The 427,102-nt window shown below is 28.9% G+C and carries 376 protein-coding genes, 25 tRNA genes, 6 rRNA genes, 2 other RNA genes, 11 pseudogenes and 1 riboswitch (1 of these 421 only partly in view); of the genes and pseudogenes, 127 read left to right on the plus strand and 293 right to left on the minus strand.

Features of this window, described 5'->3' with window-relative positions; all coding sequences use genetic code 11:
* From pheS to lysS, 8 genes and pseudogenes are all read right to left on the minus strand, one after another.
* Positions 1-398 carry the 5' portion of a phenylalanine--tRNA ligase subunit alpha gene (pheS, locus tag EXT02_RS00790; protein ID WP_130427476.1) on the minus strand. 637 nt of this gene lie to the left of the window's left edge, so 398 of the gene's 1,035 nt are visible here — the first part of the coding sequence; its start codon is at positions 396-398; its stop codon lies off the left edge, out of view.
* Positions 399-463: 65 nt separating this feature from the next.
* Positions 464-817 (minus strand): hypothetical protein, encoded by a 354-nt coding sequence (locus EXT02_RS00795; RefSeq protein ID WP_130427478.1) that lies wholly within the window; start codon positions 815-817, stop codon positions 464-466.
* A gap of 155 nt (positions 818-972) precedes the next feature.
* Positions 973-2,649: pseudogene (gene asnB / locus EXT02_RS00800) on the minus strand (asparagine synthase B).
* Positions 2,650-2,707: 58 nt separating this feature from the next.
* Positions 2,708-3,488 (minus strand): annotated as a pseudogene (locus tag EXT02_RS03210) (HAD-IIB family hydrolase).
* A gap of 383 nt (positions 3,489-3,871) precedes the next feature.
* A complete protein-coding gene (locus EXT02_RS00815) occupies positions 3,872-4,078 on the minus strand; it encodes a hypothetical protein (RefSeq protein WP_130427485.1) in 207 nt (68 codons plus the stop codon).
* A 10-nt stretch (positions 4,079-4,088) separates the two neighbouring features.
* Positions 4,089-4,379: a hypothetical protein gene (locus tag EXT02_RS00820; protein WP_130427487.1), complete on the minus strand. Its 291-nt coding sequence runs from the start codon at positions 4,377-4,379 to the stop codon at positions 4,089-4,091.
* Positions 4,380-4,576: 197 nt separating this feature from the next.
* Positions 4,577-7,327: a DNA polymerase III subunit alpha gene (gene dnaE / locus EXT02_RS00825; protein WP_130427489.1), complete on the minus strand. Its 2,751-nt coding sequence runs from the start codon at positions 7,325-7,327 to the stop codon at positions 4,577-4,579.
* Positions 7,328-8,233: 906 nt separating this feature from the next.
* Positions 8,234-9,769, minus strand: coding sequence for a lysine--tRNA ligase (lysS, locus tag EXT02_RS00830; protein ID WP_130427491.1), 1,536 nt, complete (start codon positions 9,767-9,769; stop codon positions 8,234-8,236).
* A gap of 1,430 nt (positions 9,770-11,199) precedes the next feature.
* Positions 11,200-11,370: riboswitch (Lysine riboswitch) on the plus strand.
* 52 nt (positions 11,371-11,422) lie between these two features.
* Between lysS and EXT02_RS00835 the strand changes: the two genes are divergently transcribed.
* A complete protein-coding gene (locus EXT02_RS00835) occupies positions 11,423-13,147 on the plus strand; it encodes an ABC transporter permease subunit (protein WP_130427493.1) in 1,725 nt (574 codons plus the stop codon).
* A 108-nt stretch (positions 13,148-13,255) separates the two neighbouring features.
* Here the strand turns inward: EXT02_RS00835 and EXT02_RS00840 are convergent, their stop codons facing one another.
* On the minus strand, positions 13,256-13,726 hold the full coding sequence (locus EXT02_RS00840; RefSeq protein ID WP_130427495.1) for a hypothetical protein: 471 nt from the start codon (positions 13,724-13,726) through the stop codon (positions 13,256-13,258).
* Positions 13,727-14,325: 599 nt separating this feature from the next.
* Between EXT02_RS00840 and rpsD the strand changes: the two genes are divergently transcribed.
* The 8 genes from rpsD (at position 14,326) to tsaD (ending at position 23,782) form a co-directional block, all read left to right on the plus strand.
* Positions 14,326-14,922, plus strand: coding sequence for a 30S ribosomal protein S4 (gene rpsD / locus EXT02_RS00845; protein ID WP_130427497.1), 597 nt, complete (start codon positions 14,326-14,328; stop codon positions 14,920-14,922).
* 357 nt (positions 14,923-15,279) lie between these two features.
* Positions 15,280-17,949, plus strand: a complete 2,670-nt coding sequence (gene mgtA, locus EXT02_RS00850; RefSeq protein ID WP_165383237.1) for a magnesium-translocating P-type ATPase — start codon at positions 15,280-15,282, stop codon at positions 17,947-17,949.
* 175 nt (positions 17,950-18,124) lie between these two features.
* The gene (locus EXT02_RS00855; RefSeq protein ID WP_130427501.1) at positions 18,125-18,916 is read left to right on the plus strand and encodes a diadenylate cyclase; all 792 of its coding nucleotides are present in this window, start codon (positions 18,125-18,127) and stop codon (positions 18,914-18,916) included.
* Positions 18,917-19,044: 128 nt separating this feature from the next.
* Entirely contained in the window at positions 19,045-19,911 is an 867-nt protein-coding gene (locus EXT02_RS00860) for a DegV family protein (RefSeq protein ID WP_071345725.1), read from the plus strand.
* Between the two features lie 217 nt (positions 19,912-20,128).
* Positions 20,129-20,728 carry a hypothetical protein gene (locus tag EXT02_RS00865; protein ID WP_130427503.1) on the plus strand — a complete coding sequence of 200 codons (600 nt, stop codon included), beginning with the start codon at positions 20,129-20,131 and terminating at the stop codon, positions 20,726-20,728.
* Between the two features lie 370 nt (positions 20,729-21,098).
* Complete coding sequence (folP, locus tag EXT02_RS00870) at positions 21,099-21,995, plus strand: dihydropteroate synthase (RefSeq protein WP_130427505.1); 897 nt, start codon at positions 21,099-21,101, stop codon at positions 21,993-21,995.
* Positions 21,996-22,192: 197 nt separating this feature from the next.
* Positions 22,193-22,708, plus strand: a complete 516-nt coding sequence (gene folK, locus EXT02_RS00875) for a 2-amino-4-hydroxy-6-hydroxymethyldihydropteridine diphosphokinase (RefSeq protein WP_071345728.1) — start codon at positions 22,193-22,195, stop codon at positions 22,706-22,708.
* Between the two features lie 87 nt (positions 22,709-22,795).
* Positions 22,796-23,782 carry a tRNA (adenosine(37)-N6)-threonylcarbamoyltransferase complex transferase subunit TsaD gene (gene tsaD / locus EXT02_RS00880; protein WP_130427507.1) on the plus strand — a complete coding sequence of 329 codons (987 nt, stop codon included), beginning with the start codon at positions 22,796-22,798 and terminating at the stop codon, positions 23,780-23,782.
* 70 nt (positions 23,783-23,852) lie between these two features.
* Here the strand turns inward: tsaD and EXT02_RS03140 are convergent.
* The 3 genes and pseudogenes from EXT02_RS03140 to EXT02_RS03045 all read right to left on the minus strand — a co-directional run.
* Positions 23,853-24,185 (minus strand): annotated as a pseudogene (locus tag EXT02_RS03140) (hypothetical protein); the annotation flags it as partial.
* 13 nt (positions 24,186-24,198) lie between these two features.
* Complete coding sequence (locus EXT02_RS03145; protein ID WP_130427511.1) at positions 24,199-24,579, minus strand: hypothetical protein; 381 nt, start codon at positions 24,577-24,579, stop codon at positions 24,199-24,201.
* A gap of 44 nt (positions 24,580-24,623) precedes the next feature.
* Positions 24,624-25,094 carry an AAA family ATPase gene (locus EXT02_RS03045; protein ID WP_130427513.1) on the minus strand — a complete coding sequence of 157 codons (471 nt, stop codon included), beginning with the start codon at positions 25,092-25,094 and terminating at the stop codon, positions 24,624-24,626.
* 11 nt (positions 25,095-25,105) lie between these two features.
* On the opposite strand from EXT02_RS03045, the gene EXT02_RS00900 reads away from it, so the two are divergent.
* Positions 25,106-25,285, plus strand: coding sequence for a hypothetical protein (locus EXT02_RS00900; RefSeq protein WP_130427515.1), 180 nt, complete (start codon positions 25,106-25,108; stop codon positions 25,283-25,285).
* 155 nt (positions 25,286-25,440) lie between these two features.
* Here the strand turns inward: EXT02_RS00900 and EXT02_RS00905 are convergent, their stop codons facing one another.
* The 7 genes from EXT02_RS00905 to EXT02_RS00935 all read right to left on the minus strand — a co-directional run bounded on the left by EXT02_RS00905 (position 25,441) and on the right by EXT02_RS00935 (position 34,395).
* Positions 25,441-25,695: a hypothetical protein gene (locus EXT02_RS00905; protein ID WP_130427517.1), complete on the minus strand. Its 255-nt coding sequence runs from the start codon at positions 25,693-25,695 to the stop codon at positions 25,441-25,443.
* Positions 25,696-25,974: 279 nt separating this feature from the next.
* The gene (locus tag EXT02_RS03050; protein WP_130427519.1) at positions 25,975-26,628 is read right to left on the minus strand and encodes a hypothetical protein; all 654 of its coding nucleotides are present in this window, start codon (positions 26,626-26,628) and stop codon (positions 25,975-25,977) included.
* A 67-nt stretch (positions 26,629-26,695) separates the two neighbouring features.
* The gene (locus tag EXT02_RS00915) at positions 26,696-28,144 is read right to left on the minus strand and encodes a hypothetical protein (protein WP_130427521.1); all 1,449 of its coding nucleotides are present in this window, start codon (positions 28,142-28,144) and stop codon (positions 26,696-26,698) included.
* Positions 28,145-28,531: 387 nt separating this feature from the next.
* Positions 28,532-29,122, minus strand: a complete 591-nt coding sequence (tsaB, locus tag EXT02_RS00920; protein ID WP_130427523.1) for a tRNA (adenosine(37)-N6)-threonylcarbamoyltransferase complex dimerization subunit type 1 TsaB — start codon at positions 29,120-29,122, stop codon at positions 28,532-28,534.
* A 79-nt stretch (positions 29,123-29,201) separates the two neighbouring features.
* Positions 29,202-29,702: a tRNA (adenosine(37)-N6)-threonylcarbamoyltransferase complex ATPase subunit type 1 TsaE gene (gene tsaE / locus EXT02_RS00925; protein WP_130427525.1), complete on the minus strand. Its 501-nt coding sequence runs from the start codon at positions 29,700-29,702 to the stop codon at positions 29,202-29,204.
* A gap of 94 nt (positions 29,703-29,796) precedes the next feature.
* Positions 29,797-32,304 (minus strand): DNA gyrase subunit A, encoded by a 2,508-nt coding sequence (gene gyrA, locus EXT02_RS00930; RefSeq protein WP_165383238.1) that lies wholly within the window; start codon positions 32,302-32,304, stop codon positions 29,797-29,799.
* Positions 32,305-32,379: 75 nt separating this feature from the next.
* Positions 32,380-34,395: a DNA topoisomerase subunit B gene (locus EXT02_RS00935; RefSeq protein ID WP_130427527.1), complete on the minus strand. Its 2,016-nt coding sequence runs from the start codon at positions 34,393-34,395 to the stop codon at positions 32,380-32,382.
* Between the two features lie 389 nt (positions 34,396-34,784).
* Between EXT02_RS00935 and EXT02_RS00940 the strand changes: the two genes are divergently transcribed.
* The 34 genes and pseudogenes from EXT02_RS00940 (at position 34,785) to EXT02_RS01095 (ending at position 56,480) form a co-directional block, all read left to right on the plus strand.
* Entirely contained in the window at positions 34,785-35,168 is a 384-nt protein-coding gene (locus tag EXT02_RS00940) for a hypothetical protein (protein WP_130427529.1), read from the plus strand.
* A 353-nt stretch (positions 35,169-35,521) separates the two neighbouring features.
* Positions 35,522-36,223, plus strand: a complete 702-nt coding sequence (locus EXT02_RS00945) for a hypothetical protein (protein ID WP_130427531.1) — start codon at positions 35,522-35,524, stop codon at positions 36,221-36,223.
* Between the two features lie 285 nt (positions 36,224-36,508).
* Positions 36,509-37,375, plus strand: coding sequence for a hypothetical protein (locus EXT02_RS00950; RefSeq protein ID WP_130427533.1), 867 nt, complete (start codon positions 36,509-36,511; stop codon positions 37,373-37,375).
* A 95-nt stretch (positions 37,376-37,470) separates the two neighbouring features.
* Positions 37,471-38,030 (plus strand): annotated as a pseudogene (locus EXT02_RS00955) (sigma-70 family RNA polymerase sigma factor).
* A 14-nt stretch (positions 38,031-38,044) separates the two neighbouring features.
* Entirely contained in the window at positions 38,045-38,359 is a 315-nt protein-coding gene (locus tag EXT02_RS00960) for a single-stranded DNA-binding protein (protein ID WP_130427535.1), read from the plus strand.
* An 87-nt stretch (positions 38,360-38,446) separates the two neighbouring features.
* Positions 38,447-38,778: pseudogene (locus tag EXT02_RS00965) on the plus strand (HU family DNA-binding protein).
* A gap of 313 nt (positions 38,779-39,091) precedes the next feature.
* Positions 39,092-39,535, plus strand: coding sequence for a hypothetical protein (locus EXT02_RS00975; protein ID WP_130427539.1), 444 nt, complete (start codon positions 39,092-39,094; stop codon positions 39,533-39,535).
* 184 nt (positions 39,536-39,719) lie between these two features.
* A pseudogene (locus EXT02_RS00980) lies at positions 39,720-41,352 on the plus strand (AAA family ATPase); the annotation flags it as partial.
* Positions 41,353-41,372: 20 nt separating this feature from the next.
* Positions 41,373-42,293 (plus strand): annotated as a pseudogene (locus EXT02_RS00985) (hypothetical protein); the annotation flags it as partial.
* 105 nt (positions 42,294-42,398) lie between these two features.
* Positions 42,399-43,667: pseudogene (locus EXT02_RS03215) on the plus strand (hypothetical protein); the annotation flags it as partial.
* A 76-nt stretch (positions 43,668-43,743) separates the two neighbouring features.
* Positions 43,744-43,908 (plus strand): hypothetical protein, encoded by a 165-nt coding sequence (locus tag EXT02_RS02915; protein ID WP_165383239.1) that lies wholly within the window; start codon positions 43,744-43,746, stop codon positions 43,906-43,908.
* Positions 43,909-44,121: 213 nt separating this feature from the next.
* On the plus strand, positions 44,122-46,026 hold the full coding sequence (locus EXT02_RS00995; RefSeq protein ID WP_130427541.1) for a hypothetical protein: 1,905 nt from the start codon (positions 44,122-44,124) through the stop codon (positions 46,024-46,026).
* Between the two features lie 410 nt (positions 46,027-46,436).
* Complete coding sequence (locus EXT02_RS01000; protein WP_240682827.1) at positions 46,437-46,766, plus strand: hypothetical protein; 330 nt, start codon at positions 46,437-46,439, stop codon at positions 46,764-46,766.
* A 210-nt stretch (positions 46,767-46,976) separates the two neighbouring features.
* Complete coding sequence (locus EXT02_RS03160) at positions 46,977-47,435, plus strand: hypothetical protein (RefSeq protein ID WP_320409924.1); 459 nt, start codon at positions 46,977-46,979, stop codon at positions 47,433-47,435.
* Positions 47,436-47,665: 230 nt separating this feature from the next.
* Positions 47,666-47,758: pseudogene (locus EXT02_RS03150) on the plus strand (SVM family protein); the annotation flags it as partial.
* A gap of 9 nt (positions 47,759-47,767) precedes the next feature.
* Positions 47,768-47,929, plus strand: a complete 162-nt coding sequence (locus EXT02_RS03060; RefSeq protein ID WP_240682838.1) for a hypothetical protein — start codon at positions 47,768-47,770, stop codon at positions 47,927-47,929.
* 95 nt (positions 47,930-48,024) lie between these two features.
* Positions 48,025-48,675 (plus strand): hypothetical protein, encoded by a 651-nt coding sequence (locus EXT02_RS01015; protein ID WP_130427543.1) that lies wholly within the window; start codon positions 48,025-48,027, stop codon positions 48,673-48,675.
* Between the two features lie 318 nt (positions 48,676-48,993).
* Positions 48,994-49,137, plus strand: coding sequence for a hypothetical protein (locus EXT02_RS02920; protein ID WP_165383240.1), 144 nt, complete (start codon positions 48,994-48,996; stop codon positions 49,135-49,137).
* 147 nt (positions 49,138-49,284) lie between these two features.
* Positions 49,285-49,869 (plus strand): hypothetical protein, encoded by a 585-nt coding sequence (locus EXT02_RS01020; protein ID WP_130427545.1) that lies wholly within the window; start codon positions 49,285-49,287, stop codon positions 49,867-49,869.
* A 734-nt stretch (positions 49,870-50,603) separates the two neighbouring features.
* Positions 50,604-52,136 (plus strand): 16S ribosomal RNA (locus tag EXT02_RS01025).
* 105 nt (positions 52,137-52,241) lie between these two features.
* Positions 52,242-52,318, plus strand: a tRNA-Ile gene (locus EXT02_RS01030).
* Between the two features lie 63 nt (positions 52,319-52,381).
* Positions 52,382-55,246: ribosomal RNA gene (locus EXT02_RS01035) — 23S ribosomal RNA — on the plus strand.
* 35 nt (positions 55,247-55,281) lie between these two features.
* Positions 55,282-55,390, plus strand: a 5S ribosomal RNA gene (gene rrf, locus EXT02_RS01040).
* Positions 55,391-55,415: 25 nt separating this feature from the next.
* Positions 55,416-55,491: transfer RNA gene (locus EXT02_RS01045), tRNA-Val, on the plus strand.
* A 52-nt stretch (positions 55,492-55,543) separates the two neighbouring features.
* A tRNA-Thr gene (locus tag EXT02_RS01050) sits at positions 55,544-55,619 on the plus strand.
* A gap of 7 nt (positions 55,620-55,626) precedes the next feature.
* Positions 55,627-55,702, plus strand: a tRNA-Lys gene (locus tag EXT02_RS01055).
* A 67-nt stretch (positions 55,703-55,769) separates the two neighbouring features.
* Positions 55,770-55,855, plus strand: a tRNA-Leu gene (locus EXT02_RS01060).
* Between the two features lie 4 nt (positions 55,856-55,859).
* A tRNA-Ala gene (locus EXT02_RS01065) sits at positions 55,860-55,935 on the plus strand.
* A gap of 38 nt (positions 55,936-55,973) precedes the next feature.
* Positions 55,974-56,050 (plus strand) — tRNA-Met (locus EXT02_RS01070).
* Position 56,051: 1 nt separating this feature from the next.
* Positions 56,052-56,128: transfer RNA gene (locus tag EXT02_RS01075), tRNA-Ile, on the plus strand.
* An 8-nt stretch (positions 56,129-56,136) separates the two neighbouring features.
* Positions 56,137-56,227, plus strand: a tRNA-Ser gene (locus EXT02_RS01080).
* 17 nt (positions 56,228-56,244) lie between these two features.
* Positions 56,245-56,321: transfer RNA gene (locus tag EXT02_RS01085), tRNA-Met, on the plus strand.
* A gap of 5 nt (positions 56,322-56,326) precedes the next feature.
* Positions 56,327-56,402, plus strand: a tRNA-Asp gene (locus EXT02_RS01090).
* 2 nt (positions 56,403-56,404) lie between these two features.
* Positions 56,405-56,480, plus strand: a tRNA-Phe gene (locus EXT02_RS01095).
* Between the two features lie 218 nt (positions 56,481-56,698).
* Here EXT02_RS01095 and EXT02_RS01100 read toward each other — a convergent pair.
* The 7 genes from EXT02_RS01100 to EXT02_RS01130 form a co-directional block, all read right to left on the minus strand.
* The gene (locus EXT02_RS01100; RefSeq protein ID WP_130427547.1) at positions 56,699-57,139 is read right to left on the minus strand and encodes a hypothetical protein; all 441 of its coding nucleotides are present in this window, start codon (positions 57,137-57,139) and stop codon (positions 56,699-56,701) included.
* 149 nt (positions 57,140-57,288) lie between these two features.
* Positions 57,289-57,588: a restriction endonuclease subunit S gene (locus EXT02_RS01105; RefSeq protein ID WP_320409928.1), complete on the minus strand. Its 300-nt coding sequence runs from the start codon at positions 57,586-57,588 to the stop codon at positions 57,289-57,291.
* Positions 57,589-57,814: 226 nt separating this feature from the next.
* Positions 57,815-58,549, minus strand: coding sequence for an ABC transporter permease subunit (locus tag EXT02_RS01110; protein ID WP_130427551.1), 735 nt, complete (start codon positions 58,547-58,549; stop codon positions 57,815-57,817).
* Positions 58,550-58,551: 2 nt separating this feature from the next.
* Positions 58,552-59,514, minus strand: coding sequence for a transporter substrate-binding domain-containing protein (locus EXT02_RS01115; protein WP_130427553.1), 963 nt, complete (start codon positions 59,512-59,514; stop codon positions 58,552-58,554).
* A 202-nt stretch (positions 59,515-59,716) separates the two neighbouring features.
* Positions 59,717-60,463: an amino acid ABC transporter ATP-binding protein gene (locus tag EXT02_RS01120; RefSeq protein WP_130427555.1), complete on the minus strand. Its 747-nt coding sequence runs from the start codon at positions 60,461-60,463 to the stop codon at positions 59,717-59,719.
* Positions 60,456-61,154, minus strand: a complete 699-nt coding sequence (locus tag EXT02_RS01125) for an ABC transporter permease subunit (RefSeq protein ID WP_130427557.1) — start codon at positions 61,152-61,154, stop codon at positions 60,456-60,458. The genes EXT02_RS01120 and EXT02_RS01125 overlap by 8 nt, the downstream gene beginning before the upstream one ends.
* A gap of 387 nt (positions 61,155-61,541) precedes the next feature.
* On the minus strand, positions 61,542-62,123 hold the full coding sequence (locus EXT02_RS01130) for a hypothetical protein (RefSeq protein ID WP_130427559.1): 582 nt from the start codon (positions 62,121-62,123) through the stop codon (positions 61,542-61,544).
* Between the two features lie 391 nt (positions 62,124-62,514).
* Between EXT02_RS01130 and EXT02_RS01135 the strand changes: the two genes are divergently transcribed.
* Together EXT02_RS01135 and EXT02_RS01140 are read left to right on the plus strand one after the other, a co-directional pair.
* Positions 62,515-62,727 (plus strand): hypothetical protein, encoded by a 213-nt coding sequence (locus EXT02_RS01135; RefSeq protein ID WP_011160837.1) that lies wholly within the window; start codon positions 62,515-62,517, stop codon positions 62,725-62,727.
* Between the two features lie 864 nt (positions 62,728-63,591).
* Positions 63,592-64,125: a hypothetical protein gene (locus EXT02_RS01140; protein ID WP_130427561.1), complete on the plus strand. Its 534-nt coding sequence runs from the start codon at positions 63,592-63,594 to the stop codon at positions 64,123-64,125.
* Positions 64,126-64,269: 144 nt separating this feature from the next.
* Here EXT02_RS01140 and EXT02_RS01145 read toward each other — a convergent pair whose 3' ends face one another.
* Positions 64,270-64,989 (minus strand): DUF2963 domain-containing protein, encoded by a 720-nt coding sequence (locus EXT02_RS01145; protein ID WP_240682828.1) that lies wholly within the window; start codon positions 64,987-64,989, stop codon positions 64,270-64,272.
* 741 nt (positions 64,990-65,730) lie between these two features.
* On the opposite strand from EXT02_RS01145, the gene EXT02_RS01150 reads away from it, so the two are divergent.
* From EXT02_RS01150 to sufU, 21 genes and pseudogenes are all read left to right on the plus strand, one after another.
* Complete coding sequence (locus EXT02_RS01150; protein ID WP_130427563.1) at positions 65,731-65,940, plus strand: hypothetical protein; 210 nt, start codon at positions 65,731-65,733, stop codon at positions 65,938-65,940.
* A 146-nt stretch (positions 65,941-66,086) separates the two neighbouring features.
* A complete protein-coding gene (locus EXT02_RS01155) occupies positions 66,087-66,389 on the plus strand; it encodes a hypothetical protein (protein ID WP_130427565.1) in 303 nt (100 codons plus the stop codon).
* A 303-nt stretch (positions 66,390-66,692) separates the two neighbouring features.
* Entirely contained in the window at positions 66,693-67,052 is a 360-nt protein-coding gene (locus EXT02_RS01160) for a hypothetical protein (protein WP_165383241.1), read from the plus strand.
* Between the two features lie 80 nt (positions 67,053-67,132).
* The gene (locus EXT02_RS01165; protein ID WP_130427569.1) at positions 67,133-67,414 is read left to right on the plus strand and encodes a hypothetical protein; all 282 of its coding nucleotides are present in this window, start codon (positions 67,133-67,135) and stop codon (positions 67,412-67,414) included.
* A gap of 162 nt (positions 67,415-67,576) precedes the next feature.
* Positions 67,577-68,494, plus strand: a complete 918-nt coding sequence (locus EXT02_RS01170) for a hypothetical protein (RefSeq protein ID WP_130427571.1) — start codon at positions 67,577-67,579, stop codon at positions 68,492-68,494.
* Between the two features lie 97 nt (positions 68,495-68,591).
* The gene (locus tag EXT02_RS01175) at positions 68,592-68,873 is read left to right on the plus strand and encodes a hypothetical protein (RefSeq protein WP_130427573.1); all 282 of its coding nucleotides are present in this window, start codon (positions 68,592-68,594) and stop codon (positions 68,871-68,873) included.
* A gap of 109 nt (positions 68,874-68,982) precedes the next feature.
* Positions 68,983-69,432 (plus strand): annotated as a pseudogene (locus EXT02_RS01185) (ATP-binding protein).
* 195 nt (positions 69,433-69,627) lie between these two features.
* Positions 69,628-69,810 carry a hypothetical protein gene (locus EXT02_RS01190; protein WP_130427577.1) on the plus strand — a complete coding sequence of 61 codons (183 nt, stop codon included), beginning with the start codon at positions 69,628-69,630 and terminating at the stop codon, positions 69,808-69,810.
* Positions 69,811-70,107: 297 nt separating this feature from the next.
* Entirely contained in the window at positions 70,108-70,533 is a 426-nt protein-coding gene (locus tag EXT02_RS01195) for a hypothetical protein (protein ID WP_130427579.1), read from the plus strand.
* Positions 70,534-70,656: 123 nt separating this feature from the next.
* Entirely contained in the window at positions 70,657-71,835 is a 1,179-nt protein-coding gene (locus EXT02_RS01200) for a hypothetical protein (RefSeq protein WP_130427581.1), read from the plus strand.
* 367 nt (positions 71,836-72,202) lie between these two features.
* A complete protein-coding gene (locus tag EXT02_RS01205) occupies positions 72,203-72,703 on the plus strand; it encodes a hypothetical protein (protein WP_130427583.1) in 501 nt (166 codons plus the stop codon).
* Between the two features lie 378 nt (positions 72,704-73,081).
* Positions 73,082-73,732, plus strand: coding sequence for a hypothetical protein (locus EXT02_RS01210; RefSeq protein WP_130427585.1), 651 nt, complete (start codon positions 73,082-73,084; stop codon positions 73,730-73,732).
* A gap of 718 nt (positions 73,733-74,450) precedes the next feature.
* Positions 74,451-74,960: an NUDIX hydrolase gene (locus EXT02_RS01215; RefSeq protein ID WP_130427587.1), complete on the plus strand. Its 510-nt coding sequence runs from the start codon at positions 74,451-74,453 to the stop codon at positions 74,958-74,960.
* A 598-nt stretch (positions 74,961-75,558) separates the two neighbouring features.
* A complete protein-coding gene (gene secA / locus EXT02_RS01220; protein WP_130427589.1) occupies positions 75,559-78,066 on the plus strand; it encodes a preprotein translocase subunit SecA in 2,508 nt (835 codons plus the stop codon).
* 3 nt (positions 78,067-78,069) lie between these two features.
* Positions 78,070-79,182: a peptide chain release factor 2 gene (gene prfB / locus EXT02_RS01225; RefSeq protein WP_130427591.1), complete on the plus strand. Its 1,113-nt coding sequence runs from the start codon at positions 78,070-78,072 to the stop codon at positions 79,180-79,182.
* 444 nt (positions 79,183-79,626) lie between these two features.
* Positions 79,627-79,890 carry a 30S ribosomal protein S16 gene (rpsP, locus tag EXT02_RS01230; RefSeq protein WP_130427593.1) on the plus strand — a complete coding sequence of 88 codons (264 nt, stop codon included), beginning with the start codon at positions 79,627-79,629 and terminating at the stop codon, positions 79,888-79,890.
* Between the two features lie 59 nt (positions 79,891-79,949).
* Entirely contained in the window at positions 79,950-80,678 is a 729-nt protein-coding gene (gene trmD, locus EXT02_RS01235) for a tRNA (guanosine(37)-N1)-methyltransferase TrmD (RefSeq protein WP_130427595.1), read from the plus strand.
* Positions 80,679-80,719: 41 nt separating this feature from the next.
* Positions 80,720-81,076 carry a 50S ribosomal protein L19 gene (gene rplS, locus EXT02_RS01240; RefSeq protein ID WP_011160821.1) on the plus strand — a complete coding sequence of 119 codons (357 nt, stop codon included), beginning with the start codon at positions 80,720-80,722 and terminating at the stop codon, positions 81,074-81,076.
* Positions 81,077-81,261: 185 nt separating this feature from the next.
* Complete coding sequence (tyrS, locus tag EXT02_RS01245; RefSeq protein ID WP_130427597.1) at positions 81,262-82,503, plus strand: tyrosine--tRNA ligase; 1,242 nt, start codon at positions 81,262-81,264, stop codon at positions 82,501-82,503.
* 76 nt (positions 82,504-82,579) lie between these two features.
* A complete protein-coding gene (locus EXT02_RS01250; RefSeq protein ID WP_130427599.1) occupies positions 82,580-83,785 on the plus strand; it encodes an aminotransferase class V-fold PLP-dependent enzyme in 1,206 nt (401 codons plus the stop codon).
* Positions 83,786-83,799: 14 nt separating this feature from the next.
* Positions 83,800-84,243: a Fe-S cluster assembly sulfur transfer protein SufU gene (gene sufU / locus EXT02_RS01255; RefSeq protein ID WP_130427601.1), complete on the plus strand. Its 444-nt coding sequence runs from the start codon at positions 83,800-83,802 to the stop codon at positions 84,241-84,243.
* Positions 84,244-84,296: 53 nt separating this feature from the next.
* On the opposite strand, the gene trpS is transcribed toward sufU, so the two are convergent.
* The 8 genes from trpS to EXT02_RS01295 form a co-directional block, all read right to left on the minus strand.
* Positions 84,297-85,301, minus strand: coding sequence for a tryptophan--tRNA ligase (gene trpS / locus EXT02_RS01260; protein WP_130428019.1), 1,005 nt, complete (start codon positions 85,299-85,301; stop codon positions 84,297-84,299).
* Positions 85,302-85,412: 111 nt separating this feature from the next.
* On the minus strand, positions 85,413-90,128 hold the full coding sequence (locus EXT02_RS01265) for a PolC-type DNA polymerase III (protein WP_205737038.1): 4,716 nt from the start codon (positions 90,126-90,128) through the stop codon (positions 85,413-85,415).
* 165 nt (positions 90,129-90,293) lie between these two features.
* Positions 90,294-90,378 (minus strand) — tRNA-Leu (locus EXT02_RS01270).
* A 180-nt stretch (positions 90,379-90,558) separates the two neighbouring features.
* Positions 90,559-92,259: a transporter substrate-binding domain-containing protein gene (locus tag EXT02_RS01275; RefSeq protein WP_240682830.1), complete on the minus strand. Its 1,701-nt coding sequence runs from the start codon at positions 92,257-92,259 to the stop codon at positions 90,559-90,561.
* A gap of 145 nt (positions 92,260-92,404) precedes the next feature.
* On the minus strand, positions 92,405-94,264 hold the full coding sequence (locus EXT02_RS01280; protein ID WP_165383243.1) for a transporter substrate-binding domain-containing protein: 1,860 nt from the start codon (positions 94,262-94,264) through the stop codon (positions 92,405-92,407).
* 186 nt (positions 94,265-94,450) lie between these two features.
* The gene (gene argS / locus EXT02_RS01285; RefSeq protein WP_130427605.1) at positions 94,451-96,124 is read right to left on the minus strand and encodes an arginine--tRNA ligase; all 1,674 of its coding nucleotides are present in this window, start codon (positions 96,122-96,124) and stop codon (positions 94,451-94,453) included.
* A gap of 893 nt (positions 96,125-97,017) precedes the next feature.
* Complete coding sequence (locus tag EXT02_RS01290) at positions 97,018-97,896, minus strand: deoxyribonuclease IV (RefSeq protein ID WP_069028186.1); 879 nt, start codon at positions 97,894-97,896, stop codon at positions 97,018-97,020.
* 91 nt (positions 97,897-97,987) lie between these two features.
* Positions 97,988-99,490 (minus strand): DEAD/DEAH box helicase, encoded by a 1,503-nt coding sequence (locus EXT02_RS01295; RefSeq protein WP_130427607.1) that lies wholly within the window; start codon positions 99,488-99,490, stop codon positions 97,988-97,990.
* A 184-nt stretch (positions 99,491-99,674) separates the two neighbouring features.
* Between EXT02_RS01295 and EXT02_RS02925 the strand changes: the two genes are divergently transcribed.
* Complete coding sequence (locus EXT02_RS02925) at positions 99,675-99,923, plus strand: hypothetical protein (protein ID WP_069028188.1); 249 nt, start codon at positions 99,675-99,677, stop codon at positions 99,921-99,923.
* 88 nt (positions 99,924-100,011) lie between these two features.
* On the opposite strand, the gene EXT02_RS01300 is transcribed toward EXT02_RS02925, so the two are convergent.
* From EXT02_RS01300 to EXT02_RS01315, 5 genes are read right to left on the minus strand one after another with little or no spacing between them, the layout of a single operon-like run.
* The gene (locus EXT02_RS01300; RefSeq protein WP_071345626.1) at positions 100,012-100,233 is read right to left on the minus strand and encodes a hypothetical protein; all 222 of its coding nucleotides are present in this window, start codon (positions 100,231-100,233) and stop codon (positions 100,012-100,014) included.
* Entirely contained in the window at positions 100,196-100,411 is a 216-nt protein-coding gene (locus EXT02_RS01305; protein ID WP_130427609.1) for a hypothetical protein, read from the minus strand. The genes EXT02_RS01300 and EXT02_RS01305 overlap by 38 nt, the downstream gene beginning before the upstream one ends.
* A gap of 6 nt (positions 100,412-100,417) precedes the next feature.
* Positions 100,418-100,771 carry a hypothetical protein gene (locus EXT02_RS01310; RefSeq protein ID WP_130427611.1) on the minus strand — a complete coding sequence of 118 codons (354 nt, stop codon included), beginning with the start codon at positions 100,769-100,771 and terminating at the stop codon, positions 100,418-100,420.
* Between the two features lie 51 nt (positions 100,772-100,822).
* Positions 100,823-100,993, minus strand: a complete 171-nt coding sequence (locus EXT02_RS02930; RefSeq protein ID WP_165383244.1) for a hypothetical protein — start codon at positions 100,991-100,993, stop codon at positions 100,823-100,825.
* A gap of 35 nt (positions 100,994-101,028) precedes the next feature.
* On the minus strand, positions 101,029-101,607 hold the full coding sequence (locus EXT02_RS01315; protein WP_130427613.1) for a hypothetical protein: 579 nt from the start codon (positions 101,605-101,607) through the stop codon (positions 101,029-101,031).
* A 133-nt stretch (positions 101,608-101,740) separates the two neighbouring features.
* Between EXT02_RS01315 and uvrA the strand changes: the two genes are divergently transcribed.
* From uvrA to lon, 3 genes are all read left to right on the plus strand, one after another.
* Complete coding sequence (gene uvrA, locus EXT02_RS01320; protein WP_130427615.1) at positions 101,741-104,659, plus strand: excinuclease ABC subunit UvrA; 2,919 nt, start codon at positions 101,741-101,743, stop codon at positions 104,657-104,659.
* A 746-nt stretch (positions 104,660-105,405) separates the two neighbouring features.
* The gene (gene tig, locus EXT02_RS01325) at positions 105,406-106,698 is read left to right on the plus strand and encodes a trigger factor (protein WP_130427617.1); all 1,293 of its coding nucleotides are present in this window, start codon (positions 105,406-105,408) and stop codon (positions 106,696-106,698) included.
* Between the two features lie 87 nt (positions 106,699-106,785).
* A complete protein-coding gene (lon, locus tag EXT02_RS01330) occupies positions 106,786-109,161 on the plus strand; it encodes an endopeptidase La (protein WP_130427619.1) in 2,376 nt (791 codons plus the stop codon).
* A 155-nt stretch (positions 109,162-109,316) separates the two neighbouring features.
* Here the strand turns inward: lon and EXT02_RS01335 are convergent, their stop codons facing one another.
* From EXT02_RS01335 to plsY, 11 genes are all read right to left on the minus strand, one after another.
* Entirely contained in the window at positions 109,317-110,693 is a 1,377-nt protein-coding gene (locus EXT02_RS01335; protein WP_130427621.1) for a TldD/PmbA family protein, read from the minus strand.
* Entirely contained in the window at positions 110,690-112,069 is a 1,380-nt protein-coding gene (locus EXT02_RS01340; RefSeq protein ID WP_130427623.1) for a TldD/PmbA family protein, read from the minus strand. Before EXT02_RS01340 ends, EXT02_RS01335 begins: the two co-directional genes overlap by 4 nt.
* A gap of 779 nt (positions 112,070-112,848) precedes the next feature.
* Complete coding sequence (gene lepA, locus EXT02_RS01345; RefSeq protein WP_130427625.1) at positions 112,849-114,666, minus strand: translation elongation factor 4; 1,818 nt, start codon at positions 114,664-114,666, stop codon at positions 112,849-112,851.
* Between the two features lie 533 nt (positions 114,667-115,199).
* Positions 115,200-116,015: a hypothetical protein gene (locus EXT02_RS01350; RefSeq protein ID WP_130427627.1), complete on the minus strand. Its 816-nt coding sequence runs from the start codon at positions 116,013-116,015 to the stop codon at positions 115,200-115,202.
* A 438-nt stretch (positions 116,016-116,453) separates the two neighbouring features.
* Positions 116,454-116,903 (minus strand): transcription antitermination factor NusB, encoded by a 450-nt coding sequence (locus EXT02_RS01355; RefSeq protein ID WP_130427629.1) that lies wholly within the window; start codon positions 116,901-116,903, stop codon positions 116,454-116,456.
* A gap of 6 nt (positions 116,904-116,909) precedes the next feature.
* Positions 116,910-117,518: a superoxide dismutase gene (locus tag EXT02_RS01360; protein ID WP_069028200.1), complete on the minus strand. Its 609-nt coding sequence runs from the start codon at positions 117,516-117,518 to the stop codon at positions 116,910-116,912.
* Between the two features lie 189 nt (positions 117,519-117,707).
* A complete protein-coding gene (locus EXT02_RS01365) occupies positions 117,708-119,051 on the minus strand; it encodes an FAD-dependent oxidoreductase (RefSeq protein WP_130427631.1) in 1,344 nt (447 codons plus the stop codon).
* Positions 119,052-119,195: 144 nt separating this feature from the next.
* Positions 119,196-119,579: a holo-ACP synthase gene (acpS, locus tag EXT02_RS01370; protein WP_130427633.1), complete on the minus strand. Its 384-nt coding sequence runs from the start codon at positions 119,577-119,579 to the stop codon at positions 119,196-119,198.
* A gap of 2 nt (positions 119,580-119,581) precedes the next feature.
* Positions 119,582-120,616 (minus strand): DNA-binding protein WhiA, encoded by a 1,035-nt coding sequence (whiA, locus tag EXT02_RS01375; protein ID WP_130427635.1) that lies wholly within the window; start codon positions 120,614-120,616, stop codon positions 119,582-119,584.
* Between the two features lie 80 nt (positions 120,617-120,696).
* On the minus strand, positions 120,697-122,712 hold the full coding sequence (gene ligA / locus EXT02_RS01380) for an NAD-dependent DNA ligase LigA (protein ID WP_130427637.1): 2,016 nt from the start codon (positions 122,710-122,712) through the stop codon (positions 120,697-120,699).
* 137 nt (positions 122,713-122,849) lie between these two features.
* A complete protein-coding gene (gene plsY, locus EXT02_RS01385) occupies positions 122,850-123,551 on the minus strand; it encodes a glycerol-3-phosphate 1-O-acyltransferase PlsY (RefSeq protein ID WP_130427639.1) in 702 nt (233 codons plus the stop codon).
* 642 nt (positions 123,552-124,193) lie between these two features.
* Between plsY and EXT02_RS01390 the strand changes: the two genes are divergently transcribed.
* Positions 124,194-124,799 carry a nitroreductase family protein gene (locus tag EXT02_RS01390; RefSeq protein WP_130427641.1) on the plus strand — a complete coding sequence of 202 codons (606 nt, stop codon included), beginning with the start codon at positions 124,194-124,196 and terminating at the stop codon, positions 124,797-124,799.
* A 290-nt stretch (positions 124,800-125,089) separates the two neighbouring features.
* Here EXT02_RS01390 and EXT02_RS01395 read toward each other — a convergent pair whose 3' ends face one another.
* Both EXT02_RS01395 and EXT02_RS01400 read right to left on the minus strand, forming a co-directional pair.
* Positions 125,090-125,539, minus strand: a complete 450-nt coding sequence (locus EXT02_RS01395) for a PfkB family carbohydrate kinase (protein ID WP_276318983.1) — start codon at positions 125,537-125,539, stop codon at positions 125,090-125,092.
* A 9-nt stretch (positions 125,540-125,548) separates the two neighbouring features.
* Positions 125,549-125,788, minus strand: coding sequence for a hypothetical protein (locus EXT02_RS01400; protein ID WP_130427645.1), 240 nt, complete (start codon positions 125,786-125,788; stop codon positions 125,549-125,551).
* 390 nt (positions 125,789-126,178) lie between these two features.
* Between EXT02_RS01400 and uvrC the strand changes: the two genes are divergently transcribed.
* The 5 genes from uvrC to EXT02_RS01425 all read left to right on the plus strand — a co-directional run bounded on the left by uvrC (position 126,179) and on the right by EXT02_RS01425 (position 133,422).
* The gene (gene uvrC, locus EXT02_RS01405; protein WP_130427647.1) at positions 126,179-127,948 is read left to right on the plus strand and encodes an excinuclease ABC subunit UvrC; all 1,770 of its coding nucleotides are present in this window, start codon (positions 126,179-126,181) and stop codon (positions 127,946-127,948) included.
* Between the two features lie 144 nt (positions 127,949-128,092).
* Complete coding sequence (gene uvrB / locus EXT02_RS01410; protein ID WP_130427649.1) at positions 128,093-130,105, plus strand: excinuclease ABC subunit UvrB; 2,013 nt, start codon at positions 128,093-128,095, stop codon at positions 130,103-130,105.
* Positions 130,106-130,196: 91 nt separating this feature from the next.
* Entirely contained in the window at positions 130,197-131,213 is a 1,017-nt protein-coding gene (locus EXT02_RS01415) for a lipoate--protein ligase (protein WP_130427651.1), read from the plus strand.
* Between the two features lie 127 nt (positions 131,214-131,340).
* Positions 131,341-132,024: an ECF transporter S component gene (locus tag EXT02_RS01420; protein ID WP_130427653.1), complete on the plus strand. Its 684-nt coding sequence runs from the start codon at positions 131,341-131,343 to the stop codon at positions 132,022-132,024.
* A 144-nt stretch (positions 132,025-132,168) separates the two neighbouring features.
* Complete coding sequence (locus EXT02_RS01425) at positions 132,169-133,422, plus strand: AAA family ATPase (RefSeq protein WP_130428025.1); 1,254 nt, start codon at positions 132,169-132,171, stop codon at positions 133,420-133,422.
* A 70-nt stretch (positions 133,423-133,492) separates the two neighbouring features.
* Here the strand turns inward: EXT02_RS01425 and EXT02_RS01430 are convergent, their stop codons facing one another.
* Positions 133,493-134,752: a methyltransferase domain-containing protein gene (locus EXT02_RS01430; protein ID WP_240682791.1), complete on the minus strand. Its 1,260-nt coding sequence runs from the start codon at positions 134,750-134,752 to the stop codon at positions 133,493-133,495.
* Between the two features lie 572 nt (positions 134,753-135,324).
* On the opposite strand from EXT02_RS01430, the gene alaS reads away from it, so the two are divergent.
* The 9 genes from alaS (at position 135,325) to EXT02_RS01475 (ending at position 142,153) form a co-directional block, all read left to right on the plus strand.
* Positions 135,325-137,919: an alanine--tRNA ligase gene (gene alaS / locus EXT02_RS01435; RefSeq protein WP_130427657.1), complete on the plus strand. Its 2,595-nt coding sequence runs from the start codon at positions 135,325-135,327 to the stop codon at positions 137,917-137,919.
* A gap of 344 nt (positions 137,920-138,263) precedes the next feature.
* Positions 138,264-138,719: a Holliday junction resolvase RuvX gene (ruvX, locus tag EXT02_RS01440; protein ID WP_205737026.1), complete on the plus strand. Its 456-nt coding sequence runs from the start codon at positions 138,264-138,266 to the stop codon at positions 138,717-138,719.
* A gap of 1 nt (position 138,720) precedes the next feature.
* The gene (locus EXT02_RS01445; RefSeq protein ID WP_130427659.1) at positions 138,721-139,305 is read left to right on the plus strand and encodes an O-methyltransferase; all 585 of its coding nucleotides are present in this window, start codon (positions 138,721-138,723) and stop codon (positions 139,303-139,305) included.
* A 52-nt stretch (positions 139,306-139,357) separates the two neighbouring features.
* Positions 139,358-139,828, plus strand: a complete 471-nt coding sequence (greA, locus tag EXT02_RS01450; RefSeq protein ID WP_034172300.1) for a transcription elongation factor GreA — start codon at positions 139,358-139,360, stop codon at positions 139,826-139,828.
* Positions 139,818-140,387 carry a YqeG family HAD IIIA-type phosphatase gene (locus EXT02_RS01455; RefSeq protein WP_069028219.1) on the plus strand — a complete coding sequence of 190 codons (570 nt, stop codon included), beginning with the start codon at positions 139,818-139,820 and terminating at the stop codon, positions 140,385-140,387. The genes greA and EXT02_RS01455 overlap by 11 nt, the downstream gene beginning before the upstream one ends.
* Positions 140,388-140,394: 7 nt before the next feature.
* Positions 140,395-140,973, plus strand: a complete 579-nt coding sequence (yqeK, locus tag EXT02_RS01460; protein WP_165383245.1) for a bis(5'-nucleosyl)-tetraphosphatase (symmetrical) YqeK — start codon at positions 140,395-140,397, stop codon at positions 140,971-140,973.
* A complete protein-coding gene (gene rsmD, locus EXT02_RS01465) occupies positions 140,970-141,530 on the plus strand; it encodes a 16S rRNA (guanine(966)-N(2))-methyltransferase RsmD (RefSeq protein ID WP_130427663.1) in 561 nt (186 codons plus the stop codon). Before yqeK ends, rsmD begins: the two co-directional genes overlap by 4 nt.
* 55 nt (positions 141,531-141,585) lie before the next feature.
* Entirely contained in the window at positions 141,586-141,801 is a 216-nt protein-coding gene (locus tag EXT02_RS01470) for a YneF family protein (RefSeq protein ID WP_130427665.1), read from the plus strand.
* Between the two features lie 4 nt (positions 141,802-141,805).
* Complete coding sequence (locus tag EXT02_RS01475) at positions 141,806-142,153, plus strand: super-infection exclusion protein B (protein ID WP_130427667.1); 348 nt, start codon at positions 141,806-141,808, stop codon at positions 142,151-142,153.
* An 88-nt stretch (positions 142,154-142,241) separates the two neighbouring features.
* Here the strand turns inward: EXT02_RS01475 and EXT02_RS01480 are convergent, their stop codons facing one another.
* The 10 genes from EXT02_RS01480 to pepV (EXT02_RS01520) all read right to left on the minus strand — a co-directional run bounded on the left by EXT02_RS01480 (position 142,242) and on the right by pepV (EXT02_RS01520) (position 152,684).
* On the minus strand, positions 142,242-142,670 hold the full coding sequence (locus EXT02_RS01480) for an OsmC family protein (protein WP_130427669.1): 429 nt from the start codon (positions 142,668-142,670) through the stop codon (positions 142,242-142,244).
* 100 nt (positions 142,671-142,770) lie between these two features.
* A complete protein-coding gene (locus EXT02_RS01485) occupies positions 142,771-143,580 on the minus strand; it encodes a lysophospholipid acyltransferase family protein (protein ID WP_130427671.1) in 810 nt (269 codons plus the stop codon).
* The gene (locus EXT02_RS01490) at positions 143,574-144,065 is read right to left on the minus strand and encodes a dihydrofolate reductase (protein WP_130427673.1); all 492 of its coding nucleotides are present in this window, start codon (positions 144,063-144,065) and stop codon (positions 143,574-143,576) included. The genes EXT02_RS01485 and EXT02_RS01490 overlap by 7 nt, the downstream gene beginning before the upstream one ends.
* The gene (locus EXT02_RS01495; RefSeq protein WP_034172298.1) at positions 144,062-144,928 is read right to left on the minus strand and encodes a thymidylate synthase; all 867 of its coding nucleotides are present in this window, start codon (positions 144,926-144,928) and stop codon (positions 144,062-144,064) included. Before EXT02_RS01495 ends, EXT02_RS01490 begins: the two co-directional genes overlap by 4 nt.
* Positions 144,929-144,972: 44 nt before the next feature.
* Positions 144,973-145,389 carry a hypothetical protein gene (locus EXT02_RS03065; protein WP_240682837.1) on the minus strand — a complete coding sequence of 139 codons (417 nt, stop codon included), beginning with the start codon at positions 145,387-145,389 and terminating at the stop codon, positions 144,973-144,975.
* Positions 145,332-146,348, minus strand: a complete 1,017-nt coding sequence (locus EXT02_RS01500; RefSeq protein ID WP_240682792.1) for a Sapep family Mn(2+)-dependent dipeptidase — start codon at positions 146,346-146,348, stop codon at positions 145,332-145,334. Before EXT02_RS01500 ends, EXT02_RS03065 begins: the two co-directional genes overlap by 58 nt.
* A gap of 207 nt (positions 146,349-146,555) precedes the next feature.
* Positions 146,556-147,932 carry a dipeptidase PepV gene (gene pepV, locus EXT02_RS01505; protein ID WP_130427675.1) on the minus strand — a complete coding sequence of 459 codons (1,377 nt, stop codon included), beginning with the start codon at positions 147,930-147,932 and terminating at the stop codon, positions 146,556-146,558.
* A gap of 207 nt (positions 147,933-148,139) precedes the next feature.
* Entirely contained in the window at positions 148,140-149,516 is a 1,377-nt protein-coding gene (gene pepV, locus EXT02_RS01510; protein ID WP_130427675.1) for a dipeptidase PepV, read from the minus strand.
* Between the two features lie 207 nt (positions 149,517-149,723).
* Positions 149,724-151,100, minus strand: coding sequence for a dipeptidase PepV (gene pepV, locus EXT02_RS01515; protein ID WP_130427675.1), 1,377 nt, complete (start codon positions 151,098-151,100; stop codon positions 149,724-149,726).
* Between the two features lie 207 nt (positions 151,101-151,307).
* Positions 151,308-152,684: a dipeptidase PepV gene (pepV, locus tag EXT02_RS01520; RefSeq protein WP_130427677.1), complete on the minus strand. Its 1,377-nt coding sequence runs from the start codon at positions 152,682-152,684 to the stop codon at positions 151,308-151,310.
* A 627-nt stretch (positions 152,685-153,311) separates the two neighbouring features.
* On the opposite strand from pepV (EXT02_RS01520), the gene EXT02_RS01525 reads away from it, so the two are divergent.
* Together EXT02_RS01525 and EXT02_RS01530 are read left to right on the plus strand one after the other, a co-directional pair.
* A complete protein-coding gene (locus tag EXT02_RS01525) occupies positions 153,312-154,262 on the plus strand; it encodes a hypothetical protein (protein ID WP_130427679.1) in 951 nt (316 codons plus the stop codon).
* A 98-nt stretch (positions 154,263-154,360) separates the two neighbouring features.
* Complete coding sequence (locus EXT02_RS01530; RefSeq protein ID WP_240682793.1) at positions 154,361-155,569, plus strand: hypothetical protein; 1,209 nt, start codon at positions 154,361-154,363, stop codon at positions 155,567-155,569.
* 127 nt (positions 155,570-155,696) lie between these two features.
* Here EXT02_RS01530 and pyk read toward each other — a convergent pair whose 3' ends face one another.
* The 7 genes from pyk to EXT02_RS01565 all read right to left on the minus strand — a co-directional run bounded on the left by pyk (position 155,697) and on the right by EXT02_RS01565 (position 165,827).
* Positions 155,697-157,037, minus strand: coding sequence for a pyruvate kinase (gene pyk, locus EXT02_RS01535; protein WP_069028228.1), 1,341 nt, complete (start codon positions 157,035-157,037; stop codon positions 155,697-155,699).
* A 68-nt stretch (positions 157,038-157,105) separates the two neighbouring features.
* The gene (locus EXT02_RS01540; protein ID WP_205737027.1) at positions 157,106-158,473 is read right to left on the minus strand and encodes a 2-hydroxycarboxylate transporter family protein; all 1,368 of its coding nucleotides are present in this window, start codon (positions 158,471-158,473) and stop codon (positions 157,106-157,108) included.
* A gap of 202 nt (positions 158,474-158,675) precedes the next feature.
* Positions 158,676-160,214: a 2,3-bisphosphoglycerate-independent phosphoglycerate mutase gene (gene gpmI, locus EXT02_RS01545; RefSeq protein WP_130427686.1), complete on the minus strand. Its 1,539-nt coding sequence runs from the start codon at positions 160,212-160,214 to the stop codon at positions 158,676-158,678.
* Positions 160,215-160,335: 121 nt separating this feature from the next.
* The gene (gene eno, locus EXT02_RS01550; protein ID WP_130427688.1) at positions 160,336-161,628 is read right to left on the minus strand and encodes a phosphopyruvate hydratase; all 1,293 of its coding nucleotides are present in this window, start codon (positions 161,626-161,628) and stop codon (positions 160,336-160,338) included.
* Between the two features lie 168 nt (positions 161,629-161,796).
* The gene (locus EXT02_RS01555) at positions 161,797-163,077 is read right to left on the minus strand and encodes a glucose-6-phosphate isomerase (protein WP_130427690.1); all 1,281 of its coding nucleotides are present in this window, start codon (positions 163,075-163,077) and stop codon (positions 161,797-161,799) included.
* A gap of 140 nt (positions 163,078-163,217) precedes the next feature.
* On the minus strand, positions 163,218-164,705 hold the full coding sequence (locus tag EXT02_RS01560; RefSeq protein ID WP_130427692.1) for an MATE family efflux transporter: 1,488 nt from the start codon (positions 164,703-164,705) through the stop codon (positions 163,218-163,220).
* Between the two features lie 123 nt (positions 164,706-164,828).
* On the minus strand, positions 164,829-165,827 hold the full coding sequence (locus EXT02_RS01565; protein ID WP_130427694.1) for an ATP-dependent 6-phosphofructokinase: 999 nt from the start codon (positions 165,825-165,827) through the stop codon (positions 164,829-164,831).
* A gap of 1,042 nt (positions 165,828-166,869) precedes the next feature.
* On the opposite strand from EXT02_RS01565, the gene EXT02_RS01570 reads away from it, so the two are divergent.
* A complete protein-coding gene (locus tag EXT02_RS01570; protein ID WP_130427696.1) occupies positions 166,870-168,465 on the plus strand; it encodes a multidrug transporter in 1,596 nt (531 codons plus the stop codon).
* Between the two features lie 108 nt (positions 168,466-168,573).
* Here the strand turns inward: EXT02_RS01570 and topA are convergent, their stop codons facing one another.
* The 10 genes from topA to EXT02_RS01620 all read right to left on the minus strand — a co-directional run bounded on the left by topA (position 168,574) and on the right by EXT02_RS01620 (position 179,227).
* Positions 168,574-170,517, minus strand: coding sequence for a type I DNA topoisomerase (gene topA / locus EXT02_RS01575; protein ID WP_130427698.1), 1,944 nt, complete (start codon positions 170,515-170,517; stop codon positions 168,574-168,576).
* Between the two features lie 90 nt (positions 170,518-170,607).
* Entirely contained in the window at positions 170,608-171,495 is an 888-nt protein-coding gene (gene ylqF, locus EXT02_RS01580; protein WP_042068218.1) for a ribosome biogenesis GTPase YlqF, read from the minus strand.
* A gap of 29 nt (positions 171,496-171,524) precedes the next feature.
* Positions 171,525-172,226 (minus strand): hypothetical protein, encoded by a 702-nt coding sequence (locus EXT02_RS01585; protein WP_240682794.1) that lies wholly within the window; start codon positions 172,224-172,226, stop codon positions 171,525-171,527.
* Positions 172,227-172,505: 279 nt separating this feature from the next.
* Complete coding sequence (gene efp / locus EXT02_RS01590; protein ID WP_130427702.1) at positions 172,506-173,075, minus strand: elongation factor P; 570 nt, start codon at positions 173,073-173,075, stop codon at positions 172,506-172,508.
* A gap of 59 nt (positions 173,076-173,134) precedes the next feature.
* Positions 173,135-174,010 (minus strand): tRNA (adenosine(37)-N6)-dimethylallyltransferase MiaA, encoded by an 876-nt coding sequence (gene miaA, locus EXT02_RS01595; protein WP_130427704.1) that lies wholly within the window; start codon positions 174,008-174,010, stop codon positions 173,135-173,137.
* A gap of 237 nt (positions 174,011-174,247) precedes the next feature.
* A complete protein-coding gene (locus EXT02_RS01600) occupies positions 174,248-175,009 on the minus strand; it encodes a TIGR00282 family metallophosphoesterase (protein ID WP_130427706.1) in 762 nt (253 codons plus the stop codon).
* A gap of 24 nt (positions 175,010-175,033) precedes the next feature.
* Positions 175,034-176,620, minus strand: a complete 1,587-nt coding sequence (gene rny / locus EXT02_RS01605; RefSeq protein ID WP_205737028.1) for a ribonuclease Y — start codon at positions 176,618-176,620, stop codon at positions 175,034-175,036.
* A gap of 509 nt (positions 176,621-177,129) precedes the next feature.
* Complete coding sequence (locus tag EXT02_RS01610; RefSeq protein ID WP_130427708.1) at positions 177,130-177,441, minus strand: hypothetical protein; 312 nt, start codon at positions 177,439-177,441, stop codon at positions 177,130-177,132.
* A 318-nt stretch (positions 177,442-177,759) separates the two neighbouring features.
* On the minus strand, positions 177,760-178,845 hold the full coding sequence (locus EXT02_RS01615) for a DNA recombination protein RmuC (RefSeq protein ID WP_130427710.1): 1,086 nt from the start codon (positions 178,843-178,845) through the stop codon (positions 177,760-177,762).
* Between the two features lie 305 nt (positions 178,846-179,150).
* Positions 179,151-179,227 (minus strand) — tRNA-Arg (locus tag EXT02_RS01620).
* A gap of 322 nt (positions 179,228-179,549) precedes the next feature.
* On the opposite strand from EXT02_RS01620, the gene ffs reads away from it, so the two are divergent.
* The 4 genes from ffs (at position 179,550) to rsmG (ending at position 183,043) form a co-directional block, all read left to right on the plus strand.
* Positions 179,550-179,641, plus strand: an RNA gene (ffs, locus tag EXT02_RS01625) — signal recognition particle sRNA small type.
* Positions 179,642-179,810: 169 nt separating this feature from the next.
* Positions 179,811-180,506, plus strand: a complete 696-nt coding sequence (locus EXT02_RS01630; protein WP_130427712.1) for a hypothetical protein — start codon at positions 179,811-179,813, stop codon at positions 180,504-180,506.
* A 58-nt stretch (positions 180,507-180,564) separates the two neighbouring features.
* Complete coding sequence (gene mnmG, locus EXT02_RS01635; RefSeq protein ID WP_130427714.1) at positions 180,565-182,418, plus strand: tRNA uridine-5-carboxymethylaminomethyl(34) synthesis enzyme MnmG; 1,854 nt, start codon at positions 180,565-180,567, stop codon at positions 182,416-182,418.
* Complete coding sequence (rsmG, locus tag EXT02_RS01640; protein ID WP_069028246.1) at positions 182,405-183,043, plus strand: 16S rRNA (guanine(527)-N(7))-methyltransferase RsmG; 639 nt, start codon at positions 182,405-182,407, stop codon at positions 183,041-183,043. Before mnmG ends, rsmG begins: the two co-directional genes overlap by 14 nt.
* 46 nt (positions 183,044-183,089) lie before the next feature.
* Here rsmG and EXT02_RS01645 read toward each other — a convergent pair whose 3' ends face one another.
* From EXT02_RS01645 to EXT02_RS02075, 86 genes and pseudogenes are all read right to left on the minus strand, one after another.
* Positions 183,090-183,878 (minus strand): Bax inhibitor-1/YccA family protein, encoded by a 789-nt coding sequence (locus EXT02_RS01645; RefSeq protein ID WP_069028247.1) that lies wholly within the window; start codon positions 183,876-183,878, stop codon positions 183,090-183,092.
* Between the two features lie 451 nt (positions 183,879-184,329).
* Entirely contained in the window at positions 184,330-185,514 is a 1,185-nt protein-coding gene (tuf, locus tag EXT02_RS01650; protein ID WP_011160639.1) for an elongation factor Tu, read from the minus strand.
* A 130-nt stretch (positions 185,515-185,644) separates the two neighbouring features.
* A complete protein-coding gene (gene fusA / locus EXT02_RS01655; protein WP_130427716.1) occupies positions 185,645-187,711 on the minus strand; it encodes an elongation factor G in 2,067 nt (688 codons plus the stop codon).
* A 24-nt stretch (positions 187,712-187,735) separates the two neighbouring features.
* Positions 187,736-188,206, minus strand: coding sequence for a 30S ribosomal protein S7 (gene rpsG / locus EXT02_RS01660; protein ID WP_130427718.1), 471 nt, complete (start codon positions 188,204-188,206; stop codon positions 187,736-187,738).
* Positions 188,207-188,295: 89 nt separating this feature from the next.
* Positions 188,296-188,715, minus strand: coding sequence for a 30S ribosomal protein S12 (gene rpsL / locus EXT02_RS01665; RefSeq protein WP_011160636.1), 420 nt, complete (start codon positions 188,713-188,715; stop codon positions 188,296-188,298).
* 20 nt (positions 188,716-188,735) lie between these two features.
* A complete protein-coding gene (rpoC, locus tag EXT02_RS01670; protein ID WP_130427720.1) occupies positions 188,736-192,797 on the minus strand; it encodes a DNA-directed RNA polymerase subunit beta' in 4,062 nt (1,353 codons plus the stop codon).
* A 2-nt stretch (positions 192,798-192,799) separates the two neighbouring features.
* Positions 192,800-196,621 (minus strand): DNA-directed RNA polymerase subunit beta, encoded by a 3,822-nt coding sequence (locus EXT02_RS01675; protein ID WP_130427722.1) that lies wholly within the window; start codon positions 196,619-196,621, stop codon positions 192,800-192,802.
* Positions 196,622-196,791: 170 nt separating this feature from the next.
* Positions 196,792-197,169: a 50S ribosomal protein L7/L12 gene (gene rplL / locus EXT02_RS01680; RefSeq protein WP_130428031.1), complete on the minus strand. Its 378-nt coding sequence runs from the start codon at positions 197,167-197,169 to the stop codon at positions 196,792-196,794.
* Between the two features lie 44 nt (positions 197,170-197,213).
* The gene (rplJ, locus tag EXT02_RS01685; RefSeq protein ID WP_069028254.1) at positions 197,214-197,723 is read right to left on the minus strand and encodes a 50S ribosomal protein L10; all 510 of its coding nucleotides are present in this window, start codon (positions 197,721-197,723) and stop codon (positions 197,214-197,216) included.
* A gap of 39 nt (positions 197,724-197,762) precedes the next feature.
* Entirely contained in the window at positions 197,763-198,455 is a 693-nt protein-coding gene (gene rplA / locus EXT02_RS01690; RefSeq protein WP_034172138.1) for a 50S ribosomal protein L1, read from the minus strand.
* A 93-nt stretch (positions 198,456-198,548) separates the two neighbouring features.
* Entirely contained in the window at positions 198,549-198,974 is a 426-nt protein-coding gene (rplK, locus tag EXT02_RS01695; RefSeq protein WP_042067774.1) for a 50S ribosomal protein L11, read from the minus strand.
* 196 nt (positions 198,975-199,170) lie between these two features.
* Positions 199,171-199,785 carry a transcription termination/antitermination protein NusG gene (nusG, locus tag EXT02_RS01700; RefSeq protein WP_011160629.1) on the minus strand — a complete coding sequence of 205 codons (615 nt, stop codon included), beginning with the start codon at positions 199,783-199,785 and terminating at the stop codon, positions 199,171-199,173.
* 1 nt (position 199,786) lies between these two features.
* Positions 199,787-200,197: a preprotein translocase subunit SecE gene (secE, locus tag EXT02_RS01705; RefSeq protein WP_071345549.1), complete on the minus strand. Its 411-nt coding sequence runs from the start codon at positions 200,195-200,197 to the stop codon at positions 199,787-199,789.
* Between the two features lie 16 nt (positions 200,198-200,213).
* The gene (rpmG, locus tag EXT02_RS01710) at positions 200,214-200,399 is read right to left on the minus strand and encodes a 50S ribosomal protein L33 (RefSeq protein ID WP_011160627.1); all 186 of its coding nucleotides are present in this window, start codon (positions 200,397-200,399) and stop codon (positions 200,214-200,216) included.
* Positions 200,400-200,620: 221 nt separating this feature from the next.
* Positions 200,621-201,328, minus strand: coding sequence for a 23S rRNA (guanosine(2251)-2'-O)-methyltransferase RlmB (rlmB, locus tag EXT02_RS01715; RefSeq protein WP_130427724.1), 708 nt, complete (start codon positions 201,326-201,328; stop codon positions 200,621-200,623).
* Between the two features lie 5 nt (positions 201,329-201,333).
* On the minus strand, positions 201,334-203,781 hold the full coding sequence (locus EXT02_RS01720; RefSeq protein ID WP_240682795.1) for an HAD-IC family P-type ATPase: 2,448 nt from the start codon (positions 203,779-203,781) through the stop codon (positions 201,334-201,336).
* 84 nt (positions 203,782-203,865) lie between these two features.
* Positions 203,866-206,013 carry a polyribonucleotide nucleotidyltransferase gene (locus tag EXT02_RS01725; protein ID WP_130427728.1) on the minus strand — a complete coding sequence of 716 codons (2,148 nt, stop codon included), beginning with the start codon at positions 206,011-206,013 and terminating at the stop codon, positions 203,866-203,868.
* Positions 206,014-206,305: 292 nt separating this feature from the next.
* Positions 206,306-206,382: transfer RNA gene (locus EXT02_RS01730), tRNA-Asn, on the minus strand.
* Positions 206,383-206,388: 6 nt separating this feature from the next.
* Positions 206,389-206,464: transfer RNA gene (locus tag EXT02_RS01735), tRNA-Val, on the minus strand.
* A 25-nt stretch (positions 206,465-206,489) separates the two neighbouring features.
* A 5S ribosomal RNA gene (gene rrf, locus EXT02_RS01740) occupies positions 206,490-206,598 on the minus strand.
* 35 nt (positions 206,599-206,633) lie between these two features.
* Positions 206,634-209,498: ribosomal RNA gene (locus EXT02_RS01745) — 23S ribosomal RNA — on the minus strand.
* 63 nt (positions 209,499-209,561) lie between these two features.
* Positions 209,562-209,638: transfer RNA gene (locus EXT02_RS01750), tRNA-Ile, on the minus strand.
* Between the two features lie 105 nt (positions 209,639-209,743).
* Positions 209,744-211,276 (minus strand): 16S ribosomal RNA (locus EXT02_RS01755).
* 114 nt (positions 211,277-211,390) lie between these two features.
* Positions 211,391-211,474, minus strand: a tRNA-Tyr gene (locus EXT02_RS01760).
* 361 nt (positions 211,475-211,835) lie between these two features.
* Entirely contained in the window at positions 211,836-213,413 is a 1,578-nt protein-coding gene (locus tag EXT02_RS01765) for a YidC/Oxa1 family membrane protein insertase (RefSeq protein ID WP_130427730.1), read from the minus strand.
* Between the two features lie 18 nt (positions 213,414-213,431).
* Entirely contained in the window at positions 213,432-213,779 is a 348-nt protein-coding gene (gene rnpA / locus EXT02_RS01770; RefSeq protein WP_130427732.1) for a ribonuclease P protein component, read from the minus strand.
* 181 nt (positions 213,780-213,960) lie between these two features.
* Positions 213,961-214,095, minus strand: a complete 135-nt coding sequence (gene rpmH, locus EXT02_RS01775) for a 50S ribosomal protein L34 (RefSeq protein ID WP_024563646.1) — start codon at positions 214,093-214,095, stop codon at positions 213,961-213,963.
* 226 nt (positions 214,096-214,321) lie between these two features.
* Positions 214,322-215,746 (minus strand): proline--tRNA ligase, encoded by a 1,425-nt coding sequence (gene proS, locus EXT02_RS01780; RefSeq protein ID WP_130427734.1) that lies wholly within the window; start codon positions 215,744-215,746, stop codon positions 214,322-214,324.
* 381 nt (positions 215,747-216,127) lie between these two features.
* Positions 216,128-216,219: transfer RNA gene (locus EXT02_RS01785), tRNA-Ser, on the minus strand.
* Between the two features lie 154 nt (positions 216,220-216,373).
* Positions 216,374-216,447, minus strand: a tRNA-Cys gene (locus tag EXT02_RS01790).
* Between the two features lie 35 nt (positions 216,448-216,482).
* Positions 216,483-217,745 (minus strand): aminopeptidase P family protein, encoded by a 1,263-nt coding sequence (locus tag EXT02_RS01795; RefSeq protein WP_130427736.1) that lies wholly within the window; start codon positions 217,743-217,745, stop codon positions 216,483-216,485.
* A gap of 262 nt (positions 217,746-218,007) precedes the next feature.
* A complete protein-coding gene (gene rpmG / locus EXT02_RS01800; protein ID WP_011160619.1) occupies positions 218,008-218,157 on the minus strand; it encodes a 50S ribosomal protein L33 in 150 nt (49 codons plus the stop codon).
* An 84-nt stretch (positions 218,158-218,241) separates the two neighbouring features.
* Positions 218,242-219,210, minus strand: a complete 969-nt coding sequence (locus tag EXT02_RS01805) for a hypothetical protein (protein ID WP_165383246.1) — start codon at positions 219,208-219,210, stop codon at positions 218,242-218,244.
* 92 nt (positions 219,211-219,302) lie between these two features.
* A complete protein-coding gene (locus EXT02_RS01810) occupies positions 219,303-219,521 on the minus strand; it encodes a hypothetical protein (RefSeq protein ID WP_198143618.1) in 219 nt (72 codons plus the stop codon).
* A gap of 108 nt (positions 219,522-219,629) precedes the next feature.
* A complete protein-coding gene (locus tag EXT02_RS01815; RefSeq protein ID WP_011160617.1) occupies positions 219,630-219,914 on the minus strand; it encodes an HU family DNA-binding protein in 285 nt (94 codons plus the stop codon).
* A 185-nt stretch (positions 219,915-220,099) separates the two neighbouring features.
* The gene (locus EXT02_RS01820; protein WP_130428035.1) at positions 220,100-221,089 is read right to left on the minus strand and encodes an NAD(P)H-dependent glycerol-3-phosphate dehydrogenase; all 990 of its coding nucleotides are present in this window, start codon (positions 221,087-221,089) and stop codon (positions 220,100-220,102) included.
* A 212-nt stretch (positions 221,090-221,301) separates the two neighbouring features.
* Entirely contained in the window at positions 221,302-222,738 is a 1,437-nt protein-coding gene (gene der / locus EXT02_RS01825; protein WP_130427738.1) for a ribosome biogenesis GTPase Der, read from the minus strand.
* Entirely contained in the window at positions 222,739-223,404 is a 666-nt protein-coding gene (gene cmk, locus EXT02_RS01830; RefSeq protein ID WP_069028444.1) for a (d)CMP kinase, read from the minus strand.
* 45 nt (positions 223,405-223,449) lie between these two features.
* Complete coding sequence (locus tag EXT02_RS01835; RefSeq protein ID WP_130427740.1) at positions 223,450-224,187, minus strand: pseudouridine synthase; 738 nt, start codon at positions 224,185-224,187, stop codon at positions 223,450-223,452.
* 118 nt (positions 224,188-224,305) lie between these two features.
* Positions 224,306-225,157 carry a tRNA pseudouridine(55) synthase TruB gene (gene truB, locus EXT02_RS01840; RefSeq protein WP_130427742.1) on the minus strand — a complete coding sequence of 284 codons (852 nt, stop codon included), beginning with the start codon at positions 225,155-225,157 and terminating at the stop codon, positions 224,306-224,308.
* Between the two features lie 33 nt (positions 225,158-225,190).
* Positions 225,191-225,508, minus strand: coding sequence for a thioredoxin family protein (locus EXT02_RS01845; protein ID WP_069028269.1), 318 nt, complete (start codon positions 225,506-225,508; stop codon positions 225,191-225,193).
* Between the two features lie 175 nt (positions 225,509-225,683).
* Complete coding sequence (locus tag EXT02_RS01850; protein WP_130427744.1) at positions 225,684-226,088, minus strand: hypothetical protein; 405 nt, start codon at positions 226,086-226,088, stop codon at positions 225,684-225,686.
* An 83-nt stretch (positions 226,089-226,171) separates the two neighbouring features.
* Complete coding sequence (locus tag EXT02_RS01855) at positions 226,172-227,542, minus strand: AAA family ATPase (RefSeq protein ID WP_130427746.1); 1,371 nt, start codon at positions 227,540-227,542, stop codon at positions 226,172-226,174.
* A gap of 352 nt (positions 227,543-227,894) precedes the next feature.
* Positions 227,895-229,457: a methionine--tRNA ligase gene (metG, locus tag EXT02_RS01860; RefSeq protein ID WP_069028273.1), complete on the minus strand. Its 1,563-nt coding sequence runs from the start codon at positions 229,455-229,457 to the stop codon at positions 227,895-227,897.
* 84 nt (positions 229,458-229,541) lie between these two features.
* On the minus strand, positions 229,542-230,399 hold the full coding sequence (gene rsmI / locus EXT02_RS01865; protein ID WP_069028274.1) for a 16S rRNA (cytidine(1402)-2'-O)-methyltransferase: 858 nt from the start codon (positions 230,397-230,399) through the stop codon (positions 229,542-229,544).
* A gap of 49 nt (positions 230,400-230,448) precedes the next feature.
* Entirely contained in the window at positions 230,449-231,438 is a 990-nt protein-coding gene (locus EXT02_RS01870; protein ID WP_130427748.1) for a DNA polymerase III subunit delta', read from the minus strand.
* On the minus strand, positions 231,435-232,058 hold the full coding sequence (gene tmk / locus EXT02_RS01875) for a dTMP kinase (protein WP_130427750.1): 624 nt from the start codon (positions 232,056-232,058) through the stop codon (positions 231,435-231,437). The genes EXT02_RS01870 and tmk overlap by 4 nt, the downstream gene beginning before the upstream one ends.
* 47 nt (positions 232,059-232,105) lie before the next feature.
* Positions 232,106-232,837, minus strand: a complete 732-nt coding sequence (truA, locus tag EXT02_RS01880) for a tRNA pseudouridine(38-40) synthase TruA (RefSeq protein WP_069028277.1) — start codon at positions 232,835-232,837, stop codon at positions 232,106-232,108.
* A 170-nt stretch (positions 232,838-233,007) separates the two neighbouring features.
* On the minus strand, positions 233,008-233,364 hold the full coding sequence (rplQ, locus tag EXT02_RS01885) for a 50S ribosomal protein L17 (protein WP_011160603.1): 357 nt from the start codon (positions 233,362-233,364) through the stop codon (positions 233,008-233,010).
* Between the two features lie 43 nt (positions 233,365-233,407).
* Positions 233,408-234,400, minus strand: a complete 993-nt coding sequence (locus tag EXT02_RS01890; RefSeq protein WP_069028278.1) for a DNA-directed RNA polymerase subunit alpha — start codon at positions 234,398-234,400, stop codon at positions 233,408-233,410.
* Between the two features lie 30 nt (positions 234,401-234,430).
* Positions 234,431-234,817: a 30S ribosomal protein S11 gene (gene rpsK / locus EXT02_RS01895; protein WP_130427752.1), complete on the minus strand. Its 387-nt coding sequence runs from the start codon at positions 234,815-234,817 to the stop codon at positions 234,431-234,433.
* A gap of 41 nt (positions 234,818-234,858) precedes the next feature.
* Positions 234,859-235,224, minus strand: a complete 366-nt coding sequence (gene rpsM, locus EXT02_RS01900) for a 30S ribosomal protein S13 (protein ID WP_130427754.1) — start codon at positions 235,222-235,224, stop codon at positions 234,859-234,861.
* A 12-nt stretch (positions 235,225-235,236) separates the two neighbouring features.
* The gene (rpmJ, locus tag EXT02_RS01905; RefSeq protein WP_011160599.1) at positions 235,237-235,353 is read right to left on the minus strand and encodes a 50S ribosomal protein L36; all 117 of its coding nucleotides are present in this window, start codon (positions 235,351-235,353) and stop codon (positions 235,237-235,239) included.
* A 12-nt stretch (positions 235,354-235,365) separates the two neighbouring features.
* Positions 235,366-235,602, minus strand: coding sequence for a translation initiation factor IF-1 (gene infA / locus EXT02_RS01910; RefSeq protein WP_130427756.1), 237 nt, complete (start codon positions 235,600-235,602; stop codon positions 235,366-235,368).
* Between the two features lie 75 nt (positions 235,603-235,677).
* A complete protein-coding gene (gene map / locus EXT02_RS01915) occupies positions 235,678-236,421 on the minus strand; it encodes a type I methionyl aminopeptidase (protein WP_130427758.1) in 744 nt (247 codons plus the stop codon).
* On the minus strand, positions 236,418-237,071 hold the full coding sequence (locus tag EXT02_RS01920; protein WP_069028281.1) for an adenylate kinase: 654 nt from the start codon (positions 237,069-237,071) through the stop codon (positions 236,418-236,420). Before EXT02_RS01920 ends, map begins: the two co-directional genes overlap by 4 nt.
* 18 nt (positions 237,072-237,089) lie before the next feature.
* The gene (gene secY, locus EXT02_RS01925) at positions 237,090-238,331 is read right to left on the minus strand and encodes a preprotein translocase subunit SecY (RefSeq protein ID WP_071345521.1); all 1,242 of its coding nucleotides are present in this window, start codon (positions 238,329-238,331) and stop codon (positions 237,090-237,092) included.
* Positions 238,332-238,333: 2 nt separating this feature from the next.
* A complete protein-coding gene (rplO, locus tag EXT02_RS01930; protein WP_069028283.1) occupies positions 238,334-238,771 on the minus strand; it encodes a 50S ribosomal protein L15 in 438 nt (145 codons plus the stop codon).
* Positions 238,771-238,968, minus strand: coding sequence for a 50S ribosomal protein L30 (gene rpmD / locus EXT02_RS01935; RefSeq protein ID WP_011160593.1), 198 nt, complete (start codon positions 238,966-238,968; stop codon positions 238,771-238,773). Before rpmD ends, rplO begins: the two co-directional genes overlap by 1 nt.
* Complete coding sequence (gene rpsE / locus EXT02_RS01940) at positions 238,965-239,480, minus strand: 30S ribosomal protein S5 (RefSeq protein WP_011160592.1); 516 nt, start codon at positions 239,478-239,480, stop codon at positions 238,965-238,967. Before rpsE ends, rpmD begins: the two co-directional genes overlap by 4 nt.
* Positions 239,481-239,494: 14 nt before the next feature.
* Positions 239,495-239,848: a 50S ribosomal protein L18 gene (rplR, locus tag EXT02_RS01945; protein ID WP_042068032.1), complete on the minus strand. Its 354-nt coding sequence runs from the start codon at positions 239,846-239,848 to the stop codon at positions 239,495-239,497.
* A gap of 9 nt (positions 239,849-239,857) precedes the next feature.
* Positions 239,858-240,412: a 50S ribosomal protein L6 gene (gene rplF, locus EXT02_RS01950; RefSeq protein ID WP_069028285.1), complete on the minus strand. Its 555-nt coding sequence runs from the start codon at positions 240,410-240,412 to the stop codon at positions 239,858-239,860.
* A gap of 55 nt (positions 240,413-240,467) precedes the next feature.
* Positions 240,468-240,860 (minus strand): 30S ribosomal protein S8, encoded by a 393-nt coding sequence (rpsH, locus tag EXT02_RS01955; RefSeq protein ID WP_011160589.1) that lies wholly within the window; start codon positions 240,858-240,860, stop codon positions 240,468-240,470.
* Between the two features lie 21 nt (positions 240,861-240,881).
* On the minus strand, positions 240,882-241,151 hold the full coding sequence (gene rpsN / locus EXT02_RS01960; protein ID WP_130427760.1) for a 30S ribosomal protein S14: 270 nt from the start codon (positions 241,149-241,151) through the stop codon (positions 240,882-240,884).
* 14 nt (positions 241,152-241,165) lie between these two features.
* A complete protein-coding gene (rplE, locus tag EXT02_RS01965) occupies positions 241,166-241,705 on the minus strand; it encodes a 50S ribosomal protein L5 (RefSeq protein WP_071345518.1) in 540 nt (179 codons plus the stop codon).
* Positions 241,706-241,726: 21 nt separating this feature from the next.
* Positions 241,727-242,074 carry a 50S ribosomal protein L24 gene (rplX, locus tag EXT02_RS01970; RefSeq protein ID WP_069028288.1) on the minus strand — a complete coding sequence of 116 codons (348 nt, stop codon included), beginning with the start codon at positions 242,072-242,074 and terminating at the stop codon, positions 241,727-241,729.
* Between the two features lie 14 nt (positions 242,075-242,088).
* The gene (rplN, locus tag EXT02_RS01975) at positions 242,089-242,451 is read right to left on the minus strand and encodes a 50S ribosomal protein L14 (RefSeq protein ID WP_011160585.1); all 363 of its coding nucleotides are present in this window, start codon (positions 242,449-242,451) and stop codon (positions 242,089-242,091) included.
* Positions 242,452-242,463: 12 nt separating this feature from the next.
* Positions 242,464-242,727 (minus strand): 30S ribosomal protein S17, encoded by a 264-nt coding sequence (rpsQ, locus tag EXT02_RS01980; RefSeq protein ID WP_130427762.1) that lies wholly within the window; start codon positions 242,725-242,727, stop codon positions 242,464-242,466.
* Positions 242,727-243,047 carry a 50S ribosomal protein L29 gene (rpmC, locus tag EXT02_RS03220; protein WP_130427764.1) on the minus strand — a complete coding sequence of 107 codons (321 nt, stop codon included), beginning with the start codon at positions 243,045-243,047 and terminating at the stop codon, positions 242,727-242,729. The genes rpsQ and rpmC overlap by 1 nt, the downstream gene beginning before the upstream one ends.
* Positions 243,044-243,466, minus strand: a complete 423-nt coding sequence (gene rplP, locus EXT02_RS01990) for a 50S ribosomal protein L16 (RefSeq protein ID WP_069028292.1) — start codon at positions 243,464-243,466, stop codon at positions 243,044-243,046. Before rplP ends, rpmC begins: the two co-directional genes overlap by 4 nt.
* Positions 243,444-244,202 (minus strand): 30S ribosomal protein S3, encoded by a 759-nt coding sequence (rpsC, locus tag EXT02_RS01995; RefSeq protein WP_130427766.1) that lies wholly within the window; start codon positions 244,200-244,202, stop codon positions 243,444-243,446. The genes rplP and rpsC overlap by 23 nt, the downstream gene beginning before the upstream one ends.
* Positions 244,186-244,575: a 50S ribosomal protein L22 gene (gene rplV, locus EXT02_RS02000; RefSeq protein ID WP_024563686.1), complete on the minus strand. Its 390-nt coding sequence runs from the start codon at positions 244,573-244,575 to the stop codon at positions 244,186-244,188. The genes rpsC and rplV overlap by 17 nt, the downstream gene beginning before the upstream one ends.
* Positions 244,576-244,595: 20 nt before the next feature.
* Positions 244,596-244,877, minus strand: coding sequence for a 30S ribosomal protein S19 (rpsS, locus tag EXT02_RS02005; RefSeq protein ID WP_011412797.1), 282 nt, complete (start codon positions 244,875-244,877; stop codon positions 244,596-244,598).
* Between the two features lie 12 nt (positions 244,878-244,889).
* On the minus strand, positions 244,890-245,720 hold the full coding sequence (rplB, locus tag EXT02_RS02010) for a 50S ribosomal protein L2 (RefSeq protein ID WP_069028295.1): 831 nt from the start codon (positions 245,718-245,720) through the stop codon (positions 244,890-244,892).
* Between the two features lie 62 nt (positions 245,721-245,782).
* Positions 245,783-246,070: a 50S ribosomal protein L23 gene (gene rplW, locus EXT02_RS02015; RefSeq protein ID WP_130427768.1), complete on the minus strand. Its 288-nt coding sequence runs from the start codon at positions 246,068-246,070 to the stop codon at positions 245,783-245,785.
* Positions 246,070-246,693 carry a 50S ribosomal protein L4 gene (gene rplD, locus EXT02_RS02020; protein ID WP_130427770.1) on the minus strand — a complete coding sequence of 208 codons (624 nt, stop codon included), beginning with the start codon at positions 246,691-246,693 and terminating at the stop codon, positions 246,070-246,072. The genes rplW and rplD overlap by 1 nt, the downstream gene beginning before the upstream one ends.
* Positions 246,680-247,345, minus strand: a complete 666-nt coding sequence (gene rplC / locus EXT02_RS02025) for a 50S ribosomal protein L3 (RefSeq protein WP_130427772.1) — start codon at positions 247,343-247,345, stop codon at positions 246,680-246,682. Before rplC ends, rplD begins: the two co-directional genes overlap by 14 nt.
* Before the next feature lie 195 nt (positions 247,346-247,540).
* Positions 247,541-247,864, minus strand: a complete 324-nt coding sequence (rpsJ, locus tag EXT02_RS02030; protein ID WP_069028299.1) for a 30S ribosomal protein S10 — start codon at positions 247,862-247,864, stop codon at positions 247,541-247,543.
* 731 nt (positions 247,865-248,595) lie between these two features.
* Positions 248,596-248,913, minus strand: coding sequence for a hypothetical protein (locus EXT02_RS02035; protein ID WP_130427774.1), 318 nt, complete (start codon positions 248,911-248,913; stop codon positions 248,596-248,598).
* Between the two features lie 172 nt (positions 248,914-249,085).
* A pseudogene (gene rpmF, locus EXT02_RS02040) lies at positions 249,086-249,293 on the minus strand (50S ribosomal protein L32).
* Between the two features lie 1,859 nt (positions 249,294-251,152).
* The gene (locus EXT02_RS02045; protein ID WP_130427541.1) at positions 251,153-253,057 is read right to left on the minus strand and encodes a hypothetical protein; all 1,905 of its coding nucleotides are present in this window, start codon (positions 253,055-253,057) and stop codon (positions 251,153-251,155) included.
* A 221-nt stretch (positions 253,058-253,278) separates the two neighbouring features.
* Positions 253,279-254,265, minus strand: coding sequence for a DUF2963 domain-containing protein (locus EXT02_RS02050; protein ID WP_130427776.1), 987 nt, complete (start codon positions 254,263-254,265; stop codon positions 253,279-253,281).
* Between the two features lie 422 nt (positions 254,266-254,687).
* Positions 254,688-255,167: a hypothetical protein gene (locus EXT02_RS02055; protein ID WP_240682796.1), complete on the minus strand. Its 480-nt coding sequence runs from the start codon at positions 255,165-255,167 to the stop codon at positions 254,688-254,690.
* Positions 255,168-255,251: 84 nt separating this feature from the next.
* Positions 255,252-255,443 carry a hypothetical protein gene (locus EXT02_RS02060; RefSeq protein WP_130427780.1) on the minus strand — a complete coding sequence of 64 codons (192 nt, stop codon included), beginning with the start codon at positions 255,441-255,443 and terminating at the stop codon, positions 255,252-255,254.
* Between the two features lie 379 nt (positions 255,444-255,822).
* Positions 255,823-256,335, minus strand: coding sequence for a 3'-5' exonuclease (locus EXT02_RS02070; protein ID WP_130427784.1), 513 nt, complete (start codon positions 256,333-256,335; stop codon positions 255,823-255,825).
* The gene (locus EXT02_RS02075) at positions 256,329-257,291 is read right to left on the minus strand and encodes a UvrD-helicase domain-containing protein (RefSeq protein WP_165383247.1); all 963 of its coding nucleotides are present in this window, start codon (positions 257,289-257,291) and stop codon (positions 256,329-256,331) included. Before EXT02_RS02075 ends, EXT02_RS02070 begins: the two co-directional genes overlap by 7 nt.
* 1,588 nt (positions 257,292-258,879) lie before the next feature.
* On the opposite strand from EXT02_RS02075, the gene EXT02_RS02080 reads away from it, so the two are divergent.
* From EXT02_RS02080 to EXT02_RS02120, 9 genes are all read left to right on the plus strand, one after another.
* Positions 258,880-261,966: a hypothetical protein gene (locus EXT02_RS02080; protein WP_130427788.1), complete on the plus strand. Its 3,087-nt coding sequence runs from the start codon at positions 258,880-258,882 to the stop codon at positions 261,964-261,966.
* Between the two features lie 316 nt (positions 261,967-262,282).
* Positions 262,283-263,290 (plus strand): ATP-binding cassette domain-containing protein, encoded by a 1,008-nt coding sequence (locus tag EXT02_RS02085; protein WP_069028308.1) that lies wholly within the window; start codon positions 262,283-262,285, stop codon positions 263,288-263,290.
* Positions 263,291-263,301: 11 nt separating this feature from the next.
* Positions 263,302-264,105, plus strand: coding sequence for an ABC transporter ATP-binding protein (locus tag EXT02_RS02090; RefSeq protein ID WP_130427790.1), 804 nt, complete (start codon positions 263,302-263,304; stop codon positions 264,103-264,105).
* Positions 264,106-264,310: 205 nt separating this feature from the next.
* On the plus strand, positions 264,311-265,882 hold the full coding sequence (locus EXT02_RS02095) for an ABC transporter substrate-binding protein (RefSeq protein ID WP_130427792.1): 1,572 nt from the start codon (positions 264,311-264,313) through the stop codon (positions 265,880-265,882).
* A gap of 62 nt (positions 265,883-265,944) precedes the next feature.
* Complete coding sequence (locus tag EXT02_RS02100; protein WP_130427794.1) at positions 265,945-267,504, plus strand: ABC transporter substrate-binding protein; 1,560 nt, start codon at positions 265,945-265,947, stop codon at positions 267,502-267,504.
* Between the two features lie 71 nt (positions 267,505-267,575).
* The gene (locus tag EXT02_RS02105; protein ID WP_130427796.1) at positions 267,576-269,123 is read left to right on the plus strand and encodes an ABC transporter substrate-binding protein; all 1,548 of its coding nucleotides are present in this window, start codon (positions 267,576-267,578) and stop codon (positions 269,121-269,123) included.
* Positions 269,124-269,305: 182 nt separating this feature from the next.
* Positions 269,306-270,232, plus strand: coding sequence for an ABC transporter permease (locus EXT02_RS02110; RefSeq protein ID WP_130427798.1), 927 nt, complete (start codon positions 269,306-269,308; stop codon positions 270,230-270,232).
* A 28-nt stretch (positions 270,233-270,260) separates the two neighbouring features.
* Positions 270,261-271,127, plus strand: coding sequence for an ABC transporter permease (locus tag EXT02_RS02115; RefSeq protein WP_130427800.1), 867 nt, complete (start codon positions 270,261-270,263; stop codon positions 271,125-271,127).
* 212 nt (positions 271,128-271,339) lie between these two features.
* On the plus strand, positions 271,340-272,836 hold the full coding sequence (locus tag EXT02_RS02120; protein WP_130427802.1) for a carboxypeptidase M32: 1,497 nt from the start codon (positions 271,340-271,342) through the stop codon (positions 272,834-272,836).
* A gap of 55 nt (positions 272,837-272,891) precedes the next feature.
* Here the strand turns inward: EXT02_RS02120 and EXT02_RS02125 are convergent, their stop codons facing one another.
* The 26 genes from EXT02_RS02125 to EXT02_RS02250 form a co-directional block, all read right to left on the minus strand.
* Complete coding sequence (locus EXT02_RS02125) at positions 272,892-275,648, minus strand: cation-translocating P-type ATPase (RefSeq protein ID WP_130427804.1); 2,757 nt, start codon at positions 275,646-275,648, stop codon at positions 272,892-272,894.
* Positions 275,649-275,802: 154 nt separating this feature from the next.
* Positions 275,803-276,621 carry a YitT family protein gene (locus EXT02_RS02130; RefSeq protein ID WP_130427806.1) on the minus strand — a complete coding sequence of 273 codons (819 nt, stop codon included), beginning with the start codon at positions 276,619-276,621 and terminating at the stop codon, positions 275,803-275,805.
* A gap of 16 nt (positions 276,622-276,637) precedes the next feature.
* Positions 276,638-279,340, minus strand: a complete 2,703-nt coding sequence (gene ileS / locus EXT02_RS02135; RefSeq protein WP_130427808.1) for an isoleucine--tRNA ligase — start codon at positions 279,338-279,340, stop codon at positions 276,638-276,640.
* Positions 279,341-279,453: 113 nt separating this feature from the next.
* Positions 279,454-280,545: a redox-regulated ATPase YchF gene (gene ychF, locus EXT02_RS02140; protein WP_130427810.1), complete on the minus strand. Its 1,092-nt coding sequence runs from the start codon at positions 280,543-280,545 to the stop codon at positions 279,454-279,456.
* Positions 280,546-280,738: 193 nt separating this feature from the next.
* On the minus strand, positions 280,739-281,659 hold the full coding sequence (gene rsgA, locus EXT02_RS02145; protein WP_130427812.1) for a ribosome small subunit-dependent GTPase A: 921 nt from the start codon (positions 281,657-281,659) through the stop codon (positions 280,739-280,741).
* A 478-nt stretch (positions 281,660-282,137) separates the two neighbouring features.
* Positions 282,138-283,388, minus strand: a complete 1,251-nt coding sequence (gene glyA / locus EXT02_RS02150) for a serine hydroxymethyltransferase (RefSeq protein WP_130427814.1) — start codon at positions 283,386-283,388, stop codon at positions 282,138-282,140.
* Between the two features lie 93 nt (positions 283,389-283,481).
* Complete coding sequence (locus EXT02_RS02155) at positions 283,482-284,528, minus strand: energy-coupling factor transporter transmembrane component T (protein WP_240682797.1); 1,047 nt, start codon at positions 284,526-284,528, stop codon at positions 283,482-283,484.
* 12 nt (positions 284,529-284,540) lie between these two features.
* The gene (locus EXT02_RS02160) at positions 284,541-285,401 is read right to left on the minus strand and encodes an ATP-binding cassette domain-containing protein (protein ID WP_130427818.1); all 861 of its coding nucleotides are present in this window, start codon (positions 285,399-285,401) and stop codon (positions 284,541-284,543) included.
* A complete protein-coding gene (locus tag EXT02_RS02165; protein WP_130427820.1) occupies positions 285,377-286,192 on the minus strand; it encodes an ATP-binding cassette domain-containing protein in 816 nt (271 codons plus the stop codon). Before EXT02_RS02165 ends, EXT02_RS02160 begins: the two co-directional genes overlap by 25 nt.
* A 199-nt stretch (positions 286,193-286,391) precedes the next feature.
* Entirely contained in the window at positions 286,392-288,080 is a 1,689-nt protein-coding gene (locus EXT02_RS02170) for a M3 family oligoendopeptidase (RefSeq protein WP_130427822.1), read from the minus strand.
* A 142-nt stretch (positions 288,081-288,222) separates the two neighbouring features.
* Positions 288,223-288,870 carry a hypothetical protein gene (locus EXT02_RS02175; protein ID WP_130427824.1) on the minus strand — a complete coding sequence of 216 codons (648 nt, stop codon included), beginning with the start codon at positions 288,868-288,870 and terminating at the stop codon, positions 288,223-288,225.
* A gap of 100 nt (positions 288,871-288,970) precedes the next feature.
* The gene (locus EXT02_RS02180) at positions 288,971-289,651 is read right to left on the minus strand and encodes a hypothetical protein (protein WP_130427826.1); all 681 of its coding nucleotides are present in this window, start codon (positions 289,649-289,651) and stop codon (positions 288,971-288,973) included.
* A 373-nt stretch (positions 289,652-290,024) separates the two neighbouring features.
* Positions 290,025-291,032 (minus strand): type I glyceraldehyde-3-phosphate dehydrogenase, encoded by a 1,008-nt coding sequence (gene gap / locus EXT02_RS02185; protein WP_130427828.1) that lies wholly within the window; start codon positions 291,030-291,032, stop codon positions 290,025-290,027.
* A 160-nt stretch (positions 291,033-291,192) separates the two neighbouring features.
* On the minus strand, positions 291,193-292,389 hold the full coding sequence (locus EXT02_RS02190; RefSeq protein WP_130427830.1) for a phosphoglycerate kinase: 1,197 nt from the start codon (positions 292,387-292,389) through the stop codon (positions 291,193-291,195).
* Between the two features lie 160 nt (positions 292,390-292,549).
* The gene (locus tag EXT02_RS02195) at positions 292,550-292,747 is read right to left on the minus strand and encodes a hypothetical protein (protein WP_130427832.1); all 198 of its coding nucleotides are present in this window, start codon (positions 292,745-292,747) and stop codon (positions 292,550-292,552) included.
* Between the two features lie 346 nt (positions 292,748-293,093).
* Complete coding sequence (gene fba, locus EXT02_RS02200; protein WP_130427834.1) at positions 293,094-293,960, minus strand: class II fructose-1,6-bisphosphate aldolase; 867 nt, start codon at positions 293,958-293,960, stop codon at positions 293,094-293,096.
* 261 nt (positions 293,961-294,221) lie between these two features.
* Positions 294,222-295,019 carry an HAD-IIB family hydrolase gene (locus EXT02_RS02205; RefSeq protein WP_011160546.1) on the minus strand — a complete coding sequence of 266 codons (798 nt, stop codon included), beginning with the start codon at positions 295,017-295,019 and terminating at the stop codon, positions 294,222-294,224.
* Between the two features lie 178 nt (positions 295,020-295,197).
* On the minus strand, positions 295,198-296,022 hold the full coding sequence (gene tpiA / locus EXT02_RS02210; protein ID WP_069028331.1) for a triose-phosphate isomerase: 825 nt from the start codon (positions 296,020-296,022) through the stop codon (positions 295,198-295,200).
* Between the two features lie 260 nt (positions 296,023-296,282).
* Positions 296,283-297,200, minus strand: a complete 918-nt coding sequence (locus EXT02_RS02215) for a phosphatidate cytidylyltransferase (protein ID WP_130427836.1) — start codon at positions 297,198-297,200, stop codon at positions 296,283-296,285.
* Positions 297,201-297,272: 72 nt separating this feature from the next.
* Positions 297,273-297,827, minus strand: a complete 555-nt coding sequence (frr, locus tag EXT02_RS02220; protein ID WP_130427838.1) for a ribosome recycling factor — start codon at positions 297,825-297,827, stop codon at positions 297,273-297,275.
* A 2-nt stretch (positions 297,828-297,829) separates the two neighbouring features.
* Positions 297,830-298,555 carry a UMP kinase gene (gene pyrH, locus EXT02_RS02225; protein WP_011160542.1) on the minus strand — a complete coding sequence of 242 codons (726 nt, stop codon included), beginning with the start codon at positions 298,553-298,555 and terminating at the stop codon, positions 297,830-297,832.
* Between the two features lie 89 nt (positions 298,556-298,644).
* Positions 298,645-299,469: a translation elongation factor Ts gene (gene tsf, locus EXT02_RS02230; RefSeq protein ID WP_069028335.1), complete on the minus strand. Its 825-nt coding sequence runs from the start codon at positions 299,467-299,469 to the stop codon at positions 298,645-298,647.
* Positions 299,470-299,570: 101 nt separating this feature from the next.
* Positions 299,571-300,386 (minus strand): 30S ribosomal protein S2, encoded by an 816-nt coding sequence (gene rpsB, locus EXT02_RS02235; RefSeq protein WP_130427840.1) that lies wholly within the window; start codon positions 300,384-300,386, stop codon positions 299,571-299,573.
* 596 nt (positions 300,387-300,982) lie between these two features.
* Positions 300,983-301,435, minus strand: a complete 453-nt coding sequence (dut, locus tag EXT02_RS02240) for a dUTP diphosphatase (RefSeq protein WP_069028337.1) — start codon at positions 301,433-301,435, stop codon at positions 300,983-300,985.
* Positions 301,436-301,618: 183 nt separating this feature from the next.
* A complete protein-coding gene (locus tag EXT02_RS02245; protein WP_130427842.1) occupies positions 301,619-302,260 on the minus strand; it encodes a uracil-DNA glycosylase in 642 nt (213 codons plus the stop codon).
* Between the two features lie 81 nt (positions 302,261-302,341).
* Positions 302,342-303,115 carry a S26 family signal peptidase gene (locus EXT02_RS02250; RefSeq protein ID WP_130427844.1) on the minus strand — a complete coding sequence of 258 codons (774 nt, stop codon included), beginning with the start codon at positions 303,113-303,115 and terminating at the stop codon, positions 302,342-302,344.
* Between the two features lie 277 nt (positions 303,116-303,392).
* On the opposite strand from EXT02_RS02250, the gene EXT02_RS02255 reads away from it, so the two are divergent.
* Entirely contained in the window at positions 303,393-304,091 is a 699-nt protein-coding gene (locus tag EXT02_RS02255) for a DUF2963 domain-containing protein (protein ID WP_130427846.1), read from the plus strand.
* Positions 304,092-304,097: 6 nt separating this feature from the next.
* On the opposite strand, the gene EXT02_RS02935 is transcribed toward EXT02_RS02255, so the two are convergent.
* From EXT02_RS02935 to trhA, 9 genes are all read right to left on the minus strand, one after another.
* On the minus strand, positions 304,098-304,238 hold the full coding sequence (locus tag EXT02_RS02935; protein WP_165383249.1) for a hypothetical protein: 141 nt from the start codon (positions 304,236-304,238) through the stop codon (positions 304,098-304,100).
* A 14-nt stretch (positions 304,239-304,252) separates the two neighbouring features.
* Positions 304,253-304,942, minus strand: a complete 690-nt coding sequence (locus tag EXT02_RS02260) for a hypothetical protein (protein WP_240682798.1) — start codon at positions 304,940-304,942, stop codon at positions 304,253-304,255.
* Positions 304,943-305,286: 344 nt separating this feature from the next.
* Positions 305,287-305,361, minus strand: a tRNA-Trp gene (locus tag EXT02_RS02265).
* A gap of 20 nt (positions 305,362-305,381) precedes the next feature.
* Positions 305,382-305,463 (minus strand) — tRNA-Leu (locus EXT02_RS02270).
* A 50-nt stretch (positions 305,464-305,513) separates the two neighbouring features.
* Positions 305,514-305,588: transfer RNA gene (locus EXT02_RS02275), tRNA-Gln, on the minus strand.
* A gap of 85 nt (positions 305,589-305,673) precedes the next feature.
* A tRNA-His gene (locus EXT02_RS02280) sits at positions 305,674-305,749 on the minus strand.
* Positions 305,750-306,175: 426 nt separating this feature from the next.
* Positions 306,176-306,263, minus strand: a tRNA-Ser gene (locus tag EXT02_RS02285).
* Between the two features lie 46 nt (positions 306,264-306,309).
* On the minus strand, positions 306,310-307,542 hold the full coding sequence (locus tag EXT02_RS02290) for an acetate kinase (RefSeq protein ID WP_130427848.1): 1,233 nt from the start codon (positions 307,540-307,542) through the stop codon (positions 306,310-306,312).
* A gap of 241 nt (positions 307,543-307,783) precedes the next feature.
* Positions 307,784-308,473, minus strand: coding sequence for a PAQR family membrane homeostasis protein TrhA (gene trhA, locus EXT02_RS02295; protein ID WP_071345471.1), 690 nt, complete (start codon positions 308,471-308,473; stop codon positions 307,784-307,786).
* 758 nt (positions 308,474-309,231) lie between these two features.
* On the opposite strand from trhA, the gene EXT02_RS03075 reads away from it, so the two are divergent.
* The gene (locus tag EXT02_RS03075; protein ID WP_240682799.1) at positions 309,232-309,726 is read left to right on the plus strand and encodes a hypothetical protein; all 495 of its coding nucleotides are present in this window, start codon (positions 309,232-309,234) and stop codon (positions 309,724-309,726) included.
* Between the two features lie 12 nt (positions 309,727-309,738).
* Here EXT02_RS03075 and EXT02_RS02305 read toward each other — a convergent pair whose 3' ends face one another.
* Positions 309,739-309,951 (minus strand): hypothetical protein, encoded by a 213-nt coding sequence (locus EXT02_RS02305; RefSeq protein ID WP_034172241.1) that lies wholly within the window; start codon positions 309,949-309,951, stop codon positions 309,739-309,741.
* Positions 309,952-310,656: 705 nt separating this feature from the next.
* On the opposite strand from EXT02_RS02305, the gene EXT02_RS02940 reads away from it, so the two are divergent.
* The 3 genes from EXT02_RS02940 to EXT02_RS02315 all read left to right on the plus strand — a co-directional run bounded on the left by EXT02_RS02940 (position 310,657) and on the right by EXT02_RS02315 (position 312,855).
* Positions 310,657-310,794: a hypothetical protein gene (locus tag EXT02_RS02940; RefSeq protein WP_165383250.1), complete on the plus strand. Its 138-nt coding sequence runs from the start codon at positions 310,657-310,659 to the stop codon at positions 310,792-310,794.
* 1 nt (position 310,795) lies between these two features.
* The gene (locus EXT02_RS02310; RefSeq protein WP_130427850.1) at positions 310,796-311,059 is read left to right on the plus strand and encodes a hypothetical protein; all 264 of its coding nucleotides are present in this window, start codon (positions 310,796-310,798) and stop codon (positions 311,057-311,059) included.
* 1,400 nt (positions 311,060-312,459) lie between these two features.
* Positions 312,460-312,855 carry a hypothetical protein gene (locus tag EXT02_RS02315; RefSeq protein ID WP_130427852.1) on the plus strand — a complete coding sequence of 132 codons (396 nt, stop codon included), beginning with the start codon at positions 312,460-312,462 and terminating at the stop codon, positions 312,853-312,855.
* Here EXT02_RS02315 and EXT02_RS02320 read toward each other — a convergent pair.
* Positions 312,822-313,007, minus strand: coding sequence for a hypothetical protein (locus EXT02_RS02320; RefSeq protein WP_143549426.1), 186 nt, complete (start codon positions 313,005-313,007; stop codon positions 312,822-312,824). The genes EXT02_RS02315 and EXT02_RS02320 overlap by 34 nt on opposite strands.
* Positions 313,008-313,557: 550 nt before the next feature.
* On the opposite strand from EXT02_RS02320, the gene EXT02_RS02325 reads away from it, so the two are divergent.
* The 6 genes from EXT02_RS02325 (at position 313,558) to EXT02_RS02350 (ending at position 320,992) form a co-directional block, all read left to right on the plus strand.
* Complete coding sequence (locus EXT02_RS02325; RefSeq protein WP_130427856.1) at positions 313,558-313,770, plus strand: hypothetical protein; 213 nt, start codon at positions 313,558-313,560, stop codon at positions 313,768-313,770.
* Positions 313,771-313,792: 22 nt separating this feature from the next.
* Positions 313,793-314,464 (plus strand): AAA family ATPase, encoded by a 672-nt coding sequence (locus EXT02_RS02330; RefSeq protein WP_165383251.1) that lies wholly within the window; start codon positions 313,793-313,795, stop codon positions 314,462-314,464.
* Positions 314,465-314,787: 323 nt separating this feature from the next.
* Complete coding sequence (locus EXT02_RS02335) at positions 314,788-315,078, plus strand: hypothetical protein (RefSeq protein ID WP_130427860.1); 291 nt, start codon at positions 314,788-314,790, stop codon at positions 315,076-315,078.
* Positions 315,079-315,328: 250 nt separating this feature from the next.
* On the plus strand, positions 315,329-316,606 hold the full coding sequence (locus EXT02_RS02340; protein ID WP_240682834.1) for an ATP-dependent metallopeptidase FtsH/Yme1/Tma family protein: 1,278 nt from the start codon (positions 315,329-315,331) through the stop codon (positions 316,604-316,606).
* A gap of 158 nt (positions 316,607-316,764) precedes the next feature.
* Positions 316,765-319,224 carry a replication restart helicase PriA gene (gene priA / locus EXT02_RS02345; protein ID WP_130427864.1) on the plus strand — a complete coding sequence of 820 codons (2,460 nt, stop codon included), beginning with the start codon at positions 316,765-316,767 and terminating at the stop codon, positions 319,222-319,224.
* A gap of 487 nt (positions 319,225-319,711) precedes the next feature.
* Positions 319,712-320,992: a hemolysin family protein gene (locus EXT02_RS02350; protein ID WP_069028344.1), complete on the plus strand. Its 1,281-nt coding sequence runs from the start codon at positions 319,712-319,714 to the stop codon at positions 320,990-320,992.
* Between the two features lie 107 nt (positions 320,993-321,099).
* On the opposite strand, the gene pth is transcribed toward EXT02_RS02350, so the two are convergent.
* The 45 genes from pth to EXT02_RS02565 form a co-directional block, all read right to left on the minus strand.
* Positions 321,100-321,666 carry an aminoacyl-tRNA hydrolase gene (gene pth / locus EXT02_RS02355; RefSeq protein ID WP_130427866.1) on the minus strand — a complete coding sequence of 189 codons (567 nt, stop codon included), beginning with the start codon at positions 321,664-321,666 and terminating at the stop codon, positions 321,100-321,102.
* A gap of 300 nt (positions 321,667-321,966) precedes the next feature.
* Complete coding sequence (rbfA, locus tag EXT02_RS02360; protein WP_069028346.1) at positions 321,967-322,308, minus strand: 30S ribosome-binding factor RbfA; 342 nt, start codon at positions 322,306-322,308, stop codon at positions 321,967-321,969.
* A 3-nt stretch (positions 322,309-322,311) separates the two neighbouring features.
* Positions 322,312-324,171: a translation initiation factor IF-2 gene (infB, locus tag EXT02_RS02365; protein WP_130427868.1), complete on the minus strand. Its 1,860-nt coding sequence runs from the start codon at positions 324,169-324,171 to the stop codon at positions 322,312-322,314.
* Positions 324,172-324,330: 159 nt separating this feature from the next.
* On the minus strand, positions 324,331-324,588 hold the full coding sequence (locus EXT02_RS02370; RefSeq protein WP_011160524.1) for a YlxR family protein: 258 nt from the start codon (positions 324,586-324,588) through the stop codon (positions 324,331-324,333).
* A gap of 5 nt (positions 324,589-324,593) precedes the next feature.
* Positions 324,594-325,667, minus strand: a complete 1,074-nt coding sequence (nusA, locus tag EXT02_RS02375; protein ID WP_130427870.1) for a transcription termination factor NusA — start codon at positions 325,665-325,667, stop codon at positions 324,594-324,596.
* A gap of 242 nt (positions 325,668-325,909) precedes the next feature.
* On the minus strand, positions 325,910-327,766 hold the full coding sequence (locus EXT02_RS02380; RefSeq protein WP_130427872.1) for a DUF2779 domain-containing protein: 1,857 nt from the start codon (positions 327,764-327,766) through the stop codon (positions 325,910-325,912).
* Positions 327,767-327,973: 207 nt separating this feature from the next.
* Positions 327,974-328,432 carry an SsrA-binding protein SmpB gene (gene smpB, locus EXT02_RS02385; protein WP_180365485.1) on the minus strand — a complete coding sequence of 153 codons (459 nt, stop codon included), beginning with the start codon at positions 328,430-328,432 and terminating at the stop codon, positions 327,974-327,976.
* Positions 328,433-328,679: 247 nt separating this feature from the next.
* Positions 328,680-329,234 carry an inorganic diphosphatase gene (locus EXT02_RS02390; RefSeq protein ID WP_011160520.1) on the minus strand — a complete coding sequence of 185 codons (555 nt, stop codon included), beginning with the start codon at positions 329,232-329,234 and terminating at the stop codon, positions 328,680-328,682.
* Positions 329,235-329,328: 94 nt separating this feature from the next.
* Positions 329,329-330,033 carry a TrmH family RNA methyltransferase gene (locus EXT02_RS02395; RefSeq protein WP_011160519.1) on the minus strand — a complete coding sequence of 235 codons (705 nt, stop codon included), beginning with the start codon at positions 330,031-330,033 and terminating at the stop codon, positions 329,329-329,331.
* Between the two features lie 123 nt (positions 330,034-330,156).
* Positions 330,157-331,449, minus strand: coding sequence for a tRNA uracil 4-sulfurtransferase ThiI (thiI, locus tag EXT02_RS02400; protein WP_240682800.1), 1,293 nt, complete (start codon positions 331,447-331,449; stop codon positions 330,157-330,159).
* A gap of 286 nt (positions 331,450-331,735) precedes the next feature.
* Positions 331,736-333,376, minus strand: coding sequence for a nucleoside kinase (locus EXT02_RS02405; protein WP_130427876.1), 1,641 nt, complete (start codon positions 333,374-333,376; stop codon positions 331,736-331,738).
* A gap of 171 nt (positions 333,377-333,547) precedes the next feature.
* Positions 333,548-334,864 (minus strand): cysteine--tRNA ligase, encoded by a 1,317-nt coding sequence (gene cysS, locus EXT02_RS02410; protein ID WP_130427878.1) that lies wholly within the window; start codon positions 334,862-334,864, stop codon positions 333,548-333,550.
* Between the two features lie 167 nt (positions 334,865-335,031).
* Positions 335,032-336,381 carry a glutamate--tRNA ligase gene (gltX, locus tag EXT02_RS02415; RefSeq protein WP_130427880.1) on the minus strand — a complete coding sequence of 450 codons (1,350 nt, stop codon included), beginning with the start codon at positions 336,379-336,381 and terminating at the stop codon, positions 335,032-335,034.
* Positions 336,382-336,480: 99 nt separating this feature from the next.
* Positions 336,481-336,873, minus strand: a complete 393-nt coding sequence (rpsI, locus tag EXT02_RS02420) for a 30S ribosomal protein S9 (protein WP_011160514.1) — start codon at positions 336,871-336,873, stop codon at positions 336,481-336,483.
* A 4-nt stretch (positions 336,874-336,877) separates the two neighbouring features.
* Entirely contained in the window at positions 336,878-337,336 is a 459-nt protein-coding gene (gene rplM, locus EXT02_RS02425) for a 50S ribosomal protein L13 (protein ID WP_130427882.1), read from the minus strand.
* Between the two features lie 339 nt (positions 337,337-337,675).
* The gene (locus EXT02_RS02430; RefSeq protein WP_071345449.1) at positions 337,676-338,218 is read right to left on the minus strand and encodes a DJ-1/PfpI family protein; all 543 of its coding nucleotides are present in this window, start codon (positions 338,216-338,218) and stop codon (positions 337,676-337,678) included.
* A 158-nt stretch (positions 338,219-338,376) separates the two neighbouring features.
* A complete protein-coding gene (gene rpsO, locus EXT02_RS02435) occupies positions 338,377-338,601 on the minus strand; it encodes a 30S ribosomal protein S15 (protein ID WP_130427884.1) in 225 nt (74 codons plus the stop codon).
* 74 nt (positions 338,602-338,675) lie between these two features.
* Complete coding sequence (locus EXT02_RS02440) at positions 338,676-338,999, minus strand: cyclic-di-AMP receptor (protein WP_069028447.1); 324 nt, start codon at positions 338,997-338,999, stop codon at positions 338,676-338,678.
* A gap of 120 nt (positions 339,000-339,119) precedes the next feature.
* On the minus strand, positions 339,120-339,821 hold the full coding sequence (locus EXT02_RS02445) for an ABC transporter permease subunit (protein WP_130427886.1): 702 nt from the start codon (positions 339,819-339,821) through the stop codon (positions 339,120-339,122).
* A gap of 12 nt (positions 339,822-339,833) precedes the next feature.
* Positions 339,834-340,877, minus strand: a complete 1,044-nt coding sequence (locus tag EXT02_RS02450) for a MetQ/NlpA family ABC transporter substrate-binding protein (protein WP_130427888.1) — start codon at positions 340,875-340,877, stop codon at positions 339,834-339,836.
* Positions 340,878-340,971: 94 nt separating this feature from the next.
* Complete coding sequence (locus tag EXT02_RS02455) at positions 340,972-341,667, minus strand: ATP-binding cassette domain-containing protein (RefSeq protein ID WP_130427890.1); 696 nt, start codon at positions 341,665-341,667, stop codon at positions 340,972-340,974.
* A 119-nt stretch (positions 341,668-341,786) separates the two neighbouring features.
* Positions 341,787-342,698 (minus strand): RluA family pseudouridine synthase, encoded by a 912-nt coding sequence (locus EXT02_RS02460; RefSeq protein WP_130427892.1) that lies wholly within the window; start codon positions 342,696-342,698, stop codon positions 341,787-341,789.
* 333 nt (positions 342,699-343,031) lie between these two features.
* Positions 343,032-344,960: an ATP-dependent zinc metalloprotease FtsH gene (gene ftsH / locus EXT02_RS02465; RefSeq protein ID WP_240682801.1), complete on the minus strand. Its 1,929-nt coding sequence runs from the start codon at positions 344,958-344,960 to the stop codon at positions 343,032-343,034.
* Positions 344,961-345,081: 121 nt separating this feature from the next.
* Positions 345,082-346,392: a tRNA lysidine(34) synthetase TilS gene (gene tilS / locus EXT02_RS02470; RefSeq protein ID WP_130427894.1), complete on the minus strand. Its 1,311-nt coding sequence runs from the start codon at positions 346,390-346,392 to the stop codon at positions 345,082-345,084.
* A gap of 9 nt (positions 346,393-346,401) precedes the next feature.
* Positions 346,402-348,162, minus strand: coding sequence for an aspartate--tRNA ligase (aspS, locus tag EXT02_RS02475; RefSeq protein ID WP_130427896.1), 1,761 nt, complete (start codon positions 348,160-348,162; stop codon positions 346,402-346,404).
* 3 nt (positions 348,163-348,165) lie between these two features.
* Positions 348,166-349,434 carry a histidine--tRNA ligase gene (hisS, locus tag EXT02_RS02480; RefSeq protein ID WP_130427898.1) on the minus strand — a complete coding sequence of 423 codons (1,269 nt, stop codon included), beginning with the start codon at positions 349,432-349,434 and terminating at the stop codon, positions 348,166-348,168.
* A gap of 304 nt (positions 349,435-349,738) precedes the next feature.
* On the minus strand, positions 349,739-351,976 hold the full coding sequence (locus tag EXT02_RS02485; RefSeq protein ID WP_130427900.1) for a RelA/SpoT family protein: 2,238 nt from the start codon (positions 351,974-351,976) through the stop codon (positions 349,739-349,741).
* A gap of 67 nt (positions 351,977-352,043) precedes the next feature.
* Entirely contained in the window at positions 352,044-353,207 is a 1,164-nt protein-coding gene (gene mnmA, locus EXT02_RS02490; protein ID WP_276318984.1) for a tRNA 2-thiouridine(34) synthase MnmA, read from the minus strand.
* Between the two features lie 91 nt (positions 353,208-353,298).
* Positions 353,299-355,245, minus strand: a complete 1,947-nt coding sequence (locus tag EXT02_RS02495) for an NAD+ synthetase (RefSeq protein WP_130427902.1) — start codon at positions 355,243-355,245, stop codon at positions 353,299-353,301.
* Between the two features lie 407 nt (positions 355,246-355,652).
* On the minus strand, positions 355,653-356,360 hold the full coding sequence (locus tag EXT02_RS02500) for a hypothetical protein (protein WP_130427904.1): 708 nt from the start codon (positions 356,358-356,360) through the stop codon (positions 355,653-355,655).
* Positions 356,361-356,518: 158 nt separating this feature from the next.
* On the minus strand, positions 356,519-358,129 hold the full coding sequence (groL, locus tag EXT02_RS02505) for a chaperonin GroEL (protein ID WP_130427906.1): 1,611 nt from the start codon (positions 358,127-358,129) through the stop codon (positions 356,519-356,521).
* Between the two features lie 182 nt (positions 358,130-358,311).
* The gene (locus tag EXT02_RS02510; protein WP_011160495.1) at positions 358,312-358,581 is read right to left on the minus strand and encodes a GroES family chaperonin; all 270 of its coding nucleotides are present in this window, start codon (positions 358,579-358,581) and stop codon (positions 358,312-358,314) included.
* A gap of 267 nt (positions 358,582-358,848) precedes the next feature.
* Positions 358,849-359,565, minus strand: a complete 717-nt coding sequence (locus EXT02_RS02515; RefSeq protein ID WP_069028373.1) for a hypothetical protein — start codon at positions 359,563-359,565, stop codon at positions 358,849-358,851.
* A 199-nt stretch (positions 359,566-359,764) separates the two neighbouring features.
* Positions 359,765-360,082, minus strand: coding sequence for a hypothetical protein (locus EXT02_RS02520; protein ID WP_069028374.1), 318 nt, complete (start codon positions 360,080-360,082; stop codon positions 359,765-359,767).
* A 53-nt stretch (positions 360,083-360,135) separates the two neighbouring features.
* On the minus strand, positions 360,136-360,645 hold the full coding sequence (locus EXT02_RS02525) for a hypothetical protein (RefSeq protein WP_130427908.1): 510 nt from the start codon (positions 360,643-360,645) through the stop codon (positions 360,136-360,138).
* 105 nt (positions 360,646-360,750) lie between these two features.
* Positions 360,751-361,500: an AAA family ATPase gene (locus EXT02_RS02530; protein WP_130427910.1), complete on the minus strand. Its 750-nt coding sequence runs from the start codon at positions 361,498-361,500 to the stop codon at positions 360,751-360,753.
* An 89-nt stretch (positions 361,501-361,589) separates the two neighbouring features.
* Positions 361,590-361,925: a hypothetical protein gene (locus EXT02_RS02535; RefSeq protein WP_130427912.1), complete on the minus strand. Its 336-nt coding sequence runs from the start codon at positions 361,923-361,925 to the stop codon at positions 361,590-361,592.
* 263 nt (positions 361,926-362,188) lie between these two features.
* Entirely contained in the window at positions 362,189-362,521 is a 333-nt protein-coding gene (locus EXT02_RS02540; RefSeq protein WP_130427914.1) for a hypothetical protein, read from the minus strand.
* 196 nt (positions 362,522-362,717) lie between these two features.
* The gene (locus tag EXT02_RS03155; protein ID WP_276318971.1) at positions 362,718-362,846 is read right to left on the minus strand and encodes a hypothetical protein; all 129 of its coding nucleotides are present in this window, start codon (positions 362,844-362,846) and stop codon (positions 362,718-362,720) included.
* A gap of 59 nt (positions 362,847-362,905) precedes the next feature.
* Positions 362,906-363,184, minus strand: a complete 279-nt coding sequence (locus tag EXT02_RS02545; RefSeq protein WP_130427916.1) for a hypothetical protein — start codon at positions 363,182-363,184, stop codon at positions 362,906-362,908.
* A gap of 81 nt (positions 363,185-363,265) precedes the next feature.
* The gene (locus EXT02_RS02945) at positions 363,266-363,430 is read right to left on the minus strand and encodes a hypothetical protein (RefSeq protein ID WP_165383252.1); all 165 of its coding nucleotides are present in this window, start codon (positions 363,428-363,430) and stop codon (positions 363,266-363,268) included.
* A gap of 158 nt (positions 363,431-363,588) precedes the next feature.
* Positions 363,589-363,891 carry a hypothetical protein gene (locus EXT02_RS02550; RefSeq protein ID WP_130427918.1) on the minus strand — a complete coding sequence of 101 codons (303 nt, stop codon included), beginning with the start codon at positions 363,889-363,891 and terminating at the stop codon, positions 363,589-363,591.
* Between the two features lie 781 nt (positions 363,892-364,672).
* Complete coding sequence (locus EXT02_RS02555) at positions 364,673-365,017, minus strand: hypothetical protein (RefSeq protein WP_130427920.1); 345 nt, start codon at positions 365,015-365,017, stop codon at positions 364,673-364,675.
* Positions 365,010-365,240: a hypothetical protein gene (locus EXT02_RS02560; protein WP_130427922.1), complete on the minus strand. Its 231-nt coding sequence runs from the start codon at positions 365,238-365,240 to the stop codon at positions 365,010-365,012. Before EXT02_RS02560 ends, EXT02_RS02555 begins: the two co-directional genes overlap by 8 nt.
* Before the next feature lie 161 nt (positions 365,241-365,401).
* Complete coding sequence (locus EXT02_RS02565; protein WP_130427924.1) at positions 365,402-365,704, minus strand: hypothetical protein; 303 nt, start codon at positions 365,702-365,704, stop codon at positions 365,402-365,404.
* 604 nt (positions 365,705-366,308) lie between these two features.
* Between EXT02_RS02565 and rpmB the strand changes: the two genes are divergently transcribed.
* The 6 genes from rpmB to EXT02_RS02595 all read left to right on the plus strand — a co-directional run bounded on the left by rpmB (position 366,309) and on the right by EXT02_RS02595 (position 371,032).
* Complete coding sequence (rpmB, locus tag EXT02_RS02570; RefSeq protein ID WP_011160481.1) at positions 366,309-366,497, plus strand: 50S ribosomal protein L28; 189 nt, start codon at positions 366,309-366,311, stop codon at positions 366,495-366,497.
* Positions 366,498-366,721: 224 nt separating this feature from the next.
* Complete coding sequence (gene rpmE, locus EXT02_RS02575; protein ID WP_130427926.1) at positions 366,722-367,003, plus strand: 50S ribosomal protein L31; 282 nt, start codon at positions 366,722-366,724, stop codon at positions 367,001-367,003.
* Positions 367,004-367,121: 118 nt separating this feature from the next.
* A complete protein-coding gene (locus tag EXT02_RS02580; protein ID WP_130427928.1) occupies positions 367,122-367,751 on the plus strand; it encodes a thymidine kinase in 630 nt (209 codons plus the stop codon).
* A 91-nt stretch (positions 367,752-367,842) separates the two neighbouring features.
* Positions 367,843-368,295, plus strand: a complete 453-nt coding sequence (locus EXT02_RS02585) for a nucleoside deaminase (RefSeq protein ID WP_425304920.1) — start codon at positions 367,843-367,845, stop codon at positions 368,293-368,295.
* Positions 368,296-368,671: 376 nt separating this feature from the next.
* A complete protein-coding gene (locus EXT02_RS02590; RefSeq protein ID WP_130427932.1) occupies positions 368,672-369,895 on the plus strand; it encodes a CCA tRNA nucleotidyltransferase in 1,224 nt (407 codons plus the stop codon).
* Between the two features lie 87 nt (positions 369,896-369,982).
* Entirely contained in the window at positions 369,983-371,032 is a 1,050-nt protein-coding gene (locus EXT02_RS02595) for an HD domain-containing protein (protein ID WP_240682802.1), read from the plus strand.
* Positions 371,033-371,137: 105 nt separating this feature from the next.
* Here the strand turns inward: EXT02_RS02595 and EXT02_RS02600 are convergent, their stop codons facing one another.
* From EXT02_RS02600 to EXT02_RS02635, 8 genes are all read right to left on the minus strand, one after another.
* A complete protein-coding gene (locus EXT02_RS02600; RefSeq protein ID WP_240682803.1) occupies positions 371,138-371,557 on the minus strand; it encodes an iron-sulfur cluster assembly scaffold protein in 420 nt (139 codons plus the stop codon).
* A 47-nt stretch (positions 371,558-371,604) separates the two neighbouring features.
* On the minus strand, positions 371,605-371,880 hold the full coding sequence (locus EXT02_RS02605; RefSeq protein WP_130427934.1) for a hypothetical protein: 276 nt from the start codon (positions 371,878-371,880) through the stop codon (positions 371,605-371,607).
* 708 nt (positions 371,881-372,588) lie between these two features.
* Entirely contained in the window at positions 372,589-374,100 is a 1,512-nt protein-coding gene (locus EXT02_RS02610; RefSeq protein WP_130427936.1) for an ABC transporter ATP-binding protein, read from the minus strand.
* 138 nt (positions 374,101-374,238) lie between these two features.
* Positions 374,239-375,423 (minus strand): hypothetical protein, encoded by a 1,185-nt coding sequence (locus EXT02_RS02615; protein ID WP_240682804.1) that lies wholly within the window; start codon positions 375,421-375,423, stop codon positions 374,239-374,241.
* Positions 375,424-375,829: 406 nt separating this feature from the next.
* Positions 375,830-376,924, minus strand: a complete 1,095-nt coding sequence (locus EXT02_RS02620; protein WP_069028388.1) for a metal ABC transporter permease — start codon at positions 376,922-376,924, stop codon at positions 375,830-375,832.
* Positions 376,924-377,988, minus strand: a complete 1,065-nt coding sequence (locus tag EXT02_RS02625) for a metal ABC transporter permease (protein ID WP_130427938.1) — start codon at positions 377,986-377,988, stop codon at positions 376,924-376,926. Before EXT02_RS02625 ends, EXT02_RS02620 begins: the two co-directional genes overlap by 1 nt.
* A 100-nt stretch (positions 377,989-378,088) precedes the next feature.
* A complete protein-coding gene (locus EXT02_RS02630; protein ID WP_130427940.1) occupies positions 378,089-378,853 on the minus strand; it encodes a metal ABC transporter ATP-binding protein in 765 nt (254 codons plus the stop codon).
* A 30-nt stretch (positions 378,854-378,883) separates the two neighbouring features.
* Positions 378,884-380,029 carry a metal ABC transporter solute-binding protein, Zn/Mn family gene (locus EXT02_RS02635; protein WP_130427942.1) on the minus strand — a complete coding sequence of 382 codons (1,146 nt, stop codon included), beginning with the start codon at positions 380,027-380,029 and terminating at the stop codon, positions 378,884-378,886.
* 1,360 nt (positions 380,030-381,389) lie between these two features.
* On the opposite strand from EXT02_RS02635, the gene EXT02_RS02640 reads away from it, so the two are divergent.
* Positions 381,390-382,319 carry a hypothetical protein gene (locus EXT02_RS02640; RefSeq protein WP_130427944.1) on the plus strand — a complete coding sequence of 310 codons (930 nt, stop codon included), beginning with the start codon at positions 381,390-381,392 and terminating at the stop codon, positions 382,317-382,319.
* A 284-nt stretch (positions 382,320-382,603) separates the two neighbouring features.
* Here EXT02_RS02640 and rnpB read toward each other — a convergent pair.
* The 16 genes from rnpB to EXT02_RS02710 all read right to left on the minus strand — a co-directional run bounded on the left by rnpB (position 382,604) and on the right by EXT02_RS02710 (position 394,379).
* An RNA gene (gene rnpB / locus EXT02_RS02645) (RNase P RNA component class B) lies at positions 382,604-382,975 on the minus strand.
* Positions 382,976-383,070: 95 nt separating this feature from the next.
* The gene (locus EXT02_RS02950; RefSeq protein ID WP_165383253.1) at positions 383,071-383,232 is read right to left on the minus strand and encodes a hypothetical protein; all 162 of its coding nucleotides are present in this window, start codon (positions 383,230-383,232) and stop codon (positions 383,071-383,073) included.
* 552 nt (positions 383,233-383,784) lie between these two features.
* Positions 383,785-385,044 (minus strand): GTPase ObgE, encoded by a 1,260-nt coding sequence (obgE, locus tag EXT02_RS02650; RefSeq protein WP_130427947.1) that lies wholly within the window; start codon positions 385,042-385,044, stop codon positions 383,785-383,787.
* A gap of 34 nt (positions 385,045-385,078) precedes the next feature.
* Positions 385,079-385,357, minus strand: coding sequence for a 50S ribosomal protein L27 (rpmA, locus tag EXT02_RS02655; protein WP_069028395.1), 279 nt, complete (start codon positions 385,355-385,357; stop codon positions 385,079-385,081).
* Position 385,358: 1 nt separating this feature from the next.
* A complete protein-coding gene (locus EXT02_RS02660) occupies positions 385,359-385,694 on the minus strand; it encodes a ribosomal-processing cysteine protease Prp (protein ID WP_071345400.1) in 336 nt (111 codons plus the stop codon).
* Between the two features lie 5 nt (positions 385,695-385,699).
* Positions 385,700-386,008 carry a 50S ribosomal protein L21 gene (rplU, locus tag EXT02_RS02665; protein ID WP_069028397.1) on the minus strand — a complete coding sequence of 103 codons (309 nt, stop codon included), beginning with the start codon at positions 386,006-386,008 and terminating at the stop codon, positions 385,700-385,702.
* A 181-nt stretch (positions 386,009-386,189) separates the two neighbouring features.
* Positions 386,190-387,116 carry a rhodanese-related sulfurtransferase gene (locus tag EXT02_RS02670; protein WP_130427949.1) on the minus strand — a complete coding sequence of 309 codons (927 nt, stop codon included), beginning with the start codon at positions 387,114-387,116 and terminating at the stop codon, positions 386,190-386,192.
* Between the two features lie 200 nt (positions 387,117-387,316).
* Complete coding sequence (locus tag EXT02_RS02675; protein ID WP_130427951.1) at positions 387,317-387,640, minus strand: hypothetical protein; 324 nt, start codon at positions 387,638-387,640, stop codon at positions 387,317-387,319.
* A gap of 193 nt (positions 387,641-387,833) precedes the next feature.
* Complete coding sequence (gene serS / locus EXT02_RS02680) at positions 387,834-389,108, minus strand: serine--tRNA ligase (RefSeq protein ID WP_130427953.1); 1,275 nt, start codon at positions 389,106-389,108, stop codon at positions 387,834-387,836.
* A gap of 125 nt (positions 389,109-389,233) precedes the next feature.
* A complete protein-coding gene (locus EXT02_RS02685) occupies positions 389,234-389,494 on the minus strand; it encodes a hypothetical protein (protein WP_130427955.1) in 261 nt (86 codons plus the stop codon).
* 146 nt (positions 389,495-389,640) lie between these two features.
* Entirely contained in the window at positions 389,641-389,901 is a 261-nt protein-coding gene (gene rpsT, locus EXT02_RS02690) for a 30S ribosomal protein S20 (protein WP_130427957.1), read from the minus strand.
* Between the two features lie 242 nt (positions 389,902-390,143).
* Positions 390,144-390,551, minus strand: coding sequence for an IS3 family transposase (locus EXT02_RS02695; protein WP_165383254.1), 408 nt, complete (start codon positions 390,549-390,551; stop codon positions 390,144-390,146).
* 30 nt (positions 390,552-390,581) lie between these two features.
* On the minus strand, positions 390,582-390,722 hold the full coding sequence (locus EXT02_RS02955) for a hypothetical protein (RefSeq protein WP_165383255.1): 141 nt from the start codon (positions 390,720-390,722) through the stop codon (positions 390,582-390,584).
* A gap of 177 nt (positions 390,723-390,899) precedes the next feature.
* Positions 390,900-391,628, minus strand: coding sequence for an amino acid ABC transporter ATP-binding protein (locus tag EXT02_RS02700; RefSeq protein ID WP_024563301.1), 729 nt, complete (start codon positions 391,626-391,628; stop codon positions 390,900-390,902).
* 1 nt (position 391,629) lies between these two features.
* Positions 391,630-393,426 carry an ABC transporter substrate-binding protein/permease gene (locus tag EXT02_RS02705; RefSeq protein WP_130427961.1) on the minus strand — a complete coding sequence of 599 codons (1,797 nt, stop codon included), beginning with the start codon at positions 393,424-393,426 and terminating at the stop codon, positions 391,630-391,632.
* 542 nt (positions 393,427-393,968) lie between these two features.
* Positions 393,969-394,379: an ABC transporter permease subunit gene (locus EXT02_RS02710; RefSeq protein WP_130427963.1), complete on the minus strand. Its 411-nt coding sequence runs from the start codon at positions 394,377-394,379 to the stop codon at positions 393,969-393,971.
* Between the two features lie 1,041 nt (positions 394,380-395,420).
* Between EXT02_RS02710 and EXT02_RS02715 the strand changes: the two genes are divergently transcribed.
* The 7 genes from EXT02_RS02715 to EXT02_RS02745 all read left to right on the plus strand — a co-directional run bounded on the left by EXT02_RS02715 (position 395,421) and on the right by EXT02_RS02745 (position 402,597).
* On the plus strand, positions 395,421-395,630 hold the full coding sequence (locus tag EXT02_RS02715) for a hypothetical protein (protein WP_130427965.1): 210 nt from the start codon (positions 395,421-395,423) through the stop codon (positions 395,628-395,630).
* Between the two features lie 433 nt (positions 395,631-396,063).
* The gene (locus EXT02_RS03225) at positions 396,064-396,354 is read left to right on the plus strand and encodes a restriction endonuclease subunit S (protein ID WP_130428043.1); all 291 of its coding nucleotides are present in this window, start codon (positions 396,064-396,066) and stop codon (positions 396,352-396,354) included.
* Positions 396,355-396,732: 378 nt separating this feature from the next.
* Positions 396,733-397,329, plus strand: a complete 597-nt coding sequence (locus EXT02_RS02725) for a phosphate propanoyltransferase (protein ID WP_232308835.1) — start codon at positions 396,733-396,735, stop codon at positions 397,327-397,329.
* Positions 397,330-397,634: 305 nt separating this feature from the next.
* On the plus strand, positions 397,635-398,888 hold the full coding sequence (locus EXT02_RS02730; protein WP_130427967.1) for an HD domain-containing protein: 1,254 nt from the start codon (positions 397,635-397,637) through the stop codon (positions 398,886-398,888).
* 106 nt (positions 398,889-398,994) lie between these two features.
* The gene (rsmA, locus tag EXT02_RS02735) at positions 398,995-399,801 is read left to right on the plus strand and encodes a 16S rRNA (adenine(1518)-N(6)/adenine(1519)-N(6))-dimethyltransferase RsmA (protein WP_130427969.1); all 807 of its coding nucleotides are present in this window, start codon (positions 398,995-398,997) and stop codon (positions 399,799-399,801) included.
* Between the two features lie 275 nt (positions 399,802-400,076).
* On the plus strand, positions 400,077-400,376 hold the full coding sequence (gene spoVG / locus EXT02_RS02740) for a septation regulator SpoVG (protein ID WP_034172172.1): 300 nt from the start codon (positions 400,077-400,079) through the stop codon (positions 400,374-400,376).
* Positions 400,377-400,596: 220 nt separating this feature from the next.
* Complete coding sequence (locus EXT02_RS02745; protein ID WP_130427971.1) at positions 400,597-402,597, plus strand: heavy metal translocating P-type ATPase; 2,001 nt, start codon at positions 400,597-400,599, stop codon at positions 402,595-402,597.
* Between the two features lie 199 nt (positions 402,598-402,796).
* On the opposite strand, the gene EXT02_RS02750 is transcribed toward EXT02_RS02745, so the two are convergent.
* The 20 genes from EXT02_RS02750 to asnS form a co-directional block, all read right to left on the minus strand.
* Positions 402,797-404,257: an MATE family efflux transporter gene (locus EXT02_RS02750; protein ID WP_069028412.1), complete on the minus strand. Its 1,461-nt coding sequence runs from the start codon at positions 404,255-404,257 to the stop codon at positions 402,797-402,799.
* Between the two features lie 162 nt (positions 404,258-404,419).
* Complete coding sequence (gene rsmH, locus EXT02_RS02755) at positions 404,420-405,334, minus strand: 16S rRNA (cytosine(1402)-N(4))-methyltransferase RsmH (RefSeq protein ID WP_130427973.1); 915 nt, start codon at positions 405,332-405,334, stop codon at positions 404,420-404,422.
* A 170-nt stretch (positions 405,335-405,504) separates the two neighbouring features.
* Entirely contained in the window at positions 405,505-405,750 is a 246-nt protein-coding gene (locus tag EXT02_RS02760; protein WP_130427975.1) for a DNA-directed RNA polymerase subunit omega, read from the minus strand.
* On the minus strand, positions 405,731-406,369 hold the full coding sequence (gmk, locus tag EXT02_RS02765) for a guanylate kinase (RefSeq protein ID WP_069028414.1): 639 nt from the start codon (positions 406,367-406,369) through the stop codon (positions 405,731-405,733). Before gmk ends, EXT02_RS02760 begins: the two co-directional genes overlap by 20 nt.
* 150 nt (positions 406,370-406,519) lie before the next feature.
* Positions 406,520-408,985, minus strand: coding sequence for a leucine--tRNA ligase (gene leuS / locus EXT02_RS02770; RefSeq protein WP_130427977.1), 2,466 nt, complete (start codon positions 408,983-408,985; stop codon positions 406,520-406,522).
* 103 nt (positions 408,986-409,088) lie between these two features.
* Positions 409,089-409,319 (minus strand): acyl carrier protein, encoded by a 231-nt coding sequence (gene acpP / locus EXT02_RS02775; protein ID WP_130427979.1) that lies wholly within the window; start codon positions 409,317-409,319, stop codon positions 409,089-409,091.
* A 270-nt stretch (positions 409,320-409,589) separates the two neighbouring features.
* A complete protein-coding gene (locus EXT02_RS02780) occupies positions 409,590-410,648 on the minus strand; it encodes a M42 family metallopeptidase (RefSeq protein ID WP_130427981.1) in 1,059 nt (352 codons plus the stop codon).
* Entirely contained in the window at positions 410,641-411,270 is a 630-nt protein-coding gene (locus EXT02_RS02785; RefSeq protein WP_130427983.1) for a hypothetical protein, read from the minus strand. Before EXT02_RS02785 ends, EXT02_RS02780 begins: the two co-directional genes overlap by 8 nt.
* Positions 411,271-411,413: 143 nt before the next feature.
* A complete protein-coding gene (gene rplT, locus EXT02_RS03165; RefSeq protein WP_130427985.1) occupies positions 411,414-412,403 on the minus strand; it encodes a 50S ribosomal protein L20 in 990 nt (329 codons plus the stop codon).
* A 14-nt stretch (positions 412,404-412,417) separates the two neighbouring features.
* Positions 412,418-412,624 carry a 50S ribosomal protein L35 gene (gene rpmI / locus EXT02_RS02795; RefSeq protein ID WP_011412939.1) on the minus strand — a complete coding sequence of 69 codons (207 nt, stop codon included), beginning with the start codon at positions 412,622-412,624 and terminating at the stop codon, positions 412,418-412,420.
* A gap of 132 nt (positions 412,625-412,756) precedes the next feature.
* Positions 412,757-413,437, minus strand: coding sequence for a translation initiation factor IF-3 (gene infC / locus EXT02_RS02800; protein ID WP_240682805.1), 681 nt, complete (start codon positions 413,435-413,437; stop codon positions 412,757-412,759).
* A 252-nt stretch (positions 413,438-413,689) separates the two neighbouring features.
* Positions 413,690-415,615, minus strand: coding sequence for a threonine--tRNA ligase (gene thrS, locus EXT02_RS02805; RefSeq protein ID WP_130427987.1), 1,926 nt, complete (start codon positions 415,613-415,615; stop codon positions 413,690-413,692).
* A 249-nt stretch (positions 415,616-415,864) separates the two neighbouring features.
* On the minus strand, positions 415,865-416,803 hold the full coding sequence (locus EXT02_RS02810) for a DHH family phosphoesterase (protein WP_130427989.1): 939 nt from the start codon (positions 416,801-416,803) through the stop codon (positions 415,865-415,867).
* Positions 416,804-416,897: 94 nt separating this feature from the next.
* Positions 416,898-418,280 carry a tRNA uridine-5-carboxymethylaminomethyl(34) synthesis GTPase MnmE gene (gene mnmE / locus EXT02_RS02815; RefSeq protein ID WP_130427991.1) on the minus strand — a complete coding sequence of 461 codons (1,383 nt, stop codon included), beginning with the start codon at positions 418,278-418,280 and terminating at the stop codon, positions 416,898-416,900.
* 218 nt (positions 418,281-418,498) lie between these two features.
* Entirely contained in the window at positions 418,499-419,467 is a 969-nt protein-coding gene (locus tag EXT02_RS02820; protein ID WP_130427993.1) for a DHH family phosphoesterase, read from the minus strand.
* A gap of 34 nt (positions 419,468-419,501) precedes the next feature.
* Entirely contained in the window at positions 419,502-421,124 is a 1,623-nt protein-coding gene (locus EXT02_RS02825; RefSeq protein WP_130427995.1) for an extracellular solute-binding protein, read from the minus strand.
* Positions 421,108-421,995, minus strand: a complete 888-nt coding sequence (locus EXT02_RS02830; RefSeq protein WP_240682806.1) for a carbohydrate ABC transporter permease — start codon at positions 421,993-421,995, stop codon at positions 421,108-421,110. The genes EXT02_RS02825 and EXT02_RS02830 overlap by 17 nt, the downstream gene beginning before the upstream one ends.
* 35 nt (positions 421,996-422,030) lie before the next feature.
* On the minus strand, positions 422,031-422,972 hold the full coding sequence (locus EXT02_RS02835) for a carbohydrate ABC transporter permease (RefSeq protein WP_130427997.1): 942 nt from the start codon (positions 422,970-422,972) through the stop codon (positions 422,031-422,033).
* Positions 422,973-424,079 (minus strand): ABC transporter ATP-binding protein, encoded by a 1,107-nt coding sequence (locus tag EXT02_RS02840; RefSeq protein WP_130427999.1) that lies wholly within the window; start codon positions 424,077-424,079, stop codon positions 422,973-422,975.
* Between the two features lie 469 nt (positions 424,080-424,548).
* Entirely contained in the window at positions 424,549-426,069 is a 1,521-nt protein-coding gene (asnS, locus tag EXT02_RS02845) for an asparagine--tRNA ligase (protein ID WP_130428001.1), read from the minus strand.
* Positions 426,070-427,102: the final 1,033 nt, after the last annotated feature.

Below are 427,102 nucleotides of genomic sequence, written 5' to 3' on the forward strand. Positions count from 1 at the left end.
TTGCCTTCTTTAATTTCATAACCTAAAGATAAAAATAAATCTTCAATTTGTTCAATGATTTGATTAAGGGGGTGGGTGCTTCCTTGGAAAAATTTCAATCCTGGTAAAGTAGGATCAATTTCTTCTTGGAGCAATTTGGCGTTTAGTTGGTTTCTTTGTAAAATTTCTTTTTCTTTTTGTAAAGTTAAAATAATTTCTTGTTTTAAAACGTTAATTAATTTGCCTGCAACTGCTTTTTGGGCATGAGGAAGGCTTTTTAGCTCTTGGGTAAGTTCAAACAAGATGCCCTTTTTGCCTAAAAATTCTTTGTCTAAGGTCATTAATTGGTCTAAATCATGTTTGTTTTTTTGTAAACTGGTGTGAAATTGTGCAGTTAGATTTTTGATTTTCGTTTGCATAAAAATGATAACACTTTCTTTATTTTGGAAATGAAAAATATTGGGGTTGGGGTTAAAATTAAAAACTAAATTTGAATTATCGAAATAATGTTTCCCTTAGTAAGTAACGATAGCCACATTCCTAAGGTAGCTCCTAATAAAACTCCTAAAGAAACGCCAAAAGATCCTTTTTTTAATCCTAAAATAGTACCTCCTAAAAACATTCCTGCTACCATTGCTGTTAAATGTAGTTGGGTGGTTTTTTGGTAAATATCTGTTTGAGTAGGTTTACTTAAATAAATTGCTAATACAACAATGACAATAGAGTTAAAAATAATGCAATTGCTTAATAGTTTGCTACTTAAAAAAGGTTTTTTGGGTGTGTTAGTTTGGGGCAAATTGTTTTTTTTAATTAAGGCTTTTCTTGGTTTTTGGTTCATATAAATATCCTTTCTGGGATAAAGTTGTAAAAATTTGGAGTTGCAAAATGGGTGTTAGAAATGTTTGCAAAATTTGTTTTTTATTATTTGGTTCGCACAAAACAATTAAAAGCAAAAAATAAAGTTAATTTAAGTTGGGGATTGTTGAATAAAATTTATTTGTCCTTATAAGTTTCATTATGCACTCCTAATGCAGCGCCTCCTGAAGTGTCGTTTATTTGTTTAAAAGCTTTGTTCCATTCGATAGCTTTTGCAGTACAGCAAGCAATTGAAGGACCACCAGGAACAAGACTTATTGCACTTGGCAAAGGAAATAAGGTTTAAAAAATTTCGCGATACATGTAGCCTTCTTTGTTTGTAGGAGTATTGTAAGGGAAACGAACATAAGCATTTTTTAATTATGTATCTGTGATTTTGTTTTGGGCAAGTTGTTTTAAAGCATCAATCCAACTGTAGCCTACTCCATCAGAAAATTGTTCTTTTTGGCGCCATACAATCTTTTTGGGTAAATAAGATTCAAATGTTTGTCGTAGAATATGTTTTTCTATTTTGCCATTTGTGCCACACATTTTATCTTTGGGATTAAGTCTCATAGCAACATCTAAAAAGTTTTTTTCTAAGAAAGGCACTCGCGCCTCTACTCCCCAAGCACTCATTGTTTTGTTGGCTCGTGCACAATCATATAAATGTAATGAAGCTAATTTACGGACTGTTTCTTTGTGGAATTCTTGATCATTAGGGGCTTTATGAAAATATAGATAACCTCCAAAAATCTCATCAGCACCTTCACCAGAAAGAACCATTTTGATGCCCATAGCTTTAATTTTGCGAGCCATTAAATACATAGGAATTGATGCGCGAATAGTTGTAATATCATACGTTTCAATGTGATAAATAACATCTTTTAAATCATCTATGCCTTCTTGAATAGTAAAATTAATTTCATGATGGACTGTTCCTAAATGATTGGCTACTTCTTTGGCAGCTTTAAGATCATGAGAGCCTTTAAGACCTACAGCAAAATAATGAAGCGAAGGGAACCAAGCCTCTTTTTTACTTGATTCTTCTATGCGGTGTTTGGCAAATTTTTTAGTGATTCCAGAAATAATAGAAGAGTCAAGACCACCAGATAAAAGTACGCCATAAGGAACATCAGACATTAAATGTTTTTTTACTGATTCTTCAAGAAAATTGCGTAATTGGGTTGTGTTGGTTTGGTTGTTGTAAACATTTTGATAATCCATCCAATTGCGTTTATAATATTTCACCATTTTGCCAGATTCACTAGATAAATAATTTCCTGGAGGAAAAATAGAAAGGGTTTGGCAAATGGGAATTAAGGCTTTCATTTCAGAAGCTATATAAAAATTTTGGTTAAGGTCATATCCCATATAAAGTGGAATTATTCCCATATGATCGCGTCCTATAAGATAGGTGTTTTTTGTAAGATCATATAAAATAAATGCAAACATTCCTTGTAATTCATCTAAAAAATTAACACCTTTTTCTTGATATAGTGCTAGAATAACTTCACAATCTGATTCTGTTTGGAATTCGTATTTATCTTTGTATTGTTGGTGTAAATCTAGGTGGTTATAAATTTCTCCAGAAACTAAAAGTACTAAGGTTTTGGTTTTATTATAAAGTGGTTGAGCTCCAGCATTAACATCTACAATTGATAGTCTTTCGTGTGCTAAAATGGCTTTTTGAGAGGCAAAAATTCCTGACCAATAAGGTCCTCGATGACGCATCAAACTGGAAAGTTTAAGAGCTTGGTCACGCAACATTTGTGGATCGGTTTTAATATTTAGTATTCCAAAAGTTGAACACATTTTATTCTCCTTTTAAACGCATTGAAAACACATTTTATTTTTTCTTCGATAAAAAACTTCATAACAAATTATAATCTTTAAAAAAATCATATAAAGCGTTTTTTTCGATTTGAGGAGCAGTTAAATTGGCAACTTTGTAAAGAGTTTCATAATGAGTATTTGCCATGACGATTCCTATATCTGCAAATTGAAGCATTTCAAAATCGTTGCAACCATCTCCCATGCAAATTAATTGGCAGTCTTTGTGGTCTTTCATAATTACTTGGATACCATAAGTTTTATTAACTTGTTTGGCACTTAAACTTACAACACTATTTTTACAATAATAAGCGTGGAGTTGTTCAAAATCTTTTAAAAAATCAACAACAATGGAGGTATTTGGATGGAATAAATTAATTTTGTAAATAGGTTTTTCTAAATGAAGATTGCTTTTGATGGGATTTTTTTTGCAACATTGCATTATCAAACAAACTTTTAGAATCAGGATCTGTTGTTTGGGTTATGCCCTTTTCTTCTAAACTGACATTGAGAACTATGATTCCTTTTTTTTGGGCTTGGCAATTTAGTTTAATTACAAGTTCTTGGGGGATGCAAGTTTGTTGGACGATATTTGTGGCTTTACAAGTAATAGCTCCATTTAGAACAACAAAATACTTAAATAAAGAAGTAAGTTCCTTTAAAACGCTTAAACCTTTGTAGTTTCTTCCTGTAGCAATTCCTAAAATATTATTGGGGTTTTGCGCTAGGGTTTGTAAAAGTTTTGTGATTTGTGAAGGAATTTCTTTGGTTTTGCCGTTGTATAAAGTTTGTTCAATATCAAAAAAGAATAGTTTTTTCATATTTGTTCCTTTATTCCTTGATATATTATAATCAAAAGATAACTAATTAATGCAAAAATGATGAAAAAAATAAATGACATAAAATATTATACAAATCAAATATTTTTATTTTGTCATAAATAAACTTTTAAACTTTGGTATAAATAAAAGCATTTCCAAAAATCACTTTTTTGATAATAAATTTTTTGGGCTGATATGCATTTGTTTTTTTGATATTCAAAAGGATTGTCAAAAAAGATTTTAGCTAAACGATGAAAAATAATTTCTGCTCCCTTTTTGCCAACTTCAGGATGTAAAAGGTTTTGGAATAATCACAAATTTTTAAATGCAAAAGAAAATGTTCTAATAAATTAAAATACACCAAATTAATGCCTTTTTGGTATTCAAAAGGGTGGTGTTTGGCGTATTTGGGATTTGATAATCCTCTTTGCTTGATATTCTTTTATGTGGTGTATTTCTAAGCCTTCAGCTGTTTTTTTGATATTTGAGTTAGTTTGAGTAAAACTTGCATCCATAAAATAAGAGCCACTTACTAAACCGTATTTTTGTTTTAAAAAAGTTACTGATTGATCGTATGTTAAAAGCATCATAATTTAAATATCAGTTATTTTTTTGGTCTTGTTGTAATTTATCAAAAATGGTGTGAATGTCTTGTAAATGTTTTAATATATTGTTGCATTTATGATTGGAGTTCCAAAGAAATTTCATCAAAAAGAAATTATTTATTTTTTTTAATTCACAATAAATGGCATGATAAAAATAAAATGTTTGCATCCATAAACTGATTTTTTCTGATAAAAAGACAATATTTTTTTTGATGTTGACTTTTTGTTTAAAATGTATTGCGCAAAAAATGATTACTAATATTGTTACAATTAATAATTTATTCATTTTTATCCTCTTTTATTTATTTTTATTGATTGTGTGATTGTTTAAAAAACAGATTTAATCAAATTAAAAACAAAAAAATGAAAAGCAAAGCAAAAAATATGAAAAAGGCAAAAGGAGCAAAATATAGAAATATAATAATTTTAAATAATTTAATAATGTGTTTATATTTACAATAATTTTGAATAATAAAATAATATTTAAGATTTATTTTTTTGATTAATTAATAAATTATGAAGTCCAAAGCCTAATGTTTTTTTTTGTTTAATGACAAGTTCTTTTAAAGGTAATTCGGGGTGTATTTTAGGTTCGTAATCCGAATATGGATAATATTTAACTTCTTTTAAATCTTTGTTTTTTTCTAAAGTATTGCGGTTTAGCCCCATTTTATCAAGGGTGCCTGCAAAAATTAAATTAGTTAATAAAGGTTCGGTGAGGAAAGGAAACAATTGTTGTTTAAAGGTTTTAAAAGAATAATAAAGGGGCATTTGGGTAGTTTTAGTTAATTTTTGGTGTTCTTTAATTAATTTTTTTTGTTCTTTCATTAATTCTTGGCAAAAAGCAACATTTATTCCTTTAATAATAGTTAGAGGCAAAAATAATTTATTGTCTTTGAAATAATATTTATCTTGGCTACTAAATATATGGGGTGGTTCTATAATGATACCTTTTTGGATAACTTCTTTGAGCAAAATTTCTGTCTGGGTTGCATCTCCAATAGCATCATTTAATAAAGTAATTACAAAAGCAATAAAATGATTAGCTTTCAAATAAGCCATACGATAACTAATTAAAGAATAAGCGACACTGTGACTTTTGTTAAAACCGTAATTGGCAAATTTTAAAATATAATCATAAAGTTTGTTAGCTATTGTAAGGTCGCGTCCTTGTTCTTTGCTTTGGGCAATGAAGTTGTTTTTTTCTTGCAATAATAAATCTTTTTCCTTTTTGCTAATAGCTCTTCTAAAAAGGTCTGCTTGGGCAAGACTGTATTTGGCAAAGACAGCTACAATTTGCATAATTTGTTCTTGATAAAGAATAATGCCATAAGTGGGTTGGAGGATAAAATCAATTAAGGGGCTAAAAAAAGTGGTAGTTTTTTGATGGCGGTTTTTTAAAAACATATTAAAAGAATCGAAGGGCCCTGGTCTATTTAAGGCAAGTAAGGCAATTAGGTCTTCGAACTTTTGGGGCATCATTTTTTGTAAAAAGATTTTGGCATTATAAGATTCTAATTGAAAAATCCCTATTGTTTTTCCTTGTTGCAACAGCTCGAAAGTTTTTGTGTCGTTTAAAGGGATTTTAAAAAGACCAAAATGGGGATTATTTTTTTGAATGGCTAAAACCATTTTATTCATCAAAGTAAGACTTCTTAATCCTAAAAAATCTATTTTGAGAAGTCCGATTGATTCAAGAAAAGAAGCTTCCCATTGGGTTTGTTGTAAGTTATTATGAGTGCCTTTTTGTAAGGGAATAATTTGATCAAGGGGCATTTGGCTTAAAATAATTCCTGCTGGATGGGTTCCTGTAAACCGTGGTATTCCTTCGATATAAGATGCCATTGTAAGTAAGTTTTTCATTTGCAAATCCAAAGTTTCTTTTTGATAAGTGCTTTTTTTATCCAAATATGCCAAAACGCGTTTAGTTTGGAATTCCCTTACTGTGGGCATAAATTTAACTAATTCATTGATAATGGCTTTTTGGCTTACAAATCTACCAAAAGTAATAATACTTGCTACGTGTTTGGTGCCGTACTTTTGACAAACATATTGAATAATTAAATCTCTTGTATTGTCTGGAAAATCAAGGTCAATATCTGGCATAGTTTTTCTTTGAGGATTTAAAAAACGCTCAAAAATAAGGTCATATTGTAAAGGGTCAATCTCTGTAATTTGTAAACAAAAACACACCAAAGAACCCGAAGAAGAGCCTCTACCAGGACCTACTAAAATACCTTGTTTTTTGGCGTATCTTACAACATCACCTACAATTAAAAAATAATTGTCATATTCCATATCAGCTATAATTTGTAATTCTTGATCTAGCCTTTGTTGGTATTTGGTATATTTAGAGTTTTTAAAATCGATGTATTGGTGCAAACCTTTATAAGAAATTTGTTTTAAGTACTCTTTGGCAGTTATTTTTTGGGGTTGTAAAAAATCAATAAAGGAAGGCAACAACATTTTTTGTGGTAAATAATTTTGATATTTAATAGAAAAGATTAATTTTTTTAAATAAGCAAACATTGCTTTATGTGTTTGGGCGTTGTATGCGCTATCAAAATTATCTTTGGTTAAAAAAGATAAATCAGTTTGGTCGTCGTTTTTTTTATTTTCCATTTGTGCAAGTATTTGATAGGTTGGTTGGGCTTGAAAAGTATCATAGCAAGTTTTGTTAATTGGTACATAAGGAATTTGGAAGTGGTTTGCAAAATCAATGATGTTTTCAGAAAGTAATTCCAAAAAGGAGTTTTGATAAGAAATACCTAATACAAGTTCGTCAAATATTTTTTGTAATTGAGTAGCTATTTGAAAAAATTTATCTTTTTGGTCGCGAAAAAACATATCATCAAAAAAGGGATTTTCTCCAGGAATCAAAGCAAACAAATCTTTACCTAAATGAGCAATTTGATTTAAGGTAATTTGGGGTGTTTCTTCATTTTTAATAATAGTTGAAATTTGAATTAAATTTTTGATTCCTTGGTCGTTTTTGGCATAAATTAAAAGTGTTGCTAGTTGATTGTTGTGCAAAAAATTTATTTTTAGTCCTAAAATAGGTTTGATTTGATAGCTATGGCATAATTTTAAAAAAGTTGGCATGCCATATAAATTATCATCGCTCAAAGCAACAAAATCATAATCATTTTCTTTGGCTTTTTGTACCAAAGTTTCTAAAGAATTAAGACTTTGTAATAAGCTATAAAAACTTTGCAAATAAAAAACGCCTCTCATAATTGCACTTCCTTGCTGGCTGAAAAATAAAAGTATTGTTGTTTTGGATGTTTGTTTGTTTGGATGTTTGTTTGGATTTTCTAATTTTATTTATTTTTTGTGATTTGCAAAAACTTTATTTATCTTCCCAATCTGTTTGGAACTCTTTTTCCCAATTTTCTTCTAATTCGTCTTCCCAATTTTGGCTTTGCCAATTTTGCAAATTTGGCGAACCATCCCAGTTTTTCTGTCTAGTTCTTGATGACGACGAATTTATTATTGCATCTCTTTGTTTTGGTTATGCTTGCGAACCATCTTTTAACCCAAAAAGGTATAATTTTTTTAATACCTAATCGAGAATTTTTTAAATCTTCGATACTATGAGTGTTATTGCAATAGCCGTATTTGGATAAATCAATGTCTTTTTGATAGACATATATTAATTTCTTTGGGCCATTTTTGAGGTAAAAAGGTTTTTTTTGAATTTTGCAAAGAACACAAATAATAACAAAAAGAAGGGTAGTTAATGCAAACAGGAAAAGAATCGGGGAATTTTTCTTTGATATAATTTTGGACTTGTTCGGCTGAATCTAGATAAATATCGTGAACTTTGGGTTTTGGGAATGTTGCATTATGATTTGAGTTTGGTATTTTGGCAAAAGTAAAGTTAGTTAAAAAATAAACTCCACAAATTAAAATTAAGTAAAAAAATGTAAAAATTGCTCCTAAAATAATTATAATTGTCTTTTGTTTAATTTTTTTTATCCCTTCGGTTGTTTTTGCAACACAAAATATTTAATTATCATTAACCCATTTTATATAAAATATTTTTTACCCTTTTTTATTTTCGGATTTTTGGGCTTTGGTGATTTGGAGATTTTTGCTTTTGGGAATAATTTATTTTTGGCTTGCTTGTTTTTGCTTGCTTTATTCGTTATCGTTATTCGTTAGGACTTTATTTGCTGTTTTATTTTGACTAAATTTATTTTGATTTTTACAATGTGGAAATAAAATAACATCACGAATATTTGCAGTATCGGTTAAAAGCATAACCAAACGATCAAGTCCCATTCCAAGACCACCAGTTGGAGGCATGCCATAATTAAGGGCGTTTAGGAAATCATAGTCCATGTCATTGGCTTCGTCGTTGCCTAATTGTTTTTGTTGTAATTGATTTAAAAAACGTTTTTCTTGTTCGATAGGGTCGTTAAGTTCGCTAAAAGCATTAGCAAATTCCTTACCTACAATAAAAAGTTCAAAACGGTCAGTAAAGCGAGGATCAGCTTCGTTTTGTTTTGCCAAAGGACTTATTTCCAGTGGATGTCCGTAGACAAAAGTAGGTTGAATGAGAGTGTTTTCTACGTATTTTCCGAAAAAAGCCTCAATGATATGTCCTTTACTAAAATGGGGCATAACTTCAATTTGGTGTTTTTTTGCCAAAGAAAGGCATTGTTCCAAGGTAAAATTATCTGTAAAATCAATTCCTGTTTTTTCCTTGATTGATGCAACCATACTTACTTTTGCAAAATGGGAAAAATCAATTTCTTGGTTTTGGTAAGTAAATTGCAACTTGCCAAACAATTTTTGGGCCAATCCTTGCAAGCATTGCTTTGTTAAATCCATAATATCTTGCATATCAGCATAAGCCAAGTAAGCCTCAATAGTGCTAAATTCGGGATTATGTGTGGCATCAATTCCTTCATTTCTGAAAAGACGTCCGATTTCATAGACTTTATTCATTCCACCAACAATTAATTTTTTAAGGGGTAATTCGGTAGCGATTCTCAAGTAAAAATTATAATTAAGAGCGTTGTGATGAGTGATAAAAGGTTTGGCAGAAGCGCCTCCCAAAGTTGGTTGTAAAATAGGAGTTTCTACTTCTAAAAAGCCCTGATTATCAAAAAAATTTCTAATGTATTTCATAATCAAACTGCGAGTTAAAAATACTTGTCTTGTTTTTTCGTTTACGATTAGATCAACATAGCGATTTTTTCTCATCTCTTCGCGGTTTTGCAAGCCATGAAATTTGTCAGGTAAAGGTTTTAGGGCTTTGGTAAGATGAATAAATTCCAAGGCTTTAATGGTTAATTCTTGCGTTTTGGTTTTAAATAAAAAACCTTTGATTCCTATGATATCTCCTAAATCACAATTTTGATAAATCTGAAAAGCATCTTTGCCCACTAAATCCAGTTTTATATATGCTTGCATTCGGAAATTAAAATCTTGTAAATGCAAAAAACCTGCTTTGCCTTGTCCTCTTTTTAAAACGATTCTGCCAGCTACACAAACATTGATTTGTGATTGTTCGAGAGCTAGACTATCTGCTTTTTGGTATTGCAAAAGAATTTGTTCGATGGAATGAGAAGGGACAAATTTTTTTCCAAAAGGATCAATGTTTATTTTTTTTAATTCATTCATTTTTTGATGTCTAATAATTTCTTGTTCGCTTAATTTTGTTGCCATTTATATGCTCCTTGCATCATTTAATTTTTTTAAACATTTAACCTTTATTATACCAAAAAAACTTGGGTTTTGGTGATGTTTTTGGAGGGGTTGGGGTTTTTTTGTGGGGAAATGCAATTTTTTTTATTTGGTGGTTTGAAAAAGCAAAAAAAGTTAATTAGTTTGGATAAAATAAAAAAAGACACTCATAAAGAATGCCTTTGGGTTGGTAATTGAATTTTACAAAATTAAAATTGCTTTTTGTTTTTGATTGATGAATTAAAATTTGAAATCAAAATAGTTTTAAAAGAGATGATTTGCAAAAAAAGATAATTTTTAAAAGGATGTTTTTAACAAAATAAGTAAATATTAAAAATTATTTATATCGTGGTTTTGGTGGTGTTTTTTTATTAGTTCCAACCAAATAACCGATAAGAAATCAAAGAATACCGCCTAATAAAAAAGTAACTATTAAAGGCAATAAAATGCTTTTGCTATTCATTTCGCAACTATATCCCCATTTGTAAAAAAAGGACAATAAAGAAAACTGCTAAAGCTACTAAAAATACAATTAATCCTGTCATCATTCCTGATGAAGCATCAAACATTCCTTAGTTATACATTTTAAACCTCCATTTGTTTTTTTAAGATAAAATTTTTACTAAAAAAACAACAGCAAAAAGTGCTTTTTGTGAAAAAAATTGATTTTTTTGAACTTTTTTATGCAAAAATGGAACAAAATGAATAAATTTAAATAGTTATATGATAAATTTGTAAAGTGATATATAAGTTTATTAAGATTATGAAAATATTTATAATGGAATTCCAAATTTAGTTTATGTTATTCCTTAATTTGGATATTTTGTAAAAATGTGTTAAAATAGGATTAGTGTAAATTGTTGTAAATCGCATTTTAATTATTTTTCCATAAGTCACAAAGCAATCAAGTCCTTAATTTTCCTTGTGTTTTTGCTTTATGTTTCTTTTGTTTCTTTTGACCTTGGCATGTCGCAAAACTGTTTTATTTGTAAAAGTTTTAGTATAGTAAGTTTTATTATAGTAAAAAAACAAAGGAAAAGAACAAAATATGAAAAACATGAAAACTAAAAACAATAAAAATAATAATACTAGCATAATGGAGCACATCCAAAAGAATTATAAACAAAACATAATCAAAATATCAATATAGAAGATATTAAAGATGAAAATATTACCTTTATTAAAATAGATAAAATCTTAAAAGATGGTGTTTTTGATATTAAATATGAAATTGAATTTGCTAAAAGTGATTATGAAAAAATTACAATTGCAGATGAAATGAAAATAGAAACTACATCATCTTAAAATATTAAGTTGTCTAAATAAATGAAACAGTTTAAAAAATTATGTTATAATTTACTATATAATAAATTTTTATTATATGTTTCGATTACTAAATAAAATTTTATATAAAATCAAAAAGAGGTAGCGGTGTAAAAGAGTATTATGTGAAGAAGGCATTCTGTGAAGCATAAGAAAGGTAACCATCGCCGAATAATAATTATGGCAATAATTTATTATGAGATTATAGAAAATATCTATAATATTCTTGCTGTTTTAACAGTAAAGGCGCTTTAATCAAGTCTCTCTCAAACCTTCTTTTAAGAAGGTTTTTTTTATAGGAAGGAAAATCATTTGCTAACGTTATCTTTTTCAAGAATTAAGAATTATTTTAAAGCTAAATATCTTTTTTTAACAATTTTAACTATTATTGTATCTTTTTTATTATATGATGATTTTTATCCTCAAAATACTAAAAACAAAGATGAAAATACTTTAGTTGTAGGAATGGAATGCAATTATAAACCTTATAATTATCTTTCTAATAATAAAGATAAAAAAGACTTGCATCCTTTAACAATAAATGGTAAAGAAAGTGATATTTTAGTTGCTGGATATGATGTTTTAGTAGCTAAAGAATTAGTTGATTATTTAAATGCAAAGTATGATAAAAAAATTAAATTAGTAATTAAAAAAATAGATTTTGATAGTTTAATTCCTGCTTGTCAAAATGGAGATATTGATTTAATTATTTCAGGGATGAGTAAAACAAAAGAAAGACAAGACCAAATTGATTTTACTGATAATTCTTATTATGATGAAGATCAATTTTATGTTATTGTTATAAATAAAAATAATCCTAATAAGGGTGAATTTATAGTTAATGACAAAATTCAATTACCTGGAAAAATGTTATATCAACGAGGAACTTTTTACGAACAAATAGCAAAAACATTAAAAGGAAATGAAGTAGAAGGAATTGACAATTTTGATGTTCAAGCTCAAAAAGTTCAAACAGATTCCAAATATTTTTATTTAGCTGATGTAACTGTTGCCCAAAAACATTTACAAACTCATAATAATTTAGATAAAATAGAAATAAAAAAAGAAATAATTTTAGATAATAAAATAAAACAAGATGAAGAAATAAAACAAGCTCAAATCATCGAAAAAGATAAAGAAACAGCTTTATATAAAGAAATAAAACAAGCCGCTGGAATGCTTGCTATTGGATTTCAAAAACAAAAAGACATTAACAAAGAATTTATTAACAACAAACAAATTACCAAAGAAGACATTGAAGATTTTTTAACAAAAGAACTTACCTCAGATAAAAGAAAAGAATTCATGTATAAACAAACCTCAGAAAAAGATACATTAAATATATGGTCTATTTTTAAAAATAACTTTTCTCTTTATAAAAGAGGGATTTTAACAACTCTTAAATTTGGGATTTATGGAACTTTTGGAGGATTTGTCTTATCTTTATTGTTAGTTCTTTTCCAATTGTTAAATATTACCAAAAAGAAAAGTCATTTTTTAATTTATTATTTGCATCAAATAGGATGTAGAATTATTAATTTTTATATATGGATTATTAAAAGTACTCCTATGTTAGTGCAAGCTTTTGTGAGTTATTTTTTCTTAAAAGAGTTTACTTTTTTCCAAAATGCTACTTGGTATACTCCAATGTTTGCTGCTTATATGGTAATTATTTTAAATACTATGGGCTATATTTCAGAAATTATTACTAAAAATATTTCCTTTTTGGATAAAGGACAAATTGAGGCTTCCTTGTCTTTGGGAATGACACATACTCAAACAATGCGCTATATTGTTTTGCCCCAAGCTATTAAAAGATCACAAACTCCTATTTTAAATGAGTTTATTATTAATTTAAAAGATTGTGTTGTTTTTAGTATGTTAGGTGGAATTATTGATATTGCTTGTGCTTCTAATGCTTTGTATAGTAGTGTTGCAAGCCCTAAACCTTATTATATTTCTTCTATTATTTATTTGATTATTGTAGGAACTGTTATTTTCTTTTTGAAAAAAATGGAAAAAGTAAGACAAGTTTAAACTATATAATATAAGATATTTAGTTATAATTTATTTGTTATTATTAAAAGGCTAACTTTCAAAAAGTTAGCCTTCATTATTGATTGAAATTTAAGATATGATAAATGATTATTTAAATAATTGTTTTTGATATAATTTCATAAATTTATTAATAATTGTTTTGTTTAATAAATATCTAATGATAACAGCCCAAACAACAGATATTATTATTAAAGATAAATAATAAAAAAAATCAGATATATTTGTAAACCATTTTATATTTTTAGGTATAAATACAAAAAGCCAAAGTAAAATGATATAAAATATAGAATTAATTATAGCTTCTCCAATTATTTCCAATTTATCAAAATTGAATAATAAAGTCTTTTTTAAAATTTGATTAATATCTTTTGGCAAAACACCTATTATTTGTAATTTTTTTATTTCTTCTTTTTTTAAAGGATAATAGCGTTTATGTTCAAACATTTCTACAGCTACATATATCCTAAAAGCCAACAAACCTATAACAAAATAGCAAGCCACAAACAAACATTTAAAAAGTAATTCTTGCCTTAACATAAGTAATCCAAATAAAAACAATGCAATAATAGAAAAAAATACAGAAATAAAATGTGTTCTATATCCTCTTATATAATTATTATATTGTGCCTTCTAATAAAGGTTCATCATAAACATTAAATATTCCCAAGATAAATTATTTATTGATGTATTATGATTTTATTCTTTTTGTATTGATAGTTAGTTGCTATTTGCTATTTGTTTATTTACCTAATAATAAATTGTTAAAAGAAAAAATATTATTAGAAGAACAATTAGAATCAAAACAAAATATAAAAAATAATTCATTAACTGCAAAATAATAAAACATCATTTATAATTACAACCTCAAACTATTTACTTAGTTTGGGGTTTTTATATCCAAATAACTAACTATAAATAAAAAACATCTTCCAAATTAACTAAAATTAAAAGAAAATCACTAAAACACTTGACTATTTCATCTTTTTTTTATAAAATATTAGTGATGGTAAAACAGATGTAGCTAAAATAATTAAACCAATCCCTTGCCTTTTAGAGGCTTTTCTAAGTAATTCTTTGCTGTTTAAGAAAGAAAAGAAAGCAGGTGATTATTAATTATTTGGCTACACAAACTTACCTTAAAAAAGGAGAGTTTATAAATGTCACGTTATACAGGTTCACTTTGGAAAGTTTCAAGACGCCTTAATTATTCGGTTTCAGAAACTGGAAAAGAATTACGCAAAAGAGCTTATGGTCCAGGACAACACGGTCAAAAAAAAGTTAAATTAAGTGATTATGGGCTTCAATTGCAAGAAAAACAAAAATTACGTTTTACTTACGGCGTATCAGAAAAGCAATTTCGCAAAACTTTTGATAATGCAAGCAAACTAAAAGGGATTCATGGTGAAATGTTTTTAGTACTATTAGAATCTCGTCTTGATAATGTAGTTTATCGTTTAGGATTTGCCAAAACAAGAGCTCAAGCAAGACAATTAGCTAATCACGGTCATATTTTAGTAGATGGAAAAAAAGTAGATATTGCTTCTTATCGTTTAAAACCAGGGCAAACAGTTACTTTAAGAGAAAAATCTAAAAATCTAAATATTGTCCAAGAAGCTTTAAATAGTAAGTTTGTTCGCGCAGATTATGTTTCTTTAGATAAAGAATTAGTGGGTAAATATGTAAGATACCCTCAAAGAAACGAATTTTTACCAGATATTAACGAACAATTAATAGTTGAATATTATAATAGATAACCTAAACGCCCTTTAATAGGGTGTTTTTTGTGTATTTGGAATATATAAAATAGTAGTTAATTAGTTGTCATTGTATAATAAAAAACAACCAAAACTAATTTATTTATTAATAATCCATAATTAAGATAACTAATTACATAAAATAATAATTATAAAACAAATATAATAGTATATATAAACTAACACAACCCCCCCACCCAAAAAACTACCAAAAAAACTTATTGTCTATAATAAACATAGCCTTTTATATTATAATATTAACATTTTACCCTAATTATCAATTATTAAAGTTTCAGTTTTTAATTGTTTTTGATTAACTTTTAACTTTTAAAAATCTCAAAAAAGGAATTGATTAATATGAAAAAAGTAAATTTAAAACGCCAAGAAACAATTGATTTTTTAAAAACTATGAGTCAAAAATCCCAAGAACAAACTCTACAAACCCTTAATTCTTCTTTGCAAGGATTAGATCAAAATCAAGTAATGTTGCATCAAAGTTTGTATGGTAAAAATATTTTATCTCAAGAAATCAAAACCATTTTTACTAAACAATTACTCCAAATTGCAATTACTCCTTTTAATATTGTTTTATTAATTTTAACTCTTATTTCTTTGGTTAATGATGTTCTTACTCCCAGTCCAGAAAATAGAAGTTATGCTACTATTATAACTACTATTTTAATGTTTTTGGGTTCTGTCATTGTCCAATTTAGTCAAGAAAGTAAACATTTAAAAATTACTTCTCAATTAAAAACTTTGGTACAAAATACAACTGCAGTTAAACGAAATAATTCTAAATTGGAAATCGCTTTAGAAGAAGTAGTAAGAGGAGATATTGTTATTCTTTCGGCAGGAGATATTATTCCAGCTGATATTAAATTATTAGAAACTAAAGATTTTTTTGTAAAAACTACTACTTTTACTGGTGAATCAGAACCAGTAGAAAAAATGGCGTGTGCTTTTTTACAAAGTGAAACTATTTTAGACGATCCTAAATTAGTTTTAGCAGGTTCAACTGTTATTTCTGGTTATGCTACAGGTATTGTTTTAGTCACCGGAAAAGATACTTATTTAGGTAATATCAGCCAGGAAATTACTAAAAAAAAATCCCTTTCACACTTAGATCAAAGTATTAATACCATTGCTAAATTACTTATGATATGTATTTGTTTAATGGCGCCTTTAGTATTTTTATTCAACTTTAAAAAACCTCAAAATACTTTATTACAATCATTTCTTTTTGCTCTTACTATTGCCTTTGGACTTACTCCTAAAATGCTTCCCCTAATTGTTGCTACTTCTTTTTCTAAAGGAATTGTTGCTTTATCCAAGCGCAAAGTAATTGTTAAAAACCTAAATGCTATTTCTAGTTTTGGAGCAATGAATATTTTATTTACTGACAAAACAGGAACCCTTACCGAAGACCAAATCTTTTTGGAAAATTTCTTAGACCTTAATGGCAACGAAGATATCCGTGTTTTGCGTCATGCCTATCTGAATAGTTTTTTTCAAACAGGGCTTAAAAGTTTAATTGATAAAGCCATTATTACCAAAACAAATAATGCCCAAACTCTACATCCTTCTTTACAAGGAATCACCGAGCAATTTACCAAAATTGATGAAATTCCTTTTGATTTTAAAAGAAGAAAAATGAGTGTAGTAATACAAGATGTTTCCCAAAAACAACAAATGATTACTAAAGGAGCAATTGAAGAAATACTTGCTATTTGTGATCATGTAGAACTTGAAGGCAAAGTTGTTCCTTTAAGTGACCAAAGCAAACAAATAGTCCTGCAACAAACCATAACTTATAATCAAAAAGGTTATCGCGTAGTTGGAGTAGCCCAAAAACTTATCTCAAATCCCAAACAACAACCCTGTTTTACTCCTGGACAAATTGAAGAAAAATCAATGGTTCTAATCGGATTGCTTACTTTTTTAGACCCTATTAAAGAAAGTTCAACCCAAACTATTGCCTCTTTGCAACAAAAAGGTATTATTGTTAAAGTCCTTACAGGAGACAACGATATTCTTACCAAAGCTATTGCCCAAAAATTAAATATTCAAACAACTTATTGTCTTCAAGGAAGTATCATCGATAATTTAAGTGATGATGCTCTTTACGAAGCTTCTCAAAAAACTAATCTTTTTACTAAATTATCCCCCGAACAAAAAGCAAGAATTGTATCTGTTTTTAAACAAAAAGGCAATATCGTTGCTTTTATGGGTGACGGAATTAACGATGCTTATGCTATGAAACAAGCTAATTTAGGTATTTGTGTTGATAGTGGTGCTGAAATTACTAAAGAAATTGCAGATATTATTTTGTTAGAAAAACAACTTATCGTTTTAGAACAAGGAGTTGTAGAAGGAAGAAAAACCTATACTAACGCCCTTAAATACATTAAATTTACTCTATCTTCTAATTTTGCCAATTCCCTCAGTATTTTGCTTGCTAGTTTATGTCTTAATTTTCAACCTATGATAGTTTTACAAGTTTTATTTTTAGACCTTATCTATGATTTGATTTGTTTTGCTATTCCTTTTGATAATGTTGATGATATTTATTTACAAAAACCACGCAAATGGGATTTTGCAAGTATTAAAAGTTTTATGTTATGGTTTGGTTTTTTTTCTTTCTTATTGGATGTGGCTTTTTTAAGTGGAATGAAATTTATTTTAAAAAACTTATCCCAAAGTCCACAATTATTTCAAACTAGTTGGTTTATTTTTTCAATGTGGTCACAAACATTAACCCTTTTCTTACTGCGAACTGACAAAATTATTGCTAAAAACAATCAAAAAAACCTTCCTTCTTTCCTTATTATGGCATGTTGTTGTTTAGGTTTGGTAATTACTACTTTCCTTCCTTTAATGCCTATTGTAAGTCAAGCCCTTAATTTAGATAAATCAATTTTTGAAAAACCTACAATTTTTTCCTTTTTGTTATTTTTAGTAGTTATTTATTCATTAGTTATGATATGGGCTAAAAAAATCTTTATTCAAAAACACAAAAAATTATTATAAATTGTATTAACTAATTTCGTTATTTTATCATTGTATTATTTTATTATTTCAAAATAAAATGGTTTGCTTTGGTTTTTTGCTTGCTAAAAATTAATTATAAATTGATTGTTTTGCTTTCTAATATCGCCCCTTTTTTCGCCTCCCAAATTTTGCAATTTATCAATCATAATCATTTTTGAAAGGAATTTCTATGTTTGGCACTTCTCCTTTATGGACAGTTTTTTTGTTTTTGTGTATCTTTATTGTTTTTCATTTTTTCTTACGCAAATATCAAGTTTTAAATATGGTATTTTTATTTTTGCTGTTATTTTCCCTTGTTTATGGTTTGAAAAGCTACCATGATACTTTTGTTGAACCTATTTTTAAAAGATATCTTAGTTTAGATATTTCTGAAAACATTTATGATTGTTTATTAAATTTTATTCTAACTAGTATCATCATCATCAAAGCTCCTTATTTAAGAGTTGCTTTTAATAATTGGTCTAAGCATTGGAACATCAAACGAAAAAACTTTTTTATGGGTGGAGATAATACCCAAAAAGAAATTATTAAAGCTACTTTAGAACTTGCTTCTCGTAAAATAGGAGCCTTAATTACGATTGAAAAAAATAATACTTTGGAACAATACGCCCAAAAAGCTATCTTAATTGATGGTAATGTTTCTAAAGAATTGTTATTAAACATCTTTGCTCTCAACACACCTTTACACGATGGAGCAGTTATTATTAGAGGAGATAAAATTTTGTGCGCTAGTGCCTATTTTACCTTGTCTTCATCAACTGATTCCTTAGACAAAAAAACTGGTTCGCGTCACCGTGCAGCTTTAGGGATTAGCGAAACTACAGATAGTATGACAATTGTTGTCTCTGAGGAAACAGGAAATATTTCTATTGCTTTAGAAGGGATGATGTTTCAAACTAATGAACAAGAAAAACTTAAAGAATATTTAGCTATTTTTATGAATTAATTAAAATAAAAATTCTTCAAAATACAAAATAAATAAAATACAACCCCATTTTATAAAATAAAACAATCTCAACTAACCTCAACCCCCAAACCAAATATACCAATCAAAGACGAAAAGGAAACAAATAAATGAATAAACGAAAATTAGGCATTGTAGTTGATTCTACTTGCGGGAATACTTATGGCAAAAACTTTTTTGAAGATATTTCAGTAGTGCCTTTAACATTAATTGTTGGAGAAACTAGCTATATGGATGGTGCCATTGACAATACCACTTTACTAAATTTTATTGAAAACAAACAAAAAGTAACTACCAGCCAACCCAATCCAGAGCTTTTTATTAAAGCTTTCAAGGAACAATTTGACTTAGGATATAAACACGTTATTTGTTTAACTTTATCCAGTAAACTAAGTGGTACTCATAATAGTGCTCTTTTAGCTAAAAAAATGCTTAACAATCCTAATATTACTGTTATTGATACTCAAAATATTGGTCCTGGAGTTTATTTTTTCTTACAAAGAATCAATGATTGGCTTACTCAAAACCCTGATGTTTGCCCTCAAACAATCACTGATAAAATCAATGAAGAAAAACTAAAAGGATTTTTGTTATGCACTGTTAATAATTTAAAAATATTAGCTTATAATGGACGTATCTCCAAATTTAGATTTTTAATTGGCAATCTTTTGAAAATACATCCTATTTTAAAATTTCAACAAGGAGTGTTATCAATTGAAAAAAAAGTAAGAAACTTAAAAAACTGTTTTAATTATTGTCTTAAAAAAATATTAGAACACAAAACTGCAAATAATAAACTTGATATTCAAGTTATTTATGTAGATGATGACAAAGATGCCAAAGAACTTTTAGCACAAATCACAAACTTAGCTAACCCCCAAATTAAAGCTACTCTTTATGGTGCTATTTCTCCTGTAGTAGCAGCTCATATTGGCTATAAAGGATTTGGATTTTATCTTAACGAAATTACAGATTAACTTATAATGGAATGCATTATTTTTAATCCCTTATTTTGTTTAAAGTTTTAGAACAGTCAAAACTTTTTATCCTAAAAACTTTTAAAACCCACCTTTAAAAAACACTTAAACAATATTTTTGATTATCTTTTTGGCTATTTTAAGATACAATAAAATTGTAGCTATATTTTAGTTACATTATATTTTTATATCCTTGATGTTAGAAAGAACCAAATAAGTGTCTATATTTTACCAAAGAAAAAAACTTTTTTTCAAAATACTTTTGGTTTTAGTATTAATTTTTTTTATTACAACCATCGCTTATGCTATAGAAGATTGGCATAAATTAAAAAAGGATAGCAATTTTGGATTAAAAATTGCTGCTCCTGCAGAATTGTCAGTTTCCCAACCCGCAGATCTTCACGACACCAATAAAAAATTTTTAGTTCCTGCAGAACATAATTTTTTAATGACAACAGAACAAACAGATAGAGTTATTTTTGAACAAGAAGCTACTCTAAAAACTCAAAATGACAAATTAACTTTTATAAACGGAAAAAATACCAAACTAGATATTAATTATTTTTTTGAAGACCTTGATTTAAACGAACAATTAAAAGATTTTTTTAATGTTCAGATTTTATGGAAATACAAAGAACAACCTCAACAAAGTTTTGTTTCTTATGACAATAAAAATAAACCAGTTATTATTGATCAAAACGGTAATTTAAAAAAAATTATTGTTCAATTTACCATTTATGCTTCTAAAGTTTTTCCTTCTGGATTCCAAACTAAAGAAAAAAAATTACAGATAAAATATAACATACAAAAACCATAATATTGTTTTGCTATTTTTATTATTTGTGATTTGTAAGTAACAACTATTTTTAATTTTAAGCTCCTTTAAAATTTTAAATTACATAAATTGCTTATTTATTTCAATACTTAATTTTCAAATAAGCGAAGACCGTATCAGCACGGTCTTTTCTTTTTTTTCCTTGACATTTATTTTAGAAAAAGATTAATTTGTTATAAAAATATCTATTTTAATAACCCCCTAGCCTTATTATTTTTTTCTAAAATGAATTGATGAAAAAACATTTTTTGTGTTTTTTGGCAACCCTCTTTAATAATAAACATCTTTGGGCAAAATAACTTTATTCCAATTCTTAAAATTATAAAACATAGATATAAAGGTAACCAAGTTTATGATGGGACTTAACAATCAAACAATTAATTTCTATTCCAAACACCCTAAAATATGGAAACTGGCTCACAACCGCCAAATTGAAATTTCTCATAAAGCCTTAATTATGGCAATTATTAATGTTACTCCTGATTCTTTTTCAGATGGGAACCAACATTTTACTACTCAAAAAGCAGTTAATCATGCTCTTCGTTGTCTCAAAGAAGGTTCTGATATCATTGATATTGGAGGCGAATCTACTCGTCCAGGAGCAATCCCAATTACCCCTTTAGAAGAACAAAAACGCATTTTGCCTGTTATTAAAGAATTATCACGTCATCCTAAAGCCATTATTTCTGTTGATACTTATCATTTTCAAACCGCTAAATTAGCCATTAAAGCAGGAGCTCATATTATCAATGATGTTTGTGGCTTGCAACAAAATCCTCAAATGGCACAAACAATTGCCTCATTAAATGCAGGTGTTTGTATTATGCATACAGGCAGAAATCGCAAAAAACTTTCTAATGCCTTGCAAGACCAATTTTATTTTTTAAATCATTCCTTAGAAATTGCCAAACAAGCCCAAATTGCAACAGAGGCAATAGTAATTGACCCTGGGTTTGGTTTTGAAAAAAACATTGATGAAAACTTTGATATTATAAAAGAATTTGAGCAATTAACTAAAATGGAACTACCCATATTGGTAGGTCTTTCACGTAAAAGATTTCTTAAAGCAATAATTCCAACTGAAAGCCTTTTGCAAGTAGAATCATTAGATGCCATTACTGCCACTGCTAATTTTTTGTTAAGAACTAAAGGAGCTTCGATTTTTCGAGTACATAATGTCAAAATGAATAAAAATAGTTTGCTTTTAGCAGATACTTTAATGAAAAAAATACAAATATTGTTATCCTAAATATATTTTAAAATTATCCCTTTTAAAATAATGAAAAACATTAATTCTTGCAACATAAAAAACGCAAATAAAACACATTTTTAAAAAAAAAGAATTTATGACTTGTCAAACTTATCAAATATTTTTCTAAAAACAAATATTTTGCAAAAATTTTTCTATTTTTTATAACTATACCCAAGTAAAGAACGTATAAAACAATGAAACTTAATAACAATGTAGCAGCCATAGGACTTGGTAGTAATCTGGGAGCTAAAAAGAATAATTTACAAACTGCTTTAAAAATGATTAATTTGCATCCTCAATGCGAAGTTTTGAAAGTTTCTCCTTTGTATGAAACTCTTCCTTGGGGAAAAACAGACCAACCTTTATTTTTAAACGCTGCTGCTCTTATCAAAACTTTCCTACCTCCCTTACTTTTTTTAGATTTTTTATTATCTGTAGAAATGAAACTCAAAAGAAAACGACTGGAATTATGGGGACCGCGTACTATTGATTTAGATATTTTGTTTTTGGGTAATCATACTTGTAAAACTCCTAAATTAACTATTCCTCATCCCTATATGTTAGAAAGAATTTTTGTCCTTGCTCCCTTAGCAGATATTTTGCCTAACCAAATAATACAAACCAAAACTATTTTAGAATGGAAAAACCAATTAGATCAAAATGCAGTTAAAATAATTGAAAATAATCAATGGTATCAACCTTCTTTTTAAAAAACCTAACTGTTTCATTTTTAGATAACTTAATTATTTTAAACTATATTTATTAATGTAAAAATAAAATTGTAAAAAGGAAATTATATGAATATTTTATCAATCGAAACTAGTTGTGATGAAACGAGTTGTGCAGTTACTCAAAATGGTAAAAAAGTACTTTCTAATGTAGTTTTTTCCCAAATTAAAGATCATCAAATTTTTGGTGGAGTAGTCCCTGAAATAGCTTCTAGAAAACATATTCAATTTATGACTTTGGTATTACAACAAGCCCTTAAAGAAGCGAACCTTACCCCCCAAGAAATTGATTTAGTAGCAGTTACCCAAGGACCTGGTTTGGTAGGTTCGTTGCTAGTTGGCATTAACGCCGCTAATGTTTTTGCCTACACTTATCAAAAGCCTCTTTTGGGAGTAAATCATTTATTAGGGCATATCTATTCTGCTCAAATTGAACATGAAATTAATTTTCCTGCCTTAGTACTTTTAGTTTCTGGAGGACACACCGATCTTTTTTATCTTACGGACCACCTCCAAATCAAACCTCTTGGCACTACTCTTGATGATGCAGTAGGAGAAGTTTATGATAAAATTGCTAAAAACCTCAATCTGCCTTATCCTGGAGGACCTTTGATTGATCAATTAGCCCAACAAGGAAAAGACACTTATCATTTGGTGCGCCCTTATTTAAAAAATGATAATCTGAATTTTAGTTTTTCAGGACTCAAAAGCACTTTGGTAAATTTAGTGATGAAACAAAACCTAAAAGATATCCACATTCCTGATTTGTGCGCTTCTTTTCAAGCTAGTGTTATTGATGTTTTATATGAAAAAACTAAAAGAGCTTTAAACAAATATCGTGCTAAACAATTAATTGTTACTGGTGGAGTTGCTTCTAATTCTGGTTTAAGACAAAAGTTTATGGCATCTTTTGCTAACTTGGAAGTTATTTTTCCTAGTTTGCAATATTGTACTGATCAAGCTGCTATGATAGGTATTGCAGCGTATTATCAGAAACAAATTACTAAAGCTTCTAAAAAATATGATCTTACAGCAAATCCTAATTTGTTTTTTTGATTTTTGATAATACCTCTTTTTTTATATAATATATAACAAAAAAAGAGTCCCAAAAGGACTCTTTTATTTTTTATTTGGTTGTTGTTATTTTTGGTTTACTTTTTGCTTTGGATTTTGTTGGAGTTTGATTTTTTTCATCTAAAGAATAAACTTCTTTTTGGTTGAGGGTGTCTTTTTCTAATAAAGCTTTGGTTATTTTTTCAACTAATGTTTTATTAGTTATTAAAAGTTCTTTGGATGTTTTATAACATTCATCAACTATTTTTTTAACTTCTTGGTCTACTTGATAACGAGTTTGTTCTGAACAATGTTCAAAATTAATATATCCTAAAGGACTCATTCCAGAATAAGCAACCATCCCAAAAGCAATGCGAGTAACTGATTTTAGATCTGAATAAACTCCATTTGTTCTAGATTTACAAAAAAAGTTCTTCGGATGCTGCTCCCCCTAGAAAGCAAACTATAGTATATTTTAATTTATCTTCGGTTTGACTAAAATATTCTTTATCAGAAGTGTGCCACACATAACCTAGAGCTCCTCCTCTTGGAGTAATTATAATGGTTCTTACTTTGGATTCTGAATGAGGGTGTTTCATTAAAATAACGGCATGCCCTGCTTCGTGATAAGCTGTCATGATTTTTTCTTTTTCTTCAGTTTTGCGTGATTTTTTGGCAGGACCTATACTCACTTTGTCAATGGATTCTTCTAAATCTTTCATATTAACTTCTAATTGTTTATTTTTAGTAGCTAAGATGGTAGCTTCATTTACAATAGCTGCAAGTTCTGCGCCTGACATACCGGGAGTTCTTTTATCTATTTGTAATAAATCAACATCAGTAGCTATTTTTTTCTTTTTGGTATGTATTTTAAGATAGCTTCTCTTGCTTCTAAATCAGGCAAGCCAACAGTTACTTTGCGGTCAAATCTTCCTGGACGTAGTAAGGCATCATCTATAATATCTATTCTATTGGTAGCTGCAATTACTACGATTCCTTTGGTTTGGTGGAAACCGTCCATTTCAGTAAGTAATTGATTTAGGGTTTGGTCTTTTTCGCTGTTTCCTCCAAAATCTCCTTCACTTCTTTTGCCTCCCAAAACATCAATTTCATCAATAAAAATAATACATGGGGAGGCTTCTCTAGCTTCTTCAAAGAGTTTTCTTACACGTGCTGCCCCAACTCCAACATACATTTGGACAAATTCAGAACCAGCAACGACGTAAAAAGGGACACCTGCTTCTCCAGCTAAGGCTTTTGCAAGTAAGGTTTTTCCTGTACCTGGAGTTACTTCAAAGATAACTCCTTTAGGCATTACAACTCCCAATGTTTGATATTGTTTTGGATTTTTTTAAGAAACCTACTATTTCTTGTAATTCTTCTTTTTCTTCTTTGTTGCCTGCTACATCATTAAAAGTTATGGGTTGGTATCCTGCAGTATTTATTTTTCATTTTGCCATTCTAGTAAGTTTCATTTGGCGGAATAAATTACCACCAATAATATAATACATCCAAATAAAACTAAAACAAGAAGAACCAAAATTAGTAATAATATTGAAATAATGAGGATGTGCTTGGATGGGGTCTGAATATTCTATTTCTTTTTGTTCTAAAGCTTTTTTGACTTTTTCCCATTGTTCTCCTCCATTAATAACACATTGCTATTTTTTATTATTATCAGTTAACAATAAAATAAAATATGGTTGGCTTCTTAAAAATGTTTCGTGTTGAAATAAACGTATTTCGCGATTGTAGTCTTTATTTTCAATTTTTTTACTTACTTGGGTGTAATCAAGGTAAGGACGATTATTAAAAACTTGGGGATTGAAATCATAAATTAAATAACTTAAAAATGCAATAGAAGTTAAGATAACTAATAATTTAATTAATTTTTTGCGAGGAATTTTTCTAATCATTTTTATGGGCCTCTTTTATTTTTTGTGTTTTTAATCAAAAACCAAACAAAAAAATAGACATGATTAAAACAACTGAAATTACAAAAAATGTAGTTATATGTTGGCTTAAGAAATGTTGTTCTGATTGCGGGTTTTTATCTTTTGTAGTTTCTTTTATTATTTTTATGCTTTTGATTAAATTTTGTAATTGATGAGGTGTTCCAAAACTTTGGACAACTTTTTACTTTTTAAAAATTCTTTAAGACTAACTATTAAGTTAGTCTTTTTTTCTTTTCAAGACTAAAAAAATAATTTCTTATCTTTTCTAAAAATATTTTTAGCTTTATCTAAATATTTATCAAAAATATGTTGATGTTGTACTTCTAGATTGCCTTTAGTGTTGGGACTAAAATCTGTATCGATATGAAATATTTTATTTTTAACAATTTCTTCGACAACTTTATTAGCTTTTTCTAAATCATTTTGAGAAAGGTTAGCCTCAGTTGCACAAAAAGCTATTTCTTCTGCTCTTCCACTTAAATAAATAAGTAAATCTTTTTCATAATTTTCTTTAGTTTTGATTTGTTCATTGTCTTCATGAGGTATTATTATATTACATTTTCCGATGTTGTTGTTAGGTTTTACAGACATTTCATGTAATTGAATATTGCAGTAATGTTTCATAACTGCTTGTCCTACTGTATGCCAAGCTAAAAGATTGGTTTCTTTTTGGGATAATTCTTTTTTGGTGTGATCTTCTGTTTTTATTTCTTGTGTAGTATCTTTAATTATCTTGACATTTTGGGTTATTTCTAAAATTTGTTCCTTATTTAAACTTGCATTATTAGCAGGTTTTATTAATCCGTCATGAATAGCTTTTACTAATTTTTCATTAAGAAGTAAAATATTTTTCTTTAGATTATTTATTTTTATAATATATATTACAATATATATCCCTTATTTTCTTTAATGAAATTTATTATTTATATCAAAAATTATAATAATAAAAATATTTTAAACATTATTTTTTAAAAAGTTGTTCTCTTTTGACATATACATAAATCAAAGAAACAACAATAGTGGTTACTAAAACACCCATAACAATTTTGGGGGTAAGTTTTGTTTTTGGTTCTTTTTCTGGGGATTTAGTATTTGCTGGCACTACTGGTTCGTTATCTACTTCAGTTGTTTCATCTTTTTTATCTACTTCAGTTGTTTCATCTTTTTTATCTACTTCAGTTGTTTCATCTTTTTTATCTACTTCAGTTGTTTCATCTTTTTTATCTACTTCAGTTGTTTCATCTTTTTTATCTACTTCAGTTGTTTCATCTTTTTCTTTTGTTATTTCAGATTGTCGAAATTCATCACCTACGAAGAACCAACTTTTTTTATAATCAATTGGTTTTTGTTCATCTTCATTTTCGCTGTCTCTTAAATAATGTGTTTCAGATATTTTTATATTATTTTCATCATATTCGGCATCATAAGTTTCATCATTTTCCCAATCTACTTTTTTATCATCTTCTATTGTATAAAGTCTTTGTTTTTTTATATTGTTATTTTCATCTTGTTCCGAAACTTCTTTTTTAGAATCATCTACAAATGTAATTAACACATTATCATCCTTATTACCAAAGGAATCCAAAGGTACAAAGCCACCATCATCTTCAGAATTCACATCCATAGAAGCATCGCCATCTGCAAGATACACATTAATAGAACTATCATCATCTTCGGAACTTGAACTATAACTGGTTGTCTTTTCGCTTCCATCTGAATTAAAAAATGTTTGTTTTGTCATTTCATTATCTTGATATTCTTTATTCCAATTTTCTTTATGTTCCCAATAAATATCATCTTCTGAGGTTTTAAAATGTCTTTGTTCTAATGTATGTCCACTATTATCATCTAAAGTTCTATTCCAAGTATTAGGGCTTTTCCAATTTATTTCTTTATTGTCATTGAGATAACTTCTTTTATTTAATTTATAAGGTCTATTATTAATAATTTTTAATTCTATATCATAAGTTTTATCGTGATTCCAATTAACTATTTTTTTATATTCTTTGCTATTTGATGTGTAATGCCTTTCAGTTAATATATATTCTTCAGCTTGAACTTCTTCTGCAAAGTTGCCATCATAATACGTTTTATCCCAAGTTTTATCGTGATCCCAATTAACTTGTTTGTTATCTTCGTCGCTGCCTTCTTTAAAATATCTTTGTGAAATTTGTTTATTATTAGAATCATAAACTTTATCCCAAGTATTAGGTTTTTCCCAGTCTACTTGTTTTTCTTCGCCTTCATTATGAGGTTTATATGCTCTACTGGATGAAGTGTATGTTTGTGTTTCCTTATTAGTTGTTGCAAAAACATAAGTAATATTTAATATAAAAAATAATAAAGAAATTAATAAATATAATTTAGATACTTTTAAATAAAATGATTTTTTTCTTTTTGCATTATTCATTTTTATAATATAGATCCTTTTTTATTTTATGTTTTTTAAAAAAATAAAAATAATTTTAATCATTAAAACTAAAAAAATTAAATAATAATATATATTTTTTTAAAACCAAAAAGTAAATATTGAAATGAAAAAATAATTGTTATTTTGTATGTACATTTTTACATTTTTTAAACCCATCTTTTTACAAATTTGCCACAGCAGTTCAAAAAATAAAAAAACTTGCTATTAATGTCATTTTATCACAAAAAAAATAAAAAACAAGGTTTTTGCTCACTAATCTGTATAATCATGAGTGCTTTCCTTGCAATTTTATATATAAAAAAAGAGACTTCAAAAGTCTCTTTTTGGGATTATTTAATTTTTTTAAAAATATTTTTACTTTTTTTATCAATCGATTTTTTCTAAATTGAGTTCTGCCTGGGTTTTGGTTAAGTAGTTAGGAACTAATAAATGGCAATTGGAAACAATTTTTGCAAATTGTTTGATGGTGCAAAAATCTATTTTGATAGTAGTTGGTTCAATTAATAAATGATTAGGAAAAGATTTCAAGAAACTGCTTTCAAATCTATCTTCGTTTAAGTAAATGTGGGTTTCTTTGAGGCTTAAAGCAAAAAAAGCATTACTTCTAGCATCAATTAAAGGAGTAAGTGAAGCATAAGAATAACCACTAGATAAAAGTAATAGACTGCTTATTTGGTATAAAGGGATTTGTAAGTTGAAGGCTAACATTTTGGCTGTAAGAACTGCTACACGAGTGCCAGTATAAGAACCAGGACCCACACCAACTATTAAAGCATCTAAGTTGTTTAGACCTAAATTATTTTCTTGTAAGACGCTTTCAATTAAAGGAATCATGCAAGGAACATAATCGTTTTTGCCAAGGCGGGATTTGAAAGTAGTAATTTTTCCTTGGATAACTAAAATAACTATTTGGCTTTTGGTGGCAGTATCTAGAATTAAAATGTTTTTGTGATTCATTGTCGTATCGCTTTCAAAAGTTTGGTTAGAGATTTGCAAAAAAATTTAAAGGTTGATTTTGGAATAAGTATTTTGCATATCATTTTGATCCACTTTTATTTTTATTATCAAGGTTGCTATTTTGATAGATAGTAATTTTTCTTTGAGTTTCATTTAAAAATGTAATTTCTACTAAAAAAGCAAAATCAGGAAAAATGTAACTGCAATTTTGAAAATATTCTACTATAACAAAATCTTGATAAGTAAGGTCTTCTAATAGTTCTTCTAAAAATTCAGTCTCAAGGCCTGTGCGATATAAATCAAGATGATAAATAGTGTGCAATTTGTTCTTGTAGGTTTTAGAAATGACAAAAGTAGGACTACAAACATTTTGAAGGATGGCAAAACTTTTAATAAAACCCTTAGTAAAGATAGTTTTTCCACAACCCAAAGAGCCTTGTAATAAAATGATTTTTTTGCTTTGTTTTTCTTTGGGAGTGTTTTTTTTTTGATTGATGAGTTTTTTTCCTAAATTGTAACCTAATGTTTGGGTTTCTTTTGGGGTATTAGTAATTGTTTCTAAATATATTTTGGTTTTCATATGCGTTTAGACCTTTAATTATGAGATTAAAATAATATGATAAGACCTTTGTTATTTTTCCTTTGGTGTTTTGTCTTTTGTTGTTGTTTTAAAATTAATTTTCTACGCCATCTACATCAAGTACTTCTTTTTTGACAACCGCTACTGAAACTGCTTTATGACCTGTTTTTAATTTGATGATGCGCGTTCCTTGGGTAGCTTTGTTTTTGGTTTTGGTAATTTGGTCAATTGCTACTCTTACTACTTGTCCTTTGTCAGAAGAAACAATAAGATCATCTGTAGGGAGGACAACTTGTAGGGTAATAAGTCTTCCTTTTTGGTCGTTTACTTTGATAGTTTTAGAGCCTTTGCCACTACGTGCTTGAATGCGGTATTGGTTAACATTGGTTATTTTTCCAAAGCCGTTTTCAGTCATTACTAAAATGTTTTGTTCTTTGGAATCAGTGTCAAATAAAGCAGCTCCTACTAAGAATTCATCACTTCCAAGACGCATTCCAATTACACCCATGCTGTTGCGACTAATACTTTTAATTTTGGTTTCACAAAAACAAATAGCATTGCCATTGTTAGATGCTAGAATGATATTTTTAGTGCCTGTGGTTTTGTTTACTGTAAGGACTTCATCGTTTTCTTTTAACCTAATTGCAATAAGACCTCTTTTGGAAATGTGGCTGTATTCTTTGAGAGGTGTTTTTTTGACTATGCCTTTTTTGGTAGCAAAGAATAAGTAATCTTGAGATTGATCAAAGTTTTTAACACTGGTGAAAGAAGTTAAAAATTCGTCTTTTTCGAATGGTAAGAAATTAACAAGATGGCTCCCTTTGGATTGTCTTTGACCTAAAGGAATTTCGTAGCCTTTGAGTTGATAGACTTTGCCTTTGTTAGTAAAAAATAAGTGATAATCGTGAGTAGAAGTAATTGCTAGATGTTCAATAAAGTCTTCTTCGTAGATTTTCATACCAGAAACGCCTTGCCCACCTCTTTTTTGTTGTTTGTAAGTATCAATATCCATGCTTTTGATGTAGCCTTTGTTAGTAATTGTAATAATGATAGGTTTTTCTTCGATTAAGTCTTCGTCTTCAAAGTTTAGGGGCGCATCAAAATTGAGGGTAGTTTTTCTGTCATCTTGGTATTTTTTCTTCATTTCTAGAAGTTCTTTTTCTAAAATGTGTTCTTTTTTCTTTTGGGAATCAATGATACTTTGGCATTCTAAAATTTCTTGAGTGAGGTTTTTTTCTTCAGTGATAAGTTTTTGAGTTTCTTGGTTAGCAAGTCTTTGGAGGCTCATTTCTAAAATGGCTTTGCTTTGTATTTCATCAAAATTGTATCTTTGCATTAATTTGCTTTGGGCTTCTTTGACATCTGTAGAAGTTTTGATGAGTTTAATAGCAGTTTCGATGTCTTCTAAAATAGTGATAAGAGCTGTTACTAAATGTTTTCTTGCGCTTGCTTTTTTGAGTTCAAAGCTTTTTTGGCGGTTAATAATTTCGATGCGGAAATTGAAAAAAGCTTCTAAGATTTGTTTTAAAGAAACTAATTGGGGAGTTTTTCCAACTAAGGCAACCATATTGATACCAAAAGAAATTCTTAATTGGGAATGTTTGTAAAGCTTGTTAAGAATAATTTTACTGTTTGCGTCTCTTTTAAGTTCGATTACAATTTTCATTCCTTTGCGACTGGATTCGTCTCTAAGGTCTGTGATTCCTTCTACTATTTTGTTTTTAACTAGAAAAGCAATTTTTTCAATTAGATCAGTTTTTTTGACTTGATAAGGAATTTCTGTAACAATGATTGAAATTTTTCCTCTTTCTTCCGAAACGTGACTTTTAGCCTTTAAGATAACAGCTCCTTGTCCGGTGTGATAAGCGCTTTTTAAACTTTGTAAGCCTAAAAGTTCGCCACCAGTAGGAAAATCAGGTCCTTTGATGTGTTGCATTAATTCATCAATGGAAATGTCTTTATTATTAATGTAGTTAATTAAACCATCAATGACTTCGCCTAAATTATGAGTAGGGATTTTGGTTGCCATTCCTACTGCAATTCCTGTAGCTCCGTTAATTAATAAGTTGGGAAGAGCTGTTGGAAGCACTAATGGTTCTTTTTCAGTACCATCGTAATTATCAACAAAATCAATTGTGTCTTTGTCAATGTTTTTGATTAGTTCCATTGCCATTTTTGCCATTTTAACTTCAGTATAACGCATAGCTGCTGCTTTGTCGCCATCAATTGAACCAAAGTTTCCATGACCGTCTACTAAAGGATAACGGTAACTAAAATCTTGAGCCATTCTTACCATTGCCTCATAAATGCTTGAATCTCCATGAGGATGGTATTTACCCATAACATCCCCAACTACACGAGCTGCTTTTTTGTAGCTTGCGTGACTGTAGACGCCTAATTCTTTCATACTATATAAAATACGTCTTTGGACTGGTTTTAAGCCATCTTTAATGTCTGGTAAAGCTCTTGATACAATTACACTCATTGCATAACTTAAGAAGGATTTTTTCATCTCCTCGCTTAAGTTTACTTCTTGAATGTTGCCATGATCGTGGTCTTTGTGGTTGTTGGCTTCATTGTTTTGAGTTTTTTGGTCGCTCATTTTTAACCTCTTTTTTTAGTTGTTATTTAATGCTATAGTTTGTTAGTTTTAGTTGTATAAAATAATTATTTATAATTAAACGTCTAAATCAGCTTCTAAGGCTTTTTCTAAGATGAAGTTTTTTCTTGGTAAGACTTTTTCTCCCATTAACATGTTAAAAGTTTGGTCTGCTTCCATTAAGGCTTCTTCATCACTTAAAGCATTAAGGGCATCTTTGAGGCTTGCTTTGAGAAGAGTACGAGTTTCTGGGTCCATAGTTGTTTCCCAAAGTTGATTAGGATTCATTTCTCCAAGCCCTTTGTATCTTTGGAAACCATCTTTTAAGTTGTTTTTAGTTGCAAAAGTTTGTTTGGCTTTTTCATCATAAAAATATTTTGGAGCGCCTTTTCCTTTTTGGTATTTGTATAAAGGAGGACGAGCAAAATAGATGTAGCCTTTTTCAATTAATTTACGGAAATGTCTGAAAAAGAAAGTTAATAGTAAAGTTCTTATGTGAGCTCCATCAACATCGGCATCTGTCATAATGATAATTTTGTGATAACGGATTTTATCCATATTAAAGTCTTTGCCTTTACCAATGTTAATTCCTGCACCAATTGCTTGTATTAAGGATTTAATTTCTTTATTGGTAAGAATTTTGGCATCTAGACTTTTTTCTACATTAAGGACTTTACCACGTAAAGGAAGGATAGCTTGAAAACGTGAGTCTCTTCCTTGTTTAGCAGAACCGCCCGCTGAATCTCCTTCGACAATGTAGAGTTCAGAAATGTGAGGGTCTTTACTTCTACAATCAGCTAATTTGGAGGCAAAACCTAAAGAATCAAGGGGTTTGTTTCTTACTACTTCACGAGCACGTTTAGCAGCTAGACGGGCATTTGCAGAAAGAAGACATTTATCAATTATTTTTCTTGAATCTTGGGGATGTTCTAATAAATATTTTTCTAAAAATTCGCCAAATAATTGGGATGTAATTTGTCTTACTTCAGTATTTGCTAGTTTGGCTTTAGTTTGTCCTTCAAATTGGGGGTCTTGATGTTTTAAAGAAATAATAGCAGTAATTCCTTCTAAGATGTCTTCACTTAATAAATGTTCGTCTTTTTTTAAAAGATTGAATTCCTTAGCATATTTAGAAATAACACGGTTTAGGGCTAGTTTAAAGCCTTCTTCGTGAGTTCCTCCTTCATGAGTAGGAATATTGTTAACAAAAGAAAAGATTTTTTGGCTTTGGGTGTAGTTAGGAATATCATCTTTGCCTTCTTTTTCTTCTATTTCGTTTCCTTGTGCATCTTTTTTAGGGGGACGAATTTTGGTAGTGTATTCAAAGACAATTTCAAAAGCTAGTTTTTGGGATTCTTTTTCCAGATAAAAAATTTCGTGAAAAGGAGTTTGTTTGTGACTAGTGTTAATAAAATCTAGGTAGTCTTGCAAACCTTTTTCATGGCAAAAGTTAAAAACAGTTTCTTTTTCGTATCTTTTGTCAGCAATGTTTAATTTAAGACCTTTGTTTAAAAAAGATAATTGTTGCATTCTTTCTTTGAGAGTATCAAAGTTATAAATGGTAGTTTCTTGGAAAATTTCAGGGTCTGCTAAAAATTGGATAGTAGTTCCTCGTTTGTTAGTTTTTCCAATTACTTCCAAAGGCGAAACTGCAATTCCTTTTTCGTATTTTTGAAAATAGATTTGCTTATTGAGATGAATTTCTACAGTAAACCAAGTAGAAAGAGCATTTACCACAGAGGCTCCTACACCATGAAGTCCTCCTGAAACTTTGTAAGAAGAACTGTCAAATTTTCCTCCAGCATGAAGAGTAGTTAGAATTGTTTCTACTGCTGGTTTTCCTGTTTTGGTGTGAATATCAACTGGGATTCCTCTACCGTTGTCAGAAACACTAATAATTTCTCCAGGTAGGATTTCTAAAGTAATATTGTTAGCGTGTCCTGCTAAAGCTTCATCAATGGAATTATCAACGATTTCCCAGACTAAATGATGAAGTCCTTTTTGAGCAGTTGAACCAATATACATTCCTGGTCGTTTGCGAACTGCTTCCAAACCTTCTAAAATTTGAATACTATCGGCATTGTAATTTTTCAAAAGAATAGCTCCTTTTTTGTAAATTTATAAAATATTAAAAATAGATTAAAGAATAAAGAATAAAAATAAAATTGTAAAACATGAAAAATATTTAAAAAGATAAATAAAAAAACTTTGCAAATAGCAAAATATTAATTATGAAAAACATTTACCAATTATTTTTAATTCATTATTTTTGGTAAAATATTTATTATTGTTTTTGATAATTTGGATAAAAAGATGATATTTATACAACTTAATCACAACATATTATAACATAAAAACTAGTTATTTTGTGGTTTTTACAATTATTGAGTAAAAAATACTCTAAATTGGTTTTTTAGTTATAATAGAAATAATAGCAATTTTGTTTTGCTATATTAATATTGTAAAAGGAAGGACAAGCATAAATGCAAATAGTAAGCTTAGGCAAGAAAAAATCTTTATTTTTTAGTTTATTTTTATTTAGTGTACTTTTTATTTCTTTATTTAATACTTATCAAACAGTTGTAGCAGAACTAACAACTGAAACAACAACAACTCAAGTAGTAGAAACTTTGGGGGAAGATGATAAAGTTGTTCAGACAGTTACAACAGTTAAAGAAGGAAACAAAATAACTGTAACTACTAAAGACGCTGATGGAAAAGTTACTAAAAAAGTTGTTACTAAAACTGTTGAAGGTGTTAAAACCGAAACAACTACTGAATCATCACTTAACAAAGTAACAGTTAAAACTTTTGGAGATGGTGGCACAGTTACTAAAACTGAAGTAACTACAACCACTACCGAATAAAATACAACAACTGAAACAACAACTGAAAAAGAAACTTAAACTAAAAAAGTTAAAACAGTTAAAGAAGACAACAAAACTATACAAACAACAACCCAACCCAACCAACCTACCAAAACAGTTGTTACTCAAACTGCAAACGGAGTTAAAACCGAAACAACTACAGTAGAAGGCACTCCTACCAAAACACTTAGAATCAATAAATCATATCCTTGATATATATGGTAATTTAAAATCATGGCAATTAGCTGAAAAAACTCATATGAAAGATCCTTGGCGCAACTCTTACGATGAAAATAATTTTTTTCATGAAAATGAAATAAGCGATCAAGAAATTTATTATTTTTATTCTGAAAATGAAATTAGATAATAATAAAATCAATGATAATATAGATCTAAATTTAGAACAACATTTAGATAAAAATTTTAATTATATTTTTCTAAAGAGTATTTTTCTAAAGAGTAATTTTATTAAGAGTAATTTTATTAAAAAAGGTGAATTCGATTTTAATAATTTTCCTTTAAAAACTATTTCTAATATTTTTGATTCTTTAGAAAAATATAAAAAAAATACTTGGCGCCAAATTATAGAAAATAAAAACTCCAATAGTTCCCATTCTATTTCAGAAATTCGTATAAAACATGTTTGTAAATATTTTTATCAAAAAATTATGGATGAACAACGAGTTTACCAAATAAGAATTAACAATATTGAAAGAATATTTTTTTTCATTGATGAAAAAGGTGTTTGTTGTCCTATTGGATATGATAAATTCCATTTTTTATATTCTATGAAAACCAATCCAAAAAAAGTTAATATTAACAAAATAAAACATTTAATTTATACTAATTTAAGACTTTTAACAACTAATGAAGAATCTGAAAATATAAAAAACACATTAATTTTAAATGAATCCAATCAAGATCAAGTTAAAAATATAATGTCACAATTAAAATCCAAAATTCGTAAATGTCAAAAAATGTTTAATGAAAATTGGACAAATATCTACAAACAATTACCTCAACAAATTCAAAATATTTTAGATTGCAAAAAATAAACCTTTAATTTATTTTTCAATCATTAAATAAAAACATTAAATAATTAAATATATTTTTAAACTAAAAGAACTACCTAATTTAGGTATTTTTTTATTATATTTCACATATTAAAACTATCTTCAAAATTTTTGCATTTTTATTTTCTTTTTTTTTGTGAGGTATAATATAATTAATAGCATTTTATTAATTCTTCAAAATTCACTCTCATTAATAATATGCTATTTTTTGTATATTTGTATAAAAATAAAGAAAGAAAAAAGAAAGAAAGGTGCATAATAACAAAAATGCCAACAGACACAGTCAATAAAAAAACAAATCGTTTAGTATATGTATTATCTTTATTAAGTTTATTTTTTACTTTTAATATGATGAATAGTAATATTGTTTGGGGAGAAAAATACTCCAAAACAGAGGCAGTTGAAAAAGCCTTTGATAAATTAGCTCATGATTTAGCAAAAGAACAAGCAGCTAAATATTTTGGTAATGAAAAAGACCAAAATGAGGCTGTTGATAAAACTTTTACTTTAACATCGACTTCAGGACAAGGTCCTTCTGTTCCTACTAATCACAAAGTCCAATTGGTAAATTATTTATTAAAAGATTTTGGATCATTTAAAACTTATGTAGACTCTCTTACAGAAACAACAAACTACGAACTAGATGGAGCGCAGGGTCTTCATGCAAAATTTAAAGGCAAATTGAACGAATACAAATTAAATCCGACCCAAAGCGCGACTCTTTCCACTTTTGTAACAAATAATCTTTTTGGGGATGAAAATTTTATGAATTTTTTATATAAAGATAAAGCAGCTTTATATGTTACACAAGATGTATTTAAAGAAGCAGTTGCTAAAAAGATGGTGACAAAAACACTTTCAGTTGTAACTGACAAAAAACCATTTGGAAATGTGGCAGAAGCAGTTAAAGCTGCTGTTAAAGAATTATTGGAAGAAGAAGCCAAAAAACAATTTCAGCAAGATACAGATAAACAAGCTAAAGTTGTTGCAGAAGCAATGAAAATTTTTGATAGTAACAAAAATTTTGAAAAAACTCAGGTGTTCCAAAAGTTTAGACACTTTTTGATTTTTAAAAATTCTTTTTTAAGACTAACTATTAAGTTAGTCTTTTTTTTGTTTTCAAAACTAAAATAATTTTCATATCTTTTCTAAAAATGTTTTTAGAGAGGATTAAAATGTTAAGACAAAATTTATTTAAATAATTTTTAAAAAACAAAAAGAATTTAGAAATACGAAATCAATTAATTGAACTTCATTTACCATTAGTAAAAAAATTAGTTCAAAATTCAAATATTACCCTAAATTATTAACTAGAGAGGATTTATACCAAGAAGGAATCTTAGGATTAATAAAAGCCCTCAATAATTACCAAGATTTAGGTTACGATTTCATCGCCTACGCGACACCAACTATAAAATCAGCAATCAACGAAATAATAAGAAAAAGCCACTCACCTTCAATACCTCAAAAAACAACCAAATCAAACAATATGAGTTTCAAAGAAGAACAATATGAGCCTGATAGAATAATTAATCTAAACCCACATCAATTATGGATTAAACAATTAAACTATGAACAATTCATAAAAAAACTAAAAACAAAGTTGAGTAAAAACGAATTAAAAGTTGTTTGTTTAAGTTTCGGCATCACCCTAGAAAACATAAACGAAACTTACCAACCCATTTTCACCAATCAAGAAATAGCCCAAAAACTAAATTTAAAAATTTCACAAATTGAAGATTTAAAAGATAAATCAATACAAAAACTAAAACCAAACAATAAAAAATAAGGAGCAACCCAAAAATGTTAAATAAAGTTCAATTAATCGGAAATATTACCTACGACTTAGAAAAACAATATATCAACAGTAATAAAGAACAAATCGCAAAAATAGATTTCAATCTAGCAATCAACAACAAAGATAAAGTTCAATATATCCCTTGTGTTGTTTTTAGAACTCAAGCCGAAAACTGCCACAAATACCTACATAAAGGTTCAAAAGTATATGTAGAAGGCACCTTGTCAATCCAAAAATATAAAACTAACGAAGAACAAATGCGAACCACCACCAAAGTAATCATCCAAAACATCATTTTTTTAGACAACAAAACCAAATAATTTTAAAATACAATTAAGTCCCCAAAAGGGGCTTTTTATACACCAATATCAACATAACATTAACAAAATAAAAGGAGAAAACAAAATATGACAAAAAAAGAATTAATTAAATCAATAGCTGAGGCAAATAAAACCTCAATAATCCAAAACGAAGAATTTTATAACTCATTTGAAAGGGCTCTAATTAAAGCAATCACATCAAACGCGGAAGTAGTTTTATCACCTAAACTCGGTAAATTCATCTTAAAAACTAGAAAAGCCCACCTAACCCCCGAAACTAAATTTATCATCAATAAACGCACAGGCAAAAAACTGCCTAAAGAACTGTAAAAAACTTAAAAATTACCGCAAAAACAGTAGTAACTTTTAAACTCTCTAAAACCATCAAAGATAAAGTTAAAGAACTAAAATTAAAATAAAAGGAGAAATAAAAAAATATGAGTGATGGAATGACCGAAGCATATCGTGGAACTTACTTCAAAGACCGTCCCCAAAAAACCAAAATGAAAAATAACAAGATCAAAAAAACAAAGGAGAAACCAAAAAAAATGAATATTTTAAAACACGCACTCTTAGTTTTGTTAATTCCAATAACTACATTTCTAACGTATCAAGCAATTAGTTATTTCCAACCAAATTTACAAACACTTTGTTATATATCAGCCACATTAACGATAATTTTAATCTTTTTTTCGATTTACTTATTAAATAAAACAGAAAGGTACCAAAACCATGTTTATTTTTACAATTTTAACAACTATTACAAACTATTTCCTTAATTATACCAAAGGATTTACAACAACCGAAATCCTAGAACGAAGAACCGATGCAATCCAAACAACTCTTTTCACCATTATTATTGTCACTGGTTTTAAACCAGTTTTTAAATTAATTAAAAATATAATTATTTTTATTAAAGAAACCATTTTGGGCCTCTTTTTCCCAAACAAAAAACTACAAAACTTAGAAATAAAAAACGCAAAACAGGAATACCGCGAACAACAATTAATAAAAAAACTAGATGAAATAAGGGATTCTCAAAACAAACTACAATCCCAAATCTCAACCCAAAAATTAAAAGTCGCTCTTTGGCGAGACAAAAAAGAAAGAAAAAGATTGTTAAAATCCCAAAAACACAACAACACCTCAATCGGAAAGGACAATGAAAATGACTGATTCAAATTTTACTATTGGCTTCATGGTGGGCGCAGTTTTTGTTACCGTTTTATGTTTTATATTTAAACATCTATTTTTTAGTTTTCTTCAACTATTCAACCCTAACGACACCCATCCGTTAAAAAGAAGAATACAAGAATTAACAACCCCAAAACCAAACAATACAAACAATAGCCAACCAAAACCCAAACTAAAAAAACGAGTAGAAAACACACAATCACAATTAACTAATAAAAACAAAATCCAAACAACTAAATTAGAAATAGATAAAACCACCAACTTCAAAGATATTTATCAAAAAATAAACACCTTACAACAATCAATTAATTACAATAACGCAAACAAAGAACGAATAAAAGAACTAATCCGACAACACCAAGATGACCCCCAAGAAATCCAAAACCTAAAAAGTTATGATTTATTCTTAGACGGACAATTAATCCAATTCGAAAAACAAATTAAACAACTAAAAAACGAAATTGAAATCATCCAAAACCCAAACACCCCAAAACTTGAAAAAAAGAAAGTCACATTCAAAGATGTATACGGAATGGAAAGGAAAAAGAAAAATTAGAAGATTTAATTTATTATTTCAAAGATGATAACAACGATTTAGTTAACTATGACAAAATCAAACCCAAAGGTTACCTACTGTACGGCCCTCCTGGAACAGGTAAAAGTTTTTAATGAAAGCTTTATGTAATGAAAGTGGAGCACATTTTATTGAATTTGAACCTTCTAAACTAGATAAAACTTACATCGGCGAAGGAATTGAAGAATGGGAAAAAATTTGGAAAGAAGCAGAATCACATGGTAAAGCAATTATCTTTATCGATGAAATCAGCGGACTTGCTAATAGAGAAGACAAAAACACTAACAAAACAAGCCAAAACATAATTAACAATATATTAACTAAACTAGATGGATTTAATAGTAATAACAAAAAAATTGTCTTAATGGGGGCAACTAACTACCTTAATCAAATCGACAAAGCCCTAAGAAGTAGATTTAGCAAAGAAATCAAAATCTACTTAATCAAAGACCACGAAATTGAAGACTTCTTAAAATTCCTAATCACACCTTATCAAATTAGTTATCACACATATATACATTTAAATGATATCGCCAACAAATGTAAGGGTAAAAACTATTCAAATTGTGATTTAACAACTATCATCAACGAAGCATATAACAAAACTAATAAACATAAATCACAAAATAAAATTCATGAAGTAATGTTCCCTTCCGACCTAGATGAGTCAATAGACGTCAAACAAAATAAAAACAAAAACATGAACGATATCAAAAAACGCAGAAAAGAATGCGAAGAACAATATACAGCATGGAAAAAAGGAATAATCAAATACCTAAAACCCCCAAAAGACCAAACAATGATTAAAAGAACCTACACCTTCTACGGCCTCGACGGCCTAGGACGCGGTCACCACCGCGAACACGAACCCACCGACCTCGCCACATTTTGCAAAAACCCCTTCAACAAATGGTACGATGAGGGTATGCGAGTAGATGAGTTTGATGGTTTCTACACAAAAGAAAAACACAATGATTCACAATTTGGTGGGGGCAATGGTGTTCGTATAGATCCATCAAATCATTACATAAAACTCAAATACGAAGGCCCCAAACACCTACTCGAAGAAGATAAGGACTTTTTCATGGATGAAGTAAACTGCACCTCAAACGAAAGAAGTCCTGAAGGCGTTTTGAAAAGCAAAACCTACTACCTCCACTTCAACTCCAAACAAGCCTACATCACCCTATACACACAAAAACAAAACACAAAAGAAAATAAATAATTAGAAAGAGAGAAAATAATATGGCAAAAAAAATAATCATAATCAAAAAAACTAAAAAACAACAAACAACCAAAAAACCCACAAAAAATCAAAGAAAATTAACCCCAAAACCCACCAAAGCAACCATAATTAAAAAAACTTCAACAAGAATTACTAAATCAACCCCAAAAACTACAAAACCAATTAAACAACAAAGAACCGCACAACCTACTAAAATAATTGTTGAAACCCAACAAAAACAAGATAATTGGTTTGTAAAAATAATCAAATCACTAAAAACCACAATCCTCATTTTATTACCACTCACACTAATTTTAGGTGGTATTTATTGGGTTCTTTTTAAATTCTTTCCTGAAATATTCTCCCAAATAAATACTTTTACAGTCAATGCCGCTACCAAAACCAAATCGTTATACGATAAAATTACTCAACCAATTCGCGATTTTATCGAGTATATCCATAATAAAGCAACAGGCAATAATCAAAATCCTAATCAAACACCTTAACGCCAAAATAAATTAGGTTATTATCTCGCAACTACCCTGAGTATAATCGGTATTTGTTTGGGAATTGGTAAAATCGGTAATTGGTTAAAAGGTGGCACGAAAAAAGCTATCCGAAAAGGAACTAAAAAAATAATTCAAAAAAAAGCTACTTCCAAAATAGCGAATGTCGGTAGTAAAATATGTAAAATTGGTGGTAAAATTTTATTTTGGGTTTCTATAGCATCAACCGCTTATGAACTTTACCAATTTTATCAAGAAGGAACCCGAACCCCAAATCCACCTCAACAACTAGAAAATAAAATCGAAAATCCAAACACTCACACACACCGTCACGAAGAGGCAATACAAACAAATAATAACGTCGAAGAGGCAAACCAAACCACAAACGATGAACCCCAAGAAAGAGAAACTCAAAAAAAAAAAAAACAAACAGCCAAACCTCCTGAACTAAACAATAACGAACAAACTCCTCAACTAACTACACAACAACCAATTCATAAACAAAAAATAGAAAACAAGAGAAATGAATTAAATCCTGAAATGCAAAAACAAGTTGAGGAGTTAATCCAACAAGAAAAAGCAAAAACTCAACAATTAGAACAAGAAAAAAACTATCTAGAAGCCAATTTACAAGCTCAACAATTAGAAATGTTAAACATCCAAAATCAAAAAGATAACTTAGAAAATCAACTCAAATCAAAAGAAAAAGAATTAGCAAACAATCAAAAATTAACAGAAGAAACCAAAAACAAATTACAACAAGAAATTAACGATATCCAAACTAATTTAAACCATCAAATTGAAAATACCCAAAACAAAAATAACGAAATCCAAAATTTACAAACCCAAAAAAATCAATTAGAAAATCAATTGTTTTCAAACAAACAAGATTTAGAAAAACTACAGCAAGAAATTAACCAAAAAGAAGAACAACTACACATCAAAGAACAACAATTAATCAGTCAAATTAACTTATCTAATGAAGAAAAACAACAACTAAATTCAGAAATTAACACCTTAAAAACTGATATTAACCAAGAAAAGGTTAATTTCGAAGCTCAACTAGCACTCAAAGAATAAGAAATAACCCAAATTAAACAAAACGAAAACAACCTAAAACAACAATTAACCCAAAAACAAGATGAAACAATAAGCCTGAGAAAACAACACGTAAAAACTTTGGAAGAAATCCAAAAACAAATAGATAATTACAAAAAAATTGTCAAAGAATTATAAACCGAAACCCTAAAAGAACAAATTGCAAAAAACAATGAAAATGCCGAAAAACTACAAAAAGAAATAAACAATAAAGAATCAAACCTCAAAACCTTAAAAAATAAAATACAACAACTAGAAATTAAAGAACAAGTTTTTAGAAACGAAATAGATACTCTAAAATTAGAAAACAAAAACCTAAAAGAAAAATACACTAACGATTTAAACAAAATCCAACAATAACTTGATATTTCCAAAACCGAAAAACATCAAATAGAAAAAGAAATAACAGAAATTCAAGATGAATTAGTAAAAACCCAAAACACCAACAAAGCATTAGTCAACCAATTAAACAACAAACAAACTCAAATCAAAGACTTAAAAGGCAAAATCAACATCTTAGAAGCTAACGAAATTAAACTACAAGAAATAATCAACCAAAAAGATGAAGAAATAGCAAAACTACAACAAACCATCTAAGAACAAGCAGAACAAATCATCAAACTAACCGCCGAAATTGAAGCCAACATGAAAACCTTTAAACAACAAGCAATCAAAATCCAACAACTAGAAGGTGCAATCTCAGGACTTGAAAAGAATAGGTGATAACTCCGTAAACAATATGTTATTTTTTATTATTTATAAATAAAATAAAAGGAGAATTGTTGATATGGCTAAAAAATATATACGTTCTTATTTTAGAAGTTATTCTAAAAGTAGAAAAAGATTAACTTTGGGTGGTTTTTTTCAATATTGGATTTTACCTACATTAGGTATTGTTATTCCTTTTGTTGTTTATTTTGCTTCAAAAGGTTATTTATCAATAGCTAAATAATTAAAAGGATATTTAAAATAATGACTTTAAGACAAATTTTAACACTTATTGCCCTTACCGGTATATTTGTTTTTGTTTTATATAAATAACTAGGCGGCCAGCCGAAGTACATCCAAATTAACTCTTACCCTCCTCCTATAAAGTCCCCTTTGGGGATTTAGGGGGTTTAAAAAACGAACCAACCGCCTTTGCGTGACAACGTAAAGGAGCAGGTTGGAGAGTCCATTTTTAAATGCTTTAAATAGAAAGGAGAACAAACAAATGCTACATTTAAATGATTTAACTATGAATAAAGAAGATGTTAGTTTATCTTTTCATGCTCTTAAAACATTTAATTCAATTAAAAGAGGTATTTTTAATAAAGAACAAATTAAAGCTTTTGAGAATAATTTATTTTTTGTTAAGACTACTGATTTCGGTCAAGGTTGTTTTTCTAAGTTTATGTCTTTGCATTTATATCGTCTTATAAATTATATGCAAGAATCTCGTTTAAAAAAACTTATCAACCAAAAAATAGCTTTTATTCAACAAGAATTACAAGATTTAAATGAATCTAATGATTGGAATTATTTTTTTGATAATCAATATATTTTAACTAATTTTGATTATTTTTATAAATTGGCTAATATTATTTATGAAGAAAAAGAAATTCAAGAAAAGATAGAATTTATTAGATTACATATGAGACCTATGCCTGATAAATATTATTCATATTTAAGAAATAATCCTAAGAAAGTTAAAAAACTTTATCAATTTATTTGTTTAATGTGTACTGAAAATAAAAATGAATTAACATCAATTGATATTGAAAGTAAAGTTAAAGATATTATAAAAAATATTCGTCAAAGTAAAAATAATGCTCGTTATAAAGCTATTTATAATTTTGCTTCTGAAAAAGAAATTAGTTGGCTAACACTTACTTTGGCTCATCATAATAATGATGGTACTATTTCTAATGATGTTAAAGATTTAGATAAAGCTAAAAAATTAGTTGTCAAATTTATTTCAAAATTACGTTATCAATATAAAAAATATTTAATTAAACAAAAACTAAAGAAACATATTGTTAATAAATATTTAACTAAATTTAAATATTTTTTTGCTTCTCAATTACAATTTAAAGGTGTTTGGCATTTTCATATTATGTTTAATATTGATTTATTAAGTATTTTCGGATACACTAATAAAATGATGTGTCAAAGAAAAGGAATAATAAATAATTCAGAATTTTTAGAATCACAAGAATATTACGTTGAAAATAAAGCTAAATATAATTCTAATAATGGTTGGTTTGAAAAAGAAAATAAAAATTTAATTATTCCTAATGTTTTTAAATTATGGGCTGATATTGTACGTGATAATTTACCTAATTTAAAATTATTAAATCCTCGTTCTCAAAATTTACAGATATTTTATAAATGTAAATTAAATAATACTAAAAAAATTGAAATTAAGGAATGTAAACAATTAGCAACCATCATTAATAAAAATGTTGCTGAAATTACTTCTGAATATGTTAGTAAATATGATGCTGGTTTGAGTGAACGAGAAATTAAAAAAACCATTGCATTAAAGAAAAATTATTTAACTGGGAAAAAGTTATTTCAATTTTCTTATAATTGTCAAAAATTATCTATTACTAAAAATATCAAATATTTTCCATTTGATCTTCATTATGATGATTATAAAATAACTGGATTTTACTTATCAAATATTTTAAAATTTGGTAAAAATCATATTTTGTATGATTTATTAAGAAATAATGTTTTAAAAACACTTAATAAAAAAGCAGTAAAAGTTCCAGGAAAAGATTTTCCTGAGGATAAAAATATTACTTTTGAAGCGTTAGATTTTGATAAAAACCAAGATAAATATATGTTTGAATATAATTCAAATAAAGGTAAATTATCATGTTTTTATGGTACTATTTTTTATGCAAAAACTTTATTTAAAAATTTTTTAACTAGTAATACATATATTAATTTATGTAATAAATTAAATAAATTATTTAATTTGTCTAAATTATCAGTTTTAAAACCTTTAAATAATTATTTAGAAAATCAAAGAACTTTTACTTGTTTTAATCAATATATTAATCCTTATTTATCTTATCCTTAATAATAAAATATAACATTTATTCTGTTTAATCCAATTTATGTTATTAAAAAAAAGAAAGATAAAGGTATATTTTAATTTTAATTTTGTTTTTAAAATTAAAAAAACTCATTTAAATTTGTATTTTTCAATTAAATCTTTTTTAACTTTTACCCTTTTTTGATAAGGGTTTTTCTTGTAGATTTTTATTTTTTTACGTTTTATAAATATAAAAATATGTTATAATAATAATATAAATAATAAAAATTAGATATTTCTAAGAAAAAAGTAAATTTCAATTCAAATAATTTTAATCCTTTATTTTCTTAGTTATTATCAGAAATTATCACCTACCCCCCCTTGAAGGCGCAAGCGGTTCATTAGGATTCGAAAACAAAGAATTACAACATGAAATCAAAAAACTAAAAGAGCAATTGAGAACCGAACAACTTGCCCACAAAGCAATGAAAAAGCAATTAGGTGACCAAACCCTTAGATTAGAAGAAGACAAATCAACCCTAACCACCAAAGCCGAAAAACTAAAAACCAAAACCTCCAAATGGGACAAAGGTGTAGAAAGAACAGGTGCAGTAGTAAACACAGTTATTTTAACGAAATCAGGAGCCATAATGGGAGCTTCATTAGGCTCTGCCATTTTACCTGGTGTCAGTACGATTATTGGCGGAGGCATAGGTGTTTTAATTAGTGGTGCCACATCTGTTGCATCAAAATGGGACACATACAAACAATGGCTTGGATGGTAACAATAATGCATATTCTTGCATTATTGTTCTATTTATGTTAAAATAAAAGTAAGTTAAAAAAAGGAAATTTAAGATAGAATGTAATTATTTAAGATATTAACTATTGTATTTTTTTTGGGTATCATTTTTGGCTCAATCCCTTTATGGATTTGGTTTATTCAAAAACGAGAAAATACAAATAGGATTAAAAAAGTCAATATAAAGACGGGTTTGATTATTTATTATGTCATGATGTCTGTTTCAGTTGTTGGATTTGGAGTATTTTTATTTTTAGATAATAAATATGATATAACCAAATCAAAACCTAAAATCTACGAAATTACCTCAACTAAAATAGAAACCCAAGAGGATCGGTTTCAAACAAAAAGCGGTGCAAAATACACATATAATGAAAATAATTTACAAAAAAATAATAATAAAAGTTGGCTATTAACCGATATCGCGCAAGAAGGTGTTCCGATGATTAAAAGAACTTACACCTTCTACGGACTCAACGGCCTAGGACGCGGTCACCACCGCGAACACGAACCCGCCGACCTCGCCCTATTTGTAAAAAACCCATTTAACAAATGGTACGATGAGGGTATGCGAGTAGATGAGTTTGATGGTTTCTACACAAAGAAAAACACAATGATTCACAATTTGGTGGGGGCAATGGTGTTCGTATAGATCCATCAAATCATTACATAAAACTCAAATACGAAGGCCCCAAACACCTACTCGAAGAAGATAAGGACTTTTTCATGGATGAAGTAAACTGCACCTCAAACGAAAGAAGTCCTGAAGGCGTTTTGAAAAGCAAAACCTACTACCTCCACTTCAACCCCAAACAAGCCTAAATCACCCTCTACACCCAAAAACACAACATAAAATAAATAAAAAACAGAAAAGAGAGAAAAATGTTAATTTTTAGATTAAAAAAACAATTATATTTATTAATAATAGTTCTATTTACTTTTTTAGGATTATTTTTTATCACCAATAATCATCAAGTAATGGCAATGGAAAAAAATAAACCCCTTCAAACGATTTATAACATTGAAACCAAAAATGTTAGAAAAAATCCAAATAAACCCATAAAAATTAGTTATTATGTTAAAGATAAAAATTTATCATTAGAAGATATGGCGAAAAACATAAATATAATAAATAAATTAAAATAATCCCAATTAAAAAAACAATTTAATATATATTTAATACAAATATTAACAACCCCCAAAACCAACAATACCCCTAAAACACATTATTTCATCCCTTAATGACATTTTACATAATTATTTGGTTACTAACTAATCCAGATTCTGCTGTTTGTGTTAATGCAGTTAAAGATGGCATAGTAGATGGTTTTATTACTGATACTCCAGTTGCTCAAGGTATTGCTAATAGTGATACAACAGGCGAACTTACCACTTTAGAATTTGTAGATAATGAATTTGCAGAACCTGCCTTTGAGCCTTTTGGTTTTTTCATTAGACAAGCAAAACACAATCCTAAAGTATCAGAAGAAAAATTCCAACAAGCTGTTAAAGCTGTTTATGAAAGTTCTGATCAGTCAGAACAAACAAAATATTATAATGAGAATTTTTTAAAACCAGCTACCCAAGATTATATACAAATAAAACAATCAAATAATTCTAATGGTGATAAAAAAACTGAAATTACTTTTTGGCAAAAAGTTTGGAAAACATTACCAACTTATAAAAAACCGTTTGTTTTTTCTTTTATGGTGGCTATTGATAGTGTTATTGTAGGATTTTTAATTACTTTGCTTTTTGTTAAAATTAAGATTTATACAGAAAAACAAAATAAAAACAACAATTCTTTATTAGCTTTTTATCTTTATAAAGGGCTATCTAAATTAATTGATGAGTTATTTATTTTTCTAAATGCTGTTCCTATTATGGTTTAAGCATTTTTATGTTGGAATTTATTATCCTTATTTGGTTATTTAAAAAATCCTCCTTATCCCTTTTTAGCTACTCCTTTTATTACTACTTTATTAGTTATTTCTCTAAATACTATTGCTAATTTAACTAATTTATTCATGCATAATATTAAAATGTTGGATAAAGGACAAATTGAGGCTGCTTATTCATTAGGAATGAATCAAAAACAAGTCTTTAAATATATTTTATTTTAACAAAGATTACAAAGAACTAAACCTTTTGTTTGGCAACAATTTATTCTAAATATTAAAGATACTGCATTATTTTCTGTTGTTGGATTTATGGGCTTTATTTGGCAAGCATATAGAAATAAAGTATTTGATTATGATCAAATTACTCCTTATTTTATTGTAAGTATCATTTATTTATTTTTAGTAAGAATGACAAATTATTTAGATAAAAAAACTAAAAAGAAAATGATATAATAAGAAAAAAGCATTTTTTAACATTTTAATAAATATTTATTTTACTTCTTTTATAAATTAAAATCAAAAAACCACCAAACCACACAACCAACAAAACAATTAACTTTTACTATTAAGAAAGTATTTAAAAATAAGGAGATATTAAAATTGAGAATTATACCTTATGAACTTTATCCTTATGCCTCTGATCTTGCTTTATGTGCTTTAAGAAAAGAATTTGGTATGTATGATCATTGTTTAAATACTTGCAAAAATAATAAAGCTATGCAACCGTTTTTAGATATGAAAAGAAATTATTTTTATTTATCATTTGATTTATGGGTATTAGAGATGCAACAAAGAAAACATTATATTAATAGTTTTCATTTGTTTTATGCCAATAAACATAAATATTGCCTTATTAACACTGATTTTATCTTGATATTGGAGTGTTGTATTCAATGGGAAATAAAAGGATTTATGCCTTACAACACTTCTTTATCTTGGTTTTTGGTGGCATTAAAATGTTTAGAACAACAACAACAAGAAGCCAAATACCAACATAACCCCCACCCCAACTTTGTACCAATTCCATCCACTAATTATTATCTAGATTTTTGTATCTATCAAAAGTTATTATCGTGGTACAAACAAACCTTTATGCAAGCCAACGAAAAAGGAAACCTCAAACCTAAACAACTCAATATGGAAGAAGTAAAAAGCTATTTCCAAACACAATTAAAACGAATATAGACTTTCAAATAGCAACAATCCATCAATGGATTGTTTTTTATTTTTTAAGGTTTTTTATTTGTTTAAAGAAACGCAACGCAACAGTTAGACAACAACAAAACGAAAAAAACGCTTTTAGTGGTTCTCAAAGTTTTATTTAAAAATATACCATCTCCTTTTTGATCTTTTTTTAATAACAAATTTTTCATCGATATCCCAAAACATTTACAAAAAAATATAATTTTGCACAAAATTTAACAAAAGTATTTTTTTACTTGCCAAAACCTAAAATATTTGTTATAATATTATAGTAATTATGTTGTGCGTTTTTGAAGCACAATTTCGACAGACCAAATTTGCCGGAATTCAATCTTAAAACCATCCAAACATCTGCCATTTATTTTAGCAATTATTTTGTCAAATTTCAATTATTTTTTTAATTTTGAAAAAAAAGCAACAAAACATTTGCTATTTGTTTTTTTATGTGATATAATAAAAAAGGTATTGCGATTTTATTTGCTTTGAAAACATTTTTGAAAGCAAAAACAACAACTTTTAATTATTTTTTAATTATTTGTAACTTGCTAAATTGCATATTTTGATTATTTATTCTTAATTTATTTTTTCACAAATTTTTACCAAAACTACCTTAATCTTTGAAAACTGAAGATGATAATTAACGAATATTTTTAATTATTTTTTTAACACCTTAAAATTGACACCAAAAAGCAATTTTTGATGCATCAATTTTGTAACATACGAAGAGTTTGATCCTGGCTCAGGATTAACGCTGGCGGCGTGCCTAATACATGCAAGTCGAACGGAAGTTTAAGCAATTAAACTTTAGTGGCGAACGGGTGAGTAACGCGTAAGCAATCTGCCCCTAAGACGAGGATAACAGTTGGAAACGACTGCTAAGACTGGATAGGAGACAAGAAGGCATCTTCTTGTTTTTAAAAGACCTAGCAATAGGTATGCTTAGGGAGGAGCTTGCGTCACATTAGTTAGTTGGTGGGGTAAAGGCCTACCAAGACTATGATGTGTAGCCGGGCTGAGAGGTTGAACGGCCACATTGGGACTGAGACACGGCCCAAACTCCTACGGGAGGCAGCAGTAGGGAATTTTCGGCAATGGAGGAAACTCTGACCGAGCAACGCCGCGTGAACGATGAAGTATTTCGGTACGTAAAGTTCTTTTATTAGGGAAGAATAAATGATGGAAAAATCATTCTGACGGTACCTAATGAATAAGCCCCGGCTAACTATGTGCCAGCAGCCGCGGTAATACATAGGGGGCAAGCGTTATCCGGAATTATTGGGCGTAAAGGGTGCGTAGGCGGTTAAATAAGTTTATGGTCTAAGTGCAATGCTCAACATTGTGATGCTATAAAAACTGTTTAGCTAGAGTAAGATAGAGGCAAGTGGAATTCCATGTGTAGTGGTAAAATGCGTAAATATATGGAGGAACACCAGTAGCGAAGGCGGCTTGCTGGGTCTTTACTGACGCTGAGGCACGAAAGCGTGGGGAGCAAACAGGATTAGATACCCTGGTAGTCCACGCCGTAAACGATGAGTACTAAACGTTGGGTAAAACCAGTGTTGAAGTTAACACATTAAGTACTCCGCCTGAGTAGTACGTACGCAAGTATGAAACTTAAAGGAATTGACGGGACTCCGCACAAGCGGTGGATCATGTTGTTTAATTCGAAGGTACCCGAAAAACCTCACCAGGTCTTGACATGCTTCTGCAAAGCTGTAGAAACACAGTGGAGGTTATCAGTTGCACAGGTGGTGCATGGTTGTCGTCAGCTCGTGTCGTGAGATGTTGGGTTAAGTCCCGCAACGAGCGCAACCCTTATTGTTAGTTACCAGCACGTAATGGTGGGGACTTTAGCAAGACTGCCAGTGATAAATTGGAGGAAGGTGGGGACGACGTCAAATCATCATGCCCCTTATGACCTGGGCTACAAACGTGATACAATGGCTGTTACAAAGGGTAGCTGAAGCGCAAGTTTTTGGCGAATCTCAAAAAAACAGTCTCAGTTCGGATTGAAGTCTGCAACTCGACTTCATGAAGTTGGAATCGCTAGTAATCGCGAATCAGCATGTCGCGGTGAATACGTTCTCGGGGTTTGTACACACCGCCCGTCAAACCACGAAAGTTGGCAATACCCAAAGCCGGCGGCCTAACTTCGCAAGAAGAGGGAACCGTCTAAGGTAGGGTCGATGATTGGGGTTAAGTCGTAACAAGGTATCCCTACCGGAAGGTGGGGATGGATCACCTCCTTTCTAAGGAAACAATTATCATCTTCAGTTTTGAGAGACTTAAGAAAGTTTTTCATTGTAACTTGCTTACAAATTGTATTTGCAACATTTTAATCTTTTTAAGATTAAGGGCCTATAGCTCAGTTGGTTAGAGCACACGCCTGATAAGCGTGAGGTCGGTGGTTCAAGTCCATTTAGGCCCACCATAACCACAAATAGGCAAAATCTTAAAAAAGCTCTTTGAAAAGTAGATAAACGAAGGTTAAAAAATTAAAGGAACTAAGGGCGCACAGTGGATGCCTTGGCACTAAGAGCCGATGAAGGACGCAATTAACGGCGAAACGCCACGGGAAGCTGTAAATAAGTGAAGATCCGTGGGTCTCCGAATGGGAAAACCCATTACATTGAAGATGTAATATTCTTCTAATACGATTTATCTTGTTAGAAGAAAGGAAACGCGGTGAACTGAAATATCTAAGTAACCGCAGGAAAAGAAAGTAATAACGATTCTGGTAGTAGTGACGAGCGAACCCGGAACAGCCTGATACCATTTCTAGTTACAAAATTTTAACGAAGTAGAAGCTTTTGGAAAGAAGCACCAAAGAAGGTGACAGTCCCGTAAACGTAAGTTAAAATCTAGGGTATCAATAAGTACGGCGAGACACGAGAAATCTTGTCGGAAGATGGGAGGACCATCTCCTAAGGCTAAATACTTCTTAGTGACCGATAGTGAACTAGTACCGTGAGGGAAAGGTGAAAAGAACCCCGAAAGGGGAGTGAAATAGATCCTGAAACTGTGTGCCTACAATTAGTCAAAGCACGTTAATGTGTGATGGCTTGCCTTTTGCAGAATGAACCGGCGAGTTATGATATGGAGCAAGGTTAAGTTTTAAGGAACGGAGCCGTAGCGAAAGCGAGTCTTAATAGGGCGTTTAGTTGCATGTCATAGACCCGAAACTGAAGTGAGCTAGCCATGAGCAGGTTGAAGTTTAGGTAAAACTAAATGGAGGACCGAACCAGGACACGTTGAAAAGTGTTTGGATGACTTGTGGCTAGGGGTGAAATTCCAATCGAACTCAGAGATAGCTGGTTCTCCCCGAAATAGCTTTAGGGCTAGCGTTGATTTAGTAATTTGGTGAAGGTAGAGCACTGAATGAGTAAGGGCTCCACCTCGGGGTACCGAACTCAATCAAACTCCGAATGTTACCAAATAAAATCAGCAGTCAGACTGTGGGTGATAAGGTCCATGGTCAAAAGGGAAAGAGCCCAGACCGTCAGCTAAGGTCCCAAAATTGATGTTAAGTGGCAAAGGAAGTGAAGACGTTTAAACAACTAGGAGGTTGGCTTAGAAGCAGCCATCCTTTAAAGAGTGCGTAATAGCTCACTAGTCGAATGACTCTGCGCCGAAAATGTACCGGGGCTAAAACATCATACCGAAGCTACGGATTGAAATAACTTCTTAGTTATTTGAATGGTAGGGGAAGCGTTCTGACATCAGTGAAGCCATAGCGGAAGCAGTGGTGGAGAGGTCAGAAGTGAGAATGCCGGTGTAAGTAACGAAAAGATAGGTGAGAATCCTATCCGTCAAAAACCCAAGGTTTCCAGGGCCAGGTTCGTCCTCCCTGGGTTAGTCGGGTCCTAAGGTGAGGGAGAAATCCGTAATCGATGGCAAGCAGGCTGAGATTCCTGCACTAGTTAATCAACTGACGGAGGGACAAAGCAGGCTAAACACGCCCCTTATTGGATTGGGGTAGAAAAACTAAGTCTGAGAAGACAGGCAAATCCATTTTCTCATTTAAAGACAAGGTTTGAAAGTAAAGTGATTGATGTCATACTTTCAAGAAAAGCTTCTAGGGCTAATTGATTAACTACCCGTACCGCAAACCGACACAGGTGGGTAGGTAGAGTATACTAAGACGCGCGAGCAAACTCTTGTTAAGGAACTCGGCAAAATTACTCCGTAACTTAGGGATAAGGAGAGCTTTTATTAAAACTAAAAGCCGCAGAGAATAGGCCCAAGCGACTGTTTATCAAAAACATAGGTCTCTGCTAAACCGCAAGGTGATGTATAGGGGCTGATGCCTGCCCGGTGCTGGAAGATTAAAAGGAGATGTCAGGCAACGAAGCATTGAATTGAAGTCCCAGTAAACGGCGGCCGTAACTATAACGGTCCTAAGGTAGCGAAATTCCTTGTCGGGTAAGTTCCGACCCGCACGAAAGGCATAACGATTTGGGCGCTGTCTCAACAAGAGCCTCGGTGAAATCAAATTACCGGTGAAAATGCCGGTTACCCGCGACAGGACGAAAAGACCCCATGGAGCTTTACTGCAACTTAATATTGAAATTGGAAATAAGATGTACAGGATAGGTGGGAAACTGTGAGAGAAAAACGCTAGTTTTTCTGGAGTTGTCCTTGGGATACCACCCTTGTTATTTTTAGTTTCTAACCTGCACATGTGTAATGTGAGGGACAGTGTTTGGTGGGCAGTTTGACTGGGGCGGTCGCCTCCTAAAGAGTAACGGAGGCGTTCGAAGGTTCCCTCAAAATGGTTGGAAATCATTTGTAGAGCATAAAGGCACAAGGGAGCTTGACTGCAAGACTTACAAGTCGAGCAGGGACGAAAGTCGGACTTAGTGATCTTACGGTACCGAATGGAAGGGCCGTGACTCAACGGATAAAAGCTACCCTGGGGATAACAGGCTTATCGCTTCCAAGCGTTCACAGCGACGAAGCGGTTTGGCACCTCGATGTCGGCTCATCGCATCCTGGAGCTGGAGAAGGTTCCAAGGGTTGGGCTGTTCGCCCATTAAAGCGGAACGCGAGCTGGGTTCAGAACGTCGTGAGACAGTTCGGTCTCTATCCGTCGTGGGCGTTGGAAATTTGAAAGGAACTGTCCCTAGTATGAGAAGACCGGGATGGATATACCGCTGGTGTTTCAGTTGGTTCGCCAGAGCCACAGCTGAGTAGCTATGTATAGAAGGGATAAACACTGAAAGCATCTAAGTGTGAAGCCTCCCTTAAGATGAGATTTCCCTATGAGGTCCCTGAAAGACTATCAGGTTGATAGGCTAGAGGTGTAAGAAGAGTGATCTTTTCAGCTGACTAGTACTAATAGACCCATTGACTTTGATTTTTTAAATACCAACGTTTATCTAGTTTTGAAAGATCCTTGGTGCATAAAACTAAGGGGCAACACCTGTTCCCGTCCCGAACACAGCAGTTAAGTCCTTAGTACTGACAATAGTTCTTTATTGAGTGAAGATAGGGAGTGCCAAGGTTTGTTTTATAAAAAAGAATAAAAAAGAGGATTAGCTCAGTTGGGAGAGCGTCTGCCTTACAAGCAGAATGTCGGGGGTTCAAGTCCCTCATCCTCTACCAAACAATTACTATCTTTTTTATTCTTTTTTTATAGAAAAACAATAATTTTATTGCCAAAATAGCTCAATAGGTAGAGCAACTGATTTGTAATCAGTAGGTTACGGGTTCGATTCCTGTTTTTGGCACCACTTTATTGTCCCGTTAGCTCAGCTGGTAGAGCACTTGACTTTTAATCAAGGTGTCGAAGGTTCGACTCCTTCACGGGATACCATTTTTTATTAATCTTTCTTTTTCTTTTTTTTATTTTTATACAAAATAAGAAAAATGTTTATATGTTTGCCTGGATGGTGGAATCGGTAGACACGTGGGACTTAAAATCCCATGGTTTATAGCCGTGTCGGTTCAAGTCCGACTCCAGGTACCATTTTGGGGCTTTAGCTCAGCTGGAAGAGCATCTGTCTTGCACACAGAAGGTCAGCGGTTCGATCCCGCTAAGCTCCACCATAAAAACATTAAAATTAATATATTAATCTTAAAATGATGGCGGTGTAGCTCAGCTGGCGAGAGTGTACGGTTCATACCCGTGAGGTCGAGGGTTCGAATCCCTCTGCCGCTACCATGGACCTGTAGCTCAGCTGGTCAGAGCTACCGGCTCATAACCGGTTGGTCGTAGGTTCGAATCCTACCGGGTCCACCATTTTTTTTGGAGGAATACCCAAGTCCGGTTGAAGGGGTCAGTCTTGAAAACTGAGAGGTCCGAAAGGACGCGGGGGTTCGAATCCCTCTTCCTCCGCCATCAATTAAATATTATACCGCGGGGTAGAGCAGTTTGGTAGCTCGTCGGGCTCATAATCCGAAGGTCATAGGTTCGAATCCTATCCCCGCAACCAAAATTGGTCCGGTGGTGTAGTGGTTAACATGCTTGCCTGTCACGCAGGAGATCGCGGGTTCAAGTCCCGTCCGGACCGCCATAGGCTCTGTAGCTCAGTCGGTAGAGCAGTGGCCTGAAGAGCCTCGTGTCGACAGTTCGATTCTGTCCGGAGCCACCATATTATTTTCTGATTTTATTTTTTTAACTATATCTTTCTTAAGCCAAATAAACAAATGAGTAGCCCCAAAAAGGCTACTTTTATCTTTTTATATTGTTCTTTTATTAAATATTATAACTATTTTAAAATTATTTCCATATGAGACTACAGAATATAAAATTAAAACCACCTTTTGGGGTGGTTTTTTTATTAATATAAATTATAAATACAACTTAAAATTAACATTCGTATACATTTTTGATTTGTTCCAAATGTCCTAAAAGTTCATTTTTTATTTTATCTATTTGTTTGATTGTTTTTTCTATTATTTCTTTAGTCTTAGGTTCTTTGGTTTGTTTTTCTAAATTTTCCAAATATGAAGGAAAATCTTGTAGATAAAAAAGCAGATCATTTTTACTTCTCATATAATATGGATTTGCATTCAGGACAAAACTAAAATTATTAATTTCTTCTTGCTTTTGTATTAGAAAGTTATATAAATGTTTACATATAGTTTCGGTTTTACACATCATTACAAAAAAATTATTAGTGGCAAAAATAGGTTCATTGTGATAACAAATATTTTTTTGTTTTCCTCCTCTTGTAATTGTTACGCTATAAGAGCCTGTATTATATTTATTACAATATTCCTTTTTTGTCCTTTTCCTCCATGGGTCCATAAGTATTTGCCAGATGGTTCAGGTTTTTGATGTTCTCCGTGAATATTTTAATTTTAAAATATTTTTGCAAAGAAATGTTACTTAAAAAAACATTTAATATATTGTTCAAAAAAAATTCTAAATCTTTGGTTTTAATATTTTTACCTTTTTTATTTAAGTTTTTTAAATTTTTTAATGCCTTTTTTATTTTTTTGTAATAATTTATATAAAGTTTGATATTCTAAATCTTTTATATTTTTTGTATTTATAATAAAACAATTACTCAATGCCCAAAAAGGTTTTTCGTGATAATGAACATATCCGCTATCTCTTCCTATGGTTATAGTTCCTGCGTTTTGATTTGCTCTTTCACTTTTACCTTTTGAATATGTTTTTTTATTTTCTCCCATTGTTGGGTATTTACCATTTGGACTTTTAGGAGGTTTTTTCTCTCCAGAATCAATTTTTATGAATTTATTTTTTTTATATTTTTTTTATTAGAAGACATTTTTTACCTCTCTTTTATGATTGAACTTTTTATAAATATATCTACATTATTAAATATTTTATCTTTTTTATCTTTGTTTTATTAAAGCAAAATATTTAATAATATTTATATACTTTTTTAAATTACACTTTCACTATTAATATTATATAAACAAATGGAAAAATAAAATTATGTTTTTGCACATAATTTTATTTTCTATCACTTATTTTTTCTATTTTTTTCAATAACAAAGAAACTAATAACACCAAAACTAAATAAACAAAGACAGGCACTATTAAAGCCAATATTTTTGCATTTGCACTTGCAACAGATGCGTTTACTGTGCTTCCTGCATTATAAAGTTCATTTATGCCAATAACTCCAAAAACACTACTATCTTTGATATTAACAATAAATTCATTAGAAATTCTTAATAAAGATTTACGAACAACTTGGGGACAAACAACCTTTTTAAAGGTTTGTGTTTGTGTCATCCCCAAAGATAATGATGCTTCAATTTGTCCAGAGTCAAAAAATTCCATATTTTTAATCATAACTTCAGCAAGATAAGCAGCTGAGTTAAAAATAATTACAAATAAACCAGATTGCAATGGAGTTAACCATTTAAAATAACCAGTTTCTTTGAGTCCGAAATGAAAAAACATTGCTTGCAACATCATAGGAATACTTTTAATAATAAAAATATAAACATTAATGCTTTTATCAAGTATTTTAAAGAAATATTGTTTTTTTAAACTCATTTTTGTATGTTTATTAAGAGTTATGATTCCTTTAATATAAAGCACACATAAAGATACTATAAAAGCTCCTATGGTACCAAAGAAAGCAATTTTAAATGTGGTTTCAAAGCCTTCTTTATATAATGGATAATATATTTTTAATAATCTTTGTAATAAATTAAACCAATTAAAAATATTTGACATTATTATAAATTAGCATTTTCATCTTTTGCATATTGAATAGCTTTTAATTTTAATGCTTGAGTTGTTTGGTTATCTTGTGTAAAATGTAGTTCTTCTAATGCTTTATTGACCTCTTTTGTTAATTTTTCATTTTCTTTTTTGATTGCTATATGTGATTGTTTGGTGTTTTGGAAAGTTTGGCATTCTTCTTTTGTAAGTTGAGGGTTTGAGTCATAATATTCTTGGATTTTGTCCATTAATTGGTTATCGATGTTTGGAACTGATTTTGCTAATTTTGGATTTTTTGATATAAATAATTCTGCAAAATCAGATTCTAAAATATAACCATCAATTGTTTTTGCTAGCAATCCTAAATTAAAAGCATTTAAATCTTGTAATTCTTGAGGATGATCGCTTATCATTTTTGCTTTTTTTTTGTGTGCAGAATCTTTTTGGTAAGCTATTTTTTTTTCTTTTAAATCTGCAAGATTGTTTACTTCTAAATCTTTGTGTAAGATAACTTTAACTGATCCAAAATGATAAGGTTCTGAAAAAGCAACTGTTTCTTCTCTTTCAGGGGTTTTGGTATGTCCTGCAATAACTAAATCTACTTCATTACTTGTTAAAGCATTAAATAATCCATCAAAATCTATTTTTTTAATAATTAATTTTTTACTTAACTTTTTAGCTAATTTTTTAGCAATTGCTACATTATAACCACAAGCAAATCCATTTTTTTTTCCTTGAATAGGGTGTATTTGTTCTTTGTATTGTTCGTTGTTTCCCATAGTAACCCATTCTAAAGGAGCGTATTCCAGTTCCATTCCTACTACTAAATCGCCATTTAATGCAATTTCTTCGGTTGGGGTGGTTTGAGTAGTTGTTTTATCTTTTGTTAGTTGCCGCCATACAATTCCTCCTATTATGCCTAAAATTACAAAAGCACCAACAAATAAACTAATAATTAAATTTTTATTCTGTTTCATTTTATTACCTCTTTTGGGATTATATTTTTTATTAATAAAAGTTTTTGTAATTAAAAAAATTATACTTATAATATTTATTTAGTCAATTATAAAATTATCACTTTTGTTATTTACTCGTTTTTATTAAAATGCCTTATTTAATATTTTTTTTGATTATAGTTTTTCTTTTTGGCTTGCCTATTTTAAATTTATTATTTTTGAATCATTTGTATTTATTAAAAGAAGCATCTTTGAGAAAAGTTTTTAATTTATCACTTTGAGGGTTGTTAAGGATTTGTTGTGGAGTTCCTTCTTCTAAAATTATGCCATCTGCCATAAAAACAATTCTATCAGAAATTTTTTGAGCAAATGCAATTTCATGAGTTACTAAAATAATAGTTATTTTTTCATGAGTTAAATTAGTCATAATATCAAGAACTTCTTTAGTTAATTGTGGATCCAAAGAAGCGGTAGGTTCATCAAATAAAATTATTTCTGGATTCATACATAAGGCTCTTGCAATTGCAACCCGTTGTTTTTGTCCTCCTGAAAGTGTTTGAATGCTTTGAGATGCTACATCTAAGAGTCCTACTTTTTGTATTTTTTCGCGTGCTATTGTTTGTGCTTCTTCTTTGCTTTTTTTAAACACTTCTATGAGTGCCAAAGTGCAATTATTCAAGACATTTTTGTGGGCAAATAAATTGAAATGTTGAAAAACCATGCCAATTTTTTTTCTTAAATTATACACATTATATTTTGGATTTAAGATATTTGTGCCTTCAAATAAAATAGTGCCAAAATCAGGTTCTTCCAATAAATTAAGACATCTTAAAAGAGAGGATTTACCAGCTCCTGAAGGCCCTATTAAAGTAATAATTTCGTTTTGTTTGATTTTTAAATTAATGTCTTTTAAAACAACTTTAGTTCCATATTTTTTTTGGAGATTTGTAATTTCGATGATATTATGCATTTTTATTACCTAATTTGGTTTCTAATTTTTTTAAAAGATAAGAAGAGATGAAAATTAAAATTATATATATTAAAGATGCGTTGATTAAAAAACCAAAATTATTTGATGTTCTATAATTGTTTTTGCTAAAAGTAAAAATATCTACAACTGTAATTACATAAAAAACAGAAATATCTTTGATATTTAGAATAAATTCATTGATAATTCGTAGTAAAGATTGATGGATTACTTGAGGACATATAACGCGTTTAAAAGCTTGCTTGCGAGTCATTCCTAAAGCTAGGGATGCCTCAATTTGACCAGGGTCAAAAAAGGACATATTTTTAATCATAAATTCTGCTAACATAGCGCAAGAATTAAAAATAAGGATAAATAGTGCGACTTGAAAAGGTTCTAACCATTCAAAATAACCAGTTCTTCTAAGTCCATAAAAAACAAGCATTGCTTGTAACATCATAGGGACACTTTTAACAAAAAAGATATAAAAATATAAGATAATATCTATTGTTTTGTAAAAATATCTCTCATAAAATCTTATCCGTTTCTTTTTTCTGATTCCTTTGATATAAAGGAGCCATAAAGATAACAAAAAAGCCCCTAATGTTCCTAAAAAAGCAAGGCTTATAGTATTACAAATTACATTCCAATATGAGGGTAGATTATTTATAAATAAATTATAGCAGTTTTTCATAGGATCGTTCCACAGTTTCTTCCTTTTTTTGTATATTTAATTGTATTTTTTTGATATAATTTTATACAATTTTACTTAAATTATTTGTTATTTTCTTTGGTTTTGATGTAAGATAATAAATTTCATAATATTTTTTAAAATTCACTTTGTGAATTAGTTAATTTAATAGTTATTGAATTTATTAATGTTTTTCAAAAGAAAAAATATTTCATTTAAGTTTTAATGTCTTTATTATAACACATTATTTGTTTGGTTATGGTGTTTTTTTACATAATTATTGTTTTTTGATATTTTTGTGAAATGAAATTGATAAAATAAAAACCATTTACGGGAATGCCGTAAATGGTTGTTTTCAATAATTTAATTTATAATTTTAATATTTTTTTATTAAGTTGTAGTTGGCCAAAGATTCTTTATTGCATCTTGTATCCAACTTGCAAAAAGTTTATCACTTAATTGTTCTACTAAAGGAAGACAAGATTCATCTACATTGGCTAAAAGTATTTTAGCTTCTTTAAAAATCGTTGTTAATATACTTATTAAACTTGCTTTTGTATTATTATCATCATATGTGCATGCATCAAAACTTTCTACTTCTACATCTTCCCAATAATCAACTCCTAGAACGCTAGAATATAGAAACTCTATAAGTGTTCCAACTTCAGATTGAGATTTAGGATTTTTGATTTTTAAATATAATTTTGTTTTGTAAGCCACGTAAGAACATGATAATGATGTTTTTGTATTTAAAGAATCTTGAACGCTTTGAAATAAATCATAATTTACTACCTCTAATTTTGGTCCTTGTGATTGTGGTGATTCAGATACAGGAGTTGTTTTTTCTTTTGGATCTTTTTTGTCATCTGCAAAAGCACTTGGAATAAATGCTGATAAGAAACATGAAATAAACACAAATGTAATTACTATCAAGAAAATTAAATAATTGTTTTTAACTAATTTTTTTAACAATTATAAAACCTCCTAATTAAAATATACAAACTTAAAGTAACTATCATCCTGTAGGTTTATTATATCATACTTTAAATGTTTTGTATCTAAAAAACCGTTTTAAAATGACCTGAATTAATTATTCTTTTAATATTTAATTAATTTTTAATCGAGATTTAGTTTGTTAAAATTGAATAAAATGCAGTGATTTTATTATAATATTACATTTTTTAACTTTAATTTGTGTTATAATTATCATGAGAATAAATACATTTTTTGATGATTCTACAAAGATGATTTTTAAAATTTATTTATTTTCTATTTTTGTATTTGCCTTTTTAATTTTTTAAATTTTATTTCAATGTTAAGTTGGAAATAAAATCATATAAAGAAAGCAGGTGATATATAAATTATGGTAAAACTCAAAAAACATAAAGCAAAACTGTTAATATTTGCTGGCTTTTGGGCTATTTTGCTATTTTTAAATCACAATTATTTAATTTTTGCTGACCAAGATGATGATATTGAAAACGTGATAACTCTAATTGAAACTAAAGAGAATCAAACAGAACAAATAAAAATACAATGTCAAGATTTATTGCAAAAGGGCGAGAAAGATGCCTAATTTCTTAGTAAATTAACCACTTACAACTGCAATTAGTAATGCAGTACAACATATTTTTGGTCTATTTTGTGAAAGCAAGATAGATTATAGCAGAAAATAAAAGCAAAAAAACGAGAAACTGTTTATCGTTTGGATTTGCGAGTTGAAAATAGTCATGGAAAAGCTTTGCAATAAGCCTAAGAGAAAAAAACGGGCAGTAGCTATAAGGAAAAACAGTTGATACCTTATATTTTAGGGCAGTTTATATATTTTTTGCGTATATAAAATTTACTAACACTTATTGATTTAAGTGGCAAGCAAAATTGCTAAACCTAAAACCACCACAACCACATAATTTTTTTATTTTTGTATATTAATCGTGGTTATCTCTCCTAAAACTATTAAGGTAAGAAATTAGAGTAACTTCTATCTTCCTAAAAGTTATTTGCTAAAAGAAAGTTATTTGATAAAAGTATAAAAGCATCTAAAATAAACTTAAGTGTTTAGGCTCAAGGAAAAAGCAGAATCGTAGTAGTCGTAAGAAATTCAAAGCTTAGCTGGAATGCATAAGTGGACTGACTTACCAAGGAATTTGGGAAAACCAAATACAAGGCGAAAGAAGAAATATATTTTATATAAACGCTGTATGCTTGGAAACTTGCTTGTACGGTGTTGTGCGAGGCTCAAAAAAACCTAATTATTAGCTAATAATTAAGGCGTTTTGTTTCTATCGCGATAATTACTCAAATCAAAACTGAAATTAATCAATTAGCAGTTAATAATCAAACAGAAATTCAAAAATATTTAAATGATTCCATTTTTATAAATATCTTAGGTTTAATTAAAAAAAAAGAAGTAGGAGCCCAACAACAAGTAATTGATTATTTGGAACAAATATATATTTGGGTACAAAAATTAAATACAGATGTTAATAGTATTTTAACATCATTTGAAATATTGACAGCAAAAACATTAAAATTTAGAGAAGTTTCTAAAGAGTACGATAATGTTTTAGACAAAATTACAAATATTTTTTCATATATGAAATCAATATCCACATTAAATGATGCAATATATGAACAAGATTCAAAAAGCAGTGTTTCTGATGAATCATCTAATTTAGATGCAAAAGTACAAGAAGCTTTAGAACAATTGGGTGGAATTAAAAAATTAAAAGATCAAAAAGTTCATGTAGATCAATTAAATGCTCAATTTAATATTTTAAAAGATCAAAATCCTTTAACTCCTTCAGGTGGTTCCGGTTCTTCTAATACTTCTGGTGGTGATTCTGATACTTCTCAAAATAATAATTCTAATGTAACCAATAGTTTTTTATTTTTTTTCTTTGTAATATTTATTTTATTATTTGTTGTTTTGATATTGTATTTTATTTTTCAAAATTTTGCAAACACAAAATAACAATTAGTTTTTTAAAATTATAAATATTATTTTTACTAAAATCAAGACTAAATTTCCCAAAATTAAATATTTATGATAATATAAAGACCAACTTCAAAGTTGGTCTTTTTTTATTTTGGGGCTTTTTCAAGGAACAAAACTAGTTTAGTATTTTGTAACAATATAATGGATTTTTTCTGAAATTTCTTCTTTTTCGTTGTATTTATCTATGTAATCAATATCAATGCCGTTTTTAAGATAGTAAGTATGAGAAATCTTTTTTCCAGTTTGAAGGCTATATTTAGCTTCATTGTCTATTTTGTTATTGTCTTGGTAATAAATTATTTTTGTTATTTTTTTAGTATTTTGATCAAGATATATGACACAAAATAAAGTTCCTTGTTGTGTAAAGTGTTTTATTTGGAGGCATTTTTTAGTTTGGGGGTTGTATTTTTCAATGAAATTAATAGTTTTTTGATTGGGGTAAAAAGTAGTTTTTTTGATTAAATTGTTTGTTATTGAATCGTATATATTTATCATTTGGGTATTTTCGTTTGAGTTTGTAACAATTAAATTATTTTCGTTTGAAATTAATTTATTTTGGTTAACTATTTCATTATTATTTTCTTTATTTGGTTTATTTTCTTGGATAATCGGATTTGATAGTTTTGTTGATTCTTTTTTTTGAGTAAATATTTTATCTTTGCGTTCTTTGTTATATAAAATAAAACTACTTAAAAACATTATAATAACCATTAAAATAAGGCACAATATGTGAATTAATTGCCATTTATGCTTTTTTTGTTTGTGTTTGTGTTTGTCTTTGTGTTCTTTTGGAGTTGTTGTTTCTTTTTGGTCTTTTGTGTCTTTTTTTACAAATTTCATAAAATTACTTTTCTTTTTTGTTATAACTTATCAAACCCCATTTATGCTACAACTTATTTATAAAATTATAAATTATAAAATTGCTAAATTGCCAAATTATCATTGCTAAATCTTTAAATCTTAAAACCAAAAGCACAAATCATAGATTACAAATAAGTACTCTTATTATACAACATATATTGTTATTTGCATCAATATTTTTAAAATTACTCAATATTTTAATATTTTAGCAGTTTTTATTTGTAAATTGATGGAAAAATACAAATATTTAAAATAAATAAGCATATTTGTTGTTTTTTTTGATGTTAAAATATAGTTAATTAACAATTTGTTTTTTTTCTTATTTGTTATTTGTTAAAAATTAGATTAAAAATATTATTTGTAATTGTATATTTATAAATTAATAGATATAAGTATATTTATAATTAATTTTATAATTATAATTAATATTTGCAAATTGTTAAGTTATCAATACTTAATATACAACAAAAATAAAAGAAAGGATTTTTTTATGTAAAAGTAATAATTTCACTATATTAATTTACAAACTGGCTTGCATAATATCTAAGTTTTTCCAAATGCTGCAAAAATAGCTAAATTGAGCTTTATAAGTTTTTAAACATTTTAAATTGTTTATCTTTTGGAAACTGATCATCATATTAAAAATTTATTATTTTTACATTTTTACAATAAAAAACAATTTCTTATTTAGGATAAAGAAGAAAGGCAGTTGTTTTAAAAGTGACACAACAAAAACAAAAACAATTATTATGTCTAGTTGTAATTATATCTGGATTTTTATTTGTATTATTAGCTATTCTTATTATTGATCCTTTTGGATGGTTTAAAAAAACAAAAACACTACCTCAAACCCATTTAGAAACTACATATAATCCCCCCCATATCCTTTTGTTGCACCAGAAACATTTAGTCTGGATTATGATAAATTAAATGTAGAACAAACTATTAATAAAGTCAATGATATTTTAGAAGAAACATTATTAGAAGAAAATAATATAAAAATAAGTAAATTAGATAATGAAATAATTAAAAATAACTTTAATGAAATTACTAAAAATAAATTAGAAACTGATTATTTGGAAAGAAAAAGAAAAGATTATATTGAAGATAAACAAGCTCAAAATAAAGAAAAGATAGAGAATTTAACAACAGAAAAGAATCAAAAAGTAAATAATAAAGACGAATTACATAATCAAATAATTCCTTTGAAAAATCAAGAATTAGAAGCAAAAAGCAAAAAAACACAATTAGAAAACAATTTAGAAACTTTAAAAAATAACAATACTACTTTGCAAGGACAAATTACAAATTTGGGAAATCAAATCCAAAACGAACCAAGTTCTACATCACAAAATTACTCAGAAAGCAATTTAGAATAAAGGAATAATAGTGATATTCAAGAACGAATTGGAAATATACAAAGCGCCGTTCAATCTAATCAAATTCAAATCAATAATATTACAAATAACGAACTTCCCCCAATTCAAACTCAAAATTACAAATCTTCAAGAAAACTTAAGTCCTTTAGTGAAAGAACACAAAAATTTAATAGAAGAAATAAAAGAATTAGAATCACAAATAAAATGTTTAAATAAATTTAATAAAAAAATTGAATCTTTTGATATATACCAATATAGCGAAAAACCCCAAAACCATTTTAAAAAATGTCAAACTTGTCAACAATGGAAAAATTGTATAGACAGCGAATTAAAACAACTTTTTATCCTATGGTTAAAAAAGAAAGAGATGCTTTATTATTTCAAGTAACCCTTATTAAAACTAAATATCTTTTATTAGCTATTAAAAAAATAAGTAAATATTACTTTGAATTAAAAAATTTATTAGACTATAAAAAAGAAGAAATAAAAAATAATTGTTTTGCAGACCAAAATTCTATTCTATATTTAGAAAATACTTTTTATCAAACTCAACATCATCTTATTTCTTTAATGTCAATGTTAAAAGGAATTGAAAAAGAAAATAAAGGAAAAAAACTTCTTTTGAATATGATGATTTATTTTCTAAAACAGTTAGATTTTTAAATATAATTGATTCTCTTTCAAAAGATGAATCACTTAAACATCAATTTGAAAAAGAAGAACTAAACCTACAAAGTAAAAACTTGCAAAACGATAAACTCGATAAATTGTTGCAAGACAGAGCAAATGACCGTTATTTAACACCAATTAGAAATCCACAAGAACAAAATGCATTTATAAATAAATTCAAACAAATCTTTATGGATGAAGAATTTCAAGAAGACGAATCTAAACCCGAACCTGCATTTATACAAACTTTTAAAAAAAATCAATTTTTTAATAAAAATAAATCTGAATCTGAACCTGAATTAAATAATTGGGATACTATAAAAAATTCAATCCTAATTGTCAATATCTTAATTTAGATCAATATTGTTTAGAACCTAACACACCCCAAGAAAAAGACAAAAAACCCTATGAAAAATTTATAGAGCTTTTAAGAACTATTTCTTCACAAGGACAATATACATTTGAAATACAAATATAAAGATATAAAAGATATAAAATAAATAGAAAAGAAAAAAACCATGTTAACACAAAATAATCAAGTAAATTTGTTTAAAGAACATTGGCAAAAAGTAGCAGTTGTTGCTTTGGTATTAATAACTGTTGTTTTAGTATTTGCATGTTATCAATCTAATAATAAAATTAATAAATTAGAAAATGATTTAGCTAAATTACAAAAAGCAGAACCAAACGAAACTCAATTATCAAATGAACAAAAAGAAAAACTTTTAGATGAATTTAAAAACCAATTTTTATACCAAACTCCATTTCCAAATCCCAATCCTTTAGAGGAAGTTCAAGGTGAAGTAACTAATTTTTGTAATGAATTTAAAAAACAATTAGAACAAGTTAAAAAGACTGCTAATTGGAATTTTAATAACAACGATTGCTTAACAGGATTAGAAAAAAATCTTGAATGGCTTCAAGAAGTTAATTTACAAAATCATCTAGACCAAGTTACAACTTATATTTTTGAAAGTGCTAGAAAACAATTTGAAAAAGAATACGAAAATATCCCAAATCTTAATACTCTTTCTGCAAATTCAGCAAAAACCACACTTAAAGGTATTATTGGATTAGTAGACAAATTTCAAAAATGTTGTAAATTCAGAGACAACGCTAAAAAGGATTTGGAAGACAAAGCAGAAGTGGATGGCACGAAAGGAAAATATGTATTAACAGGACAACCTAAATATAGCTATGAACAATTACAACAAGGAAGAGGGTATCTAAGAGCTTTTGCAAATATTTTAGATCTATATCTTAATACTAAAACCAAAATCAATCAACTAACTCTTTCCCCTAAAGTTTCTGAATTAGAAAAAAATTTGCAAGAGTTAAACACAAACATTGATACAAAAGTCAAATCTCTTTTTACATACGCAAACGACATAAGAACAGATAAACTTCCTGCAATATTTCAAAATAGAATTTATTAGAAATCCTAAATTAAGAAAGGTATAAATAAATGCAAATAAAAAACAAATATCTTACTTTAAGTTTAATTATTCTAACTTTAGTAACCTTTTTTCTTTAGTGCTTGCTTTGGTTTTAAATCATACTAAAAATGATCATGAAAATCAATTTATAAACGGACCTTTTCCAGATTCTAATTTTCCAGGAAATCCCAAACCAGACAAGAAAGAAAAAAAACCTAAAAAACCTAAAAATCCCAATGAAGACGACGACCAATCCCAAAATAATTCATCCAATGTTTCTGCTATGAACTCCGATTCTTTATCTGGTTTATTATATGTGCTTACTCCTCCAGAATTAATTTTGAAAATTTTAAACCTTATAGTTGTATTTTCGGATTAGAAGAACCCATTCAAAAATTAAAAGAAATAGGGGACCGTTTTGACCTAAGAACTAAACATAAATATAATTTAGGAAAAAAGGAAAGCCTACCAAACTTCCTAGAGGAGTTATTTTTTATGGACCTCCAGGAACTGGTAAAACTCTTTTAGCTGAATGTTTTGCTAAATAATCTCATCCAAATTCCTATATTATTACTCCCGCTCACACTTTGGAAGAAATAGAAAAAATCTTTGTCAAAGCAAGAAAAAATAGTCCTTCAATTGTCTTTGCAGATGAAGCCGAAGAAACTATTAAAGCCAGAGATTCTAAAGACTTTTTAGAACCAGGTGATGCTAAAAAAACCGCTTTAATCTTAGCTGAATTAGATAGTGTAAAAACAGATCCTGACAAACCAATTTGTTTTGTGGCTGCAACTAATCACTTAGGAAAAATAGATTCTGCCATCGTTTCTCGTCTAGAACCTGTATACATCGGAAACATCGAACCTGATAGAAGAATTGGATTCTTACGTATTATGGTAAAACTTTACAAAATTAATCAAATACTTATGATTATCTAAGAGTTATTGCTGATAATTTCAACTATTACCTAGACCATCCAGAAATGTTTGCAGAAGCCATAGAACATGGTTATGTTATTCCTGCCGTTGCTAAAAAAAGTGTTAGAGGTAGCACAAAAATTGGAGCCATAGAATATTTATGGCAACTTAGACCCTGTTAATAATGTAGTTGATGGAAATGAAAGACTTGAAAAAATGAAAAAAGCAGACGCCCAATATCTTCCTCCAACTGACCAAAATGGCAAACCTAAATATGATATAGAAGTTTTAGAAGGTATTAAAAAACATTTCTTTGACCTTTTATCAGGAAGAAAATTAGAAAACTTAATTACTAATGCTGCTAATAAAGCAGGTTTCCATGGACATTCAGAAATTTAATTTCTGATTTAGAAGAAGCTTTTGGTGAATATTTTGGTCATAGACAAGATTATTTAAACAATAATAATTTAAGCCAAGAAGCTAAAGAGGCATTGGAAAAAATAAATAATTCTTTATATAACGAAGAAAGAAATAATCATTTAGGAACACGATGACCACTTATTGACGAATACGTACAAAAAAACAATAATTTATTAAAAAAATATTGCTTTTAAAATCAATTATTATGGTATAATATTTATAATTTATACTCTAACATAACTTGAAGAAAATATTTTAAAAGGAGGTTAATTTGATATGGATAATTACCTTATTGCCAAAAAAACTATTACTAAAAATACTAATTATATTATCTTTTATAAGTATTGGCTTTTTCCTTTCCTTTTTGCATTAATCTTTTTAAAAATAAGTATTAGTTGTTATGTCTTTTCTGATGAAGTTCCAAATCCTTTAAATCCTTCAAATCCTCCAACTCCTCAAAACCAACCAACTCCACAAAATTTAGAACAACCTCCTCAAAGACAACTTCCAAATCCAAACGAAACTACCAAACCAAACGAAACTACCAAACCAAACGAAGCCTCCCAACCAACTACAAACCAACCAAACGAACAACAAGAATTACCATATAAACCAGAACCAACCCAAGAAAATGAAGTTTTTAAAAGACATAAACAAGCCAAAAAACAACAAGACAAACAAAGAGAAACTTGTGAAAAATAAACTAGACAACAATACGAAAAATTATATGATTATTTTTATGATAAAGATACTTTTACCAAATATTGGAATCAAAGAAATCAAAGACAAACTAAACCAAATCCTATTTTTGAAAAAATTTTATCCTTGAGTGGAGCTAATCAAGCATCTGATTTAGAAAGTGCCTTAAACCAATATTTTAATTATCTTATTGCAGTTCTAACAACTAAATATGTTTTGGAAGAATACAATATCCAAAAAAACTCCAATTCCCAAGAGCTAACTTCCCAAACAGAAAAACTTTCTTTAAGAGATGAAGATGATCTAAAACGAACCCAACTTTCAAGTTTTCAAACTGATTATTATAATTTGCAATTTAGAATTGATTTTTTGAATCTCTTTTTTAAAACTTTGTTAGAATTAAAGGAAAAACAATATATCAATTCTATTGTAGAAAAGTTTTATACTGAAATAAGCAATCACAATAATTTATTGCACAAAACTTCTTCTCTACTTCGTTTGCAAGAACAACCACATGATTATCTTACTTCGGTTAATCACGAAACACTACCAAATTTAGAAATAACTAAAAATAATTTTGAAGTTCGTGAGATAGACCCAGAAATTGATCGTTTTTTGGCTCATGGAGATGATACTTTAATAGATGATTTTTATGGACGCAACAAAAATAATTTCATTGATTATTTTCAAAAAATAATACAACCCGCTACTCAAGAAGTTGTTTTGCAAAACAATACTCAAATAGAGACTAATTTACCTCAATTAAAAGATGTTTATGCTAAATTTATTCTAAAAGGTCGTTGTACTATTGAAGATCAAGCTACTCTTTTAAAAACAATAACTTTTAATGATTCCAATAATCCTAATCAAAATGGTATGAAAGAAAAATTAGTCAAAGATTTAGAAAAACTTCATACTAATTATGAAAAAATATACCAAGAACAAAAAGAAACTATTCAAAAATATCAAACTTTTTTATTACAAGAATTAGAAACCCAAAAAAAAGATATTACTAATCGTTTTAAAGATAGAAAACCTTATGAAATTTATTTACAACAAGAAAATCTCTTACAAACACAATTACAACAAGGAATTAATGAATTAATCAATACTTATGTTACTGAACCATTACAACTTTTAGGAACGCCCAAAAATAAGGTTCAAACAGAAATTACCAAGATTAAAAATTTTATCCAAGAAACTCCAATTGATAATCTTAATACAACTTCTTTAAAAAAAGATTTTGATACTTTTAATAATAATTATTGTACCAAAAGAGAAGTATTTACCGAACAACAAGCCTAAACTAAACAAGAAGTAGATCAAAATTTAGCTGAATTAAAAGCTAAAATAGAAGACTTAATTATTAAATATCAAGCTCTTTTGCGAGAATCAGAAGAGATGAAAACCAAATTTAATAACTTAGAACCACATAATGAATTAAATGGGGTTTTGCAACTCCTTTAACAAAAAATAAATTTTTAAGTCTCTTAAAAAAATTGCAAGACTCAGAAATAGATAAAGAACTACACTAAAATCAATTAATTACTAAACCAGAAACTAATTTTAAACAAAGCAGTAATGCTTATTTTATATTCAAACTATATTACGTTTATTAACAGCACATAACACAAATATAAATACTTTTATTCAAAATTTAGAACAAGTAAAAATGCCAAAAGTACCCATTTTTGATGCAATAAACAAAGAAAATGAAAGAATAATTGAAGAAGAATATCAAAGTTATAAAGAAGCTATTAATACTTTTTTCAAGAAATCCAAATTACAGAACAAATTACCCAAGAAGACAAAAATCTTTTTAAAGGCCAAAACACTTGGCTTAATAATGTTATGCAAAATCTACACACTAACTTATCTCAGAAAGCCCACCAAAAGTAAAGAAGATCAAACTACATTAAAAAATGACTTAGAACATCATTATATTAATTTTAAAAGTAGACATGATGAAATTATGAGTCTTTTGGAAGCTTTATTTCCTAATGTGAAAAAACAAACTCAAACAGAAAAAGATATTTTACAATTAAATAATCAAAATATAGAATCAATAAACCAAAATCAAAGAGCACAAAACAACAAGGAACGTGAAATTTCAGCAGAGCAAACATCAGTTCAACAAAAAAACAAGCCAAACAACAAGAACAAGAAAAAATAAGAAATGCAATACAACAAATACAAGAAACAAAAGAAACATTTCCAGAACCCTTAATTTTAGAACCCCAAGGACAAGAATTTCCTCCAGTTTTCAATAATCCTGAATTATATCCTAATCTAGAACAAATTTTAGCATCTTATGAAATTCATCTCAACGAACTAAACATTCAACTAGAAAGACTAAAACAAGGTTTAAAAGACATAATTCAAACATATGCAACTAAATTATTAAATTTATTAGTAACACTTTCTTTTGAATCACTTCAAGCACATAATAAAACTTTTAATTGGGTTAATAATTCTTTTCAAAATTTTGAACACACAGAACAAGTCAGAAGACAAATAAATGATTGGCTAAATCAGAGGGGAGGTTATCGTTATGAATAAAACCAATGATTATCAAAAATTAGATAATAAGTTGTCAAATCAATTAATCCATATTTGGCTTTGGGGTTTAATTGGAATTAATGTTTTATTTATAACTGTTATTTATCTTGGTAATCACACTAAAATTAAAAACTTTTTGAAATATGATCTATGGGGTTATTTTTTAAAAGAAAAACAATTAGAAGAAGAAGAAATAACAAGTTATCATGAAGCAGGACATACTCTTATAGCTCTTTTATATCCTGAAAATTTTCAAGTTCCTTACGTTACAATTAAACGTACTCAAAGAACCTTGGGACATACTTCTTGCAAAGTTTTAAAATCTGATCCCAAAACAGAAACACTCCTTAATTTTGGAGGAACTGCTGCTGAAAATATTTTAGCCAAAAACCATCAAATGAAACGTTTACAAGTAGGAAAAGGCTCTGGTTATGACCATAATAGTGCTAAACATAACTTAAATAAATTCTCTCCTTATCCTCAAAAAGATTTTAATGACTTTTTACAAAAAACAGAACATTTATTACAAAATAATAAAGATGCCTTAGATGAAATAGCCCGTAAATTATTAATTAAAAAAACTTTATCTCAAAAAGATTTAGATGAAATTACTAAAAAATATCCTTTAAAAAAGTTACAATAAATAAGATTTATAATTTTCTAATAATAAAATGTTTGAAATAAAAAAGCCCTTTTGTTGAAGGGCTTCCTTTTTGAGTTATTATAATATTTTTGCACTTTTTACAACTAATATAAAAGTCAATATTTTTGAATAATCAAGTATTTTTAGTAGCTCAAATTAACAAATTACTAAAAATTGCCTTTTTCAAATTACAAAATAACAAAAAAATAAAAAAAAGTTAGCAAAAAATAACATAATATTAAAAAAAATGCTAAAATAAAATAGTAAGTATAATTTTTTTTAGTTTTGTCATTTTTTATTTTGGTTGTTAAAGCCCTATTTCACTAAGCTTTTAATTTTAAAGTTTACTTTCATTTGTAAAGTTTGCTTTAAAAAATAAAAAAATTAAAGCCATAAATTGTGCCATCCAACAAATACAGAAATAAAAGTTATCCAAAAAAATATTAGGAGGAAAAATATTAGCAAAATTTTAGCCATCAATTAAACAACTATTTATAATAAATCAAATAATAATTTGAAATATTTTTTACAAAAAACTTATTATTTGCATTTTCATTTATTTGCTATCTATGCTATCTACACTTTTTACTAATTTTACCAAAAATATTTATTTCTTAATTCAAAAATAACTTTTTGAAAATATTAACAATATTAAAATTAAAAAAGCTAAAATTAAAAAAATAAATTAAAAAAGAAAGAATGGAAAAAGGTTTTTTAAATGAGCAACTATATCAACAAATTGCGCCAAAAAATTGGGAAAGACCCTTTATTTTCTCCTGGGGCTTCCGTTATTGTTTATGAAAATAATAAATATTTATTGCAATTCCGCAAAGATTTTAATGTTTGGGGACTTCATGGTGGAGCAATGGAATTAGGAGAAACTGGAGCTGATGTTTGCGTAAGAGAACTAGAAGAAGAAACAGGTCTTAAAGCTTTAGAAATTCATCCCTTTCGTACCTATTGTGGAAAACATTTTGTTATCAATTATCCTAACGGAGATGTTGTCTATCCAGTTGTTATGTCTTTTGTAGTAACTAAAACACAAGGAAAATTAAGCCCACAAGATGATGAAGTTGCTGAACTAAAATGGTTTGATGAGGCCTCTTTGCCAATGGATGCTATGATGGAAATTGACAAAACCTTTTTAAAAGATTTTTTAAAACACAAAAACCAAACCCAACCTCAAACATACAAAACTAAATTTTGTCAGGCAAAATGTCTTTGCTAAGAAAAAAATTAAAATATATTCCAAATTATTACATTCAAAATAATTATAAATTGAAATAATTATTAATCCAAATTATTAAAAAATTCTCTAGGTCGCATTTATTGTTCAAATTTTTAAAGCAATTTTTAAAACCACAAAATAAATTGTTTTAACTAAAAAAAGACTATCTAATGGCGGTAGTCTTTTTTTCATTTTTTCCTCGCGCGCTTTTTGCTTTTTTTCACCACCACCAAATCCGCAAATAAAGCCAAAAACAGCAAAAAATAATTAAATGATGTCAACAAACAACTAAATATATGTTAAAATAAATAATAATGGGATTGCAAATAAGGGCTTTTGCTACCCAAAATACCACCCCAATTATTTTCATTTTCCCCCTCCAATTACTTTGGTTTCCACCCTAAAATTGTTAATTTTTGTTTTTTTCACTCAGGTTTTTGATAAAAATTAACATTATTTTATTTTCGTTGCACTTTCACCTCACTTCATTTTATTTTCATTTTTTAATATTGAACCAAAGTAAGAATTATTGAAATACGAACCAACAACCCGCAATTACAAATTCAAAAACTAAAAAATATAAAGGATTAAAACGATTATGTTAAATTTTTTAAAAAAAATATTTAATTCTTCCAAAAAAGCTTTAAGAAAAGCTAGAACCATAGCTAATAAAGTACAAAATTTAGAAGCCCAAATGGCTTTATTAGATGACAAAGATTTTGCCACAAAAACCGCAGAATTAAAAAAACTCTTTCAAGAAGGAAAAACCCTTAACCAACTGCTGCCCGAAGCCTATGCTCTTGCGAAAGAAGCTACCAAAAGAGTAACAGGACTTACTCCTTATTACGTTCAAATTTTGGGCGCTGTAATTTTGCATCAAGGAAATATTTCTGAGATGAAAACTGGTGAAGGAAAAACCCTTACTGCCATCATGCCTGCTTATCTTAACGCTTTAAGTGGTAACCCTGTTCACATTGTTACAGTCAATGAATACCTAGCTAAAAGAGAATTTGAAGGTAGCATCGGTGATGTTTTTCGCTTTTTGGGAATGACAGTAGGACTTAATACCAAAGACAAAGACCACGCACAAAAACAACAAGCCTATTTATGTGATATTCTCTACACTACTAACAGTGAATTAGGGTTTGATTATTTAAGAGACAACATGGAAATTGAAGCTTCCAATTTGGTAATGAAACGCCCTTACAGTTATGCTATTGTTGATGAAGTAGACTCTATTTTAATTGATGAGGCAAGAACGCCTTTAATTATTTCCCAAAGTGTCAAAGAAACTAAGAATTTATACAAAGAAGCACAACGTTTTGTTCGCACCCTTAAAAATAGCCATTATCTTATTGAATTAGAAACTAAAACAATTGAACTTACCGAAGAAGGAATTACCAAAGCTGAAAACTTTTTCCAAATTGATAATTTATACAACGTAGAACACGCCTCTTTGCTCCACCATGTAAAAAACGCACTTAAAGCAGCTTTTACGATGCACAAAGACAAAGATTACTTAGTTGATTACAAAGATGGACAAGTTCTAATTATTGATCAATTTACTGGACGTGCTTTGCCAGGACGCCAATTTAGCGACGGTCTTCACCAAGCATTAGAAGCCAAAGAAGGAGTATTAATTAAAGAAGAAACTTCCATTGGAGCTACTATTACTTATCAAAATTTTTTCCGTCTTTATCACAAATTATCAGGGATGACAGGAACTGCCAAAACCGAAGAAGATGAATTTAGAGACATTTATAACATGGAAGTTATCGAAATTCCTACCAATGTTCCTATGATAAGAATTGACGAGCCCGATTTTATTTTTGTTTCTTTAAAAGAAAAATACGACGCTTTAATTGAAGAAATAACTTCTCGCCACAAAAAAAGACAACCCATTTTAATTGGTACAACTACAGTAGAAGTTTCTGAAATTATTTCTAAAAAATTAAAAAAACATTCCATTAAACACGAAATTCTAAATGCCAAAAACCACTCTAAAGAAGCAGACATCATTGCTAAGGCAGGACTTAAAAATGCAGTTACTATTGCTACTAATATGGCAGGACGTGGAACTGATATTCGTTTAGGCGAAGGGGTTAAAGAATTAGGCGGACTTGCTGTTTTAGGTACTGAAAGACACGAATCACGAAGAATTGATAACCAATTAAGAGGACGTGCTGGACGTCAAGGCGACCCTGGTTATTCACGTTTTTTTATTTCTAGCGAAGATGAACTTGCCCAAAGATTTGGTGGCACTAGAATAGAAAAAATTATTTCTTTGCTCCAAAAAATAAGCGATTCCGAAACTAAAACTTCATCTAAAATGGTGACTAAATTTTTTACCAAAATACAAAAAAAAGTAGAATCTTCCAATTTTGACTATCGTAAATACCTCTTAAAATATGATGATATTTTACGTATTCAAAGAGAAATTATCTATAACCAAAGAAAAGAAATTCTAGTTAGCAATAGAGTAGAACAAATCGTTCAAGATTTAATGCAAAAGACCCTTAATAAAGCTATTTTGTCACATTTTACTAACAACCCTACCCAATGTCAAACCCAAACTTTAATTACTTTTTTAGAAAATAAATTTTTCCCTAAACAAACCTTTGATTTAGAAGAAGTACAAGAATTATGCAACAACCCTAAAACAAACTCCCTTGATTCTTTTCAACAACATTTATTGAAAAAAGTAAAATCCACTTTACAATCTCAAAAAGATTTTTTTGAAAAAGACCCTGATAAAGCTCAATATTTTGCAAAAGGTCTTAAATGGATTACATTAAAAATAATTGATAATTACTACCAACGCCACATCAATGACATGAGTTCTTTAAGACAAGGAATTGGATTTGTAAGTTACGGACAACAAGATTCTTTTATTGAATATCAAAAAGAAGGACAAGTTTTATTCAATAACATGATTGCAAAAATTGCAAACGACATTACTGCTACTATTTTAAAGTTTTCTTTCGCAGATAGTTTTCAAATGCCTCCCAAACAAAAAGTTTTTTTAAATAATGATTCAAGCGATGATGAATCTTCTAAAAAAAGAAGAACTAGAAAAGTAAGAAATTCTAAAAAACCTTGGAATTAATTTGTGGAAAAATACGAAATTAATCAAATTTTACAAAACTTGCATCAAAACCTTCAAGATTTAAAACAAGCCCTTGATTTTAAAAAAACCAATCAAACAATTGAAAAATTAAATTGCGCCATGCAAAAAGAAGATTTTTGGCAAGACCCCCAAAAAGCTGTTATAATAAGCCAACAATTCAACGACTTGCAAGACAAAAAAACTACTTTAGAAACTTTAGAACAAAATTATTTGGATCTAGAAACTTTATTTAATTTAAATGAAAGCCCAAATGAAACTTCTGCTTTATTAGAAGAAGAATTAAAAAACCTTACTAAAGCCGTTTTTGATTTCAAAATTAAATTTTTTTTGAATCAACCTTATGATATTAACAATGCTATTTTATTATTACATCCAGGAGCAGGAGGTACTGAATCGCAAGATTGGTGCGAAATGCTTTTCCGTATGTATCAAAAATATGCTCAAAAAAAGAATTTTAAAACCGAAATTCTTGATTATCAACCAGGTGAAGGAGCAGGAATCAAATCAGCTACCTTATTAATTAAAGGAACTTATGCTTATGGTTATCTAAAAGCTGAAAAAGGAGTTCATCGTTTGGTAAGAATTTCTCCTTTTGATGCTAATTCCAAAAGACATACTTCTTTTGTAGCTTGCGATGTTTTGCCAGAAATTAATGAAGAAATCAAAATTAATTTAAAAACAGAAGATCTTAAAATCGATGTTTTTAGAAGTAGTGGTGCAGGCGGGCAACACGTAAATACTACTGATTCAGCAGTAAGAATAACTCATTTGCCAACAGGATTAGTAGTGGGTTGTCAAAATGAACGTAGTCAGATCAAAAACAAAGAAAAAGCTTTGCAAATGCTAAAAACCAAGTTATTTCAATTAGCATCAAAACAACAAAAAGAAGAAAATGCTAAAAAATTTCAAAGCGACCAAAAAGAAAATGGTTGGGGTTCTCAAATTAGAAGCTATGTTTTTCATCCTTACAAAATGGTTAAAGATCACCGCACTAATCAAGAAATTTTTCAATTAGAACAAGTAATGGATGGAAATATCGACGCATTTATCAATGGATATTTAACCAAAATACCTATTAGTTCTCCTCATGAATAAAAAATAAAAATACAAAGTTAATTATTTTTTTAATAAATAACCAATATAAAAAAATAATTATAGGAAAAGCCAAGATAAAAAGGCATTTCAAAGAATAAATAATTTCCCAAAGTATTTGTTTTGGGTTTTCTTTTTGTCTTGTCTTAGAACAATTTTAATATTTTATTTTTTGAAAACAACAAAGCACACTATTTTTCATTAAAATCACTCCCTTTATTATTTATTGTTGTTGATTTTAAACATTTTTTAATGTACTGAAATGTCTTTCAACTTAATTAAAATCTTCAAAAGATTTTATTTTTTAAGAATTCATCAAAAAACATTTTTCTCATCTTTTTTATCAAAAACACTTGACAATTTAGTTATTTTATGTGATAATATTTAGGATGAACTTTTTAATTTACGATTAAACGATTAATAAAAAAATAGAAAGTGGGTTTTATTATGGCAATAAAAATGCGTTTACAACGTTTCGGAGTGCATAAAAGACCTTTTTACAGAGTAGTTGCAAGCGAATCTAAAAATGCTAGAGATGGTAAATTTTTAGAAATTTTAGGAACTTATGACACTATTTTAGATATTGTTGAATTAGACCACAACAAAATACAAAAATGGTTATCCAATGGCGCTCAACCAACTAAAACAGTCAAAAAAGTATTTAAAAAAAGTAAATTTGTTGCAAAAACTAACACTAAAGTTGAAAAATAATTTTTTTCTCAATTTCAAAAATAAATGAAAGCGCCTTTAACGGTTAAAAACTAAATTTTATGATTATTGAAATTATCACTATTTTTCCGCTTTTTTTTAAAAGTTTTTGTGAAACTTCCATTATTAAAAGAGCTTTAGAACAAAAAAAAGTTCAAATAAAACTTCATGATTTAAGAACTTATAGCAAAAATAAACATAATCAAGTAGATGATAGTGTTTATGGAGGAGGAGTTGGAATGTTGCTTTCTTTCCCTCCTTTTTTTGATTGTCTACAAAAAATAAAAACTCCCCAAAGCAAAGTTATTTTATTATCTCCTCAAGGACAAATTTTTAATCAAATACATGCCACTAATTTTGCTCAAAAAGAAACTCATTTAATTATTTTATGCGGTAATTATGAAGGGGTTGATGCAAGAATATTGCAATATATTGATGCAGAAATTTCCATAGGTGATTATGTTTTGACAGGAGGAGAAATCGCTGCTACTGTTTTGGTTGATGCAATTACAAGACTGCTTCCAGAAGTTATCAAAGAACAATCTTATCTTGAAGATTCCCATCAACAAGGTTTGCTTAAATATCCTCAATACACCCGCCCGCAAAGTTATTTGAATCACGAAGTGCCTGCTGTTTTGTTATCTGGAAACCATGCCAAAATAAGATGTTGGCGCCAAAAAGAAAGCTTGAAGGCAACTTTACAAAAAAGACCTGATCTTTTGGAAAATAAAAAATTAACTTTAGAACAAAACAAACTTTTAACAGAAATTAAACAAGAATTACAAAAATAATTCAAGAATTATTTATTTGAATTCAACAAAGGAGCAAAATTATGTCTCAATTAAAAGGACAAAATTTAATAGAATCAGTTAACCAGCACCAACTTAAAGATGTCCCTTTTTTCAAACCTGGTGATACAGTTAAAGTATTTATCAAAATTGATGAAGGAAATCGTAAAAGGGTTCAAATTTTTGAAGGTTTAGTTATTAAACGTCAAGGAAGATTAGTTACAGAAACTTTTACTGTAAGAAAAATATTTGCTGGTGTAGGAATTGAATTAACTTTCCCAGTACATTCCCCTACTAACGAGAAAATAGAAGTAGTTCGTCGTGGTATTGTTCGTCGCGCCAAATTGCATTATGTTCGCAACCTTTCTTCTAAAGCTTCTCGTATTAAAGAACAAAGATAAATTGTTTTTTTGTTTAAAGAAATACATTTTTTTATAATAAAAAACTTTTAATAACATTTTTTAAATATATTTTTCTCCCCTTTTTTTAATAAACAAAATTTAGAAAATTATTAAAAATAACCCTATTTTAATTATTTTTCTCAAAACCAAGAAAATTATTTCTAAAAATAAAATAGGAGCCCAAAATGTCTTTTTATGAAGAATTAAAATGGCGCAATTTAATTAAAGATTGTAGTAACGAAACACAAGTTAAAGAATTATTAGACAACAACCAAGTTAAGTTTTACTGTGGGTTTGATCCTACTTCTCATTCTTTAACAGTGGGTCATTTAGTTCAAATAACAATGATTTTATTAATGCAAAGACAAGGACATCTACCTGTTATTTTAGTAGGTGGAGCTACAGGTTTAATAGGAGATCCCAAAGAAACTGAAGAAAGAAAATTATTATCTTTAGAAAATTCATTGCAAAATGCTAAAAGTATTGAATGTCAACTTAAAAACATATTGTTAAACAAACAAGTAGAATTTGTTAATAATTATCAATGGCTTTCTCAAATAGATATCATTTCTTTCCTCAGAAACTACGGAAAACTTTTTAACATTAACTATATGCTTTCCAAACACGCAGTAGCCAAAAGACTTGCTTCTGGCATCTCTTTTACTGAATTTTCTTATATGATTTTACAATCTTTAGATTTTCATCATTTATACAAAAATCATAAAGTTAGATTACAATTAGGCGGTTCTGATCAGTGGGGAAATATCACAAGCGGACTAGAACTCATCAGAAAATTAGAAAAAAAATCCGATGCCCTAGGAATTAGCACTCCTCTTTTGTTAAATTCAGATGGAACGAAATTTGGCAAAAGCGAAAAAGGGGTTTTATGGGTAAATCCTTCAATGACTTCCCCTTATGAAATTTATCAATATTTTTTAAATGTTTCTGATAAAGAAGTAATCAATTATCTAAAAATGCTTACTTTAATCCCCAAGCAAGAAATTTTGGAATTAGAAAAAAACACCTTGGAAAACCCCCAACAAAGATTAGCTCAAAAAACTCTTACCCAAAACATTATTACTTTAATTCATTCCTCAGATATTTTGCAAGAATGCATAAAAACTAACCAAATTTTATTTTCTAATGCTAAAAAAGAATCTTTCCAAGAAAAAGATTTTATTTTATTGCAAAAAACTTTGTTTTGTCATTCCACAAAAGAAGATATTTTATTAGTTGATGCTTTAGTTCAAACAAAACTGGCAACTTCTAAAAGTGAAGCTCGTGAATTTATCAAAGACAACACTATTAAATTATTTAATCAAAAAATCAAATCCCTTGATTTTGCAATAACCAAAAAAAACACTTTATTTGATAAATATGTCCTTTTGAAAAAAGGCAAAAAAAACAACGCTTTAATAGTCTTTTAATCATTAATAACTTTTTATTTATTTTATTAATTCATTTATGAAAAAATATGTCTTAACAAATTAAGAGGTTTCCAAAATGCAAAATAATCCTTTTCGCTGTCTTTTCCCAATTTTCAAAACCAACCCCAAGATTGTTTACTTTGATAATGCTGCTACTTCTTTAAAACCTCAAAAAGTAATAGATGAATTGACTAGATTTTATAACACAAATGGACTCAATACCAAATCTTTTGGCGTTTTGTCTCATCAAAACACTTTACTAATGAACGAAACAAGAATTAAAACAGCTAATTTTATTAATTCCAAACCAGAAGAAATTATTTTTACTAAAGGAACTACTGATTCTTTAAATATATTAGCTCAAAGCTTAGGAGAAACCCTTCAAGAAGGTGACGAAATTATTACATCAGAATTAGAACATAATTCTTCCGTGTTTCCTTGGTTTAAACAAGCCAAACTAAAAAAAGCAAAATTAATTTTTGTTCCCCTAAACGAACAGAATCAAATAACTGTAGAAAATTTTGCTAAGGTTTTAACAAACAAAACTAAAATAGTTGTTTTAACTCATGTTTCTAATTTACTAGGGTACGAAACTCCCATTAAAGAAATAACAACTTTAGCTCACAAAAAAAACGCTTTAGTTATTTTAGATTCTGCCCAATCATCAAGTCACCTACCCATAGATGTTAAATTTTTAGATGTAGATTTTTTAGCATTTTCATCCCACAAATTATACGGTCCTTTTGGAATAGGGATTTTGTTTGGCAAAAATCATTTATTAGAACAATTACAACCTCCTTCATTTGGAGGAACTTCCATTAAAGAATTTTCTTTAAAACATTTTTTACTCAACGAAGGTCCTAATAAATTTGAATCAGGGACTCCTAATATTTCAGGAATTCTTGCTTTTAAAAAAGCTTTGGAATTTGTGGAAGAAATTGGTTTTGAAAACATCCAAAAACATGAAAAAAAGATTTATCAAAATATAATGAAAGAATTAAAACAAATTCCTAAAATCACAATTTATAATCCTCAAGCTTTTTCTAATATCATTACTTTTAACTTTAATCAAATTCATGCCCATGATGCAGAAGCTTTTTTAGCTCAGGAAAATATTTATGTAAGAACTGGTAGATGTTGTGCTTTTTTAGCTACTCAAAAACTAAAACAAACAAGTATAATTAGAGTTTCTATAGGCATTCACAACAATCAAGAAGACGTTGATATTTTAATTAAAAACTTAAAAAAAACGCAAACTTTTTTCTCCAAATTTAATAAATAACTCAAGGCATTAAAATGTTAGAAATAAATAAATTATATCGTGATTTAATCATTAAACATTATCAAGAACCTCAAAATTGGGGACTTTCCCAAGACCCTGATTTTATAAACATAACTAATAAAAATGTTTCTTGTGGTGATTCTATTTCATTACAAATCAAAATCTCAAATCAAAAATTAATAGATATTAAATACGAAACTCAAGCTTGTGCTATTTGTCGCGCTTCAGCAAGTTTGATGTCTATACATCTTAAGAATCTAGAAATTCCACAAACATTAGAAAAAATAAATCATTTTTTAGCTATGATTAATAATCAAATATATGATGAAACTCAACTTGACAAAGAATTACTATTATTTAAACATTTTATTAATTTTCCTGGAAGAGTCGCTTGTATAAGTCTTCCTTGGAAAGCTTTACAACAAGTAATTAAAGCACACAATAAAAAAAGTTATTAAATAAAAAAGACAACCTTTTTAGGGTTGTCTTTTTTATTTATAAATATTATACATCAAAATCTTGAAATACCTAATTTTTTTCGTACCTGTTGGATTTTTTTCTCTGCAATCAAGGAAGCTTTTTGAGCTCCTTTATTTAAAATATCATCCAATTTTGCACTATTAATTAATTGATAAAATTTTTGTTGCAAAGGTACAACAAAATTAATTATTTCTTCAACGACTTTATTTTTTAACTCTTTATAATTACTTTTTTGAAAAAGTTTTTCACTTTCAAAAATACTAATTTGCTTTAAAGAAGCATAAATGGTTAAAAGATTAGAAATTCCAGGTTTATTTTCTGGATCATATTTAATTATTTTTTGGGAATCTGTAACAGTTTGGGAAATTTTACTTTTAATTATTTGAGGATCATCCAAAAGTAAAATATAGCTTTTAGGACTTTCCGTATCACTTTTACTCATTTTTTTCAAAGGGTTTTGCAAAGATTTTATTTTCGAACCCAAAGGATTAAAAAAAGGTTCCGGAACAACAAAAGTATTACCATATAAATTGTTAAATCTTGTAGCCAAGTTTTTAGTTAATTCTAAATGTTGTTTTTGATCTTTGCCAATAGGCACTAAATTTGCATCATACATCAAAATATCAGCTGCCATCAATGTGGGGTAAGTAAATAAAGAAGTCCTTATTCCTTCTGCATTAATTTTGCTTTTTTCCTTATATTGAATCATTCTTTGTAGTTCAGAAAAATAAGAATTGCATTCCAAGAGATAACCCAAATAAGTATGTTGTGTTACTTCAGATTGAACAAACAAATTTATTTTTTCAGGATCAAGCCCTGATGCCAAATAAAGAGCTGCTATTTTTTTGATTTGTTGTTTTAGTGTTTGGGGTTCTTGATAAAAAGTAAGGGCGTGCAAGTCAGCTATAAAAAGATAAAAATCAAAATTTTTTAAGTTTTGTTGTAAATATAGCAAAGGTTTTAAAACCCCAATATAATTTCCTAAAGTAAGATCACCCGTTGGTTTGATCCCTGACACTAATCTTTTATTTGGTATCAATTTTATCACCTCCTTTTTTATTTTTTGCAAAATGATTTATTATAGCAAAATCATCTTTAATATTTTTGTGGATTTAACCAAACTTATTTATTATTTGTTTTTTTAATTTCATTCATCTTCTAAAGAATCTAAAAGGTTTTCTTGTTTTGCTTTGGCTAAAATGGTTTTATTAATTTTAGAACGAGTGGCAAAATCAGCTTTAGTAAATGGTTTTTCTTGGCGCGCCTCTACAATTTTATTAGCAGCAATCAAACCTAGACCATTAATCGAAAGCAGTGGCATCCTTAAAAAACAACCATCTTCTATTTTTAAAACACTAACATCTGATTTATTAAAATCAACAGTTAAAAATTTAAAACCACGATGTACCATTTCTTCGGCAATTTTTAAAGTATTGATTAAAGCATCTTCTTTGGTTTTGATTTTTTTACTTTTTTTCAATTCTGCAAGCTTATTTAATTTTTCTTTAATAATTTTTATATCGTTACTAATCATGGTTTGGTGGTCGAATTGTTCTGTTCTTTTAGAAAAATAACCACTATAAAAAGCTAATGGTGCATGCATTTTAAACCACGCAATCCTCAAAGCCATAATAACATAAGCAGTGGCGTGCGCTTTAGGGAATAAATATTTAATTTTAGCAGCAGAATCAATATACCAAGCTTCTACTTTGTCTTTCATTTCTTGTTTGTATTTGTTCCATGTTTGAAAATCATCTTGGGGTTTGCCTTTACGGATAAATTCCATAATATCAAAAGCTTTTAAAGGATTAAGCCCTTTTTCTTGTAGTTGTAACATAATATCATCACGACAACCAATTATATCATCAAAAGAAATTGTTTTATTTTTGTATTTTTCAAATTCGCCTGTTTTGTTGATAGCATCTCTGGCGTTTTGGTTCCAAACATCAGTTCCATGTGAAAGTCCTGAGATTTTTACTAAAGCAGCAAAATTAATTTTAATTGCTTGTTTTTGTGAATTTTTTTTAGCGGTTATTAAATCTTTTAACATTTGTTTGACAAAAATAGTTCCAAATTCAGGAATACCCAAAGAATCAATAGTGATTTTATTTCCTGGATTTACAGAAGAATCAATTTTGAATTCGTTGGAAAACAATTTATAAACTTCGGGATCATCTACAGGAATATCTTGGGCTCTTGTGAAAGGGAAAATTCTTCGATTTTCTTTAACATAATCCATCAAAAATTTAATCATCATAGGATCATCGTGTCCTAAAATGTCTAATTTAAAAAGATTTTGCTCAAAAGAATGATAATCAAAATGAGTGGTTTTCCAATTGGTGTCATTAGCTGGATATTGGACAGGAGTTACTTCATAAATACTGCGATCGGGCGGCACAACAACAATTCCTCCTGGATGCTGGCCATTAGAACGTTTAACTCCTTCGATTTTGTTGGCAATTTGGGCTACTTTTTGTTTGCGCCATTGTTTTTGTTTTTCTTCTACAAAACCCATCGTATAGCCATAAGCGTTTCTTTGGGCAACAGTCTGGATGGTTCCTGCTCTAAAAGCGTGTTTTTCTCCTAATAATTCTTTAATGTAATTGTGGGCTTGGCTTTGGTAATCACCTGCAAAATTTAGATCAATATCAGGAGTTTTGTTGCCTTCAAAGCCTAGAAAAGTTTCAAAAGGAATGTCATGACCGTCTTTTTTGAACTGAGTGTCGCATTTGGGACAAGGCATGTTTGGCAAATCGTATCCCGAAAAAACCTTATCAAGTTCGTTGTGGTATTTTTCTTCTTCTGAGTTGTAATATTGTTCTTTTTCTTGTGGTTTTAATTGGACAATAGTGTAGTTGCATTGTGGACAATAATAATGTGGTTTTAACGGATTTACTTCAGTAATTTCTAACATAGTTGCTACTAAAGAAGAACCAATCGAACCACGTGAGCCTACTAAATAACCTTTTTCCAAAGAATTTTTAACTAATAAATGTGATAAATAATAAACAGGAGCAATATTTTGATTAGATTTTTCGTTTTTTGTCTCTCCGATAATACTTTTTAACTCTTGATCCAATCTTTCTTTAATTAAAGGGTGGAGAGTTGTGCCGTACATTTGTTTAACTTTTGTATCAACCAAACGCTTAATTTCTTCTTTGATGCTTGGTATTTGTAAGTTGGCTTTGAAAGCGTCGTCTTTGAAAGAAAATAGTTCCGAAGAAAAAGCTTTGATTTTTTCAATTTTGGAATTAAGCAAATGAGTATTTTCAATTACAATTTCATAAATTAATTTTTCATCTTGTAAAAAGGCAAATGCATCTATCATTTCTTGGGTGGTCAAAAGGTAATTTTCTGGCAAGTTTTTATTTTCGTATCTAGATAATTTGTGTAAGCCGCCTCCTACCATTTTGGCACTAATATAAATTTCGCGATAATCTTTTTCCCAAGGATGAATATAATGAACGTCCCCAGTGGCAATTACTATTTTTGCTTGTTTTTGGGATTCTTTTATGATGGTTTTGAGAGTAGTTTCAATGATTTGAAGCCCGTTTTTGCCTAAATCATGAATTAAATGTTTATAAGCTTGGGGAGGTTGCACTTCGATGTAATCGTAAAAAGAAATAGCTTTTTTCAATTTGGAAATGTTTTGATTGAGAGCTATTTCAAAAATATTGCTATTCATGCAACCACTACCCACTAAAAGACCTTGTCTTAAATTAGCTAAATTAGATTTTAAAACACGAGGGCTTTTGTTAAAATCCTTAGTTAAAGCGTTGCTTAAAAGTTCAAAAAGATTGCGATAACCGGTTTGATTAGCCACTAAAATATTGATGTGATAAGGTCTTTCGTATTTGGGATCGATTTTTTCTTGTAAGTCAAAAAAAGTAATTACTTGTTCGTCTTTGGGATCTTTGGTTGGATCTGCCAATTGATCAATCATTTTGATAAAAACTTCTGCTGTGGCAGTGGCATCCGCAAGTGCACGGTGATGGTCTTCTAATTTGACTTTGAAAAAAGTTGCCAATCTTTTTAAAGAAAAATATTTTAAAAGATTACTGAAATAACGTTGAGACAATGCCATGGTATCAATAATGGGTTGTGGTTCCAAAGATATTTTGAGTTCTTTTGCTTTTTCTTTTAAAAAATTAATATCAAAAGAAGCGTTGTGAGCCACTAAAACACAGTCTTTGGCAAAAGCTAAAAATTGTGGTAAAACTTGGTCAATTGTTTGTTGTCCTTGAAGCATTTCATCCGTAATATTGGTAATATCGGTGATAGTTTTGGTTAATTTTTGTTGCGGGTCGATAAATTTTTGAAACTCGCCTATTTTGTTTCCGTTTTTAATTTTTACTCCAGCGATTTCAATAATTTTGTCACGAACATTAGATAATCCAGTAGTTTCCAAGTCAAAAACCACATAAGTAGCTTCTTTTAAAACAAAATCTTTTTCTAAATTATCTTCTTTTTGATTGGTGATATAAATAGGTTTTTCTTCAATAAAATCAACTTCCACTCCATAAATAGGTTTGATTTTTTTATTTTTGGCATGTTCGTTAATTTCAGGGTAAGCATAAATGCCGTCATGATCCGTAAAAGCAATCGCTTCGTGTCCCCATGATTCTGCTATTTGTAAATATTCTTTGGCACTGTTAATGGCGTCTAAATTAGACATTTTAGTGTGAGTGTGAAATTCAATTCTTTTTTTGCCTTGAAAACCGAAGTCTTGGCGGATTAATGAAGTCGAAATTGAATCTGATTCTAGGGTTTCGTATTGTGTCATCATTAAATGAACATCGTCCCAAGCACTATAATTAATTCGAGCTGTGATTCTAAATAATTGTCCAGTTTGGTAATTGGCTTTTAAAAATTGTTCTTTTTCATCTTTGGACACTTTTTTTTGAATCAAAATAGCATCTTTATTTTCGATAGAAAAATCATTGTCGTTTTCTTCTATAACAAATTTTAAATAAGAATACTGAAAATTAGCTTCTTTGATAGGATGAGCCAAAAAACCTTCAACAATTACATAAGTATTGGGATTTTGACGGTTGAATTCTTCCAGCTCTTGTTTATTTTTAGGAAGATCTTTTATTTTTGTATCTTTAGTTGTCATTTTAGAATTGCTATTATAAGCTCCTTTATTATGATTATATGCTTTTGTTTGGGGTGTTGTTTTTGCTTGTTTTGTTTGATCGGTTTGAGAAGTTGGATTTGATTTGTTATTTGGATTTTTTTCTTGATTTTGTTCGTTGGAGTTGGTTTGATGATTCGGATTTTGTTGCAATTCTTCGATTTCAATATTTGTGGATTTTTTTCTATTGATATAAATTTTTCTATCTGTTGATAAGATAAATTCATTTTTAAAACCATAAAATTTAGAAAAAAAATCTTGAAGAAGCCCCATTTTTTTATTTAAACATTTAAATGCATTAGGATTTACAAAAATGATAAATTTGCCGTTTTGAAAATTTACTTGGTGATTTTGAATTGCAAAATAATCTAAATCATGATATTTTTTTATTAAACTGGCTTGGGTTATAATATAATTAAAATAACTTTCTGCCAAAGATTCTAGATAATCCCAATTTTCAAAATCGATGTGGTATTCAATTTGGGGCAAATTAGGCTTGGTTTGCGCTTGGTTTTTCCATAAAATAGTTAATTCTTGGAGTAATTGTTCTAAAAAAAATGCTAAATCACAAACTAAAGGTAAATGTTTAAATGTGATTTGTAAAACCCATTTTGGGCTTTTTTGGCAAACTGATATTTTTTTTACTTGAGGATTTTGAAAATATTTTTTGCAAAAACCTTTTTGTTCGATAAATTGTTTAAATGAATGAGTAGACACAATAAATACCACCTAATAGTTGATTGGGAAAAGAGGCAAGAAAGAGGCAAGAAATCAAAATTGTTGTTTCAAATCGTTTTTTAAAAAATAAAACAAATAAAAAAACACATGAAATTCATGCAATTTTTTATTTGTTATTTCTTTTCATAGATGCAATTATAAATAAAAATAAATTAATGGTACTGATGGTCGGACTCGAACCGACATGAGTATTGCTCGCTTGATTTTGAGTCAAGTGCGTCTACCATTCCGCCACATCAGCTTTTTGTTTTAAATGATAAAAATATCATACTTATATATTATATCAGTTTTATTTTGATTTTTGTTTTTTTTCCTCAAAATCATAAACCAAAATAATATTTACATTCCCGCCACCCAAAAAAAGACCACATTAGCTAATGGCCTTTTATCAGGTTTCGGTGTTAAAACTTTGAAAAATTATTTATTTATGAAGGATATTTTTAGTAAATATTTTGTTTAATAAATTAGTAATGCTGATAATGATTAAGTAAAAACAAGATATTGTAACAAAAGGTAGAATCGGATTAAAGGTAGATCCCATATTGCTTTGTGCTTGCCAAGAAAGTTCGGCAATTCCTATAATGGCAAAAAAAGAACTATCCTTAATGTTTGTGATGAATTGTTGGATAATAAAAGGCACCGATCTTTTTAAAGCTTGGGGGAAGATAATAGAGAAAAAAACTTGCTTTTGGTTCATCCCTAAAGAATGAGCGGCTTCAATTTGTCCTTTATCTAAGAATTTAATATTTTGCATTAAAATTACAGTAATGTTTGCTAAAGAATTAAGTACTAAAACAAAAAGACCTGCATACAAACGTTTAATTTCAAAAAGATCTTTGCAAAGATAACCAATACCATAAAAAACAAGCATTGCTTGGGCAGCTACAGGAATTCCTTTTAAAATAAAAAATAAAGTATCTAAAAAATAAGTTGTTCCTTTGTTAATATTTAATATTATTTTATTATGGGATTGAGAGTTTTTAATTAAAGTATATGAAGTTGCAAATAAAAAACCAATAATAAGACCATCAATAGCTAAAATTAAAGTGGTTTTGAGTCCTTCTAGATAAGATGGAAAAGTTTCTTTGATTTGATGCCAAGTAGTGCTTTTAGAAAGCATGTCTTTGTGGTTGTCAAAAACTGTTTTTAATCTTGCTTCTGATTCACTTTCTATTTTTTTTATTTGATTGTCTATTTGTTTGTATTTATCGTTGTCTTTTGTTAAATTTTTACGTTTTTCCTTTAAATCTATAATGTCTTGTAAACTTTGGTTTTCATCTTTTGTAACTAATTTTAAATCGCATAAAATTTTATCCATTTTTTCTTTTAATTTTAGGCTTCGGATTTCTTTTTCTCCTTTAGGCAAAAATATCCCTAAACCTTGAGGACAAACAGAATATTTTGAATCATCTGAGGTCATATCAAAATATACTAAGTCATCTTCTTTTTGACAAGCACATCTAGCCAAATAACTATCTATTACAAAAATATCTGATTTTCCTTGTAAAACATCTTGAAAACATGCAGGAGGACTAGTTAATTCGTTGTTTTTTTTAACATGTGATTTGATATCATCTTTATTTGTTATTTCATCTTCAATCATTTTGATTGCAGCAGTGCTAGTAACTGTTACAAATTTAATTGGTTTTTGAGGTGCACCTTTTTCTTTTAATTTTTGGCAAAATTCCTTATATTCTATTTTTTTATTTTCAACTATTTCTTTGAATCTGTCATCTTTTTTTCTTACTACCATGCTTGTTGAAGTTTGTGTGTAGGCTTTAGAAACTATGAAATTTTCTTTTCTTTGGTCTGTAATACTTAAAGTTGTAATTGCCAAATCTACAGTTCCTTGCTCTAATGAAGTTAGAACTCCTGCAAAATCAAAGACATGAATTTCTAAATTATACTCTAATCTTTCAGCTACATCCTTGATTAAATCTATATCGAATCCTGCTATATATTCGCCATTTGTAGCTTTTATAGCGTTTTTTTGATTTGTAGCTTTAAAAGTATTGGGAATAGAACTATTAGTCATTGCTACTTTTAAAGTTTTGGAATATTTTTGAAGATTTTGTTTTTTTGTTTTGGTTGAAAAATGCCATCCAAATACTGAAAAATGCAACCATACCAACAATATAGAGTTAATTGATAATGTAATAATTTTGAATATTTTTATATTATTTTTCTTTTGGAAAATATTTTTTAAAAATGAGTTTTTATTAATTAAATTAATGAAATTGTTCACTTCCTTTTCTATTCTTTTTCTTTTATTTTTTCAATTTAATATTTTTTTCTAACATTTTGCTTAAAAAACCAGTCATACTAATAATTATTAAATAAAAACAAGATATCATTACAAAAGGCAAGATTGGATTTAAGGTAGCTCCCATATTACTTTGTGCTTTCCAAGAAAGTTCGGCAACTCCTATAATGGCAAAAAAAGAACTATCCTTAATGTTTGTGATTAATTGTTGCAAAATAAAAGGAACTGATCTTTTTAAAGTTTGAGGAAAGACAATAGAGAGAAAAACTTGCTTTTGGTTCATCCCCAAAGAATGAGCAGCTTCAATTTGTCCTTTATCTAAGAATTTAATATTTTGCATTAAAATCATTGTAATATTTGCTAAAGAATTAAGTATTAAAACAAAAATTCCTGTGTGTAAAGGATTAAAATTTCCTTTAAAAAGAAAAGTAATACTATAATAAATAAGCATTGCTTGAGCGGCTACAGGAATGCCCTTTAAGACAAAAAACAAAGCATTTATGGAAGTATTTAATATTTTTATTATAGCAACTATCAAGAAATTATTTTTGTGATAATCTAATTTTATATTTTTAATTAAAGTGCATATAATAGCTAATAAAAAGCCAACAATAAGACTGTCAATAGCTAAAATTAAAGTAGTTTTGAGTCCTTTTAGATAAGATGGAATGGTTTTTTGGGCTTGGATGAAAATCTTTTTTGTTGGTAGTTCAATTGTTTCTTTGTTTTCATTAAAGACTTCATCTAGTCGTTTTTTTACTTTTTTTTCTATTTCTTCTATTTTATTTTTATCTTCTGAACTAACTTCTTTTTTACTAGTTTCTTTTAATTCATGATTTTTTTTCTTTAAGTCTATGATGTCTTGGAATTCGCCTTTTTCATCTTTTTTAACTAAATCCAATTTTACCAACGCTGCATTTATCTTTTCTTGTAAATTTGGTATTCTTCTATCTTCATCATTTTTTTTAGGAAAAAATATTCCTAAACCTTGGGGACAAGTAGAATGTTCTAAGTTATCAGAATGAACATCAAAATATGTCAAATCTTGATTTATTTCACAAGCCCATCTAGCTAAACAATTATCTGTTATAAACATATCTGATTTTCCTTGTAAAATATCAGTAAAACATGCAGATGAACTTGTTAATTCGTTATTTTTGATGACATATTCTTTTTCTTTATTAGTATCTGATTTGATTTTTTCAATTACTGGGATTGCAACAGTATTTAGAAATGTTATAAATTTAATGGGTTTTTCTTTTCCTAAATCTTTTAATTTTTGGCAAAATTCATTATAATTTATTTTTATTTCTTTGTTATTGTTTGGCTCTTGTTGTTTTCTTAAATTATCAAATAAATCATCAAATCTTTTGTTTCTTACTACTATGCTGGTTCCAGTTTGCATATAGGCTTTAGAAACATCGTATTTTTCTTTTCTTTTGTCTGTAATACTCAAAGATGCAACTGCGATGTCAATTGTTTCTTGTTCTAAGGCATTAAGAAGTCCTGCAAAATCAAAGACATGAAATTCTAATTCTAAATCTAGTTTATCAGCTATATTATTGATTAAATCAATATCAAAACCCGCTATATATTCACTGTTTACAGCTTTTTTGGCCTTCTTTCCCTCATTTTGTTCTAAAACTTTAAAAACATTAGGAGCAGAATTGTTGTTAACTCCTACTTTTAAAATGGTTTTCTTTTTGGAATTATTTTTTATATGGAAATATCCAAATATGGATAAATTCAGCCATATTAAAAATAAAAAACTAATTAATAATGCAGTAATTTTTAACATTTGGGTTTTGTTGGTATTTTGGAAAATGTTTTTAAAAAAATGTTTTTTATCAATGAAAATAATCACTTCCTTCTTTTAATTATTGGGTGGTTGTTTGGGTTTTCTTTTTTAGTTTTTTAGTTTTGGATTTGTGGATTTGATTTTCCAATCCAAAATAAAAATATTTAATTTTAACAAAATAAAAAAAGTCTTTGCAGACTTTTCTTTGGGATTTAATTGTTTTATGAAAAATAAGGTATTTTTTAAAAATTACTACATATTTTCTAAAAAAGGAACCCCTAAAATTCTTAAACTTTCTTTAAGAGTGATAAAAACTGCTTGGATTAATAAAAGATTAGTGTTTTTAGTGGTTTTATCATCTGTTAAAATCTTTTCTTGTGAATATAAAAAGTTAACATTTTGAGTTATTTTTAACATATATCTTGCCAAAATACTTGGCATATTGTCTTTTTGGGCTTTTTGCAAAATTAAAGGAAACTGGTCTAATAATTTTACTAAAATAAAATAATGGTCTTTTTGATAAATGGTTTTGTCAATTAAGTTTGTGTCTAGTTTTTCTTTGTTTAAAAGGGAATTTAGACGTGCTGCTGTGTATTGAAGATAAGGTCCTGTTTGTCCTTTAAATTGTAAAATAGTTTCTAAATTAAAATCAATATCTAGATGTCTATCGTTTTTAAGGTCGTTAAAAATGATGGCTCCTACAGCGATTTTGCGTGCAGTTTGGTTAAGATTTGATAAATGAGGATTTTTTTCTTCAATGATTTTTTGGGCTAAAATAGTAGCTTGATTAATTACTTCAATTAAGGTAGTAAATTTGTGATGTCTAGTAGAAATTTTTTTGCCATCCATCAAAACTAAACCAAAATTAATGTGTTTTATTTTAGTGTCACAGTATCCCATTTTTTCAATTATTTGGGCTAATTGTTTAAAGTAAAGTTTTTGTTCGTTGCCTACAACATATAAAACACTTTGACAATTAAAAGTGTTAAAACGATATTTAAAAGTAGTTAGATCTCTTGTTAAATACAAGGTGCTGCCATTAGTTTTTTTCACTAAACCAGGAGGTAAATTATCAAGTTCTATAAGCAAAACTTGGTCTTCTTCTTTTAAAAGTTTTTTTTGTTCTAATTCTTCAAAAAGAGGAGCGATTTTGTCATTATAAAAAGATTCTCCCAAGAAAAAATCAAATGAAATTCCCAAAATATCATAAATTTTGTAAAATTCTTGTAAAGACAATTCGCGGAACCATTTCCACAAATCGAGATATTTTTGGTTTTGTTGTTCTAATTGTAAAAAAGCAAAATTGGCTTGTTCGTTTAATTCAGGATTGGTTTTGGCTTGTTGATGAAAAAAAACATATAATTTTTGTAGTTCGTTAATTGGGTCTTTTAGTATTTTTTCTTTGTTGCCCCATTTTTGATAAGCTACAATCATTTTACCAAATTGGGTTCCCCAGTCTCCTAAGTGATTGATTCCTACTACCTCAAAACCTAATTTTTGATAAATATTTTTGAGAGCGTTTCCAATAACAGTAGAACGCAGATGACCAACAGAAAAGTTTTTAGCAATATTAGGAGAAGAATAATCAATAACTATGATTTGATTTTGATTGGGAAAATTGCCATAATTAGCTTGTAATGCGTTGATTTTGAGTAATATTTCGTAAGCTAATGAAGCTCTTTTAAGTTTGATATTTATAAAACCATTTAAAAACATTAATTCTTGGATTTCGTTTATTTTGACAAGGTTTTTTTTGATATTTTCAAAAATAATATGAGGGTTAGTTTTGGTTTTTTTGGCATAAGCAAACAAAGGTAAAGAAAAATCAAATTTGTCATTTTCCAGTTGTTCTTGTAAAATTAATTCTTCTAATAAAACTTTTTGGATTGCATTTTGGATTTTGCTTTTGGTGGTTTGTAAATTCATGATTGCAGTTCCTTTCTTTTTGGATTGTAAAATAAAAAATGATTCCTGAATGATGACAATAAATGATAAAATAATGAAATTATTAAAAACTTTTTACCTAAAATTTGTCTCGTTAATTTTTTGATAAACATTTTTGATATTTTAAGATATATAAACATATTTTATAAAACTATTATAGCATTTTTTATAATTTTTGTTTGAAAAAAGTTAAGATACTTATTTTGGTATTTGTAAATTAGATAGAAAAATATTAAGAATTGCAAAAAAATTTTTGTTGTTGGGTTTGGTTTGTGTTAATTTTATTAATAAAATGTTTTTAAATGCATTTATGCATTTTTTTATTCATAACATTTTATTAAATAATATTAAAAAATAGCCTAAATGTTAAAAAGTACTCTTTTTATATTTTGGTATTCCTAATTAAAATTAAAAAAACAACCCTTTAATTTGCAAAAGAGTTGTTAAATAATAAATTATTTTTTTAATTAGAAAGTAAATATTTTATCTAGTTTGGTAAGGTTAGTTAATATTTCTTAAAAAATCAACTTTTAAACCAAATTTTAATATTAAAATTAATAAAATAATACCAATAATTATTTTGATGATACTATGTAAAAAGAAAAAAAATAATCCGATGATAAAAGCAATAATTATCATTTGATAATTGGGATTTAATGTGTTCCAAAAAGAAAATATATTGCTTATAATTTGTTTTTTATCGATGATTTTAAAACCTTACTAATAATTGTATTTTTCGATGTTCAACATTATTAAAATGCTATATTAAAAGTCTAAAATAGTTTTAGAAAATATTTTAATAAAAAATAAACACCAATATTAATTATAAGTGATTTTGGATTTTTTCAAACTTGTTTTAATAATTAGTTTGTTTTTTAAAATAATTTTTTTAATTCGGGGTTAAAAACTTTGGCTTTAATCATTTCAATTTCGCGTTTATAAGGTGCTTTGTCATTGATATAGGGAGTTTCTAAAATTTTAGGGATACAAGCAAAAGCACGATGATAGATAATTTTGAGTAAAGTTTCAAAACCGATTTTGCCAAAACCGATGTTTTCATGGCGGTCTTTGTGACTATTACATTCGTTTTTAGAGTCGTTAATATGAATTACAGAGATATTTTGAAATCCTAAAATGGAATCTATCTTTTGGATAATTTCTTCTAAGTTTTCTTTTAAATCATAGCCAGCATCAAAAAGATGACAAGTATCAAGACAAAAAGAAACTCTTGTGTTGTTTTTAACTTGGGTTCTTATTTGTTGCAATTCTTCTAGGTTTTTCCCAATTTCAGTTCCCTTGCCTGCCATAGTTTCTAAGGCAACTTGGGTTTTTAAATGTTTAGTTTTTTCAAAAATTAAATCAAGGCTTTGAGCAATTAAACTAATCCCTTCTTGGGGGTTTGTTTTGAGATAGTTTCCTGGATGTAAAACCATTTTATTAATTTTCATTGCTGCAAAACGTTCTAATTCTTGGGATAAAAAATCAATTGCAAAATCCCTTTTAGTCTCGTCGGGATTAGCAAGATTGATAATATAAGGAGCGTGCCCTACCAAATTATTTAAAGATAAATTGTTGTTTTGGACAATTTCTAAGGCTTCTTTAATTTTTAATTCTTCGGTTTTGGTTCTTATCGTATTTTGTGGAGCACCGCTATAAACCATCAAAGCATTAGCACCATAAGAAATGGCAGTTTGGATGGCTCCTTGAAAATTATGTGGTTTTTTCATAGCAACATGGCTTCCCAAAAATAACATGATAAAAGCTCCTTTATTGTTTTGTTTTTTGATTTATTAGTTATAAATTAGTTTAGTTTTTTCTTGATAATTAGTTTTGTAATTCGTTAATTTATTTTTTTGATGGTTTTTGTGATTTGTATTTGGCTTTTGGTTTGAATTTTGTTTGCAAAAAAGTACTTTTGCTTTTGGGGGATTGGTTTTCTTTTTGGTTCTTTTTCTTATAATTGGGTTTTACTTGTTTGCTTTTAGTTTTTTTGTTGTTGTTTGTTTCTTTGACTGTGTTTTGAGTTTTATTTGGTGTTTCCAAAGTAGAATCTTTATTATTTTCTTTTTTAGGAAGTTTGGATTCTTTGGTAAATTTGTTTTGTTTGAAAAATTGTTTTTGGCTAGATTGGCTAGATTGGTTGTAATTGTTTTTTTGGTTAGTTTGATTGTTTTGATTTTTTTGAATGTTTTTGGTATTTTTATTTTTTTTATTTGGCTTATCAGTTTTGGTAGTTGTAATAGTTTTGTAATTTTGAGTTCTTATAAAACCATCTTTATTTAAAGAGGCTTGATGAAAAGTAATTCCTAATTGAATTAATTTATTAATTTTGTCTTTTTGTTTAATGTCTTGGGGGTCGTACAAAACAATGATTTCACCTTTTTTGCCCATTCTTGATGTTCTACCACTTCTGTGGAAAAAAAATTCAAGGTGTGAAGGTAAGTTGTAGTGAATAACACAAGAAGCATCAAAATCAATTCCTCTAGCTGCAAGATCTGATGCAATTACGTACTGATATTTTAATTTATGGATAGCTTTAAGGCTTTGTTTTCTTTGTTTAACTGATAAAGCAGAGTTGTAATTAAGCAATTTGAGACTGTCATTTTGTAAAGTTTGAAATACTAATTCTTGTTCTTTTTTTTCATTGACAAATACGAGTGCTAAATAAGGATTAAGGACTTTGGTAAGATGAATTAAGGTCTGCATTCTGCTTGTAGTTGTTTCTAATAAATAAAAAGTACGATTAAGATTACTTTGTTTATAAACATCAATAAAAGTAGATTTACCAAAATAACGATTAATAAAAGGTTTTAATTGTTCGGTAATGGTAGCTGAAAATAATAAAATTTTGGCTTTAAGATGATTAATTAAAGGGTCTAGGGAAGTTAAAAATACCTCATCAAACATCATATCAGCTTCATCAAGGACTAAATAAGATACATATTTTAAGTTAATTTTTTTGAGTTTAAACGCGTATTCTAATAACTTATCGGGAGTTGCAATAATTAATGGAGGTTGTTTTTTTTCAAAAGTAGCAATTGTTTTTTGTTTATCCATTCCTCCGTAAAGAATTTTGGTAAAATTAGTTTTTTCAATTTGTTTAAACATTTCCCATACTTGAAATACTAAATCATTGGTAGGGACTAAAATAATTGCTTGAGTAAATGGTTTTTGGAAATCAATTTTACTTAATATCGGTAAAAGATAAGCATGGGTTTTGCCTGTTCCTGTAGGAGCAATTCCTACTAGATTACCTGGTTTTTCAAATTGTGAAAAGACTTCTTTTTGGATGGGAGTTAAAGTTTGGAATTGAAGTTGTAATATTTTTTTTGGAATATAGTTTTGCAAGTTAGAAACCTCCTTAAATCATATATATTATACCAGTATTTTGGTAATTTGGAAGTATTTTAGTAATAAATTAATTTTGTTGCAATAAATTGTTGAAAAAAACTTATTTCCAGTTAAAATATAAGTAAGTCTTTGACTTGATTATAAATTATAATGACATATATTAAGGAAAGAAAATAGGGTAATGAAAACAAATAAAAATAATAAGAATAATAATAAGAAAAAGAAAAAACAAAACAATAATGATTTAAAACAAAGTAATAAATATAATAATAAAACTAAATTAACCAAAGATAATAAAAATGTTAAATCAAATAAAAAAGGTTTTAACTTTAGTTTTTCTAATTTATTAGCTTGGGGTGTTGTTGTTTGTTTGTGTTCAATTCCTTTATATTATATATCTGCTACTGTTTGGGAACAAATAAAGAAATAATTAAAATTTAATCTAAGATATAAAAAAACTATTTTCTTAATGAAAATAGTTTTTATCTTTATATATGGATTGTTTAGTTAATCAATTGTTATTTAGTATTTTTGTCTAATTCTTCTTTTCCTTTGGGAGATAATTCTTTGTATATTACATTATAAAGATTTTGTTGTTCTTTTAAGGCATAATCTAATTTTATCTTGTCTCTTTTAATTTCAGTTTCTAGATTATTTTTTGCCTTAATTGCTTTTTGTTTTGCAGCTAACTTGGCTTCGATTTTAGTTTGTAATTCCTTTTCTGGTGTTATTCCCCTCATTTGTTGCTGATAATAAATTAAAATTTTTAATATGTTCATCATATTCCTTTTGATATTGTTCTATTTTGGGGTCTTTTTCTTTAATAGCAATTTTTCTTTGTAATTCTTCAATTTTTCTTTGATAATCTTCAATCTCTTTTTTTATTTCTTTTAATTCATTAATTTTGTTGCGGTCCAAGCTTGTTTAGTTATTTTCTGATTCATTTTTTCCTTTATCAATGAATGATTTATCTTTATCTATGTTGTTCATTAAGTCGTTATTGTGTTTAATTTCATCATCTATTTTAATCATTTCTGGTAATTGTTGGTTTTGAAAAGTTGCAGCTTTAATGCGTTCTAAGGCTTCATCAATCTGTTGTTTATATTCGTTATATGCTTTTGGTGATAATTTATTTTTTAGTTTAGGTAGTAAAAAAGATTGCATTATGTGTTTCACGAAGTTTAAACCGTCTTCTTGGGTTGGTTCAATTCCTTTTCTTTCGATTTCTTGTTTTATGTCATCCATTTTATTTTTAATATCTAAAGGTGCATTTGCCATATAGTATTCAAATTCAAATTTAGAATTAAGTTGTCTAAATAAATGAAACAGTTAGTTATTACTTCCTGTTGTGCTTGTAGTTGTTTTGCTTGTGTCTTCTTTGGCAGGTTCTTGTTTAGATTTTAAAACCCAACAAATACCTAAAATTAATCCTAACATTAATACTGTAAATTCTACTGTTAATATTATAAAATTTTTATTATTTTTTTGTTGTAAATGCATTTTCAATTCCTTTTTATTTAATTTATTAGTTATATTTAATTAAGTAATTGCTCTTTTTCTCTAAGTTTTTCCAATTCTTCTAAAATATCATTAACTTCTTTTATTAATCTTTCTTGAAGTTCTTTTATTTCTTTTGCTTTTTTACCGTCTGAATTTGATATTGCAGTTTCGAAATCATTTTCAGAATCTTTTAATGGTTTTTTAATTTGTGATAATCTTAGTTTTAATGATATCTGTTGGGAATTAATTTGTTCTAGCATAAGTTGTTTTTTTGTCATTTTCGGTCTGCCTGATATCATTTCATTATTTTTTTCAATTTCATCATCTATTTTACCTATTATTTTTTTTGCGTATTCATTTGACTCCTCTACTTTTTTACTTTGTGTTTTGTTTTTTTGAAACTCTTCGATTGATGTGAATATAAAACAAATAACAAAAAATACAATTGCAATTACAACTACAGGTTTATTTAGTTTTTTTATCTTTAATAAATGGATTCCAAAAAAACATTCCTTTGCTCTCCTTTTAGTTTTCAGGGAATAAAAAAACTCCCTTACCTTTATTTTACTCTTTTTTTTGCAAGTTTTTTGCTCATTTTCCATTACTTTTCTCATCTTTTATATCATTTTTCTTATCTTTTCTTACTTTTTGCTAATCTTTTTTGTTATAATTAACAAAGAAATTATTATTTATAAATAATATATATAAGCCGATATAAATATAAAGGAATATATTAAAGGAATTAAAATGAAAACCAATAAACATCAATTTATTAAAGTTCGCGGAGCTCGTCAAAATAATTTAAAAAATATTAATATTGATATTCCCAAAAATAAATTAGTTATTATAACAGGATTATCAGGTTCTGGCAAATCTTCTTTAGCTTTTGATACTTTATATCAAGAAGGAAAAAGAAGGTATGTAGAATCATTAAGTGCTTATGCTAGACAATTTTTAGGTAGTTTTGAAAAACCTGATGTAGATAGTATTGAAGGTTTGAGTCCTTCTATTAGTATTGACCAAAAAACAACTTCTAATAATCCTCGTTCTACTGTGGGAACTATTACAGAAATATATGATTATTTAAGATTAATTTATGCCAATATTGCAGTTCCTTTTCATCCTGAAAAAAATATTGTCTTGGAAAAACAAACCAAAGAACAAATGATTACTAAAACTAATGAAATATTTTCCAACCAACTAATATTAATTCTTGCTCCTATAATTGAAAGAAAAAAAGGTACCCATCAAAAAACCTTAGAAGCTCTTGCCAAAGATGGTTTTAATAGAGTAATGATTAATGACACTATTTATTTAATGGATGATATTCCTTCTTTATCAAAAAATCAATATCATAATATTTATGTAGTAATTGATCGTTTTGAAGTTAATTCAGATAATCAAACTCGTCTTTTTGAAGCCTTAGAACAAGCTCTAAATTTAGCTCAAGGAAAAGTTTTTATTATGAATTATCAAAGTAAAAATAGTAATGATAGTAATAAGAATGAAAACAACAATAAAAACCATCAAATATTAAAACTAAATTGCAATTATCATTTAGAAGGCATTAATTTTGATATTCCCTTGCGCGAATCAAGACTTTTTTCATTTAATACTCCTTTAGGAGCTTGCCAAATTTGTAAAGGGATTGGAAAAACAGCAGAAATTGATTGCGATATGATTCTAGATTATGAAAAACCATTAAATAAAGGTGCAATTTTAATTTTTAAAAGTAATAATGAATATAATAATTTTGCTAGCAAAGAACAAGAATTAAAAGCTGTATGCAATCATTATCAAATTGATATGACTGTTCCTTTAAAAAAAATAGATCCCCAAAAACTAAATATTATTCTTTATGGTTCACCTGACCAAATTCCTTTAACGCCTCCTTTGCGTTTTTCTCGTTTTTCCAAAAATACCACCACCAAAACTCCTAAATATGATTTTTTTGAAGGTATAGCTTCTATGCTTAAAAGACGTTTTGAAGAAACAACCAGCGAATGGCTCAAAAAAATGCTTTCTAATTATATGATGGAAAAAAAATGCAAAACATGCCAAGGACAAAGACTTAATCAAGGGGCTTTACTTTTTAAAATTAATAATAAAAATATTTATGAAATAACTGATTTATCAATTGAACAAACCCTTGCTTTTTTCCAAAATTTAGAATTGTCCAACGAAGAGACAAAAATTATTAATTTAGCTCTCAAAGAAGTTATTAATCGTCTTACTTTTTTACAAGAAATTGGGTTAGGATATCTTTCTTTATCGCGCAGTGGAGCAACTCTTTCGGGAGGAGAAGCACAAAGAATTAGACTTGCTACTCAAATTGGCTCCCAACTTTCAGGAGTACTTTATGTCCTTGATGAACCTTCCATTGGATTGCACCAAAAAGACAACGATCTTTTAATTAAATCACTTCAAAAAATGCGAGATTTAGGCAATTCTTTAATTGTAGTAGAACACGATCATGATACAATGCTTGCCTCTGATTATTTAATTGATATTGGTCCTCAAGCAGGCATTTTGGGAGGGAAAGTACAAGCTTTTGGCACACCCCAAGAAGTAATGCAAAACAAAAACAGCCTTACAGGAAAATACTTATCTAAACAAATCCAAATTACAGTTCCCAAAACTAGAAGAAAAGGCAATAAAGATCATATTTTAGTTACCAAAGCTTCTAAAAATAATCTTAAATCAATTGATGTTTGCTTTCCTATGCAACAATTAATTGTAGTTACAGGCGTTTCTGGTTCGGGAAAATCTACTTTAGTAAATGATGTTTTACTTGATTGTTTACAACAAAAATACAGCAAAAAAAACAAAACTCAACAAAAAGATTTTAGTCATTTAGTAAACGATTTTAACAAAGTCAAAAAAATAGTTGAAATTTCACAAGACCCAATTGGTAAAACTCCTCGCAGTAATCCCCTTACTTATACTGGTGTTTTTGATGAAATTAGAGAACTTTACTCCAAAACTAAAGAAGCCCAAATGAAAGGTTATAAAAAAGGGCGTTTTTCTTTTAACGTTAAAGGCGGTAGATGTGAGGCTTGTAGTGGCGATGGAGTTAAAAAAATATCTATGCATTTTTTACCAGATGTCTATGTTATGTGCGAAGCTTGTAAAGGAACTCGTTATCAAAAAGAAACTTTAAGCATCAAATACAAAGATAAAACTATTGCAGATATTCTTGCTATGAGTGTTGAAGAAGGGGTTTTATTTTTCCAAAATCATCCCAAAATTAAACATCAATTAGAAATTTTACAAAATGTAGGGCTTGGCTACATTAAATTAGGACAGTCCTCGCCAACTTTATCCGGAGGAGAAGCCCAACGAGTTAAATTAGCAAGCGAACTACAAAAAAAAGTTATTCCAGGTGCTTTGTATATTTTAGATGAACCTACCACAGGACTTCATTCAGAAGATGTTAGACAATTGCTTAAAGTTCTTCATCAAATGACAGATCAAAAAGCTACTATTGTTGTAATTGAACATAATTTAGATGTAATTAAAAATGCTGATTATATCATTGATTTAGGTCCTGAAGGAGGAGTTTGTGGCGGATATGTAGTTGCAACAGGAACCCCAGAACAAGTAAGCCAAAATGAAAAAAGTTATACTGGTAAATATTTAAAAAAGATTCTTAACGAAGAAAAATAAATCCAAAATTTAAAGATGCAATCAAACTTTTAATTTATATAAATCGCAACTAACTACATCCTAAACATTGGACTAATTAAAATCAATTTAACAATTTAAAAAACTAATATTTAAAAAAATTGCAAAATGGGCAAAAACAAAAACCACTTTTAAACTCACACCAACCAAACAATTTTAGGAAATATTTTATCCTTCTACAAAAAATATTTTAATTGCAACCTCACCAAAAAACCATTTAATCAGAAAGCAAAAATTACTAATAATTTCAAGAAATATTTAGTTATTATGGTATAATAAATAGTAGGAAAGAAAAGTAATTTACACAATTACAAAATTTATTAAATGACAATTATTTTTCTACCACAAAATATTTATAAAAAAGATTAAATGAATTAAAAAAAGCTAAAAAATTAAACTAAATAAACCCGCGAACCCAAAAAACAACTTTTAATTTAGTTAAAAAAACTTAATTATAAATTAGTTGCCAAATTGTAAAACAAAAATGCAAAAACACAACTTGTTTCCCCAAAAAACAATTTACACTAATTTAATTGGAATTTGCTTATATAATCAATATATAAATGAAAAAAACTCATAATTATTTGCAACTATTTGCACCAATCAAACCAAATAACCCCCCCAACAACAATATTTTTTAGTTTTTATTGATGCTTCATAATCAAAATAAATAACACCCCAAAACATAAAACAAACCCCAACAAACTAAAAAGGAAAAGGTATTAAAAATGGAAATTAAAAAAATCAACGATCAAAAAGTACAATATTTTTTTGAAGTTTCTTCAAAGGAATTAGAAACCCAACTGGCTAGTGCTTATGAAAAAATTAAACCAAAAGTAGAAATTAAAGGTTTTAGAAAAGGGCACGTTCCAAGAAAAATTTTTGAAAATCGTTTCGGTAAAGACAATTTATACTCCGATGCATTAGAAAATATCGTGCAAACCAAATATCAAGAAGTCCTACAAAAAAAAGATTTCGAAAGTATGGGAATGCCTCAAGTAATTGATTTAGACGAAAAAAAACTTAAAGATAATCAAAATTTTACTTTCGGACTGGAATTTATCGTTAAACCTAAAGTTACTTTAAAAAAATATTTAGGGTTAGAAATTACAAAAGACGATCTTGAAGTAACAGATTGTGAAGTGGAAGAAAAAATAAATTCCTTATTAGAAAAACAAACAACTTTGGAACCCAAAACCCAAAACGACTTTTTGGAATTAACAGACACTGCTATTTTTGATTTTGAAGGCTTTGTTGATGACAAACCTTTTGAAGGTGGCACTGCCAAAGATTTTAGTTTAAAAATTGGCTCTGGTCAATTTGTACCTGGTTTTGAAGACCAAATGTTAGGGATGAAACAAGGACAAACCAAAGACATTAATATCACTTTTCCAAGCGATTACCACCAAAAAAGTTTAGCTAATCAAAAAGCTGTCTTTAAAGTAACTCTACACCAAATCAAAACTAAAAAAATACCTCAACTAACAGATAATTTGGTAAAATCACTTAAACTTGCCAATGCTTCAACCGTAGAAGAATTAAAAAACAACACTAAACAAACTCTTTTAGCTCAAAAAAAACACAAAGACAAAGAAAACGTTGAAAAACAAGTAATAGAACAATTAGTTAAAAATTCCGAATTAGAAATTCCTCAAGAAATTGTTTCCCAAGAACAAATCCGCCTCCAAAAAGAATTTGAAGCACAATTAAAACAACAAAATTTAACTTTGGAACAATACAAACAATATTTAGGTATTGATGATGAAAAAATGGAAAAAGAATTCAGCCAACAAGCACAAAAAAACCTCCAATATCAACTTATTATGGAACAAGTTGCAGCCCAAGAAAAACTAACTATTTCCCAAGAAAAAATCGAACAACAATACCAAAACTTAAGTAACCATTACAAAGTTCCAGTTAATCAAATCAAACAAAAACTTCCTGAAAAAAACCTAAAACATTCTCTTTTGATGGATGAAGCCTTAGAACTTGTTATTAATAAAGTTGTTGTTGCTAAATAAAATTTATCACCCCACCAAAAAAATCACTCCACAACTTAAAAATGAAAAAGTTTAAAAGTTAAAAAAATATCGAAAGGATGAAAATATATGAAAACCAAAAGCAAAAAATTAAAATCCGATCTTTCTATGGATGCATTTGAAGATATTTTTCAAGAAATTCCTGAACAACTTCCAGTTGTAGTTATCAGCGAAGTAATGCCTATTCCAAATATTGATTTTCGTATTGAATTATCAGACAATTCTTATTTAAAAGCTTTAAAAGAGTCAGAAACTAACGCAAATTCTTTTGTTATTCTTTTAACTCAAAAAGATTTATCACCCAACAAACCCAAACTAACTAACCTTCAACGTTACGGTGTATTGGCACAAATAATTACTAAAGTAAAAATCCCTCACGGCGATTTTAAAGTGAGATTTCGCATTTTACAAAGAGTAAAAATTGATAAATTTTTGCAAAAAGAACCTTTTTTAAAAGCCTCATATGAAAAAGTCAACACCATTTATGGAAACGTTGAAGAAGAAAAAGCCTTAATCAAGCTAGTTATAGAAAAAATTATGGACAAACCTTTTCAACTGCTTGTTCAAAACACCAATAATTTTTTAGATATCATCAAAACAGAACCAGAAACAGAAAATATCACTGATATCATTGTTTTTAATTTAAAAATCGATGATTTAGATAAATATAAATACCTTAAAGAAGCTCACCTTAATAAAAGAATTTTTTATATTCTTCAAGACATCCAAAGTTTACTTATAGGACTTGATTTAGAACAAAAAATCAATGAAAAAGTAAAACAAAGTATTGATGAAAACCAAAAAGAATTTTATTTAAGAGAAAAAATGAAAGCGATTCAACTAGAATTAGGGGACAAAGCCAAAAAGGAAGAAGAAATTGCAGAATTGCGCAATAAAATCAAAAAAACTCCTTTACCTTCCGAAATCAAAAAAAAAGCTTTACAAGAATTATCACGTTACCAATCATCATCATCTTTAATAGCAGAATCTTTTGTAATTAAAAATTATCTTGATTTTTTACTGGAATTACCTTGGGGCAAAACCAGCCAAGATGAAAACGATTTAGTTGCCATTGAAAAATCCTTAAATAACCAACATTACGGACTTGAAAAAGTCAAAGAACGTATTTTAGAATATGCAGCAGTCAAAATAATGACTAAGAAAAACCCTCAAAATATTTTATGTCTTGTAGGTCCTCCAGGAGTGGGGAAAACCTCACTTGCTTCTTCTATTGCCAAAGCTTTAGGACGCCAATTTGTCAGACAATCCTTAGGCGGTTTAAAAGAAGAATCAGAAATTAGAGGCCACAGAAGAACTTATATTGGAGCTATGCCTGGACGCATTCTTGCAGGCATTAGAGACGCCAAAACAGTTAATCCTGTCTTTTTATTAGACGAAATTGACAAACTAGTATCCAATTATAACTTTGATCCTGCATCAGCTTTATTAGAAGTCCTTGACCCACAACAAAATATTAATTTTATGGATCATTTTTTATCCGAACCATTTGATTTATCCCAAGTATTATTTATCACCACTGCCAATTACCTTGACAATGTTCCCGAAGCTTTAAAAGACCGTATGGAAATTATCGAAGTAAGTTCTTACACTGAAAAAGATAAAATTAACATCGCTTCTAAATTTCTTTTAAAAAAACAACTCAAAAATCACGGAATCACTGACACAAATTTAGTTATTGACAATGATACTATCCTTTATTTAATTAGACATTACACCAAAGAAGCAGGAGTAAGAGAGTTAGATAGAATCCTTGCAGAACTAGCTAGAAAAACAGTTAAAGAATGTTTAATTACCAAAAAAGAACAAGTAATTATTACTCCTCAAAACGTTACTAAATACTTAGGTAAAGAAAAATACCTACATCTTTTAGATGAACAAAAAGAAAAAATAGGCTCCACTAACGGGCTTGCCTATACTTATTTTGGAGGCGATTTGCTTCCAGTAGAAGTTACTTATTACAAAGGTAAAGGACAATTAGTCCTTACAGGTAAATTAGGAGAAGTCCTTAAAGAAAGTGCTTATACTGCTTTAAGTTTCATCAAAGCTAACTGTCAAAATTTAGGAATTGATGCCAATATTTTTGCAGAAAACGATTTTCACATTCATCTTCCAGAAACAGCCATTCCTAAAGATGGTCCTTCAGCTGGAATTACTATTGCTACTTCCCTTGTCTCTGCAATTACCCAAAAATATGTTAAAAAAGGTTTGGGAATGACAGGAGAAATTACTTTACGAGGCAATATTTTAGCTATCGGAGGCTTAAAAGAAAAAGCTATTGCTGCTAATCGTAGCGGTCTTGACACTATTTTTATTCCTCAAGAAAATATCAAAGATATTGAAGATATTCCTGAAGAAGTAAGAACTAAATTAAATATTATTCCTGTATCAAAAATTTCTGATGTTTTTTCGCAAGTATTTGTTTGATTAAGATATAAAAAACACCATCTTTAAGATGGTGTTTTTTGTTTTTATACATAATTAAAAAGTTTTCAAAACTTCAATTATTATTTTAATATTTATTTTTTTCGATAAAAATTACAAAAGAATAAAGGGGCAAAAAATCATTTACAAAGAAAAATTTACTTTCCTCCAATATTTAAATCCCCTACATAAACGCTAGAACTACCAAATCCTGAAGTTTGAAATTCAAAATCATTAGCAATGGTGTCTACATTTTTAAGAATATCAAAAAAATTACCAGAAACAACAATCATTTTAACAGGAGTTGTAACTTTACCTTTTTCAATTCTAAAACCACTAGCTTGTAGGCTAAAATCTCCACTAACAGTTTTAATTCCTGCATGCATCCCTACTAAATCAGTAATATAAATACCATTTTGAATAGGTTCAATCATTTTTGAAAAACTTTTTTTGCCAGGCACCAAATAACAATTAATCATAGAAGTACTGCCATCAAAACCGTTTCCAGTTGGAGCTTGTTTAAAAATGCGAGCAGTTTTTAAGTTGTGGATAAATCCTTGAAAAAATCCTTTAGTAATAATGGGTTTGGTTTGGCAAGCTACTCCTTCATCATCAAATTTTTCTTTAAAATAAGCCCCATCGTTTAAAGGATCATCAATAATACTAACTTTTTCAGAAGCAATTAAACAATTAACTTTATCTTTTAATTTAGTTAAGTTGCGATAAGCACTTGTACCAGTAAAAATATCGCTGAAACTTTCCAAAAGGTCTGCAAACATTTCATTAGAAAAAACAACTGGATATTTTTGAGATACCAAAGATTTAGCTCCTAATTTTTTTTCGCCCATCTCAACAATTTCAGTACCTAATTTAACAGGATTGAAGGTTACAAAATCCTTAGCTAAAATACTTTTGCCATAACTTTCAATTTCGCCTTCTTTTTGAAAAACCGCAGAAGCATACAAATAAGCAAAGCTGTTTTGGTGCGATAAATTGATCCCTTTGGAATTTAATAATGTTTTTTTATGACAAACTTCTTGGTAAATAATGCCATTAGTAGCTTGCAAATGGGAACTTTGCAACATTGTTTTTTCTAACTGCAACAACAAATTTTGTTTTTGTTCTAATGGAACTTGTCCAAAATCAAAGTTATTTTCCAATAATTCAGGATAACTGGAAGATCCTTCAAAAATAAGAGCAGGTTCTTTAGAAGTAATTGTTTGGCAATTTTCTTTGAGGGTTTCAAAAGCATTATCAAAAGCGCTGTCAGTTAATTGTTCTAAAGCAATAGAAGTTTTTTTATTGGAAAAAATACCTCTTATAACTGCAGAAGCAACATCGCTCCAAACACAAGAATCTATTTTGCCTTTATCCAAAGATAGTTTAAAAGTTTGACTTTCATTAATTACAATTTCTAATGCTTCAAAACCTTGTTGCATTCCTTTTTCTAACCATTTTTGATAATTGTTAGGAGTGGGGTTTGTGTGAGTGGTTTGGCTTTGGGGTTTTGGGGTTTTTGTTACGTTGTTTATCATTTTTGATTTCCTCCTACAATCATTTCTTTTACTCTAATAGTGGGTTGTCCTACATCAACTGGTAGAGAACCAGAACAAGAACCACACATTCCTTGACCTAAAACTAAATCATTGGCAACACGGTCAATTTTAAATAAAATATCTGCTCCATGACCAATTAACATCGCTCCTTTAACATGGGTTGTTAATTTACCATTTTCGATTAAATAGCCTTCATTAACTACAAAATTAAATTCTCCAGTAGCAGGAACAACTGTTCCACCACCTAGACTTTTAGCATAAAGACCGTAAGGAGTATCTGCAATAATTTGTTCGGGCGTTTCTGTGCCTTTTTCGATGTAGGTGGAATTCATGCGCGAAGTAGGAGAGTATTTATAAGATTGTCTACGTGAAGAACCGGTAGATTGCATCTTCATTTTGCGTCCATTTCTAAAATCAATTAAATAACCTTTAAGGATACCTTTTTCAATTAAAAGATTTTTTTGGGTGGGATTTCCCTCGTCATCAAAATTAAGACTGCCCCAAGACTCTTTAATAGTTCCATCATCATAAGCAGTTACAACTTCAGAAGCAACTTTTTGATTTAATTTATTACAAAAAGGAGAAAGGCCTTTAGCAACTGCAGTAGCTTCAAGGGGGTGCCCGCAAGCCTCATGGAAAATAACGCCTCCAAAACCATGATTAATTACAACTGGCATAGTTTGAGGTTTTAAAGATTTAGCATCTAATAAAGCAACTGCTTGTTTTGCTACTTGTTTGGCAATTGTTTCTAAATCAATTGCATCCAAGAATTCTAATCCCATTGCGCGTCCAGGACCTTCAAAGGCTTCTTGCATTTCTTGTCCTCTTTGTGCAACTCCTACAAGCCCACATCTAATATAATTGCGTGTGTCATTTTGATAAACTCCTAAAGTATTAGCAATTAAAACATGTTGTTCTTTTTGGCTTAAAGAGGTGATGGATTGAATAATTTGAGGATCATAATTTTGAATAATAGCCGATAATTTAAGTAATTTTTGGGCTTTTTGTTCTTGAGTCATGCTGTTATAAGGTTTTTGGATAGTATTTTTTAGGGGTTTTTCGGTTTGCAAGACAATAACTTTATTTGCTTTTCCTTGAAAAGATTTTTTTAATTTTAAAAGCAAGGATAAAACATTTTGATAATCAGTTTTATTGGTATATCCATAAACTTCATCAAAGCCTTTTAATAAGCGAATTCCTACTCCAAAAGTATTAGAAGTATCAGCAGAAACTACATCTTTGCCAATTACTTTAAGGGTATGAGAATAAGCATTTTCAAAAAATAATTCTGCAAAATCAGCTCCCTTATCTAAAGATAAATTTAGAATTTTTTGAATATCTTCTTTATTTAACATCAAATAATATTCTCCTTTATGTTGTTTGTAAATCTCTTTTATTTTATCATTTTTTTAAGCTTTTTAAGCATATTATATAAAAGTTTTCCAAGTGAATTTATTATTGTTTTGTTAATTTTTTTGTTTTTATCAAAAATATGTTATAATAAAATACACAATTAAAGAGGAGTATATAAAAGCATAAAAACGTTGAAATAAGTATTTTTAATTCGTTTATTGCATTTCATCATCAAAATATTAACTTAAAAAACTTGATATAATATAAATATTTATTTTTAAAATCATTATAATATTATAAAAAGAAAAGAGGCAAGTAAATGTTTAGAATCAAATTTATTATTTTTAAACCAGAATTAGATAAACAAGGAAGAAAGCAAATAGATTTTTGGAAAACTCAAATTAGAAATATTTTTAATTTCCTTTTCTTTTTGGTAATTTTGTTATCTTCGGGGGTTTATTTCATTTCATATAGATAGTATTTTAAAACAAAATACCACATTACACCCTTTAATGAAAAATTTTCTTATTATTTTGCTCGTTTTTTTTTGATGGGTGTAGATAGTATGAAAGGAAGAACATTTAGCCAATTCATTTTAAGTAAAATATATTCAAAACCACAAATTGCTCCTAATGGTAAAAATAATCAATCCAAAAAATAATACAAATACCCCTAAAAAATAACAAAAATAAATATAAATGTCAACAATAAATAAAACAAAAACTCCTTATATATTATAAGGAGTTTTTTCAATATTCTTTTATATCTTTGAAACAAATAATTATTTAGTAGCAAGAATAGCAAGAAAGGCTTTTTGAGGTAATTGCACTTTTCCTAATGTTTTCATTTTCTTTTTACCCTTTTTTTGTTTCTCTAATAATTTCTTTTTGCGAGTAACATCGCCTCCATAAAGTTTAGCTGTTACATCTTTACGCATAGCTTTGATAGTTTGTCTGGCAATAATTTTTTTACCCAAAGCTGCTTGAATAGGAATTTCAAACATTTGTTTAGGAATAAACTCTTTTAAAGTCTCACAAATAGCCTTTCCTCTTTCATAGGCAAAATCGTGATGAACAATTAAAGATAGAGCATCAACAATTTCTCCATTTAATAAAATATCCATTTTTTGTAATTTAGAAACACGATATTTATCTATTTCATAATCAAAAGAAGCATAGCCTTTGGTTAATGATTTTAACTTATCAAAATAACTATAAATAATTTCTGAAAAAGGCAGCAAATAATTAATCATTACTCTTTGACTATCAATATATTCAATATTTTGAAGGGCTCCTCTTTTGTTTTGGGAAAGTTCCATTACTTTACCAATATAGATTTCAGGACACATAATAGTAGCTTTAATGAAGGGTTCTTCAATGCGGTCAATTATTTGAGTGGATGGAAGTTTGGAAGGATTATCAACTAAAAGTTTTTCTCCTTTGATAGAATAAACATGATAAATAACAGAAGGAGCAGTAGCAATTACTTCTACTCCAAATTCGCGACTAATTCTTTCTTGAATAATTTCCATATGCAAAAGTCCCAAAAACCCAGTTCTAAAACCAAGTCCCAAAGCATTAGAACTTTCAGGTTCAAAAATTAAGGAAGAATCGTTGAGTTTTAGTTTTTCTAAAGCTTCTTTAAGGATGTCATATTTATTTGTTTCTACAGGATAAAGTCCACAAAAAACTACTGAATTCATTTGTTTGTATCCCGGTAAAGGTACCAAAGCTTGATTGTTTTGCGAAGTAATGGTGTCTCCAACTCTTACATGATTAATACTTTTAATAGCAGCAGTAAGATAACCTACATCACCTGGTGCCAAAAAATCTTTTACAATTTGTTTGGGATTATAAACTCCTACTTCAACTACTTCATAAACACTATTACTTGCCATAAAACGAATTTGATCGCCTTTTTTAACTGTTCCATTGACGATTCTAATGGAAGGCACAACTCCTTTATAAGAATCAAAATAAGAATCAAAAATTAAGGCTTGCAAGGGCTTTTGAATGTCTCCTTGAGGAGGTGATATTCTAGTTACTATTTGTTCCAAAATATCAATGACTCCAAGCCCTGTTTTTCCACTTGCAATTAAGGATTGTTCAGGGTCAAGTCCCAAAGTTTCTTTAATTTCTTCCTTAACTTTAGGAACATCTGCGCTTGGCAAATCCACTTTATTCAAAACAGGAATAAGGGTTAAATTGTTATCAACAGCTAAATAAACGTTGGCAAGAGTTTGGGCTTGAATGCCTTGGGTAGCATCAATAATTAAAAGAGCACCTTCGCAAGCTGCCAAAGAACGCGATACTTCATAACTAAAATCAACGTGTCCCGGTGTGTCAATCAAATGCATAATATAATTTTTGCCATCTTTGGACTTGTAGTTAATTTCTACAGCATTTAATTTAATAGTAATTCCGCGCTCGCGTTCTAAGTCCATGGAATCCAAAATTTGTTCTTTCATTATTCTTTTGTCAATTGTGCCTGTAAATTCTAAAATACGGTCGGCTAAAGTTGATTTACCGTGGTCAATGTGGGCGATAATGGAAAAATTACGGATGCGTTTTTGCCTTTCTTTTAATTGTTCTATGTTCATTTTTTGTTTATTTCCTTTATATTTTGGTTGGTTAGTTTGAGTTTGTTTTTGTGGGTTTTAATGTGGTTTGTGCTTGATAGAATTAATTTTTATGATTTTTATTGGTTTTTAATTGTGAAATGATATTTTATAGTTATTATTTTTTTTGGTTATTGGGTTTGGTAGTTTGTTAAGGTTGTTTTATTCTTTTTTTAAGTTTTTTAAAATAACTATTATAAATCATTGTAAAGTTAAATTATTTAATATCTAATTCAAAAGTTATTATAACAAAAAAATAGTTTCTAGGTGCAAAATTAGTTTTTTTTGTAATTTTAAAGTTATTAAAGTTATAAATTATGTTAAAATTCAATTAAATCACATTTTTATTTGGACAAAAAAATTATAAAATAAGAATAAATAAGTAGTATAGCAAGCAAAATTATAATAAATAATTAGCAAAAAAGACCAACTTAAAGTTGATCTTAATTTGTTTTTAATTTGAAAATATGGCAAGTTTTAAATATTTTGAAAAGCATTGGAACTAACTAAATAATTTATTGTTCAATTTCTTTGGAATTTTTTGAAGGTGAATTGGGGATGAATTTATCTATAAATTCTTCGGTAAGCATTAAGGCATTTTGAGGACTTATAGGTTTGTTAAGTGTAGGATGGTATTTTTCCCTACCTGGTTGAAATAAATGATATTTTTTGTAAATGTTAGTCATTTTTGGGCTTCTCCAAAAAAAATAAATATTTTGGCTTTCATTTTTCATTTGTAAAATATCATCTAAAGTGTATTTGTTCCAATCACTAATATCAAACTTATCAAAAGGAGATTCAAAATAAATCCCTACTAAATCTAAAGGAGGAGTTTTGATTCCTGTCATAACGCTATATAAAAAAGCGCCTGCAAGATCTTGTCCATTAAATGAAGGGAAAAAAGCTACCCAACCATCATATTGAGGTTGTATTTTGTAGATAATTTTATGCATTAAAGTAGGTTTTAGATTTTCCATATAAACATGGGTTTCAGAATTTTTAAGTGTGCCATCTTGCATAAATTCACTATCAGGCACTATAAAATGATAATGTTTTTTGTCATTTACTGTTTGAATATAAAGAGGTAGTGTTTCTTTTTCTTGGTGTAATTCTTGTGTTTTTGGTTTTGTCAAATTGGGAGTTTTGACGAAATTTTGTTGATTGGGTTTTTGGGTTTGGTTATTAGTTAATTGTATTTTTTCTGATGATCTAAAGGTTGAATGTCTTTTTTGTAAACTTAATATTAATAACAATAATACTAATATTATTGATGAAATAACACATAAAAAAGACACTAATTTATATTTTTGATTAAATAATTTAATATTCAAAATATTTGTTTCCTTAATAAAAAATAAAATAATAGGGTTAAATGAATATTAAATAATTATTTTATTGTAGTTTTTTAACTGCTCAAGCTAAAGTTTTTTGAATGTTTCTGTAATTAAAAAGATTTAAGGAGGATATCTATATTTTTTTAATTTGGCAAGTTTGTTTTTTGCTACTGTTATCAAATCAAAAAAATTATTATAAAAATGAGCCATTCATTATGCTTTCTAAAGAAAAAAGAATTTTTACTAAACTTGTTATTTTAAAGTTTTTTAAAACGATCTAAAATTGGTGTTTTGTTTTTGCTGAGATGTTAATTATTTTATTGTTGTTGTTTTTATTTTTTTGGTATAGAATTATTGTAAATTTTTCATAATTATTTAAGGTATGCTATCAAATAAAATAAAAAAAACCTTTCAATTAGAAAAGTCTTTAAAAAATTATTTATTATTTGGGTAGTTTTTCAATTCAATTAGGTAATAAGTTTTTTTATACATTTGTAATTGTTGATATATTTGATCTAATAATTTATTGTTGAATTTATGTTGTTTTTCATCGTTTAAATTGCAGAATTGTTTGGTAATTTCTATTGCCTCGTCGATTATAATGGCATGAGAAATGTTTGTTTCTAACAATTCATAAGTAGCTAAGCGAATAATTGCTCTGTCTACTTTGTTAAGGCGATTTATTTTATAATCATATAAACTTTTTGTGATGATTTCATCAATAAATTTAAGATTGGTGATGATTTTTTGAAAAAAAGTAAAAATGGGATTGGGATTTGTTTGTGACAAAGTCAAATTATTTTGGTAAAAATCATATTGATATAATAATTTCATCACTTCAATTCGTAATAACCGTGATTCTTTTTTATTTTGAGGATGTTTCATGGTAAATTATTTTAATGTTTGAGTAAGGTTATTTTGTACTTTTTCCCAGTCTAAGACACTAAAAAAAGCTTCAATATAATCAACTCTACGATTTTGATAACTTAAATAATAAGCATGTTCCCAAACATCTAGACCCAAAAGAGGAGTTCCTTGGTTTAGAACTACATCTTGATTAGGAGTAAAAGTAATTGCAAGTTTTTGTTGTGGAGTTAATACAAGCCAAGCCCAACCGCTTCCAAAAATGGTTTTAGCAGCATGAGCAAATTTGTCTTTGAAAGAATCTATAGAACCAAATTCGCAGTCAATCATTTCTTTTAATAATCCTTGAGGAGTATTGCCATTATTTACTTTTAGAATGTTCCAAAAAAAAGAATGATTAAAATGTCCGCCACCATTATTTCTAACTATTTGTCTAATATCTTGTGGTACTAACGATAAATCAGTTAGCATTTGTTCCAAAGATAAATTTAGTTGAGGGTGTTTTTTGAGAGCATCATTAAGGTTATTAATGTATGTTTGATGGTGTTTGAGATGATGTAATTGCATAGTTTGAGTATCAAAAAAAGGTTCTAAAGCATCATATTGATAAGGAAGAGAAAGTAGAGTAAAGTTCATTTGTTTGCTCCTTTAATGGTTAATGAAAAGATTTTTTGGGGGGTAGTGTTGGAATGAGGGGTTAATTGTGATAAAATGGAATAAAAAAACACTGTTTGTAATTATAACAAACAATGTTTTATTTTGTTTTTGTCTTTTGTGTTTTTTTATCTAATTTATTTTGTCGTGCATTTGGTAGTTTGCAAATAGTTATTGAGATTTAACTTCTAAAGCTTTAAGTCCTGCTAAATTGAGTAACCCCCAAGGTTTGTTGAAATGGGGTTGGAAGAAAAAGTCAACAAAAGCAAGTTGTTCTACTGTCATTTGGTTTTGCATACAAACACTTAAAGTATTCATTTTTTCAGTTAAATCAACGCGAGAAACAATTTGTCCTCCCAAAATTTTACGAGTTTCTTTGTCAAAAACAAGCTTTAACATTACAGCATCATAATCAGGCATAAATTCAGGTCTATTAGCATCTTTGATTGTAACAGTACCATAGTTTTTACCTAAAGCTTTGGCTACATTTTCAGTAAGTCCTGTTGAAGAAATACTCAAATCAATAATTTTAATGCCGCTTGTTCCTTGAGTTCCTAAATATTTTACGCAAGGTTTTTCAATGTTAAGTCCTACAAGTGTTCCCATTCTAATAGCATTAGTTGCTAAAGGCATGTATTTTACTTCTTGGGTAGGGTTGTAATAAACGTTAACACAATCGCCACAAGCATAAACATCAGGGTCTGAAGTTTGCATATATTCGTTAACAACTAAAGCACCATTAAAGGATGTTTCGAGATGATGAGCAAATAATTGAGTGTTGGGTTTAAAGCTGATACACATAATTACCATTTCGGTCTCAAAGGTGTTTTTATCAGTTTTTACATGAGTCACTAAGCCGTCCTTAGTTTCGAATCCTGCTATTTTTTGTCCTAATGCTAGTGTAACTCTGTGGTCAGTTAAGGTTTTTTGAGCTACATCTGTAAATTCTTTGTCTAAATATTTAGACATAATTCTATCTTCTTCGTCTACTAAAACTACTTCTTTTTTTTGTACCGCAAATGCTTCAGCTAACTCAATTCCGATATAGCCAGCGCCTACTACTGTGATTTTATTAACGTTTTTGCTGTAATTAATAATATCTTTGGCATGATCAAAGTTTTTAGACATTAAAACATTTTTGCAATCAATTCCTTTAATAGGAGGAATAACAGGCCAAGAACCAGTTGCAATTACTAATTTATCGTAGTTGTCTTTAAACTGTTTACCAGTTTCTAAACTTTGAACTAAAACTTCTTTTTTGTCAAAATCTAGTTTTAATACTTCATGTTTAAGTTTGGTACAAACATCCATACTTACCAGTTCATTAGGATTTGAATAAAAAAGTCCTAGACTGTCTTTGATAACTCCTCCAACATACAAGGCAATTCCACAAGAAAGAAAAGAGATATTATCGTTTCTTTCATATACAACAACATCAGCTTGGGGATTGTTTTTTTTAATTGTTTTTACTGCAGCAGTTCCTGCATGAGTACAACCAACAACGATAACTTTCATATTTTTGTTATTAACTCCTTTGGATTTTTTCTTTGTTTTTTTTATTTAATTTTATTTTTACTATACACTTTTAATTATACCTAAAAAACACTTGACAAAATAAATAAAATTGTAGAATAATCAAAAAAAATAAAACGAATTTGATTATGACGTGCTTTGTGGCAACTTTTTTAAAATAACAAGGGCTAAGGCGTAATTATCGGTGTGAGTGATAGAAATTAAAATGGGGTTGAAAAAAGTGGTGCATGTGTTGTTTTTCACATAAGGAGCGCCGTTTTTGTCGTTAAGAATAGACCAGTTGTAATAGTTTTGGCAAGTAGGGTCGATTTTTTGGGGCGTTTGAAAAGCTTTAAAAAGAGCTTCTTTAGAAGCCCACCTTCCTGCTAAAAAGGTAAGTTGGCTTTGGGGATTTTGAATGATTTGATAAATTTGGTATTCTTCTGAGGATAAAATCCTTGCTGCTAAAATGTCTTTGCCTATTTTTTTAATTTTTTTAATTTCAACTAAATCTATGCCGATATTTTCCATATTTATTTTTTTTCCTTAGATGGTGCCAAAATTTGGGGAGTTTCAATTTCACAAGCTAGTTTTTTGATTTTTTGAAAATAATAATTTAGTCCTGATTTAGTGATTTGTTGCTTGTGCTTGTGGTAATATTTTTGAGTTAATTCTTGTAAACTTGCATCAGGGTTTTCTTTTCTTAATAACATAATTTGCAATAATTTAGGTTCAAAGTTGGGAAGTTTTTTTTGGGATTTTTCATTTTTGGGATTTTTCATTTTTAAGTTCGTGTTTTGGGGCTTGAGATTTGGGGTTTGAAAGTGTTTTTCAATCAAATTAATTTGTTGTAATTGTAAATTGGCAGAAGTAAGAATTTTTTTTTCATTTGAAATTTCAAAATTAATAGAGGATTTAATAATGTGGTTTAAGTCTTTTTGAATTATTGTTTTTTCGTATTGAAAAACTATTTCCAAAGCGCCGATTAACCTTAAAAAATCAATAATCATTTGAGATTCTTTCAAATAAACTAAAAAACCTTTTTTGTGATTAATTTGTTTGGCGTTAAGGCTGAAATGAAGCATCAAAGTTTTAATTAATTCAATTTTGTGGCGGTCTTTGTGAAAAAATTCTAGATGATAATTAGTTTTTTTTGGGTCGTTTACAAAACCTATGCATAAAAAAATACCTCTTAAAAATGCTTTTTTGGCTTTTTGGCTTTTGAGCAAAGGTAAAAAATCGCTTGGAGTTTGAGTAAAAAAATGATGTTTTTCTAAAATTAAGGGAATGTCTTTTTCAATTCCTACATGAATGCTTTTTAAATGTGGTAAATTATATTCTTTGCTAGTCATCAAAAAAGAGTTGGTATTAGGATAAAAAGTTTTGATTAAAATAAGGAAACGCCTAGCAATTTTGATACTTTTGGTTTGGAACCACAATAAAGTTTTTTGGTGGTTTTTTTCTAATTCACAACCAAAATGTAATAAAGCTGTCAATTCAAAAAAATTTTCTATGGGTAAGAATTTTTTACAAGCAATTTCTTCTTTAATTTTAATGTTAAAAGACATTGGCACCTTCTTGGATTTTTTTATTTGTTTTGGGGGTTTGGGGTTCAGTGAGGAGTTTTAGGCAAAATAACGGTGATTTTTTATAATTTAATTTGGCTATTTTCTATAATTTTTTGTAATTCTTTTTCTTCGATAATAGGAATTTGGAGTTTTTGGGCTTTGGTTAGTTTAGAACCAGCATTGATGCCAACTATTAAATAATTGGTTTGTAAAGATAAACTGTTAGTTATAATTGCTCCCATTTGTTCTAAGATTTGTTGGATTTGAAGACGGGAATTTTTTTGGAGAGTTCCTGTTAAAACAATTTTTTTGTTGGTAAAAATAGTTTGGGTAGTTGGATTTTGGGGGTTAGTGCTTTGAAAAGAAACTCCTAGTGTTTTAAGTTTGAAAACCTCTTCTAAATTACAAGAATTGGAAAAGTATTGTTGGATGCTTTGGGCAATTTTTATTCCTACTTCTCTTATTTGAGTAATTAATTCTGGTGTGGCTTGTTGGAGGTTTTCGATAGTTTGAAAATGTTTTGCCAAAACTTGAGATACTTTTTTGCCAATATGTTTGATCCCCAAAGCAAATAAAACATCTTCAAATCCTTTTTGCTTGCTTGCTTCGATAGAATCCAAAATGTTAGTAATTTTTTTAGCGCCAAAGCCTGGCATTTCTTGCAAAATATGCTTGTGTTTTTTTAATAAATAAAGGTCAGAAGGTTTGGCAATTAGGTTTTTATCAAAAAAAGCAATGATGGTCTGTTCTCCTAAAACGTTGATATCCATAGCATTTTTGGATACAAAATGAATGAGTTTTTGGATTTTTTGCTCGCGACAATTTGGGTTGAGGCAAAAATAATCAACTTCACCTGGTTGTTTTTCTAAAATTGTTTGACAAGCAGGACATTTTTCAATCATTAAAGTGGGTTTTTGCAAATCAGTTCTTTTGCTTTTGATAACTTCTAAAATTTCAGGAATAACCGAGCCTGCTTTATGAACTATGACATGGTCTTTTATTCTGATATCTTTTTTGCAAATGTAGTCATAATTATGTAAAACCACTTTTGAGACCAAACTTCCATCTACCATAACAGGCATAATTTTGCAAACTGGAGTTATAACACCAGTGCGTCCCACTTGAAAAATGATGTTTTTAACTATGCTTTGGCTTGTAATAGTTGCAAATTTGTAAGCAGTTGCCCATCTGGGAGCTTTGGCAGTGGCACCAATTAAAGAATGAAAGGCAAGCTCGTTAATTTTAATGACAATTCCATCAGTATCGTAGGTAAGTTGTTCCTTAATGGTTTTGTATTTTTCAATTACACTAAGCAAATTTTCAAAATTAGAGACGCAATAATAATGGGGATTTGTGGTAAATCCTAAAGAAGTTAAAAAATCCAAAGTCTCTTTTTGGGTAGGTTTAGTCAAATAAGGATCTGAAATGCCATAGACAAAAATAGACAAATTTCTTTGAGCAACAATTGCTGAATTAAGTTGTCTTAAAGTTCCTGAAGCAGCATTTCTGGGATTGGAAAAAAGGGGTTTGTTTTCTTGTTTTCTTTGGGCGTTGAGTTTTTCAAAAGCGGGATGGGATAAATAAATTTCTCCCCTAACTTCTAAATCGAGATCTTCTTTTAATCTTAAAGGAATGGTTTTAATGGTCTGGGCATTTTTGGTAATGTCTTCTCCCCAAATACCGTTTCCTCTTGTTAAAGCTTGCACTAAAATGCCTTTTTGATATTTTAAACTTATCGCTACGCCGTCAATTTTTAATTCAGTTAACAAAGAAAAAGTAGGAATTTTTTTGACAATACGGTCATAAAAAGCTTTGAGTTCTTTAAGATTAAAAACATTTCCCAAAGACATCATTGGAGTTTTGTGCTTAATGGTGCTAAATTTTTTTTCTACAAAACCACCAATTTTTAAAGTGGGGCTATAAGGAAGTTTGAACTGGGGATAGCGGGTTTCTAAATTGATTAGTTCTTTGAGTAAAGCATCGTATTGTTGGTCGCTTAGATCGGGATTGCTTAGATTATAGTATTGGTAATTGGCTTTGGTGAGTTGTTTTACCAAGGATTTAATTTTTTGTTTAATTAGATCAAAATTTTGCATTGCTTTGCACCTTTTTTATAAATAAAAATGTTTTTGGGGTTGAGAGTTTTTGATTTAGGATTTTTGAGTTTAGGTTTGATTTTTTTAGGTTTTGGTTTTGGTGTTTGTTTTTTTGAAATATTTTGTGTTGATGCTGTTTATTTTTCTTTTTTGAAATTAAATTTATTTTCTGTTCCATTAATAAGGCGCAAAATATTAGAATAATGTTTAGCTATAATAATTAAGGTAGCAAAATTGATCAAAAAGTAAAACAATTCTGTTTTTGAAATCTGGTTTTTAATTGGTCCCAAAGTTCCAAAATTGCCACAATACAAATAATTTAGCCATAAAAAAACATTAACTAAAGTGCTTGCAATAATTGAAGCTAACGAAGCATAACCAAAAAGTCTTAAAAAAATAGCAAAAAAAATGATACCAGAAATGCCAATCAAAGGATTAAAAGCAGTGATAATACCTACCGAAGTTGCAATTGCCTTGCCGCCTTTGAATTTATTGAATAAAGAAAACATGTGTCCTAAAATAGGAGATATTGCCAAAAGGGAGATTTTTATTGTGGGGTTTGGTTGTAAAAAAGTTTTTGTGGATGGTTCTGTTAGCCAAAATTTTGATAAATGCAAACAAATTGTAAGTGGCACAAATCCTTTGCAAAAATCTAAAAAAAATACTAATATTCCCCATTTTTTCCCCAAAATTCTCAAAGCATTAGTTGCTCCAATATTTCCAGAACCTGTGTTGCGTAAATCTTTTTGTTGCACCAATTTGCCAATAACTAAGCCTGTAGGAATTGACCCCAAAATATAAAAAAACAAGAATAAGAATAAAAACGATAAGTTTTCCATTTTGCACCTTCATTTCATTTATTGTTTCAAAACTTTATCATTTATTTAATGAATTGTTAAGTTGTGATTATTGTTGTAATTATTAGTTGTGTTTGTTGTTAATTTAGTTTTTTTTGTTTCATAAAAAATTTAATAATTATGCGTTTATAAAATAAATAATTTACTATATAATTTTACCACAAACCTTACTTTTCTTTTAATATAATGAGGTTTTTGATTGTCAAAATTAAATAAAATGGTCAGATAAACAAAAAAACAAACTGCATAAACAGTTTGAGACTCAAATTATTCATTCTTTACTGGGGGCAAATTATTGGAGCGTTTCAGTTAATTTGGTCTTAAATGTTATATTAAAATATTAAGTTGTCTAAATAAATGAAACAGTTAGTATTTTGATAATAAAAAATGTTATAATATATTTGATAATTTTGATAAATTGGATTAGAGGAGTTTTTTGAAAACAAAAACAAAATAAGAAACACAAATGCAAACTTTGAAAAAATAATTTTTTGCTGTTTAAATTGTTGTCTTTCCAAAATTACAAATACTAACTTAAAAAAATTTTAAAACGATGCAATATTAAAATTATTTTAACTAAATATAATAATCAAATTGAAATTAACAAAATCTTAGGAGATTTTTATGGATTTTTTAAAAATTAAAAGTGTGCGCCAATTTTGCGCCAATCATGAAATACCAAATGATATTTTAGAAGCAATTTTGGCTACAGTTTTCCAAGCACCCTCTGCTTTTAATTTGCAACCATGGCGTTTTTTTGTTTTTAAAGGCGAAAAGAGCAAACAAAAAATAGCTCCTTTTTTATATGGCAACAAAACTCAATTAGAAACTTGTTCTACTATGATTTTGTTGTGTTGCGATGCTCAAAAAAGTGCCTTAGCTGAAAAAATTTATCAACAAGAAGTTTTACAAAAACAAATATCTGATGCAACCAAATTACAAGTAATTACAAAAATTGAGGATTATTACAAACAAATTTCCCAAGCAAAACTGCAAAATGAGTTATTTTTAGAAGGTGGCATCGGAGCGTTGCAATTGATGTTAGCTGCTAAAAAATATGATTATGATGTTTGCCCTATGGGAGGATTTAACGCAAAAAAAATCAATGAAGGATTAAATATTGATGTTCGATATTTGCCTGTATTATTAGTTGCTATTGGGAAATCAAAAGAAAAACCCAAAAATAAAGCTTTTCGAATGGATTGCAAAGATTTTACTTTTTGGATGTAGTTGAAGTTGTAAAAAATAACTGCGTTCAAATACTAAAAAAATAAAATATTTCCAAAAATAACATTATGACTGACTTAAAAAGTTGGTCTTTTTTATTAAAAAGGCATTTTTTAATCAATAATTTAATCATTAATTTCCATGACTTGAGGCAATTTTGCTAAATTAACTTGTTTATATAAAACAGATAAACATTGCAATTCTTTTTGTTGTGATAACAAAGTATTTTGAACAACTTTATTAAGATAAAAAAACAGCATGAGCCAAAGTATTTTTAATATTTCTTTCATATTTCAAATAAAAACCCAGAAAAAGACTAGCAAATAAATCTCCTGTACCTGCAATATCAATGTTTTTTCTTTGTTGTGAGACTGCACCAAATATTTTTTTGTAGCATTTGATGCAAACACTTGAAAATATTTTTCATCTTGAAAATTAATACCTGTAATAATTACAATTTTAACTCCTAAATTATGGAAATGCTTTGCTACTTTAATAGCATCCGAGACATTATTTATTTTAATACCAGACAAAAATTCAGCTTCAAATTGATTAGGAGTAATAATATCTGCTTGCGAATTATTTTTAAAAAAAGAAGTTATTTCAGGCTTAACAAAACATCTGTTATTGCCCATTACAGGGTCACATAAATATAAAATATCAGGGTTCGTTCGTTTAAATCTTGCAAAAATTTCCAAAACAGCTTCGCAAATATCTAAAGATCCCATATATCCTGTTAAAATAGCTTGACACTATTTTTCTACTCTAAGAGCAAAAAGACCTTCTACCAAATCAACTATATTTTGTTTGTTAAAAATTTGTCCTTGCCACTTTTGATAACCTGTATGATTCGAAAATTGAACTGTATTGATAGGCCAAACATCGAAATTCATATTTTGCAAAGGATAAACTGTTGCTTTATTTCCAACATAGCCATATACTACATGAGATTGGATAGAAAGAATACTTTTGGGTTTGGTGGGTATATTCATTTTGGAACTCTCCTTTATTTGGTTGGTATTTGGTTGTTTTTCAAGTCTTTTAGTTTTGATTTTTTCATTTTACTATTTTATAATCTAAAACTATACTTCTATTCTAAATCAAAAATAAACTTATTTTGCAATTTATTTATGAATTATTATTTTAGTTTGAAAAAAATCAGTTTATTATCAAAAATACTTCAATTTTTTTAATCATTTCAAAAAAAGAATGGTAATTTTGATATAATAAAGTTAATGAAAACAAACGAAAAATAAATAAAAAAGAAGCAAAATAAAAATAAGTAAAATAAAAAAACGCCAAAACCAAACCAGAAAATAAAACCACCCTTAAATTGGTTAAAAAATCAAAAAAAACAATTCAATAAACGGAAGTAATTTAAAATGTCAATTCTTTTAGAAAAAATAAAAACTTTACCGCCCAATCCTGGTTGTTATCTTTTCCAAAACAAAAATGATACCATCATTTATGTTGGCAAAGCCAAAAATTTAAAAAAACGCGTCCAAAGTTATTTTACCAAAAGCAACAACTTAAAAACAACGATGCTAATTGAAGAAACCCAAGATTTTTTCTACATTATTACTAACAACGAACAAGAAGCCTTAATTTTGGAAGCTAACTTAATCAAAAAACACACTCCTAAATATAATTTCAAACTTTTGGATGACAAAACTTACCCTTATATTGAAATTACTAAAGAAAAGCACCCACAATTAAAAATTTCGCGATTCAAACAAATTCCTCCAGGAAAAATAATTTTTGGTCCTTATCCCAATCTTAAAAACACAAAAGAAACCTTAAAATTGTTGCATCTTTTGTATCCTTTAAGAAGATGTCCGTTAGCATCAAAAAAACCGTGTCTTCATTTTCACATCAATCAATGCCTCGGTGCTTGCGCAGGAGAAACAATTAATTATAAACCCAACATTGAGGCAATTACTAAATTTTTAAAAGGAAATATCAAAGATATTTTAAAAAAATTACACCATTTAATGAAAACAGCTAGCGAAAAAATGTTTTATGAAAAAGCCCAAGAATACCGAGATATTATCTATTCAATCAAACAGACTACCAAAAAACAACTTATCAGCAATCAAAAACTCAAAAATTGCGATATTTTTGCCTATGCATTTAATCAAGACCAAATATCAATTCAAATTTTAAAAATGCGCCAAGGAAATATCGTTGATTCTTATAATAGCATTTTTTCATATGTGGGCTTTGTGTGGGAAAACATTTTAACTTATCTTAATTGTTATTATCAAAAAAACCTTAAACCAGACATAATTATTACAGGTAAAAGCCAAGATGAAACTATTTTGCAACAAATGATAACTAACCAAACTTTATTGGAACAAATCTTGCAAACCAAAGTAAATATTGCTCATAAAGGAGACAAAAAGAAACTTTATTTGCTAGCCTTAAAAAACGCCCAAAATGATTTAGCTAACAATAATTTAATCTATCAATCCAAAGACCAAAAAATCCAAGAATCCTTAGACAAATTGGCAATTATTTTTAATAAAGATATTAAAAGAATTGATGTTTTTGATAATTCTCAACTATTTGGACAAGCCTTTGTGGCAGCAAGAATTGTATTTAATCATTTTGAATTTGACAAAAAACTTTATCGAACTTTTCACATTAAAGGCAAATTTCCTAACGAATATCAAGCTTTTGAAGAAACACTTACACGTTGTTATAACAAAGACAAGGAAGTTAAAAATGATTCACCAGATTTAATTTTGGTTGATGGCAGTTTAGGACAGTTAAAACAAAGCCAAAAAACTTTAAAGAAACTAGGATATGAAATTCCTTTAGGAGCATTGCAAAAAAATAATAAACATCAATTAACTCATCTTGTAACTTTACAAGAAAAATTAATGTTGGAACAAAGCCCTAATTTATTTTATTTTTTAAAAAGTTTAAGCGAAGAAGTCCATCGTTTCACTGTTGCTTTTCACCGCAAAACCAAAAACAAACTAGATTATAAAACTACTTTATCAAATATAAAAGGAGTTGGCGCTGTTAGAAAAAAAGCCATCTTAAATCATTTTGAAAGTTTAGAAGCCATCAAAAAAGCCACTTTGGAAGATTTTCAAAAAATAGGAATTAATCAAAAGTTGTTTTTGTTAATTAAAAAGAGTTTATAAAAGTGGGCAAATAGACATTTATTAAAAATATTGATAAAAACATGGACAAAAATTTTGGAACACAGAAAAACAACCATCTAAATATTTTGAAATTAAAAACCAAAAAATCACCAAAATAAAAAAAGCAAACGCAAGGAGCAAAAAATGAGTTTAACAAATTTATTTAAATTGCAAAGTTCTTTAAAACCAAGTGGCGACCAACCCCAAGCAATTCAAAAATTGGTTAATAATTTTAAACAAGGTTTACAAGAACAAATTCTTTTGGGAGCTACTGGCACTGGAAAAACTTTTACCATTGCAAATATTATTCAACATTTACAACAAAAAACTTTGGTTATTGCTCACAACAAAACATTAGCAGGACAACTCTACAACGAATTAAAAGCCATGTTTCCCAACAATCGCGTAGAATATTTTATTTCTTATTATGATTACTACCAACCAGAAGCATATGTAGCATCAAGCGACACTTACATTGAAAAAGACTCCAAAATCAACGATGAAATTGATCAGTTGCGTCATAGTGCCGCAGGTTCATTACTTAACCGCGATGATGTAATTGTAGTTGCTTCGGTTTCGTGCATTTATGGAGTAGGCGACCTTAAAGATTATCAAAAATCAACACTACATTTACAAATTGGAGATAAATACGAAAGGCAAGCATTAATTAACAAGTTAATAGAATTAAAATATCAAAGAAATGAAATTAATTTTCAAAGAGGAACTTTTCGAGTAAGAGGTGACATTATAGAAATTATTGCCTCATCTAACAAAGAAATTGGTATCCGCATTATTTTTTTTGGTAATGAAATTGAAAATATTCAAAATTTTGATGTTTTAAATGGCAAAGCAATTACAAATCTTAAATTAATTACTCTTTTTCCTGCTAGTCTATATGCTACAAATACCCAAAAATTACAAGAAAGTATCAAAAGAATTCGCCAAGAATTAAAGGAACAAATTAATCATTTTGAAAAAACTAACCAACTTTTAGCAGCCCAAAAAATTAAAATTCGCACTTTACATGATTTAGAAATGTTAGAACAAATAGGCAATTGCAATGGTGTTGAAAATTATTCAAGACATTTAGCACTCAAAGAAAAAGGCGAGGCACCATCAACTTTAATTGATTTTTTTGGAAATGAATTTTTAACCATTATTGATGAATCTCATGTAACTATTCCCCAAATTAAAGGAATGTATTTTGGTGATTTTTCTCGTAAAACCAACTTAGTAAATTTCGGTTTCAGACTACCAAGTGCCCTTGATAACAGACCTTTAAAATTCCATGAATTCCAAGCCAAAATGAATAAAGTTATCTATCTTTCAGCTACTCCTGGCAACTATGAATTAACTAAAAAAATCCCCATTGTAGAACAAATTATAAGACCTACTTTTGTCCTTGATCCAGAAATTGAAATAAGACCAACCCACAACCAAATGGATGACCTTTACTTTGAAATTAAACACCAAACTAAAAATAATCAAAGAATTTTGATAACTACTTTAACTATTAATATGAGCGAGGACCTAACTGCTTATTTAAAAAATTTATGCATCAAAGTAGCTTATTTACACAGTGAAATTAAATCTTTACAAAGACTTGAAATTTTAAAAGATCTAAGGTTGGGAAAATACGATTGTTTGGTGGGAGTTAATCTTTTGAGGGAAGGACTTGACTTACCTGAAGTAGCTTTAGTAGCTATTTTGGATGCTGACAAACAAGGTTTTTTAAGAAACGAAAGAAGCCTTATCCAAACTATTGGAAGAGCAGCTAGAAACATTACAGGCAAAGCTATTATGTATGCTGATTGTATTTCTCCTGCTATGCAAATTGCTATTGAAGAAACTTATCGTAGAAGAAAAATCCAACAACAATACAACGAAACAATGAAAGTAACACCAACTGCTCTTAAAAAAACTATTTTAGAAACAATTTCAATCAAACAAAAAGAAAGTGCCCAAAATGAAAATGAAAATGTTAAAGTTAAGGGACAAAAAAAGTTGCAAACACATACAAATATTACAGCTAAAAATAAAGAAATTAAACGTTTACAAAAAATGATGAAAGAAGCTGCCAAAACCCTTGATTTTGAAAAAGCAGCTACATTAAGAGATTTGATTTTGGAGTTAGAGAAAAAAGGCAAAAAAGATTAATATGAGTCTACATAACTGATAAATGATATAATATTAATGAAAAAAACATTTATAATAATACTTTAATAATACTTTAAAAGGGGATTTTATTATGATTTTGATTCAAATTAATCGCATCTGCGACCTTAAACCTTATTTTTATTACGCCCTAGAACAATACGCCCTTAATCATTTATTAAAGCAAAACCATGAAAAAAGCTTCTTTTTTATTTGGAAAATCAAAGGAGTTGTAGTTGGGAAAAATCAAATAATTGAAAACGAAGTTAATTTAGATTACCTCAAAGAACATAAAATTCCTTTATTTAGAAGACCTACTGGCGGAGGATGTGTTTATAATGATCCTCAAACTCCTCTTTTTAGCATTATTGCCAAAAAAGAAAAAAATTTCAGTTTTAAACCTTTTTTAGCTAAAATTGTCGTTGCATTACAAAAATTAGGACTTAATGTTGAATTTAGTGGTAGAAACGACATTTTACTAGAAGGCAAAAAAATTTCTGGAAATGCCTTTATGCAAAACCAAAACGGCATGGTAACTCATGGAACACTTCTTTATAATTGCGATTTCCAAACTATGATAAACACAATTACTCCAAACGACCAAAAATTAATTTCTAAAGGAATTGCAAGTGTACGTTCCCGAGTAACTAACCTCAAAGGCTATCTTCCAGATATGTCACAAGAAAAGTTAATGCAGTATTTAACTGGGGCTTTAACTGACCAAACTTATGTACTTAGTGACCAAGAAATAAAATCAATAGAAAAAGATTCTCTCCAATTTGCTTCCAATGAATTTTTATTCTTAACCCAACCCCATCACACCAAAATACTTAAAAAACGTTTTTCTTGGGGAGGATTAGAAATTTTTTTAGATATTAGATTTGGTTTAATTGAAAAAATGACTTTGATTGGAGATTTTTTTCACAAAGAAGATAATTTAGAACAATTTAGCAAACTTTTTGAAGGAATAACTTATCAAACTGAAAAAATACAAGAAATTTTGGAAAAAACAAACATCGGTTTTTATATTTTGGATGCTACTAATGATGATTTTTTAAGCTTACTTAAAGAAGGTATTTTAGAAGAAAAACTTAAAAATTTAAATTATTAGCAATTACTAAAATAGTTCTAAATTGAAAAATTTTTATATAGACTATCAAAAAAAAAGATAAACAACGAAAAAAACTACACAAAAAACTAGCAAAATAAAATATGAAAATAAAATCAAAGGTATATTTATGTTAAATAATCAAAAAAATGTTTTAAGAAAAATCATTGCCATTTCTTTCTTATTATTTTTGGCTTTTGGTTTGGAACTTCTTTCTCGTTATACTATTAATGCAACAATCCCTTGCAATTATGCTTTTTTTCGCATTGAATTAATTTTTATCATTTTAATAGGTTATCTTTTTGGACCTAAATACGGATTTTGGGCTAGTTTATTTTATCTTTTAATTCATTATGTTTTGGAATTTTCTTTTATGGAAGTGTTATTACACCATACACACGAAAATCATAATCACAGTCATGAACACGAAAACGAACATGCAAGCAAAGCCCTTATTTTCCTTTACAGATTTTTTCTTCCCTATATTGTTTGCTCTTTTTCGGGTTTATTTTATCAAAAAAACTTAAATCATCTCACCAAAAAAACACCTATTATAATAACTTTAGTATTAATTAGTGTAGTTCAAATTATTTCAAGCATTTTATTTATTAATTTATTACAAGAAAACTTTGCCAAAAAAACTTTTTTAAAGTGGTTCATTCCAAGTCCTTCTTATTCTTGGTCGCTTAATCTTATTTATAGTTTTTCATCAGTTATTGTAAGTAATACCATCATAGGAGCTTTATTTTATTTAATTAATTTACGTCTTAAAGATAATATGGAATTTTTATATGGTTTTTCCAAAGAAAACTAAATTTTGGAAAATCTTTTTTCAAACCCAAACAACATAAATTTTTGTGCGCTATTCACTTTTATTAATTTAATTACACACAAATTTAATTAAAATAATTTTTTTATAACCTTTTCTTTTATAAATTTCATCATGGAGACTTACTTAGTGTTTTTCAAACTTTTTAAAAAAAACAAAATTATTATCTGCTTTATTTTGCCATTATCTTTAATTTTATTATTTTTAATTAGTCTAGAATTATCATATTTTTGGATAGAAAAAAATCAATTAAAAAACGCTTCTTTAATAAATATATACGAATTATTTGCAAAATTTAAAGCCAACGAAATTAAAAAAATTCATTATACTTATAAAAGCCAATACAGCATTTGGAACAAAGAACATTATTTAATCCAAGCAGAAAGTTTTGATAATCAAAAATATTATTGTAAAATGGCAGTCTCCAATTATGATTATTTAGTATATGCTTTTTATTCATATAAAGATGTTTTGGTAGAAGTCAAAGAAAATATCCAATTTAATTTTTTAGAATTATATTTCAAATTTATAAGTTATCTTGTTTCTTTTATTTTTGGATTTTATATTTTAATTCACCTTAAACAAATGTTATCAAACAAAATAAATAAATTTAATACAAACGTTGATTCTTCCAAAGACAAAATAACTTTTGCAGATGTAGCAGGTCTTGAAGAAGAAAAAAAAGAAATCCAAGAATTAATAGATTTCTTAAAACATCCTCAAAAATATCATAAAATGGGCTTTGCAATTCCTAAAGGAGTATTATTAGAAGGACCTCCAGGAACAGGAAAAACCTTACTTGCAAAAGCATTAGCTAATGAGGTCAAAACTCCTTTTTATGCTGTTTCTGGTTCTGAATTTGTCGAAGTTTATGTAGGCGTTGGAGCTTCTAGAATAAGAGATTTATTTCAAAAAGCCAAAAGAACTACTCCTTGCATTATTTTTATTGATGAAATAGATGCTTTAGGAGCCAAAAGAAAAAACAACTCCATCATAGAATCACGAGAACACGACCAATCCCTAAACCAACTTTTATTAGAAATGGATGGTTTTTTTAAACTTTCACAAATCATCATTATTGCTGCTACTAATAGAATAGATATGCTAGATCCTGCTTTGATTCGTCCAGGTAGATTTGACCGTAAAATCAAAATTAATTTACCTAATCTAAAAGCTAGAGAAGCTATTCTAAAAATTCATGCTAAAAATAAAAATATTTCTTTGGATGTAGATTTTTACAAATTAGCTTTAATTACTGAAGGTGCATCAGGTGCCCAACTTGCAGCCATTCTCAATGAGGCTTTAATTTTGGCTATCAGAAATAACAAAGACCAAATAGATAAACATTTTTTAGAAAAAGCAATTAAACGCATATTAAATTAATATTGCCAAATCCCTAAAATATAAAAAAGTTAACTTAAAATAAGTTAACTTTTTATTTTATAAAATGATATTATTTTGTAACATCAGTAGCAGCAAAAATAAAAACTTTGGTTGGTAAAATTGCACTAGAAACAAAAATTTGATTTTTAGTATCTTGAATTTCTTCTACACCATCTCCAATAATGTGTTTTTCACGTAAAAATAGCAAAAAGCGATATTCAACAAACCTAATCTTATTTTGTTTAATTACTGTGGCAAGGTTTTTATTTAGTTCTTGCAATTGTTCTTGAGAAAAAATACTCAAAGGCAAAGTAGATACTATCCCTTTTATTTGTTTTATTTGAGTTTCATCAATTTGCTTCTTTAACAATTCAATAAAATTACAAGCATCTCCTTCGATAACTGTTAAACCTGGAAATTTATTTCTCAAAACATTACATAATTCTTTATCATATTCCAAAGCAATAACATTTTGGGCTCCAAACTTTTGTACTAAATATTTAGTAACATTACCACTGCCTGCTCCTAGTTCCAAAATTTTTTCACCTGTTTTTAAACCTGTGTCTTGTTTTCCTTCAAATTCAAGCACTAAATTACTTAATTGTTTAGCAATATCTTGTGATTCAGGAAAAAGAGAAGAACCCATTTGTTGAGGGTAAAACACCAATTCTTTGGCATGATTCCAATCACTTGTTTCCCTAGGAATAACACAAATCAAAAATGATCCTAGCACTAAAAGTGCACCTTTATAAAAAGGATGAATTTTTATTTTTTGCACTCCGATTAAACCCATTGCCAAAAGCAAAAAAGAGACAAAAAGTTTAAAATAAGCTACTGTTAAATTGTTTTGGTAATAAGGATTAATAAAATGCGATTTCAAATCCGCTTTAAAACCAAAAATAATAGCAGATAACAAAAAATAGCAAAAAGGATGAACAAAAACTATCCATACTTTTTTCCAACCCAAAAAAGTAATTGGTCGTTTCCACACATAAAAACAATAAATCAAAGGGGCAAAAACATATTGCAAATAATAAGGAATTAGCTGCATTTGCCAATTTGCAGAAATAAAATGCTGTTTGTGGTCTTCAATAAAATCACAAAAAACCAAACTTATAATTAAAATATTTACCAAAGCAACAAAACTTAATATTTGATAAAATTTAGTAGTTCTATATTTAGTTAAAGCAATTATTGCAACTACCAAAATTAAAAAAATACTTTGTCTTGTATAATGAAAAATATTTTTACAATAAGCAAATGAGTCTAGATGAGTTTGAAAAAAACTATCAAAAACCCCCCAAATTAAAATTATTGAAGAAAAAATCACTAACAATAACGAGCTTAAATTTTTTTTAATTTTAATAAAATAAATTGAAAAAAATGAAGAATTAAAAAATTTGTAAAAAGATGTGATTTTCACTTTTGATACCTTCACTTTTTGTTTTTTTGTATGATTATAATTATTTGTTTTTGACTTAAAAAAAGAAAAAAATTAAATTAATAAAAAATCGAAATAAATTAATAAAAAATGTTAAATTAAAATTATTTTGTTATTTTAAAACAACAATTAAATTATATCATTTTTTAAAACAATCCTTTTTATAATTATCAACAATTAAAAAATAATGTTTTTAGCTTTTGCAAAACCAAAATAAGTCAAAAAAATAACGAAAAAATGCAAAAAAATAATGAAAAGCAATAAAAAAATGTTAAAATTAAGTTTGATCGGTTTTTTAATTTTATACACATGTTAGATATCAATTATATATCACAAATCAAGATTAATTCAAAACGCATTTTAATAAACTAATTATTATTTGTATCACAAAAGAACAAATCAAAGACCAAATTAATATCAAATATCACCCCAAATTTCCGCCAATTAAAGGAGTTTTTATAATGACATCTTTTGAAATTAGACAAATGTGGCTCAAATTTTTTGCAAGCAAAAACCATCACATCGCAAAATCATCTTCTTTGATACCACGAAACGAAGCTAACTTATTATGGGTTAATGCAGGCATTACCCCTTTAAAAAAATATTTTGATGGCACACAAACACCTCCTTTTAGACGCATTACTAACGTACAAAAATGTATTCGTACCAACGACATCAAAAACGTAGGGAAAACCTCGCGCCATCATACTTTTTTTGAAATGTTAGGCAATTTTTCTATCGGAAATTATTTTAAAAAAGAAGCTATCCACTACGCCTTTGAGTTGTTAACTTCGCCTAAATGGTTTGCTTTTCCCTTAGAAAAACTCTACATTACTTATTTTTTTCAAGACCAAGATACTTATCAATATTGGCTTGACTTAGGAGTAGAAAAAAACCACCTTATTCCTTTAAAGAGCAATTTTTGGCAAATAGGTCCTGGTCCTTCTGGTCCTTGCACCGAGATTTTTTTTGACAGAGGAAAAACTTTTGACCCTCGCAACAAAGAACTAATTATCCAAGATTTAGAAAACGACCGCTTTATCGAAATTTGGAATATTGTTTTTTCTCAATATAATTGCGACCCTAAATTACCTATCGAAAAATATCAAGAACTACCAAGCAAAAACATTGATACTGGGGCTGGTTTAGAACGTTTAGCCTGTATTTTGCAAAACACCAAAACCAATTTTGAAACAGACCTTTTCTTTCCTTTAATAAAAGCTTTGGAAAAAATGACACAAATCAAATACACAGGACAAGAAAGTTTTAAAATTATTGCAGATCACTTAAAAACTTTGGTTTTTGCAATCAATGACGGAGCAGTCCTCACTAACGAAAAAAGGGGCTATGTCTTAAAAAAATTATTACGAAGAGCTGCTAACGAAGGCAAAAAACTAGGTTTATACAAACCTTTTTTACATCAATTAGTGCCTCCAACAGTTGCAATGATGAAAGATTTTTACAAAGAACTATGCACCAACCAAGAAATGATTGCTAAAGTGCTATTGCAACAAGAAAATATTTTTGAACAAACTCTCAAAAATTCCGAAAAAACTTTTTTACAACATCTCACCCAAAACACTTTATCAGGACAAAACTTTTTCAAATTATACGACACTTACGGCATTCCTGAAGATTTAATTTTGGATTATGCTAAAAAGAAAAACATTACAACAGATTACCAAAAATTCCAAGAATTACTCCACGACCACCAAAATTTAAGTAAACAAAATCAAACATCGCAAACACACATGAATAAACAAGAAGAAGCATTTCTCCAATTTTTAACTCCCAGCGAATTTATAGGTTATACAAATTTTACTTGCAAAACCAAAGTAATCAAAGTTTTTGACAAAGGAATAGTGCTTGAAAAAACACCTTTTTATGCTAATATGGGAGGACAAATAGAAGATGAAGGTTGGATTGACAACACCAAAGTTACCAAAATAACTAAACTACCAAACGGACAAATTTTGCACGAAGTTCAAGGCAACTTTTGCGAAGGTCAAGAAGTTTATGCCTGCATTGAAAAGACTAAACGCAATCAAATTTCTTATCATCACACAGCAACACATCTTTTAGAAGCGGTTTTGCAAAAACAATTAGGCAGCCACCTCAAAAAACAAGGTTCATCAGTGGGATTTAGCTCTTTACGTTATGATTTTAATCATTTTGAAAAAATTACTCCCCAAACTTTATTACAAATAGAAAAAGAAGTAAACCAACTAATTCAAAAAAGTGTTCCAGTCAAAATTGAACAACTTTCAATCCCAGACGCCCAAAAAAAATACGCCACTCTTCTAGAACAAAATCAAAAAGCCAAATACAAAGACAAAGTAAGAATCGTAAGTATTGATAGTTTTTCAGTGGATTTATGCGGAGGAACACATGCCACAAATACTAAAGATTTAGAACATTTTACTATTTTGTCATGCGAAAGCATTAGCTCTGGTATATACCGCATTGAGGCAGTTTGTAATAACAATTGCCAAGAAAGTCTCAACGCCAAATTAGTTCCTTACCAAAACGACTTGCACCAACTAACCCAAAAAGCAAAATCCTTACAAACGCAAAACCTCATTTTTGATGTTAAAAATTTTCCTCCAATAACCCAAAGTTATCAAGATATTCTCAATTATCAAAAACATATCAAAGTACAACAACAAGCCTTAGTTCTTTTTGAAAAAAAAGTTTTAGAATATCATCAAAAAAATATGGTACAAGCAGAATATAATTTTTTACCACCACAAATTACCAAAAAAATGATGTTAACCATTGAAGAAGAAAAACCTTTAGAAGTTCTCAAATTTTTTATGAATCATATTTTTGATAAATACCATTTAGAAGTTTTATTTTTATCTTATGTGCAACCTGAAAAAATTGTTTTTTTATGCAAAAGCAAAACTCTACATGCAGGTAATTTGATTAAAGAAGCTTTATCCTTGGTTTGTGGTTCTGGTGGTGGCAATGCTAGTTTAGCTCAAGGGGGCACCAAAAAAACTAAAAATTTAGAACAAGTACTTAATTTTGTAAAAACCAAATTAGAAATAAATTAAACTGTTAAAAAAATTTATAATAAAAAAAACCTCAAGGAAAAAATTCCTAAAATTGTTAAAAATAATCAAAATTCCTAAAAATTCCTAAAAATTGTTAAAAGGTGTTCGAAATGACAAAAAAAAACAAAATAAAAAAGAAAAAAATAATCAAAGCGGAAGAAAAATTAAAATTAAACCCTTTTAAAACCCTAAACCCACTATTTTTCAAATCTTTTAAACAATTATTAATAAAATTATTTGCCCAAAAACAAAAAAAATTGATAAAATGAAGTTTAACCAAAACCAAGAAAAAAGAATAATTTTTATCATTCAAACAATTTTTTGACAAATGAGAATGTTTTATTATGTTAAACTGCCAAAATAATGCATCTTTGGGGTTGGATTTAGGTGAAAAAACTTTAGGAATCGCTTTATCACAAACAGGAATTATTGCCCAAAACCTCAAAACTATTTTTTTTGCCACCCACAAATACGATCGATTGATTACACCTTTACAAGAAATCATTTCTCAATATCAAATTAAAACAATTGTTTTGGGATACCCCAAACATATGAACAACGACATAGGAATTAAAGCCAAAATAAGTAGTGATTTTAAAAAAACGCTAGAAAACAAGTTTGAGCAAGTAAAAGTAATTTTATGGGATGAACGTTTATCTACCGTACAAGCAATCCAAATGTTAAAAACCAATAACAAAAAAAAGGGCAAAATTTTACAAATGAAAGACGAAATTGCAGCAACCATCATTTTACAAAATTATCTCGATTATATCAAATTACACCCAAACAAAGAGCATTGAAATGTTTGATTTTAACAAAGAAAAAAACTTACAAAAATTAAAAAAATACGCCCAAGAAAACAAAATCCCAATTATCCAAGACCAAGGATTAGCTTTGTTACTTGATGTAATTTCACAAAACAAAATCACAAATATTTTAGAAATCGGAACTGCCATTGGATATAGCGCTTTGGCTATGAGCTCTCTTAGCACTAAAATTGATACTTTAGAAAGAGATTTTATAAATTATAATTTAGCTAAAAACTTTTTAAAAGAAACTCCCTATCACATAAATGTCATTTGGGCAGAGGCGTTAATTTATCCTACTTGCAATTTAAAAAAATATGATTTAATTTTTATTGATGCTGCCAAAGCCCAATATCAAAAGTTATTTTGCAAATATGCTCCTTTACTCAAAAAACAAGGCATTATCGTTTTTGATAACCTTAATTTAAGTTGTTTTAAAAAAGCCAAAACGACTAAAAATAATCAAGGAATTTTCAAAAAAATGCATAATTTTCAAACTTTTTTAACAAATCACCCAGATTTTTTCACCACTTTTCAAAATGTAGGTGATGGGTTGATTATTTCTTATCTCAAAAAATAATTTAGGAATTTTGAAAAACCATCAAAAAATAAAAAAAGAAGGTCTTTTATTTATGAATAATAAAATTTATGAACTTACCCAATCAGGAATAGAAAAATTAAAAAAAGAATTAACTTTTTTAAAAGAAGTTAAAAGAAAAGAAAATTTAGAAGCTTTAAAAGAAGCGCGCGAACAAGGAGATTTATCTGAAAACGCTGATTATGATGCTGCTAGAAACGAACAAGCTTTAATAGAACATCGCATCTCAGAAATCCAAAATATTTTAAAAAATGTCCGCGTAGTTAAAGTTTCCAAAGAAAGAGAAGTAAGTATTGGCAAAAAAGTATCTTTGGAGCTTTTACATACCAAACAACAACAAGAAATTGAATTAGTAAGCACCTTGGAAGCAGATCCTTTTAACAACAAAATTTCGATTGAATCTCCTTTAGGACAAAATATCAAAGGGCACCAAATAGGAGATGTTGTTTTTGTTACCGGCGAAACTGGAAACACTTTTAGAGTCAAAATTGTAGATGTCCAATAAAATGACTTGCCCCAACAAACTTTTCATCCCTCAACACTATTTTCCTTGTGTCTTGCAAATTCCTTTTGAGTTGTTTCAAAAACAAGGCATTAAAGCGTTAATTTTTGATCTAGACAATACTTTAATTGAATGCAACAAAGATATTTTAGATGAACAAATTAAAAACCTTTTAACTAAATTATCTCTTATTTTCAAAGTCGTTATTCTTTCTAATGCCTCTAAAAAACGCCTCCACAAAGTTTTAAAAAATGATTTTATTTTTATATATTTAAATTTATTAAACAAAAAACCATCCCCTACAGCTTTTCAAAAAGCATGCCAACTTCTCAAATTGGAACCCACACAAATGTTGATGATAGGAGATCAACTTCAAACAGATATCAAAGGAGCTAATCAAGCAGGTTTTTGTTCTTTATTGGTAAAACCCCTAAATCGCTTTCAAGAAAGTGCGTTTACCAAATTCAATCGTTTTTATCGCGAAAAAAAGTTTTTAACCAATCTCAAAAAACAAGATTATCACCTTTGGAAAGAAAAATTTCAAGACTTTGAAGAAAAATGAAAATAATATGTTGTTACACAAAATTCGTCAAGCTGTCGAAACTAAATTAAAAAACTATCCTTTGCGGTTAGAACACACTATAAGAGTTTATCGCACTGCTACCAAAATGGCAAGACATTATAACAAACCTTTGTTGCCTATTCAAATTGCAGCTTTATTTCATGATTACACCAAAAACGACACCTTAGAACAACAAAAGCCCTATCTTACTCAAGCCAATATCCAAAAATACAGCAAAACGCCTGCTATTTTTCACGCTCTATCTGCTGCAAACATCTTAAAAAAAGAATTTGGCATCACAAATGTCACTATTCTTAATGCCATCAAAAAACATGTTTGGGGTGATAAAAAAATGAATTATTGCGATAAAATTGTATTGTTAAGTGACAAATTAGAACCTCAACGAAATTTTTCCCAAATAAAATATTTTCAAAAGCTAGCCTACTTTAACCTCAATCAAGCCGTATATGAACTTCTTAAAAGTAATTTTGATTATTTCAGCCAAAAAGGATCCCCTTTGCCTTACAATTACCAAGAAATTTTATCCTCTTTGAAAAACTCCATCAAAAGAAAAATATTTTCATGACAAAGACAACAATTATCATCGGAGGAAAATTCAAAGGACACAAAATCAAACTAGTGCCATCACCTCACACCAAAGCCACTAGCTCTTTGGTCAAAGAAGCTCTTTTTAATACTTTGGGATCCTCAGTCCAAAACAAAATCTTTTTAGATTTATTTGCAGGCAACGGTTCTTATGGTTTTGAGGCTTTAAGCAGAGATGCTAAACAAGCCTATTTTGTGGATGCTTCATTAAAAGCTTTTCAAACCTTAAAAGAAAACCACCAAAAATTAAAACTGGATTTAGAACAAAGCATTATTTTTTATGGTCATTTTATTCAAGCTTTAAAAAAATTCCAAAAAGCCAACTTGATTTTTGATTTTATTATTTTAGACCCTCCTTATTTTAAAGATTTTTATTTACCTGCTTTTGAATATTTAGACAAATTAACACATCAAAATAGCATTATTATTTGTGAATTACATCCCAAAATTGTTTTGCCTACACAAATTAAAGAATTTGTTTTACAAAAAGAAAAACAATACGGTAATAAAAAAATTCAATTTTATAAAAAAATTTAGACTTTCACCAAGGAAAGAAAAAACAAAAAAAAGAAAAAGAAAAAAGGAGTTCAAAATGAACAATATTTGGTTATATGTAAATCCAATTATAGGATTTTTATTAGGCGGGGGTTTAGGAGCTTTTTTAATGTTTCGTTGGTTTAAAAAACATTTACAACAAAATCCTCCAATCAGTGAAAAACAAATCAAAGAAATGTTTCGTCAAATGGGTCGTACTCCTTCTGAAAAACAAATTCGTCAAATTATGAACAGCATGAAACAAGGCAAATAAAATAATGTTTGAAAGTATCTTTTTTAAATTTATTTTTATTGTTTTTATTTGTCTTTTAGTTATTTTTATAATGAATTATTTTTATCGCAAAAATGTTAAAAACAAAATTATAAATTATTTATTGTCTTGTAGCAATTTAGAACAAGAAATATTAAAAAGTTTTTTGCAAAATTCTCACAAAACTTTTCCCTTGACAAAAGATGCCAACATTACCAAAAATTTATTACAATTGAATATTATTTTTTTAAAAGAAATAGTTTCGGATGCTAAATATAATAATTATGTTTTTAACCCTTTAATAAAAAAAATTATTCACAAAAATAAAGATTTAAAAAAAATTTACCATGAATAATTTTGATCATTTAAATATTTATAATTTCAAAGTTATATAATAAAAAAACACCTTTTAAAGGTGTTTTTTTATTATATCATGAAAAATTTTATTCTGTAATCAATTCATTGTAATTTTCAACTTTAACAGAAACATTTTCATCAGCACTAATTAAACGAGAAATAGGGCATCTTTTATGAGTTGCATCTGCGATTATTTCAGTTTGTTCCAGCGTCATATCTTGAATTCCTAAAATAGCAGTAGGTTTGAAATAAAAACCTTTATCATCTTTTTGCATTTCTAAAGTTACTTTTACTTTTAAATCTTTATTTGTATAGTCTTGTTCTGCTAAAATCTTTTTAGAAGTTTTATAAAAACAAATTGCCCAAGAAAGACAAAATAAATCAACAGGTCCTGATTGTTTGTTACTTGGTTCTAAAGCTGAAACTAATTTTTTAGTGATTCCTTCTTTTTCTTCAAAAAAACATAAATCATCTAAATGGGGATTAAAATAAGCAGTTGTTTTAAAAATAATCATATTATAAAACCTTTCTTTATTAAAAAAATATTTCTTTTTTATGCATTTCTTTAAGCATCTATTTTATTATAACATCAAAATAAGTTAAAATATAATTATTTTAATTAAAACTAGAGTTGATAATATTTTGCACATCAATAGCTACTTGATGCATATTTGTATTGCAATAATGATCGTATTTTAAAGGAGGATGAATAATTATTTCTACTACTTTTTTTTGCCAAAAACGCTTATTTTTGATTTGACTGGCTCCTTTGATAGTTAAAGGCAAAATAGAAGATTTACTTTTACAAGCAATTTTAAAAGCCCCTCCTAAAAGTGGCATTGCTTGTTCGTTATTTCTATCTTTAATGCCTCCCTCAGGAAAAACTACCATTGCCATACCATTTTTAACTTTAGGCACTGCCTTTATTAAATTTTGGGCAGTTTTTCTGATATCATCCCTTGAGATTACCATACAATCCAAAGATAAAAAAGCTAATTTTAAAAACCATGCAGTTCCAAAAAAACAATTAAAATTTTGTTTGGGAGCAAATGATAAAGTTCTTGGAATAACGCTTGTAATAACAAAAGGATCGGTGTATGACTTGTGATTGGCATAAATAACAACGTTTTCTTTTGAAGGGATTAAATGAGGATTTTGAACTACTACTTTAATTCTTAAAAAACGGTTGACAAAACGCGACAAACTACGTGAAACAAATCCTTTAAAATAATGATTAGGGGGCAAAAAAGTCATTAAAACGAAGCAAAAAACCAAAATTATAAACGTTATTAAAAAAGCCAACAACAAGCCCAAAATTAAATTAACTGGCAGTTTGTAGCAAAAAGAAAAATCAACTAGCATAGTTTTGGAAGTTTGCAAAAAAACAAATGTTAGCCAAACGACAACAAAAATAAAAGTTAACATTTGGGTGTATCTAATTTTTTTTGATAAATGGCAAAAATTAATTGTGGGTGAATTTCTTTTTGGATTAATTGGTATTGTGATAAGTTAATTTTGGGGAAAAAAACATTTCCTTGATGTCTTTGTAAAATGTGAGTGATGTATAAAGTTGTTACCCAAGGTAGAGTTTGTTGATAGATTTTTCCTCCACCAATAATAAAAATATCTTGGGCAGCATCACTTGCCATGAAGGATTGCAAATCAGAAACAACATTACAATTAGGCAATTCCAAATCATGTTTTAAAGATGCTACATAAGTTTTTTTAAAATTAAAGGGCTTATTTTTGAAATAATTTTTTAAGGATTTATAAGTTTCATACCCCATTAAAACATTTTGATTAATGGTAATTTTTTTAAAATATTGTAAATCTTGGAAATAATGCCAAGGTAGTTTGTTGTCTTTGCCAATCAAATAATTGCCGTCAAAGGCAGTAATTAAATTAATCATACAGCAATATCGCCTTTCAAAATGCCATCACATTGATAATTTTGCAAAGTAAAATCACTAAATTTAAAATCATCAATATTTTTGATGTCAGGATTTAAAATCATTTGAGGTAATTTTTTAGGAGTTCTTTGAATTTGGGTCTGAACTTGTGCAAGGTGATTGGAATAAATGTGGGCATCTCCTAAAGTATGGATAAATTCGTAAGGTTGTAAGTTAGTTACTTGTGCGACCATCATAAGTAATAAAGAATAAGAAGCGATATTAAAAGGTATTCCCAAAAAAACATCTCCACTACGTTGATATAGTTGCAAGGAGAGTTTGCCTTGATGAACGTAGAATTGAATTAAGACATGACAAGGTGGCAATGCCATTTGGTTTAATAAGGGCGGATTCCAAGAATTAAGAATCAAACGTCTGGAATTGGGATTGGTTTTGATTTCAGAAATTAAAAATTTGATTTGATCAACGCCATTAAAATCGCGCCATTGTTTACCATAAACAGGACCTAAATTACCGTGCTTTATGGCAAAAAGAGGATCATTTTTGATTTTTTCTACAAATTCTTTCAATGTTTCATTTTGAAAAAAAGCTGATTGTTGATATTTTTGATAAGGCCATTCATTCCAAATATTAACATTGTTTTGTACCAAATAACAAATATTAGTATCCCCTTTTAAAAACCATAAAAGTTCGTGGATAATTGATCTAAGATTCATTTTTTTAGTAGTTAACAAAGGGAACCCTTCTTCAAGATTAAAGCGCATTTGGTAGCCAAAAACACTTTTGGTACCTGTATTAGTGCGGTCGTTTCTAAAACTGCCTTTTTGCAAAATAAAACGACATAAATCTAAATAAGTATTCATAATTGTATAACTCCTTGTTTTTTAATTGAATAAATGTTTGATGTTTATCGGGACAAAAGATATAAAAATTCTGTGTAAATGGCAGTTAAGGTAATTAATTGGTCAATTGAAATAGATTCATCCACTTGATGAGCTAAAGACTTTTGATTGGGGAAAACAGGTCCGAAAGGAACTAAATTAGGGGCACATTTAGCATAAGTTCTACCACCACTACACAAAGGCGCAGTTAAAAAATCATGATTATGTTTTTGATAAATATTTACTAAAGTTGTTATTAATTCGCTATTGGGATTGATATACATAATAGGATAATGAAAATCAGTTTTTAAAAGAAATTGATTCTTTTTGGCTGCTTTTTCCAATTGAAAAAGGATTTTTTCAAATGTAATTCCTTTAGAATATCTTAAATTAAGAGTAAAAAAGCTTGTTGTTTTTCTAATATCAAAAAACCTGATTGACAAGTTAAATTTGTGGTTTTTTCATCCAAGTGAAAAATTCCTATTTTATGACCATCTAAGCTATCTACTAAATAATCGTTAAAAAAATTTACTAAATTATTAGTAATGCCTAACGCTTTGAGAACTTTCATCAAATCATAAAGGGCGTGTTTACCTCTTTCTGGAGTCGAACCGTGTACTGATTTTTCATAAACAGTTATTTTTAACAAATCTCCTTGCGGTGCTAAAGTGGCTTTAGTATCGTTTTTAGGCAAATAATCATTAAATAAAGTTTTATAAGAGGGATCAAATTTTAGAACTGCTTGTGCCAAATCAGGAACAACATTAGAGGCTTGCCCGCTTTGAATACTTACAATTCTATTATCTAAAACTGTGCCTTCAAAAGTAAAATCCCCAATTCCTTTTTCGCAATAAATAGCAGGAAAATGGCTGTCAGGAACAAAACCAGACACAGGCACTTCAGGCAATTTAGTAAAATAATGTTTCATACAACGAAATCCAGTTTCTTCATCCACACCCAAAATTAATTTAATCCTTTTTGATAAAGGCAATTTGAGTTCTTTCAAGATTTTTAAAGCAAAATAAGCAGCAATTGTAGGTCCTTTATTATCTTGTGCACCTCTGCCATAAATTTTTTCATTGGCAATAAAACCTTTATAAGGGTGATAAGTCCAACCAGTTCCTGCTGGCACTACATCCAAATGACCAATCATACCAACCCATTCTTTTTGGTTGCCGTATTCAATATGACCAGCGTATCCTTCTAAATTCAGGGTTTTAAAGCCGCTTTGGGAGCCTAAATCAAGCATAAAATCAAGGGCTTGTTGATTTCCTTCGCCAAAAGGAGCGCCTGTTCTATTAGGATCAAAGGTGGTAAGTTCAGTGTTAATTTTTAATAATGTTTGCAAAGCCTCAATTAAGGCGTCTTTTCTTTTTAAAACCTCTTTTTTAAAATCAATCATTTTTATAACCCCTTTAAAACTTTGGATGGATAATTTTTTTATGTTTTTGTATCAAAATAATCAAAATAATTATAAACACAAGCAATAGAAAAAGGAACTTTTAAATTTTTGTGAAATATAGAGATAAATTTTTAATTTTTTGAAGTTTTTGCAAGTAGCAAAGTTGGATGCCAAATGTCTGGTTTTAAAAACAATAGGTTGTTAATTTTATTTTGCTAATTCATATAAAGCTTCTGTGTAAATGACAGTTAAGGTAATTAATTTATCAATTGAAATAGATTCATTTTTTTGATGAATTAAAGAAATTTCATCGACAAAAGTAGGTCCAAAAGGTACTAAATTAGGGGCGCATTTTGCAAAAGAACCACCACCCACACACATAGGTTTGGAAACTAAATCATTAGTATGTTTTTGATAAACTTTTAATAATGTTTGCATTAATTCACTTTTAGGATCAACATACATAATGGGATGATGAATGGTATTTTTGAGGCAAAAATGTTGGCTCTTGGCTGCTTTTTCCAATTGAAAAAGGATTTTTTCAAATGTAATTCCTTTAGGATATCTTAAATTAAGAGTGAAAAAAGCTTGATTATTTTCTAATTTTAAAACTCCAGAAAAACAAACCAAATTATAAGTTTCTTCATCAAAGTGATTAATGCCTAATTTTTTTCCATTCAAACTATCTACCAAATATTGATCAAAAAAATCAACCAAAGTATTTGTAATTCCCAATGCTTTAAGAACTTTCATCAAATCATAAAGGGCATTTTTTCCTATTTCAGGAGTAGAACCATGCGTAGAAACGCCGTGAACTTCAAACTTTAACAAATCGCCTTGTGGTTCTAAAGTGGCTTTGATGCTGTTGGTTTTAACAAAATTATGGAATAAATCTGAGTAGTTAGGATCAAATTTTAGAACTGCTTGTGCCAAATCAGGAACAACATTAGAGGCTTGCCCGCTTTGAATACTTACAATTCTATTATCTAAAACTGTGCCTTCAAAAGTAAAATCCCCAATTCCTTTTTCGCAATAAATAGCAGGAAAATGGCTGTCAGGAACAAAACCAGACACAGGCACTTCAGGCAATTTAGTAAAATAATGTTTCATACAACGAAATCCAGTTTCTTCATCCACACCCAAAATTAATTTAATCCTTTTTGATAAAGGCAATTTGAGTTCTTTCAAGATTTTTAAAGCAAAATAAGCAGCAATTGTAGGTCCTTTATTATCTTGTGCACCTCTGCCATAAATTTTTTCATTGGCAATAAAACCTTTATAAGGGTGATAAGTCCAACCAGTTCCTGCTGGCACTACATCCAAATGACCAATCATACCAACCCATTCTTTTTGGTTGCCGTATTCAATATGACCAGCGTATCCTTCTAAATTCAGGGTTTTAAAGCCGCTTTGGGAGCCTAAATCAAGCATAAAATCAAGGGCTTGTTGATTTCCTTCGCCAAAAGGAGCGCCTGTTCTATTAGGATCAAAGGTGGTAAGTTCAGTGTTAATTTTTAATAATGTTTGCAAAGCCTCAATTAAGGCGTCTTTTCTTTTTAAAACCTCTTTTTTAAAATCAATCATTTTTATAACCCCTTTAAAACTTTGGATGGATAATTTTTTTATGTTTTTGTATCAAAATAATCAAAATAATTATAAACACAAGCAATAGAAAAAGGAACTTTTAAATTTTTGTGAAATATAGAGATAAATTTTTAATTTTTTGAAGTTTTTGCAAGTAGCAAAGTTGGATGCCAAATGTCTGGTTTTAAAAACAATAGGTTGTTAATTTTATTTTGCTAATTCATATAAAGCTTCTGTGTAAATGACAGTTAAGGTAATTAATTTATCAATTGAAATAGATTCATTTTTTTGATGAATTAAAGAAATTTCATCGACAAAAGTAGGTCCAAAAGGTACTAAATTAGGGGCGCATTTTGCAAAAGAACCACCACCCACACACATAGGTTTGGAAACTAAATCATTAGTATGTTTTTGATAAACTTTTAATAATGTTTGCATTAATTCACTTTTAGGATCAACATACATAATGGGATGATGAATGGTATTTTTGAGGCAAAAATGTTGGCTCTTGGCTGCTTTTTCCAATTGAAAAAGGATTTTTTCAAATGTAATTCCTTTAGGATATCTTAAATTAAGAGTGAAAAAAGCTTGATTATTTTCTAATTTTAAAACTCCAGAAAAACAAACCAAATTATAAGTTTCTTCATCAAAGTGATTAATGCCTAATTTTTTTCCATTCAAACTATCTACCAAATATTGATCAAAAAAATCAACCAAAGTATTTGTAATTCCCAATGCTTTAAGAACTTTCATCAAATCATAAAGGGCATTTTTTCCTATTTCAGGAGTAGAACCATGCGTAGAAACGCCGTGAACTTCAAACTTTAACAAATCGCCTTGTGGTTCTAAAGTGGCTTTGATGCTGTTGGTTTTAACAAAATTATGGAATAAATCTGAGTAGTTAGGATCAAATTTTAGAACTGCTTGTGCCAAATCAGGAACAACATTAGAGGCTTGCCCGCTTTGAATACTTACAATTCTATTATCTAAAACTGTGCCTTCAAAAGTAAAATCCCCAATTCCTTTTTCGCAATAAATAGCAGGAAAATGGCTGTCAGGAACAAAACCAGACACAGGCACTTCAGGCAATTTAGTAAAATAATGTTTCATACAACGAAATCCAGTTTCTTCATCCACACCCAAAATTAATTTAATCCTTTTTGATAAAGGCAATTTGAGTTCTTTCAAGATTTTTAAAGCAAAATAAGCAGCAATTGTAGGTCCTTTATTATCTTGTGCACCTCTGCCATAAATTTTTTCATTGGCAATAAAACCTTTATAAGGGTGATAAGTCCAACCAGTTCCTGCTGGCACTACATCCAAATGACCAATCATACCAACCCATTCTTTTTGGTTGCCGTATTCAATATGACCAGCGTATCCTTCTAAATTCAGGGTTTTAAAGCCGCTTTGGGAGCCTAAATCAAGCATAAAATCAAGGGCTTGTTGATTTCCTTCGCCAAAAGGAGCGCCTGTTCTATTAGGATCAAAGGTGGTAAGTTCAGTGTTAATTTTTAATAATGTTTGCAAAGCCTCAATTAAGGCGTCTTTTCTTTTTAAAACCTCTTTTTTAAAATCAATCATTTTTATAACCCCTTTAAAACTTTGGATGGATAATTTTTTTATGTTTTTGTATCAAAATAATCAAAATAATTATAAACACAAGCAATAGAAAAAGGAACTTTTAAATTTTTGTGAAATATAGAGATAAATTTTTAATTTTTTGAAGTTTTTGCAAGTAGCAAAGTTGGATGCCAAATGTCTGGTTTTAAAAACAATAGGTTGTTAATTTTATTTTGCTAATTCATATAAAGCTTCTGTGTAAATGACAGTTAAGGTAATTAATTTATCAATTGAAATAGATTCATTTTTTTGATGAATTAAAGAAATTTCATCGACAAAAGTAGGTCCAAAAGGTACTAAATTAGGGGCGCATTTTGCAAAAGAACCACCACCCACACACATAGGTTTGGAAACTAAATCATTAGTATGTTTTTGATAAACTTTTAATAATGTTTGCATTAATTCACTTTTAGGATCAACATACATAATGGGATGATGAATGGTATTTTTGAGGCAAAAATGTTGGCTCTTGGCTGCTTTTTCCAATTGAAAAAGGATTTTTTCAAATGTAATTCCTTTAGGATATCTTAAATTAAGAGTGAAAAAAGCTTGATTATTTTCTAATTTTAAAACTCCAGAAAAACAAACCAAATTATAAGTTTCTTCATCAAAGTGATTAATGCCTAATTTTTTTCCATTCAAACTATCTACCAAATATTGATCAAAAAAATCAACCAAAGTATTTGTAATTCCCAATGCTTTAAGAACTTTCATCAAATCATAAAGGGCATTTTTTCCTATTTCAGGAGTAGAACCATGCGTAGAAACGCCGTGAACTTCAAACTTTAACAAATCGCCTTGTGGTTCTAAAGTGGCTTTGATGCTGTTGGTTTTAACAAAATTATGGAATAAATCTGAGTAGTTAGGATCAAATTTTAGAACTGCTTGTGCCAAATCAGGAACAACATTAGAGGCTTGCCCGCTTTGAATACTTACAATTCTATTATCTAAAACTGTGCCTTCAAAAGTAAAATCCCCAATTCCTTTTTCGCAATAAATAGCAGGAAAATGGCTGTCAGGAACAAAACCAGACACAGGCACTTCAGGCAATTTAGTAAAATAATGTTTCATACAACGAAATCCAGTTTCTTCATCCACACCCAAAATTAATTTAATCCTTTTTGATAAAGGCAATTTGAGTTCTTTCAAGATTTTTAAAGCAAAATAAGCAGCAATTGTAGGTCCTTTATTATCTTGTGCACCTCTGCCATAAATTTTTTCATTGGCAATAAAACCTTTATAAGGGTGATAAGTCCAACCAGTTCCTGCTGGCACTACATCCAAATGACCAATCATACCAACCCATTCTTTTTGGTTGCCGTATTCAATATGACCAGCGTATCCTTCTAAATTCAGGGTTTTAAAGCCGCTTTGGGAGCCTAAATCAAGCATAAAATCAAGGGCTTGTTGATTTCCTTCGCCAAAAGGAGCGCCTGTTCTATTAGGATCAAAGGTGGTAAGTTCAGTGTTAATTTTTAATAATGTTTGCAAAGCCTCAATTAAGGCGTCTTTTCTTTTTAAAACCTCTTTTTTAAAATCAATCATTTTTATAACCCCTTTAAAACTTTGGATGGATAATTTTTTTATGTTTTTGTATCAAAATAATCAAAATAATTATAAACACAAGCAATAGAAAAAGGAACTTTTAAATTTTTGTGAAATATAGAGATAAATTTTTAATTTTTTGAAGTTTTTGCAAGTAGCAAAGTTGGATGCCAAATGTCTGGTTTTAAAAACAATAGGTTGTTAATTTTATTTTGCTAATTCATATAAAGCTTCTGTGTAAATGACAGTTAAGGTAATTAATTTATCAATTGAAATAGATTCATTTTTTTGATGAATTAAAGAAATTTCATCGACAAAAGTAGGTCCAAAAGGTACTAAATTAGGGGCGCATTTTGCAAAAGAACCACCACCCACACACATAGGTTTGGAAACTAAATCATTAGTATGTTTTTGATAAACTTTTAATAATGTTTGCATTAATTCACTTTTAGGATCAACATACATAATGGGATGATGAATGGTATTTTTGAGGCAAAAATGTTGGCTCTTGGCTGCTTTTTCCAATTGAAAAAGGATTTTTTCAAATGTAATTCCTTTAGGATATCTTAAATTAAGAGTGAAAAAAGCTTGATTATTTTCTAATTTTAAAACTCCAGAAAAACAAACCAAATTATAAGTTTCTTCATCAAAGTGATTAATGCCTAATTTTTTTCCATTCAAACTATCTACCAAATATTGATCAAAAAAATCAACCAAAGTATTTGTAATTCCCAATGCTTTAAGAACTTTCATCAAATCATAAAGGGCATTTTTTCCTATTTCAGGAGTAGAACCATGCGTAGAAACGCCGTGAACTTCAAACTTTAACAAATCGCCTTGTGGTTCTAAAGTGGCTTTGATGCTGTTGGTTTTAACAAAATTATGGAATAAATCTGAGTAGTTAGGATCAAATTTTAGAACTGCTTGTGCCAAATCAGGAACAACATTAGAGGCTTGCCCGCTTTGAATACTTACAATTCTATTATCTAAAACTGTGCCTTCAAAAGTAAAATCCCCAATTCCTTTTTCGCAATAAATAGCAGGAAAATGGCTGTCAGGAACAAAACCAGACACAGGCACTTCAGGCAATTTAGTAAAATAATGTTTCATACAACGAAATCCAGTTTCTTCATCCACACCCAAAATTAATTTAATCCTTTTTGATAAAGGCAATTTGAGTTCTTTCAAGATTTTTAAAGCAAAATAAGCAGCAATTGTAGGTCCTTTATTATCTTGTGCACCTCTGCCATAAATTTTTTCATTGGCAATAAAACCTTTATAAGGGTGATAAGTCCAACCAGTTCCTGCTGGCACTACATCCAAATGACCAATCATACCAACCCATTCTTTTTGGTTGCCGTATTCAATATGACCAGCGTATCCTTCTAAATTCAGGGTTTTAAAGCCGCTTTGGGAGCCTAAATCAAGCATAAAATCAAGGGCTTGTTGATTTCCTTCGCCAAAAGGAGCGCATGTTCTATTAGGATCAAAGGTGGTAAGTTCAGTGTTAATTTTTAATAATGTTTGCAAAGCCTCAATTAAGGCGTCTTTTCTTTTTAAAACCTCTTTTTTAAAATCAATCATTTTCTAACCTATTTTTTATTATTTTTATTTTTTTTGTTAATTTTGTTAATTTTAATTTTTTTGTTTGTTGCTTGTGTTGTTTTTTTGTTTGTATATTTTGTTGTAAACACTTGCAAAATCAAAAATACAAACACAAAATAAAATGTAAGCGTAGATAAGGTATTTTTTTTAATTTCGGTCATAATAATCAATATTGATCCATATAATAAGCAGATATTTGAGCAAAAATAAGAGGGAAAGGCGGAAAACAAAATATTAATTCTACATTTATTTTTATAATTTATCTACATCTTAATACTTAAATTTTAACATTATTTTAGCATTTAAAAAAAAGAAAAATATTTTTTTTTTATAAAAAATAAAAAAGTGTTTCTTTTTCGTTTTGATTCAGTTATAATATTAGTGGATTTTAAAGGAATTCGAGAAATTTTCAAAAAACCGCTAGTAATAAATTCGTTTAAAATTCTTTATTTCATCTTAAACTTTTTGCATTTTACAAATTTGTACATTTGGATTTCGCAAAGATTAAGATATTAGAAAGCAAAAATAAAATCATTGAAAAATATTTACCAAAAACAACCTTGTTTAAAACAAAGGTTTATTTATTGTTTAAGTGCATTATTACTTTTGATCTTATTTGTAATAAGTTTTAATTACACTTTAAAAGCTGCTGGAACAGAACCAATAGATATCAGCACTATTGAAAAAAATATAGGATCTTTTGAAAGTGCACCAAATGAAAAAAAAATCATTGAAAAAATTGCAAAAAATCAGAAAAATATAAGTGGTCTTGCTATTGGAGACGATTTAGAAGTTGTTTCGATAAACAATAACAAAGCAACTGTCAAAGCAAAAGAAAATTCTAAAAAAATTAAAGGTCAAGTAGAAGTTATTTTTAATGTCAAAGAAGACCTAAATGTTTTAATTCAAAATAAAGCTTTAGGGGATATAGAATTAAATAAAATTCACAGTGAATCATTGATTTCTAATGAGGATTTATTAAATGCCATTAAAAGTAAAAATAATGGTTTAGTAATTACAAAAGATGATGTTTATTTTCCTAAAAAAGATCGCTCAAAAGGTTATATAACCATTGAAGCAATTGATAAATCTCCTAAATATAAAGGAAAAGCTAAATTAACTTATCAAATTAAAAAAATAAATAAAGAAGAGTTTATTTCAGAAGTTAAAAACAAATATAATATTCCATCTGACTCAACCATAAAACAAAATCAATTAGATGAAACAATTGAAAATGTAATTGCAGAAGAAGCAGGAAACCCAGATTCAACTAGAGAAATAGTTATGAAAAAAGTTAGAGAAGCAGTCGAACTTTTATTAAATGCCGAAGGCAGTACTTTATCTGAAACATTAACAACTTCTATGTCCAATAAAGAAGAAGAGTTGCAAAACAACTCACAAACAATATTATCTCCTAAAATAACAAGCGAAAAAACAGATAATAACGAAAATACAAATTATGGATTTTATATTGTTATTGCTTGCATTATATTAATTTCCATCACTTTTTTAAGTTTGCTTTTTGTTATTTTTAAAAAAAGAAATACTCAATCATAATTAAAAAATATCAAAGAGGTTTATAGCCTCTTTTTTATTTTATATTTATAAATTTATAAAAAATAAAATAGAAATGTTGGAAAAAAAGATAATTGAAAATGCCATCTTTTAAAAAAGAGATAATTATTGTAATAATAATCTTTTCTATACTTTTAATAATATTTGGTTGGTTAGGATGGCAAAATAACTTTTTTGCTTTAGAAGCTTCACAAAATTCTAATAAAAATACTTCTTTATCCTCTAAAAATTTTAATTATAATGATTTACAAGATTTACCAAAAAACCAAAATGAAAAAATCGAAGAACAAGCTCCAGAAGCAAAAGAAAACAATTTAGATAATCCCAATCAAAAAGGGAAAAAAACATTTTATCCACAAATAACAGAAATTGAAGAAAATGAAGAAATAAAAGAAACACCCAAATACAGACCAAAAGCAACTCCCAAACCTAACCAAAACAACAACACACAAACTATCAAAAAAAATCCTCATTTACAAAAAGCCAAAAATAAAATAAAAGTGATGCAAAAAAAACTAGTTTACCAAAACCAAAAAATTATTGATTTAAAAGAACAAATCTTACTTTTGGAAAATGAAAAAAACAAACCCAAAGAACTAGATAATCAATTTAGTGATCAAATTAAACCTCAATTGGAATCTCAAATCCAAGGAATGAACATTTATAATGTATATTTAGGGAAAAAAAGCGATAAAGATATGGCGTTAGAATGGTTACGAAAAAACTTTTCTAATCAACATTATCGAATTAACTTTTCTTATGGTTTGTATAATTCTCAAATTATCCAATCCACAGTTTTTTTTGATTCACGCATCAAAGAACCAATACCCCAAAACCTTTTATTAGTTTATTTTGATGGAGGCAAAAGAAATAAAGATAATAATTGTTATTCTTTGGAGGCATTAAAAACTTTAGGTAATGGTGCTCAAAATATGTATATTCTTTGGCAAGATGAAAGTCCTTTTAATGACAAAAACTTTATTCAAAACAACTTTTGCACTGACCTTATTTATGAAAAAGGATGTTTTTTGGGTGGACCTTCTTATTTGGATGTCAAACACATTGCTTTAAAAAATATTAACACCAATGAAATTATTGCCACTTTTCCTGTTAAATGTAAAATTGAAGTGCCTTGTTTACTTGATGGACTAAATTTAGAGTTAAAATTTCCTTTTTATAACTACAAAATAGAAGGTTTATTATCAAATACTCATATCAAAAGTCTTAGAAAAATTGATGTATATTGTAAACACACAGGACAATCAAAAACACTTTTTTACAAAATTTAAAAAAATAAACAGTAGATTGAATTTGCAATCTACTGTTTTTTTAATATAAAATATGATGTAATAACTACCTAAATTATAATTTGAATGTTTTTTTGATTTATGTTTGGTTCGTTGTTATTTAATATTATTATTTAAAATAAAGCATCCCATCTTTAACAACAAGACAATTACTACTTTGATTTTGGGTAAGTTCTTCCAATTTAGTTTGTAATTTGGTTTCAGAAACAAAAGGACAAACCCCAAAATTTAGTACTAAACGACGAGCTTCTTGTTCAGTTTTAACTAAAGCCAAAACAGGAACGGATGGATGAAATTTAGAAACATTATAAGCATCTTTTAAGTCATAGACAACAATTGCTTTAACATCGGTGCGTAAAGCCAATTCCACAGCACTTAATAAAAGGTTTTCTTTGGAGTTTTTAGGTTGGTATACTTGTGATAAAGCTTGATAATTAACTACTTTTTCAGCTTGATAATTAATTTTTTTCATATAAGTTACAGCTTCTATAGGATATTCACCTGAAGCACTTTCGCCCGATAGCATAGTAAAGGTGGTGCCTTCTCTAACTGCATTAAAGACATCAGAAGTTTCAGCTTTGGTTGGACGCGGATTTCTTTGCATAGATTCTAACATTTGAGTAGCTACTACAACTGGTTTGCCGTATTCTAAGCATTTAGTAATCATACGTGTTTGGTAAAGTGGTACTAATTCACCATCAACTTCTATTCCTAAATCACCTCTTGCAACCATAATACCGTCTGATTCTTGAATGATTTCTTCTAAATTATCAACACCTTCTTGATTTTCTATTTTAGAAATAATTTGGATGTTGGAATTTCCTTGTTCTTGTAAAATTTTTCTAATATCTTTGACATCTTGAGCTCTTCTAACAAATGAAGCAGCAATATAATCAAAATCTTGTTGGGCAGCAAAAACAATATCTTGATAATCTTTAGGAGAAATAAAATCCATTTCTAAATTAACTTTAGGAACATTTACACCTCTACGAGATTTGATGGAGTGAGTATTTTTGGCTTTAGTAACTAATTGTTGTTTGGCTTCGTCTTTGCCTACAACTTCCAAAGATAAGTATCCATCATCAATATTAACCATATCGCCAACTTTTAATTCATTGTATAAATTAGAATAACTAACTGAAAAAAGTTTAGCATTACCTAAAACTTCTGTCATAGATATTTTTACTTCAGAATCTTTTTGAATTGTTACTACACCATCAAATTCGTGAGTTCTAATTTCAGGTCCTTTAGTATCTAACATAAGTCCTGTGTGTTTGTCTAATTTATCGCTAATAGTTTTAATGGTTTTCATTAAAAGTTTAGTTTGTTCGTATTGAGCGTGAGAAAAATTAAATCTTGCTACATTCAAACCTGTTTGAATTAAGGCTTGTAAAATGTTTTTATCATAAGAAGCAGGTCCTAAGGTACAAATTATTTTAGTTTTGTTCATGAATAACTACATCCTTTTTTGTTTTTTAAAATATAAAAATGATTGTCAAAATTAGTTAAATTATGACATTATGACATATAAAAAAAATTAAATAAGAAATAAGCCAAAGTGTAGATAATAGGTCCAATAATTCTAGTAGCAATCATAATAAAAGGTAATAAATTTTCTCTTTTACTTATTGACATTATTCCTAAATGTCCAGTTCCTCCTACACTTAAAGCACCTAAACCAGCTGTAAGAGATGTTTCAAAAGGATAAAAACCAAAAGCTTTAGCAAGAACAAAGGATACTAAAACAACTACCAATAAAGCAGTTAAAACCATAGTTAAAACAGGTATTTGTTTTATTCCTCCCATTAATTGTTGCCATTTAACTGTCATTCCCAAACCTGCTAAAATAGGAGTAGTGAAATTTTTAGATATTACTTGTCCTGCTTGAGAAATATGACTTTGATTTTCTTGTGATAATAAATTAAAAACTCTAATCAAAATTAAGAAAAGAATAAAATAAACTAACGATTCTAAATAACCCCATAATAATTTATTTAAAAGACCACTTAAACTAAATAATACAAAAATCATCGTTAAACCCATACCAATATTTTTATATTCTAAAGGAGTTTTTTTCTCTGTTGGTTTGGGTGTAAGTTTATTGTTTTTGTATTCTAATTTTCCTTTACCACTAAATTTAGTTTTATCAAAAATAACATACATTAAGCCAGCAAATAAAATACTTAAACATCTAGCCATAATTAAAGGCACTATAATTGCTGTTCTAATAGTTTTTTGATCTAATTGAGGAAAAGCATCTTTATAAATACCATTTGCAAAACCATTAATACCTAAATTAGTTCCTCCATTTGTTAACGGAACAGCTACATAAAAAATAGAGTCTAAAAAGGAACCTTGAGTACTAAACCCTTCTGGTTTTTGATAATTAAATAAGAATCCTACAAAACCAACACTTAAAATAGCTACTAAACAAACAATTAATGTTAAAGGAAGAAACTTAGAAAGCGATCTTTTTAATAAATTTCTATCAACACTTAAAATACTTCCAGCAATAACACAAGTTATAAAAAAGTTAGCAAAATCAGATCCTAAATGATTATTTGGTGTTTTGGTACTGAAAAAATTTTCATTACATTTGTCTGCTAAATCTTGCGGTATCCATCCTTTATAAACTAAATAAGAAGTAACAAAAATACAAAGCAAAAATCCTAATCCTATTTTATTTAAATAAGGGACACTATCACCAATAAAATTAAGACCATATCCTAAGACAAAAATAATAAATAAAGGGGTTAAAAGAGGGTGATATAATTTTTTTATTCCCCATTCTTTAACTGCAAAAAGATGTAAAGCACAAACAACTACAAAAAAAAGAAACATTAAAGGGTGAAACCCAAAAATCTTTATTTGTTTATCTTTTTTCATTATAATTTACTCCGATTCTACACAAAAAAAATAAAATAACTAATAAATTCATAAATATGATGTAATATAAATAATAAAGTTATAAATAAATGGTTAATAAATTGTTTTTTGTGATTTTTTATTTTCAAAATTATTAGCTAAATAAGTAATCAAAATAACTTAAATAATTAATTATGGTATTCTTAAATAATAAAGTTAATGATTAAACTAGTTTTTTAATTAAACTATTTCCTGTCATTTCTTGAGGTTTTTTAATTTCTAATAAATCTAGCATTGTGGGTGCAACATCACATAAAGACCCCGGTTTTAAGACAACATTTTTATCTGTAACGATGAAAGGAACTAAATTAGTGGTATGAGCTGTGTGTGGATTTCCTTGGTTATCTGTCATTTGTTCGGCATTTCCATGATCTGCTACAATACAGGCTTTGCCTTTAACTGCAAAAATGGCATTTAAAACTTCTTTAAGACAGCTGTCTACTGTTTGAATCGCTTTAATGGTAGCATCTAAAAAGCCAGTATGTCCTACCATATCAGGATTTGCAAAATTAAGAATTAAAGTATCGTATTTACCAGATAAAATAGCATTTTTAGCATGGGTGGTAATTTCTAAAGCACTCATTTCGGGTTTAAGATCATAAGTTTTTACTTTGGGAGAAGGAATTAAGATTCTATCTGCATTTTTTAATTGCAGTTCCTTGCCACCATCAAAGAAAAAAGTTACATGAGGATATTTTTCAGTTTCTGCAATTCTTAGTTGGTGCATTCCTAAATTGGCAATTACTTCACCATAAATATTTTTTAGAGTTATTTTTTCAAAAGCAACTACACTTTTAACTTGAGCGCTGTATTTAGTCATTGTTACTAAAAAAAGATTATTTAATAATTTAGTACCGCAAAAATTGGTTTTACCCTCAGAACAAAAAGCATTAGTAGCACAAGGATTAGATAGAGCAGTTGCAAGACGCATGGCACGGTCAGGACGAAAATTAACAAAAATAACTGCATCATTATCATTAATTAAACCATTTGGATTGGTAATAAAAGGAGTGATAAATTCATCTGTAATGCCTTGATTATAAAAATTTTGTATAGTTTTTTCTAATGGCCAGTCAATAACAGGAGCTTGTTTGGATGTAAGCATATTATAGACTAAATTAATGCGGTTCCAATTGTTATCACGGTCAAGAGCATAATATCTACCAACAACAGAAGCAATATTAAAGCCATAATCAAGAAGGTCTTTAATGTAGTTAATACCTGAATGAGGACTTGTGTCTCTTCCATCAGTAAAAGCGTGTAAAAAGGTGTTGTTTGATAAATTGTTTTCTTTTAATAAATCAAATAAAGCTTTAAAATGATCTAAATGAGAATGAATTCCTCCATCAGAGATAAGTCCTAAAAGATGCATTTTACTGTTGTTTTTTTTAACATGTTCGATGGCTTGGAGAAATTGTTTGTTGGTGAAAAAAGATTTATCACTAATAGCTTTATTAATTTGAGTAAGCGATTGATAAACAACTCTTCCTGCTCCTAAATTAAGGTGTCCTACTTCACTATTTCCCATTTGACCTTGGGGAAGACCCACTTCTTCACCTGAGGCTTTAAGAGTGGTATTGGGAAAGTTTTTTAAAAGATAATCTAGATAGGGAGTCTTTGCCAAATGAAAAGCGTTATTTTCTTTTTGGTCGGTTAAGCCTAAGCCATCTAAAATAATTAATCCTACAAATTTTTTAGTCATATTCCCAAACTCCTTACCTCAAAAGAACATCTTAAACGATGGTCTTGTCAATAATAATGTTATTTTGTTTTTTATATTGTTTGTATTATTAAATCACTTTTGTTTTGTGTTTAATTGGGATTTATTTTTTCAAATTATAAAAAGTTTTTAATCCTAAAAAAGGAGCTTCTACTAATTGGTCTTCAATTCTTAATAATTGATTGTATTTTGCCATACGATCAGTACGTGAACAAGAACCAGTTTTAATTTGACCCGCATTAGTAGCAACAGCTAAATCAGCAATAGTTGTGTCTTCGGTTTCGCCACTACGGTGAGAAATAACAGCGGTGTAAGAAGCTTTTTTTGCCATTTCAATTGTTTCTAGGGTTTCTGTTAGAGTTCCTATTTGATTTAATTTAATTAAAATAGAGTTTCCTATTTTGTTTTCAATTCCTTGAGCTAATTTTTGGGTGTTAGTAACAAATAGGTCATCCCCTACTAATTGGATTTGGTTACCTAATTTTTGGGTTAAGTATTTCCATCCATCCCAATCATTTTCATCAAGTCCGTCTTCGATTGAAATAATTGGATATTTAGCAACTAAAGTTTCGTAATAATGAACTAATTCTTGGCTACTAAAAACTTTGTTATTTTCAGATGCAAGAACGTATTTTTGAAGTTTTTTGTCATAAAACTCGGAAGCTGCAACGTCCATTCCTAAAAAAATGTCTTTTCCTGGCTCGTATCCTGCACTTTTGATAGCTTCCAAAATGATTTGTAAGGCTTCTTCATTAGAATTAAGGTCAGGTGCATATCCGCCTTCGTCTCCTACTGTAGTTGAAAGTCCTTTTTGTTTTAAAATTTTTCCTAAATGGTGAAAAACTTCAGCCCCATAACGTAAAGCTTCTTTAAAAGATGTTGCTCCAGTTGGTAAAATCATAAACTCTTGAAAATCAACACTGTTAGAAGCATGAGCTCCACCGTTGATAACATTCATCATAGGAACTGGCATTTGTTTAGGTAAAACGCCTCCTACATATTGATAAAACTCAAGATTTAAGTAGTTAGCTGCAGCTTTAGCACAAGCCAAAGAAACACCTAAAATAGCGTTAGCTCCTAAATTAGATTTGTTAGGAGTTCCGTCAAGTTTAATTAATAATTTATCAATTAAAGTTTGTTCTAAGACAGAATAACCTTCTAATTCTGGTTGAATAACTTCAGTAACATTTTTAACAGCTTGCAAAACACCTTTACCTAAAAATCTTTTGGCATCCCCATCCCTTAATTCAACTGCTTCGTGTTGTCCGGTAGAAGCTCCTGAAGGAACAATAGCTCTTCCAAACGCTCCTGATTCTATATAAACTTCTACTTCTACTGTAGGATTTCCTCTGGAATCTAGCACTTCGCGCGCTAAAATACTTTCAATATATGGCATAATTAATACTCCTTTTTTTAAATTGGTTTTTAATTATAAAATGAAAAATAAAATAACTTTTGTTTGTGGGACAAATAGTTAAATTTACTAACCATAAATATTATAATGGTTTTTTGCTAAAAATGTATTTTAATGTGTAATAAATGAATATTTTTGTAATAATTGCAATTATGACTTTAATAAAGCAAACATTTTTTGTTTGTATATTTCTACTCCGGGTTGATTAAAAGGGTTAATTCCTAACAACAAACCTGACATTGCACAAGCTTTTTGGAAAAAATACGCTAAATATCCAAAATGATATGCATCCAAAGTAGGAATGACAATTTCTAAATTAGGAACTTTGCCTTCAATGTGGGCTTGTTTAGTGGCTTGAAGAATTTTTTGATTAATTTGTGAATAAGTTTTTCCAGCTACATAATTAAGATTATCAAGTTCGTTTGGAATGTGAGGAACAACGCAATCATCTTTTATTGATGTAACATTTAAAACAGTTTCAAAAAGCATTTTGGTGCCTTCTTGGATAAATTGCCCTAAGGAATGTAGATCAGTAGAATTGTTGGTGGCTCCTACAAAAAGCCCTTTTTCTTCTTTGCCCTCAGATTCAGCAAATAATTGTTTCCACCATTCCGAAAAAGAAAGGAGATTCGGTTCGTAACTTACCAATAGTTCCATTTTTTTGTTTTGTTGGATGTGAAGCAAATACCTTGCTAAAGCGTACTGATAGGCTTGATTTTGAAAAAGGTCTTCTTGAAAAGTGTCGTGATAAGCTTGCAAAGCGCCTTTCATCATTGAGACAACATCTAAATTAGCAAAAACAAAAGGAAGGATGCCTACACTTGTAAAAACACTAAATCTTCCACCCACAGAATCAGGAATAACAAATGTTTGATAACCTTCTTTAAGGGCTAAATTTAACAAAACGCCTTTTTGGCTGTCAGTGGTTACAAAAATACGATTTTTGGCAAGTTTTTTGCCGTATTTTTCTTCTATTTCTTTTTTCAAGATTCTAAAAGCAAGGGCTGGTTCCAAAGTGGTACCTGATTTTGAAATAACATTAATTGCCCAATTTTTGTCTTTAAGATAATGGAGCAAATTAGTTAAGTGATTGCCTGATACTTGATGACCTGCAAAAAGAATTTCTGGCTTAGTTTTTTTAAAGGGCGTTTGCAAAAAATCAATTCCTGCTTTGGCGCCCAAATAAGAGCCTCCAATGCCAATTACTACTAAAACATCTAAATTGGGGTGGGAATTTTTTAGTTGTTTCATTTTTTCAAGTTCTTGGAAATCAAAATGTAAGGGTAGTTCTAACCAACCCAAATATTTTTCTTTTAGTTTTTGGTCTTGATGTAATTTTTGGTGTATGACTTTGATTTGAGGGGCCAAAGTTTGGGCATAATTGTGCCAATCTAAAAAATTATAAATCCCTTCAAGGTTTAATTTCAACATTGTGTAATTTTACTCCTTTTATTATTTATTATTTGGTGCTTTGTTATAATTTATTAAATATTTTATTCTCATTTATTAAATGTTTAAATATTTTTAAATGTTTTTCAGTATTGTATTAATTTTTATTTAATAATTTTGGTTTACAAAGCATTATTTTTATTTTTCTTAAAACGCGGGGTTTGGTTGATTTTGTTTTGACGCAAAAAAGATACAAATAAATAAGTAGTTGTCAAAAAGACAATAATATTGCTTCCAAAAGTACTTAAACCACATTGAGTAGCATCAGGAATTGAAACATCTTTTAATTGGGGCAAAATGTCATGAAAAAACCATAAAATAGTTATTCTTAAAACAACTCTTAAAAGATTAATTACAAAAATAAGATTAGCATTTTTCTTATAAGATGAGACATAACCCATCATTAAAGTAGTCCATACAGAAAAAAACAAAGAAGTTTGTTCCCAATTAAGGATTTCTTTAAAGGATGTTATTTCTTGTTTGGTAAAAACTTTTTCAGGTTTTAAGGCACGCAATAATTGTTCACCACAAAATTGATTTATAAATACTCCAATAATTCCTATAATAAGAGTAATTACAACAACATTTTTAAAGATTTTAAAAGTTTTGCTATTGCTTTGAAAAGTAACACTTTGAGATACCATAGCAGATTGACTATCTTCAAAAGAATTAGAAATAGCATAAAAAATACCATTAACTGCCATAACAAATCCAAAAATATCTACTAAGTTTTCTTGATCTTTGGTAAAATAACTGTCTATCATAGCAAGAATAATGAGTTTTCCAATTTCATAAGTAGATTTGGCAATAATTAATGTTACTGCTAATTTCAGGATATTTTTTACTGTGCGTTTAGAAAAGACTAGGTTTTTAAATTGCAACTTAAAAATATTTTTAGAACTAAACATACAATAAAAAGTTACCAAAGTAAGCAATAAATTAGCAATTAAATCAGCTAGGGCTAAATCAATTAAATTAACTTGGTTTTGTTTGATTGCTTTAAAAGCAAAAGAAATACTAATTCTTGTAATAATAAGACAAATATTAAGGGTTAAAACAAATCTAGTTTTTTCCTTGGCGCGTTCTAATCCAATAAAAACTGCATTCATAGTAATAGCTACAAAAGTAATTAAAATAAGATAATAATATGTAAGTCCATTTTGGCTATGATAACTTTTATTTAAAAATATATCTCCAAATGGAGCTGGTAAAAGGACACCTAAACCCAAAACCACTAAAAAGAATAAAGAAGAAATAATTGCCAATAAAAAAGCTAGGGTAGCGTATTGTTTGGCTTTAGTAAAATTCTTTTTTTTGTATTCTCTAGCTACTAAAATAACACCTGCTCCACCTAAAGCTATAGCAACACTTTGCAAAATTTTTTTAATTTGTGCCATATAAGAGATGTTTTTATCTAAATTGGTGCTGGAATTGGGTTGGTTCCCAATAATATAAAAATCAATGGATACGGATAATTGTTGAAATAAAAAATAAATAGCAATGGGAAAAGTAAGAATAATTAAATTGATCCAAATAGGTCTTTTAAATGATTTAGGGGTTTGGTTGTCAGGTTTGGAAGGGTGTGACAAATGATTTTTTTCAGTAGACATAAATATACTCCGTTTTATTTTTTTAGTATTTATATCAAAATCAATTGTAATTTATTTGGGGTTTGGGATTTGGAAGTACAAAAATTAATTTTGATAAATACAATATTTTATTCTACAATCATTTTACAACAATTTAGCTACTACATTAAATAATTCATTTTTTTCATAAGTTTTTTCAAAAAGATCACCAAAAGTAGTGTAATGCAAATTAAGTCCACAAGTACCAACAGCACAATTAAAAATGTTTTGTTGCAATAAAGAAACGGCATAACTTCCCATTCTAAAAGCAAGGACTAGATCTTCTGCAGTTGGTTTACCACCTCTTTGAATGTGTCCTAAAACTTGGGCTCTAGTTTCGAAACCACTGTAATTTTCTACCTCTTTGGCTAAACTTGCAACATCAAAAATATGTTCAGTGACAACTACAATAGCATGTCTTTGGTTTGCTTGGCGCAAAGATTTAATTTTTTGGCAAATAGTTTTTTGGGATAAAAGATTTTCGCGAGTAACAATAACGTCTGCTCCTGCAGCAAGTCCACCAAATAAAGCCAAATCCCCTTTGTGGCGTCCCATCACTTCAATAATACTGCATCGGTTGTGAGAAACAGAAGTATCGCGCAATTTTTCGATTGCATCTACAATATTATTGAGAGCAGTGCTAAATCCAATAGTAAAATCAGTGGCACAAATATCATTGTCAATGGTGGCTGGCAGTCCTACGCATTGGATGCCAAGTTCGTGCAATTTGGATGCTCCTTTATAAGAACCATCACCACCAATTACAACTAATTTATCAATTCCTAAATTTTTTAAATTTTGGGCGCATTGCTTGCGAACATCTAAATTATTTTGAAAATCTAAAAAACGAGCAGTTCCCAAAAAAGTACCAGACACATTAAGAACACGAGGAAATGTTTGAGGATTTAAGATTTCGATTTGGTTATTAAAAAGTCCTAAATAACCATCTTTTACACCGAAAACTTCAAATCCTTGTTTAGCGCTTTCAAAAACTACAGCACGAATAGCTGCATTCATTCCGGGAGCATCGCCGCCTGAAGTTAACACAGCAATTTTTTTGTTTTCTTTTGTTGTTGTTTTTGCTTTTTGGTTTTCATTTTTCATTTTAAAATTAAGTCTCCTTTATATTTTTGAAATATTGTAAATATTGTTAAATGATTAGTTTGATGAATGTTTTTTAATAAATCCGCGTGAGCGAGTCAAAATTAAAATAAATGAAATAAATAGTTGTTAAATGTTAATAAGTAAAAAAATAGTGTACTTGAAAAAGTTCCAAAGCGTTTAAAAAAATAATAAAATATAATATGATTAGTTGGGTTTTTGTTTTAACTGTCTTTTTTGTGTCTTTATCCAAATTATAAATTATTATTTTAAGTAAATTTTTAGGTATTTCAAAAACTAACTAATCTTTTTTTTATGAAAATTTTTATGAAAAAACTTTTTATGCTATTCTTAGAATTTTTTGATTTATTAACAGCTACATTTAAATTGTATACGATTTAATCAAATATTGCAATTAAAACGTATTATTTTTGTTCTTTTTGTAAAAATTTTGTGATATTGGGGGCTTTTTCGCAAAATAAACAAAATATTGCAACAAATATTTATTGGCTAAAATAAATAAAACAATTGAAAAATAAGTTTGCAAAAAAATAATGAAGTTGTTTTTTTTGGAATAATTTTATTAGCTTTTTGGATTTGGATTTCCTTTTTTTAGTTGTTTTTTATCTTTGGGAGTAGCAAAAATATTAACACTTATTTTTTTATATGTTATACTTAAAGAGTAGTTAAGAAAACAATTTGCAGTTATTTTAGATTTAATAAGCATTTTTTTGTTATGTTTTTTCATCAAATGCTTGCTAAAAGAAAACAAAAACTTTAACCAATTAAACCTAAAATCTTTTTTGAAAACCTTTAAAAATCCTTAATTAAAAATCCTTAAAATAAAGGCAAAAATATTTGTTTGAAAAATAATTAATTTTTACCTTGACAAAAAAGATACAAACAAACACTTTTAAAACTACAAAAAATAACTGCCATTTGTTTTTTTAAATTTATACTTTTTTGCACAACAAATGCAATAAATATAATAATTTATCAATTTATTTCAATTAATTTCAAATCAAAAGGAAGGTTTTTTAAATAAATGACGAAAAACAAAGTAATTAATAAAAAAGATAAAATAAGTAGGCTTGTTTTGGAGGGAAACTTATTAAAAGCTTTATGGATTATTTCTTTGCCTATTATTGTTTTTAATGTTTTTAAAGCTTGTTTCGGTAGTGTTGATACTTTTTTTGGAGCTGGTCTAGAAGGAGCAACCCAAAGCTACATTCAATTTTCCAAATCCGCTCAAAGCATTGTAGAAGCAGTAGGAGTTTGTTTAGGAATTACAGGAGTTGCATTAATTTCGCGTGAAGTGGGTAAAAATAAAAATGTCAAATCTTTAAAAGCTCGTAAAATAGCATCTAGCGTTTTTGTTTTGTTATTCATAGTAAGTTTAGTTGTAGCTTGTGTTATGATTGGTTTTTCCAGCCCTATTTGTAGTCTTTTTTTAAAGGAAAAAGTAATTAACGGAGTACCAAAGGCAATAACAACTGAGGAAAAAAATCTTTGCATTAACGCTTTTAGATTACAAATGTTGGGCACTATTTTAGCTGCTATTAATGTTTTCTTTTTAGGAATTGAAAGAATTTTGGGAAAACTTAAAAAAATTTTGGTTCTAAACTGTATTATGATGGGTTTAAAAATTGGATTAAGTACTTTGTGTTTTGGCATCAAAGTCATTGGTTTAGAAGCGTTGTGTCCCAATGTTTTAGGGTTGCAAACAGCTTCATGTATTGCTTATTTATTTATTACAATAGTTGCTTTTTTCACTCTTTTTAACAAAAAAAATCCTTTATTTTTAAGTTTAGGCGATTTTTCTTTTAAAACTTTTTTTCAAGACAAAAAATTACTTAAAACTATTTTGAAATTAAGTATTACTTTAACAATAGGCAAATTTATTTATGAAGGCGGAAGAATGTTTACCTTATTTATGGTAGATAGCACATTTGATAAACCATTTTTAGCTGGAACTCCTTTCGAATTTAAAGGTTTGGGCGGCTTAGGTGCAATTGGAGTTGCTGATAGCATTATTACTTTATTTGCTCAAATATCGTTTTCGTTAAAAGAAGGACAATTGATGATTGTTTCTGAAAACTTAGGGAACAAAAATAACAAAAGAGCAATTAAAACTTTAATGCTTGTCTCATTTTGTTGTTTTTTAGTATTTGCAGTTACTTATTTAATTTGTGCTCCTAAAGAATATTGTGGGCTTGGTTTTGGTGATGATTTATGCTTATTTTTTAAAAATTTAGGCAAAGAAAAAAAAGACCAAATGACATTAGATATGTTTCATGCAAAAAACCCAGAATTTAAGTCCTTTTTGTTGGGTGCTCTTTTAACAACTGGTCTATTAACTACTCAATTAGAAGTTTTTTCTACTTTCTTAATTGCAGCTAAACAACCTAAATATGATTTGTTGTTAAGTTTTGGTCGTGTTTTTCTTTTCAGAATACCTGCCCTTTATTTCTTTAGAAATGTTTGGTTTGGAAATGAAGAAAAAACAAGCATTAAAATAAATAATACATATGGATTTGCCAATTTCAGTGCTAATTTCATTATGTTAATGTTTATGGTTTTTGTGTGTGTTCGTTTTGTATATAAATTAAAAAAAGAAAAACAACCAAAAAGTTTTAAATAAATTCATAAATTAAAAAAGACTATCAATCGATAGTCTTTTTTGTTATATAAATAACTTGAAAATATTGTAAATATGAAATAAATTTTTTATGTTTTTCATCGAAAAAACTTAAGTTTTTTTAATTTTAACAATATTTTTACATTCAGGAAAGCGACTGCAACCTAAAAAATTACCATAGCGTCCTTTTTTGATGAGTAAAGGAGCGTTGCATAAATTACATTTTTGATTGGTTTGCATAGAAGGATTTGTTTCTACAGAACTTGATTTTTCTTTTAAAGAAACAATATTTTTACATTCAGGAAAGCGACTGCAACCTAAAAAATTACCATAGCGTCCTTTTTTGATGAGTAAAGGGGCATTGCATAAATTACATTTTTGATCGGTTTCGATATCTTTTGGTTTTTCTAATTTTTGATCGGCTATTTGATAAAGTTGTTTGAAAGCATCATAAAATTCTTGCAATAATTCTTTATTATTAACTAATCCTGAAGAGATTTTATCTAAATTTTCTTCCATTTTGGCAGTATATTTAACATCAATAATTTGTTTGAAAAACAATTCTAAGTTTTTAGCAGTCAAAATTCCTTGTTCGGTAGGAACAAAACGTTTTTCTACTAAATCAACATAAATTCTTTTTTTGAGGGTAAAAATGATTTGAGAGTAAGTAGAAGGCCTTCCAATATTTAGTTTTTCTAAAGTTTTAATCAAAGTGGATTCAGAAAAGCGTGCTGGAGGATTAGTAAATTTTTGTAAATTTTGAATTTCTTGAGGCAAATAAGTTTCATTTAATTTAAAGGAAGGAATAATTTTGTCTTTGGTGCCATCTTGCAAAATTTTTTGATAGCCATCGAAAGTTTTTATCAAACCTTCAGTTAAAAAAAGATGGTTTGCAACTTCAAAAAAAACTTGGGTTTTTTGAAATATGACAGGTGTCATTAAAGAAGCCAAAGTTCTTTGATAAATAAGTTTATAGAGTTTATTTTCGTATTTATCAAGATGAGGGGCTAGGCTTTCGGGGGTTTTGGATAAATCAGTGGGTCTTATAGCTTCGTGAGCGTCTTGCGACTGAGCTTTTTTATTGGTTTTGTAAGTACCTAAATATTCTTTGCCATATTGTGTTTTAATTAATTTTTGAGCATCTTTAACAAAGCTGTCTGCAAGTCTTTGCGAATCTGTTCTCATATAAGTAATTAACCCTATAGATTCACCTAAAATATCAACTCCTTCATAAAGTTTTTGAGCAATTCTCATAACTTGATTAGAAGTCATATTTAGGCTGTTGATGGCTTCTTGTTGCAGGGTAGATGTAATAAAGGGTGGTTTGGGTGATTGTTTGGCTTCTTTTTGTTTTAATTCTTTAACTAAAAAGGGTTTATCTGTGATTTGTTGGACAATTTTAAAAGCTTCTTTGGCTTTGGTTTTGCCTTTGTAAGGATTTTGGTATTCTGCTTGAAAATCTTTAAAAAAAGCAGTAATAATATAGTATTCTTCAGCGACAAAAGCTTTTATTTTTTCTTCTAAATCAACAATTAATTTAAGGGCAACTGATTGCACTCTTCCTGCTGATTGTGATTTGAGTCTCCTTACCAAACGCGACAGTTTAAACCCAATAATACGATCTAGCATTCTGCGAGTTTCTTGTGAAAACACTAATAGTTCATCGATTTTGCGAGGTTGTTGCAAAGCTTTTAAGACTGCTTCTTTGGTAATTTCTCGAAAAACAATTCTATTAGTTTTTTGGGGGTCTAAATTAAGAATTTGTGATAAATGCCAAGCAATTGCTTCTCCTTCGCGATCAGGATCGGTTGCTAATAGCACTTCTTTACCTTTAGTTTTTTGGATAAGAGTTTCTACGATATTGTCTTTTTCTTTGATAATGCTGTATTTAGGAATAAATCCTTTTTCGATGTCAATTCCCATTCTGTCTTTGCCTTTTAGCGACAAATCTCTAATATGACCTTTGGAAGATAAAATTAAAAATTCGTCATTTAAAAAACGGCTTAAAGTTTTGGTTTTAGCAGGAGATTCTACTATAATAACTTTTGATTTCATTTTTTGGGCTCCCTCAATTAAAAGATATGGTTAGTTTGGGTAATTAATTGTTTTGCGTTTCTATTTTTTGGTTTGGTGGTTGGTTGGGTTTTAGAAAAGTTTTTCAAAGAGAGATAAAACATCTAAGTCAAAATTTAATTTCCCTAAGTTACCTTGCCTTATTTCTTGCAATAACATTTGATAAACTCTAGATTGATCAACTTTTTGATTTTTAGTATAAATATTTCTTTTTTGTCCGATAATATCAACTAAATTAGGGTTAGATAAATCATTTTGGTCTAAATTGAAGCGTTTTTGCAAATTGGTACCATAATGTTTTATAAGATAGCAAAGTGCGTGAATGCCTAATTTTTCTAAAGGTAAAATGGAATCTTTAAAGCAGCCTGCAAGTGCTAATGCCAAACTTATGCGAGGATCAGAAAAATTGTGCCACAAAACTCCTGGAGTATCCAAAAACTGGATATTGGGTTTAGCAATGTCAATCCATTGAATGCGTTTGGTAGTGCCTGCTAAATTAGCTGTTTTTAAAACTTTTTTTTGGGCAAAACTGTTAATTAAAGTTGATTTGCCAACATTGGGAGTTCCTACAATCATAGCTTTAATGTTGGGAGTTTGGGTTGCTATTCTTCTAGATTTAAAAAGGGGATTTTTGGCTTTGATTGTTGTTAAAGCTTTTTGATATATTTCTTGAAGTTTAGGGGATTTGATAGCATCAATTGTTAAAACAGGAATTTGTTTTTTGTGATAATTAGCGATAAAATTATTGATTTTACAAGGATCAGTTAAAGAAAATTTATTTAGCAAAATAAGGAGGGGTTTTTGGCGTTGGTTAATTAAAGAAAAAATTTGAGAATTGAGGCTTGAAAGAGGAATTCTTGCATCCAAAATTACTAAAACAATATCAACCAAAGATAAATTATTTTTAATTTGGTCAAAAGTTTTTTTCATATGACCAGGAAACCAATTAAATGTTTTCATTGTTAAACCCATTTCTTTTGTTAAGTAAATTACTCTTTTTCGCTTTGATCTGCACTTACTTTAGAGATAGTATCTAAAACTTTTTGTAGATCTTTTTCGAGGTCTTCTTCAGTTTCAAAAATCTTTTTACTATAAATTTTATAAACTTCTTCGCCTGTAATTGCAATCAAAGAAACTCCTATTTGATGATAAATAAGTTCTAAGGGTTTGTCAAAAATTATTTTTTTAAACCAATGAAAAGGATTGAAAAAATTTCTGATATTATTAAAAGTATTAGTTACTTTGGCAACTTTTTGATACTTTTGAATCATGTTTTTTTTAACAACCATTTCTCTAATTACAAAGATTCTTTTTAAAGTCATTTTGCGAAACATTATCAAAATTTTGTTTTGAAATACTTTGTCAACTCTTTGATTTATGTAAAACATCAAAATAAGACTTTCATCAATGGTAAGTTCCAGATAGGGATATTTGGAGCTGGGATAAAATTGGCTTGAGATTTCTAAAATTAATTCTTGGATAGAAGTTATCAAAAAATGCCCAAAATTGCCTTTATCTTTTTTCATTTTTTCTTTGAAATCTTTTTTCTTAGCTTCAATTAATTTAATTATTTCTTGTTGACTAACATCTGTTTTTTCTAGTCTATGAGCTGCTAAAGTTTTTTTCACACTACACAAAGAAAGAAGACAATAAATAAAAGAGCTTAAAATAACACCAGAAAGAATACCCATAAAGAAAGTATTAAAAAAAGCAAATTGTTTTGTTATGTTGAAAAATTTTTCCCAAAAAGACACAATATCATCATCCTTTTTTTATTTTTTATAATTTTTATAAACGGATTCAAATCGCAAAACACTATATAAAGGCAAAATGTAGATGACATGAACTACCTATAATTATATAACAAACAAAGAAATTAACAAACACAATTTATAAAAATATATAAGAAAAGGGCTTAAATGTGGTGGATAAAACAAAAAAGCAGTTTAAAACTGCAAAAATAAGGTGTTTTATTTATTGTTGTCTCTTGATAAATAAAGTCCTGTTTCAGTATTGATAATAATTTTTTCTCCAATATTGATAAAAAGAGGAACTTTAATTACTAAACCTGTTTCTAAAGTGGCATCTTTTAAAGAATTAGTTTTGGTATCTCCTTTGACTCCAGGTTCGGTGTAAGCTACTTTAATAGAGATTTTGTCAGGTAAACTGATACCTACAATTTCATCATTTTCATAAAAAATAATATCTACTAAAAGCCCTTCATAAAGATATTTAAGAAAATCTTTTAATTGATTTTTGTTAATTTCTAATTGTTCGTAATTTTGAGTATTCATAAAAATATAATTATCTTCCAAAGCATAAAGAAATTGCATCTTAATTTTAGTAATTAAGGCAGGCTGCACTTTGATACCAGCGTTAAAAGTGTAGTCAATGACACTACCTGTTCTTAGGTTTCTTAATTTGGTTCTTACAAATGCAGCACCTTTACCAGGTTTGACATGTAAAAATTCTAGGATTTGATAAATTTGGTTGTTAAATTTAATGGTTTGTCCAGTTTTAAAATCGTTTGTATTAATCATATTTCTAATTACTTTCTTATTTTTTTGGAATTGTTTTCGTTGGTTTAATTGTTTAATGTTTAATCAGTTTTTAAAAAATCGTTAATAAGGCAAATAGTGGTTTTTTCTAAATCAGGGGATAAGGCATCTAGAATGATGGGCTTAATTTGATTTTTAAACCAAGTTTTTTGGCGTTTGGCATATTGCATAGTTTTTTGAATAATTAAGGTTTTGGCTTGGTCTAAAGTTATTTTTCCTTCTAACAAAGCTTTAATTTCACGATAACCAATAATATTAAAATTGGCGTTTGGAAAATGAGTTTGAATTTGGTTAACTTCTTCTATAAAACCTTGTTTTAACATTTGTTCCAATCTTAAAATAACTCTTTTTTTCAAAATTTGTCTATTAATATCGAGATAAAAAATTAGCGAAGAATATAGAGGATTGTGTTTTTTATTTTTTTGTGACCTTAAAGTGCCTGCAAGTAAATCTTGATAAGCGCTTAGGATGCGACGAGGATTTTTTAAATCTAGGTTCGCAATTAATTGAGGATCTTTTTGTTTAATAAAATCAATCATATTTTCTATTGCAGGTAAAGAAGTAGGTGGCAAAAACAAAGATTTAGGAGTTAATTCATAATCAAAAAGGGCTGATTTAAGATAAAGCCCGCTACCACCCACAAATAAAGGAAGGGGCGTTTCTTCGATTTTTTTGCGGGCATCTTTTTGAAAATGATAAATACTGTAATTTGTTCCAGGAGCAAGAAAATCTAAAAGATGATGTTTAATTCCTTGGGCTTCTTCGAGAGTTATTTTAGCAGTTCCAATATCGTATTTTTGATACATTTGAAGAGAATCGCAATTAATTATTTCTAAATTAATTTTTTTAGCTATTTTAATAGAAAGGCTAGTTTTTCCTGAAGCGGTAGGACCTGTAATAGCGATTACTTTTTTCATAATTTTCCTTTATGAGGGTAGAAGTGTTTTGGGGTTATTAAATGTTTTCCAAAATATAAAATCATTATAAATTTATATGGAAAAGTTATGTTTGGTATAATAATTTAATAATTTAAATAATTAAAAAACCAGAATAAAATAAAAAAATGCAAAGCGTTAAAAAACAAAAAAAATTAAAGTGATACAGAAGATAATTTTGATTCTTTTTCGCTTAGTTTTCATAAAACAAATTTTATTTCATTCTGATAAATTAATCTTTTCAATAGTTTTATGAGGTTTAAGAGTGACAAGTAAACCGTTTAATTGTCTTTTTCCTTCGGCATTAGGTATTGAAACAAAACGATGTCCTAAAAAAGATTGAATTATAGGTTCTTTTTCTTTACCAATGACGCCGTCCTTGGCTCCTGTCATTCCTGCATCAGAAATATAAAGAGTATTGTGGGGAAAAAGGCGTTCGTCGTTAGTTTGGACATGAGTGTGAGTGCCTACAATAGCATCAATTCTACCATCAAAATAATGAGTTAAAGCAATTTTTTCACTAGTGGCTTCGGCATGAAAATCCAAAAAAGAAAAATCATATTTAGCTTTATTTTGTTCCAAAACATTATCAATAGTTTTGAAAGGGCAATGCAATTTGGAGTTAATAAAAACACGTCCTAAAGCATTCATAACTAAAATTTTTTTATCTTCGCAATCAATAATTTTATAACCTTGCCCTAATTGTTGGGTGTCATTGATGGGACGAATTACATTTGATTTGTCAATAAAATTTTTAATTTGTTTATTTTTCCAAACATGGTTTCCCATAGTCATCAAATCAACACCTAATTTTTGTAATTTTTTATAAATTTTAAAACTTAAACCTTTGCCATTATCAGCGTTTTCAGCATTGGCAATAATGAGGTTAGGTTTGTAAGTTTCTTTTAAAAAACCCACTTTTTCGGAAAAATAACTAATTCCTGGGTTTCCGTAAATATCTCCGATAAACATTATTTTCATGAATTAATTATCTCCTTTGGTGGATTATAATTTAGCCATTTCCACAGCTCTGGTTTCTCTTATAACAGTAACTTTGATAACACCATTGTAACTAATGTCTTTTTCAATTTGTTCTTTAATGGTGCGGGCAGTTTGGAAAATAAAATTGTCTGCGATTTTGTCTGGTTCAACGATAACACGAATTTCGCGGCCAGCTTGAATAGCATAAGATTTGGCAACTCCTTCTGTTGCATTAGCAATAGTTTCTAATTTGGTTAGTCTTTGGATGTAGTTTTCTACTGATTCTTTTCTGGCTCCTGGTCTAGCGGAAGACAAGGTGTCTGCTATTGCAACTAAAACAGCGATAGTTGATTGGGGTTCTTGGTCTTCATGATGAGAGGCAATAGCGTCGATAACTTCTTTTTTTTCTTTGTATTTGGAAGCAATAGAAACGCCAATTTCTACGTGGCTTCCTTCCATTTCGTGGTCTAGAGCTTTACCGATGTCATGAAAAAGTCCTGCTCTTCTTGCAAGAATTTCGTTTTCGCCAATTTCAGAGGCAAGTTTACCAGCTAAAAAAGCTACTTCCAAAGAATGTTTCAAAACATTTTGACTGTAACTAATGCGGAAGTGAAGTTTTCCCAAAATTTTAATTAAGTCGGGGTGCACTTCGCCGATTTTAGTAATAAAAGCAGCTTCTTCGCCCATTTCTTTAATAAAATTGTCTACTTCTATGGTTGAAGTTTCTAAGGCTTTTTCGATGCGAGAAGGATGAATTCGCCCATCAGAGACCAAAAATTCTAAAGTTTTTTTGGCAATTTCTCTTCTAATCGGGTCAAAACTACTTAAAATAATGGTGCAAGGGGACTCATCAATAATTAAGTCTACTCCGGTTAAAACTTCTAAAGACTTAATATTTCTGCCTTGGCGCCCAATAATCCGTCCTTTCATATCTTCGTTAGGAATGTTAACAACGCTAATATTTTTTTCTCCTGTAATATCGCCAGCATATTTTTGCATGGCTAAAACTAAAAGATTTTTGGCTTTTTTAGATGCTTCGCTTTTGGCTTTTTCTTCTTCTTGTTTAATATATGACATCATTTCATAAGTGGTTTGGTCTCTTGTTTCTTTCATTATGATTTGTCTGGCTTGATCTTGCGTTAAGGAAGCTATTTTTTCTAATTGTTGTTTTTGGGTGTTTAAAATTGTTTCTTGTTCTTTGATTTGTTGTTCTAGGTTTTTTTTAGTATGGCTAATTATTTGTTGTTCAAAATCTAAATGCTCTTCTCTTTTATTGAGACTCTCAGTTCTGTTGTTAAGCAATTCTTCACGACGATTATTTTTGGATTCTAAATCAACAATTGTGTTGGTTATTTGTTCTAAATCCAGTTCTAATTTTTGTCTTAAAGAAGTTATTTCTATTTTGGCATTACGCATCATTTCTTGTTCGCGTTGTTGCAAATCTTTTTCTTTTTCTTTTAGTTTGTTGTCAAATGCTTGTTTTTTTTCTTCTAATTTCTTTTGATTAAAAAAAGAATACAAAAAATAGCCGATAATTGATCCACAAATTAAAACAAAGACAAGAAGGGAACAACCCATTATACAATGAGTTCGCCAATAATCACCTTTCATATCCTTGATACCTTTCTTTTGAGGGGGTTAACAAATATAAAATCATTGTTTTACCTCTTTTTCTTTTTGAATTTAGTTTAATGATTTGTAATGCAAAACAAAAAATAAAAAAATAGGGGGGATTAGATTTTTTGATGCAATTTTGTCATTAAAACGATAAATAAGTTTGTTTTTTTAAATATTGATAATTAATTTTGAATTAATTTTGAATGGGGCCGGGTTAGAAGTTTTATTATTTTTTTTAATTTGTTCAGTACAAAATTTCATCGTGAAATGAAAAAATAAAAATGTATAAATTGGGGGTTAAAAAAAATAATAAAGTTTGGTTTGCGAAAAAAAAATTCAGCAAAAACCATGCAAAAAACAATGGTTCTGTGATGAATAGTGGCAAAAATAAAAAAACTGAAAAGCTAACCTTAAAAAGATTAGCTTTTGTAATGAAAAATATTTAATTATTATATATTATTATGTGCTAGCAAAATATTTGAATTTATTAATATAATTAATAATCAAGCTTTTCTTGGTAATTGGTTTTTATTTTGAGAAAAGCTTTTGCTAATGGTGCTTGATAATTTATTAGAAAAAGTTTTTATTGATTGAGATACTTTCGGAGATTTTATAGCTCTTTCAAAAAATTCTCCTGATTTTTCAATAAATGCATCTTTCAAAGATTTTTTTTCTAAACTCGAAGGGGCTGAGTTTGGGTTTTGTGTTTCATCAGAAAATTGCATTTGTTCAATAACTTCATCAGAAGATGACCCTTGAGGAGATTCTTCTTCTAAAGAAAAAAATATAATAATAGGAATGGCAAGTAATATCACAATAAAAACGCTAGTAATAATGATTTGCTTGGAAGTAAATTTAAAAATAAAATGATATCCTTTGGTTGTTGAATAAAAATCATGCCAAAACTCAAAATATCAAAATAAAGAATAATAAATAATATAAATTGGATTTGAATGCATAATTTTTTAATTTTAATTTGGATTTAAAAATATAGATAATTTTAATAATTTAATTAATGAAATATATAAGATACTAAATAAAAAAAATAGTATCCATAAATATTATATAATAACTCAAAAAAGTATTTGCAAAATAATGTTAAAATAATGTCAAAAAGGAGTTAAAATAATGATTTAAAAATCTATCTTTTCATTTTTGATGTTGTTTTTGGAATTGTTATTTTCTTTTTTTCGAACTTCTAACAATTTTTGATAACGTTGCTCTAAGGTTTTTTCTTTTTTTTGAATATCTTCAATCACTTTGAGAACTTTTTCCAAAGCCGCTTTCAAATCATAAATAAAGACTTTATCAAAATTTTTCATCGCTTGTAGCACATTTTCAATACATTCAAGTTTTTCTTCGTTGTTTTGAACACTTTCGAAAATTTGAAAATAATAATCAACTGAATTAAGAATAGCAAGTAAAATCGAAGGACTTGTAATGATAACATTGCGTTTAAAAGCATATGATATTATTTCAGGATCGCAATTAATTTGGGCAAAAATACTTTCAGAAGGAATAAACATAATGGCATAAGGGCAGTTGTCTTCTTTGCTGACGTATTTTTGAACTTCTTTAATTCTTTCTTTAACGTGAAATAAAAAGCGACTCTTTAATTCTGTTTGATTGGAAGTGGCGTTAATATAGGCTATAAAATCTGTGGTAGGAAACTTCGAATCAATAGGAATTTGAACAAATTTACCATAACCTTTACACATCACATCAACTTTAAGATGATTGCCGTTATTGTTTGTTTTTTTCATTAAATATTGTTTTTCAAAAACTAATTTATCTTTAAAATGAGAAACATTTTCCAAAACGCGTGCCAACAAAAATTCTCCAGCTTGTCCTGTTTTATCGTTTTGGCACAATAATTTATGAATGTTTTGCACTTCTTGAAAACCACTTGCATTTTGTTCTCTTAAAACTTTTAAAGAATTTTCCAGATTAATTGTTAAATGTTGGCGAGTATCTTTAATTTCTTTAGTTAAACTATCTTGACTTTGATGAGTTAAATTGTTAATTTTATCATCCAAACGACAAATAACCCTAGATTCTGACTCTAAAAAAGCTTGTTTCACAAAATCTTGGATATTGAATTGCGTTTTTTTCGGTTTGACAACAAAAAAATAAATAATGAAAGTTACACCACCCAAAATAAGAATCAAAATAACGGATAAAGTTAAGATTAATAAAAAAACAATTTGATCTTTAGGCATTTATTTTATTATTCCTTTTTCTTTTTTTCTTTTTTAATGTCTTTTAGCTTTGGGATGCATTAAAGTTGATATAAAAAAATACAAAAAATAAAAAACAAAACAAAAATAAAAAAAGTGTTATTATTGAGATTTGTTCTTTAAATATTTTTAATATTTATTTCTTATTTGAAAAACAAATAACATACATAAAATAAAAATTTGTGAAAATGTTTGGGACAAAAAAAATAAATATTAAAAATAAATATAAATGTCTAAGTGCTAAATTACTAAATTAATGGAAATGGTGCAAAAAATAAAAGATAAACTGGCGTTTGAGAAGGGATTCGAACCCCCGACCGACGGCTTAGAAGGCCGTTGCTCTATCCAGCTGAGCTACTCAAACAAACATACAACAAATATTATACTATAAAATCATTGTTTTGGACAAAAAAAAGCAATTAAAGTAGTGAAGATAGTTTCTTTATTTAAATCCTCAAAGAAAAAACGATCCAAAAGTCATTAAATATCTATTAAATAAAAAAAGTTTGCACAAATAAATAAAAAAAGTATATAATAATAATGTTGATTTTTAATTTCTAAATAGTTTCTAAATAATTTCTAAAATTTTTTAAAAATTTTTTCAAGAAAAAAATAATTTACAAATCACAAAAAACATTAACAAAAGACAAGTATTTTTATCCAACAAAACTAAGGTAGCCTTTTCAAACCTTATCATTCAACAATAAGAGACGAATTTGGTCAGGTCTTAATTGAAGCAGCCATAAGTTATTTTTATTGTGTGGAAGATAGGGTTTGAAAAGGTTATTTTTAATATAAAAGACCCAAAAAAACAATTTTTAAAACAACAATTAAATGCATAAAATTAAAAAAACAAAAAAATAAATTTTTATTAATGAATTTTGGCAAAAAAACTTTCGAAAAATAACAATTTCACAACTAAAAAATAAAGGAAAAGGAGCAATCATATGAATTTTTCATTTTTTCAAAAAGAAAAAGAATTTAAATTATTAACTAATATTTACAACTCTTTACAAGGAGAACCATTTTTAACCCAAGAAACAACATTAAAAGGAAAAGAAACCAAAGTAGAATTTTATTATTTGGATCAAAGCAAATATTATAGTACTCTTTTTCAATCACGCCAATTTGCTGTTTGGACTGCTGATAAAGGAGTGTGCCGCCTTTTGGTTGAAAAAAAATATTACGAAGAATTTGGAGCTTTTTATCAAAAAGATATAAACGATATGTGGCTAGATTTTATATGGCAGATTTTCCAAAAAGAAGCTACTTTAATCAAAACAATAAAATTGTTATTTGTGGCAGTTTTAGTGCCTATTTTATTAAATGCTTTTTTGCTTAGTGGACAAATTTCTGTTTGGTTAAGAATTCCTGCTTTTGTTGTATTGATATCTTCTTGTTTTTCTATGAATTATTGGATGAAAAACCAACAAAAAAAATTACACATATTTAGAGATAAAAAATTACAAGAAACATTGGACAAAATCCAAGAAACATTAGGAATAGAACTTTACGAATCATTAAAAGAAAAACAAAAACAATTCAATCCAACCTTTGTTGAACCCAAATCCGACCAAAATCCCAATGAAGATAACCCCAAAAACAAAGACAACACAATAGACGAAATAAACGAATTAAATTAAACAAATGATAAATAAATGATTATAAAACCCAAAAAAAACAATCAAGAAAGGTACTCAAATGATCTACGATAGCATTGTTATTGGAGCAGGACATGCAGGTGTTGAAGCTGCTTTAATATTGGCAAAAAAACATAATACTTTACTCATTACAGGCTCCTTAAAACAAGTTGCTTCCTTACCTTGCAATCCTTCTATCGGAGGTCCTGCCAAAGGTGTTGTAGTACGTGAAATAGATGCTTTAGGTGGTGTTATGGCAAAAGCTGCAGATCTTGCACAAATTCAGATCAAAATGCTTAACTCTTCCAAAGGTCCTGCAGTAAGAGCTTTAAGAGCTCAAATTGATAAATTAGAATATCCTCAAATTATTTTAGAAATATTACAAAAAAAGCTCAATTTAACTCTATTGGAAGGGCTCGTAAACAATCTAGTCATCCAAAACAACCAAGTTCAAGGAGTCTGTCTTATTGATGGAACAAAAATTAATGCCAAAACTGTCATTATCACTACAGGAACTTATTTAGCAAGCCAAATTTTAATTGGAGATACCAAAAAATCCTCGGGACCTAATGGCGTTCCTACAACTTACGGTATCAGCACTCAATTAAAAGAATTAGGTTTTGAAGTTATTCGTTTAAAAACAGGCACACCACCAAGAGTTAAAAAAAAAAGCATTGATTATAGCCAAACCAAAATACAAATGGGAGATAATTTAGAACAAATATTTAGTTTTGTTCCCCAAACAAATCAAAGACCCCAAGAACCATGTTTTTTAACTCACACCAACCAAACCACCCACCAAGTTATCCAAAAACATTTAAACCAATCAGCTATGTATGGAGGTTATGTTGAAGGAACAGGCCCTCGTTATTGCCCTTCTATCGAAGATAAAGTAGTAAGATTTTGTGATAAAAACAGTCATCAAATTTTTATTGAACCAGAAAGCCTATCTTTGGATGAAATGTATCTACAAGGACTTTCTACCAGCATGCCTCAACACGTTCAACACGAAATCCTTAAAACTATTCCAGGATTACAAAACGCCCAAATCACTAAATATGCTTATGCTATCGAATACGATGCTTTTAATCCCAACCAACTCAAACACAGTTTAGAGACTAAAAAAATCCAAAATCTCTTTTTAGCAGGACAAATGAACGGCACCAGCGGTTATGAAGAAGCTGCTTGTCAAGGGCTTATGGCAGGAATTAATGCTTCTTTAAAACTCCAAAATAAACCTCCTTTTGTGTTAAAAAGAAATGAAGCCTATATTGGTGTTTTGATCGATGATTTAATCACTAAGGGCGCCAAAGAACCGTACCGTCTTTTGACATCACGCGCGGAATTTCGTTTATTATTAAGACACGACAATGCCGATTTGCGCCTCAAAGATTACGGATATCAACTAGGTTTGATTGATGAAAAAGATTATAACAATTTTCAAAACAAAAAAGCTAAAATCAAACTTTTATTAGAAAAAAGCAAAAATTATGAAATTTTAGTTAATTCAGATAATCTATCTTATTTAAAACAACAAAACTCAGCTAGTCTTGGAGAAAAAACCACATTAGCACAACTGCTAAAAAGACCAGAATTAAATTTTTGCACTTTACAACATTTTTTACAGGAAAAAGCAGATAAAACCATTTATGAACAAGTAGAAATACAAATCAAATACGAAGGTTATATTGCTAAAGCCCAAAAAGAAGCTCAAAAATTAGCAAGGTTAGAACAAAAAAAAATTCCTAGCAAAATCAATTACGCAGATATTAAAAATTTATCAAAAGAAGCTCAAGAAAAACTTGATTTAATCAAACCCCAAACTTTAGGACAAGCAACAAGAATATTAGGAGTCAATCAAGTTGATATTTCGATTTTATTAGTTTATTTGGAAAAACATCATGCTTTACTTTGAATCATTAAAAGACAAATTTGCACTCAACGAAAAGCAATTAAACAAGTTTGTTTTTTACTATGAATTTTTAAAACAAGAAAACCAAAAAATGAACCTTACTTCTCTAATATCTTTATCTGATGTTTGCTATAAACATTTTTATGATTCTTTAATTTTAAAAGAAATATTTAACTTTAATACTGTAACTAATCTTTGTGATGTTGGCTCGGGTGCTGGCTTTCCTAGCTTTCCTTTAAAAATTCTTTTTCCTCATTTAAAAATTGTAATCATTGAATCATCTTTAAAAAAAATCAATTTCTTAAAACAATTAGCAAGCCATTTGGAATTAGATAATATATGTTTTTTTCACCAAAGAGTAGAACAATATGACATAGCCAAAAATGGTAGTTATGATTGTGTTGTTGCTCGCGCTTTGGCTAGATTGGAACTTATCTTAAAATGGTGTGTTCATTTAGTTAAAAAAAAGGGTTATTTTATTGCTATGAAAGGTAAAAACTTTCAACAAGAATTAGAAGCTAGCAAAAAGATAATTAAGCAAATAAGAGTTAAATTAGTTAGTGCAAAAACATTGGAATTACCAATGGAATTAGGAACAAGAACTAATTTATTATTCCAAACCGAATAAAAAAGGTAATATAATAAAAAAAAGATCACGAATATTCGTGATCTTTTTATTTTCTTTCTTGACCAAATAACCTTAGCAAAATTAACATTATTCTTAAAAAAATTTCAATTAAAGTTGTTGCAAAAGCCAAAGAAACTTGCCATTCATATTTTTTAGGCATTCCTTGTTTAATCATTTGTTCGGTGTAATCAAAATGAAGTGCTAAAAACATAGATACAAATCCTAACATAATTAAACTAATAGGAAGAGTTAAAAAGCTATTGTAAATAATATTTTCAATTGTCCAAATGCCGCATAAAGACAACACTAAACGAACTATATAAGAAACCACCAAAGCAAAAGAACAATATAGCATAATTTGTCTAAATCTATTTGTTACTTTTATAAAACCTTTATAATAAGCATGGGACATTGCAACAAAGACGATAAAGGTTGCAAAAATAGCCATAAAGGCAATTTCAACTAAATTGGCATAAACTAAATTTAGAACAACAAAAATAATTGATAAAATTATTCCTTCTATAAAAGAATAAATTAATCCACAAGCTTTAGAAATTTCAACTTGTTTTAATCCTGCAGAATAAATGCCATAATTTAAAAAACCTAACGCAATCATGGAAAAATAAATTGCATGAATATTTAGATTTTTTAATATCGCGGGTTTTAGAATTGGGTAAAAAAACATTGAAGTGATTGCTGTAACACATAAAAGCAAAATTGTTTTTAAAGCAATTCCTTTACGAGTAGCAATATTATTATAAGTAGTTGTTTCAAATAAAGAAAGAAAGTTATTTTTAATTTGGGTAAACGAATTATTTACTTTATTGGATTCCATTTAAACCACCTTTTTAAATTTTATTTATTATTAAAATTAAATTTATTTTATTATTCTTATTATTTAAAAAAATATTTACATCTTTTTTTAACTTGCTTAATAAACAAGCACATATATATTTTACCTTTTTTTAAAATTAATTGGAAGATATTTTGCTTTTTTATTGCAAAAAATAACAAAAAGTGGTGTTTTTTGGTTAGTTTTGTGAAATTTGATAATAAATAGCGTTTTTTTTGGCACACAACTAATTTTTTTATAAGTGTTTAAAATATCATTATTGCAAAATTTGCATCTTTTAGTTGAGTTGGGTTAGATTTGTGGAGTTTTAAAAAGCGATAAAAAGGCAAAAGGGAAAAAAAGGGGTAAAATACAAAATAAAAAATAGTTAAAAAAGATAAAAACCCACATAATGTGGGTTTTATTTATTAATAAGGTTGGGTATAATGAATTTTTAGTTAAGAAGTTTGGAAACTGATCCTGCACCAACTGTTTTTCCACCTTCACGAATAGAAAATTTAGTTCCTTCTTCGATAGCAATTGGGTTGTTAAGGGTAACTACTAATTCAGCGTTGTCACCTGGCATTACCATTTTAACATCACCTTGTAATTCAACTACTCCTGTAATATCTGTAGTACGGAAATAGAATTGAGGACGGTATTGAGAGAAAAAGGCAGTGTGACGTCCTCCTTCTTCTTTAGTTAAAACATAAACTTGAGCAACAAATTTAGAATGAGGCTTAACAGAACCTGGTTTAGCTAAAACTTGTCCACGTTGTACATCTTCACGGTTAATTCCACGTAATAAAGCTCCAACGTTGTCTCCTGCTTGAGCAAAATCTAGGTCTTTTTTAAACATTTCTACTGCAGTTACAATAGTTTTTCTAGTTTCTTTAAGTCCTACGATTTCTACTTCATCACCAGCTTTTACTTGACCTCTTTCTACTCTACCAGTAACAACAGTTCCTCTACCAGTAATAGTGAAAACATCTTCTACAGGCATTAAGAAAGGTTTGTCAACTTCGCGCACCGGGTCTTCAATGTAGGTGTCTAGAGTTTCGATTAATTCGTTTACTTGAGCAACGTAATGAGCGTCACCTTCCAAAGCTTTTAATGCAGATCCTCTAATAACAGGAATGTCGTCTCCTGGGAAATCGTATTGAGATAATAATTCACGAACTTCCATTTCTACTAATTCTAAAATTTGTTCGTCTGGGGAAAGATCACATTTATTTAAGAAAACAACAATTTTTGGAACACCAACTTGGCGCGCTAATAAAATGTGTTCTCTAGTTTGAGGCATAACACTATCTGCACCAGAAACAACTAAAATAGCAGCGTCCATTTGAGCAGCACCAGTAATCATGTTTTTAACATAATCGGCGTGTCCAGGACAGTCAACGTGAGCATAGTGACGTTTTTCTGTTTCATATTCTACGTGTGAAGTTTTAATAGTGATTCCACGTTCTCTTTCTTCAGGAGCATTATCAATTTGATCATAAGCTCTACTTTTAGCCAAGCCACGGGTAGACAAAACTTGGGTAATAGCTGCTGTAAGAGTAGTTTTACCATGGTCTACGTGTCCAATAGTACCTACATTTAAATGTGGTTTATTTCGTATAAATTTTTCATTAGCCATTTTTCAAAGGCCTCCTTTTATTATGTTTTAAGATTTGTTTTAATAAATATATTTACCATTTAAATTTTAACTTATTTTTGGATTTTCACAACTATTTTGTTAATAAAAATGTTTTTTAGTGTAAGGTTGTCTAAGCTCGTTTTTTAATAATTTCTTCAGTGATGCTTTTAGGAGCTTTTTCATATTTAGCAAATTGCATAATAAAAGTAGCTCTTCCTTGAGTATTGGAACGCAAAACAGTAGCATATCCAAACATTTCAGAAAGGGGAACAAACGCTCTAATAGCAACAGCGTTGGCGCGTGATTCTTGGTTTTCTAATCTACCTCTTCTAGAAGTTAGATCACCAATAACATTTCCTACATAATCGTTGGGAGTAACTACTTCAACGTCCATAATAGGTTCTAAAATGACTGGGTTCCCTTTGTTTTTGGTTTCTTTTAATGCCATGGAAGCAGCAATTTTAAAAGCCATTTCGGAAGAATCGACATCATGGTAAGAGCCATCAAATAAAGTTGCTTTAACATCAATAATTTGATATCCAGCTAAAATACCAACAGCAAGAGCTTCTTGAATTCCTTTTTGAACTGCAGGAACGTATTCACGAGGAACTACACCACCTACAATTTTATTAACGAATTCAAAACCTTTTCCAGGATTTGGTTCAAAACGCATCCAAACATGTCCGTATTGTCCACGACCACCTGATTGACGAATGAATTTTCCTTCTGTCTCAGTTTCTTGGGTGATTGTTTCGCGGTATGCTACTTGAGGTTCTGTAACATTTGCTTGTACTTTGAATTCTCTTTTAAGACGTTCAATAATGATATCTAAATGAAGTTCACCCATTCCAGCAATAATAGTTTGCCCGGTTTCATGATTGGAAAAAACCTTAAATGTAGGGTCTTCTTCAGCTAATTTTGCAAGGGCAATCCCCATTTTATCTTGGTCAGCTTTAGTTTTTGGTTCTACTGCAATTTCAATTACTGGTTCTGGGAAATTAATTGATTCTAAGACAATGGTTTGTCCTTCTGATGCTAAAGTGTCTCCTGTAGTAGTTGCTTTTAGTCCTACAACTGCTAAAATATCGCCTGTGTAGGCTTCTTTTACTTCTTCACGAGAATTAGCATGCATTTGTAATAAGCGTCCAAAACGTTCTTTGGTTCCTTTAGTAGTGTTAGTTACGTAAGAACCAGCTTTAACTGAACCTGAATAGATACGGAAAAAGGTTAATTTTCCTACATAAGGATCGGTCATCACTTTGAAAGCTAGAGCTGTGAAGGGTTCTTCATCTAATCCGGTGCGCACAATTTCTTGGTTGTCAGAATCAAAACCAACAATAGCTGCAACATCACAAGGAGCAGGAAGGTAGTCAACAATAGCGTCTAACATTTTAACAACACCCTTATTTTTGAAAGAAGAACCGCAAAGAACTGGGAAAAAGGAAGCTTGTAAGGTTGCTTTTCTAATGGAATTTTTCAACATTTCAGAAGAGATTGGTTTTTCTTCTAAATAATACATCATTAATTCTTCGTCTAGGGTAGATAAAGTTTCTATTAATTCGTTTCTTTTAGTTTGGGTAATTGATTCTAAATCGCTAGGAATAGGAACTACTTTTCCTGTTTCTTGGGAAGTGTTATCATATTCAAAAGCATTCATTTCTACTAAATCAATGATACCATTAAAGTCATTTTCTGAGCCAATTGGCCATTGAATAGCGCTTGCATGAACTCCTAAGCGTTGTTTAAGGGTTTCAATTGCATAAGCAAAATCAGCGCCTACTTTATCCATTTTGTTAACAAAAATAACTCTTGGGACTTTATATTCACTAGCTTGGCGCCAAACAGTTTCAGTTTGTGGTTCTACTCCTGCCTGAGCATCAATAACTGTTACTGCTCCATCCAAAACTCTAAGAGAGCGCGAAACTTCCACCGTAAAATCAACGTGTCCGGGAGTGTCAATAATATTGATACGGTGGTTTTTCCAAAAAGCAGTAGTAGCAGCAGAGGTAATAGTGATTCCTCTTTCTTGTTCTTGTTCCATCCAATCCATCTGAGAAGCGCCATCATGGGTTTCTCCGATTTTATGAATTTTTCCGGTGTGGAACAAAATTCTTTCTGTAGTGGTGGTTTTTCCTGCATCAATATGAGCAATAATGCCAATATTACGAGTTTTTTCTAATGAAAACTGACGTGCCATCTTTTATTCTCCTATAAGTTACAATCACCAACGATAATGAGCAAAGGCTTTATTAGCTTCTGCAGTGCGATGCGTTTCTTCTCTTTTTTTAACTAATACTCCGTTACCTAAAGAAGCATCTACTATTTCTTGGGCGAGTCTTTCTCCCATTGTTTTTTCATTGCTTTCTTTAGTGTATTTAACAAGCCATCTTAATCCTAAAGACTGGCGTCTTTCGGGACGAACTTCGCAAGGCACTTGGTAATTTTGACCACCCACACGACGCGTGCGTACTTCTAATACAGGCATAATATTGTTTAGGGCTTCATGAAAAACTTCAATAGGCTCGCGGTTAGTGATAGTTTTTACTTGTTTTAAAGCTTGATAAAAAATAGTTTGAGCTTTGCCTTTTTTGCCGTCTTTCATAATGGTGTTAATGATTTTAGTAACTAATTTAGAATTGTAAATAGGATCTGGCTGTACATCTCTTTTTTTAATATGACCTTTACGGGACACAAAAATTCACCTACTTTCTTTATTTTATTTATTTTTTTTGGGGATTTGTGATTTTTTTATTATTTATTTTTTATTCTTTGTAATTGTAATTATTTTTTTTCTTTAGGTAATTTAGAGCCGTACTTAGAACGCCCTTGTTTGCGGTTAGCAACACCAGTAGCATCTAGAGCACCACGAACGATATGATAACGCACACCAGGAAGGTCTTTTACGCGTCCGCCACGAACTAAAACAGAGCTATGTTCTTGTAAGGAGTGTCCCACGCCTGGAATGTAGGCAGTTACTTCAGAACCATTACTTAGGCGTACTCTTGCAAATTTACGTAAAGCTGAGTTTGGTTTTTTTGGAGTCATGGTAGTTACACGCAGACAAACACCCATTTTTTGAGGAGAACTGTAATGTTTAGCTTTTTTTTGCAAAACATTAAAACCGTAACTTAGAGCAGGTGCTTTAGTTTTGGAAGTTTTACTGCTACGACGTTTTTTGATTAATTGAGAAACAGTAGACATTTTTTATTTCCTTTCTTTTTTTAATTTTGGTTAGTTTTTTCAGCAAGTTCAGAAGTGGTTGCAGGTTCTTTTGGATATTTAAATAAAGTAGTTTCTAAAATGCCTGTTCCTGCAGGAATTAAGCCACCAATAATAACATTTTCTTTAAGTCCGTAAAGATGGTCGGTTTTTCCTTTGATGGCAGCATCGATTAGAATTTTAGTAGTTTCTTGGAAAGATGCAGCTGACAGTAAAGAATCACTTCTTAAAGAAGAACGCGTAATTCCTAAAATAATGGGGCGCCCTACTGCTAAAAGTTTGTTTTCTTCTAACATTTTTAAATTAGCTTTTTTAAAGTTATTAATAGTAATTTCTGTGCCAGGTAAAAGTTGAGTATCACCTTCATCAATAATTAAAATTTGTTTAAACATTTGGTGAATAATAATTTCGATGTGTTTGTCGCTGATATAAACATTTTGGGCACGATAAACTTTTTGTACTTCTTCTAAGATGTATTTTTGAGCCTCTGTTGTGCCTGCCACTCTTAAAAGTTCTTTTAGATCAACCGAACCAGAAGTTAGTTTTTGACCGGGATAAACACTGTTGTTTTTGCTTACTAAAATATCGACATTAGGTTCCAAAATATAACGGTGCTCTGTGTCAGGGTCATTTTCTTCTGTGATTACAATTTCTGGATTTTGGGAACGGATTTTATCAATTTTTTTGATTTTTCCTTTTAATTCGCTGATTAGCGCTTTTCCTTTAGGTTTGCGTACTTCAAATAATTCTTCGATCCTTGGAAGACCTTGAGTAATATCTGAGGCAGAAGCAACTCCTCCAGTATGGAAAGTTCTCATAGTTAATTGAGTTCCTGGTTCCCCAATGGATTGAGCAGCAATAACACCAACAGCTTCGCCAATTTCTACTAATTTATTGGTAGCTAGATTGACGCCGTAGTCTTTGGCGCAAATACCATATTCACAATTACAAGTTAAAATGCTTCTAATAGGAACTTTTTTAATTTTGGCAGTAATAATTTCTTGGGCTTTGGACTCAGTAATTAATTCATTGCGCGCTATAATAAGGGCGTTGGTTTTGGGATGACAAATGTCGCAACTAGCAAAGCGTCCCATAATGCGTTGTTTGAGGGAAACAATTTCTTTGCCGTCGCTCATCATAGCTTCTACAACAAAACCGCGGTCACTATTGCAGTCTTCTTTGATAACAACAATATCTTGAGTTACGTCAACTAAACGACGCGTTAGATAACCTGACTCGGCTGTTTTGAGGGCAGTGTCAGTTGAACCTTTACGGGCTCCGTGAGTAGAGATGAAAAACTCAGAAACTTTCAGACCTTCTCGGAAAGAAGCTTTAACAGGGACTTCAATAATTTCACCTTTAGGGTTATTCATTAACCCTCTCATCCCTGCTAATTGAGTAAAGTTAGAAACGCTACCACGTGCGCCACTTTCGCTCATCATAAAAATGTGGTTGTCTTGTTGAAATTCTTTCATCAAGCCTTCTTGAATTTTATCACGAATAGTTTTCCATTCGTTAATTACTAAACGACGACGTTCGGCATCTGTTAAAAAACCATCGTTGTACCAAGTCTCAATTTGAATATTGCGGGCTTCTACTTCTTGTAACAATTCTTGTTTATTGGAGTAAGTATTGATGTCTGCAAATGAAACTGTAATTCCTGCGATAGTAGAATACTTAAAACCTAGGTTTTTGATGTGATCTAGCATTTTGGAAGTTTCTGTAATTTTCATTTGTTTGAAAAAACATGCAATAATCATAGATAGGAATTTTTTGTTAAAAGGTTTAGGGGTGGGAAGTTTTTTTAGGAATTGTTTGGGGTTGGTTCCTGGAGCTAAAAAATAAGCATCAGGGGTTTTGACATCCAAATTAAACTGAGTTGGTTCGTTAATGTAGGGGAAACTTGGAGGCAAAATGTCATTAAAAATTAATTTTCCTAAAGTAGTCATTAAATATTTTTGACGTTGTTCTTCAGTAAATGATAAATTAATTGCTTTTGGTTTGATAAAAATTCTTGTGTGAAGGTGGATTTCTTTATTTTGATAAGCGGTTTTGGCTTCGTTGATGTCAGCAAAAAAAGCTCCTTCATTGCGATGTTTGTATTGGTGTTCTGCAGTTCTTTGGGCAGCATCATAGCTGTTTATAGTGCGATCTTTTTTTTCTTCAATGGTTAAATAGTAGTTTCCTAAAACCATATCTTGGGAAGGTGTTACTACTGGATTACCATTTTTAGGGTCTAAAATGTTGTTCGAAACAAGCATCAATAAGCGCGCTTCGGCTTGGGCTTCTAAAGAAAGAGGGACATAAATTGCCATCTGGTCGCCATCAAAATCGGCATTAAAGGCAGGCGTAACTAAAGGGTGGAGGCGAATGGCTTTACCGTCAATTAATTTAGGATCAAAAGCTTGAATTCCTAAACGGTGTAGTGTTGGGGCGCGGTTTAAAAGGACCGGGTGTTCTTTGACTACTTCTTCTAAGGCGTTCCAAACTTCTTCATTCATTTTTTCATAAATGGTGTTGGCGTTTTTTTTGTCAATTCCTTTGGTTTCTTGTAGTTTTTTCAAAATGAAAGGTTTGAACAAAATAATTGCCATTTCACGAGGCACACCGCATTGGTGCATTTCTAAATCAGGACCTACAATAATTACGGATCGTCCCGAATAATCCACTCTTTTACCTAAAAGATTTTGACGGAAACGCCCTTGTTTACCGCGTAGCATTTCGGATAAAGATTTAAGCGGGCGATTTTTTTCGACGTTGTTAACGTTTTTTTTGCTAGTTTTGGCATTATCAAATAAAGCATCAACTGCTTCTTGTAGCATTCTTTTTTCATTTTTAATGATTAAACGAGGAGCTTTTTGGAGCATTTGTTTTTTTAAACGATTGTTGCGATTAAGGATGCGGCGGTAAAGATCGTTGACTTCAGTAGTGGCAAAACGACCACCATCTAAAGGAACCATCGGTCTTAATCCCGGAGGTAATACAGGAATAACATCCATTACCATCCATTCAGGTTTGTTGTCTGATTGATGAAAAGATTCGATTATTTCTAGTCTTTTAATAATGCTTTCTCTTTTTTGTTTGGAATTTTCCGATAAAGATTTGCGAAGGACTTTGATAGTTTTTTCTAAATTGAGATTTTCTAGTAATTTTTTAACCGCTTCGGCACCTGTTAAAGCTACAAAAGCGTTTCCAAATTCATAAAGAGCTTCACTGTATTGAGTTTCTGTAATAATTTCTTTAGGTTTGAATTCGGTTTTTCCAGGATCAATTACAACGTAAGAAACATAATAAACTATTTCTTCTAATTGTTTAGTTTTGATGTTTAAAAGAATAGCTAAACGGCTGGGAGAAGAATTAAGGTACCAAGTGTGGACGATGGGGGTTTGTAATTCGATGTGTCCCATTCTTTCACGACGCACTTTGGTTTCGGTAAATTCAACTCCACATTTGTTACAAAATTGACTTTTGATGCTGACTTGTTTTTTAGAACAAGCACATTGGAAATCAACTACTGGACCAAAAATCTTTTGACAAAATAATCCTGATATCTCTGGTTTATAGGTGCGATAGTTAATTGTTTCGTAGCTAGTAACCTCACCATAAGACCACTGTCTGATTTCTTCAGGAGCAGCTAGACGGATTTTAAAATAATCATAATCTCTACTACCGTATTCTTTGTCAGATGAAATAGAAGGGAAGTGGTTGTATAACTTAAATAGGTCGTTTAATTTTTGAAAAGCAAGGGGATTGGTTTCAAATGCTTTTGTAAGGACAGCCATTTTAGTTTGTAAAAGATCTTGAAAATCTTCCATTCCTAGTTCAGTAAGAATGTTAATAACGGCTTCACTCAAATCTAGATTTTGTAAATTGCGAGGTAGGGCGAAGTTTTTGAGGATAGGTAAAACTTCTAAAAAAGCTTCTTGCAGTAAAAGCCTTAACTCTTCTAAAGTAAAAGTGTTGAAATCTTCCAAAGTATTGATTCCAGAAAGTTTTAATTTTTCTAAAACTGGAGATGAAAGATTTAAAGTTTCTACTGAAGTAAATAATCTGTTATCACTCATCTTTAATTATAACCTTCCTTTTTGTAATCAATTAAGGATTTATTAACTTCATTTTCTTTAGTATCGGTTTTGATTAGTTCTACATACAATCCTAAAGATTGCAATTCTTTAATGAAAACTCGGAAACTTTCAGGAATGCTTGGTTTAGGCAGTGGAGTTCCTTGCACGATGGCACTGTAAGTTTTGTTTCTACCTACAATATCATCACTTTTAACTGTTAAAATTTCTTGTAAGGTATGAGCAGCTCCATAAGCATAAAGCGCCCATACTTCCATTTCACCGAAGCGTTGTCCACCGTTTTGGACTTTTCCTCCCATAGGTTGTTGGGTCACTAAAGTGTATGGTCCTACGTTTCTGGCATGGAGTTTGTCATCTACCATGTGAGATAATTTAACCATATACATAACTCCTACAGAAATACGACTGTCATAAGGTTCGCCGGTGCGTCCGTCATATAAAACCATTTTGCCATCAGGATCTAAATTGGCTTCTTTCATGATTTCTTTAAGGTCGTAGTCATTAACGCCGTCAAAAACAGGAGTTGCCACTTTGATGCCTAATTTTTTGGCAGCCATTCCTAAATGGATTTCTAAAATTTGTCCAATGTTCATCCTACTAGGAACTCCTAAAGGATTTAACATGATATCAATTGGGGTGCCGTCTGCCATATAAGGAAGGTCTTCTTTAGGTAAGATGCGAGAAATTACACCTTTGTTTCCGTGGCGTCCTGCCATTTTGTCGCCTTCATTGATTTTACGTTTTTTAGCGATGAAAACACGGATGTTTTCGTTGACACCAGCAGGAAGAACATCACCGTTTTTTCTGGAGAAATAATGAACACTTTGAACGATCCCCCCTTCACCAAAAGGAACCCTTAAAGAAGAGTCTTTGTATTCGCGGGCTTTTTCACCAATTACAATTTGAATTAATTTTTCAGAAGGAGAAGGTTCAATGTTTCCTTGAGGAGTTATTTTACCTACTAAAATATCTCCTTCTTTAACTTCGGAACCAGGAATAATAATTCCTCTTGCGTCAAGGTTTTTAATAGCATCAGCGCCCACGTTGGGAACTTCTCTAGTGATTTCTTCTTGACCGCTACCTTTTTTTAATTCTCTAGTTTGAACTTCGTATTTATCAATGTGGATGGAAGTGTAGACATCATTTTTGACTAATTCTTCTGACATAATGATGGCATCTTCATAGTTATAACCTTCCCAAGTCATAAAAGCCACTGTAACATTTCTGCCAAGTGCTAATTCGCCTTGAGATGTAGAAGGTCCACTTACTAAAATATCGCCTTCATTGATTTGTTCTCCCAAAACTACAATCGGTTTTTGCAATACTAAAGTGTCTTGGTTGGATTTGGCAAAATTGATGAGGGTGTATTCGGCTTGGTGTTCTTTGTAGTTGTTCTCGTATAAAGTCTTGGCTTGGGCGTAGGTAAATTCTTGGGTAGTATCGTAAAGGGTTTTGCCATTTAATGAAACATTTTGGTTGGGTTTTTTAGTGATAATTATTTTTTGAGCATCAACATAAGTAACAAATCCTGATTCGCGGGCAATAATTAAGCAACCTGAGTCTTTGGCAGCGCGATATTCAACACCTGTTCCCACAATAGGAGATTCAGGGATTAATAAAGGGACTGCTTGACGTTGCATGTTGGCTCCCATTAAAGCTCTGGAAGCGTCGTTGTGTTCTAAAAAGGGGATCGAAGAAGTTGCAACAGAGACAATTTGTTTAGGAGAAACGTCAGCATATGTTATTTGGCTTATTTCAAAAATGCCTGTTTCACCGTTGCTACGAGCAATTATTTTTTTGTCTTGAAAAGCATTATTGGAATCCAAAACAAACCCAGCTGAGGCAATAATTTCTTCTTTTTCTTGGTCAGCTGTTAAATAATCTATGTGGCGCGAAAGGGTAGTTTTCCCGTCTTGGTGCAAAACCTTAAAGAAAGGAGTTTGGATAAAACCGTACTTATTGACTTTGGCATAAGTGGAAAGGGATGTGATAAGTCCGATGGAAGGTCCTTCAGGAGTTTCAATGGGGCATAATCTGCCGTAGTGGGAATTGTGCACGTCGCGCACTTCAATGCCTGCACGATCACGATTAATTCCTCCGATACCTAAAGCTGATACCCTTCTTTTTTGGGTTAATTCTGCTAAAGGATTGATTTGATCCATGAATTGCGATAAGCGTGAACTTGTGAAAAAAGTTTTGATTACACTCATTAAAAAAGTAAAATTAACTAGGTCGCCTGGACCGTTAACTTCGCTGAATTTGCTAGTGGAAATCATATCTTTGATATTTTTTTCAGCTCTGGTAAGACCAATTCGGAATTGGTTTTTTAACAATTCTCCAATTAATCTTAAACGACGATTCCCTAAATGATCAATATCATCAACAGTGCCTACGTTTTCATAAAGATTCAAATAATAATTAATACTTGCAATAACATCTGACAAAGTGATGTGTTTTTTGGTTTCTCTTTGGTCGTTTCCAATAAGTTTGACTTTGTGATATAGCTTGCCTGATTCGTCTTTTGAAGTATAGACTTCTAAAATTTCGTTAAAAACTCCTTGACGGTCTGCTTCTTTTTGATAAATATCTTTAGTTCCTAAGAAAAATTTAGATACTTTTTCATCAAGAGTGTGAATATTGTGTCTTAAATGATTGATAATATCGTCGTTAACTAAAGTATCTTTAGCTACTAAAACTTCACCAGTGCGAGAGTTGATGATGTTAGTTTTGGTGAATAATTCGTTTTTTTGGGGGTCTTTTTTATATGCTAAAATCTCTTCATCAGTTTCGTTTTCTAAATTATGTTTAGCGTCGAAGATTTCTTGGAGCAAAAAATGACGATTTTGTTTCAGGATTGCAATTTTTTCTTTGGTTAAAAGTTCGTCTTGTGCAATTATTATTTCTTGAGTTTCGGGATTGACAAAATCACAAGCTAAATAAGTGTTTTCAGCTCGGGTAAGAACGTCTAGTTTTTTGTTAAATTTGTATCTTCCCACTTTAGCCAGGTCGTATTTTTTTTGATCAAAAAGTCTTGTTCTGATAAAATCTCTAGCAGTGTCAACAGGAACTTTTTCGCCTTGACGGATTTTAGAATACAGTTCTACCAAAGCATTGTCTGAGTCCATATCAGTTTCTTTATCAAAAACAGAATCAAGGATAGCGCTTTTGCCAAAGACATTTTCGATTGCTTCTTTGCTGTCAAAACCTAGAGCATAAATAAAATTAGACAAGGGGATTTTTTTGGAACGATCTAATTTGGCATACAAAATTTCTTTAGAGCCTTCTTCGTATTCAATCCAAGCACCACGTGAAGGAATTACTTGTCCAGAATAAGTGGTTCTGTTGAGTTTGCTGTCAAAATTACCTGCAAAATACACGCTAGCAGAACGTACAATTTGAGAAACTACTACTCTTTCAGTGCCGTTGATAACAAAAGTCCCAGTGGGAGTCATTAGAGGCAATTCAGTAAGTAAAATATTGCTTTGTTTAGTTTCGCCAGTTAAAACATTTTCTAAAGTAGTTTTGACAAATAATTGGGAAACATAACTTATATCTTTAATTTTAGTTTCTTCAATGCTATATTTTGGGGGTGCTAAAAAATAATCATCAAAGTGAATTTTTAAATCCCCATTATAACTTTCAATAGGACAAAAATCCTGCAACAATTCTTTAATACCGTGTTTTAAAAACCAATCAAAAGATTGGTTTTGAATTTCAATTAAATTGGGCAAATCAACATCATAAATTGTTTTAGAATAATTACGACGTTGTGCTTTTTTGCCATATTTGACATTATGATAACCCATCTTATGCTCCTATAAATTATTAATTGGTAGTTTGTTTTGCCAAAATCTTTATTTTTAATTGTGTTTTTGCGATTTTTGGGTTTTGGGGGTTGGGGTATAAAAATAAAAACAATGCAAGACTAAAAAACCTGAGAAAACTCAGGTTTTTATATTACTTACAAGATAATAATTTATTGAAGTTCAACAACAGCTCCAGCTTGTTCTAACTTGTTTTTGATATCTTCTGCTAAAGCTTTGGAAACATTTTCTTTTACTTTAGAGTCAGGAACTTTAACAAAATTAGCAGCATCTAGCAAGCCTAATCCTGTTACTTCGCGCACTGCTTTGATAACAGCAAGTTTCTTTTTTTCATCAAAACTTTTCATAACTACTATGAATTCGGTTTTTTCTTCTACTTCAGCTGCATTATTTGCTCCAGGAGCTGCAACTGCTAAAGCAGTTGGGTCAATTCCAAACTCTTCTTTCAAACCATCTAATAATTCTTTAATCTCTAATAAAGACATTTCTTTTAAAGCCGATACAAAAGCTTCTTTCGTTAACTTAGCCATGTCAATCTCCTTTGTTATAATCTTTTCATTCATAAATTAATTGTTTATTTTTTGGGGTTTTCTTGTTCTTTGGTTTGCACTAACATATTTAGACCAATTGCTAAATGTTGCAAAGGTGCAAACATTGAAGCAGCTAAAAGCGCTAACATTTGTTCTTTTGAAGGCAAAGTAGCTAAGGTGTTTATTTCTTGCAAGGAGACAATTTTTTGTTCCACGATGCCAGAAACTATTTTAACTGCTTTATTTTTTTTAGCAAAATTATAAATCGTTTTGATTGGTTCTAATAATTCTTGGGGACTAATAATTAAAGCTTTTGCTCCTTTTAAAAAGGTAACTAAATCAGCTTGTTTGGCGTTGGTAACAGCTCTTTGCATGATGTTTTTGGGATATACTTTTACTTCACAACTAGTTTTTTTTAACTCACGACGCAGTTGCATAAAAGAGCTTACCGGTAAGCTTGCATATTCAAAAACAATAACTGTTTTGGCAGTGCTAATCTTTTCTTGCAAAACAGCAACTGAATCTATTTTTTTGGCTAACTGAGGTTTTATCATGATTATGCCCTTTTCCTTCCTTCAAAATTTTGATCTTGATTATTGTGAAATTGTAACAGGGTCAATTTTAATACCTGGTGCCATCGTAGTTGAAATAGTAACACTTTTAATGTAAGTGCCTTTCACTGTACGAGGTTTAACAGCCATTAATTGAAGATATAAAGTTTTTAAGTTTTCTAGTAATTTTGTCTCATCAAAAGAAACCTTACCTAATATGGCGTGAATATTCCCGCTTTTGTCTAGGCGATATTCAATTTTACCATTTTTAATTTCTTTGACTGCTTGTAAAACATCATTTGTTACAGTACCTGTTTTAGGGTTAGGCATTAGTCCTTTGGGTCCTAAAAGGCGCCCTAATTTACTTAATTGCGGCATCATTTCGGGAGTAGCAACTAAGACATCAAAATCAAACCAGTTTTTGGCAATTTTATCAATTAAATCTTGGTCGCCTACGTAATCTGCTTGGGCTTCTTGTGCTTGTTTAGCTTGTTCTCCTTTAGCAAGAACTGCTACTTTTAAGACTTTACCAGTGCCATGTGGTAAAACTAAGGCTCCTCTTAAATTTTGATCAACTTTTTTAGGATCTAAATTTAGATGAAAAGCGCATTCTACCGCAGCATCAAATTTCGCAACTTGAGTTTGTTTAGCTAAGCTAATAGCTTCTTGAAGCGGATATGTTTTTTTAACATCAAACATTTGTAATGATGCTAAATATTTTTTGCCTCGTTTCATCGCAGTAATTCCTTTCTCAAAACAACTTGACATTTTTTAGAAATTTTTTTAATTTGAAATTTGAATAATTGGGTTAAAAACTATTTTAATATTTTAATCTTTTACTAAAATTCCCATATTACGAGCTGTGCCTTCAATGATTTTGCAAGCTTTTTCAACGCAATAAGCATTTAGGTCTGGAAGCTTTAAATTGGCGATTTCTTCTACTTGTTTGTGGGTGATAGTAGCTACTTTGGTTTGACTTGCATTAGCAGAACCAGATTCAATTTTAGCAGCTTTTTTTAAAAGATCACTTGCTGGAGGAGTTTTAGTTACAAAAGTAAATGTTCTGTCCTCATAAACAGAAATGATAACAGGGATAACGAAACCCATTTGATCTTTAGTTGTTTCATTAAATTGGGAACAAAAAGCAGGAATATTAACTTGGGCTTGCCCTAAAGCAGGTCCTACTGGAGGAGCTGGATTAGCTTTTCCTGCAGGAATTTGTAATTTTACCGTTTTAACAACTTTTTTAGCCATAAAAACCTTTCTTTGGAACGGGGAATTGAAATAAAAAACTTGATAATTTGAGTTGTTTATTCTTTGTTTACGTTTCATTAAATTTGGAATATTGTTGATATTGTAACATAAAAAAATATGATAAAATTTTTTAGACAACTTATTTTAACATAAATTTTAAATATTTGATAAAAAAATGTTAGAAATTATGAAAAAATTAAGATATTTCTTTGAAGTCGTTGAAAGAAATTTCTACTGGAGTTGCTCTACCAAACAAATCTACTTCTACTGTCATTTTTTCACGGTCGTCATCAATACTTGATACTTGCCCTATTTGACCCGAAAAAGAACCAGAAATAATTTCTACTTTTTTGCCGATAAAATTTTTATAATCGGGTTTATTGATGATGCCCATTTTTAATAAAACAGGATTGATTTCGTTTTCAGATAAAGGAACTGGTTTAGAACCCATCCCGCTGGAACCTAAAAAACCAGTAATTCGCGGAGTGTTTCTGACAACAAACCAAGATCGGTCAGTAATCATCATTTGAATAAAAACGTACCCGGGGTACATTTTACGCTCTTTTTTAACCTTTTTCCCATCCAAACGAGTTTCATAATATTCTTCTTTGGGAGACAAAACATTAGATACTAAATCACCTATGCCAATGCTTTCGACTCTTCTTAACAAATCGTCTTTTACAACATTTTCATAACCTGAATAAGTTTGAGCAATATACCATTTAAGGTGACATGTATTTTGGGAGTCTTTTTCTTGATCTTGTTGTTCTTGCGCTTGTGTCTCTTTTATTTGTTTTTCTGTTTTATTCATTTTATTTGCTCAACAAATTTTTGATTTTGACACAAAATTGGTTTAATTTGCCAATAACATAAGAATCTATGGCATGAACAAAAAGGATTAAGAATAATGTGAAAAAAATAACTTGTAATGTTTTAAACAAAATTTGTTTTAAGGAAGGCCAACTAATGTTACAAATTTGCAAAAATGCATCTTTGAAAAAAGCAAATGAACCTATCGCAAAAATAAAAACACTCAAAAGAACTAAAGCACAAGGCAATGCCCAATGCATAGTTTCAAACTGTTTTTGTTGCCATAATTGCCCACAAAGAGCAAGAGACAAAATAGAAGTGGTAATTAGTAAAATATTGAGCCAACTATATTCTCTTTTGATTACTTCTAATAACTGATTTGGTTTGTTTTCGCTTACTATTTTAATTCCCATAAAGTTAAAAACTCCTTTACTTAGTTTCTTGATGCAAAGTGTGTTTGTTGCAATAAGAGCAATATTTTTTTAAAGTTAAACGTTTTGAGTTTTGATTGGCTCGTGGTTTGGTGTTGTAATTGCGGTTTAGACACAAAACACAAACTAAAATATTTTTTTTCAAAAAAATAGCTCCTTTTATGTTAGAAAGTTGAAAAAACATTAATTTATTTTCAAAACATCTTTTTTATTATATCACAAATCAGTGTTTTTATGCAAAAAATAAAATATAAAAATTGCTTTGTGCAAAAAAATATCCCGGAGAGAAAATATTTAGAATGTTGGATGAAAGATGGTAAGAAAACTAACAGTAACCCAAATTAGATAAATGGTTAGCTGCTTAAAAAAGCTAGTGATTAGTTTGTTTTTTGGAGGAGGCAAGGGTTAATTATTGCCAAAAATAAAAGTGGAGTAGATCATTAATGCAGCAGCAACACTTACATTTAAAGAATTGATTTTTCCATACATAGGAATTTTAACCAACAAATCACATTGCTGTTTTAATAAATGTCTAATGCCTATTCCTTCGTTGCCAACAATAATAGCCAAAGAAATGTTTTTAGGGATTTGGTGAAAGGATTGGGAAGAATTGCTATCGGTACCAACGATTAAAACTTGATTTTTTTTTAGTTTTAAAATGGTTTGATGCAAATTGGTAACTAAAAAAACTTTAGTGTATTCCAGGGCACCACAAGAAATTTTGGCAACTGTGGAATTGAGTGGGACTTGATGTTTTTTACTCATAATAACACCATCCAAAGCACAAGCTTCAACAGTTCTTAAAATGGCTCCTAAGTTATGAGGGTCATTAATGGCGTCTAAAATTAAGAATTTTTGGAATTTGGCAGAATCTAAATAAGTGTCTAAGTCGTAAAAAGTGTAGTCACAAACATTGGCAGCGACTCCTTGATGGGTTTTTTGTTTGGTTAGATCATATAAAAACTTTTTGTCAACTAATTGATAAGCAATATTGTGTTTTTGCAAAAACATTATAAAAAGATGGTCTTTAATTTTTTCATCTAAATATAGTTGATAAATTTTTCTCTGCGCTTTAATTGCTTCTTTGATGGGGTTTTTTCCGTAAATAATCATATTAATTATTTGTTTTCTTTCGATTTTGTAGTTTTTGTTGGATGGGGTTTTTGGGAGATTTGGGTTATGACAAGGGATAAAATGATGATTAAAACTAATAAAACTTTTTCAAGTTTATCGAATTGAGACATTTCTTCCAAAACATCCAAAATAAATGAAGCTGTCATAAATCCCATTAACATTGCTACAAATAAAATTAATTTAGCTAGATTTAAAGGTTTAGAAATTCTAAATAAAACAGTAAATAAAATGAAGGTGGAAAGCAAAATGACAAAATTAGAAACTGTTTCTAATTGTTTGAAATCGGGAGTTTGGGTTGATACAAAGCCAATTCGCACACCAAAAGTTAAGACATAACTAATAAAAGCTAGACTTGCATAGGGAAAGGCTTTTTTGAGATTATTAAGTAAAAAGTTTTTGCTGATAATTTCGTTGTTTTTTTCAAAAGATAAAAAAAGCGAAGGAATGCCAATTGACCAATAATCCATGACAAATTGTAATTTCAAAGGTGATAATGGATAGTAGCAAGGACGCCTTAAAAAATTAAATAAAATAACAGCAACTGCAAGCATAAAAGCAATAATAGTTTTGGTAAAAAACAAAATAGAGATTTTATCTAAATTGTTAATAATTCTTCTGCCTTCAAAAACTACTTTAGGCATGGAAGAAAAATTAGAATCCATCAAAACTAAATTAGCAATATTACAAGTGGCTTGGCTGCCTGATGCCATCGCAATGGAAAGATCGGCTTCTTTTAGGGCTAAAATATCGTTTACACCATCGCCTGTCATGGCAACTTTTTGTCCTGCTTTTTTAAAAGTTTGGATTAAGATTTTTTTTTGTTGGGGCGAAGTTCTTCCAAAAACATTATATTTAGTAGCTATTTGGATAACTTCTTGGTCAGAAAGTCCTTCTAAACTGATGGTTTTATAAGCATCAATAATACCTACTCTTTGAGCTATTTGAGAAACTGCCACATGATTATCACCAGAAATTACTTTAACACAAACGCCATTTTTCTGGAAAAAATCAATGGTAGTAACTGCGTCTTTTTTAATAGTATCTTTGATGATAATTAAAGCTAAAGGAATGCATGGGATGTCGTGTAATTTTTGGTTTTTACAAGTTATTTGAGAAATACAAGGCTCAGGGCTTTTGGCTAATAAAAGCACTCGATAACCTGATTTAGTGTAAGTTTCAAAATCTTTTTGAATAAGGTGAAAATTGTTTTTTAAAATGAATTCAGGAGCCCCCAAAAAAATGGTTCCTAAATTGTTAAATTCAACTGCACTATATTTTCTTGTGTTGGAAAAAGGAAGATTTTGGGAGGGTTGATAAGGAGTTGAAGTAGGAAAAGTATTGGGGCTAAATTTGTTTATTAAAGCATTATAAGTACTATTAGAAGTGGGGCAAGCAGATAAAAAAGAGTTCATTAATTTAGTAAAATCAAGTTCTTTAGGGTGATAAGGAATGACTTTTTTAACTTGCATAGTGCCATCAGTAATAGTTCCTGTTTTGTCGAGGCATAAAGTGTTTATTTGAGCTAACATTTCGATTCCAAATAGATTTTGGGCATAAGTTTTTTGTTTTGCTAAACGTACAAAACCTACTGCCAAAGAAATGTTAGTCAGCAAAAAAAGTCCCAAAGGAAGCATTGCTATCATCATGCCACACAAACCTAGTAAGGAATTTTGGCTGAAACCTGATATTTTATTATTTTCTTTATTAAAAGCAAAAAAAGCTAAAATAATAGCAAAAAGTGTGACAAAAATAATGATTGTTTTGATTAACGAAGATAAGTTTTGCATTAAAGGAGTGGTCGGTTTTTTGTATTTTTTAGCTTCTTGGGAAACTTTTTCAATATACATATCACTTCCTACAGCTACAATTTCGGCATAACTTTGACCTGATACCACGTAGCTACCAGAGTATAAAAAATCATTTTCTTTTTTGATAACTAATTTAGATTCACCAGTTAAAAGTGATTCGTTAACTTCTAAAACACCCGATTTTACCTTGGCATCAGCTGCAATTTGTTCTCCTGCTTCCAAAAATAAAAGATCTCCCAAAACTAAATCAGAAGAAAAAACCTTTTCTTTTTGACTATTTCTTATTACTTGAGAATGGTTTTTTATCAACAAAGATACTTTGTCAAGAGTTATTTTAGCTTTAATTTCTTGAATAACACTAATAAAAACATTGGTTAAAGAAACTACTAAAAAAAATAAATGTTCATATTGTTCTATGAAAATAACGATTAATGCTACAATTAAAATCAACAAATTAAGATAATTAAATAAATTACTAAATAAGATATCTTTAATACTTTTAGAATTTTTATAGTTAGAAACATTAACTTGACCCGCAGTTTTTTTTTGTTCTACTTGCTTGTTAGTTAGTCCTGTAAAGTTTTGTTTTGTTGCGATATTGGGATTATTTAAAGATTCATTCATGCACAACCACCACACTTTTCTTAAATGATATCGGTATTTTTTTTATAAATTAATGGGTATTGGTAATAATTTTTGAAAGCCAAACTAAGATTTTTTTTCTTGTGTATTTTTGGGCAAAAGCAAAAAATCAATTCTTCCGCGGTCGTTGATTTTGGTGCATTTAACCGAAACTGTTTCACCTATTTTTAAAACATCGGTGATTTTTTGAAATTTCATTTGATTAACGTGGATAAGTCCTTCGATTCCTGGACAAACTTGTGCCACAGCTCCAATCATTTTTCCTTGTTTGTCACTTAAAAAACGCAAAATAGAGGCTTGATAACAAGTGCCTATTTGAATTTCTTGGATTAAACTTTCAATAAAAGCGACTGTTTTTTTGACTGTTTCTAAGTTGGAATGCATTAAAAAAACGCGTCCGTCTTGTTCAATATCGATTTTTACACCATCATGAGATTCAATAATTTGATTGATGATTTTGCCACCACTTCCAATAATATCACGAATTTTTTCTGGTTTGATTTGCATCATACAAACTTTAGGGGCGTACTTCGAAACTTCTAAACGAGGTTGAGAAATTGTTTGGCTCATGTGTTCTAAAATATGAAGGCGTCCTTTTTTGGCTTGCAAAAAAGCTTCTTGCAAAATTTTAAAAGGGATTCCTTGAATTTTAAGATCCATTTGTAAAGCAGTAATTCCTTTATTGGTGCCTGCGATTTTTAAATCCATGTCTCCAACGCGGTCTTCTAAACCTTGGATATCGCTTAAAATAACGTATTTATTCGTTGTTTGGTCAAAAACTAATCCTACTGAAATTCCTGCAACTGCTTTTTTTAAAGGAACTCCTGATGCCATTAATGCCAAAGAAGAAGCACAAACAGTGGCTTGAGAAGAAGAGCCGTTAGATTCTAGAATTTCAGAAACTACTCTAATAGTGTAGGGGAAGTCTTTTTCTTCGGGCAAAACTTGAGATATGGCTTTTTCGGCAAGAGTGCCGTGTCCGATTTCTCGTCTACTAGGGGCAGTATAACGACCAACTGCACCAACTGAAAAAGGAGGAAAGTTGTAATGAAGCATAAAACATTTGTTTTGTTCGTCGCTTAGACTGTCAATAATTTTACTTTCTGATAAACATCCTAAGGTCACTACAGCAAGGCTTTGGGTTTGTCCTCTAGTAAACAAAGCAGAACCATGAGCGCGGGGCAACAAATCAATTTGAGATTCAAGAGTTCTTATTTCTTCTAATCCTCTTTTATCTGGTCTTATTTTTTCTTGCAAAATTAAAGAACGTGTTTCTTGTTTGGATAATTTTTGAAATAGGGTTTCTGTTGTTTGTAAATGTTTTTTGTGAGCTTCGTAATCAAAAACAGTGGTAGTGTCAATAGTTTTGAAAAAAGGAGTTTGTTTGGCTTGATCTAGGATTTGTTCTTTTAATTGCTGTAAATCGTTTTTGCTGTTGCAACTTAAAATAGCTTGTTTAACTTGGGATTGGTGTTTGGCAAAAAAGGCTTGTTGTTGGGTTTGTTCGGTTTGGTACAAGGTATTTGTTATTTTAGCAGGTGCAAATTTTTGCTTGATATTTTCTTGAAATAAGCACAGTTTTTTAATATATTGGTGAGCAAAATTAATGGCTTCTAAAAAGTCTTGTTCGCTAACTTCATTGGCGTGTGCTTCTATCATAGTAACATTGTGTTTGGTACCTGCAACCATCAAATGTAGAGTAGAATTTGCAAGTTGTTGCAAAGTGGGATTGATGATAAACTTGTCGTTGATTTTTCCTACATAAACTCCGGAAATAGCTTCAAAAAAGGGGATTTCAGAAATCAATAGAGAAAGAGAGCTTCCAAGCATGGAGGCAAGCTCGCTTTTAAAATCAGGGTTTAGGCTTAAAACTGTATTAATTACTTGCACTTCTTGTTGAAAATAATCAGGGAATAGGGGGCGTAAAGAACGGTCGATGAGGCGTGAAGTGAGGATTTCGTGATCGTTGGAACGTCCTTCTCGGCGTAAAAAACTGCCAGGAATTTTTCCAGCAGCATATAATTTTTCTTGATAAATAACAGTAAGAGGTAAAAAATCAAGATTATTGGGTTTGCGACTAAAAACAGTAGTTGTAAGAACCACTGTATCTTGGTAGCGTACTAAAATGGAAGCATCAACGTTTCTGGCGTAAGTTCCTATTTCGACTTGAAAAGAATCTTTTAAATTAGTAGTTTCAAAAACTTTTTTTAACACTTGAGATACTCCTTTAAGTAACTGGGTTGGGGTAATTTTGGATGTGATAAAAAAATATATAAAAATAAAAAGCTAGAGTTTGAATTGATTTCAACAAACTAGCTTAATAATTAGATAATTATTTTAATTTTAAGTGATATTTATAAAAAATCAATTTAAAATTATTTTCTTAAAAAAAGAGAATTTTGTTAAAAAAATAAGCCAATCATTGATTGTAAAATTGACTTAATAAATTAGAAAATACTAATTTAAAAAATGAGTTTCAAGGACAAAAGAAAAAACACAACAAAGATGGCGCCCACGCTAGGACTCGAACCTAGGACCCTCTGATTAACAGTCAGATGCTCTAACCAACTGAGCTACGTAGGCAGTTTTTGGTAGAGGATGAGGGACTTGAACCCCCGACATTCTGCTTGTAAGGCAGACGCTCTCCCAACTGAGCTAATCCTCTTTTTTATTCTTTTTTATAAAACAAACCTTGGCACTCCCTATCTTCACTCAATAAAGAACTATTGTCAGTACTAAGGACTTAACTGCTGTGTTCGGGATGGGAACAGGTGTTGCCCCTTAGTTTTATGCACCAAGGATCTTTCAAAACTAGATAAACGTTGGTATTTAAAAAATCAAAGTCAATGGGTCTATTAGTACTAGTCAGCTGAAAAGATCACTCTTCTTACACCTCTAGCCTATCAACCTGATAGTCTTTCAGGGACCTCATAGGGAAATCTCATCTTAAGGGAGGCTTCACACTTAGATGCTTTCAGTGTTTATCCCTTCTATACATAGCTACTCAGCTGTGGCTCTGGCGAACCAACTGAAACACCAGCGGTATATCCATCCCGGTCTTCTCATACTAGGGACAGTTCCTTTCAAATTTCCAACGCCCACGACGGATAGAGACCGAACTGTCTCACGACGTTCTGAACCCAGCTCGCGTTCCGCTTTAATGGGCGAACAGCCCAACCCTTGGAACCTTCTCCAGCTCCAGGATGCGATGAGCCGACATCGAGGTGCCAAACCGCTTCGTCGCTGTGAACGCTTGGAAGCGATAAGCCTGTTATCCCCAGGGTAGCTTTTATCCGTTGAGTCACGGCCCTTCCATTCGGTACCGTAAGATCACTAAGTCCGACTTTCGTCCCTGCTCGACTTGTAAGTCTTGCAGTCAAGCTCCCTTGTGCCTTTATGCTCTACAAATGATTTCCAACCATTTTGAGGGAACCTTCGAACGCCTCCGTTACTCTTTAGGAGGCGACCGCCCCAGTCAAACTGCCCACCAAACACTGTCCCTCACATTACACATGTGCAGGTTAGAAACTAAAAATAACAAGGGTGGTATCCCAAGGACAACTCCAGAAAAACTAGCGTTTTTCTCTCACAGTTTCCCACCTATCCTGTACATCTTATTTCCAATTTCAATATTAAGTTGCAGTAAAGCTCCATGGGGTCTTTTCGTCCTGTCGCGGGTAACCGGCATTTTCACCGGTAATTTGATTTCACCGAGGCTCTTGTTGAGACAGCGCCCAAATCGTTATGCCTTTCGTGCGGGTCGGAACTTACCCGACAAGGAATTTCGCTACCTTAGGACCGTTATAGTTACGGCCGCCGTTTACTGGGACTTCAATTCAATGCTTCGTTGCCTGACATCTCCTTTTAATCTTCCAGCACCGGGCAGGCATCAGCCCCTATACATCACCTTGCGGTTTAGCAGAGACCTATGTTTTTGATAAACAGTCGCTTGGGCCTATTCTCTGCGGCTTTTAGTTTTAATAAAAGCTCTCCTTATCCCTAAGTTACGGAGTAATTTTGCCGAGTTCCTTAACAAGAGTTTGCTCGCGCGTCTTAGTATACTCTACCTACCCACCTGTGTCGGTTTGCGGTACGGGTAGTTAATCAATTAGCCCTAGAAGCTTTTCTTGAAAGTATGACATCAATCACTTTACTTTCAAACCTTGTCTTTAAATGAGAAAATGGATTTGCCTGTCTTCTCAGACTTAGTTTTTCTACCCCAATCCAATAAGGGGCGTGTTTAGCCTGCTTTGTCCCTCCGTCAGTTGATTAACTAGTGCAGGAATCTCAGCCTGCTTGCCATCGATTACGGATTTCTCCCTCACCTTAGGACCCGACTAACCCAGGGAGGACGAACCTGGCCCTGGAAACCTTGGGTTTTTGACGGATAGGATTCTCACCTATCTTTTCGTTACTTACACCGGCATTCTCACTTCTGACCTCTCCACCACTGCTTCCGCTATGGCTTCACTGATGTCAGAACGCTTCCCCTACCATTCAAATAACTAAGAAGTTATTTCAATCCGTAGCTTCGGTATGATGTTTTAGCCCCGGTACATTTTCGGCGCAGAGTCATTCGACTAGTGAGCTATTACGCACTCTTTAAAGGATGGCTGCTTCTAAGCCAACCTCCTAGTTGTTTAAACGTCTTCACTTCCTTTGCCACTTAACATCAATTTTGGGACCTTAGCTGACGGTCTGGGCTCTTTCCCTTTTGACCATGGACCTTATCACCCACAGTCTGACTGCTGATTTTATTTGGTAACATTCGGAGTTTGATTGAGTTCGGTACCCCGAGGTGGAGCCCTTACTCATTCAGTGCTCTACCTTCACCAAATTACTAAATCAACGCTAGCCCTAAAGCTATTTCGGGGAGAACCAGCTATCTCTGAGTTCGATTGGAATTTCACCCCTAGCCACAAGTCATCCAAACACTTTTCAACGTGTCCTGGTTCGGTCCTCCATTTAGTTTTACCTAAACTTCAACCTGCTCATGGCTAGCTCACTTCAGTTTCGGGTCTATGACATGCAACTAAACGCCCTATTAAGACTCGCTTTCGCTACGGCTCCGTTCCTTAAAACTTAACCTTGCTCCATATCATAACTCGCCGGTTCATTCTGCAAAAGGCAAGCCATCACACATTAACGTGCTTTGACTAATTGTAGGCACACAGTTTCAGGATCTATTTCACTCCCCTTTCGGGGTTCTTTTCACCTTTCCCTCACGGTACTAGTTCACTATCGGTCACTAAGAAGTATTTAGCCTTAGGAGATGGTCCTCCCATCTTCCGACAAGATTTCTCGTGTCTCGCCGTACTTATTGATACCCTAGATTTTAACTTACGTTTACGGGACTGTCACCTTCTTTGGTGCTTCTTTCCAAAAGCTTCTACTTCGTTAAAATTTTGTAACTAGAAATGGTATCAGGCTGTTCCGGGTTCGCTCGTCACTACTACCAGAATCGTTATTACTTTCTTTTCCTGCGGTTACTTAGATATTTCAGTTCACCGCGTTTCCTTTCTTCTAACAAGATAAATCGTATTAGAAGAATATTACATCTTCAATGTAATGGGTTTTCCCATTCGGAGACCCACGGATCTTCACTTATTTACAGCTTCCCGTGGCGTTTCGCCGTTAATTGCGTCCTTCATCGGCTCTTAGTGCCAAGGCATCCACTGTGCGCCCTTAGTTCCTTTAATTTTTTAACCTTCGTTTATCTACTTTTCAAAGAGCTTTTTTAAGATTTTGCCTATTTGTGGTTATGGTGGGCCTAAATGGACTTGAACCACCGACCTCACGCTTATCAGGCGTGTGCTCTAACCAACTGAGCTATAGGCCCTTAATCTTAAAAAGATTAAAATGTTGCAAATACAATTTGTAAGCAAGTTACAATGAAAAACTTTCTTAAGTCTCTCAAAACTGAAGATGATAATTGTTTCCTTAGAAAGGAGGTGATCCATCCCCACCTTCCGGTAGGGATACCTTGTTACGACTTAACCCCAATCATCGACCCTACCTTAGACGGTTCCCTCTTCTTGCGAAGTTAGGCCGCCGGCTTTGGGTATTGCCAACTTTCGTGGTTTGACGGGCGGTGTGTACAAACCCCGAGAACGTATTCACCGCGACATGCTGATTCGCGATTACTAGCGATTCCAACTTCATGAAGTCGAGTTGCAGACTTCAATCCGAACTGAGACTGTTTTTTTGAGATTCGCCAAAAACTTGCGCTTCAGCTACCCTTTGTAACAGCCATTGTATCACGTTTGTAGCCCAGGTCATAAGGGGCATGATGATTTGACGTCGTCCCCACCTTCCTCCAATTTATCACTGGCAGTCTTGCTAAAGTCCCCACCATTACGTGCTGGTAACTAACAATAAGGGTTGCGCTCGTTGCGGGACTTAACCCAACATCTCACGACACGAGCTGACGACAACCATGCACCACCTGTGCAACTGATAACCTCCACTGTGTTTCTACAGCTTTGCAGAAGCATGTCAAGACCTGGTGAGGTTTTTCGGGTACCTTCGAATTAAACAACATGATCCACCGCTTGTGCGGAGTCCCGTCAATTCCTTTAAGTTTCATACTTGCGTACGTACTACTCAGGCGGAGTACTTAATGTGTTAACTTCAACACTGGTTTTACCCAACGTTTAGTACTCATCGTTTACGGCGTGGACTACCAGGGTATCTAATCCTGTTTGCTCCCCACGCTTTCGTGCCTCAGCGTCAGTAAAGACCCAGCAAGCCGCCTTCGCTACTGGTGTTCCTCCATATATTTACGCATTTTACCACTACACATGGAATTCCACTTGCCTCTATCTTACTCTAGCTAAACAGTTTTTATAGCATCACAATGTTGAGCATTGCACTTAGACCATAAACTTATTTAACCGCCTACGCACCCTTTACGCCCAATAATTCCGGATAACGCTTGCCCCCTATGTATTACCGCGGCTGCTGGCACATAGTTAGCCGGGGCTTATTCATTAGGTACCGTCAGAATGATTTTTCCATCATTTATTCTTCCCTAATAAAAGAACTTTACGTACCGAAATACTTCATCGTTCACGCGGCGTTGCTCGGTCAGAGTTTCCTCCATTGCCGAAAATTCCCTACTGCTGCCTCCCGTAGGAGTTTGGGCCGTGTCTCAGTCCCAATGTGGCCGTTCAACCTCTCAGCCCGGCTACACATCATAGTCTTGGTAGGCCTTTACCCCACCAACTAACTAATGTGACGCAAGCTCCTCCCTAAGCATACCTATTGCTAGGTCTTTTAAAAACAAGAAGATGCCTTCTTGTCTCCTATCCGGTCTTAGCAGTAGTTTCCAACTGTTATCCTCGTCTTAGGGGCAGATTGCTTACGCGTTACTCACCCGTTCGCCACTAAAGTTTAATTGCTTAAACTTCCGTTCGACTTGCATGTATTAGGCACGCCGCCAGCGTTAATCCTGAGCCAGGATCAAACTCTTCGTATGTTACAAAATTGATACATCAAAAATTGCTTTTTGGTGTCAATTTTAAGGTGTTAAAAAATAATTAAAAATATTCGTTAATTATCATCTTCAGTTTTCAAAGATTAAAAAAATTAATGGTGAAGGGAGGTGGATTCGAACCACCGTACCTTACGGAACAGTTTTACAGACTGCTGCGTTTAGCCACTTCGCTATCCCTCCGAAATTGCTTAACAATTTCAAATTTATTTACCTTAGATATTATAGCACATATAAAAATGAAAAGCAAGCTTTTTTGATTTTTTTTAAATTTTAATTTGGGTTGTTATTTTTGATAGTAATTTGGGTTTTGGAAAAAGATATTTTGGAATTGGATAATGGTGTTTGAAATATTTTTTTTGCAAAATAAAAAATATATATATGAAGAAATTATCCTAACTAAATATGTTGCTTTCCAAAAAATGTTTTTTAAAAATTATAAGGATGAAAATTAAGAACTGCAGAAAAAAATATAAAAGTTTTGTTTGTTTTTTACTTAGTTTGATTTTTGAATTGTTGCAAGTATTGATGAAGGAAAAAGTTTTTATAAAGCGTTTTGTTTTAATGCAAAATATTTTTGTTGCATCTTTTTTCTAGTGAGCAAAGTTTGGAAAATAGTATAGGTGTTCCCAACAATCCAATATAAAGACAATATTGGGTTAGAACGCGAGAAAAATACCATCATTAAAATCATAAAAACACTCATAATTTTCATGCTTTTTTCTGATTGTTTAGCTTTTTGTTTTTGTTCTGAAGTCAAATGATAAGAAGGGGTTTTTAAATAATCTGGTTTTTTAAAAATAATTTTATTCAAAATAAACATCGTTGCTCCCACTAAAAAAGAAAGAAAAAAGATAACAAAAGCATTATTGGGATTAGAAGGGTTTAAATTAATGAATCCTAAAAAGGGCTTTTCAATTAATTTATCAGTTGCAAAAATACCTCCAGGAATAATAAAGCGACTTAAGGTTTGATTAATTGCAATAAATAAGGGAAGTTGCAAGAAAGACAATAAAAATCCCCAAAAAGAAAAATTATTTTTGCGATAAACTTTTAAAATTTCTAACTGCATTTTTTGAGCTGAGGCAGGATCTTTTTTGAGAGCATATTTTTGCTTTACTTTTTCAATTTCGGGCTGAATTAAACTCATATTCATACTCAAAGTACTTGTTTTAGTATAAATAGGCCAAGTTAAAGTACGGATGAAAATAGTAGCTAAAACAATTCCTAACCCTAAGTTGCCAAAAAAAATACCAGAAGCACCAGAAACTAAGAAAGTTGAGAAAAAATATAAAAAAGAGCCAATTGAAATTATTAAAACATTCCAAAAATAACCAAACAGGCTCCATTCCAGTCTAGAAGGAAATTGAATTGGAACCGAAGAATTAGTTATAAAAAGTTTTCTAGATATTAAATGGTCGTTATTGTTGTTTGTAAATTTAATATCAATGTTAGATGAATCATTATTGGAAGTGTTTTTGATATTTTCTGCATAATGATCTTTGTCAAAATCTAATTTTATATTTTCTAAAGAAAGAGGGGTTTTATCTTCATATGTTCTAAATTCTAATGCATCTTTTAATTCTTTTTTTTGATATTTATTGTTTTGAATATAATCATCATTAGTGCCTGCAGAAACTGTTAAAAAATCCTTCATTAATTTATTTTTGAATTCGGTTTTTTCTTTATCGTTTTTATTTTTAAAAACATCAGCATCTGGTTTAAAAGTTAAAAAATATTCTTTTTTATTTAATTTAGAAAGATCAAAATTAGAAACATCTTCTACTTCAGGATCTGTTTTTTTCATTAAACCAAAAAAATATTTTGCTTGTTTTTTTTTATTTAACATGCCTTTAAATTCGTCTTGCATAGCTATTTGAATTTCTTTCTTTTTGTTATTGATAACATAAACCACAAAAATATCAGCACATTCATTTAATTTAGAAGGATCATTATTTGTAAAATATTCTTCATATTTTTCGCTACTTTTAAAAACAAAAACTTTGTCAAAAACTTCTATTTTTTCACGCTTTGGAGGAGTAAGGAGCCAAAAAAATAACCCAAATAGAAAAATTGCTAAAAATAAAAACTTTTTTTTTGAAGAATGATTTCTAACATCCATTTTAATTAACTCCTTATTTTAGTTATTTGAAAGTAATATGCGAGTTTTGGTAGCAAATTGCAAAAAGAAAGTTTTTAATTGTTGAAAAGTTAGGCTTTTGGCTTGAGCTTTAATAACAATAACAAAAAACATTTTGGGGTTAAGGCAAGGAGAAACACTCCTAATAATTGCTCTTAAACGACGTTTAATTAAATTTCTTTCGTGGGCTTTACCATATTTTTTGCCAACACTTAAAGCAAATTTAAAATGAGGAAAGGCATTTTGTTTGACGTAATAAATAATAAAAAAGGAGTTCCCGTATCTTTTTTTAGATTTAAAAACAGGGGTGATTTCGCTTTCTTTTTTAAGAATATATTTTCTTTTCATCTTCTTAATAATCCTAAAATTCTTAACTTTTATATTCAAAACATCAATTAACCATTTTAAAAAATATAAATTCCACAATTATTAATGATACAATAGGAATAAAAAGAAATTTATCAAAAAAACACCTAAAAAGCGGTGTTTATTTTTGGTTTGAATTAATCAAAATCAAGTTAGTTTGATTTTAAACTGTTAGTTGCAAACGTCCTTTAGCTCTTCTTCTAGCAAGAACTTTGCATCCTCCAACAGTTGCCATTCTGGCTCTAAAACCATGAGTTCTTTTTCTTTTGATTTTACTAGGTTGATATGTTCTTTTCATAAAAAAGCCTCTTTTCTATTTAACACACTTTCTTAATTATAGCTTTTTTAGTATGAAATGTCAAGCCTAAAAGTTTTGAATAATTAAAAAATAGTGGTTGTGGGGGTAAAAATGTAAAAAATAAAATGTTTATAAAAAGAAAGAAAATATTTGGAGAAATGATTTAGTATTAAATGTGTTGAAACTTTTTGGTTGGCTTTTATAACAAATCATTTTTAAAATAATTTCAATAAGCTCTAGCAAATAAGACATTTTGAAGGGCTTTTTTGTTAGTAACAGGGCAGTTAGCAGTAATTAAATTAGTTTCTAAAATAACTCTGGCAGTAGCTCCTGTTTCTTGTTTAATTTGCAATTCGGCATCAGTTCCTGAAATACTCATTGCTACATAACCACCTTGTTTGAGATAAGTTTTAAATTCTTCATAAGTGTTAGCTTGTTTGCGATTTTGTTCTAAATGTTGCAGTGCTTTTTGATACATGTTATTGTGGATGGTTTCAAATAATTGCGGAATTTGAGATGGCAAATCTTTGGTTTTGATATTTTGTTTGGCGAAGTTATATCTTTGAAAAATAGTAACTTCATCATTTTCTAAACCACGTTTACCAATTTCTATACGCAAAGGAACACCTTTAAGTTCATATTGACTAAATTTCCAACCAGCAGTTTTGTCTTGTAGATCGAGATGAACGCGATAGTTTTTTTGAAGGATGGAAAAGAGGTTTTCGGATGTTTGTTTTACTGCATCATCTTGAGGTTGCAAAGGAATGATTACAATTTGCATAGGAGAAACATAAGGCGGTAAAACTAGTCCTTCATCATCGCTGTGAACCATAATTAAAGCTCCAATTAAACGTGTAGAAACGCCCCAAGATGTTTGATGAACATATTTTTTTTGATGGTCGCAATCTTGAAATTGGATTTGAAACGATTTAGCAAAATTAGTACCTAAGTAATGAGAAGTCCCTGCTTGAAGAGCTTGTCCGTCATGCATTAACGCTTCGATAGAATAAGTGATGAGGGCTCCAGCAAATTTTTCTGTTTCAGTTTTTTTGCCACATACAAAAGGAAGGGCTAAAAGGTTTCTGCCTAACTTTTGATAAATATCAAGGATGGATAAAGTTTGCTGCATCGCTTCTTGTTCGGTAGCATGCACAGTGTGTCCTTCTTGCCACAAAAACTCTTTACCTCTTAAAAAAGGTTTAGTCGTTTTTTCCCAGCGAACCACATTGCACCATTGATTATATAACTTAGGTAAATCACGATAAGAAGTGATTGTTTTAGAATAATATTGCGAAAATAAAATTTCTGAAGTAGGGCGAATCACTAGTTTTTCGGATAAGTTTTTTTTGCCTGTAGTTGTTATCATTGCTGCTTCTGGAGAAAATCCTTGAATATGATTTTTTTCTTTGTGAAATAGTTTTTCTGGAAAAACTAACGGAAAATAAACATTTTTATGACCTGTTTTTTGTAAAGTACAATTAAGATGTTTTTGAATATTTTCCCACAAAGCATAACCATAAGGAAGATAGATAATAAAACCTTTTGCCTCAGAATAAGCTATTAATTCAGCTTTAAGACAAACATCTGTATACCATTTTCCAAAATCAGATGAGCGAGCAGTAACTGTTTTAACTCGTTTCATTGTTTTCATTTTTGCATTACCTTTGTTTAGTTATAATATATTATAAATATTTTAATTAATGTGTTATTTGTGTTGGTTTCATGGAAAGAACAAACTATAATCAAAAATATTATAACATGAAAAAATAATAAAAAATAAATATTTAAAAGCATAATGATGACTTGTAAATGAAGGTTTTTTGAAAATATTTATTTTTTAAAGAATCTAACAATTCTTTTATTTCGATTTATAATAATGTGGTTATAGTTTGGAAATGACAAGAAATAATTGCAGTTGAGATGATAATTTGGTAATCCATAATAAAAAAAAGCGGGGGATAAAAGTTTTTTTATTGATTAAAAAAATACCAGATATTTATTAAAAAATAAAGGATAAAAAATAAATTCAAAATGGCGGAGCAGAAGGGATTCGAACCCTTGCACCGATTTCTCGGACTACGTCCTTAGCAGGGACGCCTCTTATAGCCACTTGAGTACTACTCCTAAATTATATTGTATAGATTTGCAAAATAAAAAAATAAATAGGTGAATGTAAGCAAATATAAAAAATAAAAATAAAAAAAGAGGGGATGAAAAAAATAGTAATTGAGATGTGTTAAAAAAATATCCCAAAAGTGGATTAAAAAAATAAAATAAATGGAGGCCCTGAACGGATTTGAACCGTTGATCAAGCTTTTGCAGAGCCATGCCTTACCACTTGGCTACAGGGCCAAACATCGCTTTAATGCGAGTTTTTTATAATTAAATTAATGAGTGACAAATGGTTTCATTAAAGCTTCAATGTCTTTGACTTCTTTAGGGATGTGTTTGGATAAATTAACAGCCCCTTCTTGAGTGATTAAAAGGTTGTCTTCAATTCTTACTCCAATCCCTAAATCTTTTAAATATAGACCTGGTTCGACAGTAATTACGCTGTTTGTTCCAATAACACCTGTATAATTGCAAACATCATGAATATCTAATCCTAAGTGATGTCCTAATCCGTGATAGCAATATTGATGGATTGTTTCGCCTTCTTTAAGTAAAGACATTTCTTTTAATCCTTGCAATAAAATATCTTTGCCATATTGGTTTAATTGCGTAAAGGTGTGATGCGGTTTTACCCAAGCAATGATTTCTTTGTTAGCTTTAAGAACTAAATTATAAATATCTTTTTGCAAAGAACTAAATTGTCCGCTTACAGGATAACAACGAGTAATATCAGAGGAATAATGATTATAAGTAACGCCAGCATCAAATAATAAAAGGTCGTTGGGTTTTAATTGGCAGTTAGGTTTGTTATAATGCAAAATTAAGGCATTTTTTCCTGAAGCAGCAATGGTTTCAAAGGATTTTTGAGTTTGGTTATTTTCCAAAAAATAATGAAAAAGAGCAGCTATTTGATATTCATACATTCCAGGTTTTAAGTTTTTTGATAAATAATTAAGGGCTTGATGATTGATATCTAGAGCTTTTTGGATTTGGGTTTGTTCGTAAACGCTTTTTGTTTGACGCAAAGAAAATAAAAAAGAAGAGCTATTATAAACTTGCAAAAAAGGATATAAAGAAGCCATTTTTTGACAATATTCTAAAGCCCAACTTGCTTTTTGGTCTAAGGTTTGCTTGGATAGGTCAAAATAAAAACCTTCTAAAGAATCCACAAAAGAACCTCTCAAAGGATTTATCATCTGAAATAAAAAAGTTTCAAAAGTTAATATGTTTTTGAGGTTTGATAAATTAATTTGAGATATCAAATAAGCATCAGAAAAACTCAAAATATCTCCATCCCACAAGGCTTTACTAGGGTTATTTTCTTCTAAAAATAAAAAAGTATGAGATAAATTAGGTGTTTTTACCAACAATAAAATAGTGTTTGGTTGGTTAATTCCTGTCAAATAATAAAAATTATGATCAACTTCAAAAGGAAAAGTTTGATCGCCACTCTTAGTAATTGCTTTTCCAGAATAAAAAAGAGCAGCGGTGTTTGGTTTCATTTTTTGGATGAAATTATTTCTATTGTGCAAAAACATAAAAACACGATTTTCCTTTTTTTAAGATAGAAATGAAAAAAAATATAAGTTCATAAAGCAAACGGAAAAATGTTTAATATTAAAAAATTGGAATAAAAAAGCAGGCAAAAAACTTGGCAAAATAATTTAACTTTTGATTTGAAAAAATTTGATTTTGGGAAGTAATTTAAACTTTTGTTTTGCGAATTTCTTGGAAAAATATTGAAAAAAATGTTTGGCTAAAGGTTTTGCTTTTCTAAATATTAAATATTTGTTTTGTTTTTTATTTTTTTTCTCTATGTAGAGTGTGAGTTCTAGAAAAAGGACAATATTTTTTTAATTCTAAACGTCCTGGGGTCTTTTTTTTATTTTTATCAGTATGATAATTTTCTCTTTTGCACTCTGTACAAACTAATTTTACTAAATCACGCATGTTAATTTTCTCCTAACTAATTAAGCAATATAGTACTATTATATCAAATTTTTTTTAATAAATAATAAAGAGTTTTTAAAATTATTATTTTTTAGTTTTTTTATAATGAGGAGTAGTTTTTTTATTAAGTAAACGTTTTTTAATCCATAAAAGAGTATAAGTCATAGAAACTGTAAAGACAAAAAGGCAAGAAAAGACCAAACAAACAAAGTCATAACATGAATAAACAAAACGATAACGTTTATGATGGCGATTTTCCTTATCTTCTAACTTTTGGGCATTTGCAGGATTATTTAATTTTTGTTTAAAAGGAGAAAAGAAAACATAAGGAAACATTTTAAAAGGATCTCTTTTAGCTGCTTGTTTTTCTGAAGTTATAATTGGTTTGTCTTTTTGCAGATCTTGAAAATAATCTTGCATAGATAAAAAGCCAAATAAACTAAAAAAGGTCATATAAAGCAAGGGATGAATAAAAGCTATCCACATTTTTTTATAAGGAATAGCATAAGAATTGACTTTAAAATAAAAATATAGATAACATAAAGGAGCTAAAGTGTGTTGGAGATGAGAAAGAAAAAAAGAAAGACTAAATTTAGGTTCGTAAAAATGTCTACCTTTATCAATTAAAGTGTGAAAAATTAAAGCTGTCATCAAAATGCTAACTAAACATGCAAAAACTACATAATGATACCAATTTTTTTGTCTTACTTTGGTAAAAAATAAAGCATAAACAATTAATACAAATAAATTACTTTGATGGGTAAAATACCAAACTGTTTTGATAAAAGTGTGGTGCCCAGGATAATAACCTTCTTCGTAATCTAAAATGTTGTCTTCTTTTCCTGTGGTGTCAAAATCAATTTCAGGCATAAAAGTAGGGGCTTTGTACTTATATTGCCAATAAATTTGTCCTTTGTTAACACATTCTTTAAAATCATGAAAAAAAACAAGCATTAAAGTACAAATAGACAACATTAAAAAAAGAAAAACAACATTGGGCTTTTTAAAATAATTTCTTAAAACAATTTTTTTAAATCTTAATTTTCTTTTCATATCGTTCCTTTTTGGTTTAACATTTAAATATTTACAAATGCAATTAAAATAATGGATAATGAAGATAAGTTATAAATTTGATTAATGATAAATTATTGCTGATGAGATTTATTTTTAGAAACAATAGGTTGAATAATGTTTTGTTCTAAGGCTTGGGGAAAAGGATATTTTTCTTCTCTCATTCTTTTAAATAACAAGTAAATAAAACCTCTTTGATAATCAATGCGAGTAATAACTGCTATTTGGGGTTCGTTTTGAACTTTGGCGCAAGTTCCTATTAAATAATTTTTAGCTGTGGGTTGCAAAAGCACTAACCTACTTCCTTATGGGTTCACTTTATCAAAAAGTGTAAATAAAAAAACAAACTAGTTAGTTTGTTTTTTTATTGTAAAATATTAAAAAACTTAATAGTAAAGATTTTAAGCAACGAAAAGATCTTTAAAACTTTTGCTGAATTTGAAAGTAGGAACCTTTTTAGCTGGAATGTCAATAGTTTTACCAGTTCTTGGATTTTTTCCTTCGCGAGCACTTCTGTGTTTTACTTCAAAGGTGCCAAAACCTGTTAAAGTAACTTTTTCATCTTCTTTGAATTCTTGAAGACTTTGAGAAATAACTTCAATAAAGTTATTAAGAAATTTATCAGCTTCTTTTTGACTAACGCCATTTTTTTCAGCTAATTTTCTTAAAAATTCTAATTTGTTCATTTTTTGCCTCCTTTTCTTTTTATTTACGTACTTATTATAACATCAAAAAAATAATTTAAAAGCGAAAACCAACAATTATTTGAAATTATTGGTAATTATTGGTAATTATTTGCATTTTATTCTTAATTGACTGCGGGGGTGTTTGCAAAATGAATTAAAAAATGGTGGGTGGGTCAAAAAATAATTTAGAATTCACTTTTGAAAGGTCTTTGCATTAAAGTTTCAAAAACAGTGTAAAAGGGTTTGGATTCAAAAATTAATCGATAAGAGGCTTGAATAATGGGCAGATCTAAATTATGTTTTAATTGCAATTGATAAAAAGCATTAAGAGTTTGGAATCCTTCGATGGTTTGCAAAGAAGAGTCAATAATTTGTTGGTAAGTAATGCCTGCAGCAATTTTAGCACCAGCATTAAAATTTCTGGAGTATTTGCTAAAAGCAGTCGCAATTAAATCACCTAATCCTGGAAGTCCTAAAACGGTTTGGGGATTTCCTTGATAAAAAGTAACTAACCGCGACATTTCTAAAATACCACGACTCATCAAAGCTGCTTGAGAATTAATTCCAAAGTTCTTGGCTACTAAAATACCATTAATAAGGGCTAAAACATTTTTAAAAGCACTGCAAATTTCATTTCCTACCAAATCAGAAGAAGTATATACTTTCAAATAATTAGGGCAAGAAAATAATTTTTGAATTTCCAAGGCAAAAGCGGGATTGGAAGAAGCTGCAGTTAACAGAGTTAATTTGCGTAAAATAACTTCTTCAGCATGCGATGGACCCATTAAGGAAGCAAAATTAGCTAAAAGAGGGGCAGGAATAACTTGTTTGACAATTTCAGAAACACGCAAAAAAGTTAAAGGTTCAATACCTTTAGAAACATTGACAAACGATTTGGGAGTATTTAACATAAGGGCAAATTGTTTGAGAAGATGACGCATAAATTTCATAGGAACTGCCAAAACTATCAAATCAGAATAATCAAGAGCTTGTTTAAGGCAAGAAACTGCTTTGACATTTACTAGTGGATCATTAAAAATGGGATGTTTCCCTTGATTTATTTTTTCCACATAAGAAAGGTTAGTGTCATAGAGTAAAACTTGATTGTTGTTATCAGTTAAAACTTGTGCCAAAGTAGAACCCCAAGCACCACTGCCAATAATAGTAATTTTCATAAAATATAGCTTCTTTCTTGTAATTAAAATAGCAAAAACGGTCATGAAAAAAGTTACAGCAAAAATAACAAAAGTTTTTTTGATAATTAAAAATAAGGTTGAATTTTTTTCAACCACTATAATTAAATCATAAAATAAGAACAAATAATAAAATACTTGCAAACAAAATGAAAAAAGAAGGGGAAGGAGAAAAAGGGGGATTCAAAATAGTTTTAAAAATTAGACTTTTTTTTATGAAAAATAATTTTGAGGGGTGTTCCTTCTAAATCAAGGCTTTTTCTAAATTGATTTTTTAAAAATCTTTCATAAGAAAAATGAATATGTTTAGGGTCATTAACAAAACAAAGAAATTCAGGAGCTTTGGTTTTAGTTTGAAAAATATATTGAAACTTAGCTTTTTTTTGATTAAAGAAAGTGGGGGGATTTATAAGAGTTGCTTCTTGTAAAATATCGTTTAAAAGACTAGTGCTAAACTGACTTTTATAATTGTTAAAAACTCGTTTTAAAATAGCAAAAATTTGAGTAAGACGACTTTTTTTCAAAGCTGATAAGAAAATAACAGGCGCATAAGATAAAAAAACAAACTCTTGACGAATTTTTTGCTCAAAGTTCTTTAGGGTATTGGTATCTTTTTCTAACAAATCCCATTTATTGACAATAATAATGCAAGCTTTATGATGTTCTAAAATAAACCCTGCAATATTTTTATCTTGTTCTAAAATACCTTCTTTAGCATCTAAAACTAAACAAGCAATATCTGCTTTTTCCAAAGCACCTAAAGCACGCAAAACGCTGTATTTGTCTTCTTTTTCATAAATTTTACCTCTTTTTTTAATACCTGCAGTGTCAATAATTTGGTATTTTTGCCCATCATTTTCAAAAAAAGTATCAACAGCATCGGTGGTAGTTCCTGCCATATCAGAGACAATCATTCTTTGGGATGATAAAAGAGAATTAGTAAGGGTTGATTTGCCAACGTTTGGACGTCCCACAACACAAAATTTAATAATGTTTTTGTCTTTTTCTTGGTTTTGGTTTTGTTCTGGTTCTAATAGTTGTTTTTGTGGGATTTCATAATTAAATTCGGAAGGGGGGGGTTGCAAAGGTGTATCTATTGGAAGGTCTTCTAAAAATGAAGAATCAGAAATCAAAGCAGCATCGCGCGTAAGAAAAACAATTTTATCTAACAAATCACCTATACCTATACCATGTTGAGTACTAATTGCAAAAGGAGTATCAAATCCCAGAGCATAAAATTCATAAGTGTTAGATAATAAATTGTGGTTGTCAATTTTATTAACTGCCAAAAGAACTGGTTTTTTAGTTTTATACAAAAGTTTAGCTAAATAAATGTCATTTTGAGTAAGTCCTGTTTGCCCATCAACTACAAAAACAATTACATCAGCTTCATCAACTGCAAGTTGAGCTTGTAATTTAATTTGTTCCAAAAAAGGAGTTGATTGAATTTCGATACCACCCGTATCAATAACTCCAAATGTTTTAGTAAGCCACTCGGCAGTAGCATAAATGCGGTCCCGAGTAATGCCTGCTTTTTGATGAGTAATAGCGTGTCTTTTCCCAATAATACGGTTAAACAAACTTGATTTGCCAACATTAGGACGACCCACAATAGCAATTTTAAAAGACATTTAAGTTCTCCTTTTTTTATCAATTAAGGCAATAATTTTGGCAATTACTTCATCAATTGATAATTCGGTAGTATCTAGTAAAATGGCATCTAAAGCTTTAGATAAGGGAGCAAGTTGGCGATGATAATCTTTATGATCGCGTTCCTTGAGTTGTTTCATAATTTGAGCAATGTCTGTGATTTTTCCTTTTTGGGCATCTTCTTGTTGTTTTCTCAAAGCTCTTTTAGTAATGTTGGCAGTAAGAAAAATTTTTAAATTAGCATCTGGCATTACAACTGTTCCAATATCTCTTCCATCCATAATTAAATTAGGAGTATTGGCACAAATTTCTTTTTGCAATTTCAATAATTTAGTTCTTACAGCAGGAATTAAAGCTACTGAAGAGACATGTTTTTCGACGTCCAAAGACTTAATTTTTAAAGAAACGTCTTCTTGATTAAGAAAAATTTTATTACAAGAATAAGAAAGATTGATTTTATCTAAAGCTTGATTAAGACTTTTTTCATGATTCCATGAAACTTCATTTTCTAACAAATATAAAGTTAATGCCCGAAACATTGCTCCAGTATCGATGTGATTCCAACCTAATTTTTGGGACAACTTTTTACTAATAGTGCTTTTGCCAGAACCTGCCGGACCATCAATGGCGATTTTAAAACTTTTCATATGCATATATAACTAACTCCTTATAGTGATCTTAAATTTACTAAATTAATGCGGTATTTGAGTAGTTAAGGTTTTTAATTTTTTAATTTCATGAATTTTTAAAGGTCGATAAGCACCTATTGTGAGATTTTCAATAGTTAAAAAAGAATAACGATAACGTTTTAGCTTTAAAACTTGATAGCCTAAAGCTTGCATCATTTTACGAACTTGCCTGTTTTTTCCTTCAGTTATTACTAGCTTTAACCAAGTAGAAGGTTTGGGTGTATAAGAACTTTTCAAAATATCAATTTCTTTACAAACAGCCAAATAATTTTTATCAATGATAATTCCTTTGCGGAATGTGGCAAGGTCTTTTTTTTGCAAACAAGCATTAATTTTAACATGATATTCTTTAGGAATACAAAAGGAAGGATGGGTTAATTTTTGAGTAAGATCGCCGTCATTAGTAATTAAAAGTAGTCCTGTAGTATTAAAATCAAGGCGTCCTATCGGATATAATCTTTGTATGCTTGCTTCTTCGATTAAATCCAAAACAGTAGGGCGTTTTTTATTGTCTTTGGCAGTGGAAAGAAATCCATTGGGCTTGTTGAGCAAAAAATAAGAATAAGTGGTTTTGGTGATCGGTTTGTCATCCAAAGTTATAATGTCGCTGGAAGATACTTTGGTTCCTAATTCAGAAATAATTTTGCCATTAACTTTAATGCGTTTTTTCAAAATTAAAATTTCTGCTTTTCTTCTAGATGCCACATTTGCATAAGCCAAAACTTTTTGTAATCTTTGCATTATTTTCCAATCCTTCCTTACTTGATTGTGTGGTTTGATGTTTAAAAACTTATTATTAAAATATTGTTCAAAAATGTCTTTTGTTTTTCTAATATTTAATAATTAAAAATATTGCAAATTAAAAAAAATAACGCGGATAGTATTTATTTTCATCCAAGGTATCATAATAAGCAACAAAATTTTTATTACTATCTTTAACTATAAAAGGTTTTTTAGTAGTTATTTGTCTTTGGTCTAAATGAGTGCCGTTTTTTACTAACTTAATTAAATAATCATTTAAAATAAGTTCATCGTAAGCAGCAAAAAAAGTACTATCCAAAATCAAATCATTGAGTTCTAAATTTTCAATATTTTTAGCGTTTTGTAATAAATGCGTGCCAATTGCAGTTCTTTGCAAACGAAGAAGAGCACCATAAGTATTTAATTGCAAAGCTAAATCGCGCGCAAGACTTCTAATATAAGTTCCTTTGGAAACATGTGCCAAAAAATCTACTTGGTCGCGACAAAGCAAAGATGTTTTTTCAAAATGATGAATAAAAACTTCTCTTGGAGGAATATCTACAACTTGATTTTTGCGTGCTAAACGATACATTTTTTTTCCTTTAATTTTAACTGCTGAAAACATAGGAGGCATTTGCAAATACTTTTTTTGATGAAAAGATGCAAAACTTTTTTGGATGGTACAATCAGTTAAAGGGGTGTTTTTGGTATCCAACAATTTACCTGTCACATCCAAAGTATCATAATGTTTATTAAAAAGAAAGGTTCCTTGATAAGTTTTTGGTAGTTTATCGAACAAAAAAGCCAGTTTAGTGGCTTTACCCACACAAATAATTAAAAGTCCTGAGGCTAAAGGATCAAGAGTTCCTGTGTGTCCTACTTTGTCAAAATGAAATTTTTTTTTAATTTGAAAAACTACATCATGTGATGTCATCTTTTCTGGTTTGTTGACTAAAAAAAATCCGTTCATAACGTTTGATTTTGCTTTCGGTTTGTGGTAAAATTATTTATAAGAATGTAAAAATTTAAGCAAATCTTCTTTATTTAGAAACCCACTATGTCTTGCTAATTCTTTTTTATCTTTGTATAAAATAAGTGTGGGGAAACCAGAAACGCCTTTTTCTAATGCTAATTGTCTAAAAAAATCAACGTCTACTTTGTAAAAAAGAATGTCTTTTTCTAAAAGGCAAACTTCATCCAAAACAGGCAATAATCTTTGACATGGAGGACACCATGTAGCAAAAAAATCAACAACTACCAATTGTTGTGTGGCAGTTATGGTTTTAAAATCTTGTCCTTGATAATTCATTAAATTACTCATTATATTTAAAACTCCTTTTGTTTTTTTGGGGTTTGGGTTTTGGCATACACCATTTATTATAATTTAAAAAATGTTAATTAATAAAGATATGTTTTAGTTATTTTAATTTTTAAAACAAAATGAAAAAATGCATTTTTATGAATCATATTTTTTTGGAAATTTGTTCATTTGAGAATTATTTTCTAATCCATTTAATGTTAAGGCAACAATAAAGCAAAAAAACAAATGAAGACAAAGAAAGGATTATTTTAATTAATAAGTTTACCCAATCAAAATATTTTTCTTCTTGGAAAATAAAATCTTTGTATTTAAGAGAAGCTATTTTTTGTTCCAAAATGTTTTGAGAAATAGGTTTTAGTTCGCAATAAAAAGGGACTCCGTTTTTATCAATTAATTTGATATAGTAATAAAAACCTTCCAGCCAACTATTTTTAGCAACATAAGTAATTTTTTTGTTTTTATAATTATCAATTTTATTCAATAAATCAGAAACAGTAATGTTGGAAGTGGCATTTATAAAAGGCAAATGATGATAGCAATCAAAAGAAAACAACAAAATAGAAAACATCAAACTTACCACAATTAAAAAAGGGGTGATAATTTTTTTCTTGAAAATAAAATAATTTTTAGGAATAGCAAACAACCAATAAATGGTTTTAAAAATTAAAATTGTTGATAATAAATAAAAGAAAAAGGACAAAAAATCAAAGTGAAAATAAAATGCCAAATAGTAGTTTTGTTAAAACCTTTTGCAGGTTGGAATGGTTGAATTTTAATTTCTTTCATATCTTTTATTTGTTTGTTTTGTAAAAATTCTTTAATTTGTGGCATTGGAGTGATATTTTGTTCTTGTAATTTTTGAGACAATTCTTTAATTAAAGGTTCATTTAATTTCACTAAAGCTTTGGCATAAGAAAAACATTTTTTTAAAATATCTCTTTGTAAATCTTCTTTATCTTTAACTGATATCGAATTATAACCAAAAAAGCGTGTTAGTTCTTGGGATTTGTGGAAAGCCTCAACAAAATCAGAACAAGCTTTATCAATAGTTTTTTCGCAAATCACTTCTTCAGCAACTTTTCCTGCTAAAAGAACGGTAATTTCTTGGATGAAAATTTCTTTTAATAAAATATTAGGGGTCTGTTCTTTAGCAAATAAAGTCAATATTTTATCCGAAGAGCGTGGAATTAAAGAAACCGAACTTAAAAAATGAGTGTTTTTGACTTGGCTGATAATTATTTTAGCAGCTGCATGAGTAGCAACAATTTCTTTTTCTTTGTGATTATATGTTTTGGAAGAATTTGTTATCCCTAATAAAACGTTTTCTTTAGCTTGAATAATTGTTTCAGAAGAAATTTTTTGCAATTCTTGTTCTTTGTTTTTTTCTGCTTGAAGCATTGAAGCCTCATTTAAAATGGCTTTGAGTTGAGCACCACTTAATCCTTGGGTTTCTAGGGATAATTGTTCTAAATTAATATCCTCATCAGCTATTTGTTTGCTTTTAGCACATAATTTTAAAATAGCTTTTCTTGCTTTAAGGTCAGGGAACAAAACATTAACTACATAAACAAAACGTCCTGGACGAAGCAAGGCAGAATCTAGAGATTCTACTCTGTTAGTAGCAGCTATCACAATGACATTATTTTCATTATCTTTGGATTTAATCCCATCCATTTGATTTAATAATTCTGTAGTTATTTCTTTTTCTTTTTGGCTATTGTTTCTAGCAATACCAAAAGAATCAATTTCATCAATAAAAATAATGCTTGTTTTATGGGTTTTTGTTTTTTCAAACAAATCTCTTACTTTTTTAGCACCATCACCATGAATTCTTTGCAAAAAATCAGTACCACTAAAAGCATAAAAGGATGCGTCTGATTCGCCTGCAAGAGCTTTTGCAAGTAAGGTTTTTCCTGTTCCTGGAGGTCCATAAAACAAAATTCCTTTAGGAATTTTGGCTCCTGCTTCATGATATTTTTTAGGTTCTTTTAAAAAATCAATAAAACGTTGGAGAAGTTGCTTTTCTTCTTCCATCCCTGCCACATCATTAAATTTAGTTTCACTTGAGATTGGCTCAAAATCCGTGTGATTGTGGTTGTTCGGATTCTTTTTCTGGATTAGTTTTTTTGGGTATTGTCCCTTTTACCATTAAATTTGCAAAAAGAAAATAATTCCAAAAAGATATTATAAAAAGGATCAGGCAACATCGCAAAAAGTTCTTTTTTAAAATTATAATCATTGGAGCCATACCCATTCTTCGAGAAATTAAAATTAATTATGAATTAATTATTTTAAATGTGAACATATAAATGTAATAATATAAAGAAGTTTTAAAAAAGTGCAAACTCATTAAAATAAATAAAATTATTGTGTGTTAATAATTTAATTATCTAGGTAAAACTTCATCAATTTCCAAACGATTAAATAAAATATGATAATTATCTAATTTTTGACTTGAAAGAAGCCCGAAAGTATCTAAACTTTCAAAAGTAATATCTGAGTTTTTGAGTTGAGTTAAAATTTTATGAGCAGTTTGAGGTAAAAAAGGTTGCAATAAAACTCCTAAAAACCTTAAAGTTTCTACCAAAGAATATAGTGTGTGGTCTAATAGTTGTTGTTTTTCAGGATTTTTAAATAAATTCCAAGGTTCTACAAAATCAATGTATTTATTAGCAAAACGAGCCAAATTCATAATTTCTTTCAAGGCATCTCCTACTTTACAATCTTGCATTTTGAGACGAACCAAAGGAAGAGTTGCTAAAGCTTGTTTGGATAAATCAAATTTGGGATCTAAATTAGTTGTAATTAAAGTTTTGGATAAATTATTTTGGCGATAACTTTTTACCATCCCAAAAACTCTATGAACTAAATTTCCCAAAACATTAGCTAGGTCACTATTGTGCCTTTCTACTAACAATTCATAAGTGATATTACCATCTTGAGCATAAGGAATTTCTGATAGAACAAAATAACGAATGGAATCCATCGGAAAATATTTTAATAAATCATCAACGTACAAAACGTTACCTTTAGATTTAGACATTTTATTTTTATCAAACAAAATCCATGGATGGGTTAAAAACTGTTTGGGTAGTGAAATTTCAAGTGCCATCAATAAAATAGGCCAGTAGATAAGGTGAAACCTTAAAATATCTTTACCAATAACATGCATATCACAGGGCCAATATCGATTAAACTGACTATTTTTGGATGTAGGATTGTAGTCTAGTCCGGTTAGATAATTGCTTAGAGCATCAATCCAAACATAAATAACGTGTTTGGGATCAAAAGGAACGGGAATTCCCCACTTGAAAGAAGTTCTAGAAACAGACAAATCTGCTAATGGTTCTTTTAATAAATTTAACAGCTCTTTTCTTTGGGCATCAGGTTTAATTAAGGAGGGATTGTTTTCTAAATATTGCAATAACTGGGCTTGATATTTGGAAAGCTTAAAAAAATAAGTTTCTTCGCTGATTAAAATAGGAGTTTCACCATTAAAAGTTTTTCCATCAATTAAATCTTTGGCAGACACATAAGATTCTTCAGCAACTGAATAAAGCCCTTGATATTTTCCTAAATAAATATCTCCTTGTTGCCATAACTTGTAAAAGATGGCTTGAACTGTTTGTTTGTGGTGGGGATTGGTAGTTTTTACAAATTTATCGTAACTTACTTGCATTAAATCATAAATTCTTTTAATTTCCAAAGATATTTGGTCTACGTATTCTTGGGGATTTTTGCCTTGTTGCAAAGCTTTGGCAGCAATTTTTTGTCCGTGTTCATCGGTTCCTGTTTGAAACAAAACATCAAATCCTTCTAGGCGTTTGAAACGAGCAATGGCATCAGCTAAAATAGATTCGTAAACGTTTCCAATGTGCGGAATGCCAGAAGCATAGGCAATTGCTGTGGAAAGAAAAAATTTAGGTTTTTGGTTGGGGGTTGTTTTCATAAAACTCCTTAAATAAATGGTGACAAAAATATTTTTTAATTGTGGTTTGTTGGGAAAAATCTGCATGTGGTTTGGGAAATCAAATCAAGATTGGGGGTTTTTGATTTTGTATTGGTGATAAATTTCTTTTTTGGTAATGTTTCTTTCTTGAGCAACTTTGCTAAAAGCCTCTTTTTCGTTAAAGCCTAATTTAAGGTAAAAAAGAACGTGATCGTTTATGCTTAGAGCAAGCAAATGTTCGTTGGGGTTGGGGTTGCCTGCAACAACAATGACATATTCGCCCTTATTAATTAAATCAAATTCTAAAATAGAATCAAGATTGCCATTGATAATGGTTTCGAATTTTTTAGTCAATTCGCGCGCTAAAGAAATTTTTCTATTACCATATAATTTATGTATTAAAAGTAAAGTCTTTTTAATTCTATGAGGAGATTCGTAAATAACAAGGCTTTCTGAGGCGTTTTTATATTGGAGTAAATATTTTTCCAAAGCTTGAGACAAACGGGGTAAAAAAGCCAAAAAGATAAAAGGTGAGGGGATGGCAGAAGTCATAAAAGCAGTTAAAAAAGCAGATACTCCTGGAATCGCTACCACATTAAAACCATGTTTTTGCACTTCACAAACCAAAGAAAACCCAGGATCGCTAATAAGAGGAGTGCCTGCATCACTAATTAAGGCAATATTTTTTCCTTGTGATAAAAGTTCTAAAATTTGAGGTAGCCTTCTTGTTTGATTGTGTTCATAATAAGAAAGTAAAGGTGTTTGGATTTGATAAGTGTGTAAAAGTTTTTTGGCTCTTCTAGTATCTTCTGCTAAAATTAAAAAAACTTCTTTTAAAGTGGCAAGTGCTCTTAAGGTGATGTCTTCTAAATTGCCTATGGGAGTTGCTACCAAATATAAAGTAGGTTTGGCATTGCAAAAACTTTGTTGTTGAAATAACATATTTTTTACCTTATTTGTTTGGTTTGGGTGTGTGCAAATTTTTAAAGATTTAAAATGAAAGTCTTTGGGCTTCTAATTGAATTAACAAAGCCATGAAAAGATTTTCTTGATTAGATAATATATATTTTTTTTTGTAAATTTGGTGAATAATTTTTAAAATATTAAAAGTGGTTGGAAGGGGTAGGGTTTGATAGTATTTTTGATATTCTGGATTTGTTAAAATTTGTGTTTTGGAAAAATAAATGGGTGTTTTGGAGTTAGGTGTTTTTTCATATAAAATATCAGAAAAAAAACGTAATAACACTGATAAAAAATCATTTAAAAAATGAGGATAAGAGATAAGTTTTGCAAGAAGAGGAGAGGCAAAAACTGCTAATTTTAATGAAATTGTTTTTGGGAATTGAATAAGAAAATCCAAAAAAAATTGTTTAAAATTTTGATAATAATCGCTGGCAATAAATAAATCCATTTGATCGGAATTTTTATTTATTAAATTACTTAAGGAAAAATCAAAAGCATCTATTTGGGATTTGGTTTTAGAGTCTAAATTTTTTGATTTTGCATCCACAGTATCAGAGATATTAATAATTTGACAACGAGAAACTATGGTTGGTAAAACTTGTTCTAAATTATTTGTTAATAAAAAACCTATAGTATTGTTGTTGGAAGGATTTTCAAAAAAATGCAATAAACTGTTGGAAGTTTGGGTAGTTATCTTTTCTATTTCTTCAATTACATAAATTCTTTGGGTTCCGAATAAAGAAGTTTGCAAAAAGTTTTTTTGAAATTGCAAAATTTGTTCTTTGGTAAAAAGATGGTTTTGTTTGGTTAAATAATAAAAATTGGGGTATTGCGAATTAAGTAAGGTATCTTTTGTCAAAAGATGAAGGTCATGAGGTTTGAAAATACGATAGGCAAGTTCTAAAACAAATAATTTTTGTTGGGAAAGAGTGGAGCCAACAACTAAATAAAGATGAGCGAGTTTATTATTTTGGATAATTTGGTTAAATTTGGCTAACAAAGATTGGGTTTTGTTCATAATTCTATTTGAAAGACTTCTTTGAGTTTTTGTTCAATGATGTTATAAATGTTTTCCAAGGGCTTGCTTGCATCAATTAAAAAAATTCTTTTTTGTTGGTCTTTTTGACAAAGGTCAAGGTAGCCTTTGCGTACTTTTTTATGAAAAGACAGTTTTTGCAAATCAAACGAATTAATTTCTTTAGGTCTAAATTGTTTGACTCTTTGAATGCCTATTTTAGGGTCTAAATCTAGATAAAAAGTAATGTTAGGCATGTAATTTAGAGCAAAATTATTAATATTTAAAACAAAATCTTGACTTAAACCGCGAGCATAAACTTGATAAGCTATAGTCGAATCTAAATAACGATCACAAATAACTATTTTGTTTTGTTGTAAAGCAGGAATAATTAATTTGCTTAAATGTTCTGCTCTATCTGCTGCAAATAACAAAGCCTCAGTGTGGAAATCTATTTGTTTGTTAGAAGAATGCAACAAAATATTTCTAATTACTTCATTAAATAAACCGCCACCAGGTTCTTTGGTTAAAACACACGAATATTTTTTACTTAATTTTTCAAATAAATAACGCGAATGGGTGGTTTTTCCGGTGCCTTCACAACCTTCAAAAGAAATAAACATTTAGTATAAATTCTCCTTTTTGTGTATTTTTATTTATTGTCACAAAATCAATAAAAAATTTTTTTTAAAACTAAGGCTTTAGCAGGAGCCAAAAGGGTGGCTTTTTTAGTTGTGTTGCCTAATAACATCGCTTGAAATTGTTCCAAAGAAAATTTATTTTTACCAATTTCAATTAAAATTCCTACCAAAAAACGAATCATATATTTTAAAAAACCGTTTCCATGAAAAACTAAAATATATTTGTGTAAAGTTTCTTTGAGAAAGGCTTGAAAAATGGTTTTAGAAAAATTTTTAGGTTGGGTCTCACTAGTAAAAGCAAAAAAATTATGGGTGCCTTCAATAAATTTTAGGGCTTTGGTGATTTTATCAAAATCAAGTTTGTCAGCAAAAATTTGAAAATGATGGTTAAAAGCGTTGAGAGGTTTTTTGGAAAAAACATATTGATAAATTTTTGATTTCGCTGAATAACGAGCATGAAAATTAGGAGTGGCAAAATTCATTTGTCTAACTCTAATATCAGGAGGCAAAAAATAATTAAGAGTTTTTTGGAAATGTGTGGGTTTTAGAAAAAAAGTGGTTTGGAAATGGAGGGTTTGCCCTTGGGAATGGACTCCTTTATCGGTTCTACTAGCTGCAAAAGTAGGGATGTTTTGATGGGTCATTTTTTTTAAAGCTTTTTCAAAAGTTTGTTGCACGGTTATTTTTTGAGGTTGTTTTTGATATCCATAATAACAAGTGCCATCATAGCTTAAAATTAATTTATAAAAAAAGTGTTGCAAAAATGCCTCCTTGTGTAACTACAAAATATTTATTAAAAATTTAAAATGAGAAATAAGGAGTGAAGAAAAAAAGGGGTTAATATTAAAAAACCTCCTTAATCCTTAAGATAAGAAGGTTTTGATAATTTAAGTTTTTGAGCAAGAACCTAAAAATTCTCGGTTAATTGTTATTAAACAAAAGCAATAATTGCCATTGGAGCACCATCACCACGACGAGGAACAGTTTTAATAACTCTAGTATATCCACCTTGACGATCAAGATATTTAGAGGAGATATCTTTAAATAGTTTTTGCAAAACTGTAGTATCATCGTTGATTTTTTCATCAAAAAGATGTCTTTTGGCTTGGCGTCTAGTATGCAAAGTATTTTTTTTAGATAAAGTAACCATTTTATCAGCTAATTTTTGTAATTCTTTAGCTTTGGATTCAGTTATCATAATTTTTTCTTGCACAATTAAATCAGTCATTAAAGTTCTTAACAAAGCTCTTCTTTGAGATTTATTGCGTCCTAATTTGCTAAAAGGCATAAAATTTATCTGTCCTTTCTATTTTCTAATGTGTTTTTTAGTTTTAATGTTTGTCTTTGTCTTCTTCAACGCTGTGATGCAAAGCTTCTTTAAGATAATCATTGAATTCTAAACCGTATTCTAAAAATTTATCTTTTAATTCTTGGAAAGATTTTCGTCCTAAGCTTTTAAGTTTGACAACTTCTTTTTCACTTAATTTTACTAAAGCAGCAACTGTGTCAATCCCTGCTCTTTTAAGACTGTTAAAAAGCCTTACAGATAAATCTAGTTGTTCAATTTCTAAATCTAGTACGTAATTGTGAGCTTCTTTTTTAGATTCAGAAACAAATTCTACATGAGCAGGTTTTTGGCTTAATTCTACTAAAACATTAAAATGATCTACTAAAATGCTAGCTGCAGTTGCTAAAGCTTCTTTAGCTAAAAGAGCGCCGTTAGTGGTAATTTCAATAGTTAATTCGTCTTTGTTGCCTAATTTTTTTTCTACTTGATAAGAAACATTGACAACAGGAGTAAATAAAGAATCAATTGCAATAACGCCTACTTGATTTTCGCCGTGAACTTTGTTGTCTTTGGCGCCAACATAACCAATGCCTTTTTTAATGGTAACTGTCATATGAAAGCAAACATCATCAGAAAGGGTGGTAATGTAATGATCGGGGTTGATGATTTTAACTCCTGCAGGCAGTTCGAAAGAAGAAGCAGTTAGGTGTTGTGGTCCTTTGGCAATTAGTTCTAGTTTTTCTTCAAAATCATCTGATTCGTCGTCTACGGCAAAAACAATTTTTTTTAAATTTAAAATAATTGTCATGACATCTTCATAAACGCCAGGAATAGTGGTAAATTCTTGTTCTACTCCTTGAATTTTAACATTTACAATAGCAGTACCAGGCAAAGAAGATAACAAAACTCTTCTTAGAGCGTTTCCTACAGTAATGCCGTATCCTCTTTCTAAAGGTTTAATGGTGAATTTCCCAGAAATGGGATTTTCATCAATTTCTTCAACAAAAAAAGGTTTAATAAATTTAATATTTTTCATAATTACTCCTTGAAATGTCGAACAAGATTATTATCCTCTAGGAGGTTTTGGCGGTCGACAACCATTATGTGGTACTGCAGTAACATCTTTAATAGCAGTAATTTCTAATCCTGCTGCTTGCAAAGAACGGATAGCTGATTCTCTTCCGGGACCTGGTCCTGTAATGAAAGTTTCTACTTTAACCATTCCGTGTTCCATCGCTGCTTTGGCAACTGCTTCAGCGGCTAATTGTGCTGCAAAGGGAGTTGATTTACGACTTCCTTTAAAACCCAAAGCACCTGCACTACTCCAAGTAACAGCATTACCGTTAAGATCAGTGATAGTAACGATAGTGTTGTTAAAAGTGGTATGAATATGTGCAATTCCTAAAGGAACATTTTTTTTAACTTTGCGTTTGGTAGTTTTTTTTCTTGCCAATGCCTTTCTCCTTTATTATTTTTATTATTTAGTTAATTTTATTATTTTTTCTTACCAGCAATTGCTTTAGGTTTACCTTTAACAGTGTGAGCATTGTTTCTGGTTTTTTGTCCTCTTACAGGCAATCCTTTACGGTGGCGTAGCCCTCTGTAAGCTCCAATTTCCATTAAACGCTTAATATTTAAAGTAACTTCACGTCTTAGGTCGCCTTCTACGTTGTATTTAGTAATTTCACTACGTAAAGATGATAATTGCTGTTCGGTTAAATTTTTAACTCTAATATTTTGGTCAATGTTTAACTCGTTTAAAATTTTATGAGATAATTTATTGCCTAAACCATAAATATAAGTTAGTGCAATTACTACTCTTTTGTCGCTTGGAATATCTATTCCTGCAATTCGCGCCATAAATATCTCCTTTTATCCTTGTCTTTGATTGTGTCTACGATTTTTTTTATTGATAACATAAATGCGTCCTTTACGACGAACAATAATATCATCTTCACTGCGTTTTTTAACTGAAGCTCTAACTTTCATAATCTTTTCTCCTTACTTAAAACGATAAGTGATTCGTGCTTGTGTAGGGTCGTATGGTGATAATTCAATTCTTACTTTATCACCAGGTAAAATGCGTATGTTGTTGATACGTATTTTACCAGAAACATAAGCGATAATCGTTTTTTTATTTGGAAGCTCTACTTTAAATTTATCATTTGATAATAATTCAACAACTTTAGCTTCGATTTCAATTTTGGATTCAGTTTCGTTTAAATTGTTTTTTGACATTCAAAGTGATTCCTTTAATTTTGATTTCTGGGTTTGGGGGTGGTTGTGATGTAATTTGGTAAAATGAAAAACATATTATGCAAGTATTTCGTATCCTGTAGGAGTTACTAAAACTGTGTGTTCAAAATGAGCACTTAGGCTTTTGTCTGTGGTAACTACAGTCCAATTATCTTGCAAAATAGCAATTTCGGGATTTCCTAAAGTAAGCATGGGTTCTACACAAAAAGTCATTCCTGGTTGTAGGATTGCGCCTTCGTGGGGTTTGCCAAAATTAGGAATATAGGGTTCTTCGTGCAAAGATGTACCAATACCATGTCCGGTAAATTCTTCTACGATGCCTAAATTATTGTTTTTGGCAAAAAGTTCAATGGCATGAGAAATGTCAGAAAAATGATTTTGGGGTTTAATTTGCAAAAGACCTTGAAATAAGGCTTTTTGAGTAAGTGCAAGCAAGTTGTGAGTAGTTTGGCAAACAGTTCCTACAGCATAAGAATAAGCACAATCAACATAATAACCTTGATAGTTAATTCCTAAATCTAAGGTAATGATATCACCTTGTTTAAGGATGGTTTTTTTGGAAGGAATGCCGTGAACTACCACTTCATTAACTGAGGCACAAATATATTTGGGAAATCCGTTGTAACCTTTAAAAGCAGAAATAACATCTTTTTTTTGATAAAAATTCTTAGCTAATAAATCTAGATCAAAAGTTGACATTCCTGGAATAACAAAGGAAGCAAGCAATCTGTGGGCTTCGTTAATGATTTTTCCTGCTTGTTTCATGATAGCAATTTCATGAGGAGTTTTGATGGAAATCATTTGCGGTCTGTTTCTAAAACTTCTAAAATAATTTTAGTAACTTGGTCGATGTTTTGCATACCATCTACTTCAAAAAGTTGATTTTGTTCGCGATAATATTGCACTAATGGCAATGTTTCTTGATTAAACACTTTGAGGCGTTTAAGGAAGGTTTCTGGTTTGTCATCTTCTCTTTGAATTAAGGTTTTTTGGTCTTTGTCACAAATACCTGGGGTTTTGGGAGGAATGTTTTCGATGTGATAAACCTTACCACATTCGGGACAAATTCTGCGTCCTACAATTCTTTTCATTAAATCTTGGGTACCAGCGTTAAAATAGATGACTTTAGTTAAAAATAAACGAGAGTTTTTGAAAAAATCATCCAAAAAACGAGCTTGCAAAACATTGCGGGGAAAACCGTCTAATAAAAAATCTTTAGTAGCGATGTCCTTAGACAAGTAATCAGCTATCATTTGGTTAGTAATGTCGTCAGGAACTAAAAGTCCTTGAGCAATAAATTTTTTACTTAAAATGCCTAATTCAGTATTTTCTTTAAAATTTTTACGAAAAATATCGCCTGTTGCAATGTGGTTAATTTTTAAAATATCTGATAAAACAGAAGCTTGAGTCCCTTTACCAATTCCGGGCGGTCCTAATAATATTAGTATCATATTGTCTTGTTTGCTTAATTAAAATAATTTTTGATATTCTTTTTTGTTGGCAGTAGCTTTGATGCGTTGGATAGTTTCAAGGGCTACACTAACAATAATAAGCAAACTGGTTCCTCCTAATTTCATATCTTTCAAACCTAAAAAATGTTCCATAAGAATAGGTGTTACAACAAGAGCAGCAATAAAAACAGTTCCTAAAACGGTGATTTTAAATAAGGTATTAGCTAAATAACGAGTAGTTTGTTCACCTGGTCTTAAACCTGCAATATAGGCATCTTGTTTGGATAAATGTTCTGAAATATCTTCAGGATTGACATTCATAAAAGCAGAAAAGAAAGAAAAAACAATTACTAACAAGACTAAAAAGCCTATGGCAAAAAAGTTAATTTGGTTTCCAGGAAAGTTAGTTTTGGCAAAAAAATCTACTACTTCTGTAAATTTTGTATTCCCAATAACTCCTGATAACATCTGGAAAGGTTGCAATAAAGCAGATGCCAAAATAACTGGCATAACTCCTGCACTATTAATTTTTAATGGAATGTAGCTTTTTCCTTGCACTTGATTGCGCGCATAATTGATAGGTATTTTTAAAGATGTTATTTGCACAACTACAGTAAAAATTAAAAATAAGAGAAGTAAAAGAACAATACATGCAAAATTAAAAGTTTTCAAAGTTAAAAAATTTTTTTGAGATAAATATGATTCGTTCAGATTTACAAATAGATTAATTAGACTGTGGCTCATCGAAACAACAATTAAAATAGAAGTCCCGTTTCCAATACCTTTGGAATTGATAAGGTCAGCAAACCAAATTAAAATAGCAACTCCTGCAGTAGCAATTAAAGCTAACAAAAACAGTTGGCTTGTACTTATTGATGTGACAAAAAGTTTTGAATAACTGTTCAAAAAAGCAAAAGATTGCCCAAAAGCAAACAATAAGGCAAGACTACGTGTTAAAAGATTAAGTTTGCGTTTGCCCATTTGTCCTTGGTCTTTCCATTCGCGACAAATAGGAAGAAGTTTTTGCAAAAATTGCACTACAATGGAAGCAGTGATGTAAGGAGTGATTCCCAATCCAAAAAGAGTACCAGCATTTATGGAAAAAACCCCAAAAAGTTTGGACAAATCAAGGGATTTAGTATTAATAAAAGGAAGAGGCCAAGAAGTTCCTAAACAAACAATAGAAATAATAAATAAAGTAAAAAAGATTTGAAACATTAATTTACGATTGCCTAAAACTAATTTTAATTGACGTTTCATCTTTAAATTACCTCTATATTTCCACCAACTGCTAAAATGGCTGCTTGAGCTTGTTTGGAGAATTTTGAAGCTTTTACGACTAATTTTTTAGTGAGAGTTCCTTGCGCCAAAACTTTAATACCACATAATTGGTCTTTAATTATTTTTTTTTCTAACAATAATTGAGGAGTGACAACGGTATCTTGAGGAAAGGTTTCTAGAGTTTTAAGGTTAAGAAGGGCGTATCTTTTTTGGGCAAAGTTGTGAAATCCTCTTTTAGGAATTCTTTGAAAAAAAGGGATTTGTCCGCCTTCAAAGCCGGGACGCAAAGTTTTTCCTGAACGTGCTAATTGTCCTTTGTGTCCTTTACCAGAAGTTTTACCAGTACCACTACCAGGTCCACGTCCTAAACGTTTAGTGGATTTACGAGCATTAGTGACTGGTTTTAGTGTGTGTAACATTATTTTTGCTCCTTTGTATCAGAAACTTTTTCAACTACAACAAGATGACTGATGGTTTTAATCATTCCATGGATGGCTGGAGTGTCATCTTTAATAACTTGATTGTTAATTTTTTTCAAACCTAAACAGTGAGCGGTTTTAATTTGATTAACACGACAAGCAATAAGGCTTTTGGTAAGAGTAATTTTTAATTTCATTGTTCTTTTTTCGCTAAAGTGATGCCTCTTAATTTAGCTACTTCTTCTTTAGTGCGTAAACTTTGTAATCCATCCATTACTGCTCTTATTACGTTAATAGAGGTGCGTGAACCAAAAGTTTTAGTAAGAACATCATTAATGCCTACTAATTCTAAAATAGTTCTAGCAGCTTTTCCTCCAGCAACAATTCCAGTTCCTTTGGAAGCTGGTTTTAGAAAAAACTTAGACGCTCCAAAACGTCCAATAGTGTCATGAGGAATAGTAGTTCCTGTAATAGGAATGCGAACTAATTGTTTTTTGGCTTTTTCTAAAGCTTTTTTAATGGCTTCTACAATTTCTTTAGCTTTAGCGGTGGCGAAACCAATTTGCCCTTTTTTATCGCCAACAACTACCAAAGCAGAAAAACGAAAACGAGCACCGCCTTTAACTACTTTAGTAATACGATTGATTTTAACAACTTTTTCTTCTAAAAGAGGGGCTTTTTTGTTAAATTCTTTCTTTATTGCTTTCATTTTGCTTTTCTCCTTTAAAACTGTAAGCCTGATTTACGACAAGCATCAGCTAAGGCTTTGATTTTGCCGTGATACAAATACCCTGATCTATCAAAAACAACATTTTTAATGCCTTGGGCTAAGGCTTTTTTAGCGATAAGAGCGCCTACTGCTTCAGCGGCTTTGATGTTGGATCCCAAAACATTGGCTTCTTTGCTATTAGCGCTGCATAGAGTTGTTTGTTGGGTGTCATCAATTATTTGCACATAAAGAAATTTATTAGATCTAAAAACATTTAAACGTGGCCTTTGTGATGTGCCTGAAACAATTTTTCTAAGGCGAAGATGACGTTTTTTACGAAGCACGTTAGAGGATTGTTTGGTTATCATAACTTATTTTTAGTCCTTTCTTGTTTTTTTAGCGCTTTTCCCAGCTTTTTGTCTAACGTATTGTCCTACGTAGCGGATTCCTTTACCTTTGTAAGGTTCTGGTTTACGTAGTTTTACATTTTTGGCAGCAAATTCACCGACAAGTTGTTTGTCAATTCCTTTGATAACAATTTCTGTGTTTTGGTTAACTACCACTTCTAGATTATCAGGAATGGCAACGATTACAGGATGAGAAAAACCCAAAGATAAAATTAGTTGTTTATCTTTAATTTGAGCACGATAAGCTAACCCTACAATTTTTAAGGTTTTTTGAAAGCCTTTGCTTACGCCTTCTACCATATTGGAAAGTAAGGCTCTAGTGGTGCCGTGAATTTTTTTCATAAAAATTTCATCATTAGGGCGTTTTACTGTGATGACTTTGTTTTCATTAGTGATTGTTAATCTGTGATTGAATTGATATTCTAATTTGCCTTTAGGGCCTTCAACTGAGATAAAATTTCTATCTTTGATATCAACTTTAACCGCATTAGGGACTTCAATTGCTTTGTTTCCTACGCGTGACATAATTTTCTCCTTTATCTCCTTTAACTACTTTAACTACTTTTGATTTGGCAATTAATTACCAAATATAAGCTAAAACTTCGCCACCAACTTGAGAAAGGCGAGCTTGAGCGTCTGTTAGAATTCCTTTAGAAGTAGAAACTAAAGCAACTCCTAAACCGTTGAGCACTTTAGGAATTTGTTCTGCTGATGCATAAACTCTAAGTCCTGGTTTGGAAACTCTTTTTAAGCCTTTAATAACTCTTTCTTTGTTGGGAGCATATTTCAAACTAATAATTATTTCGCGAGATGACTGAGGTAGATAAAAATCTTTAATAAAACCTTCTTTTTTTAAAACTGCTAAAATTTCTAATTTTAACTTAGAAGCAGGTACTAGCACTTTTAAATGTGACATTTGATTGGCATTACGAATGCGTGTCAGCATATCTGCAATAGGGTCTGTCATAACCATGTTTGAGCCTCCTTTTTACCTTTACCAACTAGTTTTTCTGACTCCAGGTAATTTACCTTGATGAGCTAAATGCCTAAAATTAATGCGGGAAATGCCGAATTTACGAATGTATCCGCGTGGTCTTCCATCAATAGAATCTCTGTTTTTTAAACGTACAGGTGATGCTTTGGCAGGAATTTGAGACAACCCAGCATAGTCAGCTTTTTTTTTAAGTTCTAAGCGTAGTTTGGCATATTTTAAAACTAGCTCTCTTTGTTTTTGATCTTTTACGATTTTGGATTTTTTAGCCATAAGTAATAGTTCCTTTAATTTTTAAACGGCATACCATAAAGCTCTAAAAGCTTTTTGGCTTGAGTGTTATTTTTGGCAGTAGTTACAATGATGATATCCATGCCACGAATTTTTTTAACTTTGTCGATATTAATTTCTGGAAAAACGATTTGTTCTTTTAATCCTAGAGCGTAATTACCTCTGCCGTCAAAAGATTTACCAGAAATGCCTCTAAAATCTCTTACGCGGGGGAAAACTAAACGAGTTAGTTTGTATAAAAACGCCTCTTTGCGGGTTCCTCTTAAAGTCACTTTAGCTCCAATTGGCATGCCTTCACGTAATTTGAAATTAGAAATAGCTTTTTTGGCTTTAGTGATAACAGGGCTTTGTCCACTTAATAATTTTAATTCTTCTACTACATCATCCAAAACTTTAACATTAAAAATAGCATCGCCTACGCCCATATTGATGACAACTTTTTCTACTTTTGGGACTTGCATAACGGATTTATAATTAAAAGTTTCCATTAAGGTGGCAGTGATTTTGGAATAGTCTAGAGTATTTTCTTTTTTCATTGACATTGATGCAAAGCCTCCTTAATTTTTTTCGTCTAATGTTTGATTTGATTTTTTAGCATAACGAACTTTTTTACCTGATTGTATGCGAATTCCTACTTTAGTGGGAGTTTGTGTTTGGGGGCAAACTAAAGCTACATTAGAAACATGAATGGGAGCTTCTTGTTTAACGATGGTGCCATTTTCTTCGTTTTGGGAAGGGGGTTGGTGTTTGGTTTTGATGTTGACACCTTCAACAATAATTTTTTGAGTTTTGGCAAAAACTTTTAATACTTTGCCTGTTTTAGTCATTTTTTTACCTGATTCGTCTGTTACAAAACGATCTTTGCCAGCTAAAATAGCTACTGTTTCTCCTACTTTAATACGCATTGAGTTGTCTCTCCTTACAAAACTAATTGGGCTAAAGAAACTATTTTGGAAAATTTCTTATCACTCAATTCTCTAACTACTGGACCAAAAATACGGGTGCCAATAATATTTAAATCTTCTTTTAAAAGCACTACAGCATTGTCGTCAAATTTAATGTAAGAGCCATTTTTACGTCTTAGACCTTTTTTGGTGCGTACAATGACAGCTTTTAGAACGTCATGTTTTTTAACTGTACCAGAACCTGATTTAACAGTTACTAATACAATATCTCCGATATTTACATGACTACGACGAGTGCCTCCTAAAATACCAATAACTAAAACTTCTTTAGCACCGCTGTTGTCAACTACAACTAAACGACTTTCTCGTTGAATCATATCAAAATCTCCTTACTTTACGCTCTTTGCATGGGAAAGAATTTTGAATAATCGAAATCTTTTAGTTTTAGAAAGAGGTCTTGTTTCCATAAAATTAACTAAAACGCCTGGTTTGGCTTCTTGATTTTCATCATGGACGTGGAATTTTTTCGATTGTTTCACTCTTTTGCCATATAAAGGGTCTTTTTTGTAAATATCAACAATAACAGTAATGGTTTTATCCATTTTATCTGAAACTACTTTACCTACGAAAGTTTTTCTAAAATTGCGTTGCATTATTGTTGTTCCTCCTTGATAGTTTCTACAGTGTCATCTAAATCAGGGGAAGTTGGTTGTGGAGTTGGGCTTTGATTTGCTAAAACAGGTTTGGCAGTGGAAGTGACAAAAGTTGGAGTAGTGGCTGTTTGTTGATTGCTTTTTTGGGTTAGGATTGTTTTGATGCGAGCAATGGTTTTTTTAAGCTTTTTGATTTTGGCAGTGTTAGTTAGTTTGCCTAAAGCTAATTGAAAACGCAAATCAAACAGTTCTTGTTTTAACTTGTCTACTTTGTTTTCTAATTCTTCTGGATTTAATTTTAAAATTTCTTGAGTTTTCATACTTCAGCACCTTTTTTAACGATTTTAGTTTTAATCGGTAGTTTGTGAGACGCAAGTCTTAAAGCTTCCATTTCTACTTTGGAAGAATTAGTAGTGTCTTTAACTTCGAACAAAACTTTACCTGTTTTTACTACAGCTACCCATTCTTCAGGAGAACCTTTACCAGAACCCATTCTTACTTCTAAAGGTTTTTTAGTTAAGGATAGATGTGGGAAAATGTTGATCCACACTTTTCCTGTTCTTTTCATGTAACGTGTTATTGCAATACGAGCGGCTTCAATTTGTTTGTTAGTGATAAAAGCACCTTCTTTGGCAACCAAAGCGTGGTTTCCGTTGGCAATAACGTTTTTACCTTTGGATTTGCCTTCAAAACTAACGCGGTGAGGACGACGATATTTAGTTCTTTTTGGCATTAACATGATTATTGTTGCCTCCTTTGAAATTGCGAGGGCGTCTGTTAGGAGTGTTAGAAGATTGCGAAGTAAACGGTTTTCTAGTGTCTAGAATGGTTTGTCCTGGTAAAACTTCACCGTGGAAAATCCATACTTTAATTCCTAAAACTCCATAAGTAGTGTGAGCTTCAAGAGCAGCGTAATCGATGTCTGCTCTTAGAGTGTGTAGAGGAACTCTGCCTTCGGCATGTCCTTCGCTACGAGCTATTTCAGCACCGCCCAAACGACCAGAAATTAAAGTTTTTACTCCTTTGGCACCAGCTTTTAGGGCTTTTTGGATTGCCATTTTTTGAACACGGCGGAAAAACATACGATTTTCTAGTTGTTCAGCCATATTTTGAGCAATTAATAAAGCAATTTTATCAGAGTTTTTAACTTCTAACACGTTAAGATTAACGTCTTTTTGGGTAAGTTCTTTGAGTTTGTCAACTAATTTGTTGCGTGTATCGCCATCTTTTCCAATAATAACGCCTGGTTTAGCGGTGTGGACAGAAATAGTGATACGGTTTTTATTTTTTTCTTTTAGGCGTTCAATGTCAATTTGACTGATAGCACTTTTTTTAGTAAAATTATTGATTAGTTTACGAATTAAAAAATCTTCTTTAATTAAATTAGGAATTTCTTTATCATTAACACACCATTGAGATTCCCAAGTTCTAATAATGCCTAATCTTAAGCCGTTAGGATTAGTTTTTTGACCCACTTTGTTCTTCCTCCTTTGATGTTTGCAAGTTTGTGCTAGAAGTTATTACTAAAGTAATGTGGCTGGTTCTTTTTTTAATCATATCACCAGAACCTTTAGCTCTTGGAAACATACGTTTTAAACGCAAACCTTCGTTGACAAAAACTTCTTTAACATAAAGTTGTTCGCGGTTTAATTTTAAATTATTAACAGCATTGGAAACAGCACTGTTTAAAAGTTTTAAAATAACGGGAGCAGCTACTTTAGGGGTAAAAGTTAAAATGGCTTGAGCTTGTGCAATATTTTTTCCTCGAATTAAATCAACAACTAAACGTGCTTTTCGAGGGGCGATTGAAACTTTTCTAGCAATCGCTTTGGCGTTTTTGGTTTCCATAGTTATTCCTTCCCATTATTTTATTTTTTTTGCATTTTTTTGTCTTTTTTGTTGTGTCCGCGGTAAGTACGTGTAGGGGAAAATTCACCTAACTTATGTCCTACCATGTTTTCTGTAATGTAGACTGGAATGTGTTCGCGTCCGTTATAAACAGCGATTTTGTGTCCTACAAAAATAGGTGTGATTGTAGAACTGCGTGACCAAGTTTGGATCACTTTTTTGTTTTTTAAGTTTTTTTGTTTTTCTATTTTTGCTAATAGATGGCTAGCAACAATAGGTCCTTTTTTAACTGAACGTGGCATATTAATAACTCCTTATTTTGTACGACGTCTAATAATTAAAGCATTAGATGCTTTTTTACGGTCACGAGTTTTGACCCCACGAGCTTTTTTGCCCCAAGGTGTCATTGGTGATTTGCGTCCAATAGGAGCTCTACCTTCACCACCACCATGAGGGTGATCGTTCGGGTTCATCGCAGAACCTCTTACTGTTGGTCTTATTCCTAAGAAACGTTTTTTGCCTGCTTTACCGTAATTAATTAGTTTATAAGATTCGTTGCCGATCTCTCCAATAGTAGCACGACAAGTTCCAAGAACTTTGCGAACTTCGCCTGATTGAAGACGTAATAGCACGTATTTGTCTTCTCTACTAATAATTTGACAAAAAGAACCAGCACTACGAGCAATTTGTCCGCCTTTACCTGGTTTTAATTCAATGTTATGAACGGTGGTTCCTACTGGAATATTCATTAAAGGAAGACAATTGGCAACTTTGATATCTGCTTCTTTACCAGAGACAATTTGCATCCCTACTGTAAGTCCTTTAGGAGCAAGAATGTATCTTTTTTCGCCGTCTACATAGTGAATTAAAGCGATGTTAGCACTGCGGTTTGGATCGTATTCAATGGTAGCTACTTTGCCAACAATGTTATCTTTGTTTCTTTTAAAATCAATTAAACGGTATTTCCTTTTAACGCCGCCGCCACGATGTCTTACTGTAATTTTACCTTGGTTGTTGCGTCCGGCTTGGTCTTTATGAGATACCAATAATCTTTTTTCAGGAGTTTGAGTGGTGATTTCTGAAAAAGCAGAAACACTCATATTACGACATCCATTTGTAGTAGGCTTATATTTTTTAATTGCCATAATTTATACCTGCCTTGTATTTTTTTAATCGTTAATCGTTGTTTTGGTTGGGTTTGAGTTTATTAGTTAGCAAGGATTTCGATTTTTTGTCCTGGAGTTACTTTACAAATAGCTTTTTTATAACCAGAAGTATAGCCTTCGAATTTACCTTTTCTTTTGAATTGTGGTAAAACGTTGCGAGTGTTAACTGATAAAACTTTTACTTTAAAAATGCTTTCTAAAGCTTTTTTAATTTCTACTTTATTAGCTGTTTTGGCAACTTTAAAAGTGTATTTATTTTGTCTTTCGATCAATTTATTAGTTAATTCAGTAATGATTAGTGCTTTAACTAAATCATAGTATTTATTCATTATTTTAAAACCTCTTCAAAATAGTTAACAGCATCAGCAGTTAGGACTAATTGTTTGCAATTAAGGATTTGATAAACACTTGCATGAGAAGCTGTTTCTAAAGTAATATAAGATAGATTGCGAGAAGCCAAAGCTAATTGTTCTGTCATTTGAGTAACTACAATTAGGGATTTGGAAGTGATGTTTAATTTTTGTAACATTTGTTGGAAATCTTTAGTTTTATGAGTTGCTAAATTAATTTTGTCTACAACTACTAATTGATTATTTTTAGCTTGGAGTGATAAAGCTGATTTTAGAGCCAGACTACGTACTTTTTGGTTTACTTTAACAGAATAATCTCTTGGGGATGGTCCAAAAGTAACTCCACCACCACGCCATAAAGGAGAACGAATAGAGCCATGACGAGCACGACCAGTTCCTTTTTGTCTCCATGGTTTTTTACCTCCACCAGCAACTAAAGCGCGAGTTTTGGTAGCATGTGTGCCTTGACGCATTGCAGCTCTTTGAGCATTTACAACGTCGTATAAAACTTGTTGATTAGGTTTAATGTCAAAAACAGTAGTTGCTAAAACCTTTTCAGAAACGAAGTCGCCTTTTTGATTAAGAATATTAATTTTTGGCATGCGTTTGCTCCTTTGTCAATTTTTTTACAGCAGATTTGATAATTACAAAACCTTTATTAGGTCCTGGGACATTGCCTTTTATTAAGAATAAGTTTTTTTCAGTATCAACCGAAAGAATAGCTAAATTTTGGATAGTAACAGTTTCGTGTCCCATGTGTCCTGGTAGTTTTTTACCTTTTAATTTACCTTTAATAGGGCCCATTGAACCTGGACGACGGTGATAACGAGACCCGTGACTTTCAGGACCTCTGCTTTGATTGTGTCTCTTAATAGAACCAGCAAAACCTTTACCTTTGGAAGTTCCTGTTACATCAACTAAATCACCTACTTGAAATAAATCGTTTGTGATTAGGGCGCCTACTGCTAAATTAGCTAGGTTTGAATTGACATCCGAACTAAAATTAATTTCTTTAATGAAGCGCTTAGGGGCAGTAGTTGCTTTTTTAAAATGTCCTAACATAGGTTTAGAAGTGTTTTTTTCTCTTTTGTCGAAAAAACCTATTTGAGTAGCTTGATAGCCGTCTTGGTCAACGTTTTTTTGTTGTAAAACAACGTTAGGTGCAACATCTACTATTGTTACTGGAACTAATTCTCCTTGTTCGTTAAAAACTTGAGTCATTCCTATTTTTTTACCTAAGATTCCTTGAGCCATGTTCTTCCTCTTTCTTTTTTTAATTTTGCTTTAAAGTTTGTAAAAAGTTTTTTAAAGTGATTTTCAAAAGTTGATTGAAATTGTAATTGCAATCGTGATTGTGATTTAACCAAATGAAATGATTTAAATGAAATGGTTATAAAAAAGTAAATATTTATTCATATTAAAATGAATAGTGCCTAAATTTTGCTTTTGCTATTGGTTTTTTTTTAACAAAATATCAATTGCAGGTGGCAAACTAATGTGCATTAAAGATTCAATTGTTTTTTTATTAGGATTGATAATTTGAATTAAACGTTTGTGAGTGCGTCGTTCAAATTGTTCTCTTGAATCTTTGTTAACGAAAGGAGAACGCAAAACAGTAAATACTTCTTTTCTGGTAGGAAGAGGTATTGGACCTTCAATATTTACTCCTGTTTTAGTGACAATATCAATAATTTTTTTAGCTGCTTGATCAATTAAATGATGGTCGTAGGCTCTTAGAATTATTTTGATAATTTCTTTTTCTTTTTTGTTCACTTATATTCTCCTTTTTTAGAAATGTTTGAAAATATTGCCTATTAGACAAATATTTTGCTTAAATAATTTTTTTCTTAGACAACTGACATTGGTGTTTTGTTTTTTGGATTAAAAGAAAAAATATTTAAAGCAAGCTTTTTTATTATACCTTAAAAAAGATTTTATTGCAAGTCATTTTAATTACAAAAGTTAAAAAAGTAATTAATAATGTTTTTTAAAATAAAAAAAGCTGTTTCAAATAAGTAAAATGGTGAAAAGATTTATTTATTTTGGATTTTGTTTGTTAAAAAATACAATAAGTTAATTCAAATATCTTTATATTAAAAGATAAAATTATTTAATGAAAAGGTCCATTTTTATATTTATATTTATTGATAACTTTTTTAACAAATTTAAAAAACTGTTTAAAAGGGTTAATTTTGGCAAAACACATATAACCATTAAATATTATAATTAAAACCCAAATAATAACTAATATAACAACTCTTAAATAACTTGTATACATTTGTTTTTTAGTAAGTTGTAATAATAAATTATAATTTGATAGTATATTTGTATTAGATTGTAATGAATCTAGATATTGTTGTAAAACTTTTTGAGTATTTAGATTTTCAAAAAACGCATATATCAAAAAAGTAACAATCATTCCAAATACACTTAATAATAAAAAATTGATGTTTTTAATAAAGAAGATATGTTTTGTTTAATATCAGACATATTTTTACTTATAATTATTTAAATGATTTAGCTTTAGAATAACAGAAATAACCATTAAATCCTACTAACGCCAATACAAAGAAAAACTCTACAAAAAGGAAAACGTATTTTTTAGTTACTTCTTGTTTTTCTTTGAGGGCTTTTTGATCTTCGTTATGTTTTTCTAATTTGGCATCATAAGATTTTTTAGCTTCTTCATTAACCAAAGAAGCTGAATATGAATTCTCCTTGTAAAATTTCGTTGAATTATCATTATAAGTTTTAGAAAATGATGCCGTATCTGCTTCTTGATATTTTTTTGATGCTTCTAAAACAATATAAGACCCAAACACACTTAAAAATAAAATAATTCTTTTAAAATAAATTAAATAGTAACTATCAAAAAATAAATAAATCCAAAAAATATTAAAACTATAAATTAAAATAATATCAAATAAAAAAAACAATATCGTCATCTAAGAAAAAAAATTATTTAAACAAAATAATTTGTCTAATAATGATAAATTAATTGTCAGTTGTTTTTTTGAGATTTAGAAGGTTTGTTTTCCAAAATAAGTTTTCCTTTGTAATAACCACTATTTTTAGTAACTCTGTGAGACAAAGTAAAAGTATTAGTTTCTTTGCAAAGTACTAAAGCAGGATTGCTTAACTTATAATGAGTACGTCTTTTTCTTTTTGCCGTTTTTCCGGTGCGTCTAAAAGGAACAGCCATTTTATCAAATCCTTTCTTTATAATTTTTTGTTTTTAGCATTTATTATAAATAATAATAAAACTTTTAACAAATAAAAGGTTAATCAAAACCTAATTAATAACTGCCAAAAATTATTATTAGCACTTTAATCAAGCTTAAAAAATTAATAATCATGCCAAAGCGTGCAAAATTAATTTTAAACCTAAGTTTATTTTATCTTAAAAAAGCTGTTTTGTCAATCTATTTTGAGCTTTTTTTACTTTTTTCTTATTTATTTGCTACTTTAATTATTATTTTGTCAAATTACAACAATATAACTAAAATAATTTGAGTTTTTTTAATAAATTAATTTTGTTGAAGTACCATTTTTATGTTTCACCTCCGTAAAAGGTTTTGAAAACAAAGAAACTACTAAAAAATGGTTCTTAAAAGTATTTTTACCAACATTCAAAGTTAACGACTTAGACAAAACTGACAAATTTAGAGTTGGAGTAAAAGTTAAAACACAAGATAACAATGATTTTGAAGTATATACCAAAGACTACAAATTTGCTCTTACCAAAGATAACAAATTTGTTTCAGAAGAAGTTCATTAGAAGTAGAATTATTAACTCTTGATGGTTTAGTTGAAAATAACACCGATACTGCTGATTTTGAATTAACTATGCAATATTAAGTAGTAGTGGATGAAAATGGTAATGTAATTGCAGAAAATAACAAACTAACAGAAGCTCAATCAGCTAAATCCAAAATAAATTACACTAACACATACTAAAAAACACTTTCCATTAACAAACATGTATAAATTGAATAAATTACTCTTTAATAACATTATTTTATAATCTTTCATTAACTTAAATAAATATCAAATAATCAATTCAAAGGCTATTAATTATTTAATAGTCTTTGATGTCTTAAACTCTTTATCTTTTTTGATGGTTTAACTAACTAAAAACCTAATGAATACTTTATAATTAACTTAAATAATTAAAAAACCGTAAATTTTAGAAAGAAAGAAGGGGATATTTTTCCAAAAATTTATCAATTTTCTAAAAAAAGGCATTAACCAAAATGTTTTTATCCAATACTTATAACAAAAAAACACTTTTATTTTTAATTATTATAATATTTACTTTATTTATTATTTATTATTATCCCTCATTTTACCAAAACTCAATCAAATCTTAAATTAAGATATGATTATAAAACAAGTATAAAATAAGTTTGAGAAAAAAAGAAAGACAAGCACAAACAACAACAACACAAGTACAAGAAGAGTCAACATAAGAACAACAAGGACCAAAATTACACCTTGTAGAAATTGAAGGGGATTGGGATTCCCACCTGGACAAAGTAATAAAACATATTAAAGAAAAGATTAATCCTAATTTTAATGGAACATTAACCAAAAGAAAAACAATAAATAGAATAAAAGATGGGAATATATCGTTCGAAATTGCTACAGGAACATGCGAGCCAAGTACAATTTGTTTATATCCTGATGGAGAAATTCGAGGTGACCTAGATAAAAAATATACTTATCAAGGGGGGGATAGGTGATAATTTCTGATAATAACTAAGAAAATAAAGGATTAAAATTATTTGAATTGAAATTTACTTTTTTCTTAGAAATATCTAATTTTTATTATTTATATTATTATAACATATTTTTATATTTATAAAACGTAAAAAAATAAAAATCTACAAGAAAAACCCTTATCAAAAAAGGGTAAAAGTTAAAAAAGATTTAATTGAAAAATACAAATTTAAATGAGTTTTTTTAATTTTAAAAACAAAATTAAAATTAAAATATACCTTTATCTTTCTTTTTTTTAATAACATAAATTGGATTAAACAGAATAAATGTTATATTTTATTATTAAGGATAAGATAAATAAGGATTAATATATTGATTAAAACAAGTAAAAGTTCTTTGATTTTCTAAATAATTATTTAAAGGTTTTAAAACTGATAATTTAGACAAATTAAATAATTTATTTAATTTATTACATAAATTAATATATGTATTACTAGTTAAAAAATTTTTAAATAAAGTTTTTGCATAAAAAATAGTACCATAAAAACATGATAATTTACCTTTATTTGAATTATATTCAAACATATATTTATCTTGGTTTTTATCAAAATCTAACGCTTCAAAAGTAATATTTTTATCCTCAGGAAAATCTTTTCCTGGAACTTTTACTGCTTTTTTATTAAGTGTTTTTAAAACATTATTTCTTAATAAATCATACAAAATATGATTTTTACCAAATTTTAAAATATTTGATAAGTAAAATCCAGTTATTTTATAATCATCATAATGAAGATCAAATGGAAAATATTTGATATTTTTAGTAATAGATAATTTTTGACAATTATAAGAAAATTGAAATAACTTTTTCCCAGTTAAATAATTTTTCTTTAATGCAATGGTTTTTTTAATTTCTCGTTCACTCAAACCAGCATCATATTTACTAACATATTCAGAAGTAATTTCAGCAACATTTTTATTAATGATGGTTGCTAATTGTTTACATTCCTTAATTTCAATTTTTTTAGTATTATTTAATTTACATTTATAAAATATCTGTAAATTTTGAGAACGAGGATTTAATAATTTTAAATTAGGTAAATTATCACGTACAATATCAGCCCATAATTTAAAAACATTAGGAATAATTAAATTTTTATTTTCTTTTTCAAACCAACCATTATTAGAATTATATTTAGCTTTATTTTCAACGTAATATTCTTGTGATTCTAAAAATTCTGAATTATTTATTATTCCTTTTCTTTGACACATCATTTTATTAGTGTATCCGAAAATACTTAATAAATCAATATTAAACATAATATGAAAATGCCAAACACCTTTAAATTGTAATTGAGAAGCAAAAAAATATTTAAATTTAGTTAAATATTTATTAACAATATGTTTCTTTAGTTTTTGTTTAATTAAATATTTTTTATATTGATAACGTAATTTTGAAATAAATTTGACAACTAATTTTTTAGCTTTATCTAAATCTTTAACATCATTAGAAATAGTACCATCATTATTATGATGAGCCAAAGTAAGTGTTAGCCAACTAATTTCTTTTTCAGAAGCAAAATTATAAATAGCTTTATAACGAGCATTATTTTTACTTTGACGAATATTTTTTATAATATCTTTAACTTTACTTTCAATATCAATTGATGTTAATTCATTTTTATTTTCAGTACACATTAAACAAATAAATTGATAAAGTTTTTTAACTTTCTTAGGATTATTTCTTAAATATGAATAATATTTATCAGGCATAGGTCTCATATGTAATCTAATAAATTCTATCTTTTCTTGAATTTCTTTTTCTTCATAAATAATATTAGCCAATTTATAAAAATAATCAAAATTAGTTAAAATATATTGATTATCAAAAAAATAATTCCAATCATTAGATTCATTTAAATCTTGTAATTCTTGTTGAATAAAAGCTATTTTTTGGTTGATAAGTTTTTTTAAACGAGATTCTTGCATATAATTTATAAGACGATATAAATGCAAAGACATAAACTTAGAAAAACAACCTTGACCGAAATCAGTAGTCTTAACAAAAAATAAATTATTCTCAAAAGCTTTAATTTGTTCTTTATTAAAAATACCTCTTTTAATTGAATTAAATGTTTTAAGAGCATGAAAAGATAAACTAACATCTTCTTTATTCATAGTTAAATCATTTAAATGTAGCATTTGTTTGTTCTCCTTTCTATTTAAAGCATTTAAAAATGGACTCTCCAACCTGCTCCTTTACGTTGTCACGCAAAGGCGGTTGGTTAGTTTTTTAAACCCCCTAAATCCCCAAAGGGGACTTTATAGGAGGAGGGTAAGAGTTAATTTGGATGTACTTCGGCTGGACGCCTAGTTCGCTCTGCTCGTCTTTGAATACTTTTAGACTTAATTTATTTTCTTATTCATAATTAAAGATTTTTTTCTTCTTTAATTGTGCCATTTGGGTTGAATTAGGTTTCTTTTTTTATTCCACCTTCGAAGTTGAATTCCCTAATAGAGGAAATAGTTTTGCCATCTTCATAGTAATTAGTTCTTTTGATTAGTTTTTCTTCGGGGTTGTATTCCTCAATAGAGAAAATTGTTTTGCCATCTAAGTTGTAAAATGTTTTTTTGATTAGTTTTTCTTCGGGGTTGTATTCTTTAATAGAGGAAATTGTTATTCCATCTGGACGATAAAATGTTTTTTTGATTAATTTGCCTTCGGGGTTGTATTCCCCAATAAGATCAATTGTTTTACTATCAAATGTATAATAAGTTGATTTCATTAATTTACCTGTATCTGGATAATATAAATTAATATATTTAATTGTACCATCATATCGATAATTTGTTTTTGGAGGATATTGATAAAGTTTTGTTTTAAAAAATTTAACATTATTGTCTTTATCTATTTCTTTATATTTCTCTTCATTATCATCAAATTCTTCAATAAAACCATCAATATTTTTACGTTTCACTATTTTTTCATTAACAGGATTATATTCAATCCAAACACCATCTCTTAAAATTTCTTTAATTCTTTTGCCATTAGAATCATATTCAGTAATTTTATGGTATTTGTCAGTTGTTTTTAATAACATCCCATTATTAGGTTGATATTCCCAAATTGTATCATCTTTATCAATTTTTTTAACTAATTTACCAGTAATTAAATTATAATACTCTTTATCTCCATTATCTCTTATCAATTCATAAGGAACACTTTTTAATTTTTCGTTTTCATTTTTTAATTTTTGGTTTTCTTCATGTATTTGATTATTTAAATCTTTTGCTTTTTCAGAAACATCTTTTTGAAATAATACTCGTCTTTCTTCGGTTTCTAAATGATATTTATAAGCAGCATTAACTATTAACAAAAAACAAAATAATAAAATACCAACAGTAATTAAAAAAGGAATTAAATGATATTGCCTATTATTAAATTTAATTATTTTCATATTTTTTTATATTCCTTTCTAATTTATAATTTTGTTTCTTTTTCACAATGAAAAAAAAGAAAAATATTGTAAAAAGAAAAACCAAAACTTAATATTGTAAGACTTGTTACAGAACTTTTAATATAACCTATAATACTATCAAAAACATCAATAAAAATTTTTAATATTTGCATTAAAAAATTAAACAATGAACTAAATAATTTTAAAGGATAAATTAAAATTATTAATTGTTCCCATATAAAAACAATTGATGTTTTTATCGTATTAAAAATAATTAAAAATTATTATTCCAACCAACATCAAAATCAAACAAAAAAGATGATTTAGTAAAAAACACACTATAAAAAAAATTATAAAAAAATGAAAAAAAATATTTAAAAGATATAAAGTCAAAAGAAATCGAATATTTTAAAAAATTAAGATTAAAAAACATTTTCATTATCATCAATAGATTCTACAATTAAATTTCTCTTTTGATTCATTAATTGTTTTTTTAATTCTAAATTTTCTTTTAATAATTTATCCAAATCATTATTATTTGATTCATCTTTATTATTTTCTTTATCACATTCTTTTTCATCAAAAATACCTTCCGAAAAATTAAAACCACCATTTTCTCCAAATTCTTTAATCATTCTTTGAACATGTTCTTTATATATACCTAAATAATTACCCATTTGTGCTACTATCCTAATTAAAGCTCCAAATTCTCGTACAGTAATTTGTCCGGTTTTAAGATATTTATTTACTATATCACGTAATTCATCACTAAAATCAAACTTTTCATGTAATTCTTTAATATATAAATAAAACTTAAATAAACAAACACCAAAACATAAAGAAATTAAAGATATAAATAGTTTAGATTCAACAATATTAATAATTGTTTGTTGTATATCCATCAATCATTCCTTTCTATAAAATTATTTAAAATAATTTCAATATCTTTTTTATATACATAATCTTGTTTATTACAACTTATAAGATTATTTTTTTATTTTCTTTATTAAATCTAATTTTTGAGAAACAGTTAAATCAATATATTTTATATTATTTGATGGTGTTTCTATTTCTATTTGTTTAATTTCATTTTGAAAAAAATTAATATATAAAAATATACCAATAATTGCACCCATCAATAAACAAATAAAATTATCAAATAAATTATATTTTTTCATCTAATTATCCTTTATTAATAATTTTTCTTTATTATTTTTATCTTTTTTTTATAATCTACTTTTTCAAAAAGTAATTCAGGCTTAAATTGGCCTATTAAAAAAAATAAAAGATAATTACTGACAAAAATAAAACCCAACATTAATGAAAATCCTTCATTAAAAAAATTAATGTGAAAAAACTTTAAAAAAATAACTAAAGGAAAATATAATAATGAAATTCCACAACTAAAAAATATAATAGAACAAATTATAAAACAAAATAAATTCAAATCATTATCACTCATATTTATTCCCAAATAACTTCCACAATATTGACAATTTTCGTGATATCCTTTTTTAAATTTTTGTTGTTTATCCATTTTTAAAAAACTCCTTTGAATTATAATTTATTAATTCCCATTTCTTGTAAAAATGAAACAGGTTTTAATTTTTGATAACCACCAAAAACATATCTTTCAGCAACACTTGTAATATATAATTGTTCTTTAACTCTTGTAATAGCTATATAAGCAAGTCGCCTTTCTTCTTTAATATTAAATTTATGACAAAAATCATCCATAAAAGTTTCTTTTTCAAATCCCATTAAAAAAACAATTTTAAACTCTAATCCTTTTATTTGGTGAATAGTAGAAAATAAAACTCTATTTTGAGATTGTAATTTCATTTTTTCATATTCTTTTTGCAAAGATTGTTTAATCCAATTTAACTTTTCATTATTATCAAAAATTAAATTAAGTTTCTTTTTGGGATTAGTAAAATTGGAAATAGTTTCTTTAGTTCCTTTAAAAAAATAAGGAATATGATTAACATCAAAAACATCTTTTAAATTATCAGATAAATAACTTTTTCTATATAAAACAACAATATCACTATATTTATTATTTTTTACCAATTCTTTAATTTTGGATACAATAAAAGTTCTATATAATCATTAATAAAATTATTATAAGAAATTTGAGCATTACAATCATCTTTAACAAAAGATGTTATTTTATATTTATCTTTATCATAAGATTTAAAATTATAATTAATTAAATTATTAGCTAATTTAACAATTTTATTAGGAATTCTATAATTAATATTTAAATAAAAAGTAGGAATATTAAAATTAAGTAATAATAAATCAATATAAATAATTTTAGAACCACGAAAACTATAAATACTTTGGTTTAAATCACCTATAATAAAAAGAATAGTTTTCTTAAATAAAAGATTAATTAATTGATATTGATAAAAATCAATATCTTGTATTTCATCAATTAAAATATAACGATATTTAATTTGATAAGCAGTTAATAAAAAATTATTATTTGATAATATTTGATAAGCATATTTATTTAAATCATCAAAATCAATTAAATTATGTTTATATAAATAATTTTGATATTTATTATAAAAATTATTATTTTTTAAATTAATAGTATTATTTTTAATTTTAGAAATAAAAACTTTAGCATCTGAAAAACCATAAGCAGTAGAAGTTTTACGAGCAGTTTTTAAAAGATATTTAACAATATCTTCTTTTTTTAAATCATCTATAATTTCAAAATTATCATTATATTCATTATTCAATAAACTAATATTTTTCTTTAAAATGCTATTACTTAAACCATGAAAAGTCATAACCTTAATATCTTCTATTAAAAGACGTTTTTCAATCTCTTGAACCGAACTTTTGGTAAAAGATAAAATTAAAATATCTTTTGGTGAAATATTTAATTGATTAACTAAATATTTAACACGCTCAATTAAAACTGTTGTCTTACCAGTTCCTGGACCAGCAGAAACATTTAAAGAACCTTTATTATAATAAATTGCTTTTAATTGATTTTGATTTAATTTATACACATATAACCTCTTTTTATAAAGGTGAGAGTTATTAAAATAACTCTCTCTCTTTATTATTTAATCCATGTTATTTTAGTTGTATCAGGAACAATAAAACCAAATTTATATAAAACAAAAACAAATATACCGGTAAGGGCAATAAGTGTTAAAATTTGTCTTAAAGTCATTATTTTAAATATCCTTTTAATTATTTAGCTATTGATAAATAACCTTTTGAAGCAAAATAAACAACAAAAGGAATAACAATACCTAATGTAGGTAAAATCCAATATTGAAAAAACCACCCAAAGTTAATCTTTTTCTAATTTTAGAATAACTTCTAAAATAAAAACGTATATATTTTTTAGCCATATCAAAAATTCTCCTTTTATTTTATTTATAAATAATAAAAAATAACATATTGTTTACGGAGTTATCACCTATTCTTTTCAAGAACTAACAAAAATGACAGGCAAATATACAAATTTGTATATTTTTTACCATGACATAGAAAATACCAAAAAAAATAGATGGAGCTAAAACCCACTTCTAGATGGATTTCAGGAATGGTAAGGCGTCTGAGAGATTGGGCAAACACTCAACAATAAACAAAAATAAACAACAATAAACAAAAATAAATCTTTTCTTTTATCTTTTTAATTATATATATTAATTTATATTATCTTTTTGGTAGCTTAATAATTTATACTTATAATTAATATTAACTACCTTTTTTAAAAGAAAGGAGTCTGTTTTTTACATTAACAAAATTAACAAAACTTCTAAAAAAAGACCAAATATAAACTTTAATTCCTTTTTAATGCTTATAATTATAAATATATTAATACTATTACTTAACATTAATTCTTATTTTATTAAAGCACATTCAACATTTAAATTAAACTATCAAATCAAAAGTACTTTTAAAATAAAAGTAAAAAAAGAGAATCTAAATAATACAATTCATAACATTAAAGTAAAAAGCACTAATAAAGCTCTTATCTTTATACATAAATATTGATCCTAATTATTACAAAAAAGTCTCATTTCACAAAACAATTAATCAAAACAAGAGCGAATTAATGTCTAAGTCAATTCTTAATTGTCCCCAAAATATTATATTTATCTATCATGATGGAAAAATGCCATTTATTAAGGATAAAACACATACCTTAGAAGCAATCATAAACATGAAAAAATAAATACAATAGTTTATATATTTTTTACTATGAACCAACTTTAATCCAAAAATATCTCTATCCTAAAAAAACAACTTGGTATAAAACTTATCGTAAGAAATAATTATTTCCATATTTAAAATAAATTAATAAACTATTTAAAAAATAAAATAATATAAATAATGAAAGAAACTATCCTTCAGGATAGTTTTTTTGTTTTTAAGATCTAAATATAAAAGCTAAGTATTCTTTTTTACATCCCAAATTAATTTGGTTTATGTTATGATAAAGGTAAATGATAAAATAATTTAGAACTTATTTCTTTGAAAAACCAAAATAATATAATATTACAAACAAAAAAAATTAATAATAAACTACAATTAAGTGTTTTTATATTGTTTAATCAATATTTAGATTGAAGGAAAAATTTTATGTCATCATATTATAATAGATTTTTGGCTTTATTCTTAAAACGCAATAAAACATTATCAAACGATTTTTTCTCTCCTTTTTTATCCCAATTAACAAATAATATCACAAACCTAAAAAACATCCAAGAAAAAAACACAACCCCAAACATTATTACAAACAACCAAAACAAACAATTAAATCAAAGACTACAAACCCTAAATAACAAGCACAATACCCAAACAAAACAATTACAAGAAAAATACCATCACATATTATTAAACATTTACGCACAAATAGAAAAACTCCAAACCCATAAAAAAAAAATCCTCCAAAAATACAACTCACAACAACAAAAAACCCAAACTCTTTTAACCCAAGAACTTATTTATCAAAAAAACAAAAACAACGATAAAAACCTCCAATTAAAAGAAATCTTACAAAAAGAACTTAAGGAAATTACTAAAAAAAACAATCACAAAGAAACTACTCTTATAACTAATCTCAACAACAAAAATAACAACATTAATAATTTATTAATTCAAATTGAAAAAGACAAACAAAAATTAGAACTCAAAAACCAAAAACAAAACCAAGAATCCAAACAAAACTTTTATACTACTGATTTTAACCTCAATCAAAAAAATACCAATTTATTAAAACAACTAGAAACAACTCTTAATTTACAAGAAAAAGACAAAGGCAAATCAATTTGCATCTTAGAACAAATAAAGACTACAAAAGAACAAACTTATCAAAAAACCATTACCAAAACTCACAAACTATACCAAAATAAACTAAGTATAAACGACAAAAAACTAGACACCATCAAAGATGCTTACCAACAAGAAAAAACTATCATCCAAGCACAAATACAAACTTTTTTTCTTCAAATAAGACCTTTTCCTTTTATAAATATACCAATTCTTTCCAATTACCAAATTGAAACATCCAAAAAAGCTCTTTTTTACAAACAACAAAAAAACTGCCTTTCTTACCAAAACCAAAAATCTTTATGGAGCCAACAATATCACCTCATCAATCTTTTACACCAACAAGCAATTAATATGTGGCATTTAGAACACCACAAACAAAACAAATACAAACACATCTACCAACAAACCTTAGAAAAAATTTATCATCTCATCCACCAAAAAACAAATTATTTATTCTCCCAAAAAATAAACGGTATCAAAGAACAAATAAAAACAGTCCTTAACTTACATCTCCAAGAAACAGCTATCTTTGATAATCAAAAAGACTATCAAGAAACTTTCTTTGCTTATCAAAAAACTCTTTTAGCCTTACAACGTAAACAAAACAATTACCAAATAGATTATCATTATCATTTCTTTGCAAAAAAACAAGAATTTGACCTTAAAACTAAAAGTATTGCCCTACAACTAAAATTAGAAAAAACCAAAATCCAACATTATTATTTAGAACAAATAACTACTTTAAAAAAAGAAATTAACAACTTCCAAACCCAATTAACACTTAATAAAATATTTCAAAAAGATGATTTTATAACCTTCAAACTTACCCAAGAAAAAGAAAAACATCTCTTTTTACAAGACATCACCTTAATGCAAAAAGACATCTATTTATTATTACAAACCCAAAATATAGAACTTTTACAAACTTTAAATAATTTACTCAACACTTATCCATCTTGGCAAAAAGAAAGCACATTATTAGAACAAACTTTACAACAAATCCAATTACAAATTAATACTTTTACAAGTAATTATCAAACTAAAACTTGTCTTATCGAACAAATAATCTTAGACCAAATAAAAACTATAATTGAAACTAACTTATTTCCTATCATTCAAAAACAATTTAATCAAACAATTAATCTTTTACAAAAAAAACACCAATTAAACCAAACTACCCTACAAAATGAAATTAATCTTAACGAACAAATAATAGCTTTTTATGACAAACAATTAACCTTTCTTAATCAAAAAATACACACTGACAAAAAGAAAGGAATACAAGGGTTTTTTCACAAATACAAACAAAAAGGAACTGAACTATATCCCCTTTTATACCAAATCAAAACTCACAAAGAACTTTATGAAAAAATTATCAAAAACCTCACCACAAAAAAAGATAAAGCAACCAAAAAACACCAACATATTTTAGAAAAAACAACTAACAAACACCAAAAAAAAATCAACAAAATCAAACTTAAAATAACCAAACTTTTAACTTTATGGCACTATTTAAAACCTGCCTCCAAAAACATTGCTCTTACTCCTTTAATCAATTTCAAAATATCAAACAAATCTTTTTTCAATGCTTGCCAAAAAACAATCACAAATGTTATCCAAGATATTTTATTCTATAATAATTATCAAAAAAACATTTATCAATGTTTAAATACTTTACTCCAAGAACAAATAAAAAAAGAACAAAAATTAATTCAAACAACTACAAATACCACTAACACAACTAAACACCTTAACAAATTTTTTTACAACCAAAATGAATTAATAAAAAATGTTATTAATGTTTCTTTGGAAAAAACATTTAAACAAAATCAAATATCTTTATTACAAGAAATTACTAAAACAGTTAAATCCAAAGAAAAAAGTTTAACCCAAACAACTAATTTAATGAAAGAAAAATTAGGATTATTAAACGAAAATCTAAGTGATGCTCTTATCAATCTTAATTTATCATGGCAACAAACACAAAAAGAATTACGCCAAAAACTATCAAACCTCAAAAAAGAAGCTCTCCTCAATTTTGAAAAAAAAGACAAATTATTTTTCGAACATAAAAAAATAGCCATCAAACAAAAAAACAACCAAATCTTTAAACATTTCACCAAACAAAAAGAAAAAATATCCCAATCATTTACTCACAAACAAAAAACTAATCACAAAAAAATAACCAAAATAGAAAAACAAATCAAAAAAACCAAAAAAAACTTACTTACTAAAATCAAACTAACTAATTTCGAAACCAAACTCAAAACTATCTTTTTAAAATGGTCTTTTTTTTGGCAAAAACAAAAAGGAAAATTCAAAATAAAACATCACCAAAAACAAATTACCAAAAAAATCAAAAAAACTATTGCCCTTGATAAACAAATTTCTTAAAGCAAAAAAATATTGATATTATAAAATGAAATTATAATTTATAAATAAATGTAATAACAAATTTCTTAAAAAATATAGGAATAAAACAGTTTACCAAAACCACCCAAAAAAATCATTTATTACAACAATATTTAAAATCTATTTGCATTTTTATTTTTTTTAGTGTATAATTAAAGTAATTATTATTTTGTGATAAATATTAATTTCTTAAAAAAACATTTTAAATAATAATTTATCAAAACAATAATAATTAAGGATTAAGGCAAAAAGTAAATTTTTCACAAAATGAAGCAAAAAACTAAGAAAGGAGGCAAAAATGACATCCTCAAACCAAGTTTTAATTGAAATTAAAAACTTATCCAAAAACTTTTCTATCAAAAAAAACTTTTTAAAACCAGATACCTTACTAAAAGCCAACCAAAATATTAATTTATCCATTTTCAAAGGCGAAACATTAGCCGTAGTTGGAGGCTCTGGTTCAGGAAAATCAACTTTAGGACAAGTTCTTCTACAACTTGTAAAACCTACTTCAGGCAATGTTTTTTATAACAAAGAAACAATCCCCAAAACTAAGGAAACACAGACAAAAGACATTGAAGAAATTGATTTAACTACTTTAAGTAATAAAGAAAAGCGCTTTTTAAGAAAAGATTTACAAATTATTTTCCAAGATCCTTTTTCTTCTCTTAACACTCATCTCAAAATATCAGATATCATTGGCGAAGGACTTTTAATCCACAAAATGACAAAAGGCAAAAAAGACCCCAAATATCAAACAATGATTCTAGCTATCATGAAAAAATGTGGCATTGATACTTCTCTTTATGACCTTTATCCTCATCAACTTTCAGGGGGACAAAGACAAAGAATTGCAATTGCAAGAGCTTTAATTATTAAACCTAAATTTGTTGTTTGCGATGAAATAGTATCAGCATTAGATGTATCAATTCAAGCCCAAATTTTAAACCTTTTAAATGATTTAAAAAAAGATTACCAACTAACTTTCTTGTTTATTACTCATGATTTAGGAGTTGCTCGTTTTTTAAGTGACCGCATTTGTGTAATGCATTTAGGAAAAGTAATTGAAATAGCACCTTCAGAAAGCCTTTTTAAAAAACCTTATCATCCCTACACCAAACAACTTCTAAATGCTATCCCTAAATTAAAAACTCAAAATAAAGCTTTAGAAGAAATGCCAATCACCTACGAAACTAACAAATTTAGATTTTTATTTCACACTCAAAAACAAGACCTAGATTGGTATCAAGTAGCCCCTAATCATTTTATTTCTTGCACTTTAAAAAATAAAGTTACTAAAATATAAAGGAGTAAAATATGAGTTTATTAAAAGTTAGCAATCTACATACTTATTTTGAAACCCAAAAAGGTCTAATCAAAGCAGTTCGTGGTGTTTCTTTTGAAGTCCAAAAAGGCAAAACTTTAGGAATAGTTGGAGAATCTGGTAGCGGCAAAAGCCAAACTGCAATTTCTATTCTCAAATTATTTGAAAAAAATCAAAAAATTTACCAAGGCGAAATTATTTTTGAAAATCGTATTATTTCTCAATTTAGTGAAAAAGAGATGCAAAAAATCAGAGGAAACGAAATTGCTATGATTTTCCAAGATGCCATTTCTAGCCTTAACCCTGTTTTTAAAATCAAAAATCAAATTATAGAAGTTCTAATGCTCCATCAAAAACTTGATTACACCCAAGCTTATCAAAAAACTCTTGATATTTTGGAAAAAGTCCAAATTCCTAACGCTCAAAGAATAATGAATTCATATCCTCATCAACTTTCAGGCGGAATGTGTCAAAGAATAATGATTGCTATGGCATTAGTTTGTAAACCTAAACTTTTAATTGCTGACGAAGCAACTACTGCCCTAGATGTAATTGTCCAAAAAGAAATTCTTAATTTAATTGCTTGTCTACAACAAGAACAAAACACTGCTGTTTTATTTATCACCCATGATTTAGGAGTAGTTTCTCAAGTAGCCGATGATATTATTGTCATGTATCAAGGACAAATTGTAGAAAGTGCTAAAACATCCCAAATATTAAAAAATCCAAAACACCCCTACACTAAAAGTTTACTTAATAATTTTTTAAAAACTGGGCTTGGTTATCATAATGTTTAGTTTGTTAAAAAAATAGTGAATCAACAATAATATCTCCTAAATATTTATTAATATTATTTGTTAATAAATATTATTTTTATTTCCCCACACTTCATCCATATTTTGAATTCTTATTTCTTTTACAATAATAAAAAAATACTTATTTTACCGCAAAAATTAAATAATTGCAATATAAAAAAATCAAAAAGAAGAATATAGGAGCAAAATGTGCATTAGACAACTATTACAAAAATATAAAAAATATTTAATTATTAGTGGAACATTTTTTTTACTTAGTATAATAAGTTTTGCAATCTACAAAATATTTTTTCAAAAACAACCACCAAGAAATGATTTTATAGTTATAATTCCTAATTATGTTAACGGATTTGATCCAGGACAAAAAGCACACACTTCCAACGCACAAGGAAACAGATTATTTTGTTGTATTCACTCTGCTTTAATTTCTACAAATGAAAATGGCGATGTTTTGCCTCAAGTAGCTACATCATGGGATAAAGTGGAAAATGAAGATGCCATTATTTTTACTCTAAGAGATGATGTTTTATTTCATAACGGCAAAAAATTAACTGCACAAGATGTCAAATTTTCTTTTGAACGAGCCAAAGAAAAAGGAAATGACGAATATGCTATTATTAAATCAATCGAAACGCTAGAAAATGATACAAAGGTAAAACTTAAGTTGCAAGCTTTACCTATTTTTGTCTATGAACTTATTGCTAAATACAAAATACTTAGTAAAGAATCAATAGAAAAAGACCAAACACACAATCAATTAGAAGGACTAAAAATTGGTTCAGGTCCTTATCAATTAATTTATGAAGATTCTTCTAACAAAATAATAAAATTAGGACTTTTTGACAAATACTTTAATAAAGACAAAATAAAAAACAGCCAAAAAGAAATCCTTTTTAAAGTTAACTCTAACTACGATACTTCTTTATTGCAATTAGAAGAAGGAACTGTGGATGCTATCTTAGATTTTCCAATAAACAAAATAACTAATGCAAGCAACAAAAAAAATATTGAAGTCGTCCAAAATAAAGGTGCCAAATGTAGTGTTTTATTTATCAACAACAACAAAGTTAAAAAGGGAAAAAGAGAATTAATCGCCCAAACTCTAAATATCGAAAAGATAATTGCTGATCTAAATTTACCCGTTAATCCTTTAAAAACTTTTGTTCCTCAAGGAGAAATAGGACATAACGAAAATATTCAATACGCTTATGATTCAAACCAAAACGAAGTTAAAAACAAAGTTAGTCTTTTAAGCGAAAAAGACAAGGAAATTAAATTAGGAGCTTCTTTTAAAGAAATAAAAGAAGTAGTACACAAAATAAAAGAACAATTACAAGAGGTAGGTTTTGAAGTTATAGTAAACATACCAGAATCGCTTACTTTTTTTACAAATTCCAAAAATGGCAAATATGACATATCTTTTATGAGTAATATGAATGAAATGCCATACGGTCATAAAGTTTTAATAGATTATATGAACCCAATATTCGAAAAAGAAGGAAAACAAACTCCCAAAAGCCATTCTCACATTCAAGGAGACACAACACTAAAAAAACTTTTAGATGAAACCCAAACAATCACTGATAAAAACATTTACGAACAAACAGTAAAAGATATTCAAACTCATTTATACACAAATAAATATGTTATTCCTTTTTATCAACAAGACATATATTTTTTAACGAGTAAAAAGGTCCAAGGTCTTACATGTGATCCTTTTACAAGAACTGATTTTACCCAAGTTAAAGTAAGTAAATAAAATTTTATTCATAATAAAAATAATTTTATTTTCAAAACACAAACAAAAAAGGAAATAAAAAAATGGATTTTAAACAATTATTACAAAAATATAAAAAACAATTAGTTATAGGAACAGCAGTTATTTTATTTGTTGTAATGGGTTTTGTAGTCTACAAAAAGCTTTTTAAAACAACTCCCCCAAGAAATAATTTTGTAGTAGCAATGCCAAATGATATTGTAGGTTATGACCCAGGAAATAAAGATCACACTCAAAGTGCACAAGGAGATAGATTGTTTTACTGCATCCACTCTACTTTAGTTTCTACAAATGAAAATGGCGATGTTTTACCTCAAGTAGCTAAATCATGGTTTAAAGTGGAAAATGAAGATGCAGTTGTTTTTACTCTCAGAGATGATGTTTTATTTCACAACGGTAAAAAATTAACTGCAAAAGATGTCAAATTTTCTTTTGAAAGAGCAAAAGGAAAACAACACGATGAATATGAAAATATTGAATCAGTTGAAGAATTAGAAGGCGGCACAAAAGTAAAACTAAATCTTAAAGCATTCCCTGCTTTTGCCTATGAAAGCATCGCTAAGCAAAGAATAATAAGCCAAGAAGCAGTTAAACAAGACCAAACAAAAGATCAATTAGAAGGACTTAAGGTTGGTTCAGGTCCTTATCAATTAGTTTCATGGGATTCTTCTGAAAAAGTAATAAATTTAAAACTTTTTGATAAATATTTTGACAAAGAAAAAATAAAAAACAGCCAAAAAGAAATCGTTTTTAAAACCATTTCTAATCAGGATACAGCTTTATTACAGTTAAGCGCAGGGACTGTGGATGCTGTCTTAGACTTTCCAGTAAATAAAGTAGCCGATGCAAAAAAACAAAAAGATATTACAGTTGTTGAAAATGCCGCTGTTAAATGTAGTTATTTAATGATGAATAATCAAAAAGTTGAACTTGAAAAAAGAAAATTAATTGCTCAAGCTTTAGATATTAAAAAAATAATTACTCAACTGGAATTACCAGTTAAACCTTTAAAAACTTTTATCCCCGAAGGAGAAAAAGGTCATAATACAAATATTTCATATGCTTATAATACAAACACACAAGAAGTTAAAAACCAAGTTAGCCAACTTCCAAATAAACAAATTAAATTCGGGTTTTCTGCTAAGGAAACTCCAGAAGTAGCAAACAAAATAAAAGAACAACTACAAGAAGTAGGTTTTGAAGTAACATTAGACATACCAGAATTTAATACATTCAAAACAAATTTAAAAAAAGGAGATTATGACATTTTTTTTATGAGTGATATGCATGAAATGGCATACGGTCATAAAGTTTTAACAGATTATATGACACCAAAAAACGAGGGGGATTCTACCCAAGGAACTTGGGCTCATATTTCAGGAGACCAAACACTAAAAGATCTTTTAGAACAATCTCAAACAAATATAGATTTAGGTACTTACGTACAAAAAATTCAACAAATTCAAACTCATTTAGACCAAAAGAAATATGTTGTTCCTTTTTATCAACAAAACATATATTTCTTAACAAGCAAAAAAGTCCAAGGTCTTAAATGTGATCTTTTCACAAGAACTGATTTTACAAAAGTTCAATTAATTAAATAAAAAAAATATTCAATAAATAATAAATAGATTTATAATTAAATAATTAGGAAAGTAAAAACAAAGCAAAATGAATGAAAAAAAATAAAAATATATATATAAGTGTTGGAGCTTTAACAGTTATAATTTTAATCATTTTGTGGTGGCAGTTATTCCCAAGCAAAAAACATGAAGACGATAAGGACACAATTAAAATAGCTGTTATATCAGATATCCAAGGATTTGATATTACTTCTCCAGAAAACACTTTTTCTACTTATTCTAATAGATATTTACGTTTAGTTCATGACACTTTATTAGAAGAAAAAGAAGGTAAAATCATAAGTAAATTAGCTAAATTAGTTGAAAGTGATGCAAATCAAAACCAAGACAAAACTTTATTAAAGTTTAAACTTAGAGATGATATTTTATTTCACAATGGCGAAAATATAACAACTGATGATGTTATATTTACAATCGAAAGAGGACACAAAAATAAACATCCTCAGTTTGAAGAAATCAAAGCAATCAAAAGAATAAACAACATAGAATTTGAAATCGAATTAAAAGAAAAAACACCTTATTGGCACTTTACTTTTTGTAATTTTATCAGAATCCTAAATAAAAAAGCTGTAGAAGAAAACGAAGAAAAAGGATTACAAATTGGCACTGGACCTTATAAATTGGTTGAATATAAATCAAATGATGAAATCAAAATGGAAAAATTTAATAATTATTACAATAAAGACACAATTAAATACAGTCCTAAAACAATCATTTTCAAAATTAATAAAAATAATGATACTAATTTACAACAAGTAGAAAATGGTTCTTTAGACGCTTGTCTGGATTATCCATCTCATAAAATTCAAATTATAAAAGATAAATTAAGCCATAGTGTTGAAGTAGTTGAAAATAAAGATGTTTCAGCTAGATATTTATACATTAATAAAGCTAAAACCTCTCTAGAAACAAGAGAAGCTATTTCTTGGTCGTTAGATATTGAAAAAATAATATCTGATTTGGAAATCCCTGCTCAAAAATTAAAAACTTTTTTGCCAGAAAACTTGAAAGGATTCGATAACGAATTAGATGCTTATCCAACAAACTTTTTACAAGCTAAAAAATATGTCCAAAAACTAGATAAAACTGCTAAAAAACTTAAAATAGGATGCAGTACAAAATCTGAGTATCTTTTTGAACATAAAATAATAGAACAACTAAGAAAAGTTGGTTTTATAATAGAATTTGCTCCTATGGATTTTAAAACTTTATTAACAGAAGCCAAAAAAGATAACTCTTCTTACAATATGATTTTTTTAGGTGAAAACTATGAATCAAAATGGGGGCATAAAGTTTTACGTGATTATTTTTTAACTAACAACAATCCCAATAATTTTTGTCATATTGATAATGATGATAAAAGCGATATAGAAAATAAATTATTACAAGTTGAAAAAGAAACAAGTGAAGAAAAATATACTAATTTATTAAAAGAAATAAGCCAATATATACATAAAAAAATTTATGTTATTCCTTTATATAGTTATCCTAATTATGTAATTACTTCCAAAAATATCAAACAAGGCTTTAAATCAGATCTTTTCTCACATTTTGATTTTACAAAAATCATAAAAAAATAATGGGTTTTGATTAATACATTTATAAAAAAAATTTAATATTAAAAAAATGGTTAATTTCGTTATAGAAAACAAATATGTTTTTTAATACATCAATTAAAATTAACCTATAATTTTTTATATTATTTAAATCACCCAATAAAAATTCATAAATGAAATATTCTAAATTTTTGAGGTAAATTTCGTTGATAAAATATATTTTTAAAAAAAGTTTATACACTATAACATTATTTATAACAGTCATATTTATCAGTTTTTTTACTATGAAAATGATACCAGGTGATCCTGTTGATGCTATGTTTGAAAAAGGACTTACTCCTGAACTAAGAAAATTAAAGGAAAAAGAATTAGGATTAGATAAACCTTTAAAAACTCAATTTATAAATTATTTCAAAAATATTTTTATAGGAGATTTTGGAAAATCTTATTATGGCACAAAAGAGCCAGTTTTCAACCTTTTTACAAAAGCTTTTACTAATACCTTTAAATTGGCTTTTTTAAGTTGTTTTTTTGGTTCTTTATTAGGGATTTTTTTAGGAGCATTATCCGCTTTTTATGAAGGGTCCAAAAAAAGCTTTATACTAGATTTTTATTCTATTATCATCATTTCTTCTCCTAGTTTTATCATTGGCATCTTATTGCAACTTACATTAGGTCATTATTTAAGATTATTCCCAGTAGCTGATTTTGATACTCCTAAACATGTGGTTTTGCCTATTTTAACTCTTTCTTTATTAATATCGGGTTCTGTTTTTAAAACTACTAAAACAAGCATGGAAGAATGTTTGTCACAACCATATATCAAAACGGCCTATTCTAAAGGATTGTCTAAAAAAAATATTATTTTTAAGCACGCTTTAAAAAATGCTTTAATTCCTGTTGTAGCACACATCGGTTTACTTCTAAGTTTTTTAATCGGTGGTTCTATTATTACAGAAAATATTTTCGAAATAAAAGGGGTAGGTTTTTTAATAAAAAATGCATTTGATAATAGAAATTATCCTGTTATTCAATGTTGTATTATTTTACTCGCTTTATTTATAGCTATTTGGAATTTATTTCTAGACTTAGTGTATGCTTGGTTAGATCCCAAAATTAAACAAAAGGGATAAATATGCAAAAAGGATACAATCATTTATTATGAAAAAAAACTTTAAACCATTTCTTTTTTTCCAAAAAAAATTAAAATATTGGGCAAAAAATAAAAATATTTTATTTGGTTCTTTATTTTTAACTATTTTATTTTTAGCTGTTTATTTAATTCCTTTTACTCCTTTATATAAAAATCCTGATGCATCATCTCATTATAAACGTTTACAAAGCATTAGTTTAAAACATCTCATGGGAACAGATTCTACTGGACATGATTTATTTAATAGAATGTTAGAAGGAACTAAAAAATCTTTAACTATAGGTTTTTGTTCTATTATGATGGCTAGTATAATAGGAACGTTATTAGGAATTATTTCAGGTTATTTCAAAAATATTTTTGATAATATCATTAATTTTATATGTGATATTTTAGTAGTTTTTCCCGATGTTATTTTAGCTATTTTAATTATGTTTTTTTTGAAAGACAATAAAAAATTATCATTAATAATTGCTCTAAGTATTTCTAATGCTCCTACTTTTATTCGAATCATAAGAGCAAATACCATGAAAATTAGGCAAAAAGGTTTTATCAAAGCTTCTAAAGCTTTAGGATCAAATGAATTTTGTATAATTTTCAAACATGTTTTGCCTCATCTATGGTCTATTATTATCACAAGAATAACAATAGGTATGGCAACAGTTATTTTAACAATATCGGGGTTAAGTTTTGTTGGATTAGATCTCGATCCTACAATTCCTGAATGGGGCAATATTTTAAATGCTAGTAGAAGTGATATTAGATTCTATCCTCATTTATTTTTTGGACCTTTTATCATTATTTTATTAACTAGTTTATCTTTTAATTTAATAGGTAAAGGTTTGATCCAAATTTTTAATCCAAAAGATGCAAATTAGAAAATAAAATATTTGCAAACTTACACACCATTAAAATCGCAATAAACAAAATAATAATTTATTAAAAATTAAAGTTTGATTTATACTTAAATCAAACTATTTTTTTCAACTTTAATAAAAAAAACAAATCTTTTTTCAAAAATTAACCTCTCATGAACCCATCGCAAAAAACATTTATTTACAAATAATATAAATAACTAAGGAATCCTTATATGTCAATTAATTATCAAAAATTAGAACAAAGATTTGAAAAAATTGGTCGTTTAGAAAATATTATCAATATATTAAACTGGGATATGGCTTGCAACATTAAAAAGGGCTCCCAAGAAAGCCGCACTTTAGAAATCATCGATTTAACCCAAATTATAAAAAAACTATTAACTTCACAAGAAACCAAAAATTTGCTTTTACAAGCACAACAAGAACAAGAAACTCTCAATTCTTGGCAACAAGCTAATCTACGAGAAATAACATCCAAAATGCAATCCGAAGAAATAATCCCTGAAGAACTACAAAATAATTTAATTTTAGCAACTACCAAATCAGAGATAATGTGGAGACAAGCCAAAAAAAATAACGATTATAACAGCTTCAAACCTTATTTTCAAAAAGTACTCAATTACACCAAAGAAGTAGCAAATCTCAGATCCCAAAAATTAGGCATATCTTTGTATGATGCTCTAATCGATCAATATGACCCTGGAATGACTGCTACCAAAATCAAACAAATATTTAACTTCATCAAAGAAAAATTACCACCTTTAATGAAAACTATTTTGCAAAAACAAGAACAAGAAAAATACCTTTACAAAGATATTGCAATGACTTTAGAAAACCAAAAAAAATTAAATCAAATCATTATGCCAAAAATAGGATTTGATTGCAATTATGGTCGCCTAGATGAATCCATCCACCCTTTTTGTGGAGGCACTCCTTATGATGTTCGCCTTACTTCCAATTATAATACAAACAATTTTTTAGATAGTTTTTTAGCCACTATACACGAAGTAGGACACGGTTTATACGCCCAAAATTTACCCCAACAATACAAAAATCAACCAGTAGGCACTCCACGAAGCTTTTCTTTTGATGAAAGCCAATCTTTATTAATGGAAAAACAAGTTGCTAAATCTCAAGAATTTTTAACTTACTTAGTAGATATTTTAAAAACAGAATTAAATTTTTACAATCCTTCATTAACTCCACAAAATTTATTTAAACAAGCCAACCAAGTAAAACCTGATTTTGTTCGCATTTATGCTGATGAAGTAACTTATCCTTTCCATGTTATTTTGCGTTTTGAAATTGAAGAATTATTAATTTCTGATCAGTTGTCTTTGGATGATTTACCTCACTTTTGGAATTGCAAAATGAAAGAATATCTAGGAATTACCCCACCCAACGTAGGTCTTGGATGCTTGCAAGATATTCACTGGCCTCAAGGAAGTTTTGGTTATTTCCCTAGCTATTTAAATGGAGCTATTTTAGCATCCATGATAATGAAAAACGTTCAAAAAGCAAATCCTAATATTAAAGAGGGCTTTAAAACAGGCAAATTTGAAACTTTAAATCAATATTTAGATCAAAAAATAAGAAACTGGGGTTCTTTTTATACCAACCAAGAATTTGTGTTCAAAGCAACAGGCACGCCCCAAATTAACCCTGAAACTTTTTTACAATATTTAGAAAATAAATATTTGAATAATTAATTTAAGAATATAAAAAAAAGACTCTTTCAAGAAGAGTCTTTTTTGTTTTTTAATATCATCTACATTTATGGCATTTACAATGACAAAATCTTTTTTTAATTTCTACAAACAACAAAGGCAACAAAGATAGTAATAAAATGATTACAAAATCTTTTGTTGTTAAAGAAATTAATTGAAATAAATCTCTTAAAAAAGGGACAAAAATTATGATTAATTGCAAAAATACACTAATGGCAAACGCTTTAATCAAAAATGAATTTATTTTTAACTTAAAAACAGAAGTGAAAAAACTTCGCAAATTCCATACATGAATCAATTGTGAAAACGCCAAAACCATAAAAGCAAAAGTTTGAGCATATCTTATTTTATCACTATCATGATTATAATATCCTATTAAAGAAGCCACAAAAGCCAAAAGACCAATTAAAAATCCTTCCAAAATAATTTTTTGATAAGTTTTTTTATTTAGCAAACTTCCTTTAGGATTATAAGTTTTGGGCGACATAGAATTTGTTTCTTGTGGTTCGATTCCCAAAGCCATTGCTGGCAATGAATCAGTAACTAAATTAATCCAAAGAATTTGTAAAGCAGTCAAAATTTTAAAATCACACCCAAAAAAGAAAATTCCTAAAAAATTACCAAGCAAAATCAAAATAATTTCACCAACATTACAACTCAAAAGAAAAACTAAACTTTTTTTAATATTATTAAAAATATTTCGCCCTTCTTCTAAAGCATTCGTAATAGTAGCAAAATTATCATCTGTTAAAATCATATCTGATGCCATTTTACAAACATCAGTACCTGCAATTCCCATAGCAATTCCCACATTGGCTTGTTTAATGCTTAAAGAATCATTTATGCCATCTCCTGTCATTGCCACCACAAAACCTTTTTTTTGCCAAGCTTTCACAATTTTTAATTTATGATGAGGATTAGTTCTTGCATAAACTTTAATTTGCAATAATTTTTCCAAAAATTCTTCCTCTGGCATTTGAGCTAATTCATCTCCTGTAATGGCTAAATCTTGAGGTTGGGATAAAATATTTAATTTTTTGGCAATCACAAAAGCAGTTTTTAAATGATCCCCTGTAATCATAATCGGAGTGACGCGTGCTTGATTGCATTTAAAAATGGCTTGCATAACTTCTTTTCGAATGGGATCTTCCATCGCCACTGCCCCTAAAAAAATAAGATCTTGTTCAAAAATATCAGGATTGTTTTTAAGATTCGTCTCTAAATCAAGAGAAAATACACGATAAGCAACTCCTAAAACTCGCAAAGATTGCTCACTTAATTGACTAATTTGTTTTTCTAATATTTTTATTATTTTAGTATCTTTTGCAATGGTTTGTTCTTGATATTGAACTTGACTACATTTTTGCAACAAAACTTCTGGAGCACCTTTAGTAATGGCATAAATAAATCCGTCTTTATGATGAAAAGTAGTCATCAATTTCCTTTGGGAATCAAAGGCAATTTCTGCAAATCGAGGATATTGCTTTTGGAGTAAAAACGCATCATATTGATAAAACAAAGCTAAATTAATAAAGGCTTTTTCAGTAGGATCAGCAATAATTTCTAAGTTGTTTGAAGTTTTATCGTTGGTTGTTTTTGCAACACTAATCAAAGCATCATTACATAAAATACCAAATAAAAGCAACTTTTCTAAATTAAAGGGTTTGGGTTCATTAATATTTTCCACACAAAAGGGACTTATTTTTTCCAAAGAATTACAAACTATAATTTTTTTAACAGTCATGTTATTTTGGGTTAAAGTTCCTGTTTTATCAGTACAAATAACATTAACAGCCCCCAAAGTTTCTAAGGTTTTTAAATTTTTGACAATAGCTTTTTTAAGAGCAAGTTTTTTCATTCCCAAAGCCAAAATTAAAGTCATAATAATTAATAAACTTTCAGGAATAGCAGCAACTGCAAGAGCAATGGCATCCAAAAAAGTATGTTTCAAAATGTGAGAGCTAAAAGTTGAGCTGTAAATGTTTTTAAAAATCGTCCACAAGCCATTAAGGAAAATAATAATACCAATTATCAAAGTTAACTTTTTAGTTAATTTGGCAATATTTTGTTCTAATGGTGTTTTTTCTTGTTGGGGTTGAGAAATAAACTGGGTAATTTTTCCAATTTCAGTTTGCATTCCTGAAGCAAAAACCACTCCTTTAGCTCTTCCTTTTAAAATAACAGTATTCATAAAAGCCATGTTTTGATTAGTAAGAGCTGAATTTTGGACACAAACGCAAGCACTTTTTAAAACAGCTTGCGATTCTCCTGTAAATAAAGATTCATCTACATATAAATTAAATGTTTCTAAAAGTATCATATCAGCTGGAATAATATCACCAGTTTCTAAAATGACAATATCTCCTATCACTAAATTTTGCATAGGAATTAAAAGCGGTTTGCTATCTCTTATTACTTTGGCATTAAGGGAAGCTTTTTTTGATACATTAGCTAAAACTTTTTGGGTTTTAGTTTCGTAATAAATACTTAAAAAGGCGTTAAGAAGGACAATAATCAAAATAAAACAGCCTTCCAAAAGTTCTTCTTTTTTTCCTTGTAAAATACCAATCACGAAATTAATTGTAGCTGCTAATAGAAGGACAATAACTAAAAAATCTTTAAATTGTTGTTGGAATTGATGCCAAAAAGTGGGTTTGGTAAGGGATTGAATTTGATTTTTACCGTTAATTTGAAGTCTTTGCAAGGCTTCTTGGGAAGTAAGCCCTTTTGTGATTTTGGTTTGTAACAATGCTTGCGATTGTTCAGGGTTTTTTTGACTAAATGAATGTTTCATTAAAATTCCTTTAATTTAATATAAATACAAAAAAATATTTTGTGCAAAGCAAAAAGTAAAAATTTCAATTTGTTTTGCATGTATTATGAAATTGAGTTTTACAACTAATAAAAATAAGTGAAGCGTGCAAATAAAATAAAAAAACTAAACTGTTTTAGCAGTTTAGTTTCGTTTCTTTTTGGGGAACAGAAGTTATCAATCCCATAAATAAGGCAGATAATTTAATACGTAAAACAGTATAAAAAAGTGATAAAGATATTTGTGTAGTAAGTTCTTTTAGACCTGTTTCTTTATAAAAATATTCAATAATAAAAACACCCACAGCACCAAAAATCATAAGAGTATAGCCAAACATTTCTACTACAAAAGAGATATCTTTTTTCTTATAAATAGATAAATATTTAGCAACAATATCAAGTCCTCCAGTAGAAGCACCAATTCTTAAAGGAATACCATTAAAAATACCTATTAAAATACCTGCAAAAAAAACTCTGGTAAGATCGCTTAAAAAATCACTTTCAGTTTTGAATATTCCAAAAAATCGTTCAGTATGATATAAAAAACCTTGTTTAACTTGGTTTTCAATAAAAAACACTGAAACAAAAAGAAGGACAGTTGCAAATGCAGTAGTAATGGTAAAATATTTACCCAAATAACGACGAGAGATAAAAAACAATAAGAAAACATTAACAACAAAGTAAAAAGTACCAGCAATAACTATAATATTATTGGTTTCAATCTTTCCTGCTTTATGTAATAATTTACCTATTACATTGCCTAAACCAATAACCCCAGTAGGAAAAAGATCAGTTTTATATCCGCCATCTCGGGTGCAATCAAAAGCCCAAACAGAAACTAAAACATATACTATTAAGGATAAGGATAAAATTAATATTTTTTTAAATTCTTGAACATATTGAATTTTTTTCTTTATTGGAGGAAATTTTTCAATATTTTCCATACCATTTTTCATAATAAACCTATTTCTTTTATTTTAATATATTTTGGCAACGCGTGCACAAAGGAGTAAAGGGTTTGGTGATTACTACATTCCAACATCTTTGACAAGCATACCCAGAAGCTTTGGCAACTTTAACATCAAAAGTATCTTTTAATTGAAGTGTTACTTTAGAGACTATAAAAAGTTGATGCAATTGATCTTTAATTTGTAAAACATCCAAAGCATGCATTTCTTCTTGGGTTAATGATAACGTAATATGGGCTTGCAAAGAAGAATTAATAAGCCCACTTTGTCTTGCTTTTTCCAAATATTGTAAAACGTTTTTTCTTAATGTTAAAAATTTATGATATTCTAATAAAAGATGAGAAGTTGGACGTGCTTTGAGTTGTGGCATTTTTTCTAAATAAATATCTTTTTCCACAGCAAAAGGAAAAAAGCCGTAAACTTCTGAAGTAGTGTGAGGAATAATTGGAGTTAAAACTTGTAAAAGCGATAATAACAAATCACAGATAGTTGATTGAATCATCTTTCTTTCTTTGTGATCTTCTTTTTCGATGTATAAAATATCTTTGGCAAAATCGAGATAAAAAGCACTGATTTTATTAGTAATGAAGGGGAATAGATGCCTTAAAACACCTTCAAAATTATAAGTATCATAAGAATGTAGTACGTTTTTTAACACTTCTTCAAAATCTAGCATCATTGCTTGATGGATAAAAGTTCTTTGTTCAAAGACAATATAATTAGTATCTTTTTTAAAATTATCTAAATTACCTAACATAAAACGGAAGGTGTTTCTAATTTTGCGATAAAGATCTTCTACTTGTTTTAAAATGGAAGGATTAATGCGCACATCAAGATTATAATTAGTGTTTGCAACCCATAAACGAATAATATCTGCTCCTTTTTGTTCAGCAACAGTTAATGGATCGATGACATTGCCCAAAGATTTAGACATTTTTTTGCCTTCACCATCAAAAACAAAACCATGAGTAATAACAGTTTTATAAGGAGCTTGATTTTGAGTGGCTACAGAAGTAATTAAAGAAGAATTGAACCAACCACGATATTGATCAGAGCCTTCCAAATAAACATCACTTTGTAAAACTTGATTACGTTTTTTAAAAACACTATAAGAAGTTCCTGAGTCAAACCAAACATCCATAATATCTAGTTCTTTGGTAAACAAATTGTTAGGACTTTGGGGATGAGTGTAGTTTTCAGGAAGTAGTTTTTTAACATCCCATTCATACCAAATATCCATTCCATGATGTTCGAATAAATCAGCTACATGATTAATTAATTTTAAATCCAGAATGGGTTGATGGGTTTCGGTGTAAAAAATAGGAATGGGGACACCCCAAGTTCTTTGACGACTAATATTCCAATCCTCACGATTAGTAATCATATTAGTCATTTTTAATTCTCCCCAACGTGGAATCCACTTAACTTTTTGGGTTTCTTCTAGCAAAAGAGATTTAATTTTTTTAATAGAGACAAACCATTGAGGAAGTGCAAGAGAAATAACTGGTTTTTTAGTGCGCCAATCATGAGGATAGGAGTGCAAAATTACATCTGCTTTAAGCAAAGAATGGTCTTTTTCTAAATCAGAGATGATAGCTTCGTTGGCTTTGGTGTAAAATAGACCTTGATATTTGGAAACATCTGTCATCATACCTTTTTTATCAATACTACAAACAACATCTAAATTATATTTTTGACCTACTAAAAAATCGTCAAAACCGTGTCCTGGAGCGATGTGGACTAGTCCTGTTCCTTCTTCATCCAAAACGTGTTGTGATAAAATTATTTTTCCGAATTTGGAAACAAGGTGATTTTGGTAAGTTAAATGTTCTAAGGTTTTTCCTTCAAAAGTGGCAACAACTTTGATGTGTTCTTTGTTCCAAGCAAAAACTTTTTGAAGAAAAGGAATATTTTTAGTTCCTACCAAATAGCGTTTTTGTAAAACTTCAATTAATTGATATTCTTTTTCGGGATGCACCGCAATTGCTACATTGGCAGGCAAAGTCCAAGGAGTAGTTGTCCAAATTAACAAAGCCACATTGTCAAAAATATCTAGTTTTTTCATGCTAAAAGCAACATAAATAGAAGGAGATTGGTGATTTTGGTACTCTAATTCTGCTTCTGCTAAAGCAGATTCTAAAGTAGGTGACCAATGAATGGGTTTGAGTGCTTTAAAAATTAAGCCTTTGTCAACCATTTGTCCAAAAATTCTTACCTGATCAGCAACAAAAGTTTTATCCAACGTTAAATAAGGATTTTGCCAATCTCCTAAAATACCTAATCTTTGAAATTGCTGTTTTTGATTATTAACATTTTCCAAGGCAAATTCTTGACATTTATCTAGGAAAGACTTTCTGGTAAAAGCATTTTTAGAAGTTTTTTTAAGAACTGCTGCCTCAATTGGCAAACCATGAGTATCCCAACCAGGAATTAAAGGAGTGTAAAAACCTTGCATACTACGAAAACGAACAATAAAATCTTTTAAAATTTTGTTTAAGGCGTGTCCCATATGAATATTGCCGTTAGCATAAGGAGGTCCATCGTGCAAAATAAAAGGGTTGTTGTCTTGATTTTGTTGTAATTTTTTTTGATATAAGTCAAGTGTTTGCCAATGTTTTTGAATGTTAATTTCGTTTTTGCCTAAATTTCCTTTCATAGGAAAATCAGTTTTTGGCATCAAAAGAGTTGTTTTATAATTTGTTGTCATATCTTTTTTATCTCCTTATTTTTAGGTTGTTAAATTGATAATTTGTTATTTGGGGGGATTAAAGTTGAAAATAGAAAAAATCGAATTTCAAAATTAAAAGTTTGAATATTAAACTAAACATTAAATCTAAAAGTAATAATATCACCATCTTTAACTATGTATTCTTTGCCCTCAATGCGAACTTTGCCTTTTTCTTTGCTTTTTTGAAAAGTTTGGGCCTCTAATAAATCAAGGTAAGAAACAACTTCGGCTTTAATAAAACCTTTTTGTAAATCGGTGTGAATAATGCGGGCACATTCGGGAGCTTTAAGACCTTTTTTAAAAGACCAAGCGCGAACTTCTTTAGGTCCTGCAGTAAAATAAGTTTGGAGACCTAAAAGAGCATAACTTTCTTGAATTAATTTAGTAAGCCCTGATTCTACAAGACCATAGTCCTTTAAAAAAAGTTTCTTTTCTGCAAAGTCTAAAGACGATATTTCTTTTTCTAATTGCACACACAAAGGAATTACTTTTTTGGATTCTTTAGTAGCATACGCTAAAACTTGTTGATAAAAAACGTTGGAATCCAAAGATAATAAATCATGTTCTTTAATGTTGGCTAAATAAAGGGAAGGTTTTAAAAACAACAAATTAAAGGTTTTGACAAGCTTTAATTCTTCATCCGAAAAAACCAAATTTTTTAAATCTTGGGTAGTTAAATGGGTTTTAATTTTGGTTAATAACGCTTTTTCTTGCAATAATTCTTTGTCAAGTTTATTTTTTTGTTTACCCAGTTTAATTAAGCGTTTTTCAATTTGTTCTAAATCTGCTAAAACTAGTTCTGTTTGAATAATATCAATTTCTTCTACAGGATTATTCGTTTCTGTCACATGAGCAATATTGGGGTCTTCAAAACATTTAACCACATGACAAATAGCATCTACATTGCGAATATGACTTAAAAATTGATTGCCAAGCCCTTCGCCTTTGGAAGCTCCCGCTACTAAACCTGCAATATCTTTGAATTCTATCAAAGCAGAAATAGTTTTTTGAGATTGAAAAATTTGAGATAAAGTTTGGAGACGCGAATCTGACACTTCTACAATGCCAACATTAGGTTCGATAGTGGCAAAAGGATAATTAGCTTCTAAAACTTGCATTTTAGTTAAAGCATTAAATAAGGTAGATTTACCCACATTTGGCAAACCAATAATTCCGACTTTCATTTTTGAGTTTCCTTATGGTATTTTATTTTGTAAAAAATAATTAGTTGGTAAAAAAAGGGGGTGGTTTTTTGGTTGGGGGGTAAAATGCGATTTTACAATTGTGTAAAAAATAGATAAAATGCAATCTTGTAGCAATTCTTAAATTGAGTTCTAAAATGATGCTATAAAAAATGTGCAAAAAAATAAAAAATAACTAATATTTGAGTTGGTTTTTGATTTCTTCGTAAAAGCTCACATAATTTTGATATCGAGAGGGAAGTATTTTGCCGTTTTCTAAGGCTTTTTTAACGCCACATTTTTCTTCTTGCAAATGAAGACAACTTTCACCAAAAAAACAATCACAAACATGTTCTACAAAATCAGGATAAAAATTCTTTAAAGTCCTAGGGCAAAAAGTAGTTAAGTCTAGTTTGGAAAAACCAGGAGTATCAACAATAAATCCACCATTAAACTCGTATAATTGGGCGTTTTTGGTGGTATGTTTGCCTCTGCCAAGACTTTCAGAAATTTCTTGTGTTTTGAGTTTGGCATCTGGAATTAAGGCTTTGAGTAAGGTCGATTTTCCTACTCCGGTTTGTCCTGCCAAAACTGTAATTTGATTAGCAAAAATGTGTTTAAGGGCATCTATTCCTATTTTTTGCTTGGAGTTAATATAATAAAAGGGTTGAAATTTTTGGTAATAAGATAATTGTTGTTGCATTTTTGTAAAGTTTTCGGGTTCTAACAAATCTATTTTAGAAAAAACCAAAACTACATCTAATTTTTGTTGTTCTAAAATTAATAAAAACTTATCTAATAAAAGAAATTGAAAATTGGGCTTTACTAAGGAAAAAACTAGCAATACCTGGTCAATATTGGCAACATTAGGTCTTTTTAATTCATTTTTACGAGGCAAAATAGATTGAATTAAATAAGTATCACAAGAAAGTTCATAAAACACAATATCGCCTACTTTAATAATAAAGTCAGAGGCAGAACTATTTTCTTTTTGGGTAGTTTTGATATCAGGGTTTTTTAATTTGCCTCTTTTTTTAGCTTCCAAAATAATTTGAGTTTCTAAATCTTTAATATAATAAACTCCAGCCAAAAATCTTAATACTAAAGCTTTTTCCAAATAATAACTCCTTTTTATATTTTGAAATCTTTTTTAATTATTTTTTTCTTATTTTGTCTAAATTACTTTTTAAAAATTTTTAAATTGTCTGTGTGTGTGCGATAAAAAATGCTAGATACTAATTTATTCTAATTTGAGTAACTTTTTTATAATTAATTAAAAAAACCATTAATTATTTTTATTATAACATATAAAAAAACAATAATTACATATAAAGATAAATTGGGTTTAAATAAGCAAAAGCAGAGTTTATTTGCTAATGTTTTTATGGGTGTGACTTTGACAAATGGGATGTTTGTTGCAAAATAAAAAAGTTTTGGGGGGTGGCAAAAATTGTTACATAAAAAAGGAAGGACCCCTTAATAAAAAGGAGTCTTTTGTTAATGTTTTATTAATATTTTGTTAATGGCATTAGGCAAGAAAAAATGTAGAATTACAAAATAATTATTTTTATGTTTGAAAATAGGGATGTTGTTTTTTACTTATTAAATTTACTTAATAAAGCCAAAACTTGTTGTTTAATTTGGGCTAAATAAGATTCGTCGTCCAAGTGATTGATAGCTTTGTCCATCAAATCTGCAACTAAAATAAAATCATTTTCTCTAAAACCTACTGTTGTCATAGCAGGTGTTCCAATTCTAATACCGCTTGTCACAAAAGGTTTTTCTTGATCAAAAGGAATGGTATTTTTGTTGACAACAATATTTATTTTTTCTAACATGTTTGCAATTTTGGATCCTGTAAACTCAGAATTTTTATGTTTAACATCAATTAAAAATAAATGATTATCAGTGCCTCCACTTACAATGCGATAACCTTTTTGTTGGAAGGCTTTAGCAAAAGTGTTTGCATTTTTGATAACTTGCTTTTGATATTCTTTAAAGGAAGGCATCATCGCTTCTTGAAAAGCAACAGCTTTAGCTGCAATAGTATGAATACAAGGTCCTCCTTGAATACCTGGAAAAATACCACGATTTATTTTTTTAAATACTTCTTCTTTATTGGTTAAAATCAAACCTCCACGCGGTCCTCTCAGCGTTTTGTGCATAGTAGAAGTAACAACATCGGCGTTAGCTTCAAAGGGACAAGGATGAAGCCCACAAGCAACTAAACCTGCAATATGGGCAATATCTGCCATTAAATAGGCATTAACTTCATCAGCAATTTGACGAAACTTTTTAAAATTAATAGTTTTAGAATAAGCCGAATACCCTGCAATAATTAATTTAGGTTTAACTTTTAAGGCAACTTTACGAATTTCATCATAATCAAGCATTTCAGTTTGGGGATTGACATTATAAAAATGAGCTTCATAAAAACCACCAGAAAAACTTAATTTATGACCGTGAGTAAGATGTCCTCCATCCATTAAAGATAATCCTAAAATTTTGTCACCAGGTTTTAATAAGGCTTGAAATACTCCCATATTGGCTTGTGAACCTGAATGAGGTTGGACGTTTGCATATTTAGCACCAAACAGCTTGTTTGCTCTTTGAATGGCAATTTTTTCTATTTGATCTACATTTTTACAACCATTATAATATCTAGCTTGAGGATAACCTTCTGCATATTTGTTAGTCAAAATGCTTCCTTGGGCATCTAAAACTGCTTGAGAAACAAAATTTTCCGAAGCAATTAATAAGATATTTTCTTTTTGTCTAATTTTTTCTTGTTCAATAAGATCAAAGATTTCTTTATCTTGGTCTTTTAATCCTAACTTTTGATTCATTTGGGCACAACCTTTTTCTTTTTTTATTTTTGGGCATTCAATGTAATTATTGGAAAAACAAAATGTTTTATAAAAGCATTTACAAATACGAATTTATTTGATAAACAATAGAGCAAAAATGGTAGTTATGGTTATAAAATCAAGCATTTTCCAATGATAAGTAATCATTTTGGTGCGAGGAGCTCCCAAAACATAACCTCTTACTTCCATAGCATTAGAAATTACCAAAGACCTTTTAAAAACCAACACAAAAATAGGAACCAACAGGGCTAAAAGATGATTAATTCTTTTAAAAATATTTTTTTTGTGCAAATCCATGCCTCTTGCTGTCTGAGCTTTTAAAATTTTATTGGTTTCTTGCAATAAAAAAGAATTAGCCATAAAAATTAAAGAAAGCATTAAAGTAAAAGTTTCAGTAGCAATTTTGAGTTTTTTTAAAGGAGACAAAATAATATCTAGACCATCTTGAATTTCGATAAAAGAAGTTATTTTATTGAATAAAAAAAACAACATCACAATTAAAAACAATCTTGTCATAATAAAACAAATTCTTAGAAAAGAAGTCGTTTGCAATATATAATTTTTAGGTTTGCAACCCAAAATTTCTTGTATATTGGAAGGAAAATACGAAGGAATAACAAAGAAGAACAAAAGCAAAAATAACAAATAAGATAATTTAAAGGGAATATATTTTTTATTGAAATTATACAATAAAATACATATTAAAAACAACCAAAAAGAATGGATGGTATCATAACTTAAAATAGGAATTTGAGCTCGCATAAAAGCATTAAAAGAAGTATCTTCCGAAGGAACTAAATTTATTATCAAAGAAATAATAAAAACAAATCTTAAATGTTTAATTCTTTGCCAAAAATAACTCCAAGTTACTCCAAAAAAGAAACAAAGGCTCATTAAAGCTACCACACAAAAAAGATAAAATAAAGTGATGCGTTTGGGGTTTGCAAAAATAAAAACTTGATTTGGAGCAATATTTTCAACATTAATGGGCAGTTTTAAAATAAAAACTAACAGCAACACAAAAGAAAGAATTTTGATAGAAGGATGGAGTTGGTACAAAAAACAACGCGATAAAGAGGGGTGGGATAAATTATTATTTGTAAAATCATTATTTTTCATCAATAATACCTTTTAACAATAAAATTCTTTTAAATATTGGGCAAGGGTGCTAAAACAATAGTGTGCTTGAAAGGGGATTCCTAAAGTTTGATTTAAATGTTTTAAAATTTTAAAAGTATCAGGAATATCTAAGTTAAATTGCTCAAATCGGGGGTGTTCAAAAAAAGTTTCTTTTGTGCCATCAAAAAGCAATTTTCCTTGAGACAAAACCAAAACACGTTTTGCATATTGGGCAACCAAATTCATATCATGAGTAATAATGATAATAGTTTTGTGAAATGTTTGATGCAAAATTTGTAAAAAATCCATAATATCAGAGCTACTTTCCAAATCAAGACCACGTGTAGGTTCATCAAGGATTAAAATATCAGGCTGCATGGCTAAAATACCTGCAATAGCGACTTTTCTTTGCTGTCCGTCACTAATTTGAAAAGGAGATTTTTGATGTAAAGCGGGAGGAATGTTGATTTGTTCTAAAGTTTTGAAAGCTTGCTTTTGGGCTTGTTGTTTGTTATTTAAAAAAACTTCAGCACCAAACATTACATCTTTTAAAACAGTTATTTCAAATAATTGATATTCAGGGAATTGGAAAACTAAACCTACTTTTTGGCGCAAGGGCACTAAGAGTTCTTTTTTTGTTTTAGAAGTTATGGTAGTGCCACAAACTGTTACTTTTCCTATATTTGTTGTAAGCAAAGCATTCATTAATTGCACTAAGGTCGATTTGCCTGAACCGGTTTTCCCCACTAAAGCAATAAATTCATTTTGAGAATTGATTTTGAAATTAATGTCAGATAAAGTGGCATTAGTTTTTTTGGGGGGGTAGGGGGGGTTTTTATAATAAAAGTTTACTTTTTCAAATTGTATTGCCATAAAATATCCTTTAAATTTTCTAACATTTGATCATTTTTAATGTTTTTAGTGGTGCTGTCTTTTAAAATTTCATAGTAAAGCTCTAATGATAAAGGAGGTTTTAATTTATATTGTTGCAAAAATAAAGGGTCTTGAAAAAGGTTTTGGGGTGGGGTTTGGGTGATTAATTTTCCTTGATCAAGAACAATAATTTCATCACTTTTGGCAGCAAACTCTAAATCATGAGTAATGGTAATCAAAATTTTATTTTTAATGGTTTGAATAATTTTTTGCACTTCCAAAGCGCCTTGAGGATCTAAAAAAGAAGTTACTTCATCAAAGATAATAATTTCGGGCTCCATCGCTAAAATGGAGGCAATTGCTACACGTTGTTTTTGTCCCCCTGAAAGTTGATTCACGTTTGTGTCCAATAAATCATCTATTTTTACCATTTTGGCATATTGCCAAACTTTGGCTATAATTTCTTCTCTACAAACATTATAATTTTCCAATCCAAACGCAATATCTTCTCTTACAGTAAGTCCTGTAAACTGATAATCAGGATTTTGAAAAACCATACCTATTTTAGGTCGCAAAAGGGGCAAATTTTTTTCATTTAAAACGATATTGTCAATTAAAATTTGTCCTTTGGTACAAGAAAGCAGCCCTACTAAAATTTTGGCTAAAGTAGATTTTCCCGAGCCATTATGACCAACAATAGAAACCCAAGAATTATTTTGAATGGTTAAATTAAGGTCTTTGATAATAGGATTACAACCGTAATAAAAAGTTAAATTTTGAATAGATATCATAACTTTAAATTTTTCTTTCTTTATTTGTTTGTTTGGTAGTTTTGATGGGGCATTTTTGAGGTAGTTGATTTATTTTGAGGGGAGGTTAGTTTGAAAAAGGCAAAACCACTTTTGCAACGAATCGCAAATCGTAATATAAGATATAAAATAAGATTGAGTTTTTGTGGAAGGAGTGAAAAATTGTTATAAAATGGTGTAATTAAAATTTAGTATCATCAATTTTTTGCAAATAACAAGTTACAAAAGAAACAATGTTTTTTAAGTGATTAGGTTCAAAAGGATTAGTAAGTCCTGTAGTTTTTAAAAGGTTTAAAAAAGTTTGTGAACCGCCTAATTGACATAATTTTAAGTACTTTTGCCAAGTATTGGAATAATCTTGCTTGCTTAAAAGCCAAATTTCTAAAGCACAAACTTGGGCTAAAGTATAGTCAATGTAGTAAAAAGGAGTAGAAAAAATGTGGCTTTGACGGAACCAAAAAGTACCTTTTTCTAAAAAAGGATCGCCTTCATAAGTTTCTAACAACAAATATTTTTTTTCCAAATTACGCCAACACTCTTTTCTTTGAGCAGGAGTCATTTGAGGATTTTGATAAACTTCATGTTGAAAATGATCCACTAAAGCACCATAAAGTAAGAAATTAAGGGATTGGGATAAATGTAGAAATTGATATTTGTCTACATCTTGGGCAAAAAAATCTTTTACCCACGGATAAGCTAAAAATTCCATCCCCATAGAACTAATTTCAGCTGCTTCAAAAGTAGGCCAACGATACTCAGGAATTAAATGACGACTTTGATAAACTTGGAAGGCGTGTCCTATTTCGTGAGTCAAAACATCTACATCATGACTTGTGCCATTAAAATTAGCAAAAACAAAAGGAGCGCTATATTTAGGAAGGTAAGTACAGTATCCACCGCCTGTTTTGTTGGGTTTGCTATCTAGGTCTAATAGGTTTTTTTCTAAGAGAAAATCAAAAAATAATTTGGTTTGGAGAGACATTGCATGATACATTTTTTTTGCTTGGGTTAACTGAAAATCAACTCCTCTTTGAGGTTTGGGATTGCCACTTGAAAAATTAAAACTTTTGTCATAACTTTCCAATTTAGCAATACCTAAACGTTTGGATTTACGTTTTTGATTCATGGTATAAAACGGCAAAACATATTTTAAAATGTTGGTGCGATAATCTGCAATTTGGTTAGCATCGTAATCAGTGCGCCCTAAAAGATCATAACCTAAGGCAACGAAATTGGAATATCCCAATATTTGAGCCATCTTGGTTCGTGTTTGGACTAATTGGTCATAAATAAGGTCATATTCTTGCTCGTTTTTAGAAAAAAATTGCGAAACAGCTAATTGGGCATTTTTTCTAGTTTGCCTTTGGGACGATTCCAAAAAAGTAGCCATTTGACTTAAATTATAAAGTTTGCCTTCAAAAGCAACAGAAGGATCAGAAATTAATTTTTGATATTTGGTTGTTAAAGTATTTTCTTCTTGTAAATAAGGAATAATTTTAGGGTCAAATGTTTTTAAAAATAGTTTGGTTTTATCAAATAACAGGGGCCCAAATTCTTGTACTAAGGCGTCATAATGTTTACTTTTTACCATAGTTTGGCTAAATTGATGTTGTAATTCGGTTAGCAAAGGGGCATTTTGGTCACAAAAATGTTTTTCTTGTTGATAAAAAGTATCTTTTACATCTAGGCTATGCCTAATTTCTGCCAAAGTAAACATGGAATTAATTTCATCCATTAATGAATTAAGACGGTTAATAATTTTAATTTGTTCTGGTAAGGAAGCATCCAAAAAAGCCTCTATCATAGGCAAAATAGTTTGTTTGGTTTGAGCAATATCCACTCTTTGATATTCAAAATCTTGAAATTTCAATTTGGTTTAATCCTATCTTTTTAATTTTTATGAAAAATATCTAAATATCAACGGTGTGGCAAGTTTAATTTTATTTATGTTAGTTTGAAAAAATATTTTATTGTCGAATAACTACATTTTAATTATAAACTAATAAATTTGATTATTTCTTATAAAATTCGTAAGTATCTGCTAAAAATTGCAATCTTTTAAACAGCTCTTTTAAAAGGATAACTACAAAAAAGGAAGTCACAAAGACAAGGGGCAAAGCAATAAAGAGCCCTTTATTTACCATAGTTGTTGCAATTTGTTGGATGGTAATATCTTGGGAAAAAATATTTATTTCGGCTGTCCACCACCATTTTAACATTACATACCAATATAATGTTTGATATAAAGCTGATAACAGGACAACAACGAAATACATTTTTAAAAAATTATCTTGGGGTCTTAACAACAAACCAGGTAATAATCCAAACGATAAAACACAAGCTAAATTAGCAATCAGTTCAAACTGATAACCAAATTCATAACCATATCCTACAAAATATCCAATTGTTTCAGCCAAACAAGCACCCAGGCAAGAAAGATGCCAAGGAACATAAAAAGACATTACAATTAAAGGTAAAAAACGCACATAGACAAGAATATTTACATCTATATTAATAAAATGAAACCCTGGAAAAGATGTTGTTTTATCTGGGAATATAATTTGTAGTATTTTAGATAAAACAATAGATAAGGAAGTTAAAAAAGAAGTTAGGATAATTTGTCTTAAAAGTTTTTGATTGCGATTAAAATTATTATTCATAGTTTTTCTCTTTTCTTTGTGTATGTAATTTTATTATTTATATTGAATTAATAAAATGTTCTTTGACAACATTGAGGAAAAAAGAGGAGGGGGGCAAAAATTATCTATAATAGTTAAGGTAAGTTTTAATTCTAGGATTTAAGAAAAATAAAAAAATAAAAATAAAGATAAAAGTAGCAAAAACGGGGATTAAATTATAACAAAAACACCAAATAATAGGGTAGTTGATTAGGGGAGCTAAAAAGGGGAAATAATTTTGTTTATTTGCAATAAGGGGCAACCAAATAAAATAAGAAGCCAAACATTTAAAAGCAAAAACAGAGGTAGAAACTATTAATAAATTAAGTAAAATGCTTTTATAATTATCAAAATATTTTAAATTAGGGGTATAAAAAACAAAAGAAAGACTATAAGATAAATCAACTAAAAAATAATCCAAAAGTAAAACTGCAATTTGTTGTAAGGAGCGCATTTGTTGGGCTTGCATATAAGCTAAAATATTGGTGGATTCACTTAAAAAAATAGCTTTAAATAGATGAAATAAGGCATAAAAAGTACAAAAAAGAAAGCTATGTTTTTTGCCCAATAAAAAACCAATTAAAATTAAGGGAAGGATAGAAATTTTAATAAAAGAGCCAATATTTGCTCCCATTTTGGCAATCCCTAACTTATCATAAGCAAATTCTAACACAATTGTGAATCCTAACAAAGTAGAAGCAATAATGTGTTTTTGCAAGGGGGAGAAAAAAACTTTTGTTTCTTTGTTGTTGGTTTTTAGCATATGAGATTAATTTCTTTCTAAAGAAATATCAAAATTACTTTTCATCAGGCAAAGTAATAATTGGGGTAAAAAAATAAAATAAAGGTGAAGGGGGGTATTTTTAGCAAGGGAATAATTATTGGTTTTGATAATATTTTATAATAATATAATTTTGCAAATAAAAATATAAACTAAGGGGAAAAAGTGGAGAAAAAATAGTGGGATGATCGCCAATAGAAAATCATTAATAAAAGATATTGATAATAAATTTAATTAATAATAAGGTGATAACAATATTTTTGAAGGGTTGCAAAGGAGAGAAAAAAGAAAATAGACCACTTTCAAAAAATGGTCTAAGGGGTTTTATTTGTAATAAAGATAGATTAAAAAAGGATTAAACTAAAGTTGCTACTTTGTGAAGCAATCTTACTAATTGACTAACATAACTCATTTCATTGTCATACCAAGACATTAATTTAATAAATTTAGGTTTTTCTTTGAGGACTTGCAAAGTGTGAGAATCATATAAAGAACCATAACTTGTTCCAATAACATCTGAGGAAACAATAGGATCTGTAACGTAGGCTAGGGTTTCATTAGCAGCTTTTTTGAAAGCTTCATTGATGGCTTCTGGAGTAGCTTCTTGAGTCAGTTCTGCGGTAAGGTCAACTAAAGAGCCTGTAATTGTAGGAACTCTAATTGCTGTACCATCCAGTTTTCCTTTTAATTCAGGAATAACTAAACTAATAGCTTTGGCAGCTCCAGTAGAACTTGGCACCATATTAAAGGCTGCAGCTCTACCGCGACGTGTCCAAATGCCTTTGGGATGGTTTTGATCAATTAAACTTTGGTCACTGGTGTAACTATGAACGGTAGTCATAAAAGCTTGGTTGATGCCGAAGTTGTCATTTAAGACTTTAACAACGGGCGCCAAACAGTTAGTAGTGCAAGAAGCCCCACTTACAATAGCATCTTCTTTAGTAAGTATTTGGTCATTAACATTGTAAACAACTGTTTTTACATCCCCAGTAGCAGGAGCACTAATTAACACTTTTTTAGCTCCAGCTTCTAAATGAAGAGCTGCTTTTTCTTTGTTAGTAAAAAAACCTGTACATTCTAAAACAATATCTACTCCTAGTTTTTTCCAAGGTAAATCTTGAGGATTTTTTTCTTGAAAAATAGGAATTTTTTGTCCTTCAACTACTAAATGGTTGTCTTCAAAACTAACAGAGTCTAATTTGTAAGATTTTTGAATGCTGTCGTATTTTAATAAATAAGAAATAGTTTCTAAAGTTGCTAAATCATTGATAGCTACTACTTCAAATTTAGGATTTCCAAAAACAAGACGAAAGGCTAATTTACCGATACGCCCAAAACCATTAATTGCTACTTTAACTTTCATAATTAATTAAACCTCTTTTTCTTTTTTTATCCTTTTTTAATGTAAATGATGGATCTATTTGTTGGTTGTATGGATTGTTTTATTTTGTGATGTTTGTAATATTTGGTAATTTGAAGAATAATAATGATCAAAAAATAAAATAAAAATAGGGGAGTTGTGATTACAGTTTCTCCATACATGCAAGCCCTGGCATGGGTTTTCCTTCTAAAAATTCTAAAAAAGCACCTCCACCCGTAGAAATATGGCTGAAATTTTGATCTAGACCGAATTTAAAGACTGCAGCAGCGCTATCGCCACCACCAATAATGGTAGTTGTATTGGGCGAAAGATTGCTTATTGTTTGGGCTAAAGCTTTGGTTCCTTTAGAAAATTGTTCAAATTCAAACACTCCTACAGGACCATTCCAAACAACTGTTTGAGCCGTTTGTAAATGTGTTTTGAAAAGTTCAATTGTTTGAGGTCCGATATCAAGTCCCATTACATCATCAGAAATATTATCATAACTATAAACATCTGCTTGTGTTGTTGGCGAAAATTCTTTGCCACAAACAAAATCTTTAGGTAAAACGATTTTTTTGCCTTCTGGAGAAGCTAATAATTCTTTTACTAAAGGGATTTTGTCTGCTTCTAACAAGCTAGTTCCTATGTTAAAACATTTGGCTTTAAGACAAGTATAGCTCATTCCTCCACCTATCAAAAGAACATCAACTTTTTGCAAAAGACTACGAATAACTCCAATTTTGTCAGATACTTTGGAGCCACCCAAAACAGCAACCAAAGGTCTTTGAGGAGTTTGGACAATTTTTTTGAGAAAAGATATTTCTTTTTCGACCAAAAAACCAAAGCATTTTTCTTTGATATATGTTGCAATACCTACATTAGAAGCGTGGGTGCGATGGCATGTACCAAAAGCATCATTGACAAAAACATCACCTAAAGATGCCCAATATTTGCCTAATTCGGGGTCGTTTTTACTTTCTTTTTTGAAAGGAACATCTTCAAAACGAGTATTTTGGACTACTAAAACATCCCCTGGAAGCATCTGGCCAACAGCTTGATTTAAGGTGTTGCCTTGAGTTTCTGGAACAAACTTTACTTTTTGTTGCAAATAAAAAGCAATTTTTTCAGCTACCACTTGCAAGCTAAAATGGGCTTTATCAGCTTCAGTTTTAACGCGTCCCAAATGAGAAAAAATAATAACTTTAGCTTTTTGCTGAACTAAATATTTTAAAGTAGGTAAAATAGCCTTAATTCTGTTGTCATCTGTGATAACGCTGTTTTCTAAAGGAACATTTAGGTCTGCTCGCAATAAAACTTTTTTATTTGTAATATTCATATTAGTTAAGGATTTTGTCATGCATTTATTGCCTTTCAATTAGGAAATATTAATTATTTTTAAGTTATTTTTAATCTAAATTAGTAAATAGTTTGTTTGAATGGTTAATTTTATTTTTTGTTGTTTTATTTATTTTATCCATCGTTTAGAGGAATAATAATTTTTAAATATTGGTATTATTTTATCGTTTATGTTTTTTAATTTTTTCAATTGTTGATTCTGGCAATTCGTCTTTAATGGCATTTAGTTCTTCTAAGTATTGATCAAGTTCGCCTTCTATAAGGTTGTATTTGCGATTGGTAAAAGCTCCTATTACAAAAGTTAAAAACATTTCACCTCCCATTAACCATTGCTTTTCAAAATCATCAATTCTTTCCACAATAAATTGAATTTTTAAAGAAAACTTTTCTTTTAGTTTAAAATTATCGCATTCAGTTAACCTAATTTTAATATCTTTAATTAACCACTTAATAAAACAACGTTTAGTTTCAATTTTTTTCCTTTAAAATAACTGCGCAAGGCTAAAATACCCACAACAATAGGTACAAGTGTTTTAATTTGCTAATAACACAATAACTATGATATTGTTGGTGTTCATATTTGTATTAGAACTTGCCATATTTTGGACCTTTCTTCTCTAAAATGTAAAAAAGAAATTTTTTATAATTGTAGCTATATTTTCTTAAGGGAAATATTTAAAATTGGGAAATATTGATATTCAATAATTAAGCTTTGTTAATTGAACCAAAAAGAGCTAATTTATGTCTCATTAATTCTTTAATAGCTAAAAAGCCGGGATTTAATAACTTACGCGGATCAAAGCCTTTGTCTGTTAAATCTTTTTTTTCTTCAATGTATTGTCTAGTAGCTTGGGCAAAAACTAATTGAAATTCAGTATTGACGTTGATTTTTACTACTCCCAAAGAAATAGCTTTTTTAATCATGTCTTCAGGAATACCAGTGCCTCCGTGCAGTACTAGGGGCGTTTGTTTGTTGGTAAGTTCTCTAATTTTGGCAAAAACACTAAAATCAAGTCCTGTCCAATTATCAGGATATTTACCGTGCACATTACCAATTCCAGCAGCAAGCATATCAACACCTAAATCAGCAATTTGTTTGCATTCTTGAGGATCTGCAATTTCTCCTTGACCAATAATGCCGTCTTCTTCGCCGCCGATGCCCCCAACTTCTGCTTCTATTAAAAGTCCTTTTTGGTGACATATCTCGGTGATTTCTTTGGTTTTACTTAAATTTTGGGCAAAATCATAATGACTGCCATCAAACATAACAGAAGTGAATCCTGCATCCATTGCTTGTTTGGCACCTTCATAAGAACCGTGATCTAAATGCAAAATAACAGGGACAGAAACCTTATAAAAGGCGTCTAGTTCTCTTACCATTGCAACGACTGTTTTAAGCCCTCCCATATATTTCGCAGCTCCTTCGGATACTCCTAAAATAACAGGTGATTTTAGTTCTTCGGCAGTTTGTAAAGCAGCTTTGGTCCATTCTAAATTATTAATATTTACTTGAGCTATAGCGTATTCTTGTTGATGCGCTTTTAAAAGAACATTTTTATCGGAAGTTAACATTTAACTTAATCCTTTCTTTGGTTTTAGATTTGCATCTAAATTGTAATTAATAAGGTTTGTTAATTGGCTTTTGGACTAAAAAATAATTTAGGATTATGGGTAGTTTTGCAAGTATAAGTGCAAAAAACAAAATATATTATTGTTGGTCAAAAGGAATGCAAATTAACAGTTTTAAAATCACAAAACAGAGAAAAAAATATAAAAATTATAAAAGTAAGTAAAAATGCATGCTGTTTTAAAATCAAAATCCAAAAGAAAAAATTAAACTAAATGATGTAGTTTTAAAAAATCATAGAATTTATCATCGTCGATATGAGGAGCTAAAAGATTGCAATTATCTTTTATTTCTTGGCAATTGGTGTTTTCCAATCCGATGCCTACATCAGCTAATTTAAGCATTTCAACATCATTATAGCCATCCCCTACACAAACTAATTGATGATGGGGGTAAAGTTCTTTTAATTTTTTAATACCACAAGTTTTATTCACACTTTGAGGCACCAAATCAACACCACCATTAGTTCTCCAATAATACGCTTGCAAATCTTTCAAATCTTTAAGAAAATTTTGCAATTTTTCTTTGTTGGGTTCGAATAACCACACTTGATAAACATTGTTGTGCAGATGAAATTCAGGGTCCACTACAGATTTTTTATTAGTGCAGTAAAGTTCTCCTAATGAAGGCGGAATTAAGTCTTGTGGACTTGGTACAATTTCTTGTGTCATTCCTGTAAGACCTATGTGAATTTTGGCTTGATGGGCTTTTGCGATTAGTTCTTTGACTACTTCTTTTTTAAAAGGTCTATCATCAATTACTTTATCAAAATATTTAGTAAGACCGCCGTTAAAAAAGACAAAATGTTTGAAATAAGGTAGCAAATTGCCTAAAACATCTATTCTTTTAATGTTTCTTCCTGTGGCAACTGCTAAAACATTATCAGGGTTTTGGGCTAAAGTTTGGATGGCTTTGATTGTTTGGGGAAATATTTTTTTATATTTAGAACTTAAAAGGGTACCATCAATATCAAAAATAAATAAAGATTCTTTTTTTTGTTTCATTTGAAACTCCTATTATCCTATCGTATTTGAGAAACACAAAAAATGATGAAATGCAAAAATGAAAGAAAAAATGCAAAAATGAAATTAGAAAAAAGGGGGATGAATTAATTAATTTTAGCAAATTAAAATAAAAACTTTTGCTAAATTTTTGTCTTATTTTCCTAATTGTAAATTGGAATTAACAGCAAAAGGGACAATCATTTTTTTGAAAAATATCTTTAGTGGAAGCTAAGGTTTGTTTGCTTGCTATTTGAGCAAAAAATAAAAAATCCTCAGTTTGGAGGGAAGCTTTTCCTGCTAAAATGCCATCAATAGCGGGTTGTTCTAAAATGGTTTTAATGTTGGCAACAGACACCGAACCGCCGTAAATAATTCTCATGGCACAAGATGCTTGGGAAGAATAAAGTGCAGTGACTTTGTCTCTGATTTGTTCAATGACTTTGTTAGCATCTTGGGGAGTTGCACTTTTGCCTGTACCAATTGCCCAAACCGGTTCATAAGCGATGATTATGTTTTGTAATGCTTCTTCTGGAACACCTGAAAAAATGTTGGTTAATTGTTGGTCTAAAAACACTTGGGTTTGGTTATTTTCCTTGGTAAGAAGCGATTCGCCCACACAAACAGTAGGAACTAATTTGTGTTTGAGAGCTGATAAAAGTTTTAGATTAACTGTTTGATCGGTTTCTCCAAAAAGAGTTCTTCTTTCGCTGTGTCCTAATAAAACGTGCTTGACACCTAATGAAAGTAAATTTTGTGGTGAAACTTCGCCAGTAAAAGCGCCTTCGGATTCATAAAACACATTTTGGGCCCCTACTTGTAAATTAGTGCCTTGGAGTTGTGCTAAGGAATCCAATAAGGTAAATTGGGGGAAAATTAAAGTTTGGACTTGGGTTTGGTCAGGAACTTGCAAGCTTACTTTTTGGATGAATTCCAGGGCTTCGTCTTTGCATTTGTACATTTTCCAATTACCTGCAATCACTTTTGTTCTTGGTTTGTAATTCATAAATTACTCCTTTAATATTTTTTTACAAAAAATAGATGGTGGAAAAATTTGAACTAATTTTTTAATCAATATTTTTGAAATGGAAATTGTTAAAAAGTTTTAAAATATTGAATTTAAATTTTTGATAAAGAGAAAGGAAAAACGCGAAAAGAGTTATTATTTTATATTAACATTTACAAATAAAATTATATCATAACAAGGCAAGGGCAAAAAGATTAAATGTTGAAAAAATATAAATAAATATGGTAGTTTGGATTTGTTTAAAAAGGTAAATTAAAGAGTATGAGAGCAAAAAAAGAACTCAAAAGCCAAGAATCAAACCTATCTAAAAAACCACCATGACCTGGAAGGAAACTTCCAAAGTCTTTGATGCCATAATCTCTTTTAAATTTGGAAGCTAACAAATCGCTAATTTGAGAAATAATAGAAATTAAAAAAGCATAGATGGGGAAACTAATGCAAGAGTTGCAATCAATAAATAAAAAAACCATCAAAACTGTTATAGTAGAGCCAAAAGTACCTAAAATAGCACCTTTTTGAGTTTTTTTAGGACTTAGGTGAAAAGCTAGGGGTCTTGTTCCTAAAAAGGGGCAAAAACGCGGGAAACGTGCTAAAAAAGCAGAAGAATCAGTGAGCATAACTGCTAAAAAAAACAAAAGCAAATAATGCCAATGAAGGAAAAACAAAGAAAAAAGACAAGCCATCAAAAAACCAATATAAAAGGTGATAAGAAGGGTTTTACTTACATCTTTAGTTTGCAAAAAAGGTAAAAAAACTAGCATTATTAAAACTAACACAAAAGGCAAGAATAAAAGAAGGAAAAAATTTAGGTTCGAGGGAGTTGATTTTGTTAGGGATACAAATGTGTCTTTATTAAGGAATAAAAAGTTTAATTGTTTTCCGTCTTTTATTAAGTTTTGATTTTGACAAATATTTGGATACAAAACCAAACAAACAACTGTAAAAAATAATAAAGTAGAAGTGGCAACTAACCCAAATTTAATAAAGGTCTGTTTTTGGGTATCTTTGGGATGTTTGAGTATAAAAAACATTTCTTGCACTGCTTTTATTGCTAAAAAGGCAAAAACTACAAATTTGATTTCTAAAGGGGCATAATAATAAAAGAAAAAAGAAAATAAAACTAAGGTGGCCCCTGTTATTATTCTCTTTTTTATCATATAAACCTCCATTTTTTTAAAGCGAAAGGTAAAAATTGGGTAAAATTGTTGTATTTGGAAAACGAAATCATTTTAAGCTTTTAATAATTCAGTGTTTTTAGTGGTGGTGTGTTTTTCAATAAGTTTAATGTTTTTATCAGTTAATGTTTGAATTTGATTTAAATAAAAAGTTTCTAAATCTTTAGTAAGTTCCACTTTTTTGATTTTGTCATTGCCTTCGCGACGCACGTTTCTAATAGCTACTTTGGTCTTTTCTGCTAGTTGCTCTACTTCTTTCATTAAAGCTTTTCTTCTCTCTTCGGTTGGTTTGGGGAAAACAAGTCTTACAACTACACCATCAGTTTGAGGAGTGATTCCTAGATTAGATGCCAAAAGAACTTTTTGAATATTAGGAATTAAAGTGCTATCGTAAGGTTTGATGTTGAGTTGATTGCCTTCAGAAACGCTAATAGAGGCTAACATTTTTAAAAAAGTGGGTGCTCCATAATAATTAACAGTAATTTTATCTAAAATATTAGGATTAGCAGTTCCAGTGCGAATATCGCAAAAGTTTTTTAACATTACTTCTTGGGCTTGAGTCATTTTAGTTTCTAACGACACAAGAATATCTTTGGCAAGTTGTTGCATATTTATTCTCCTTTTGAACTAATAACAGTACCTATGTTGCCTTCTTTGAGTACAACTTTTTTGATATTACCTTTTTTTAACATATTAAAAACTAAAATATCGATGTTATTTTCTAAACAAAGAGAAGCGGCTGTAATATCCATAACTGCCAGTCTTTGAGATAAGATTTGTTGGTGTTTCATGTGTTTGATTAAAACGGCATCTTGATGTTTTTTGGGATCTTTATTGTAAACACCTTCAATATTATTTTTAGCCATTAAAATAACATCAATGTTTAGTTCAGCAGCTCTTAGGGCAGCAGCAGTGTCGGTGGAAAAGTAAGGAGAACCAGCCCCTGCACCTAAAATAACTACTCTATCTTTTTCCAAATGACGAATAGCTTTACGGCGAATATAGGGTTCGGCTACCGAAGAAACAGGAAAGGCAGTCATCACGCGTGTGATGGTATTTGTTTGTTCTAAGGCATCTTGCAAAGCTAAAGAATTCATGATAGTTCCAAGCATTCCCATATAATCTGCCTGAGAACGATCCATACCCAGTTCTTCACCAGTGCGTCCACGCCAAAGGTTACCTGCTCCTACAATGATGGCAATTTTGACTCCTAAATCTTTGATTTCTTTGATTTCCCAAGCAATTTTTTTAATGGTGCGAGGGTCAATTCCGTATGAAGATTCGCCTTTAAGGGATTCACCACTTAATTTTAAAAGAATTTTTTTATGCATCCACAAAACCTTTCTTCATAAACATCTGCAACATCTTTAAAAGAGTCTAAATTTGAGTTTGTTAAATAAAGTATGAAATAAAGATTTTTGAATTATTAGTTGCACATTTCCCAACGCACATAAGAAACTACATCAGTGTTGTTGGCTTTAAGATAATCTTTTACTTTTTGATCTGCATTTTTGACAAAAGGTTGTTCTGATAAACACATGTCTTTTAACATTTTGCCTAAACGATTTTCAACAATTTTTTCTATCATTTGTGCGGGTTTGTCGGATAATTCTTTGGCAGTTTGTTTATGTAAAATCTTTTTTTCTTCTGCTAAAAATGTAGGATCTACTTTGTCAGGAGTTAAAAATTGCGGTTTGGAAGCAGCTATATGCATCGCTATGTCTTCTGATACAGAAGGGCAGTCGTTTTTTAAAACTACCAAAACAGAAATACGTCCGCCTTGGTGTTTGTAAGTTCCAAAAGATTCTTGAGGCTTTTTAGTAACTTTTAAAACACGTTTAAGAGTAATGTTTTCGCCCAAAACTGAGGTTTTTTCTAACAATAATTCTTGAACGGTTTTATTTTGGTAATTAAAGGCTAAAAGGTCTTTGGCGTTAGATAATTGGTTTTTTAAAATAATTTCTCCAAGCACTTTTACTAATTGTTGAAAATGTTCGTTTTTGGAAACAAAATCCGTCTCAGAATTGATTTCATATAAAAAAGCGTTATTACCAGCAAAAACAATATTAGTGATGCCTTCAGAAGTTGCACGTCCTTGTTTTTGAGCTGCTTTAATGATGCCTTTTTCTCTTAAAAACACGATGGCTTTTTCGATGTTGCCTTCAGTTTGTTGTAAAGCTTTGTGACATTCATTCATTCCCGCATGCGTTTTTTGACGTAAATCCTTAATCATTTCGGCTGTAATTTTCATTTGTTGCTCCATTCTAAATTTTAATGATTTAATTACTTTTAATTATAAATTGTAAAAATAAAAATTGCATATTGGTTAGTTAAGGACCAAAAAAAGTTTAATTATCTTTGGTTTTGATTTTGATTTTGGTAATATGGTTTTCTTGGTGAATCTTGGTAAGGACGTTTGTTAGGGGTATTGTAATTTTGAGGTTTTAATGGGTTTTTAGCATCAAAAGTTTCTGCTTTTTCAGCAACTCCACCAGTGCCTTCAACACAAGCATTAGCCATTAACCAAATAATTAATTTCACTCCTCTAATAGCGTCGTCATTAGCAGGAATAATGTAGTCTACTAAATCAGGGTCGCAGTTAGTGTCTACAATTCCAAAAACTTTGATTCCTAATTTGCGCGCTTCGGCAACTGCGATGCTTTCTTTTTCTGGGTCAACAACAAAAATAGCTTGAGGCAAGTCTTTCATGTCTTTGATGCCGCCTAAGAATTTTTCTAATTTGTCTCTTTTACGCTTTAATTGCACTACTTCTTTTTTAGGAAGTTTTTTCCAAAGTCCTTCTTCTTCTTGTTTGTGGAGCAAATGAAGTAATTCGATTCTTTTTAAAATAGTTTTGAAATTAGTTAATGTGCCACCTAACCAACGATGATCCACGTAGTATTGTTGTGAACGTTGCGCTTCTTCTCTAATCGCTGATTGAATTTGTTTTTTAGTGCCTAAAAATAAAGCTTTGCCGCCTGAAGTAATGATGTTTAGCAATTCTTGATAAGCTTTTTCAATTTCTTCTGAGGTTTTTTTCAAGTTGATAATGTGAATGCCATTTCTAGAAGTAAAAATGTAGGGTTTCATTTTGGGATTCCATTTGCGAGTGGCATGACCAAAATATACTCCTGATTCTAATAATTGTTTTGTTGTAACTACTGCCATTGTTATTAAAAACTCCTTTTTATTTTAATTGATATTTTTTGAAATATTGTGTTAAATTATGATAAAAAATAAATAAATGATAATTTTGTTTGTGTTTGGGCTTTTGCATTTTAACTATTTAATACATTTTTTAATTGTGAATTGTGTATCAAAATTGATCCAAAATGATGATGCATCATCAAGTTTTTATTTCTATTTGCAAATATTGTGCCAAATTGCTAAATTGCTAAATTTTTTAATTGTGTCAAAAATGTTTGAGCAATGCATTTATACATCCCTTATAATTAAATAAAAGCTTTTTTGCAAGTTTGTTTGGGGAAGGAAAATGGCGTTTTAATAATTATTTGATAATTATAAATTTATAAATCACAAATATAACAATTAAAAAAATAATTAAATAATCAAAATTGACGGGCAAAATGGTTTGCCTAGTAGCAAAAACGGCAACAAACAAACAAATGCATTAAAAAACCAAGAACAAAGAACAAACAATAAAATGTTTTTGAAATAATAAAAATAAATAACTTTTTTCCTAACATATTTTACCATATTTAAAACCATTTAACAATGTTTTTATTGATTTGGATACAATTTTGTTACTTTGTGCTACCAAAACCGCCTTTTCTGGCAAAATTATTTTCTTTTTCTTGGGTAATTTGAAAAAAGGGTTGAAAAATTCCTTGTGCAATTCTTTCGCCTTTACAAACTTGAACTGGGTTTTTAGAAAAATTATACAAGGCAATAAAAATATGACCTTCATTTTGCAAATTATTATAATAATCACTATCGACTACTCCCACGCCGTTGGCAAGGGTTAGTTGTTTTTTCAAGGGTAAAGAAGACCTTACATAAATTAATAAAACTTCGTTCCAAGGAAAAGATGCTTTAATTCCTGTGGGAACCAAAATGACTGTTTGCGGTGGGATTTCCATGCTTTGGGCTGCTTCAAAATCATAACCAGCGCTGAATTTGGTTTGACGTTGGGGAAGGTTGATTCCTTGATTTTGATAACTGCTTACTTTTTCAAAAAAACGGTTTGTTTTATTCATAAAAATGAAACCTTGGCTTTCTTTTGGGGTAGTTAGTAATTTTACTTTTAAATTAATAAATGCAAATCACAAAATAAAAATAATACAAAACGAGAGACAAAAAATAATTAAAAAGGTGGCAAAAATAAAAATTTTCAACAAAATAGTTTTAAATATTATAAAATTAAAAATATTATAAAAAAGTTAAAGATTCCAATCAACAACTTTAATTCCACAAGTTTGTAAATAAGTATTAGCACGAGAAAAAGGTTTAGATCCAAAAAAGCCTCTATGAGCGAAAAAAGGGGAAGGATGGGGGCTTTTAATTATGCAATTTTGGGATTGACAAATATATTGTTCGTAGGTTTGAGCAAATTTTCCCCACAAAATATAGACTATATTTGTTTTAGCTTGCAAAGCTTGAAAAATAGTTTTGGTAAATTCTTGCCAACCAATTTGATGGTGACTTAAAGGTTTATCTTTTTCAACAGTCAAAATAGCATTAATCATCAAAACGCCTTCTAGCGCCCATTTAGTTAAATTATTGGTGCGAGCAGTAATTTGTAAATCATTTTGTAATTCTTTAAAAATATTGGATAAACTAGGTGGTTTTTGGAAGGTTTTTACACTAAAAGACAACCCGTGAGCTTGATTTTTGCCATGATAAGGATCTTGCCCCAAAATAACTACTTTCACTTTTTCAAAAGGAGTTAAATTAAAAGCTGCAAAAATATCTTCTTGATTGGGATAAATAATTTTGTGATTGGTTTTTTCTTCTTGCAAAAAAGTAAATATTTTTTTAAAATAAGGTTTAGTTTTTTGATTATTAATGATTTGTTGCCACATTAATTTTTTACCTTTTGGTTTGTTATTGTAAAATTGTTGTATTATTTTGTAATTTGGTGTTATTTGATTGCATTTTTGTAATTATTTGGCTGCTTTTAATTCTTTAATTAAGGAATATAAGAGATACGCCATAATCATTAAATAAATGATTATTAAAAACAAATATAAGGGATTTTCGAATACAAAAGCAAAGAAAGAACCAATATAAGCAAACAGATCAGAAAAGAAATTTTTGATGGATGGAAAAATATAACGGTCTTTACAAACATATTTGCCTACAATTTTGTGATAAGGAATTTTTTGTTCGTATTTGTGTTGGGTATCATTTGCATCACCCCAAGTGCCAATTAATTCGTTTTTTGAATCATTATAAACGACTCTATGAATAATAAAACGATGTTTTTGGGCTGCTTGTCTTTCTTGTTCAGAAACATTAGGATTATTATAATTAGGGTTTTCAAAAATTACAACATCGCCGTTTTTTGGATGAGTTGTGCCTACTTTATAAGGTTTGGTTGTAGGATTTTTGGTGATTTGTTTCCCATCAAAAGCACCAACAGGCATAAGTTTGGAAGCGTCCCAAACACCTCTAATAAAAACTAAATCCCCTATTTGTCCTGAATCCTCATTTTTAGGACCATGTAAAAAAGGTTCCATACTACCAGAAGCCACAGGAAAAGCAGAAATGCCTAGATATTTGGCTGAATATTTAGGAAAAAAAGCATTACCCAAAGAAGCAATAAAAAGATAGATTAGAAAAAAATCTAAAATAATAATCATACTTTTTTTTAAAATTAAAAGGATAGATTGGTTTTTTTGACTTTGTGGCGGAGTTTTTGTTTTATTTTTGAACATAAATAATTACCATAATAATCATTGTTTCCTTTTTTATTTATTAACTATGAATTATTTTCAACTATACAAATTAATTATAGCATAGAACAAGATTTTTTTTTGATGAATCAATTATAAGTGCTAAAAAATATTATTATTATAAAATAAATGTTATAATATTATTGAAAATACAATATAATCCAAAGTATTATAAAAATGCTTAATCTCACAATAAATAAATTAAATGAAAGATAAATTAAATTAAATCTAAGAATTTTCCAATAATAAATTAAAAAATATGAAAATTACAAAATTAAGAACTAGGTTCGCAACTATTACAACTACTTTTACATTATTGTTGTTAGTGGTGCTAATTTTTAAATCTTTTGACAATATTGATAATATAAGCCTAACAAAAAACAAACCTAATCATAATGTGGATGTTATTCAAGAAAAAATCTATAATACGGATGGAACCATTGACTATATTTTAGATTATGATAGCAAAACAAATAAAAAAATTAAACTCACAGCGTTTAATGGTGATGAAAAGTGTGTTTGGTATATCATAGAATATGATTTGCAAACTGCCAATAAAATTAAACATACTGTCTTTCAAAATGACAGAAATATCTTAGATATTAAAGAATACGATCCGCATACGCAAAAATTAATTAAAGAAATAAGTTTTGCAGAAGACAAATCAAATATTTTATATATGTATGAATATGATGCTAAAAGCGGAAATGTTATAAAAGAAACTCACCATAATAGTAAAAATGGCAAAGTAGAATATGTTTTAGAATATGATCCTCAAACCCAAAATAAAATCAAACATACAAAGTATTTCCCTAATGGAAATATTGATTATATAAATAAATATGACCCCAAAACAGAAATAAGAATTTGGCGTGCAAAATACAAATATCAAAGCAAAAATGATGATAAAGAGGTTTATAATTATGATCCTAATAGTGGTGATGTCATAAAAAAATAATGGTAATTAGAATTGTTTGGAAAGATTTTGCAAGGAAAAATCAGGTAATCTGTTTACAGGCAAAATCAAAACTAGTTTAAAAAAGGTAGTTTTTTCGAAATGATAAAAAGAAAAAGCATGCAAAAAGGGGCTTTTACATACTTTCATCCTAATATTTTTATTTAATTTTTTAATTGTTTTTGTTTTTTATGTCCTAAAGCTTTATTGATGTGCAAAAAGTCTTCTGGATGAACGTACAAAACTCTATCATCAGAACTGTAATAAGTTTTTTTAGTGTAATCTTGTAAAATTTCGAACTGCATTTCTTCGATGTTATTTAATTTTTCTAAAACTTGTTTTAAAGTTTCTGGGATTTCATCCCAAAAATTCTTTTGTGAGTTAAAAGTTTGGGCATTATTAGGAATGGTATCAGCTTTGGATTGCTTTTGTTTTTCTTCTAATTCTTTAATTTTTTGTTTCATTTCTAATTCAAAGATCTTTTGATTAAAATAAGTTTCAAGCATTTTATGCTTTAATTCTAAAAGATCAGTTTGCGAAAGGTTGTTATCTTTTTTGTCCATCATCTCCATTAATTTTAAATTAATTAAACAATTAGAATCAAAGTCTTTGTTATTAATCAAAACATTGGGAATTTGAGGTTGTTCGTTTTTATTTTCGTTGTTTTTGCTCTCTTTAGACGGTTTGGAAGGACTAAAAAAAGCTGCAATACGAAAATTAACAACATAAATGAAAATTAGCGTTTTAATCACTAATTTTACTAAAAGAAATATCAATACAGGGAACAAAACAGCGCCAACAACCCAAATCCAAGGATTATTGGAAACCCAAGTTACCAATTCTTCAAATCTCAAAAAACCAACCTCCTAATAAAAGCGTTTGTAAAACTTTTATACTTTATTTGTTAGCTTTATAAAAAACTTAAATATAGCTTATATTTACTTTATCATAAAACTTTATATCTACACCTTTATTTAATCAAAAAAAGAAACAATTGTCAATTGATTTTGGTGGTTTTTTAAGATAAAGTTGTTTTTTTGAGTAGTTTGAAAAAGATAAATAAGGTTTTTTTAGATTTTAAGAGCAAAATGATTAAAAAATGTGTTTTAAAATATCTTAATAAAGCAAAAAAATGATTGTCAAAAAAATTAATTGTTTTTTTATTTTATTAAAATATTTTTATTGGGGTAATTTTTTTTGGCAGGGATATCAGGATTCGAACCCGAACGAGCGGTTTTGGAGACCGTTATGCTACCATTGACATCATATCCCTTCATTTACAAGTAGGTTGCATGGTACGGGTGACAGGATTTGAACCTGCACGCCTAAGCGCTAGATCCTAAGTCTAGTGCGTCTTCCATTCCGCCACACCCGCGTTTACCTTTGTTATTTTTGTTCGTTAATCACTCATAAACACTTATAAAATGGCAGACCCAGCTGGATTTGAACCAACGAATCACGGAGTCAAAGTCCGTTGCCTTACCACTTGGCTATGGGCCTCAATATAACTTTATAATCTGGATATTTTATTATTAAATAATGTTTGTAATAATTTTTGTATTTTTATATTTTGTGAAATATATTCTGGGGCGGCTAGTGGGAATCGAACCCACGCATATCGGCGCCACAAGCCGCCGCGTTAACCACTTCGCCATAACCGCCAAATAATTTTAATAATTAAAATTCAATAACATAGAATATTATACCTTGATTTTGTTAATTTGTAAAGTAAAAAATTTAGGTGGGTTGTTTTTTTAATGATAATTGAGTATTTTTTATAAGTTTTTTGCAGTCAATATTTTTGGTGGCGATGTTTAAAAAAGATTTGAGGGAATAAATTGAGATAAAAAATGTGCATTCCAAAAACTTCAAAAGAAAAAAAGATAAGTCTAAAAAGTTCCAAAAAAAAAATGCCAAAAAAACGCAAAAAACAAATTACCAAAACAATTCCCAATAACAAGCCCTTAAAAAACAAATTCTTAAAAAACAAGTTCTTAAAAAAATAATATAAGCGATGAAATTATGGAAATTATTTTTATCAAAATGAAACTGACTTTGCAAACTAACAAAAAATAGCTAATTTTAGTTGGCGGAGGAAGAGGGATTCGAACCCTCGCATCTTTTGGATCTACACGCTTTCCAAGCGTGCCTCTTCGTCCACTTGAGTATTCCTCCAAAAAGACCAAAAACTATAAAAGTGATTGGGTTTGTGATTTAATTATTAGCCGCAACAGCAAAAACATTCTTGCTGATCGTCTTTATCTTGATTAGTTTGATTTTGTTGTAAACGCAAAACATCTTGAGCAATAGCAAGTTCTTCATTGGTAGGAACAACAAAAGCTTTGATTGCAGAATCAAAAGTTGTAATAAGTTCTTGTTTGCCTTGAACTTTGTTTTTTTCTTCGTCTAACTTAATTCCTAAAACTGATAAACATTTAATAATTTCAGAACGGAAAAAAGAAGAATTTTCGCCAATACCAGCTGTAAATACTAAAGCATCAACGCCTTTTAATAATACGTAATAACTAGCAATATAATCAACTATACGCTTAACTTGGATGTCGTGTGACAAAATGGCTTGCTGGTTGCCTTCTTTAATGCTTGCCAAAATATCACGAGTGTCATTAGAAATACCTGATACTCCTAAATAACCTGATTTTTTATTCAAATCATCGATAACACAAGCAACAGTTTTGTTTTCTTTTTCAGCTATAAATTTCACTACTGCAGGATCAATATTGCCACTACGAGTCCCCATAGGAACCCCTTCTAACGGAGTAAAACCCATAGAAGTATCAACTGATTTACCAGAATCAACTGCACATAAAGAAACGCCGTTGCCAGCATGACAAATAATGATTTTGGCGTTTTTTTTACCCAAAATTTGTTGCATTTGCTCAGTTATATATTTATAAGATGTACCATGAGCTCCGTATTTTCTAATTTGGTATTTTTGGTACCAGTAATAAGGAGTGGCGTATAAAAAATTAACTGCGGGCATACTTTGATGAAAAGTAGTATCAAAAACAGCTACTTGAAAAACTTGGGGAAGTACTTTTTGAAAAGCTTTAATACTTATGATGTTTGCAGGATTGTGTAAGGGAGCTAGGTCGCATAAACTTTCAATTTGAGCAAGAGTTTTTTCAGTTAAAACAGCAGAATCGCTAAATATTTCTCCACCTTGAACTACGCGGTGCCCTACTCCTTCGATTTCTTCCAAAGTATTAATAACTTTTTTTTGAATCAAAGCATCTAGCAATAACTCTACTGCTGTTTGATGATTTAGCACTTCTAATACTTGTTTGTCTTTTTTGTCTTTGGTCTTCATTGTAAAAACAGCCTGATTGCTACCGATTCTTTCAACTAAACCTGAAACAATTACTTCTTGTTGTGGCATTTCTAATAATTGAAATTTTAAAGAAGAACTACCAGAATTTACCGACATAATTTTCATATATTTTTCTCCGTTTTTTGTTGTGTAATAATTTATTTGTTGTTTGTATATTAATTTTAATTGTTTTTTGACTTATTTTTTTTGGGTTGAGTTTGGGATTGGGATTTTAATTATTTGTTATTTGATTTATTTTTATTTTTAATTAATAATTTCTTTTAATGAGTGGAATTGTTTTTGGGTTTGTAATTATTTGTTTACAAGTTTGATTTCTTTTTATTGTTGGAAATTTTTCAATTTGTTATTAATTGTTGGGCAAAATTTCAAGCAAACGATATATGCCCCAAGCATGAAAACAAGTTCCTGCCATAACAAAAAGATGCCAAATAAAATGAAAATATTTTTTATTATCTTTAACATAAAAATAGATGCCTAAACTGTAAAAAACACCGCCCAGTAAAACAAAATGAAAAATATTGGCTTTCCACATTGCAGGCACTAACAAAAGCCCACTCCATCCAAGCAAAGCATAAAAGATTAAATGAATGATTTTTCCTTTATTCATCCAAAAAACTTTACATATAATACCTGAAAAAGCCAAAATACATTGGCAAACAAAAAAGCATTGTCCTTTGGAAATTGGCACATTTGATTGAGGAAATAAGGGTTTTTGCAATTCTGGCAAAAGTAACAAAATAGGGGCAAAAGTTCCCCAAATTAATAAATAAATACTAATGTGATCGGTCTTTTGAAAAAAATTATGAGCTTTGGTAAAGGATAAAGAATGATACAAAGTACTCATCAAATAAAGAATAATCATCGATATGCCAAAAACAAGTACAATATAACCGTTAGGATTTGACATTAAAGAGGCTTTAAGACAAAAACAAACAAGAATAAAAACTCCTAAAGGAATCATTAAACCATGGGAAATGGCATTGGCAATTTCTTCGCCCAAAGTTTGTTTATCACTTGGTTTAGTAGCCCATTTCACAATAAAACTCCCTTCTTGCTTGGAATATGTAGCAATTACTGAGATTATAAAAAGTTTAGAAATTAAATAAGTTATAAGGAAAATAAGGAAACATTTAAAAATAATAATTAACTTTATTAAATAATTTATAAATTAGATTAAGTTGTAATAAAAACTAATTCTTATATATTTTACCACATAAAAGTAGTTGCTAAACTAAATTTGTAAATTGACAAAAGATAAAATATGAATTTTTCAACATTTCCAAATATAATAATGTATAGTCAGTAAATAATAGTATAATATTTAAGGAAACTGGTTTTCCATAGAAAGGATTTTGTTATTTTTCATGAAATCTATTCAAACTAAATACTACAAGTATTTAATAATTATCACATTTATTATCGCACTAATAATTTTGTTATCTGCAATTATTTTTATTAAACAAAAAATAAATCTGTCCCTAATGCAAAATTAAGCCACATCCTTCCTGAAATCAAACCCGATACCAAGACAAACATTATTGAACATTATTTAGGTCTCAATCCTAATTTAGAAAATTTAAAAACCGAATTTAGAAAAATAAACCCCGATTGGAACCAAGAAGTTTTTGCTTATAATTATCATATACTTTCTAAAAGTAATTCAAATCAAAAAATTACTGATGCTATCCAACACAAAATTTTTGCTATTTTTTTAAACTTTAATGATGAAAAAAGAAATCATACCAAACCCAAAATAATCTTTTAGATGCCTTAAATCAAAATCAAAATAATAAAATGCATATTTTTTGGAAAAAAGAAAAACCAAATACCGAACTTATATTAGCTTTAAAAGACCAATTATTGCATAACACAAATAAATGGCAACAAACAGCAACAAATATTTTGGATAAAATACAAACCTATATTAATAATGATATAGATCAAATATTAAAAAATCAACTAAGCCTGCTTGAAAAAAATAAAATTATAATTGATATGAATGCAGGCAAACTCAAAATCACAGACATTAAAGATTTTATAAAACAAAATTTGATGGCTAATGCAAATGCCAAACTTGAATCTAATCCAGAACAAAATATTTTAATAAAACAATTAAGAAAACAATCTTTTAATTTAATGGAGTTAAGAAACAAATTCCAAACTCTCCAAAAAATAGATCAAAATGGTAATATAACTACCATATTTCAAAAAGATATGCAAGAATTAGAAACTCTTATAAAAACAACTATATTAGAAATTATAAATGAATCTGATAAATTAAATATATAATTTGGTAAATGACTAATTATTTTTCAAATCCATTTTTTTCCTCAATTCTTCCAAAACTTGATCTACAATAACTTTCACTTGAGGATTGACAAAAAGAATCTGATTTTTAACTTCAAAATGAGTTTTTTTACTACAATTTTTCAAAATCACAATTTTTAATTTATCAATATTAACTTTTTTCAACATTCTTCTAATTTTTTGTTCTTTAGCTTGTCTTTTAAGCATTAATATCGCCTTTTCGTTTTATTTTTATTAATAAATTATTTTTAGTTCATCAAATAAAATAATATAAGTTAGTTTTTTAATACCGTTTTTGCATTTCAGCTTTTATTTTAATCTTTTAGAAATAAATTTTGGCTTGATTTTATCTTTACCATATTTGGTTTGCTTTTTTACCTTTATAAAGATATTATACAACTTTTAAAATAACTTTTATATATTTTGTCATTATTGTCATTATTTTTTAATATATTTCATCATTTCATTATTCCTATCATTTAAATTATTCCCATTTTGAATATATTTAAATATTTTTAATCACAAGGGAGCCAAACTTCATTAATCATTTTCAAAATCAAAAAAAACTACTATTTTACCACAAAAACCCCCAATTCAAATTATTTTGTATTTTTTGCATTTCTATAACATCAATAACATTATTAATTGGGTTAGTTTATTTGCAATTTAGAAATCAAAGACTAAATCATAAAATTGCAAGCAAAAAAGTAGCTATTAGCACACCTCAAATCCAAACTCTCAAAAACCTATAAAAAAACTCACCCAAACAAAATCAAGGAAAAAGTGGGATAAAACTTTAAATAAGGAAATAGAATTTGTATCTATAATCCACAAACCTACTTTAATGACTCACAACAAATACATTTTTGATGGCATTAACGGATTTAGATATTATCAAAAGAATTATCACTTATGCAAAATATTTTAACCCAAGATCTCAAAAAACCAACTATTACAAATTTAGAATCTATTTCCGAATTAACTGATGCTCAAATATTAGAACAAATAATAAATCCCCAAAAAATTACTCAAATCCAAAAAAGAACTTGATTTGCTTCAACAAAGAAATAACCATTTTCAAGAACCTTTAGATTCGCACTGGATTAAATTATTGCAAAATCCTTTTAATAAATGGCAAAACCAAACTTTAAATAAGATAGATATTTTTGCTCAAAAACAAATAATACAAGATAACAATACTATTTTTAACCAAAATATGGCAATTACCTTAGATAAAATAAATAAGATTATAATTATGGAATATAACAGTCCTCAAAAAATTATTAATTCAAGACAAAGAGATTTTTTTAGGTAATTTAATATTAAACATTTGCCAAAACCAATTTAACTGCAAAGAAAGTTTAATTTATACTTTAATCCTGTAAGAAAAACTTTATCTATTTATAACAACAAATAAATTGCCATAATAAACGCCCATAATTGTTCTAAAACTTTCAAAAAATCAAATATTTGCTACATTAAATAAGATCAACTCTAAAAAGTTGATCTTTTTTTATATACAAAATTGCAAGGAAACCACTCATGATCTACAGATTAGTGAGCAAAAAAAGTTGTTTTTTTTGTGATAAAATGATGTTAATAGCAATATTTTATTTTTTTAAATTGCTGTTGTAAAATTTAAAAAGGGGAATAAAATGATGTAGAAAAAATGCATTCCAAATAACAATTATTTTTCATTTCAATATTTAACTTTTTTGTTTTTTTAAAATATATTTCTAAGATGCTTTAAAAATGATTCTTCTTTAAGAACTTTCGATAATCATTAGAATCATTAAATAGCATCATAACAAAATTAATTTTTACACATAAATCATTATTTTTATTTTTTTAAAAAAAGAAGAATTTTTAAATTTTAATTATTTTTTAAATCACAAAAATAATAACAATAGAAAGGCATATAGTACCCAAATGAATAATTTAGACAAAGACTTCGAGAACTATTTCAAATTATCTAAACTTTGTTTTTTAATTTTTTTAGGGTTTTTAGTTTTGGGATAAAATTATAATACAGCCAAAGCTGACAAAGAACAAAATAAAAGACAAGCAATTTTAGATGAATGGCAAGAAATCCACAACAATACAAATAATACTAAAACTATCACCAAAAAGCAAAACAACACTACTTTAAAAACTCAAAAGAAAGCTTTAATGGTTGGTAATAATAAAAAACTTGTTTCAAGGGTACTTAACGCAAATGGAACAGTTAATTGGAAACATGATAATACTTATGATAGAATTTATGATAATAAAGGTAACGAATTATCTCAAAGAAAGTTTTTCCAATGACATACAGAAACAAATCCCAAAATTAATTGGCTAAGTTCTTATGATACAATTTATGACGAAAGCGGACAAAATCCTACCAAACAAATATATTATGCAAAAGAGCACACAGAACAAGAACGAAAAATTGATTGGTTTAAATCTTGGACTGCCTCTGTTGAAACTGTTCCAGCAGAAAATAAAAAAATATTTTCACAAAGATTTTATAAACCAGAAAGTGCAGAGCAAAAACTTATAATTGATTGGTATGAATCTTGGGATAAAACTTTTTATGGTGATGACAGCAAAGCATCTAGAAGATGTTACAAAGCTGAAAGCACAGAGCAAAACCTTATAATTGATTGGGACAATAGAGATACTTATGATGAAACTTATGATGAAAATGGCAATAAAATATCCCAAAGACATTATTTGAAAGAAAGTACCGAAAAAAATAAAGTAGTTGATTGGAAACATGACAAAACTTGGGATGCTAAATATGATGAAAATAGTAATCAATTATCAAAAAGATATTATTTAAAAGACCATACAACAGAAAAACCTAAAATTTATTGGTCTGAATCTTGGGATGCAACTTATGATAATAAAGGAGAGCAAATATCTAAAATATATTATCAACCAGTAGATGACCCTAGCAAAGAAAAAATAATGGATCATTCTAAATCTGTTTTTGTTTCTTCTGGTGATAATGAACCTTATAATGCAAAAGATAATGAACAAGAACAAGAAAGTATATTTTCACAAGGCATAAAATGGTTAAAAAGAGGATTTGATTATTTAACATCAAACGAAGAACAACCCCAATAACAGACAACACCACAAGCATCACAACCCAATTCTGCTTCTGTTTCTACTTCTCCAAACACAATAACAGCTTCTAATTCTCCTCTTTCACAAGCACAACCACAAGACCAAAACACAAACACAAATCCTAATGACAAAACTAATACAAAAAGCAATTTATTTCCTCTCAAAAATGAAGTAAAATTTAGATCAAATATTAAAAGATCTAGATAGCCTTAATTTAAAATTATTAGATTTTAATAGACATTCTTATGATCTACAAAAACGCTTTGAACAAATTAGCGAACAATTTGACCTAAATGCTCAAAACAAAGATACTAATTTATCATTATATAACCAATACTCAAATTTAAAACAAGATAAAACTGTTTTTTTAGAACAAAATTTTTATCTTTTAGAAACTAAAATTACTAATCTAAATAAGGAAAAAATAGGATTATTAGATAAGTTAGTACAGCGCATATTTATAAAACAAGAAGAAATCCAAACTAATTATCAAAATAAATATTCTCAATTATCACAAGAAGATAAGAATAATTTACAAAACCGCTGGAATTTAGAAACAATTAATAAAGAACTTGATTTTAAAGCTTTATTAGAACATTTATTTAATTTGATACTAAAATACAAATTAAAAAAGATCACAACGAACAAATACAAACCACAAATACTAACTTATCTCAAAAAGGTAAAGATAAAATAGGATTGTTAAAACAAGTATTTCTACAAGATAATTTAGCTAAACTACACCAAGAAATGAAAAATTTAAATAACGGATTGAATTCCATTATCACAGATTCTATTCCACTTTATTTTAAAGATTTTATTTCTTTACAAGATGACACTAAAGAATTTTTATCCAATGTTAAAGGAGGTAAAGAAACTAAAAAAGAACTTAAAGAATTATTCCATTTTTAAAAACCCTAGACAATACCAAGATATGGGAATTAAAGTTCCTAAAGGTTATTTATTCTACGTTACCCCAGGAACTGGTAAAACTTTTTTAGCTAAAGAATTATCTAAAGAAGTAGGAGTAAAATTCTTATATAGGAGTGGTTCTGAATTCCAACAAGACAAATATATAGGAACAGGCGTAAATAAAGTAATGGAATTATTCAAAGAAGCAAAAGAATCTAACCAACCATGTATTATTTTTATTGATGAAATAGATGCAGTAGGTGCCAAAAGGTCAGATGACGGCAGTAAGGGAGGTTCTGGGGCTTATGATAAAACCCTTAATCAATTATTAACAGAACTAGATGGTTTTAATTCAAAAGATAGAGACCCTTCTAAACCAATTGTAGTTATTGGAGCAACTAACCGCCCTGATGTACTAGATAAAGATTTGTTAAGACCTGAAAGATTAGAAAGGAAACTTAAATTAGATTTGCCTAAACCCGAAGAGATAGAAGAATTTTTAGACTTTTTTGTCAAAGATCAAGAATTACACAATGATATAAAAGATCAAAATGGCAAACTAAAACGCCAAATTTTAAAAGATTTAAGTCAAAAATGTTATGATAATAAATTCAGCCCTGCTCAATTAAAAGCTTTAGTTTCTGAAAGTGCTTTAGCAGCTATGAGACCAAAATCATTCCTATTTAACTGCTGATAATCTAGAACAAGGTTTTCAAAGAGTTTTACAAGATGCCAATAAAAATCAACTTTTACCAACCAAAACTAATCCTGCATTTAATTTAAGTTTATTAATCAAAGTGTCATGTTCTTTGGTAGCATTTAAAATAGTTATGTTTGTTTTAATATATTATTTTAAAAAATACTTGAAAAACAAAAGATTACGAGGCTTTTTATGAATAAAATAATAAATAGAATCATTAAATGGAGTTGTATTACTGTCATTTTAGCATTAGTTTTATTTTTATCAATTAAAAAAATTAATCACCAATGGTTTAATAAAGACAATAAAAAGAATATATGCCATTTGTTTTAATTGACAAAGTGACTAAAGATAATTACGAAGATATCGAAAAAATTAAAATTATTAATTTAGGACATAGTTCCTTTAAACAAAGTACTATTCATAAAATAGAAGTCTATTATAAAAATGAAGATGTTGCTTATGCTTATATGGATGATATTATGTATCGCACTTTGCAAGATAAATTACTAGAAGAAAGTGAAAAAATCTATAAAGAAGACGGCGAAGAAGTTTTTGAAGATAAAAAACCTAAAAATCATTTAATGACTAATTCCAAGAATATTTAACCAATGGTTTATCTAATACTTTTGGTATTTTAATTATTTTTTCATCAGCTTTATGGATGTTTTATATTTTTAATAATTTCTTATTACAAAAAAGAGTTGGTTCTAAAAAAAACAAAACTTCCTCTATGAAACAAAAAAAGCAAATTAACTTTCCAAGACGTTGCAGGAAACCAAGAACCTAAATAAGAAATGAAAGAATTAGTTGATTTCTTAAAAAAATCCTAAAAAATATATCACTTTAGGAGCACGAATCACACGAGGAGTTTTATTAGAAGGTCCTCCGGGAACAGGTAAAACCTTACTTGCAAAAGCTCTTGCAGGAGAAGCAGGAGTGCCATTTTATTCAGCATCTGGCTCCGAATTTGTTGAAATGTATGTAGGAGTTGGAGCAGCACGCGTAAGAAAATTATTTAAAGAAGCACAAAATAATGCTCCTTGTATCGTTTTTATCGATGAAATAGATGCTTTAGGAGGAAAAAGAAGTAATTCAGGAGAAGGAGGAAATTCCGAAAAAGACCAAACACTTAACCAATTAATTACTGAAATGGACGGTTTTAACCAAAATAGAGGAGTAATTGTAGTAGCTGCAACTAATAGAGATGATACTCTAGATCCTGCTTTGCTTCGCCCTGGACGTTTTGATAGAACTATTCAAGTATATCTTCCTGATGTAAAAGCTAGAGAAGCAATCTTAAAAATTCATGCTAGTAACAAAAAAATAGACCCTTTAGTGGATTTTAGCCATTTAGCTAAAAGAACTCCAGGAATGAATGGAGCCCAACTTGCAGCTGTTCTTAATGAAGCCTCTCTTTTAGCAGCCAAAAAACAAAAAGCTTTTATTACTATGGATGAATTAGAAGAGTCAGTTGACAAAATTTATATGGGACCTGCCAAAAAATCTTTAGTTATTCATGAAATAGAAAGAAAAATGACAGCTTACCACGAAGCAGGACACGCCGTAATTGTAATGAAGCACCCTCATAGTTCTGAAAAAGTAAGAACCCTCACTATTACTCCAAGAGGAGGCGCTCTAGGTTATATGTGGCCTACATCTGATAAAGAATATTTTTGCAATACCGAAAAACAACTCACCTATAACATCGTTGTTGCCTTAGGTGGAGCAGCCGCTGAAGAACTCTTTTCTAAAGCTAGAACTAATGGAGTGTATTCCGATCTTAAACAAGCTACTCGCACTGCTTTTGGGATGGTGGCTTATTCAGGAATGAGTCCTTTAGGATATATTAACTTTGAAAAATGTTCCGAACAAACTTGTTATCAAGTAGATCAAGAAATTAAAAAAATAGTAGATGAATACTACAAACAAGATAAAAACATTTTAGGAAAAAATAAAGTATTAGTAGAAAAAATAACCCAAGCTTTATTAGATAAAGATACTTTAAGTCAAAAAGAAATTTATGCTTTAGATGAGACAAAACAACCAAAAGCACAAAAAGAAAATTCTGCAAAAACTAAAACTAAAGTAGGTAATAAACCTAACAAAAATAAATTAGCTACTGTAAAAAAATAAATTAAAATCGTTTACACACATTAATTACAATCAAACAAATCCCAAAGAGGCTTTTTAAAGTCTCTTTTTTTATTAATCCCAAATGATTTATAATTTTGTTATAATTGAAGTATCAAACCCTCAAAAACTAAATCAATAAAGAAAGCAAGGATAAAAAATTGATAGCTGAAGTAATTATAGATATAAAAACTACATATCAAGGAATTAACAAACCTTTTGATTATTTGGTACCACCCCATTTTGAAAAGATAATCAAAAAAACAATGAGAGTTGTAGTTCCTTTTGGTAATGCTAATTCGCAACGCTTAGGCTATATTATCAATTTAAAAGAAAATAGCAAGTTCAATAAGAACTTAAAAGAAATAATAACTATTTTAGATGAAACTCCTTATTTTGATCAAGAATTTTTTTTATTATCCCAAGAAATGTTAAAAACTCCTTTCATTATTAAAGCCTTAGTTTATGAAACTATTTTCCCCAAAGAATTTGTAAAATCTTTTTTAAAAGAAATTAAAATTATAAATAAGGAGTTATTTCCTGAAAATCTCAAAGGTTTTTTCGCAAACAAAAAGGAACTTTTTTTAAATCCCAAAAACAAATCCCAAGAAAAACTATTAGAACATTTTACAAAACTATCTAAGAAAAAAATTGTCATAATCAAAGATATTTTACAACTCAAAGAAAAAAACAATGAAAAAAAAATATGCATTTACCACCTTAATCCGCAATTAAGTGAAAAAAAAGATATAAAATTAACACCCAAGCAAAAAGATTTTATTGCAAAATTAAAAGAATTAAAACAATTAAAACCTTTAAAACCTTTAAAAATGTTAGATAAAACAAGCTCAAATGAAATCAAACATAGCAAACCAAAAATAAAAACTCAAGAAATCACAAGAAAAAAAGCCTTAGAATTGACTTCAAACAGCATTATTCAATCCTTAATCCGCAAAAAGATTCTTTTACAAACAGAACAAAAAATAAGTATAGTTCTAAATCACGACTTTGATTTACTTGCAGAAGACAAAAAAATAATTTTGAATGAAGAACAACAACAAATAGCACAAAAAATAAATCTTAACTACCACAAAACTTATCTTTTACACGGAAAAACAGGTTCAGGCAAAACTGAAATTTATCTCCATTTAATTACCAAAGTTCTCAATCAAAATAAACAAGTTTTATTATTGGTACCTGAAGTAATGTTAATAGCTCCTTTAATGCAACGCCTCCAAGCCAAATTCACAAACAAAAATATAGCTATTTTAAACAGTTATTTAAGCCCCAAAGAACATTTAGACCAATTTTTAAAAATCAAAGAACAACAAGCCTGCATTGTTTTAGGCACTCGTAGTGCTATTTTTGCTCCTTTAAATAATTTAGGAATTGTCATCATTGACGAAGAACACGACGAGGCTTTAATAGAAAAAGAGCGCGCCACTTATGATGCAAGAACCTTGGCACAAATAAGGGCTAAATACCACAAAATTCCTTTAATTTTAGGAAGCGCTACTCCTTCTTTGGAAAGTCATTATCAAGTTTTACAACAAAATTATCAACTTTTAAGCCTTACCAAAAGAGCTTTAATTGATGCTTTACCTCCCATCGAACTTGTAGACATGAAAGAAGAATTAAAAAAAGGCAATTTAGAACCTTTTTCCCAAAACCTCAAACATGCATTAAGGGAAGTTCTAGCCAAACAACAACAAGCCATTTTATTTATCAACACTAAAGGTTTTGCACCATTTGTTTTATGTCGTTTTTGCGGCTTTGTCCCCAAATGCCATAAATGCAACAATAGCCTTACTTTTTATCAAAAACAAGAACTATTAAAATGTAGTCATTGCAACTATAAAGAGCAATTTACACCAAAATGCATGCGCTGCTCCAAAGAACAAATAAAAGAAGTAGGCGTTGGTATCGAATACATCGAAGCTTATCTCCAAAAAGAATTTTTGCAAGCAAGACTTATCAAATTTGATTCAGATACTATCACAAAAATTAGTCAATACGAAAAATTATGGAACGATTTTAATCAAGAAAAAGCAGATATTTTGTTAGGAACTCAAATGATTGCCAAAGGACTTGACTTTCACAAAGTTACTTTAGTAGGTATTTTAATGGCAGATTCTTTACTCAAAATTCCTAGTTTTAAAGGCTCAGAAAAAACCTTTCAATTACTCATTCAAGCAGCAGGACGTTGTGGCAGAAAAGAACAAGGCAAAGTAATTGTGCAAAGCTATAATATAGACCATTTTGCAATTAATGCTGCAGTCAAATATGAAGAAAAGGAGTTTTTGAGACAACTTTTAGAAGAAAGAAAAATGTCACAAAACCCTCCATTTGGATACCTGAGCCAAATTTTAATCTCTCATAAAGATTTTAAAAAAACTTTTGATATTGCTTACCGCATCAAAGCAGCATTGTCCAATCGCTTTTCACACAAAATAACTGTTTTAGGTCCTGTTTTATCACTTATTCCTAAAAAAAATAACCGTTATCGCTGTTTATTGACACTAAAATATAGCATTTGGCCTTTGGATCTAGATTTTATTTTGGAAAACAACATTCACCAAGATGCTTTAATTATTTTTGATAGGTTTGCTAATTTATTGTAAACAAATTATAAAATCCAAAGATAAATTAAAATTGCATGGAGGCAAAAAAGAAACGCCAAACCAAAAGGCAACAATAATAGCAAACAGAAGTTTTTGAAAATAGTCATCAATTTTTTCAATTACCACAAATCACAAAAAAATCACAAAACCAAAAGAAACACCCAAATAAAATTACTATTCTTTTTTATTGCTTTTATTTTCCATTAACAAAAAAATATGTACCACAAAAAGCGATCAAAAACCAATGAAAAACCAGCAATTATTTTACTTTATAAATTGACATTTTTTATTATTTATGTTAAAATGAAATTAGTTAGTTATTAAAAATATAAGTTAAAAGTGAGGTGTTGTTTCAAAAAAATATGGACGATAGTGATAGTATAAAATTTAGCACAATAAAGATCTTTGAAAAAAAGACGTTTGTGGGTAAAAAATCAAATTTAGCAAATAAAAAAATGTGCATTAATGCCAAAAGGTATTTTTTCTTATGAATCCGATAGTCATATTGATTATTTTAATCGCATTAAATGCTTTTTTTGCAGCTTGCGAAATATCTTTTATTTCTACTAACGAAAGCAAAATTGAATTAGATATCAAAAAGGGCAATAAAAATGCTCTAAGAGTCAAAAAAATCAAAGCCAAACCAACCACTTTTTTATCAGTAATTCAAATTATGATTCACATCATTACTTTTTTTCAAGGAAATATTGTAACATCTTGTTGGCTAAGAGAAACAGAAGGGCATTTTTCATTACATAACATCGGAATTGAGGCTTTAATTATTACCCTTTCTATTATTTTTGGAGAATTAATTCCTAAACGCATAGCAATGCATGCACCTTCCAAAATTGCTTATCTTTTTTCTGGTTCTATTTCCTTAATTGCTTGGTTAATTACGCCTTTGGTTTGGATTTTGACTCAAGTAAGTAATCTTTTTCTTATTGTTTTCGGACTAAATCCTAACAAAAATAGCATACAAGTCTCAGAAGACGAACTACGCTTAATGTTAACTTCAAGTTATCAAAAAGGCATCATTGACAAAGATGAAAATAAAATGATTCAAAATATTTTTGAATTTGATCACACAAACATTTCTGAAGTAATGCGCCACCGCACCGAAGTAGTTGCAATTGATGTTGAAATTACCAAAAAAGAATTAATTAAAACTATCCAAAATGAAAAATACACACGTTTTCCAGTTTATGAAAATAGTATTGATAATATTATAGGCATTTTACATGTTAAAGATATTTTTAATTATTTAATGTCCTCAAACCCAAATAAAATTTTTGATTTGAAAAAATTCATTAGAAAACCTTATTTGGTCCCAGATACAAAAAATACTAATGAATTTTTCCGCGAAATGAAAAAAACCAAAACCCATATGGCAATAGTAATTGACGAATATGGTGGCACAGCTGGAATAATTACTTTTGAGGATTTAATTGAAGAGATCTTAGGTGAAATTTCGGATGAATACGACAACGAAGATCTAATGATTAAAGAAGTTGCCAAAAATGAATATATTGTTAATGGATTTGCTGATTTAGAAGAGGTCGCAGAAGCAATTAAATTAGAATTTAACACTGAAGATTATGATACTTTAAGTGGTTTTTTAATAGGACAATTGGGAAGATTCCCCAAACCAAATGACAAAAATACCGAAATCATTTACAAGAATTTTAAATTTACAATCTTAAAACACAATGATAAAGTAATTTCTCAAATCAAAATCACAAAAATAGATTTACAAGAAGAAATAAAATAAATAAAAAGAGTAAATATTTTCATATTTACTCTTTTTTTATACCTTTATAAATTTGTTCAATTAAGAAATCATTTATTTTCAAATAAATAATAATGGGTAATACAAAATCAAAGTTTAGAATTATACCCATTCATTAAAATATTAAAATCCACATCTTGGATAAAATTAAATATAATTTTATTAATAATATTAATGTTTTTTAAAATATTTTTTTGAATGCTTGCATTGACAGGCGTTAAAAGATATTGATCCAAAGGCATGCAAGAATCTAAACTTACTCCTATTTTTAACCTTTTAAATTGTTTAGTGCCTAAACGATCAATAATATTCCTTAATCCGTTATGCCCTCCATGACCACCTTGCATTTTTAACTTTAATTTGCCTTCATCCAAATAAATATCATCTACAATAACTAAAATATTTTCTATCTTAATGCGATATTTATTTATAATTTTTTTTACCACTTCACCTGATAAATTCATATACGTTTGTGGTTTAATCAATAATGATTGGTGGTGGTTAAAATTAATTTGATAAATGTGGGCGGTTTTGTCTTCCTTCAAGATTTGATATTTATTTTGACTTAAAAAAGAATCAACAACAGCAAAACCAACATTATGACGAGTGTTTAGAAATTTGGTACCTGGATTGCCCAAACCTACAATAAGTTTCATCGTTTTTCCTTTCTTTTTGTTGTGTTTTATTATTTCATTTTATTATTTATGATAAGCAAAAACAAAAAGCAAAACAAAAGCCGTTTACAAATTTATTTTTGCAATTATATATTTGAATTATTTTACTAATTACATTATTTTTTGGAATTGCACAAAGAAAAGTGATTTTAATTTTTGTATTTTGTGCGCAAATTATTTTTAATAACAAAGATAACAAAATACCAACACCAATAAAGAAAAAAGATGCCTTTATTAAAGCATCTCTTATATAAATTATTGAAACAAATAACAAAGAAAGAATTATTTATTAATATCTTTTAAAATATTTTCTATACGGCGTCCATAAGATAAAGATTTATCATATTTAAAAACTAAATCAGGTATTTTACGAAAATTTTTAATTTTTTTAGCTAATTCTAACCGAATAACAACTTTATTTTGTTCAATAGTTTCTTCTGTTAATTTCAAAACAGTTGGATCATCGCTTAAAATAGTGTAATAAATATTAGCAAAAGACAAGTCTTTTGTTACTTTAACATCGGTTAAATTAATATATCCTATTTGTTCGTCTTGAATAACATCATTAATTAATACCAATTCTTTTTGAATTAGACTAGACAGTCTTTCAGCTGTTGTTACCATTTTTTATTCCTCTACTTTGCTTAGTTTAGATGTTTCTATTATATCATTAATTTCAAAATCATTAAAACCATCAAGTAAAATGCCGCACTCATAACCTTGTTTGGCAGATTTAATGTTGTCTTTGAGATGTTTTAAGGATGCAATTTTACCTTTAAATAAAACTTCATCATTGCGCATTACTTTGGCAAAATCGCTATTATTGACAATACCTTGTGTCACATAACAACCAGCAATATTGCCAACTTTACTGATATTAAAAATTTTTCTTACTTCTACTTTACCAGTAACCACTTCTTCAAAAGTAGGCTTAATCATAGATTTTAATTTTTGTTCAATATCTTCAATAATGCGGTAAATAACATTATGAATAGTAATTTTTACTTCTTGTCTTTGAGCAGATTTGAGTGTGGAAGAAGCAGGTTTGATATTGAAGCCTATTAACAAACTGTCTGATGATTTGGCAAAAGCAATATCTGTTTCTGTAATGGTGCCAACAGCAGCGCGCAAAAGTTGCACTTTAAGATCAGATACTTTAATTTTGGCAATCATACCTTGAAGCGCTTCCAAACTTCCTTGAGTATCAGCTTTTAAAATGATATTTAGTTCTTGCGGTTTTTCGGTTTCTAAGTCTTGTAAAATATCTTCTAAATTAAGAGGTGAAGGGGTTTTGGCTAAAGTTTCTTTAGTTTGGGATTTTTTTTCGGCTACAATTTGGCGTGCTTGTTTTTCATTAGCAACGGCGTAAAAAATATCTCCTGCTTGAGGCACTTCTTTTAATCCTGCAACACGCACAGGTTGCGAAGGTAAGGCTTTGGTTAGTTTTTTTTTGTTTTCATCTTCCATGGAACGAATTTTTCCATAAGAAGCTCCAGCAACGACGATATCGCCTACTTTGAGGTTGCCATCACTTACAATAAAAGTAGCTACCAGTCCTAAAGATTTATCAAGGCTTGCCTCAATAACTGTTCCTTGAGCTTTTTGATCGGGATTAGCTTGTAAATTTTGGATTTCACTAACTAAAAGAATAATTTCTAATATTTTTTCCAAACCTTCTCTTTTTAAAGCAGAAATAGCAATATAAGGAGTAGTGCCGCCCCATTCTTCAGGCAACAAATCATAACTAGATAATTCTTGCATAATTTGTTGTGTGTTATTATTGGGTTTATCAATTTTATTTAAAGCAACAATAATAGGAATTTGGGCTTTTTGGGCGTGCTTCAAGGCTTCTAAGGTTTGTGGTTTGACACAATCATCAACTGCTACTACCAAAATACAAATATCAGTAATTTTAGCTCCTCTAGCCCTCATCTTATCAAAAGCTTCATGTCCTGGAGTATCAATAAAAGTTATTTTATTGCCTTGGTATTCAACTTGATAAGCTCCTATGTGTTGGGTAATGCCTCCAAATTCTTGATCAACTACACGAGTTTTTCGAATGGCATCTAATAGGGTAGTTTTGCCGTGGTCAACGTGTCCCATAATAGTTACAATGGGCGGTTTTTTTTGCAAATTAAGTTTTTGGTTGGGTTTGGTTTTAGTGAGGGAAGGCTTTTGCGGTTGAAGTTGTGGTGGGGTGTGTTTTTCTTGGGGTTCGCTTACTTGAATATTGTAATCTTTGGCTAAAAGTTCAACAATATCTTTTTCTAAGGTTTGATTAACATCTGCTTTAAGTCCTAATTGTAATAATTTTTTAATTAAAACAGCACTGGTAATACCAAAAACTTGAGCGATTTGAAAAACTTTGTCTTGGGGATTAAAAACATAGTTTTTACTAGCAAAATCGTTTCTCAAATCCGTTTCCTTGGATAATTTAGGGGTAGTTTTGGATGAATTTTTATTATTTGTTTTTTTGTTAAGGGTCATTTACATCCCTCCTTTAATTTTAATAATTTTTAATGCATGAAAATAAAAGATTGCAACATAAAAAATAAATTGGGCACAAAATAAAAAATGTGAAGTGTGAAGTGAACAAAAAATATTTCAAAGATGGAAAAATGCATAAATAAAATATAAAAATGTTTGCTAAGTTTGTAAAGCAATCAATTTTAAAAGAGTTTGATATATTTCTTCAGGAACTTTGGTTTTGAGTTTTTTATCTAAAAGTTTCTTTTTTTGCGACAAAATAACATATTCAAGTTTTAAAGTTAGATATGCTCCTCTTCCTTGAAGTGCTAAATTAAAATCAACAGCTACTTTTCCTTGTTTAGTGCTATTTATTCTAATCATTTTTTTGATATCTTGAATTTTTTTAGAAACTATACAAGTTCGCAAAACAGTCATTACAATTAAATTAATCCTTCTGTTTGGGCTTGATCTAAGGTTTTGATATCAATATTCCACTTAGTTACTTCCACTGCTAATTTAACATTTTTACCTAATTTACCAATCGCTAAAGAAAATTGGTCGTCAGGAACAATTGCAAGAGCGTATTTGTTAATGTCGTCTTTGATGACAACTTGAAGGCATGAAGCAGGTTTGAGGGCATTTGAAATAAGTTCTTGGGGATCGTCACTCCAAACAAATAAATCAACTTTTTCGTCTTTAAGGATTTTGATAACATTTTTAATACGGTTACTTCTTTCGCCAATACAAGAGCCAATGGCATCTACTTGAGCGTCGCAGGACAATAAACCAATTTTGGTACGTTCGCCAGAAATGCGGGCAATCCCTGCAATTTTAACGATGCCTTCTTGGATTTCAGGAATATTTTCTTCTAACACTTTAACTACAAGTCCCACATGATTACAACTGACAAAAATCTTAGGCCATTTAGTAGTTTTTCTTACTTCTGACAAAAAAACTTGAATTCTTTCGCCTACTTGCATTTCATTATTGGAAGCAATTTCTTTTTTAGGCAGCAAGGTAGTAATTTCTTTTTCTAATTCCAAATTATAAAATTTATCGTTTTCCGAAATAATTTTAGCGCTAATTAATTTGCCTTCTTGTTGTTTGAAAAAATTATAAATGTTTTCTCTTTTCTTTTTGGTAAGCTCTTCGTTGAATTGATTTTTAAGTTCTTTGACAGCGTATAGATTAAAATCTTTAGGATCAACTTTAATATCAATTACTTGACCTATTTTGGCATGAGGCTTAATTTGTTGGGCTTCTTCAAGAGTAATGGGAGTTGACTCTTTTAAATTAATAGTGCTCATAGTAGCTTCGTCGGCAACCAAAAATTGTTTATATAAAATAATTTCGCTTTTGTCTTCTTTTAACTGGATTTTACAGCTTTTAACTTTATGATTTTTTTTGCAACCAGAAATCAATCCTTTAGCAAAAGCATCAATAACTTGGTCTTTATCTAAATCTCTTTCTTGAGCGATTTTATCTAAAAGTTTAAAAAAATTCTTACTAATCAAACGATACCTCCTAGTAAATGCATCTTGTTAGATGTGGGCGAATTTAACATTAACAAACGCAACCAACTAAAACCAGATACAAAATAAAAAAAACAGTGATTTGTTACAAGCACCATTTTTATCTTTTGATGAAAAAAAATAACTCATAATATAATTATATCATTTCCCAAGGCAAATAACAATTTTTTATGCATCCTTAAGGAATTTTGTGAGTAAAAAGGAGATAAAAATAATAAATTTGACTATTGGACAATATCTTTAGGAGTTAAATATAAGAAATTAGGTTTTTGGGTTTGGCTGATAAGTCCTTTCAAAATTTCTACCATTACCCAAGTATCTTGTTTGCAATATTGTTCTAAGGCTTGAAATTGCGCTTGAAATTGCAAAGGAGACATTTTAGGCAGTTGAATGTAAGTTAAAAAAGCCTCAATACCATTTTGAATAACTAAATTTTTATAATTCAAATTGCAAAATAAAGGAGTAATTTTTTTGATAGAAAAAGAACCTTGCAAATGGGGATGATAAAAATTAATGCCTGCGGCTTGTTCAGAATCAAATCCTAGGTTTTGATAAAAAGTTTTGCTGCCTTTTAGAAGGTCTTTAAGGTCGAAAATACGCGTAATAATGTTTTGGATTTGCAAGGAATATTCAGGAAAAAGCAAAGATAATTCTTGAAGGCGTGTTTTTTCAAAAGCTTTATGATAAACAATAATGGAGCCTCCATCATCTAAAATGGCATTGGTTAGTTTTTCTAATAGGGTTTTTCTGTAATCGGCGTGATCGGGTGCCAAAAAAGAAACGTGATTTTTATCTTTGTTGCACAAACCAGGGGCTTTTTCGATGTGAAGTGAAAATTGAAATAAGGATTGGGTATAGGGTTTTTCGCCTTTAAATCTAGGAAAGGGACACGGAAAAGCCTCAAAATCTAAATAATAAAGAGGGTATTTTAGAATTTGCAACCCTGCTTTAATCTTATCAAAACAATAATAAGGAAGCTTTTTTTGGGTAACTTTGTGTTGCACTTTGTTATCAAAACGATTCAACCAAGCAAAAGGAATGTCAGAAACATGATAATATTGTTGCAAAATTAACTGTTGTGTTTCGTGTTTTTGTTTGTTTTGGGAGTCAAAAAAACCTAAATGATTATAAAAATAAGTAAAAATACTGTCTTTGGAAGGGATGTTTTCATAAAAATGAAGGATTTTTTCAGGCAACAAATAATAAGCAGAAGTGCCGTTTGGCTTGTTAGTTTTTGAAGACAAATAAGAAATTAAAAGATTGGCATCATTTTCTAATATTTGAGTTCCTTGTTGTGTAATCAAAGTCAAATCAATAAAAGTAAGCAAGTTAGGATCCAAAGCCGCATTACAACTTTTGCAATCATAAACATAATCCGAATTAAGAACTACCAAATAATACTCTATTTTTTTCTTTTTTTGTGCCTCAGTTAAATTGTTTTCAATTACCCATCTTTGATAAGTTAAATCATAGATGTATTTTCCTTCTTGTGATTTGGGATTAAAAAAAGTTTGCATTTTTTTTTGATAAGATGGGTTGTCTTGATTGGAGCCCTTGCAAAAAGGTGATAAGGTGTTAGGACTTGTATAATGGAAAAAGGGCATTTTTTCTTTGTTATCGTTTACAAATTGCAATTTTAAGAATTTTTTGCTAGTAGTAGTTTTAGTTTCAAAAATACGAATAGTAGTTTTGTCTTCTTGATATCCATCTAAAAAACAATAAAATTGATATCCTTGTTTATTCATTTGAAACTTTTTTTGTTGATAAGTTTCCAAAGAAAAAATAACTTCTCCTGGAAAATGTTTTTCCAAATAAGAACCTACCAAAAGCTCTAATTGTTTGTAATAAGGTTGCATAATGTTTAAATGTTTTTGGTTTAAAACAGCTTGATATTCGTCTTGCTCGCTTAGATTTTCTTGTAAAAAAGCAAGTTTTTTAGCATAAGTTTCTTCATTAATTAAATCTTTGAGTTCATTGGAAAAATCCAAAAGAAACTGAGATTTATTTTGATACAAAAACTTAAAATTCAAATATTTTAAAACTTTTAAAAACTTAATAAAACGAGTTTTAGAAATTTTCATTCATGTGTCCTTAATTATTGTCTAATTTGATATCTGCATAAAAGCAAAAAATACAAAATAATTGATTATTTTGTATCATTATTATCGCAAAAATTTAATTGTTATAAATTATTGTTAAACTACAAAAAAATACAAAATATTAAGCAATTTAAGTTGGGGATTTTTAAAATTGGTTTTTTATTCATTAAAAAATACAAGGGTTAATGTTTATTGTTTTTGATTAAAGTTTTTTAATGTTTTTTGAATACGCAATTTAGCATCAAAGTCTTTTAAAGCATTTCTTTTATCGTGTTGTTTCTTACCTTTAGCTAAGGCAATTTCTAATTTAACTAAATTTTTATTAAAATAAACTTTTAAAGGAATAACAGACAATTTTTCAGTTTTAATTTTGTTTTGAATTTGGATAATTTCATGTTTTTGCAACAAAAGCTTTTTAGTTCTATTTTCATCATATGCCAAACAACAACTAAAAGGATATTTTAAAATAGTCATATTCACTATAAAAGCTTCTTCATTTTTGATATGAATATAGGAGTTTAATAAATTAATTTTTCCTATTCTAATTGATTTTACTTCGCTTCCTAATAATTTGATTCCTGCTTGATATTTTTTCTTTTCTAAAGAATAATCATAAAATGCTTTTTTATTAGTGATAATTGTTTTCATAATTTAAACTTTTCCTTTGCAAAATGAAATAAATGCAATAATCAAAATTGAGTTAGTAAGTTTTTTTAAAAATAAGTTTGTTGTACAGTATATTTATCACCAATATTATTGTCAAATCTTTTCTTTTCAAACATTTTAATCAAATATTAATCAAATAATTTAATTACAATTGAGCCTTATTAAAACTGAAAAATGATATGGAGGCAAAACACAAATAAACTTTATTTGCAAAAATATAAGAAGGTTTTTATTGCTTTTTTTCTTTCTTTAAAGAAGGTTTAATAACTTTTTGATAAGTTAAAAGACTTGTTTCAATAGCACTAAATGCTGCTTGTTTATCTTGTATAGCTTCAATAACTACTTTTTTCTTTTCCAAAGCTTTGTAATTTTCAAAAAAATGCTTAATTTCTGCAATCATTGGCAAAGGCATATCTTTTAAATCTTGTAAATGAGAAAAATACTTATCAAAAACAGGAACTGCAATTACTTTTTCATCTAATTCATCATTATCAATCATTTTAATTACTCCCAAAGGACGACATTTTACCAAAGTCATAGGATCTAGGATTTCTTGAGATAACACCAAAACATCTAAAGGATCATTGTCTTCACAATGAGTTAAAGGAACAAATCCATAATTAATCGGATATCGAAAAGCAGTTGTCAAAAAACGATCAAGCAACAAAAGACCTGTTTCTTTGTCAATCTCATATTTTTTTTTACTTCCTTGAGAAATTTCAATAACTACTATAAACTCTTCTTTGGTAATTCTTTCAGGATTAATATCATGTAATATATTCATTTTTAAACCTCTTTATTATTTTATTTATTTTATAATTTGTTTTATGATATTTTATTGTTTTATTTTTTTTGCAATAAATTTTTATCTTTGGTAATTACAAAAGATACATTAAAATACTTCCTGCAACTGCAACATTTAGGCTTTCGACATTTTGAGTGCAAATATTTACAAAATAATCAGAAAGGGCTTCTGTTTCCAAAGAAATCCCTTGTCCTTCGTTTCCTAAAACTAATACTTTTTTAGGATATTTTTTAGCATCTTCCATAGTAATATTGGCTTTTTGGGGAAAAGCACTAAAAATAGAATAGTTTTTTTCTTTAATTTCTTCTAAAAAGGATTTGGTATTGCCTCTTTTTAAGGAAAGCGAAAATAAGGCACCTTGGCTTGATCTAATAGTTTTTTCATGATAAAAATCAGCGCTATGAAAACTGGCAAAAACTTGATTAAACCCAAAAGCACTAGCAGAACGCATTAAAGCTCCTAAATTAGCAGGGTCTTGAATATCATCCAAAACTAAAATTTTATCAGACAATAAATTATTCTCTGAGGTAGGTTTGCAAAGAGCCATTTGCTCAAAGACAGTTTTAGTTTGAGATAATTCTTTCATCAAAGAAGGCGCAATAAAAGTCCCTGGTTTTTCCTCATTAGAAGTAAAAATGGTAACAACAGCGTTGTTTTTTTGTGCTTGTTCAATTAGATGATCACCATATACTAAAAATTGTTGATATAAATCGCGATATTTTTTTAATTGTAATTTTTTTAATTTTTTAAAAGTAGGATTTTGTTTCGATGTAATCATAAATGTTCCTTTGAATGAAATTAGTAAAGCATAAAAATATAAAATTAATTTGCATTTTACGCTCTTTTTAAATATTATTTTATTGAATTGTTTTTTATTGAATTGTTTTTTATCTTTTGTATTTTAATATTGACTTACAATTGTTTGCTCTGGATTTTGTTCGCAAAAATGCTTAATTGATTCTTTTACATCAAAAAAACCATAATCACAGATATTAAATTGCAAATGTTGGTCTATATTTAGAGTAATTGTATTTTGAAAAGCATCATTTAATAAGGGGGAATAATCTATTTTTTGCTCTTCTCTTTTAGCTTTTAGAATAGTTGGTTTAGTGGCGGGATTTTGAGGCAAATAAAGAGTACAACAATCATGAAAAGCACGAATAGAAATATCAAAAGTATCAATTTGTTTAGCTATTTTAATTATTTCATTTTTATCCATAGTAACTAAAGGTCTTAAAATAGTCATACTCGTTACTTGAGTAGTTGTCTGCATACTTTCCAAAGTTTGACTTGCTACTTGTCCTACTGATTCACCGTTAATTAAACATAAATGATTTTTTTGAAAAGCAAATTGAGAAGCTAAACGATACATCATCCGACGCATAACATTAATGATATAAGAATCTAGAACTGTTTTAGTAATTGTTTCTTGCAAATATCTAAAAGGCACTAAATGCAATTTAATTTGATTACCAAAAGCATAACGACTCAAAACTTTAGCTAAATCAATTACTTTTTGGATTGATTCTAAAGGAGTTAAAGGGCTTGATTCAAAATGTAATAACTCTACTGTAATACCTTTTTTCATCGCCAAATAAGCAGCTACAGGAGAATCAATACCACCACTCATCAAAACAGTTCCTCTACTACCAGAAGAAACAGGAAACCCTCCTAAAGCTTGAGTTTCATCACTTTTTAAATAAAGATAAGTTTTTTCTTTTCTAATACTAACATGTAAAATAACTTGAGGATTTTTAACATCAACTATTAATTTACCTTCAAACTGCTTTAAAATTAAAGGAGCAATTTGTTGGGTAAGTTCCAAACTTTTTAAAGCAAAACTTTTATCTTTTCTAGTGGTTTCTATTTTAAAAGAAGTATTTTTTGTAATTTTTTCTTGCAACAATAAACAAGCTTTTTGAACAATATCATCTAATTGTCTACTTGCTTGACTTACTACAACAAAAGAAGAAATCCCTGATACATAAGATAATCTTTTAAGAATTTCTTTTTCTAAAATTGCATCATAAATATATTCTAGATAAGCATAATCGTGTTTAAAATACATTTGAACGTTGCAAAGGTCTTTAATTTTATTTTGTAATAATTGTCTTAATGTATTAATGAAAGTTTTTTTATTTTTTCCTTTTAAAAATAATTCTCCAAATCTAATTAAAATTTTTTTTTGATACATAAAGTTCCTCACATCAATATTTTGTGTATGAATATTTTTGAATAAATTATATTTAAATATCTTTATACACTTAAATATTAAAATATAATAACTTTTTACAGCTTAATTATAACATGAATATAACTATTTTTGTGATACAACTGCATATTGATAAGTTTTTGCCTTAAATACTGCAATTATAATTTATACATCCTCATTTATATAATATATCTTTTTCAACAAAAAAAGATTAACTTTTACAAAAGTTAATCTTTCCATATAACAAAATATTTAATTATAAAATAATCTAAAAATAAAAAGGACTCCCACCAATAAATTCTTTTAACAAAGACTCATGGAACACTAAATTAGAATCAAAAGATTTAAAAAAACTTAACAAATTTAAAAAATACTGAGCTTTATCAAAATACTTACTTGTTTCAGGAATTTGCAATAACAAAGGAATTAAATATGGTTTCAAAACATTAAATTCATAAATTAATTCAGAATTGAAAACAAAATCAGCTTCTTGTTGATTAGGATAAATCCATCTAAACTCCCCTTTTCGCACAGAATCCCAAAACTCAAAAGTCCTTAAAATAGTAGTATTCCTAGAAATATAATCTCTTATAGCTCTTCTTAAAAACCTCACATCGGTTAAATGTAAAGGATTGTGGAAATCTAGTGATAATTGATGTTGTGGGGCGATATAGATTTGAAATTTTTGTAATCTTGGAATAAAAGGAGTAAGTTTAGGGTTTATGGCATGTATTCCTTCTACCAAAATAATATGATTATGGGTTTGAATATCTTTTTGGGTATGACTACGAGTAACAAAATCAAATTGGGGAATAGTAGTCTTTTTGCAAGTCAGCAAATCATAGATATTTTGATTAAATAAAGGAATATTTAAGGCATCAATACTTTCAAAATCAAAGGAGATGCCATCTTTTTCTTTGGGAATATCTTTCAAAGGCAAATAATAATTATCCATAGCAATAATAAAAGTACAAATTCCAAACGCTTGTAATTGTAATTGTAATCTTTTAGCAAATGTAGTTTTTCCACTAGAAGAAGGACCCGAAATATTAATAATTTTAAGATTGGAGGCACGTTTAGCAATTTTAGCACTTAATTGTTGCAACTGATTTTGATGATTAATTTCTGCAAGATTAATTAAATTAAATTGACTTTGAGCAGTTTTGGCAAATTGATTAATTTGGGAAACATTTTGCATTTGAATAGTTTTTTTAAAAGCCAAACTTTGAGTAAGCATTTGTTCAAATAGAGGTTCTTGTTGAAAAGGAGGAATTTTTTCACCACTAAAAGGAGTTACAAATTGCATAACAAACCCATTTTGATGATAAAATAAATGATATTTATCTAAATAACTAGTGTTAGGAACTAAACCTTGATACATATAATTACAATAGTTTTGGCAAAAATAAAGGGTAGCAAAGGAAGGAGCTTTTTGTTTGAGGAGACTAATTTTATCCCCAAATCCCAAAGATTGATAAATTTGCAAGGCTTTTTCAAGGGGCAATTTCTTTTTGGTAATATCTAATTTTTGCGATACTAACAAATGCATTTCTTCTTTAATTTTTTGAAACATTTCTGGCAAAAAGGTAATTTCTTTGGGAAAAGATACCAAAATACTAGAAGAACTATAATAAGTAAAATGTAATGAAATATTTTCAAAAAGTTTATAAGATGCCATAGCAACTAAATATCTTAAACTAGCTTCATAAATATTTACAGCCGCAGCGTTCCAAGCGCCTAAAAAAGTAATTTGATTGATGGGGGCATGCAATTTAAAGGTAAGTTCTTTTAATTTATTGTTTACTTTAGCAGCATAAACATTTTTAAGGTTTAATTGATTTTTTAAAGTCTCTAAACTAGTGTTTAAAGGAACATTTAGGATGTTTTGATTATAATAAACTTTTAGCACGATTCCCTCTGATACTGATAATATATTAAAAACCTCAATTAAGAGGTCTTTTTCTAAATAAATAAAATTATTGTAATGTTTGTGAATTGCAATAAATAATATTGAAAAATAAAAAAAGGTAAAAAAAATAATTAAAATGTGGAGGCAAATTATTGGAGCGTTTCAAAGTTTTTAAATAAAGCCTTTATCTAATAATTGCTTTCTTAAAATATCTGCTTGGGCAAAATCTCTACATTTTCTTGCATCTTGCCACAAAAAATATGTTTTTAAGTCTGTTTTTGTTGGTTTGTTAAATGGAATTGCAATTCCTAAAATATTTAAAATTAATAATAAAGAGTTTTGAAATTGGGATAACTTATCCAAAATTTGGGTTTGATGGGTTTGTTTAATTGTTTGTTCCATTAAATCAATTACTTTATGAGTAGCCAAATCATCTTGCATTAATTGATGAAATAACTGCATTATATCTTGGTCTAAGGCTTGGCAAGAAAATTGATTAACTTTTAAATAAAAATTATTTTTAGTTAAAAAATCAGTTATTTTTTGGTATTTTTGTTGGGCTTGTTCCATCAAATCATAACTAAAATTGATTGGCTTGCGGTAATGAGTACTCAAAATTAAAAGCTTTATTATGCAAGGATTGTATTGTTTTAATAAATCTTTACACCAAATAATATTTCCTAAAGATTTAGACATTTTTTGATTTTGATAATCTAATCTTTCTACATGCATAAAAAAATTAGCTAATTTTTGGTGGCTATGGGAGTGTGTTTGGGCAATTTCATTTTCATGATGAGGAAATTTTAAATCTGTACCTCCTCCATGAATATCCAAAGGCAATTTAAAAAGTTGCTCGATCATAGTTGCACATTCAGTATGCCAACCAGGACGCCCTGCAAACCAAGGACTTGGGTATGCAATACCTTGCGAAGTTTTTTTCCATAAAATAAAATCTCCTGGAAATTCTTTTTGGGGGTCTAATTGTTTACGTGCATTTTGTTTAAGTTGGGATAAATCTTGTTTTTTGAGTTTACCATAATCATCAATTTTAGATACACGAAAATATATTCCTTGATCGGTAAAATAAGCAAATCCTTGGTCTAAAAGAGTTTGGATGTAGACAATCATAGAATTGATATATTGAGTAGCTTGAGGTTTAAAATTAATGGTTTGAATGTTTAGAGTTTTGAGGAGATTGTTGAAAGATTTAATATATTTATTGGCTAAATCTTGTTCCAAAACTTGGTTTTTAAGGGCATTTTCAATAATTTTATCATCAATATCAGTAATATTTACTACATAATATACCCTAAAATTAAGCATTTCTAAATATCTTTTCACTGTATCAAAAAAAATTAACGGTCTGGTGTTTCCTAAATGCAGGTGATTATAGACAGTAGGTCCACAAACATACATGTTAATTTGGGGCGGATGGGCAGGGTTAAAAAATTCTTTTTTGCGAGTTAAAGAGTTATAAATTTTTAGCATTAAAGAAATCCTTTTTGTTTGGAAAATGGCATAAAGAAAAATGAGGGTGGCAAATAAAAGAAAAAAATAAGGGTTAAATTGCGATGGGATGAATTATATAAAATAAAATGATAAGTAAATTAAATTAAATATGAAATATATAAATATTATTTTTCAAATGGAATTAATTAAAATTTTTGGGCTTGTTCTAAAACATAAGATAGATTTTTAAGTACTTGTTTTTTTCCTAACAATTCTAATAAAAGGGCGATACTGGGACCATGCATTTTGCAAGTAGTTCCGATACGCAAAGCCATAAAAAGTGTTTTTTTAGCAAAATCATTTTGGTTAGTAACTTGTTTAATGGAATTAGCAATAACATCTTTTTCAAATACAATAACATCAAAAACATTATAAAAAGTTTTTAAAATAAGGGTTGTTTGGGGATTGGTTTGTAAAAAATGTGTAGCTTCTTTCGATAAAAAAGGTGTGGATTGAAAAAAAAGTTGATAAAAATCTGTGATTTGTTGCATATAATTCATTCTATCTTGAAACAAAGCCACAAATTTAGTCATCCACTCTTTGTCATTTGTAGGAGCGTTTGTAAGAGCTAAATATTTTTTTTGCAAAATAAATGATGCAATTACTTCTGGAAGCAACTTTCTTAAATGTTGATTATTCAAATAATCTAGTTTAGTTTTATCAAACATAGCAGGAGCTTTGTTTAGGCGTGCCACATCAAATAAATTAATTAATTCTTGGGGACTTAATATTTCGGTTTGGCTTAAAGGACTAAATCCTAACAAAGATAAGAAATTAAATAATGCTTGTGGCAAGTATCCTAATTTTTCATATTGTTCAATAAATTGCATAATATTAGCATCTCTTTTGCTTAATTTTTTTTTGTTGTCGTTAAGAATTAAAGTCATGTGAGCAAATTGAGGAAGATGCCATTGGAAAGCTTGATAAATCATAATTTGTTTAGGAGTGTTAGTGATGTGTTCTTCTCCTCGAAAAATATGAGAAATCTGCATTAAGTTATCATCAATGACAACTGCAAAATTATAAGAAGGATAGCCGTTTGATTTGAGGATAATAAAGTCTTCGATTTCTTGACTTTGAAAAGTAAGTTTGCCCCTAATTAAATCATCAAAGGCAAAAGTTTGATTGGTAGGAACGCGAAATCTTATGGCAAAAGTGGTGTGTCCTTCTTGAAATTCTTTGTAAGCGAGATCTTGATCAAGTAGTTTTTGGGCGTATTTTTGGTAAATGGCAAGTCTTTCTGATTGGCGATAAGGTCCAAAAGGTCCTTGGATATCGGGCCCTTCGCTCCAATCAATTCCTAACCAACGTAAATTTTTTAATTGAGAAGCCTCGCCGCCTTCAACATTGCGTGAAAAATCGGTGTCTTCGATGCGGATGATAAACTCTCCTTGATTGTGTTTGGCAAACAAATAATTGAATAAAGCAGTGCGGGCATTTCCTATATGCAAAAAACCAGTAGGGCTTGGAGCATAACGAACTTTAATTTTTTTCATAGTTACAGTAATGGTTTTCCTTTTAATTTAAAATCGATAGAGGAGGTGTTGGTGGAAAATTTAAAAAAAAGGAACTTTTTGACAAAGTTCTTTTTTGGATTAACGTTTGGAAAATTGTGGTGCTCGACGAGCTTTTTTTAAACCGTATTTTTTGCGTTCAACACAACGAGCATCGCGAGTTAATAAACCAGCTTTTTTTAAAATGGCTCTTAATTCGGGGACACTTTCAATTAAAGCGCGTGCAATTCCTAAACGAATAGCGCCTGCTTGAGCTGAAAGCCCTCCGCCGTTTACATTCACACTTACATCAAAAGCTTCTCTTTTTTCAGTTAATTCTAAAGGTTGAATCATTTCTAGGCGTGTTGCAGGTAATGGTAAATATTTTTCAAAATCTCTAGTATTGATTGTAATTTTGCCAGTACCATTAGTTAAAATAACTCTTGCCACAGCACTTTTACGACGACCAGTACCAAAATAATTTACTTTTTTCATCTAATTAAACCTCTAAACTTTCTGGTTGTTGCGCTTGGTGATTGTGGGTTTGTTCGGCATAAACAAATAATTTTTTACCAATTTGTGAACCTAATTTAGTATGAGGAACCATTCCTAAAATTGCTTTTTCAACCATTCTTGTAGGAAATTTACGCATCATTTCTGAAGCTACAACTTTAGTTAAACCACCTGGATAACCTGAATGTTTGTAGTAAGTTTTTTGTTGCCACTTTTTGCCAGTTAAATGAATATAGGCAGCATTTACAACAATAACATAATCACCATTGTCTATGTGTGGCGTGTAATGTGTTTTGTGTTTTCCTTTTAAAATGGAAGCCACTTTGGTAGCTAATCTGCCTAGGGTTTTGCCCTTAGCATCTACTAGATGCCATTTAGGTTTTACTGTTGTTTTATTAGCCATTAAAGTTTTTTGATTGTTTTTTGGTTGCAATTGTTCTGTCATGGAATTTTCTCCTTATTATTAATGAAAAAATAGTGATTAATTTTATGTGTGTATTTGTATTTTGTTTGAAAGCGACAAAAACAAAAGAGTTATGAAATCTTTTGTAATTTAGATATGAAATAGTCTTAATTATTATGAAATAGTAATTTTTTATTTTCAACATTCTCTTAATATTTTACTAAAATAATGTCATTAAGTCAAGTAAAAAATCATTTTGTCAAATTTTTTTAAAAAAGAATGCATAAATTGTGTAAAAAAAATGAAAAAAGAGGATAATGGTTGGATGGTTATCAGATAATTTTGATATTTTTTATATACAAATAAAAAGTCCCAAATTTACTAAACATTAAGGGAATTTTTAAAAGCAAAAGCAAAAGCTTTGCCTTTCAGCACTTCTACTAAAGCAAAAACAAAGTCAAAGACGGTTATAGGAGAACGCGAAGTTACAAATTTATCACTAATAACAGCTTTTTGGTCTGGCAAATAAGTGCCTTCAATAAAATGATTACAAGAAGGAAAGCAAGTAAAAGGGTGATTTTTTAATAAATCTAGTTTGCCTAGAAACATGGGAGCGGCACAAATAGCTCCAATAACTTTATTAGCATCAACAAATTTTTGAATTAATTTTAATAAAAAAGTTTCTTTTTCAATAATTTGCGCTACGTAAGGTCCTCCAGGAATAACTAAAAAATCGTATTCTAAAGGATTAATAGTAGCTAAATTGGCATCTGCTTTTACACAAAGCCCGCTAGAAGACATAACTTCTAATTGGGGATTTAGAGTTGCAGTTGTTAAAGGAAGGGCTACGCGATTTAATAAAGCTCTTGTGACTAAAGCCTCACAATCCTCAAATCCGTCATATAAAACTAATAAACCTTTCATATTGTTCCTTGTTGTCTCCTTTTTAACTTTGTTATGCGTTTAGTTGCGTGTGTGTGTGTGTAAGTAATTTTTGGGGGGGTTGGGGTTGGTTTTGAGTAAATTAAATGCAAGGAAAATAAAAATAAAAAAATACCACAAAAGCTGTGATATTTTAATTATTAATTTTGGTTTGCTAAATATTTTACTAAATTACGTCTTTTGCTGTTTTTCATAAACAAACCTCTTTTAGAGTGAAAATCATGAGGGTGTTTTTTTAAATGTTCACTTAATTGTTTGATTTCTGCTGATAAAATAGCAATTTGAACTTCAGATGAACCTGTGTCTTTTGCAAAACGTGAATTTTGTTTAATGATTTCTTGTTTTTGTTCTTTGATTAATGCCACGTAAAAACTCCTTTTTTAATTTAAATTTGGTTGAATTTGATAGGTTTTAGGTTTGATAAAATTATTAATTAATGTTAAACTTTTAAAAACTGGTCCACATCAAGAACAAAAATCGTTGCTCCGCCCACAGAAACTTCGGTAGGAAAAGAATTATAAGCACTAAACTCATTGATGATATTGTTTGGAATCATTTGAGTTTTTTTATGAGAATGGGCTTTTATAATTTCTAAAGCTTTGGGTACTTGTTCTTCTTTGACTCCTAAAATAAAAGTTGCATTAGCTTCTTTTAAAAAACCTCCTTTAGTAGCTAATCTAGTTGTAAAAAAACTATTTTCTATTAAAGATTGTTGTACTTTGTTAGCATCGTGACTAGAAACGATAGCTATAATTAATTTCATATTATCCACAACAGTATTATACATTATTTTACTTTATTTGATGAAAAAAAAGACTAAATTGCGGAAAAAAATGATAAAAAAGTTGGTGAGAGGAAAAAAATTGGTAAAAAATGGATGTAATTAGCGTTTATCAAGGGCAAAAGCAATGCGATTTCCTAAAAAATAAACTGTTTGAGTTAAAATAAAGGTAAGCAAAGCAGATACTATAATTAAATCAAAGCGAGTAAAAAAGGGATCAAAATCATAATGTCCGTTATAGCCATTATCAATTGCCACTGCTGCAATACCTTGATGCCCTACAATTTGCAAAACAGAAGAATAAGCAAGGGAAGTGATAAAAAGAGAAGCTAGTTTGAAAATGATATCAGAACGGGTTTCTGTTAACAAAAATTTAGTCACAAATTGAAATTTAGTTGCTCCAAGACTAAATGATGTTTGGTATAATTCTGGATTAGTAGTTAAAAAAACTTGTTCACAATGACGAGCAAAAAGAGGAGCAATAGCTAAGACTAAGAAAAAAAGGGCAGTACCAAAGCCATAACCCATGCGAAAATAAGGGATTAAAATTAATTTTAGTAATAAAACAATTAAGATTAAAAAAGGAGTAGAAATGAAAAAATTCATCAAACTATTTAAAATCCAATATCTTTTATAATGTTTTTGTATTTTGAATAAATATAATAAAACTCCTAAAATAAGCCCTAGAAAAAAAGCAATAAAACAACCTATTAAAGTAATTTTAAGAGTTTCTTTAAAACCATTCCATACCAATTGATTTTTAGCTAAAACATTCCACAAACGAATAAAAATATTATTTTCCATTGAGTTTTTCCATTAATTAGAAGCAGGAGCGGCGCCTGTTTTGCCTAAATATTTATCTTTAATGTTTTTACTTATTTGTTTAACTTCTTGTCTTGGAATCATATAAAAATTGGTTGCAAATTGGCTTTTTTCCATATATTCAATAGCTTCTTCTTCTTTTAAAATATCTTGTAAAATTTTAATTTTCCAGTTATTTTTATTATTGTTAGTAGTCACTAAAGAAATGGTATAAGAATAAATAATATCATCTAAATTAGTGGGCTTTTGCATTATTCCTAGTGATATAAAATTATTTATTCCCAATCCCATAAGAGTAGGATAATTAAGACATAAATCAAAATCATTAGGAGCAAGAAATCTAGATGTAATTGTCATTAAATTCGATTCAGTAGTGTATTCTATGTCAGGATATAAATTAGTAGATTTAAAATCTGTAGTTTTTAAATTAAATTGTTCTTCAGTGCTAAGAGTGCGTTTTGGGTTTATTTCTTCAATAATTTTTAATTCTTGCAACACGCGCAAAGCTAAAGAACGTTGAAAATTGTCTTGTGGCATCAAAATTTTAAGGTTGTTAGGATGATTGTTTTTTTGAATTCCTTCTAAATTATTAAAAGTATTAGGTTTAGCAAAAAGCCCAAATTTAGCTAAATAAACTACTTGGCTAAACGTTAATTTATCCTGATCTGGAATATTTGGATTTTCTTTATTAAAAATATTTAAATCATGTACATGAGCGTCTAATTTAGCATCAACTTTTTTGTTTAAAAGTAATTCATTGGTTTGTTTAAATCCAGAACTTATATATTGAACATCTAAATCAATATTGTATTCTTTTAAACGGTCTTTGGCATATTCTTCTAAAAAATATTTAATAGTTGGCAGAGCAGTTGCTACTGTTAATTTATGGTTTTTTTGGTTGGAAGGTGTATGAGCTAAAGATTTTTTAGCATCCCAAAGAAAATAACCCAAAAGCAAATTACACAAAAGAGAAATAGTTAATAAGGCAAATAATAGATTTTTTTTAGTTTTGGAAGATAAAGAAGATAGTTTAAACATGTAATGTGTCTCTTTTCTAAATAATTTTATTTATTAATATTTTGTTGGACAAAAACATTTGTATGATAAAAAAGGATAAGAAAAAGGATAAAATTTAGATAAAAATGTTTTGATAAGAAGTAGCTTCAAATTTACAAGAAGGATTAAGGGTAGCAATTTTAGCTAATTTTCCTTGCTCCAAAATAGCTACACGATGGCACAAACTTTTAATTACTGCAACATTATGAGAAACCAAAACAATGGTAGTTTTTAGTTTTTGATTGGTTGTTTGCAATAACTTCAAAATCTCTTGACTTGTCATTTCATCCAGGGCAAAAGTAGGCTCGTCACAAAAAATAATTTTAGGCTCGTAAACTAAGGCACGTGCAATGGCTACACGTTGTTTTTGTCCGCCCGAAAGCGTTTTAGGATAGGCATTTGCAAATTGGCGAAGTCCTACAAAATCTAGCATTTTATTTACTTTAGTAGTAATTTGTTCTTCTGGAGTGCTTCTTATTTCTAAAGGAAGAGCCACATTTGCAAAAAGATTTAAATTACTCAAAAGATTAAAATTTTGAAAAATCATAGCACTTTCTAGATGACTAAAAGCTTTTTGCATGGAAGAATTAGCATTTTTATCAGGCAACATAAATCCATTCATAATTTTTAATAAAGTAGTTTTGCCAGAACCCGAAGTTCCTACTAACCCAAAGATTTCGCCTTTCAAAACTGCAAGTGAAATGTTTTGTAAAACTGGAAGTTTTTCTTTTTTAAGGAAAAAAGTTTTCGAAAGATTATTAATTTTAATCATAAATAATTCCTTGTTTGTTGTTTTTTTTAATTTAAATGATTGAAAAGTTGGAAAGTGGGTGAAAAAAATAAAAAGTTTAAAACACAAATGATAAAGTAAAGATAAAAAAGTTTAAAGCATTAATTGGAGTTGTTAAGAGATTGTAAAAGCTTTTCAAAATTAGTAGGTAAGGGTGCTTCTAAAATAAGATTTTGATTGGTGATAGGGTGGTTGAATTTTAACATTTTGGCATGCAAAAATTGACCTAAAGGAGTAATATGGTGTGATGAACCATAAAGTAGATCTCCTATAATAGGACGTTTGAGGAAGGAAAAATGTGCTCTTAGTTGATGAGTTCTTCCTGTTTCCAAATTAAATTCCATCAAAGAAAAGTGAGAAAAACGTTGCAAAGTTTTAAAATGAGTAACAGCAGTTTTACCGTCTGGAATAACTTGCATTTTTAATCGATTATGAGGATTTCTTCCAATAGGCAGTTTGATAGTGCCTTTATCTTCTAAAAAACCTTCAATTAAAGCCCAATAGATTTTGGTAATTTTTCTTTGTTGGAACGCAATTTGTAGTTTGTCGCTTACATCATTATTTTTGGCAATAATTAATAAACCAGTAGTGTTTTTGTCAAGTCTATGCACGATACCAGGTCTTTGGGTATCTGCATGACTTAAAGTTGCAAATTGGTACAACAAGCCATTAACTAAGGTTGTTTCTTGAAAAATTAAAGAAGGGTGTGTTACCAAATTGGCAGGTTTATTAATAACTGCTAAATAGGGGTCTTCGTAAATGATGTCTAAATTAAGATTTTGAGGAGTTTGTAAATTAACAGATTCTTGAGTTTGAGGGATAATAACTGTAATGAGGTCTTGGGCTTTGAGCAAATAACTTTTTTTCGCAGGTTTGGAGTTGACCAAAACTTGTTGTGCCAAAATTAATTTTTGACATTGACTTTTATTTAAATTAATGTGAGTCAATAAAAAATGATCTAAACGTTGAAATGCCTCACTGGCAGAAATAAGAAACTCTTTTTTTTCATTCATGTAAAAGGCCTTGTTTTCTAAAAGTTAAAAAAATGTATTAAAAGAATTGGGTTTCAAAAATAAAGAAAAAATAATAAAAAGGTTAAAAAATCAAGAAAAAGCATTGGTGATAAATTTAAATTATCATAACGAACACCAACTCTAAGCAAGCTTAAAATTGGTGTTAATTGTAAAGATATTTTTGGTTTTTGCAAAAAACTATTTTTAGAAATGAAAAAATAGATTGGTTTTGGGTTTATTCGGAATCTGTTGACACAACTTCTGGAGAAGTTGTTTCCTTATTGTTTGGATTTGATTCGTTTGATTCTTGGTTGTCTAAATTGGTTGTTGTTTTCACAATTCATCATTTAAAGGAGTTGTATCAGTGCTAGTTGTTTCGTTGTTGGAAGGCATTTGAGAAGTTGGTTGGGTTGGTTTGTTAGCTTCTTCTTTTTCTTTTTCCCACCAAGCAATTTTTCCTGTAGCTACAATTTCATCAATATCTCTTTTATTAAGAGTTTCAATTTCAAGTAAATATTTAGCGATTGTGTCAAGCAAATCTTGGTTTTCTTGAATAATTTGTTTAGCTTGTTGATAACAATTAGCGATAATTTTTTGAATTTGTTGGTCAATTTCTAAACCTTTAGGATCAGAAAAATCATTTTGGAAAGTATTTCCTGAATATTGCACTGGTCCTAAATCACTCATGCCGTATTTAGTTACCATCAGTTTAGCTATTTGCGTAGCGTGTTTAAAATCGTTGTAAGCGCCGTTAGAAACGTCGTCAAACATTAATTCTTCGGCAACACGTCCGCCCAGAAAGGAAGTAATTTGGGCTAATAGGGTTTTTTTAGAAGAAAAGAAAGTTTCTTCTTGAGGAAGCATTAAGTTGTATCCGCCTGCGTTTCCGCGTGGAATAATGGTGATTTTTTGCACTATTTGGGCAAAAGGAATTTTAATTCCAATAACAGCATGCCCTGCTTCGTGATAAGCTACCATACGTTTTTCTTTGTCGTTGTATTTTTTAGATTTTTTAGCAGGTCCAATTAAAATACGGTCTAAAGCTTCGCTGATATCTTTTTTATTGATAAAAGTAGCATTTCTTCTAGCAGCTAATAAAGCAGCTTCGTTTAAGGTGCCTTCTAATTGAGCACCACTAAAACCTGGGGTTTGTTTAGCTAATTCTTCTAAACTAATTTCTTCTGAAAGTTTTTTATTACTTGCATGTAATTTTAAGATAGCTTCACGGTCTTTAACATTTGGTAAAGTAATATTAAAGTGACGATCAAAACGTCCAGGACGCAAAATAGCTGAGTCAAGAACTTCGGGTTGGTTAGTAGCTGCAATAACAATAACACCCATTTTTTGGTTAAAGCCGTCCATCTCTACTAAAAGTTGGTTTAAGGTTTGTTCAGAACCGTTACTCCCACCAATATTGGAGCCTCTTTTTCTAGCAACTGCCTCAATTTCATCGATAAAAACGATACAAGGAGCTGCCAGTTGAGCTTCTTTAAAAAGATCTCTGACACGTGAAGCACCAACACCTACATAAACTTCATCAAAATCAGAACCTGAAGCAGCAAAAAAAGGAACGCCTGCCTCACCTGCAACTGCTTTGGCAAGTAAAGTTTTTCCTGTACCTGGAGGTCCATACAACAAAACTCCTTTAGGAATTCTTGCTCCCATAGCAGCGTATTTGCGCGGGTTTTTTAAAAAGTCAATCAATTCTGACATTTCTTCTTTTTCTTCATCAGCTCCTGCTACATCTGAAAAAGTAAATCTTTTTTGATTGATAATAACTTTGCGACTTTTAGAACCTTTTTTACCAGGGGCTGATGCCAAAATTTCTTGTCCCATTTGTTTGATAGTATCGGCAAAAAAGAGAAAAAAACAGTAAAAAATTAACATTGTTAAACATTGTCTAAATACCCAAACAACAGGTTTATAACCATTCCAAGGTCTAGGATCTACAGAATCAATTTTATATTTGTATTTGCCGTTTGATTTTTTTTCAAATACTTTTTCACAAGGCATATTAAAAAAATCAATTACTTTGCCGTCTGTAGTAGTAACTACAACATTACAAAAATATGGATTAAAACGGTGAGGTTCATAAATAATTGTTTCAATTTTGTTATCTTTTGCAAGTTCATCAAATGTATTGTTATCTTTTTTTGCATTCTTAGTAAAATAACAATAAATAAAAGTGGCACCTATTAAAATTACAGCAAAATAAAGGACGCCCATATGGAATTTTTTAAAAATTTTATCAAAAAATGACATAAATTAACCTTTCTTGCAAGAAATTATCTTTGAGTTAAACATTGAAATCAAATATTTTAATGTTTGGAGTTTAATTTGGGATGGATGTAATTTCTGCATTTATTTTTTTGGATTCTCATTTTTAATTTGTTTGAGAAAAACAATTTGAAGAAGTAAAAAAGTTTTTAAAAGCTAAATAAATCTTGGATTGGTTTCCTAAAGTTAGGTTGATATATAAGTGAGGAATAAATAAAATATTATCTAGATTGTCTACTACTAACCATAAATTATTTCTTTTAGTAAGGGGCACTTTTTTTTCAATTAAAAATTTTTTCAATTTTTTAGTACCAAAACTAAATTTTAATGTGTCTTTTGGTTGGCGCAAACGCACTTTTAAAGGAAAACTAACTTTTTGAGGATTATAATTGAGGGATTGTAACGAAGGAGAAATGCAAGCAAGACAAAGATTACATGTAGAAACACACAACAAAGGTTTTGACAAAGCAAAGGAAAGTGGTGGTGCAGGCCTAATTAATGTAATGTGCTTGTAATCTTTAATTAAATGCCACTCAAAATTCAGATGCCAAGATAAATTAGGCTTATAAGGATTGTTAATGCCTTTGATGATATTTTGGATAAAAATAAAACTTTTAGTAATATTTTGTTGTTCTAATAATAATAAAATGATATCTTTTTGAATAACTAAATCAAGGTTTAAAAAAGGTGCAAGTGCAAAAGAGTTTGGTGGGTTACAACTATGATTTGTGTGTTTTGTAAGAAATAAAAGAGTTTGTTTGCGAATAAAATTATAGGCTTGCAAAAGAGTTTGTTGGTATTTTGGGATATTTTGCAAAAAACTAGTTTGGGTTTTTAAGTAAGGAATAACTTGGTGCCTGATTTGGTTTCTTTGATAAGTGAGGTTTTGATTGGTGTAATCTTCCAAAAAAGGGATTTGGTAAAAAGCAGCATAACTTATGATTTTGGCTTTGGGAACGTATAAAAAAGGTTTCAAAAAAATGAAATCTTGCCAAGAAGTTTGGATCTGCATGCCACTATAACCTAGCAAAGTGCTGCTTCTAGTTATTTTTTGTAAAATAGTTTCTGCCAAATCATCTAAATGATGGGCTGTTAAAATAAAAGGAGTTTGGTGCTTTGTAGCTATTTGCATTAATTTTTGTTGTCTTAATAAACGTGCTTGGGCTTGAAAGTTTTTTTGGAGGCAGTTAAGTTCAAAATAATGGAAACAAAGGGAGTTTTGCAGGCAATAACTTTGGACTAATTCTTTATCTTTCCAAGCATTAGGGCGTGCTAAATGGTTGAAATGCACAACTTGCAGTTTTATTTTTTGTGCCACCAAACAATGAAGTAAAGCCATTGAATCAACGCCGCCACTTACAGCTATAATATAGGTTTGATTGGCATCTAGACTACAAGCAAGTTTGATAGTTTTCATGAAACATCCTTAATTACAATTGCATTTGAATTTGAGTTTTAGGGTGTTGAGTTGTTCTTGGTCAACTGCGCTGGGAGCTTCTAACATCAAATCTTTGGCACTTTGGGTTTTAGGAAAAGCAATAACATCTTTGATATTGTTGGTTTTGGTAAACAACATCACAAGACGATCAAGACCTAGGGCAAGTCCTCCATGAGGTGGGGTGCCGTATTTAAGGGCTTCGACTAAAAAACCAAAACGAGTTTGCACTTCTTCTTGTGAAAATCCTAAAAGACTAAAAATTAATTCTTGCGTTTGGGGATTGTTAATTCTTAACGAACCACCACCCACTTCGTAGCCGTTCCAAACTAAATCATAGGTTTTGGCAAGAGCTTTTTGAGGATTGCTTTTCAAAATAGCAATATCACAAGGAGCAGTAAAAGGATGATGCAAAGAATAAAGACGGTTGGAAGTATTTGAGTTTTCCAAAGTAAGATCTGGTTGGGGCAAGTCTTCTTGAGTAGTTTCAAACAAAGGAAAATCAACAATCCATAATAACGCTTCTTGAGTTGTATCAACCAAAGATAAATCAAGGGCTAGTTTGGTGCGAAAAATACCTAAAGCTTTGTGCATAATGTCTTTTGTGCCAGAAACGACAAAACAAATTTCTTCATTTTTTAAAAAAGAATCATCTTTAATAAATTGAGATATTCCACCTATAATTTTATCATTTTTTTTAACAAAAGAAAACAATTTCAAGTTAAAATGTTTACTAAAAAACAATTGATACTCATCTAGTTTTCGGCGTGTCAAAACTGCTGTTTTAGAAACTTTAAAGCCTTTAATGTTGCATGAAAACATATTTTGGGGGCAAGTGGTAGTATCAAAAAAAGTAGTAAAATCGGTGATTTTAAGCGGATTTCTTAAATCTGGTTTATCAGAACCATAAAGTTCAAAGGCTTGTTGATAAGTTAATCTTAAAAAAGGTTGAGAAAGTGGTTTTTTCCAAATATTGGCAAATAAATCTACTATAATTTCTTCTGTTAAGGACATAATTTCATCTTGATTTAAAAAAGATGTTTCAATATCGATTTGACTAAATTCAGGTTGTCTATCAGATCTGAGGTCCTCATCGCGGAAACAACGTGCTACTTGAAAATACCTTTCAAATCCTGCAATCATGTATAATTGTTTAAAAAGTTGGGGAGATTGAGGAAGGGCATAAAAATTACCTGGATAAATTCTGGAAGGCACTAAATAATCTCTTGCTCCTTCAGGAGTTGATTTAGATAAAATGGGAGTTTCTAGTTCTAAAAAATCATTTTTCAAAAGAGTTTGACGAATACTTTGGGTAATGTGGTGTCTTTGAATCAAAAAATGTTTAACTTCAGGATTTCTTAAATCCAAATAACGATATTTAAGTCTGGTTTCTTCTAAACTTTCTTGACTGTGAAACACATTTAAAGGTAAGGTTTGAGCCTCACTTAAAATTTCAATATGAGATACTAAAATTTCAATATCACCAGTTGGCAAATCAGGATTTTTATTGATTCTTTCAATTACTTGACCTTTAATTTGCACGACTGTTTCTAATTTAATTAAAGCTATTTTGTCGTATTGTGGATTATTTTCTTTAACTAATAATTGAACGATACCAGAAACATCACGTAAGTCAAAAAAAAGAGTTTTTCCTAAGTTGCGTTTACGAAAAATAAAACCTTTTAGAAAAACTGTTTTTCCTTGATGGGCAAGTTGTAATTGATTGTTATAATGGCTATATTTAGTTTTCATGAATTAATTTAACTCCTTGTTGTTTTGAAAATAAGAAACAACATCTTTTTGCAATATGGTGGTTTGCTGTTGGGTTTCAGTATTTTTGATTGTAATTTGATTGTTGTCAAATTCTTTTGGTCCCAGAATTAAAAGATAAAGGGGTTGTTGTTTTAAGGCTTGTTTGAGACTTTTGGAAAAAGATAAAAACTGATAATTAAGATCGGCCGAAAAACCTTGATGGCGGAGAGTTGTTGCAAGTGCAAGTCCTTGATAAAAAAATTGCGGCACACTAACTAATATAAAGGCATCCAAAGAAGGTAAGATATTTTTATTGCAAAAGGAATGAGTGGCTAAAATCGACATTAAACGTTCCATGCCTAAGGCAAAACCAATACCAGGCGAAGGGTTCCCTCCAAATAAAGTAACTAAATTATCATAACAACCACCCCCACCTAAAACTGCTTGATGTCCTTGTTCGTTATTATAAACAATTTCAAAAACGCTATGAGTATAATAATCAAGTCCACGGACTAAATCATGACATAATTTAAAATTAACATTCATTTGTTTAAGCCCTTCTAAAACTTGTAAAAAACGAACTTTGTCGTCCTCAACAAGATGTTCAAAAATGCGTGGCGCTTGCTTTAAAAAAGGTTCGTTGTGACAATTTTTACAATCCCAAATACGCAAAATATTTTTTTCAAATCTTTCTTGACATAAAGGACATAATTGTTGATAGTGTGTTTGTAAATAGTTTTTAAAAACTTGTAAATAATTATTGTATGTAGTTTTACATCCCAAAGAATTAATCTTCACAGTAATATCACAAATCCCTAATGATTTGAGGGTTTCATAGGCAAGAGCAATTACTTCTACATCTAAAAAAGGGCTTGATTGTCCTAAAATTTCTACTCCTACTTGATGAAATTGACGATAGCGTCCTTTTTGAGGTCTTTCATAGCGAAAACAAGGTCCATAATAAAAAAACTTGTGTAATTGTGAGGTTTTATCTAATTTATTTTCCACATAACTACGAATAACACCAGCAGTTCCTTCGGGACGCAAAGTAATAAAACGTCCTTTTTTATCTGCAAAAGTATAAGTTTCTTTGGAAACCATTTCTGAATATTGAGCTGCTCTATCAAAAACACCACGATATTCAATTATAGGGGTTCTTATTTCTTGCAAATGATACTTGGCAAACAAAGTGCGAATGTGATTTTCTACTTTTTGCCAACAAACCATTTTATCTGACATCAAATCATAAGTACCTTTAATTTTAGAAAACATCTTTGGGCTCCTTTGCTTTTGGGGTTGGTTTGGGTTTTAATTTTGTGATGATTATTTTTTTGTTATTTTTTTGTTGTTTTGGGATAAAAGTTTTGATAAAGCTTTTTGGGTTTTTGTTGTTGGAGATTTTATATTTTTTAATTTTTAGTGCTAATAAAGCTTTAAAAAATACATGAAAATGATTTAAAAAATACACACAAACACACAATAAACAAAATAATTTTAATAAGGCATCATTAATATATGGAGTAAAATAAAATAAATGGGGAATAAATAATTGTCTGCATTATAAATAATAAATTATTTAATTATTGATTCTTTGAATTTGATAAATTTGCGAAATTTTATATAAATTAGTAATTAGATTATTTAATTCTTTAGTATTAGCTATTAAAATCCTAATCTTAATAATAGTTTCTAATTTTTGTTTATTAATAACATTAAATTCTAAAATACTTACATTAAAACTGTTAATTTTATTAATAATTTGTTGCACTAAAGTATCTTTGGTAGAAGCAATAATACTAATCCAAGCAGGATATTTAGCAATAGTGGGGTCTTGTTGCCATGAAGCAGTAATTAATCTTTTTTCATCACATTGAGCTAAATTATTACATTCCTTGCGATGCACAATAATACCTCTTCCTTTAGTGACAAATCCTAGGATTTCGTCGTTATAAACAGGGGTGCAACAACTTGCCAATTTTAATTTAGGATTTCTAAGGCCTTCAATAATAACGCCTGTCTCACTTTGATATTTGAGTTTTTTATGCGATTTTGCCATTTGTTTTTGCAAAATATTTTGACTTAAAGTTTCTTTGGCTAAAACAAGCAATTTATTAATTACTGACTTAGGATTTAATTGTTTTTTAGCAATTTCATAATAAAAATCATTAAGAGTTTGAATATTGTAACGCTCAAAATGTTTTTGGACAAAATTATTATCAATCAAGGAAAGTTCAATTTTATTGGCAGTTAATTCTTTTTCAATAATATCTTTTCCTTTTTGAATCTCTGCTAAATATTCGGTTTTATTTTCTTTGATATCTTTTTTTAAAAAACCTTTAATTTTTCTTTTGGCATGTGTTGTTTTTACCATGCGCAACCAGTCTTTATTAACTGATAAAATATTTTTATTGGTTTTAATCGAAATAATATCACCATTTTTGAGTTGATAATCAATTGGTACAATTTGCCCGTTAATGATGGCTGCTGTCATTTTGCTTCCTACTGCGGAATGAATACGAAAGGCAAAATCAATGGGGGTAGAACCTTTGGGAAGCTCAAATACTTCTTGAGTAGGAGTAAAAACATAGACATTATCACTTAAAATATCATTTTTAATAGAATCTACAAATTCTTTGGGTGTTTCTTCGGGATGATTTTTGGCATCCATAGTAATTTTAACTAATTCTTGATACCATCTTAATTTTTTGGCAAGTTCTAGTTGTTTAGCTTCTTGGGCATAAGTTTTATTTTCTTTATAAGCCCAGTGAGCAGCAATTCCTTTTTCAGCAATTTCATCCATTTCTTGAGTTCTTATTTGCATTTCAAACAAAGAGCCATCCTTAGTTAAAACAGTTGTATGCAAAGATTGATAAAGATTAGGTTTAGGAACTGCAATATAGTCTTTAAATCTTAGGGGAAGTGGCGAAAAATGACCGTGAATAATCCCTAAACATTGATAACACAAATCCACAGTAGGTACAATAATTCGAATAGCTAAAAGGTCAAAAATTTCTTCAAAACTAACTTTTCTTTTAACAATTTTTTTATAAATACTATAAATATTTTTGACACGCCCTTTAATAGTGTAATTTTTGAGTTGGTGGCTGTCTAAAAGAGATTTAATATTGGTGATAATTTTGGTGATTGATTCTTCACGTTGTTGTTTTTTTAACCGAATTAAATTAGAAACACGATAGTATTCTTGAGGAAAAGCATATCTTAGAGACAAATCTTCTAATTGTGATTTAATTTCAAAAAGCCCTAAACGATGTGTTAAAGGAGCGTGAATTTCTAAGGTTTCTTTGGCAATACGTAATTGTTTTTCTGAAGGCATCGCATTTAAAGTTTGCATATTGTGCAAGCGGTCAGCAATCTTTACAATAACAACTCTAATATCTTTTGCCATTGCTAAAAACATTTTTTGTTGATTATCGGCATGTCCTTGATTTTTGTGAAAAGCAATTTTGGTAAGTTTAGTTGCCCGATAAACTAAATAAGCCACGTCTTCGCCAAACAAAGAAGTTAAATCTTGCATAGTAGCATTAGTGTCTTCCAAAACATCGTGGAGTAATCCTGCCATTAAAGTATTGGGTTCGCTGTTTAATTGTGCCAAAATTTTAGTCACTGCACAAGGATGAATAATATAGGGTTCTCCTGTAAAACGTGTTTGCCCGTGATGTTTTTCTTTGGCAAAAAGATAGGCTTGAGTAATTTTTTGCAAAATGGTGGCATCTTGAATATTTTTGGAAATCACAGCCATTAAATCTTGATATAATGTATCTTTTTCTAAAGTTAAATCGGAATCTAAAATCATCTTATCACCTTCTTTTTTAAGGATTTGCAAAAAAACGCAAAGAAAATAAAAGAAATCAAAAAATAAATTAAGTGTATAGTCTTTTTGTGCCTTGAAAATAAACTTCTTTAATAACGCCTGCCCCACAACAAATATTGTTATCATAAAAAGCACATATTTGCCCTGGAGTTACTGCTTTAATTGTTTGAGGATAATGAATTTCTAAGTTGTTTTGGTCTAGCCAAGTTAAAATAACGTCTTGATTGGGTTGGCGGTAGCGCATTTTGGCTTGTAGGTGCAAATTGGTTTTTTTGCCGCGCCAAACAATATCACCAATTAAGGCTTTGTCGCTGTATAAATAAGGATGTTTGCTACCTTGTTCTACGTATAAAGTGTTAGTTGGAAGGTGTTTGCCAACGACAAACCAAGGTTTTTGGCTGGGAACATCACCCAAACCTAAATTTTTACGTTGCCCTATGGTATAATACATTACTCCTTTATGATGTGCTAAAAAAGTCCCATCCAAAGTTTTAATATCACCTTTTTGAGCGGGTAAATAGTTGCTTAAAAATTGAAAAAAATTTCTTTCACCAATAAAACAAATCCCTGTGGAATCTTTTTTAGTGGCATTAATTAAATTATTTTCTAAAGCAATTTGGCGTACTTCTTGTTTTGTGAGATTGCCCAAAGGAAACAAAATATTTTGTAATTGTTTAGTTGTTAGTTGTGATAAAAAATAAGTTTGATCTTTGTTTTGGTCAACAGCACAAGCAAGTCGTGGAACTAATTTTTGGTCTGAAGAAGTTTCATATATAATGTTAGCATAATGTCCCATAGCAATATATTGAGGAGCAAGTTTTGTTGTTGCATAATCAATAAAAGCTCTAAATTTAATTTCATTATTACACAAAATATCAGGATTTGGAGTAAGATTATTTTCAAAGGCTTTGATAAAAGACATAAAGACTTTTTGCCAATATTCTTCAATAAAATCAACACGATGCAACTTAATTCCTAGTTGTTCAGACACTTTTAAGGCATCTTTATAATCTAGTTCTTGCGGGCATATGTCATTTAAAGTGGGATTACCTTGGATATCAAAATTAAGATTGCTATCCCAATTACGCATAAAAAATGCTTCTACCAAATAACCTTGTTTTTTTAAAAGAAAAGCAGCAACGGCACTATCAACTCCGCCTGATAAACCAACAACAACTTTTGTCATTTTTTGCTCCTTTTCTTTTTTTTTAATTTGTTATGTGTGTGTGTTTTGATTTGTTATTTTGATGATATTTATTGATGTTTTGAGATTTTATATTTTTAGAACTTTGATTTATTGCTTTTTATTCTTGTCTTTGTAGATAAATAGGAAGCAAAAATTCATTTCTGGGCGAAAGACTATTTTCTAAAACTTTAGGACCTGGTGCCATATTTTGTCTTTTAAATTGATTTTGATAAAAAGTTTTCAGATATGAAACAACTAATTGATTGCTTTTTTCTGGACTCAAATCAAAGGCAATTTGCAACAACCAAGCAATTTTGGTTTTGGTAAAACCTTTTTTAATGTGGCAACAAAGAATAAAATCTTCCATAATTAATTTTTGATTGATGTTTTCTTGCACTAATTTTTGATATAATTTTTTTAAGGCAGGTGTAATTTGTAAATAGTTTTTTTCTAAATGATAAAGTAATAATTCTTTGACTAAAACATTAGGAACGCCAGCATTGACATTATAAATGTGGTCGTAATGACTACGAGGATTGTTTTTTCCTAAAGCCATATCCGAAAAATTATTATTTTCTAACAACAAAAACTTTTGTGTTTGGGAAGCTAATTCCTTTAAAAAAACTTGATCTAGGTCTTTGGGACAAGAAGCAAGTTCGTTTGACAAAGTATAAATGTTGTTAATATCGTTGAATAAAGTAGCTGTTTCGTTTGCTTCATTTATTTCATTTGTTGCGCTTGTGTCATTTGTGGCATCAGTTAGATTAGTTGTGTTAGTGGTGGCATCATTTTTGTCAAGTCCCAAAAAGGCTAACAAATCTTTTTTCTTTAAAAAACTACTTTCACAAATGTGGCAAACTCCTTTGGTTTGTAAAAAATCTTTGAGGAGTTGATAATGAGTTTGGTTGGGAAAAAGAAGTGGATTTAGGATTACAATGAAATCTTCTAACGGTTTTTGCAACAAGGAAAAGCTTTGAAAAGCAACTACCAAAGTTAACAAATCATTAATATTTTCAGTAATTTCTACAATTATTTTGGCGTTTAAATTGTTAAGTTTAGTTTTGAGTGCTAATACTTGGATTTCATTTGCCAATTTTAAATGCGAAGCAACATTTGATTGAGGAATAAAAGGCGTTTGATTAATTGGTTTTTCAAAGTGATAATGGGGCGTTTCTTGGAGTTCAAAATAAGCTTTTAAAAAGGGATGTTGTTTTCCTATTCTTTGGTCACCATAAGTAGTATCAATTCTTCTTTGAAATTTAATTAAATCAACACAAACATCAACTACTAAACTTACATCTTGATTGAATAAATCTTTTTCGGCGACCATTTCGCCTAACAAAGCAGCCATTTTGTGATTAGAAAATAAATTATCAACAGTAGATTCAGTAATTCCGCTACTAGTGTAAAAATAGCCTCCAATTTGTTTGCGCGAATGATCAAGAACGGCATTTTTTCTTAAATCAAGTTTGCCTATGTGATCGGTTGAGGCAGAAGGATTAAAAATTAAATGAGCACCATTTAAGGAAAGTAGATCACCAGGAGAAAAGACAGTCCATAAATCTTGACAAATTTCTACTCCAAAAATAAGATCAAATTGGGAATTAATAAATAAAACATCTCCAAAAGGAACTGTTTGACCCAAAATTTGGATGTATTGGGATTCGCAGGTTTTGCCTGATTGAAACCATCTTTTTTCGCTAAATTCTTTATAATTGGGAATAGTTTTTTTAGGGGTTATTCCTAATATTTTATCTTTTTGAATGATAACTGCTACATTAAATAAAACTTCATGCAAAGCAAGAGGCATACCTAAAATATAGACTCCTTCAAAAGAATTATTTTTTAAAAGCCAATCTAGAGCTTGAAAATTTTGTTCTAAAAAAGTAGTTTCAAAAAAAAGATCTCCTGCTGTATAACTACTTAAACAAAGTTCGGGGAACAAAACAAAACTGGCTTTACTTTTGTTTAGAACATTTTGCATACTATAAGCATTTTTTAAGGGATTACCTACTGTTAAAGGAGGGCTTGCTAATTCAATTTTAATAGAACCGTTTTTGTACATTTTCTTTCATTTGCTTCCTTAGTTATTCATTATTTAATAATTAAAGATTAATATTTATGATAATTAATATTTTTTATTAAGATAATGAATAATAATAACTATAATTTTTATTGTTTATATTTAAATAATTTAATAATTTTTTATGATGTTAAATAAATTGATAAATATTTAATTTATGGTTTGGGATGATAAAAAAAAATAAAACCATTATATATATTATATAATTTTTTAATAATTTTCCCAAATAAAACCTTATAATTGATTCTTTTTTATTATTAATAATAATTTTTGATTATAATTGTATTTATAAAGATTATTTTATTGCTAAAAACTATTATTAATAATAAAGATAAATAAAAAAAACTAGGTTAAAAAAACCTAGCTTTTTAAATAATGATTAAATAAGATTATTTATTGTTTTTGTTTTTTTTAACAAATAAAAACACACCACCAGCAACGGCAGCAACAACTAAAACAGCTACTAATGTTAAGAACCACACTGTTTTGTACCAAGGTGTTTTAGCTACATTAAATTCAAAGACAACTTGTCCTGAAACAGTATCTTTACCATCTACAGCTTTAACAGTAACTTTATTAGCATCGTCGTCTTTACCAACTGTGAAAGTTACGTCGTCTTTGTTTACGGTTGCAGGAACTTTAGCTCCAGCTTCTTTTAAAGCTTTTAAACCAGCTTCTGCATCTACTTTGCCATTTTTAACTGTAAGTGTAAGTTTTTTGTCTTTGCCTAAAGTTAATTTATCTAATTCACATACGCCTACTAAATTTAATACTTTTGCGCCTGATAAAGTTTTTCCAGCATCACCATCTGCAGGTGAAACTGTTACTGTTTTACTATCAGTAGAAACCAATACTTTTACAGAATCTTTTGTTACTTTTGCATTCAATGAAGTGTTTTGAACTTTCCATTGTTTAACAACTTTTTCTGCATCAGCAGCATCAGTAGCAGTAAGTTCAAGAGCGTCTTTACATTCTAAAGTGCTTAAATCTAGTTTATCATCAGCAAAAACTTGAACGCCAACAAACATTAAAGCAACGGCAGCAAATAAAACTAAAACTTTAGCAACTAAAGATTTTTGAGTTTTTTGATTTTGCATTGTTTGTTCTCCTTTCTTGCGTTATATAATTATATGGTTTGAGTTGTTTTCTAACAAAGAGTTAAGAGACAATCAAAACCTACTATTATTTTAACATGAAAAAAGGAAAAATGGGAGATAATAATTAAAAAAATAAAGCTTTATTAGTTATAAAAAAATTATTCTTGTGTTCCTAAATCAAAGTTATTATCTTTATTTTCTTTCAAACTTACCACAGCAGCCTCAGTTGTAATCATCAAAGCAGAGATAGAAGCAGCATTAAGAACAGCTTGACGAGTTACTTTAGTAGGGTCAATTATACCTTCTTTTAAGAGACAAACATACTTACCTTCTTTAGCATTAAAACCAAAATTTAAGGGTTGTAAAAGTTGTTGTTTTACCACATCTTTACCTGAAAATCCTGCATTATAAGCAATTTGATAAGTAGGTACTAAAAGACTTTGTACTACTACATCAATTCCTTGTTGTACTTCTTTATTATCAGATACCAAAGTATCTTTTAATTCTTGATAAACCTCAACTAAAGCTTTTCCACCACCAACTACAATTCCTTCAGTAATAGCAGCTTTAGTAGCATTAAGAGCATCTTCAATACGTAATTTTTTATCTTTTAATTCAGTATCAGTTGCAGCCCCAACTTTAATTAAGGCAACTCCTCCTGATAATTTAGCTAATCTTTCTTGCAAATTTTTAGTTTCATAATCAGAAGTAGCATTTTTAATTTGAGTTTTTAATACTTGAATACGTTTTTCTAATTCAGGACTTTTAGAATTACTTATCAAAGTAGTATTATCTTTTTTAATAATAGCTTTATTGATATTTCCTAAATCATCCATTTTTAAATCTGCTAATTTCATATTAAGTTCTTTAGAAACAAAATTAGCTTTTGTAAGTACTGCAATATCTTGTAACATTTCTTTTTGATTATCACCAAAACCAGGAGCATTAGTTACAACTACATTAAAAGTTCCTCTTAATTTATTAGCTACCAAAACCCCTAAAACTTCATTTTCCACAGCTTCAGCTACAATTAATAAAGGTCTAGATGCTTTTACTACTTCTTCCAAAATAGGTACAATTTCTTGCACAGTACTAATTTTATGATCAGTTACTAAAACTAACGCATTTTCTAACTGTACTGTCATACTTTCTCTATCAGAGACAAAATAAGGAGAAGCATATCCTTTATCGTACTGCAATCCTTCAACAACTTCTAATTCTGTTTCAAAACCTTTGGATTCATCAACATTAATAACTCCATCTTTTCCTACTTTTTGCATCGCTTGGGCAATGATTTTACCAATTTCTTGACTACCTGATGAAACAGCAGCCACATTTTGAATATCTTCTTGGGCGTCTACTTTTTTAGATTTAACTAAAAGTTTTTTGGCAACTGTTAATGCTGCTAACTCAATTCCTTCTTTTACTAAAACAGGATTAGCTCCTGCATCAATTGCATCAAACCCACGATGAATCATACTTTGTGCCAAAACAGTTGCTGTAGTTGTTCCATCTCCTGCTTTATCGTTAGTTTTGGAAGCTACTTCATATACTAACTTTGCTCCCATATTTTGATAAGGATTTTTTAATTCAATTTCTTTAGCAATAGAAACACCATCATTTACAATAGCAGGTGAATCATAGGCTTTTTCTAAAATAACATTACGTCCTTTAGGTCCTAAAGTCACTTTAACAGTATTTGCAATTTCATCTACTCCTTGTAATAAAGCTTTTCTTGCTTCTTTGCCATAAAGTATTTTTTTACTCATTTTATTACTCCTTAAATATTTTGATTATTGATTATTATATCTTATTATATCTTTATTTATTGATTTATTGATATTTAATTAATATTTATAATTTTATGATTTATAATTTTAAAAAAGTTTAAAATATTGTCTTTTTATTTATTAATACTTAGTTTATAATTATTTATCTTATCTATATTATCTTATTTAATTTGTGCCAAAATATCTTTTACAGCAACAATTAAATAATCTTTTTCTCCTAAAGTAACTTTGCTACCAGAATAGCTTTTATAAACTACTTCATCATCTTTTTTTAAACCTTCAACTTTGGAACCTACTCCAACAACAACCCCAACAGAGGATTTTTCTTTTTCTGATAAAGCCAAAATAATTCCGCTAGCTGTTTTAGTTTCTTCCATTTTCAATTTTAAAACAACATTGTCATGTAAAGGGATAATTGTTTTTTGTTTCATGATTAAACTCCTTTTAATTTAATAATTTATTATAGCAAATAAAATATTTTTGTAATGATTTAATTTTGGCACTAAATAATTTAAGTGCCAAAGCAATTTTATTATATCATAAGATTTAATAATTGGCAAGTATTAAAAAAAATAATTTGGTTTGGAGGATTCAAAAATTTATTTTATATTTTTGGTAAATATTATTAAATTTGTCTTATTGGGAATTGCAAAAAAAGTTTTTCATTTATGTTATTGTTTATTCATTTATGTTATTGTTTATTCATAAAAATAAGTTTGATAAATAATCTTTAATCTTGGATTAAGATAAATAACACAACCAAATAATAATAAATTACAAGTAATAACTGTTTCTAAATTAAGAACAAAAATAGTGATAAAGGAAGTTATTTCATTAGCAAAAAAGATATTATAATATGGATTATCTTTTAGAATATATTTAATACTTGGCAAATAACATAAATAACCATTTATAGCATAAAGACAAGCATGAATTAACATAATTATAATTAAAATACTTAATAAACGTATAATATTTTTTTTATTAATATTAAAATGACTTAAATCTTTACAATATAATAATCCTGTAAAAGAACAAGATAAAAGAGGTATTAAAGTTTTTAAAAGATAATTAAGTATAAAAAAAGCTACTTTATTAATATTTATTTTTTCAATCAAAAAAATATCATAATCAGCTAAAATCCAAAAATGTCCCAAAGTAGTTACAAATTCACAAAACAGATAAATAAGAAGCATTAAATAAGCTTTCTTAAATCCAAAGAAAAACCCTAAATAAAATAAAGGTACTAAAGCCAGATTAAAATAAGCTTTATAAGTTAAAGGAGACCTAAAATAATCATATAGCCCCATTTGTTTAGAAAGATGAAATAATATAAGAGCTAAAGCAAGTATATGAGCTGCTAGAATATATTTATGCAAAGTCTTTTTAGTCTTTTGAGTGATGTAAAAATACAAAATATTGCTCCTTTTAGTTTTCTAATATACTTGATAAATTATTTTTAAGGAATTATTATATCACTTTTATCACCTCAATTATAACATATATCAAAATAGAATAACATAATGTTAATATAAATAATTTATTCAATTTATCCAACAAAGATAAATAATTTCAATTAGGATAAATAAATAATGGATATAAAATATCCATTATTTATTTATAATTATTATTTAATTTTTGTGTTAATTCATCTAATCCGCCATACACTTCTTTAAAGACTTCATCTAAATCGTTTTGTTGTAATGTTTGTTTGGTTTCTAAAAACTTTCTTTTAGAAGCTTCTACAAAATAAGCAATTAATTTATCACATTGAGCTTCTTCCATTAATTGATTAATTTTAGGATTTAAGGTTTGGTTGAAATAATGCATTGCTTGTGTTAAATAAAGAACTTGTGTATTTCTTTTATTATAAACCTTAGCTAATTCTTGTAATTCATTACAACGTTCTTCTGGTGTATTAAGGATTTTCATACCATAAACTTGATAAAAAGCTGCTCTTAAATCAACTACTCTAACTTCTTTTTCTAAGTCCTTTTGTAATTGTTTAACTTTTGCTTTAAAAGGTTTTTTTCTTGGTCTAATTGTGCCAGTTTTTGTACTAATTTTGTTATGTCTTCTTCTAATTTTAATGGGTCTTCTTTTTGTAATAGTTCTTCTTTTTGTTTATCTTTTATTTGTTTTTTTAGTTTTTCAGCCTCTGGATTTGGTTGTGGAGGTTGTTGTTCACTGTTTGGAGGAGTTGGCGTTACATCTTGTGGCGGAGTTGAAGAAGCATTTGATTCAGATGTTTGTAGAGTTGATGAGGTAGGAGTTTGTAAGGGTTTTGGTTGGGATTGTTTCTCGTTTAATTTGTTTAATTCTTCTTGCAAAAACTCTATTTCAAAATTCAATTTAGCTATTTTTTCTTCTAATATAATTTGTTGGGCTTTCTTTTCGGCTGTTTCTTTTTCTATTTTTGTCTCTTGTTGTTTGATTTGTGCCATTTTGCTTTCATTTTCAACTATTTGTTCTAATTTAATTTTTCTATTATGCAATTGTGTTTTTAATTCTTGAATGTCTTTTTGGAGTTGGTCTTTTTCTTCTTGTGATAAAGATAAAGTATTTGCTTCTAATTGTAATTTTTTATTTTTATCATCGATTTATTTTTGTTTTGCAAGACTTTCAGCACTTAAACGATTATTCATATTAATAACAGATGATTCAATCATATTTTCTAAACGTCTATTAGAACGCGATTCTGCATCAAACTTATCAAGAAAAGGATTAACAGTTTTTAAAAGATATTCTAATGCTTCTTCGTGAAAAGGATTTTTTCTTAAAACATTAATCATTAAATCTAAGTATTTAGCTCTGGCTGTTGCATCACCAACTTTAATTTCAATATGATAAGTAAAACGTGATTTAATAGCTTCATCTATTTTATCAAAATAGTTAGTTGCTCCAATAATTAAAATAGGTTTTTTAGGATCATTTTTTGTTGAGGTTAATTCAGTTTTAAATTGGTTTACAACGTTAGGTAGATCTGAAGATGAATTTGCAGTTTTATTTAGATCTTTAAAAGCTTCTTCACATTCATCAATAAAGATAATAGAAGCTTTTACTCCTTCTTTTTTATTATGTAATCTTACATCTTCAAATAACTTTTTAACAAACCTAGGACCATCTCCTACAAGAGTTTGAGAAACAAATTCAGCAGCATTAATTTCATAAAAACCAACTTGTCTACCAGCTTCTTTAGCAAGTGCTCTAGTAAAGAATGTTTTACCTGTTCCGGGAACCCCATAAAATAAGACTCCTTGAGGTGGTTTAACTTTACCAACACCTACATAAGATAAAGGATCACTTAAATAATTAAGAAAACCTTGTAATTGGTCTATAACACTTTCCATCCCAATAGTTTTTTTAAACTAGGTAATCCTTTAAATTCATCTAAAGGCATAGGAAAATATCTAGTACCTTCAGGAAATTTATCTATGTGTTATAATTGTTTTTTAGATGGATCATTTTTATTAGCTAATGCATTTATACGGTCATTTAGAGTATGTAGATTATTTCCATGAATTATATCTTGCATCATTTGTTTTAATTCTTGAATAGTCATAAGATTTTCATCAGTTTGATTATTATTATTTTCATCAGTTTGATTATTATTTGTTTGGTTTTCTTTTAATTCTTTAACTTCTGTTGATAAACTTTCAACATCTGTTTTTGTTGTAGTAATTATTTCATTTGTTTTTTGAAAGTTTTTATCCATTGTATCATTTGTCATATAAGAAAAAACAATAGAACCACCTAATGCTGTAATACATATCAAAATAATAATTACAAAGAAAAACGTATTACTTTTAGATTCATTATTAGAAACTAGATTTAATGTTTCATCATATTCAAATTCATTTTCTTTTACTACTTTAAGTTTATTTTTATCATCTTTTGTTTTTTTAATTTGAATGTTAGTTGCTTTTTCATTAACTTCAACTTCTTTTAATACTTTATCCTTTTTAGGGTCATTTTTTTATATGCCATGTTATAATTAACCTTTATTTTCATTATTATATTATATATTAATTATTAATGTTATTGATTTGGTTGTTGATTATTTTGAGTTTCTTGTTGAATTACAATTTGCATATTTGCATTAGGAACTTGATAGATTGTAGGAGTATAATTTATTTGATAAGGTGAAGAATTTTGATTATAGTTATAATTATATTGACCTTTATTTTCTTGTTGCCATGCTCTATTAAATGCTGGGTCTCTAAGTTGATTATTTAAATTATGATACATATTTTTTCCTGTTTGATGTATTTCATTTGTTTGGCTAGGTTGAGGATGATGCTCCCATGCTTCATGAGTTCTTTGCATATAATCTAATCCTTTTAAATGAGTATCAGGTAATATATCTATCATAAAAGAACTATGATTAATAGAATATGTTTGTTCTTCTAAAAAATTATATATTGGTTTTTCAAAAAATAAAAAAATTTTTTTCTTTGTTGTGATGATTCATTATCATTTTGTTTTTTTAATTCTTGTTGAATTTCTCCTAAACAATCTTGAGGCGAAAGTCAAGCTCCAAATCCTGTTTTAAGTTGCTCACATGCTTTTAATTTATCTTTTTCATCTTGACAAGAATTAGATTGACATGTAGTACAATTCTTACATGTTTGTTCTTGTTTTTTTCATCTAGACAAAAAGGAGCAACAAAAGGACGAAATCTTAAAATAACACTCATATTATTATTAACTTGATTATCATTATTAACTAAATCATAATAAGCATAATCAACTTCTTTTAATTCATTTTCCTTTTTTTTGTTTTAAATGATAAAGTTAAATTAGAATCTATTGGAGGCAGTGTTGCTTTATATGTCATCTTTTCTAAATACTTTTCTAACTCTTTTAGACTATCATAATAAAGACTTCCAGAATACCATTTTATTTTTTTATTAGAAAGATTAAAAGTAAAATAAGGTGTATTAATACCAGTAGTAAATTTTTTAACAATGTTATTAATTTTATCTTTAATTTGTTTTTTTGGTATTCTAATATATTCTTGTAATGTTTGTTGCATTAATTCAAGTATTTTTTGTCCTAATATTAGTTTTATTTCTTCTTTAATGGATTCTTTTAATTCATTTAATTTTGTTCTTATTTATTTTATCTTGTCTTTTTTATTAGTGCCTGTTAAAGGTGGTAATTCAGTAGTTGTTTTTTTCTTTAATGCAGCTAAATTATCTCTTGTTTTATGAGTTTTATTAGGTTCTGATAATGTAATGTTATTTAATGCGTTTTCAAATTCTTGTATTTTTTTCTCCAAATCATCTAATATATTTTTTTATTGTTGTGTTAAATTTAGATATTTAGGGTTAGTTGTTTTGAATTCTTCTAATCTTTGGTTTTGTTCTGGTAAAAAAGAATTTGCTTGAATGTTGGGAGCAGATAAATTAGATACTAAAGAATTTCTTAATAATTCTATTATTTTCTTTCTTTCATGAAATATGTTTTTGAGCCTTTTGCACCTGTAAATTCTTCTATTAGATCTTTTATGTATTGTGCTTTTTCTTGTGGGGTCTTTGCTTCCATCATTTGTCTTCTTTTCTCTGTGTCATATACTGGCAAAGAAAGCAACAAATCTTTTATAGCTTTTTGTTTAGGTTTAACAATGTTGTTTATAAAATAATTAGATTCATTAAATTGTGCTTCTATTTTGTTTTGGTCTTCTGGTGATAAACAAGATATAATATCATTTTTTATTTCATACAAATCATCTATTGACACATGTAATTTATATCGTCATTTGATGCTGTGGAGGATTGTTCTTGGTTTGATTCTTCTATTTCTAAAGCATCTAATCTTTTTTTTATTTCTAATATATTTGCATTAGGCATCCTTAAAAAAGAATCTTTCAATAAAAAAGGTTTGATATCTAAATTAGGATATGTTTTTTATCTTTTTTATAATCTAGTTCTTGAGTTAGATAATAAGGTTGAGATGCAATAATATTATCAGAATTAACTAAATCAAAATGAATATCTAATTTAAAAGGATTTGATGGATGAATAGTTAATTTATTAAATGAATTAATTTCTTTAATGGAATCTTTGTCATCAGCATTAACTGAATAAAAATCAAAACTAGCAATAATAATATATTGTTCTTTATCATTAGTTTTTTCTAAGGGAAGTAAATTTTTATTTTGAATATGTGATAAAGGTAATATAGTATTGTAAATATCTCCAGCTTTATATTTTATTTCGTTGTTGTTTAAACTGTTTCTATCTTTTCTAATAACACTGGTTTTTTTAATAAATTAGGTGTATTTTTTTGTATTTGTGATAGCGGTGGGGAATCACTGAGAAAAACTATTTTTCACTTGTTGGTTTTGAGTTTGATTTTTGTAATCCTTTTTGGGGTTTGAGGGTTTATCATTGTTCTTCTTTTGCTTTTGTTGTTGTGTCCCTTTATTTGGGTTTGGGTTGTTCGGTCTTCCTTGCTTTCCTTTACCATGTGAAACATTCGCATTATTACTTGTACCTCTATTGACATCTAAAACTTGATTTTATTCTCCTTGTTTATTTGTCGTTAAATTTTCTTGAATGCCTTCATTACTTTGTATATTTCCTTCTTTATGGGATGAAACTGTTTTAATTCCTGCATCTTTTTGCTTTTCATGTTTTTTACTTTCAGCTACAAAACTACTCAAATTATAACAAGCAATATATAATGTAAAATCATGCCCATTTACGTGTTTTATTGGTACAACCCAAGAATTAGGATTTGATCCTTTACAATTATTAGGTTCTAATTTGTGTTTATCTTTAATCCATTTTTCAATAGTTTTTATTTGTCCTGCAAAATTAGAGTTTTTATTAAACAAAACAAAATTAGAGTTTTTATTAAACAAAAAAAATAGCACCTTCTTTATTTTGACCATTGGTATAATTCATTAATTGATCACAGGCATGATCAATATTTTCCATCTCTTTATTAAGAACTTTATCAAACATTTTACATTCAGCAATATAGACAAAATCATCAAAATCAACTTTAATATCAACTTTACCTCCACAATTCATCGCTTCTTTATTGATTTTTATTTGCTCAGGATAAATTAATTGCAAATACATAATAATAAGTTCTACAATAAAATTTTCTTTTTCCTTAACTGAATGTTCTTTAACAATTTTTTTATTTTCTAACGAACTACAAAATAAATGAATATCTTTATTAATACGATTAAAACGTTCTTTTGCATCAATTGTTAAAATATTAGATTTATTTTCTTCAGTTAAAAATTTAGATCCACAAAAGGCTTTAACTCTCCTTTTATTGCTTCTAATTGTTCTTTGGATAAAACTATTTTGCCATCCTTAATTTCTTTAATTTGGCTTTCTGTTAAAGTAGTCAATTGAAATTGTTCCTTTACTTGTTCAGCAACTCTTTGAGCTAATTGATTTGTCTTATTATCTCTTTGCTCTTGTATTTTAGGTGATTTTATGTCTTTGGATAAATTAGGTTCTTTAACATCTTTAAAACTCAAATATCCTAACTTACTTACAATAATTACAAAAACTAACAACGAAAATAACATTGCAATTAAGGAACACACAAAGACAATCAATAAATTTTTTTCGCAAACATAAATATCTCCTTAATAAAAATATGAATAATACAAATGTTAATAATGCAAATGAAATAGGAAAAAATAATTAGGAATGAAAATAATAAATAAAATAAATAACAACAAATATAATAAACCTTAAGCAAAAACAAAATATACTAAAAAAATAAAATATTCATTCTTTACTAGGGGCAAATTATTGGAATGTTTCATCTAAATATATATTATATTTTAATTGTAGCAAAAAATATAGCAAAAATCCAAGAAAAAACAAAGTGTTTATGTACAAACCAAATAAAGGCTTTAACTATTTTACTAAATTATCAAATAAATATACAAATATAATGGAGTTGATGGACAAAAAAGATAATAATCGTGCGCAAAATAAAATAAAAATAATCAAATCAAATAATGTTGCAATTAAAATAAATCCCTATCCTAAATATAAAATTATCCCAAACCAAACAACTAACAATAAATTTATTTTTAACAAAAAAACAAAAAAACATCACCCAAATAAACCCTTATTGTGATATAATAACTTATATATTGTAATTAAAAAAGGAGAAAAACAATGAGTAAATGTTATATCACTGGAAAAACCACCCTTTTTGGTAATCGTCGTAGCCACGCTATGAACGCAACTAAAAGAATTTGGAAAGCCAACTTACAAAACGTAAAAATTGTTGACGAAAACGGCAAGGTTCAAAAAGTAAAAATCTCTGCTAGGGCACTCAAAAAGCTCAAATTACAAAGAGCCTAAAAACTCTTTGCCTTCCCTTTCTTTCTTATTTTTTATATTTATATTTTATGATTTTTTCATAAAGATAAAGAAAGAAATAAGAAATCAAAAGTTCAAAAATCCCATCAAAAAGTTCAAATAATAAAAATCAAAAATTAAAAAATAATAAATAATAAAATACAAACACATCGCATAACAAAATAAAAATAAATAAAATCAAAAAAATAATAAGGAGTCCTAAACACATGAAAGCAAATATTCACCCTCAATTTGAAACAGTGGAAGTTTCTTGTGCAACTTGTGGCAAACAACACCCAATTGGCACCACAGTTACTAGCATCAAAATAGAAACTTGTTCTAATTGCCACCCTTTTTACACTGGTGCCCAAACTTTTGTAGTTAAAGCAGGGCCAATTGACAAATTTAACAAACGTTATGGTATTACCCAAGACCAAAAAGTTAAAACAGTTCTTTTAAATGCTGATAACCAAAAAGAAACCACCGAAGAATTGATTAAAAATAAATAATAAATACTTAAAAAATAAAATAGCAAATCACCCTCAAAGTTCTTTTGGACCAACTATCACACCACAAAAACCAAAAAAATTAATTCAAATTATCTTATTTATAAAGGAGTTCAAAAGAATGACCCAAAAAGAACAAGGGCAAGGGTTTATTGAAGTTGTTTGTGGACCAATGTTTGCAGGCAAAACAGAAGCATTAATTCAACGCAGTAATCAAGCATTACAACTCAACAAAAAAATTTTATCCTTTAAACCGCGAATAGATGACCGTTATTCTGTTAAAGAAGAAATAGTTTCTCACAATCAAAACACTATTCCTGCTATTTTAATTGACAAAAGCAAAGACATTCTCCCGTTTATTACTCCTGAAATTAATGTTGTCATAATAGATGAAGCCCAATTTTTAGATAACGACATTGTCGCTATTGTAGATTATTTAGCTAACTGCAATATTGAAGTCATTATATCAGGTTTAGAACTTGATTTTTGCGGAAAACCATTCGGACCAATGCCTTATTTATTAGCAATTGCAGACACCGTTACTAAATTAACTTCGATTTGTGCTATCAGTGGCAAAAAAGCCAACCGCACTCAAAGATTAATTGACGGCAAACCTGCTCAAAGCAATGAACCTATTGTTTTGGTAGGCGGAAAAGAATACCACGAACCTCGTTGTCGCAAACACCATTGTTTAGCAGATATTGACAAAACAAAAATTAACTGGCAAAACTTCACCAACCAATCTAAATAACTCCACTAAAATAATTCATCTCAATAATTCGTTTGGAATGTGGATTAATACTTAAAATATGGAAAATAACAACCAACAACATATTTTTTTTATGAAAGAAGCTTTAAAAGAAGCCCAAAAAGCCTACCTCAAAGAAGAAGTCCCCATCGGAGCTGTCGCTGTTTTAAACCAAAAAATAATTGCACGAGCTCACAATAACAGAAACACTAAAAAACTTTTTTTTGGACACGCTGAATTTTTAGCCCTCATGAAAGCAGGCAAAAAGATAAACAGCCGTTTTTTAAATGATGCATCTCTTTATGTCACTTTAGAACCTTGCTTAATGTGTACAGGAGCCATCATACAAGCAGGCATCAAAAACCTTTATTATGGCACAAGCATGGAAAAATCATATTCTTTTAATGATATGTCATCTATCCAAAATATGCCTTTTATGGATAAATTAAATATCCAATCAGGACTTTTAGCTCAAGAAAGCATGCAACTTTTACAAAAATTTTTTCAAGAAATAAGAATCAAAAAAAATAATTTACTATCCCGATAAAAACAACAAAAAAACAAAAAAATAATTTTAGCAACCCAATAAAAACTCTTATCACAACCAAATTAGACCATCACAACCGATGGTCTTTTATTTTCAAAAAAACTAATTTGCCAATAATAAAATGTTGTTATTTTAAATATTGACACATTCTAAATAATACACCCTACATTAAAATTACAAATAAATACTAATAAAAAATACTATATTGAACCACATTTACCAAAAAATAAATAATAAAACAAACTAAAAACAACCTTTAATATTTATATCTATTATCTATTTTACTTTTATTTTAACTATATTTATCATCAAAGGCAACCAACCAATCAAACACAACAAAATAAAAAAATTAGAAATATTACTAAAAGCCCAAAATATGAAACATTCCAATCAACTAAAAATAGCTCAAAAAATAATTACTATCTTAAAAACAAACGGATTCGAAGCCTTTATTGTGGGTGGCACTGTCAGAGATTATTTACTCCAAATAAATGCTAACGAAGATATCGACATCACTACTAACGCCGCCCCCCAACAAATAAAACTCCTTTTATGCCCAGAAAAAACAACCCAAATAAAAATTAATTATGGTAGCTTTAAAATAACTTTTGAAAATTATCTTTTCGAAATTACTACTTACAGAAAAGAAGGCACTTACAAAGACTATCGCCACCCTAGTGAAATTTTTTTCACCAAAAACGTCCATCAAGACCTTTTAAGACGTGATTTTACTATTAACGCTCTTTTAATGGATGAAACTGGTAAAATATTTGATTTCACACCTGAAAAACAAGGGAAAAAAGATTTAAAGCAAGGTTTGATCCGCACCATCAAAGACCCTTTTATTAGATTCCAAGAAGACCCTTTAAGAATTTTAAGAGCTTTTTATTTTCAATCTAAACTAGGATTTTGCATAGAAAAAACTACCCAAAAAGCTATCATCAACAAAAACCATTTATTAGCTAAAATTTCTTCTCAAAGAATATATGAACACATCGAAAAAATCATCACTCACAAAAACTGGCACCAAACTTTTAAAAATATGATAGAAACTAAAACCCATCTATTTTTACCCCAACTAAACCAAAGCATTCTTTGTTTAGCTTATCTACATGAAACTCAACTTAAATACATTCAAGCACACAACAAATTAAAAAGAAGAATTTTTTGGTCAATGTCGCTTTTACTCAACAACCAAATCCTTGCATCTTTTCCTTTTACCAAACAAAAGAAAAAAAGCTACCAAAACATTGCCTCTTTAAGTTTATATCTTTGGGAAAATATTACTTTTAATTTATTTAAACATGGATTAAAAAATTGTCTCCTAGCTAATCAAATTAATTATCTTTTGCAAAAAGAACCTTATGCAGCAGCCAAAATACAATATATTTATCAATATTTACCAATAAAAACAATTACTGAACTTAATTTTAGTTGGCAAGAAGTCTTAAAACAATTACCCCACAAACCCAAAGGAACATGGATTAAACATACACAAAAACAACTAATTACCAAAGTACTTAATAGAGAAATACCCAACATTAAAGAACAATTGATTAATTTTGTACTTAGCCAAAATCAAATCCTAGATAAACAATAAATAAAATAATGAATAAAAATAAAATGAACTAAATTATGTAATAACAAAATTATAAACATCAATTTATTTTTGTTTATAAATGTAATAATGCAAACTTACTATTTCCATTTACAAACACTTCCATCAACATATTTTTATCAATCCCAATCTAGACCAATAGGAAACAAACGTATGAAAAAAAACCAAACCAACATCTTACCCAAATATCAAAAAGGACAAATCAACTTTTTTACAGGCAAAGTAACAAGCATCAATCAAGGACTTCATTTTTATAATATCACCTTGCAATTACAAGACAAAAGCGACATAAACATCAAATTAGAACCTCAAACCACATCACCTATCCAAGGACAAATATATCATTTTAAAACTGTTTGTCTTCTCAAAAATGAAGAACTTATTTTGATGAATCAAACATACAATTTAGCTTATAATGTATTAGATATGCAAACTTTGTATGAAACTTATTTAGCCTTTTATGAATGTGCTCCTATTTCTTTTGCAATAGTAAAAGACGAATTAGAAAACTATTTACATAAAATAAAAAACAAAGTCTTAAAACAAATTACTTACAATTTATATTGCAAAAACAAAAATAAATTTTTAATTTCCAAAGCAGCGTTAAAAATTCATCATAATTATTATGGCGGACTTGGTTATCATACTTTAACTATGTTAAAAATGGCAGAATCTCTTTTAAAAATTTATCCTTTTCTCAATAGTGATTTACTATTTGCAGGTACTATTTTACATGACATGGAAAAAATTAAAGAACTAGATTTAGAACAAAAAAACTATACTCCCAAAGGTTTGCTATTAGGTCATTTAGTCATGGTTGCTTGTGAAGTAGAAAAAGAAGCACAATTATTGGGTTTTCAAGATAAAGAAGAAGTATTGTTATTAAAACATATGTTAATTTCTCATCATGGACTTTTAGAACATGGAGCTGCCAAAAGACCACAAATAGGAGAAGCTCTTTTACTTTGGTATTTAGATAATATTGATTGTAAATTAACGTCTTTACAAGAATTTTTACAAAAAACCACCACCCAAACATTTACAAATCCCATCCCTGTTTTAGAAAAAAAAGGGTTTTATAAATCATTAGATTTAGATCAAAATAATGATGATGAATAATTTTGTTTTCTTAATTGCAAAAAATAGTGAGTTTGAAAATGCATTTCATAATAAAAAAACCGTTTTTAACGGTCTTTTATGAAATATTAAAAGTTTTGTAATAAATTATCCAAGTAAGAATTCTTGCAAAGTTTGCCAAGGCAACAAAACACAATTAATTTTACCCGGCAATTGATAAACTATATCAAATGATTTTAGATCAGAATTAAGCAAAGTGCTGTCATAAGTTTGATTTTGTACCATAGCCATAAAATGATTAATTTTGTTTAAGGTTTGTGTTTTGGTTAAATGTTGCAAATAAACTGACATAACACTGGCAGAAGCAACACAAATAGAACAAACATTAGCTTCATATTTAATATCTATAATTTTATTGTTATCACACTTTAATTGAATAATAACTTTATCACCACAATAAGAAGTTTGCTTTTCAAACGGAATATAACCTGGAAGCCGAACATCGGTTTGATTTTGTGGATTGTGATAATGTTTCATAATTATTTCGTGTTTTTTAGCATCAAACATTTTATTTCTTTCTGGCACTTATAATAAAAAATATGTGAATAATTTGATTATAACCATTTTTGTTGAATTTGTTCTCTTAACTCATTCTGGTCTTTTACCATAATATAATCCTGAGTTGTGCCACCATGTAAAAATTGTACTTTTCTATAATGAGTTTCATTTAAAACTTGTTTAAGGATTGTAACTTTGGGAGTTGTCTCGGTTTCTGTTTTAACAGCTAAAATAACAGCATAAGATAAAAAAACATCTTCTTGAGGTTCAATATTTTCTTCTTTGCCTAAACCAATAGAACCGACTCTTACAAAATTACTATCTCTCATCATACCAGGACAATTAATTGCAAGATCATATTTTTGAGTATCTTGAAATTTTTGAGGAATTTCTAAAAGATGCGAAGTTTTAATAAATTCAAAATCATAAATGTTTTTGACATCCTTTAAGGATAGATTAAAACCTTTTTCTTTGATGGTCTTGTTCGCTTACTTCAACGAGTCCTAATTTTTTGAGCAAAATCACAAGGAGCTATGTGCAATTCATTAAAAAGGGCGTACAAAACACGTAAATGTTTGTGTTTTTTTAACATCTTCCAAATTAAAATATATTAGACCATCAGCTTTGCCAGAAGAAATTAAATCTGCTCCTTCTGTATAATAATTTACCTTAGGTAACTTGGAGGTCAATACCGTCTTTTTTTGACTAAATCACGAGCTTTATTGATGGTATTTACAACTGATTGCAAAGGGCTTGCAACTTTAATAATTTGGGGAGTTTGCATAAATTTAAAACCTTTCTCAAGCAAATAAATAATTTATTTAAATTTAAGGATTTGAATGCAACGAAGCTATTAGAAATATTTTAATGGGTAGTATAAATAAAAAATAAATTCATAATATTTTTAGTAATGGTTAAAGCGTTGCAAAACAATTAATTTAAATTTTTCATAAATTAAAAAGACCAACTTAAAGTTTATCTTAAATATTATATTCAAATTTGATTGTCTTAATGCTTAATAAATGAAATGGTTCAAAAAATTATGCTTTGGGAATAGTTGAAATAATAGTTAAAGGATTTTGTTTTAAGACTTTTTTTAATTGTTTTTTGATTGAAACATGATTTAAGAAAAAGGGATAAGCATAAACTAAAGCAAAAAATAAAACTATATTTACCAAAAATAAATAAAGAGGCACAAATTCTTTTAAAGATGAGTAAAGGGTGGGCGAATACTTTAAAAAGAATTCTAATTTGCCTTGCAAAGAAGCTGATATTGCCATGAATAAAACAAATATCAAAAAGAATAAAGGAATTCCCAAAAATTGAATAATAACTATTTTTATATTTAAATGATGAAATATTTTGTGAATATCTCGATCAGAAACCCCTAAAGATTTTAGAATGCCAATATCTTTGTTTTTTAAGGTGATAATATTTCTCATATGAATAATCATTTGATAAAAAGATATACCTAAAAAATATATGTGAAATGATAAAGGTGCTAATAACAACCAAAATGTCTTGTTTTTGGCTTGACTTTCTGGTATGACATAACCTAAATTACAAAGCCAAAGAAACATATTGAAAAATATTAAAAAAGAAAGAGTTAAGAATAAAGCACCATTACTAGATGTAGAAATGATTTTAAAAGCTAATTTCTTATTATTTTTTAAAATATTTTGAGTTACTAAAAGAGCTGTTTGTTTGGAAAGATGAGTTTGTACTAAAGGCAAATGCATTGCTTGATGTTGAGAACTATAATTTTCATTTGCCAAAGTGGGTGCAAAATCTAGTTCCATAGCATTATTTTTTTGTTTTAATAAATTAGCAACTTCTTCTTGGGTATAAGTTTTATTTTGTAATATTTGGGGTTTATCAGTGGAAGCTTTAGTTACTTTTTTAGTAAGGTCTTTTGCAATTTGACCATCAGCAAATTCAATAATGCGGTCTGCATATTTATAAGCACTTTGGGTATCATGAGAAACTATAACAACTAAGGTATCTTTTGATATTTGTTTTAAACATTCAAAGATTTTTTGTCCTGTTTTTTCATCTAAATTACCAGTAGGTTCGTCTGCCAAAATCATTTTAGGATTTTTAATTAAAGCACGAGCAACACTTACTCTTTGTTTTTGTCCTCCTGAAAGTTGATGAGGATAGCGAGTTTCTAGACCATCCAATTCTACTTGTTTTAATATTTGTTGCATTTTCCAATTATCTACTTGTTTTGATTGTAGTGCACAAGCTATTTGAATATTTTCAAAAACTGTTAAATTATCTAATAAATTATATTCTTGGAAAACAAATCCTAAAAAATAATTGCGATAAGCATCTAGTTCGAATGAAGCAAATTCATTAATGTTTCTTCCTAAAACTGTAATATTTCCCTTAGTGAGTTTGTCAAGCCCTCCTATGAGATTCAATAAAGTAGACTTACCAGAACCTGATTTACCAATAATAAAAACTAATCCTTTTTGAGGCAATTGAAAAGAAACATTTTCAAGGACTTCTGTATTTTGAAATTTTTTAAATAAATGGTTAATTTTTAACATAAAAAAATTAATCTCCTTTTTATTTCGTATAAAATTGAAATAAAAACACTAATAATGTAATATTTAAGAAATAATAATAACAAATGATGTAAAATAAGTTATTGTTTTTGCTTATTTATTATTTAAGAATAAAAAAGTTTATTTTGTTTTATTTAAGGTAACTTTTTTACTTATTTGTGGTTTTTTAATTTGATTTTTTTTAATTTTTTTAATTATAAACCAATAAAGAAATGTAATAACTAAAGCAGTAAAAGCAACAGCAGCGGTAATAACTTGAAATATATAGCCTTTAACTGCATCTGTAGCTTTTTGAGGAACATCTTTTTTAGCTTGTTCTACTTTATTTTGAAGTTTTTCCTCAGCTTTATTGCCTATATATTGAGCTAATCTGTTTGTTAAATTAGAAGCTATTGTTTTAACATCATTACTTTTTTCTCCTAAACACCAACCAAGCAATTTAGTTGCAAATTTATGATTATTTAGAAAATTTTTAATAGCAGGTATTTCTTCTTGTGAATTTAAATCAGAAGGTGTAGGAGTGACATCAGCATTAGCAGAAGGCCAAAAATTATTAATTTTATCTTTAATAGATGCCCAAAGAATTTTATATTCTTGTACATCATTTATATTTTGTAATTTATTCCAATCTTCTTTTACTTGTTGAACTTTTTGTAAATTATCCAACGCAGTTTTATAAGCTTCTTTTAAGGGTTGAGGAGTTTGATTATCCACAAAAGGAAAAAAACTTATAAAAGATTTCCACCAAGTTGGAGAAGGTTTTAATAAATTGGAAGCTTCTTGAAACTTATTTTCTTTTAAATTGTTTTCTACTTCTTTATATTGTTGTTCCGCTTTTTTATATGCTTCATCAGATTCTAACATATTTTTTAATGTTTCGTCTTGTTGGGTTAATTCTTTAATTTGTTCTTTTGTTTCTTCAATGGCAGTTATTTCTTCTTGTATTTGGTTTAATAATTGTGTGTCAATATTTTCAGGGGTTTTGGTTCCTGGCAATGTATTATAAATAGCTGTTCCAACTTCTTTGACTTTATTCCACAACCAAGAACCACACCCTTCTTTTTGTTCTTCTTGCTTTTCTTCTTTTGGTTTATTTAATTGATTATCTTTTGCATCATTTTGATCTTTATTATTCCCCTTATTTGCACTTTCTTCTTTCTGTGCATAAACAACATTATTATTAAAATAAGGATTTTTCTTCTTAAAAAAACTAAAACTACAAACATTAAAAACTATAAAAATAAAAAAATTAACTAAATTTAATATTAATGCTAAACATAATATTTTTTTACCTATAAATTTCATCGTTTTACTCCTTAGTTTTATAGGACATTTAAGTATTACATTAAATGTTATGATAAGATATTTTATTGTCATTATAATTTATTTTAGTTTTTTCTAAGTTAAACAAATAAATTAATTTTTTTGATAATTATGGTTTTGCGGTGCAAAGTTAAAAATAATTCATGATGTTTTTGGTGATAATAAAGTGTTGATATAAAATAGGAAAGTGTTATTTATAATTTCTATATACTTATAAATGGTACCATATTTATTATAACTTAATTTTATAAAACAAAAGCAAATTTGTGATGTTGGTAAGCTAAAAAAATACCTTAGCAAAGGGTTAATTTTTTTTATTTAAGTGTTTTAAAATTCTTTCAATATGATAAAACCCACTTTATTGAAGTTGTTTGTTGGGTGTAGGTTTTTATATCCAAAGAGCAATTTTTTCTTCTAAAATATAGTTTCCTGAATCATTTAGTATTACTTGATTTTGCTTTATTTGAATATAGCCTTTTTTTAAAGCATTATTAAGACATTTATTATAACGAGATAAAGACCATTTTAGATCTTTATAAATCTCTTGAAAATGATTTTTTTGTAATTGATCTTGATGATTTTTGAGATGCATTAGTAAAGAAATAATCATAAATTCTTTTTTTTGCAAATTATTTTTAATCATTTTGGCAACAATTCCAGTTTTAGGGGCTAAGAAAAAAAAGAGCAAAAAGTTCACTAAATTCATAAAAGCAATTAATCCTGATACTGGTAAATTAAGTCCAATTGCCAAATAATAACCAAGACTAGAATTCACAAATGCAAGCCATAAAGAAAGCAAAAAGCTATTATATAGATTCTTAGTAACTAAAAGAGATGTAGCAGCAGGTCCAATCATACAAGAAATTACCATAATAGAACCAACTACATCAAAAGAAATAACAGCTGTCATAGAAACTAAAAACATCAATAAATAATTAATTAAAGTAGTGGAAAAGCCGAGGATTACAGCAAGAGTAGGGTCGAAAATATAGATTTTTAATTCTTTATAAAAGAAAAGCACAAACAACAAATTAAGACATAAAAGAGGAATGATTTTTTTGAGTTGTTTAATGTGGGTAAGTTCAATATTGCCTAAAAAAACAGCATCAGTATCTAAATGTTCGTGTCTTGTATAAAGACTTATCAAAATAATTGCTACCGAAAAGAAAAAAGTAAACACAATCCCAATAGAAGCATCTTTGGTAACTTTAGAATGTTTGCCTAAAAGTTCTACCATATAAGCTGTAAGCACACCTACTAAAGCAGCTCCCATAATTAAAAGAGGGGAATTAAGATTTTTAACTACTAAAAAAGCTACAACTATTCCTAATAAAACACTATGACTCATAGCATCAACTACCATAGAAGACTTTTTCAATACTAAAAAAACTCCTAAACTAGCCAAAGTCAAAGAACAAAATAAAATAACTAAAAAAACATCTAGTTCAAAGCAACCAACAACATTATTTATAAAACTTATCATTAAACAATACCATCAATTAAATTTTCAACTAATTTAATTCCTTTAGGTGTTAATTGGGCTTTTTGATTTTGTAACATTAAATATTTTTCCTTCCATAAAAAACTTTCTATTTGAATTATTGGCAAACTCAAAGTATGAGTTTCTTCTTGTTCGTAATAAAGATGAATAAGTTGACGAAATTTTTTAATCTTTTTTTGATATTTAATTTTTTGCACATATCTACTAATAACTCCATATTTAGGAGAAAATAGAAAGGACAAAGCAATAAATAAAGTAGTAATAACAATAATCATTGGTCCTGTTGGCATATCTTGTACACTATTGCTTATAAAAACTCCAATTAAACTAGAAAAGAAAGTAACAATGGAAGCAACAATAACATTAGTAACAAATCTATCACTAAATTGACGAGCAATTACTCCTGGCATAATTAAAAAGGCACTTGTCAAAATAATACCAATAATTTTTAAACTAATAACTACTACTCCAATTAATAAGAAATTAAGAATAAAAGTCATAATTTTAGTGTTAAATCCTACACTTTGGGCAAACTTATCATCAAAAATATAAATTTTGAATTCTTTACACAAGCCAACTACCACAACTAAAGTAATTAAAGCCATAATGCCAGTAGAAATAATATCTAGTTCAGTTACTAAAGCAATTTGCCCTAAGATAAATTTTTCCAAAGTAGCTATTTTGTTATCCTCACCAGTATTTTGAGCAATGGCAATCAAAACGTTGCCAAGACCAAAAAAAGAAGCAAGCACTAACGATAAGACTGTATCTGATTTAATTTTGGAATATTTTTTAATAAGTTCCATCAAAAGCAAAGTAACAAACGAGGCAAGAATAGCACCCAGCCACAAAAACCAAATATCTGTACTACGAGCAAAAAGATAAACTAAGGCAATTCCTGGCAAAGCGGTATGAGAAAGAGCATCTCCAATTAAGGCTTGTTTTTTCAGGATAATAAAAACACCTAAAATACCTGATGTAAATCCTAAAAAACTAGCTGCTAAAAGCACTTTAACAACAGTATAATTAAATTCTAAAGCAAACATATTTCATCCTTTCTTATTTATTGGTTATTTTATTCTTTTTATTATATGATTATTTATTTTAATCATTTATATTTAATTTGATTATTTATTTTGGTTCTTTTTATTTAGTTGTTTTGGGGGGTTGCAAATTATGGATGTCTTTTTTTAATTGTTTATTTTGAAAAGTTTTAGTTAAATTAGTTTGGTTAAAAACTTCATCCTTAGTACCACTTGCAATTTTTTTTACGTTTACCAAAACTACATGATCAAAATATTGAGTCACTGTTTCTAAATCATGGTGCACTACAATAATGGTTTTATTTTCTTTTTGCAAATCTTTTAAAACTTGGATAATTTTTTTTTCTGTTTGGATATCAACTCCTTGAAAAGGCTCGTCCATAAAATAAATATCTCCTTGTTGAGCTAAGGCACGAGCTAAAAAAATTCTTTGTTGTTGTCCGCCTGAAAGTTCAGATATTTGACGGTCCTTAAGGTCTTGCATTCCTGTTTTTTCCAAAGATTGCATTACTATTTCTTTATCTTTAGCAGTTGGTTTTTTAAACCATCCTAAATGTCCGTAGCGGCCCATCAAAACAACATCAAACACAGTAGTTGGGAAATCCCAATCAACTGAATTTCTTTGTGGCACGTAGGAAATTTTTTTTCTTACTTGTCCATATTTTTGATTATAAAATAAAACTTCTCCAGAAACTTTGGGAATCAATTCTAAAATAGTTTTAATTAAAGTAGATTTTCCAGCACCATTAGGACCCAAAATAGCTGTCAAAGAGCTTTGATAAATATCTAAATCAATATCCCACAAAACTGGTTTTAGATGATAAGCTACAGTTAGATCTCTAATTTTAATGGCTATTTCTTTTTTCATTATAATCTCCTTATTTCTTTGTTATTGTTGTTATTGTTTTAATTCTTTTTCTATTGTATTAATGTTGTGTAATAAAGCTCCAATATAGGTGGAATGTTTGTATTTTGTTGGTTTGGAATTCCTGTCTTTATCTTTGTCGGCTTCAAATTCTATTGGCTCTTCACTTTCTGAACCCAAAGCATCAGCGTATAATTCTTCATCACTTTTTTTAATATTATGACCTTTACTTTTTACAGATTCTTTAAGAGAATCAAGCGTTCCTTCTGGAAAAGCACTTTCTACAAAAATAGCTTTTACTTGGTTTTCAACCAGTTTATTAGCTAATTCTTCAATATCGCTGATACTGGCTTCTGTTTGGGTAGAAATTCCTTGAATTGGACTTAATTCAAAATCATATTTTCTAGCTAAATAAGAAAAAGCATCATGGGCAGTAACTAAAATAAATGTTTTGCCTTGAGAAGAAAATTGTCCTTTTAATTCGTTAAATTTCTTGCCTACATATGTATCTAATAATTTTAATTTTCGTGCATATGTGTCGCAATTGTTTTTTAAATTAGCAATATCCTTTTGGCTAAAACGTAGGTCTTTTTTTAATACTGTTTTTAATTTGTATTTTAATTGTTTTAAAACTTTAATCCAAAGATCTATATCAAACCAAATATGAGGATCTGGTCCATGAGTATCTTCATCTCGCTTAATATTTTCTTCTTTAATGTGTTCCTCCTCTTTACCTTCTTGATTTATAACTTTGGTATGCGTTTCATCTAACTGCACTACGGTAAAGGAATTATTCGTTAAAAGCGGGAAGGCTTCTTCCATTTTAGCTTCCAAATGCAGTCCATTAATCACAACTAAATCAGCTTCTTTAATTTTTTTGCGATCTGATAATTTGGTTTTGTAATTGTGCGAATCAATTCCTACTCCCATCAAAGAATCAACTTGAATACCTTCAATTTTTTGATATTCGTTTTTTTCTTCTTCTGCCACATCACCAACTAAATGCTTGACTAAATCTTTTAACATGGTAGTAGTCGTTACTATTTTTAAATCTTTTGAAGCAGTTTTGGCATTATTGGCTTTTGTCAAAGATAAAAAAGGAATAGACAAAATCAGCGTTGTTATTGTTGCCAAAAGAAAAATGATTATTTTTTGTTTGTGTTTAATAAAAAAATCCATAATTATGGTCTCCTTTTGCCTTTCTGAATTGATTTAAAATGATCTAAAATGGAACTATTTTGTGAGGTAAAAACGATGTTATAAAAATATCTAATGATATGCAATTATAAATTAGTGGTTTTGGGATTTCTTTGTAAAATCCATCATTAAAAATTTCAATTTTGATACAGTTATGGCTATACATTTATAATAAAGTAGCAAAAATATTTAATTATAATGAGGGCTAATTTGTTATTTGGGGGGGTTGGTTTGTGTTAATTTTAGTAATAAAATGTTTTTATTTTATATTTTAAAATAAGTTTATTACTTATAATTTCATTTTTTAAAATGTGTTTCATATTTACATTATGAAAAAACTAAAACTTTAAAGATATTTATTATATCTTAATATAAATTAATGGAAAATATTATGCAAATGTTTTTGAAATGGTTTTGTAATACCTCGTATAAATGACCCTGAATAAATATAAAAAAGGGGGTATAAAAACTAAATTAATGTGTTAAGGGAAATGTTGCAAATATAATAATTTAGTGCCAAAGTTATTAAAAAAAGATACAAATATGGATTTAGGGTGCAAAATTGATAAAACTTACAATAATTAACAAAATCTAAATTACAATTAACGTTAATTTGTTGTTGGTGGTGTTTATTGCGAAAAATGATAAAATTATGGCTAAGAATTAAATAAAAGAGGTTATTAATACAATAATAAACTTAGAAAATATGTTTATTATTTTCCAAAACATTGCAAACATATTATAAAAATAATTTAATTAATGATTAAATATATTGGGGATTGTATAAATTATTATACAAATAAGATTTTATTTTGTGAAAATCAATTGCAAAAAAATAATTTTTGGGTTTGAGTTTGAAAGCAATTGCAAAATAGAAATATATCCATTATGTAAATTTTATATAATTAAAAATAAAGAATAAATATAGTTAATTTATTATCTTATTTGTTTTGCTAATGTGTGATTTGTGAAAAATTAATAAAATTAGAAATAAATAATTTATAAAGTTAGTAGTTGCTTTTGAATATTTTAAATCTAAGATAAGTAAAAGTTTAGAGTTAAGACTCAAAATATTTAAATAATTATATTTATATTATAATATAAAATTGTTAAAATTAAACATAAAAAAACAAAAAAATAACTTTTGGCACAATATTTTAATTCAAATTTTTTTATTTGGGGGGTAAAATAAAATTAAAGGATGCAAAGTTGTTGAAAAAGGCACAATAATAAAATGTGATAAATACAAATGTTGCACAAAAAATATAATTATACTGTAATATTTTAATGGGGTTATTTTTGAAACCCTTTAATATTTATAGAAAAGTAAAATATTTTTAATATGAAAATCCAAAGCAAAGCAATTATGCGTTTGTTTCCCAAATACTTTACTTTAATTTTATTCATGATTTTATTGGGCATACATTTTTGCAATCAAATTAGTATTTATGCTGGAAAACAACAACAACTAGAAAACATCCAAGAAAAGGAAAATGGAGTAGGGGTTGAAAAAAATGCAAATAACACACAACAAAAACCCCAAATAATAAATGATCTGCCTTTAAAAAATTTAAAGAATCCCAAAAATTTCGAACAATTATTTCCCCTAGAAAAAAGAACAATCAATGATTTTAGTTATTATAAACAAAATAATCAATTAACCAAAGAAGATATTATAATTGCTTTAAATGACATACTTAAAGAAATAAATAAAGAATCAAACATCCAAATACAAAGCGATGATTTTGAAATAGCAAGCGAACAATTAGAAGAAAAATATGAATCGGAAGAAATGCAATGGAAAGGCAGTTTTCAAATTGAAGATATATTGGGCAATAAAATAGAATTTAATTTTACTAAAAAAACGATAAACTTGGAGGAAATTATTATAAATGCCCATTTAGGAACAATACAAATAACACCTAATATTACTGATGAACAAAGAAAGCAATTAATATGTGAAGCTATTTGGCAAAAAAATCCTCAACTTCAAAATAAATTTTTACCTAAAGATTTTCAATTTAGCAAAAACAAAGATGGCAGTAATAATTTTTGTAAAATAGAATACGATTTAGCAAAAGAAGACCAATATCACGAATATGAAAGCGAAATGGAACTAGAAATTAACTATCAACAAGAAACAAATGCAGCTTCAACAACTAAAACTACTACAACAAATTCAATAATTTTTTATACAATTATAATAATTATAACTGGTCTAATAGTTGCTTTTTTACTCATTTTAATTTATAAAATCAAACATCAAAAATAAATAAATTACTATCTTTACTTATTTAATATCTTTTAAGAAATATCACAATATAAAGGCATAAAGACAATGAAAGCCAAACTGTAAAGTTTGGCTTTTTTGTTTATAAAGGGGGAGCAAATAATTTTTAATTACTTAAAAGCAAATAAAATACAATAATTATAAATGAATAATATAAATAACATTAATTATAATTCTTGCCAAAATATAGATATACCAAATAATAAATATAATAGCAAGCAAATAATCTTTATTGATTTTTAAATAATTTAATAAAAAAGGTCAATGTGCATAAGCCATGTTCTGTTCTTGTTAAACAAGTGTGACTATTTATCTTCTACTAATAAGTAGTGCAAAACTGATTTCATTTAATCGCTTTGCATGCCCCTACCATTATTTTGGGTTGTTAGCTTGAGGGGTTTATCGCGTTTCACTTAATTATTTCTAATTAACTCGTCTCTGTGACACTTTCAGTTTTTATCTCATAGATTAAAATAATGTAATTATTACAATCCTTAGAGCTAAAAAACGCCGTTACTTTTTACAGTACTCTAAGTTATTAATTCCTTAGACACAAACACTACATGCAATCGCAGCATGTGCTAACATGGACTTTCCTAAGCTTAAAATACTTATTTTAAACCTCAGCCACTTCCATTGACCTCTTTTATTGTATCAAACATTAAAGTAAAATGCAATCTTTAAATTATGTTTGTAGATATTTTATTAATTTTATTTAACAATTCACAATATTTTACATCCTTTGTAAACAAGTAGGATAATATTTAGGAAAAACATACCAATTACTAGAATCTTTAAAATAATGATATATTGCCTCATCAGGAATATAACAGGCTTTGGGAAAATGATACATTGGAGTTTCTTCAAAATAATTATCAAAGGAAACTTCTCTCATGGATTGCCTCATCAAAGATCATGAATCTACCCATCCATATTTGGAAATAATGAAATCCGTTACTTGTTTTCTTTCCCAATTTAATTTACTTTCACAAGTTTGAGAAACAGGCTCTTTAATAATTTCGTCTTTGTGATAATGTTTAAGTTTTTGATATAATCTTTTAAAAATAGGTCCTTTTTTGCCATGCTTCTACTAGATTAACAGCCAAAGATTCTTTATATTTAACTAAATAAGCAGCATAAGAATAGTAAAGTAGCTTTTGGAGTTTCATATGATTAACATCAATTCTTGACTGGGGAAATTAAAATTTGGGTTTTTTAAGGGGGGTTATGTTGTTTTGTTTGCTTCGTATATTGTTTTTGTTGGTTTTGGGTAATAAAAAAGATCTTATATTAAGATCTTGCATTTGTTTATTTAGTTTTGGGGGCAAAAAAGATTTATAATGGGAGGTTATGAAGTGTAAGAAAAATATTTTTAAATAATAAGGGGAGTGATTCATCATTTTTTTATGGAGCAAAAATATAATTTCTTTATGTTATAATTACCAAATTATAAAAAATCAAACAAACGATCACAAATTTTAACTTGATCTCCTGGTTTGGCTCCTTGTTTTTGTAATTGTTCTTCCATTCCTATTTTTTTCAATATTCTATTAAATCTTTTTACAGCTTCTTCGTTGTTAAAATCAGTACGATGAAAAAAAGTTTCTACTTGCTTACCAGACACAACAAAAACAGAATCACTTTCTTTAATAACAGAAATAGTATTTTGATTATCAGGAAGGGTGTATAATTTAAATTCGTTGTTTTTGTTTTGAGTAACTTCTAAGGGAGTATTTTGCAAAAGGGAGCTCATTTCATATTTTAAGGTCTCTAAATTATCAAAAGAAACTAAAGAAAGAGGGATAATTGGTTGGTCTTTGATTTGTTGTTTTAAAAGAGTAAGTTTTTGCAAAGCATCAGGTAAATCCATTTTATTGGTAACAATAATTTGTTTTTTAAGTAATAATTGGGGATTGTATTGATTTAATTCTTGATTTAAAGTTTGGAAATCTTGGTAAGGATTGGCACTTTCCATACTTAAAATATGAACTAAAACACGACATCTTTCAATATGTTTTAAAAATTGAATTCCCATACCACAACCTAAATGAGCATTGGCAATTAGTCCTGGTAGGTCAGCAACTACAAAACTAAAACCATCTACTTCAACAACTCCTAAATGAGGTTTAATTGTGGTAAAAGGATAGGAAGCAACTTTGGGTTGGGCTTTGGAAATAGCAGAAATAAGAGAGGATTTACCAACACTTGGAAAACCTAATAAACCAATATCAGCTAAAACTTTAAGTTCTGTTTTGATTTTAAAACTTTCACCTAAATCACCTTTTTCAGCATAACTTGGAGCTTGATTTTTAAAAGTAGCTAATGCTTTATTACCTTTGCCGCCTTTGCCGCCTTTAGCAATAACTAAGGTTTGTTGATCGTATAAAATCTCTCCTAAAAACTTGTTATCAGCAGTATAAAAAACTGTCCCCAAAGGAACTTTAACATAAAGATGAGGGGCGTTGGCTCCATTTTGACCTTTATTTTTGCCATTTATTCCATGTGGTGCTTTAAGATGTTTTTGATATTTTAATTTTAATAAGGTAGTCTCGTCTTTGTCGCCTACAAAAATAACAGACCCGCCATTGCCACCATTGCCACCAGCAGGTCCTCCAAAAGCTACATATTTTTCTCTTCTAAAAGCAACGATGCCATGACCACCATTGCCAGCAAAAACTTCATTAAAGGCTTCGTCAACAAAATTCAAACTAAATACCTGCTTTCATTAAATGCATAAAAAATTATTGCAGATAAACAGAAACTTTTTTACGACCATGCTTTTTTTCAAATTTAATAATGCCACTTATTTTAGCAAATAAAGTGTCATCTCCACCTCTACCAACATTAAAACCAGGGTGAATTTTGGTTCCTCTTTGACGATAAATAATAGCGCCTGCTTTGGCAAATTGACCGTCAGAAAGTTTAGCACCTAATCTTTTGGAATGAGAATCTCTACCGTTTCGAGTAGAACCTGCTCCTTTTTTAGAAGCAAATAACTGGATTTGTAATTGCAATAACATGTTATAACCTCTTTCTTGTTTGAATTTGAGATATTTTTTTAAAATTATTGGGATATTGTTTGGCTAAATTGCAGATAGTGTATTCTAAATTATCTAGCAAAGTAAAAAGAACAGTATTTTGGGTGGTTTTCACTTCTAATTCAAACAACTTATCTTGTAGATTATAGGTAATATCTGTTTGGAATTGAAGTTTTTCTAAAGCATTTAAAGTTACAATAATAGCAGTAGAAGCTGAAGCACACACAATATCAAAACCTTTAGGAGCATATAAAGCGTGCCCCCAAACTTGAATACTAGTAATTTTTTTTTGTTCTTTGTAAAAACAATAGCGAATCATAGTTTTTAAACAGTGATTTTAGTAATCAAAAGTTTAGTATAGGATTGTCTGTGTCCTTGTTTACAACGATATTTTTTACGTTTTTTATACTTAAACACAATAATTTTTTTAGCGCGGTTGTGCTTGATTACTTGAGCTGTTACTTTAGCGTCTTTAACAAAAGGGGTGCCTAAAACAGGATTGGAGCCACCAACAGCTAAAACTTCTTGAAATTGATAAGTTGTTTCTGGCTCAACATTTAGTTTTTCAACATAAATTTCTTGTCCTTCAGAAACACGGAATTGTTTTCCACCAGTTTTGATGATTGCAAACATTTTCTTTCCTCCTTGCAAAAATTGCAAATTATCTTGGATAATTTATTGGATCTGATAATAATTAATTGTTTAAAAACAATGGTTTTTATATTTTTTTAATTGGGTATTGCAGCCAAACCAAAAAAATACAATAATCATACATTATTATAACATATCTTATTAAAATATGAGTGTTTTTTTGTTATGAGTTTGGATTATTGTGCTTTTTGAGATATCTATTTTGCGGATGATTGCTACATTTATCACTGCAAGCTCCTAAATATTTGTGTTCGTTATGTTCGTGGCACAAAATTTGTTTGTTGCATTGAGGATTAGAGCAATTAATATAGCGTTCACAAGGAGTGCCATCAAAATAGTCTTTACCAACGATAACATGTTCTTTTTGATTAACAGGAACTGCTATTCTTTGATCAAAGACATACATTTGACCATCCCACAAAGCACCTTGAGTTTCGGGGTGTTTGCCATAAGAAATAATGCCTCCTTCTAATTGATAGACATCATCGAAACCTTCTTTTTTTAAGAAAGTGCTAAATTTTTCACAACGCACACCACCAGTACAATAAGTTACGATTTTTTTATCTTTTAATAAATGTGTGTTTTGTTTGACCCAATTTGGCAAATCACGAAAATGTCTAATATTGGGATTAACTGCATTTCTGAAGTGTCCTAAATCATATTCATAGTCATTACGAGCATCAAGAATTAAAGTATCTTTTTCTTGCAAGGCTTGCAAAAATTCTTGAGGAGCTAAATAAGCACCTTTGTCCTTAGTAAGATCAACGTTTTCTTGAAGACTCAAATTAACCAATTCGGGCTTAACTTTAATAGAAAGACGCGGGAAAACGTGTGCTTCTACAATTTCCATTTTAAAAACGGTGTTGCAAAAATGAGGATCTTGTTTTAGTTGATCCATGTATTTATGTATTTGTTCTTCTGGACCTGACAAAGTACCGTTTATACCTTCTTGGGCAACGATAATACGTCCTAAAAGTCCTAGAGATTCACAATATTTAAAATGTTGGTCTCTAAAAGTTTGAGGGTCTTTTATTGGAGCATATTGATAATATAAAATAACTAAGTATTGGGAGTTAGAAGTTTGTGTCATAAAATAATTATGCCTCTTTTCAATTGAGATTGCATGCAAAATCTGATTAATTTGGACTTTATTTTATTATTAAAATAAATTGTTAGGAATTTGAAACAATGAATGATTAATGTTTTTGGCTTCATTTATAATTTTTTATTTAATATTTTTATGGAGCAAATCTTAAACTCTAATAAATATTAAGGATTATAAAATAAATTTTAGGGGTGCTTTTTCCAAAAAATATACATATTTTGAGCACCATTTAACATTTGTTTTAAATCATCTAAACTATATTTTATTTCGCCTTTGAAACTTGCAGTCCTTGTACCACCATCAAAAAAGACTCCTAATAAATCCGAAGAAGCGTCTTTAATACGGCACAAAAGACAAGGATAAGTTTGGATAGTCTCAGAATTGTAACAAGGATAATTAGATACAAAACCCCAAAAAGATGGATTAATATTGGTTTTGATATAGGTTTTTATTTGTTGAGGAAAAGTTTGAGAATTGTGGGGTCGTAAATAAATGTTTTTAATTTGCATATTGATATTACCTCACAATTATTTTTGAAGATGAAAGTAATGAATTTTTGAGTTTGCCTTTGAAAATGGTGAAAAAAATAGTAAAGGTTTTGTTAGTGGCTTTTGTTTTACCAATAAAAAACGCCGAATCACTTTATTTTTCATAAAAGATTCGACTCTATATTATAAATTATTCTTGTTAAAAACATTCCAATTACTTGATAATATCGGTTCCTAAATAAGGCTGTAAAATTTCAGGAACTGTAATAGTACCATCTTGGTTTTGATAATTTTCCAAAATAGCAATGACAGTTCTTCCAACAGCCAAACCTGAACCGTTTAGAATATGAACGTATTCATTTTTATTATTTGTAGGATTTTTCATTTTAATATTGGCGCGTCTTGCTTGGAAATCGCAAGAATTACTGATAGAACCAATTTCACGATAACAATTATAACTGGGTAAAAAAACTTCTAAATCATAAGTTTTTGCCATACTAAAACCCAAATCCCCAGTAGAAAGTAAAACAACACGATAAGGAAGTTTGAGCAGTTTTAGCACTTCTTCGGAATCTTTTAACATTTGGTCTAGACATTCATAAGAATTTTGGGGATGGCAAAACTGGATTAATTCTACTTTATTAAATTGATGTTGTCTAAAAATTCCTCTAGTATCTTTGCCAGCTGAGCCTGCTTCTTGGCGAAAAGCAGTAGTGTAGGCAACGTATTTAATGGGAAGTGTGTCTGGTTTAAAAATTTCTTCACGATGCAAATTAATAGTAGGAACTTCTGCTGTAGGATTTAGATACCAATTATTTTTGGAGTTGTAAAGCTTGTAGACTTCATCTTCAAACTTGGGTAATTGACCTGTTGAAAACATGGATTTTTCATTGATAATATAAGGAGGAATAATTTCTTGATAACCTTTTTTACTATGAAGATCCATCATAAATTGAATTAAGGCTCTTTCGAGGCGTGCTCCTAGCCCTTTGCAAACAACAAATCCACTACCAGAAATTTTAGAAGCTTTTTTAAAGTCGAGAATATCTAATTTTTCAGCTAAATAAACATGGTCTTTGGGCGTAAATGCAAAAGTTCTTATTTGTCCTTCGCAATACAATTCCTTATTGTCCTTATCGTTTGTGCCAATTGGTAAAGAATCATGTGGTAAATTGGGGGTAATGCTTAAAATATCAAAAATTTCTTGTTCTTTTAGTTTTAACTTTTGTTCTAGTTTTTGTAAATCATAACGCAAAAAATTAGTGTCTTGCAAAACAAGAGTAATATCTTCTTTGGCGTTAGCTTTTTGGGCGACTTTTTTAGCTGATTGATTTTTTTGACTTCTTAAATCCTGTATTTCCAAAAGTAAAGATTTTCTTTGTTGTGCTAAAAGAGGCAATTTATTTAAATAAGCAAAATTTTGTTGCCTTTTTTCTAATTTTGCAATAACAGATGGCAGATTTTGGACTACAAAATTCAGATCTAACATAAAAAAATACCTCTTTAGTTTGGGAAAAATTAATTTAATGGTGGCAAAAATAATAAGTTTTAATTGGAAAAATATAAATGTAGTAAGAATATAAATTTTGTTAGTTAATGGGGTTTGAAAAATTTTTACTTATTTTTATTATTCAAATCATTTATAAATTCAAACCACCAATGTAGAAATTCTTCACTAGAAGAAGGGTTTCCTGTAGGAGATTTAAATTCGGTACCTAAAATTTTATTAACTTCATTTACACCTTTTTTTACTGTGGTTTGTGCAAAATATTTAGGTTCATTTAATGACGATCTAAAATATAGACTTGCCCCTAAAACTGATCCTACAATAAATCCTGAAGTTACATAAATTACTTTATTTACCCAAAAAAACATAAATTTATCAACCTTTTCCACTCAAATATATTTAAATAAAATAATTACAATTAAAATATTAATGTTATGTTTGTTGGTCCAATATTATGATAAGTTTTGATGTTTGTTTTAATTAATGTGATTTTTGTGAGTTTTGTAAAGAAAAATTAAAGGGTATTTACTAATTTTTGTAAATCAGATTTGTTTCTAGCAGAAAAGTTAGCGTGATAAACTCTTTTAGAAACCCCTTTATCAAATTTTTTATAAGCTACACTTAATAAAGCTAAGGCTTTTTGTTTATCAGCGTTTGAAACTGCAGTTTTTACTTGTTTTACCACTGTTTTTACAGATGATTTAAAAGAAACATTTTGCAAACGACGTTTTTCATTAGTTTTATTACGTTTTTTTTGTTGTTTAATATTAGCCATGATTATAATCTCCTTTTTTTAGTTACTTAATTATCAATTTATTATTAATAACTCTATTGGGAATTATACCAAAATTTAGATAAAAAAACAATAAAATAGTGTAATTATAGTATTTTTTATATCTTTTGCATTGCATAATAAATTATGTAATATTTGTAAAAATAAAATTATGGAAACTCGTTTATGGAGATTTTTTTATAACTCGAAACAATACCCAAAATTACTTTCAAATACTTATTCATTTAACTTTTTAAAATATTTTTTTCAAATGCATCAGGAGTAGTATAATTAAGTGATGAATGCATTCTTTCTAAATTATAATATGACATATATTTACAAATAGCTTCAATCATAACTTTTTTACTAATAGTTCTAGGGTTTGGAATGCCATAATAAATACATTCACATTTAAAAGAAGAAAAGAAAGAAGTTAAATAAGTACAAGGGGAAGATTTTCCTTTTTGAATCCCTTGTCTATCTTCAAAACTCTGAATTAAATTTTTGGTTTCTAAAATTTCTTCAACATCCAATTTATAATATGGAAATTTAAGATAAGAATGAAAAATGCAATCATTTTCAAATACATTTAATTTATCAATAGTATCTATAATTAAAGGTGCGCCTTCATAATCAGAAACATGATAAGCCAAAATTTTGCGACTATATGTATCTAGGACAACTTAAACATATAAAACTTTATCCTGGTAATAAACTTCAGTAATGCCACCACATAATATTTGATGAGGTCTTGTAGCTTTCATATTTTTAGCAAGATTTAAAAATTGACGATTTAATATCATTTCTTCAGTATAATATTGCATATTTATCTATCTCCATTTATTTATTATAATCATTCCTAAACATTTAAAACATTAAATAATTCTATCACTCTAAATTATAAACAATTACAACAATTTATCTACCCCAAAAGAAAGGAAAACCCAAACTGTAATTGCAGTTTGGGTTATTTTAATAAATAATGATATATTTATAAGGAATCAAAAATCTTCAAAAAAAGCCTTAGATTTAGGAAACTTATCAGTTTCAAAAATTTCTTTCGGAGTGCCTTTTTCAAGAATTTTACCTTGTTCCATAAAATAAATAGTATCAGATACTCTTTGAGCAAATTTCATTTCATGAGTTACAATAATAAGATTTATTTTTTTCTCTGATAATTTTTGTAAAGTTTGTAATACTTGCAAAGTAGATTCAGGATCTAGGGCAGAAGTTGGTTCATCTAAAAGAATAACTTCAGGTTTCATACATAAAACTCTAGCAATAGCAACACGTTGTTTTTGTCCCCCTGAAAGAGTTTCTACTCTTTGATTAGCAAGAGCTTCTAAATCTAGTTCTTTTAACCGTTCTAAAGCATTTTCTTGAGCTTCTTGTTTAGATAATTTTAATACTTTCATCGGAGCTAAACAACAATTTTCTAATACTGTTTTTCCTTCAAATAAATTAAAACTTTGAAACACCATTCCTACTTTAGTTCTTAGATCAGATAATTTTACTCCTTTATCTAAGATATTTTTATTATCAATTAAAATTTGACCAGAATTAGGTTCTTCTAATAGATTAAAACATCTTAATAAAGTAGATTTCCCTGAACCCGAAAAACCAATAATAGTTACTATTTCTTGTTTTTTAATTTTTAAATTAATATTTTTTAAAATCTCTTTATCGCCAAACTTTTTACAAAGATCTTTAACTTCAATTAAATATTGCATTCTAAACTCCTTTTTTTTGTTTTTCTAAATATTTAACAAATAAATTAGCAATCGTAATTAACACTAAATAGATACAAGCAGTAATAGCATAAGGAATAGCAATGCTTCCTGTTTGAACAATTTGAGTTTTGGCTTTCCATGCTACATCTAACAGACCAACCAAACCACCAAAACAAGCACTATCTTTAATATTTACAATAAATTGTTGTACTACAAAAGGAAGTGATCTTTTAAGCGTTTGAGGGAAAATAACACAAAAAAATGTTTGTCTTTGAGTCATTCCTAAAGCTAGAGAAGCTTCTACTTGTCCTTTATCTAAAAACTTAATATTTTGTAATAAAATATTTGTAATACTAACTGCTGAATTTAATAATAACACTATAATACCTGAATACATCGGATTTAATTCAGGATTATAAGCTCTCCAACCAAAATGAACTATAATCATTTGGGCTGCTACTGGAATTGATTTAAAAATATAAAGTATTGCATCAAGCAAGTAAAGAAAACTTTGTATTAACCCTACAATAAAGGGATTTTGTGTTTGATAATTAGGTTTAATACTTTTAATCCCTGTTAAAACAATAGCTAAGATAAAACCTACAATAACTCCATCTAATGCAAGTAATAAAGTAGTTTTTAAAGGTGTGGCATAATCAGGTAAAACAAGAGATACTTTTTGATACCAATTTAATCCTTGTTTTTGACTTAACTCTTTTAAAGATTGTTCTAACCATTTATTAGTTATTTCTTTAAATTTAGATATTTTGTCTTCTAAAGTTTTTATTCTATTTGGGTCTTGTTTGTCAGTGGGTTTTGATTGTTCTTCTTTTAATTCTTTGGTTAACTCAATTATACCTTTAACATCTAAACCATAACCCTCTAGAACAAGTTCTTCTTTTTTTAAAATTTCTTTAAAAGCATTATTAATTGGAGTAATTAATTTTGTATTACCTTTTTTAACTACAATTCCTAAACCTGTAGGAGAAACAGTAAAACGAGCATCATCAGATATAATTGATATATGTTTTAATTCATCATTTTGCGAAGCATAATATTTAGTAATATAACTATCAGTTATAAAAATATCAGAAGCTTTATCTTTGACGCTTTGAGCACACATAACAGCATCATCAATAGGATTGGATTTAGTAATGTGTAATAAATTTCCTAAATCTGATCTAATATTTTCAATAACTTTATCAGCCACAGAACCAGTAAGAGTTAAAAATTTAATTGGGTCTTTGGAATCTTTTAATATACCTTTTATATCTTCATATTTTACTTCTTTTGGTAAATCTTTAAAACGCGCATCATCTTTTCTTACTAAAAACCCTGTATTATCCAAAGTATAGGCAATAGGAAAATCAAAGTTTTCTTTTCTTTTATCAGTAATACTAATAGAAGAAATAGCTAAATCAACTGAACCATTTTGAACAGCAGTAAACATCCCATCAAAATCAAAAAGACTAAATTTACAACCTTCATACTTTTCTTCTTGAGGTAATGATTTTACTATTTTATCAATTAAATCTATATCAAATCCTGAAATATATTCACCTTGAATAGTTCTATGAGCTTTACTTGTATCTTTATCAGATTTAATAGTCAAACTATTAGGAGCTGCATCAGCTACCACAGCTACTCTTAAATATTTCTTAGAATTATTAACTCTTTGAAATAACCCCACACTAAAATGAAGCCATACCCAAAAAATCATAAACATAAATAATAAAACATATTTAGTATATTTTAGATATTCAGTAATTTTGTATTTTTCTTTTTTCCTTTGAATCATAATATATAATTTTTACCTTCACTTTCAATTTTGGTGCTTGTAAAAACTATCTATTTGACAAATTTAATTTAAAATACCAAAAAACAAACATCATTGTTATAATAGATACAACAATTTTAATATACTTATGAATATGAAATCTATATTTGGGAGGCATCTTTTTAATTTTCATTTTTTAACCTTTTATTTATATATTATAAATATACATAAATTGTAATGTGCATCATTTATAAATATTTTTCAATTCTAAAACAATATCAAACTTTTAATAATAAGATATTTTTTAAAATAATACTTTATTATTTATGATAACATAAAAACAATTAAAATTAACATTTAATTAATATCAGTATAACTATTTTAATATAAAAGATTCAAAGGTAAGAAATAAATATTGGGTTGATAATTAAAATGTAGTGAGTTATGCATTAATTATCTTTATATTTTATATTAAGAATTAATATTTGTTTTATCTTAATATTTGTTTCTTATAATTCTTAAATTAATTTATTAAGCGCTAACTAAAGTTTTTAAAGCAGGATTTAATTTTTTTCTAAATATTTACTTAACATATTAATAAATTGAATTAAAACTAAGTAAACAAAGGAAAGTATTACAAATGGAGCAACTAAATCTCCTGTAACATTCATAGCATCATTTGTAACAAATGACATATCAATTAATGCAATTAATCCGAAGAAAGTACAAGCTTTAATATTAGTAACAAATTGTGCTACTACTAAAGGAACTGATTTTTTTAATGCTTGTGGGAAAGTAACATAATAGAAGGTTTGTTTTTTATTCAATCTTAAAGATTGACCCGCTTCTACTTTTCCTTTATCTACAAATTTAAGAGTTTGCATTAAAACAACAGCAATATTAGCAGCTGAATTTAATACAATGACAACTAATGCTGCATGAGCTTGATGCATTCTATTTATCAAAATATTCATTATTTAATATTATACAACAATTATTTTAATTTTGCAAATATTAAAAAAATAAAGATGAAAGGAAATATTAATTTTAAGTATATATAATAAATAAATTACATAAACAAAAGATAAAACAAACATCCTTAAAGACTAGACTAAAAACTAGTCTTTTTTTTTATTACCTTAAATTAACTTTATCCCTATAAAAATAACACTCAAACCCATCCAAACACCCTTAAAACCCCAAAAATGAGCATATTTTACCGTTTTTTTTGAGTTATAATATACTTTAATGGCAGTACTTTAATATACAAACTAGCTATTATATACAAAAAATGTAATAAGGAGTCTTTCAAAATGAAATATTAAACAAAAAAGATTAAAATATTATTCCAAATACAATTTAACAACATAATCAATAATATTTTCAATCAAACTTAATTTTAGTACTATTCAAACTTTATTAATTAAATATCTAAAATCATTTTAAATCAAAAACATTATGGGAGTTTAACTTATATGAATACTAAAAAATAATAAAAAATATTTAATTAAATGCATAATTTTATTAATTATAGCTTTTATTTGTCTTTTCCAAACTATCCTTATTAACACTTTAGAAGCACAACCTAACGAACAAAGACCCAACAACCAACATTATGCTTTTACTCAAAGTCCAGATTTAAAAAATAAACAAATTGAAAATAGAAATAAAAACTAAGTTTGTAACTTGATAAACTTATTGAACAATTACAAACATTTGTAACTGAATATGACGAATATGACGCATATTTATTTCATAATATAAAGGAATTAAAAAATGAAACTGTAAAAAATAGTGAATTTATAACATTAAAAAACATCCTAGACCAAGGCATACCACGATATAAAACTACATTAACCCAAAATGCCCATGCAGAAAAAACACTTTTATGACAAGCATCGCAAACAAAGAAACACTCAACACCGATGACATAAACACTCTAAAAGCAAAAATAAAGAATTGCTTTGATACTTTCAAACTTAAGAAATAAAATTTATGAGACAATAAAAAGCAAAGTGGAACCTTTTAAAAATATTTCTTCTATCAAAACCAAAATCGAAGATCTTGAATCTGATTTAACATCCAAAAAGGATCAAACCCAACCCAACAATTTCCAACCATCCCCAACTAATTTATGCGACCTTAATACAGATATCAACAATGAAATTGAAAAACTATCCCAAATACATAATAAATATTTTATTGCTAAAATACATAATATTTAATTAAACCCAGGTAACCAAAATCAAATCCAAGAACAAATTATTACTAAATTAAAAACATTAATCCCTCAAAATTCAAATACACAAAATGTAGAAACACAAGATACTATTAAAGATATATTTCAAATAAATACTCTACAAACACCTTCTTATAATTCTAATATTAACAATAAATATATTCTAGATACTAAAATTAAAGATGCAAATAACAATTTAGCAACTTGTATTTATTGACGTCCAAGACAAAGAAACAATTGAAATACCACAAGAAACATATACTTTAGAAAAATTATTACAAACTTGCACAACAGCTAAAAATATCTATATCTTTTGGAAATCTCCAAAACCACCAAAAGACATTACTCTTGATGATATAACAGATTTAAATATATCAGATTGTTAACAAAATGAAGATTACGAAGTGTAGGGTGGAGGTATAAAACCCAAAGGATCTTATAACAAATCTAATACTCGTGAAAATACTATAACTAGTGTAGGTAGTTGTGGTTATATTCATTTCCATACTAAAACTTTTTGGGCTGCTCAAAATTTACAAATTTTAAAATCTAAAGATGATTCTTTTAATGTTTTGTATTTCTATTTTTATTTAAAACAAGGACACATTCCCAATTTCACCCAAAAGCTAATAAAAAAAATAAAAATAACTCTTCCCCCATTAGAAACACAAAATGAAATAGCCACTTTTTTAAATAAAACCTTAAAATAAATAGAAGAAAAAACAAATTTACTCAATTCTTTAATGAAAGATTTATTAAATAAAACCGATGAACAAAAACAATATTTATTTAATAAATTATTATTTTAACTTACAAACCTTTTAATTAATACCTTTAACCCCCAGACTCTTTTTACAAAGGGTCTTTTTATTTGTCATTAAATAAATATAGCATAACAAAACAATAAAACAACAAAATAAACAAATTAACTTGAATATTTCTAATAATTCATGTTATAATAAAGTAAATTACTAAAAATTATATACTATTTATGCACAAAAATTTTTTACCAATTCTTCAATAAAAAAATCAAAATATGTAGAAAATAAGAGGCATTTTATAATAAAAATGTTATAATAAAGCTGTAAATGCAAACAATGGAGGCAAACATGTATCACATTCCAATAGGAATCTCAGGAAGACACACTCACCTATCACAAGAAACACTAGATATTTTATTCGGTCAAAAAAATTATCAACTCACTTTTTTCAAACCCCTCAAACAAACAGGACAATTTGCAGCACAAGAAAAAATTGATGTTATGAGTCCATCAGGAAAAATTCTTCCACAAGTTCGGATTTTAGGACCCACAAGACCTTTTGACCAAGTAGAAATTAGTCAAAGCGATGCTTTAAGACACGGATTTACAGCTCCTGTTAGGTCTTCAGGCGATATTAAAGGTTCAGGCAAAGCCACTTTAATAGGTCTCAAAGGTCAAGTAGACATTGAAGAAGGTGTTATTATTGCCAACAGACATATTCATTTATCTACCCAAGATGCAAAAAATTTTGGCATTACTGACAAACAAATGGTAAGTATTGAAATTGAAGGCACTAAACCTGGCATCTTAAAACAAGTTTTGTGCAGAGTACACCCCGATTTTAAACTTGAATGCCACTTAGATACCGATGACGGCAGTGCTTTTTTACTTAAAAATGGCGATACTGTTAAATTACTGAAATAAATCATTAAAAATAAAAAAATAAATTATTTTGTCAACTTAAATTCTTGCGTTATAAGGATCTTGCAACTCACCCCAAAGACCTTATAACCTATATTTATTTTCACCCCTTAGCAAAACTAACAATATAACTAACAATTATTTTATTTTTTTATTGAACGAAAGACATAAATTTCCTTTCATTTGTGTCTTTCGCTCAATAAAAACTCTTCTTAAAAACGCAAACAACAAGAAGGAGGTAAAACGGATAAGGATAAAAATTACAAAAACCCAATAAACTTAATTAAAAATTATCCTCAATAAAATAAATGCAAACAACCAATCCATCTTTTAAAAAGTTTCTCAGATCTGAAGTTTTTCGTGACCCTATCTACGGTTATATTTATCTGGAATACGAATTGATTGAAAAATTAATTGATACTTCCGTTTTCCAAAGATTAAGACGTATAAAACAATTAAGCGGCGCTAACATCGTCTTTCATGGAGCAGAACATTCTCGTTTTACACACAGTTTAGGTGTTTATGAACTTGCAAGACGGTTTTTAAAAATCACAAATATTAAAAAACACTTTTCTGAAACCCAAAAATTAATTTTACTAGTATCTTCTTTGTTACATGATATTGGACACGGTGCTTATTCTCATTCTTTTGAAACCTTATTTGACGTAAACCACGAAACACAAAGTGCACGCATCATCAAACATAACAAAGAAATTGGAGCTTTATTAGACCAAATAAGCCCTGATTTCAAAAACGATGTAGCTAGTGTGATTGAAAAAACAAAGAAATTTCCCTTAATAGAACAAATTTTAACTAGTCAAATTGATATTGACAGACTAGATTATTTAGAACGAGATTCTTATTTTACAGGTGCCACTTATGGGCATATCGATTTAGAACGTTTAATGCGTAGCATGATAATTGAGCCTCATCCTAGCAAAAATAACGAAAAATGTATTGCCTTTAGACAAAGTGGTGTTTTTGCTATTGAAAATTATTTAATTAACCGCTATCATATGTTCTGGCAAGTTTATTATCATCCCAAAGTAAGAGCTTATAGCACTATTTTAGAAAAAATTTGTAAACGTTTATGTGATTTATTACAAAATAACTATCCTGTAGACCCATACATCCAATCTTTTTACAATTTTGTAAACAATCAAACTGACCTAGACAAATACTTAGCAATTGATGATTATTATATGAACGGTTTAATCCTACATCTTAAAAATAGTAAGGATACCATTTTAAAAAATTTATGTAATGATTTTCTCAATAGACGTATTTGGCACATTTTAGATGATAACGATCAAACCCAAGAACAAATTGCACAAATTAAGCAACAATATCACAGCCAAAACCACACTTATATTAAATATTATACTTCAAGTAATGCTGCTTTTCAAAATGCTTATTCCGAAAGTAAGCCTAAATTTGAAACCAAAATTTTAATTAAATCTAAGGGAGGACTCAAAAGTCTGAAAGAAGAATCCCCCATTATTAAAAGTTTAATCAAAAGTAGTCCTAAACAAGATAATAAATTTTTTTATCGCCCTTTATAAATCCAAAACTCCTCCTATAAACCCCTCCCAAACAACTTCCCCAATTCTCAACTAACAACAAATCCCAAAAGCCAACATCCATATCAATTTTATTTAAGGAAATCAAATGCATCATACAACCAAAAAAAAATACGGTCAAAATTTTTTAACAGATGTTAATTTATTAAACAAAATTGTAACTAAGGCTTCCATCACAGACAAAAATGTTTTAGAAATTGGACCTGGCAAAGGTGCTTTAACCAAAATTATTGTCCCTCAAGCTAAACATGTTTTAGCCTATGAAATTGATGCTACTCTCAAACCTTTTTTAAATTTTGAAAATCATAACAATGTTAATATCATTTATGATGATTTTTTAAAAAGAGATTTATTAAAAGATTTTGATTATTATTTTAGTCCTAACTCTCAATTAAGTTTAATTGGTAACTTACCTTATTATATTACCTCACCTATTCTTTTTAAAATTATTGACACTCCCCAAATTAATGATGCTACTATTATGATTCAAAAAGAAGTAGGAATGCGTTTACTGGCTCAACCCAATAACAAAAATTATAACGCTTTATCTGTAATTATTCAATTTCTATTTAGTATTGAAAAAATCCAAGAAGTTAAAAGACATATGTTTTTTCCTGCACCCAAAGTAGACAGTATTGTTATTAAACTTACTAAAAATAACAACATTTGCCCTACTTTCTTACAACAATTTATCAAGTTTATAAAAGCTTCCTTTAAACAAAAAAGAAAAACTTTACTCAACAACTTATCTTGTCAATTTTTGTTATCCAAAGAAACCATTATTCCTTTTTTCTTACAACATCACATCCCTTTACAAATTAGAGCCGAACAGGTAACTTTAGAAACTTTTCAAAAATTAACTGTTAAATGGTTTATTTTTTTTAATATGTCATAAAATAATAAAACTTTTCATATTGAAAATAAATCACAAGGCTTATTAGGAAATGATTTTCCCTTTTTCCGATATTAAACATCAATATCAAAAAATTAAATATTAATCTTTTTTTAAATAAAAAAACCATTAAAATATTAACTGCATCCAATTATTATTTATATTTTATTTGTAATTTTTAATTTGTATCATTACACAAACCATAAATAATTAATAATAAATAACGAATAATAATTTAGCATTTAATATAAAATGAAGCAAAACTGGAGGCTTAAGAAATGAAAGTTACCGATGTAAAAATTAGAAAAATCAACGGTGAAAGTAGATTAAGAGGAGTTTCTTCAATCACTTTTGAAAACCAATTTGTAGTTAATGACATCAGAATTATAGAAGGAGAAAGAGGTATATTTATTGCTATGCCAAGTAGAAAAACTTCCAAAGGCAACTTTAGAGATATCGCTCATCCCATCAATTCAGAAACTCGTCAACTAATTGAAAATTGCATCAAAAACAAATACCAAGATTTGCTAGATAACCCTCCACAAGAAGAAGATTTTTCTCAAAATTCTGAAAATTAATAATTATTAACTTTAAAAAATTCCAGATTTTTTTGGAATTTTTTTTACATGTTTTGAATTCAAAACGCCATTTTATTAAAAAAATTTTGCAAATGCGAAACTAAAAATCCAAAACTAACAAACAACTCATCCATTAACACTTTTTCCAAACATACTTTACATTACTAAAATATTTACAATTATATTTATCCAAAAAAATTAAGCAAAGAGGTACAAAAATTTGTCTTGTTGCAGCAATTCTTCATCCATCCACAATCACGAACACAACGATAAAAAACCATTAATTTGTTTTGTTATAGGAACATTTTTATATAGTTTATTTGCTCTATATTTGCATTCTCACAATTGCACAAACACACTAGTATTAGTTCTTGTTTCTTTGGCACTTTTATTTTTAATCGGCTATCATGTTATTTTAAAAGGCTTTATAGAAACTTGGCAAGATACTTGCAAATTTAAAAAATTCACTCCCAACATTCATATTTTAATGACTTTAGCGGCTCTGGGAGCTTTATATTTAAAAAACTACAACGACGGTATTTTATTAATTGTCATATTTTCAGGAGCTTCTTTTTTAGAAGAATACATTGAGGCAAAAAGTCAAAAAGAAATCAAAAATCTCTTAAAGCTTCAAGTAGCAGAAGCAAGATTACAAAAAGAAGACGGCAGTACTGAAATTATTCCTTCCAAACTACTCAAAATCAATGATTTAGTCTTAATTTTACCAGGCGACCAAATCCCTACTGACGGCGTCATTGTTTCGGGCAATCCCAACATTAACGAAGCTAACATTACAGGCGAAGGCATTCCTTGTGACAAACAACCAGGCGATTTTGTCTACGGCAGCACCATTAACGGCAGCAACCATTTTGTTATGCGTGTCACAGCTACTAACGAACAGACTGTTTTTGCCCAAATTGTAAGATTAGTAAGCCAAACCCAAAACAATATTTCCAAAACTGCTACTTTAATTAAAAAAATAGAACCAATTTATGTAAAAACCATTATGGCAACAGTTGTTGTTGTCCTTGGTCTTGCAGGAATACTACATTTTACTGGACCAAGTAATCCCAATTTCGAATTTAGCACTTGGCTACACAAAACAATGATTTTTTTAACTGTATCATCTCCATGTGCCCTAGCTGCAGCTGACATTCCTTCCACTCTTGCAGCTATTTCTAACCTCACTAAAAAAGGGATTTTATTCAAAAACGGCAGATCTTTGGAAAAAATGGCAGATATCAAAGCTTTTGCATGCGACAAAACAGGCACCCTTACCGAAGGCAAACCTCAAGTAACTGATGTTTATGTAGCCCCCGAAATCTCTGAAGAAAAGTATCACAAATATTTAGATATATTATTAGGGATGGAACAAAAATCCAACCATCCTTTAGCACTAGCTATTAAAAACCATTTCCACCACAAATCTCACCTCCAAATGGAAATTACTAGCTCAGTTGGCATCGGCCTTGAAACTTTTTATCAAAACAATCATTATAAAATTGCCAAAGCTACTGCTTTTACCCAAACTCCAATCTGTGCATCTTTACAAGCCCAAACGCAAAAATTTTTATCCGAAGGCAAAACCATCGTTTATTTTAGTTGTAATAATCACATTGTTATGGTTTTAGCTCTTTTGGATAAATTACGTCCTCAAGCTTATCATTTAATGCAATACTTCAACCATAAAAACATCTATACTGCAGTAATTACAGGAGATACCCAACAAATCGCTTACATCTTACAAAAAAAACTTCATCTCAAAGCAGCTTGGGGAGATATTCTACCTGCCTATAAACTAGAAAAAGTTCAAGAACTACAAAAAGAAAAAGGCACTACAGTAATGGTAGGTGATGGTGTCAATGATGCTCCTGCCCTTACAGCTGCTGATGTAGGAATTGCGATGCAAAACGGTACTGATGTGGCAATGGATGTAGCAGATGCGGTTTTAATGCAAAATGATTTATCAAAAATTATCTATACTCACCAAGTAGCTGTCAAACTACGCAAAATCATTTGGCAAAATATTATTTTTGCCATGGTAGTAGTTTGTATCTTGAATCTTTGTAATCTTTTTGGAGACATGAATTTACCTTGGGCAGTCACTTGCCATGAAGGAAGCACACTTTTAGTTATTTTCAATGGATTAAGACTTTTACAAAGCCCCAAAAACCTCAAACTAAAATACAAAAAGAAAAACACAAAATCTTTTAATAAATAATTTACTTTATTAACCTCATTATAAAAGACAGCACAAAGACAAAAAAACCACCCTAAAAGGGTGGTTTTTTATTTACATATTAAGATTCAAAACATAATTTAAAAGAGTGTTAAATTTGGAAGTATTTTATTTGAGTATAATAAAATCTATTATTATTAAATAATTATCAATATAAAAGTTATTACAATATATAAAATATTTAATCTTGTTCAAATGTTTTATCACGTTTTAATTTAAGATAAAAAGTTGCAAAAATTAATAATGTAATGATAAAACAAATAAAATTACTAAGAAAAATACTCAAACCTACTCCCATTACACCTTGATTTAAAAAGTGTTTGGAAAAAAGAACAATAAAAAAGATACGAATTAAAGTTCTTAAAAAATTCAGATAAACCGAAGGTCCTACGCGTTTAAAAGCTAATAAAAAATTAAACATAATAATAGAACCACACGATAACCATAAGCTAGTAGTTTCAAAAAATAATAATGTACGGAAAGCATCTTGTTCCAAACTAGGAATCTTTTCCCAAGGACTATCATGAAATAATGGCAAAATTAACTTATAACCAAAAATATTAATCAAAGAACCTATTAAAGCCAAAACACACATACAAAAAATAATTTTTTTGAATGCTTCAAAGACTCTATTAAGATTGTTATGACCTAAATTTTGAGATATAATAGCATTTTGGGAATCAGAAAAAGAGTTAAGTGCATTATAAAAGACATTATTAATAGTTACTGCTAAGGCTAAATTAGCTCCAATTTGGGAACTACTAATTCCTTGAGGATCACCGTACCATTCTTTAACAATGATACTTACAATTAATTTGCCAACACTATAAATACTAATACTAGCACAAACAGGAATAGCTAATTTAGAAAGTTTTTTCAAAAATTCTTTATCAAAACTGATTTTGGATAAAATAATACGGAAGGGATTTTTGCTGTCAAAAAATAAAAACCACAAAGCAAATAAAGTAACAATTCCGTTAGAAATCAAAGTAGCCAAAGCCAAAGAAACCATGGAAGAATTCCAATAATGAAAAAGAGCAAAAGAAAAAATAATTTTAGCAGAAGCGTTTAAAATATTTAAAAAAAGAGCAATTTTGTTATTACCTTTGGCACGCTCCAAACTTAAAAAAACTGTATTTATAATGATACAAACAAGCGACAATATAATAAGATTATAATATTTAATACCTTCATTGTTTTCAATTGCATTTTGACTAATTTTTAAAATATTAGTTGCAATGAAACTTTTAAAAACAAAAATGCATAAAAAGACCAAAATAAAGCCAGTTAAAATGGAAAGAACAAACGTTTTTGCCAAATAAAGGTGCATTTTATTAATATTATTTTGTCCATAAGCACGCCCTACTAAAATAACTCCTCCTGTGGCAATAGAAATACCAAAAGGAACAAGAATACCTTTAAATATATGTACGCGACTTACAAAGGTAAGTTGATTATCTGAAATTTGATTTCTTTTTAAAATAAAAAGATCAATAGCATCTGATGCATTTTGAAAAATCCAATAAATAATGATAGGAAAGGTAAAATAAAAAATTACTTTCCATAAGTTTCCTTCTAATAAAAATTTTCTATTTCTTTTTTCATTAATTAAAATTTGTGTTGTTGCTTTTGTTTTAACCACAAAAAAACCTCCATCTAATGTTTTGGTTGGGTCAAACAACTTGAAAATATGTGTAAATAAAAGCTATAACACATATTATATTTTATCAAAATTAGAGGGGTTTTGGGAGGCAAAAGGTGATATTTAGAGGAGGTGCGCTAACTATTTCATTTATTTAGATAACTAACCATTTTTAACAGCTACCCTCAGTTTAGCAGAAATACTACGCGAATTATTTTGCATTTCTTCCTCACTTGGCAAAAAAGCTTTTTTAGTAATAATACTTAAAGGAGTTTGGGGCATAATTGTAATAGGCAATTTTTTAGGCAAAACAAAAGTACTATGTTTTTTAAAAAAATGTTTAACAATGCGGTCTTCTAACGAATGAAAACTAATAACTACTATCCTGGCATTGGGTTTTAACAAATCAAGACTTTGTTCCAAGGCTTGTTTTAAAGATTCTAATTCTTGGTTAACTTCGATACGCAATGCTTGAAATATTTTTTTAGCACTATGTCCTTTTTGGCGATTGCAAAATCGATCAGTGATGGCAACCAAATCATAAGATGTGCACAAAGGTCTTTGTTTAATAATTTCTGAGGCAACCAAAGCAGCATTTTTAACTTCACCATAAATCTTAAAAATATTTTTTAATTGTGCAAAGGAGTAATTATTTAAAATATATTGTGCAGTAATTGTTTGATTAACATTCATTCTCATATCTAAAGGAGTGTTGTGCAAATAACTAAATCCTCTTTGGGGATTGTCAATTTGACAAGAAGATAGCCCTAAATCAAATAAAATACCATCTAATTGAAAAACATTTCGTTGTGCTAATTGGGTTTTTAAATGCGAAAAGTTGCTATGAATTATTTCAATTGGCAAATGTGGGGGCAAGATTTTTTTAGCGTTTGTGCAAGCTTCTACATCTTGGTCAAAAGAATATAAAAACCCTTGTTGCAAAAGATTTGCAATTTCTATAGTATGCCCACATTGTCCTAAAGTGGCATCTACATAAATACCTTCGGGCTTTATCTTTAAAAAATCTATGGCTTCTTGTTTGAGAACTGAAATGTGGTTAAAATGTGTTTTATTCATGGATTTTACCTCGCTTGCAAAGTTAAAAAATGTGATTAAAAATAATAAATGGTGGAAAAATAAAAGGAAGGTGAGAGATGAATTGCAATTATAAAAAAATAGTTAAATTACACAATATTATTTGTAATTTAACTTATTTTATCAATTGTGAAATGGTACCTAAATATTAATTACTTAAAGACAAATTTAACTTTATCATTAATAATTTCTTCCAAAGCTTTACCAACTACTTTATTACACACAAGTTCAGGCAATTCTTTTTTTTGAGCTTCTATCACATGAGCAGTTTTGCTTGCAATATGAACTAATTTGTATTTGGAATTAATTTTATCCAACAATTTATCAATCGAAGGATAGATCAAACCTTCCTTATTGTATTTTTTTTTATTTGGTTTACTATTGTTCTGCATAACCATTATCCTCCAATATTTTTAAATAATTACGAATACTGCGTTTCGTTTTGGCATGTTCTGCTCTAATAATTGCAATAATACGGTCAGCAGCATTAGACACTTCATCATTTACTACAATATAATCGTATTTGTGAACTAAGTGAAACTCGTTATTGGCTTTGGCAATTCGTTTTGCAATATTTGCTTCTTGTTCAGTGCCACGTTTTTTTAAACGATCGTAGAGAGCTTTTTTTTCAGGCGGAACCAAAAAAATAAAAACTGTGTTTGGCATACGCTTTTTTCTTAAATGAGTGGCTCCTTCAACTTCAATTTCTAAAAAAACTTCTTTTCCTTGTTTTAAAAAATCTTGAATTTGCTTTTTAGGAGTTCCATAATAATGATCAATAAATTTAGCCCATTCTAAAAAACAATTATTTTCAATCCCTTTTTCAAATTCTTCTTTAGTTAGAAAATGGTAATCTTTACCGTCTTGTTCACCTGGTCGCGGTTTTCTGGTAGTAGCAGAAACAGAATATACAAAATTATGATTAGTCATTTCAAACAAAGCTTTTCTCACAGTGGCTTTGCCAACTCCTGAAGGTCCTGAAAGAACTATTAAAAGTCCTTTTTTATTTAATTTCATGTTAACTTACCTTTTTTATTAAATTTTGTGAAAGTGCTTAATAATATTAGTTGTGCTTAAATAATTTTAAAAATTGAAGATTAAAATTAAAAGTGGTTTTGATTAAAATACACAATTGCCACCAAAAATTAATATTGATGTTAATATTGATTAATTAACAATAATATTTAATAATTTATTGGGAATATAAATCATATTTTGAATGTTTTTATGGCATACAAACTTATTAACTTTTGCATCTTGCAAAGCTAGAGTTTTAATTTGTTCTGAAGACAAATCACAAGGAAGTTCCAAAACAGCTCTTAATTTACTATTTACTTGCACAATAATTTTTACTTGCAGTTGTTCTAAATGAGTTTTATCATGCAAAGGCCAAGTTAAAGCAACTAGTTGGTTGTTATTTTTCAAAATAGTTTGATTAATTTCTTCTGTCAAGTGAGGAGCAATCGGATTTAATAGTTGCAAAAAGGTCTGTGCTTGTTTTTTGCCTATTTTTTGATGTTTATAAACTTGATTGACAAAAATCATTAATTGACTAATAACTTTATTGAATTTCAATTTTTCATAATCTTGGGTTGTTTGAAAAATGGTTTGATGATAAATAGCGTTTAGAGAAGTTTCAAAATCATTTGGCATTGCAAAAGAAAACATTTGATAAACTCTATTTAAAAAACGTTGTATTCCTTTGAAACCTTTTTCACACCAACTTTTAATATCTTCTAACGGACCCATAAACATGATATAAATTCGCAGTACATCAGCACCGTAGCGTGCAAGCATTAAAGAAGAACTTACGCCGTTGCCTTTGGATTTAGACATTTTAGTGTGATCATTTCCCAAAATAATACCTTGATTAACTAATTTTTGAAAAGGTTCTTTGGTAGAAACTAAACCCAGATCGTATAAAAACTTATGCCAAAAACGTGCATAAAGTAAATGACCAACAGCGTGTTCTGTTCCTCCAATGTATAAGTCTACTGGCAAATAATAGTCAAGTAGTTCTTTTGCTTTTGTGGTATTTAATGGGATTAGACCCAAATAATTTTTCAAAATATAGCCAATATAGTACCAAGAACTACCTGCAAGTTGTGGCATAGTGTTAGAATCTCTGCGATATTTTTTGCCATCTTTTTCAAAATATAGCCAAAAATGGGCTTTGGAGAGAGGCGATTCGCCTGTGCCTGATGGTTTGATTTGTTCCAAAAAAGGAAGTTCTATGGGCAAGTTTTCGTCGCTATCAGTATAAATTTTATTGTTGGTGTCATCATAATAAATGGGGAAGGGTTCTGCCCAATATCGTTGGCGCGAAAAGACCCAATCACGCAATTTATAAGTATAATGAGAGTAACCGTGATTATTTTTTTCTAAAAATTGCAACATTTTAGTTTTGGCTTGTTCGTTATTAAGACCATTTAAAAAATCACTATTGATGTGGATGCCTTCTCCCGTATAAGCTTCAGTTAAGGGAGGGTTGGGTTGGTTGGCGGTAGGATTTTCCAAATCAGAAGACGGGGGAGTTATAACTTGAATCATTTTTAGACCATGTTTTTGAGCAAACTCAAAATCTCTTTGATCATGAAAAGGAACAGACATTAAAGCACCTGTGCCATAATGAGGAAGGACATAATCAGCAATCCAGATAGGAATTTTGGTGTTATTGCAAGGATTAATTGCAAAACTACCCGTAAAAACACCTGTTTTGTCTTTATTGATGTCTCTTTCTAAGTCTTTTTTTTGTTTGGTTAATTCCAAATAATTGTTAACTGCTTGTTGGTATTCGGGTTTGGTGAGTTGTAAGGCTAATTCGTGTTCGGGCGCTATTACTAAAAAAGTTACACCAAAAAGAGTATCAGGGCGAGTGGTGAAAGTTTTTAAAGTTATTTTTTGGTCAGAAACTGGAAAAGAGATGATTGCACCTTTATTTTTGCCAATCCAATTAGCTTGCATTTCTTTCACATTTAAAGGCCAATTAACTAAATTAAGGTCGTCTAAAAGTCTGTCTGCATATTGAGTTATTTTTAAAACCCATTGTTTCATCTTTTTTTTAACAACTGGATGATTGCCTCTTTCAGAAAACATCCCTTTTTCATTAGAAATTACTTCTTCATTAGCAAGCACTGTTCCTAAATTAGGGCAAAAATTTACTTCTGTATTTTTGAGAACTGCTAGTCCTTTTTCGTAAAGTTTTTTAAAAATCCATTGAGTCCAGGCATAAAAATAAGGATCTGAGGTGGCAAGTTCTCTATCCCAATCAACACTTTTACCAATACTTTGAATTTGTTTTTTAAAATTATTGATGTTTTCATAAGTAAAAGTGCGGGGAGTTTTGCCTGTTTGCAAAGCATATTGTTCGGCAGGCAGCCCAAATGAATCCCAACCAAAAGGATGCAAAACATTAAAACCTTGCATGCGTTTGAACCTACTCATAATATCGCTTGCAGTATAACCTTCAATATGGCCTACATGAAGCCCTTCAGAAGAAGGATAAGGAAACATATCAAGACAATAAAATTTCTTTTGTGAAAAGTTATCTTGAGTTTTGAACACCTTATTTTGTTGCCAATAAAGTTGCCATTTATGTTCTATTTGTTTAAAATCATAAATTAATTTTGTCATACTCGAAAGCCTTCTATATTTGTTTTAACTTTTATAATGTGTTATAATGTGGTAATAAATTTAAATTAATTGTGAAAATGATTGAAAAAGAAAATGAGTTAGTTTAAGGGGTGTTTTTGGTGATGTAAAAAACGATATCTTGAACGGTTTTAAAATTTTGTAAAGTTGCATCACTAATGTTGATTTGAAATGTTCTTTCTACTTCCATAACTAGTTCTAAAGCGTCTAGCGAATCAAGTCCTAAATCTTCTTTAAAACGAGTGTCTAAAGTAATTGTAGAAGCGTCTAAAGATAATTGGGTGGCAATTAAAGCTTTAATTTTTTCAAAAACCATTTTTTTATTTCTCCTTCAAAAAAGCAATAATTGCTTAATAATATTATACTAAAAAAATCTTTTTTTAATTTTTGCATTTGCCAAAATAAAAACAAAAGTAAATTATTTACTTGTGGTTTGGTGTGTAAATTTGCAAAATAAGGTGGTCTGAAATGAAGTTATTTTGATTATAAGTTATAAAAAGGTGCCTATTTACAAGAAACAAACTAAAATATTTTATTCAAATAATTTAGTTTGCCAATGAGAAATTATTTAATTTTGGAAATGTTTTTATTGAAATAAAATTTCGTTAACTTTTTTTTCGTCTAATTGATTTACTAACAAAGTTAAAAGTTTAACAGTGTTTATGATGTCTTGTTTGTGAACTACAGAAGTGTGGGAATGAATGTAGCGTACAGGAACGCCAAAAGATAAGGAAGCGGCTCCTTCGCGCACTAAATGCATAGTTGCAGCATCGGTTCTACCACCACTGCCACTTATTTCTTGCACAGGGATATTGTTTTGGGCAGCGATTTTAAGGACAAAATTACGCAATCCTTTGTGAGCGACTAAGCCCCCATCATAAACTAAAACTTGAGGACCTTTTCCTAGAGTGTGCCCTTCTTTTTCACCCCCTGGAACATCATTTCCAATACCAGTATCAACAGCAATAGCAATTTGAGGGTGTACTTTGTGAGCACTGGTTTGAGCTCCGCGTAGTCCTACTTCTTCTTGGGTAGTAAAAACACCAAAAAATTGATTGGTAGTAGGATTGACATTTTGTAAAACTTGCATCACAATTGCAACTCCCACGCGATTATCTAAGGCTTTTGCAAGGAGATAATCAGAATTACCAAGCGTGCTGAATTCTATATAAGGAGTTACCATATCACCAACGCGAACGCCTAATTTTAAGGTTTCTTCTTTGTTGGCAACTCCAATATCTAAATACATAGAAGAAGTGTTGATAACTTGATTGCGCTCTTGAAAAGACATTACATGCGGAGGTTTGCAACCAGTAACTGCTTTAAGAATACCTTTATCGGTGTGAATTTGCCAAACTTGAGCAAGCATCACTTGATAAAACCAACCACCAAGAGTTTGGAATTTGATAAAACCTTCTGGAGTAATTTGCTTAACTATTAAGCCTATTTCATCCAAATGTCCTGCAAACATAATGCGAGGTCCTGTTTTTCCTTTACAAGCAATCACAGAGCCTAAATTATCATATTCGATGGAGTCTACTTGGTTTTTGATTTTGTCAACTACATAATTAGCAACTGCTTTTTCTTGACCTGGAATACCATTTAACATTGTTAAATCTTTTAATAAAGAAACTAAATCACTCATTTTCATTCTCCTTTTTGGGTGCGTGTAAACTAGCGGTTTGGAATTGTTTAATTCCTTTAAATGTAAGATAAATACTGTGCATTAAAGATAAAACAGCAAATGATTTTAAAATGATATCTTTTAAGTTTTCAAATAAATTGCTACCTAATCCGAAACAACCAAATCCAAACATTAAAAGATATAAAATGAAAAATGAAAAGTTTTGTTTCTTGAAATAATTAATATTTAAATTGATGAAGCTGTGAAGAACAAACATCAATGATAAACAATAGTTAAAAGTTAAAAGTTTGCCAACTAAAGGGTTTTTGGTTTTGAAATCATCAATATTTAACAAGCCTAATCCTGGTAACAAAAAGGCAGTAACAATGACAAAAACAAAGACAAAAGCTTCTAGGGCAAAGACAAAACGAAGCTTGGATAAAGTTTCTTTGTATTTTTTAAAAACTACTAAATAAGTAAATAGCGATAAAAGGATACCTAAGAAAAATAATCCTAGTTGGAATTTCAGACTTCCAAGTTGGAAAGTTTGGTCAAAAAAACAACATCCAGCTACCAAAAAGAAAAAAGTTGCCAATAATAAAGAGTAAAATCCTTGTAAACGTTTTTGTTTCATTTGATTCATTATATTATATAACTCCTATTTTATTTTTTCTAATTATTGTAAAATGAAAAATTAAAAAATAATTATTCATGAAAAAACATACAAATCAAGTTTAAAATTAAAAAATGAAAAATCATGAAAATACGTATTTTGAAATTTTTAAATTATTTTTTTAGCAAGAGCTTTTTTAAAGCTGTAACAATTTCGGCTTTTTTAAGTTTATGAAAATTAGGAACTTTGTGTTCTTTAGCTAATTTTTTTAACTCAAGAAGCAACATTTTAGATAAATCTAAAGAAGGTTTTTTTGCTTTAACTTGGGTAGTTTGTGGTTTTGTTTCCAAAGCATCATCGGATTTTTCCTCAGAAATTTCAGTAGATAAAACTTTTTCAGGTTGTAGAGAAGTTTTTTCTTCGGGTTGTGGTTGTGTTTCTTGTTGCAAAACTTCAACAGCTTTTACAGGTTCAACTGTTTTTTCTTGTAAAGAAGGTTTAGCTTCTAAATTTTGAGTTTGTTCAGTTTGTTCTTTAGTTGGTTCTGTTTTTTCTTGTTGTTCTTGTGTTTGTTCTTGCTCTTTTGTTTGAGTGGGTTCTTTTTGTTCTAATTTAGGAGCGTTTTCTTTTAATTCTTTTTTTTCTAATTTTGGCGAATTTGCTTCTTCTAATTTTTCTTGAGTGGTTTGTGGTTTTGGGGGTTTTTTAAGTTGAGATGGTTTTTCTTCTTTTTGTGCAAGTTGGTTTAATTGTTCTTCTTGTAATTTAGTTACTTGCGCTTCTTTTTGTTTTAATGTTTGTTGAAATTGCACTAAGGCTTCTTTTGCTAATTGAACATATTGTGCGAAAGTTTCTGGTTGTAAATGTGCTAAATCTGCTAATACTTTACGATTAACATCTACTTTTGCCAAAGCAAGTCCGTGCATTAAACGAGAATACTGCATGCCGCATAACATAGCACCAGCGTTAATACGGGAGATCCATAATTTACGAAAATCTCTTTTTCTTTGTTTGCGGTCTCTATAAGCGTATTGCAAAGAGCGCATTACTTGCTCGTGAGCTGTTTTGTAAAGAGTGCTTTTGGAACCAAAATATCCTTTTGCCATTTTTAAAACTTTTTTGCGACGACGGTGTCTTGCAGGAGTAAAACTAATTTTTGCCATATTCTTTTTCCTTTCTATAATCCTCTAATAAGAGTTTTGATTCTGTTGTAATCACAAAGTTTAACACAAGTAACTCCTCTTAGTTGGCGGTTTTGTTTAGTAGTTTTGGAAGCTGCAAGGTGATTTTTGTAGGCATGGCCTCTTAATAATTTTTTCTTTTTAGTAATTTTAATTCGTTTTTTAAGCCCGCTGTGGGATTTTTTCTTAATCACTTTAATCATCCTTTCTTATTTTATTTATTTTTAATTTTTAATTGGGTGCAAAAAAATATTTTTGGTTTGTAAATTGGTTGAGTCGCGTTTTGTTTTGGGTAATTTTTCAGCCATTCAAATACCATTCATAACCTTTAAGGGTTATTTTAAAGGGGACAGAACTGCTGTTAGTTGATTACCTTGTAATTTTAAAGGAGTCTCAATTTGAGATAGGTTTTTCAAATCTTGCATAACTTGTTTAAAAACTGTTTCTCCTAATTGAAAATTATTAATCATACGACCACGAAAACGCATACTAACTTTTACTTTATCGCCTTGTTTTAAAAATTTTTGAGCTTGTTTAATTTTAGTATTTAGATCATTTTTATCAATGGTAGGATTGAGGCGAATTTCTTTTAAAACAATAATTTGGGTTTTCTTTTTGGCTTCACGAAGTTTTTTTTGTTGGTTATAACGATGTTTTTGATAATTCATTAGTCGCGCTACCATCGGTGAGGCATCTGCGTTTACCACTACAATATCAATTTCTTTTTGTTCTGATAATTTTAAGGCTTCTTTTTGGTCAAAAACACCTAATTGTTCGCCTTTTTCATCAATAATGAGGTATTTCCCTTGTGGGATATTTTCATTATATAAATCGGAATTGGAACTTTTTTTAAATTTGTTGATTTTAATATTTAAAACCTCCTTTAGGTTTGGGGTTATTTTGTAAAAATGAAATGAAATGACATAACATGAAAATGAAACAAGGCAAAAAGAGAAAATAAAATAAAAAAAGAGAAACGCCCAATGAACATTTCTCTTCTCTAAAATAACTAACACTAAATGTTTTTTGCATTTTTTTTACAAAAAAATTAAATGTTTATGTGCCATTTGCCTAAAAACTAATTGTTAATCAGGCGAGAGAAAACTCTTCTTTTCACGTTAATATCATAAGATTATTACAAAATCTTTGATAATTTTTATAATTGTATTTTGAATATTATAAAATAAAACAATAACAATACTGTCCTAATTATATAATAAAAAGTGCGGTTTGTCAATAGTTTTTGGGGGATTTTGGCAATTAAGAGGTTATTTTTTTTGCAAAACTTGGTCTTTTAACAAAGAAACAAACTCATCAACTTTAATTGTGGTTTGTTGGTGAGAGCCATATTTTCTAAAAGTAATTAAATTGTTAATCATTTCGTTGTCGCCAATTACAACTTGATAAGGAATTTTTAATTTTTGTGCTTCTCTAATTTTATAACCCAAAGTAGTATCTTTGGAATTAATTTCTACTCTGAAATTTTGTAATTGTAACATTTCTTTAATTTTTTGGCTAAATTCCAAATGTAGAGGAGCAGACACAGGAATTAAAAGCACTTGTACAGGAGCAAGCCATAAAGGAAAAACACCCTTTGTTTCTTCTACTAAATGCGCTAAAAATCTTTCCATAGTAGAAACAACTGCGCGGTGAATGACAACAGGACGATGGTGTTTGTTGTCTTCTCCAATAAAAGTAAGATCAAATTTTTGAGGGAGCAAAAAATCAAGTTGTACTGTTGATAATGTTTCTTCGTTGCCTAGGGCAGTAAACACTTGCACATCTAATTTAGGACCATAAAAGGCAGCTTCTCCGATGGCTTCTTTAAAGGGTAGGCTCAATTCTTGAATAGTTTCTTTGAGGATTTTTTCAGCGTGATGCCACATTTGATCGTCATTAAAATATTTTTCTGTGTCATTAGGGTCACGATAACTTAGGCGCAACTCATAATTTTTAATATTAAAATCACGATAAACTTCTAAAATTAAATTAATAATTTTTTTCATTTCTTCTTTGATTTGGTCAGGACAGGCAAAAATATGAGCGTCATTAAGAGTCATTTCTCTTACTCTTTGTAAACCAGAAACAGCTCCTGATTTTTCAAACCGATGCATCATTCCTAATTCAGCAATACGCAAAGGCAATTCCTTATAACTATGAGGAGTTTTTTTATAAATCATCATGTGATGAGGGCAATTCATTGGTCTTAAAACTAGTTTTTCACCATTTTCCAAAGTCATGATGGGAAACATATTAGAATCATAATGGTCCAAATGTCCAGAAATACGGTAAAGTTCAGTATTTGCCATAATGGGCGTATAGACATGATGATAATCATAACTTAATTCTTTGTCAACAATATATCTTTCAACGATGCGCCTTACAGTAGCTCCTTTAGGAAGCCAAAAGGGAAGTCCCAAACCAACTTCTTTATGAAACATGAATAAATCTAGTTCTTTGTTAAGTTTTTTGTGGTCGCGCTCTTTTCTTTCTTCCAAAAGTTGCAAGTGGTCCGCAAGCGCTTGTTTTTTGAAAAAAGAAGTACCATAGATGCGAGTCAAAGTTTTGTTTTTGGCATCTCCTTGAAAATAAGCTCCTGATATTTTTAAAAGTTTAAAATGTTTAATAAGGCTTGTTTTGGTTACATGACCGCCGCGGCAAAGATCAAAAAATTCTCCTTGACGATAAATACTGATAGTCTGGTTGCGAAATTTTTCCAGCAAAACTTTTTTATAAGGGTTGCAAGCAAATAATTTTTGGGCTTGTTCGAAAGAAACTTCTTCTCTTGTAATGGGGTGGTTTTCCAAAGAAATTTGATGCATTACTTTTTCAATGGCAAGAAAACCTTTTTCCGAAATGGTGTGATTTTGAAAATCAATATCATAATAAAATCCTTCTTTAATGGCAGGTCCTACTGTAAAAAGGGCACCTGGATAAAGTCTTGCAACAGCTTGCGCCATAAGGTGAGCGGTGCTGTGATTAAGAACTTCCAAAGATTTAGGATCAGATTCGGTTAAAATTTCTAAATTGCCGTTTTCTTTCAAATGAAAATCAAGTTCGATTGGTTGGTCGTTGAAAAGGGCTGCAACTGGTTTTTTGAAATGTGTAGATAAGTGTTTTTTCCAAATTGCCAAAGGAGTTATACCTGAAATAAATTCTTGTATTTGGTTGTCAAAAAAGCTGATTTTAATCATAAAACCCTTTCTTTTGTGTAGTTTTTAGTTTTTTGATCTTTTAAAAAATTGGTGAAAAACAAAGATAATGGAGGAGAGAAAATAATAAAGGGCAAAAAATTTTATCTAAATAATAATGTGTGATATAATATTTATTTTATACTAAAAAATTAAATAACATATATCATAACTATAACACAAATCACAAGAAAAAGGGAGTCTTTTTTTAGTAATTAGTTGATTGGTGTTTATTATTTGGAATCTAAATTTTTAAGTGGTTTTGAAAAAGGGTGCAATTTCTTTTTTTATTGTAGCAACAAAAGGCAAAATTTCTTTTTCGGATGGCAAAAACATACTGCAAGCTCTTAGGTGACCTTTACAACCATATTTTTGAACAATATGATATATTTGCGGTCCGTTAGAACAAATACGCACTTGAATTTTAGAATCAGGACGTTCAAAAAAAAGAGCATAAAAGGGGAAATTTTTAATATTAGATAAAATATTAATCGACAAAAAAACATCTTCTAAAGTAATGTTGAATTGTTCAATGATTTGTTGATTCACATAAACATAGGCAAATCCGTCACAAGCAATAATATTTTGACATATATATCCTTGATATTTTAAAAAATTAAGTGTTACTTTATTGATATTTTGTTCCACCAAAGCAACATCAATACCATAATTAAGTAATTCTGAGGCAATTCTTAAAGTTTGGGCACTTACTCTATGATACCTAAAATTACCAGTATCTGTAATTAAACCAACATAAATAGCCAAAGCACCTTTAAAAGTTAGTTTTAAATTGAGTTTTTCTTTTAACAAGTAAATCATCTCGGAGCACGAACCAAAAGAATCATCAACCCATTGATAATTACCATAATTTTCGATTAAAATATGATGATCAATTCGAATAACAACTTTTCCCAATTTAAATCTTTGGTCACTGATGGCTTGAGTAGTACCGCAGTCAACTACAATTACTAAAGCATTTTGGTAAGTTTCATCTGGTATTTCATCCATTTGACCCAAAAAAGTTAAATGGTTTTTGGTTTGCCCCACCACATAAACATTTTTATGAGGAAAGGTATTTTGAATCATATTTTTTAAACCTATTTGAGAACCATAACAATCCCCATCAGGATTTTTATGTCCGTGAATAATGATAGTGTCAAAGTTTTTAATTTGGGTTTCAATAAATTTCATATTTGTTCCTTTCTTTGTATTTGTTAAAATATTAGTTTAGTTAAAATGATGTTGGTTGGGGGGTCTTGATATTTTCTTATTTTTTGGGTTTCTTTTATTTTCCTAAACAAAATTTAGAAAACAATTCTTTAATTAAACTATTTTCTTGATTATCACCTATAATTTGTCCTAACGCTTTATAAGCTTTAGTAAGATCAATAGAATAAATATCGATTGGCATTGATTGCAAAATGGCTTGTTGCAAATCTTGGAAAGATCGAAGAGCAATTTGGATTTGATTAATGTGTCTTGCATTAGAAAAATAATTAAAATCTTTGGGCTGGATATCATTTAATTGGAATTTTTTTAAAATTGTTTGTTGTAACTCTAAAAACCCTGTTTTATCCAAACTCGAAACTGAAATAATTTCTTGTGGGGCTAATTGGGAAGAGTTGTTGGAAAGAGAAGAAATTAATTTATCACTTTTCAAATCCGCTTTGTTTCCTATAATAATGCGCGGATGGTTTTTGGTTAATTGCAAAAGTTGGATATCTTCTTCTTGCAAATGATTGCTTTGATCTAAAACTAATAAAATTAATTCTGCTTGTAAAAGCATTTTTTCTGTTCTTAAAATTCCTATTTTTTCAATGGGATCATCAGTTTTACGAATGCCTGCAGTATCAATTAAATGAAGGGTGATACCTTGACAATTAAAATAAGCTTCAACAAAATCTCTGGTAGTGCCTGAAATATCAGAAACAATAGCTTTGGTTTCGTTTAAAAAAGCATTAAGAAGGCTTGATTTACCAACATTGGGACGTCCAACAATTAAAGTTTTTATTCCCTCTTTAAGATATCTATTTTTATGGGAGTGGTTCAAAATATTTTCTAATTGCTTGATTAAACTTTTAACTTCCAAAGCAATTTTTTGTTGGGTGATTTGAGGAATATCATCATATTCAGGATAATCAATATTAACTTCAATTTGAGCAATTAAATTAAGGATTTGGTCGCGCAAAGAAGTCACTAATTGAGAAGTGTATTTTTGCAAACCAGAATGAGCAATTTTAATGGCATTTTCATTAGTGGCATGAATTAGGTCCATAATGGATTCAGCTTGAATGAGGTCCATTTTTCCATTAAGATAGGCTCTTTGGCTAAATTCGCCTGGAAAAGCCAACCTAATATCTAATGACAAAACTCTTTCTAAAACCATTTGCGTAATTAAAATACCGCCATGAGCATTAATTTCTACAACATTTTCGCCAGTAAAAGAATTAGGAGTTTTAAAAATAGAAATCAAAACTTCATCCAAAATAGTTTGGTCTTTGTTGAGGATAAAACCGTGAGTAATGGTGTGTGTTTTGGTTTTGGTAAGGTCTTTGCCTTTAAAAATTTTATTTATTTCTGCAATAGAATTGTTGCCAGAAACCCTAATTACACTAACTCCTCCTGTTCCTAAAGGAGTTGAAATAGCAGCAATAGTATCAAAAAACATTTATTGGGGGCTCCTTTCTTTATGATTTTGTAATCTTTTCATTTATTGAATGTTGTTTTAAATTGATATTTATCATTTATAATATGAAAATAATTTACAACCGAAAAGAAAAGGAAAAAGAATTATCAAAATAAAAGTTTTATTTGGTTAATTTTATTATTGGTTATTGGAGATTTTTTTATATGTGTATTTATTGAATTTATTAATTTTATTGTTAATTAATTTTTAATTAGTTTTGGATTTTTGTCTTGGGATTTGGTTTCAAAAGCTTTAATTGAGTCTTTTATTTGAGCTATGAAAAAAGTCATTTCTTGATTGTTATTTAAAGTAGCACCACAAGCTCTAAGGTGACCTCCGCCTTTAAATTGTCTAGCAATGGAGTTAATTTCAGGACCACGAGAACGAATGCGAGCTCTAATTGTTAAATCTGGTTGTTCTAAGAAAAAAGCCCAAACTGGATGATTTTCTAAATGACCCAAAATATTAACCAAACTTGCAGCAACGTCAATATGTAAGTTAAATTTTTTCAATGTTTCTTGAGAAATAAAAACGTAAGCAAATCCTTGGGAAGTAACTACATTTTGATAAATATAGGCTTTATATTGAAACAAGGTAAGAGTTTCTTTGTTAAGATGAAAAAAAATTTGTGATACATCAAGGTCAAAAGCAAGTAAGGAAGAAGCAGCTTTAAGAGTGTTTTGGTCAACTCTATCAAAACAAAAATTACCAGTATCAGTTACCATACCTACATACATAGCCAAAGCACCTTTATGAGTTAATTTCATATTGCATTTTTCTTTAAATTCAAAAATCATTTGAGAACAAGAAGAATAATTAGCATCTACCCATTGATAATTGCAGTAATTATCCATTAATAAATGATGATCAATTCTAATTGTATCTTTAGCTAATTTAAATCTTTGGTCACTAATTTTGTTTTCTTGACCGCAATCAACAACAATAGCAAGAGCGCTTTGGTACAAAGAATCACAAACTTCATCCATCACACCTACAAAAGATAAAGAATGATTTTGTTGCCCTACTGCATAGACTTTTTTTTGGGGAAAAGTTGCTGTAATTGCATCTTTTAAACCTAGTTGAGCGCCATAACAATCACCATCTGGATTGATGTGTCCGTGAATAATAATTGTTTCAAAAGCTTTAATTTTATTGTAAATAATTTTCATAATGTTCCTTTAATTTGTTAATTTTAATAAGTTTTTAGGAGTTTGCTTTTTGTTGGGCTTCATTAAATAATGTATCGATGTTTTTGTCTAAGTCTTTATCTAAAAAACAATCTATTACTAATTTTTCTACAACTATACGCGACATCTGGGATTTTCTAAAAGTGGGAGAAAAGAAATAAATGGGGTTACCTGTTTGAGATGATTCTTCATCTTCTTTTCTTTCACGTTTCATAAAGTCAAAAATATCTTTATTTATTTCTGGATTTTTAGAATTTTTGGAAGGATTTTCAGAATTTGTTTGTTCTGGTTGGATGCTTTTATCATAACAAGGACGAGTAGGAAATTGACTAAGTTTTTGGATTAATTTTTCGTTTGTTTCTTTAGAAGTTAAATGTTTTAAAAACAACCAAGAAGCAAGCACTTCATCTTTATCTTTTTTATAAAATAAATTAATATTAGAACCTTGTTGTAAAACTTTTCTTTTGCCTGACTCAGGACCTTGTTTTCCTTTTTTCCAATAAGGAACCGAAGTTATCCCTACTTTAAATGGAGCTTTGGAAACATATTCAAATCCATTAGAAGAAGAAATATCCATTAAAATTTTTTGATCCATAAATAAATGAGTAGTATAACTTTCACCAGATAATTTACGAGTAATTAAATATTTTTTATCATAAAATTTTTTAAAATCTTTAATCATTTTTTTAGCATCTGGATTATTAAAACGTACTCCTACTTCACGACTTGATGGATCTTTTTTAATTGGTGAAGTTGTATATTCAATTCCTCTTTGTTCGGAAGATATAATAAATAAATTAGATTCAGAATCGTAAGAAATAGGGATTTTTTCAGAGTCAACTTGTTTAATTACTTTGCATAACTTTTCCATTTGTTCCCATGTAATACCATCTTTAAGTTTGCCTTCAAAATTAGAGTTATCATAATTGTCAAAACAAGATTCAAAATCGGAATCGATTCCGATTTTTTGTTTTTGAATTTTGCCTTTTAATTGTTTAAAATAATCTTGATTGTAATACATCAATTCAATAGATTTAGAAAATGGCAAGGAATACCATTTCCCTGGTTCTTTTTCATTACCCAAAGGCAATTGAGCCTCATTTTCAAAACTAGAATAAAAATATGTTTTTTCTGTTTGGGGATCTGTTGTACAAGGGTCTAATTTGATTTTTTCATTGGTGTGATCTTTAAATCCATCAAGGGGAACTAATTTACCTGATTCATAATAATTTACTAAATGATCAGCATAAGAAACAATTAAATGAGGTTCGTTGTTGGCTGGAAGAGCTACATTAATGTTTTTTACAATCCCACTCCAACTAGGTTTATATTCTGTTTTTACTTTGATTTTGGGATATTTTTTTCTAAATTCTTCAATAATTTCTTCTAAAGCAGTTTTTGGTTTTCCTTTTTCTTTTTCAGGATCTAAACGATGCCAAAAAACAATTTCGATGGGTTTTTCTAGAAATTTTTCCCATGCTTCGCTATCTTTATATTTGGTAAGCATTTCATTTAATTCTTGTTCATGGTTATTTCTTAAAGCATTAGAATCAATTTTAGGAAATAATACAATAAATGCTAAAATAACAAATAAGCAAGTAAAAAAATGAATGATTTTTGATTTATCCTTTGATACCACTGTTTAATTTTCCTTCTAAAACATATCTTTTACAAAAAATGAACAACAAAACTAAAGGTAATGTCATCAAAACAGTAGCTGCCATTTGTTGATTGACTAAATGTTGGTTTTTTTCAGAGTCAAAAATATTTCTAATCACATTAGTAAGCAATTTCCCGCCTACAAGTTCAGGCCACAAATAAGCATTCCAAGTAGCAACTGCTCTAAAAATAATGATATTAATGATGTTATCTCTTAAAAGCGGAGTTAAAATTTTGTATAAAAACTTCCAATCACTACTACTATCAACTTTGGCAGATAAATAGAGTTCTTTGGGAATTTTTTTGATATTTTGCATTAATAAAAAAATATGAAATACATTGATTAGAAAGGGAAGAATCATTGCTAAATAAATGCCACTAAAAACGCGCGTACCTTGACCAGAATCAACAAAACCTAGGCGTGCAACTGTTTGATAGTTAGTTAAAAACATACTTTCAGTAGTTATCATAGTGGTGATTAGAAAGACTCCTAATATAATTTTTTTAGTTCTAAATTCTAAAATACTAAGAGCAAAAGCAGTTATAATAGAGACAAAAATACCTAAAACAGTAGAGATAAAAACAACAGTAAGGGTTTTAAAAAAAGTCAAAAACAAGCTATAACGGGTAAATAGAAAAGAGAAGTTGTTCCACGTCAAATCTTTAGGAAAAAAACTAGGATAAGCAGGATTGTCTTGTAGAGCTAAATTTAGCATCCAATAAAAAGGGATAGCCAAAAAAAGAGCAAAAACAGACAAAAAAAAGTATTTGGTAAAAGTGGCACAAACTTTGGGTAAATGTTTTTTAAGTTTGGCAAAAATGAGTTTTGTTTTATTATTTGAATTTGACATAATTATCAAGGTTCGATCCTTATTTATTATTTATTTTATTCATTTAATTTCTTTTCAAAAAAGAAAAAATTAATGGCAGTAAAAAGAATAGAAATTAAAAGCAAAATAACAGTGGCTGCAGCGCCTCTGGAATAAGAATCCATTAAAGTTCCTTCTAATTGTTGATAAATATAGCCTACCACAGTATTTACCTTAGTAATATCGGAATTACCAAAAACTCCAATAACAGATTCATATTCTTTAAAAACTTGAATTATTGCAATAATAAGTTGATAAAAAATAGTAGGAGCAAGTAGAGGAAGAGTAATTTTTCTAAAAATAGTTATTTTAGAAGCGCCGTCAATTCTGGCAGCATCGTAATAATCTTTACTAATGTTTTTTAATCCCACACTAAAAATTAAAATTTGGAAGGGAAGGGATTTCCACACTACATAAAAAATTAAAACAAACATTTTATACGAATAAGGAGCTGCAATGTTAATCCAATCTTGTTGTAGCCCAAAAAAAGAATTAAAAAAACCTTCAGGGCGCGTTTGGATGCCAAAACTATTGTGATAAAAAAGGACTGCAAAAACCATTCCCATAATAACAGGATTTGTTAAATAAGGGAGGAAAAAAATGGTTTGAAAGATATTTTTTAAAAAACGATTATAAACACTGTTAAGTGCTAAGGCAATCATTAAAGACAAAAAAATAGAAATAGGAACAGCAACAAACACCAGTAAAAAAGTGTTAAAAAGTGCAGTTCTAAAATCAGGATCACAAAAAGTAGTAGTGTAATTGGAAAAATTAAACGAATAAGAAAATGTGTCTGCAAATTTATTATATCTACTATCCAAAGAAATAAAAAGTGTTTTTACCAAAGGATAAAAATTAAATAAAACCATAAGAATTAAGGCAGGCGCCAAATAATACCAATGATTATGTTTGGAATATTTAGTGGAATTGTGATGGAAAAGTTTTTTTAGCAATGACATTTAAAAAATCCTATTTTCGGTTTTTTTATCAAAAAGAAAACACTTATTTTCTTTAATTTGGAATCTAATTTTTTTCTTGGCAACAAATCCTTGGGGAAAAATAATATCTTTACTTTTTTCATCAAAGACAAGGTGGAAAGTGTTTTTAACAGCTTGCGGATGTCTTGCTAACATCATTAGGTTTCTTCCCATATTTTCTAAAAAGAGAGGTTCGATTTCAAAATTACCGTTTGTGTCAAACCAATAACCTTCGGGACGAATGGCTACATAGATTTCTTGATTTAGGTTTTTTAAAGTTTTGTTAGAAGAAAAATCAAAAAGAAGTGAATCTCCAATAGTTACTTTTCCAAAAGTAATTTTTCCTTCAAAAATAGAGATAAGCGGATTGCCTAAAAATTTGGCAACAAACAAGTTGTTAGGATTGGCATAAACTTCTTGAGGAGCGCCTTTTTGTTGGATTTGTCCTTTATTCATTAAGCAAATTTCATCACTAATAGACATTGCTTCTTCTTGGTCGTGTGTAACAAAAATAGCAGTGATTCCAGTTTTTCGTTGGATTCTTCTAATTTCTTCTCTAGTTTTGAGGCGTAACCCTGCATCTAAGTTGGATAAGGGCTCATCTAAAAGCAAAACTTGAGGTTCTTTTACTAAGGCTCTTGCAATTGCTACTCGTTGTTGTTGTCCGCCTGAAAGTTGCTGAGGTTTTTTGTCTAAATGATCGGCAATTCCCACTAAATTGGCAATTTCTTCTACTTTTTGCACAATAATGTCACGCGCAAATTTTAGATTTTCCAGTGGAAAGGAAATATTTTGTCTAACTGTCATATGAGGATATAGAGCGTAATTTTGGAAAACTAAACCAATACCTCTTTTTTCAATAGGCAGGTTAGTGACATCTTTGTCGCCAAAAAATATTTTTCCAGCCGAAATAGGATGAAGCCCTGCAATCATGTAAAGAGTAGTCGATTTGCCACAACCCGAAGGACCTAAAAGACTTACCAATTTTCCTTTAGGAATGTTGATGTCAATTTTTTTTACAGCATAAGTTTCTTTTTTAGTTTGTTTATCGATGAAAATTTTAGAAACTTGTTCTAATTTTATACCCATTTTTTGTATTCCTTATTTTTAGCTTTTTGGCTTTTAATTTTGTGTTTGTGTTTGTGATTTTGGTTTGGTTTGATTTGGTTTTGGTTTTGGTTTTATTATTTTGATTTTATTATTTTTAACTTTTTTTATTGTTTTTGATTTTTTTGATTTTTGGTTTTTATCTTTTAGATGAATTTAATCATTTTTTAATTATTGGTGATTTTTTTATTTTTGGACTTTTGTTTACTTTTTTAAATTTTATAAAATTTTATAAATGTTTAAAAAATATTGACAATTAATAGTTAAAAAATATTAAATATGATTTTGCAATTTTTTTGTTTTTTAAAAATAATTAAAAGCGAAATTCCCAACAAAAAATAAAAAAATGTTTTAGAAAAACATTTTAGAGTTAAAAAATATTTAAGAAAAGGTTAAAAAGTTTTAAAGTTCTTGTAAATTGATAAATAAAAAACGATACTATTAATTAAACTTAAAAAACTAAATTATGATAAGTTCTTGGAAAAGCAATTACATCACGAATATTATCTAATCCTGTTAAAAAAATTAGTAGTCTTTCAAATCCTAAGCCAAAACCTGAATGAATGCATCCCCCAAAACGGCGTAAATCTAAATACCATTCCAAATCTTTTTGAGGAATTTTCATTTGGTTCATTTTTTCAATTAAAACTGATAAATTTTCTTCTCTTTGCGATCCGCCAATTAATTCTCCGACACGAGGAACTAAAAGATCCATCGCAGCTACTGTTTTTTGATCGGGATTATTTTTCATATAAAAAGCTTTAATTTCTTTGGGCCAATCAACAATAAAAACTGGTTTTTTAAAATGTGTTTCGGTTAAATATTTTTCGTGTTCGGTTGCCAAATCAGCGCCATAAAAAAGGGGGTTTTCAAATTTGGTGTTGGTTTTTTGCAAAATTTCTAAAGCTTGTTCGTATTTTACTGTCAAAAATTCTTTTTCCTCAGCGATGTTTTTTAATTCTTCAATTAAACCGTTTTTTTCTGTCTTATCCAAAAATTCTATATCTTGATAATTTTGTTCTAAACATTTAGCAATAACAAATTGTAACATTTCTTGGGCGACTTTTAAATTTTGAGATAAATTGCAAAAAGCCATTTCAGGTTCTAACATCCAAAATTCAGCAGCATGTCTTGGAGTATTTGATTTTTCAGCTCTAAAAGTAGGACCAAAAGTATAGACTTTATTCAAACCCAAAGCCATCGCTTCTGCTTCTAGTTGACCTGTTACTGTTAAAAAAACTTTTTTGCCAAAAAAATCTTTTTGATAATCAATTTCATTTTTGCTGGTAGTCTCATCGGCAATTTTGGAAGCGTTTGGAATGTTTTTTGTTTGTGGCAAAGCTTCTAAATTAAGGGTTGTAAGTTGAAATAATTCACCCGCGCCTTCGCCATCATTAGCAGTGATAATGGGGGTGTTGATGTGAAAAAAACCTTTTTTTTGAAAAAAACTGTGCAGGGCAAAAAAAGCGGTATTTCTAATGCGAAAAACTGATCCAAAAAGTTTGGTGCGCACTCTTAGATGAGATATTTTTCTCAAAAAAACCTTAGAATGTTTTTTGGGTTGAAGCGGATAAGAAAAATCACTTGCGCCTAAAAGAGAAACATTTTGGGCACTAATTTCAAAAGGCGTTTGGGGATTGTTGGTTGCTTTTAGAATGCCTTCCACTTGCAAAGAAGCCCCAATTTGCAACATTTCTTTTAATTTTTCTAAATTAATGTTATTTGGAGATTTGTTGTTGGTGTTGACTTTTTGGTTTTCATTAAATTCGGTAATTTCGGCGGCGATTTCGATGTTTTTGGTTTTGGTTTCTTTACAAATAATTTGTAAATTCTCCAGAAAAGTACCATCATTTAAATCGATAAAAATTAATTTTTTTTGATAACGACAATTTCTAACCCAACCATTTAATACTATTTTTTTTTGATAAAATAACTCTGGTTTTTGGAAAATATCTTTGATAGAAATTTTCATTGTAATTTACTAATCCTTTGTTTTTATTTAATGTTGTAATATTTTGTTGTAAATAAAAAAGTGAAATGAAACGAATATGAATTAAAAAAAATGTAAATGGGAATAGAAAAAAGGGGGATTAAAATAAGAAGAAAAAGAAATTTAAAGAAAAAAAATCGGAGGAAAAAATAATAGCGAAGCAAAAAATAAAAAAAGAGAGGCAAAAAGTATTAGAATTAGTAATATGAAAAATAATTTTTTTGTTTATTTTTTTAATTAAAATAGCGATATATAATAAAAAATTGAAAATTTTAAAAGTTTTAGGAAATTAATAGATCTTAATTAAAAAAGTAAAAAAAGATTATAAAAATTGTCTAAAAACAATAAAAATTTTTTAAAAAAGACACTCAAAATAAAAATAACCCAAAAAGAATTGAAAGAATTAAAAACAATTACAAATTTATTTTATCATTTTTAAGTTATATTTTGATATTTTTTTAAAAAAAACGCAATAAATTAGAATAAAAAAACAATAACAAAGTAAAAATAAAATAAAAATAAAAGTTAGGAAAAAATAGATTTAAATGTTCCTAAGTTTTAAAAAATGTTCCTAAGTTTTAAAAAAAATTAATTTTTAATTGTAAAAAACTAACTTAGAAAAAGATTAAAATAAAAGTTAATTTTTTCTAAAATTGTTCCTTCTTTTTTAAAAAGAAAGGTTTTTCAAAGTTAGGAAAAAGTTATTTTTTTTGTTCCTAAAAACTGTGGCTTTTTATGTTATTATTTTATTGAATAATTTTATTTTTTCTAGAAAAAACGTGAAAGCAAAAAAGTTTTAAAAATAGTTGTTAAAAATAAAATGTTTCCAAACTGTTAAAAATAGTTCCTAAAATGTTAATAAATTTTTCCTTAATTTGAGGAAAAATAAAGTTAAAAGCTATTTTTTTTAGAATTAGGAACAAAAAATGTGCTTCATAATAATAATAATTTAATAAAAAATAATATAACAAATAAAAAACAATAATTAAAATAAAATACTAAAGGTAATATCAAA

Origin of the sequence: 'Catharanthus roseus' aster yellows phytoplasma (assembly GCF_004214875.1) — a bacterium.
In the GTDB taxonomy this organism is placed as follows: domain Bacteria; phylum Bacillota_I; class Bacilli_A; order Acholeplasmatales; family Acholeplasmataceae; genus Phytoplasma; species Phytoplasma asteris.

Bases quoted from the DNA above. Each gene is read 5' to 3' on its own strand.
- EXT02_RS00795 (WP_130427478.1), bottom strand. From the start codon at position 817: ATGAACCAAAAACCAAGAAAAGCCTTAATTAAAAAAAACAATTTGCCC.
- EXT02_RS00815 (WP_130427485.1), bottom strand. From the start codon at position 4,078: ATGATGCTTTTAACATACGATCAATCAGTAACTTTTTTAAAACAAAAA.
- EXT02_RS00820 (WP_130427487.1), bottom strand. From the start codon at position 4,379: ATGAATAAATTATTAATTGTAACAATATTAGTAATCATTTTTTGCGCA.
- dnaE (WP_130427489.1), bottom strand. From the start codon at position 7,327: ATGAGAGGCGTTTTTTATTTGCAAAGTTTTTATAGCTTATTACAAAGT.
- lysS (WP_130427491.1), bottom strand. From the start codon at position 9,769: ATGGCAACAAAATTAAGCGAACAAGAAATTATTAGACATCAAAAAATG.
- rpsD (WP_130427497.1), top strand. From the start codon at position 14,326: ATGTCACGTTATACAGGTTCACTTTGGAAAGTTTCAAGACGCCTTAAT.
- mgtA (WP_165383237.1), top strand. From the start codon at position 15,280: ATGAAAAAAGTAAATTTAAAACGCCAAGAAACAATTGATTTTTTAAAA.
- EXT02_RS00860 (WP_071345725.1), top strand. From the start codon at position 19,045: ATGAATAAACGAAAATTAGGCATTGTAGTTGATTCTACTTGCGGGAAT.
- folP (WP_130427505.1), top strand. From the start codon at position 21,099: ATGATGGGACTTAACAATCAAACAATTAATTTCTATTCCAAACACCCT.
- folK (WP_071345728.1), top strand. From the start codon at position 22,193: ATGAAACTTAATAACAATGTAGCAGCCATAGGACTTGGTAGTAATCTG.
- tsaD (WP_130427507.1), top strand. From the start codon at position 22,796: ATGAATATTTTATCAATCGAAACTAGTTGTGATGAAACGAGTTGTGCA.
- EXT02_RS03145 (WP_130427511.1), bottom strand. From the start codon at position 24,579: ATGTCAGGCGCAGAACTTGCAGCTATTGTAAATGAAGCTACCATCTTA.
- EXT02_RS03045 (WP_130427513.1), bottom strand. From the start codon at position 25,094: ATGCCTAAAGGAGTTATCTTTGAAGTAACTCCAGGTACAGGAAAAACC.
- EXT02_RS00900 (WP_130427515.1), top strand. From the start codon at position 25,106: ATGTTTGATATTGTTTTGGATTTTTTTAAGAAACCTACTATTTCTTGT.
- EXT02_RS00905 (WP_130427517.1), bottom strand. From the start codon at position 25,695: ATGATTAGAAAAATTCCTCGCAAAAAATTAATTAAATTATTAGTTATC.
- EXT02_RS00915 (WP_130427521.1), bottom strand. From the start codon at position 28,144: ATGAATAATGCAAAAAGAAAAAAATCATTTTATTTAAAAGTATCTAAA.
- tsaB (WP_130427523.1), bottom strand. From the start codon at position 29,122: ATGAATCACAAAAACATTTTAATTCTAGATACTGCCACCAAAAGCCAA.
- tsaE (WP_130427525.1), bottom strand. From the start codon at position 29,702: ATGAAAACCAAAATATATTTAGAAACAATTACTAATACCCCAAAAGAA.
- gyrA (WP_165383238.1), bottom strand. From the start codon at position 32,304: ATGAGCGACCAAAAAACTCAAAACAATGAAGCCAACAACCACAAAGAC.
- EXT02_RS00940 (WP_130427529.1), top strand. From the start codon at position 34,785: ATGCAAATAGTAAGCTTAGGCAAGAAAAAATCTTTATTTTTTAGTTTA.
- EXT02_RS00945 (WP_130427531.1), top strand. From the start codon at position 35,522: ATGAAATTAGATAATAATAAAATCAATGATAATATAGATCTAAATTTA.
- EXT02_RS00950 (WP_130427533.1), top strand. From the start codon at position 36,509: ATGCCAACAGACACAGTCAATAAAAAAACAAATCGTTTAGTATATGTA.
- EXT02_RS00960 (WP_130427535.1), top strand. From the start codon at position 38,045: ATGTTAAATAAAGTTCAATTAATCGGAAATATTACCTACGACTTAGAA.
- EXT02_RS00975 (WP_130427539.1), top strand. From the start codon at position 39,092: ATGTTTATTTTTACAATTTTAACAACTATTACAAACTATTTCCTTAAT.
- EXT02_RS02915 (WP_165383239.1), top strand. From the start codon at position 43,744: ATGGCTAAAAAATATATACGTTCTTATTTTAGAAGTTATTCTAAAAGT.
- EXT02_RS03060 (WP_240682838.1), top strand. From the start codon at position 47,768: ATGGAAAAAAATAAACCCCTTCAAACGATTTATAACATTGAAACCAAA.
- EXT02_RS01015 (WP_130427543.1), top strand. From the start codon at position 48,025: ATGACATTTTACATAATTATTTGGTTACTAACTAATCCAGATTCTGCT.
- EXT02_RS02920 (WP_165383240.1), top strand. From the start codon at position 48,994: ATGGGCTTTATTTGGCAAGCATATAGAAATAAAGTATTTGATTATGAT.
- EXT02_RS01100 (WP_130427547.1), bottom strand. From the start codon at position 57,139: ATGGACCCATGGAGGAAAAGGACAAAAAAGGAATATTGTAATAAATAT.
- EXT02_RS01110 (WP_130427551.1), bottom strand. From the start codon at position 58,549: ATGTCAAATATTTTTAATTGGTTTAATTTATTACAAAGATTATTAAAA.
- EXT02_RS01115 (WP_130427553.1), bottom strand. From the start codon at position 59,514: ATGAAACAGAATAAAAATTTAATTATTAGTTTATTTGTTGGTGCTTTT.
- EXT02_RS01120 (WP_130427555.1), bottom strand. From the start codon at position 60,463: ATGCATAATATCATCGAAATTACAAATCTCCAAAAAAAATATGGAACT.
- EXT02_RS01125 (WP_130427557.1), bottom strand. From the start codon at position 61,154: ATGAAAAACTGCTATAATTTATTTATAAATAATCTACCCTCATATTGG.
- EXT02_RS01135 (WP_011160837.1), top strand. From the start codon at position 62,515: ATGGTAAAACTCAAAAAACATAAAGCAAAACTGTTAATATTTGCTGGC.
- EXT02_RS01145 (WP_240682828.1), bottom strand. From the start codon at position 64,989: ATGAAATTTGTAAAAAAAGACACAAAAGACCAAAAAGAAACAACAACT.
- EXT02_RS01160 (WP_165383241.1), top strand. From the start codon at position 66,693: ATGGAAAAATTGTATAGACAGCGAATTAAAACAACTTTTTATCCTATG.
- EXT02_RS01170 (WP_130427571.1), top strand. From the start codon at position 67,577: ATGTTAACACAAAATAATCAAGTAAATTTGTTTAAAGAACATTGGCAA.
- EXT02_RS01190 (WP_130427577.1), top strand. From the start codon at position 69,628: ATGAAAAAAGCAGACGCCCAATATCTTCCTCCAACTGACCAAAATGGC.
- EXT02_RS01195 (WP_130427579.1), top strand. From the start codon at position 70,108: ATGGATAATTACCTTATTGCCAAAAAAACTATTACTAAAAATACTAAT.
- EXT02_RS01205 (WP_130427583.1), top strand. From the start codon at position 72,203: ATGCCAAAAGTACCCATTTTTGATGCAATAAACAAAGAAAATGAAAGA.
- EXT02_RS01210 (WP_130427585.1), top strand. From the start codon at position 73,082: ATGAATAAAACCAATGATTATCAAAAATTAGATAATAAGTTGTCAAAT.
- EXT02_RS01215 (WP_130427587.1), top strand. From the start codon at position 74,451: ATGAGCAACTATATCAACAAATTGCGCCAAAAAATTGGGAAAGACCCT.
- secA (WP_130427589.1), top strand. From the start codon at position 75,559: ATGTTAAATTTTTTAAAAAAAATATTTAATTCTTCCAAAAAAGCTTTA.
- rpsP (WP_130427593.1), top strand. From the start codon at position 79,627: ATGGCAATAAAAATGCGTTTACAACGTTTCGGAGTGCATAAAAGACCT.
- trmD (WP_130427595.1), top strand. From the start codon at position 79,950: ATGATTATTGAAATTATCACTATTTTTCCGCTTTTTTTTAAAAGTTTT.
- rplS (WP_011160821.1), top strand. From the start codon at position 80,720: ATGTCTCAATTAAAAGGACAAAATTTAATAGAATCAGTTAACCAGCAC.
- tyrS (WP_130427597.1), top strand. From the start codon at position 81,262: ATGTCTTTTTATGAAGAATTAAAATGGCGCAATTTAATTAAAGATTGT.
- EXT02_RS01250 (WP_130427599.1), top strand. From the start codon at position 82,580: ATGCAAAATAATCCTTTTCGCTGTCTTTTCCCAATTTTCAAAACCAAC.
- sufU (WP_130427601.1), top strand. From the start codon at position 83,800: ATGTTAGAAATAAATAAATTATATCGTGATTTAATCATTAAACATTAT.
- argS (WP_130427605.1), bottom strand. From the start codon at position 96,124: ATGAATTTACAAACCACCAAAAGCAAAATCCAAAATGCAATCCAAAAA.
- EXT02_RS01290 (WP_069028186.1), bottom strand. From the start codon at position 97,896: ATGTTATTTTTGGGAAGCCATGTTGCTATGAAAAAACCACATAATTTT.
- EXT02_RS02925 (WP_069028188.1), top strand. From the start codon at position 99,675: ATGAAAACAAATAAAAATAATAAGAATAATAATAAGAAAAAGAAAAAA.
- EXT02_RS01300 (WP_071345626.1), bottom strand. From the start codon at position 100,233: ATGAGGGGAATAACACCAGAAAAGGAATTACAAACTAAAATCGAAGCC.
- EXT02_RS01310 (WP_130427611.1), bottom strand. From the start codon at position 100,771: ATGGCAAATGCACCTTTAGATATTAAAAATAAAATGGATGACATAAAA.
- EXT02_RS02930 (WP_165383244.1), bottom strand. From the start codon at position 100,993: ATGCATTTACAACAAAAAAATAATAAAAATTTTATAATATTAACAGTA.
- EXT02_RS01315 (WP_130427613.1), bottom strand. From the start codon at position 101,607: ATGAGAAAAGTAATGGAAAATGAGCAAAAAACTTGCAAAAAAAAGAGT.
- uvrA (WP_130427615.1), top strand. From the start codon at position 101,741: ATGAAAACCAATAAACATCAATTTATTAAAGTTCGCGGAGCTCGTCAA.
- tig (WP_130427617.1), top strand. From the start codon at position 105,406: ATGGAAATTAAAAAAATCAACGATCAAAAAGTACAATATTTTTTTGAA.
- lon (WP_130427619.1), top strand. From the start codon at position 106,786: ATGAAAACCAAAAGCAAAAAATTAAAATCCGATCTTTCTATGGATGCA.
- EXT02_RS01335 (WP_130427621.1), bottom strand. From the start codon at position 110,693: ATGATAAACAACGTAACAAAAACCCCAAAACCCCAAAGCCAAACCACT.
- EXT02_RS01340 (WP_130427623.1), bottom strand. From the start codon at position 112,069: ATGTTAAATAAAGAAGATATTCAAAAAATTCTAAATTTATCTTTAGAT.
- lepA (WP_130427625.1), bottom strand. From the start codon at position 114,666: ATGAACATAGAACAATTAAAAGAAAGGCAAAAACGCATCCGTAATTTT.
- EXT02_RS01355 (WP_130427629.1), bottom strand. From the start codon at position 116,903: ATGAAACATCCTCAAAATAAAAAAGAATCACGGTTATTACGAATTGAA.
- EXT02_RS01360 (WP_069028200.1), bottom strand. From the start codon at position 117,518: ATGAACTTTACTCTACTTTCTCTTCCTTATCAATATGATGCTTTAGAA.
- EXT02_RS01365 (WP_130427631.1), bottom strand. From the start codon at position 119,051: ATGAAAGTTATCGTTGTTGGTTGTACTCATGCAGGAACTGCTGCAGTA.
- acpS (WP_130427633.1), bottom strand. From the start codon at position 119,579: ATGGAAAATATCGGCATAGATTTAGTTGAAATTAAAAAAATTAAAAAA.
- whiA (WP_130427635.1), bottom strand. From the start codon at position 120,616: ATGTCTTTTAACATTAAAATTAAAGAAGAAATTGCTTGTAAAAAATTC.
- ligA (WP_130427637.1), bottom strand. From the start codon at position 122,712: ATGCAAAATTTTGATCTAATTAAACAAAAAATTAAATCCTTGGTAAAA.
- plsY (WP_130427639.1), bottom strand. From the start codon at position 123,551: ATGGAAAACTTATCGTTTTTATTCTTATTCTTGTTTTTTTATATTTTG.
- EXT02_RS01390 (WP_130427641.1), top strand. From the start codon at position 124,194: ATGGATTTTTTAAAAATTAAAAGTGTGCGCCAATTTTGCGCCAATCAT.
- EXT02_RS01400 (WP_130427645.1), bottom strand. From the start codon at position 125,788: ATGAATATACCCACCAAACCCAAAAGTATTCTTTCTATCCAATCTCAT.
- uvrC (WP_130427647.1), top strand. From the start codon at position 126,179: ATGTCAATTCTTTTAGAAAAAATAAAAACTTTACCGCCCAATCCTGGT.
- uvrB (WP_130427649.1), top strand. From the start codon at position 128,093: ATGAGTTTAACAAATTTATTTAAATTGCAAAGTTCTTTAAAACCAAGT.
- EXT02_RS01415 (WP_130427651.1), top strand. From the start codon at position 130,197: ATGATTTTGATTCAAATTAATCGCATCTGCGACCTTAAACCTTATTTT.
- EXT02_RS01420 (WP_130427653.1), top strand. From the start codon at position 131,341: ATGTTAAATAATCAAAAAAATGTTTTAAGAAAAATCATTGCCATTTCT.
- alaS (WP_130427657.1), top strand. From the start codon at position 135,325: ATGACATCTTTTGAAATTAGACAAATGTGGCTCAAATTTTTTGCAAGC.
- ruvX (WP_205737026.1), top strand. From the start codon at position 138,264: ATGTTAAACTGCCAAAATAATGCATCTTTGGGGTTGGATTTAGGTGAA.
- EXT02_RS01445 (WP_130427659.1), top strand. From the start codon at position 138,721: ATGTTTGATTTTAACAAAGAAAAAAACTTACAAAAATTAAAAAAATAC.
- greA (WP_034172300.1), top strand. From the start codon at position 139,358: ATGAATAATAAAATTTATGAACTTACCCAATCAGGAATAGAAAAATTA.
- EXT02_RS01455 (WP_069028219.1), top strand. From the start codon at position 139,818: ATGTCCAATAAAATGACTTGCCCCAACAAACTTTTCATCCCTCAACAC.
- yqeK (WP_165383245.1), top strand. From the start codon at position 140,395: ATGTTGTTACACAAAATTCGTCAAGCTGTCGAAACTAAATTAAAAAAC.
- rsmD (WP_130427663.1), top strand. From the start codon at position 140,970: ATGACAAAGACAACAATTATCATCGGAGGAAAATTCAAAGGACACAAA.
- EXT02_RS01470 (WP_130427665.1), top strand. From the start codon at position 141,586: ATGAACAATATTTGGTTATATGTAAATCCAATTATAGGATTTTTATTA.
- EXT02_RS01475 (WP_130427667.1), top strand. From the start codon at position 141,806: ATGTTTGAAAGTATCTTTTTTAAATTTATTTTTATTGTTTTTATTTGT.
- EXT02_RS01480 (WP_130427669.1), bottom strand. From the start codon at position 142,670: ATGATTATTTTTAAAACAACTGCTTATTTTAATCCCCATTTAGATGAT.
- EXT02_RS01485 (WP_130427671.1), bottom strand. From the start codon at position 143,580: ATGTTAACTTTTATTTTTGTTGTCGTTTGGCTAACATTTGTTTTTTTG.
- EXT02_RS01490 (WP_130427673.1), bottom strand. From the start codon at position 144,065: ATGATTAATTTAATTACTGCCTTTGACGGCAATTATTTGATTGGCAAA.
- EXT02_RS01495 (WP_034172298.1), bottom strand. From the start codon at position 144,928: ATGAATACTTATTTAGATTTATGTCGTTTTATTTTGCAAAAAGGCAGT.
- EXT02_RS01500 (WP_240682792.1), bottom strand. From the start codon at position 146,348: ATGATTGATTTTAAAAAAGAGGTTTTAAAAAGAAAAGACGCCTTAATT.
- pepV (WP_130427675.1), bottom strand. From the start codon at position 147,932: ATGATTGATTTTAAAAAAGAGGTTTTAAAAAGAAAAGACGCCTTAATT.
- pepV (WP_130427675.1), bottom strand. From the start codon at position 149,516: ATGATTGATTTTAAAAAAGAGGTTTTAAAAAGAAAAGACGCCTTAATT.
- pepV (WP_130427675.1), bottom strand. From the start codon at position 151,100: ATGATTGATTTTAAAAAAGAGGTTTTAAAAAGAAAAGACGCCTTAATT.
- pepV (WP_130427677.1), bottom strand. From the start codon at position 152,684: ATGATTGATTTTAAAAAAGAGGTTTTAAAAAGAAAAGACGCCTTAATT.
- EXT02_RS01530 (WP_240682793.1), top strand. From the start codon at position 154,361: ATGCCATCTTTTAAAAAAGAGATAATTATTGTAATAATAATCTTTTCT.
- pyk (WP_069028228.1), bottom strand. From the start codon at position 157,037: ATGAACAAAACTAAAATAATTTGTACCTTAGGACCTGCTTCTTATGAT.
- EXT02_RS01540 (WP_205737027.1), bottom strand. From the start codon at position 158,473: ATGAAAAAAGATAAACAAATAAAGATTTTTGGGTTTCACCCTTTAATG.
- gpmI (WP_130427686.1), bottom strand. From the start codon at position 160,214: ATGACTAAAAAATTTGTAGGATTAATTATTTTAGATGGCTTAGGCTTA.
- eno (WP_130427688.1), bottom strand. From the start codon at position 161,628: ATGCCATATATTGAAAGTATTTTAGCGCGCGAAGTGCTAGATTCCAGA.
- EXT02_RS01555 (WP_130427690.1), bottom strand. From the start codon at position 163,077: ATGTTGAAATTAAACCTTGAAGGGATTTATAATTTTTTAGATTGGCAC.
- EXT02_RS01560 (WP_130427692.1), bottom strand. From the start codon at position 164,705: ATGTCTACTGAAAAAAATCATTTGTCACACCCTTCCAAACCTGACAAC.
- EXT02_RS01565 (WP_130427694.1), bottom strand. From the start codon at position 165,827: ATGAAAAATGAAAACCAAAAAGCAAAAACAACAACAAAAGAAAACAAA.
- EXT02_RS01570 (WP_130427696.1), top strand. From the start codon at position 166,870: ATGACGAAAAACAAAGTAATTAATAAAAAAGATAAAATAAGTAGGCTT.
- topA (WP_130427698.1), bottom strand. From the start codon at position 170,517: ATGAAATCAAAAGTTATTATAGTAGAATCTCCTGCTAAAACCAAAACT.
- ylqF (WP_042068218.1), bottom strand. From the start codon at position 171,495: ATGAAAACATTTAATTGGTTTCCTGGTCATATGAAAAAAACTTTTGAC.
- EXT02_RS01585 (WP_240682794.1), bottom strand. From the start codon at position 172,226: ATGGGTATTCTTTCTGGTGTTATTTTAAGCTCTTTTATTTATTGTCTT.
- efp (WP_130427702.1), bottom strand. From the start codon at position 173,075: ATGATTAATACAAACGATTTTAAAACTGGACAAACCATTAAATTTAAC.
- miaA (WP_130427704.1), bottom strand. From the start codon at position 174,010: ATGAAAAAAGTAATCGCTATTACAGGTCCTACCGCTTCAGGAAAAACT.
- EXT02_RS01600 (WP_130427706.1), bottom strand. From the start codon at position 175,009: ATGAAAATAATGTTTATCGGAGATATTTACGGAAACCCAGGAATTAGT.
- rny (WP_205737028.1), bottom strand. From the start codon at position 176,620: ATGAAAGGTGATTATTGGCGAACTCATTGTATAATGGGTTGTTCCCTT.
- EXT02_RS01615 (WP_130427710.1), bottom strand. From the start codon at position 178,845: ATGCCTAAAGATCAAATTGTTTTTTTATTAATCTTAACTTTATCCGTT.
- EXT02_RS01630 (WP_130427712.1), top strand. From the start codon at position 179,811: ATGAATTTTTCATTTTTTCAAAAAGAAAAAGAATTTAAATTATTAACT.
- mnmG (WP_130427714.1), top strand. From the start codon at position 180,565: ATGATCTACGATAGCATTGTTATTGGAGCAGGACATGCAGGTGTTGAA.
- rsmG (WP_069028246.1), top strand. From the start codon at position 182,405: ATGCTTTACTTTGAATCATTAAAAGACAAATTTGCACTCAACGAAAAG.
- EXT02_RS01645 (WP_069028247.1), bottom strand. From the start codon at position 183,878: ATGGAATCCAATAAAGTAAATAATTCGTTTACCCAAATTAAAAATAAC.
- tuf (WP_011160639.1), bottom strand. From the start codon at position 185,514: ATGGCTAATGAAAAATTTATACGAAATAAACCACATTTAAATGTAGGT.
- fusA (WP_130427716.1), bottom strand. From the start codon at position 187,711: ATGGCACGTCAGTTTTCATTAGAAAAAACTCGTAATATTGGCATTATT.
- rpsL (WP_011160636.1), bottom strand. From the start codon at position 188,715: ATGTCTACTGTTTCTCAATTAATCAAAAAACGTCGTAGCAGTAAAACT.
- rpoC (WP_130427720.1), bottom strand. From the start codon at position 192,797: ATGAGTGATAACAGATTATTTACTTCAGTAGAAACTTTAAATCTTTCA.
- EXT02_RS01675 (WP_130427722.1), bottom strand. From the start codon at position 196,621: ATGGGTTATCATAATGTCAAATATGGCAAAAAAGCACAACGTCGTAAT.
- rplL (WP_130428031.1), bottom strand. From the start codon at position 197,169: ATGGCTAAGTTAACGAAAGAAGCTTTTGTATCGGCTTTAAAAGAAATG.
- rplJ (WP_069028254.1), bottom strand. From the start codon at position 197,723: ATGATAAAACCTCAGTTAGCCAAAAAAATAGATTCAGTTGCTGTTTTG.
- rplA (WP_034172138.1), bottom strand. From the start codon at position 198,455: ATGAAACGAGGCAAAAAATATTTAGCATCATTACAAATGTTTGATGTT.
- rplK (WP_042067774.1), bottom strand. From the start codon at position 198,974: ATGGCTAAAAAAGTTGTTAAAACGGTAAAATTACAAATTCCTGCAGGA.
- nusG (WP_011160629.1), bottom strand. From the start codon at position 199,785: ATGAATAAAACAGAAAAACAAATAAAAGAGACACAAGCGCAAGAACAA.
- secE (WP_071345549.1), bottom strand. From the start codon at position 200,197: ATGGGAATTAAAATAGTAAGCGAAAACAAACCAAATCAGTTATTAGAA.
- rpmG (WP_011160627.1), bottom strand. From the start codon at position 200,399: ATGTTTTTTCAACTTTCTAACATAAAAGGAGCTATTTTTTTGAAAAAA.
- rlmB (WP_130427724.1), bottom strand. From the start codon at position 201,328: ATGATTATTTACGGAAAAAACCCCATCAAAGAAGCAATTAAAGCGCAG.
- EXT02_RS01720 (WP_240682795.1), bottom strand. From the start codon at position 203,781: ATGAATGAATCTTTAAATAATCCCAATATCGCAACAAAACAAAACTTT.
- EXT02_RS01765 (WP_130427730.1), bottom strand. From the start codon at position 213,413: ATGGATGTTAGAAATCATTCTTCAAAAAAAAAGTTTTTATTTTTAGCA.
- rnpA (WP_130427732.1), bottom strand. From the start codon at position 213,779: ATGAAAAGAAAATATATTCTTAAAAAAGAAAGCGAAATCACCCCTGTT.
- rpmH (WP_024563646.1), bottom strand. From the start codon at position 214,095: ATGAAAAGAACATATCAACCTAGTAAAATCAAAAGAAAAAGAACTCAT.
- proS (WP_130427734.1), bottom strand. From the start codon at position 215,746: ATGAAAACAATGAAACGAGTTAAAACAGTTACTGCTCGCTCATCTGAT.
- EXT02_RS01795 (WP_130427736.1), bottom strand. From the start codon at position 217,745: ATGTTTTTGCACAATAGAAATAATTTCATCCAAAAAATGAAACCAAAC.
- rpmG (WP_011160619.1), bottom strand. From the start codon at position 218,157: ATGCGTGATTTAGTAAAATTAGTTTGTACAGAGTGCAAAAGAGAAAAT.
- EXT02_RS01805 (WP_165383246.1), bottom strand. From the start codon at position 219,210: ATGAAAAGAAAATTAAGATTTAAAAAAATTGTTTTAAGAAATTATTTT.
- EXT02_RS01815 (WP_011160617.1), bottom strand. From the start codon at position 219,914: ATGAACAAATTAGAATTTTTAAGAAAATTAGCTGAAAAAAATGGCGTT.
- EXT02_RS01820 (WP_130428035.1), bottom strand. From the start codon at position 221,089: ATGAAAATTACTATTATTGGCAGTGGTGCTTGGGGTTCTACTTTGGCA.
- der (WP_130427738.1), bottom strand. From the start codon at position 222,738: ATGTCTTTTAAAATTGCTATTGTGGGTCGTCCTAATGTTGGCAAATCA.
- cmk (WP_069028444.1), bottom strand. From the start codon at position 223,404: ATGAAAAGTTTTAAAATCGCCATTGATGGTCCGGCAGGTTCTGGCAAA.
- EXT02_RS01835 (WP_130427740.1), bottom strand. From the start codon at position 224,187: ATGCAAAGATTACAAAAAGTTTTGGCTTATGCAAATGTGGCATCTAGA.
- truB (WP_130427742.1), bottom strand. From the start codon at position 225,157: ATGAACGGATTTTTTTTAGTCAACAAACCAGAAAAGATGACATCACAT.
- EXT02_RS01845 (WP_069028269.1), bottom strand. From the start codon at position 225,508: ATGAGTAATTTAATGAATTATCAAGGACAAGATTTTAAAACCATAACT.
- EXT02_RS01855 (WP_130427746.1), bottom strand. From the start codon at position 227,542: ATGGAAGAAGAAAAGCAACTTCTCCAACGTTTTATTGATTTTTTAAAA.
- metG (WP_069028273.1), bottom strand. From the start codon at position 229,457: ATGAAAACAACCCCCAACCAAAAACCTAAATTTTTTCTTTCCACAGCA.
- rsmI (WP_069028274.1), bottom strand. From the start codon at position 230,399: ATGTTATTTCAACAACAAAGTTTTTGCAATGCCAAACCTACTTTATAT.
- EXT02_RS01870 (WP_130427748.1), bottom strand. From the start codon at position 231,438: ATGAACAAAACCCAATCTTTGTTAGCCAAATTTAACCAAATTATCCAA.
- tmk (WP_130427750.1), bottom strand. From the start codon at position 232,058: ATGTTTATTTCTTTTGAAGGTTGTGAAGGCACCGGAAAAACCACCCAT.
- rplQ (WP_011160603.1), bottom strand. From the start codon at position 233,364: ATGCCTTTTAGCAAATTAGGACGCAATAAATCTCAAAGAAGAGCTTTG.
- EXT02_RS01890 (WP_069028278.1), bottom strand. From the start codon at position 234,400: ATGAAAAATATTAAATTTATTAAACCTTTTTTTGTTGAAGAAATTGAT.
- rpsM (WP_130427754.1), bottom strand. From the start codon at position 235,224: ATGGCGCGAATTGCAGGAATAGATATTCCAAGCGACAAAAGAGTAGTA.
- rpmJ (WP_011160599.1), bottom strand. From the start codon at position 235,353: ATGAAAGTTAGAGCTTCAGTTAAAAAACGCAGTGAAGATGATATTATT.
- infA (WP_130427756.1), bottom strand. From the start codon at position 235,602: ATGTCAAAAAACAATTTAAACGAAACTGAATCCAAAATTGAAATCGAA.
- map (WP_130427758.1), bottom strand. From the start codon at position 236,421: ATGATTTCCATCAAAACTCCTCATGAAATTGCTATCATGAAACAAGCA.
- EXT02_RS01920 (WP_069028281.1), bottom strand. From the start codon at position 237,071: ATGATACTAATATTATTAGGACCGCCCGGAATTGGTAAAGGGACTCAA.
- secY (WP_071345521.1), bottom strand. From the start codon at position 238,331: ATGAAACGTCAATTAAAATTAGTTTTAGGCAATCGTAAATTAATGTTT.
- rplO (WP_069028283.1), bottom strand. From the start codon at position 238,771: ATGTTACACACACTAAAACCAGTCACTAATGCTCGTAAATCCACTAAA.
- rpmD (WP_011160593.1), bottom strand. From the start codon at position 238,968: ATGAAATTAAAAATTACTCTTACCAAAAGCCTTATTGCTTGTCGTGTT.
- rpsE (WP_011160592.1), bottom strand. From the start codon at position 239,480: ATGAAAGCAATAAAGAAAGAATTTAACAAAAAAGCCCCTCTTTTAGAA.
- rplR (WP_042068032.1), bottom strand. From the start codon at position 239,848: ATGATAACCAAACAATCCTCTAACGTGCTTCGTAAAAAACGTCATCTT.
- rplF (WP_069028285.1), bottom strand. From the start codon at position 240,412: ATGTCACGCGTAGGAAACAAAGCAATTGAAGTCCCTAATGCGGTTAAA.
- rpsH (WP_011160589.1), bottom strand. From the start codon at position 240,860: ATGGTTATGACAGACCCTATTGCAGATATGCTGACACGCATTCGTAAT.
- rpsN (WP_130427760.1), bottom strand. From the start codon at position 241,151: ATGGCTAAAAAATCCAAAATCGTAAAAGATCAAAAACAAAGAGAGCTA.
- rplE (WP_071345518.1), bottom strand. From the start codon at position 241,705: ATGAAAAAAGAAAATACTCTAGACTATTCCAAAATCACTGCCACCTTA.
- rplX (WP_069028288.1), bottom strand. From the start codon at position 242,074: ATGCGTATTAAAGTAGGAGAAACAGTAGCTATTTTAGCTGGCAAAGAT.
- rplN (WP_011160585.1), bottom strand. From the start codon at position 242,451: ATGATTCAACGAGAAAGTCGTTTAGTTGTAGTTGACAACAGCGGTGCT.
- rpsQ (WP_130427762.1), bottom strand. From the start codon at position 242,727: ATGCAACGCAATTTTAGAAAAACTTTCGTAGGTAAAGTAGTTTCAGAT.
- rpmC (WP_130427764.1), bottom strand. From the start codon at position 243,047: ATGAAAACTCAAGAAATTTTAAAATTAAATCCAGAAGAATTAGAAAAC.
- rplP (WP_069028292.1), bottom strand. From the start codon at position 243,466: ATGTTAATGCCAAAAAGAACTAAATATCGTCGTCCTCACCGCGTTAGT.
- rplV (WP_024563686.1), bottom strand. From the start codon at position 244,575: ATGGAAACCAAAAACGCCAAAGCGATTGCTAGAAAAGTTTCAATCGCC.
- rpsS (WP_011412797.1), bottom strand. From the start codon at position 244,877: ATGCCACGTTCAGTTAAAAAAGGACCTATTGTTGCTAGCCATCTATTA.
- rplB (WP_069028295.1), bottom strand. From the start codon at position 245,720: ATGGCAATTAAAAAATATAAGCCTACTACAAATGGATGTCGTAATATG.
- rplW (WP_130427768.1), bottom strand. From the start codon at position 246,070: ATGAATAAATACTATGATTTAGTTAAAGCACTAATCATTACTGAATTA.
- rplD (WP_130427770.1), bottom strand. From the start codon at position 246,693: ATGCCAAAAATTAATATTCTTAATCAAAAAGGCGACTTCGTTTCTGAA.
- rplC (WP_130427772.1), bottom strand. From the start codon at position 247,345: ATGGCTCAAGGAATCTTAGGTAAAAAAATAGGAATGACTCAAGTTTTT.
- EXT02_RS02050 (WP_130427776.1), bottom strand. From the start codon at position 254,265: ATGAAAATAATTAAATTTAATAATAGGCAATATCATTTAATTCCTTTT.
- EXT02_RS02055 (WP_240682796.1), bottom strand. From the start codon at position 255,167: ATGGATATACAACAAACAATTATTAATATTGTTGAATCTAAACTATTT.
- EXT02_RS02060 (WP_130427780.1), bottom strand. From the start codon at position 255,443: ATGAAAAAATATAATTTATTTGATAATTTTATTTGTTTATTGATGGGT.
- EXT02_RS02080 (WP_130427788.1), top strand. From the start codon at position 258,880: ATGTCATCATATTATAATAGATTTTTGGCTTTATTCTTAAAACGCAAT.
- EXT02_RS02085 (WP_069028308.1), top strand. From the start codon at position 262,283: ATGACATCCTCAAACCAAGTTTTAATTGAAATTAAAAACTTATCCAAA.
- EXT02_RS02090 (WP_130427790.1), top strand. From the start codon at position 263,302: ATGAGTTTATTAAAAGTTAGCAATCTACATACTTATTTTGAAACCCAA.
- EXT02_RS02095 (WP_130427792.1), top strand. From the start codon at position 264,311: ATGTGCATTAGACAACTATTACAAAAATATAAAAAATATTTAATTATT.
- EXT02_RS02100 (WP_130427794.1), top strand. From the start codon at position 265,945: ATGGATTTTAAACAATTATTACAAAAATATAAAAAACAATTAGTTATA.
- EXT02_RS02105 (WP_130427796.1), top strand. From the start codon at position 267,576: ATGAAAAAAAATAAAAATATATATATAAGTGTTGGAGCTTTAACAGTT.
- EXT02_RS02115 (WP_130427800.1), top strand. From the start codon at position 270,261: ATGAAAAAAAACTTTAAACCATTTCTTTTTTTCCAAAAAAAATTAAAA.
- EXT02_RS02120 (WP_130427802.1), top strand. From the start codon at position 271,340: ATGTCAATTAATTATCAAAAATTAGAACAAAGATTTGAAAAAATTGGT.
- EXT02_RS02125 (WP_130427804.1), bottom strand. From the start codon at position 275,648: ATGAAACATTCATTTAGTCAAAAAAACCCTGAACAATCGCAAGCATTG.
- EXT02_RS02130 (WP_130427806.1), bottom strand. From the start codon at position 276,621: ATGAAAAATGGTATGGAAAATATTGAAAAATTTCCTCCAATAAAGAAA.
- ileS (WP_130427808.1), bottom strand. From the start codon at position 279,340: ATGACAACAAATTATAAAACAACTCTTTTGATGCCAAAAACTGATTTT.
- ychF (WP_130427810.1), bottom strand. From the start codon at position 280,545: ATGAAAGTCGGAATTATTGGTTTGCCAAATGTGGGTAAATCTACCTTA.
- glyA (WP_130427814.1), bottom strand. From the start codon at position 283,388: ATGAATCAAAAGTTAGGATTAAAAGACCAAGATAAAGAAATCTTTGAT.
- EXT02_RS02155 (WP_240682797.1), bottom strand. From the start codon at position 284,528: ATGAAAAATAATGATTTTACAAATAATAATTTATCCCACCCCTCTTTA.
- EXT02_RS02160 (WP_130427818.1), bottom strand. From the start codon at position 285,401: ATGGCAATACAATTTGAAAAAGTAAACTTTTATTATAAAAACCCCCCC.
- EXT02_RS02165 (WP_130427820.1), bottom strand. From the start codon at position 286,192: ATGATATCTATTCAAAATTTAACTTTTTATTACGGTTGTAATCCTATT.
- EXT02_RS02175 (WP_130427824.1), bottom strand. From the start codon at position 288,870: ATGAATAATAATTTTAATCGCAATCAAAAACTTTTAAGACAAATTATC.
- EXT02_RS02180 (WP_130427826.1), bottom strand. From the start codon at position 289,651: ATGCTAAAAACCAACAACAAAGAAACAAAAGTTTTTTTCTCCCCCTTG.
- gap (WP_130427828.1), bottom strand. From the start codon at position 291,032: ATGAAAGTTAAAGTAGCAATTAATGGTTTTGGGCGTATCGGTAAATTA.
- EXT02_RS02190 (WP_130427830.1), bottom strand. From the start codon at position 292,389: ATGACAAAATCCTTAACTAATATGAATATTACAAATAAAAAAGTTTTA.
- fba (WP_130427834.1), bottom strand. From the start codon at position 293,960: ATGTTAACTTCCGATAAAAATGTTCTTTTAAAAGCGCATCAACAAGAA.
- EXT02_RS02205 (WP_011160546.1), bottom strand. From the start codon at position 295,019: ATGAAACAAAAAAAAGAATCTTTATTTATTTTTGATATTGATGGTACC.
- tpiA (WP_069028331.1), bottom strand. From the start codon at position 296,022: ATGAATTACAAACCAAGAACAAAAGTGATTGCAGGTAATTGGAAAATG.
- EXT02_RS02215 (WP_130427836.1), bottom strand. From the start codon at position 297,200: ATGATAAAAAAGAGAATAATAACAGGGGCCACCTTAGTTTTATTTTCT.
- frr (WP_130427838.1), bottom strand. From the start codon at position 297,827: ATGCAACAACTTGCCAAAGATATTCTTGTGTCGTTAGAAACTAAAATG.
- tsf (WP_069028335.1), bottom strand. From the start codon at position 299,469: ATGAAAATTACAGCCGAAATGATTAAGGATTTACGTCAAAAAACGCAT.
- rpsB (WP_130427840.1), bottom strand. From the start codon at position 300,386: ATGGCAGTAGTTACAACAAAACAATTATTAGAATCAGGAGTATATTTT.
- dut (WP_069028337.1), bottom strand. From the start codon at position 301,435: ATGAATAAAACAAACCGTTTTTTTGAAAAAGTAAGCAGTTATCAAAAT.
- EXT02_RS02245 (WP_130427842.1), bottom strand. From the start codon at position 302,260: ATGTGGCAACAAATCATTAATAATCAAAAAACTAAACCTTATTTTAAA.
- EXT02_RS02250 (WP_130427844.1), bottom strand. From the start codon at position 303,115: ATGTTCAAAAATAAAACAAAAACTCCGCCACAAAGTCAAAAAAACCAA.
- EXT02_RS02255 (WP_130427846.1), top strand. From the start codon at position 303,393: ATGAAAATTACAAAATTAAGAACTAGGTTCGCAACTATTACAACTACT.
- EXT02_RS02935 (WP_165383249.1), bottom strand. From the start codon at position 304,238: ATGAAAGTATGTAAAAGCCCCTTTTTGCATGCTTTTTCTTTTTATCAT.
- EXT02_RS02290 (WP_130427848.1), bottom strand. From the start codon at position 307,542: ATGAAAATTATGTCGGTAAATTCTGGTAGTTCTTCTTTAAAATTTCAA.
- EXT02_RS03075 (WP_240682799.1), top strand. From the start codon at position 309,232: ATGCATATTTTTTGGAAAAAAGAAAAACCAAATACCGAACTTATATTA.
- EXT02_RS02305 (WP_034172241.1), bottom strand. From the start codon at position 309,951: ATGCTTAAAAGACAAGCTAAAGAACAAAAAATTAGAAGAATGTTGAAA.
- EXT02_RS02940 (WP_165383250.1), top strand. From the start codon at position 310,657: ATGCAAAATATTTTAACCCAAGATCTCAAAAAACCAACTATTACAAAT.
- EXT02_RS02330 (WP_165383251.1), top strand. From the start codon at position 313,793: ATGGGAATTAAAGTTCCTAAAGGTTATTTATTCTACGTTACCCCAGGA.
- EXT02_RS02335 (WP_130427860.1), top strand. From the start codon at position 314,788: ATGCCATTTGTTTTAATTGACAAAGTGACTAAAGATAATTACGAAGAT.
- EXT02_RS02350 (WP_069028344.1), top strand. From the start codon at position 319,712: ATGAATCCGATAGTCATATTGATTATTTTAATCGCATTAAATGCTTTT.
- pth (WP_130427866.1), bottom strand. From the start codon at position 321,666: ATGAAACTTATTGTAGGTTTGGGCAATCCAGGTACCAAATTTCTAAAC.
- rbfA (WP_069028346.1), bottom strand. From the start codon at position 322,308: ATGGTAACAACAGCTGAAAGACTGTCTAGTCTAATTCAAAAAGAATTG.
- infB (WP_130427868.1), bottom strand. From the start codon at position 324,171: ATGACCCTTAACAAAAAAACAAATAATAAAAATTCATCCAAAACTACC.
- EXT02_RS02370 (WP_011160524.1), bottom strand. From the start codon at position 324,588: ATGACTGTTTTGCGAACTTGTATAGTTTCTAAAAAAATTCAAGATATC.
- EXT02_RS02380 (WP_130427872.1), bottom strand. From the start codon at position 327,766: ATGAAAATTTCTAAAACTCGTTTTATTAAGTTTTTAAAAGTTTTAAAA.
- smpB (WP_180365485.1), bottom strand. From the start codon at position 328,432: ATGAAAACAATTATCACTAATAAAAAAGCATTTTATGATTATTCTTTA.
- EXT02_RS02390 (WP_011160520.1), bottom strand. From the start codon at position 329,234: ATGAATATATTACATGATATTAATCCTGAAAGAATTACCAAAGAAGAG.
- EXT02_RS02395 (WP_011160519.1), bottom strand. From the start codon at position 330,033: ATGATTACATCGAAACAAAATCCTACTTTTAAAAAATTAAAAAAATTA.
- thiI (WP_240682800.1), bottom strand. From the start codon at position 331,449: ATGTATCAAAAAAAAATTTTAATTAGATTTGGAGAATTATTTTTAAAA.
- cysS (WP_130427878.1), bottom strand. From the start codon at position 334,864: ATGCTAAAAATTTATAACTCTTTAACTCGCAAAAAAGAATTTTTTAAC.
- gltX (WP_130427880.1), bottom strand. From the start codon at position 336,381: ATGAAAAAAATTAAAGTTCGTTATGCTCCAAGCCCTACTGGTTTTTTG.
- rpsI (WP_011160514.1), bottom strand. From the start codon at position 336,873: ATGAAAAAAGTAAATTATTTTGGTACTGGTCGTCGTAAAAGTGCTGTG.
- rplM (WP_130427882.1), bottom strand. From the start codon at position 337,336: ATGACAGAACAATTGCAACCAAAAAACAATCAAAAAACTTTAATGGCT.
- EXT02_RS02430 (WP_071345449.1), bottom strand. From the start codon at position 338,218: ATGAAAGGTTTATTAGTTTTATATGACGGATTTGAGGATTGTGAGGCT.
- EXT02_RS02440 (WP_069028447.1), bottom strand. From the start codon at position 338,999: ATGAAATTAATTATAGCTATCGTTTCTAGTCACGATGCTAACAAAGTA.
- EXT02_RS02445 (WP_130427886.1), bottom strand. From the start codon at position 339,821: ATGGAAAATAATATTTTTATTCGTTTGTGGAATGTTTTAGCTAAAAAT.
- EXT02_RS02450 (WP_130427888.1), bottom strand. From the start codon at position 340,877: ATGTTTAAACTATCTTCTTTATCTTCCAAAACTAAAAAAAATCTATTA.
- EXT02_RS02455 (WP_130427890.1), bottom strand. From the start codon at position 341,667: ATGATTAAAATTAATAATCTTTCGAAAACTTTTTTCCTTAAAAAAGAA.
- EXT02_RS02460 (WP_130427892.1), bottom strand. From the start codon at position 342,698: ATGAATGAAAAAAAAGAGTTTCTTATTTCTGCCAGTGAGGCATTTCAA.
- ftsH (WP_240682801.1), bottom strand. From the start codon at position 344,960: ATGTCATTTTTTGATAAAATTTTTAAAAAATTCCATATGGGCGTCCTT.
- tilS (WP_130427894.1), bottom strand. From the start codon at position 346,392: ATGAAAACTATCAAACTTGCTTGTAGTCTAGATGCCAATCAAACCTAT.
- aspS (WP_130427896.1), bottom strand. From the start codon at position 348,162: ATGAAAACTAAATATAGCCATTATAACAATCAATTACAACTTGCCCAT.
- hisS (WP_130427898.1), bottom strand. From the start codon at position 349,434: ATGTTTTCTAAAATTAAAGGTACTTATGATTTGATGTCAGATAAAATG.
- EXT02_RS02485 (WP_130427900.1), bottom strand. From the start codon at position 351,976: ATGATTTTAGATTCCGATTTAACTTTAGAAAAAGATACATTATATCAA.
- EXT02_RS02495 (WP_130427902.1), bottom strand. From the start codon at position 355,245: ATGTACAAAAACGGTTCTATTAAAATTGAATTAGCAAGCCCTCCTTTA.
- EXT02_RS02500 (WP_130427904.1), bottom strand. From the start codon at position 356,360: ATGCAAAATCAAAAAACTCAAAAATCTTTAGTTGCTAAAGTTTTAGTT.
- groL (WP_130427906.1), bottom strand. From the start codon at position 358,129: ATGAGTAAAAAAATACTTTATGGCAAAGAAGCAAGAAAAGCTTTATTA.
- EXT02_RS02510 (WP_011160495.1), bottom strand. From the start codon at position 358,581: ATGAAACAAAAAACAATTATCCCTTTACATGACAATGTTGTTTTAAAA.
- EXT02_RS02520 (WP_069028374.1), bottom strand. From the start codon at position 360,082: ATGAAAATCCTTAATACACCAGAAGAACGTTGTAATGAATTACAAGAA.
- EXT02_RS02530 (WP_130427910.1), bottom strand. From the start codon at position 361,500: ATGGAAAGTGTTATAGACCAATTACAAGGTTTTCTTAATTATTTAAGT.
- EXT02_RS02540 (WP_130427914.1), bottom strand. From the start codon at position 362,521: ATGATAGATATATTACCTGATACTCATTTAAAAGGATTAGATTATATG.
- EXT02_RS03155 (WP_276318971.1), bottom strand. From the start codon at position 362,846: ATGAGTGTTATTTTAAGATTTCGTCCTTTTGTTGCTCCTTTTTGTCTA.
- EXT02_RS02545 (WP_130427916.1), bottom strand. From the start codon at position 363,184: ATGCAACAAACATTACAAGAATATATTAGAATACCAAAAAAACAAATT.
- EXT02_RS02560 (WP_130427922.1), bottom strand. From the start codon at position 365,240: ATGTATTTGCAATTAATTTATCCTGAGCAAATAAAAATCAATAAAGAA.
- EXT02_RS02565 (WP_130427924.1), bottom strand. From the start codon at position 365,704: ATGTTATTTTCGTTGTTAGTTTTTGTAATTATTGTAAGTAAGTTAGGA.
- rpmB (WP_011160481.1), top strand. From the start codon at position 366,309: ATGAGTAAATGTTATATCACTGGAAAAACCACCCTTTTTGGTAATCGT.
- rpmE (WP_130427926.1), top strand. From the start codon at position 366,722: ATGAAAGCAAATATTCACCCTCAATTTGAAACAGTGGAAGTTTCTTGT.
- EXT02_RS02580 (WP_130427928.1), top strand. From the start codon at position 367,122: ATGACCCAAAAAGAACAAGGGCAAGGGTTTATTGAAGTTGTTTGTGGA.
- EXT02_RS02585 (WP_425304920.1), top strand. From the start codon at position 367,843: ATGAAAGAAGCTTTAAAAGAAGCCCAAAAAGCCTACCTCAAAGAAGAA.
- EXT02_RS02590 (WP_130427932.1), top strand. From the start codon at position 368,672: ATGAAACATTCCAATCAACTAAAAATAGCTCAAAAAATAATTACTATC.
- EXT02_RS02595 (WP_240682802.1), top strand. From the start codon at position 369,983: ATGCAAACTTACTATTTCCATTTACAAACACTTCCATCAACATATTTT.
- EXT02_RS02600 (WP_240682803.1), bottom strand. From the start codon at position 371,557: ATGTTTGATGCTAAAAAACACGAAATAATTATGAAACATTATCACAAT.
- EXT02_RS02605 (WP_130427934.1), bottom strand. From the start codon at position 371,880: ATGATGAGAGATAGTAATTTTGTAAGAGTCGGTTCTATTGGTTTAGGC.
- EXT02_RS02610 (WP_130427936.1), bottom strand. From the start codon at position 374,100: ATGTTAAAAATTAACCATTTATTTAAAAAATTTCAAAATACAGAAGTC.
- EXT02_RS02615 (WP_240682804.1), bottom strand. From the start codon at position 375,423: ATGAAATTTATAGGTAAAAAAATATTATGTTTAGCATTAATATTAAAT.
- EXT02_RS02620 (WP_069028388.1), bottom strand. From the start codon at position 376,924: ATGATAAGTTTTATAAATAATGTTGTTGGTTGCTTTGAACTAGATGTT.
- EXT02_RS02625 (WP_130427938.1), bottom strand. From the start codon at position 377,988: ATGTTTGCTTTAGAATTTAATTATACTGTTGTTAAAGTGCTTTTAGCA.
- EXT02_RS02630 (WP_130427940.1), bottom strand. From the start codon at position 378,853: ATGAAAAAAGAAATAGCCATTAAAATTAGAGATCTAACTGTAGCTTAT.
- EXT02_RS02635 (WP_130427942.1), bottom strand. From the start codon at position 380,029: ATGGATTTTTTTATTAAACACAAACAAAAAATAATCATTTTTCTTTTG.
- EXT02_RS02640 (WP_130427944.1), top strand. From the start codon at position 381,390: ATGAAAATCCAAAGCAAAGCAATTATGCGTTTGTTTCCCAAATACTTT.
- EXT02_RS02950 (WP_165383253.1), bottom strand. From the start codon at position 383,232: ATGAGAGAAGTTTCCTTTGATAATTATTTTGAAGAAACTCCAATGTAT.
- rpmA (WP_069028395.1), bottom strand. From the start codon at position 385,357: ATGTTATTGCAATTACAAATCCAGTTATTTGCTTCTAAAAAAGGAGCA.
- EXT02_RS02660 (WP_071345400.1), bottom strand. From the start codon at position 385,694: ATGATTCGCTATTGTTTTTACAAAGAACAAAAAAAAATTACTAGTATT.
- rplU (WP_069028397.1), bottom strand. From the start codon at position 386,008: ATGTTTGCAATCATCAAAACTGGTGGAAAACAATTCCGTGTTTCTGAA.
- EXT02_RS02670 (WP_130427949.1), bottom strand. From the start codon at position 387,116: ATGACACAAACTTCTAACTCCCAATACTTAGTTATTTTATATTATCAA.
- EXT02_RS02675 (WP_130427951.1), bottom strand. From the start codon at position 387,640: ATGCAAATTAAAAACATTTATTTACGACCCCACAATTCTCAAACTTTT.
- serS (WP_130427953.1), bottom strand. From the start codon at position 389,108: ATGTTAGATCTGAATTTTGTAGTCCAAAATCTGCCATCTGTTATTGCA.
- EXT02_RS02685 (WP_130427955.1), bottom strand. From the start codon at position 389,494: ATGTTTTTTTGGGTAAATAAAGTAATTTATGTAACTTCAGGATTTATT.
- rpsT (WP_130427957.1), bottom strand. From the start codon at position 389,901: ATGGCTAATATTAAACAACAAAAAAAACGTAATAAAACTAATGAAAAA.
- EXT02_RS02955 (WP_165383255.1), bottom strand. From the start codon at position 390,722: ATGCAATATTATACTGAAGAAATGATATTAAATCGTCAATTTTTAAAT.
- EXT02_RS02700 (WP_024563301.1), bottom strand. From the start codon at position 391,628: ATGCAATATTTAATTGAAGTTAAAGATCTTTGTAAAAAGTTTGGCGAT.
- EXT02_RS02705 (WP_130427961.1), bottom strand. From the start codon at position 393,426: ATGATTCAAAGGAAAAAAGAAAAATACAAAATTACTGAATATCTAAAA.
- EXT02_RS02710 (WP_130427963.1), bottom strand. From the start codon at position 394,379: ATGAATATTTTGATAAATAGAATGCATCAAGCTCATGCAGCATTAGTT.
- EXT02_RS02725 (WP_232308835.1), top strand. From the start codon at position 396,733: ATGCAAACAATGGAGGCAAACATGTATCACATTCCAATAGGAATCTCA.
- EXT02_RS02730 (WP_130427967.1), top strand. From the start codon at position 397,635: ATGCAAACAACCAATCCATCTTTTAAAAAGTTTCTCAGATCTGAAGTT.
- rsmA (WP_130427969.1), top strand. From the start codon at position 398,995: ATGCATCATACAACCAAAAAAAAATACGGTCAAAATTTTTTAACAGAT.
- spoVG (WP_034172172.1), top strand. From the start codon at position 400,077: ATGAAAGTTACCGATGTAAAAATTAGAAAAATCAACGGTGAAAGTAGA.
- rsmH (WP_130427973.1), bottom strand. From the start codon at position 405,334: ATGAATAAAACACATTTTAACCACATTTCAGTTCTCAAACAAGAAGCC.
- EXT02_RS02760 (WP_130427975.1), bottom strand. From the start codon at position 405,750: ATGGTTATGCAGAACAATAGTAAACCAAATAAAAAAAAATACAATAAG.
- gmk (WP_069028414.1), bottom strand. From the start codon at position 406,369: ATGAAATTAAATAAAAAAGGACTTTTAATAGTTCTTTCAGGACCTTCA.
- leuS (WP_130427977.1), bottom strand. From the start codon at position 408,985: ATGACAAAATTAATTTATGATTTTAAACAAATAGAACATAAATGGCAA.
- acpP (WP_130427979.1), bottom strand. From the start codon at position 409,319: ATGGTTTTTGAAAAAATTAAAGCTTTAATTGCCACCCAATTATCTTTA.
- EXT02_RS02780 (WP_130427981.1), bottom strand. From the start codon at position 410,648: ATGAGTGATTTAGTTTCTTTATTAAAAGATTTAACAATGTTAAATGGT.
- EXT02_RS02785 (WP_130427983.1), bottom strand. From the start codon at position 411,270: ATGAATCAAATGAAACAAAAACGTTTACAAGGATTTTACTCTTTATTA.
- rplT (WP_130427985.1), bottom strand. From the start codon at position 412,403: ATGGCAAAAATTAGTTTTACTCCTGCAAGACACCGTCGTCGCAAAAAA.
- rpmI (WP_011412939.1), bottom strand. From the start codon at position 412,624: ATGATTAAAGTGATTAAGAAAAAATCCCACAGCGGGCTTAAAAAACGA.
- thrS (WP_130427987.1), bottom strand. From the start codon at position 415,615: ATGATTAAAATCAGCTTTTTTGACAACCAAATACAAGAATTTATTTCA.
- EXT02_RS02810 (WP_130427989.1), bottom strand. From the start codon at position 416,803: ATGAAATTTATTGAAACCCAAATTAAAAACTTTGACACTATCATTATT.
- mnmE (WP_130427991.1), bottom strand. From the start codon at position 418,280: ATGTTTTTTGATACTATTGCTGCTATTTCAACTCCTTTAGGAACAGGA.
- EXT02_RS02820 (WP_130427993.1), bottom strand. From the start codon at position 419,467: ATGAAAATTATTTACAATAAAATTAAAGCTTTTGAAACAATTATTATT.
- EXT02_RS02830 (WP_240682806.1), bottom strand. From the start codon at position 421,995: ATGTCAAATTCAAATAATAAAACAAAACTCATTTTTGCCAAACTTAAA.
- EXT02_RS02835 (WP_130427997.1), bottom strand. From the start codon at position 422,972: ATGTCATTGCTAAAAAAACTTTTCCATCACAATTCCACTAAATATTCC.
- EXT02_RS02840 (WP_130427999.1), bottom strand. From the start codon at position 424,079: ATGGGTATAAAATTAGAACAAGTTTCTAAAATTTTCATCGATAAACAA.
- asnS (WP_130428001.1), bottom strand. From the start codon at position 426,069: ATGAAAATTTCTATCAAAGATATTTTCCAAAAACCAGAGTTATTTTAT.